We start from the raw sequence: 393,758 nt of genomic DNA, 5'->3' as shown, positions 1-393,758 counted from the left end.
CTCGTCCGGGCACGGACTCGGACTTCCACCGGTTCCCGACCTTCGATCGCTCAGTCTTGACGATCGACCGCCATGAAGGCCTTGACATTCCAGCCCTCATAGAAGCGATTGCCGTCTTTCGCTCGGCGACGGCCGGAGACTTAGTTCGGCCACGACCGGACAGTCACTCGCCCGTCTGCTAGGACCGGTCTCGCTCGCTTACTTGCCGTTGGCTACTGGGCGGAAGCGCCCGTCGCGAGCCAAGAGGCCTACGCCGGAATCAAGGGTTTACCCGTAAACCCTATCAATTCATGGTCAGCCGCGAGGCGAACTCGCTGCTCCTTGGGAGATCTCATCTGCCAGCGTGCGCAGCAGCGGCACATAGCGCGTGGCAATCTCGCGATCTGTCACGGCGTTGTTTTGCAGAACCAGATTGATCGCGCCGATTGCGTGCTCGCCGATTCGTATCGGGAAGCCCACGGCCGTCACGCTGGCCTCGGTGAGCCATTCCCCCTTGTTCATCGCGTATCCACGTCGTCGCGTCTCCCGGAGCACCCGCTTCACATAGGCGCCGTCGCGCGCCATTTCTCCAATGGCGTCGGTGCGTTCCTGCAGCAACGATAGCGTGGCCTCGCGCTCTTCGTCTGCGCACCAGGTCAGCCACGCTCTGCCGAGCGAAGAGACGAGCATAGGAATGCGGATGCCGATCGTCGCGCGGTGCTGCGAGAGCATGCTCACCCGGTGGGTGGATTCCCGCACGATCATGAAACCACCGTCTGGCGTGGCCAGGTCGCTCGGCCATGAAAGGGCGCGCAGATGCGCGCGCATCGCTGGCGCCGCCACCCGGTCGATCCAGTCGGCGCCCACGTACCCCTCGGACAAGCGCCTGACTTCAAAGCCCAAGGCATAGGACAACCCGTCGTCCTTGTGGTGCACCAAGCCTTCTGTTTTTAATGTCTCGAGCAGGCGCTTGACGGTGGTGCGGTGCAGTCCGGTGACGCGAGCCAGTTCCACGACCCCACCAATGCCGCCGGGCATCGCGTTCAAGGCCCGCAGCACGGCCAGCCCGCGGCTCAGGCCGCGCACCTCCCGGTAGAGGGTCGAGTCCCCAAAACTTGCGGATACGGGCATTCGTCGCTTTCATTCGGTGCACTGTGTGCACGGACTATACGACTTGAGGTCCCCCTCAGACACTGCCAACCAGTCGCAAGGAATGCGACGACAGAAGCCTCAACCACCCTATTCAGGAGACAAGATGACCATCACTCGCCGTGCCCTTTGCACCATTGCCGCACTGGGTTTCGCCGCCAGCCCATCCTGGGCACAGGAGTGGCCTGCCAAGCAGCCCATCAAGATCATCGTGCCGTATCCGGCCGGCGGCAATGCCGACTCGGCGGCGCGCGCCGTCGCAGAGGCGGCGTCGGCCAATCTCAAGCAAACCATCATCATCGACAACCGCCCCGGCGCGTCCTCGATCATCGGCACCGAAGCCGTGGCCAGGGCGCCGGCGGACGGCTACACGATCGGGGTGGTTTCGGATTCCCACGCCATCAACCATGCGATGGCCAAGCTGCCGAAGGCCGCAGACGTGCTCGGCGCCAAGGTGCCCTACGACGCGCTGAAGGACTTCGTTCCCGTCTCAGGGATGATCATCGTGCCGCTGGTGCTCGTGGTGAATCCCAAGGTACCGGCTCGTACCGTGAAGGACCTGGTCCAGCTGTCCAAGGACAATAAGAACTCCGGCCTGAACTTCGGCACCATGGGAACGGGAAGCCCGTGGTTCATTCACATGCATCAGCTGCGCGGCTTGACGAAGGCTGACTTCGTGGATGTGCCCTACAAGGGTCTGGCGCCGGCGGCCACGGATCTGCTGGCGGGACAGATCGACACGATGGTCATGCCGGTGCACTACGCACAGCAGTACATCAAGGCGGGCAAGCTGGTGCCGATCGCCACGCTGGGCGCGCAACGCCATCCATTGCTGCCCGAGGTTCCGACGCTTGCCGAAAGTGGCTACCCGGGCCTGGCGATCTCCAACTACCTCTTCTTTGTCGCACCGGCCGGGACCCCGCCGGCCATCGTGGACAAGCTGGGCCGCGAGTTCAACGCGGCCCTCAAGCAGCCGGCGATGAAGGACAAGCTGGGTATCTCGGGCGACCCCTACCCGGCGGACTCTGCCGAACTGGCAGCCCGTGTGCGCCGAGACATCGAGACCTATGGCTCGGTAATCCAGGCAACGATCAAGTAACCAAGCAGGGAGGCCAATCATGACCCGATCGCAGGAATTTCAAACCGACGTGCTGGTGGTGGGCACCGGCCCAATGGGGGCGACGACCGCACTTGCACTGGCAACGTACGGCGTGCGCGTGCACGTGGTCAACCGCTACAACTGGACGGCCAATACACCGCGTGCGCACATCACCAACCAGCGCGCCATGGAAGTGCTGCGCGACCTGGGCGTTGAGCAAGAAGCCCGGCGCGATGCCACACCTTGGGAGTGGATGGGCGACACCCTTTTTACCACCAGTCTTGCCGGACCGGAGATCGCCCGGCTGCGCACCTGGGGCACCGGCGACGAGCGCGTCGGAGACTACCTGCAGGCCAGCCCCTGCCCAATGATGGATCTGCCGCAGGACCAGATGGAGCCACTGCTGGTGAAGAACGCCGTCGCGCGCGGGGCGATCTTTTCCTTCAACACCGAGTACCTAAGTCACGAGCAGGACACGTCGGGCGTGACAGTGAAGCTGCGCGATCTGCTCACCGGCCGCGAGTATCAGGTCAGGGCGCGTTACCTTGTTGGCGCAGACGGTGCCAAATCCAAGGTCATGGACGATGCAGGCCTGAAGGTGGAGGGGCAACTGGCGCGCGCTGCCACCGCCTACGTTCTGTTCACGGCCGACCTCACGCGCTATGTGGCCCACCGACCCAGCATCCTGTACTGGATGGTGACTTCCGACGCCTCTTTTGGCGAAATCGGCATGGGACTGTTACGAGCCATCAAACCCTGGAACCAATGGATCGCGGGCTGGGGTTTCGACATGTCGAAGGGCGAGCCCGATTTTTCGCCCGAAGAAGTCAAGCGCAAGGTGCGCGCGCTGGTCGGCGACCCAGACTTGGAGTTCAAGATCGACAGCACGTCGGTCTGGTACGTCAATCAAGCACATGCGCCTGTCTACTCCTCCGGCCGCGTCTTCTGCGGCGGCGATGCAGTCCACCGCCATCCGCCCTCGAGTGGCCTGGGCTCGAACACGTGCATGCAGGACGCCTTCAACCTGGCCTGGAAACTGGCATTCGTGGTCAAGGGGCACGCTGGCGAGCAACTGCTGGATTCATACACCCTCGAGCGCGCTCCGGTCGGCGCGCAGATCGTGAAGCGCGCCAATCAATCGCGACTGGACTATGCCCCGCTCCAACAGGCCTTCCGCAAGGCAGGCGCACCGGATCCGCTCGCCGCCGGGATCGACGAACTCGCCGATCCGGGTGCGGCGGGCATCGCCCGGCGCTCCGCGTTGGCCGAGGCATTGAAGCTGAAGAACTACGAGTTCAATGCGCAGGGCGTCGAGCTCAACCAGCGCTGCGTATCGGAGGCCGTCATTCCGGAGCCCGACGCAACCGAGGAGGTCTGGAAGCGCGACCCGCAGCTCCACGTCCAACCCACGACGCGCCCTGGCGCCAAGCTGCCTCACGCCTGGTTGGTGGGCGAGGACGGCCGTCGCGTGTCGACGCTGGATCTGACGGGCAAGGGCAAGGTCTCGCTGGTAACGGGGATCGCCGGTCAAGCCTGGGCGGACGCTGCGAAAGAGATGGACCTGCCGTTCCTCCGCACCGTTGTGATCGGAGGCCCGACCGCCCAGGACGTCTACTGCAGCTGGCACGCGGTCCGTGAAATCGAGGAAGCGGGTGCGTTGCTGGTGCGGCCCGACGGTGTCGTGGCTTGGCGCCAGCAAGCTGGGGTGGCGGATTCCGCGCAAGCCCGAGAGGAGCTTGAGCAGGCCCTGGCCTCGTTGCTGGACCAGAAGTCGCGGGTGTTGGAGGCGGCGTGATGGAACGCGCATTCCTGGGCATCTCGCATTCACCGCTGATGGGGCTCAACCCCGTCGCGCCGCCGGTGGAGCAAGCACTGAAGGCCGCCATTGCCAGCGCTCGCGATCAGGTCGTGGCATTCGCCCCGGAGCTCGTCGTGCTCGTGGCGCCGGATCACTACAACGGCTTCTTCAACGAGCTGATGCCGCCGTTCTGTATTGGCACGCAGGCGCGCTCGGTGGGTGACTATCTGACGCCGGCTGGTGACCTCCATGTGGATGCCGACGCGGCGGTGGCACTGGCCACGCGACTGATGGATGAGGACTTCGACCTCGCTGTATCGCGTCGCATGCAGGTCGATCATGGGTTCGCACAATCGCTGCAGCTTCTGTGGGGTGGCCTGGACACGCCGCCCGTGCTGCCGATCTTTCTAAACGCGGTCGCCCAGCCAGGAATCCCGCGTCTGCGCCGCTGCCGAGCGTTGGGAGAGGCCATCGGCCGCTTCCTCGACAAGGAGCCGCGGCGCACCCTGCTGATTGGCTCCGGCGGCCTCTCGCACGAGCCGCCGGTCCCTACGCTCTCACACCCGGACGCGGCCGTTCGCGAACGCATCACCCACCGCAGCGAGCCGACGCCAGAGGAGCGCGAGGCCAAGACACAACGTGTGATGGCCGCTGGCCTCGCGCTGGCAGCCGGCGACAGCGCCATGAAGCCCATCAACCCGGAGTGGGACCGCCGGTGGATGGACGGTCTGGTCGATGGCTCCGCGGGCCTCGATGCGCTGTGCGCCATGAGCGAGGACAGCATCGAAAGGGAGGGTGGTCTGTCGGCGCACGAGTCCAAGAGTTGGCTCGTCGCGCGCAGCGCCCTCGCCGTGGATCGCCCGCTGACCTGCGCCTTGCGCCACTACCAGGCCATCCCCGAATACATCGCCGGCTTCGGCCTCATGTTGCTAAAGCAATCCAACTGAACAGGAAGATCAAATGGACCCCCGCATCGAACAGTGGGCTGAGCGCTTGCGCATGGCCGAGTCTCAACGAGAGCCGATTGCCCCCTTGCGCGACGAACTCGGCACCGACCCGGACGGCAGCCTCGCCTACGCCATCCAGCAGGCCAACGTAGCGCATGCGCTGGCGCAGGGACGGCGGGTGGTGGGCCGCAAGATCGGTCTGACATCGCCTGCCGTTCAGCGCCAACTCGGTGTGGATCAGCCCGACTTCGGGACGTTGTTTGCCGACATGCTCTATGGGGACGACGAAGAAATCCCGCTTTCGCGCACGTTGCAGCCCAAGGTCGAGGCCGAAGTCGCGTTGGTCCTTGAGCGTGACCTGCCAGCCGCCGATACCACGCTGGTGGAACTGATCGGCGCTACGGCCTACGTCCTGCCAGCCATCGAGATCGTTGGCAGCCGAATCGCCAACTGGAACATCCGCTTTGCGGACACGGTCGCCGACAACGCCTCCAGCGGCCTGGTCGCGCTGGGCGGCGTACCGACCAAGCTCAACGCCTTGGACCTCAAGTTGTGTGGCATGACGATGCTGCGCGGCGAGGAGGCCGTGTCGAGCGGCAGCGGTGCGGCGTGCCTCGGCCATCCCCTCAACGCCGCTGTCTGGCTGGCACGCAAGCTGGCCTCTCTTGGTCAACCGCTGCGCGCGGGGGATCTGGTCCTCACGGGGGCGTTGGGACCCATGGTTCCCGTACTGCCAGGCGATCACTTCGAGGCACGTATCGAAGGAGTGGGCAGCGTTCGCGCCCGCTTCTCCGCAGCATGAGCCATCCCACCGAACCCCACGCGGCCGCCGAAGCCTTCGCAGTCGCATCACCCCAAAAGGAACATTCATGACCCGCAAACTGAAGGCCGCAATCATCGGCAGCGGCAACATCGGTACGGACTTGATGATCAAGATCCTACGCCACGGCCAGCGCATCGAAATGGGGGCGATGGTCGGCATCGACGCCGCGTCCGACGGGTTGGCACGTGCCGCGCGCATGGGCGTGGCAACGACCCACGAAGGCGTGCAAGGTCTCTCGCGCCTGCCCGTTTTCGATGACATCGACATCGTTTTCGACGCCACCTCTGCCGGCGCGCACGTTAAGAACGACGCATTCCTTCGCAGCCTCAAGCCCGAGATCCGCCTCGTAGACCTCACGCCCGCAGCGATCGGTCCGTACTGCATTCCTGTGGTCAATGGCCAGGCGCATCTGGACGCGCTCAACGTCAACATGGTCACGTGCGGTGGACAGGCCACCATCCCGATGGTGGCCGCCGTCTCGCGCGTGACGAAGGTTCACTACGGCGAAATCGTCGCCAGCATCTCGAGCAAGAGTGCCGGGCCCGGCACACGCGCCAACATCGACGAGTTCACGGAGACGACGTCCCAGGCCATCGAGGCGGTTGGCGGCGCTGCCAAAGGCAAAGCCATCATCGTGCTGAACCCGGCCGAACCGCCGCTGATGATGCGGGACACCGTCTACACACTGAGCGACTTCGCCGATGAGGACGAGATCGCCGCTTCTGTCGAGCGCATGGCCGCAGACGTACAGGCCTATGTGCAAGGCTATCGCGTCAAGCAGAGGGTGCAGTTCGACCGCATCGAGGCCGACCGCCCGATCCGCATTCCCGGCGTGGGAGCGCGCATGCACGGGCTGAAAACCTCCATCTTCCTGGAGGTAGAGGGCGCTGCGCACTACCTGCCTGCCTATGCCGGCAACCTCGACATCATGACCAGCGCCGCCTTGCGCACCGCCGAATCCATGGCCGAGCGGATGCTCACCGCCGTGCCAGCCTGAAGGAGACACCGATGAGCCATCAATCCGAAAAGAAGATCTACATCTCCGATGTGACCCTACGTGACGGCAGCCACGCCATTCGCCACCAGTACAGCGTAGAGCAAGCCAAGCAGATCGCCAAGGCGCTCGACGAGGCCAAGGTCGATTCCATCGAGGTCGCCCACGGCGACGGCCTGCAGGGCGGCAGTTTCAACTACGGGTTCGGTGCTCACACCGATGTCGAGTGGATCGAGGCGGTCGCCAGCGTGGTCAAGCACGCGAAGATTGCAACGCTACTGCTGCCTGGCATCGGAACGGTGCACGACCTCAAGGCGGCCTATGAAGCAGGAGCGCGCATCGTGCGCGTGGCGACGCATTGCACCGAGGCCGACGTTTCGAGACAGCACATCGAGTATGCGCGCCATCTGGGCATGGAGGCCGTGGGGTTTCTGATGATGAGTCACATGACCACGCCGCAAGCGCTGGCCGAGCAGGCCAAGCTGATGGAAAGCTATGGCGCGACCTGCTGCTACGTGGTGGACTCCGGCGGTGCGTTGAGCATGAACGAAGTGCGAGATCGATTTCGTGCGTTCAAGGACGTGCTCAGGCCCGAAACGCAGACGGGCATGCACGCGCACCACAACCTGAGCCTGGGCGTCGCCAATAGCATCGTCGCGGTTGAAGAAGGCTGTGACCGCGTCGACGCAAGCCTGGCGGGGATGGGCGCCGGGGCGGGTAACGCACCGCTGGAGGTGTTCATTGCAGCAGCCGCGCGTATGGGCTGGAACCACGGCACCGACCTCTACAAGCTGATGGACGCGGCCGACGACATCGTCCGCCCTTTGCAAGACCGTCCCGTTCGCGTGGATCGCGAGACGCTGGCGCTCGGCTATGCCGGGGTGTATTCGAGTTTCCTGCGCCATTCGGAAGCAGCCGCCGGCAAGTACGGTCTGAAAACGGTGGACATCCTGGTCGAGCTGGGCAAACGCCGCATGGTCGGTGGTCAGGAAGACATGATCGTTGACGTGGCCCTTGACCTGTTGAAGGGCGTCGAACACGAGCGCGTTCACCAGCCGCCCACCATGAGCGAAGCCGCCTGAGTCCCTTTTCCCGAAATCAACACAACCGAGACCAAGTCATGTCCACCAACAACGCTCCCATCACCGAATCCCACACAAGCCGCTTCGTCCGCATCAAGGAAGGCGACCTCGACCTACAACTGCACTACAACGATGCCGGTAGCGGCGCCGAGACTGTGGTGATGCTGCACGGCTCGGGCCCCGGCGCAAGCGGCTGGGCCAATTTCAACCGCAACGTCGAGCCGTTCGTGGCCGCCGGCTACCGCGTCGTCCTGATGGACTGTCCGGGCTGGAGCAAGAGCGACCCAGTGGTCAGCACCGGCTCGCGTTCCGACCTCAACGCACGGGCGCTCAAGGGCCTGATGGACGCCATTGGCCTCGACAAGGTGCATATCGTCGGCAACTCGATGGGTGGGCACAGCGCGGTTGCCTTCGCGCTGGCCAACCCCGAACGCGTGGGCAAGCTGGTGCTGATGGGTGGCGGTACCGGGGGGCTCAGCCCGTTCGTGCCGATGCCCACCGAGGGCATCAAGCTGATTGGCGCGCTGTACCGTGATCCGACGATCGAGAACCTCAAGCGCATGATGAACGTGTTTGTCTACGACACGAGCAATCTCACCGAGGAGCTTTTCCAGGCGCGCCTGGAAAACATGCTCAGCCGCCGCGATCACCTCGAGAACTTCGTCAAGAGCACCGAGGCGAACCCGAAGCAGTTTCCCGATGTGGGGCACCGGCTTGGCGAGATCGCGGCTCCGACGCTGGTGGTCTGGGGGCGTGACGACCGCTTCGTTCCCCTGGACATCGGCCTGCGGCTGGTGACCGGCCTGCAGAAGGCCGACCTGCACGTGTTCAGCCGCTGCGGCCACTGGGCGCAGTGGGAGCACGCCGACAAGTTCAACCGCATGGTGCTGGACTTCCTGGCGCGCTGAACCAACTCGGACGCTGATCTTTTCTTGAACGCCTCGCTCGATGCGCGGCGATTGGACACCCGCGTCCGGAGGTCTGTGCGAATCGAAAGGAGCCACTGGCTCGTCAAGCGATCCCCCGGCCGGGCGTGGGAGTCCGGCGATTTTTCTCTAGTTCAACGGAGACTTCCATGACCAAGATGATGAATGCTGCACGTCTGCACAAGATCGGTGAACCTTTCCAGGTTGACACGATCCCGGTACCCGAAGTTCGGTCCACCGACGTGCTTGTCGAAGTGAAAGCCGCGGGCGTCGTGCCTAACCTGCGCAATGTGGTCACCAGCTATCCGAAGTGGTTTCCCTTCCTGCCATTGCCTGCTTTGCCCGCAATCTACGGCCTCGACTCGGCCGGCGTGGTGACGCAGGTGGGCAGCCAAGTCCGCGCAGACATCAAGCCCGGCGACCGCGTCTACGTGAATCCGGGGCTATCGTGCGGAAGCTGCCTCGCATGCCGGCGCGGCGATCACATCAACTGCACCTCCTACACGTTCCAGGGCTACTTCGGCTTTGGTCCGGGCTCGCAGCAGCTCTTCGAGGACTACCCATACGGAGGCTTCGGCCAGTACCTGACGGCACCCGCCGCCAACCTGGTGAAGCTGCCCGACAGCATCAGCTTCGAGCAAGGCGCTCGCTTCGGCTATCTGGGCACCGCTTACTCGGCACTGCGAAAGGCGCAGTTCTCCCCAGGTCAGACGGTGCTCATTGACGGCGCGACGGGCACACTGGGGTTGGGCGCGGTCATGCTTGCGCTGGCCATGGGCGCGGCCAAAATCTTCGCGACGGGGCGCAACACCACGCTGCTCGAAAAGCTGCAGCAACTGAATCCGCAGCGCATCGTCCCGATCGCGCTCGGATCGCGGCCGACTTCCGAAATCGTGATGGAAGCGACCGGGGGTTTCGGTGTCGATGCGCTCATCGAGGCGCTGGGCCCCAATGCTGCGGTGGCGACGGTGCTCGACTCGTTCAATGCTCTGCGCCGCGGAGGGAAGGCGATCAACATTGGCGGCGTTGCCGATCCCATCCCGCTGGAGCCGTTCCCCCTCATGTGCCTGCAGAAGTCCTACATCGGCTCGCTGTGGTTCACGACCGCGGAAGGCGAGGACATGGCGGCGATGGCCCACGCGGGCACGCTCAATCTCAGGGTGTTCGAGCACGAGCGCTTTCCGCTTGAGCGTGTCAATGAAGCGCTGGATGCGATCGACCAGCGCAGCGGCGGATTCACCAACGTAGTGATCATGCATTGAGCGGCACAAAAGGAGCACACCATGCACATCCGACGCATCGTCACCGGCCACGACCGGAAAGGAAACGCCGTTTTCGTATCGGACGCGGCTGCACCGCGTACCACCGAGTTCGAGCACGTTCCAGGCTTTGTTACTTCCTTGCTGTGGGAGACGGCCCCCAACGCGACAGTGCCCGCGGGCGAGGGTGACCCGGCAGTCTCTGCCATGTCATGGACGCCGCCGCCAGGTGGCACGAACCTGATGTTCATCACGTTTCCTCCCGACGCTGTGATGATGACTCCCGACTTCGATCCGGCTGCCGCCGGAGGTGAGTACATGCGAGTGCTGCCCGGTTTGGCTGAGAAGTTCGAGATGGATCACCCCGGCATGCATACCTCCGACTCCGTTGACTACGGCGTGTTGATCGACGGCGAGCTACACCTCGAACTCGACGATGGCGCTACGAAGAAGCTCGCGCCGCGCGATGTGGTCGTTCAGAACGGCACACGCCACGCCTGGCGCAACAAGAGCGACAAGCCGGCGACCATGCTGTTCGTCCTTGTCGGGGCAAAGCGCTCCTGAGCTGGGCATTGGAGTCGTGGCCCCGACTTCTCCGACCGCTTTCGATCGCACCGCTGCCACTCGTCGGTCGAAGGTGGATGGCGGGGTCAGGGCCCATCTGAGACATCCACGGATCGCGAGCGACCGATAGCAACCAGTCTTGAGGCGACTTCCGACTGGAACGGAAGCACGCGAACGCCCATATCGCGGCCGTGTGTGCCACATGCGATCACCGCCGGCATTCAAGACGTGACTGTGCGGCGCTGCACTACGTGGACTATTGCACGCTGGTGCTCCTCGAGAAGGCAGCCAGCGCGTCACCGCTTTGCATCGCTCGAATGCAAGAGTAGATGTACGAACTACTCTTGGTTGCGAGCAATCCGCACCATGGCGTCGCTCATGTCCGCGAGCATGAGCGATGTTTCCTTGAACAAGCGTGCGAAGAGCACAAGGAGTACGGCCAAACCAATCCCCACGGCGAGCGCGACCATCCCGCCGCCGGTCCTGAGCAACGCGACGACACCGCCGATCGCACAGGCGGCCGCAAGCAGGAGGCCAATCACGTAGAACACTTGAACAAAGCCGCGAAAGATCGGGTAGATGCTTTCCACCCGCAATCTCCCAACGAATTCGTCAATGCCGACGGTTGGACGTCTATTCCTCCGCGCGGGCATCTCGCCGGTAAAGACGGGGTCAATCCGCGATCCGACAGGGGCCGATCCTATGTGCTCTTCCTGGGCGTGATGGGAATGTGTGTTCATGGTCCGACCTCAGTGAATTGGAACTCGTGGCGCTTTTGGTGCACGAGCATGAAGCGTATGCGGCCATCATGCTGCCAAGCGCAGTGCGGGTCCTGCCCCTCCCGCAGGGAGGGGGTGTGCACTGCAGGCAATTGAGCCACCGACAGTGTGAAAAAGCCCACGTTCTCAGGCGTTGTCCGGCTCCAGTGGGCGAGCCTCTTGGGCGCTGGGGTGGCGAATGGGGCACGGCGAGTCGTATGCAGAGGAATTCGATGATTGGCTTGCGCGCCAGCCGATGGACATGCTTGAAGCCTATCAAGGAAAGCACCGCGCGCCTCTCGAATGGGCGGAAATCTGGCCAGTGCACGAGGCTTGACACAGACGAAGTTGCAGATCCTGCAGCCTACGGCCGTACCTGCCGAGTTCGGCCAGGAGCTGTCGTGCGCCGGCAGCCCATACTCGCCTCCCTCAATAGCTTGGGGTACGCCAAGCGAGGACTCCAGCGACCGATGGGTCGCAGCAACGCAAGGCGTGTTGCCGTGCGCCTTCTCCAAAGCCGCCGGCGCGGCGCTACGTCTACGAACAAGGGGCGATTCGCCGACGGCTGTCACAACTCCGATGCAGTTGGCTGGCGCGCGCAGCAGGCTTAGCATCGCGCAAGCAGAAAGGGGGTCTCATGAGCGCCGATCCAACCGACCACGCTTCCCCGACCAAGGCCGAACCACCCGCCGCGCGGCTGCGTCGCTTTTTCGACCTGCCAGGTCCCAAAGGAGTGCCTCTGCTCGGCAACGCGCTCCAGATCAAGCCGGAAGCCTTCCATCGGATTCTCGAGGGATGGACGGAGGAGTACGGGGGCTTGTTCCGCTTCTCGATCGCCGAGCGCAACTTTCTTTGCGTGAGCGACCCAGCGCTCAACGCCTCCGTGCTCAAGCAGCGCCCGGAGGGATTCATCAAGGGGCCGCGACTGGTGCAGGTCTGCAAGGATCTTGGCTTTCACGGCCTGTTCTCCGCCAACGGGGAAGCGTGGCGCCGCCAGCGTCAGATCGTGCTGGCGGGGCTGGATCCGGCACACCTGAAGACTTTTCTGCCTTCCATCGAAGCGGTCACGGCCCGGCTTCGCGCACGTTGGTTGAGCGACGCGCACAGCGATCGTGAAATCGATCTCATGACCGACCTGATGCGCTACACGGTGGACGTGACCACCTGCCTTGCGTTCGGCCGCAACCTCAACACACTGGAGCGGGGCGATCATGATGTGATCCAGCAACACCTCAACGTGATCTTTCCGACCTTGGCGCGCCGCGTCCTCGCGCCGATCGACTTCGAGCGCTGGCTGCCCAAGCCTGGGCTTCGGCAGCACGTGGAAGCATTGCAGGGCGCGGTGCAGAAGTTCATCCGGGAGGAGCGTCAGCACATCGAGCGCCGGCCTGAACTGATGCAGCGCCCCGAAAACCTGCTGCAGGCGCTCATTGCCGCCTGCGACAGAGAGAGTGCGGGGCTCAGTGACGAGGATCTGTCCGGCAATGTGCTGACCATGCTGCTCGCCGGCGAGGACACGACCGCCAATACCCTGGGTTGGCTCATCTGGCTCCTGCACGACCACCCCGACGAGTGGAAGCGGGCGCGGAACGAGGTCGATGCGATCGTCGGCGCGGGCCAGATCCCACGCTCGACCGATCAACTCTCACAGCTCGACTTCGTCGAGGCCTGCGCCAACGAAGCGATGCGCCTCAAGCCGGTCGCCCCCATCAACATCGTCCAAGCTGCGCATGACGTCGTGATCGGCGACGTCGCGGTCCCAGGAGGCGTGTTCGTGACCTGCGTGATGCGCCCTGCCGGCATGGATGCAAATCGTTTCGATGAGCCGAAGGCGTTTCGCCCGACGCGCTGGATCGATGGCACTCACGCAGAGGGCGAGCGGATGATGGGTGCCAAGCGCGTAGTGATGCCCTTCGGTGGTGGCCCGCGCGTGTGCCCAGGTCGCTATCTCGCACTGGCGGAGATCAAGATGGTGATGGCGACATTGCTCGCGAACTTCGACATCGCGCAGATGAGGACGCCCGAGGGCGGGCCGGCGGAATACATGTCGCTCACGATGTCTCCCGTCGGGCTGTCGGTTCACCTTTCACCCCGGGCCATCAGCACTTCTTCGTGACACAAACCTCTTTGGCCGTGACGACGATCACCGGCGCCTGTCTGCCGGCATTGGACGCCGGCCCAGTTCAATTGCCACGGCCATGGCCACGCCTTGGCGAGTCAACTTGAATTCGACGCGGCTGCCGGGTGCCAGCATCGCCGTCTCATTGATGAGGGCCGTGGCATCGGCGATGCTTTTGCCATTCATCGAAGTGACGGTGTCGCCCACGCGCAATCCGGCTTTCTCGCCCGGCCCACCGCGCTGGACCTTCTCTACCACCGCGCCGGATGCATCGGGGGCGCTGCGCTTGGCATCGCGCGCGACCACGCCGATCCAGCCTCGCTCGACGCGCCCATGCGCAATGATCTGGTCCATCACCTCGCGCGCCAAGCTCACCGGGATCGCGAAGCCGATGCCCTGGGATCCTCCGCTTTCCGAGTAGATGGCCGCATTGATTCCGACCAGGTTGCCGTCGATGTCCACCAATGCGCCGCCCGAGTTGCCGGGGTTGATGGCTGCGTCGGTCTGGATGAAGTTCTCGAACGTGTTGATGCCAAGCCGATTCCGGCCGGTTGCGCTCACGATGCCCTGAGTCACGGTCTGTCCGACCCCGAACGGGTCACCCACGGCAAGCACGATGTCACCCACCTGGACCGAACCCGCCTCCGCGAATGTGATCGGCGGGAGGCCCGTCGCATCGATCTTCAGCACAGCGAGATCGGTGTCGGGGTCGCGGCCAAGCAACTGCGCGTCAGCCACCTTGCCGTTCGGCAGCATGACGGCGATTTCAGTCGCACCGTCGACCACGTGGTTGTTGGTCAGGATATAGCCCTGTGCCGCGACGATCACGCCGGAGCCCAGGCTCAGCGAATCCTGCCCGCGCCGGCTGCGGCGGCTTGGCGCGCCGCGCGTGTAGATGTTGACCACCGAGGCCGACGCCTTGCGCGCCGCCAAGCGATAGCCCGTGTCGCGCCGCCCAAGTATCGTGTTCGCCAGCGATGAGCTGCCGCCTGCCTCATGAATCGTGACGATGTCGTTGCGGGCGGGCGGCGACGCGGCAGGGCGGAATGCTTGCCAGGCGATCAGCAGGCCGGCACCCACGGTCACAGCTTGGGCGAGCAGCATCCACAGTCGATGCAGAGTGATCGAATTGACCTTCATTCAAGCAAGCGCGCCGACATCCCGCCGCAGCCCCGCCGAACCTCTACCCCCGCACCACCAGCGCGTCCGGCAGCTCGATCTTCACCTCCAGCACCTCCAGGTCGTCCTGCTTCTCCAGGTGCACCTTGATGTCTTCGGCCTTGATCGACACGTACTTCGAAATCACCGCGATCAGCTCGCGCTGCAGTTCCGGCAGGTAGTCCGGCCGCTTGGCGCCCAGGCTGCTGCGCTCGTGGGCCAGGATGATCTGCAGCCGCTCCTTGGCGACGCTCGCCGTCTTCTTCTTCTCGCCCAGCAGAAAGGAAAACAGGGACATGGCTACCTTCCGAAGATGCGTTTGAAGAAGCCCGGCTTCTCGGCGTCGACGAAGCGCATCGGCTTGTCCTCGCCCAGGAAGCGCGCCACCACGTCGCTGTAGGCCTGCGCCACGTCGGTGTCCTTGTCGTGGATCGCCGGCACGCCCTGGTTGGAGGCCTGCAGCACCGATTCGGACTCGGGGATGACGCCGATCAGCTTGATCCGCAGGATGTCCTGGATGTCTTCCAGCGACAGCATCTGGCCGCCCGCCACGCGGTTGGGGTTGTAGCGCGTGATCAGCAGGTGTTCCTTGATCGGCTCGCCGCCTTCCTTGGCGCGCTTGGTCTTGGAGCCCAGCATGCCCAGGATGCGGTCCGAGTCGCGCACTGAAGACACCTCGGGGTTGGTCACGATCAGCGCCTCGTCGGCGAAGTGCATCGCCATCATCGCGCCGGTCTCGATGCCGGCCGGCGAGTCGCAGACGATGTAGTCGAAGCCCTGCTCGGCCAGTTCCTTCAGGATCTTCTCGACGCCGTCCTGCGTCAGCGCTTCCTTGTCGCGGGTCTGCGAGGCAGCCAGCACGAACAGGTTGTCGCACTGCTTGTCCTTGATCAGCGCCTGGCTCAGGTTGGCCTCGCCCTGGATCACGTTGACCAGGTCGTACACCACGCGCCGCTCGCAGCCCATGATCAGGTCCAGGTTGCGCAGGCCGACGTCGAAATCGATCACGGCCGTCTTCTTGCCTGCCAATGCCAGTCCCGATGCAAAGCTCGCGCTCGTGGTCGTCTTGCCGACGCCGCCCTTGCCCGAGGTCACCACCACAATTTTGGCCATGCCATTCCTTCTTCGTTCGTTCGTTTCAGTTATTGGGTCGCCGGGCGCACACGCCCTCGATCACAGGATCGGCTCCATGACGATTTTCTTGCCGTCGAGCGAGATCCGGGCCGGCTTGCCGGCGATCTCGGCCGGCAGCGCCACCTCCGCCGTGCGGTAGATGCCCGCAATGGCCACCAGCTGGGCCTCCATGCAGGTCGTGAAGATGCGCGCCGAGGTGTCGCCCCGGGCACCGGCAATGGCCTTGCCGCGCAGCGGCGCGTACACATGGACGTTGCCGTCGGCGATGACTTCGGCGCCGTAGCTCACCAGCGCGGTCACGATGACGTCGCCGCCGCGGGCGTAGACCTGCTGGCCCGAGCGCAGCGGCTTGTCGATCACCAGCGTGCCGTTGGCCGGCACCGGCACCTCGCGCACGATCTGGGGCGCTTCGGGGGCCGGCGCCGGGGCTTCGGCGGGCGCCGGGGCAGGGCGGGGCACCGGCGCCACCGGCATCGCGGTGACCGACAGGCCGGCCGCGCGGGCCGCGGCGTTCTGGGCATCGCTGCCGCCGCGCACCGCCACCGGCTGGGTCTGGTGGCGCGCCAGCAGGCCGCGCAGGGCGGTGAAGTCGAGCGCGCGGCCGGCGTCCGCCGGGTCTTCTTCGGGCAGTTGCGAGAGGTCGATGACCACCGGCTCCTGCTCGAAGAAGTCGGGCGAGTCCGCCAACTGGGCGTCGAGCGCTTCCGCCAGCACCTCGAGATCGGATGTCTTGAGGATGACCGCGATGAGCGGCAGCGTGGCGCTCTTGAATTCGAATACCGCCCTGGTGCGCGCGGCGGATGCATCTGCCATGGAAAAGCTTGGTGCGAAAAGCGTTGGAGTCTAACGGGCACGGGGCTCCGCGTGGAAAAAGGGCGCTCCAAACGGCCTCGCGGACAACATTTCTTGCACCAGGTTTCACTTGGGCGGCCCATCGATTCGCCCGCCCCGTGACATCCCTCACGCCCCGCGGCCCGCGCCCGCACTCGCTTAGTGCAATTGCACTATTCATCGCGCCGCCATCGGCACCGAGACTCGTTGCACCGCTGTAACAGTTCGTTAGCGGGCCGAATTTCACCTGAGGAGTCTGATTTTGTTGCGTACCCACCCGAAAAGCCGAATTGCCCTGTCCACAGCGCTGCTGCTGTCGCTCGCCGCCTGCGGCGGAGGGGGCGGCGGCAGCGGCGGCTTCCTGCCCACTGGCACCACCGCGGGCACCGGCTCGGGCACCACCGGCGGCGGCAACAGCGGCACCACGGCCGCCGCCAAGCTGAACGGCATCGCCGCCACCGGAGCCGCCTTCGCCGGCGCCAAGGTGACGGTGGTCGACCAGCGCGGCGTCACGGTGTGCACCACCGAGACCGATGCCAAGGGCGCCTACGAATGCACCCTGCCGGCCGACACCAAGGCGCCGCTGGTGGTCACGGCCGCCCGCGACGACCTGACCCTCTACAGCACGACCGCCAGCGCCACCGGCGGCAACGTCAACGTCACGCCGCTGACGACCATCATCGTCTCGCGGCTGTCGCCCGACGGCAACCCGGCCAGCCTGGCGGGTGCCATCGCGACCAAGCCCGACACCGTGACCGACAGCACGGTCAAGCAGCAGGTGGCCGAGCTGGTCGCCGCGCTGAAGCCGTTGCTGACCCTGCTGGGCGACGCCGTCGACCCGATCAGCGGCGCCTTCACGGCCGACGGCTCGGGCCACGACCGGCTGCTGGACTCGATCTCGGTCAGCGTGCGCCCCGACGGCGCGGGCGCCAATATCGAGATCACGGTCAAGGCCGTGCCCACCAGCGAGGACGCCGCCCCGCTCTCGATCAGCTTCCGCAGCGACGCGACGCTGCCGGCGCTGCCGCAATCCGTTGCCACCGCAACGCTCGCGCCGGCCGGCGCCTCGCTGGCCGTGGCCTCGCTGTTCGACCGCCTGACCCAGTGCTTCGCGCTGCCGCTGAGCAAGCGCGTCACCGCGGCCAACGACAGCACCGCCGTGACGGGTGGCCCGGACCAGGTCATCGCCACCGAGTGCCGCACGCTGTTCGTCAACGACAACCCGGCCAGCTACCTCAGCAACGGCAGCACTGTCGGCCGCGACATCAACAACCAGGGCGCCTTCGCCGGCCTGTTCCGTCCTGGCGCCACGGGCGTCAAGTACGACCGCGGCGAGCATCAGTTCTTCCGTGCCAACGGCGACCAGGTGCTGAGCTACCGCACCACCGACGGCACGGGCGCGGTGCAGAACCAGACCATCGTCGCGCGCGACGTCGGCGGCACCTTCAAGCTGATCGGCAACCAGTACAACTACTCGGTCAGCGTCGCGCCGACCGTGCAGGACCGCGACTTCGTGAGCGCGCCTGCTTACAACTACCTCAGCGTGTCCTACGACGTCTCGATCCCCAACCGGAAGGACGGCCAGGGCAATGCGATCTTCACCAAGGCGGTCGTGACGGCACCCAACGGCGCCAGCTACACCTACAAGCCGGGTGCGGGCAATGCCAACCTGGTGGTCGACAAGCCGGACGGCAACTCGGCCAGCACCTCGCTGCTGCGCCTGGCCGCGGGCTTCCGCGATACGTCGAAGAGCGGCAGCCCGGCCGACTTCGAAAGCTCGTACTTCCTGAGCCCGCAGCTCAGCGACGAGCAGCTGCGCCAGCTGCCGGAGCAGGGCGCCTTCAAGGTCGAGTTCTTCCACGTCGACACCAACAAGGCCAACGTGGTCCAGACGCACCGCATGATCACCCGGGTGCCGACCATCGCCGAGGCCAGGCAGCTGAAGTTCGCCGACCTCACGGCCGGCATGCGCAACGAGATCAAGGGCATCGCGCCGGCCCAGGCGCTGGTCTTCGATGCGCCGACCGCCAACGAGCCCAGCCTGGTCGACTTCAGCGCCGAGGGCGACCTGGACGCCTGGACCGTGCCCGACGGCGCCCCGGCCCCGACCGCCTTCACGGTCTACGGCGCCTCGTCGAGCAGCGTGCAGTTCGAGGACAAGGTCGACGTCGCCAGCTCGGCGCGCAAGGCGAAGGTCTACTGTTCGTCGGAAGGCGGCACCGACAACCATTGCACCACGATCAACGGCAACTCGGTCTATAACGGCGGCACCAGCATCAACCTGTTCCAGCTCTCCGCCACCAGCGCGCAGCAGGTGCTGTTCCTGAAGGGATTCTCGACCCGCATCCCGGCCAACTGAAGCAAGTCACTGCGCGGCCCTCCCGGGCTGCGCGGTCTCCAAGGCCCCGCCCGCGCGGGGCTTTTTTTCGTCAGTCGCGCGCGCGGCTCAGCAGCGCATACAGCAGGATGGCGCCGAAGGTCGCGGTGCCGATGCCGCCGAGGGCGAACTGGCCGAACTTGAGCGTGAAGTCGCCGGTGCCCAGGATCAGCGTGATCGCGGCCACGATCAAGTTCTTGTTCTGCGAGAAGTCGACCTTGTTGTCGACCCAGATCTTGGCGCCGGCGACCGCGATCAGGCCGAACACCACGATGCTCACGCCGCCCATCACCGGCAGCGGGATCGCCTGCACCAGGGCGCCGAACTTGGGGCTGAAGCCCAGCACCAGCGCGATCAGCGCCGCCACCACGAAGATCGCGGTCGAATAGATCTTGGTCGCCGCCATCACGCCGATGTTCTCGGCGTAGGTCGTGACGCCGGTGCCGCCGACCGCGCCGCTCACCATGGTCGCCACGCCGTCGCCGATGAAGGCCCGGCCCAGCATCGGGTTCAGGTCGCGCCCTGTCATGGCGCCCACGGCCTTCAGGTGGCCCAGGTTCTCGGCCACCAGGATGATCGCCACCGGCGCGATCAGCAGCATCGCGTTGACCTCGAACACCGGCTTCGAGAAGGTCGGCAGCCCGAACCAGGGCGCCGCCGCGAGCGCACCCAGGTCGATCGGCTTGCCCAGACGCATGCCGTTGGTCAGCACGGCGTAGACCAGGCTGGCGGCGATCAGGCCCATCAGGATCAGCAGCCGCTGCGCCATGCCGCGCGCATAGACCGCGATCAGGCCCACGCTGAGGAAGGTGACGGCCTGCATCCAGGTGTCGAAGCCGGTCGGCGCCATGTTCTTGATCGGCACGCTCGCCAGGTTGAGCCCGATCACCGCGACCACCGCGCCGGTCACCACGGGCGGCATCAGCCGTTCGATCCAGTGCACGGCGACATCCTGCTCGACCTCTTCGACCTCGAGGCCTTCGAGCCCGCGCACCGGCGCCGCCTTGGTGCGGCGCTCGTTGGTGAAGGCCACCAGCACGCCGATCAGCAGGTAGACCGCGCCGCAGGCGATGATGCCGCCGAGCGCCACGCCCAGGTTGGGGTTTGGCCCGGTGCCCGAATAGCCGCTGGCCGCGATCACCACCCCGATGAAGGCGAAGCTGGAGCCCAGGTAGCTCGGCACCCGGCCGCCCGTGATGAAGAAGAACAGCAGGGTGCCGATGCCGCTCATCAGGATCGCGATGTTGGGGTTGAACCCCATCAGGATCGGCGCCAGCACGGTGGCGCCGAACATCGCGATCACGTGCTGCACGCCCATCGCGGCCGTTTGCGGCCATGGCAGGCGCTCGTCGGGTGCGACGATGGTGCCCGCGGTGGCAGACACCTTGCGCCAGCGGGGCAGGTAGGAATCGCTCATGGTCTTCTTCTTCCTCGGTTGTTGTTCTTGGCCGGCGCGCGGGCCGGGGAGCGTTCAGCCAGCCTGCGGGGCCAGCACCGCCATGGTGATGCGCGAGACGCAGGTCAGGTCGCCGGCGTCGTTGTACATGTCGATCTGCCAGACCTGCGTGGTGCGGCCGCGGTGCACCGGCCGCGCCGTGCCGGTGACCCAGCCCGAGGTGACGGCGCGGATGTGGTTGGCATTGATGTCCAGCCCGACCGCGCGCTGGCCCTCGGGCGCCGAGTAGTAGGCGCCGCAGGAGCCCAGCGTCTCGGCCAGCACCACCGAGACCCCGCCATGCAGGATGCCGTAGGGCTGCACGGTGCGATGGTCGACCGGCACGCGGGCGCTGATGGTGTCGTCGCCGATGGCGAGGAATTCGATGCCCAGCAAGGCCGTCGCGGTGTTCGCGTGGCTCCGGGTCAGGGCTTCGATCGAGATGTCTTTCTTCCAGATGCGCATGAAAAGCTCCGTGTCGGGATTGTCAAAACTATAGCGACAAGGTCGCGCCGGCCGGCAGGGCGTAAACGCGCCCATGGCTGACAGCGCACGCGGCCGGGCGGGGCGATGCTCCTCGACATGACCCGCCCCCTGCGATGGATCGCCGGCCTCGCCGCTGCGGCAGCTCTCTTGCTGGGCGGGGGCGCGCTGTTGCTCAACCTGTGGCTGCCCACGGATGGCGAACTGGCGGCGGAAGTCGGTGCCCGCTTCCAGAAGGCTTCAGGCATCGGGCTGAAGGTCGGGTCGGCCCACTGGTCGCTGCGGCCCTCGCCGGTGGTCGTGCTGTCGGACCTGGCGACCGAGCAGCCGGCACCGATCACGGCGCGCCGGGTCGTCATCCGGCCGCGGCTGGCTGCGCTATGGGGGCGCCGCATCGCGATCGAGTCGCTGGAGATCGAGGGCGCCGTGCTGCCGCGGGCCTCGGTGCGCGCCTTCCGCGGGCGCTGGAACGCGGAAGGCGTCGGCGCGCCGGGCCTTCTGGCGGGCGCCGCCTGGACCCTGGCCGAGGTGCCGCTGGCGCGCCTGCGCCTGCGCGACGTGGTCTGGATCGACCGCCGCGAGATCGCGCTGGCCTACGACGCCGACGTGCTGTTCGATCCGGGCTGGCGCCCGCGCGAGGCCGAGCTGCGGCGTGCCGGGCTCACGCCGCCGGCCCGCCTGCGGCTCGAGCGCGAAGGCGGGCAGGACCGCTGGCGCACGCTGATCGACATCGGCGGCGGCACCTGGAACGGCAGCACCGTGCTGCAGGTGCTGGACAACGGCCGCGTTCGCCTCGGCGCCGAGCTCGAGCCCCGGGGCGTCGACGTTGTCGCGCTGCTGCGCAGCTTTGGTCGCCACGCGGCGGTCGAGGGCAAGCTCGGCGGCCAGACCACGGTCGACGCCGAGGGCGCCGATGCCGGCGAACTGGTGCGGCGGCTGCACACCCGCACCCGCTTCACGATCGCGCCCGCGACGCTGAATGGCTTCGACTTCGCCAAGGCGGTGCGCAGCGCCGGCATCAGCCGGGGCGGCCGCACTTCGCTCGACAGCCTCAGCGGCATCCTCGACACCCAGGCCGGCGAGGACGGCACGGTGCTGCGCTACAGCGCCGTCAAGGCGCGCTCGGGCGTGCTGACCGCCAGCGGCAGCGCCACGGTGCTGAACCGCCGCCTCGACGGCGAACTGGCGGTGGACCTGGTCGACGGCGTGGTCGGCGTGCCGCTCAAGGTGGGCGGCACGCTCGATGCGCCCGAGCTGTCGCTGACCGGCGGCGCGCTGACCGGGGCCGCCGTGGGCTCGGCCGTGCTGCCGGGCGTCGGCACCGCGATCGGTGCCCGCATCGGCCAGCAGATGGAAAGGCTGTTCGGCAGCGACGACAAGAAGAAGCCGCCGGCGAAGCCGCATTGATGGCGCTCGGCGACAGCGGCGAGAATCGCGCCGACGCCACGTCCGCGTCCCGTGCCAGCACCGCCCATCCCGAGGTTCCCGCCATGCGCATCAGCAACTCTGTCTTCACGGAAACGATCTTCTGGCTGATGGTGGCCTTCTCGGTGGTGCTGCCGTTCACGCTCTACGCGGTGATGATCTTCAAGCAGGCGATCTCACGCTGGACGGTGCTGGCGCTGGGTTTCTCGCTGGTCGCGATAGCGGCCGTCAACGTCTACTTCCTGCAGCGGCTGTCCAGCCTGGCCGCCGTCACGCCCTCGCTGGCGGACGACGTGTTCTTCGTCTCGGAGATCCGGGTGGCGCTCTACCTGCTGCCGGCGCTGTTCGCCGGGATCGGCATCAACCTGATCTCGCACGTGCTCACCACCCACCTCACGGCCGCCGAACGGCGCTTCAGCGAAACGCATGCGGAGAAGGACGAAGAGGCGGAGGTCTAGGCTCAGCCGTAGCTCTTCTCGAGCTTGAACGCGCCCACCACCTGCGACAGGTTGCCGGCCTGCTCCTGAAGCGACTGCGCCGCGGCCGCAGCCTCTTCCACCAGTGCCGCGTTCTGCTGCGTCACCTGGTCCATCTGCGTGATCGCCTGGTTGATCTGCTCGATGCCGGAGGTCTGCTCCTGGCTGGCCGCCGTGATCTCGCCCATGATGTCGGTCACCCGCTTGACGCTGTCGACGATCTCTTCCATCGTGCGACCCGCCTCCGCCACCTGTTTGCTGCCCTCTTCGACCTTCTCCACCGAGTCGCCGATCAAGGTCTTGATCTCCTTGGCCGCCGCCGCCGAGCGCTGCGCCAGGCTGCGCACTTCCGACGCCACCACCGCGAAGCCGCGGCCCTGCTCACCGGCGCGAGCGGCTTCGACCGCCGCATTCAACGCCAGGATGTTGGTCTGGAAGGCGATGCCGTCGATCACGCCGATGATGTCCACGATCTTGCGCGACGAGGCATTGATCGAACCCATGGTGTCGACCACCTGGCTCACCACGCTGCCGCCCTTGACGGCGACTTCGGAAGCCGAGACCGCGAGTTGGTTGGCCTGGCGGGCGTTGTCGGCGTTCTGCTTCACCGTCGAGGTCAGTTCTTCCATCGAGGCAGCGGTCTCTTCCAGCGAACTGGCCTGCTGCTCGGTGCGCGACGACAGGTCCTGGTTGCCGGTCGCGATCTGCGTGCTGGCGGTCGACACGTTCGCGACCACGCCATGCACTTGCTGCAGCGACGTCTGCAGGGCCGTGCGCATGCCGTCGATCGCACGCAGCAGCAGGCCGGTCTCGTCCTTGGCGTAGCTGGCTTCGGCCGTGCCGCTCAGGTCCATCGCGCCGATTGCCTGGGCGGTGGCCTCGGCGCGGCGCAGGGGCCGCGTGATGCTGCGCGACAGGCCCCAGGCCAGCAGGCTGCCGAGCACCAGCGTGACCGCGGAGCAGACCATCAGCAGGGTAGTGGTCTGCGCGCGCATGGCCTGGGCCCGCTCGGCGGCAGCGTCGAGCGCGGCGCGCTGCAGGTCGACCATCTGCTGGACACCGGCCAGGTAGCTGACCGAGGTCGGTTCGAAGCGCGAGCTGAAGACCCGTTCGGCGCCTTCGAGGTCGCCGGCGAGCTTGAGCTTGCTCACTTCTTCGCGGGCGGCGAGGTAGTCCTTGCGCAACTCACCCACCTTCTGGAACAGCGCCCGTTCCTCGGGCGCGGTCATCTGGCCTTCGATGAACTTCTGCAGTGCGTTGGTGTCCTTGATCGAGGCCGCGGTGGCCGGCGCGAAGTAGGCGATCAGGCTCGGATCGCTGCTCTTGGCGATCGCGGCCGCGCGCTGCACGCCCGAGTTGGTGTGGCGCAGCCAGTCGGAGCCGGCGCGCTCGGTCTTGACGTTGTCGGTCACCATGCCCTCGATCTCGACGCCGAGCTCGCGCAGCTTCAGCACCGCGAACAAGCTGGTGGCGAGGAACAGGGCCAGGATGGCGCCCAGCACGAGGGCCAGGCGCCTGCCTATCGAAAAATTGTTCAAGAACATGGTCGTGATTCCAGAGGGGACGAAGGGAGAACGCCCAGGTATATCGGCAGCCCGCCGAAAAACTTGAGGTCTCGCCCCGTCCGTCAGGATCACGGCCGTCGGGCGCGGCCCGGCTCAGAACTTGTAGGTGACCGCCAGGTACGGAACGATCGGATTCACCTTCAGGCTCGACTCGCTGGTGGCGACCGGGAAGCCGCGGGCCGTGGTGGTCAGCTTGGCCGTGGTCTTCAGCGGAATGTACGAGACCGAGAAGGCCATGCCCCAGTGGGGATCGAACTGGTAGGCGACACCGGCGTTGAACACCGCCGTGAACGAGCTGTCGAGCTTGGCCGTGGTCGCCGACAGGGCCGATGGCGGCAGGCCCAGCCGGTTGGCGAGCGCGCCCTGCAGGCCGGGCGTGAGCTTGACGTCGCTGTACCAGACGTAGGTTGCGCCGAGGCCGACGTAGGGGCGGAACTTGGCTTCGCCGTCGTTGAAGTAGTACTTGGCCAGCAGGGTCGGGCTCCACTGCCTGGCTTCGCCGAGCTCGCCGATCGGGCCCAGCGTGCCTTCGCCCGAGAGCTTGAACTTCGGCGGCACGCCCATCACGCCTTCGACCGCCCAGTGGCTGTCGATGAAATAGGTGAGGTTGAGGCCGAGCGTGTCGGAGGTGCCGACGCTGGCGCCGGAGCCCGGCACCACGGCGGCGATCGGCGAGGTGAAGGTGAGGGGCTTGCTCGAGTCTTGCGGCGCGAAGTGCAGCCAGCCGGCACCGACCTGCCAATCGCCGGCCTTCTGGGCCAGGGCGCTGCCCGATCCGAGGGCGGCAAGGGCTGCGAGTGCAAAAAACTTCGTCTTCATCTGATGTCCGTGTTGGAGTGGTAGCGGGAGGGCTCCATAGGATAAGTTGACTGAGCGAGGGTTCACTTACACGTGTCGCCTCGGTAACAGTTTCGGAACTGGCGGCCAACCCTCAAGTTTTTCCACGATCTGTCGATAACAAGGCTGGTTCTCCAGGGATCTTCTGACCAGGGATCATTCGGCCCGCCTCGTGCGGGCCATTTTTTTGCTTCGGCGGCCGGTCAGACGCGCCGCTCGCCGCGGCCGGAACGGTGGCCGTCGCCATGCCGGGCCCGGGCGCCCTGGCGGAAGAAGGTCGCCCAGTCGCTGCGCTCGCGCACGGCGGCATCGATATCGACCGGCGCGTGCGACAGCGTGACCAGCCGCAGCGCTTCCTCGGTGGGCAGCGGCCGGGTCTCGTACAGGAAGCGCAGCTGGCAGTCGCCGGTGCTGATCGCGTCGCCGTTGGCCAGGGCGCGCTCGCGGATCCGCACCTTGTTGACGAAGGTGCCGTTGCGGCTGGCCAGGTCGGTCAGCACGAAGCGGTCGCCGGTCCAGTGGATCGCCGCGTGATGGCGGCTGACCCCCAGGCTGTCGATGTGGACCCCGCATGACGGATCGCGCCCGATCGTGGTGATCGGCCCCTTGATGTTGACCTGCCGGACGCTTCCGTGGCGGGTCAGGACGATGAGTCTGGACATTTCAATCTCGTTGCTCGGTTGGTTGAGGTGATCGCATTTCGGCAGCGCCGGGCGATTCCTGAAGTCGATCGAGTTCCGAAAACTGAGACTTAGGTCGCGCTCGCGAGGGCCCGGACGCCGGAAGGTGCTCGCAATCGGTTGTTTCGTCCACTACGCTCGGCCCTTTCGGCGAATCTGTTCGCCGTAGCCCATCCCGAGTGTCGGAAAGAACCTGGTAATGAGAAAAGCGCGCAATGTCTTCTACGTGGTGGACGACCACCCGATGATGAGAGACGCCATTGCCCTGATGCTGCGGCGGCTGCAGCCGGCGGCGGGCATCGTCGAGATCGATCGTCTCGACAAGCTGGCCGGCGCGGTCGAGCGCAACGGCGCCGCCGACCTGATCTGCCTCGACCTCAACCTGCCCGACACCAAGGGCTGCGACGGCGTCGAGGCGGCGCGGCGCGAGCACCCCGAAGTGCCGATCGCGGTCTACTCCGCGCTGCCCGCGGCCGACATGGAGGCGCTGTGCCTCTCGGCCGGCGCCGACATCTACATCGAGAAGGCTTCCGACGCCGCCGGCCTGATCAAGGGCCTGCGCAGCGTACTGAAGTCGGAACAGGACAAGGACGAAGCGCCGGCCGCCGCGCCCGAGAGCAGCGCCGGCCTGACCCGGCGCCAGGTCCAGCTGGTGCAGCTGATCGCCGAGGGGCTGGGCAACCGCGAGATGGCCGAGCGGCTCGAGATCAGCGAGGACACGGTCAAGGTCCACATGTGGCGCCTGTACCGCCGCATCGGCGTCAACAGCCGGACCCAGGCGCTGCACTACGCGCGCACCAACGGCCACCTGACCTCGAACGCACTCGCCGCCGTCGCCTGAGCTCGGGGCCGCCGCGGCCCGGCTGTACCATCCTGCCGCAGGGCGCCCGTCGGACGCTCGCCACTCAGGAGAATCCATGATCGGACGACGATTCCTTGCCCTCGCGCTGGCGAGCCTGCTGGCGGCCTGTGCGAGCCCGGTGACCGTCAAGACCGACTTCGACGTCAAGACCGATTTCGGCGCCCTGCGCAGCTACAGCTGGATCGCCGAGCCGGCGGGCGACCCGGCGCTGGTGCCGCAGAGCGTCATCCAGGGCATCGACACCCGGCTGCAGGCGCGCGGCTGGAAGCGGGTCGCCGATGGCGAGGTGCATGTCGCGGCCCACGTGACCACGCGCGACGGCCAGACCTTCAACAACTTCTACAGCGGCATCGGCCACGACCTGCGCTGGCTGGGCGTCAGCGGCGCGCGCGACAGCGTGACCATGTCGGTCGACAACTACCGGGCCGGCACGCTGGTGGTCGACATGTTCGACGCCAAGAGCCGGCGCGCGATCTGGCGCGGGAGTGCCGAGGGCGTGCTGCCCGACGATCCGTCGCGGCTCGACGCCACGGTGCAGCGCACGCTCGACCGCCTGTTCGCCGACTTCCCGCCGGGCGCCCCGAAACGCTAGCGCGGCTGGCAGGCGGCGCGGATCAGCCGCTGGGTCGGGTTCGGCTCGACGTCGCGGAACAGCATCGGCTGGGGATTGGCGCCGTAGTCGACCGTGGACTTCGGGGACCCGCGCCACAGAGGCACGGGATAGAAGGTCGCCTGTACGTAGGAGGCCTTGCGGGCCCGGCAGTCGAACACCACCCGGGATTCATAGGAGCGGTAGGGCAGGCCGTCCCAGTTGCGCCGCTCGGCGGCACGGCTCACGCGCACGTTCATGGTCTTGAGCGCGCCGTCGGCGCGCACCACGACCGGATCGACCTCGACCGTGTCGACGGCGGGATCTGCCGGATTGCCGGTGACGGTGAACCAGGGGGACTGCGCCTGGACCTGGCAGGCGAACAATCCGAACAACACGAACCACCTTCTCACGTCGAGAAATCTCCGCCGGCGATGAATTTTCGATTCTAGCCAGCGGCGGATGCGCGCCGCTTACGCGAGTCTGACCACTTCCGGGTCGTCGGCGTCCGCATGCAGCCGCTCGACCTCGGCGGCGCGCCGCGTGAGCACCGCGCGCTGGTTGATGTAGCCCTTGTCGGTGATCTCGCCGGCGTCGATGTCGGGCGGCGCGCCCAGCACCAGCGCCCGCACCGGCGATTGCGAGGAGCCGGCGCCGGCATCGCGCAGCGTGCGCATCACGCCGAGCAGGGCGGCGTGCAGGGCCTCGCGCGGTTGCGCCGCGGCCTGCGGGCTGGCGAACACCAGCAGCCCGATCTCGCTGCGGTCGTGGCCCGTGACCACGATGTCCTGAACCAGCGGCGCCAGCCGCGACACCAGGTCGACCCGCAGCGTGCCGACCGAGACCCAGGTGCCGCTGGCGAGCTTGAAGTCCTCGGCCACGCGGCCGTGGAACATCACGCCGCGCTCGGGCCGCGCCGGGTCCGCCAGGTAGCCGGCGTCGCCGATGCGGTAGTAGCCCTCGTCGTCGAAGGCCTCGGCGGTCTCGCGCGGCGCGTTGCGGTAGCCCGGGAACACCGACACGCCCTTGACCCGCATCTCCAGCTTGTCGCCGTTGGGCACGAACTTCAGCTCCAGCCCCGGCAGCGGCGCGCCGATGCAGCCGGCGCCGTCGAGCCGCCAGTGCGCCGAGGTGATGGCCGGCGAGGTCTCGGTGGCGCCCCACGAGGTGGTGAGCCACAGCGGATGCCCCGGCCGCACGCGCCGCGCGACCGCCTCCAGCCGCTGCCAGGTCGACGGCGCCAGCGCCGCCGCGGCATAGAAGGCCAGCCGCAGCCGCGACATCACCTCGGCCGCCAGCGCATCGTCGGCTTCCAGGAAGGGCAGCAGCATGTCGAAGCCGCGCGGCACGTTGAACAGCAAGGTCGGGCGCACCTCGCGCAGGTTGCGCAGCGTCTTCTCGATCAGTCCCGGCGCCGGCCGGCCCTCGTCGATGTAGAGCGCGCCGCCATGGCACAGCACCATGTGCAGGTTGTGGTTGCCGCCGAAGGTGTGGCTCCACGGCAGCCAGTCGACCAGCACCGGCTTCTCGTCGTCCAGGAAGCGCCAGGTCTGCGCCATCATCTGCTGGTTGGCGCACAGCATGCGGTGGGTGTTGATCACCACCTTGGGCCGCCCGGTCGAGCCCGAGGTCAGCAGGTACTTGGCATGGGCGTCGGGCAGGATCGCCTCGAAGGCCTGCATCACGGCCGGCGTCTCGGGCGTCTGCAGCAGGCGCTCGAAGGACAGCGCGCCCGGCACGCTGTCGGCATGCCGGCTGAAGACCCGCGCCGCGTCGAGCGCCAGGCCGTCGAGCGCGGCGCCGTAGAGCCTGGCGTCCGACGCATAGACCAGCGCCGGGTCGAGCGCGCGCAGCATGCCGTGCAGCCGCGCCGGGTCCTTGGCCATGCGCGAGTAGGCGCTCGACAGCGAGCAGGCCGTGCGGCCGATGTGCAGGGTCGCCAGCATCAGCACGGCATGGTCGATCGCGTTGTCGGACAGGATCACCACCGGCCGCCCTGCCGGCACGCCGAGGTCGAGCAGGCCCTGCGCCACCGCGCCCACGGCCTGCCGCAGCGCGCGGTAGTCGAGCCGGCGCCAGCCCTCGCCGCTGTCGTCGCGCTCGGCCAGCGCGATCGCGTCGGGCGTCTCGCGCGCCCAGCGCTCGAGCCACTCGCCGACGCAGCGGGCGTAGGGCCGCAGCGCCACCGGCGAGCGCAGGGCGAAGGAGCCGTCGTCGAAGTCGATGCGCAGCGCGCGCGGCGGCGCGATCTGGCGCGCGTCGTCCAGGAAGCCGTTGGGGGCCATACGAGTGTCTCCAGGCCGCTGTCGGGCCTCGTGGTCTTGTCTTATTCGAGCGTGGCCGAGGCGGCCTTGGCGCGGATCAGGTCCAGCAGCAGGGCGTCGCGCGCCGCTTCGAGGTCGGCGCTGCGTCGCCCGCCCAGTTCGTCGGCCATGCCCTCGGCCACCTGGCGCTTGAGTTCGGCCGTCATCGAAGGGGCGCCGAGGTCGTGCCACCAGTCCTCGATCGGCCCGCCCAGGTGGTCGAGCAGGTGCGCGATGCCGCCGGCGCCGCCCGACAGGTGCAGGTTCATGAACGGGCCCATCAGCGCCCAGCGCAGGCCCGGGCCGTGCGCGATCGCGGTGTCGATGTCGGCGACCGTGGCCACGCCCTGCTCGACCAGGTGGAAGGCCTCGCGCCACAGCGCCGCCTGCAGCCGGTTCGCGATGTGGCCCTTGACCTCGCGCCGGACGTGGATCGGGCGCTTGCCGATGGCGCTGTAGAAAGCCATGGCCCGCGCGATCGCCTCGGCCGAGGTGTGCTCGCCGCCGACCACCTCGACCAACGGGATCAGGTGCGGCGGGTTGAACGGATGGCCCAGCACCACGCGCCCGGGGTGCTTGCATTCGGACTGCACCGCGCTGATCGCCAGCCCCGAGGAGCTCGACGCCAGCAAGGTGGCGGGCGGCGCCGCCGCATCCATGCGGCGGAACAGGTCGATCTTGATGTCGATGCGCTCGGGGCCGTTCTCTTGCACGAAATCGGCCTGGGCGACCGCGTCCTCGAGCCGGGCGTGGAAGCGCAGCCGCTCGGTCGCGGCGCCGTCGGCGAGCCCGAAGCGGACCATCGTCGGCCAGTGCTGCGCCACCGCTTCGCGCAGCCGCGCCTCGGCGCCGGGCGAAGGGTCGGTGGCGTCTACATCGAGCCCGCGCGCCAGGAAGTAGGCGGCCCAGCTGGCGCCGATGACGCCGGTGGCGACCACCGCCGCCCGTTTCACGTCCGAAGGCGTGTGGCTCATCTCGGTGCCTGTCATGTTCAGTGCGGCGCGAACTCGGGCCGGGGCGCGCCGACGCGCGGCAGGCCCATGATCTCGCGCGCCTCGGCCGGCGTGGCGGGTTCCATGTCCATCTCGCGGATGATCCGCACGATGCGCTCGGTCAGCTGCAGGTTGGTGGCCAGCTCGCCGTGCCGGTAGTAGAGGTTGTCTTCCAGGCCCACGCGCGCATGGCCGCCCAGCAGCAGCGCCGCGATGTTGGCCTCGAGCTGCGACGGCCCGATCCCGCTGACGCCGAAGATCGCGCCCTTGGGCAGCGTGTCGACCATCAGCTGCAGGTTGCGCGGCGAGTAGGGCATCGCGTTCTGGAAGTTGCGGTGCACGTTCATCACCAGGTTGATGAAGTAGGGCTCGTCGTCCAGCCCTTCCTGGATCAGCGTGGTCGTGTCCTGCAGGATGTGGGTGGGGCTGAACACTTCCCATTCGGGCTTGATGCCGCGCGCCTTCATGCCGGCGGCCAGGGCCCGGCCCTTGGTCAGGGGCGTGTCCATGAGGATCTCGCGGCCCTCGAACGAGAGGTTGAGCGTGGTGGCGTCGAGCGTGCACATCTCGGCGCCGGCGTCCATGCCCTTGATGCGCTCCTCGAAGGCGATCTCCCAGCGGTCGCCCGGCAGCGGCTTGACCATGTCGCCGTGCACGCCGCCGCCGGTGGAGTTGTTGATGACGATGTCGCAGCCGGCCGCGCGGATGCGGGTGTTGATGTCGCGGTAGACGTCGGCGTTGCAGGTGGCGCCGTCGTCGGGGCGGCGGGCGTGCAGGGCGACCACGCTGGCGCCGGCCCGCCAGCAGGCCACCACGTCGGCGGCGATCTCGGCGGGCTGGGTGGGCAGGTGGGGGTTCTGCGACTTGTGGGCCATGCCGCCGGTGGGGGCGATGGTCACGATCACTTTGCGCTTCGACATCGGTGGTCTCCTGTGAACAGCAGGGTATTATTTTTGGCCTGCATCCCCCTGGCAGTCATCGCGACGACATTTTGGATCAGGGTTTACGAGGCGAGGATCGCCCATGCCCCACAAGCCGCACCATCAGAGACAACACGAGTCCCTTTCCCTCTCCATCCCGGGCCTGCTCGAAGTCTCGGGCTGGTTCGCCGAGCTCGATGCCGACGCCCAGGCCCGGGTGCTGGACGAGATGCGCGAGGAGCACGTGGCGGCCGGCGCGGCGCTGTGCCGGCGCGGCGAGACCCCGCTGCACTGGTACGGCACGCTCGAAGGCCTGCTCAAGTGGTCGATCACCTCGGACGACGGCCGCTCGGTGACCTTCGGCGGCCTGTCGGTGGGCAGCTGGTTCGGCGAGGGCACGCTGCTGCGCGCGGTGCCGCGCACGGCCGACATCATCGCGCTGCGCGACAGCCGGGTGGCGGTGCTGCCGATCGAGACCTTCGAGTGGCTGCACCGCACGCAGCTGAGCTTCAACCACTTCCTGCTGGTGCAGATCAACGAGCGGCTGCACTGGTTCATGGGCAACTACGCAGCCCAGCGCCTGCTGGACGCCGACAGCCAGGTGGCCAGGGCGATCGCGGGGCTGTTCCACCCCTGGCTGCATCCGCTGGGGCAGGCGCACCTGGAGACGTCGCAGGAGGAGATCGCCAATCTTTCCGGGCTGTCGCGGCAGCGCTGCAACGCGGCCTTGAACCGGCTGCGGGCGGCGGGGCTGCTGCAGATCGAGTATGGGGGGATCACCGTGGTCGACCTGGAAGGGCTGCGGCGGTTCGTGGACCAGATCTGAGCGGCCGGAAGGCTCAGGCTGTCGGCTCGGCCCGCCGATTCAGCGGCCGGATGACCGCCTCGTAGGCGGCGTTGCCGTCGGGGATCAGCTACGCCGAACTGCTGGCGCAGGTCGAAGCCATGGCCGGCTACCTGCAGCAGGCCTGCGGCGTCGCGCCCACGGATCGCGTGATCGCGACGACGGCAGCAGAGGCGAGCGCAAGCGTCCGAAAGGCGTCTGCGTCAATCCGCGGCAGGATCTTCCATCTTCCAGGAGCGTCGCACGCGATAACTTGCCGAAGGTACGCCGTACATCGCCAAGGCTGTGTCAATTTTCCATCGCAGCAACTGCGTTCGAATTTCATTGCGCTCCAGGGTGCTGGCCTGCAAAGGGCGTGCCTCGCCGGGATCGCTGGCAAGGTCGTAGATCTCCAGAGGGCTGCGGTCGTAGTCGTAGATGTACTTGTGCGGTCCCTTCCGCATTGCGAGAAAGGACCAGTCAATGCTGCTGCTGAAGAAGAGGGCGCGTGAGGCGTCGACGTCGGCCAGCAGAGAGATGCCAGGCAACTCCGCATCCACGACGCGATAGCCGAGCAAATCCGCAAGCGTCGGAAGAATGTCGATCTGCTGCCTGGGTCCGCTCACCTTGACGCCCTCCTTGATGAGGCCCGGTGCGTAAATGACGGCCGGAACATGAATGCCGTCCTGATAGATGGCATTGAACGTCTGCTTGAGGCCGTGCTCGCCAAACATCTGACCGTGGTCTCCGAGAATCACGAATATCGTGTTGTCCAGGAGGCCCAGGCGCTCATATCCCGTGACCAGCGTTTCGAGCACGCTGTCGATGTAACGCAAGCAGTTGTAGTAGTCGTTCAGTATCGGCTTGGTGACGTTCGGGAAATCGATTTTCTTCCAGGAGTCTGGCGTCTCATAGGCGTGATGGCCCACGTTGGTCATGTAGACGGTCAACGAGGGTTTCCCATTCCGACTTTGTGAGGACGCCCACTCCAGGAGGGGCTCGACGATCAAATCGTCTGCCACCCCAAGGTAGTTGGCCTTCGCCTGGGCGGAGGATGTCCTTCATTGTCGAGACCCGGTCGAATCCCATGGCTTCGATGACGTATGAGTCATCCAGCAAATCGAGATGTGTGGGCGTGAAGAACGCGGTGGAATAGCCAATCTCGCCCATCGCACTCACCAGGCTGCGGGTTTTCCGGGGTCGCTCCGCCTTGGCATTCTCCTTGGCCCAGACATGCGTTTCCTCATTCGTCAGCGGATACAGGCCGGTCAGGATCGCATGCCATGCCGCGGTCGTGCGTGGGATGACCGCGTTCATGTCGTCGATCCACATCCCGGAGTTCGCGAGTTTCTGCAGATAGGGCATGGTTGCCAGTTCCGAGCGATGCATCGTGGTCGATGACGCACGTATCGATTCCATCATCACGATCACGACATTCGCCGCGCGGGCCCGGTCCGTGGGCTCGAGAGCCATCTCTGTGTTGTGCCAGCGAGCGTTTCCAGTTCTTTGGTAGGCGAGTTGCGCCTCGTCCCGCAATTCATCGGACAGGCTCGGAAGCGCGCTCTTGTAGAGGGCGTGCAACGTCCCTTCCGTATGCCGCTCGGCCTCCACGAAGCCCAGTGCAGGCACCGGAGCAACCCATGCCGCGAGGCCGAGCGCCCCGCCCAGCGTGGCAGCAGAAAGCTTCGGGACGCGCTGCAATGACGCGCTCGCCAGCCAGCGCCAATGCCATCCCCACCACATTGCCAATACGCTGCCTCCAATCAGCGCAAAGACCCTGAAGGGTGTGGTTTCCGCTCTCACCATTGGCAGGAATTCCATTGGATGCCGGGCTCCAAGGAGCACGATCCGAAAGCTCAGTGGTTGACCCGTTGCAAGCTCGTAGGTCCATTCGATGCCGACCGCGAGACAGATCAGGACAGAACCCCATTGCACGGAACGGACGATGAACCACCGCGCGGACGCCGGCGTGACTGCCAGCAGCGTCGAGATGCCCATGGCTAGAAGCGCCACGCAGACCGCGTCTCGCCAAAGGCACACCAGGAGCATCCACCCGAGTGGTGCGGCGCCCTCGAGCCAGTGCGACAGGGTGGCCAGCGGACTGTCGCGGTGCGCGACAGAGACGCCAAGGACTGCCAGGACAATGATCGACACGCCGATCAGCGGCGCCGTCCAGCGGCGGCCTGGGAAAACGATGCGTTGAATCAGATACCCGGCGAACAGCGCGAACACCAGCCGGAACAGTTTGAGGCTGGAGAGCCAGCGCACTGTCGAAACGAAATCATCCGAATCAGGCATGCTCCCCGCCCACGCCGAGGCGGACAGGACCTTGCTGCTCTTGTCAAAGAGCAGCCATAGAGCCAAGGGTGCCAGGATCACCCAGCCGACCGACCAGACATTGATGATGGTTGGAGGCACGGGGCTCCCATCTCTTCTTTGCATTTCGTTTCTCCATATTCTTTTTGTTACATTTTAGTGACAATAAGCTGGTGAAACGCTTCGGGGGCTCGATATGGCCGTCCACATCCCCAAATGAGGGGATATTCCGGCAAGGATCGGGCATTTTTGGTCGCGCTGGTCTGCGAAGGCGGTCGCCGCTCACAGGCGTTTCGCCGGGGTTTCATGCATGCATACGCGGTGCCGGATCGATCAATTGATCAGCATCTCACTAGCCGCCTCGAAGACCCACGTACGTGGATTACGTGCGCGCTGGGATTGTGAAACGGCGCAACGAAGCTAGTCTTTCGCGCTGCGACCCGACCGATCGCCGCGGCGTGCGCGGCAATGTCCGGGTCGATGTTCAGGCCAGCGGGATAAGCCATGACAACACGGCGCAAGGTGATCGAGATCGTCGGTGCGGCAGCCGCCAGCGTTGCCTTTCCCGAGATCACTCGGGCTCAACGGTCCCGCAACGACCGGGGCAAGGCGCTCGACCACGTGGTCGTGCTCATGTTCGAGAACCGCTCGTTCGACAACCTGCTCGGCCGCCTCTATGCGCCGGGCGAAGTCAAGTCGTTCGAGGGCGTGATCGGCAAGGATCTCAAGAACCCGATTCCGGAATGGGCCGAGCAAGGCGCCGAGCGCAAGTTCGTGCCCTACGGCGTGTCGCCCACGATGAACACGCCGCAACCGGATCCTGGCGAGGAGTATCCGCACATCAACACGGATCTGTTCGGAACGCTGGATCCGAAGAACCGTTTCATGCCGCTGGAGCGCATGGTGGCGCCGTACAACGCGCCGAGTGATCCGCGCCAGCAGCCGACGATGGACGGGTTCGTCATGGACTACATCAGCGCCTTCACGGCCGAGATGAAGCGGCAGCCCACCTACGACGAGTACGCCCGGATCATGACGGGGTACACGCCGGAGCAGATGCCGGTGACCTCGGCGCTGGCGCGTGGCTTCGCTGTTTTCGACCACTGGTTCTGCGAAGTGCCGTCGCAGACGTTCACCAACCGATCCTTCTTCCATGCGGGGACGGCTTCGGGGTTCGTCGTCAACATGTCTCCTCCGGATTCCTTTCCCCTTCGCAACAAGGCCGAGACGCTGTTCGAACGCCTGGAGGCCAAGGGGCTGACATGGCGCGTGTATTGCGACTCGCCGAGCCCGGCCTCCTTCACCGGGATCATTCACGCCTCACGCTTGCGCATCCGCTTCGCAACGAACTTCTCGACCGTCGCCGATTTTCTCGATGACGCCAGGAGAGGCCGCCTGCCGACCTACTCGTTCATCGAGCCGAACCTGTGGCACGGCCACAATGACATGCACCCGCCGATCTCGGCGCTGCTTCACGGCGTGCCGTACGACCCGCCGTCCTCGCTTCTGGGCGGCGACGCGCTGCTCGCGTCGGTCTACGACGCAGTTCGTTCTTCGTCGTCGCCGCGCGGATCGAACTACCTCAATACATTCCTGCTGGTCACCTTCGACGAATCGGGTGGAACCTACGATCATGTCCCGCCCCCGCCCGCCGTGCCGCCGACCCGCTCGGCACCTGCCGGCCAGATGGGGTTCACGTTCAATCGGTCAGGCGCGCGGGTGCCTGCGATCGCGGTCTCGGCATGGGTTCCCGAGCGCACCGTGGTCAATGACGAATACCGCCACACCGCATTGATCCAGACCCTGCGCAAGCGGTGGTCGCTCGGGCGCCCTCTCACCGCACGCGACGCCTCGGCACCGGACCTCGCGCCCGTTCTTTCGCTCGACCAGCCGAGGGCACCGGAACAATGGCCTGAGGTCACGCCAAGGCCGGTTCCGAAGTTCGATGTCGCCTTGCTTCCACCCGATCTGCCGCTGTCGCCGCTCGGCAAGGCGCTGGTGCACAGCATGCTGGCATTCGAGAAAGCCCTGGGCGCCGCGGTGCCCCCCGTCTCGCCGGACGCCAATCTCACCGGCGCAGAGGCCATCGCGATGCTTCGCGACGACGCCTTCAAGCTCTTTCCGGGATTGCGGACCACGTCCTGAGACAGGCCGCGGTCCGCAAGCCCTGCAGGGCCCTCGAGCTGCAGACGTTCTCGAAGTCGGAGAATGTCGCCAAGGAACTGCGCAAGCTGACCTTCGAGGACCTGGCGCAGGGTCGGGATCGCTCACGCCGTGCCAGCGGGGCGGCGCGGCGACGTTTCACCGTCCCTTTTTTCCGGGAGCGCGGTGCTCGAAGGCCGCGGCCTCCGGCTGCCGCCCCTCTCCAATGTCGATCATGATGCGTCGCGACAGCATGCGCAGCCAGGCGGGCTTCGCCTGAGACACGTACTTCAGCAGGCGCTCCCTGTTCTCCGGAGTGGGCTCGTAGTGTCTGAACATGGATTGCGCATTCCGGATGAACCTGAGCGCGTCCGCCGACGTCGCGGCCGGCCTCACCCACGTCGTGTAGGGATCCGTCCGGGGGGCGATGGGCTTCCTTTTCATGGCGATCTCCTCAATTCAGCAGCAGTCCGGCCAGTGCGTCGCGCGTGGGCTTCTGGTTCATCATGAGCATGTGTTGGATCTTGTAGTCCTCGAGGGTGAAGACGTGGTCGCCCTGCTGCAGAAAGAGTTCCAGAAGGCGCGCCGAGTACGCCGGCTGGGTGCCGTCTCCAGGCACGCTGACGGCATCGACAATCGGTTGCGCCTCGTCAGCCCACCCCCACCAGACGGCGCCCCTCGTCCGGTCCGCGGGCCTCGGCTTGGGGAAGTGCACTTTCAGCTGGACACCCCGGACGTTAAAGAACTTGTCGTATGAATCGAGTGGCTGCGCCAACTCCACCACCAGCGCTTCCGCGGCGTCGAGCTCCACAGGGTCGAAGCCCGTGCTGCCCGGGTAGCGGTCCTCGCCATTCGGCCCCGGTTGCGGGTTGTAGGGGTCGGCCATGTTCCCCGTGGCCTTGTCCAGGCTGGGATAGCTCAGGAGCGGGAATTCAGTGTCGGCCAGGAAGTCATATTTGTGGTCGACAAAGGTCTGCTCGTTCAGGAACTGCCAGGCGTAGCAGGCAGGCAGCGCACAGACCGTCCGGATGATGGCGTCCCGGTAGATGTTGCCGGGACCGTTGAAGTACGAATCCCCTTCGAACCAGCGGTGGACCTGGCTGACATAGCCGTAGAACGGTGTGCCCACCGTGATGACGTGGCTGATGTGACTGCTGTCGACGATGTTGCGCAGGAGCCAGTTGACCACCATGCCGCCGGCGCTGTGGCCGACCAGCGAATAGTCGTCGAGCGGATCGGCGCCGCACTCGGCCTTCACTCGAGCCTGGAACTCCGGCAGGAACGTGTCCCTGAAGAACACGCCGGTCTCCTGCATCCTCCGGCGCCAGTCCCAGCCGAACACGAAGTAGTCGAGATGGTTGTCCTCGCACCATTGCAGGAAGTCGGCGTACGGCGAGATGCTCTTCAGGAAGTGCTCGATCGCCTCGGCGGGAGGAAAGGGGACCGGATCGAACGGAATCAGGGCGCCTTCGAGGTCGATGGCGTCGCAGGCGAGGACCAAGCGCTGTTCGGTGTCCTCGTAGTAGTCGATGCCGTTCTCAGGTTTTCGCGTCAGCGCCATGTCGCATGCGGTGCCGTCCAGGAAGCATTCGAGTGTGGGAAATATCGTTTCGTACTTGAGGTCCTGGTCCGCAGCAGCAGGGTCGTAAGGCGTCGTCGCACGGATCAACCGGCTGGCCATGCCGCCAGGGAACAGGAAGACCGTGCGCCGTCTGCCATTTGCCAGCCCCGGGTTGTTGTTGTACCGCTCGATGAATTTGTCGATCGCAGGCCCCAGCACCTTCATCTGTTCGTCGTCGCGGGCTGTTGCGTAGCTCATGGCGAATCCCTTCTCGTGGTCCGTGCATCCTCTCGAGCGATCGCGTTGCGCTCGGGGCGGCTCGGGCATCGTGGGCGCGCGCGGGCCGGGTGTCGTCCCCAGGAAGGGTGATGTCGATGCAGGGGCGACCGTGGCCGATCGCGACCTTTGATTGCCAGTGAAGCGGGAGCCGAGGCCGAGCGACGCGTGCGCCACCCGGCGCCTTCCGCCAGAATGCCCCCGTGAAGGACACGCCGGCCCCATCGCCTTCCCCGCAAGCCCCGAAGGCCTCGTTCGCCTCGCGACTTTTCGGCTACGACGTGTTCGTCTCCTTCGCGCTCGGCGGGCCGCCGCGCGGCACGCAGAGCTACGCATCGGACCTCGCCAGGAGGCTGCGCGAGCGGGACCTGAGCGTGTTCTTCAGCGAAGACGAGGCGCCGCCCGGCGAACCGCTGTCCGACACCTTGAGGCGGGCGCTGCTGCGCTCGAAGCTGCTGGTGGTCGTCGTCAACCGCGGCACGCTGGAGCAGCCGAACTGGGTGCGCACCGAGGTCGAGACCTTCAGGGCGCAGCGGCCGGGCCGGCCGGTGATCCCGGTCTGCCTCGACGGCAGCTTCCGCGACCCCGCGCTGTCCGATGCCGTGCAGCCGTGGCTGCAGCACGCCGGCAGCATCTGGCTCGATGAACAGTCCGATCCAGCGGCCCGAGGCTTGGCGACCGACCCGCTCGTGGCGCGGCTGCTCACGGCGCCGCGCAGGCTGACGGCGAACCGGCTGTGGCGTGCATTGGTCGCCGGGGTGGGGCTGGGCCTGGCCGTGCTGGCGGCCCTCGCGGCCTGGCAGGCCTTGGTCGCCGTGCGTGAGCGCGACCGGGCCAACGCGCTGCGCGACCAGGCGCTCTCGCGTCAACTCGCGGCGCAGTCGACGGCGTCGCTGGTGCGCGATCCGGTGCGCGCGCTGCTGCTGGCGGTGCAGTCGCAGGCGATCACGCGCACGCCCGCATCGGACGCCGCCCTGCTGGGCGCCATGTCGTCGTTGCCCGTCACGCGCCTGCAGCAGCACCAGGCGGCCTTCGCCGCCCTGGCGGTGAGCCCCCAGGGCGATGCGCTGGCGCTCGCCGACGCGCATGGCGCGGTGCTGCGGGGCGCGCTGGACCAGCATGCGGTCGAGACTGTCGTGGCGCCAAAGGTCGGCATCAACCTCTACGGTGCCGTCACGGCCATCGCCTTCGCGCCCGATGGCCAGGCCTGGGCGCATGCCGGGTCCAGCCGCGAGATCAGCGTGCACACGGGCACGGGCAGCAGCACCCTGCCGGATGGCGACAAGATCGGCGAGGCTACACCGAGCTTCGTTTTCGGCCTGGCATTCAGCCCGGACGGCACGACGCTGGCCGCCGTGTCCAGCAGCAGGTCGCTGCGGCTGCACGACCTCGCCAGCCGCAGCGCCCGGCTGCTGCTGAGCTCGACGGTCGACCTCGCGGCCGTGGCTTTCAGCCCTGACGGCCGCTGGGTCGTCGCAGGCGGCGACCAGGGCTACATGCAGGCCGTCGCCGTCGCGCCCGGCGCCGCCGCTCCCAGGTTCGCGACTACGGCCATCGGCACGGTGGCGGCGCTGGCGTTCGACGCCTCCGGCCGCTGGTTGTTCGCCGCCTCGCGCGGCGGACGCATCGAGGTCTTCGATGCCCGGAGCGGCGAGCGGGTCGCGACGCAGGACGTGCCCGGGCAAGGCGCGCTCGAGCGGATGGCGGTGTCCCCGGACGGCCGCTTCATCGCGACCGGCCACGGCAACGGCGCGGTGATGCGCTGGTCATGGGCGGCCGATGCGCAGCCATGGCCGGGGCAGGTGCTGCTGCGCCATGCGGGCGCCGTGCGCGGCCTGGCGTTCGCGGCCGACGGACGCACGCTGGTCTCGGCCGGCCAGGACGGCAGGCTGTTCGTGACGCTGCCGGTCGACCGCGGCCGCTGGCAGCCATGGACCGGGCCGGCGCCTGCGCCTCCGCGGTCCGAGGCGCGCGGCGTGCGCAGCCCGGACGGACGCTGGATCGTCTGGCCAGGCACCACGGCACCGGCGCCGTCGCCCTTCAACGTCGACACCAGCGGTCTTGCCAGCGTGGAAGTGCCGCGATTGACCGTGGTCCGCGCCAGCGATCGCCAGCCGGTCCTGGACGGCGCGGAGCTGCCGGGCGAGATGGGCGAATCGATCGCCGGAAACCCCGTGTTCGCGACCGACAGCACGCGGGTCGCGGTGCAGGTCGGCGGCCGGCTGCTGTTCTGGGACCTGCCCGCCGCCGCGCCGCTGGATACCGCGGTCGCGCTGCCGCCGGGCGCCCGGCTGCTCGGCGCGGCACCGGATGGCGCGGGCTGGATCGCCGGCACCGGTTCGCAGGCGGAGCAACGCTACGTGTTCGAGGCCGACGTCGGCCGATGGGCGCAAGTGGCTTGCCGACTCGCCGGACGCGCGTTGACGGTCGAGGAGTGGCGACGCTACGTCGGCGCCGAGCGGCCGTACGCGCCCCCGTGCGGCTAGACCTCGGCGAGTGACAGCCGCCCCTTCGCGTCTCAGAATTCGATGCCTGTCGGCCTTTCAGGAGGATCCATGAGCGACGAAGAGAAGCCCAGGCGCTGGTGGCTGACCCTGCCCGGTGTCATCACGAGCCTGACCGCGGCCGTGACCGCAGTGGCCGGGCTGATCGTCGCGGTCAGGCAGGCGGGCTGGATCGGGCCCCCGAGCCCGCCAGCCGCCACGCAGTCGTCGGCGCAGGTGCCAGCAGCCCCGCCTGTGCCCAGCGCGCCGCCGACCTCCGGCGCGGCCGCCCGCGCCGTCGAGCTCCCCGCCCTGCGCGACTACACGCTCGGCCCGGGCTCGGGCAACGTGACCTTCACGCTGCTGCAGGCCGAGCTGTCGCCCCAGACCGCCGAGCAGGAGGCGCTGACCATCCGGCTGCGCCTCACGAACCACGGCAACTACGACACGAACTTCTGGGACCGCTCGTTCCGATGGATCGTCGGCGGCGTGCCCATGGCGCCCGATGGCGGCCTGAACGAACTGGTGCCCGCGCGGTCGGCCAAGGAGGGCCGCGTGAAATTCGTGATTCCGCGTGGGAGCGCCGACGGCAAGCTCGAGATCAGCTATGGCGACGACCGCACCGAGATCCCGCTGGCGCTGGGCGCGGCGCGCTAGGGCTGCACGCCCTTGAGGCTCCTGGACGCGCTCGTATAGCCGCCGCCGCCGCCGTCGACGAAGTGCACGTGAAGGCTGTCGGCCGGCGAGGTCACCAGGCAGGTCATGAGCGCGGTGTCCGACAGATGGATGCCGTAGCGGATGCCGCCCGACAGTGCTTTCTCGGCCATGTACTTCCTGATCGGCTCGACCGCCGCCAGCGGACAGTCGATGACGAAGCACAGCGTTTCGTCGTGCCTGCAGAAGTCGGTATTGGTGACGATCTCGCGCCGATAGCGCTCGGGATCGAAGCCGCCGATGGGCTTGCCGCGCGCCAGGACGATCCGCGCCAGCAAGGTCTCTGCCAGCACCCGCGCGGTCCAGGCCAGCAGCGACCCTTTGCGTCGCCGCGCGCGCGCCTCGAGCATGAAGCCCTTCGGCGGCCAGCGCGCCCGCAGGGTGTTCAGGCTGACCGGGCGCGACTGGTCGTCCGGGCCGGCGAGTCGGAGGATGTCGGCATAGACCTCGCGCAGCCCGGCCCGGCCGCGCACGATCATGGTCAGCATCGTGCCGCGGGTCGAATGCAGGGTGTCCCACCGGCACGACAGGCCCTCCAGGTCGACCGGCTCGCCGTCGTCCAGCGATTCGGGGATGGCGGCGAGGCGGCCCAGCTCGGCATCTCCGTGCCCCCTGACCGCGGCTTCGAGAACGCCGACACCGCCGCCGAGGAAAACACCGAAACTGTTGCCCGGCGTCGGCTCGAACCGGCCCACCAGCACGTCGCAGCCGAAGCGGCGCAGGGTGTCGACCGGGACCAGGCCCGCGCGCAGCGTGAGGCCGAAATCGCGCGCCGCCTGCCCGCGGGCCCGCGCGAGCTCGACGCGGGCCCGCTCGATGCATGCCGGCGGCACCAGCACGACCGCCCCGTCGCCGCCGAACAGGAAAGGGATGCGGACGGGTGCGCAAAGATTGCGCAGGCCCGCGATGCCCATGGCCGCCACGAAATTGACCGTCTTGTGGAGCCCTCTGGCGATCGCACCCGTCGAGTCGACGATGTCGGTCACCGCGAGCGCCCAGTCGCCCGGTGCCGGCCGCCAGCCGTCCGGCTCGAAGGTGTCGCGTTCGTTGGCGAGCAGCGGCAGCTCCGCGAAGAAGCCGGCTGCAGGGGGCGATGGTTCGGCTGCGTCGGGGGGCATGGGAACCGGGTCGGAGTCGGGCTGCCCAGTGTAGCCATCGCAACCGGCGCCATCGCGCTCACTGCGGCTCGAGCCCTGCGCGCTTCATCATCGCCTCGGTCAGGGCGATCTCCTGCGTGAAGCCGCGCGCATAGGCCTCCGGGCCCTGGGGGCTGACCTGGCCGCCGCGTTCGACCAGCGCGAGCGCCACGGCCGGTTGCTTCAGCGCGCTCTCGAAGGCCGAACGGATCCGCGCGACGATGGCGTCCGGCGTGCCGGCCGGCACCGAGACGCCGCCCCAGGAGGTCAGGTCGACGCCGCGCACGCCCAACTCCGCGAGCGTGGGCACCTCCGGCAGCAGCGGATTGCGCGCGCTGCCCGCCACCGCCAGCGCCTTCAGCTTGCCGGCCTGGATCTGCGTGAAGGCGACCGAGAAGATCGGCGTGCCGAAGCTCACCTGGTTGCCGAGCACGGCGTTGACCAGCTCCGACGCACCCTTGTACGGCACGTGCGTGGCCTGGGCGTCGACCGCGTTCAGCAGCAGTTCGACGCCGAGGTGCGAGGGCGTGCCGACGCCCCCCGACGCATAGTTCAGCTTGCCGGGGTTGGCCCGGGCCCGCGCCACCAGATCGTCCAGCGTCCGGATGCCCGAGTCCGGGTTCACGATCAGCACGATGTCGGACGTGGTCAGCCGCATCACGTGCCGGAAGTCCTTCAGCGCGTCGTAGCCGGGCACCTTGTACATGCGCATGTTGGCGGCCATCGGGGCGGCCGAATAGATCCAGGTGTAGCCGTCGGGCGGCGACTTGGCCACCAGCCGGGCGCCGATGTTGCCGCCGGCGCCGGCCCGGTTCTCGATCACCACCGGCTGTCCGAGCAGCGGCGACACGGCTTCGGCCAGGATCCGTGCCGTGATGTCGGGGCCGGTGCCGGCCAGGTAGGGAAGCACCCACTTGATCGGTCGCGAGGGCCAGGGATCGGCCGCGAAGGCGGGCCAGGCGGCGGGCAGCAGGGCCGCGGCCGCCGCGCAGCCAAGCAGCCTGCGTCGTTGCAGGGGGTTCATCTCAGTCTCCTTTTTTGTGGGTGGGAAGGCGTTCAGCCCGGCTCGCCGATCAGCTCGCGCGCGATCGTGTTGCGCTGGATCTCGCTGGTGCCGGTGAGCACCCGGTACATGCGCAGCATGCGGAACAGGAACTCGACCCGCCGCCCCTGCACGATGCCTTCGCCGCCATGGATCTGGACCGCCCTGTCGGCGATGCGGAAGGCGGCCTCGGAACAGAACAGCTTGGCCATCGAGGCCTCGGCGCGCGCCTCGCCGCCGGCATCGATCTGGCGCGCGGTGGCGATCATCAGCGAGCGCGCCGCGACCAGGTCGGTCGCCATGTCGGCCAGCATGTGCTGGATGGCCTGGAACTCGCCGATCGCACGGCCGAACTGGCGCCGCCGGCAGGCATAGTCGCGGGCGTCGCGCAGGGCGACCGTGGCCAGCCCGACCATGGCCGGACAGTGCAGCAGCCGGTTGACCGTGATCCGGCCCAGCGCCAGCGCCAGGCCGCGGCCCGGCTCGCCGATCATGTTGGCGGCCGGCACGCGGCAGTGCGCGAGCACGATGTCGCCGGTGTGCGACTGGCCGGCCATCGTCTTGTAGCCGGACTCCACGCGCACGCCGGGCTGCGCCAGGTCGACGAAGAAAGCCGATACCTCGCGCCGCTGCGGATCGTCCGAGGTCGAGGCCATCAGCACCGCGAAGTCGGCGAAGGGCGAGCCCGAGATGAAGCGCTTGCGGCCGTCGATCACGTAGTCGTCGCCGTCGCGCACCGCGCGGGTCTGCACGGCGCCGGCGTCGGAGCCGGCCTCGGCTTCGGTGAGCGCGAAGCAGATCGCCTTCTCGGCCTGCGCCACCGGCACGATGAAGCGCTCCAGCTGGTAGGGCGTGGCCTTGCGGGCCAGGGCACCGACCCGCGGCGGGCCGCTGAGCTCGCCGAAGACATGGGGCGCCAGCGGCGAGCCGCTGGCGTAGATCGCTTCCTTGATCAGCACGTGGTCGAGCACCGAGAGGCCGAGGCCGCCCATCGACACCGGCAGCGTCATGCCGTAGAAGCCCAGTTCGTGCGAGCGGCGCCAGATGCGCTGCAGCGTCTGGCGGTCGGCGCCGTGCTCGTGGTCGATACCCTGCGTGCGCGCCAGCGCATCGAGCTCGCCGTGCAGGAAGTCGCCGATGCGCCCGATCAATTCGGCGGCGCGCGCCGAGCCCTCGAAGGCGGTGGCGAAGAGCGGCGCCGGACGCAGCGGCACGGCGGGGGGAGAGGTGGTCATGGTTCGGGTGCTCCTGTCAGTTGACCATGCGGCTGTGGCCGGCCCAGTAGGGGGCCTGGATCTGCTTGCGCGCCACCTTGCCGTTCGGGTTCTTCGGCAGGGCGCGCACGAACTCGATATGGCGCGGCCGCTTGAAACCGCCCAGGCGCTGGGCGCAGAAGCTCTCGAGCGCCTGCGCGTCGGCTGCGCAGTCGGGCTTGAGCACGACCTGCGCCGCCACCGCCTCGCCCCATTTGTCGTCGGGGATCGCGAAGACGCAGGCGTCCTCCACCGCCTCGTGCTGGTAGAGCACCGCCTCGACCTCCGACGGATAGACGTTGAAGCCGCCGCTGATCACCATGTCCTTCTTGCGGTCGACGATGTAGACGTAGCCGTCGGCGTCCATGCGCGCCAGGTCGCCGGTGTGATAGCGGCCGTCCTTCAGCACCTCGGCCGTCAGCGCGGGCGCACGCCAGTAGCCGGCGAAGACGTCGGCGCCGCTGACCACGATCTCGCCGATCTCGCCGCTGCCGACCGGCCGGCCCGCGTCGTCGACGATCTCGACCTTGGATTCCAGGAAGGGGCGGCCGCAGGACGCCAGCCGTTCGGGCATGGCGGCCCGGGCGAACAGGTGGTCTTCGACGCTGAGGCCGCAGACACCGGAGGTGGTCTCGCCGGCGCCGTAGCCTTGCGACAGGACCGGGCCGAAGACGTCCATGGCGCGCAGGATCCGCGCCGGCGCCATCGGCGCTGCGCCATAGCCCAGGCGCAGCAGGTCGGGCAGCGGACGGTAGCGTCCGCCGAGCTCGGCCAGCAGCATGTTGATCATGGTCGGCACCATGAAGGTGTGGGTCACGCGGTCGGCCTTCATGTCGGCCAGGAAGCGGCCGGGCTCGAAGTTCGAGAACAGCCGGATGGTGGCGCCGCTGCACAGCGCCGGCACGATCTGCATGCCCGAGGCATGCGTGATCGGCCCGACCAGGCCGAGCAGGTGGCCGGCATGCATGCCTTCTGAACGCGTGAGGAACTTGCGCAGCTGCGCCAGCCGGTTGCCGAAGGTCTGCATCGCGGCCTTGAGCACGCCCGAGGAGCCCGAGGTGTAGTGCAGCACCGCCACCTCGTCGGCATCGACGACGGCCGGCGTGAAGCTGTCGCTGGCGCGGCCCAGCAGCCGTTCGTAGGCATCCGGCCCGTCCGCCGGGCCGTCGACGAGCAGCAGGCGCGGAGCGCTGGCGCCAAGGTGCGGCCGGAACGACTCGGCGCGTTCGGCGGTGGTCACGACCAGTGCCGCCTCGCTGTTGGCGACGATGTCGCCGACCTCCTTCGGCGACAGCCGGGCATTGAAGGGTGCCTTGACCAGCGCCGCCTTGTAGCAGGCCAGCTCGATCTCGACGATCTCGACGCAGTTCGGCAGGTAGATGCCGACGCGGTCGCCGCGCTTCAGCCCGGCGCCGAGCAGCGCGTTCGCGAGGCGGTTGGAGCGCTGCTCCAGTTCAGCGTAGGTCAGGCTGCGTGCCGGGCTCCTGACGGCGGTCTGCCGGCCGTAGGCGCGCGCACAGCGCGCGACGAGTTCACCGACATTGGCGACGGCGCGGGGTGGGTTCTGGCTGGTGTTCAACGGTGTCTCCTTGTCTTCGCCATGTGCTGCATGGCACGGGACCCGACTGTTCCAGAATCGGTGCCGCGCAAGGAAATACCGTTTGCTGATGCCGGGCCATCAATCGAAGTGATGGCCGGGCCGCGCAGGGCTCAGGAAGGGGACAGCAGCCGGGCGTCCCAGACCTTGTCGCGTATCAGCCGGGCGGTCTGCTCGGCCAGCGCATCCATGACGACGCTCGTCGCCGGCTCGATCGTGCGGTCCGATGGCGTGGCCAGGAAGTAGCTGCGCTGCAGCTCCGGGCGCACCACCCGGGCGACGATCCAGTCCCGCGATCCGGGCGCCGTGTCGCCCAGGGTGCAGGCAGGCGTGAACGTGAAGCCGGCGCCGCAGACATAGAGCGAGCGGATCACGCGAGCCGAGTCCTGCTCGTGCACCACGTTCAGGGTGACGCCGAGCGTCGCGGCGGCATCCTCGACGCGCTGGCGGATCGAGAAGCGCCTGGACTGCAGCACCAGCGGCAGCCGGGCCGCCAGCTCGAAGTCGATCTCGGGCCTTGCGGCCTTGCGTCCGCGCGGCGACCGCAACCGAGGCGCCAGCGTGCCGTCGGCATCGCGCCCGCACAGGAAGATCGACTCGCAGGCCAGCGGCTCGCAGCGCAGCCCGTCGACCAGCGGTGCGTCGACCAGGATGCCGACGTCGGCCCGCCGCTCGACCATGGCCTTCTTCACCATGAGGCTGAGGTCGTCGAGCACGAAGACGCGGATCCGCGGATGCGACAGCTTCAGCGCGGCGAGCACCGGGCCGAGCAGCAGCGCCGCCAGCAGGAAGGGCGCGGCCACCGTGACCGAGCCTTCGGGGCCCTCGGGCACGCGCTGGATGCGGTCGCGCATCGCGTCGGCATCGGAGAGCAGCCGGCGCGCATCCTGGTAGAGCTGGAGGCCGGCCGGCGTCGGTGTCACGCCGACGTGCGAACGCTCGAACAGCTGGGCGCCGAGTTCGCCTTCGAGCTTCTTGATCTGCGCCGTGAGCGCAGGCTGGGCGATGTAGAGCGAACCGGCCGCGCGCGAGAGGCTGCCGGCTTCGAGGACGGCGATGAAGTAGCGCAGCGTGCGGAGGTCCATGGGCGCCATTTTGCGGCGGCATTCACCCGCGACCCTTCGTGCTGCGAGCGAGCGTTGAACCGAGTCAGTAGTTGAGCTTCGGATACCAGTCGGTGCCGCGGCCGCCCGGGGTCAGGTCCAGCACCGACCAGAGCGAGGCGATGTCGGGCGCGTCGCGCGGATCCTGGCCGGGGTCGGCCATCTCGCGCGTCATCTCGCTGGCCCAGAACAGCCGCACCCGGTCGCCATCGCGCCGGAACACGATCAACGCCGGATATTCGCTGCCGTCCGGCAACAGCACTCCGAGGTCCCTGGCGTAGTCGTCGCCGACGGTCTGGACGAAGTTCAGGTCGCGCCAGCCGCGCTCCTGCGCGAAGGCGAACTGCCGCTCGACCGAGGAGCGCCCCAGGATCTTGAGCGCCACCCGCTGCTTGATGTCGGCCGCATTGCCGTTCACCGCGCCGAGCCAGTTGGTGCACATCGGACACGGCCGTTCGCGCTGCGACCCGTACATCCAGAAATAGGTGACCAGCGTGTCCTTGTCGCCGAAGAGGTCGATCAGGCCGACCTCGAAGGCCTGCTCGTCCTTGAAGCGTTAGTCCTTCTCGATCACCGGCCCGGGCGGCAGCGCGCGGCGCTGCACGGTCAGTCGCGTCATGTGGCGGCGGAACTCGATCTCTTGCGCCAGCAGCGCCTGGCGGGCCGTCTCGTAGTCGGCCGATGCGCCGGGGAACGGCGTCTTCGCCAGCTTTGCGAGTTCTGCGGCCGGGGTCAGTGGGACTGTCATGGCAGGGCTCCTCGGTGGTGCGCGCAGCGGATTGTGCATCGCTTGGCCCGGCGCCGCCTTCGGAGTATGGTCCTCGCCTCGGCCATCCCAAGGAGCGCCACCGTGCAGATCGGCGTACAGAACTTCGCGACCCGTGCCCCGCCGCTTTTCGAATCCAGGGAGGCCGAGCGCGCGCATTCGCTGCAGCGCCTCGCGGCCGCCTGCCGCATCTTCGGCCGGCGCGGCTTCTCCGACGGGCTGCTGGGCCACGTTACCCTGCGAGACCCCGAGCTCCCCGACCATTTCTGGGTCAACCCGGTGGGGATCGCCATGCACCAGGTCAAGGTCTCGCACCTGGTCCAGGTCGATCCGCAAGGCCAGGTGGTGCGCGGCAGCGGCATGGTCAACCCGGTCGGCCTGCTGCTCCACACCGCGGTGCACCGGGCGCGCCCCGAGGTCAACGCGGTCTGCCACGCCCATGCGCTGCATGCGTCGACCTGGTCGTCCTTCGAGCGCCGGCTGGACCCCATCACCCAGGACGCCTGCATCTTCTTCGAGAACCAGGCGCTCATCCTGGCGCCGCGCGTGGTGCGGGACGCCGAGACGGCGCGCCGCTTCGCCGAGGGATTCGGCCAGCACCGCATGGCCATCCATGGCGGCCACGGCATCTTCACGACCGGCCAGACCATCGACGAAGCCGCCTGGTGGTTCGTGCTCATGAACCGATGCTGCGAAGCGCAGCTGCTGGCCGAGGCCGCGGGCACGCCGACGCAGTGGCCGCCCGAGGACGCCCGCTGGCTGGCGTCGGTGCTCGGGTCGCCGACCTTCGGCTGGCTGTCGTTCCAGACGCTCTGGGACGAGATCATCCGCAGCGACCCCGACCTCGTGGATTGACGGCCGGGGCAATCACTTTTTCGACTGCATCGTCGTGAAATTAAATCGCTTTTTGACGCACTGACTTCCTTTCAGAATCGGCCTTCGAAGCGTGATGCGGGCTTCGCCGTCGCCTCGGCGGCCCCCCGCCGCGAGCCCACCTCTGAAAGGCCTTGAAATGAGATTCCTCCGTTCTTCGTCGCTCGGCCTTGCCGCCCTGCTCCTGTGCGCCGGCGGCACTGCCTTCGCCCAGTCCGACACGCTGGCCAAGATCAAGGCCAGTGGTGCCATCACCATCGGCAGCCGCGACAGCCAGATCCCCTTTTCGTACAAGCCGGGCGGCAGTGCCGATCCGGTCGGCTTCACCAACGACGTCTGCCTGAAGATCGTCGATGCGGTCAAGGCCAGGCTCGGCATGCCGAAACTCGAGGTGCGCTACACGACGCTGACCTCGACCAACCGGATCCCGCTGCTGACCAACGGCACCGTCGACCTCGACTGCGCGACCACGACCAACACGGTCCAGCGACAGCAGCAGGTGGACTTCGCGCCGAGCCATTTCGTCACCAGCATCACCGCTGCAGTTAAGAAGAACTCGGCGATCCACTCGTTCGCCGACCTCAACGGCAAGAAGATCTCGACCGTCGCCGGCAGCACCGGCGTTCAATTGCTGCGCGGCTACCGCAAGAGCGGAAACATCGAGGTCGAGGAACTGGCGGCCAAGGACACGGCGGACGGCTTCCTGCTGCTGGCTTCCGACCGCACCGCGGCCTACATCCTGGACGACGTGCAGCTGGCGGGCCTGATCGCCACGTCCCCCAACCCCGGCGACTTCAGGATCCTGACGCAGGAGTCGCTGCGCCAGGAACCCTACGGGATCATGTACCGCAAGGACGACCCGCAATTCAAGGAGATCGTCGACCGCACCGTGACCGAGCTGATGAAGTCGGGCGCCATCGACGAGATCTACACGAAGTGGTTCATGAAGCCGATCCCGCCGGCCAATGCAAACCTCAACTTCCCGATGACGGATGCCGTCAAGGACGCCTACCGGCATCCGAACAACAAGGGTGTCTGAGCTGCCAGGGCATGTTCACCCTAGCTCGCCTGGAACATCCGCGTGAAGTCGCAGCACTCCTGCGCCAGCATGATGATGGAGGCCAGGAGCGAACTCCGATGCTCGCCCTTGCACATCGCGACGTAGGCCACCGGGGGCAGGGCGGGCAGCACGTCGAGCTGCACCAGCAGGCCGTCGTCGAGCATTTGCGCGACCGCGTCCTTCGGCAGGTAGCTCACGCCCAGGCCCGAGATGGTCAGGCCGATCAGCGCGACCAGGTTGTGGATCACGATCGGCCTGGCCGGCTGCACGCCGAGGTCCTTCATCCAGCTGTCGTAGAGCAGCCCGGTGCCCGACCGCGAGCCCTGCAGCAGCATCTGGTGGCCCGCGAGTTCGTGCAGCCGGATCGGCTTGCCGGCCGGCACGACGCCCGGCTTGCACATCCAGGCGCTCTCGACGCTGCCCACTGCCTTGGCCGGGATGCGGGTGTCGGAAAAGGCGTCGGGCACGATGATCAGGTCAAGCTCGTCGGCCAGCACCTTCTCGCGCAGGTTGACGCTGCTGTCGACGTCGGGCTCGAGCGTGACCTTCGGATAGTGCACCTGGATCAGCTCGACCCAGCGCGGCAGCCAGGTCATGGCGGTGAGCTCGGTGACGCCGATGCGCACGCGCCGCTCGATCACGTCGATGCGGCCGAACTGCTCGACCGCGGCATCGCGCTGCGCGAGCAGCTGCCTGGCCAGCACGAACATCTCCTCGCCCTTGTCCGTCAGTCGCGCCGAGCGCTGGCTGCGGTCGAAGAGCGCGGTGTCGAAGGCCGTCTCGAGTTCGTGCACGCGCTTGGAGATGGCCGACTGCGAGGTATGCAGCTTGTTGGCCGCGAGCGCGAAGCTGCCGAGTTCGCCGATCCAGTAGAGCGCCTCGAGCTGCTTGAAGGTCATCATGAAAGGCTGGCTCCTGGCGTGGTGATCGATCGCTTTTACTCGCCGAATCGTAGCGAATCACATCGCTTCCAGAAATGAAGGAAAACCAGCCATGACCGCTCACTCGCAAGGCGAGCTCTTCTCCGACGCATTGATCGCGCAGATCAAGAGCCGGTTCTACTACGTCGACCACGACATGTCGGGCCGCGAGCGCCTGTTCTTCGACAACGCTGGCGGCTCCTTCCGCCTCAAGGCGGCGGTCGAACAGTTCGCCCTGATCGACGCGCTGCCCGACTGCCCCGAGCGCATCCACGAGCTTGCGATCTTCTTGCAGCAGGTCCAGGCCAGGGGCAGCGACGACCTCCGCACGATCCTCAACGCTAGGGGCGGCAGCGTGTACGCGTCGCTGACCGCGTCGGGCGCGATGTTCGACATGGTTCGCGCCATCGCCGAGAACGTGCCCGGCAAGAACATGGTGACCACGGTGCTCGAGCATCCGTCCTCCTTCGACGCCATGTCGCTCTATGCCGGGCGCACCGGCAAGCAACTGCGCGTCGCGCCCTCGAACCCCGTGACGGGCGGCGTCGACGTCGACGCCATCGTCCGACTGGTCGACCAGGACACGTGCTTGCTGAGCGTGATCTACGCCTCCAACATCTCCGGCGCCAAGCTCGATGTGGGCGAGATCGTCAAGCGCGCGCGGGCGATCAAGCCCGACCTCTACATCGTCGTGGACGCCGTGCAGCACGCGCCGCATGGGCTGATCGACCTGCAGCAGACGCCGGTGGACGGCATCAACATCGCGCCCTACAAGTTCTTCGGCTGCCGGGGCTCCGGCATGTCGTGGGTGTCGGAGCGCGCCGCCGTGCTGCCGCACCACAAGCTCGCGGGCAAGAAGAAAGATTTCTGGGACCTGGGCAGCGCCGCGCCGTGGCAGTTCGCGGTCGTGACCGCGATCGTCGACTACGTGTGCTGGCTGGGCGGCCAGTTCGTCGACAGCGACGACCGGCGAGCCCGGTTTGCCTCCGGCATCGAGAAGATCGAGCTGCACGAACGCGCCTTGCTGGCGCGCCTGCTCGACGGCACGGCGCAGATGCCGGGCCTGCGCGCGATGGACGGCGTCCAGGTCTTCCTCGACTTCGAAGACCTGACGAAACGCGACTTGATCCTCGCGATCGGCATTGACAATCTCGAGCACGCCCAGGCGGTGCGCGAGTACGAGAAGCGCGGCGTCATCGTCTACGAGCGGGTGGCGTCGAGCCTGTACTCGAAGCGCATGCTGGATTCGTTCGGCCTCGAAGGTGCGGTGCGGGTGTCGCCGCTGCATTGCAATTCGGCGGCCGACATCGACCGCTTCCTGCGGGTCACGCGCGAGATCGGCGAGGCCTTCGCGGTTGCGCCGGCCCGCTAGCGGCGGACCGCTCAGACCCCCAGCAGCTCTTCCAGCACGGCCGGCTCGGCCAGCAGCTCGGCCGAGGCGCCATGCCGCACGATGCGGCCTTTTTCCATCACCACCGCGAGGTCGGTGTGGCCGAGCACGCGGCGCCAGTCGCGGTCGACGATCAAAGTCGCGATGCCGGTCGAGCGGATGCCGGCGATCACGCGCCAGATCTCGGCCACGATCAGCGGCGCCAGGCCTTCGGTGGCCTCGTCGAGGATCATCAGCCGCGGGTTGGTCATCAGCGCGCGGCCGATCGACAGCATCTGCTGCTCGCCGCCCGACAGCTGCTGGCCGCCGTGCGAGAGCCGTTCGGTGAGCCGCGGAAAGGTCGCCATCACGCGCTCGAAGGTCCACTCGCGCTTGCCATCGATGCCGGGGCGCGCGCTCATGACGAGGTTCTCGCGCACCGACAGGTTGGGGAAGATGCCGCGCCCTTCGGGCACGTAGCCAATGCCGCGCCGCGCCATCTTCTCGGGCGTCCAGCCGGTCACGTCCTGGTCGTCGAGCCGCACGCGCCCCGAGGCCGGCCGCACGTAGCCCATCAGCGAGCGGATCAGCGTGGTCTTGCCCATGCCGTTGCGCCCGAGCAAGCCGACCGAGGTGGCGGCCGGCATCGCGACGTCGACGCCGCGCAGGATGTGGCTGTCGCCGTAGTAGGTGTTGAGTGCTTCGATCTGGAGCATGTCAGCGGGGCGGTTCATTCAATGGTCCTCGCCGAGGTAGGCTGTCCGCACTTCGGGATTGGTCCGGATCGAATCCGGGTCGCCGGTCGCGATCACCGTGCCGTTGACCATCACCGTGATGCGGTCGGCGATGCGGAACACCGCGTCCATGTCGTGCTCCACCAGCAGGATCGCGTGCGAGTCCTTGAGGCGCGTGAGCAGCGCCAGCATGCGCTCGGTTTCCTCGGCGCCCATGCCGGCCAGAGGCTCGTCGAGCAGCAGCACGCGCGGCCGGGTCGCCAGGCACATCGCGACCTCGAGCTGGCGCTTGGCGCCATGGCTCAGCGTGCCGGCGATGCGCTCGGCCACGCCGTCGAGGCCGGCCGCGGCCAGCGCCTCGCGGGCCGACGCATTGCTCTCGGCGCAATGGCTGGACGATTGCCAGATGGCCCACGGCCGCGGGTTCGCGGCCTGCGCCGCGAGGCGGCAGTTCTCCAGCACCGTGAACTCGGGAAAGATCGTGGTCCGCTGGTAGCTGCGGCCGACGCCGGCCAGCGCGCGGCGGAACTGCGCCCGGGTCGTGATGTCCTCGCCGTCGAGCGAGATGCGGCCGTCCGACGCGTCGATCTCGCCCGACAGCATGTTGATCAAGGTCGACTTGCCGGCGCCGTTGGTGCCGATCACCGCATGCACCTCGCCGCGCCGCAGGTCCAGGTTCACCGCATTGACCGCGACCAGTCCGCCGAAACGGCGGGTGAGCGATTCGACCGCAAGCAGGGTGGTCATGCGGCAGCTCCCTTGGCCGGTTTGGCCGCAGCGGGCGACATGCGGGCCGCGATGCCGATGATCCCCTTGGGCAGCAGCGCCACGAAGGCGATGATCGCCAGCCCCAGCGTGAGCTGCCAGTGGTCGGCCAGCGGCCCGACCAGCGCGTGGGTGGAGAGCAGCTCCTTCAGCAGGGTGAAGGCGACCGCGCCGATCACCGCGCCGCGCAGGTGGCCGAGGCCGCCCAGGATGATCATCAGCAGCACCTCGCCCGAGTTGTGCCAGGCCAGCAGCTCGGGGTTGACGACGCCGTCGCGCGAAGCCAGCAGGAAGCCCGCGAGCCCGGCCAGCGCGCCGGCGATCACGAAGGCGGCGAGCTTGTAGCCGTAGACCGCGAAGCCGGCCGCGCGCATGCGCTGCTCGTTGACCCGGATGCCGGCCAGCGCGGCGCCGAAGCGCGAGCGCCGGATCAGCGCCAGCAGGCCATAGGTCAGCACCAGCGCCGCCAGCACCACATAGAACTGCGTGTAGCGGTTTTCCATGTCGAGCGCGCCGAGGGTCGGGCGGATGTACATGTAGATGCCGTCGCTGCCGCCGCCGAGCGCGGTGTCGTGGAAGACGAAGAAGGCCATCTGCGCGAACGCCAGCGTGACCATGATGAAGTAGACGCCGCGGGTGCGCAGGCTCAGCGCCCCGACCGCCAGCGCATAGGCCGCGGCCGAGCCCATGGCCAGCGGCAGCAGCAGTGCGATCGAGCCGCCGTCCTTGCCAGAGCCGAGCACGGTCGCGTAGGCGCCGATGCCGTAGAAGGCCGCGTGGCCCAGGCTCACCAGGCCGGTCATGCCGACCAGCAGCTCGAGGCTCAGCGCGAAGATCGACAGGATCATCACCTTGACCACCAGGTCGGACAGGTAGGGGCTCAGCATCGGGCCGAACACGGCCAGGACGATGGCGCAAAGCAGGGGGATGGAATGGGATAGGCGTTGCATGTCAATGTCCGCCCGGCCGCCCGAAGGGCATTGAGCGCCCCCTCGGGGGGCAGCGATACACGAAGTGATGAGCGTGGGGGCAATGCATGTCAGACCTTGCGCCCCATCAGGCCTTCGGGGCGCCATATCAGGACGATCGCCATCAGCACGTACACGCCCATGCCGCTCAGCTCGGCGAAGAAGACCTTGCCGAAGGTGTCGACGAAGCCGACCAGCAGGGAGGCCACGAGTGCGCCGGTGATCGAGCCGATGCCCCCGATCACCACCACCACGAAACAGATGATCAGCACGCTGGCGCCCATGCCCGGGTAGACCGAGGACATCGGCGCCGCGATCATGCCGGCCAGCGCGGCGAGCGCGACGCCGGCCGCGAACACGATGCGGTAGAGCCGCCGGATGTCGATGCCCAGCCCGCGCACCATGTCGCGGTTGCTGGCGCCGGCACGGATCATCATGCCCAGGCGCGTGCGGTTGACCACGTAATAGAGCCCGATCGCCAGCACCACGCAGGCCGCCGAGGCGAACAGCCGGTACCAGGGGTAGCTCATGAGGTCGCCGAGCGCGAAGCTGCCCTCGAGCCAGGGCGGCGCCTTGACGCCGTGGACGTCGTTGCCCACCAGGATCGAGCGCAGCTCCTCGAACACCAGGATCAGCCCGTAGGTCATGAGCACCTGCTGCAGGTGGTCGCGCTGGTAGAGATAGCTGAAGAAGGCCCACTCGAGCAAGTAGCCGAACACCGCGGCCAGCACCACGCCGACCGCCAGCATCACGATGAACTGGTCGCCGAACAGCGGCGACAGCGCGAAGGCCATGTAGGCCCCGAGCATGTAGAAGCTGCCGTGCGCCAGGTTGATCACGCCCATGATGCCGAAGATCAGCGTCAGGCCGGAAGCGACCAGGAACAGCAGCAGCCCGTACTGCACGGAGTTCAGGCACTGAACGAGAAAGGTACCGAAGTCCATGCAGCGTCTTCGCTCTCGATTACAGCTTGCAGCCGCGCGCGGGGTCGGCGAGATTCTTCACGGCGATGTTCACCAGCTTGTTCTCGTTGCCCTCGACCTTGCGCAGGTAGACGTCCTGCACCGGGTTGTGCGCCTTGTTCATCGTGAACGTGCCGCGCGGGCTGTCGATCTTGGCCTTCTCGACCGCGGCCGCGAACTCGGCCTTCTTCGAGATGTCGCCCTTCACGGCCGCGAGGCCGATGCCGAGGATCTGCGCCGCGTCATAGCCCTGCACCGCGTACACATCAGGCTGCAGCTTGAAGCTCTTGGCATAGGCGGTGCGGAAGGCCGTGTCGCGCGGCGTGTTCAGGCCGTCGGCATAGTGCAGCGTGGTCTGCATGCCCTGGGCGGATTCTCCCTGCGCCTCGAGCGTGCCGTCGGTCAGGAAGCCGGGGCCGACCAGCGGGATGGTCTTGTTGAGGCCGGCCGCCGCATAGTCCTTGACGAATTTGACCGCGCCGCCGCCGGCGAAGAAGGCATACACCACGTCGGGCTTGGCCGCCGCGATCTCGGTCAGCAGGGCCTGGAACTCGACGTTCGGGAACGGCACCGTGAGCTGCTTGTCGACCTTGCCGCCGGCCTTCTCGAAGCCTTCCTTGAAGCCGGCCACCGACTCGTCGCCGGCCGCGTACTTCCAGGTGATGGTCATCGCCTTCTTCTTGCCCTGCTTGCCGGAGACCTCGCCCATCGCGTAGGCCGGCTGCCAGTTCGAGAACGAGCTGCGGAAGATGTTCTGGGCGCACATCGGGCCGGTGACCGCATCGGCGCCGGCGTTCGGCACGATCAGCACGGTGCCGCTTTCCTTGGCTGCCTTGGCCATCGCCATGGCCACGCCCGAATGCACCGTGCCGATGATGACGTCGACGTTGTCGCGCTTGATCAGCTTGTTGACGTTGTCGGTGGCCTTGGCCGGGTCCGATTCGTCGTCGACCTTGACGAATTCGATCTCGCGGCCGGCGAACTTGCCGCCCTGCTCCTCGAGGCGCAACCGGAAGCCGTTCTCGATGGCGACGCCCAGCGCGGCGTAGGTGCCGCTGAACGGCAGCATCAAGCCCACCTTCAGCTTGCCCTGCTGGGCGTGCCCGAGCGTGGCGACACAAGCGAGCGCCAGGGCGGTGAGGGTGGTGCGAGCGATGCGGTGGCTCATTGAACTGACTCCTTCGGTTGATGAAATTACTTTACTGCTAAACTATTCATGACTCAAGTAAGAGTTTCCCCCAAGGACCACCGTTCCGCTCGCGCGGACGAGGCGGGTGATCAGGGAGAGCTTTCCGACTTGACAAATGAAACGGTCGCCACTATCGCCGTTTCGGGCTGATCGCGATGCGGGGAATGCCCGCAGTCGGGAATCTCCAGCAGCCGGGTCTGGGGCACGCGCTCGGCGATGCCGCGGATCTGGCGCAGTGTGCCGTACTCGTCATCGATTCCCTGGATAGCAAGAATCGGGCAACGGATGGTGGCCAGCTCGCCTTCGATGTTCCATTGCCTGAAGGGCGGGTGCAGCCAGATCCGGTTCCAGCCCCAGAAGGCCGAATCGACGTCGTCGTGGTAGCGCCCGAGTTTCTGCCGCAGGTCGGTGTCCAGGTAGGCCTGGCGCGCCAGCTCGATGTTGGCAACGGTCACGTCCTCGACCAGGATGTGCGGCGCCATGACCACCAGCCCGGCCACGCGGTCGGGGAATTCCGCCGCGTACAGCAGCGCGATCGAGCCGCCGTCGCTGTGGCCGAACAGCCAGGGTTTTTCCTGCAGGCCGATCGCCTCGAAGAAGGCCGGCAGCACCTCGTGCGCCTGGCGGTGCATGAAGTCCACGTCCCAGGTCTCGTCGGCGTCGCGCGGCGTCGAGCGGCCGTAGCCGGGGCGCGAGAACACCAGGCCGCGGAAGCCGCCGGCCGTGCACAGGCGTTCGGGGAAATCCTTCCACATCGAGATCGAGCCCAGGCCTTCGTGCAGGAAGACCAGCAGCGGCGCGTCGCTGCGCTCGGGTGCGATTCGCTGGTATTCGACGCGCACGTCCTTGCCCCGCCAGTGGATGGCGGCGAATTCGGAGTCGGTCAGCATTGTTTCGCCGCCGGGCCGCCCCAAGGCGAAACGGGCCCCCTCGGGGGGCAGAGAGGACACGAAGTGCCGAACGTGGGGGTCATTTTTTTTCCCGTTCGCGCAGGCGGAAGCGCTGGATCTTGCCGGTCGCGGTCTTGGGCAGCTCGTCCACGAACTCGATGAAGCGCGGGTACTTGTAGGGCGCCAGGCGCTCCTTGACGAAGGCCTTGAGCTCGTCCTCGCCGACCGGCTGGCCGTCCTTGCGCACCACGTAGGCCTTGGTCTTGGTCAGGCCGTCGGCGTCTTCCTTGCCGATCACCGCAGCCTCGAGCACCGCCGGGTGCTGCATCAGCGTGGCCTCGACCTCGAAGGGCGAGACATAGATGCCGCTGACCTTGAGCATGTCGTCGCTGCGCCCGGCGTAGGTGTAGTAGCCGTCGGCGTCGCGCGAGTACTTGTCGCCGCTCTTGGTCCAGCCGTCGCGGAAGGTCTCGGCGCTTTTTTCGGGGTTGCCCCAGTACATCACCGCCGTGCTCGGGCCCTTGATGTAGAGATCGCCGACTTCGCCGTCCGCGACCGGCTGGCCGTCTTCGCCGCGCAGCTCGATCTCGTAGCCCTCGACCGGCTTGCCCGTGGTGCCGTAGCGGATGTCGCCGGGCCGGTTCGACAAAAAGATGTGCAGCATCTCGGTGGAGCCGATGCCGTCGACGATCTCGCAGCCGAAATGGGCCTTGAAGCGCTGGGCGATCTCGCCCGGCAGGGCTTCGCCGGCCGACGAGCACATCCGCAGCGCGACTGCCTCGCGCGCCGGCAGCCGGGGCGAGGCCAGCATGCCGGCGAAGCCGGTCGGGGCGCCGAAGAAGACCGTCGGCTTGACGCCGCCCTGGCCGGTCCAGCGCTTGAAGGTGGCGTCGGGCGTCGGCCGCTCGCCCATCAGCAGCACCGTGGCGCCGACCGACAGCGGGAAGGTCAGCGCATTGCCAAGGCCGTAGGCAAAGTACATCTTCGCGGCCGAGAAGCAGACGTCGTCTTCGGTCAGGCCCAGCACCGGCTTGCCATAGAGCTCCGCGGTCCACCAGGGGTTGCCGTGGGTGTGGACCGTGCCCTTGGGCTTTCCGGTCGAGCCCGAGGAGTAGAGCCAGAAGGCATGGTCCTGCGGCGTGGTGGCGGCCGGCGCCGCCAGCGCTTCGTTGCGCGCGATGGCCGAGTCGAAATTCTGCGCGCCGTCGGGCAAGGCGCCCGTGGGCTGCGACACGAACAGCGCCCGCACGGCGTTCGGCGCCTTCGCCATCGCCTCCTGCAGCACCGGCAGCAGCGCGCCCGACACCAGCGCCGCGGTGGCGCCGCTGTGGGCCAGCATGTAGGCGTAGTCGTCGGCCGTGAGCAGCGTGTTGACCGCCACCGGCACCACGCCGGCATAGAGGCTGCCCAGGAAGCTGACCGGCCAGTCGCTGCCGTCGAGCATCAGCAGCAGCACGCGGTCCTCGCGCCGCACGCCGCTGGCGAGCAGGGCGGCGGCCAGCCGGCGCGCGCGGTCCTCGAGCTGGCCGTAGCCGAGCGCGCCGCGGTCGTCGACATAGGCCGCCTTGGTGGCGCGGCCGCGGTTCAGCGCGAACAAGTGCTCGGCGAAGTTGAAGGTGTCGGGCAGGGTCATCGTGGGTCTCCTCACTGGCTACTGGCTACTGGCTACTGGATGCCGAGCTGCGCCAGCACGCCGGGGCTGGCCTGCACCGCGCTCTTGCGGTGATAGAAGTCCAGCGCCCGCAGGCCGCCGAGTTCGGCGCCGCCGCCGGCGCGGCCAGGGCCGCCGTGCATCGACATCGGCATCACGTTGCCGTGGCCGGTCTGGGCCTGCGCGACCTCGGGCGAGATCACGTGCACGCGGCCATGGCTGGCCGCGAGCTGCACCGCGGCCTGGCCGAGCGCCGCGTCGTCGGCGCCGTAGAGCGAGGTCACGAGCGAGCCCTGGCCGCGATGGGCGAGGGCCACCGCATGCGCCAGGTCGCGGTAGGGCAGCAGCGTGGCCACCGGACCGAAGACCTCGATGTCGTGCACGCGATCGGCCGCGTCGGCATCGCGCGCGCCCAGCAGCACCGGGCCGATGCAGGCCGCGATGGCCGGGTCGGCGTCGACCAGGGCCTTGGCACTGCCGTCGTGCAGCACGGCGGCTTGCGTCTTGAGCGCTTCCAGGCCCTCGCGCACCGCGACCAACTGGGCACGGCTCACCAGCGAGCCCATGCGCACGCTGTCGTTGCGCGGATTGCCGACCGTGACCCCGGCCAGCTTGGCGCCGATGGCTTCGGCGGCAGCGTCGTAGACCGCGGCGGGCACGAGAATGCGGCGGATCGCGGTGCACTTCTGGCCCGACTTCACGGTCATCTCGCGCACCACTTCACGCACCAGCAGGTTGAAGGCCTCGCTGCCGGGGCCCGCGTCGGGCAGCAGCAGGGCCGAGTTGAGGCTGTCGGCCTCGATGTTCACGCGGGCCGAGCGCTGGGCCACGGCCGGGTGCGAGCGGATCACGGCGCCGGTTTCGGCCGAGCCGGTGAACGAGACCACGTCGAAGGGTTGGAGCTGGTCCATCAGGCCGGCCGAGCTGCCGCAGATCACCGACAGGGCGCCGGCCGGCAGCACGCCGGCTTCGACCACGTCGCGCACCATGCGCTGCGTGAGCCAGGCGGTCGAGGTGGCGGGCTTGACGATCACCGGCACGCCCGACAGCAGCGCCGGGGCGGCCTTTTCCCAGAGGCCCCAGGACGGGAAGTTGAAGGCGTTGATGAACAGCGCCACGCCGTGCGTCGGCACCTGCAGGTGCTGCGACAGGAAGACCGGTTCCTTGCCGAGCTTCACCGCGTCGCCGTCGCGCAGCGCGCGCACGTCACCGAGCGCGTCGCCCCATTTGGCGTACTGGCCGAGCGTGAAGATCGCGCCGTCGATGTCGACCGCCGAGTCGTTCTTCACGGTGCCCGAATTGGCCGTCGCGATCTCGTAGTAGGCGTCGCGATTCGCCTGCAGCACCTTGACGATCGCGGCCAGCAGTCCGGCACGCTGGCGGTAGGTCAGGGCGCGCAGCGCCGCACCGCCGGTGTCGCGCGCAAAGCGGAAAGCCTCGGGCAGGTCGAGCCCGGCGGCGTCGACCCGCGCGAGTTCGGTGCCGAGCACCGGATCGACCAGCGCCGTGCCGGCGCCGCTGCCGGCCTGCCAGCGGCCGCCGACGTAGTTGGAGAGGAGTTCGGTCATTGGGTGAATTTGATTTGCCCTTCGGGCAGCAGATAGAGGACCAGCGCGCGGCCTTGGGCAACGGTGGGACGGTGGGCGCTGCCGGGCGGGTAGACGCACCAGCCGGCCGGCCGGCCGTCGAAGGTCGCGTCGCCTTCGATCGGCATGATCAAATCGATCTCGCCGTTCGGATGCGTGTGGTGAGGGCCTGCGAGGTCGCGCATGTCTACGACGTCGACCGAGAATCGGTTCAGCGCGTCCTCGGCCTTGAAGACCCGCCCGTAGCGGATGCCGCCGCCTTCGCGGTCGCACATCCAGCCCTCGGCGACGCCAGCGATGCAGGCCTGCTTGAGCGCTTCGTAGCTCGGGCTGCCGGCGCCATGCTGGCTGTTGAGCCAGCGGTCGAGGTCCTGGTCGAGCGGGCGGCCGGCGATCTGGCCCGTCAGCTCGGCGACGAGTTCGTGGAAGCTGTCTTTGGACATGGAAGTGTGCTCACGCGTGGGATTGAACTTGCGGCAATCGACTGTGTGCAGTATCTTGCCTGTGAGCGAACCATAAGCACCGAGCACTGAGGTGTCAAGCAATATAATGCATGTACTGGTGTTAACCCTGAGCCGAACCGCCGGCAGAGCGAAAGCGAGTCATGAATCAGCGAGCTGAGGAGGCGGTGCTGTCCGTCTCTCCCGAAGTCCCGGCGCCGGCCGAGGAAGCCAAGAATCCCTTGCTGGCGGCGCTCGGCGAGCGCGTGCGCAACCTGCGCGCCCGCCGTGGCCTCACGCGCAAGGCGGTGGCGCTGGCGGCCGACGTGTCCGAGCGGCACCTGGCCAATCTCGAATACGGCATCGGCAACGCCTCGATCCTGGTGCTGCAGCAGGTGGCGACCGCGCTCCAGTGCTCGCTGGCCGAACTGGTCGGCGACGTCACGACCATTTCGCCCGAGTGGCTGCTGATCCGCGAACTGCTCGAGAACCGCAGCGAGGCCGACCTCCGCCGGGCCCGGGTCGCGCTCGGCGAACTGCTCGGAACCGCGGCCGGCGACCCGGCGCGGCACCGGCGGATCGCGCTGATCGGGCTGCGCGGCGCCGGCAAGTCCACCCTGGGCCAGATGCTGGCCGACGATCTCGACGTGCCTTTCATCGAACTCAGCCGCGAGATCGAGAAGATCGCCGGCTGCAGCGTGCGCGAGATCCACGATCTCTACGGCACCAACGCCTACCGCCGCTACGAGCGCCGTGCACTCGAAGAAGCCGTGCAGATCTACAGCGAGGTGGTGATCGCCACGCCGGGCGGAATCGTCTCCGATCCGGCCACCTTCAACCAGCTGCTGGCGCACTGCACCACGGTCTGGCTGCAGGCCGCGCCCGAGGAGCACATGGGGCGGGTGGCGGCCCAGGGCGACACCCGTCCGATGGCCGCCAGCAAGGAAGCCATGGACGACCTGCGGCGAATCCTGAGCGGGCGGGCCGCGTTCTATTCGAAGGCCGACCTCAGCGTCGACACCGGTGGGCAGGACTTGGCGCAGAGCTTCGCGCGTTTGCGAACCGCGGTGCGCGAGGCGATGGTCCAAGCCGGCTGAGGGCTGAGTCTTCGCAGGAAGTAAAAAAGTCCTCGAAGGGTTGACGCGCGCCAGAACATGCAGCATGATGCATGTTCTGGCGATCGACAAGTGCACTATTGTTCCTAGCCAGCCCCGCTACACCCCAGGAGACCTGCATGACCGACAGCACCCAAGCCCTTCGCGTGGACTACCGCACCGACCCCACTCAATACCGCCACTGGAAACTCAGCGTCGAGGGCCCGGTGGCCCGGCTGTCGCTCGACATCGCGGAAGACGGCGGCATCCGCCCCGGCTACAAGCTCAAGCTCAACAGCTACGACCTGGGCGTGGACATCGAGCTCAACGACGCGCTCAACCGCGTGCGCTTCGAGCACCCCGAAGTCCGCTCGGTGATCGTCACCAGCGGCAAGGACCGGATCTTCTGCTCGGGCGCCAACATCTTCATGCTCGGCGTCTCCAGCCACGCCTGGAAGGTGAACTTCTGCAAGTTCACCAACGAGACCCGCAACGGCATCGAGGACACCTCGAAGCATTCAGGCCTGAAGTTCATCGCCGCGGTCAACGGCGCCTGCGCCGGCGGCGGCTACGAGCTGGCGCTGGCCTGCGACGAGATCATCCTGGTCGACGACCGCTCGTCTTCCGTCTCGCTGCCCGAAGTGCCGCTGCTCGGCGTGCTGCCCGGCACCGGCGGCCTGACCCGCGTCACCGACAAGCGCCGCGTGCGCCATGACCTGGCCGATATCTTCTGCACGAGCGTCGAAGGCGTGCGCGGCCAGCGCGCGGTCGACTGGCGCCTGGTCGATTCGATCGCCAAGCCGGCCCAGTTCGGCGCCGCGGTGCAGGAGCGCGCCGCCAAGCTGGCCGAGGGCAGCGACCGCCCGGCCAACGGCAAGGGCGTGAGCCTGACCCGTCTGGAGCGCCAGGACGGCGCCGACAGCCTGCGCTACGAGCATGTCACGGTCGAGATCGACCGCGCCCGCCGCACCGCGACCCTGACCGTGAAGGCGCCCACCGGCGCCCAGCCGGCCGACATCGCCGCGATCGAAGCCGCCGGCGCCGCCTGGTGGCCGCTGGCGATGGCGCGCCAGCTCGACGACGCGATCCTGAACCTGCGCACCAACGAACTCGACATCGGCACCTGGCTGCTCAAGACCGAGGGCGACGCCCAGGCCGTGCTGGCCAGCGACGCCACGATGCTGGCCAACAAGGACCACTGGCTGGTGCGCGAAACGCTGGGCGCGCTGCGCCGCACGCTGGCGCGTCTCGACGTCTCTTCGCGCAGCCTGTTCGCGCTGATCGAATCGGGCTCGTGCTTCGCCGGCCTGCTGGCGGAACTGGCTTTTGCCGCCGACCGCGCCTACATGCTGGCCCTGCCCGACGATGCCGACAAGGCGCCCAAGCTGACGCTGGACGCGCTCAACTTCGGCTTCTTCCCGATGGTCAACGACCAGAGCCGCCTGCAGCGCCGCTTCTACGAAGAGACCGCGCCGCTGGAAGCCGCCCGCGGCGCCGCCGGCAAGGCCCTCGACGCCGACCAAGCGCTCCAGCTCGGCCTGGTCACGATGGCGCCCGACGACATCGACTGGGACGACGAGATCCGCATGGCGATCGAGGAACGCGCCGCGATGTCGCCCGACGCGCTCACCGGCCTGGAGGCCAACCTGCGCTTCGCCAGCAAGGAGAACATGAACACCCGCATCTTCGGCCGGCTCACCGCCTGGCAGAACTGGATCTTCAACCGTCCGAACGCGGTCGGCGCCAAGGGCGCCCTGAAGGTCTACGGCACCGGCGAGAAGGCCGGCTTCGACCTCAACCGCGTCTGATCCATCCGCTTCGCAACGAACCAAGGACAACCAAATGAGCACGGTCAACTACAGCGAAAAGATTCCCAACAACGTCAACCTCGGCGAAGACCGCACCCTGCAGCGCGCGCTCGAAGGCTGGCAGCCGAACTTCGTCAACTGGTGGGACGATGTCGGCCCGGACGGCTCGACCGCCTACGAGGTCTACCTGCGCACCGCGGTCAGCGTCGACCCGCAGGGCTGGGCCCAATTCGGCCACGTCAAGATGCGCGACTACCGCTGGGGCATCTTCCTGAACCCGGGCGACGCCAACCGCGAGATCCACTTCGGCGACCACAAGGGCGAGAAGGCCTGGCAGGATGTGCCCGGCGAACACCGCGCCAACCTGCGCCGCATCATCGTGACGCAGGGCGACACCGAGCCGGCCTCGGTCGAGCAGCAGCGCCACCTGGGCCTGACCGCGCCCAGCATGTACGACCTGCGCAACCTCTACCAGATCAATGTGGAAGAGGGCCGCCACCTGTGGGCGATGGTCTACCTGCTGCACAAGCACTTCGGCCGCGATGGCCGCGAGGAAGCCGAGGCGCTGCTGCAGCGGCAGTCGGGCGATGCCAACAACCCGCGCATCCTGGGCGCCTTCAACGAGAAGACGCCCGACTGGCTGGCCTTCTTCATGTTCACCTACTTCACCGACCGCGACGGCAAGTTCCAGCTGTCGGCGCTGGCCGAGAGCGCCTTCGATCCGCTGGCGCGCACCACCAAGTTCATGCTGACCGAGGAAGCGCACCACATGTTCGTGGGCGAAAGCGGCGTGTCGCGCGTGCTGCAGCGCACCGCGCAGGTCATGAACGAGCTCAAGACCGACGACCCGCAGAAGGTGCGTGCGGCCGGCGCCATCGACCTCGGCACCATCCAGCGCTACCTGAACTTCCACTACAGCGTGACCATCGACCTGTTCGGCGCCGACCAGTCGAGCAACGCCGCGATCTTCTACAGCTCGGGCCTCAAGGGCCGCTACGAAGAGGGCAAGCGCACCGACGACCACGTGCTCAAGGGCCAGACCTACAAGGTGCTCGAGGTGGTCAACGGCCAGTTGGTCGAGAAGGATGTGCCGATGCTCAACGCGCTCAACGAAGTGCTGCGCGACGACTTCATCAAGGATTCGGTGGCCGGCGTGCAACGCTGGAACAAGGTGCTCGAGAAGGCCGGCATCCCGACCCGCCTGACCGTGCCGCACAAGGCCTTCAACCGCCAGATCGGTGCCCTGGCCGGCATCAAGATGTCGCCTGACGGCCGGGTGGTGAACGAGCAGGAGTGGGCCGCCAAGAAGAACGAATGGCTGCCGACCCCCGACGACTTCGCTTTCGTGGCATCGTTGATGGGCCGCGTGGTCGATCCGGGCAAGTTCGCCGGCTGGATCGCGCCGCCGGTGATGGGCATCAATCGCCAGCCCGTGGATTTCGAATACGTCCGCTTCGGCTGAGCCAGGAGAGCGCCGCGGCACCGGCAAGGGCCGGCCCGCGGCGACATAAAGGAGATACACGATGGACATGGCAGTCGACGTTTCGGTCATCAGGCAGCACCTGATCGACCCCGAGATCTGCATTCGCTGCAACACCTGCGAAGCCACCTGCCCGGTCAATGCGATCACGCATGACGACCGCAACTACGTCGTCCGCGCCGATGTCTGCAACGGCTGCATGGCCTGCATCTCGCCGTGCCCGACCGGCTCGATCGACAACTGGCGCACCATGCCCGTGGCGCGCGCCTATTCGATCGAGGAGCAGCTGACCTGGGACGAACTCCCGGCCGAGCTCACGCCCGAGCAGCTGGAGGCCGAGGGCGTGGGCGAACCGCAGGAGGCGCTGCAGCAGGTGCCCGCGGCCTCGCCGCAGCCGCCCGCCGCACCCGGCGAAACCGCCTTCAACTCGGCCCAGTACGGCGCCACCGTGCCGCCCTGGTCGGCGGCCCACGCCTACACCAACCTGCATCCGCCGAAGAACCCGACGACCGCCACCGTGGTCGGCAACTTCAACTGCACCGAGGCCGGCTACGAAAACCAGACCCACCACATCGTGCTGGACTTCGGCGCCATGCCCTTCCCGGTGCTCGAAGGCCAGTCGATCGGCATCATCCCGCCCGGCACCGATGCCAACGGCAAGGCGCACTTCGCGCGCCAGTACTCGATCGCCAGCCCGCGCAACGGCGAGCGGCCCGGCTACAACAACATCTCGCTGACCGTGAAGCGGGTGCTGCAAGACCACCAGGGCAAGCCGGTGCGCGGCGTCGCCAGCAACTACGTGTGCGACCTCAAGGTCGGCGACAAGGTGCAGGTGATCGGGCCCTTCGGATCGTCGTTCCTGATGCCGAACCACCCGAAGTCCCACATCGTGATGATCTGCACCGGCACCGGCAGCGCGCCGATGCGCGCGATGACCGAATGGCGCCGGCGCCTTCGCAAGAGCGGCAAGTTCGAGGGCGGCAAGCTGATGCTGTTCTTCGGCGCCCGCACCCAGCAGGAGCTGCCGTACTTCGGCCCGCTGCAGACCTTGCCGAAGGACTTCATCGACATCAACTTCGCCTTCTCGCGCACGCAGGGCCAGCCCAAGCGCTACGTGCAGGACCTGATGCGCGAACGCGCCGCCGACCTGGCCGAACTGCTGAAGGATGGCCAGACGCACTTCTATGTCTGCGGCCTGAAGAGCATGGAAGAGGGGGTGGTGCTGGCGCTGCGCGATGTCGCGACCGAGGCCGGGCTGGATTGGGACACGGTCGGCGCAGGGCTCAAGCGCGAAGGGCGCCTGCACCTGGAAACCTACTGATGAAATTCGCGGACTTCCACGAGGGCCAGACCATCGAGGCCGGGCCCTACCTCGTCACCGAGGCGGAGGTCCTGCAGTTCGCCCGGGCCTACGACCCGCAGTGGTTCCACACCGATGCCGAGGCCGCCGCCGAGGGCCCTTTCGGCGGCCTGATCGCGAGCGGCTGGCATACCAGCGCGATCGCGATGCGCCTGGTCACCGATGCCGCGCTGGCGGGCTCCGAGTCCTTCGCTTCGCCCGGGCTGGCCTTCCTCAAGTGGCCGAACCCGGTGCGCCCGGGCGACAGCCTGCGGCTGGTGGCCGACGTGATCGAGGTGCGGCGCTCCGAGAAGCGGCCGCACCTGGGCATCCTGCGCTGGCGCTGGCGGCTCTTCAACCAGCGCGAACTGCCGGTGCTCGACCTCGAGGCGACCAGCCTGTTCCGGCTGCCGTCCTGACGGTCTCCACGCTCAGGGCCGCGTCGCCACCGTGAGGATCGCCGGCATCGGCACCGCGTAGCCCTCGGCGTCGCGGTAGGGCTCGAGCGCCCTCAGGATCGCGGCGTCGATCGCGTCCGCGCTGCCGTCCTGCTGGCGCTGCAGGGTGCCGCGCATGCGCACCGTGGCGGTCTTCAGGGTGCGCAGGATCGCTTCGCCGGAGGCGGCCCGGAAGGTCTGCGGCACCGGCGTCACGAAGCACGCCACGAAGCCGGCCGCGGCCAGCACGGGGCGGCTCACCGACGGGTCGGCGAACATGAACATGCCGGGCCCCGCCGGCAGCCCGACATCGAGCGCGCCGTGGATGCGGACGGCGTCGAGCACGGCGCCGAACAGCCGGGTCTTCTGCGGCAGGTCCCAGACCGTGAAGGCCAGCCGGCCGCCCGCTTTCAGCACCCGGAAGGCCTCGCCGAAGAAGCGCTCGGGCTCGGGGAAATGCAGCACGCCGTAGTTGGCCATGACGGCGTCGAAGCGCCGGTCCTCGAAGGGCAGCCGGCCGGCGTCGCCCTCCTCGAAACGCACGGCCGGGTAGCGGCGCCTGGCCAGCCGCACCTGCTCGGCCGAGAAGTCGACCCCGGTGACCTCGGCGCCGCGCGCCTGGGCCGCGGCGGCTGCATGTCCGGCGCCGGTCGCGACGTCGAGCACCGACTGCCCGGGGGCCACGCCGGCACCGTCGAGCAGGGCCTCGATCGATTGCGCCGTCAGGCCCGCCATGAGGTCCTCGTAGCTGGCGCACACCGCGGGGTCGGTCCAGCCCGCATGCTCGAAATCACGGAACGACGCGGTCATCGAGTCCTCCTGTGGCGGGGCTTCGGCCCCTGTCGCGCAGAGAGGATGATCCTTTTGCGGACCGGCGGCAAGTCAGCGCCGGGGTGGCCGTGCCGCCCTCACTTCGCCGGCGCCGGCCGCCAGCCTTCCTTGGGCACCAGCACCGGGTCGCGCGGCTGCAACACGAAGTGCGGCGACATGATCTGCACGCCGTACTCGTTGAAGACGTCCTGGATGTGGCCGTGCAGCGCATCCAGCACGTCGTACTTGGGCGCGCCCACCCGCATGAAGACATTCAGTTCGTAGGCGATGTAGAAGTCCTGCAGCGCCACCTGCCGCACCGTCGGCGCCGGCGCGGCCAGCAGATCGGGCGTGCGTCCGGCGGCCACAAGGAGCATCGCCTGGACCTGGCGCCAAGGACTGTCGTAGCCGATCGTGACCGAGGTGGCCAGCGCGATCCCGCCACCGCTGGGCCTGGTGGTGTCGCTCGAATTCAGGATCCGGGTGCCGACCACCACCGAGTTGGGCAGCGTGACCTCCTGGTCGAGCCGGTTGCGCAGCTTGGTCGAGAGCGTGCCGAGTTCGACCACGTAGCCCTCGGATTCGCCGATCTGGACGTAGTCCCCGGGCCGCAGCGCGCGCGAGTAGATCAGGACGAAGCCCGACATGATCTGCGACACCACGCCGGACGACCCGAGCGTGACCAGGACCCCGAAGAAGACGCTGAGCCCCTTGAACGCGTTGGAATCCGAGCCCGGGATGAAGGGATAGGCGACCACCGCCGCGAACAGCCAGACCAGCACCACCGTCAGCCGCCGGGTGGCGCCGATGGTGTCGCTCTGCAGCGCGGCGACCTTCACGCCGCTCGCATGGGCGGCGTTGAAGAGTGTGTGCAGCCCGCGCACCGCCAGGTGCGCGAGGAAGAAGATCACGGCGACCATCGCCAGGTCCGGCAACGCATGCAGCACCGCGACCGCGACCCGGGAGGCGACCCCGACCAGCGAGGTGTCGAGCGTGTCGCCCCAGGGGTGGGTGTAGGGGAAGCGGGTCAGCACGTAGGCCAGCCAGACATAGGCCGCCATCAGGACCAGGCCGATCTTGAGCCACTGGACGGCATAGCCCAGCAAGGACACGGCCATCCGGTGGGCATGGAACACAGGCCTTGCAGACGTCCGCTCGCGCAGGCCCTGGATCCGCGCCTCGATGCGCCCGGCCATGAACTGCAGCGCCAGGACCACCGCCGCGAGCGCCAGCGTCGCGAGCACGGACCAGCCGATCGCGATTGCGAACTGGCGCGTGCTGGCCTGCGCCTGGCGTGCCAGCAGCGCCTCGTGCAGCCGCGAGGCCGCCTGCGCGGCCACCTGCGCGAGCGCCGGGTCGCCGGGCTCCAGGTCGTTGGCGAACACCGCGAACAGGGTGCCGCCGTCGAGCATCACCGCGTAGCCGGGCACGCCTTCGTGGCTGAAGTTGGCGACCTCGACCGGCGCCCCGAGGCTGGCCGGCGGCAGGTCGCCGATGCGCTCGGCGGCACGGTCGGCGCGTTGCTGCGGCGACAGGCCGAACATCGGCACCCGGAAGACGAAGACCGTGCGGTTCCAGACCTTCAGCGTGGCGCCGGTGGGCGGGGCTTCCTGGGCGGATGCGGCAGCCGCCGCCGCGCTCATCGCCAAGGCCAGCAGCCAGGCGCACCGGCGCAGGTGCGTCACGGCAAGCAAGAAGAAGCGGGCGAGTGGAATGGCCATCCCGGAGTCGGTCCTTGTCTGGGCTGGCGGAAAGTACACCACGATCGGCCGGCCCGGACAAGGCGGGCGTCAGGACGGCGTCGGCACGCGGGCCGGCAGCACCATCCCGCGGCTCTCGCCGAAGCCGATCCGGGCCGCGCCCGGCTTCTCGCACCAGCCGCGCAGCATCACGGCGTCGCCGTCCTGGAGGAAGGCCCGCGTGTCGCCGTCGGCGAGCGCCACCGGCGCCTGCCCGCCGCGGGTCAGCTCGATCATGGCGCCGGCCTCGCCCGGCCCGGGCCCGGAGATCGTGCCGCTGCCGAACAGGTCGCCCGGGTTCAGGCTGCAGCCGCCCACCGTGTGGTGCGCGACCATCTGGGCGATGCTCCAGTACTGGTGGCGGAAGCTGGTCCCCGACAGGCGCGTCGGCGCGCTGCCGGCGGCGCGATCGCGCGCGCTCTCGAGCCAGACCTCGAGCCGGATGTCGATCGCGCCCTGCGCGCGGTTGGCCGCGCTTTCGAGGTAGCCCAGCGGCTGCGGGTGGCCGGCCGGCCGGCTCCAGGCGGTGCGATAGGGGGCCAGTGCCTCCATCGTGACGATCCACGGCGACACCGTGGTGGCGAAGTTCTTCGCCAGGAAGGGCCCGAGCGGCGCCATTTCCCAGAACTGGATGTCGCGCGCCGACCAGTCGTTGAGCAGGCAGATGCCGAAGACGTGGTCTTCGGCGCGGTCGAGCGGAATCGCTTCGCCGGCCGGGTTGCCGCGGCCGATGTAGATGCCGAGTTCGAGCTCGTAGTCGAGCCGCGCGCAGGGGCCATAGATCGGAGCGCCGGCGCCGGGCGCCATCATCTGCCCCATCGGCCGGTGGAACTGCTGGCCGCTGACGCCCAGCGTCGACGCGCGTCCGTGGTAGGCGATCGGGATCCACTGGAAGTTCGGCGTGATCGGATCGTCGGGCTTGAGCAGGCGGCCGATGTTCAGCGCATGGTCGATCGAGGTGTAGAAATCGGTGTAGTCGCCGATGCGCGCCGGCAGCGTGAATTCGGCCGCGGACTGGGGCCGCAGGCAGGCGCGCATCGCATCGGCGGTGGTTGCGGCGGCGTCTGCGTTCAATGCGGCAAAAAGCGCATGGCGCAGCGCCCGCCAGGCGGCCGGGCCGAGGGCGAAGAAGTCGTTGAGCACGGGCTGCGCAGCCGCCAGCGCCGCCTGCTGCGCCGCGCCGTCGAGCAGCCCGGCCGCGGCCAGCGCCGCCAGGTCGACGACCTGGTCGCCGATCGCCACCCCGCCGCGAAAGGCCTCCTGCGTACCTGCGAGGCGGAACACCGCGAACGGCAGGTTCTGGATCGGAAAGTCGCAGCCCGCGGCCTGGGCCGAAGCGAGCCAGCAGCGCGCCGCGGGGTCGTGCGTGTGGTCGAGTGGCATGGGCATCTCAGGCGCTCGCCATCAGCGCGTCGTCGAAGATCGCGACCGCGCGCGTCCAGCCGGCCGAGGCGCCGCGGATCTTGTGCGGAAAACAGCTGATGAAGAAGCCGTCGGGCGGCAGCACCTCGAGGTTGTGCAGCTTCTCGATGTGGCAGTAGCCGATGTCGCGGCCGGCCTTGTGGCCCTCCCAGATCAGCGAGGCGTCCTGGGTCTCGCCGTATTTCTTCGCGGTGTGGACGAAGGGCGCATCCCAGCTCCAGGCGTCGGTGCCGGTGAGGCGCACGCCGCGCTCCAGCAGGTACATCGTCGCCTCGTAGCCCATGCCGGCGCCGGCCGACACGTAGTCGTTGTGGCCGTAGCGGGAGCCGGCGCGGGTGTTGACCACCACGATCTCCAGCGGCTTGAGGGTGTGGCGGATGCGCTGGAGCTCGGCCTCGACGTCGTCGGCCGTCACCACGTAGCCGTCCTCGAAGTGGCGGAAGTCGAGCTTCACCGCGGGCTGGAAGCACCACTCGAGTGGCACGTCGTGGATCGCGATCGCGGGCTTCTTGTCGCCCAGCGCCTTGTCCATGGTGGAGTGGAAGTGGTAGGGCGCGTCGAGGTGGGTGCCGTTGTGGGTCGACAGCTGCACCAGCTCCACGGCCCAGCCTTCGCCGTCGGGAAGGTCCTCTTTTTTCAGGCCGGGGAAGAAGGGCTCGATCTGCTCGTAGGTCTGCTCGTGCGTGAAGTACTGGATCTTCGGCGCGAAAGCGGGAGGGTCCGACATCACGTCGTTCTCGAGGAAGATGGACAGGTCGACGAACTTGCGGGTCATGGTGGGCTCCTTTTTTAATCAGTTGAGGACAGAGCAAAAATGACTGCGTCGTTTCTTGGTCTGTCCCGCAAGGGTTTCAATTAGTTGAGGACAGAGCAAAAACTGCTGCGCAGTTTCTTGGTCTGTCCCGCAAGGTCTCAATCAGTTGAGGACAGAGCAAAAATGACTGCATCATTTCTTGGTCTGTCCCGCAAGGTTTCACGAGTGCTGCCAGCGCAGCAATTTCTTTTCCGCGACGGCCAGCAGCGCATTGCTGGCAAAGCCGATCAGGCCCAGCAGCGCGATGCCGGCGAACAGTTCGCTGGCGCGAAAGCTGCGCGCCGCCAGCAGGATGGCCTGGCCCAGCCCGCTCTGCGAAGCGATCATCTCGCCGACCACCGCGACGATCAGCGAGATGGTCATCGACAGCCGCATGCCGGCCAGGATGTCGGGCAGCGCATTCGGCAGGCCGATCTTCCAGACGAAGGCGGCGCGCGGCAGCTGCAGGCAGCGCGCCACCTCGGACAGCCGCGGCTCGACGGCCGCGAAGCCATGCACGGTCGCCAGCAGCACCGGCCACATGGCGCCGAAAGCCACCACGAACAGCACCATGGCGGGGTTGAGTCCGAAGATCGAGATCGCCAGCGGCAGCAGGGCCGAGGCCGGCAGCGGGCGGATGAATTCGAGCGTCGGCTGGACCCAGGCGCGCACCGACGGCGACACCCCGATGGCCGCGCCGAGCACGACGCCGAAGACCGAGGCCAGCAGCCAGCCTTCGAGCATCCGGCCCACGGTCGCCAGCGTGTAGCCGAGCAGGTCGCCGCGCAGACCCTCGCCCAGGCTCGCCGCCGTGGCTTCGGGCGTGGGCAGGAACACCCGGCTGACCCACCCGGCGTGGCTGGCGGCCCACCACAGCGCGACCAGCGCCGCGAGTACGCCGGCCGAGCCGATCCAGGGGCCGAGGCGGCGGTTCATGGCGTGACGCCCATGCGCCGCGCCACGCGCCGCTGCAGCCGCTGCATCGCGGCGTTGATCGCATACCCGACGATGCCGATCCAGCCCAGCCAGGCCAGCATCAGCGCCGGGTCGAAGCTCTGCTGCGCGATCATCATCGCGTAGCCCATGCCGTTCGGATTGGCGGCGATCTCGACTGTCACCGCGACCACCAGCGCCACCGCCACACCGAGGCGCAGCGCCACGAACAGCCGCGGCACGATGGCCGGCAGGACGATCTTCCAGGCCCGGTCGCGCTTCGACAGGCCGAGCACGCGACTGACCTCCAGCAGGCGCGGGTCGACCTGCCGCACCGCCGCCTGCACCAGGATCAGCATCGGCCAGAAGGTGGCGAAGGCGACGATCGCGAGCTCCATGCGCACGCCGAAGCCGAACATCAGCATCGCCAGCGGGATCAGCGCCACCGAGGGCACCGGCCGCAGCACCTCGATCGACAGCAGCCCCAGATCGGCGGCGCGCCGCGAGAGGCCGAGCCAGACGCCGCCGCCGATCCCCAGCACCGCGCCGACCAGCAGGCCGAGCGCAGCGGTGCCGAGGGTGAAGGCGGTGGCCTGCCAGAGCGAGCCATCGAGGGCCGCGCCGGCGAAGGCCCGCGCCGCGGCGCTCGGCGGCGCCAGCGCATCGCTGCCCAGGGCAGCGGCGCGGCGCGCATACCACTCGAAGGCACCCAGCAGCAGGGCCGGCAGCAGCCAGGGGCGCAGCAAGGGGGCGATGCGGCGGTGCTCAGGCCGGCGCCGGGCCGCCCCAAGCCGGCCTGCGCCCCCTGGGGGGGCAGCGAGTACACGCAGTGACGAGCGTGGGGGCCTGTCAGTCATGGCCCTGCGCGATGAAAGAGAACAGCTCGCGCCGCAGCCGCAGGAACTCGGGGTGTTCCTTGGTCGTCAGCTGGTCGCGCGGGCGGGGGATGTCGACGGCGATCATCCGCGCCATGCTCGGCCGCCCCGGTCCGGGGTCGGCCTGCAGCGCGATCACGCGGTCGCCGAGGTAGATCGCCTCCTCGAGGTCGTGGGTGACGAACAGCACCGTGAGGCCGTCTTCGCGCACCAGCCGCGCCAGTTCGTCCTGCAGGCCCTGGCGGGTGAGCGCATCGAGCGCGCCGAAGGGCTCGTCCATCATCATCAGCTCGGGCTTCTGGGCCAGGCAGCGCGCGATCTGCGCCCGCTGCTGCATGCCGCCCGACAGCTGCAGCGGAAACTTGCGCGCATGCCGGCCCAGGCCGACCTTGTCCAGCGCCTCGGCGATGCGCGGGGCGCGCAGGCCGGCGGGCACGCCGGCGGCTTCCAGCGCCAGGCTCACGTTGCCCTCGACCGTGCGCCAGGGCAGCAGGGCGCGGCCGTAGTCCTGGAACACGAAAGCCACCTCGCGCGACGGCCCGGTCATCGGCAGGCCGTGGCGCCGCACCGCGCCGCCGCTGGGCGCGACCAGTCCGCTGGCGGCGCGCAGCAGGGTGGTCTTGCCGCAGCCGCTCGGGCCGACGATGCACACGAACTCGCCGCGCGCCACCTCGAACGAGGTCGGCGACAGCACCTCGCGGCCGTCGTAGCGGATGCTGACGGCCTCGATGCTGAGCAGCTCCGGGGCCTCGATCTCGCGCGCGTTCACTTCACGACCAGTTGCGAGACGTCGACCTGTGTCTTCAGCATCTCCTGCTCCTTCATCAGGCCGACCCAGTAGGCGAGCTGCTTCTCGCTCACCAGCGGGCCGGGCGGCGAGATCTGCACCTTGGCCAGCACCTCCGGCGGCAGCTTGATGTACTTGCCGATGCTGGCGCGCACACGGGCGTCGTTCTTCGGCTGCTGCATGAAGGCCGCGCCCTCCTGCACCGCCTCGCGGAAGCCGCGCGCCGCGGCGCCGTTCTTCTGCACCCATTCCCGCTTGGCGGCATGGACGATGGTCTGGTTGCCCTCGGGCAGGAAGGTCGAGTAGTACGAGGCCACGTAGCCGGCGCCGCTGTCGGTGATGCGGCTCATGAACGGGTCCGCCGACACCACCGCGTCGACCGAGCCGCCGCGCAGCAGGTCGCCGTGCTGCGGGAAGGCGGCCTCGACAAAGTTCACCTTGCGGTAGTCGACCCCGTTGTCCTTCAGGTAGGCGCGAAAGGTCACGTGCAGGAAGGCGCCCAGGCCCGGCACGCCGATCTTCTTGCCGACGCAGTCCTGCGCCGTCTTGATGCCCGAGCCGGCGCGCGCCACCAGGCCGAAGCCGGTGATGGTCTTGGAGGTCAGGCCGCCGCCGGCCACCAGCACCAGGTCGAGCCCGCCGTCGACCGCCTGCAGGAACACCGACGGCGTCGGTCCGCCGATCTGCAGCGAGTCGGACTGCAGCGCGGCCGGGATGGTGGAGTTCAGCGGGATGAACTTGAGCTCGACGTCGAGGCTGCGCTTCTTGAAGTAGCCCTCCTCGGCGGCCACGAAGACCGAGGCGAAATCGGTCACGGCGGTGTAGCCGAACACGATCCGGCCGGCGGATTGGGCGCGCGCGGGCAGCGCCGCCGCGACGCCGGCGGCACCGAGCGCCGACAGCAGCTTGCGTCGTTTCATCATGTCTGTCTCCTGGGGTGGGTTTTCTTGTTCGGGGTCCGGGGCCGTGGCAGCGCGGCGCGCAGGCCGCCGACGATGAAGCGCACCAGCATCGGCGCCGCCGCCGGATCGCCGCGGCGGTTCTCGCCGCGCGACAGCCGTTCGATGCGGTTGTCGCTCAGGTGGTGCAAGAGGGCGCCGAGCGCGAACTGGTAGCCCCAGGCGACTTCGCCGCGCGTGGCATGTGGCAGCGCGATGTGCAGGGCGTCGATGTAGGCCTCGGCCAGGGGGTCGAAGTAGCCGCGCAGCACGCGGTCGGCCTCCTCGGTCGCGTGGTACAGCTCGCGCGCCACCAGCAGCGCGTAGTACTCGCCTTCGGCGCTGGCGCGCAGGGCCAGCACCGGGCCGATGAAGGCCTCGATGATGCGCGGCAGGGTGCGCGGGTCGGCCGGGTCGTTGTCGACCGCGCGCAGGCCGGCGAGGCGTTCCTCGATCGAGTGGCCCCAGTGCGCGAAGATGGCGTGGAAGAGCTCGTGCTTCTGGCCGTAGTAGTAGCCCACCAGCGCCAGCGGCACGCCGGCTTCCTCGGCAATCTGGCGGATCGTCACCACGTGGTAGCCGTGGCGCGCGAACAGCTTCTCGGCCGCCAGCAGGATCGCCTGCTTGCGATCGGGCCGCGCCGCCTCGGCGGCGGCCGCTCGGGTCGCCCGGCGCTTGACCGGCAGGGGACGGCTGTTCATGGCCCGTATTGAACGGTTGTACAAATTAATTGAACACACGTACAAACCCTGAGGTCAACCCCGATTGAGCGCGGCCGGCCGCGGCGCTAGGCTTGGTGCATGCGTGCCCCCAACATTCCCCAGCTCCGCCTCTATCAAGACTGGCTGAACCAGACCCGCGGCCTTCGATTCGACAGCTACGACGCGCTCTGGCGCTGGTCCGTCACCGATCTCGATGCCTTCTGGCAGAGCATCTGGGACTACGCCGGGCTGCGCTCGCCGACGCCGCACACGGCGGTTCTGGCCGACGCCCGCATGCCCGGCGCGCGCTGGTTTCCCGGAGCCCAGGTCAACTACGCACGCGAGGTGCTGCGCCACGCCGACGCCGCCCATGCCGCGGGCATGCCGGCCATCGTGAGCGACAACGAGCTCGGCGAGGTGCGCGAGATGTCGTGGCCCGAGCTGCGGCGCCAGGTCGCCTCGGTGGCCCTCACGCTGCGGTCGCTCGGCGTCGGCCGCGGCGATCGCGTCGCGGCCTACATGCCCAACGTGCCCGAGACCATGGTCGCGTTCCTGGCCTGCTCCAGCATCGGCGCGATCTGGAGCGTGTGCGCGCCCGACATGGGCACGCCGGCCGTGGCCGACCGCTTCGGCCAGATCGAGCCCAAACTGCTGATCGCGGTCGACGGCGTGCACTACGGCGGCAAGGGGCTCGACCGCAGCGCGGTGCTGCAGGCGCTGCGCGGCCAGCTGCCGAGCGTGCAGAAGCTGCTGCTGGTGAAGACCCCGTTCGCCGCCGGCGAGGTGTCGCACGATGTCGAATGGCAGCAGGCCGCCGGGCGCGACGATGCCCAGGTGGCGGCCTTCGAACCCGAGTGGCTGCCCTTCGACCACCCGATCTGGATCGTCTATTCGAGCGGCACCACCGGACTCCCCAAGCCCATCGTGCACGGCCAGGGCGGCATCATCCTCACGATGCATGCCTGTGGCCTGCACAACGACGTCGGCGCCAGCTACGGCGCCAACAACTTCGGCGAGCGCTACCACTGGTACAGCTCCACCGGCTGGGTGATGTGGAACTCGCAGCTCTCGGGCCTGGCCTTCGGCGCCACCATCTGCATCTACGACGGCAACCCGGCGGGCAGCAAGGAGAAGCCCGACTGGAGCGTGCTGTGGCGCTTCGTCGCGCGGCACAAGGTCACTTTCTTCGGCGCCGGCGCGGCCTACTTCACCCACTGCATGAAGGCCGGCCTCATCGCCCGGGATTGCGGCGACCTTTCACGCGTGCGCGCGCTCGGCAGCACCGGCTCGCCGCTGCCGGAAGAGGTGCAGCGCTGGGGCTCGCAGCAGGTGCTCGATGCCGGCTCGGAGGCGGTGTGGTGGTGCAATATTTCCGGCGGCACCGACTTCTGCGGCGCCTTCGTCGGCGGCAACCGCGAGCTGCCCGAGGTGCCCGGCCAGATGCAGTGCCGCGAGCTCGGCCATGCGGTCGAGGCCTGGAACGACCAGGGCCGGCCGGTCATCGGCGAGGTCGGCGAACTGGTCTGCACCCGGCCGATCCCGTCGATGCCGCTCTGTTTCTGGGGCGACCAAGGCAACGCGCGCTACCTGTCGAGCTACTTCGACACCTACCCGGGCGTCTGGCGCCACGGCGACTGGATCCGGATCGGCGCCGACGGCGGCTGCATCATCTACGGCCGCAGCGACGCGACCATCAACCGCCAGGGCCTGCGCATGGGCACCAGCGAGATCTACAACGCGGTCGAGGCCCTGCCCGAGGTGCTCGACTCGATGGTGGTCGACCTCGAATACCTCGGCCGCGAAAGCTACATGCCCTTGTTCGTGGTGCTGCGTCCGGGCGTCGCGCTCGACGACGCGCTGCGCGGCCGGCTCAACCAGGCGATCCGCAGCTCGCTGTCGCCGCGTTTCGTGCCCGACGACATCTTCCAGGTGGCGGAGATCCCGCGCACGCTGTCGGGCAAGAAGCAGGAGCTGCCGATCAAGAAGCTGCTGCTCGGGCAGCCGCTCGACAAGGTCGTGAACCGCGAGGCAATGGCCAACCCGGCCAGCCTCGACTGGTACGTGGCATTCGCCGAACGCCGGCTATAGCCAGTTGCCGCTCGAAGGCATCTGGATCGCATCGGGGCCGCTGGTGTCCACCAGCGCACCCAGGAACACGCTCAGCAGCGAGATGAAGATGCTCGCGAACAGCGCGGTCCAGAAGCCCGACACCTTGAAGCCGCGCACCAGCGCCGACACCAGCAGGATCATCAGCGCGTTGATCACCAGCAGGAACAGGCCGAAGGTCAGGAAGGTCAGCGGCAGGGTCAGGATGATCAGCAGCGGCTTGACCACCGCGTTGGCGAAACCGAGCAGCAGCGCCGAGATCACCAGCGAGCCAGTGCTCTCGAACTTGAGTCCGCGAAAGATGTAGCTGGCGACCCAGAGCGAGAGTGCCGTGATGGCCCAGTGCAGGAGAAAGGGCGCCAGGGAATTCAGCATGACGGGGGCTCGCGGGTTCGTAGATGACCGGCCATCATATCGGCGCCGGACGGCATGCCGGCGTCGCGATCGGGGTCATTCCGGCAAACATGTACGTGAACGTACACGTTTGGTTAGACTGGCGCCGTGACCTCCTCCCCCGACGCCCTCACGGTGCGCGACGCTGCCGCCAGGCTTGGCGTCACGCCGCGCACGCTCAAGTACTACGAAGAGCTCGGCATCGTGGTGCCGGTGCGCAGCGAGAGCCGCTACCGCCTGTACGAGCCCGCCGATCTCGACAAGCTGGCCAGGGTGCTGCGCATGCGTTCGCTCGGCTTCTCGCTGACCGCGATCACCGCGATGCTGCAGAAGCCCTTCGAGGTGCCGGTCGACGGCGGCCGCCCGCGGCTGTCGAACGCCTCGCTGAAGGAGCTGCGGGACACGCTGGCCGAGCAGGTCGCGGGGCTCGACGGGCGCATCGCGCAGGTCCGGCGCGAACTCAAGGAGGCCGCGGCACTGCAGTCCCAATTGCGCCGCGACCTCGACTACGTCGAGCGCCGCCTGGCTGGCGAGCCGCTCGAGGCGGCCCTGAAGGAGCGCGGCCGGGCGCCGCGGCCGAAGTGAACGCGCCGATCCCGACGGCCTCCGCCGCCGCGCCGGGCGGGCGCGGCTTCGAGCTGGCCGCGCTGATGCCCTGGGTGATCGGCCTGGTGACCGGCATCGACTACTTCGACAACGCGCTGTTCGCCTTCTTCGCGAGCTACATCGCGGGCGGCGTCAACGCCTCGGCCGACGAACTGGTCTGGGCCTCCAGCGCCTATGCGCTGGGCGCGGTGCTCGGCATCCTGCAGCAGCACGCCTGGATCGAGCGCCTGGGTTACCGCCGCTACCTCGCGCTGTGCATGTTCGCCTTCGCGATCGGCGGCGTCGGCGCGGCGCTGTCCGACAACTCGGTCCAGCTGATGGCGGCCCGGGCCTTCCAGGGCTACTTCGTCGGACCCATGCTGGGCGCCTGCCGGATACTGATCCAGATCGGCGTCCCGCCGCAGCGGCGGGCCAGGGCGCTGCGCGCCTTCATGGTGTTCATCGTCTTCGGCGGCGTGCTGGCGCCGATCGCCGGCGCCTTCCTGGTCACCCATCTCGAATGGCGCTCGCTGTTCTTCTGCAGCGCGCCGGTGGCCGCGATCGCGGGCCTGCTCGCGCTCTGGACGCTGCCGGACATCGGCGATGTCGCGCCGCACGAGCGCACCGCGCCGCACTACCTGGCCTATGGCGTGTTCACCCTGGCGCAGGCGGCGCTCCAGGTGGTGCTGACGCGCACCCACTTCGAGCTGTTCTCGGGCTCGCCGACCCTGATCGGCCTGGCCATCGCCGCGGTCGCGGGGCTGGGCTGGTTCGGCTGGCAGCAGTGGCGCCATCCGGCGCCGCTGGTGCGGCTGGACGCGCTGCGCGAGCGCACCTTCCAGGTCGGGCTGGCGCTCTACGTGGTCTATTACTACCTGTCGACCGGCTACAGCTACCTGCTGCCGAGGCTGATGGAAGGCGGGCTCGGCTTCACGCTCGGCGACGCCGGCTATTTCACTGGCGCGACCTCGCTCTTGTCGGGGCTGCTGCTGTTCGTCTACCTGAAGTACTCGGCGCGCGTGACCCGCAAGAAGTGGCTGATCGTGCCGGGCTTCGGCATTGCCGCGGCAGCCGCCTGGTGGTTCGCCCGGATGTCGCCCGAGGTCGGCCGCGCGCAGCTGGCGGGCCCGCTGCTGCTGCGCGGGCTGATGATGCTGTTCGTCGTGCTGCCGGTGGCCAACCTGACCTTCCGCTCCTTCCAGGCCGAGGCCTTCGCGCACGGCTACCGGCTCAAGAACCTGGTGCGCCAGCTCGCCATCTCGTTCGCCACCGCCAGCGCGATCGCGCTCCAGCAGCATCGGGTCGCGCTGCACCAGACCCGGCTGAGCGAGACGGCCAGCCTCTCGAACCCGAGCTTCGTGCAGTCGCTCGACATGATCACGCGCGGTTTCACGGCTTCGGGCCACGCGATCGGCGAGGCGCACGCCATGGGACTCGCCACCCTGTCGCGGATGCTCGAGCAGCAGGCCACCTTCATGGCCTCGCTCGACGGCTTCCACGTGATGGCGGTGGTGGCGCTGGTCGCCGGCGTGTTCGCCGCCTGGCAGCGGGAGATCGACTAGGTGCGCCGGTTCGACAGCTTCATCATCAGCTCGTCCGCCAGTTCGAAGGCCCGGTGCTCCATCACGGCCACCGGATAGCTGCCGATGCGCAGGCGGTCGTAGATGACGGTCGCGTAGCTGAATTCGTCGCCGAGCACCGAGGCCGCGTCCTGCAGGCACTCGGCGAGCGAGACCAGGCCTTCGCGCGCGTAGTGGTGGGTGCCGTCGCCGGTCCCGACGGTCGCCTTGAAGTTGCCGTCCGCGCGTTTCGTGATCTCGACCTCAGGCTGCATGGCTCGCTCTTCCAGATTCCGATTGACTTCGTTGATGTGGGCTCCGCCCCGGGCGGAACCCTCGAGACTACAAAGAGATCGGCGATCGCGCCATCACGGAAAACGGTGAGCGGGTGTCGGCCGCAATGTCAATTCAGGTGCGGATGGCGCGCCTGTTCGTAGAGGGTGCGGGCCAGTTCGCGATGCCGCGCCAGCAGCGGCGCGAGGTCGAGGTCGGTGAAGCGGCCGTCCCGGATCCGCACCCGGCCGTTGATCAGGCTCAGCGCGGCGGCGCCCGGCTGGCAGAACACCAGCGCCGCCACCGGGTCGTGGCCGGCGCCCGCATGGCCGACCCCGCGCAGGTCGAAGGCCACGATGTCGGCCGACATGCCCGGCGCCAGCGCGCCGATGTCGTCGCGCCCGAGCACGCGGGCGCCGCCCAGGGTGGCGATCTCGAGCGCCTCGCGGGCGGTCATCGCGGCCGGCCCGAAGCCCACGCGCTGCAGCAGCATCGCCTGGCGCGCTTCGCCGAGCAGGTGGGCACCGTCGTTCGAGGCGCTGCCGTCGACCCCGAGCCCGACCGGCACGCCGGCGCGCCGCATGGCGCCGATCGGCGCGATGCCCGAGGCCAGCCGCATGTTCGAGCAGGGGCAGTGCGCCACGCCGGTGCCGGTGCGCCCGAACAGCGCGATGCCTGCCGGGTCGAGCTTGACGCAGTGGGCATGCCAGACGTCGCGGCCGACCCAGCCCAGGTCCTCGGCGTACTCGGCCGGCGTCATGCCGAATTTCTCGCGCGAGTAGGCGATGTCGTTGTCGTTCTCGGCCAGGTGGGTATGGAGCGAGACGCCGCGCTCGCGCGCCAGCTCGGCCGACAGCCGCATCAGGTCGCGCGAGACCGAGAACGGCGAGCAGGGCGCCAGCACGATGCGGCGCATCGCGTGGCGCGACGGATCGTGCCAGCGGTCGATCAGCCGCTCGCTGTCGCGCAGGATCGCCTCCTCGCTCTCCACCACCTCGTCGGGCGGCAGGCCGCCGAGGCTGCGGCCCACGCTCATGCTGCCGCGCGCCGCATGGAAGCGCATGCCCATGGCGTCGGCGGCCTCGATCGAGTCGTCGAGCCGCGCGCCGTTCGGGAACAGGTAGAGATGGTCGCTCGACGTGGTGCAGCCCGACAGCATCAGCTCGGCCATCGCAGTCCGGGCCGAGACCCGGATCATCTCGGGCGTGAGCCTGGCCCACAGCAGGTAGAGGTTCGTGAGCCAGCCGAACAGCTCGGCGTCCTGGGCCTCGGGCACGGCGCGGGTCAGGCTCTGGTACATGTGGTGGTGGGTGTTGACCAGCCCGGGCATCACCACGTGGCCGCGCAGGTCGATCGCCTCGGCCTGGCCGCGTGCCAGGGCCTCGGCGTAGACCGGCGGCAGCTCCGCCGTGGCGCCGACCCAGGCGATCGCCGGGCCCTCGGTCACGACCGCGCCGTCGGGGATTTCGCGCCGGGCGGCGTCCATGGTGACCAGCACGTCGGCGTGGCGGAGGATCAGTGGGCGGGGGGGCGTCGCGGGAGAAGTCATGTCATTCGGTTCCATGTGAAGTGCCGGCGGCCAGCGCGAGGGCGCGCTCCTTCGAAAGCACGCCGTTGTAGAAGAGATTCAGCAGCACGGCCACGCAAGTTCCAAGCACGATACCGCTGTGCGTGAAGGGATGCGTCCAGGCCGGGAAGTGCTGGAAGAAGTTGGGCGACAGGGTCGGCACCAGGCCGAGGCCGATCGAGATCGCGATCACGTGCAGCGCATGGCGGTTCTGGCTGTAGTCGATCGAGCCGAGGATGCGCACCCCGGTCGCCGCCACCATGCCGAACATCACGATGCCCGCGCCACCGAGCACGAAGGTGGGCACCGATGCCACGACGTGCGCCACCTTCGGCAGCAGCGCCAGCGCGATCAGGAACAGCCCCGCCAGCGCGGCGACATAGCGCGAGCGCACGCCGGTGACGGTCACCAGCCCGACGTTCTGCGAGAAGGAGGTGTAGGGGAAGGTGTTGAAGATGCCGCCGATCACGGTGCCGAGCCCGTCGGCGCGCAGGCCGCGCGTCAGCGCGTCGGGGCTGATGCGGCGTCCGGTGATGGCGCCGAGCGCCAGGAACATCCCGGTCGACTCGACCAGCGTGATCATCATGACGATGCACATCGAGACGATGGCGCCGAACTCGAAGCGCGGCAGGCCGAAGTGGAAGGGCGTCGTGATCGCCAGCCAGCCGGCTTCCTCGATGCCGTCGAAGCGCATGCGGCCGAGCGCCAGCGACAGCGCGACGCCGGCCACGATCCCGAGCAGCACCGAGATGTTGGCCACCAGCCCGCGGCCGAAGCGCGACAGGACGATCACCACCGCCAGCACCACGGCGGCGATCGCCAGGTTGGCCGGATCGCCGTAGGCCGGATTGGCCACCGAATGGCGGACGCCGTCGATCACCGTCGACTGCGTCGGCTGGCCGCCGGCGGCCCAGTGGATCGCCACGCCCATCAGCGAGACGCCGATCAGCGTGATCACGGTGCCGGTCACCAGCGGCGGGAAGACGCCGAGCAGCCGGCCCATCAGCGGCGCCACCGCGATGCCGAAGAGGCCGGCCGCGATGGTCGCGCCGTAGATCGCCGGCAGGCCGAGCGAGGGGTCGACGCCGATCGCGATCATCGGCCCGACCGCCGCGAAGGTGACGCCCATCATCACCGGCAGGCGGATGCCGAAGCACCAGAAGCCCAGCGCCTGCACCAGCGTGGCGATGCCGGCGGCGAGCAGGTCGGCGTTGACGAGAAAGGCGATGTCCGACTTCGACAGCCCCAGCGCGCTGCCGACGATCAGCGGCACGGCGATGGTGCCGGCGTACATCACCAGCACGTGCTGCAGGCTCAGTGCGGCACAGCGGGGAAGCGGGATCTTCTGGTCGACCGCGTCGCTGTCGGGGGCTCGGGTCGTGAATGGCGTGGCAGGCATCAGGGGACCTTTCTGAGGGCGTCGAGGGGCAAGGACGGCCGCAGTCTAGGCAGCGAGGGCGTGCACGCGCAAAGTCATTGTTCAGCTCATGACGTCCACAAAAAGTGGACAGGCCGCGCAGCGGACCGGGCCTCAGGGCGCCAGCAGATCGTCGAGGCAGCGGATCACCAGCCCCGCCAGCAGGGTCGCGGCCGGTTCGGGCTCGCCGCCGGCGCGCATCACGAGCTTGAGCGTCTGCGGCGACAGGCCGGCGTCGCGCAGCGGCACGAAGACCAGCGAGCCGGCGCGGCGCTCCTCGTCGATGTCGAGCCGGTTGAGCAGCGTGATGCCGACGCCCTGCACCACCAGCCGGCGCATCAGCGCGGTCGAGGTGGTCTCGATGATCGGCGCGACGCTGATCGCCGACCGCCGGAAGGCGCCATCGAGGATCGGGCGCAGCGAGAGCGACGCCGCCGGCAGGATCAGCGGGTGGCCGACGCATTCCGAGAGCACTGTCGTCGCCTGCGCGGTCAGCGGATGGCCGGGAGGCACGACCGCGCCGATCGGCCATTCGCTGGTGAACAGGGTCCGGAAGCCGGCGCTGTCGGGCACGTCGTAGGCCAGCCCGAGGTCGGCATCGCCATCGCGCACGCTGCGCAGCACCTCGGCGATCGGCAGGTCGAGCAGCGTCAGCCGGATCCTCGGATGGGCGGCGCGAAAGCGCTGCGTCACGGTGGGAAGGAAGGCGCCGGCCAGGCCGGCCATCGTCGCCAGCGAGGCTTCGCCTTCGCGCAGGCCGCGCACTTCCTCGATGCGCTGGCGCACGGCGTCGAAGTCGCGCAGCGTGCTGCGGGCATGGGCCAGCACGATCTCCCCGACCGGCGTCAGCTTGAGGGTGTTGTGGATGCGCTCGAACAGCGGCGCTCCCAGTTCCTCTTCGAGATTGAGGATCTGCCGATTGACCGCCGTCGGCACCACGTGCAGCTGCTCGGCCGCCTTGCGGATCGAGCCGGCGCGGACCACCTCGACGAAATAGCGGACGACCTTGGCATGCATGGTGGCGCGGATTCTGCACGAGCCGCGCGCGCAGTTTTTTTCGTGCGCCCCCTGTTCAGGCCGGCCTTCGCTGCCGATAGCTTGGGGTGGACACACGGAGCCTTCCCCCATCCGGCGAGCCCGGCTATCGCATCCTGATGCGCGAAGGGTGCCGGGTGGTCTATGGGCACATGCCATTGCCCGAGTTCCTGGCCCTGATGAAGCAGGCCCATGACACCGAACTGCTGCACGCCGGCATGGCGCGCATGCTGGACGCCACCGCCGTCATCGGCACCCCCGCGGCGCTGGCGCGGCTGCGCCTGCGCGAAACACCCGCCGCCATCGAACGGATGCGGGCCCAGCTGGGCCGTGCCGCGCTGCGGCTCGATCCGCAATCGCTGCGCTGGCTGGCGGCCGGCGAGCAGGGGCCGGCCAGCCTCTCGCTGTTCGTGCTGCTGACCTGCGTGCGGCCTCGCCACTATCGGCACCGGCTGCCGGTGCTGCCGCGCGACGCCGGCGCGTTCCGGCGCTGCCGGCTGCTGATCGAGCAGGTGCCGGCCCTGCGGCATGCGCTGCCGCTGCTGGCCCAGCGCATCGCCGAGCCCGGCGTGGCCGAATGGGCGGCGCTTGCGCAGGCGTGGGACGACCTCTGCGCCCAGATGGACCACGAGGCGCCCGACTGGCGGCAGGGGCCGGTCGACGCCCCCGGCGTGACCGCGATGCTGGCCTGCTTCCGCGAACTAGAAACCGCTTAACGCCGCGGCCAGCGGGCCCCGCCGTTCAGCGGGCGGCGGGCGAAGAACCAGCGGCGCTTGCGGCTGGGTCCGCGGGCGGCGACGGCCTGCCGTTCTTCGAATGCGGCCCATTCGTTCTGGAGCGTCGCTGCCAGCGCGGCCAGGTTGGCCTGCTTGTATTCCCAGACGCCGGCGACCACGAAATGGCCCATGCGCCGGGTGTCGGGCATGGGCGTGATCAGGATGCGGCCGGCACCCATGGCCTGCAGCACCGCGGCGCGCTCGGCCGCCAGGCGGAAGCCTTCGCCATAGCCCTCGATGTCGCGCGCCAGCGAGATCTGGACCAGCGTGATGCTTGAGAAATGCTCGGCGATGAAGGCCACCAGCATGGGCAGGAGGACCCGGCCGATCTTCGCCTTGTGGAGGTGCCGGCTGGCTTCGGTGCCGGCGGGCTTGAAGTGCTCGATGCGCATTTGGGTGCCGCCCCGGCTCACCGGCACCGGGTCCAGGGTGCCGATGTGGGTCTCGCCGTAGTGCGCGAGCATGGGCTGGCCCAGTACGCAGGGCCCCAGGTCCGGTCCCGTGAAGTGCAGGCTGTGGATGCTCATGCCCGATTGTCGGTGGGGGCATGGCGTTCGAAACGGACGAACAACGGGGCGTTGGCGGCCCAGTTCGTTCGTCAGGCCGCCGGCGCTGCTGCTTTCATTCGGGCGGGATGCCGCCATCCTTGGCGACCTGGGCCCGCGAGGCTTCGTAGGCGGCCCGCGTCTCGGCGTTCGGCGGGTAGGTGCCCGCGAGCTTGGCGCCGCCCTCGATGCGCGCGAGGATGAAGGCCTCCATCTTTTCCTGCTCGGTGGCGTCGCGCGCCACCTCGTCGGCGAGATGGTGCGGAACCACCACCACGCCTTCGTCGTCGCCGACCACCACGTCGCCCGGATAGACCGCCACGCCGCCGCAGCCGATCGGCACGTCGAGGTCGATCGCGTGATGGTGGATCAGGTTCAGCGGCGCGCTGCCGCCGGCGCAGTACACCGGGAAGTCCATCTGCGAGATCGGGCCGCTGTCGCGCACCGGGCCGTCCGACACCAGTCCGGCCGCGCCGCGCACCTTGAGCCGGGTGGTGAGGATCTGGCCGCCCGAGGCCACGCGGGTCTCGCCGCGGCAGTCGATCACCAGCACGTGGCCGGGCGGCACGCTCTCGATGCCCTTGCGCTGCGGATGGTTCGGGTCGTCGAAGGCGCTGATCTGGTCGAGGTCTTCGCGCGCCGGGATGTTGCGCATCGTGAAGGCCGGGCCGACCAGGTTGCCGCCGCTGGGCGTGGTGAGCCGGCCCACGCCCTGCAGGTAGACATTGCGGAAACCGCGCTTGAACAGCTGGGTGCACAGCGTGGCGACGCTCACGTGCCGCAGCAGTTCACGGGTGGCGTCGGACAGGGGCGTACGGGGGGTGTCGGTCATGGTCATGCTTCTTCGTCGGGTCGGAAGGGGTCAGTTGGCGGTGGCGCCGGACTTGCGCACCAGCTCGCCCCAGCGCGGGATTTCCTTCTGCATCAACGCCGCCAGCTGGGCCGGCGAGCCGGCCACCACGTCCATGCCGAGCTGGTTGGTGAGCTTGTCGCGCACCTCGGGCTGCTGGAGGATGCGCGTGATCTCGCCCGCGAGGCGCTGCGAGATCGCCGGCGGCAGGTTCTTCGGCGCATAGACCGCCTGCCAGGACGCCATTTCGAAGCCCGGCACGCCGGCCTCCGCCATGGTCGGCAATTCGGGCGCCAGTGCCATGCGCTTCGAAGTGGTGACCGCCAGCAGCTTGAGCTTGCCGGCCTGCACCAGCGGCAAGGCGGCCGTGATCTGGTCGAACATGAAAGTCACCTGGCCGGAAGAGACATCCAGCATCGCCGGCGGCGTGCCCTTGTAGGGGATGTGGGTCAGCTTGACGCCGATCATGTCGGCCAGCATCTCGCCCGCCAGGTGGGTCGAGGTGCCGGCACCCGACGAGGCGAAGCTGCGCTTCGCGGGGTCCTTCTTCAGCAGCGCGATCAGCTCGGCCACCGAGCGCACGCCCAGGTTCGGGTCGACGATCAGCACGTTCGGCAGGAAGGCCACGAGCGAGATCGGCTCGAAGTCCTTCACCGGGTCGTAGGGCAGGTTCTTGTAGAGGCTGGCGTTGATCGCATGCGTGCTGATGGTGCCGCCGAAGAGCGTGTAGCCGTCGGCCTTGGCCTTGGCCACGTAGCTGGCGCCGACCGCACCTGCGGCGCCGGGCTTGTTGTCGACCACCACCGGCTGGCCCAGGGCCTCGGCCAGCTTCTGGGCGATCAGGCGGCCGATCACGTCGGTCGAGCCGCCTGGCGTGAAGGGCACCACGTAGGTGATCGGACGGCTCGGCCAGGCGTCGGCGGACTGCGCGCGGGCGACGGCGGGGAGTGCGGCCGCCAGGCCGGCGGCGCCGAGCACCTGGAGCGCGGTGCGGCGCGGGATGGCAGGGTTCATGTTGTCTCGCTCCAGGAAGAAGAAAAAGGAGGCGGCTTCGCTGGCCCTCGCGCCGGCTGGACCGGTCGCGCTTCGATCAGTGGATCTCGGGCTCTCCCTCGGGCTGCCCATCGGCCGCGTCGGCGCGGTAGTCGGGCGCCAGGAAGTCGAAGTCGCAGCCGGTGTCGGCCTGCTGCACGTGCTTCAGGAACATCACGCCGTAGCCGCGGCTGAATTTCGGGATCGGCTTCTGCCAATCGGCGCGGCGGCGCGCGAGCTCGGCCTCGCTCACCTGCATGTCGATGCGGCGGGCCTCGATGTCGAGCGTCACCAGGTCGCCGTCGCGCACCAGCGCCAGCGGGCCGCCGACGTGCGATTCGGGCGTGACGTGCAGCACGCAGGCGCCATAGCTGGTGCCGCTCATGCGGGCGTCGCTGATGCGCACCATGTCGCGCACGCCTTCCTTCAGCAGCTTCTGCGGGAGCGGCAGCTGGCCCCACTCGGGCATGCCGGGCGCGCCCTGCGGGCCGGCGCTCTGCAGCACGATCACGCTGTCGCGGGTGACCGGCAGCTCGGGGTCGTCGATGCGTGCCGCCAGGTCGTCGTAGTTGCGGAACACCAGCGCCGGGCCGGTGTGGCGGCGCAGCTGCGGCTCCATCGCCGCCGGCTTGATCACCGCGCCGTTCGGCGCCAGGTTGCCGTGCAGCACGGCCAGCCCGCCGCTCTCGAGCAGGGCGTCGCCGCGCGGCCGGATCACGTCCGCGTTGTAGACCTCGGCGCCTTCGATGTTCTGGCCCAGCGTGCGGCCGTTGCAGGTGCGCTGGCTGCCGTCGATCAGGTCGCCCATCTGGCGCAGGAAGGCGCGCAGGCCACCGGCGTAGAAGAAGTCTTCCATCAGGTATTTGCCCCCGGGCCGCAGGTTGGCGATCACCGGCGTGCTGCGCGCCAGGGCGTCGAAGCGCGCCAGGTCGAGCGCCACGCCGGCGCGCCGCGCCATCGCGATCAGGTGGACGATCGCGTTGGTCGAGCCACCCAGGCCCAGCACCGCGGTCACGGCGTTGTCGAACGAGGCCGCGGTCAGCAGGTCGAGCGGCTTCAGGTCCTCCCAGACCATCTCGACGATGCGGCGTCCGGTGTGGGTGGCCATCATCGCGTGGCGGGAGTCGGCGGCCGGGATCGACGACGCACCGGGCAGCGTGAGCCCCAGCACCTCGGTGGCGCTGGTCATGGTGCTGGCCGTGCCCATGGTCATGCAGGTGCCGGGCGAGCGGGCGATGCCGTCCTCGACGTCCTGCCAGTCCTGCTCGCTGATGTTGCCGGCCCGCAGCTCGGCCCAGTACTTCCAGGTGTCGGAGCCCGAGCCCAGGAACTGGCCCTTGTAGTCGCCGCGCAGCATCGGCCCGGCGGGCACGAAGATCGTCGGCAGATTCATGGCCAGCGCGCCCATCACCAGGCCCGGCGTGGTCTTGTCGCAGCCGCCCATCAGCACGCAGCCGTCGGCCGGGTAGGAGCGCAGCAGCTCCTCGGCCTCCATCGCGAGCAGGTTGCGATACAGCATGGTGGTCGGCTTCTGGAACGCCTCGCCCAGGCTCATGGCCGGGATCTCCACCGGGAAGCCGCCGGCCTGCCAGACGCCGCGCTTCACCTCTTCGGCGCGCTGCCGGAAGTGGGTGTGGCAGGAGTTCATGTCGCTCCAGGTATTGAGGATCGCGATCACCGGCTTGCCCAGGTAGTCGTCGCGCGAGAGGCCCATCTGGGCGGTGCGCGAGCGGTGGCCGAAGCTGCGCAGGTCCTTGGCGCCGTACCAGCGGTGCGAGCGCAGCTGCTCGGGCTTCTTGCGGCCGTCGCCCGGGTCGGCCGGCGGGGGGGATTGCGGTTCGCTCATCGGGATTGCCTCTTGGAATGTTAGCGCTGTCATTTTTATCTTAAGGCGCGGAGCGGCTTCGCGTCAACAGGGTAATCGCGCGGCGGGGGGCGCTGGGTCAGGCCGGCCCGAAGCGGCCAGCGGCCCGGTTCAGGCGCTGTCCCGCTCGATCAGCGAGAAGCCGAGGTCCAGCACCTTGTGCTCGACGGCGCGGCCTTCGGCGCGGTCGATGATGAAGCGCGCCGCCTGCCGGCCGATGGCGGTGCCGTCGATCCGCACCGTCGAGATCGCGGGGTGGGCATGGCGCGCGAAGCCGAGGTCTCCGAAGCCCATGGCGGCGACGTCCTCGGGCACCCGCAGGCCGCGCGCCTGGGCCTCGGTGATCACGCCGTGGGCGAGCGCGTCCGAACTGCAGACCAGCACGTCGACCGCCGGATCCGTCGCCAGCAACTCGCTCAGGGCGGCGCGGCCGCTGCCCAGCGTGGTCGGCGCGGGGACGGTCTGCACCCGGGGCGCGGCGCCGCCCAGCGCCTGCCAGGCCTGCTCGAAGCCGGCCCGGCGCAGGTTCGCCCGCTGGTCGTCGCCCGTGACCACCGCCGGGTGGCGATAGCCCTTGCGATGGATGTATTGCGCTATGTCAGCGCCCACTTTCTCATGAGAAAAGCCGACCAGCATGTCGACCGGCGTCGGCGTCAGGTCCCAGGTCTCGACCACCGGGATGCCCGAGGCCAGCAGGCGCCGGCGGCCCTCGGCCGAGCGCATGATGCCGGTCAGCACGATGCCGTCCGGCCGCCGTCCGACGATGGCGTCGATCAGCGCGTCCTCGCGCGAGTTGTGGTAGCCGGCCTGGCCCAGCATGAGCTGGTAGCCGGCCTCGGCCAGCGCCTCGGTCAGGGCCTGGATGGTCTCCAGGAACACCGGCCCGGCGATCGTCGGCACCAGCGCGGCCACCAGCCGGCTGCGGTTCGAGGCCAGGCCGCCGGCCAGCAGGTTCGGCACGTAGCCCGTGCGCTCGACCGCCAGCCGGACCTTTTCGCGGGTCTTGGGAGACACCAGCTCCGGCGTGTTCAGCGCCCGCGAGACCGTGATCGCGGACACGCCGGCGAGCTTGGAGACGTCGTCGAGCGTGATGCCGCCGCTGCTGCGGCGGCTCGGGCGTGGCGGAGCGTTGGAGTCGTTCAAGGCGGGTGGGATGGTGGCGCTAACATGGCCCTGCATCAGGCATTGTGTGGCAGGCGCCCTCAGAGGCCGAGATCGCTCAGTCCCGGATGGTCGTCCGGGCGCCGGCCCAGCGGCCAGAAGAACTTGCGCTGGTCGTCCCTGATCGGCAGGTCGTTGATGCTCGCATGGCGCACGCGCATCAGGCCGTCGTCGTTGAATTCCCAGTTCTCGTTGCCGTAGCTGCGGAACCAGTGACCGGAATCGTCGTGCCATTCGTAGGCGAAACGGACGGCGATCCGCGCGCCCTCGAAGGCCCAGAGTTCCTTGATCAGCCGGTAGTCGAGTTCGCGTGCCCACTTGCGCGCGAGGAAGGCCTCGGCCTCGGCCCGCCCGACCACGAACTCGGCCCGGTTGCGCCAACGCGTGTCCTCGCTGTAGGCCAGGGCCACGCGTGCCGGATCGCGCGAGTTCCAGCCGTCCTCCGCGAGGCGGACTTTCTGGATCGCGCTGTCGCGCGTGAAGGGGGGGAGCGGCGGGCGGGTGGTCATGGGCGAAGGTTAGCCGAGCTCGAAGGCTTCGCGGAAGGCGGCGCAGAAGGCCTCGGTCCCGCTGATCGACAGGCTGACCGTGTGCCGCACGACGCCCGCCGCGCCGGGCTGCACGCGCAGCCGGCGCTCGACCGGGTCGAACATCATCGACTGCGGCTGGCTGCTTTCCTGCATGCCCTGCAGGTCGTAGTCCCAGTCGCCGCCGTCGCCGACCGGCCCGCGCGGCGCGCCGAAGCCGGCGTGCGCCCAGTCCAGCACCTGCACTACCTCGGCCTCCACGGCAGCGACCTGTTGCGGGCCGGTGCTCGCCATGGCGTCGAACACGCCGACCCCTTCGGTGTCTTCGCTGTAGTCGAAATCCAGGTAATCCAATGTCATGCGCAAGATCATCCACGAAGCGCGGCGGCGGCTGAAGTAGACTTGCCGCGAGAATCCGAATTTAAATTCAAACTCAAGTTTGAAGGCCCGCATGTCCGCCCCCGCCAAGAAGAAATCCGCCGCGCGCACGCCGCGCCCCGATGGCGACGCCACCCGCGCCCTGCTGCTCGAAACGGCCGGCCAGGTGTTCGCCGAACGCGGCTTCGCCGACGGCACCAGCAAGGAGATCTGCGAGCGCGCCGGCACCCCGATGGCGTCGGTCAACTACCACTTCGGCAGCCGCGAGGCCCTGTACGAGACGGTGCTGATCGAGGCCCATCGGCAGGTGATGGCGCTGGACGACCTGCTGGCCCTGACCCACGGCCCGGGCGATCCGAAGCAGAAGCTTCGCCTGCTGCTGGCACGCCTGATCGGTTTCGCGTCGCAGGGCTCGGCGCCCTGGGGTTTCCGGGTCGTGCTGCGCGAAATCATGACGCCGACGGCCGCGGTCTCGGTGCTGATCGACAAGGCGATACGGCCCAAGTCCCGCGTGCTGCTCGGCTTGATCGGCGAGGTGCTGGGCCTGCCGCCCGAACACCCTGCGGTCCAGCGCGGCCTGATGTTCGCGCTGCTGCCCTGCCTGGTGATCCTGGTGGCGCCGAAGGAGGTGCCGGCCCGGGTGCTGCCCGCGGTCGCCAAGGAGAGCGGCGGACTGGCCGACGATTTCATCCGCTACGCGATGGCCGGGCTGGAGGCGATGGCGGCGGCGCACCGGCCGCAGCCGCCTCCCGCTGCGAAGCCCGGGCGGGGAGCCCGGCGCACGGCATCGAGCGTCTAGATGGCCTGACCGGCCCCATCTTCCCGCGTCTCGGCGAGAAGCTCCGCGATCAGGTCCTTGATCCGCTTGACGCGAGGATCCCGGCGCACGTCCGGGTGGACCACGGACCACAGCTCGCGCGTCGCGCTCGGCGCGCACGGCACTTCGACCAGCCGCTCGTCGCCGTGCGCCAGGAAGCCGGGCAGCATGGCCAGGCCCAGGCCCGAGCGGCAGGCGCTGTGGAGTGCGCCCAGGTTGTTGCTGCGAAGGACGAATGGCCTGGATCCGGCGAACGCCGCCAGCGCCTTCTGGTGCGGCACGTCCGTGAGCGGCTCGTTGTAGCCGACGAAGCGCCAAGCCGATTCGGGGCGGCCGAGCCAGTCCGCGGTGGCGTAGACCCGAAAGTCCAGCTCGCCGAGCTTGCGCCCGGCCAACCCGGTCTCCGTCGGACGCATGAAGCGCAGCGCGAGATCCGCTTCGCGGCGCTGGTGATCGGCGAACCGGACTTCCCCGACGATCTCGAGCCGGATGTCCTGCCAGCGGTCGAAGCGCGTCGCCAGCTGCGGCACCAGGAAGTGGCTGGTGAACATCGGCGGGGCGGAGACGCGGACTGTCGCGCCGGCGGCGGTGGCGGAAGCGGCGGCGCGGCCGAATGCAAGGGCTTCGGCTTCAATGCGGCGTGCCGCCGGAAGGAGCGCCTCGCCTTGCGGCGTCAGTCGCCAGCGGGTGGCGAGCCGATCGAACAGCCGCAGACCGATGCCGGATTCCAGGGCCGCGATCCGGCGCGCCGCGGTCGAATGCTCGACCCCCAGGGTCCGTGCCGCTCCCGACAGGCTCCCCTGCCGCGCGACCTCGATGAAGAAGCGGACGTCGTCCCAGGCGGCGAAGGGCGCTGCGGTGACTGGGTGTTTTTGCACATCACTTGTGCGCATCTTGAGAATTCTCACGAAGGGAATCGGTCCATAGCATCACGGTTTTGCTTATACATGGAGCTCGCAATGAATCAATTCGCACAGCCGATTCCCTATGGTTTCCCGATCACGCTGGAGGAGGCCCGCCGGGTCGCATCGGCGGCGATGGATGAAGCCGGCAAGCAGGGATGGCCGATGGTGATCGCGGTCACCGACAGCGGCAGCAACCTGGTGGCGCTCTACAAGATGGACCACGCGCAAACCGGCAGCGTGGCGATCGCGCAGCACAAGGCGGCCAGCGCGGTGCGGTTCAAGAGGCCGACCAAGGTATTCGAAGAAGCCTTGGCCGCGGGTGGCATCGGCCTGAGGCTGCTCGCGACCGAGGGCGCCTGTCCCCTGGAAGGAGGCCTCCCGCTGGTCAAGGACGGCGCCGTGATCGGCGGCATCGGGGTCTCCGGGATGCAGTCCACGCAGGATGCCCTGGTGGCCGCGGTCGGCGCGTCGGCGCTGGCGACTTGAACGCTGGCGCCCGATCAGCGCACGCCGGCATCGCCACCCGCTTGCGCGAGCAGCCAGTCGCGAAACAGCGTCAGCGCCGGCCGTTCGTCCTGGGCCGCCGGCGTCACCAGGAAATAACTGCGCTCGCCACGCAGCGGCCGGTCGCAGGCCACGACCAGCTCGCCGCGATCGAGCTCTGCCTCGATCAGCAGGCGCGGCATCAGCGCCACGCCGAGGCCATGCGCCGCGGCCTCCGCGAGCATCGAGAACAGCTCGTAGCGCGGGCCGCTGCGGGCCCGCGGCGCCTCGACCTGTTGGGCATCGAACCACTGGCGCCAGCCGTCGGGGCGGGTGCTCTGCTGCAGCAGCGGCAGCCGGGCGATGGCCGCGGGCGACAGCTGGCCGCGCGGCGCGATCAAGGCCGGGCTGCAGACCGGCAGCACGTCTTCGCTGAGCAGCGCGGTGGAGCGCGTGCCGGCCCAGTTGGCCGCCTGCGCCGGCGTGCCGGTGTAGATCGCCGCATCGAACGGCGTCTCGTTGAACAGGAAGGGCCGGGTGCGGGTCTCGATGTGGACCGTGATGTCGGGATGCCGGGCCGCGAAGTCCGGCAGCCGCGGGATCAGCCAGCGGGTGGCGAAGGTCGGCACCGCGGCCAGCTGCAGCGAACCGCCCAGCCCCTGCCGGGCCATGGCGTCGAGGGTGTCGCGCTCCATGGTGTCGAGCTGGCGCGCGATCTGGCGCGCATAGTCGGCGCCGGCCGGGGTCAGCGCCACGCCGTGGCGGGTGCGCCGGAACAGCGCCATGCCGAGGAAGTCCTCCAGCGCCGTGATCTGGCGCGACACCGCGCTCTGCGTCAGCGCCAGTTCCTGTGCCGCCCGCGTGTAGCTTTCGTGGCGGGCGGCGGCCTCGAAGCAGATGAGGGCCTGGGTGGAAGGGATCTTTCGGCGCATGGTATGCGAGGGCTACATAGTTGACTGGCGCGTCGCGCAAGCGGCGACCCGCCGGCACATTGTGCTTTGAAGTGCGACAAACTCATAACTGGGTGTGGAATCGTCGTTTGCGCTCCCTGTCCCCGGCGCTTACGATCAGGGCCGACTTCCAGCACCCCCTCATCGGAGACTTTCAGATGGCCCACGCCGCATTTCAATGGGACGACCCCCTCCTGCTCGACCAGCAACTCACGGACGACGAGCGCATGGTGCGCGATGCCGCCAACGCCTACTGCCAGGAGCGCCTCGCCCCGCGCGTGATCGAAGGCTTCCGCACCGGTGAAACCGACCCGGCCATCTTCCGCGAGATGGGCGCCCTGGGCCTGCTGGGCCCGACCATTCCCGAGCAGTACGGCGGCCCCGGCCTCAACTACGTCTGCTACGGCCTGATCGCCCGCGAAGTCGAGCGCGTCGACTCCGGCTACCGCTCGATGGCCAGCGTCCAGAGCTCGCTGGTGATGGTGCCGATCAACGAATTTGGCACCGAGGCGCAAAAGCAGAAGTACCTGCCCAAGCTGGCCACCGGCGAATGGATCGGCTGCTTCGGCCTGACCGAGCCCGACCACGGCTCCGACCCCGGCAGCATGGTCACCCGCGCCAAGAAGGTGCCGGGCGGCTACGCGCTCACCGGCGCCAAGATGTGGATCAGCAACAGCCCGATCGCCGACGTCTTCGTGGTCTGGGCCAAGGAAGTCAGCGAAAGCGGCACGGTCGGCCCGATCCGCGGCTTCGTGCTCGAGAAGGGTTTCAAGGGCCTGAGCGCCCCGGCGATCCACGGCAAGGTCGGCCTGCGCGCCTCCATCACCGGCGAGATCGTGATGGACAACGTGTTCTGCCCGGAAGAAAACGCCTTCCCCGAAGTGCGGGGCCTGAAGGGCCCGTTCACCTGCCTCAACAGCGCCCGCTACGGCATCTCCTGGGGTGCGCTCGGCGCCGCCGAAGACTGCTGGCATCGTGCCCGCCAGTACACGCTCGACCGCAAGCAGTTCGGCCGCCCGCTGGCCGCCAACCAGCTGATCCAGAAGAAGCTGGCCGACATGCAGACCGAGATCACGCTGGGCCTGCAGGGCTGCTTGCGCCTGGGCCGCATGAAGGACGAAGGCACGGCCTCGGTCGAGGTCACCTCGCTGCTGAAGCGCAACTCCTGCGGCAAGGCGCTCGACATCGCCCGCCTGGCGCGCGACATGATGGGCGGCAACGGCATCAGCGACGAATTCGGCGTGGCCCGCCATCTAGTGAACCTCGAAGTGGTCAACACCTACGAAGGCACGCACGACATCCACGCGCTCATTTTGGGCCGCGCGCAGACCGGCATCGCCGCCTTCGCGAACTGATGTCAGCCCCCGCCGCCACGCAAGGCGCCCTCGCGGGCCTCAAGGTGCTCGACCTGTCCCGCGTGCTCGCGGGCCCGTGGTGCACCCAGATCCTGGCCGACCTGGGCGCCGACGTGATCAAGATCGAGCGACCGGGGGTCGGCGACGACACCCGCGGCTGGGGCCCTCCCTTCCTGAAGGATGCGGACGGCAACGACACCCACCAGGCCACCTACTTCACGGCCTGCAACCGCAACAAGCGCTCGGTCACGATCGACATGGCGACGCCCGACGGCCAGGCGCTGCTCAAGCGCATGGCGGCCGAGAGCGACATCCTGGTCGAGAACTTCAAGACCGGCGGGCTCAAGCAGTACGGCCTCGACCACGAGAGCCTGCGGGCCGCCAATCCGCGCCTCATCTATTGCAGCGTGACCGGCTTCGGCCATGACGGCCCGCACGCCATGCGCGCCGGCTACGACCTGATGATCCAGGCCACCACCGGCATGATGAGCATCACCGGCCGGCCCGACGACGTGCCCGGCGGCGGGCCGCTGCGGGTCGGCGTCGCGCTCACCGACCTGTTCACCGGCGTCTACGCCAGCACGGCCATCCTGGCCGCGATCGAAGTGCGCCACCGCACCGGCGAGGGCCAGCACATCGACATGGCGCTGCTCGACGTCGGCATGGCGATCCTGGCCAACCAGGCCAGCGCCTTCCTCAACACCGGCGTGGCGCCGCAGCGGCAGGGCAACAGCCATCCGAGCCTGGCGCCCTACCAGGACTTCCGCACCGCCGACGGTGCGATGCTGCTGGCGATCGGCAACAACGGGCAGTTCGCGCGCTTCTGCGAAGCCGCCGGCCATCCGGAGTGGGCCGCCGATCCGCGCTTCGCCACCAACACGCTGCGCGTCAGGCACCGCGAAGTGCTGATCCCCCAGATGGAAGCCGTGACCCGCACCCGCAGCACGGCGCAGTGGATCGCGCTGCTCGAAGACAAGGCCGTGCCCTGCGGCCCGATCAACGACATCGCCCAGGCCTTCGAGGACGACCAGGTCAAGGCGCGCGGCCTGGCCGTGACTCTGCCGCGCGATGCCGGCGACGGCATCGAACAGATCGTCGGCGTCGCCAGCCCGCTGCGGCTGCAGTCCACGCCCCCGGTGCTGCGCCGGGCGCCGCCGGCGCTGGGCCAGCACACCGACGAGGTGCTGGCCGAGTTCGGCATCGACGAAGCCAGGCGCGCGGCGCTGCGGGCGGCGGGCGTGGTGTGAACGCGCCGGGCGCTTCCACCGCGAAGCGCTCGACGCGCGCCGCGGCGGCGCCCGCGCCCGACACGCTGACGCCGGCCGACCGCTACCAGGAGCTTTTCGTCGCGGTCCAGTCGGGCCGCGTGTTCGCCGACAGCAAGACCTTCGTCGATTGCGCGCCGCGCGCCGAGCCGGAAGCCATCCTGGCCGCCTACCGTGCGCAGTGCGGCGAACCCGGCTTCGATCTCGCGGCCTTCGTGCAGGCGAACTTCGAGCTGGTCGAGCCGGCGCCGAGCGACTATGTCTCGGTGCCGGGCCAACCGATCGCGGCCCACATCGCCGACCTGTGGCCGGTGCTGACGCGGCATCCGCAGGTGCATCCGCCGCGCTCCTCGCTGCTGCAGCTGCCGCATCCGTATGTGGTTCCGGGCGGACGCTTCCGCGAGCTCTACTACTGGGATTCCTATTTCACCCTGCTGGGCCTGTCCGGCGAACACCACCGGCCGCTGGTGCGCGGCATGGTCGAAAACTTCGCCTTCCTGATCGACACCCACGGCCATGTGCCGAACGGCACCCGCAGCTACTACCTCGGCCGCTCGCAGCCCCCGGTGTTCGCGCTGATGGTCGAACTCGCGCAGCAGCAGGGCGCGGTCGATGCGATCGACTTCCTGCCGCAGCTGCGGCGCGAGCATGCGTGGTGGATGGCCGGCAGCGAGGGCCTGGCCCCGGGCGATGCGAGCCGGCGCGTGGTGCGGCTCGCCGGCGGCGCCCTGCTCAATCGCTATTGGGACGAGCGCGACACGCCGCGCGAGGAGTCGTGGATCGAAGACGTGGCCACGGCGCAGGCCTGCGATCGCGAGCCGGCCCTGATCTACCGCGACATCCGCGCGGCCTGCGAGTCGGGCTGGGACTTCAGCACCCGCTGGATGCGCGAGCCGCCGCCGCCGGGCGATGTGCAGCCCTGCGCCCATGTGCGCGCCGCCACGGCGGCCTCGCTGGCCAGCCTCTGCACCACCGACATCCTGCCGGTCGACCTCAACGCCTTCCTGCACCAGCTCGAATGCACGCTCGCCACCTTGAGCGGGCAGGCCGGCGACGCCGCCGCCGCGCAGGCCTATTCGCAGCAAGCCGAGGCGCGCCGGGACGCGATCGGCGAGTGCTTCTGGGACCCGCAGCAGGGCGCCTTCTTCGACCACGACTGGCGGCGGGGCGTGCGCCGCAGCTGCCTGACCGCGGCCAGCGTGGTGCCGCTGTTCGTCGGCCTCGCGACCGCTGCCCAGGCCGAGGCGCTGGCCGAGACCGTGTCGCAGCGGCTGCTGGCGCACGGCGGGCTGTCGACCACCGAGTGCGGCAGCGACCAGCAATGGGACCGCCCCAATGGCTGGGCGGCGCTGCAATGGATGGCGGTCCGCGGGCTGGCCGACTACGGCCACGAGGCGCTGTCGCGCACCATCGCCAGGCGCTGGCTCGCGACCGTGGCCGCGCTCTACGAGCGCGAAGGCAAGCTGGTCGAGAAATACGCCCTGCGTCGGGTCGAGCGCGACGACACCGCGGGCGGCGCCGGCGGCGAGTACCCGCTGCAGGACGGCTTCGGCTGGACCAACGGCGTCACGGCCGCCTTGCTGGCCGAGCATCCGCAGCACACCGCGCACGGCTGCGTGGCGCACGCGGCGGCGCCGCAGCATCGCTGAGCAGCCACGGGATTTCGCTGCGGCCCACGCCCAGGTCGCGCAGGTCGAGCTCGCTCATCGCGCGCAGCTGGCGCTGGTCCAGCCAGCAGCGACGCAGCGCGTGCACCCCATCGAGCAAGCGGGTGACGAGGGCGGACTGGGTCGACGGCATGGCATGGCTCCTCATGGACGGACAGCCATCTTGCAAGCCTGCGTGCTATTGTGGAAGTTGAGAATCCTGTCACTTCCAATCAGCTTTCCTGATGCGGCAACTCAACCTCGACCAACTCCGCACCCTGGTGGCCATCGCCGACCTCGGCAGCTTCTCGGCCGCCGCCCGGGCCCTTCACCTCGCGCAACCCACGGTCAGCCTGCACATCAGCGAACTCGAATCGCGCCTGAACACCCGGCTGGTGGTGCGGGGCAGCCGCCGGATCACGCCCACTGCCGCGGGTGCTGCACTGGTCGAGCGCGCGCGGCGCCTGCTGCGCGATGCCGACGACGCCGTGGACGCCGTGCGGCGCCAGGCCGAAGGGCGAACGGGCCGCGTCCGGCTGGGCACGTCGACCGGCATCGTGGTCGAACTGTTGCCGCAGGTGCTCGAGGAGCTGGAGCGCGACCACCCCGGCATCGACGTCGAGGTCTGCATCCTCGGCTCGTCCGAGGCCATGTCGCGCCTCGCGATGGGCACGCTGGACATCGGTCTGGTGGCGATTCCGCAGCCACCGATGCGTGACCTGATGGTCACGCGCTGGCGCAGCCAGCCGATGATGGCTTTCGTCCCGAAGAAGTGGGCGGCGCCGAAGCGGGCCACGCCGCGCTGGCTGGCAGAGAGGCCCTTGATCTTCAACGAGGCGACCACGCACATGTACCGGCTGACGATGGAATGGTTCGCCGCGATCGGCGAATCGCCGCGCCCGCGCATCGAGCTCAACTTCGACGCGGCGATGCTCGCCCTGGTGGCGGCAGGCTACGGTGCGGCGGTGCTGCCGTTGCACCAGCCGGTGGGCGCGGACTTCAACGAGCGGCTGCAGGTGTTGCCGCTCCGCCCGAAGCTGACCCGGCATCTGGGCATCGCGCACCGGCCGCGCGCAACGCTCGACGGAGCAACCGAAAGCGTGCTCCAGATCCTCGAGCGGTTCAGCCAGCGGTAGGCAGCGTGTTCGCGACGTTGCCGTTCACAGCACGCGCCCGACCACGGCCAGCGCGAACACGAGCACGCCCAGCGCCAAGTTGGTGGCGACCAGCTTGCGGATCAGGTTCAGGTTCGCGGCCGCCACCGGCCACTGGCCGGCCGCCACCGCGCGCAGCAGCCGCGGATAGGGTGCGAAGCGCAGGTGCAGGAACAACGCCATCATCACCAGCCCGAGCGTGAACATCGCATGCACGCTCCAGTGCACCCGCGCGAAGCCGCCGGCGGCCCAGACCAGCAGCAATCCGCTCGCCAGCAGCACGCCGATGGCGGTCGAGACGCCGACGAAGAAGCGCGACAGCGCCGCCGCCATGAACGGCAGCCGCAGCGGCGGCTCGAGGTGCGCGACCGCGGCAGGGCGGACCGCGAAGTGCATCGTCGCCATGCCGCCGACCCAGAAGGCGGCGGCGAGCAGGTGGAGGAACAGCAGGAGGGCGGGAAGGAGGGACATGGCGTAGCGTAGACCAGAACGCCGCGGCCCGCGGCTTCAGCGGGGCTTCTCGAAGCCGCTCTCGATCCAGGCCTCGGCGCTGGCGGCGTTGAGCCTGAAGTCCGGCTTCACGCGCAGCTCGGCCAGCTCGCTGCCGGATTCGTCATGTGCCCGCAGCATCGCGTGCGGATTGTCCTCGTCCGGCACGATCTGCAGCGACACGCGGATGCGCCCGGAGCCGGCGCCCACGCTGACGTGCTTGTTCAAGCGCGCATGGAGCTGCTGCTCGTGGCGGCGCAGCACCTCGTTGGCGGTCTTCACCAGCGTGTGGAAGGCCGGCGCGTCGAGCGGCTTCGGGTTCTTCTTGTCGCGGCCCATGGTCCAGGGGCCGACCAGCGCAGGCTCCGGGTCGCCCTGGCGGGTCATCGCGACGGCCCAGCCGTCGTCGTCCTCGTTCTTGATCACGCGGGCGGTCCAGAGCGCGTCGCTCCAGAGGGTGGCTTCCTGGATCGGGGCGGCAGTGTCTGTCATGAGAGCATTCAAAAAATGGAAAGGCCGGTGCGGGCCGTGAACAGCTCGAGCGCCTTCAGCCCGAGCAGCGAGTTGCCGTTGCCATCGAGGGCCGGCGACCAGACGCACAGCGTGAGCTTGTCGGGCACCACGGCGACGATGCCGCCGCCGACGCCGCTCTTGCAGGGCAGGCCGATCGAGAAGGCGACGTCGCCGGCGGCGTCGTAGGTGCCGCAGGTGAGCATCAGCGCGTTGATGCGCCGCGCATGGCGCTCGGTCGTGATCTCGGGTTCGCCATCGATCGGGTGGGCGCCGTCGCGGCACAGGAAGCCTGCGGCGCGCGCCAGCTGCCGGCAGCTCATCCGGATCGCGCACTGGTGGAAGTAGAGGCTAAGCACCTCGCGCACGTCGTTGTCGATCTTGCCGAAGCTCTTCATGAAGTTCGCCAGCGCGACGTTGCGGAAGCCGGTCACGGCTTCCGAGGCGGCGACCTCCTCGTCGTAGGCAATCGCTTCGCCGCAGAGGTTCGACATCAGCGCGATCAGCTCGGCCTCGGCGCGCCCCAGGCTCACCAGCCGGTCGGCCACCGCGATGGCGCCGGCATTGATGAAGGGGTTGCGCGGCTTGCCCTGCTCGTTCTCGAGCTGGACCAGCGAATTGAACGGGTTGCCCGACGGCTCGCGGCCGATCCGCTCCCACAGCGCATCGCCGAGGCGGCGCATCGCCAGGGTCAGCGTGAACAGCTTCGAGATGCTCTGGATCGAAAAAGGCGTGTCGGCATCGCCGGCCGCGGCCTCCTGGCCCTCGCAGGTCCTGAGGGCGATGCCGAACTGCCGTGCCGGCACCCGCGCCAGCGCCGGGATGTAGCTCGCCACCTGGCCCTCCACGCCGAGCAGCGGGCGGACCTCGGCCTCGATGGCATCGAGCACGGGCTGGAAGTTCATGGCTTGGCTCCCGGGCGCCGGTTCACGAGCACGATGCCGAGCGCCACGCCGCAAAGCGCCAGCACCAGCTGCAAGGTCAGCGGTTCGGCCAGCAGCACGACGCCGAACACCAGCGCGAACAGCGGCGTCAGGAAGGTGAAGGATGAGATCCGCGTGGCCGGATAGTGCCGCAGCAGCCACATCCAGGCCAGGTAGCTGGCGAAGGCGCCGATCACGGTCTGCAGGCCGATCGAGAACCAGGCGTAGCCCGAGTACGCGAAACCCCAGCGCTCGCCGAGCAGCAGCGACAGCAGCGGCGAGACCGCCGCGGTCACCGCGATTTGATAGAACAGCGTCTTCTCGGCGCTGGCGGTGGCCAGCCGGGTGGCGCGGATCGTCAGCGTCGTCAGGCCCCACAGCACGCCGGCGGTTAGCGCCAGCGCATCGCCGCGCAGCTGCGCCGAGGTGCTGTGGCCGAAGCTCTCGCTGAAGGCCACCACCACGCCCGCGAAGGCGATCGCCAGCCCCACCCATTGCAGGCCCCGCAGCCGTTCGGCCGGCACCCAGCGCGGCAGCAGCACCGCCACCACGAAGGGCGAGGTGTACAGGAACACCGTGAGCCGCGAGGCGGTCGTGAGCTGCAGCCCGAGATAGATGCAGGTGAATTCGCCCGCGAACAGCGCACCGGCCAGGAGGCCGCCGGGCAGCGTGCCGTCGCGCGCGAACAGCGGCACGCCGCGGCGCACGCACCAGATCCACAGCAGCACCACCGCGCCCGTCATGCGGATCGAGGCCTGCCACAGCGGCGGCACCTCGCCGACGGTGGTCTTGATCAGGATCTGCTGCAGTCCCCAGAACGCGCAGCAGGCGATCAGCAGGGCGGTGGCGCGGGTGTCGAGGTGTTCCTTGCGTTCGATCATTCCAGGGATTTCTGTTCTTCTTGTGATGCGGCCTGGGGCCGGCGGGGCGGTGTCAGGGAGATGCGACCGCATAGGGCGGGTGGCCGTTCGTGCCGACCATCAGCTCGGGCAGCACCACTTCAACGTCGGGCACGCTGCGGGCGGCGCGGTCCAGCGCGGCGGCCATGCTGCGCGAGGGCACGCAGCCCTGCAGGTAGACCCAGCGCCGCTGGATCACGACCCAGACGCTGGCGCGCCGCACGCCCGGCACGGCGGCCAGCGCCGCCTGCACCTTGGGCGCCAGCGGCTTGTCGTAGCGGTAGGCGTTGCTGTCGGCGCAGCGGCCGGCCAGCCAGCAGCTGGTGCCGCGCTCGAGGCGCGAGTGCATCTGCGCGCGCCGCTCCTCGGCGGTCAGCAGCGGGCCTTCGGGCACCGGGCAGCTGCGCATGCCCGACGCCACCTGGAAGAAGGGATCGTCGAACCAGTTCTGCTTGACCGGCTTGGGCGGCTCCTGGGCCACTGCGGGTTCGACCGCGCAGGCCACCGCCAGCAGCACCGCCGGCGTGGCCCTCAAAGCGGATGCTCCGTGTAGAAGCGCCCGCCGTGGAACAGCAGCGGCGAGGCGCCCGCGCTGTGCATGCAGCGCTCGACCTCGCCGACGAAGATCACGTGGTCGCCCTCGTCGTAGCGGCTGCGGTTGAAGCACTCGAAGCTGGCCGCGGCGCCCACGAGCACCGGCGCCCCGCCGATGCCCTCGGTGAAGGCGACATCGGCCCAGCGGTCGATGTCCTTGGCCGCGAAGCGCTCCGCCAGGCTCTTCTGGTTGGCCGCCAGGATGTTGATCGCATAGTGCGAGCCGGTGCTGAGCGCCGCCATCGAGGCCGCGCTGCGCGCCAGGCTCCACAGCACCAGCGGCGGATCGAGCGAGACCGAATTGAAGGAGTTGGCGGTCAGGCCCACCAGGGCGCCGTTCGCGGCCCGCGCCGTGACGATGGTCACGCCGGTGGCGAACATGCCGAGCGATGCGCGGAACTCGTCGATGGAGAAGGAGGGCGGTTGCGCCTGGGCGGGAGCGGTCACGGAAGAGGGGGGCAGTTGGAGGTCCATTTTGGCCGATCGGCCGCGCGGTCGCTGGCGCCGGCCGGAACGCTCAGCCGAAGAACCAGTAGCCGACCGCGATCGCGGCCACCACGCCGGCCAGTTCCGCCAGCAGTGCGCAGCCGACCGCATGGCGCGCCCGCTGGATGCCGACCGCGCCGAAGTACACCGCCAGCACATAGAACGTGGTCTCGGTGCTGCCCTGGATGGTGGCGGCGACCTTGGCGGCGAAGCTGTCGACGCCCTGGCTCTGCATGGTCTCGATCAGCATCGCGCGTGCCGCGCTGCCCGAGAAGGGCTTGACCAGCGCGGTCGGCAGGGCGTCGACGAAGCGAGTGTCCCAGCCGGTGCGCGCCACCACCCAGCGGATGCCTTCGAGCGCCAGGTCGAGCGCCCCCGAGGCGCGCAGCACGCCGACCGCGCTCAGCATCGCGACCAGGTAGGGCAGCAGGTTCCTGGCGACGTCGAAGCCTTCCTTGGCGCCTTCGATGAAGCACTCGTAGACCTTCACCCGCCGCAGCGCGCCGACCGCCAGGAAGAAGACGATGAGCCCGAACAGCACCAGGTTGCCCAGCAGCGAGGACAGCGCGGCCAGCGCCGCGGCCGACAGTGTCGCCAGCAGGGCCATGAAGCCGCCGAGCAGCAGTGCGCCGGGCAGCAGGTAGGCCAGCACCACCGGGTCCCACAGCCGCAGGCGCTGCATGAACGCCACTGACAGCAGCCCGACCAGCGTCGAGGCGCTGGTCGCCAGCAGGATCGGCAGGAACACCAGCGTGGGATCGGGCGCGCCCTGCTGCGCCCGGTACATGAAGATCGTCACCGGCAGCAAAGTCAGCGACGAGGCGTTGAGCACCAGGAACAGGATCTGCGCGTTGCTCGCGCTGGTCGCGCTCGGGTTCAAGGTCTGCAGCTCGCGCATCGCCTTGAGTCCGATCGGCGTGGCGGCGTTGTCGAGGCCGAGTGCGTTGGCGGCGAAGTTGAGCGTGATCAGGCCGAGTGCCGGGTGCCCGGCCGGCACCTCGGGCATCAGCCGGCGGAACAGCGGGCCGAGCAGCCGCGCCAGCCGGTCGACGATGCCCGCGGCCTCGGCGATGCGCAGGAAGCCGAGCCACAGGGTCAGCGTGCCGAAGAGCAGCACCATCACCTCGACCGACAGCCTGGCCATCGCGAACAGGCTCTCGACCATCGAGGCGAACACGGTGGCGTCGCCGCCGAGCAGCCAGCGGCCGAGTGCCGCGGCCGCCGCGGTCAGGAAGAAGCCGAGCCACAGGCCGTTGAGCACGCCTAGCGCCCGGCAGCGGATGCGCGGGTCTGCCGGGGGCGCGGCACCTCGACCAGCAGCGCCGGGTCGAAGTTGTCCTGCTCCCCCTTGCCCAGGTAGCCCAGCGGGTTGGCGACCACGCGGCAGCCGTCCTTCAGGTAGTCGAACTGGCAGTGCAGGTGGCCGTGCAGCCACAGGTCGGCTTGCGGCAGCAATTCGTCCAGGTTGTTGCAGAAGCCCGCGGTGCCCGGGCTCAGGCCATAGCGGGGATCCGCGCTCGCCAGGGTCGGTGCGAAGTGCGTGATCGCCACGGTCGTGCCTTCGAACGGCTGGGCGAGCGCCTCGCGCAGCCACGCCTGGCATATGAGTGAGTGCTCCCTCAAGGCGTCGGCTAGAAAGATCTCTCCGCCGCGCGTGGTGGCCGCCTTCTGCAGGTAGAAGTTGGCGGCGCGCATCGCCTTGCCGCGCTTCTTGAGCGCCTCGGCCAGGTCGTCGCCGGGCTCGACCAGGGCATCGAAATCGGCCCACAGCGTGGTGCCGACGAAGCGCACGCCGTCGATGACCAACGTCTCGCGCTCCAGCCAGAGGATGTCCAGTGCCTCGCAGGTCTCGCGCAGCCGCTGGTGGACGGCATCGAAATCGGCGTTGTCGTACTCGTGGTTGCCGGGGACATAGACCACTGGCGCCGGCCAGCCATGGCGTGGTGAGAAGCGGGCCAGGCCGAAATCGGGCTCGGCCAGCGATGAGCCGGCCTGGTAGGAGCCGATGTCGCCCGCCAGCACCAGCAGGTCGGCGCCGGCCGCCGGGGCGACCTGGAGATGCGGATGAACCTCGATATGGAGGTCCGAGAGCAGCTGGAGCTTCATGGGGGATGGGTGCAGTCTAGCGGATGAGGTTATGCGTTTTGTGCATGGCGCTTGGCTTGAAGAATTGGGGAAAACCCTTATTCTTGATTCATCGTCACTCCGCGCCGCCCGCTTGGGCAGCGCAACATCATGTTTAACCTTCTTGCCCTCGTGGCCCGTTTTTTCCGTCCGACCCTCCAGGCTGTCGATGCCAGCCCGGCCGCAATCCTGATGCAGAACGCCGACAGCCGCGCCGGCCTCGACGCTCATCACGCGCAGGAACTGCGCGCCGCCGCCAGCGCCTGGCTCAGCGTCGTCCGCTAAGGACCCGCGAACGCAGCCTGCGCCGAGCGCAGCAGCGCCTGCCGCAGCCAGCCGTGCGCATGCGCGTGCTGGGCCCGCCGATGCCAGAGCGCATCCACGTGCACCAGGGGCTGGTCGAAGGGCAGCTCGCGCAGCACCAGGTGGTCGTCGATCCCGGTCACCCGCGCGAAATGCCGCGGCATCACGGTCAGCAGGTCCGAATTGGCCACCACGCGTCCGGCCGTGAAGAACTGGTTCACCGTCACCACGATGCGCCGCTCGCGCCCCAGCGCGCCCAGGGTCTGGTCGATGAAGCCGTAGGGCCGCCCCGAGAAGCTGACCAGCAGGTGGCGCGCGTCACAGAAGCTGTCGAGCGTCAGCGGCGCGTCGGCCAGCGGATGGCCCTGGCGCATCACGCACACATACTGCCCGACATACAGCCGCTGGGTCTCGAAGGGCTCGCCGACCCCGGACTGCCCGCGGGCCGCCAGGCTGGCGACCACGGCCGGAAAGTAGCCGATCGCGACGTCGACCTCCTCCTGCTCCAGCATCCGGCGCGGATCGCGGGTGGTCAGCGGCAGCACCCGCAGCGACACGGCGCGCGCCTCCTCCTCGACGATCCGGATCAGCCCGGGCATCAGCTCGGCGGCGGTCGCGTCGGCCATCGCCAGCAGGAAGGTCGTGTCGGCGATGCCGGCATCGAACTCACCCGGTGCCAGCGTGTGCTGGAGCTGCCGCAGCGCATCGCGCACTGTCGGCCAGAGCGCCAGGGCCCGCGGCGTGGGCTCGACCCCTGCGCCGGCGCGCCGCACCAGTTCATCGCCCAGCACCTCGCGCAGCCGCCGCAGCGCATTGCTGACCGCCGGCTGGGTGATCGCCAGGTTGCGGGCCGCGCGCGTGAGGTTGCGCTCCGCCATCACTTCGTCGAAGACGCGAAGAAGGTTCAGGTCGAGCGTGCGAAAGTTGACGTCCATAAGTGATGTGAATGATAAACATCAGCAGGATAAATTGGCAAAACATTAGGGTAAGCCCTAATATCAGGGCATCGGCTTCGGCCACCCCGTCCTTTCAGGAGGAACACCATGACCAGCTTCATCCACGTTGAAAAGCCCGCCACCCATCCCGGCATCGTTCGCGCCGAGGCGGCGATCGAACAGGTACGCGCAGCCCGCCGCGGTTTCGACGGCGCGCGTGGGCTGGCAGCCCTGCTGCTGGCCGCGATCGTGTCGTCGCTGCTGGTCGTCGCCGACCGCCTGGTGTCGATCACCCAGGAAGGCGGCCTGATGGTGGCCTGGCTGGTGCTGTGGGCCGTGGCCTTCATCGGCCTGGCCTTCTTCGCAGGCACGGCGCGTTCGCTGGCGGTCCGCGCCATCGCCGCGGCCCGGAACGTGGCCAAGCGCCGCGCCGCCGCCCGCGCCGACGAGCGCTTCCTGGCCTACGCCAAGCACGACCCGCGCATCATGAACGAGCTCAACGTCATCGCCACCCACCAGCAGGCGGTGGATGCGCCGGTCCCGACCTTGCACGACGCCCTGCGCCGCGTGAACCTCGGCCAGTACTACTGATCGCGCACCGCGGGCCTTCGGGCCCGCCCACGAAAAAGCCGCCCGAGGGCGGCTTTTTTGCGTCGCTGCCGAATCAGGCCGCGAGGCGCTGCTCGATCGCCGCCTTGGTGGCGGGCAGTTCCTTCGGCAGGTGGTGCGACAGCTGCTCGAACAGCTCGGCGTGCAGCTTCAGCTCGGCCTGCCAGGCGGCCTTGTCGATGCTGGTGACGGTGTCGAACTGCTTGGCGCTGAAGTCCAGCCCGGTCCAGTTGAGGTCTTCGTAGCGCGGGCTGACGCCGAACACGTGCTCGCTGCCCTCGGCCTTCTGCTCGATGCGGTCGATCATCCACTTGAGCACGCGCATGTTCTCGCCGTACCCGGGCCAGACGAACTTGCCGTCGTCGCCCTTGCGGAACCAGTTGGTCGTGTAGATCTTCGGCAGCCTGGCGCCCGAGGCCTCGAGCTTCTTGCCGAGGTCGAGCCAGTGCTGGAAGTAGTCGCTCATGTTGTAGCCGGCGAAGGGCAGCATCGCGAACGGATCGCGCCGCACCACGCCCTGCTGGCCGGCGGCCGCAGCGGTGGTCTCGGAGCCCATGGTGGCCGCCATGTAGACGCCCTCGACCCAGTTGCGGGCCTCGGTCACCAGCGGCACCGTGGTGGAACGGCGGCCGCCGAAGATGAAGGCATCGATGGCGACGCCCTTGGGGTCGTCCCAGGCGGCGTCCAGCGCCGGGTTGTTGATGGCTGCGACCGTGAAGCGGGCGTTCGGGTGCGCGGCCTTGGCGCCGGTCTCCTTGGCGATCGCGGGCGTCCAGTCCTTGCCTTGCCAGTCGATCGCGTGGGCCGGGGCTTCGCTCATGCCTTCCCACCAGACGTCGCCGTCGTCGGTCAGCGCGACGTTGGTGAAGATCACGTCGCGGTCGAGGCTGGCCATGCAGTTCGGGTTGGTCTGCATGTTGGTGCCGGGCGCGACGCCGAAGTAGCCGGCTTCGGGATTGATTGCGTGCAGCTTGCCGTCGGTGCCGGGCTTGATCCAGGCGATGTCGTCGCCGATGGTCGTGACCTTCCAGCCCTCGAAGCCGGCCGGCGGGATCAGCATCGCGAAGTTGGTCTTGCCGCAGGCGCTCGGGAAGGCGGCGGCCACGTGGTATTTCTGGCCCTGCGGATTGGTCACGCCGAGGATCAGCATGTGCTCGGCCAGCCAGCCTTCGTCGCGGCCCATGTTGGAGGCGATGCGCAGTGCGAAGCACTTCTTGCCGAGCAGGGCGTTGCCGCCGTAGCCCGAGCCGTAGCTCCAGATTTCGCGCGTCTCGGGATAGTGGACGATGTACTTGGTCTTGTTGCAGGGCCAGGCGACGTCTCGCTGGCCGGCTTCCAGCGGCGCGCCGACCGTGTGGACGCAGGGCACGAACTCGCCGTCGTCGCCCAGCACGTCGAACACCGCACGGCCCATGCGGGTCATGATCTTCATGTTGACCGCGACGTAGGGGCTGTCGGACAGCTCGATGCCGATGTGGGCGATGGGCGAGCCCAGCGGGCCCATGCTGAACGGCACGACATACATCGTGCGGCCCTTCATGCAGCCGTCGAACAGGGGCTGGAGCGTGGCGCGCATCTCGGTCGGCGCCATCCAGTTGTTGGTCGGGCCGGCGTCTTCCTTGCGGGCCGAGCAGATGAAGGTGCGGTCTTCGACGCGGGCGACGTCGCTCGGGTCGGAGGTGGCGAGGAAGGAGTTGGGGCGCTTGGCCGGGTTCAGCTTCTTGAAGGTGCCGGCGTCGACCATCTGCTGGCAGAGGCGGTCGTATTCTTCCTGGCTGCCGTCGCACCAGTGGATGCGCTCGGGCTTGCACAGGGCGGCCATCTCGGCCACCCACGCGATCAGCTTCGCGTTCTTGACGTAGGAGGGCGCCTGCATGGCAAGACCCTTCAGCGGTGCGTTCATCGTCTATCTCCTAAGTTGAAAATCGTTTTTTCGAACGGGACGCGACGCCGCGGGGCGATCGAAATCCGTTGGAGAAAACGCTTCCGTCTAGGGAGGGGGCTGGATGGAAGACCGTGTGGACCGGGGCAGGGGTCGGCGCGGCGACGACCGACCCGGCTGCGGCATTGCGCCCCGCCGGCGGCACGCAATGCCGCGCGGTGGCGCTGCCGGGTTCAGGCCATGTAGATGGCGATGGAGGCCAGGAGGAGCATCAGCACCCCGCCCACCAGCGGCAGAACCAGGGGCATGAGAGGGACGATCGACTCGACCGCGTCTTGTTCGACCGCGGCGGCGTGGCCGGGTTCGATGGGGGTGGGGTTGGACATCTGGGTTCCTTGTATTCTCACGACTGGGGCCATTTTACCGGCTGGGCCGCGGGCCGCGGTCTAGGGGGTTGCCAGACCTTTTTCGGGTCCCGGAGGCGACCGATCGAGCCATTCGCCCCAGTCGGTGGCGCACCACGGGTTGCTGGATTTCGCCGCCGCCTTCGGCCAGGCCTTGTAGAAGCTTCCGTTGAGCTGGCTGCGCGCGATCAGGAAGCTGACAAAGCGGCGCAGCAGGACCCGGTCGGGCCCGCTGTGGGGCGCTTCATGCCAGAAGGCGTCGAGCGGGCCCTGGTGGCAGAGGCCCGGCATGTCGTAGATCGCCTCGCCCAGGGCCTTGACCGGGACATGGTGCTCGAGCGCCTGCAGCCCCGTCGTGCTGTTGACCACCACCACGCCGCGGGCGTGCTTGAGCAGCGTCGGCAGGTGCTGGTCGTGGACATAGAAGCACCGGTGGGCGATGCCGTGCGCCCGGGCGAGTCGCCGGACCAGCGTGGCGTAATCCGTATAGCCGCGGCTCATCGGGTGGTGCTTGATCACCAGGGCGGTGTCCGCGGGGGCGTGCCGGGCGAAGGAGCCGAGCACCTCCTCGACGAAGGCCTCCACCGAGTCGAAGCTCGAATGCACGAAGATCTGCGCGTCGTTGAAGACCTGCAGCGGCACCAGGAAGAAGTGCCTGTCCCAGCGGGTACACAGCCGCTCCAGCATGCCGTGCTGCAGCGCCCGGTACTTGAGCTTGCGCCAGCCCGAGCGGATCCAGGGCCAGGCCTCGGTCAGTGCGAGCCGCCGGTGATGCGCATAGCGGGGGAACCAAGGCTTGCCCAGGCTGCCGATCGAGAAATACAGGAAAGCCCACCAGGCCATGTGCCAATAGGTGTTGCCCAGATCCCTGCGCCGGGGGCGGGCGGCCTCGGGCTGCGCCAGGTAGAACGACGGCTGGCGGGGGACCTGCGAGTGGCCGTTCACGCCGTGGCGCTCGAAGGTCATGTAGTGCGGGCGCAGGTAGCCTTCCTCGAACACGCCGACTTCGAGCCCGCGCCGCATGGCGATCTCGTGTGCCACCACGTGGATCGGGCGGCAGTCGCCGAACAGCAGGATGACGTCGATGTCCAGCCGATCGAGCAGGGCGTCCAGCCATGCCGGCCACTCAGCCATCGCGCCCTTGAACGAGAAGGCGCCGCGCCGATAGAACAGGCGGTCGCCGGCATTGAAGTTGACCTTGAACACACGGGCGCCCGCCAGTTGGAGGTCGTGGGCCAGGCGGCTGAAAAAAGGCCCCACCGGGCCTTGCAGCAAGAGGACGCCTTGTCCTCGGAAGGCGTGGATTCCGCGTTCGATCATTCGCCCGCAGGCTAATGGCGAAGCGGCGCCAACCCGAATGGTCCGGTGCGATCGATCCCTTTCAGGGCGAACGAACAGAAATTTCCGAAGGGCTGGCTGACCCGTTCTCAGCGCTGCTCGACGGCCTCGAACCCGGCTGCCGTCAGGGCCGCCAGCACGGCCGCCAGGTGCTCCCGCCCCCGGGTCTGCAGCACCAGTTCGACATCGACGTTCTGCGCCGCCAGCATGGTGAAGGCCCGCTGATGGTGAACTTCGTCGATGTTGGCGCCCGCTTCGGCGACAGTGGCCGTGATATGGGCCAGGGAGCCCGGCACGTCCCGGGCGCTGACCCGCACGCGCGCGAGCCGGCCGGCGCGCACCATGCCGCGCTCGATGATCGCCGCCAGCAGCAGCGGGTCGATATTGCCGCCCGACAGCACCAGGCCGACGCGCTGGCCCCGGAAGCGGTCGGGATGGCGGATCAGCGCGGCCAGTCCGGCGGCGCCGGCGCCCTCGACCAGCGTCTTCTCGATCTCGAGCAGCATCAGCACCGCCTGCTCGATGTCGCCCTCGTCGACCAGCAGCAACTCGTCGACCTCCCGGGCGATGATCTCGCGCGTCAGCACGCCGGGGGTGCCCACGGCGATGCCTTCGGCAATGGTGCTGGTTCCCTGGGGGTGGTGGGTGCCCTGCACCGCGTTCACCATGGCCGGGAAGCGCGAGGTCTGGACGCCCACGATGCGGATGCCCGGCTTGCGCGCCTTGGCGGCCAGCGCCATGCCGGCGGCCAGGCCGCCGCCGCCGACCGACACCACCAGCACGTCCAGGTCGGGGACCGCATCGAGCATCTCGAGCGCCACCGTGCCCTGGCCGGCGATGATCGCCTCGTCGTCGTAGGGATGGACGAAGGCCAGTCCCTCGCGTTCGGCCAGCGCCAGCGCATGCGCGCGGGCCGCCTCGAGGGTGTCGCCATGCAGCACCACTTCGGCGCCGAATCCGCGCGTGCGTTCGATCTTCACGCCGGGCGTGAAGCGCGGCATGACGATCAGGGCCCGCAACCCTAGGCGCTGCGCGTGGTAAGCCACGCCCTGCGCGTGGTTTCCGGCCGACATGGCGATCACGCCACGGGTGCCGCCTTCGGCCAGGTCGACCAGTTTGTTACAGGCTCCGCGCTCCTTGAACGAGGCGGTGAACTGCAGGTTCTCGAACTTCAGGAAAACCTGGGCGCCGACGATTTCGGACAGGGTCCGCGATTCGACGCAGGGGGTTTCAAGCAACTGCCCGTGGAGACGGAGGGCCGCGCGCTCAATGTCTTCGATTCCAACCATCGGCGTCATTGTGGACGGAATCGCAACATCCTGGTATTTCGTGTCCGCAGGCTTCCCGAAGCCAATACTCTGCGTTATGGTCGCTTCCAGATTCACACATCCCCTCGCGGGAGGTTGCCAGATGGTCAAGCGTTCCGGTGTCGATGCAGTGGCTGCGGCTTCCCGCGGCCATGCACTGCCGTCGCCCGGACTCAAGGAAGCGCCGGTGCTCGAACTCATGTGTTCGCACTTCGTGCTCACGCTCGCGGCCAAGCAGGGCCCGCGCTTCAACGTGCGCCGGGACCTCAACGGCCTGCTGTCGCTCACCGGCCGCCACCTGGTCTGGCCGCTGCCGGTGCTGCATCGGCTGCGCGAGTTCCTCGGCCGGCGTTGCGTCGGCAACGAGGTCTGGAAGGGGGTCGAGGGTTTCGACGGCCGCACGCTGCTCGACCGCCACGGCGTCTGGCGCGGCCCCTACGAAGAGGGCACGCTGTTCTTCTACCTCGACGAATACGCCAAGGACCAGCCCAAGGACCTGCTGTCGGTGCTGTCGGTCACGCGCGACTGGCTCACCCATGCGCTGCGCAAGCAGTCGACCCTGGTCGAGAAAAACATCGATGCGCTGGCCGGGCTGCTGCAGCTCAACAAGGCCGAGCGCGCGCTGCTGCTCTACGGCACCCTGGCGCGCTACCAGCGCGACCTGCGTTCGCTGCTGGTCGAGTTCAAGGTCAACAACGCGCCGGAGGCCTACGCCGCGATCGCCGAGGTGGCCGGCGTCAATGCGAGCGAAGTCGGCGAGGCGCTGCGCGCGGGCTCGCGGCTCGAGCGCATCGGGCTGGTCGAGAACCTGATCTCCGAGCACAACATCACCGACCTGGCCGACCTCATGAAGGTCAGCGAGAAGCTGCCGCCGGTGCTGATGCGCGAGTACCGCGACCGCAACGAACTGATGGCCGTGTTCACGCGCCCGTCCGCCAAGAGCAGCCTCTCGGTGCACGATTTCTCCTTCGTCGAGGACGAGGCCCGGATGCTGGTCACCTTGCTGCGGGCGGCGGTGGCGCGCAAGGAGCCCGGCGTCAACGTGCTGCTCTACGGCCCGCCCGGCACCGGCAAGACCGAACTCGCCAAGGTGGTCGCGCAGGCCGCGGGGCTGGAGCTGTTCGAGGTCGAATACGCAGACCGCGACGGCAATTCGCTGTCGGGCCGCGACCGCTACCGTTCGCTGCAGATCGCGCAGGTGTTCCTCAAGGGCAGCGAGCAGTCGGCGCTGCTGTTCGACGAGGTCGAGGATGTGTTCCCGCCCATCAGCACCGAGGCCGCGCAGCTGATGGCGCGCGCCGAGCAGATTCCCTCCCCGGCCAGCGGCAGCGTGAGCGGCAAGGCCTGGGTCAACCAGATCCTCGAATCGAACGCGGTGCCGACCTTGTGGGTCACCAACCGCATCGAGCAGATCGACCCGGCTTTCCGGCGCCGCTTCGCCTACCACCTCGAGCTCAAGTCGCCGCCGCCCGGCGCCCGCGAGCAGCTGGTGCGCAAGACGCTCGAAGGCGTCTCGGTGTCCGAGGCCTTCACCGCCAAGCTGGCCGGGCGCAAGGGCCTGACACCGGCGCAGATCCGCACCGCGGTGCGCTTCGCCGAGCTCGCCATGACCGAGGGCGGCTCGGTCGAGAACCTGATCGAGCGCCAGCTCAAGAACGCCGATCTCGCGCTCGGCACGCCCGATGCCCTGGGCGCGCGCCGCAGCGTCACGACCTACGACCTCGACATGCTCAACGTCGAGACCCGCTTCGAGATCCCGCGCATCGTCGAGGCCCTGAAGGCGCGCGGCCACGGCACGCTGTGCTTCTACGGCGCGCCCGGCACCGGCAAGACCGCCTTGGCGGAGCACATCGCGAAGGCGATCGGCCGGCCGCTGATCATCAAGCAGGCCAGCGACCTGATGAGCAAGTACGTGGGCGAGACCGAGCAGAACATGGCCGCCATGTTCAAGGAGGCCGAGGCCGAGAAGGCGGTGCTGCTGCTCGACGAGGCCGACAGCTTCCTGCAGGACCGCCGCGGCGCCCAGCGCACCTACGAAGTGACCGAGGTCAACGAGATGCTGCAAGGCATGGAACGCTTCGACGGTATCTTCGTCTGCACCACCAACCTGCTCGACCGGCTCGACCAGGCGGCGCTGCGCCGCTTCACCTTCAAGATCAAGTTCATGCCGCTGACCGGCGAGCAGCGCGAGCGGATGTTTGTCACCGAGGCGCTGGCCGGCGATGCGGCCCAGCTGACCCACGAGATCAAGCTGCGGCTCGCCAGGCTGCCGCAGCTGTGTCCGGGCGACTTCGCGGCCGTCAAGCGCCAGACCGACATCCTGGCGGTGGCCTTCTCGGCCGACGAGTTTCTCGAGCAGCTCGATGCCGAGCACCGGATCAAGCCCGAGGTGCGCGAGTCCCGCGGCATCGGCTTCGTCCAGTAAGGTTCCACACAAGAAAAGGCGCGGGTCGCCGCGCGCGGGGGAGAGCGATCGATGAGGGCTGTCCGGACTGCCCGGAGAATGGACGCGGCGCGCTGCGCCTTGGGCGCTGCCGCACTGGCGCTGCTGGGTCTGCTCGGTGCCTGCGGCGGTGGCGGGGGCGGGGGCGGCGGCGGCGCAGCGTTGCCGCTGGCCGCGCCGGCCGCCCTGGCGCCGGGCGACGACCCGATCGTCGCCTCGTCCAGCGTGCAAGGCCAGTGCGCCGCGCCGCGTGGCGGCATCGACCCGGACACCGGCGCGGCGTTCCCCGACCAGCCCGGCTCGGCGACCACCGAGAAGCGCTGGCTGCGGGCCTGGATCGACGAGACCTATCTCTGGTACGCCGAAATCCCCAGCACGCTGGTGGCCGGCGAATACGCGACCCCGCTCGCCTACTTCAACGTCCTCAAGACACCGCTGTCGACCCCCTCGGGCAGGCCCAAGGACCGCTTCCACTTCACGGTCGACACGGCGCAATACCGGGGCCTGTCGCAAGACGGCGTGCTGATCGGCTACGGACTCGAACTTGCCTTCCTGAGCGCCGCGCCACCGCGCGACATCCGGGTGGCCTTCACCGAGCCCGGCTCGCCGGCGGCGCAGGCGGGCTTCGATCGCGGCCTCAAGCTGGTCGAGATCGACGGCATCGATGCGGTGGCGGGTGCGGACGTGGCGGCACTCAACGCGGCGCTGTCGCCCACCCGCATCGGCGAAACGCACAACTTCAAGCTGCAGGCGCCCGACGGCAGCCTGCGCAGCGTGAGCCTCACGGCGGCCGCTGTCACCCGCACCTCGGTGCAGAACGTGAAGACCATCGCCACCGACAGCGGGCCGGTCGGCTACATGCTGTTCAACGACCACACGGCCGGCGCCGAAGCGCAGCTGATCGCGGCGGTCTATCAGTTCAAGGCGGCGTCGGTCAGCGACCTCGTGATCGACATGCGCTACAACGGCGGCGGCTTTCTCGACATCGCCAGCGAACTGGCCTACATGGTCGCCACGCCGGCGGCCACCCGCGGCACGGTCTTCGAGGCGCTGCAGTTCAACAGCAAGAACCCGTTCCGGATCACCGCGGCGCAGGCCACCGTGCCCTTCCATGCGACCACGCGCGGCTTCTCGGTGTCGGCCGGCCAGCCGCTGCCGCAACTGGGCCTGTCGCGCGTCACCGTGCTGGCCGGCCCCGACACCTGTTCGGCCAGCGAATCGGTCGTCAACGGCTTGCGCGGGGTCGGGATCACGGTGGACCTGATCGGTGGCGGCACCTGTGGCAAGCCCTACGGCTTCTATCCGCAGGACAACTGCGGCACGACCTATTTCGCGATCCAGTTCCAGGGCGTGAACCAGCAGGGCTTCGGCGACTATGGCGACGGCTTCGTGCCGACCTGCGCGGTGGCGGACGACTTCGGCCATGCGCTGGGCGACACCGCCGAGAGCCGGCTCGCCGCCGCGCTGACCTTGCGCAGCACGGGCGCTTGCCCGGCCGCGCCGCAGGCCCGGGGCGGTGGCGCGCTCGGCAAGGCGGAGGCGACCGGAACGCCCTATCTGATCCGCTCGCCGCTGCGCGAGAACCGGATCATTTCACGCCCCTAGAACGCCGCGCAGACCCGCAGCACGTCGGTGCCGTAGGCCTCGAGCTTCTTGGTGCCGATGCCGCTGATGCCCTGCAGGTCTTCGAGCGTCGCGGGCGCGCGCTCGGCGATCGCGGCCAGAGTGGCGTCGTGGAAGATCACGTAGGCCGGCAGGTTGTGCTCCTTCGCGACCTCGGCGCGCCAGGCCTTGAGCGCCGCGAAGCGGGCCTGGCCGGCCGCGTCGAGAGTGGCGGCGGCCGGCGAGGGCGCGCCGCGCGCGGTCTTTTCGCGCCGCGACTTGCGTTCGGCCGGCGCGGAGATCGATTCGCGCAGCATCACCTGGACCTCGCCCTTGAGCACGGCCCGCGAGCCGTCTGTCAGCTGCAAGGTGTTGTACGCCTGGGCGTCGACCGAGAGCGCGCCGGTGGCGATCAGCTGGCGCAGCACGCCGCGCAGCTGCGCCTCGCTGAACTCGTCGCCGATGCCGAAAGTGCTGACCCGCTCGTGCCCGAACTGCTTGACCTTCTCGGTGGCCTTGCCGCGCAGGATGTCCATGATGTGGCCGGCACCGAAGCTGATGCCGCTCTGCTGCTGCACCCGGTAGATGGTTGAAAGCAGCTTGCGCGCCGCATCGGTGCCGTCCCACACCTGCGGCGGCGTGATGCAGTTGTCGCAATTGCCGCAGGGAACGCTCTTCTCGCCGAAATAGCCGAGCAGCCGCACCCGCCGGCAATCGCTGGCCTCGGCCAGTGACAGCAGCGCATCGAGCTTGCCGCGCATCACCTGCTTGAACTCCTCGCCGGCCGGGCTCTCGTCGATCATGCGGCGCTGGTTCACGACGTCTTGCAGGCCGTAGGCCATCCAGGCGTCGGCGGGGGCGCCGTCGCGGCCCGCGCGGCCGGTCTCCTGGTAGTAGCCCTCGATATTCTTCGGCATGTCGAGGTGGGCCACGAAGCGCACGTCGGGCTTGTCGATGCCCATGCCGAAGGCGATGGTCGCGACCATCACGATGCCTTCGTCGCGCAGGAAGCGGTCCTGGTGCTTCTGGCGCACTGCGGCGTCGAGACCCGCGTGGTAGGGCAGGGCGTTGATGCCGGCGTCGACCAGGGTCTGGGCCACGTCCTCGACCCGCTTGCGCGACTGGCAATAGACCACGCCCGCATCGCCCTCGTGCTCGCGCTCGATGAAGCGCAGCAGCTGGGTGGTGGCTTCCTTTTTCTCGACGATGGTGTAGCGAATGTTCGGCCGGTCGAAGCTGGAGACGAACTGGCGCGCTTCTTCGAGCTGCAGCCGCTCGACGATGTCGGCGCGCGTGAGCGCATCGGCGGTGGCGGTGAGCGCGATCCGCGGCACGCCGGCATAGCGCTCGTGCAGCACCGTGAGTGCACGGTACTCGGGCCGGAAGTCGTGGCCCCACTGGCTCACGCAATGGGCCTCGTCGATCGCGAACAGCGCCAGCTTGCCGCGCTCCCTGAGCGAGTCGAGCTGCGACAGGAAGCGCGGCGTGTTGACGCGCTCGGGCGCCGCGTACAGCAAGGTGATCTCGCCGCGCAGCATGCGGCGCTCGACGTCCTGGGTCTGCTCCCAGTCGAGCGTGGAATTGAGGAAGGCGGCATCGACGCCGGCCTCGTGCAGGGCGCCGACCTGGTCGTGCATCAAGGCGATCAGCGGCGACACGACCACGGTCACGCCGTGCCCGGCGCGCTGGCGCGCGATGGCGGGGATCTGGTAGCACAGCGACTTGCCGCCGCCGGTGGGCATCAGGACCAGGGCGTCGCCGCCCGCCACGACGTGGTCGACGATCGACTGCTGCGGGCCGCGGAACTGCGCGTAGCCGAAGATCTCGTGGAGGATCGACTGCGGATCGTCGGCGCCGGACGAAGGCGCGGAGTCGGAAGAGGCGAGGGGCAAGGCGGACACGGTTCGGCGTTGGATGAAGGCCGGCCCGCAAGGGATGCCGCGGCGGGCCGGCCTTCATTGTCGCTTGGTGGCGCCTCCCGGCTGTCAGCTGCGGATGTTTTCGCGGCCGAAAACCGCCATCAGCGTGCAGCCCATGGTGGCCACCAGCTTCTCGCGGCCCTCATCCAGGGCGTAGGCATGGCCCTCGCAGACCGTCACCGTGCGCCCGGGCTTGACCACGCTGCCGACCATCCGGAAGGTCTGGCCCTTGGCGGGTGCGAGCAGGTTGATCTTGTATTCGATGGTCAGCACCGCGGCGTCGGCCGGCATCAGCGTGAAGCCGGCGTAGCCGCAGGCCGAGTCGAGCGCGGTCGCCACCATGCCGGCATGCAGGAAGCCGTGCTGCTGGGTCAGGCCGGCGGCCCAGTCGAGCTCGATCGCCACGCGGCCCGGCGCGATCTCGCCCAGCCGCGCGCCGATGGTGGCCATGGCGCCCTGGCGCTCGAAGCTCTGGCGCACGCGCTGCGCGTAGTCGGGGTCCGGCGGAACGAAGGCGGTGGCAGGCATGGGTGATGGGATTGACGTTTACGTAAACGTGAATTATGGCCGTCCCGCCCTTGGCACGGCGCTTGCAAACCATGGCCATATTCGCCGCGCCTGCTCCTGTCTAGACAACTTTTGGTGCATGAAACCGCTTTCGCGCACTGCGGAAGTGCAAAGCGCCACTTGCCATCAACCCGAATTCCGGGTTAACCTGTATATACAGGTGCAGCGCGGGGAATGAAACTCGGCTGCCCTGCTGGACTACGAATACTTTTTCCTGCCCGGCTAGCCGAAACTTTTGAAACGCAACAGGAGAACCTGAATGGTCAAGACGGTCGGAAAAATAGCCTCGCTGCTGGCGGCTGGTGCATGCGTCGCGGGCCTGGCGGCGAGCGCCCATGCCGAAGACACCAAGATCACGCTGGGCATGTCGGGCTGGACCGGCTTCGCGCCGCTGACGCTGGCCGACAAGGCCGGCATCTTCAAGAAGAACGGCCTCGATGTCGACCTGCGCATGATCCCGCAGAAGGACCGCCACCTGGCGCTGGCATCGGGCGCGATCCAGTGCGCGGCCACCACGGTCGAGACGCACGTGGCCTGGAACGCCAACGGTGTGCCGATCGTCCAGATCTTCCAGATGGACAAGTCCTACGGCGCCGACGGCCTGGCCGTGCGCAACGACGTCAAGAGCTTCGCCGACCTGAAGGGCAAGGCGATCGGCGTCAGCGCGCCCGGCACCGCGCCGTACTTCGGCCTGGCCTGGATGCTCAACAAGAACGGCATGAGCATGAAGGACGTGAAGCTGGTCTCGCTCGAGCCGCAGCCCGCCGCCCAGGCCTTCGTGGCCGGCCAGAACGACGGCGCGATGACCTACGAGCCGTATCTCTCGACCGTTCGCGCCAACCCCGCCGCCGGCAAGATCCTGGCCACCACGCTCGACTACCCGATGGTGATGGACACCGTCGGCTGCGCCCCGACCTGGCTCAAGTCCAACGCCAAGGCGGCCCAGGCGCTGGCCAATTCGTACTTCGAGGCCCTCGACATGATCAAGGCCGACCCGGCCAAGGCGAACGAAATCATGGGCGCGGCGGTCAAGCAGAGCGGCGAGCAGTTCGCCAAGTCGTCGGCCAACCTGCGCTGGTCGGACAAGGCGGCAAACCAGAAGTTCTTCGCCAACGACATCCTCCCGTTCATGAAGGACGCGCAGGTGATCCTGCTGGAGTCCGGCGTGATCCGCAAGGCGCCCGACGACCTGGCCGCCACCTTCGACACCAGCTTCGTCAAGTAAGAGGCACGGACGATCATGAGCGCGACGCCTGTCATGCACTCCTCCACGCCGGCGGCCTCGGCCGCGCCGGCCGCCCCCCAGGCGCCGCGCCGGCGCCGCGCGCTGGCGCCGCTCGAACCGGTCGGCGCCCGGGCGCGCTGGCTGCTGGGCGTCGGCTTCTTCGTCCTGTTCGTGGCGGTCTGGGGCTTCTTCACGCTCGGCGGCTTCGTGTCGCCGACCTTCCTGGCCAGCCCGGTCACGATGGTCAAGGAAGCGGTGCTGCTCTTCACCGAGTTCAACTTCAGCCACGACATCGGCATGACCGTCTGGCGCGTGTTCGGCGGCTTCGTGCTGGCGACCATCGTGGCCGTGCCGCTGGGCATCGCGATGGGCACCTGGAAGAGCGTCGAGGCTTTCTTCGAGCCTTTCGTCTCGTTCTGCCGCTACCTGCCGGCCTCGGCCTTCATCCCGCTCCTGATCCTCTGGGCCGGCATCGGCGAGACCCAGAAGCTGCTGGTGATCTTCATCGGCTCGGTGTTCCAGATCACGCTGATGGTGGCGGTCACGGTGGGCAGCGCGCGGCGCGACCTGGTCGAGGCGGCCTACACGCTGGGCGCCAACAGTCGCGGCATCGTGCTGCGGGTGCTGATTCCGGGTGCCGCGCCGGGCATCGCCGAGACGCTGCGCCTGGTGCTGGGCTGGGCCTGGACCTACGTGATCGTGGCCGAGCTGATCGGATCGTCGTCCGGCATCGGCCACATGATCACCGACAGCCAGGCGCTGCTGAACACCGGGCAGATCATCTTCGGGATCATCGTCATCGGCGTGATCGGGCTCATTTCCGACTTCGCTTTCAAGGCGCTCAACCGCCGTCTCTTCGCCTGGAGCACGATCTGATGAACCAGCTTTCGATTCGCGGCGTGTCCCGCACCTTCACCGGCACGCGCGGCCAGACCACGCAGGCGCTGCTGCCGATCGACTTCGAAGTGCGCGAGAACGACTTCGTCACCATCCTCGGCCCCTCGGGCTGCGGCAAGTCCACCCTGCTGCGCATCGTCGCCGGCCTCGACTACCCGACCGAAGGCCGGGTGCTGCTCGACGGCCAGACCATCGAGGGCCCGGGCGCCGACCGCGGCGTGGTGTTCCAGAGCTACACGCTGTTCCCCTGGCTCACGATCGCGCAGAACATCCGCTTCGGCCTGCGGGAGCGCGGCATGAGCGAGGCCGACCAGAAGGAGCGCAGCGATTTCTTCATCGCCAAGGTCGGCCTGCGCGGCTTCGAGAACCATTTCCCCAAGCAGCTTTCCGGCGGCATGCAGCAGCGCACCGCCATCGCCCGCGCGCTGGCCAACGACCCCAAGATGCTGCTGCTCGACGAGCCCTTCGGCGCGCTCGACAACCAGACCCGCGTGCTGATGCAGGAACTGCTGCTGGGCATCTGGGAGTCGGCCCGCAAGACGGTTCTGTTCGTCACGCACGACATCGACGAGGCGATCTTCATGGCCAACCGCGTGGCCGTGTTCAGCGCCCGGCCCGGCCGCATCAAGACCGAGATCCCGGTCGACTTCGGCCATCCGCGCCACTACACAATCAAGACCTCGCCCGAGTTCATGGACATCAAGGCACGGCTCACCGAAGAGATCCGCGCCGAATCGATGGCCGCCGCCGAGCATTGATCCCCAGCCCCGAGAAAGTCCGCATGACAGCCGCCAGCCTCCGCAAAGCCACCGACGCCCACCGCACCGCGCCTGCGCGCGCGGCGGCCTCGACGTCGCCCGCGCTGGCGCTGTACGAGCAGATCAAGGCCTTCATCACGCACAAGATCCAGGACGGCTCCTGGAGCGCCGGCCACCGCCTGCCGTCCGAGAGCGAGCTGGTGGCGCAGTTCGGCGTGGCGCGCATGACGGTCAACCGCGCGCTGCGCGAGCTGGTCGAGCAGGGGCGCATCGTGCGGGTGGCGGGTGTCGGCAGCTTCGTCGCCGAGGACAAGCCGCAGTCGACCCTGCTGCAGATCGCCAACATCGCCAGCGAGATCCGCGACCGCGGGCACGACTACCGCTGCGAGTTCCTCACGGCCGAGCGCATCGCCGCCTCGCCCGACGTCGCGGTCTGGCTCGACCTGCGGCCCGGCGAGTCGGTGTTCCACACGGTCTGCCTGCACATGGAAAACGAAATCCCGGTGCAGCTCGAAGACCGCTACGTGAACCCGCGCGTGGTGCCCGACTTCCTCGACCAGGATTTCTCGCTGGTCCCGCCGAGCGAGTACCTGGTGCGCAACGTGCCCTTCGACCAGATCGAGCATGTGGTCGACGCCGTGCTGCCGACGCCCGAGCAGGCCGAACGGCTGGCGATGCCGGTGACCGACCCCTGCCTGCTGCTGACGCGCCGCACCTGGACCCGCACCCTGCCGGTGACGGTGGTGCGCTGCCTGCACCCGGCTTCGCGCTATCGCCTCGGCAGCCGGTTCCGGGCCGACGGCAACCCTTCCTTCGGCTGAACGCGCACGCCCCGCCTTCGAATTCGCGCGCACCTACTTGTATAGACAGGAGAACCCATGACCGCCACCCCTTCCGCCCACGCGCCGATCGTCCTCGCGCCCGGCGATGTCGACCTCGCCACCCTGCGCCGCGTGCATGCCGGTGGCGTCCAGCTCGCGCTCGCTCCGGCGGCGCGCGCCGGCCTGCTCGCGGCGCAGGCCACGGTCCAGCGCATCGTCGATGCCGGCGAAGTGGTCTACGGCATCAACACCGGCTTCGGCAAGCTGGCCCAGACCATCATCCCGCCCGAGCGGCTGGCCGAGCTGCAGCGCAACCTGGTGCTGTCGCACAGCGCCGGCACCGGCGAGCCGCTGGCGGCCGGCGTGGTGCGGCTGGTGCTCGCGACCAAGGCCGTGAGCCTGGCGCGCGGCCATTCCGGCGTCCGGCCCGAGATCGTCGATGCGCTGCTGGCGCTGTCGAACGCCGGCCTGCTGCCGCGCATTCCTTCGAAGGGATCGGTCGGCGCCTCGGGCGACCTGGCGCCGCTGGCGCACCTGGCCTGCGTGCTGATCGGCGAGGGCGAAGTCACGGCGCCTGACGGCGAAGTCATCGGCGGCGCCGACGCGCTGCGCCGCATCGGCCTCGCGCCCTTCGTGCTCGGCCCCAAGGAAGGCCTGGCGCTGCTCAACGGCACCCAGGTCTCGACCGCGCTGGCGCTGGCCGGCCTGTTCGGCGCCGAGGACGTCTTCGCGGCCGGCCTGATGGCGGGCGCGCTGTCGCTCGAGGCGATCCAGGGCTCGATCAAGCCCTTCGACGCCCGCATCCATGCCGCGCGCGGACAGCCGGGCCAGATCGCGGTGGCGGGCGCGGTGCGCGCGCTGCTCGAAGGCAGCGAGATCGTGCCCTCGCACGCCGATTGCGGCCGGGTGCAAGACCCGTACTCGATCCGCTGCGTGCCGCAGGTGATGGGCGCCTGCCTCGACAACCTCGCCCATGCGGCGCGCGTGCTGCGCATCGAGGCCAATGCGGCCTCCGACAACCCGCTGGTGTTCGACAACGGCGACGTGATCTCGGGCGGCAACTTCCACGCCGAGCCGGTGGCCTTCGCAGCCGACATCATCGCGCTGTCGGTGGCCGAGATCGGCGCCATCTCCGAGCGCCGCATGGCGCTGCTGCTCGACAGCGGCCTGTCGGGCCTGCCGCCCTTCCTGGTGCGCGACGGCGGCGTCAACTCCGGCTTCATGATCGCCCAGGTGACGGCGGCGGCGCTGGCCTCCGAGAACAAGTCGCTGGCCCATCCGGCCAGCGTCGACAGCCTGCCGACCTCGGCCAACCAGGAAGACCACGTGTCGATGGCGACCTTCGCCGGCCGCAGGCTCGGCGACATGGTCGACAACACCGCGGTGGTCGTCGGCATCGAGGCCATGGCTGCGGCACAGGGCATCGAACTAAAACGGGGCCCGAAAAGCTCGCCCTTGCTCGAAGCCGAATTCGCCGCCATCCGCGAACGCGTCGCCTTCATCGACCAGGACCGCTTCCTCGCGCCATCGATCGAAGCCATGCGCCTGTGGGCACGCCAGGGCCAATGGCCCGAAGCGGTGCAGGCCATCCTCCCCAGCCACGCCTGAATCAACGATCCAGCTCATCGAAAGGACACCCCGCCATGAACGCACCCGACAAATTCCTCGCCGCCGCCACCGATCCCCGCCATGACGCGAGCCGCGTCATCCGATCGCCGCGCGGCAGCACGCTGAGCTGCAAGAGCTGGCTCACCGAGGCGCCTTTCCGCATGCTGCAGAACAACCTCGACCCCGAGGTGGCCGAGCGGCCGCAAGACCTGGTCGTGTACGGCGGCATCGGCCGCGCCGCGCGCGACTGGGCCTCGTTCGACCAGATCCTCGAATCGCTCAAGCAATTGAACGACGACGAGACGCTGCTGGTGCAGTCGGGCAAGCCGGTGGGCGTGTTCAAGACGCACGAGAACGCGCCGCGCGTGCTGATCGCCAATTCGAACCTGGTGCCCAAGTGGGCCACCTGGGAGCACTTCAGCGAGCTCGACCGCAAGGGCCTGATGATGTACGGCCAGATGACGGCCGGCAGCTGGATCTACATCGGCAGCCAGGGCATCGTGCAGGGCACCTTCGAGACCTTCGTCGAGGCCGGCCGCCAGCACTACGGCAACGACCTCTCGGGCAAGTGGATCCTGACCGCCGGCCTCGGCGGCATGGGTGGCGCGCAGCCGCTGGCCGCGACCCTGGCCGGCGCGGTGTCGCTCAACATCGAATGCCAGCAGGCCAGCATCGACTTCCGCCTGCGCACGCGCTACCTCGACAAGCAGGCCAAGGACATCGACGACGCGATCGCGCTCATCAAGCAGCACACGGCCGCGAAGGAAGCGGTCTCGATCGGCCTGCTCGGCAACGCCGCCGAGATCCTGCCGGAACTGGTCAAGCGCGCCAAGGCGGGCGGCCTCAAGCCCGACCTCGTGACCGACCAGACCTCGGCCCACGACCTCGCCAGCGGCTACCTGCCGATCGGCTGGACCTTGGCGCAATGGGAGGCCGCCAAGGCCGACGCCACGCAGCATCCGACCCTGCGCAAGGCAGCGGCCAAGTCCTGCGCCGTGCACGTGCAGGCGATGCTCGACTTCCAGGCCATGGGCATCCCGACGGTCGACTACGGCAACAACATCCGCCAGGTCGCCTTCGACGAGGGCGTCAAGAACGCCTTCGACTTCCCTGGCTTCGTGCCGGCCTACATCCGGCCGCTGTTCTGCGAGGGCAAGGGCCCGTTCCGCTGGGTCGCGCTCTCGGGCGACCCGGAAGACATCTACAAGACCGACGCCAAGATCAAGGAACTGTTCCCTGACAACAAGCACACCCACCGCTGGCTCGACATGGCGCGCGAGCGCATCGCCTTCCAGGGCCTGCCGGCGCGCATCTGCTGGCTCGGCCTGGGCGAGCGGCACCTCGCCGGGCTGGCCTTCAACGAGATGGTGAAGTCGGGCGAGCTCAAGGGCCCGATCGTGATCGGCCGCGACCACCTCGACACCGGCTCGGTGGCGAGCCCGAACCGCGAGACCGAGAGCATGAAGGACGGCAGTGATGCGGTCTCCGACTGGCCGCTGCTCAACGCGCTGCTGAACACCGCCGGCGGCGCGACCTGGGTCAGCCTGCACCACGGCGGCGGCGTTGGCATGGGCTACTCGCAGCACTCGGGCGTGGTGATCGTCTGCGACGGCACCGACGCCGCCGCGAAGCGCATCGAGCGCGTGCTGTGGAACGACCCGGCCACCGGCGTCATGCGCCATGCCGATGCCGGCTATGACATCGCCATCGCGACGGCGAAGAAGCAGGGCCTGAACCTGCCGATGATCAAGTAGTCCGGCAAGGCCGTGCGAATCCATCGCTTCGACACCGCCTCGCTGGCCGCCGCGCCGTGGAAGAACGGCGGCGGGACCACGCGCGAGATCGCCGCCTGGCCCCAAGGCGCCGGAATCGACGGCTTCGACTGGCGGGTGAGCATCGCGACCATCGACCAGGCCGGGCCGTTCTCGGCCTTTCCCGGCGTCGACCGCGTGATCATGCTGCTGGACGGCAGCGGCGTGCGGCTGCGCTCGGGCGACGGCCGGATCGAACACCGGCTCGATCGGCCGCACGGACCGTTCGCCTTTTCCGGCGACATGGCGCTCGACTGCGAGCTGCTCGGCGGCCCGTCGACGGACTTCAACGTGATGACGCGGCGCGGCCGCCTGCGCGCCGAGGTGCGCGTGGTGGGCGGCGACAGCCAGGTGGGACCGGCAGCGGCCGGCCTGCTGCTCGCGCTGCGCGGCCGATGGCAGCTGCGGGGCGGCGACACGACCACCCTCGAACCCGGCGCCGGACTGTGGTGGGCCCAGGGCCCTGCCGGCTGGCACGCGACCCCTCTCGATGCCGAGGCCGCGCTGGTCGCGGTCCGCTTCGAAGAAGCGCTCACTCCTTCCACTTGAACACCATGACTCATCCCGCGTCTCCTTCCGCCGACGGCGTCTGGCAGCACCTGCGGCTTGCGCCCGGCGCGCTGGCCGACGACCAGGACGCCGTCGCCGATGCGGCGATCGTCGTCCTCGACGGCAGGATCGAATGGATCGGCGAACGTGCGTCGCTGCCCGCGATGCATGCCGGCCTGCCGCGCTTCGATGGCGAGGGCGCGCTCGTCACGCCGGGCCTGGTCGACTGCCACACGCACCTGGTCTACGGCGGCCAGCGCGCCAACGAGTTCGCGATGCGCCTGGCCGGTGCCACGTACGAAGAGGTCGCGAAGGCCGGCGGCGGCATCGTGTCGTCGGTTCGCGCCACGCGCGAGGCCGATGAAGACGCGCTGTTCGTTCAGGCCGCGGCCCGGCTCGAGCAACTGCTGGCCGACGGCGTCTGCGCGATCGAGATCAAGTCGGGCTACGGCCTCGCGCTCGACCACGAACGCAAGCAATTGCGTGTCGCACGGCGGCTCGGCGAGGCCTATGGCGTGACGGTGCGCACGACCTTCCTGGGCGCCCATGCGCTGCCGCCCGAATACGCGGGCCGCAGCGGCGACTACATCGACCTGGTCTGCAGCGAGATGCTGCCGGCACTGGCCGCCGAGGGACTGGTCGATGCGGTCGACGTCTTCTGCGAGCGCATCGCCTTCTCGCTGGCCGAGACCGAGCGGGTGTTCCAGGCTGCGCAGGCGCTCGGCCTGCCGGTCAAGCTGCATGCCGAGCAGCTGTCCGACATGGGCGGCGCCGCGCTGGCGGCGCGCCATGGCGCGCTGTCCTGCGACCACATCGAGCACCTGTCGGCCGAAGGCATCGAAGCGATGCGCGCGGCCGGCACGGTGGCCGTGCTGCTGCCCGGTGCCTACTACACGCTGCGCGACACGCACCTGCCGCCGATAGCCGCGCTGCGCGCCGCCGGCGTGCCGATGGCCGTGTCGACCGACCACAACCCGGGCACCTCGCCGGCGCTGAGCCTGCTGCTGATGGCCAACATGGCCTGCACCCTGTTCCGCCTCACGGTGCCCGAGGCGCTGGCCGGCGTGACCCGCCATGCGGCGCGCGCGCTGGGCCTGCAGCACACGCACGGCGCCTTGCATGTCGGCCAGCCGGCCAACTTCGTGCTGTGGAACGTCCGGGACGCGGCCGAGCTCGCGTACTGGTTCGGCCAGCGGCCGCTGCGCACCGTGGTGCGCCAGGGCCGCATCGCGGCGGGGGCGGCCGCATGACGACGCGCACCCTGTTCGCGGCCGATGCGCTGCTGCCGACCGGATGGGCGAAGAACGTGCTGCTGGCATGGGACGACGCCGGCCGGCTGACGCAGGTGCAATCCGATGCGCCCCGGCCGTCCGCTGCACCCACCGTGCGCGGCCCCTTGATCCCGGGCATGCCGAACCTGCATTCGCACGCCTTCCAGCGCGCGTTCGCGGGGCTCACCGAGCACCGCGCCGAGCAGCAGGACAGCTTCTGGAGCTGGCGCACGCTGATGTACCGCTTCGCCGCGCGCCTCGGCCCCGAGCAGATGGAAGCTGTCGCGACCTGGCTCTATGCCGAGATGCTCGAAGCCGGCTACACCAGCGTCTGCGAGTTCCAGTACGTGCACCATGACGGCGACGGCCGCCCCTATGCCGACGACGCCACGCTGAGCCTGGCGCTGCTGCGCGCCGCGCAGCGCACCGGCATCGGCTTCACCCTGCTGCCGGTGCTCTACCAGACCAGCGGCTTCGGCGGCACGCCGCCGAACCCGGGCCAGCGCCGCTTCATCCGCTCGACCGAGTCGATGCTGCGCCTGCTCGACGCGCTGAAGCCGGCCTGCGATGCGCAGGGCGCGCGCCTGGGCCTGGCGCCGCATTCGCTGCGCGCGGTGCCTCCCGATGCCCTGCGCGATGCGCTCGCCGGCCTCGATGCGCTCGATGCCAGCGCGCCGATCCACATCCACATCGCGGAGCAGACGCAGGAGGTCGACGACTGCGTCGCCTGGAGCGGCCAGCGGCCGGTCGCCTGGCTGCTCGACCATGCGCCGGTCGATGCGCGCTGGTGCCTGGTGCATGCCACGCACATGGACGCGCAGGAGTACCAGCGCGCCGCCACGCGCGGCGCGGTCGCCGGCCTCTGTCCCACGACCGAGGCCAACCTCGGCGACGGCATCTTCGACTTCGCGGCCTGGCGCGGCCATGGCGGGGCCTGGGGCGTGGGCTCGGACAGCCATGCATGCGTCAACGCGGCCGAAGAGCTGCTGCTGCTCGAATACAGCCAGCGCCTGGCCACTCGCCAGCGCAATGTCGGCGCCGATGCGGCGCACCCGCAGGTCGCGAGCGCGCTCACGCTGGCCGCCTTGCACGGCGGCGCGCAGGCCGCGGGCCGCGCGATCGGCGGCCTGGCGCCGGACCAGCAGGCCGACTTCGTCGTCCTCGACGCCGCGCACCTCGCACTGCAAGGGCTCGACGCGCCCGACATGCTCTCGGCGCATGTCTTCGCGAGCCACCGCACGTCGGCGATCGATGCGGTGTGGGTGGCCGGCCAGCCGCGCGTCGCCGCCGGCCGACATGCACTGCACGACCATGCCGCGGCCGGTTTCGTCGCCGCGCGCAGCCAACTTCTGAAGGATTGAGACCCATGCGCTTCATCACCACCGAGCCGCCGTTCCGCTTCCGCGCCGGCAAGCGCCCCCTGCTGATCTCGATGCCGCATGTCGGCACCCACGTGCCGCCCGGGCTCGCGGCGCGCCTCACCGACGAGGCCCGCCAGGTGCCCGACACCGACTGGCATCTCGAACGCCTCTATGACTTCGCGGACGAACTCGGCGCCTCGGTGCTGGTCGCCACGCACTCGCGCTACGTGGTCGACCTGAACCGTCCGCCCGATGGCGCCAGCCTCTATCCGGGCCAGAGCGTCACCGGCCTGTGCCCGGTCGACACCTTCGACGACACGCCGATCTACGCCGCCGGCGATGTGCCCGACGAGGCCGAGGTCGCCGAACGCCGGGAAGCCATCTGGCAGCCCTACCACCGCCAGCTCGCGGACGAACTGGCGCGCCTCAAGGCGCAGCACGGCATCGCCGCGCTCTGGGACGCGCACTCGATCCGCTCGGTGCTGCCGCGCTTCTTCGAGGGCAGGCTGCCCGACCTGAACCTCGGCACCGCCAACGGCGCGAGCTGCGATCCGGCGCTGGCGCAGCGGCTGAAGCAGATCGCCGGCGAGGCGAACGGCTTCAGCTCGGTGCTCAACGGCCGCTTCACGGGGGGCTACATCACGCGCCACCACGGCCAGCCGGCGCAGGGCGTGCATGCGGTGCAGCTCGAGATGACGCAGTGCAGCTACATGCAGGAAGCCTTGCCCTTCGACTACCTGCCCGAGGTGGCGCAGCGCGTCCAGCCGCACGTGCGGCGGCTGCTCGAAGCCGTGCTGGACTTCGTCGAGCGGAAGCGCGATCTATGAACATGTCTGCCATCCACGCACTCGCACGCCCCGAGGTGCCTGCGCTGCCCGCCTACAACGCCGGCCTGTCGTCGCAGGCGGTGCGTGCGCGCTACGGGGTCAGCGAGATCGCGCGGCTCGCCAGCAACGAGAACCCCTTCGGCGCCAGTCCCGCGGTGGCGCGCGCGCTGGTCGACCTGGCGCTGCAGGTCGGCACCTATCCAGATGCGAACTGCAGCGCGCTGCGCGCCGCGATCGCGCAGCGCAGCGGCGCCCGGCCCGAGGAGGTGGTGATCGGCAACGGCTCCGAGGACATCCTCCAGATGCTGTGCCAGGCCTTCCTGTCGCCCGGCGACCGGGTGCTGACGCAGCGGCCCGCCTTCGGCCTGCACGAGATCTACCCACGCATGATGGGCGCGCAGGTCGAAGCGCTGGCGCTGACGCCCGCGCTCGGCTTCGACATCGACGCCTGGTGCGAGGCCCTGGCGCGCGGCCCGAAGCTGGTGATGCTGGCGAACCCGTCGAACCCGGTGGGCTGCATGTTCGATGCCGGCGAGTTCACCCGGCTGCTCGCCGCCATGCCGCCGGCCACGCTGCTGGTGCTCGACGAGGCGTACTACGAATACGCGCGGACCGCGCCCGGCTTTCCCGATGCGCTGGCCGCGCTGCGCGCGCAGGAGCGGCCCTGGATCGTGCTGCGCACGTTTTCCAAGGCCTGGGGGCTGGCGGGCCTGCGGGTCGGCTACGGCATCGCATCGGATGCCGCGCTGGTCCAGCTGCTGGACCGGGTGCGCACGCCCTTCAACGTCAACCTGGCGGCGCAGGCGGCCGCGTTGGCGGCGTGGGGCGACGAGGCCTACATGGTCCATGCGGTGGCCGAAACGGTGCGGCGGCGCGACGCGATGGCGCAGGCGCTGCGTGCGATGGCCTGGCCGGGGCTGCGCGTCGCGCCGTCGGCGGCCAATTTCCTGTTCATCGACCTGGCGCGTCCGAACGGCCCGGTCAACGAAGCGCTGCTGGCGCGCGGCATCATCGTCAAGCCATGGAAGGAGCCCGGTTTCGAGAGCTTCATCCGGGTGTCGATCGGCACGCCGGAAGAGAACGCGCGCTTCCTCGGCGCGCTGACCGAGATCGCCGGCGCGCAGGCCTGACAAGACCCGACGCCGCGGCGGGCGCGGCGGCGCTTTCTACAATCGGGTCATGAAGCCCGTCGTCTACACCCGCGCCCAGCAACTTCCCGCCATCCTGGCCCAACGCATCGCCATCCTCGATGGCGCGATGGGCACCATGATCCAGCGCTTCAAGCTGACCGAGGCACAGTACCGCGGCGAGCGCTTCAAGGACTTCCCGCGCGACGTCAAGGGCAACAACGAGCTGCTCTCGCTGACCCGGCCCGACGTCATCCGCGACATCCACGAAGGCTATCTCGCGGCCGGCGCCGACCTGATCGAAACCAACACCTTCGGCGCCACCCGGATCGCGCAGGAAGACTACAAGATGGCCGAACTGGCGCGCGAGATGAACCTCGAGTCCGCGAAGCTGGCGCGCGCCGCGTGCGACAAGTTCAGCACCCCCGACAAGCCTCGCTTCGTCGCCGGCGCCCTCGGCCCGACGCCCAAGACCGCCAGCATCAGCCCCGACGTCAACGATCCCGGGGCGCGCAACGTCAGCTTCGAAGAGCTGCGGGCTTCCTACTACGAGCAGGTCGAGGCCCTGGTCGAAGGCGGCTCCGACGTGCTGCTGGTCGAGACCATCTTCGACACGCTGAACGCCAAGGCGGCGCTGTTCGCCATCGACGAGTACTTCGAGGCCAGCGGCGAGCGGCTGCCGCTGATCATCAGCGGCACCGTGACCGACGCCTCCGGCCGGATCCTGAGCGGACAGACCGTGACCGCCTTCTGGCACAGCGTGCGCCATGCACGGCCGCTGGCCATCGGCCTGAACTGCGCGCTGGGCGCGGCGTTGATGCGGCCCTACATCCAGGAGCTGGCACGCGTCGCCGACGACACCTTCATCAGCTGCTACCCCAACGCCGGCCTGCCCAACCCGATGAGCGAGACCGGCTTCGACGAGACCCCCGACGTCACCTCGCGCCTGTTGCACGAGTTCGCGGCCGAGGGACTGGTCAACATCGTCGGCGGCTGCTGCGGCACCACGCCGGAGCACATCGCGGCCATCGGCCAGGCGGTGGCACCGCTCGCCGGCCGCAGCCTGCATCGCGCGGCCTTCTACAGCGAAGCCGCTTGAGGCCGCCGCGCCCGGCGCATGTGAAGCCGGGATGAAGAAAGTCTCCAGACGTTCCGCGTGTGCGCGAACACGCGCGCTGCGGCGTTCTCGTTTGAAGGCCGTGGCTGATTGACATCGGGCTGCAGCCCCTTCTACCCTGGACCGCAAAGGAAATCTTCATGAACAACAAGGCAATGCGATGGGCCGGCCTGGCCGCCATCGCCCTGGCGGTGCCGTTGGCCGCCTCGGCCCAGCAGGCATTCACCCGCGGGCCGCTCAACCTGCGTGCCGGTCCCGGCGACAGCTATCCGCTGGTGGCCACCTTGGGGCCGGGGCAGTCGCTGCAGGTGATGGGCTGCACCGCCGGCTACGGCTGGTGCGACGTGGTGCTGCCGGACGGCCTTCGCGGCTGGTCCTATGCGGCCAGTCTCGAATACGCCTACCAGGAGCAGCGCGTCCCGCTGGCGACCTATGGCGCGATCATCGGCGTGCCGCTGGTGACCTTCGCGATCGGCAGCTACTGGTCCAACTACTACCGCGATCGCCCCTGGTACAACCAGCCGCGCTGGTGGGGCGGCCGCCCGCCGCCGCCGCCGGGCCCGGGCTGGCGCCCCCCGCCGCCGCCGGTGCCGGGCTGGCGTCCGAATCCGTGGCCGGGCTATGCGCCGCATCCGCCGGGCTTCCGTCCGCCGTCGGCGCCGGGCTTCGGTCCGCCGCCATCACCCGGTTTCCGGCCGCCGCCGGCACCCGGTTGGCGCCCGCCGCCCGGTGCGCGTCCGCCCGGCTTCCAGACCGGCGGCCGGCCGCCGGGGCAGGGCGGGGGTGACCACGGCCATGGAGGCGGCCGCGGTGGCGACCATGGCGGTGGCGGGGATGGCGGTCGCAATGGCCATGGCGGGGGCCACGGAGGCGGCGGTGGCGGCCACGGAGGTGGCCACGGCGGCGGCCATGGTGGAGGCGGCGGAGGCCGCGACCGCTAGCCGGCGCTTTCTTCAGTCCTTCTTGCGGGCGATGAGCGCCACGAAGCGCTGGGCCCCGAGGCCCAGCGGCCGCTCGCGCGACCACACGACATCGACCCACAGGTCGAGCCCGTTCGACAGGTTCTCGAACGGAATCTCGACCAGCGCGCCGGCCGCCACGTGCGGCCGCGCGAAGTTGCGCGGCAGCCAGCCCCAGCCCAGGCCGGCGGTGATCAGGCTCAGCGCGGCCAGCGCGTTGTCGGTGCGCCAGACATGGCGCGCGAAGACGAAACGCGGGTCGCTGGTGGCGAGGTCGCGTCCGGCGACCACGATCTGCCGCGTGGTCGTCAGGTGTTCTTCTCGCAACCGTCCCCCAGCCGCGGCCAGCACCGGATGGTCGGGCGCCATCACGGCCACCATGGTGTCGTTGGCCACTTCCTGGAAACCCTCGCGGCCGTCGAGGCTGGGGCGCTCGAACACCAGGGCCAGCTGCGCCCTGCCGCTGTGTAGCAGCGCCAGCGCATCGGCCTGCGGCGCCGCCAGCACCTCGACCTCCAGCAGCGGGTATTCGGCCGCCAGAGCGGCCAGCGGCCCGCTCCAGGGCGCGGCCAGCAACTCGGGCGCTATGGCCAGCGTCAGCCGGTTCTCCAGCCCCTGGGTCAGCGCCAGCGCCTGGACCTGAAGCTGCTTGAGTTGCGCCGCCAGCAGGCGCGCCTGCGGCTCCAGCGATCGCGCGGCCGCGGTCGGCTGCGGCTCGCGACCGCTGCGGTCGAACAGGCTGAGGTCGAGCTCGGCTTCGAGACTGGCGATCGCCATGCTGACCGCCGAGGGCACCCGGCCCAGCGCTCGCGCCGCCGCCGAGAAGGAGCCGTGATCGACCACCGCGAGAAACACCGCCACGCTGTCGCTGGAAAAACCCACGGCCGCCCCGATCTATCAATGAACCTGAAAGAAGATGACTTTTTATATCAGGTAAACCAACATAAAGTCCAGCTCAACGCCAACCAACACAGGATCGATTTCATGCAAGGGCTCAAGCGCCGCGTCGTCTATATCAGCCTCTACGAGGGCATCGCCATCGTCGCGGCCAGCGCGGGCCTGGCGCTGATGTCCGGCCAGGGACTGGGCCATTCGGGCGTGCTGGCGGTGATCGCCTCGGTCATCGCCGTGCTCTGGAACCTCTCGTTCAACGCCCTGTTCGAGCGCTGGGAGTCCGGCCAGGCGGTGCGCGGCCGCAGCCTGCGCCGCCGGATCGCCCACGCGATCGGCTTCGAAGGCGGCCTGATCGCCTTCCTGGTGCCGGTGTTCGCCTGGTGGCTCGGCGTCAGTCTCTGGGACGCCCTGGTGATGGACCTCGGCCTGGTGGTTTTCTTCCTGGTCTATACCTTCGTCTTCAACTGGGCCTTCGACGCCGTCTTCGGCTTGCCGGCATCGGCCGCCGGCGCCGCGCAGCCAGCGTAAAATCCGCGGCTCCCAAGGAGCGTTGCAGCGCCGCCGGCCGTCTGGCCGGCCGCGTCAGGCTTGGGCTTCCAGGCACTGGAGTGCAACGACGCTCGCCTGACCCCGTTTCCACAGGTGAGCCCATGCCAATCGATTCTTCCGCGTCCCAGACCCCGCCCCCGATGAAGCTGTCCGGCCTCGAGCCGGTGCAGATCGGCGATGGCGCGCTGTTCGTCAACATCGGCGAGCGCACCAACGTCACCGGCTCGAAGGCCTTCGCCCGCATGATCCTGAACGGCCAGTTCGAGGAAGCGCTGGCGGTGGCGCGCCAGCAGGTCGAGAACGGCGCCCAGGTGATCGACATCAACATGGACGAGGCCATGCTCGACAGCAAGGCCGCGATGGTGCGCTTCCTGAACCTGATCGCCAGCGAGCCCGACATCGCGCGGGTGCCGATCATGGTCGACAGCTCGAAGTGGGACGTGATCGAGGCCGGCCTGCGCTGCATCCAGGGCAAGGGCATCGTCAACTCGATCAGCATGAAAGAGGGCGAGGACCAGTTCCGCCATCAGGCCCGGCTGCTGCGCCGCTACGGCGCGGCAGCGGTCGTGATGGCCTTCGACGAGAAGGGCCAGGCCGACACCTACGAACGCAAGATCGAGATCTGCGAGCGCGCCTACCGCATCCTGGTCGACGAGATCGGCTTCCCGCCCGAGGACATCATCTTCGACCCGAACATCTTCGCGATCGCCACCGGCATCGAGGAGCACAACAACTACGCTGTCGACTTCATCAACGCGGTGCGCTGGATCAAGCAGAACCTGCCCGGCGCCAAGGTGTCGGGCGGCGTGTCGAACGTCAGCTTCAGCTTCCGCGGCAACGACCCGGTGCGCGAGGCGATCCACACCGTCTTCCTGTACCACGCGATCAAGGCCGGCATGGACATGGGCATCGTCAACGCCGGCATGGTCGGCGTCTACGACGACCTCGAGCCCGAACTGCGCGAGCGCGTGGAAGACGTGGTGCTGAACCGCCGCCCCGATGCCGGCGAGCGCCTGGTGGAAGTCGCCGAGACCGCCAAGAGCGGTGCCAAGGACGAGAGCAAGAAGCTCGAATGGCGCGGCACGGCCGAGCACCCAGTGCACGTGAACCAGCGGCTGTCGCATGCGATGGTGCACGGCATCACCGACTTCATCGTGGAAGACACGGAAGAGGCCTACCAGCAGATCCTGGCCACCGGCGGGCGTCCGCTGCACGTGATCGAAGGCCCGCTGATGGCCGGCATGAACATCGTCGGCGACCTGTTCGGCCAGGGCAAGATGTTCCTGCCGCAGGTGGTGAAGTCGGCCCGCGTGATGAAGTCCGCGGTGGCGCACCTCATTCCCTACATCGAGGAAGAAAAACGCCAGGACGAGGCCGCCGGCCGCGATGTCCGCACCAAGGGCAAGATCGTCATCGCGACGGTCAAGGGCGACGTCCACGACATCGGCAAGAACATCGTCACGGTCGTGCTCCAGTGCAACAACTTCGAGGTCGTGAACATGGGCGTGATGGTGCCCTGCCACGAGATCCTGGCGCGCGCCAAGGTCGAGGGCGCCGACATCGTCGGGCTCTCGGGCCTGATCACGCCGAGCCTCGAGGAGATGCAGTACGTGGCCGGCGAGATGCAGAAGGACGAGCACTTCCGCATCAAGAAGATTCCGCTCATGATCGGCGGCGCCACCACCAGCCGGGTCCATACGGCCGTGAAGATCGCGCCGCACTACGAAGGCCCGGTGGTCTACGTGCCCGATGCCTCGCGCAGCGTGAGCGTGGCGCAGTCGCTGCTGTCGGACCAGGCGGCGAGCTACATCGACGAACTCAATGCCGACTACGACAAGGTGCGCCACCAGCACGCCAACAAGAAGCAGGTGACGCTGTGGCCGCTGGCCAAGGCGCGGGCCAACAAGACGCCGGTCGACTGGGCTGGCTATGTGCCGCCGGTGCCGAAGTTCATCGGACGGCGCGTGTTCAAGAACTTCGACCTGACCGAACTCGCCAAGTACATCGACTGGGGGCCCTTCTTCCAGACCTGGGATCTGGCGGGGCCGTTTCCGGCCATCCTCAAGGACGAGGTGGTCGGCACCGAGGCGGTGCGGGTCTACTCCGACGGCCAGCGCATGCTCAAGCGCCTGATCGAAGGCCGCTGGCTCACGGCCAGCGGCGTGATCGGCTTCTGGCCCGCCAACACCGAGCGCGACGACGACATCGTGCTCTACACCGACGAGTCGCGCAGCGAGGCCGCGCTCACCTGGTGGGGCATGCGCCAGCAGGCCGAGAAGCAGGTGATCGACGGCGTGACCCGGCCGAGCCGCTGCCTGGCGGACTTCGTGGCGCCGCGCGAGAGCGGGCTCAAGGACTACGTGGGCATGTTCGCGGTCACCGCGGGCATCGGCATCGAGAAGAAAGAGAAGTACTTCATCGACGACCTCGACGACTACTCGGCGATCATGCTGAAGTCGCTGGCCGACCGGCTGGCCGAGGCCTTCGCCGAGGCGATGCACCACCGCGTGCGGACCGACCTGTGGGGCTACGCGCCCGACGAGACGCTCAGCAACGCCGACATGATCGACGAGAAGTACCGCGGCATCCGGCCCGCGCCCGGCTACCCGGCCTGCCCCGACCACAGCGTCAAGGGCCCGATGTTCGACCTGCTGAACTGCGCCGAGATCGGCATGAGCGTGACCGAAAGCCTCGCGATGATGCCGGCCGCCAGCGTCAGCGGCTTCTACCTGAGCCACCCCGACTCGACCTACTTCAACGTCGGCAAGATCGGCCACGACCAACTGCAGGACCAGGCAGCGCGCCGCCACCAGAGCGAGGCCGAACTCGAACGCCTGCTGGCGCCGAACCTGTGACACGAAGCGCCGTCGCGAGCACCGCCGGCCAGCGGGAGTTCCTATTCAAAAGCTGATGTTCGGGGCCGCCCACTACGCGGCGATGGCGGTCTTCGCGGTCGCCTGCTGGGGGTTCGGGCGGGCGCTGCTGGCGCGCATCGGCCCGCCGGGACGGCGCGACGCCGCGCTCGAAGCCGCGATGGCGGCCGCGGCCGGGCTCGGGCTCCATGTCTGCGTCTTCCAGGCGATCGCGATCGCCGGGCTGTTCGGCCGCGGCGCCGTCATCGGCACGGTGGCGCTCGGCCTGCTGGCGGCCGTGCTGCAGTGGCCGGCCTGGCGGCGCGAACGCGGCCCGCGGCTGCCGTCAGAGCCCTTCGGCTTCGTCGAAAAGCTGGCGCTGGTGGCCTTCGTGCTGACGGCGCTGCCGGCCCTGGTCGAACCGCTGGCGCCGCCGGCCGCGTTCGACGAGCTGATGTACCACCTGCCCTATGCGCGCGAAGTGCTGCAGAGCGGGCGGCTCGGCGTCCATGAGTGGCTGCGCTATCCCTGGTTTCCGTACAACTACAACCTGATCCATGCCGGCGCGCTGGCGGTCGGCGACGACGTCCTGCCGCACCTGCTGAGCGCCCTCGCGGGCTGGCTGTCGGTGGCGATGGTCTACCGGCTGGGTGCGCAGCATGCGAGCCGGCTGACCGGGCTGGTCGCGGCCGCGATCTGGCTCGGCATCGGCGACTACGAAAGCGCGCTGATCGACATCGGCGTCGCCCTCTTCGTGCTCGCCGCCTGCACCGCCCTGTGGTGGTGGCGCGAGTCCGACGATCCGGCGCGCGGGGCGCGCTGGCTGGCACTGGCCGCCTTCTTCCTCGGCGTCGCGGCGGGCTCCAAGTACCAGGCCCTGACGGTGCTGCCGCTGGTGGCCGTGTTCGTGGTCCGGCGCGAGCGCCGGCTCAAGGTCTGGGCCCTGGCGCTGGTGTGCTTCCTGGTCCCCTGCATCTACTGGTATGCGCGCAACGCGGTCATGACGGGCGACCCGTTCAATCCGATCGGCGCGCGCCTGTTCGGCTTCACCAACTGGAACGCGGCCGACTACAAGAACCAGTTCGACGACGTGCGCGCCCATGCCGCGTGGCCGAACGGCTTCCTGTGGGGCGTGCTGTTCGTGCCGTTCGCGCTGGCATGGAAGCGCTCGCCGGCGGTGCGCGCGGCGGCCGTGTTCAGCCTCTACTCGCTGGGCGTCTGGGCCCTGACCTCGCGCTATCCGCGCTACCTGGCCGCCTCGGTGCCGCTGATCGCGCTGGTGTCGGTGGTCGGCTGGCAGGCATTGCTGGCCCGCCTGGCCGACGGGCTGCGCCGCGCGCTGCCGGCGTGGAACGCGCGCGGCCTGCTCGACCGCGCCGGCCGCTGGCTCGGCGTGCTGCTGCTGTTGGTGGGCGTCGGCGGCTCGTTCTACATGACGCGGCGGAGCGTGGCGGCGATCGCGACCACGCCGGCCGAGCGCGCCGCCTTCCTCGACGCCCACGTGCCCGGCTATGCGGTCATGAACTACCTGCGCGAACACGCGACCGGGCGGGTCTACCAGATCGCGCTCAGCGAAGCGATCTACTATGGGCCGGCCCCGGTCTGGGGCGATGCGATCGGGCCCTGGCGCTATGCCGACTTCATCGTGCTGCCGCCGGCCGAATTCGCGCGCAAACTGCGGGGTCTCGGCTTCGAGGCGATCGCGGTCGGCGCCAGCGCCGCGCCGATGCTCGCCGCCCAGCCCGGCTTCCTTGACCATTTCGCCTTGATGTACGAAAAAGCCGGTGCCAAGGCCTACCGCATCCTGCCTGCCAAGAATGACTGAACGTTTCGACTCGCGCCCCCTGCGCATCGCCGCCGTGATCCCGTGCTTCAACGAGGCGCTGGCCATCGCGCAGGTGGTGAGCGAGTTTCAGGCGTCCCTGCCCGAGGCCGAGATCCATGTCTTCGACAACAACTCGACCGACGACACCGCGGCCGTGGCCCGGGCCGCCGGCGCGCGCGTGACGCACGTCCCGCTGCGCGGCAAGGGCAACGTGGCGCGGCGGATGTTCGCGGACGTCGAGGCCGACGTCTACGTGATGGTCGACGGCGACGCCACCTACGACGTCGGCGAGGTGCGGCAGCTGATCGAACTGATGGTCGAAGGCAACCTCGACATGGTGGTCGGCTCGCGGGTCGACGACGGCGCCGACATGCAGACCTACCGGCGCGGCCACCGCTTCGGCAACGCCTTGCTGACCGGCGCGGTGGCGAGCCTCTTCGACGGCCGGATGACCGACATGCTGTCGGGCTATCGCGTCTTCTCGAGGCGCTACGCCAAGTCCTTCCCGGCATTGTCCAGGGGCTTCGAGATCGAAACCGAATTGACAGTCCATGCGCTCGAATTGCGGATGCCCTTCGCCGAGGTCCCGATGCCCTACCGCTCGCGGCCCGAAGGCTCCGAAAGCAAGCTGTCGACCTACCGCGACGGCTGGCGCATCCTCAAGACCATCTGCAAGCTGTTCGTGAGCGAGCGGCCGCTGCAGTTCTTCTCCAGTGCCGCGGGCCTGCTGGTGCTGCTGTCGCTGATCCTCGCCGAGCCGCTGGTGTCCACCTACCTGAACACCGGGCTGGTGCCGCGGCAGCCGACCGCGGTGCTGGTCACCGGGATGATGCTGATGGCGATGTTGTCCTTCGTCTGCGGCGTGGTGCTGCACACCGTGACCATCGGCCGGCGCGAGGCCAAGCGGCTGTGCTACCTGGGGATTCCCGGCGTCCGCTCCGCCGCCGGCCGGCCATGAAGCTCGGGCGGGAGTTCCTGTCGTTCGCGATCGTCGGCGCGATCGGCTTCGTCGTCGACCTCGGCGTGCTCTACGTGGTGGCGCCGGCGTTCGGCTGGTATGGCGGGCGCGTGCTGTCGTTCCTCGCTGCCGCCACCGTCACCTGGGCGCTGAACCGGCGCTTCACCTTCGCCGGGAGGCATTCGGGCGCGTCGATCGGGCGCGAGTACCTGCGCTACCTGCTGACGATGATGGGGGGCGCGCTGGTCAACTACGGGGCGTACGTGCTGACCTTGCACTGGCTGGGCGGGCCGCTGGCCCCCGCGCTCGGCGTGGCGTTCGGCAGCTGCGCCGGGCTGGCGGTCAACTTCCTGACGGCGCGTTTCCTGGTGTTCAAGGGAGCGACCAAGGCGGGTTGAGCGATGGCCGAAAGCGGTTCAGGGTCTCAATCCGAGCATGACGGTCAACGGGGCGACGGCGGGTTGACCTTGGGCGAGAAATTGGATATCTTTGAGATATCTTTTCAGGAGCCATTCCATGCCGGCCCGCGCCACTGTGAACCAGATCGCCTTTCGCTACCGACCTGTCGACAGCGCCACGGGCGTGACCCGCGAAACCGCCAAGCGGCTGGCGGAATTCCTTGGCGTCGACGAGACGCAGGCGATTCACCGCGCGCTGCACGAGATGGCCGTGCGGGTCCTGCCACAGTACGAGGCCGACGACGGTCCGTTGACGGCAGCCCAGATGCGCCAGATCAAGAAGCGGGCGCCGCAGGGCGGCAAACGGTCGATACGTTCGAGCTTGGTCGACGTGGAAACGACATGAGCCACCAGTGGTGGAGCGAGCCCACCGCTGGCGAAATCGTCTGGTGCCACTTCCCCGACGACATTCATCCTCGACCGAAACCCCGCCCGGCACTGATTCTGGCTGTTTTCGACGACGATGATCCGCAGTTCGCGGTCAGGGTGGCCTACGGGACCAGCCAGCGTACGACGACGCTGCACCGGGGCGAGTTCTCCATCCTGCATGAGCGCAATCCGGCGGCCTACGCAGCGGCGGGGTTGAGCTACGACACCAAGTTCGACCTCAAGCAGGCACTGGATCTGCCCTATAGCACCGAGTGGTTCTCGGTGCCGCCTTCCGCTCCCCACGGGCAGATTCCCAAACTGGGTGTGCTGCATCCGTCCCTCGTGCGCGCCGTGCAAGCGGCGTTTCAGGCCGCACGCGCGTGACCCGTTGGCGCGGCTCAGTGCCCCCCCGACACCACCACGGCAATCTCCGTCGCCGGCGGCGTGTTGCGGCTGCGTCCGCAGCGCACGATGCCGTCGATCATGACCATCCCGACGCCCGGGATGTCGCCGAGCTGCACGCTCTCCAGCAGGGTCTTGCCCGAGGAGTGCTGGGCCCGGTCCATGAAGACGAAGTCGGCGTCGCGGCCGACCTCGATCAGCCCGCAGTTGAGACGGCGCAGGCGCGCCGTGTTGCCGGTGGCGAAGCAGAACACCAGCTCGGCCGGGATGTTGGCGAACGAGGAAATCAGAGAGACCATCCGCAGGATGCCCAGCGGCTGCACGCCGGAGCCGGCCGGGCCGTCGGTGCCCAGGATCACGCGGTGCGGGCATTTGAGTTCGATGGCCGCCCGCGCCGCCGCGATCGCGGTGCGCTCGTTGCCGTTGTGCACGATCTCGATGCCACGCGTGCTCTTCTCGCACAACTCGCACACATGCGCCTCCGGCAGCGAGGTGTGGCCGCCGTTGATGTGGCCGATGATGTCGGCGTCGGCCTCCAGCACCGTGTCCTTGTCGATGTAGCCCGAGCCGGGCACCGATGGCCCGCCGGTGTGGATCGTGCTCTGGATGCCGTACTTGCGCGCCCAGGCGACCATCTCCTTGGCTTCATAGCCGGCCTTGACCGAGCCCAGGCCGACCTCGCCGAGCAGGCCGACGCCGGCTTCGGCCAGTTCCTTGAAGTCGCTCTCGACCATGCCCTTCTCGATGACCGGCGCACCGGCCAGCACCTTCACGCCAGCCGGGCGGAAGGCATCGAAGGCGCGCTGCGCGGTGATCGCCAGCGCCTTCAGGCCGACGATGTCCTTGGGGCGCCCGGGGTAGTGCACCTCGCCGGCGGAAATCATGGTGGTGACGCCGCCGTTCAGGCTCGATTCGATCCAGTTGAGCTGGCTCTGGCGCGGCGTCCAGTCGCCCGCGACCGGATGCACGTGGCTGTCGATCAGGCCCGGCGCGACGCAGGTCTTCTTGCAGTCGATGACGGTCTTCGCGCCTTCGAGGTCGCAGTCTTTTTCCTTGCCGACCGCGACGATCAGCCCGTCGACGACGACGATGGTGTCGGCATCCAGGATGGGCTTGTCGATGTCGCCCGACAGCAGCAGGCCTATGTTCCGGATGACGACCTTGCCCGACTTGGCGCCGGTTGCGACTTCTGCCATTTCTTTTCCTCGTGAGTGGATTCTTCCTCGGAAGCTCCGGCATCGACGGTGCGCAGCACGGTCTCGATCACGAAGTCTTCCCAATGCGCGACCGCCTCCGGCGTCTCCAGGGGCTCGCCGAGGAACGCGGTCAGCGTGTGCCGGTTCGACGTGTAGAAATAGCCGGTCGAGGCGATCAGCAGGTACAGGTCGCGCGGTGCCACGTCGTCGCGGAACAGGCCCTGCTGGACGCCCGCGGCGACGATCTCGCTGATGATCGAGATGGCCCGCGACGAGTACTCGCGCGCCCGCAGCGACTTGGCGATGTGCCGGCCCTTGTGCAGGTTTTCGGTGTTCAGCAGCGTGACGAACTCGGGGTTCCTGCGGTAGTAGCCGAGCACGAACCGGATCACCGCCGTGAGCGACTCCACCGGCCGCGAGGCATCGAGGTCGATCGCGGCCTCGGCATCGTCCATGCGCCGGTAGATGCCTTCGAGCACCGCGATGAACAGGCCTTCCTTGCTGCCGAAGTAGTAGTAGATCATGCGGTCGTACGACTTGGCGGCCTTCGAGATCTTCTCGACGCTGCCGCCGTCGTAGCCGTACTTCGCGAACACCTTGGTGGCCGCGCGCAGGATGCTCTCGCGGGTGGCTTGCGCCGCGGCCTCGCGCACGCCGGTGCGGCGCGTCGCGGGCTTGGGCGCGCTCTTGCGCGCGGCTGCCTTGGCCTCGGGCATCTGCGGCTTCGCTCTACTTTTCGGCGAAGGCGCGCTCGACCACGTAGTCGCCCGGCGTCGAGGTGTTGCCTTCCTTGAAGCCGCGGGCCTCGAGGATGTGCTTGAGGTCGACCAGCAGGCCCGGGCTGCCGCACAGCATGACGCGGTCTTCGGCGGCATTGAGCGCCGGCAGGCCGAGGTCGTCGGTGAGCTTGTTGCTTTCGATCAGCTCGGTGATCCGGCCCATGTTGCGGAACTCCTCGCGCGTCACGGTCGGGTAGTAGAGAAGCTGCTTCTCGATCATCTCGCCGAGGATCTCGTGCTTGGGCAGATGGTCGGTGACTAGGTCGTGGTAGGCCAGCTCGTCGACCTGGCGCACGCCGTGCACCAGGACGACCTGCTCGTACTTCTCGTAGGTCTCGGGGTCGCGGATGATGCTCATGAACGGCGCCAGGCCGGTGCCGGTGCCGAACAGGTAGAGCCGCTTGCCCGGCAGCGTGTAGTCGATCAGCAGGGTGCCGGTGGGCTTGCGGCCCACGATGACCGTGTCGCCGACCTGGATGTGCTGCAGCCGGGAGGTCAGCGGGCCTTCTTCCACCTTGATGCTGAGGAACTCCAGGTGCTCCTCGTAGTTCGGGCTGACGATGCTGTAGGCCCGCAGCAGCGGCTTGTTGTTGACCTTCAGGCCGATCATCGTGAAGTGGCCGTTGGAGAAACGCAGGGCCGGATCGCGGGTGGTGGTGAAGGTGAACAGCCGGTCGGTCCAGTGGTGGACGCTGAGCACGCGTTCTTCGCTGAATGCACTCATAAGGGTCAGGAATGGTTATGAACGAACAAGGGATGCACCAATTGTCGGCGATGCCCGCGAAAACCCCAATGCAAGCATCGGGCCCGTTTGCTACATTGGATCAATAAATGTAGCGTTCACCACATGAAAGTGTAGGGAATGCTACACAAACGTCAGTTCCAGCACAAGAGAAGGTGCCAGCGGGCGGCCGGCACAGATGTTGCACCTCCGCTCGCCTTCCCTCCCCAGACTGCCACGAGACCCCCGCGATGACCGAACACACCAAGACAGATGGATTGCCCGGCATGGACATGCCGGTGGTGCCCGAAGCCCTGGGCCGCGCGCCGCTGCGCAACGAGCGCATGAGCACCAGCAAGGTCGAGTGCAACGCCTGCCCGGTGCTGTGCCAGATCTCCGACGGCCGCACCGGCGCCTGCGACCGCTACGCCAACCGCGCCGGCGTGCTGGTGCGGGTCGACCCGGTGGTGCTGCTGCGGCGCGAGCTGGCGAGCGAATCGCCGGCGCTGGTGCCTTTTGCGCGCATCGGCAACGAGGTCGAGGGGGCCGAGCACGCCGAAGCGCCGGCGGCCGATGCCGACTGGGACGGCGATCTCCTGCATGCCGACGAGGTCTTCGTGACCGGCGTGGGCTCCTCCACCACCTATCCCGACTACAAGCCGGCGCCGTTCATCGTCGCCTCGAAGGCGCAGGGGGTCGACATGGTGACGGTCGTCACCGAAGGCATCTTCAGCTATTGCAGCTTCAAGGTGAAGATCGACACCGACCGCTTCCTCGGCGCCGAGCAGGCCAACGTCCGCTACAAGGGCGAGGTGGTCGGCCACGTCACCACGGCCGAATACGGCTCGCAGATGCTGTCGCTGGGCGGCGTGCACCACCTCACGGGCGGCAGCAAGAAGGAAGGCCGCATGACCTGCGAGCTGATGCAGCTGCTGGGCAACAAGAAGGCGGTCGAATGCGTGATCGACGGCGGCGCCAGCATGGTGATCCAGGCCGGCCGCGCGCCGATCGTCAATGGCGTCGAGGAGCAGCGCATGCGCGTGGGCTGCGGTTCGGCGGCGGTCGGCATCTTCGCGCGCCAGCTGTTCGGCCACGCCGACGAGGTGGTGGTGGTCGACGACCACATCACGGGCGTGCTGACCGAGCACCAGGCCGGGCGCTGCCTCGACATGGCGCCGTCGGGCATCCAGATGCGCGGGCGCAAGTCGACGCCGGGGCGCTATTTCCAGGTCGCGAATCCGGGCAATGGCTGGGGCGGCACCGACATCGACGATCCGCTGTCGATCATCGAGGGCTGGGAGGAGGGCGTGGCCCGGCCGGGCCTGCGCCTGCTGATGACGTCCACCACCGGCGAGCACGCGCAGTGGTATGTGCTCGACGAGCAGTTGCAGCCGGTCGAGCAGCCGATGCCGGCCGAGGTGCGCCGCATCGTCGAGCGCATCGGCGAGAACTGCGAACCCTCGCTGTGCACGGTGCTGTTCCTCGGCGGCGCCGGCGGGTCCCTGCGCGCCGGCGTGACCGAGAACCCGGTGCTGCTCACGCGGGCCATCAAGCGGGCACTGGTCAACGTGACCTGCGGCGGCGCGCCGGCCTACGTGTGGCCGGGCGGCGGCATCACGGTGATGGCCGACGTGCTGCGGATGCCCGACAACAGCTTCGGCACCGTGCCGACTCCGGCGATCGTCGCGCCGATCGAGTTCAGCATGCGGCGCGACGACTACGCCGCGCTGGGCGGCCACATGGAGCATGTGTTCTCGCTCGAACAGGCGCTGGCCCGCGGTGCCTGGCAGGACGACGGCGCCCCGCTGGCGCGCCGGTGGCTGCGCATGGATGCGGCCAATCCCTGGCCGCTCGGCCAGCCGCCGATGCTGGGTTGAATTTCATGCCTGCACAACGCACTGCGCTGGACGGTGGCCGCTGGCATCTGAACCATGGCCCGATCGACCTCATCGCCGAAGCCCACGGCGATGCGGTCGAGGTCGCGGTGGCGCACGAGCATGTGTGGCGGCGTTTCGCCGTGCTGCTCGACGAGCTGGTGGCCGAGCTGCCCCTGCTGCGCCAGCCGGTGGCCGACGGCGACTGTCCGCTGCGCGGCCCGGTCGCGCGCCGCATGTGGGAGGCTTGCGCGCCGTTTCGCGCCGGCTTCATCACGCCGATGGCCGCGGTCGCCGGTGCGGTGGCGCAGGAGCTGATCCCCTGCTACCACCGGCCGGGCATCGAGCGCGCCTGGATCAACAACGGCGGCGACATCGCCCTGCACCTGGCGCCCGGCCAGAGCGCGCGCATCGGCCTGTTCGCCGACCTCGCCCGCTTCGACCTGCGCGCGCCGGGCCTCATCACCACCGACGGCCAGTTCGAACTGCGCGCAGAAGATCCGGTGCGCGGCGTCGCCACCAGCGGCTGGCGCGGCCGCAGCTTCTCGCTCGGCATCGCCGACAGCGTGACGGTGCTGGCCGCCACCGCGGCCCAGGCCGACGCCGCGGCCACCGTGATCGCCAATGCGGTCGATGTAGCCGATGCCGGCATCCAGCGCCGGCCGGCGAACGAATGCAAGGACGACAGCGACCTCGGCGACATCCCGGTGACGGTCGACGTCGGCACGCTGGCGCCCTCGAAAGTGCATCGTGCACTGGATGCGGGCGTCGAGCGCGCCGAGGCGCTGCAGCGCCTCGGGCTCGTGGCCTCCGTGGTGCTGGTCTGCCAGGGGCAGTGGCGGGTCGTCCAGCCCTTAAGCTCCGGGTTTGCGGAGCTGCTGCCGCAGAGCGAGGGCAGCATCGCTGCCGATGCAGTTGGTTCAGTATTTGCTTAACGAAAAGCAGGACACCTTTTCATGATCGATATCCGCCGCGTCTTTACCCATGTCGAGCACATCCACCACGAGTTCGGACCGCGTGCCGCGACGCCGCTGGTGCGGGGCGCCATCGGCGCGGTGCTGACCAATCCCTTCGCGGGCCGCTACGAGCCCGACATCCTGCCGATGATGGCGCTGCTCGATCCGGTCGGCGTCGACATGGCGCACCGCCTGCGCGCCGCCATGGACGTGCCGGTCGAGCAGATCGCCACCTACGGCAAGGGCGCCATCGTCGGCGCCGCCGGCGAGCTCGAGCACGGCGCGCTGTGGCACGTGCCCGGCGGCTATGCGATGCGCGAGCTGCTCGGCTGGAAAGGCGACCGCGAGGCCTACCGCAAGGGCCAGGCCGAAGAGAAGACCGGCCAGCCCGGCAATGCGCTGTCGATCGTGCCGTCGACCAAGAAGGTCGGCCCGCCCGGCGCCGCGCTCGACGTGCCGCTGACCAACATCAACGCCAGCTACGTGCGGGGCCAGTTCGATGCCATCGAGGTCCGCGTGCCGGGCGCGCCGGCGGCCGACGAGATCGTCTTCATCCTCGCCATGAGCACCGGCTACCGCGTGCATGATCGCGTCGGCGGCCTGCGGGCCGAGAACATTTCCAAGTGGGACGGCCTCCGCTGAACCCGACAGAGACAAGGAACCAACCATGAGTGCAAATATCCGCAAGCTCGTCGTCCAGGTCGACGAAACCCGCAAGGAAATGGGCCAGGCGATCGACCCGCCGACGCGCCGCGCGGTCGCCATCGCCGTGATCGACAACCCCTACGCCGGCCGCTACAGCGAATCGCTCGACGAGCTGATCGCGATCGGCGAGGAACTCGGCGCGCTGCTGGGCCAGAAGGCCGTGGCCGCGCTCGGCATCGCGCCCGGCCAGGCCCAGAGCTACGGCAAGGCCGCGATCGTCGGCGAGGCGGGCGAGCTCGAGCACGCCGCGGCCATCCTCCATCCGAAGCTCGGCGCGCCGCTGCGGGTGGCGGTCGAGAAGGGCGCCGCGCTGGTGCCGTCGAGCAAGAAGCGCGGCACGCTCGGCACCGCCATCGACGTGCCGCTGGGCCACAAAGACGCGGCCTTCGTGCGCAGCCATTTCGATGCCATCGAGGCCCGGGTGTCCGACGCGCCGCGCGCCAACGAGATCGTGGTCGCGGTGGCGGTCACCGATAGCGGCCGCCCGCTGCCGCGGATCGGCGGCCTGCAAGTGTCCGAGATCAAGGGCGAAGACGGCCTCCGGTGATGAATGTGACCCCCACGCTCCTCACTTCGTGTGTCGCTGCCCCCCGAGGGGGCCGCAGGCCGCCTTGGGGCGGCCCGGCGCCGGCCTGATTGCCGCAAAATTTTCTTTCTGTTCGATCCCAAGGAGTTCCCGATGAATCCCATGCGCCTAGCCTTCACCGCGGCCGCCGTCGCCACGCTCGCCACCGCACTCGCTCCGGCGCATGCGCAGGGCGTCATCAAGATCGGCGAGATCAACAGCTACAAGGCGCAGCCCGCCTTCCTCGAGCCCTACAAGAAGGGGATGGAGCTGGCGGTCGACGAGATCAATGCGGCCGGCGGCGTCAACGGCAAGAAGATCGAACTGATCAGCCGCGACGACAACGCCAACCCGGGCGACGCGGTGCGCGTGGCCGAAGAACTGGTCTCGCGCGAGAAGGTCGACATCCTGGCCGGCACGTTCCTGTCGAACACCGGCATGGCGGTGGCCGACTTCGCCAAGCAGAAGAAGTTCTTCTTCCTGGCCGGCGAGCCGCTGACCGACAAGCTCACCTGGCAGGGCGGCAACGCCTACACGGTGCGCCTGCGTCCCGGCACCTACATGCAGGCCGCGATGCTGGTGCCCGAGGCGGCCAAGCTCAAGAAGAAGCGCTGGGCGGTGGTGTACCCCAACTACGAATACGGCCAGTCGGCCGTGGCGGCCTTCAAGACGCTGCTGAAGGCAGCCCAGCCCGATGTCGAGTTCGTCGCCGAGCAGGCCACGCCGCTCGGCAAGGTCGACGCCGGCAGCGTGGTGCAGGCGCTGTCCGATGCCAAGCCCGACGCGATCTTCAACGTGCTCTTTGGTGCCGACCTGTCGAAGTTCGTGCGCGAGGGCAACACCCGCGGTCTGTTCAAGGACCGCGAGGTGGTGAGCGTGCTCACCGGCGAGCCCGAATACATGGACCCGCTCAAGGACGAGGCGCCCAACGGCTGGATCGTCACCGGCTACCCGTGGTACGGCATCACGACCGCCGATCACAAGAAATTCGAGCAGGCCTACCAGGCCAAGTTCAAGGACTACCCGCGCCTGGGCTCGGTGGTCGGCTACAGCATGATCAAGTCGGCCGCGGCGGGCATCGCGAAGGCCAAGAGCACCGACACCGAGAAGGTGGTCGCGGCCTTCAAGGGCCTGCAGGTCGACACGCCCTTCGGCAAGATCACCTACCGCCCCGAGGACAACCAGTCGACCATGGGCGCCTTCGTGGGCCGCACCAAGAACGAGGGCGGCAAGGGCGTGATGGTCGACTACGTGTATCTCGACGGCTCCGACGCCAAGTACCAGCCGAGCGCCGCCGAGATCAAGAAGTCGCGCGCCGCCGACTGAGCCAGGAACGAACGGGTCATGAGCTTTTCAGGTTTCATCGTCCAGCTGCTCAACGGGCTGGCGAGCGCGTCCTCGCTGTTCCTCGTGGCGGCCGGGCTGTCGCTGATCTTCGGCGTCACGCGCATCGTGAACTTCGCCCATGGCTCGTTCTTCATGGTCGGCATCTACGTCGCCTACACGCTGGTCGACCGGCTGGGCACCGGCTTCGGCTTCTGGCCGGCGCTGGTGATGGCGGCACTCGCGGTCGGCGTGCTGGGTGCGCTGATCGAGGTGGTGCTGCTGCGGCGCATCTACAAGGCGCCCGAGCTCTTTCAACTGCTGGCCACCTTCGCGCTCGTGCTGGTCATCAAGGACGCGGTGCTGTGGCTCTGGGGCCCCGACGAGCTGCTGGGGCCGCGCGCGCCGGGCCTCGCCGGCTCGGTCATGATCCTCGGGCGGCAGTTTCCTTCCTACGACCTGTTCCTGATCGTGGTCGGTCCGGTGGTGCTCGGCCTGGTCTGGCTGCTGCTGACCCGCACCCGCTTCGGCACCCTGGTGCGCGCCGCCACGCAAGACCGCGAGATGGTCAGCGCGCTGGGCGTCAACCAGGCCTGGCTATTCACCGCGGTGTTCGCGCTCGGCGCGCTGCTCGCGGGCCTGGGCGGCGCGCTGCAGCTGCCGCGCGAGCCCGCCACGCTCGAGATGGACCTCAACACCATCGGCGCGGCTTTCGTGGTGGTGGTGGTCGGCGGCATGGGCTCGATCCCCGGCGCCTACGCCGCCGCGCTGCTGATCGCCGAGATCAAGGCGATCTGCATCTGGCTCGGCGTGGTCGACGTGTTCGGCATCCCGGTCTCGTTCTCGAAGCTCACGCTGGTGGTCGACTTCCTGGTCATGGCCGTGGTGCTGGTCTGGCGCCCCTGGGGCCTGTTCGGCAAGCCGCAGGCGCCGAGCCGCTACGTCGGCATGCAGGAAGAGCCTCTGCGGCGGCCCAGCCGCGCCTACGTGATCGCGGTCGCGCTGTTCGGCCTGGTGCTGGTCGCGATGCCCCTGCTCACGGCCGGCTCGCCCTACACCACCGTGCTGCTGATCGACCTGCTGATCGCCGCCCTGTTCGCTGCCAGCCTGCACTTCATCATGGGCCCGGCCGGCATGCACTCCTTCGGCCACGCGGCCTACTTCGGGCTCGGTGCCTACGGCGCCGCGCTGCTGGTGCGCGCCAGCGGTATGCCGATGGAACTGGCGCTGGTCGTCGCGCCGCTGGTGGCCGCGGCGGGCGCCTTCGTCTATGGCTGGTTCGCGGTGCGGCTGTCCGGGGTCTATCTCGCGATGCTCACCTTGGCCTTCGCCCAGATCACCTGGGCCATCACCTACCAGTGGGACAGCTTCACCGGCGGCAGCAACGGCCTCACGGGTGTCTGGCCTTCCGAGTGGCTGGCCGACAAGCGGACCTACTACTGGGTCACGCTGGCGCTGGTCGGGCTGGGCGTGTGGTGGCTGCGCCGCGTGCTGTTCTCGCCCTTCGGCTATGCGCTGCGCGCCGGCCGCGATTCGCAGCTGCGTGCCGATGCGATCGGCATCGACGTCAAGCGCATGCAGTGGGCCGCCTTCGTGATCGCCGGCACCGCGGCGGGCCTGACGGGGGCGCTCTATGCCTTCTCCAAGGGCAGCATCTCGCCTGAATCGCTGAGCGTCGGCAAGTCGGTCGACGGGCTGGTGATGGTGCTGCTCGGCGGCATCCAGACCTTGGCCGGCCCGGTGGTGGGCGCGGTCACCTTCACCTGGCTGCACGACACCGTGGCGCGCAACACCGACTACTGGCGCGCGATGCTGGGCGGCATCATCCTGCTGCTGGTGCTGCTGTTCCCGCAGGGTATCGCCGGCTTCGCCAAGCAGCTCTTCGATCGCCGCCGGCACAAGGCCGAAGCGGTCGAACTGAAAGAGGTGAAGGCATGAGCCTCCTCAAAGTCAACGAACTCGGCAAGTCCTTCGGCGGCGTCAAGGCGGTCGACGGCATCAGCTTCGAGCTCGCGGCCGGCGAATTGCTGGCACTCATCGGCCCCAACGGCGCGGGCAAGTCGACCACCTTCAACATGGTCAACGGCCAGCTCAAGGCCGACCGCGGATCGATCCTGCTCGACGGCCAGGAACTGGTGGGGCGCAAGCCGCGCGAGATCTGGCGCCTGGGCGTGGGACGCACCTTCCAGATCGCCGAGACCTTCGCCTCGCTCACCGTGGCCGAGAACGTGCAGATGGCGCTGCTGTCGCACGACCACAAGCTGTTCTCGACCTGGCGCCGCGCCTCGGACCACAAGCGCGACGAGGCGCTGGCGCTGCTCGACCAGGTCGGCATGAAGTCGCAAGCCGACCGGCCCTGCAGCGTGCTGGCCTACGGCGACGTCAAGCGGGTCGAGCTCGCGATCGCGATGGCCAACAGCCCGAAGCTGCTGCTCATGGACGAACCCACCGCGGGCATGGCGCCCAAGGAACGCAATTCGCTGATGGCGCTGACCAAGCAGCTCGTGATCGACCGCGGCATGGCGGTGCTCTTCACCGAGCACAGCATGGATGTCGTGTTCGCGTACGCCGACCGCATGATCGTCCTGGCCCGCGGGCGCCTGATCGCCCAGGGCAAGCCGCTCGAGATCCGCGACCATCCCAAGGTGCAGGAGGTGTACTTCGGCAGCGGCAAGACCTTCGAGAAGATTGCAGAGAAGGCCGCTGCGGTGAACGCGGCGGTCGGGGAGCACGCATGAGTTCACACGAGACCTTGCTCGAAGCCAAGGCCCTGTGCGCCTGGTATGGCGCCGCGCAGATCCTCTACGACGTCGATCTCGAAGTCCGGCGCGGGGAAGTGGTGGCGCTGATGGGCCGCAACGGCGCCGGCAAGTCGACCACGCTCAAGGCGCTGATCGGCATGCTGGCCAAGCGCCGTGGCGCGGTGCGCTTCCTCGGCCACGACATCTCGAAGAGCGAGCCGCACCTGGCGGCCCGGCTGGGCCTGGGCTTCGTGCCCGAGGACCGGCGCGTGTTCACCGACCTCAGCGTGATGGAGAACCTCGAGGTCGGGCGGCAGCCGGCACGCCGCTGGAGCGACGGCACCGACGCGCCGCTGTGGACCCCCGAGCGCCTGTTCAAGCTGTTCCCGAACCTCGGCGAGATGCCGAACCGCCCGGGCGGCCGCATGAGCGGCGGCGAGCAGCAGATGCTGACCGTGGCGCGCACGCTGATGGGCAACCCGTACCTGGTGCTGCTCGACGAGCCCTCGGAGGGTGTCGCGCCCGTGATCGTCGAGCAGATGGCGAACATGATCCTGGAGCTGAAGGCGCAGGGCGTGAGCATCCTGCTGTCCGAGCAGAACATGCATTTCGCGGAGCTGGTGTCCGACCGGGCCTACGTGCTCGAGAAGGGGCAGATCCGCTACCAGGCGTCGATGGCCGAACTGGCGGCCAACGACGAAGTCCGCCGTGCCTACCTGAGCGTCTGAGTCTTTGTTCAACCCGAGGAGCGACACCATGCAACGCAGAACCGTCCTGAAATCCGCGGCCGCTTTCGGCCTTGTCAGTGGCCTTGGCATCTCGATGCCGCTGTTCGCGGCCGCGAAGATCAAGCCGGCGGCCAATGCGGCGCTGATCGTGGTCGACGTGCAGAACTGTTTCATCGAAGGCGGCACGCTGCCGGTGAAGGGCGGCGCCGAGGTGGTGCCGGTCATCAACAAGCTTGCCGATGCATTCCAGAACATCGTCGTCACGCAGGACTGGCACACGCCCGGCCATGCCTCGTTCGCGAGCACCTACGCCGGCAAGAAGCCTTTCGAGACCACCAAGCTGAGCTACGGCTCGCAGGTGCTGTGGCCCGACCACTGCGTGCAGGGCACCGACGATGCCGCGCTCAACAAGGACCTGAAGCTGCCGACCGCGCAGATCATCATCCGCAAGGGCTTCCACAAGGACATGGACAGCTATTCGGCCTTCGAGGAGGCCGACCACAAGACCGCCACCGGGCTGGCCGGCTACCTGAAGGCGCGGGGCGTGAAGACCGTGTTCGTCACCGGCCTGGCGACCGACTTCTGCGTCGCCTGGACCGCGATGGATGCACGCAAGGCGGGCTTCGAGGTCTACGTGATCGAGGACGCGACGCGCGCCATCGACCTCAATGGCTCGCTGGCCGCGGCGTGGAAGCAGATGGCGGCCAAGGGCGTGAAGCGCATCCAGTCCACGGACATCGTCTGAGCCGCCCGGGAAGATGCCGGAGCTCGGACTCAAGGTCAACGGACGCAGCGTCGAACTCAGGGCGTCGCACGAGGCCTCGCTGCTGCATGTGCTGCGCAACGACCTGGGGCTCAACGGGCCCAAGTTCGGCTGCGGCCTCGGCCAGTGCGGCGCCTGTACCGTGTGGGTCGACGGCACGGCGGCGCGGGCCTGCGTGATTCCGGCGCACGGCGTGGCCGGCCGCGAGATCACCACGCTCGAAGGCCTCGGCACCCGTGAGCACTGGCACCCCGTGCAGCAGGGTTTCGAAGACGCCCAGGCCGCGCAGTGCGGCTACTGCCTCAACGGCATGGTGATGCAGGCCGCGGCGCTGCTCGCGCGCGAGCCGAATCCGAGCGAGGCGCGCATCCGCAGCGAGCTGTCGGGCAACCTGTGCCGTTGCGGCACCCACGTCGAGATCCTGGCCGCGGTGCAGCGTGCCGCGCTGCGGATCGCGGAAGGCGCCGGCACGTGACGCGCCGCGCCGACCTGCCCCGCACGCGCAGCGATTTCCTCCAGGCCGACGGCGTTCTCGTCGTCGTGCGCGAGACGCCCCCGGCGCCGCCGCCGTCGCCGGGCCAGCCGGCGGCGGTGGCGGGCAATCCGGCCGAGGGGCCGGAGGTGCTGCTCGCGGTCTGGGACGACGGCAGCGTCACGGCGCTGAACGGCCATGTCGACCTCGGCACCGGCATCCAGACCGCGCTGTCGCAGATCGTGGCCGAGGAGCTCGACCTGCCGATGGCGCAGGTCCGCATGGTGCTCGGCGACACCGCGTGCGCGCCCAACCAGGGGGCGACGATCGCCAGCGCCTCGATCCAGATCCACGCGGCCCCGCTGCGGCATGCGGCGGCACAGGCGCGCGGCTGGCTGATCGCGCAGGCAGCGGAGCAACTGGGCGTGCAGCCCGTGCTGCTGACCCTGCGCGACGGCCGGGTCCGGCACCGCGACGACCCGGCCTTCGGCATCGGCATCGGCGAGCTGGTGGCCGGCGGGCGCAGCGTGCTGCAGCTGGACACGTTGTCGAAACCGAAGGACCCGGCCGACTACCGCATCGTCGGCCGTTCGCAGCCGCGCGTCGATATTCCTGCCAAGCTGGCCGGCGAGACCGTCTTCGTGCACGACATGCGCCTGCCCGGCATGCTGCACGGCCGCGTCGTGCGGCCGCCCTATGCGGGGGCGGACCATGGCGACTACATCGGCAACACGCTGGAGTCGGTCGACGAGGCCTCGATCGCGCACATTCCCGGCATCCGTGCCGTGGTCGTGATCCGCGATTTCGTCGGCATCGTCGCCGAGCGCGAGGAGCACGCCGAACAGGCGGTGCGCGAACTGCGCGTGCACTGGAAGGCCTGGCCCGGCCTGCCGCCGCTCGACGACCTCGAAGGCGCGATCAGTGCCAATCCGTCGACGCAGCGCCTGCTGGTCGACGAAGGCGATGTCGACGGCGGGCTGGCGGGCGCGGCCCAGCCGATGCCACGCACCTACGTCTGGCCCTACCAGATGCATGCGTCGATCGGGCCCTCGTGCGCGCTGGCGCATTGGCGGCCGGGCGGGGGGGCTGAACTCCGCGTCTGGGCCGGTTCTCAGAACCCGCACGTGCTGCGGGCCGACCTCGGCAAACTCATGGGCCTGGACGACACCGCGGTCGACGTGGTGCGCATGGAGGCCGCCGGCTGCTACGGCCGCAACGGCGCCGACGATGTCGCGGCCGATGCGGCCCTGCTGGCGCGCGCGGCCGGCGCCCCGGTGCGGGTGCAGCTCACGCGCGAGCAGGAGCACCTGTGGGAGCCCAAGGGCGCCGCGCAGCTGATGCGCATCCAGGGCGGGCTCGATGCCGAGGGCGGCGTCGCGGCCTACGACTTCGAGACCTCCTACCCGTCGAACGGCGCGCCGACGCTGGCCTTGCTGCTGACCCGGACCGTCGAGCCGGTGGCGCAGGCCTTCGAGATGGGCGACCGCACCGCGCGGCCGCCCTACGGCTATCCGAACCTGCGGGTCAAGGTAAACGACATGGCGCCGATCGTGCGCGCCTCGTGGCTGCGCGGGGTGTCGGCGCTGCCGAGCTCGTTCGCCCACGAGTCCTATGTCGACGAACTCGCGACCGCCGCGGGTGTCGACCCGGTGGCTTTCCGGCTGCGCCATCTGCACGATCCGCGCGCCGCCGAGCTGGTGCGCCAGACCGCGCAGAAGGCCGGCTGGCGCATGCGCACGGGCCCGCAGGAGAACGCCGACAACGGCCTCGGCCCGGGCGGCGACGTGCTGTTCGGCCAGGGCTTCGCGTATGCGCGCTACGTACACAGCAAGTGGCCGGGCTTCGGCGCCGCCTGGTCGGCCTGGGTGGCCGATGTCGAGGTCAACCGCAAGACCGGCGAGGTGCATGTGCGGCGCGTGGTGGTCGGCCATGACGCCGGGCTGATGGTCAACCCGGCCGGTGTCGAGCACCAGATCCACGGCAACGTGATCCAGACGACCAGCCGCGCGCTCAAGGAGCAGGTGCGCTTCGCGCCGCAGGCCGCGCCCGGGTCGGCGCTGCTGCCCGGCCGGCCGCCTTCGGGCGTGGTCGCCAGCCGCGAGTGGGGCAGCTACCCGATCATCAACTTCCGCGAAGTGCCGGTGATCGAGGTGATGCACCTGCAGCGGCCCGGCGAGCCGTCGCTGGGCGCCGGCGAATCGTCCTCGGTGCCGGGCACCGCCGCGATCGCCAACGCGATCTTCGATGCCACCGGCGTGCGCTTCCGGTCGCCGCCGTTCACGCCCGAAGTGGTGCGGGCGGCGCTCAATCCGCTGCCGGCGCCGGCCGGGCCCGAAACCGCTCCCGCGGCGGCCCCGCGGCAGCTGCCGGCCTCCGCACCATGGCCGAAGCGCCGCGGCCTGTGGGCCGGCGCCGGCGCGCTCATCGTCGGCGGCATCGGCGTGGTCGCGGGGCTCGCGGGCTGGCGCTCGGCGATCGCGCCGGTCAGCTTCAGTGCGCCGGCTTACAGCGAGGCGACGATCGAGCGCGGCCGCCGGCTGGCCGCGCTCGGCGACTGCGCGGTCTGCCACACGGCGCCGGGCGGCACGCCCAACGCGGGCGGCCGGGCGATGGAGACGCCCTTCGGCACCCTCCACACCACCAACCTCACGCCCGATGCCGACACCGGCCTCGGCCGCTGGTCGTTCACGGCCTTCCAGCGGGCGATGCGCGAGGGCATCTCGCGCGACGGCCATCACCTGTACCCGGCCTTTCCGTACACCGCCTTCGCCAAGACCAGCGACGACGACCTGCAGGCGCTCTACGCCTACTTCATGTCGCTGCCGCCGGTGCGCGCCGAGACGCCGCCGGCGGCGCTCAAGTTCCCCTTCGGCCTGCGTCCGCTGATGGCCGGCTGGAACGCGCTGTTCCACGACCCCGCGCCCTACCGGCCGGTGACGGCCCAGAGCGCCGAATGGAACCGTGGCGCCTACCTGGTCAACGGCCTGGGCCACTGCGGCGCCTGCCACACGCCGCGCAATGCGCTCGGCGCCGAGCGGGGCGGCAGCGCCTCGCTGTCGGGCGCGATGATCGATGGCTGGGAGGCGCCGGCGCTGACCGCGCTGTCGACCGCCGGCGTGCCGTGGACCGCCGACGCGCTCTACGGCTACCTGCGCCACGGCCATGCGAAAGCGCACGGCATCGCCGGCGGTCCGATGGCCGAGGTGGTGCGCGAGCTGGCGCAGGTGCCCGACGCCGACATCCGCGCCATGGCCACCTACCTGGCGTCGTTCAACACCGCCACCACGCCGGCGGAGGCGGAGGCCCGGGCGCAGCGCCTAGTGGCGGAGGCGGCGGCGCAGCAAGGCCGGCTGCTCGGGCCCGCGCAGCGCATGTTCGACAGCGCCTGCGCCGCCTGCCACCACGATGGCGACGGGCCGACGCTGCTGGGCGTGAACACGCCGCTGGCGCTCAACAGCAACCTCACGAGCGCGCGGCCCGACAACCTGCTGCGCACCATCCTCGACGGGGTGCGCGAACCGGCTGCGCGCGACATCGGCTTCATGCCGGCCTTCCGCGAGGCGCTCGACGATGCCCAGATCGCCGAGCTGGCCGGCTACATGCGAGCCCGCTTCGCGCCGCAGGAACCGGCCTGGGCGGACCTGCCCGGGCGCGTGGCCCGCCTGCGGGCCGAGACGCCGAGCGCCCCGCGACGCTGAGAGTCCCGTACGATCCGGGGCGCAGAGGCCGAAATCGCCGGCCCGCTCCCTGGAGACCTTCGCATGACCTCGATGCTTTCGCCCGCCCAGTCCCTGCCTCGCGATGCCGAGCGCGCCACCCTGGTCGGGCGCCTCTGGCAGCCCGACATCGGCCCGGTGCTGGTCGCCGTGCACGAAGGCGGCCTGCACGACCTGTCGCGGGTCGCCGCCACCGCAAGCCAGCTGCTGGAACTCGACGATCCGGTCGGCGCGGTGCGCGAGGCCCTGCGCGACGAGCGCACGCAGCGCGTGGCGTCGCTCGAGCAGGCGCTGGCCAACAGCGACGAGACCCGGCGCGACGCGCAGCACCCGTGGCTGCTCGCGCCCTGCGACCTGCAGGCGGTCAAGGCCAGCGGCGTGACCTTCATCGCCAGCCTGCTGGAGCGCGTGATCGAGGAGCAGTCGCGCGGCGATGCCTCCAAGGCCGAATCGATCCGCGCCGCGCTCGGCGGCGTGCTGGGCGACAACCTGGCGGGCATCGTGCCCGGCTCGCCGCAGGCCGCCAAGGTCAAGGACGTGCTGATCGCGCAGGGCGCCTGGTCGCAGTACCTCGAGGTCGGCATCGGGCCCGACGCCGAGATCTTCACCAAGGCCCCGGTGCTGGCCGCGGTCGGCACCGGCGCCGACGTCGGGATCCATTCGGGTTCGGTCTGGAACAACCCCGAGCCCGAGGTGGTGCTGGCGGTCGACAGCCGCGGCCGGACGCTCGGCGCGGCGCTGGGCAACGACGTCAACCTGCGCGACTTCGAGGGCCGCAGCGCGCTGCTGCTCGGCAAGGCCAAGGACAACAACGCGTCGTGCGCGATCGGGCCTTTCATCCGGCTGTTCGACGAGCACTTCGGCATCGACGACGTGCGCCGCGTCACGGTGGCGCTGCGGGTGGTCGGGCCCGAGGGCTTCACGCTCGACGGCGCGAGTTCGCTTTCGAAGATCAGCCGCGACCCGCTCGACCTGGTGTCGCAGGCGATCGGCCCGCACCACGCCTATCCGGATGGCTTGATGCTGTTCCTGGGCACCATGTTCGCGCCGACCCAGGACCGGCACGGGCCGGGCCAGGGCTTCACGCACGTGGTCGGCGACCGGGTGACGATCTCGGCGCCCGAACTCGGCGCGCTGCACAACCGAGTGGTGCATGCGGACCAGGCACCGCGCTGGACCTTCGGCATCGGCGCCTTGATGCGCAACCTGGCCGGCAGAGGGATCATCTGACGCGCCGCCGCTGGGCGCCGAGCAGCGCCAGCACGGCGACCAGGCTGGCCGCCAGCAGGATCCACAGGCCGGCCGTATAGCCGCCCGCGGGCGTCCACAGCAGGCCCAGCATCAGCGGCGCGATGGCGCGGGCGATCGCACTCGGCAGGCCGAGGGCGCCGTTCAGCGTCGCCACGTGCTCGCGGTTCACGTACTGCGCGATCGCGGTGCCCTTGACGATCGTCAGCATGCCGTTGCCCATGCCGTAGAACAGCACGAAGGCGAGCGCCGCGGCCGGATGCCCGGCGCCGGCCAGCAGGGTCGCCAGGCCGATCGGGATCAGGCAGGGAATCAGCCGGTTCGCCAGATGCAGGTCGAAGTGGTGCTCGAAGAAGTAGAGCAGGGCGCGGCCGAACACCTGCACGATGCCGATCGCGGCCGGCACCGCGATGGCCCAGGTCTCCGACAGCCCGGCGCCGCGCAGCAGGCTCACCATGTGCGGCGGCAGCGCGGCGGTCACGGCCATCAGCAGCACGGTGAAGACGCCGATGAGCAGGAAGGGTGCGCTGCGCAGGTAGTGGCCGACGGGACGCCGCGCCGCCGTGGCGCCCGCCGCCGGCACGGCGATGCTGCGCTTCGGCGCATGACGCAGGATGCGCGCGTGCAGCGGCGCGCACAGCAGCAGGTGGACCGCGGCCAGCACCCACAGTGCATGGCGCCAGCCCAGCTGCGCGATCAGCCAGGCATCGAGCGGAATGAAGACCGTGCTGGCCAGCCCGCCAAGGAAGGTGAGCGTGATGATGGCGCGCCGGAAGTCGTTGGGGAAGCGGCGCGTGACGACCGCGAAGGCCGGCGTGTAGAGCGTGGCCGCGAGCGCCGCGCCGAGCAGCAGCCAGGCCGCGTAGAAGCCGGCGGCGGTGTGCGCCACGCTGTTCAGCAGCAGTCCGGCGGCGATCAGCACCGAGCCGCCGGTCATCACGGCGCGCTCGTGTCCGCGGTCGATCCAGCGGCCGACGGGCCAGGCCATGACCCCCTCCGCCAGCAGCGCGAGGCTGAAGGCCAGCGAGGATTGGGCCCGGCTCAGGCCGAGCTCGCGCTCGACCGGCTCCATCAGGAGCGCGAAGGTGTAGAAGACGCTGCCCCAGGTGACGAGCTGGCCGAGGGAGAGCCAGCCGACGAGGCGGCGGTCGTAGGGGGGCGGCGGGGAGGGGGAGAGGCCCATGGGCCGACTCTACCGACCCGGGTCCGCGCTCAGCCTGCGGTTTCGAGTGCCGACGCCGCCGCGCGTGCTTCGCCAGCCGCCGAAGCCAGCAGCAGCTTGTAGATCACCGCCCCGATGACCGCGCCCATGATCGGCGCGACCCAGAACAGCCACAGCTGGTCGACCGCGATGGCCGGGCCGAACAGCGCCGGGCCGGTGCTGCGTGCCGGGTTGACCGAGGTGTTGGTCACCGGGATCGAGACCAGGTGGATCAAGGTCAGGCACAAGCCGATCGCCAGGCCGCCGAAGCCCGCGGCGCTGTTCCTGGCCGTGGCGCCGAGGATCACGATCAGGAAGATGGCGGTCAGCACGACCTCGGTCAAAAGCGCCGCCTTGAAGCCGAAGCCGCCCGGCGAATGTTCGCCGAAGCCGTTGGTCGCGAAGCCGCCGATCTCGGCGCCCGGCTTGCCGGTGGCGATCGCGTAGAGCACGAGGGCCGCGGCGATGGCGCCGAGCACCTGGGCGACGATGTAGCCGGGCAGCTCGGCGGCGCGGAAGCGCCCTGCCACCACCAGGCCCACCGACACGGCGGGATTGAAGTGGCCCCCGGAGACCGGGCCGAGGGCATAGGCGCCGGTCAGCACCGTGAGGCCGAAGGCCAGCGAGACACCGACGAAGCCGATGCCCAGGCCTGGGAAGGCGGCGGCCAGGACGGCGCTGCCGCAGCCGCCGAAAACGAGCCAGAACGTGCCGATGAATTCGGCCGACAGCTTCTTGAAGGTACTGTGTTCCATATTTTTTTTGATCCCTGAATCTTCATGTGTGACAAACAAGCCCGTCGACCGAGGCCGAGGGCGGCCGGATTCTAGGGAGCCGGGCGGACCAAGAAAGCCGGCGCCGCGGAGCGGGCCGCGGTGATGCGCCGTTGTTCACGGAAGCTCGCGTTTTCTTTGCTGCCGCGGCGTCGGCAGGGGTGCCGAAGGCCCTCGGCGCTGATACACGGCGTTAAATTTTGTAATCGCCACGCGATGCCAACCACGCGCCGACGGCCTGCGCGAGCCAGGGCCCGTCGTCCAGCGGCAGGTCGTGCCCGGCGGTCGGATGCTCCACGATGTCCGCCTGCCATCGGCGCGCCAGGCTGTGCGAACTGCGCGCGTCGACCAGGGCGTCGCAGCGGCTCGCCAGCACCAGCAGCGGCACGGCCGGGGGCTCTGCCGATGCGCGGTAGCGGGTGGCGGCGATCAGTTGCCGCAGCGCGTTGGCGCCGCTGACCGGCCGCGCCCGCCGCAGCGCGACCCATTGGCCGACGCTGTCGTCGTCCGGTGGCGGATGGCGGCTCGTGATGCGCAGGATCGTCTGTTCGCGCTGACTATCGCTCAACCATGGGCGCAGGAACCCGAGCAGGGCGGGGTAGTTCGCCGGACGCAGGCGCCAGTACCACGGGCTGAACGGGCGCAGGCTGGTGTTGACGAGCACGCAGGCGGCCAGCTCCCGGGGATGGCGGCGGGCCCAGTCGACCGCCACCATCCCGCCCAGCGACATGGCGAGCAGGTGGACCGGGGTCTCGACCCCGAGGGCCTGAAGCTGCGCGCGGCAGTGCTGCACCATGGCCTCGATGCGCAGCGGGCTGGTCTCGCGGTTCAGGCGCCCGTTGCCCGGCAGGTCGATGGCCAGCACGCGCGCGCCGGGCAGCCGCTCGCGCAGCAACCGCGGGAACTCGCCCCAGTGGCCGACTTCGCGCGTCAGCCCGCGCAGCAGCACCCAGGTCGTCATCGAGGCCCCCCGCTGTCGTACCAGCGCGCCAGCGCGCGCCGTGCATGGTCCGCGCGCTGGGCACCGGTCGGCACCCAGCGGGCGTGGCTGCAGGCCGCGCGCACGATGAAATCGAGCCACGCGACATGGCGGCGCAGCACCCGTTGCTGCCGGTGGGCGATGACCGGGTTGAAGATGCCGTGGCGCGAGAAGATCTGGCGCGGGTTCTTCTTGATCCAGAGCCAGGAGCCCATCTCCAGCGTCAACGGAAGGAACATGCCGGGCCGGTCGCAGGCGCGCAGGTAGAGGTGATCCCAGAGGTCGCCGTGCGTCAGGTACTGGCGGCTCTGCGGCTCCAGCACGAAGCGGTGGTGGGGCAGGGTGTCGTCGTGGATCTCGCACAGCGCATGCACCTCCGCCAGGTGCGCGATCGGCCGCGGCGTGTGGGCGTACGGAAACCAGATGCGGTCGGCGAGGCCGAAGCCCGAATGGCAGTCGATCGCCATGCCGAAGGGCCGGCCCATCAGTTCGGTCTCCACCAGTTCGCACAGCGCGGCGCTCTCGGGCTCCATGGGCGCGCCGAGCGGGCCCCGGTACCACGGCATGGCGGCGCTGATGCGCTGGCCGCCGATCAGGAAGGGCACGCGCTCGGCGGACTCGACCGGCGCATTGCGCATCAGGTCGACGCCATTCGGATTCGCGCGCGTGCCCAGCCACAGTCCGCCCGGGTTGACCAGCGGCATGAACACCAGGCGCACCGTCTCCAACTGGCGGTGCAGCGTGTCGTCCCACGGCAGTCGCATCACCAGGCTGCGCAGATAGGCGATGGTCACTTCGGCGCCGATGCGCTCCAGGCCGTGCACGCCGCCGAAGAATCCCACCGCCGGCGCGTCCGGGCTGGCGCTGCCCAGCACGAAGGCCTCGACCGGGAAGCGCCGTCCGTCCGCCTCGATCTCGCACAGCGGGCGCCGCGTCATGCGCGGGCCGGCCAGCTTGGCGAGCTGGTGCAGCTCGATCAATTCGGGAAGTTCGGTCGTGGTCACTCGGGCGTGGCGGAGGTGGTCGGTCGCAGGATGGCGGTGGGGGCGGCCATCAAAGCGTCACATGCCCGCGCTACGGTATCGTGACCATGCGACGAAATCATTCCAGTTCCGCCAGCCGGCTCCTTCGCGGCATCGGCTCCGCCTTGCTCTGGGGCGCGATCGAGTTCGTCGCCCTGGCACGCTCGCGCTGGATGGCGCGGCTGCACGCCGGGCGCTAGGGTTCGAAGCGCTTCTACGCCAGCTGCAGCGCCCGCCGGTACTGCACCGCCTCGGCCAGGTGCGCCGGCTCGACCGCATCCGCACCCGCCAGGTCGGCGATGGTGCGCGCCACCTTGAGCGCCCGGTGGGTGCTGCGGGCCGACCACCCGAGCCGCGTCGCGGCCAGTTGCAGGAACTGGAGCGCCGCCGGCGCCAGCGCGGCATGGCGGTCGATCTCGGCCCCCGCGAGCGCCTGGTTCGGCCCGCCCTGGCGCGCCAGGGCGCGCTCGCGCGCCGCCACCGCGCGGCCGCGGATCGTCGCGCTCGCCTCGCCGGCCGCGGCCTCCAGCAGCTGCTGCGCCGACACCCCGGGCACCTCGATGTGCAGGTCGATGCGGTCCAGCAGCGGGCCGCTCAGCTTGCCCTGGTAGCGGGCCACCTGGTCCGGCGTGCAGCGGCAGGCCTTGAGCGTCGAGCCCAGGTAGCCGCAGGGACAGGGGTTCATCGCGGCGATCAGCTGGAACCGCGCCGGGAACTCCGAGCGCCGGGCGGCGCGCGAAATCGTGATGGTGCCGGTCTCCAGCGGTTCGCGCAGGGCCTCCAGCGCGGCGCGCGAGAACTCGGGGAACTCGTCCAGGAACAGGACGCCATGGTGCGCCAGCGAGATCTCGCCCCCCGGCCGGCCGCGGCGGCGACCCGCCGCCCACCATCGCCACCGCGCTGGCCGTGTGGTGCGGGCTGGCGGTCGGCCGCCGCATCCATTGCCCGGTCTCGAAGCGCCCGCCCAGGCTCGCGACCGCCGCGCTCTCCAGCGCTTCGTCCACGCTCATCGCCGGCAGCAGCCCGGCGAAGCGCTGGGCCAGCATCGACTTGCCAGAGCCGGGCGGGCCCACCATCAGCAGGCTGTGGCCGCCGGCCGCGGCGATCTCCAGCGCCCGCTTGGCGCCCGCGTGCCCCTTGACGTCGCCCAGATCCGGCGGGCGCGAGGCCGGGCCGGGCGGCGCCGCCAGCACGCGGGCCCAGCCTTCGCCGTCGCCGGCGCCGTCGAGGGCCGGCGGCACGGCGTCGGCCGGCAGGAACTGCCGCACCACGTCCAGCAGGTGGCGGGCCCCATAGACCTCGGTATCCGGCACCAACGCGGCCTCTTGCGCACTCTCGGCGGGCAGCACCAGCCGCGCGCCGATGCCGCGCAGGTGCAGGGCCAGCGCCATGGCAAGCGCACCACGCACGGGCCGCAGCTGCCCCGACAAGGAGAGTTCGCCGGCGAATTCATGGCCTGCCAGCCGCGCGGCCTCGATCTGGCCGCTGGCCGCCAGGATGCCGAGGGCGATCGGGAGGTCGAAGCGGCCTGAATCCTTCGGCAGGTCGGCCGGCGCCAGGTTGACCGTTTGACACTATGTATCATTATTTTCGAAAGAGGTAGATGTCCATTGGCGGCGCAGCCCCACGTCTACCTTGTACGCAAGGGGTATCGTGCAAAAAAAAGTGGTGCTTCAATTCGAATCCAAAAGGTACGGCCGCAAGGGGTCTAAGGCCTTCACAGTTCTCTACGACGACTGGGATCCTCACGTCACCGGTTGGATCTGGCCGGCGATGGAGCGCTACGAAAAAGCGCTCGATCTCTCTCCAGAAAACATCACCAACTGGGATCACTTGGCCCATGCGCTTCCTGGACTGATAAATGTCTACTCCTGGCCAGGATTCACCTCGATCCCTATCAGCGAGCTAGAGGTCGAAGACGTGCGGGACCTGTTCATGGACATCGATGACACGTTCCATCGACTCTGGGGAGCTAACAGCGGCAGCCTGAGGTCCGCGCGAGTGCGAGCTTTTCTTTCCGACTATCTTTTGAAGCTTCGACCGGACGGGATGCTTTTGCGCGTGAGAGGGTCGTTTACGCCGAAGGCGCGGTCGAAGCCTCTGCCGCGAGCACTCATCAGCGATCAGGTCAGCATTGAGAACAATGCCGCGCTGCGCGCGCCTGTCGGCGCTTTGCCGCACGCCAATCCTGCAGAACTGAAAGTACTGACAAAAGCCCGGCTCCAGGCCGACATGCAGCGCATTTCAGATGCGTGTTGCAGTGAACTCGCCGCTTATGAGCGCGCGTGCGAGGTTATCGAAAACTTGAGACGCTCACCAATGGATGGCTGTAACGAAGCGCGCGCGCTGAAAGCGAAGCTCACTAAAGGCCAGCGAATTAAGCAGGCGATGGACCTCCTGACCCCTGAGCAGCGAGTTGCTCTGATCGCCCATTACGTTCGACTCGACAGCGCGCCAGATGCGTCTTTCTCGAAGCCGTCGTACCTCGGATCCTCTTTCCTCGAAGACGAGCTCAGCAGTTTGATGGGCATTCAGCCGGATCGATTCTTGCGATGCGTGCGCTATCGTTGCTATCCGCACCAAAGTGTCCTGATAGCGGCCATCGTGCTCATCCAAATTCATACCTCATGGAACGTCAGTTCCGTGATGGAACTGAAGGCGAGCAGGATCCAGAAATTGGGTGGCAGCCAGTACCTCATCCAGTCCCTCAAGTCCAAGACCAGTGACGACACCCCCTCGGTCTTCCTAGAAGGCGACGATAACCCGGCTGTCATCGCCTTGCGGTTCGCATTGACGCGCATGCAACTGCTCAAAGCGCGCGGCTGGGTCGAAAAAAGCGAAGAGGGCCTCTGGTTGAGTCCGCGCAGCAACTACGACAGCTCTCGCGGACTGCCTGTCTCGAACCTGTCTAAGGGCCTCAAGAATCTCATTGCCCGGTACTCACTCCCCGAGTTCACGTTCGAGCAAGTTCGCGTACAGACGCTGACCATCGTCAATCTGGAAAAGGGGCCGATCGCCGCCGCCGAGATGGCCGGACACAGCAACTTCGGAAGCATCGGCGGCTACATTGACCATCTGGTCACCCGCCGAACCAACTCGTCCATCAGCCTCGAGTTCGAGAAGCGCTGGGAGCGGGAGATTGCCGAGAGAATCACCCGCGGGCCGCAGCCGCGCTCGCTAATGCCGATCGGCGACGGGGCATCGTGCACGGATCCTGAAAATCCGCCAAACGAATCGTGGATGCAGGCAGGGGTGTGCAGTTCCGAGCACTGCCATGCCGGAGACGGTTGCCCCAATCGCACGCTGGTGATCAACCAATCGCGGATCGTAGAGGTCCTTTTGACCAACCGATACTACGAGACCAACTGGCAGCGTCTGTACGCCGGCAATCCCCAAGCCTTCGCGGCAATTCACATGCCGCGCATGGAATTCAATCTCTACCTCTACAAGTACCTTCAAAAGGGTCCCTACAGGAGTCTGCTCGATGTCGCTGTCTAAATCACTCCAGGAACCCAAGGAAGCTAGACTCCTCGCAGAAGACGAAGAAAGACCCTGTGCCTACGGCTATCAGATTCGCTCTCGCGCGCTGACTTTCGAAAACGATGTTCTACAAGTCAAACTCAAGTTCTCCGAGAACCATAAGCGCGGCACGCTCAGATTTAACTTTGCTACCGCATACCTCCCCCCGAACCTGCTTCATCCAAAAATTACCCTCTTGAAGGATCGGCCTGACCTGGCGCGCATCATCGTCGCCGTGGTGGACTCCTATCTGATCCGTCAGCAGAATACCAAGTCGACGGCCACCACATCGATGACTTTGGCGGCGACCGTCGTGCGTTTTCTCGAGTACTGCTGGATCAACGAGATTTACCATCTGAAGGATGTGTCTGAAGGTCGCTGGAACGACTTCCTTCACAAGTACACTGAAGGCGGATGGCCGCAAGTGCTTGAATTGGAGCGCCGATCCTCGGCCATTGATCTGCGAACAATCCGAGTGGGACGGCGGCGTCAGAAGAAGGGTGTTGTCGAATACACCTGCTTGCCAGTATTGGAAGCGATCGGTGCGAACGTGGCGGAATCTCAAGTCCGCCTCGAATACTCCCGAGGCACGTCCAAAGGCGTCCTGCTGCCGTCGCGAGGTGCGAAGAGGACTTCGCAGAGTTCCGTGGCTCAAGTTGTGGGCTTGCTCAACAACCTGGTCGATCTGCCTCGGGACATGCGCGCGCCGTCGCTCGCTCATGTGAACCCGTACCTCTACGCGGAGTCGATGAACGCGATCCCTACCAATCGCACTGACAACTTCGAGCCGGACGAACTTGCGAAACTGATCTGCGAAGCCTACCGTTGGGTGAACGACTACGCCGGGCCCATCCTCAAGCTCATCGAACGTGTCTATGCTGAGCTCACTGCCCGCGAACAGGAAGATCTCGACGAGTCGCGCATGGTCATCATGCTCGAGGCACCTGAGAGACTTCACCTAGAAACCACGCTCGGGGTGCGTCTTACAAGCGTGCGACGGGTGGGCGACTTGAGCCGCGGCAGCATCGGCGTACTGGGCCTGACGCGCACACTCTTGGCGGCGTGCTTCGTGGTGCTCGGGATCTTCAACGGCCGCAGGAAAGACGAGGTGCAATCGCGCTCGATCGGCCTGTACGCAGACTCATTCGAATGTCTGGATAAAGAGCTGGGTCTGTTTCAGAGCTACTTCTATTGCGAGAAGTCCGCGCACGACTATCAGTCGTTCTTCGTGAACGAAATCTCTTTCAAGGCTCTTAACGTTGCGAAGGCGCTCTCTGACATTGCATGGACCGTCGCGCGACGAAATGGCGGACAGGAACAGACGGGGCGCGCGAGGAAGATCTTCTGTATGCCTCCGCGTTCGAATGAGATTGCACCGGTCTGGTACGACTACTCCACCGATATCGGGATCAAGATGCTGCTTTGGAGGGCGACCGGGACATCGCTCAGTGTGACTCCCAACGCTCACATGTTCCGACGTGGCTACGCGACGGTGTTCCACTACCGCTACGAAAATTCCGATCTCTACGCGTTGTCGCAAAAACTTGATCACCAAACGCTGGCCATGACGATCCACTACGTGCTCGATGGGCCAAGCCGGAAACTGGCCAGGCATGCGGCGACGCTCTGGAACGACGGTGCTGGCAGAAGCGCGCGCGCGATCCACGCCGCAGAACTTGCCAAGGAAATCAAGGATTACGCCAAGGTCAAGCTGCATGACGACGTGCTGGAGATCCTGACCGCCACGAATCCCGTTTCCGGCGGCTTCACACGCCTTGTGCATCGATTCACTAGGAAGATGTACGGGCGGATTAAGTACGACGACGACGACCTACGCAGGGTGGCGCGAGGCGTTACGGATATCTTTCTCAGCCGTGGCCATGCCGTGACGCCGTTCCCACATGGAAACTGCAACGCCGGCCCCGCCAAGCGAGGTGCTTGTTGCTATGCTGAGGGACGCTTGGCGCGAGAGAGGGCATCTGCCATCACGTGCAGCAAGTGCCCGTACCATTCCATGAAGGAGGCACACTTTCAGGCCATCCAGGAAGACTTAGCTCAACAGACTACTGGTCGCGCTCGGTGGCCCAACGACTCTTTGCAAGCGCACGCCGCAGGCGAAGCGTTGAAGGCGACCGAGAAGTTGGTGCATTTCTATGCCCGGGGTCGCGCGGCTAACATCACCGGTGGCGCACGCCCATGAAAAAACCTGCGATCGCTTTCAGGACCGAGACTCAGGCGAGAGAAAACCTCGAACGCAAGATCGAGCACCTCAAGACGATGGTCGAAGCTGGCGCGCGTCCGCCGGAGGTGCCGAGCAGTCTTAGGAAATTCAACAGTTGGGAGATCGCCAGCAAGCAAGGTGCCACATTCAAGCGCAACGCGAATGAGACGATCAGTAGGCATCCGCAGCTGCGCGCCGCCGCGGTTGCGATCATGGAGGCTGCGAAGGCAGCCGCAAGGCCTTCTGTCCCCCCCAGAGACGCGGGAATGAAGCGGGCGCGAGACAAGGCCCGATTGCATCTGACGATCCGCAAGATTGCTGAAAGCGCATACCTCCGCTCGCGCGCTGAAAACCTTCGTTTGCGCAGCGAAATCGACGCTTTGCGCGCGCAGGTGGTGTCAATCAGCGACGAGGCGAACCGGCTTCGCGAAGCCCTCGAACTCGAGTTGGAGAAGTGCCGTGCAAGAAACGCCGAGTTGTTGCGAAGCGCGCCGTCCAACGTGAGGGCGATACGCCGTGAAAAGTGAGTCGCGCCTGCTCGTATCTGAGGTGTCGCTAGGGGCGGATCGGCCGGGCTTTCTGGTCTACGACTTGCAGGCGCGGCGGCTGGTCGCGGAGATATCGGACTACGCGCAAGTGATGTTGGCCGACCGATTTTACTCATCATTCACGGTCGAGCAGGGGCTGAATCACTTGGTGGAGTTCTGGCAGCATTTGCTGGAGACGAGGGGGCGACTCAATCGCGTCAGCGATGCCGTGATCAGAGAGTTCAGGGATCAGAATCTCGCGAAAGTGAAAGCCTCCGCGGCGCACCGCGGCAGCGACAACCACGCGAAGGCAACCGTCAACCTGAAGTTGTGCCGCATCTACGATTGGCTCATCTGGCTGCAGCAAGCGCGCCGGGTGCCGGTGGGAACTGTTGGGCGGACTGGTTTGGTCACGGCGCTCATAGAGGCGCAGTCGTACCGGCCAGTGCGCGGGGGCAAGTGGCGCCGCGGTGAGCGTAAGTACCCGTTGCTCTTCAAGCTCGCGGGGAGCAATGCAAAGCACAATGTTCCGGCTTCCGTCATCACCAATGAGCATGTCGCCTCACTGCTGTCCCTGTTTATCGAGCGCCACGAGCCCTATGTCGCGCAGCGCAACATCCTATTCATCGACATTGCCGAGACGACGGGATTCAGGCGAGGTTCGATTTGCTCGCTGACGGTCGAGCAGTTTGCAATTGAGGCGATCGAGCGTTCGAAGGAAGAGTTCTTGGTGCGGCCCAGTCGCCAAAAGTTCGGATACACCAACACGTTCGGCATTCCCTTGGATCTGGCCTACCGGATCCGGCAGTTCATTGACGAACATTGGCTACCGTGGGTTGGCGAGAAAAAAACTGGCGACGCGGTGCACAACGGCCGCCTTTTCCTTTCTGCCAAGACGGGTGGCCCGATCACGGACCGTGCGATGACCCAGATCGTATCTGCCGGGTTTCGTGAGTTGGGCCTAGACAAGGGCATCGGTCCCCACCGCCTTCGCGCCAAGTTCACCTCGGAGCAGTCCGATCAAGAACTGGCTGAACGAAAAGAGCTGGGCTTGGACACAAGCAACATGTCCATCGCGGCAGACCTCGCGATGAAGCTTGGGCATACAGACCCGACTCAGTACTACCGGTACGCTTCCTCAAGCCAGGCGCGTCAGGCACGAATCGCTCGTGATGGGAGGGCGGCTGAGCTCAAAGCGCTTCGACAGGAGAACAAGGACCTCAAGCTGAGCTTGGAGAAGCGCGCTACGCGCGGCCATCGCAACGGGTGACGGGTGTCCGCGACGCCTTCTAGGCGCTAAGCTTAGCTACGCACATTTTGTGCGCAAAAAACAACGAGGAGTGCCTCAATGGGGCGAATTTGGACTTGGATCAAGTCGCCGGGCGTGATGGCCTTTGCGGCAATCTTCGGTATCGCTTTGGCCGTTTATCAGGGATTTTTTTACGAGAGAAAGCCGGAGCTGACGGTTCGTGTAGATGCACTCTCGCCCGTGTTTGACATCCATCAGCCGGTAGGTGGTCTGTCTATCTCCTATGGAGGAGAGGACCTTCGATCGGCAAAGAAGACCCTCTGGGTCCTAAAAGCGACTATTAGCAATACTGGAAATGCGGAACTCAGAAAAGGCGATTACGACGACCGTGCTCCTTTGGGTCTAGAGGTGCGACTTGCGGAAGTAGTCGATCAGCCGACGGTTCACACCTCCAATGCATACTTATCGGAAAATCTTCGGGTAGTTCCCGAAAAGCATTCGGTAAGGCTTACCCCAGTGATTTTGGAGCCTGGCGACTCATTGGAGCTCACACTTCTTTTATTGGGGCCAGAGTCGAACAGGCCGGAGATTGTGCCGGTGGGAAAAATAGCCGGCCTGCGAGGTATCGTCTATTTAGGTCCAAATGCACCAGAGGATTCTACGTCTGTTTGGCGGCAATCCATTCAAGGTGACTCTCTTTTGGTGCATCCGATTCGAGCCATTATCTATTTTTTCGGCACTCTACTTTTTCTTAGTTTGTTCGCAGCGCTTGCGATCGCCGTGACCTCGCCATTTCGAACGTGGAAAGAACATCGCGAAAAGCAATCTCGACAGACGCAAATGCGGGAATATCGTCGCCACGGTGAACTAGGAAGAGCTCAGCGCTTTCTGATTGACATTTATATCGAAAAGGGTGCTGACAACTTAAAGCGGGTTGCGCGCGTGATAAGGAAACTTGAAGCAGTAGAGGACTCAGTACGCCTCCTCGAAGAAAAAGGTGCCACGGAAGAGGAAATCAAGAAGTTCTTCAATCGAACAATATTTTTCCCTCAGTACATGAGCGAAAGCGTGGAAAAAGACCTGAGAGCTGCTCAGTTGCTCGAGGGAGACGAAGTCAACAAGAAGCTCAACGGAAACCTGCCAGCGGCCCTTGAAGAGTTGTCTGCATTTCTCAAAATCGATCTGGTGAAAGAGGATCAATACGCAATGGAATTTGTTTCATTGCAAGGCGCGCGAATCGTCACGGTGGATCCGGACCCGGCGTGACACTAAGGTGACTAGGGTTGGCCCGAACTGCGCGCCGTGCCCGATGAGCGTCTTCGGACTGAAATCTATCCGGGTCGCACTAGGTCTAAGCAACTTCGCCAAGAACACTGCCAATTTGAACTGCGGGTTTCCGAGATTTGCGGAGACCCACCAATTGCTGATGGCCGGACACCTGCCGGAGACGGGCTGCGTGGTCACCTGCCATTGCCGCGCTAGGACCGGCATTGGCCTTCGTCTATCGCATCGCGTTTGATGCAGCGAGGCGTCCGCGGCCCAAAGTGACGACATCCCAGGCACCTACATTCGTCGCCTCTGAAGGCCGGTGCGTTACGTACGCGCTCGTCGGCAGGGCCTGAACGGGTCTAGGTTTTGCGCAATGCAGCAACCGAGGGGAGCTGCCGCTCGAACTCGTCCACAAATGCTGGCATATCCAGATCCAGCGCGATCAGCCAATGGCGCAGTTCGACAAAGTCGATTCGTCGAACCCCTGTTTCGACTTTCGAAACGTCGGTCTGCCGCATCTTCATCCGCTTGGCGAGATCCGCCTGGGTGAGGCCACGTGCAGCCCTCACCTCCCTCAGCAATTTAAGCAGTAGCCGGTTTTCCCGGCTGTAGATCGTCTTGAGCATAGCCACTTCCTTGTGGCCACGAGGCTCGATTCGATCTTCGAATATGCGAAAAACGCATATTGCTCCTAGAACATCCTGCTGTGCGCGCTGCAAGCTTCCGTCTGCGGCGCCTCCTCCGGGGGGCTCCAGGGTGAAATAGGCAAGCCTCCGGAGGCGATCTTTGCTAGCATTTTTGTCGCTGTGAGACCCCACGCGGCTTGACCATAGGAACTGCCAGGCACACCCGAAATCAAGGATCCTCGAATGTCCAAACGACTGCGAGACAAGAGCGACAAGGCAATCCAGGCGCACGCTGTGAACATGGCGAGCGGGCGCCATGAGGTGAAGCTCGGGGCCTCTGCTCATGCCCTGACGACCTACATGCTCGATCTCCCAACCCAAGCGCGCCACGATCGTGATGCGCTGGTTTCAGAGGCCTCCCGCTTCGAAGGCGCCCTTCCGGTGCGATCTCTTGATCCGGCCTTGATCGCTCATTCGACGTGGGGCAACCGGCATGCGAGCAGTTTCGACTGCGCGGAGTACTTCGCCTTGAAGCAGGAGATCCAATCGTCAGGCGGCAATGTCCAGCCCATCAAGGTCCGGCCAATCCCCGCCGGCTTGGGCGCACACCCGTTGCCCGGTTCAACGGGATCCTCCAAGGGAACTCCTTGCTACGAAGTGGTGTTCGGGCACCGTCGCCATCGCGCCTGCCTTGAGCTCGGCTTCCCCGTGCTGGCCCTGATCGAAGAGCTGTCGGATGCGGAGCTGTTTGCCCAGATGGAGCGCGAAAACCGCAACCGCGAGCCCCTCTCCCCCTGGGAGCAAGGCGTCATGTACCTGAAAGCACTGGAAGCCGGCTTGTTCACCTCGATGCGCCAGCTGGCAGTTGCCCTGGGCTGCGACGCGGGCACCGTGAGCCGGGCGATTTCGCTCGCCCAGCTTCCCGACGAGGTGGTTCGAGCGTTTCGGTCTCCGACAGATCTGCAGTTCCGGTGGGCGAAGCCCCTCATGGACGCGATTCAGAAGGATAGGAAAGCCGTCCTTCGTCGGGCCGAGCGGGTCATTGCCAAGTCCCGGGGATTGAGCCCGGCGTCGACCTTCGACGCCCTTGTCGGCGCTCATGCGGAGCCAGTCTCCACCCCGGAGTACGGGTTGGCCACTCTATGTCACGCAGGCAAGCGCATCGGTGAAGTCGTGAGGGATTCGCGCCAACGCACAGTGGTGCGGTTTCATCGCCCCCTCACCATGCCGGAACACTCTGCGATGGTTCATGCGATTCAGAAGGCGTTTCAGAAGCTCTGAGGACCTATGACCATCTGCAAACCTCGACACTTGGGCCCCGCGCCATGCTCTGCGAGGCGGGCCGGCGTCCTGATGGCGCCGCACCACCCGCGAGCAAGGGGCTCACCTTGATGAGCGACAGCCCCGAGACAAGCGGCTATGCGATGTATCGGACCGAGCACGCGGAAGCATATGGGGGCTTGGATATCCTGCTTCCGACACCTCTAAAAAGCGCACTGCTTGAAGAACGTCGAAACCGAGCCGCCGCCTGCGAGGAGGAGCGTCTTGCTGCAGAAGCCCGACTCAACCTGGATCGCCCCCCGGCCCCCCGCGCGGCCGCGGCGTCAACGCCTTCTGTCTTCGTCAATCCGGAAAACGCTGCGTCGATCATCAAGGCTTTCGAGCTCGGCGTGGCACGCCGCAACCGCACCCGCTCGCATCCCGTTCTTCGAGGAGAAGAACTGATGCGCGTTGCCTCTCGCGTGTTGACCATGCGCGATAAGGACTATCAGAAGCGCGAACTCGAACTCCTGGAAAAGCTGAAGGGCATGGGAGCCCTCAGACCTGTAGCGAACCCGGGATTCAGGCCGGCACGCTGGGGCAAGGCGCTGGAGTTCCTTCGCGAAGCCCACCCGCATTTCCAGGACGTGACCGATCTCGTTGCACGGCAGGTCGCGCTGTCCGTGCGCAGCAAGAAGCCGCTTTCGATCCCGCCGCTCCATCTCTGGGGCATCCCTGGGGTGGGAAAAACGCACTATGCAAACGACTTAGCTGAGGCCTTGGGCGCACCGATCCGACGCCAGTCCATGGAAAACGCGCAGACGACGGCGATGTTGCTCGGCACCGAACGGCATTGGAGCACAGCCACGTGCGGGATCGTGTTCGATCAGGTCGTGCTCGGCAAGTTTGCGAATCCTGTCTTCCTGATCGACGAACTGGACAAGGCGCCCCGGGAAAGCCGCTACGACCCGCTGGCCGCCCTGCATTCCCTCCTCGAGCCAGTCACCGCCGTTGCGGCCCGGGACGCGGCGATGGACATCACGTTCGACGCAAGCTTGGCGACCTTCGTTGCAACGTCGAATGATCCTCGTAAGGTGCCTGCCTCCCTACGCTCGCGGTTCCGCGAGTTCCAGATATTCCCTCCGTCCGGCGAGCAGGCGCTCCAGGCCGCGCGCGTTGTGGTGACCAACGCGGTCGAAAGGCTGGGTGTGCCAGGGTTCGAAGTTCCCGAAGCGCGAATCGGGAGCGTCCTCGCACATCTGACGGCCCGCGAAATTCACCATGCTGTGCAAGACGCAGCCGCTCGGGCGATGGAAGCAGGCCGGATGCATTTGACGGTAGCGGACCTCCCTGAGGAAGCCATGGATGGCGACGGGACCCGTCGTCGCCTTCATTGACGCAGACGATACCGAGGTCGAGCGTTTCATCACTGACATCTTCGAGCGTCCCGATGATTGACCAAACTGACGACATCGAGAGAAGCGCCCCGCAGCGCCGTTCTCACCACTGCACGGTGTGTGACGGCCATGCCAAGTACTTCGTGCGCAACGGGTGCTACGTCAAAGTCTGCGCTTCACGTGCTCCGGACAAGCTCAACCGTCCCTCGGCGACAGAACTCATCGGCTTGGTGAGCCTTGCGATGCAAGAGCCGTCGGAAACGCTGAGCTACATATGAAGCTGCTCCTTCTTTCCGACCTCCACCTCGAGTTCGAGCCCTTCGAGCCGCTTCCGAAAAGTGAGTTCGACGTTGTGATCCTCGCAGGGGACATCCACACGCCCGGTCGGCGCGGCATCGAGTGGGCTAAGGCGCACTTCGCCGGTAAGCCGGTGATCTACGTTCCCGGCAATCACGAGTACTACGGCAGCCGGATGGACCTGGCTCATTCGGAGGCCCGGACTGCGGCGATTCGCGGCCAAGTGCATCTGCTAGATGGCGGCGAGGTCGTGATCGACGGCGTGCGCTTCCTCGGCTGCACGCTCTGGACGGACTTTGAGTTGGCCATCGAGACATCCGAAGGTCGACGACGAGACGCCGGGCTGGCCATGAGGAGGGCGACCAACCTTATGAACGACTACACCCTGATCCGGACCGCCGACGAACTCGCGGAGCCAGATACCTGGCGCAGCCGTCAAGGGCGAAGGCTGAGGGCGGAAGACACGCTCAGGATCCATCAAGGCCAGCGAACCTGGTTGAGAGAGAAACTCGCGGAATCGTTCGCCGGACCCACCGTGGTCGTCACGCACCATCCACCGCATCGTGGCTCGCTCGCGAAGCGCTACGCCGAAGATTGGGTCTCGGGCGCCTTCGTCAATGAACTGCCCGAGACGTTCTTCGACGTGCCAGTGCTCTGGGTGCACGGGCACACTCACCAGAGCTTCGACTACCGCGTCCGCTCATGCCGCGTCGTATGTAACCCCCGCGGCTACGTCAACTGGAGCGGCAGAACGGAGAACCAGACATTTGATCCCGGTCTGGTGCTCGAATTGTCAGACTGCAGAGATGGATATCTGACATGACCAAGGATCTCTACGCCACGGTCGCAGAGACAGCAGCCTTGCTTCGCGAGGGGCAAGAATACCGTCGCGGACGCTTGGGCGCGGACGACATGATCACCGTCACAGAGGCTGCCTCCCTCCTGGGCGTGGATGGTTCGACGATCGCCACGTGGATCAATGGCGGCCGGTGCATCGGGCTTGCCGACCCCGACGGAACGCTGAGGGCTCCCCGTTGGCAGTTCGAGCCGTTTGTCTGGTCAGCAATTCAACTCATCGGCAGAGCTCTCGGCACGCGGGAGCCGTGGCCGATCCTCGCCTTCCTTGAGACGCCGACGCCTGCGCTGGAAAGCTTGACACCGCGAGTGGCCCTCGAACGGGGTACCGCAATCGATCGTATCCTGGCCGCAGCCATCGACCACGCGCACTGATCGAAGATGAAGCTTCTGATCCTCTCTGATCTTCATGCCGAATTCGAGTCTTTCGAGCTATCGAAGGGCTTGGACTACGACGTAGCCATCTTGGCGGGCGACATTGCCTCGCCTGGTCGGGTGGTCGCGCGTTGGCTACGGGACCCGGCGCGCTTTGCTGACAGGCCCGTCGTGCAGATCGCCGGCAATCATGAGTACTACGAGTCCGTGCTCGATGAGGAAAAGGCGGAGATGCGGCGCCAAGCGAAGGAGCAGGGCGTTCACTTCCTCGACTGCGACGAGGTGGTGATCGCCGGCGTTCGCTTCCTGGGCTGCACGTTGTGGACTGACTTTCGCTTGCGGATCGATAACCCGGGCTTCGCGGGACAACAAGTGCGTCTGCTGTCGGATCGGCATCGCTCGATGATGGAATGCTTGCGCTACCTGGCCGACTATTCAGCCATCCGAGTCGATGACCCGCACACATCCAACTCGCGTGGATCCCGGCGCCTGGTGCCGATGGACACCTTGCGTATCCATCGGCAGCATCGCTCCTGGCTGCGCAGGAAGCTCGCCGAACCGTTCAACGGGCCAACGGTGGTGGTGACTCACCATGCACCTCATCGCAAGTCGCTGGCACCGCGGTATGCCGAGGATTGGTCCTCTGGCGGCTTCATCAACGAGATGCGGCCCGAGTTTTTCGAGGTCCCCGTGCTGTGGGTGCATGGGCACACGCACGACAGCTTCGACTACGTTGTGGGGAACTGCCGGGTGATCTCAAATCCGCGCGGCTATTTGAACTGGCAAGGGGATTTCGAGAACAAGCTTTTCAACCCAGCTCTTGTGGTCGAGGTCGTCTCCTCTCCGGGGGTGAAAGGAAACCGTGCCGATCAGGAACTGCTTGATCTCGCCAGAGAGGTGTTCGGGAAGGAGGCCCATGCTTGGCTAGGCACGGCGCATGTCCTCCTGGGAGGCCAAACTCCGGCGGAGTTCGCTGCTGCCGGCGGCCGAGAACGGGTGCAGACTATTCTTCGAACGATTCAGCACGGGGGCGTTGTATGACGCGACCCGCCACGGGACAGTAGCCGCGCGGTGAACTTAGGGCCTCAGTGCCCACGTCCCGTTGTCGTCGTACTCCAGGCAACGGACCAGATTGAAGGGTTGCCAGAGCACGTCAAAATTTAAATCCGGTCAAACTTTGAACGAACCGAACGAATGAGTCTTCCAAAGTTGGCGCACTTTCCAACCCAGGAAAATCAACAGCTTACGAGCGCCGTTTTCAAAGTTGCACCACTCCCGTTTTTATGGTTCCGCCGGCGCAGGTGCAGCGAGCATCCAACGGCCGCTTGCGGGCTCCATCGCCATCCGCTGTAAGCCCGGTTCGGGCCCGTTGCTGTCGGTCAGGGCGGTCAGCCGAGCGGCAGGAAAGCAATGCGAAAGCGGCCGGTGGCCCGAACCGAAGGTCAATGGCAAATCATTGGCATACCCGAGTAGATCCAGTACGCGGTCGCCGGGACCCCAACCACCCAGGCAACCGCCTGCCATTGCCCGTCTTCCCACAGCCGTTTCATCATGCGTGCTCGAAATGACTGAACGATTGCGCGAAGGTCCAGGCGAGCCATCGGGCCACCCCCAGGCGTAGGGTTGTTTGGCTCGGGTGTCATCGGAATTGCCTGGAAGCCCTGCGCACACCGGCCACCGCGTAACACAGGCCGAACACGTAGACGGCAATGCTGATCCCTTGGAGCGCGAGCCATGTATTCTTTCCCGCCTGCACTGGCTCAAAAAAGAAGTTCGGCCAGAAGTAGTTGAAGAGCGCATAACCCACCCCGGCCGTCACCAGTTCGGCGATGAGGCCATACGAGCAGAGCGTCGGCGCAATGCGCTCGTGCTTGGAAATTTCCGACGGCGATCCCTGTCGGGACGCGGACAGGTAGCACAGACCGATGACGGCCATGCCAAGGCCACCCGTCTTAAGCGTCAGCTCGGCGAGGATCGCCGGACAACCCCACCACAGCGTCATGTTCTTCAGGAAGATCGGGCCTACATCTCCAGCCAGTGCGCCGTGCATGTAGTGCGCGATCGGGATGAAGCCGGTGATGAATCCCGTGATGAACAGACCGAGGCCCCAGTGGATGAACTTCCAGCCCAGGCTCGCGTGCGTGACGACCGGCACGTCGCCGCCCATGACGACAGCTGCATTAGTCATTTGATTCTCCTGTCTATGTGACCCTCATCGGACCAGTTCAACTTCGCCCGGCCGCCATGCCTTGGTGAAGAACGATTCCTCCGGGCTGTACAGGCGCAGGATCGTGAACCAGCCTTTGCTTGGCATCGTCTGGATCCAGTTGCCGTCCTGCACACCGGATGGTTTGGCAGGTCCGAAGTAAACGGTTGTCGTGCCATCCGGGTTGGCGGTGGCCGCCGGGGACGGGTAGCTTTGGCTTCCTGCACGCGGGAATCGCTGAGGAGTTTGGAGCATGGAGCGGGTCTGGTTGTCGTAGAGCGTGAATGACCAGAACGCTGCCGCAGGGATCTTGGCAGGCAAGGTCACCTTGTACGTCTTGGCGCCGTCGAAGGGGTTCTTTTGAGCATCAGAGAAGCCCATCAAGTATTGCGAGCCGACGTTGGGCAGCGACATGATCATGCCGGGCGAGTCCATGGTGTAGCCGTAGTAGAAGGCTGCACGGGAGTCGAGCGTGCGTGCGCCCGTCGGTGGGAGCGGCTTGAAGAAGCCTTCCTTGCTGATCGTAGGTGGCGGTGTTTCAAAGGTGTAGCCGCCTTGCCACAGCATGTTCGCCCACATCGAGTTCGGGTAGACCGCCCAGCCGGGATAGTCGGCGGCGCGAAAGTTCAAAGACCGGCCAGCCGCATTGCCCACCGCGGCGGCGTCGGTGAGGATCGCCTTCATCCTGGCGTCCGGCGCGAATGGCTTTCCTTTGACAATGCCGATGGCAGCCAATTGACCCAATATCTCAGGGTCGGTCGAGGCAGCCGGCTCCATCTGAACAAGTTTGTCGATCGCCTCGAAGTAAGAGAAGTCGGCAGGCGGAACGGTATTGAATGCCCTTCCGCTCCCTTCAACGAACTTCGTCGGCGGAATAGGCGGCATGGGGGCGAGCCGGATCTTGCCTTCGAGTGCGGTCGCGATGCTGGTACCGTATGTGCCCGGCGTGTACTGATAGATCTTCAGGCCGTTCTTGATCGCCGCCACTGCCGGCTTGGGATCGTTGTTCTCCATGAACGCGCGCACGGCATAGAGGACGTGGTTGGTCTTCGAGCGCCCCACAAAGTAGCCGTTGTCGGGCAGCGGGCCATCGTAACCCGGCGGGAGGAGCAGATACTTTCCTCCTTGACCTCGGTCGGGACCCGGATTGCCAATGTCGATGATCCACCCGAACCACATATCGTTGATCGTGCCGAGTTGCTTCGGAGGCACCTCGACGACCAAGGGGCCTTTGGACAGATCGAGGGTGGCGAGGGTGTAAATGGTGTCGGCATTTGGGGTGAGAAAGATGGATTTTGAATCCATGAGATCCGAGAAGATCACCACCGTGTTGTCCTCCGCCCCGATACTCTTGAAGCCCTCGCGGATCGCGTAAGCCGAGCCGCCCGAGTAGGCGTTCGTGAACGCGCTGATGCCGCGAGCAAAAGCCATGCTGTCGTCGACCTTCCGCGCCGTCTCCGCGCTGGGTGCACCATCCTTGAACTCCAGTGTCCCAATGCGCGTTTCGATTCTGTCGGGCGTCAAGACCGACGACGGAACGGACGACTGTGCAAATGTCGAACTCGGTAGACCTAGAAGCGCGAACGCTGCGAGGGATGTTATGGGCGAGATTCGTGTCTTCATTTCCTCTTTCCTTTGTTGCTGGTAACAGATCGAAGAAGGGAGAGGGGGTCTCACTTCGGGAACGTAAGCTGCGCTTGCAGCCGTAGCGACCAACGTGGTGCGTTGTTCGGGCGCTCGACGTTGTAGTAGGCCGAAGCCTGAAGGTTCACCAGCAGCTTGTCGAAGCGCACGATCTTGCCGACACGGCCGCCGACCGGCACCGTCCACTTCTGCCCGCTGCTCGCCTTCCAGTTCGCGGTGATCAAGGGCGACGAGGTCGGGTAGAAGCTGCCCGGAAAGTCGTAGTTGAGTAAGGGCTGCAAGGGCCCGTTGCGCGATTCGTCCTGCGTTCATCATTTCTCCGCCATCAAGATGCGACGCGCAAGGCGGTGAACCTGCGAGCGAAGGCCTCGGACCACTTGTTGAAGGCGTCGCGCGCATAGCTCCAGCTGGTGAACGAGCTCACGTAGCCATTCATCCACGCCGCTGCGGCGGTCGTGGCGCCCTTGTTCAGGTCGGCGGCGTACTTGAGGCCGATCTCGGTATCGGCGCACTCGCCGACGACATTGCCGGTGGCGCCGTCCCTGAATTGCGCTTCGAGTCCGGTCTGCCCCATGTACGGCGTTGAGCCCACGGGCCGGCCCGTCGCGGCGCCCGCGCCCATTTCAGCGACGAAGCCATAGGGCACCGCGGTGCCGGCCAGGCTCGCCATCGTGTCGGTGGGAATCAGCGAGGTCAGCGCGAATTTGAGGCGCAGGACACCCGGGCCCGGCGCGTCGACGATCTTCACACCGGGCGTCAGGTTCTTGACGAGGACGCCATGAAAGTAATCGAGCAGGACCTTGAGGTCCGTCGGATCGACCGGTCGCTGGGTCGCAGTGGGCTCCAGGTAGACCTGGATGCGCTCGATCATGACCTTGTCGTAGCTACTCCACTTCACGCCGGGTTGAAGCCAGCAGAGGAAGCCTTCGCCGCCGGGCGTCGGCTTAAGTCTCCCGGGCTCGGTCAGGAATCCGACCTTGCTGATCTTGGCCTCTGCATTGTTGGAAGCCACGATACCGGTGCTGCCCGCGCTGGGCGTGGAGCATCCCGAGACGAGAAGGGCGACAGTCGCCACGAAGGGCAGGAGGATGGAACAAGATCGAGTCACTGCGCGCTCCAGTCATCATGGTGATGTGGCAGGAAGGATAGGAAAAAAAGCATCCGTGCGCACCTTCCCTTTAGGGCAGTAGACAGCGAGCGCGAGGAAGCACAGAGTTCCGGGGAATCCAATGAGCACCACCGTCCCCATCTATGTCGCCGTCGTCGACGACGATGAAAGCCTTTGCCGATCGCTGGGCCGGCTGCTGCGCGCTTCGGGAATGCAGTCGATCGCCTACGACTCCGCGGAGGCCTTCCTAGCCGACACCAAGCGTCCTCGTTTCGACTGCCTGATTCTGGACGTCCAACTCGGTGGCATGTCGGGCATCGCGCTGGCCCGGCGCCTGGTCGCCGAAGGGACTCACACGCCCTTCATCTTCATCACCGCGCACGATGACCTGGAAACCCGCGCCGAAGCGCGAGCCACTGGCTGCGCAGCCTACTTCCGCAAGAACGATCCCGGTGCCGATGTGCTCCAGGCCATCCGCAGGCTTGTTCCGTGATCTCCATCCTGATCCCAAGCCAGCAGGTACTTCGTGGTCGGGGACGATTCCCACCCTATCTGTTCACGCTAAACCCCGCGCCGCTGCGCTGATCGCGGCCGGTACCCCATCTCCTCGATGCGCCTCAGTGGCAAATCATCTGGATGGCAGAGTAGATCCAGAACGCAACTGCCCGTCATGCCACGGCCACCTGTCTTGAGCGTCAGTTCCAGAAGACCGGTCCCACGTCTCCAGCCAGCGCGACATGCATGTAGTGCGCGATCGGGATGAAGCCGGTGATGAAGAGGCCCAGACCCCAGTGGATGAATCCTCATCCCAATCCTGCGTGCGTCACGGGAACGTCGTCGTTCATTGCAGTTGCCGCGCTGCTCATGTGATGCCTCCTATTCTGATCTCACGTGGCTCCGGGGGCAGCATATGCCCTACGAAGCCAAGGCGCACCGGGCAGTCGACGAGCGCAATTGCCCACTCTCCAGCGCCACATCTACGCATTCACGGATTTCCGTGAATTCTCCTTTGACGGAGATTGGCGGCTTTCCGTGATTGAGCGCGGAACTGCCCGACGGGACACTTGCTTCCCATCCGCACAGCCGTGCCCACCGAGAAAATTGGAGACATGACATGATCAATCTGCATGACAACGTGAAGCTGCCCGCCGTCGGCATGACCGGGTTCGAGACCCCATTGACAGAGGAGGAAGCCGCGATCCAGCAGAGCGTGCATCGCTTCGCACGCGACGTGATGCGGCCTATCTCGCAGGAACTCGATCGCATGACGGCGGAGCAGGTCGTCGCCCCTACCTCGCCTTACTGGACCGTCTTCTCCGAGTTCGCCAAGCTCGACCTCGACCCCGCGCTGATCGCGCAGTTTCCGCCGGAGACTGCGGTGCGCATCGAGTCGCTCATCGGCGAAGAACTCGGCTGGGGCGACTCGGGCCTCGCAGTTTCGCTCGGTGCGGCCGGCTTTCCGTTGCAGATGGCCCAAGCCGTCGGCAACAAGGAACTGGTGGAAATCTCGATGGGAAAGATCGGCTGCTGGATCGTCACGCAGCCCGACAAGGGAAGCGATATTACGACTCTCTATCCCAAGCAGGACGGTGCGCCGGGCGTGCCTTTCAATCGTGGCAACCTGCTCGCCAAGGTTGGCGCCGACGAGATCGTGATCAATGGGCAGTGTTCGTCGTGGGTGTCCAACGGCGCGTCGGCGCAAGTTGCGCTGGTCTACATGAACGCCGACTATGGCGACGGCGAGCTGTATGACGGCGAGGGCCGTCCGCACGGCGTCGCCATGGTGATGCCGCTCGATCTGCCCGGTGTCTCACGCGGCAAGCCGCTCGACAAGATCGGACAACGCGCATTGCCGCAAGGCGAGATCTACTTCGACAACGTCAAGGTGCCCAAGCGCTTCGCGGTCGCGTTGAAGGATGACTACTATGGCAACTTCGCCTCGGCGTGGTCTTTTGCGGGCACGCACATGTCGCAAGTCTTCACGGGCGTCGCGCGCGCAGCTTTCGAGCACGCCCTTGCCTACTGCCATGACCGCAAGCAGAGCGGTGCGCGACTGATCGACCATCAGCTCACGCGCTTCCGGCTGGGCGACATGCTGCGGCGCGTGGAGCTCGCGCGCTCGGTGGCGCGCCGGTCGCTCGCCTATGCGCGGTTGTCGCCGCGCTCGCATCCGTATGCCACCGCCTCGGCGAAGGTCACGGTTACGGAAGAAGCGATGAAGGTCACTAGCGAGGCGCTGCAGCTCTTCGGCGGCTTCGGCACCTCGCGTGAGTACCCCATCGAGAAGCTGTTCCGCGATGCGCGTGCGGCGCTGATCGAGGACGGCGAGAACAACGTCCTGACCATGCGTCTGGGCCTGCTCGCCCACCGCCTGTTCGACGACGAAGGCTGGACCCAGAACTGAGGCTCCGATCGGTGGCACTCACGCTTGAGAGTCGTCCGCGTCGTCCGCGTCGATCGTCTCGATGCCTGCCTCCAGCGCCAGTCTGGAGAGTTCGACGGTCGAATGCACGCCGCATTTGCTCATGATCGCCGCCCGGTGCAGCTTGACGGTGCGCTCGTTGATGCCGAGGTCGCCCGCGATCTGCTTGTTGAGTCGGCCGCGCAGGACGTGGGAGAGGACTTCGCGCTCCCGCTCCGAGAGTGCGGCGAAGCGCTGCCGCAACTGATCCTGGTGCGCTCTCGCACCGCGTTCCCGCTCGCCGCGGAGCAGGGCGCGCCTCACGGCGTCCAGGAATTCCTCTTTTGGCGCGCGCTTTTCCAGGAAGTCCTCGGCACCGCCGCGCATGGCCCGCACGCTGGAGGCAATGTCGCCATGGCCGGTGAGAAAGACCAGGGGCATCGGGTTGCGCGTGCGCGAAAGCGCTCGCTGCAGTTCCAGGCCGTCCACGCCGGGCATCTGCAGATCGGCCACCACACAGCCCGGCGTGGCGTCTTCGCATTGCGCGAGGAAGTCGCCCGCGGAACTGAAAGTCTTCACGGCGAAACCGCTTGCCAGCAGCAGCCGGGATGTGGCGGTCAGGAACGATGCATCGTCGTCGACGATGTAGACCGTCGATTGTGGTTGTGCCGTGCTCATGCCGTTGCGTCTGCCACTGGCAGCGTGAAGCGGAGCTTCGCCCCACCTTCTTCACGGTTCTCAGCCCACAGGCGGCCGCCGTGCGATTCGATGAGGGTGCGAGAGATGGACAGGCCCATGCCCATGCCGGTGGCCTTGGTTGTGAAGAACGAGCCGAACACTTCTTCGAGTCGGTCGGTCGGAATGCCCGACCCGCTGTCGCTGACGGCGATCTCGACGGTGTGCGCACTGGCGCGCACGGCGGTCACGACAATGTTGCGCACCTTGCGACCTCTTTCGTCGATCGCATCCATGCCGTTCGAAATGAGGTTGAGCAGCACTTGCTGAAGGTGAACGCGGTCACCCAACACCGGTGGCACGTCATCCGCGATCTCCACCACCACCTTGACCCGGCGCACGGCTGCGTCCGGGCGCACCAGGGCCGCGACGTCGCCCACCAGTTCGCTCACGGGCAGCGGCTGCACCTCGAGGTCATGGCGCCTGAGCATTGCGCGCATGCGGTCGATGACGGCACCGGCGCGCTGGTCGTCGGCGAGGATGTCCTCGACGATCGAGCGGATCTCGTCGAGATCCACTGGAGCCGCCTGCAGGAGCAGCGACGCCGCCTCCGCATTGCGCAGGATCGCCCCGAGCGGCTGGTTAATCTCGTGCGCCAGTGCAGACGCGAGTTGACCCATGACCGAGACGCGGCCCGCATGGGCGATTTCCTGATGCAGTCGAATCATTTCCTGTTCGGCTTGCTTGTGCACCGTGATGTCGCTGCAGGCGCCGCGCGCGCGAAGCGGACGGTGTGCGGCATCGAAATCCACGCGGCCCTGGGCCAGGATCCATCGGATGCTGCCGTCGGGAGAAGTCGTGCGGAACTCCGTGTGGTACTCGCCCACGCCTTCGGCCTCTTGCGAGAGGGCTTGGCGGACGGCATCGCGATCGTCTCCATGCACCTTGACCAGCAAGCGGTCGAGGTCCAGCGGTTCCGTGGGAGAGACGCCGAATAGCTCGCGTGTGCGGGGGCTGGCCCAGAACGTGTCGCGCGCGACGTCGCGAACCCAGATGCCCAGCTTCGCCGCCTCGGCCGCGAGGGCCATGCGCTCTTCGCTTTCCCGCAACTCCTGGACGAGCTGCGAGGCGCGCAGCACGTTCCTGCTCAGCTCGTAAGCCATCGTCAGCACGAGACCCAGTGAAAACAGGCTGATCGTGATCGGCGCGTGCATGACACCCCAGAACACCAGAAGGGACTGACCGATGCCGGCGAGCGCGAAGAAGACGGCGCTGCCACCGACCGTCAAGGCTGGGACCCTGTCGCCGCGCCGCCATGCCGTGATGCTCGCATCCGCCACGAAGACCACGAGCAGGCACGCGGCCAAATTCCCGATCAACATCCACGGGTTGGGCGTGCCGAGCGCGGTGGAGACGTCCTCGGCAAGAAAGGGAATGCGCAGGACCGTCGAGATCTCGCTGTAGTTGAGACCCTGGCCCGTTGTGAAGTTGGGCAGAAGCGAGGCGGTGCGCAACCCGATGACGCTCCATCCAAGCCACGATCGACCCGCCTCCAGGTAGGTTCGTACGAAGGCGACGAGCGACAGGTTGATGAGCCAGATCGGAACGTGCGCCCACCGGATGGCTGTTGCGTATTCCGCCGGGGTCTGCGCGTGCAGCATCGACATCTCGCAGAACGCGTAGAACGCTGTGGACAGTGCCAACAGCGAAAAGAAGAAGCTCGGCCACGCCGTCCGGTCCCTGAGCCAGACCGGCAGGTGGACGCCTGCCAGCGTCAGGCAAGCCGCCGAGATCATGGACCAGATGACGGTGACCCAACTCATGGCGACCCCATGGCTAGACCAGGCCCCATTCACGCGCCCGCGTCACCGCCTGCGTGCGGTTCTTCGCGCCCAGCTTGCCGTTGATGCGCCGCAGATGGCTCTCGACGGTGTTCTCGCTGATGAACAGCTTGCGGCTCAGTTCCTTGTTCGAGAGGCCGTCGGCGAGCAGGCGCAGCACCTGGCGCTCGCGCTGACTGAGCAGACCCTCGGCGGCGCTGTGGGTCGGTGCCGACGGCGAGGAGGCGAGGCTGGGGTGCAGGGCGTCAGAGACGGCGGCCAGATGCAAGGGCCGTACGCCGTCGCGGGTTGCCATTGCGTCCAGCAAGGGTTGAAGATGCCAGGGTTCATCGGCCAGTACTCGGACAAGGCCCTTGGTGCTGGCAATGTCCAGTGCCTGTTCGAGCACCTCCAGCGCCTGCGAGCGCTTAAGCGCCGCCTCGTAAGCTTGCGCGAGCAGGCATCGCAGGCGCACGGCGCGACGGGTGTGGTTCACCGCCTCAGCCTGCGCGACCGCTTCCTGGATGCGCGGGATCATTGACGGCGCAGCCCCCGAGCGCATGGACAAGCGCACGGATGCGATGAAGCCATCGTCGAGATCTTCCGAATACGGAAACTGGCCGGGCTCGGATTTCCATCCACCACTGTGCTCGATCAGCGTCATGAGGTGGCGCGCGCCCGCCAGGTCGCCGGCCAGCAGCGCGAGTCTCAGTTTCTCCTGCCGCGCGGCCGAAGCGATGCGAGGAATGCCCCAGGCATCGCCCAGGTCGAGCATTTCGGCCAGTGTCTGTTGAACGAGCTCTGTGCGCCCGCGCAATGCATGGGTGCGCGCCGCGATGCGATAGGCCGCAATCACGTGGTCGGGCACGCATGCGTCGCGGATGATCGGGAGGTATTCCTCCAGCAACAGTTCGACGGCCTGAAGGTCGTTCATCTCGTAGAGCGCTTCGGCCAGGTGGCCGGCGGCGACGCCCGAGGCGTCTGTGAACCGATAGCCCGCCTCGATGACCTTGTCCAGCGTGACCTCGAAGCGCAGGCGAGCCTCGCGCACATTGCCCTGGTGCAGATCGATCGCGCCTTCCAGGCACATCGTGTGGTTCAGCCCGTGGATCTCACCGACATAGATGCGCTTGGCGGTGGCGAGATAGCGCAGGGCCTGTGCGTAGTCGCCGCGGCTGATGCAGTCGAAGGCGGCGACGTTGTGGATCAGTCCAAGCATCCGCGGCGGAGCCGTATCGAATCCGTCCATGCAGGCGAGGGCGAGGGCGGCGGCTTGCGGCAGGTCGTCTCCCCAGGTGAACACGGCCAGCTTCGCTCCGATCAACTCTTGCGCAATCTGCGATCCCGGCTTCGCAACGCGTCCGACGATGTCGATCAACCGAGTCGCTGCCGGTTGTCGCCTCTGAATGGCCATGGTGTAGGCGCCGGAGATGGCCAGCTCGGGATGGGCTTCCAGCAGATGATCGGGCGTCGCGTCGATCCACTTGCGCAAGGTGTCGACCTGGCCGGTGTTGACCATTTCGGCGGCGCGCAGCGCCATCCATTCGGCGGCAAGATCCTGTTGCCCGCCGGCGATTGCATGATGAATCGCCGGCATGAGCCGACCCTCCGCCGCCAACCATCTCGCCGCCTTGAGGTGCAACTGTGCCGCAGTGTCCCGCGTCGGAAAGCCCGGCTGGCTCCGAAGAAAGGCCAAGAACAGCGGGTGGTACCGATACCACTCGCCATCGGCCTCCATCGCCAGCAGGAAGAGGTTGTCTCGTTCGGTCTTTTGCAGCATGGCTGCGCTGTCATTGCGCTCCAGCACGGCGTCGCACATGGCGGCGCAAAAGCTTTCGAAGAGGGCAGTCTGCAGCAGAAATTCCAACTGGCGTGCCGGTAATCGCGCCAGCACGTCCTCGACCAGATAGGTCGCCATGTCGCGAGAGAAGTCGCCCTTGTTGCGCAGGACGGCGTCGATGCCGGAGGATCCGCTGAGCGCCGTCGCGAGTTGCAAGGCGGCGGGCCAGCCGTCGGTGCGCTGCTGCAACCGGGCCAGGTCGGCTTCGTCGAGGGCGGACGGCAGGCGCGAGTCCAGATAGTCCCGTGTTTCGTCTACCGAGAAGCGCAGAGCGTTCTGGTCGACTTCCAGCAACATGCCGCGCGCACGCAAGCGCCCTAGCGGAAGCGCCGGCTTGGTGCGCGAGCCCAAGACGATGCGCTGGTTCGGGCCGAGCGTGTCGATGACGCGGCCGAGCGTGGCGAGCACCTCGGCGCTGTCGATGTGCTCGAGATCATCGACGAACAGGGCGAAGCCCGATTCGATCTGTGCCAGCGCTTCGAGCAACTGATAGGCATGGCTGCCGGCCGTCGTCTCCGGCGCGACGCGTTCCGCGAGTCCTTGGGTTTGCGACGACTCGGCCAGCACAGCTGTCAGGGCCGATTGCAGATGGAAGACGAAGCGCCCCGGGTCGTTGTCTTCCACATCCACGGTGAGCCATGCCACCGGGATGTCCTGCGCGCGCAGGGCGCGCAACCACTGCCCCATGGCGGTGGACTTGCCATATCCCGCCGGCGCATTGATCAACACCACAGGTGCGGTGGACTGCGCGAGCACGGTGGCGATTGCGTTGCGTTCGATCTCCCGCGATGCCGGACGCGGCGCGCACAACTTCAGGGAGAGAGGCCGGGGACCAAGGGGCGACATCGGGCGCTCACCCGCGGCGGCAGGTGATTTCGGGAGGGATGTCGATTTTCGCATTGCGGTATTGCCCGACGGACCGGGTGTTAATCCGTAGGCCGTTTGGACGGTTTTCACGGATTTCCGTGAACGGCCACCCGTGCAAATTGCCCGGCTTTCCGTGATTGAGCAAGTCCCCCCGAGAAAAGACACTGACTGCCATCCCAAACACACCTATTCAGGAGACTCTAAGTGGCAAAGCATCCCGTCGTTGTCTATGGCGCCAGTGGTTACACCGGCATGCTGATCATGGACGCGCTCATCGACCAGAACATCCCGTTCACCGCGATCTCGCGCAGCGCTGAACGCACCCGCGAAATGATGGCCCAGCGCGTCGTTCGCCTGGAGTCCGCGACCTACGAAATCATCGAGTGCGACCACAGCGTCGAATCGCTCACCCGCGCCTTCGCGGGGGCCAAGGTCGTTTGCAACACGGTCGGGCCCTTCATCAACTTCGGCCTGACCACGGTGGAAGCCTCCCTGAAGGCCGGTTGCCACTACCTCGACACCACCGGCGAGCAGGGCTTCATCCGCCAGGCGCGCGACCAGTTCGGCGACCTGTACCGCCAGGTCGGGCTGGTGCTGGCACCGTCCACCGCCTACATGTACACCTTCGCCGAGATCGCCGCAGAGCTGGCGCTCGAAACGCCCGGCGTGGACGCGCTCGAAACCGCCTCGCTGGCCCGCGGACCGCGCGGCGTGGGCGCCGGCGTCACGGTCGGCTCGACCGCCTCGATCTTCGAGCTGTTCCGCCAGGAGCAGTGCTACCTGTGGGAAAAGAAGCTCGTCCCGCACTCTGCTGCCGCCAGCTTCAACCTCGTGACGCCCGAGATCGCCCAGCCGGTGTTCGGCCTGCCTTGGGGCGGCACCTCGCTGCCGGTGTTCTTCGAAAACGATGCCCGCGTTCGCTCGTGCATCTCCGCCGTCGGCTTCTATGACAACGACGTGATGAAGCTGGTGCACTCGGTCGGCCAGAAATGGGACACCGAGTACAAGCACATGGGCAAGGCCGAGCAGGACGCCGTGATCAACCACCTCGTCCAGTCCACCACGCCGGCGATGCCGCCGCGCGAGCGCACCACGATCCAGCGCACGGTGGACTTCGCCATCGGACGCGGCCAGCTCGCCGCGGTGCGCGCCACCGTGCACGGTGTCACGCCTTACCTCTCAACGGGCGTGCTGCAGGCCGCCGCTGCCATGAAGCTGATCGACAACGAGACCCACAAGGTCGGTTTCGCATCCGCAGGCAAGGCTTTTGGCCACCGCTACCTGCTGGGCTTCCTGGAGCAGCGCGGCCTCGCGCGCGCCACCGTCACGCAACTCTGAGGAGGCCTCGTGGCCATCATCGACTTCTTCGACCGCGGCTGGCGCATCAATCCGACCGGCATCGCCTACATCCAGAACGAGCGCAAGCACAGCTTTGACGAGGTCGGCACCCTGTCCTGCCGCATTGCCAACGCACTGCTGGCGGACGGCTTCGGCAAGGGCACGCGCGGCGCCGTCTGGTCCGGCAACGACGTGACGGCGTGGGTCTGCACCCTCGGCCTGTGGCGCGCCAACATGGCGTGGATTCCCGTCAACGCGCGCAACGCCGCCGAGGAGAACCACCACATCCTCGACACCTTCGATTGCGAGGTGGTGTTCTTCCAGGAGGCCTTCACCTCGCAGATCGACGGCCTGCGCGAACGCCTGCCCAAGGTCAGGCGCTGGATCTGCATCGACGGCAATGCCGCCGGCGCGGTCTCGCTCGACAGTTGGGTTGCGACCGCATCGAGCAGCCGGCCCGACGTGGCCTACGACATGGACGACACGATCATGCTGTCGCCCACTGGCGGCACCACGGGCATGCCCAAGGGCGTGGAGAACACGCACCGCAGCGTCCAGACCTTCGTCATGCACTTCATGACGAGCATCGGCTACCGCACCGACGAGCCGGCCGTGAATCTCGCTGCCGCGCCGATGACGCACACGGCCGGTGTCCTGTCCGTGCCGTGCACGGCGCGTGGCGGCACCGTGGTCGTGTTGACCAAGCCCGACCCCGCGCTGCTGCTGGACGCCATCGCGCGCCACAAGGTGACCGAGGTCTTCCTGCCGCCGACGGTCATCTACAAGCTGCTGGACATCCCCGGCATCGAGAAGGTCGACTTCGGTTCGCTGCGCTACTTCCTCTATGGCGCCGCGCCGATGTCGGTCGAGAAGCTCAAGCGTTCGATCGAGGTCTTCGGCCCGGTGATGACCGGCGGCTACGGACAGACCGAATGCCCGGCTTCCATCTCCTTCCTCACGCCGGCCGAGCACTTCGTGGCCGGGCGCATTGCGGGCGACGAGCGCCTGTCGTCGGTCGGCCGGCCGAACCCGCTCGTGCGCGTCGAGATCATGAACGACGCCGGCGAGATGCTTCCGCAAGGGCAGACCGGCGAGATCTGCGTGCGTGGCGACCTGGTCATGAAGGGCTACTACAAGGCGCCTGACAAGACCGCGGAAACCATCGTCGACGGCTGGCTGCACACCGGCGACATCGGGCACCTCGACGCCGAGGGCTACCTGCACATCACCGATCGCAAGAAGGACATGATCATCAGCGGCGGCTTCAACGTCTACCCGAGCGAGGTCGAGCAGGTGATCTGGTCGCACGCGGCGGTGCAGGACTGTGCCGTCATCGGCGTGCCCGACGACAAGTGGGGCGAGGCGGTCAAGGCCGTCGTCGAACTGAGCCCCGGCCAGCAAACCAGCGCCGAAGAGTTGATGACCCTGTGCCGCGACAAGCTGGGCCCCGTGAAGTCGCCGAAGACGGTGGACTTCATTCCCGCGCTGCCACGCAGCGCCGCCGGCAAGGTGCTCAAGAAGGACTTGCGCGCGCCCTACTGGGCCCGCAGCGAGCGGACGATATGAGCGCAACACCCATTACCCAAAAACCCACGCAACGACAGTCGTCTGCGAGATCCCCCATGACCACCACCCAGACCAAGGCTCTTTTCTATTCCGGCGCGCTCTTCAACTGGGGCGGTGTGCTGATCCTGTCACTGCTGGCGGGCCCGCTCGGCCTGGAGCCGCCGCAGCACAACCTGTTCGGCCAGATCGCGCTGCTCGCCATCTTCGCCTTCGGCTGCGGCTACTGGATGGTCGGGAGCAACCCGAGGGCGAACCGCGGCATCGTCCTGCTGGGCATCTTCTCCAAGCTCGGCGTGGTCGCGATCGTCTGGGCGCACTGGCTGGCCGGCAACGCGACGACGCAGATGGCCGCGCTCGTGATGGGTGACGTGCTCTTCGCGCTGCTGTTCGCGATGTACCTCAAGCGCAGCGCCGCCTGAGGCCGCCATGAGCAGCATCTACGTCGCCGGCATCGGCATGACGGTGTTCGGCCGCCATGTCGGGCGCACGCTCGACGACATGGCGGGCGAAGCGCTGAGCATCGCGCTGCGCGATGCAGGCTGCAGCGCGGCCGATCTCGGCGCCGCGTTCTACGCCGGCATGACCAACGGGCCGCTGCAGGGGCAGGTGGCGATTCCGGGCCAGGTCGTTCTCGGCAAGCTCGGCATCGAAGGCATCCCGATGTTCAACGTCGAGAACGCCTGTGCCTCCGGCAGCACCGCGCTGCACCTGGCGGTCCAGCACCTCAAGGCGGGCGCCTGCGACGTCGCGCTGGCGTTGGGCGCCGAGAAGATGAACATCGCCGACAAGCCCAAGGCCTTCGCGCTCTTCGAAGCCGGATGGGACGTGTCGCGCGCACGAGAGAACTACGAGACGTTGATTCAGATGGGCGCGGGCATCGATCCGCCGCCCGGTTCCGAGTCCGACAAGCCGTACAGCCGCTTCATGGCGATCTACGCGGCGCTGTGCCGCCATCACATGAAGACACATGGCACGACGCAACGGCAGATCGCCGCCGTGTCTGCCAAGAATCACCAGCACTCGGTGCACAACCCGCTCTCGCAGATCCGCAAGCCCTTCACCATCGACGAGGTCCTTGCAGCCCCGCCGATCACTTATCCGCTGACCTTGCCGATGTGCGCGCCGTTGTCCGATGGGGCAGCGGCGGTCATCGTCTGCAATGAAGCGGGCTTGCGCCGAATCGGCACGGCGCGCTCGCGCTGCGTCAAGGTGGCCGCGAGTGTGATGCGCAGCTTCACGGTGCGCGGACTCGACCAACCCCAGAAGAACATCGGCCGCCTCGCGGCGCAGCAGGCCTACGAGCAGGCCGGGCTCGGTCCGCAAGACATGCACGTGGCCGAAGTGCACGACGCCTCCGCGATGGGCGAGATTATCCAGGCCGAAAACCTCGGGCTGGTCGATCTGGGGCAAGGCGGGCCTGCGGCCGAGCGCGGCGATTTCACGATCGGCGGCCGCATCCCTATCAACCCGTCGGGCGGCCTCGAATCGAAGGGCCATCCCCTCGGTGCCACCGGCCTCGGCCAGATCCACGAACTCGTCACGCAACTGCGCGGCGAAGCCGGCGCACGGCAAGTCCACGGTGCGCGCCATGCCATCCAGGAAAACGGCGGCGGCCTGCAAGGCATCGAAGAGGCCGCCCTCGCAATCCACATCCTCACCAACAACTAAGGAGACTTTTATGCAATCCCACTTCAAAGGCAAAGTTGCCGTCATCACCGGCGCGAGTTCCGGCATTGGCCGCGCGCTGGCGCTGCAAATGGGCGGAGCAGGTGCCCGCCTTGCGCTGTCGGACATCGACGCGGCGGGCCTGGCCCAGACGATCGCCCTGTTGCCCTCGGGCACCGAGGCACGCGCCTACAAGCTCGACGTGTCCTCGCGCGAGGCGGTGTTCGCCCATGCGGACGATGTGAAGCGCGATTTTGGCGCCGCGCACTTCGTGTTCAACAACGCCGGCACGACGATGGTCGGCACCTTCGAGAACCTGGAAATCGACGAGATCGAGTGGCAGCTCGGAATCAACCTTTGGGGCGTGATCTACGGCAGCAAGGCGTTCCTGCCGATGATGCTGGCGCAGCGAGAAGGCTGCATCGTCAACATCTCGAGCATCTTCGGACTGATCGGTTTTCCGACCCAGAGCGCGTACAACATCTCCAAGTTCGGCGTGCGCGGCCTCACCGAGTGCCTGTGGCGCGAACTCGAAGGCACGGGCGTGCGCGCGCTGTGCGTGCATCCGGGCGGCATCAAGACCAACATCGAGCGCGACGGCCGCCGCTGCCGCAACGCCGGCCAAGAAGAGGCCCGCCTGCAGGCGCTGGGCGCGAAGCTGCTCGTTACGCCGCCCGAAACCTGCGCCGATGACATCTTGCGCGCCGTTCGCAGCGGGAAAAAGCGACTGCTGACCGGCAACAAGTCCAGCACGCTTTTCTGGCTGACACGGCTGATGCCAAACAGCTACCACAGCCTCGTCAAGCTGGTCGCCTGATTTGGCCAGATGGCCCGCTGACCCTTTCCTGCCCACCGAGCGGGCACCCAAGTCCCGCCGTCATACCAACCCCCGAGGAGACTGTTTTCGTGCCCCACCGTGTTTTTCGCGCACCCGCCAGCATCCGTCGTCTCAGTGCGGTGACCACCGCCGCACTGGCCCCTTTCGCCATCGTCCCGGCTTCCCATGCCATGGAGATCGACACCGGCAACCCCGATGTCGTTCTCCGCTGGGACAACACCCTGCGTTACAACCTCGGCCAGCGCACGCAGAGCCAGGACAAGGCGATCCTGGGCAACCCGAACTTCGATGATGGCGACCGCAACTTCAACAACCACTCGCTGATTGCGAACCGTCTCGACCTGCTCAGCGAGCTGGACCTGGTGGTCGACAAGAAGTACGGTTTCCGCGTGAGCGGCACGGCGTGGGCCGATCCGGCCTACAACAACCTCGACAACCGCAACAACGCCACCGCCAACACCCTGTCCTTCGGCGTGCCGACGGCGGGGATCCTGTCGCCCTATACCAGCCGCTACGCGAAGGGCCCCTCGGGCGAGCTGCTGGATGCCTTCGTCTTCGGCAACACCGACATCGGCGAAACCAACGTGGGCTTGCGCCTGGGCAAGCACACGGTGTACTGGGGCGAGAGCCTGCTCGGCGGCGGTGCCGTCAACGGCATCTCCTACGGCCAGTACTCGCTGGACCTGTGGAAAGCGCTCGCCACGCCGGGCATCGAGGCCAAAGAGCTCTACCGTCCGCGCAACTCGGCCACCTTGCAGGTACAGCCGACGGCCGAGCTGTCGCTGTCCGCCCAGACCTTCTTTGACTGGGAGAGCGCGCGCTACCCGGAGTCGGGTAGCTACCTGACGGTCAATGATGCCTTGCTGCACGGCGGCGAATCGCTCATCGCCGGACCCGGCCAGCGACTGCTGCAAGCCACCAATTCCGAGCCCAACAAGACCGGCGACTTCGGCCTGGCGGCGCGCTGGAGTCCCGAGTGGCTCGACGGCACGGCCGGCTTGTATGGCCGTCGCACCGCGGACATCCAGCCGCAGCTCGCACTGCTGCCGGCGGTCGCCGCGGGCGTGCCCGCTGCAGCCTGCTCGCGCGCCGGACTGCGCCCGGTCGGCCCGAGCACCTGCTACATCAATCCAGGCGCTGCCACGTTGCCGCAGATTCAGGCCGGCTACGTCGGCCAGTACCAGGCCTTCTACGGTCGCGACATCGACATCTACGGCGTGAGCCTCGCGAAGAACGTCGCCGGCCTGAGCCTCGGCGCCGAACTCAGCTACCGCCGCAACATGCCGCTGCAGAGCGTGCCGGTGCAGGTGCTGCCCGCGCCGCTGGTCAATCCGGCCACGGGAGCGATCTCGCTGGCGCAACTCAGCCAGCTCGGCGGCGACACGCCCGGCGCACGCGGCGACACGATGCACGGTGTGTTCAACCTGCTCGGCACGGTCTCCAAGACACCGCTCTTCGACAGCGCGACATGGAATGCCGAACTGGTGTGGAGCCATTGGCTCAGCGTCTCGCAGAACCCCGGCGCCTTCAAGGGCAGCGACGCCTACCGCGCCAACCCGGCCAACGTCGATGCGGTCAGCAAGGACTACTTCGGTTTGGGACTGAACTTCACGCCGACCTGGTACCAGGTGTACCCGGGCGTGGACCTGTCGATGCCGCTGAGCTGGTCGGGTGGGATCTCGGGCAACTCGGCCGTGCTGACCGGCGGCAACAAGAACGCCGGCTCCTTCGGCATCGGCATCGCCGCCGACGTCCAGTCCAAATACAACTTCGCGCTGCGCTACGTGGGCTTCTACGGCGACTACAGCACGACACCCACCGGCGCGATGAACGTGCCCAACGGCACCTACGCCAGCCTGTCCGACCGCGGGCACGTGCTGCTCACCTTCAAGACGACCTTCTGAGTCGTCCTTACCTCAACCGAACGGAGACAAACCCATGAAGTCAACACGCCCCCTGTGGGCGGGTGCGCTGCTCGCGCTCGCCGCCCATTCCGCCCTCGCTGCCGTCGCGGCCGACGAAGCGAAGAAGCTCGGCACCACCCTCACCCAGACCGGCGCCGAGCGCGCGGGCAACGCCGACAAGACCATCCCCGAGTACACCGGCGGCCTCACCACGCCACCCGCGGGCTACGAGAAGGGCTCCGGCATCCGCCCCGACCCCTACGCGGCGGAGAAGCCGCTCTACGCGATCACCGCGCAGAACATGGCCCAGTACGAGTCCAAGCTGACGGCAGGCACCAAGGAGCTGCTGAAGAAGTACGCGACGATGCGTGTGGACGTCTACCCGTCGCACCGCTCGATGGCCTTTCCCAAGTACGTGCTGGAGAACACGGTGAAGAACGCCACTGCCGTGAAGACCACCGACGACGGCCTGGGTCTCGAAGGCACATTCGCCGGCATCCCGTTCCCGATCCCCAAGACCGGCAACGAGGTGATGTGGAACCACCTGCTGCGCTACACGGGCCAGAGCTACTACACGCAGTACGACTCCATCAACGTTGACTCGTCCGGCAAGGCGGTGCTCGCCACCACGGGCCAGATCTACATGGACTACCCGTACTACGACCCGAAGCGCACAGGCGCATCGGCGGACAACGACATCTACTTCCGCACCAAGATCGCCTACACGGCGCCGGCACGCCGTGCAGGTGAAGCACTGCTCGCGCAGGACTACATCAACCCGATGAAGAACGGCCGTCGTGCCTGGCAGTACCTGCCCGGTCAGCGCCGCGTGAAGCTCGCACCGGACATTGCCTACGACACGCCCAACCCCGGCACCGCGGGCGCATCGACCTATGACGACGCCTGGGTCTTCAACGGCGCGATGGATCGCTACGACTTCAAGCTCGTGGGCAAGCAGGAGATGCTGATCCCCTACAACACCTTCAAGCTGGTCTACGCGAAGGATCCGTATGCGGCGACTACGCCGAGTCACCTGAACCCGGACTTCGTGCGCTGGGAACAGCACCGCGTGTGGGTGGTGGAGGCGACGCTGAAGGCGGACAAGCGCCACATCTACGCCAAGCGCACCTTCTACGTGGATGAGGACAGCTGGATCGCAGTGGCCTCCGACATGTACGACGCGCGCGGCCAGCTCTACCGCGCGGGCTTCGTCTACACCAACCCCTCCTATGAAGTGCCCGCACCTTCCAGCATGGGCCAGTCGGTCGTTGACTTCAACACGGGCGGCTACAACGTCATCGGTTTGATGGGTGCCTACAACGTGGGCCTGAAGTACACCGATCCGATGTCGGCCACCGCCTGGTCGGCCGACGCGCTGGCCGGCTCCGGCGTGCGCTGAGAGGGGTTCACGTGCAACGCAGAAGCATGCTGCTGGCGGCGATCGGCTCGCTGGCGGCCTCACACGCCGGGGCGGGCGCTGATGCAGCAGTCGGCGAGGTGCTGGACCGCCCCGTGCGAATGAGCCCGTTGGCCGACCAGCGGCTCATCACGGGGATCGCGCGGGCCGGCGAGCGCCTGGTCGCCGTCGGCCAGCGCGGCCACATCGTGCATTCCGAAGACGGCGGCCGCGTGTGGGTGCAGGCCCTAGTGCCCGTCAGCTCGGACCTCACGGCCGTGAGCTTCGTCGACGCGAAGGTGGGCTATGCGACCGGCCACGACGGCGTCGTGCTCGGCACGCGCGATGGCGGCCATGACTGGACACGGCTGATCGAAGGGCGCCAGGTCAATCGGCTGGTGCTCGAGCACATGCAGCGCCGCGTCGCCGCATCCGACGCCGGCGAGCAGGACAAGAAGCTGCTGGCCGAGGCCCTGCGCAATGCCGAGGCGGGCCCCGACAAGCCCTTCCTCGACCTGTGCTTCACCAGCGTCAGCGAAGGCTTTGTGGTCGGCGCCTACGGCCTGATCCTGCGCACCGCCGACGGCGGCAAGACCTGGGAGCCGTGGTTCGATCGCACGGACAACCCGGGCCTGCTCAATCTCTACGCGATCCGCGCCCATCTCGGGTCGATCTACATCGCGGGGGAGGGAGGGCTATTGCTCAAGCTCGACCGCGACATGCAGCGATTCCGGGAACTGACCTCGCCCTACAAGGGCAGCTACTTCGGCCTGGCCGCCACCAACGCGGGCGTGCTGGCCTACGGCATGCGCGGCAACGCCTTCCTGAGCGTAGACGATGGCGCCTCTTGGGAGCCGGCGAAGACCGGCCTCACGGCCAGCATCATCGGCAACGCCGTCGGCGCTGACGGAATGCTGGCGCTGGTCGACCAGGGTGGCGCCATTGCCGTCAGCGGCGACGGTGGCCGCAACTTCGCGACTCCGTCGCTGCGCTCGCCAATGCCGCTTGCCGCTGTCGCCTTCAGCAGCAAGACCGAACTCGTGGTGGGTGGCCTGCGTGGCTTGCGCATCGTCGAGCTGATTTCCAAGGACAAGTAATGGCCATCTCTTCCGGTCTCGACCGCATGCCGGTCGTGCGCGAGCTTGCCGATTTCCCGCTCAACTCGGGCAACTGGCTCGAACGCGCGGTCTTCAACCATCGCCTGGCGGTCACGCTGGCCTGCCTGCTCGCCACCCTGGTGCTTGGCTTCTTCGCCACGCGCGTCTCGCTCAATGCCAGCTTCGAGAAGATGATCCCCGTGGGTCATCCCTACATCCAGAACTACCTGCAGAACCGCAGCGAACTGCGCGGCATGGGCAACACGCTGCGCGTGGTGGTGGAGAACGAGAACGGCGACATCTTCGACGCCCGTTACCTCGAGGCGCTCAAGCACATCAACGACGACCTGTTCCTCACGCAGGGCGTGGACCGCGCGTGGGTCAAGTCGCTGTGGACACCGGCCACGCGCTGGACCGAGGTGACCGAAGAAGGCTTCCAGGGCGGCCCCGTCATGCCCGACAACTTCGACGGCAAGGCCGCCAGCGTCGAGAAGCTGCGCACCAACGTCGCCCGCGCGGGCCTGGTCGGCAGCATCGTGGCCAACGACTTCAAGTCCAGCGCCATCGTCGCGCCGCTGCTGGACCACGGAAAGGACGGGCGGCTCGACTACTGGCGGCTTTCGCGCGAAGTCGAGAGCCAGATCCGCGACAAGTACGAGCGTGGGCTCGCCCCCGACGGCAAGCCCTGGGGCGTGAAGGTCCACGTGATCGGCTTCGCCAAGATCATCGGCGACCTGCTGGACGGCCTGCTGCAGGTGATGATGTACTTCGGCGCCGCCACGGTCATCGCCGGGCTGCTGCTATACGGCTACACGCGCTGCGTGCGCAGCACGGCCATGGTGCTGGCTTGCTCGCTGGTGGCCGTGCTCTGGCAGGTGGGATTGGTCAGGCTGGTCGGGCTGGAGCTGGACCCGTACTCGATGCTGGTGCCCTTCCTCGTGTTCGCCATCGGCGTGAGCCACGGCGCGCAGAAGATGAACGGCATCATGCAGGACATCGGCCGCGGCACGCACCGGCTGGTGGCGGCGCGCTACACCTTCCGGCGGCTCTTCCTGGCGGGCGTCACTGCGCTGATGGCCGATGCGGTCGGTTTCGCGGTGCTGATGCTGATCCCGATTCCCGTGATCCGTGAACTCGCTCTGACCGCAAGCATTGGTGTCGCGGTGCTGATCTTCACCAACCTGCTTCTGTTGCCGGTGCTCCTGTCCTATGTGGGTGTGAGCCCGGCTGCGGCCGAGCGAAGCCTGAAGGTGGAGCAGGATCAGGCAGCCGGGCGGGGCGGGCGTTTCTGGGGCTTGCTCGACAACTTCGCGGCAAAGCGCAGTTGGGCGCTGGCTGCGGTGCTGGGTTCGCTGGCGCTCGCCGTTGGGGGCTTTGCGGTGAGCCTGAAGCTGCAGGTGGGCGATCTCGATCCCGGTGCGCCAGAGCTTCGGCCGGATTCCCGCTACAACCGTGACAACGCCTTTGTCACGAAGAACTACTCGCTCTCCAGCGATCTCTTCGCGGTGATCGTGAAGACGCCCAAGGAAGGGTGCCTGAAGTACGACACCCTGGCGCACGTCGATCGCCTCGCCTGGGAGTTGCAGCAGCTCCCCGAGGTGCGCGCAACGCTGGGCCTGCAGGACGTGGTGCGGCAGATCACCGCCGGCTCCTTCGAGGGCAACCCCAAGTGGCTGACCATCAGCCGCAACCAGGACGTGCTGAACTACGGCGCGCAGCAGGCTACCGTGAACAACCCGGAGCTCTTCAACACTGAGTGCTCGGTGATGCCGCTGGTGGCCTACCTCTCGGACCACAAGGCCGAGACGCTGCAGAAGGTGCTCGCAGTGGTGGAGGACTTCGTGAAGGACCATCCGACCGACCCCGCCGTGGTGCAGATCCTGCCGGCGGCGGGTTCGGCGGGCATCGAGGCGGCGACCAACATCGTGGTGCATCAGGCCAATCGCACGATGCTGCTCTACGTCTATGCAGCCGTGATCGCGCTGTGCTTCCTGACCTTTCGGTCATGGCGCGCCGTGCTGGTGGCCGTGATCCCGCTGGTGGTCACCTCGATCCTGTGCGAAGCATTGATGGTGTGGCTGGGCATCGGCGTGAAGGTCGCGACCTTGCCCGTGATCGCGCTCGGCGTTGGGATCGGCGTGGACTATGCGCTGTACCTGCTCTCCGTGCAGCTCGCCGGCCAGCGCCGCGGCTTGACGCTGGTGCAGGCCTATGGCGATGCGGTGATGTTCACAGGCAGGGTCGTAGCGCTCGTCGGCGTCACGCTGGCCGCCGGCGTCATCACCTGGGCCTTCTCGCCCATCAAGTTCCAGGCCGACATGGGCATCCTGCTGACCTTCATGTTCGTCTGGAACATGGTCGGCGCACTCGTGCTCATCCCCGCGCTGTCGCACTTCCTGTTGAACGACAGGCACTTCAGAAAGCCGGTATCGGCGTTTGTCGCTGTGGCGGCCTGACATGCAAGCCTTCAAGTCTCACACCTTGTCCACTGCCTAAATTTCCAAATGAAGTCCATTTTTCTCTCGTCATTGAAAGCGGTCGTGGCGACCGCTGTCTTGTTCGAAGGCCTGTCGCTGGCCGCCGCGCAGACCTCGCTGCCGTTCCCGCGTCCGCCGAGCGTCAGCGTGGCCGGCCCGTCGCTCGCGGAATCGAAGCATGCATGGCGCGCGGCGCCGGCGCGCCTCTCCGCGGATGCGCCCAACGTGCTGATCGTGATGCTCGACGATGCCGGCTTCGCGCAAGCCGACACGGTCGGCGGCCCCATCCACACGCCCACCTTCTCTCGCGTTGCGAAGACCGGCGTGACCTACAACGCCTTCCATACCGCGGCGATCTGCTCGGCTTCGCGTGCAGCCATGCTCACCGGGCGTAACCAGCATCGGGTCGGCAACGGCGTTATCGCCGAGCTCGCCACGGATTGGGACGGGTACACGGGCGAGATCCCGAAGAGCTCCGCCACCATTGCCGAGGTGCTGCGTGAATATGGGTACACGACCGCCGCGTTCGGCAAATGGCACAACACGCCGCCTACCCAGACCACGGCGATGGGTCCTTTCGACCGCTGGCCCACGGGCCATGGTTTCGACACCTTCTACGGGTTCATCGGGGGCGAGACCTCGCAGTACGAGCCACGGCTGTACCGAAACACCACCCCGATCGAGCCACCTCACGATCCCAAGTACCACCTGACCGAGGACCTGGCGCAGCAGGCGATCGGGTGGCTGCAGCAACGGCGTGCCAGCGCGCCGGACCGGCCCTTCTTCATGTACTGGGCGCCCGGCGCCGTGCATGGGCCGCACCACGTCTTCAAGGAGTGGTCCGACAAGTACAAGGGGCGTTTCGACGGTGGATGGGACGTCTACCGCGAACAGGCCTTCGAGCGGCAGAAGCAACTGGGCTGGATACCGAAGGACGCGCAGCTCACACCGCGCCCGGCCTCGCTGCCGGCATGGGACAGCCTCGACCCGAAGGAGAAGAAGTTCCAGGCGCGCCTGATGGAGGTGTATGCGGGATTCCTGGAGCACACCGACACGCAGGTCGGCAAGCTGGTCGACGAACTGGAGCGCGAGGGGCTGCGCGAGAACACGCTGATCTTCTATGTCTTCTCGGACAACGGCGCCTCCGCCGAAGGCATGCAGGGCTCGATCGCGGAACTCAACTCGCAGAACGGCATTGCGGCCGGCGCGCAGCAACACATGGGGGTGCTGGAGCGCGACTACGGAGGGCTCGACGCACTGGGTGGCCCGAAGCTCGACAGCATGTACCACGCGGCCTGGGCCTGGGCGGGCATGACGCCGTTCCAGGGCACGAAGCTGGTGGCGGGCTACTTCGGCGGCACGCGCACGCCGCTCGCGGTGTCCTGGCCGAAGCGGATCAAGCCGGACACCACGGTGCGCAGCCAGTTCCATCACGTGAACGACATCGCGCCGACGATCTATGAGATCGCAGGCATCACGCCGCCCACGTCCGTCAACGGCGTGGCGCAAGACCCGATCGATGGCGTGAGCATGGCCGCCACCTTTGCTGACGCCAGAGCCGCTTCACGGAAGCCGGCCCAGTATTTCGAGAACCTCGGCAGCCGTGGCCTCTACAAGGACGGGTGGATGGCGTCGGTGTGGGGACCGCGCACGCCGTGGATTGCGGGCTTCGCCCAGTTCACGGGCTGGAATCCGAACAACGACTCCTGGTCGCTCTACAAGCTCGACGGCGACTACTCGCAGGCGGTCGACGTGTCGGCCGCGAATCCGTCGCGGCTCGATGAGATGAAGCGCGAGTTCGATGCGCAGGCCAGGGCCAACAAGGTCTATCCGCTGGGGGCCGGGCTTTACCCGTTCCTCGACCCAGAGGCACACGTCGAAGTTCCGTACTCGCAGTGGGACTTCACTGATCGTATCACCCGTCTTCCCGAGTTCGCCGCGCCGAACCTGCGGTCGCGCAACAGCGTGGTCACGGTCGATGCCGTGCTCCCGGCCGATGCGCAGGGCGTGCTCTACGCGATGGGCGGCGTGGCCGGCGGAGTGACCCTCTATCTCGATCGCGGCCAACTGGTCTATGAGTACAACGCGCTGGCGCTCAAGCGCAGCGTGGCGCGCTCGACGGCTGCGTTGCCCGCTGGCCGGGTCCGCATCGAGGTCGAGACGGTAGTGGCGTCATCCAAGCCAGGCTCTGCGGCCCAGATCGTCATGCGGGTCGATGGCGCCGAGGTCGGCCGCACCAGCGTGCCTTACACGCTGCCGCTGGCGTTCACCGCTACGGAGACTTTTGACGTCGGTACGGACCTCGGGTCACCGGTCGCGCTGGACTACTACAGCCGTGCCCCCTTCAGGTTCAACGGAAGCATCGACAAGGTCCATGTCGCTTACAAGCCCTGAAGTCTCAGACTGCAACCACCAATCAAGGAACAACATGATCCACGGGAACCCCAACCTAGACGTACGCCAGACCAACCGAGCCATCGACGAGCTGATGAAAGTGACGACCAATCCGCGTCACCGCTTTATGCTGGAAGCCTACTACCGCCATCGCTTTCTTGAAATCGCCGGGCGCTACGAAGAGATCTTCACGCCGGATATGACCGTCGAGCATCCGGTGTACCACTTAGAAGTGGGCGGCAATCACGCCACGCTTCACGGCGAAGAATCTGTTAAAGCCTTCTATGCAGCTTGGGCACAGTCGAATCAGTCGATCTTCTATACAGAGAACGAACAGATTGCCATCGCGGATAACTTCATCGCCTCGGTGTCAACGATGTATCAACAGACTTACGGCAAGACCCTCGTTGCCAATGGCATCCCGGTTGATGACGAGAATGCGTACTACCTGGTTCGCATTCCCGGCATGCAGATGTTCTGGCCTTATGACGATCGGGGTCGCCTGCTGGGCGAGGATGTTTGGGAGCCGAATCCGGCGGAGCGTACTGTGATCAAACTTGAAGATTTCGAAGTCGTGACCAGCGAAAGATCCGGCAAGATGCTAGCCCCCTTCATCAGGCCGTTGCGTTCGTTCGATGAGGCTATGAGTCTGCAAGCCGCTTGACGCGTTGCGGGGGCGTCAGGCGACATCTGCTGAAGGAACGTATGTCCCGGCATATTGAACAAGCTTGCGGCTAGACCGTCAAGGCGCGCATTCATGGTGGCCCGTTGGGTCGGGGTAATCGGTCTCAGTCAACGACCGCAACCCAAAGCAGCTGTACGCCGCCGCTCCGAAGCTGACATTCAGGCGAATATTCACCCCTCCCTAAAGTGCAACGTCTATTGCCCTTTTCCCTGATATGCGCGCGGAGGTCGGGTCACTAGCCTAGCCGTGAGGGTCCGAATCGCCCCGAAGGAGGAATCACCATGCCACGCCCCGTCACTCCATTTCAGTTGCGAGCGCTGCAGTTCATGGCGCTGTGCGTGCTGCTGCTTTCCAGCGGCTGCGCATCACTCAAGCCCGACCCTCTTCCATCGTGGAACGAGGGGAGCTCGAAGCAAGCCATAGTGGGCTTTGTGTCAAAGGTCACCACCCCCGGCTCGCCGGACTTTGTTCCCGTTCCCGAGCGTATCGCCACTTTCGACAACGATGGGACGCTGTGGGCTGAGCAGCCGCTCTACTCGCAGCTGTTCTTTGTCCTCGAGCGCGTCAAGACGCTGGCACCGCAGCACCCCGAGTGGAAGACGAAGGAACCCTTTGCCTCGTTGCTCAAAGGAGACGTCAAGGGCGCCCTGTCTGGCGGCGACAAGGCAGTGGCCGAGCTCATCGGGGCGACCAGCACCGGCATGTCGACCGCCGAGTTCGACGCGCTGGTCACTCAATGGCTGGCGACAGCCAAGCATCCAAGGTTCAACCAGCCCTATACGGCCATGGTCTACCAGCCAATGATTGAGCTGATGGCTTACCTGCGCGCGAACGGCTTCAAGACGTTCATCGTGTCCGGAGGCGGCATGGCGTTCATGCGACCTTGGACGGAACGGGTCTACGGCGTACCCCCGGAGCAAGTCGTAGGCAGCAGCGGGAAGACGCAGTTTGAGTTGCGCGACGGCAAGCCGGTCATCATGCGCTTGCCCGAACTCGGATTCATCAACGACGGCCCGGGCAAGCCTGTCGGCATCAATGAGCATATCGGCCGTCGTCCCATCCTCGCCTTTGGAAACTCCGACGGCGACTTGCAAATGCTTCAATGGACAGCGGCTGGCAGCGGCGCGCGTTTCATGGCTTTCGTCCACCACACTGACGCGGCTCGCGAATGGGCATACGACCGAGACTCCAGCATTGGGAGGCTCGACAAAGGCCTGGACGAGGCGAGGGCCAAAGGCTGGACGGTCGTGGACATGAAGAAGGATTGGGCGGTCGTCTTTCCCTTCGCGGCGAAGTGAAGTGAGCCGTAGGAGGGCACTGCCCAAATGACAGATAGTGATGACCTTGAACGCGCGATGAAGCGCTTCGACGACTTCAGCGTGCGTGTGGAGGAACGGCGCCTTGCTACCAGGGCTGCCGTTCTCGAGTGCTCGCGTCGCTTCAGGTCGCCTTTGAACGCACCCAAATGCTGAGCGATTCGAGGCTTCCCATTGTCGGGACGTTAGCGTTGCCTTCCAGGAACTCCGCAACCTGCTTGAACCGCTCGACCTTTCTCCGGAGGAGAGCTCCGGGGGAGGACTGATAGGAGCTGGCCGAATGGTCGTGCTGCCGGCAAGGGCCGCGCCTGCCTTTCGACTCCGTGCGAAATCGCAGCGCGAGGCCGCCCAGATCACTTCCCGAGTGGAAGCACGAGGGTCGCGAACACTGCGTAGCCCGAGACGCGGTTCTGCGCCCAGAACTCGTAGTAGGCGCGTAAGTTGGCATACGCCGGCAAGCCCCCGACCTTGAATGCGTAACCGACTTCTGGGCCGATGGCGGCGACACGAGATTTGAACGGCCCCAGCCTGGCGCCTGAGCCGCTGTCTCCGCTCAACTGGTAGTACACGTAGCCTGCCAGCCCGACCTCCCAGTTGGCGGAGAGGAACTGCGATGCCGCCCAGTCGATGTGCGAGTCGACGCCGTTCTTGTACTTCGTGTCCGAGTTTTCCCAGTTGTAGGTGAAGCCGCCCACGATCGAGAACTCGCGCCCGCTTTGCGGATCCAGGTAGGTGTAGCCACCACCGGCGTCGAAAGCCGCATGCCCGATGCCGATGTTCGCCAGCCGATTGCTGTCGTAGGCACCGACCGGGATGTCGCCGGTCGCGTAGGTCATCCAGTTGTGCACGCCCTGCGTCCAGGCGATGCTCACCACCGGGTACAAATCGGTAAAGCCGTTGACCGTATCAGTGCGGTTCAGCTGCACGCCGAGGGCGGAGGTGGCGATGTCCGCCTTCGTCGAGTTCCTTCCGTAGCCGAACCCCACGCCCAGCGAGGCCTGACCACCCAGCCATTTGGTCTCGGGCGCGTAGCTCGGCTGTGCGAGCAGCAACGCCACGTCAGAACTCACCCCGGCCGACACGGTGTTGCCTCGAGGCAGCAGCTTGCCCGTCGAGGCGCTGCCGCTGTAGCCGTAACCCATCGTCGTGAATGACCAGCCCGGCGTGGCCGGCGTGGCCGACAGGCTCGAGTACTGCCCCGAGAACCAGAAGGGCACGCCGCCTTCGTCGGCGTGCGCGTGGACAGCGGCCAGCGCCAGCGCCGCGCCAAGAAGGCTGCGGCTCGCAATCGCGGTATGAGACGTCATAGTTCGCCAAGAATTCAAGACTCGATCAGAGACTTCCTATCCACGGCCGGGGCAATCCACTTATCACCTTTCCCGACCGTGTCGAAGCCAGCGTGACGCAGGCCATGCCTTCTGAGTTTTCAGACCGCACCTACTCGCTCGTCTTGTTGTTCCTCTGTGCCTGCATCAGCTTCTTTTCGTCTTCCGCTGTGAGCTGCGGACGATCGACAGTGAGGGTGAGCTTGTTCAGGGCGCCAGTGAATCGGAACGGCACCTGATAGTCCTTGTCGTCTACCGGAGTTCCAGTATCCGCGCCAACGTCCAGGTTCTCGTCCCACTGCAGGATCAGCGGCACGGTGCTCTCCATTTTCTGCGTCGCAACTTCCTTTCCATCGACCTTGAGCACCCCGGTGCCCCCGCGTCCAATGCCGCTCATGTCGTTGTAGGCCAGGGTGCCCATGCCGAGGCCGTCATACTTGAAGTCGAATTCCACGATGTGCTTACCGGGCGGGAGCGCATCAGGCGAGTCCCAGCGGAGTCGCTTTAAGTCGAACAGGTTCCACACAAAGACCGGCTTGCCCTTCAGCAGATACATCGCATAACCCCCGAAGCGACCACCTTGCGTGACCAGCATTCCCTCGGCGCCGTTCTGCGGAACATCAACGTCGGCCTTGAAGTTGTAGGAGGAGTTCAGGATGTTCGGCGCATCACCATTCGGCGTCCCGGTCTGCACGCCACTCCACACGAACTCCTTGCGTCCAGCGGTGATGCTTGGCCGCGGCGTGACCAACCGGGTTGCAACGGTGGCATCCAGCGGCAGCACGTTGTACTTCTTCGCCTCGACCCAGAACAGGTCGGACATTTGCTTCAGCTTCGCGGGGTACTTGGCAGCAACGTTCTCCGACTGGGTCCAGTCTTTGGTCAGGTCGTAGAGTTCGTAGGGCGTACCAGCAGGATCTTGATTGACGGGGCCTGTGATCTCCCAAGGAGGGCGGATGACGTTCGTGCTGGCGATCCAGCCATCGTGATAGATCGAATGGTCACCCATCATCTCAAAATACTGCGTGCGATGGCGCGACGCGACATTGGCGTTGGCCTTGTCGAAGGTGTAGGCCATGCTGACGCCCTCGATCGGGCTCTGCTTGATGCCGTCCACCATCTTCGGCTGCTTGATGCGCGTCGCCTCGAGGATCGTGGGGACCACGTCGATGACGTGATGGAACTGATTGCGGATGCCACCCTTGTCGGTAATGACCTTCGGCCAGGAGATGGCCATCCCCTGCCGCACGCCGCCGAAATGCGAGGCGACCTGCTTGGTCCACGAGAACGGCGTGTCGAGCGCCCATGACCAGGCCACCGCCATGTGGTTGTAGGTCTTATCCGAGCCCCACAGGTCATAGAAGTTCTTGAGCTGGTCTTCGACCGGCACGTTGACACCGTTGAAGCTGGCGACTTCGTTTGGCGTGCCTAGTTGGGTGCCTTCGGCGCTGCCACCGTTGTCGCCGCTGATGTACATGATCAACGTGTTGTCGAGCTTACCCATGTCGGCAACGGCCTGGATCACGCGACCGATCTCGTTGTCTGTGTAGGCGAGATACGCCGCATAGACCTCGACCTGGTGCGTGAACATCTTCTTGTCGTCGGCCGACAGAGCATCCCACTGCTTGAGGAGCTTGTCCGGCCAAGGTGTCAGCTTCGCGTTCTGAGGGATAACGCCAAGCTTCTTCTGGTTGGCGAAGATCTGCTCGCGGAGCTCGTTCCACCCCTTGTCAAACAGATGCATGTCCTTGATCTTCTTGATCCACTCCGGCGTCGGATGGTGTGGCGCATGCGTGCCCCCGGGCACGTAGTAGACGAAGAAGGGCTGCTCGGGCGCAAGCGTGTTGATGCGCTTCATGTACGAGATCGCCTCGTCCGCCTGTGCCGTTGTCAGGTTCCAGCCCGGCTTTCCCTCATATGGGAATATGGCCGTGGTGTTGCGGAACAGATTCGGTTGCCACTGGCTGGTGTCTCCGCCGATGAACCCATAGAAGTACTCGAAGCCCATGCCGTTGGGCCATTGATCGAAAGGACCGTCCTGGCTAGCCTGGAATGCCGGCACGTTGTGGTCCTTGCCGAACCAGGATGTGCGGTAGCCGTTGTCCTTGAGAATTCGGCCGATCGTCGCCTTCTCCGGGGAAATGATCGAGTTGTAACCAGGGTACCCGCTCGACTGCTCCGAGATGACACCGAAACCGGCCGAATGGTGGTTGCGCCCGGTGATCAACGCAGCGCGGGTCGGCGAGCAAAGCGCCGTTGAATTGAAGTTGGTATAGCGCAGCCCGTTGGCTGCGATTCGGTCGAGTGCCGGCGTCGGGATCACGCCGCCGAACGTGGAAGGGGCCCCGAAGCCGACGTCGTCGGTCATGATCAGCAGGATATTGGGGGCACCCTTTGGCGGCTCGATCCGGGCCGGCCAATAGGGCTTCGACTGCGCCGCGTTGCGCTCGACTTTCCCGCGGAACTTGGCCGGCGGCGGTGGTAGTTGCTGCCCGTCGATGGTCATCGTCGAGGAGGGCGAGCCCGGAGTTCCGTACACCTGCTGCGCTGTGCCTGTGACAGGCAACAAGGCGAGCATCAAACAGGTCAGGCTGACGCCGACTCCATGGTGAATGCCAACAGAATGAGCAGCGCGCGCTGGTGCCATTGCCTTCTCCTGGCCGACGCATCTGGCCGGCTTTCTGACGCCAAGGAACGACACACGGGCCGACGGCCTGCGTGTTGGATCTGAGCATACCGATCTTGGCGTCGTCTAGGGATGCCCCTTGGGTCAATTGACAACGAGCCCCGGAGGGCGCTGCAAATGCCGCTCCCGGGTGTAAGCCGACATTGGTGACGGAGTTGCGACCGGCAGCTTGTGGCCGAACTGAGTCTTCGACCGCCGCCGAGCGAAAGACGACAACCGCTGCGAAGCGGCTTTACCGTCACACGTGATTCCCACCGCAGCCCCCGGCGGCAACGCCCAACAGGCGTGCGGTCCACTAGGATGCCCCGCGCGCGTGATTGGCACCATGTCGTGCGGTTCGTCGTTGTCTTCCGATCGCTATCGATGGCCGCGCATGCTGGCGCTGCAACCCGGCCCGTGGGGCACCGCACGCAGCATGACATAGGCCAAAAGACGGATCGGCCGGGGCGGGGCGCCTCAGCACAATCCCCGGATGCGCGCGCGGTCCGTCCCGATCCCGGTCGTCATCTTGCTGGCACTCACACTGGGGGCCTGGGCCGGCTCGCTGTTTGGCGTCTTCCAGTACGACGACCTTCGCAACATCGTGCTGGACCCGGCCACCGCCGACCCGGTCGCCTTGGTCGAGCGGCTCGGCAACGGATTCCGTCCCCTGCTGCGGCTGAGCTACGCCGCCGATCATGCCGTCTGGGGGTTCACGCCCGCGGGCTTCCTGCTCACCAACCTGCTGCTGCACGCGGCCACTGTCGTCGCGGTCTGGGCGCTGGCCCGGTGCCGAGTGGATGCCCTGGCGGCATGGTGTGCCGCCGCCGTGTTCGCGGTGCAGCCAGCGCATGCCGCGGTGGTGGCATCGGCCAGCGGACGATCGACCGGGCTGTCGACCTTGCTGCTGGCGTTGGCTCTGCTGGCCCACGAGCAATCTATCCGACACCGGGTCGCGCCGGCAATCCGCTGGTCCGCGTTGTCGCTGCTGATGTTCGCGCTCGCCGTGGCCGCGAAGGAAGTGGCGCTCGTCTTTCCGGCGGTCGTGCTACTTTGGGAGTGGACACGGCCCGATGCAGCGCGAGGCGTGGCGCTTGTTCGTCGACTCGCACCGGCCGCGCTGGCGGCGCCGCTGCTGGCGGTGATCGCCTTCGCCTGCAGCAGTCGATTGCGCGAGATCACCGCGTTCTCGCTCGCGCTGGATACGCCGATGGGGGCCTTAGCGACCCATGCCGCAGCCCTGCCCTACTCCCTGGGCCTGTGGTTCCGGCCGGGCGCGCTGACCATCGAACATGCGCCCCTTGCGGCGCAGGCTGCGCTGCCGGGCATGCTGGCCTTGGCGGCGCTAGTGCTGGCCGCGATTGCAGCGCGGCCGCGGGTGCCGCTCCTCACGCTGGCGCTCTTGTGGCCGCTGGTGATGCTGTTGTCGTCGCATTCAGTGCTGGCGCGGCTCGATCCGGTGGTCGAGAAGGCGCTGTATCCGGCCTGGATCGGACTCAGCATCGCGATCGGAGCGCTTGCCGCCGCGGCCTGGAGCCGCCTGCATGCCAGGCGCACGGCGGCCGTGTGCGCGAGCCTGGTGCTGGCCTCGCTCGTGCTGTGCTGCGAATGGCGTGCGGCCGTGTGGGCCGACCCGGTCCGGCTCTGGCGCGAGGCCACGGAGCACGCGCCGCTGTCCGCGCGCGCGTGGCACAACCGTGCCTTGGCCGAACTGGATGCGCGGCATGTCGTGCAGGCCGATGCAAGCATTGCCCGCGCGCTGACGCTCGACCCGGAATCGCAGCGCAGCCAAGACCTGGCGCTTGCGATCTCCCTGCTGCTGCCGCCCTCTACCCCACTGAAGGAGCACGCCTCGTGAAACGCCTGTCGTCCTTGTGCCTGTCCCTGTCCCTTTCGATGGCACTGTGGGCCCCCTTCGCCGCGCATGCCACCCCTGCCAACTGCGACGATTGCAGCGACCTGCCGAGCCTATACCGCGAACTGCTCGAGCAGGAGTTCTTGTTGGCCCTGTTCCAGAGCTGGGCCGCCCAGGGCTACCCGCTCGCGACGCCCAAGTCGGCGCAGGACGCCGCGGTAGCGCGCCTCAACGCGGCCATGGCCGGCAATCTTTACGGCGTGCTGGCGCCGCCGTCACCCGGTGGCGGTACCGCGCCAGGCACTGCAGCGCCATCTTTCGGCACCGTCACCGAGACCTCGGACTGCGCACTCGTCGAATACCGACGCGACAGACCCGCCGACAAGGAGCTCACGGCACACCCCGTCACGCCGGCCGAGGTCCGCAAGAAGCTGTGCAAGCCGAAGGCCGACTTCACGCTGGCGCACGAGGGCACCCACAAGGCCTCGTGCGAAGCGGCCTGGAAGGCGAAGGACGACAAGTCGCTGAAGACCGTGAAGTGGTACATCGACAACGACAGCCAGGCCTACCAGGCCGGCATCAAGGTGCTGCGGGAAGCCATTGCGTCGCTGGCCGCCAAATGCAAGTGGTCCGGCTCGGCCAATGAGTTCCGCAGGGACAAGACAAAGACCGTGCCCACGCCAGAAGAGATCAAGTCGCTCGCGCAGAACACGAAGCAGAAGGTCTCGGCGCTCAACCGCGCCACGAAGAAATGAACCGCCGAGGGAAATGCCCATGACTCCGACCCTCCTCCTTGGCGCCGCGCTGCTGATCGGCGGCCCGCGTATCGACCTGCCGCCCGAGCAGGTGCAGGCCCAGTTCGAGAAGCAATGCGCCGACGGCCGCTGGAACAATGACAGCTGCCCCGCGCTGCGCATCGAACTCGAGCTGCAGCTCTACGACGAGTTGCTGCGGCTCGCGCTCAACGGCGAAGTCGACCGGGCGTCGCTGCAGACCGCTGCGCGCGCCCGCTTTCCGATGCTGGCCGAGTTCGGCCTGCGCAAGCTCGGCAAGATCACCAACCAGGATGACCGCGAAGCCGCGCTGGTGGCCGTCGACCACCCGGCGCCTACGGTGCGGGCATTGGCCAAGCAGATGCTCGACGTGCAGGACGACCGCTGGCGCAAGGGCATGGGCGTGTGGTGGCGCGGCGGCGCGCGCAACGGCTTTGCGGGCATGGTGCCCGATGTGGTGCCATCGGCGGCTCAGCTCGGCATCGCGCCGGTGAACGACAACGAGGCGCTGCGCTTTCGCTACTTCGCAAGCAGCACCGAGCGCGAAAGGCGCCTAGTCTTCACCACGAAGCTCACGCCCGACCAGGCGCTGGCGCTCATCGCCAAGGGCGGCAAGGTGGTGGATGGCAGCAAACTTCCACCCGGGGCGAAGGAGCAGGAGGCCGTGGGCAAGTCGATGGCCGGTGTGCAGAAGGAGATCCAGGAGGCAATGGCGCGCGGCGACATGAAGGCCGTAGCCGAAATCTCGCAGCGCATCAGCAAGCAGATGACGCCCGTCATGCCGACGCAGGAAACGATGATGCTGCGGCCGGTCGCCGAGTTCACCGCGGCGCCCGCCAACGCGCGCTACGTGCAGGTGCCGACCATCGACAAGACGCACACTCCCGTGACCGCCGCCGCCTCGCGCGAAGAGTCGATGGGTGGGGAAACGGTGGTGGTGATCCTGTATTGAGAGCGGCGGTCGCCCGCCGTCATGAAGTCCGACAGGCAGGCGATGCCCGACCCCTGTCACCGCAGGAGCTGCAGCGTTCTCGTTCATGGACGCGCAGACGTCGGCGACGCACCACTCGCCGTGAGGAACGGATTGAAAGATTCAAATGGGCAGCGCACTCTTGAACCTCCGCTGAAGACTGGCTGCGGCCGGTCGCTTGCGAACCGCGGATGTCGCAGATGGGCCCTGAGCCGACCTTGCGCAGTCGAAGTTCAACGGCGAAAAGCGGTCGTCCAACGAGCATGAAGCTGAAGCATCCCGCACGTCCACCCGCGCCTACAACCAAGAAAAACGTAACACACGCAGCCGCGCTGTCGTTCATGGGCTGCAACGCCTCTTCACGTTCTCGATGTCCGGCAACGGCCAGATCGACTTGCGAATGAAACCCGGCGCTGGCTAGCGGCCCTACGTCCCTGGCTTGGAAGGGTATGGCGGGTACCGGACGCCTGGGTCCTCGGCCGTGCCGCGGTAGAGAACGCCGCGGGCGTTCGTATACGCACGGAAGCCCCATTCGCCGTGATACTTGCCCATGCCGGAGTTGCCCACGCCGCCGAATGGCAGTTCCGGCACCAGCGGGTGGATCGTGCAATCGTTGATTCCGGCGTCCCCCGACTCGGTCGCGCCGAGGATGCGTTCAGCGACTTCAAGGTCCTCTGCAAACACGTAAAGCCCCAGAGGTTTGGGCCGGGCGTTCACGTAGTTGATGACCTCCTCAACGCTACCTACTTCCAGCACAGGCAGGATCGGACCGAAGATCTCCTCCTGCATGACCGGAGAGTCAAGCGGCGTGTTCACTAGGATCGTCGGGGCAATGTACCGATCCTTCGAGTCATGCTGCCCGCCGAGAAAGACCTCTCCGCTTTTGAGCAGTCCGACAATTCTGGCGTGATGGCGTTCGCTGACCATCCGGCCGTAGTCAGGGCTTCGGCTCGGGTCCTTGCCGTAGAACTGGATGACGCTGTCCTTCAGGAGACTCAAGAACTGCTCCTTGACGTCCTTGAAGACCAGGACGTGGTCGACGCCGGTGCAGGTCTGTCCGGCGTTCAGCCACCGGCCTTGGGCGATTCGATTGGCGGCCACGGCGAGATTCGCCGAGGAGTGGACGATCGTTGGACACTTGCCGCCCAGCTCCAGCACGACTGGCGTGAGGTGCTTCGCCGCGGCGGCCATGACGATCTTTCCTACCGCCGGTCCGCCGGTGTAGAAGATGTGATCCCACTTCTGCTCCAGCAGAGCGGTAGTCTCGGGCACTGCGCCGAGCACCACCGAAAATGCATCTTTGTCCATGTACCTAGGGAACAGCTTCGCGAGAACGTCGGCACAGGCGGGCGCGATCTCCGAGGGCTTGATCACTGCCGCGTTGCCGCCCGCAATCGCCCCGATGAGCGGCGACAGTGTCAGGAAGAAGGGGTAGTTCCACGCCCCGATGATCAGGCCGACGCCGAGCGGATCGAACCGCACACGTACTTCGCCGGGCTGCATCATCTGCGGGACGTTTGTCACGACCGGGCGCATCCAGGTCTTGAGTTGCTGGCGCGCGTAATCGGCTTCGTGCGCGACGGTTGCAACATCGATGAGGTCCGCCTCAATCCAGTTGCGTCGCAGGTCGGTCCACAATGCCGCGTGGAAATCCTTGGCGTTGTCGGTGATCATTGCCGCTAGCGCCGTCAACTGCGCCTCGCGCCAATCGACCGGGCGCGTCTTGCCAGTCAGAAAGTAGGCGCGATGCCGCGCCACCAACTTTCCGAAATCAGTGCTTGGTACTTGCTGGACGTTCATACGTCCTACTTTCGGACGAGATCGATAGCTGGCTTGATGTCCTGAGCTACCTGGGCCTCGATCAGTCGCGGCCCCTTGCTGCCCAGCGCTGCCTCGAGCTGCGCGTGGAATTCCTCTGCGGTCGTCGCGCGGCTGGCCGCAACGCCCTGGCCCTCGGCGATCTTGATCCAGTCGAGCGTCGGATCGCTCAGATGCATCATTGATTCCATCCTTTCGTTAGCGTCGCCTTCGCGAACCCGCGCGAGTTCCACTTCCAGGATCGCATACGCGTCGTTCCTGAGTAGGACGACGATGACATTGGCCTGCTCCCTCGCCATCGACCAGAGCGCCTGGACTGTGTACATCCCGCAGCCGTCGCCTTGGAAGACCACCGTCTTGCGATCCGGGCACGCCACCGCGGCGCCCAAGGCCAGGGGGAGTCCGCCGCCGATGGCGCCACCGCACACCGCATGCAGGTAGTCGTGCGCGCGTGCCCCTTCGGTGGCATGAAAGATCGGCGATGACATCGTGGCCCCTTCGTCCACGAGGATCGCGTTCTCGGGGAGCAACGCGCAGAGGCTCTTTCCGATGGCGCCCGGCGTCAGTGCGCCCGTCGGAGCGGGAGCTGTTGAACGAGACTGGCGCGTCACCGCCGCGGATGGCGCGCCGACCGCATTGGCGAGATCGCCGAGCGCGGCCAGCAGGTTGTGTTCGACGGTCGCCAGCGTGGCCAACTGGCAGCCGTCCGGCACTTTCGTGAGCGGCTGGCCTTCATAGGCGAACGTGGAAACAGGGGGCAGCGCACCCACGAGGAGGAGTTGCTCATACGGCGCAAGGACCTTGACGGCCATCTCGAGCATGTACTCGATCAGCTCGACCCGCACGCGGCCTTCTCCCCGGGCGAAGCGGGACGGAAAGGTCTCGCCGAGCAGGACGGCCCCTGTTTTCGCGGCGATGCGCCCCGCCAGTTCCAGCCCTACGCCATACATCGCGTGGCTCCCCAACACGATCCCCGTTCTCTTCCCGTTGGCCAGCAGCGCCGCGACTTCCTGGATGGCCTCGGGCGAGACTTTCGGTGTCTCCATCGCTCCGGCAACTACCGGTGGAGCGACGGCAGGATCCCAGTGGCAGTTGGTCGGCGCGATCAACGTGCAGATCTTCCCGGCACCGATCCGGGAATAACGCGCAGCCAGCGCACCGAGGACGGCCAGGTCGCTGGCGGACTTGGCTTCGTGCGCCCAATGCGAAACGACGCGCGCGAGGTCGACGATCCTGCCGTTGATCAGTTCATGCTCGGGGTAATTGGGCTGGTGGTAGCTCGCGTTGGCACCCACGATGTTGACGATGGGCGTGTTGGCCCGGCCCGCGTTGTGGAGATTCGCCATGCCGTTGGCGAAACCACTGCCCACATGCAACAGCGTAAAGGCGGGTTTGCCCGCCATGCGCGCGTATCCGTCGGCGGCGCCGGTAACTGTGTTCTCCTGCAGGCAGAGAACGGCGCGGACGCCCGGGGTCAACCCGATCTCGTAGACGAGCTGCATCTCGGAGGTGCCGGGATTGGCGAAACAGGTGTCGAGCCCCGCATCGATGAGTGCTTTGAACAATGCTTGTGCGCCATTCATAACGACCATCCTTTCGCTCACCGTTCAATCTACTCTGGGATTTGTGTTTTGTCAGAGGTAATTTTTCGAGCAGCCCCCCGGACGGTGTTCGGGCGCATGTTCAGAGGCAGCTTTGCTGGATCACCTTTGGCAGCGCGATTGGCTTCGTGGCGGCCCGAGTTGATCGGCATAGCAGCCGGGGTCTTGGTCCATCGATTTGTGCTCTGAAAGCGGTCCGCTACGAAGGACGGCTGGCCGATTTGAGTCTTAGGCTGTCCTGCCGTCTTGCGATCGCTGACGACCGGCCGGCCCACAAGAGACATCCGATACAACCCATTGGCATGCCGCAAAGGCGACGCTCAGACATCAGAAAGTGAATTTCTTTGAGAATTGCAGGCTACCATCTGGCGAATTGGGAACAATAAGTTCAGGAGCCAGGTATGCGACGCTTGCCGAAGGGTCGGATTTCATCGGGGTTCTCGTCCCTTGCAGCAGGCGTGGCGGGACTGACCATTGCGTCGAGCGCCAACGCCTCGTTCCTGCCGCACGAGATGCTGGGCTCGGCAGCCATGGGCCTGGCTTGGTTCATCATCTGCGTGGTGCCGATCGCGGGCATCGTGCTGTTCTGGATGGTGCACGTGATGCCTGAGAAGATCGCGCACAAGCGGCACCATCCCCAGCGGGACGCAATCAAGACCCTGTGCCTGCTATCCCTTGTGTTCGGCGGCATGCTCTGGCCCATCGCGTGGCTCTGGGCCTTCGTAAAACCGGTCGGCTACCAAGTCGCGTACGGCACCGAGAAGCACGAGGACTATTTCCACGAGGCGGGCGAGAAGGCCCGGGCGGGCGAACTACTGGCGCATGAGATCGCACACCTGCGCGAAGAGCTCGATGCGATGGATGCCAAGGGTGCGCTGACGGCCGAGCTCAAGCTGTTGCGCAGGGACCTGACGGCAATGTCGCCGGCCTCGGTCGACGCGGCCGTTGCAAGAGATGCGAGCGCCTGATGGAAGTACTGCTCCTCGGCATCTACGCCTTCTTCGTCTGGCTCATCTTCATCAAGCTGAAGTGGCTGCCGTGGAACACCGCGACGCAGGTCACGGTGGTCATCATCCCGATCGTCGCGCTGACCGCATTGATCCTGACGCTCAACGTCGTCGCCCCTTCGACGGCCGACGTCCGGGTCGTCAAATACGTAGTGCAGATCGTGCCGCAGGTACGGGGACGGGTGCTGGAGGTGCCGGTTGAACCGAACCGCCTTGTGAAGAAGGGCGAACTACTGTTTCGCATCGACCCGACCCAGTACCAGAACGAACTCAACGCCGCCAAGGCGAGTCTTGCCGCCGACGAGGCGAAATTCGCTGCGGCCGGCGCAGGCCTGGTCGATGCTTCGGCCGGCGCGCGTCAGTTGCAGGAGCAACTCAAGGCGGCCACAGGACAGGTCGGGGCGCTGCAGCCGAGGATGGAACTCGCACGACTGCGGGTCCGGCAGAACCAGGAGCTGGTGGCCAGTGGCGCGGGCGACAAGTTCGCGCTGGAGCAGGCCCAGTCCAACCTGATTGAACTGCAGGCGCAGATCGCGACGGCGACGGCGAACGAGGCCCAGGTCACGCAGAAGCTCGCGGGGCAGGTCAATGGCGAGCAGGCTTCGGTGGCGTCGGCACGGGCCCAGCTCGCGACGGCCAAGGCGCAGGTCGACATCAGCCGCGCGAATCTTGGCAACGCGCAATGGAACCTTGACCAGACCGCCGTCTACGCACCCTCCAACGGCTATGCGATCAACGTCCAGCTCCGGCCGGGCTCCTTCGTGGTTTCGATACCTTTGTCGCCCGCAATGACCTTCGTCGAGGAGACCTACCAGGTGATCGCGCTCTACGCGCAGAACGAACTGCGGCTCGTGGCGCCGGGAGACCGGGCCGAGTTCACACTTGCGACCTATCCGGGCCACATCTTCTCGGCCAAGGTCGATTCCATCGTCTGGGCCCAAGGACAGGGGCAGGTGCCGGTTTCGGGCACGCTGCCGCAGACCGGTGTTTACCCGCAGGTGCCGGGTCGATTCCCCGTCAAGCTCATCGTCGACGAGCAGGACGCCGCTACTTTCCTCGCCGCCGGCGCGGACGGCCATGGCGCGATCTATACCGAGCATGTGGAGGCGGTCCACATCCTGCGCATGGTGATCCTTCGCGTCGGCGCGATCACCAACTACCTCGTCCTGAAGCTGCACTGATGGGCACGATTTCGCTCCGACCTTTGATGCCCGTAGCCGCTCTGGCAGCGCTGGCGGCCGTGATGACGGGCTGCGCGCTCAAGGACCCGCCGACGGCGGCGGACCTGCAGAAGGAAGTGCTCCAGCAGGCGCCCCCGCCAGCTGAATTCCGGGCGGGCGGAGGCGTCGCCGCACCCGTCGCGGACGGCTGGCTCGCCAGCTTCCAGGAGCCCACCCTGACGACGCTTGTTAACGAGGCGCTGCTCTACAACGCCGACCTCCGGGTGGCGGCGGCGCGGGTCGAGCAGGCCGGCGGCTACGTGAAGGTCGCCTCCGCGGCGCTCCTGCCATCCGTGGGCCTGGCCGGTCTGGGCGGCGGCAAGTCGGGCGGCGGCGGCGGGCTGGAGGGCATCTTCCTCAACGCATCGCTCGAACTCGATGTCTGGGGGCGTCTGCGCTATGGACGGGCTGCGGCCAGGGAGCAGGCCGCTGCCGTCGAAGCCGACTACGCCTATGCGCGTCAGTCTCTCGCGGCCATGGTGGCGAAGGCGTGGTTCCTCGCGGTCGAGGCCGGCATGCAGCGCGCGATCACACAGGATGCGCTCGGTTCCGCCGAGGGCTTGCTCCGGATGGCCGATGACCGCCTGCGCATCGGCAACGGCAGCGAGCAGGGGGTGGCCCAAGCTCGCGCGAACATCGGTCCCTATCGGGATTCTCTGAAGCAGGTCGAACTCGCGCGCGAGCAGGCGCTGCGTTCGCTTGAAATCCTCCTTGGCCGCTATCCGGCGGCGGAGATCGCCGTCGCGGACCGGCTGTCTCCCGTGCCTCCGCCGGTGCCGGTGGGCATGCCGTCCGAGTTGCTGGAGCGCCGGCCCGACGTGGTGGCAGCCGAGCGCCGCGTCGCCGCGGCGTTCGACCGGGTCGGCGAGGCCAAGACGGCGCAACTGCCGAAGATCAGCCTCACGGCGGGCGGCAGCAACGTGACGAGCGAATTGATCGTGCTGAAGGATGTCAACAGCCCGGTGTGGAGCCTGGGGGCCAACCTGATCGCGCCGATCTATCAGGGCGGCGCGTTGCGCGCGCAGGTCGAGATCCGCTCGGCGGAACAGAAACAGGCAGTCGCCGAGTACGCGCGCGCGGGCCAGAAGGCCTTCGGCGAAGTCGAGAGCGCATTGGGCACCGAGTCCATCCTGCGGGAGCGCGACGCCATCCTCGCCGCGACGGTGCGAGACAACGAAAAGTCGCTGGAGCTCACGCGCATCCAGTTCCGAGTCGGGACGGTCGACCAGCGCAGCGTCGAGCAAACCCAGCTTTCGCTCTATTCGGCGCGCACCGCACGCCTGCGCGTACAGAGCGAGCAACTGGCGCAGCGCACCAACCTGTATCTGGCGTTGGGCGGCGGCTTCGACCTGCCGGCGATGACGACGACGACGGCAGCGACGAAGTGAGGCCGTAGCTTCGCGCTTCGGGGGCATCGCCGCGGACGCGATGTGCGCGCGTTCGGAGGCCTTGTCGATCCCTTGCTCCTCCCCAACGGCGACAGTTTGGCTGGTGACGCATTGTGAATGGCGCGGCCGAGGACGTGGACCTGTTGCGTGAAGTCGCGGGCCGCTGCTGCGGCGGTCGCCCCAGTACGAATCGCTGGTGTTGGACTTCGGCGGTTCTCCGCTGAAGTAGCCGAACCGGCCAGACGGGCAGTCACAAGCGCTGTGGGGTCGCGTCCTCAGAAAGTCGCTGCCGGAAAGCGGACTGTCGCGGAAGGCAGGTCATGGCCGACAGTTCTGGTTCGAGGTCCAAGCTCGAATGCTTGCTCCAGACTGCGGGCGTTCGCGCTCGTCGGTCTGGACTTCTCTGGTCGGCCACGACCTGACATGCAGGTTCGCGAGCCGGAGGTTAGGAACAGATTGGGTGCAGCCGATCAGGTTTCCAGGCCGGGCGACCGCTGTCTCCGAAACCGGTGAATCGAAGTCGGCCAGGGCGAATGGCCGCACCCAGAACCTGCCGGACGTTGGCAATCAAGCCAGCGGCACGACTCGATCAAGCTGCGAGCGCTCGGTTGGCGACAGCTCTTGCGCGCTGCCAATTGGGGCTATCACCCTATGCGGGCTCTCGTTTCGCCAATCTCGCAGCCGCAAAGCAGTTGATATGAACCAACCGGATCGCTGATCACGGAATCCCGAGCGGGTAGCCACTGACCGCACATGTTCAGGAAGCGCCAACCGAGCCCAAAACGCCGTCATTTCTATGACCGGATATAAACCGGGTTCATCGCGAGCTTAAAAGCGCCGCCACAACAGCAACGAATGGGAGTCGAGGCATGTTTTTCTATGTCGATGAGAGCGGACACACCGGCTCGGAGTTGTTCGACAAAACACAACCGGTTCTGTATTACGGGGTTATATCGAGCGACGTGAACCTAGACGTCCTGGCCGAGCAGCGGCTCGCGCCTTTGCGCAAGCGCCTAGGCGTGGACCGGCTGCACGCAGCGCAGCTCGGGGTCGGCCGGCTCGTCACCGTCGCTGACGAACTGGTGGCCATCCAGAAGAAATTCGCCCTGCGCTTTGACCTTTATCGGGTGAACAAACCCGACCACGCGGTCATCTGCTTCTACGACCAAGTCTTCGACCAAGCCATGAATCCGGCAGTCACATGGACGAGCTACTGGACGCCGCTGCGATATATCCTCCTGTTGAAGCTCGCCTCCCTGTTCGAGGAGGACGACGCCCGCCTCGCGTGGTCAGCCCGCATCGATACCAACCGCGCTCACGCCAACGAGAAGTTGATCGCCGTGTGCCAACGCATCGCACAGCGTGTTGATCAGCTTCCGGACGCGCGCTCGCGCCAGTTGATCGGCGAGGGCCTAATGTGGGCGGCACAGAATCCCGACGCGGTTGGCTACAACGTGGACCACGAAGATGACATAAAGCAGATCAGCCCCAACATCATCGGATTTCAGTTTGTGATGCACGGCATCGCGAAGCGAATCATGCAACGCGGCAAGCGGGCGTCGAAGATCGTCGTGGACCGCCAGTCCGAGTTCAACAAGGCGCAGAAGACCCTTTCGGAGTTCTTTGCCGCTGTATCTGGCATGGAAGGCGCGACCGGTCCCGGCATGCCCAAGGTCAGCTTCGCAGGGATGCCCAAGACGCCCATCGAGTTCGCTGCCGGAACCGACAGCGCGGGGCTCGAGCTTGTCGATGTCTACCTATGGATCTTCAAGCGGCTTATCGATGGCAAGGACATGGCCGCCGAGTTGATGCCGTTGGTCTACGCCCAACGTCATCGCGGCAACACCGATGAAGTGTCCCTGGGAGCCATTGAGGCTCGATGGGAGCGACACTTCTCTGAAATGCCTCCGCTCGACGAAATGCCGCAGGAGAAAATTGAAGCCGCGCGAAAAATCATGACCATGGAAGAGCAGCGCAGGCAGATCGCCGTCCAAGGTCTCCTTGGATCGCCCGATGCCACGACGCCCGCTTAACTGGAGCCATATCCCGAGCGTTCTGGAGTTACTTTGGCACGTGAAAGACCAAGACAGTCAGTGTTAGTTCACGATTGGTGTCGCCCTTGCTGTGCAACACATAGCGAAAGCCGCTCTCATGCGGCCAACTGACTGGTCTTTTGAAGTTGGGGTGAGCCTTGACCGCGGCATCGATTCCGGTGAGGACAGTTGACGTGTCAGTGCCCCTGTTGAAAACCAGAATGGCAGTTTTTCCATCCCGCCAAGTCGCATAACCCAGCAGCTGATCGACGGCTTCCGAGAAGCCCTTCGGTCCTTTCCAGAACTTGCACTCTGCGATGAAGACATTGCGGTCTCCCTCGCGCAAAAGGATGTCGGTCTTGCCCGACATGTTGAATGTCTCGCCTGTTGCCTTGCCCTCGAACTGGCCGTTCAGCTGCATCAAAAAGCTCTGGCGCAGGGCTTCTTCGTTCATCGATTTGAAGGCTTCGGGGCTGCGCTCCATCACGAGCGCCATGTCCTGCACGATCTTCAGTGCCTGCTCATAGAGATCCATCGCCCAGGTTGGCTCTGGCTGAAACTGCGCACTCGTCGCCGGAGGCAGAGTCGGAGTCGCCTTGCGGCGCACAGAGGGGATTGCGTAGGTCATTGGCGCGTCCTCGCGCCGCCGCACCGGAATACCTAGGGCTGATGCGCGTTGCGACTGTGCCAGGAGCCGAGCGCGCCGCTGCTCGATCGCCTGATATGCGGCCTGCGCAAGGCCGTTGTTGTGCGCATCGATGATGCCTTTCTGCCAGTTGATGTATTGCTCAATGTCGTTGAGCGTCTGGTCCACAAGCGGGCGGATCTCGCGCGGGGAATCAGATGGTGACTCATATCGAAGGACAAGTTCATTCTTCTCGATGACACCGCGCGGCGGGTTAGAGCTCATCATGTTCGGCTGAGAGTAGAAAAGCTCAGCCTCACCTTCAAACGGAACGCGTACCTCCGTACATTCGCCTGGCATCAGGACCGGCCGGCTTCTGTCGTCGATCCAGCGGCGGCTGTCATGGCGAACGTCGACCTGCGTCTCCTGCACATCTGCCGACCAATGCTCTCGCAGGAGACGAAGCGGCTCGATTGAAAACTTGTCAACGAAGTACTTGCCGAGATCCGCCGGCGACGTGTTTAGGAGACGATTGGCATCAAGGCTCTCGACTTCCTGCCGGAGCTTTTGCAGCGTGTTCTGCAAGGACTGCGAGAGGTCATAGGTACAGAACAGATAGCCTTTGCTCTTGTCGACGCTACCAAACATAGTCTTCCTCCAGATGAGATGTTTCAAATTGATCCACGCCGCAGCTCCGGGAGTCAACCGGGCGCTGCTGGCCTTGCGATTTTGAGCGCGCCCTCGCCTCGAAGCTTCTGCACACGGTGCATGTCAAAGTCACGCTGCGCCAGCGTGCTCAAGCCAAGGGCGAAATGAAGAACGTGTGCCAATGTGTCGGTGATGGCATGCGCGCTCTAAATCAGCGCCAAGTAGTGGGCCTCGGCTTGCGGGCGCCTTCTGTGAAAGTCGTCGCATTTTCCAGGGTCGGTCGGCAGTATGAACTCGGTCAAGACGGCGCCTTGATCTCGGATGCTCAAATCGTCGGCCATCAATCGCTGCGCCTCCGCGAAGTGATACTGCGCGTAGTACTGTCGCTTTACGATCGACTGCAGGCAAGCAAGAGCGCGCTCGTTTTCGCGCCCGTGCACGGCCTCGACGTCATCGGCCGGGCCTTCAGATCCCACTTGATGGGCAGACCCAATCACTACCCGCGCGATTCGGCCAAGTCAACGTAGTAGTCGCCGCGTACGTAGTCCGCCCATGCGCGATAGAACGAGCTGACTACCCCAGCCGTGACAGATATGGCAACCAGATAGCCGAGCTCAGTCGCAATTTGCGGGGGCGGCATCTTTGCCATGCTATGGACTATGCTCATCAGGTGATGCCAAAGCATCGCCCCGATGAAGGGGACGAGTCCAAGGAGCGCGGGAGCCAAACAGCGCAATGAGTTGGGCTGACGTTTTTTCATGATCGACTTTCTAAGATGAGAACGCCGACCATCAGTTGTGCGATGGCCGGCGAAACGCTCTACTTGCGGGTGCCGTAAGGCGATTGGTTTGTCGGCTTCAACGAAACCTTTTCGTCGCTCGCTTTCGATTGCACTGAGCTTTCGCTGCGGCCCATCTTGAGGCCAATCACGCGCGACGGCGTGTTCCCGGCCGCGAGTGTTTTCAACTGCTTGACGTCGCTCGACGACCAGCTTTTGCCGTGGTTCGAAGGTGCTTTTGCCATTTGTGGCTCCTGTGATTTGGCCCGAGAACGGCCGAGGCAATTGCCCCGGCCCCTTCCAACTACCGGACAGTTGGACACCGACCTAAGCAGGTCGGGCGCCCCCGCAACGACGCGGGCCTACGAAAAGAGCGGCAACTGCCCGGGCTGAGAGCGCCAGTGCTGGCAAACGTCTTCCCACCGACCGAGACGGAAGCGGGGGTAGGCGCGTACGAACACGCTCTTCAACGAATGGTGTGACATTTCTGTCCTCCAATCTGAAGACCAAAGGGTTTTGGCTTGTCCCGCACACTCCGAAGCGACTAAACTTCGGCGTCTTCCCCAAGACATGTGTGCAGGTGGTTCGGTAGACCCTTATTCACCTCACCGAAGGCCGCGAAGTGTTAGACGCACTTCGTGGCTTTTTTTTCACAACGCTTTTTGTCGTCGTAGCTGCCGCAATCGATACTCCGCCGCCGGGATGGAAACGCCGAAGAAGGCGGCCACCGTTGCGGCGGTCAGCAACGATCGGGCTTGCATGACCTTGAGCGGCATCGTCATCTCGGCGGCGAACTGGTCAGCCTGCCATTCCGAATCGATGTAAGCCTTGGCCTCCACGTTCTTGCGAGGCAGCGTCTTCGTGTGCTGCAGCATGAAGTGGCCGAGTTCGTGGAAGATGGTGAAGCGGGTACGGGGGTCGTTGCGTCGGGCCGCCTGGTAGGTCTGACTGGTCAGCATGATCGTGGCGGTTTCCGGAATACACACTGCCTCGACGCCCGCCATCATCAACGTGAAGTCATCGTCTTCTACAACGTCGACGGTGAGCCCGTACTGGGAGAGCGACTCGAGAAAAGGCTCGAGATCGACCTTTCCGTCGGGCAGTTTGAGGAAGCTGCGTACCCCCTCAGCCGCGTCACGAATGTCGACCACACGTCGCGGCGGGACGATGTGGCCGCGCAGTTGATATGGCTCCGAGGTAGGGGTCATTTTTTCTTTACTCCTTCGGAAGCCGACAACAGCGCGGCCATCTTCTCGAGCGTCTCTGCGTCCATCGAAGAGCGCGCAAATCCGGCAACAAGCATCTGGTGCTGCGGCGAGAGCCCGTCGATCGGGACAGTCTTGTTCGCTACAGCTGCAAGTTGCTCGAGGTTGCCCAAGTGCACGCTTCGGTTTGCGAAATACGAGCGGACCCGGCCAACCAGGTCAGCCGGCACCTTCTTCCTACCGGTCTCGATGCCGCTGAGGAATGCAGCAGTCACGCCTAGGGCTTCAGCCATTGAGCCGAGGGTTTCGCCCGTGTCGATTCGCGCCTTGCGAATCGCCTTTCCAAAATCTGTGAGTGCCATGTTCTAGCTCCTAGTAAGTTGCAGTTGCCGAGGGTGATGTTTCTATTTCTAGTAACGCTATTTAACCATAAAGGTAAACAAACATGCAAGAAGCCACTGCTGCTGCCTGATTTTGAGCAAGGTGCCCTGCGAACCTTCCTGGGCGGGCTCCCAGGATCTCCAGCATCCCTCACATTGGGTCGGCTGAAAAATGCCCGAGATCTGCCCCGCGCCCCACTCCGTGGTCGCCGTGGCACCGCGGCGTGCCGTTCGCTCAAATGTTCTCCGGGATGTGGGCTTAACGTCGCACTGCGATCGAGGCGTCGTCCCCGGTCTTTGGCACGTCGCACTCGACATCAAGCCCGATTCCATTGGCGTTTTCGGGCTGGGAATGCGATCCCGCGCTTTTGAGGTGCAGCCACCCCCCTCTTGGGGCGGGCTTCCGAGGGTGTCCCCGCCGGGGCGACCTATTGACGCAAGTTATCCACAATCGCTGACCCAAATTTAGTTATCCACAGATAAGTAGGGGGTCACTAACCGTTCCAGCTTCTACCCTGCTCAAATGGCAAGAGAAAGAGCTTGACTACATAGGATGCGCTTGTTGGTCGGGAAGTCGAGCCCGGAATTCTGGATCGCGCACCGGACCCGCTCGCGGGCTTCCTTGACCTCGACGTCGACCAGCCCGACCAGCGTGAAACTGGGCAATCCGTTCGCCAGATGCACCTCGACCGTGACTTCGGCCGCTTCGAGGCCCAGCAAAGCGCGGCTCTGCACCAAACACAGACTCATTTCGCTCCCTTTCACCAAGATGGTGCGTGCCATCTCTTGTTCTTGATTGTGACCAAGTGCATCGGGCGCCGAACCCTGCCTCCTCGGGAGGATGCGCTTTGGCACGCTCCCTGCTTTGAGAAGGATTCCTAACCACTTTTCAAAACACGAGGAGTCCGCTCGATGATGCACCGTAAATCCGTCCAGATCCTGGCTTTGGGCGCGCTCGCCGCCCTGCCGATGCTCGCCAGCGCGCAGGCTGCGGCCGACGCGGCTGCCGCACCGGCGCCGAATCTCACGGGCAACGTCGCGCTGACGACCAACTACAAGTTCCGTGGCCAGGACCAGGACGTCATCGGCAACAACGGCCTTGCCAAGACCAGCTGGTTCAAGCCCGCCATCCAGGGCGGCATCGACTATGCCTTCGGGGACAGCGGCTTCTATGTCGGCAACTGGAACTCCAGCGTCAACTGGCTGCCCGGCAACTCGGTCGAGATGGACTTCTACGGCGGCTACAAATTCAAGGGCGGCCCGATCGACTGGGACGTCGGCGTCTATCAGTACTACTACCCCGGCAATACCGCGGGCAATACCACCGAGATCTACGGCGCGGGCACCTGGTCCGACGAGAGGTTCGGCGCCTTCACTGCCAAGTACTCCTGGACCGTCTCCAACGACTACTTCAACTACGCCGGCAACCAGCGTGGCTCGAACCTGGACGGCCAGAACACCGGCTACCTGAACCTGGCCTACACGAAGGAGATCATGCCTAAGCTGACCTTCAAGACGGCCATCGGCTACACCTTCTTCACCAGCGACATCAAGAGCCTGGGCTACAAGGACTACCTGGACTACAACGTGGGCGTGTCCTACGACTTCGGCAGCGGCCTGGCCCTGGCCGGCTCCGTGCAGGGGGGCAACAACCAAAGCGCCTTCAACCTGGTCGCCTCGCCGGGCATCCCCACGGGCACGGTCTTCGGACCGATCGGCCAGACCACCTTCTCGCCGAATGTGACGCGTTTCATCGTCACGTTGACCAAGACGCTCTAGTCATAGAAGGCGTGGCCCGGGGCTGCGCCGTCCCTTTCATCCGCAGGAGAAACATCATGAAGCTGGTCACAGCCATCATCAAACCCTTCAAGCTCGACGAAGTGCGCGAGGCGCTGTCCGCCATCGGCGTGCAGGGCATCACGGTCACCGAGGTCAAGGGCTTCGGACGCCAGAAGGGCCACACCGAGCTCTATCGCGGCGCCGAGTACGTCGTCGACTTCCTGCCGAAGGTCAAGATCGAAGCGGCCGTGGCCGACGAACTGGTGGAGCGCGTGATCGAGGCGGTCGAGAGCGCGGCGCGCACCGGCAAGATCGGCGATGGCAAGGTCTTCGTCTACGACCTGGAGCAGGTCGTGCGCATCCGCACCGGTGAAACGGGCCGCGAAGCCCTCTGACACGCAAGGCACGAAAGAACAAACCGAAATGAAAAAATTCCTTGTCTCACTCGCGCTGGGCCTGAGCCTGCTCGGCGCCGGCACGTCCGGCTTCGCCCAGGCGCCGGCAGCGGCACCCGCGGCTGAAGCGTCCGCGCCCGCGGCGGCCGCACCGGCTGCACCGGCCGCCGCTGCGCCGGCCGCGGCAGCACCGGCCGCCGATGCAGCCGCGGCACCCGCCGCCGCCGCGCCGGCGCCGTCGTTCAACAAGGGCGACACCGCCTGGATGATGGTCTCGACCCTGCTCGTGATCATGATGACCGTGCCCGGCCTGGCGCTGTTCTACGGCGGCCTGGTCCGCAGCAAGAACATGCTGTCGGTGCTGATGCAGGTCATGGTCACGTTCTCGATGATCGTGGTGCTGTGGATGATCTACGGCTACAGCCTCGCTTTCACCGAAGGCAACGCCTTCATAGGCGGCTTCGACCGGCTCTTCATGAAGGGCATCTTCGATCCGGCCACCGGCGTGTTCGCACCCGGCGCGACCTTCAGCAAGGGCGTCTACATCCCCGAGCTGCTGTTCGCCGCCTTCCAGGCCACCTTCGCCGGCATCACCTGCTGCCTGATCGTCGGCGCCTTCGCCGAGCGCATCAAGTTCTCGGCCGTGCTGCTGTTCATGGTGCTCTGGTTCACCTTCAGCTATGCGCCGATCGCCCACATGGTCTGGTTCTGGATGGGTCCGGACGCGTATGCCAGCAAGGAAGTGGTCGATCAGATGAACGACAAGGCCGGCCTGATCTGGCAGTGGGGCGCGCTCGACTTCGCGGGCGGCACCGTGGTGCACATCAACGCCGCCGTCGCCGGCCTGGTCGGTGCCTACCTGGTCGGCAAGCGCATCGGCTACGGCAAGGAATCGTTCACGCCGCACTCGCTGACCTTGACGATGGTCGGTGCCTCGCTGCTGTGGGTCGGCTGGTTCGGCTTCAATGCCGGCTCTGCCCTCGAAGCCGGCACCAGCGCCGTGCTGGCCTTCATGAACACCTTCTCGGCCACCGCCGCCGCCGTGCTCGCATGGTCCATCGGTGAAGCGCTGATGCGCGGCAAGGCCTCGATGCTGGGTGCCGCTTCCGGCGCCGTCGCCGGCCTGGTGGCGATCACCCCGGCCGCCGGCAACGTCGGCCTGATGGGCGCGATCATCATCGGCTTCGTCGCCGGCTTCGCCTGCCTCTGGGGCGTCCATGGCCTCAAGAAGATGCTCAAGGCGGACGACTCGCTGGACGTCTTCGGCGTGCACGGTGTCGGCGGTATCGTCGGCGCGCTGCTCACCGGCGTGTTCAACACCCAGGCCCTCGGCGGCCCCGGCCTGGTCGGCGACTGGGTCACGGCGGGCGTGATCTCCAACGGCATCGGTGCCCAGGTCTGGATCCAGCTCAAGGCCGTGGTGCTGACCATCGTCTGGTCGGGCGTGGTGGCCTTCATCTCCTTCAAGATCGCCGACCTGACCATCGGTCTGCGGGTGTCGGAAGAAGAAGAGCGCGAAGGCCTCGACATCACCTCCCACGGCGAAACCGCCTACAACCGCTGAAGCCTCCGGGCCGCCGCGTGCGGCCCGCTTCCGCGGCAAGAATTTGTCTGCGAGAGTCTCCTCTGGAAGTTCAGCCCGCACGCTTCGGCTTGCGGGCTGTTTTTTTTGTGGGTCGCCAAGCGGGCGAATTGGCCTAAGCTCTCGCGCATGTGGACCACCCTCGACGACAGTCTGAGCCAGCTCGGCGAATCGCCGTTCTGGCATCCCGGCGAACGCTCGCTCTACTGGCTCGACATTCCCGGCCGCGCGGTGCTGCGCACCCGCGGCGACATCGACGGCAGGCCGACCGTCGAGCGTTGGGACCTGCCGACCGAGCCCGGCTGCATGGCACCGGCGCGCCGCGGCGGGCTGGTGATCGCGCTGCGCGACGGGGTCTACCGCGCGGCCGAGTGGGGCGCTGAACTGCGGCCGCTGGCGCGGGTCGACCATGACATCCGCACCATGCGCTTCAACGACGGCAAGTGCGATGCGCTGGGCCGGTTCTGGGCCGGCACCATCAACGAAGCCAAGGACCGCGCCAACGCCACGCTCTACTGCCTGGACGCGCGCGGCGGCCGGGCACCGGCGCTGCGGCCGATGGCCAACCAGGCCACCACCGGCAACGGCCTGGCCTTCGCACCCGACGATGCCACCGTCTACTGGGCCGACACCGCGGCCCACCGGGTGCGCGCCTGGAACTGGGCCGCGCGTGTCAACACCCTGTCGCACGAGCGCGTCTTCCAGCAGTTCGACGACAAGCCCGCCGGCTGGACGCCGGCCTCGCCGCTGCGCTACGAAGGCCGGCCCGATGGCGCCACCGTCGATGCGCGGGGCCACTACTGGGCGGCGATGTTCGAGGGCGGCCAGCTGTTGCGCTTCGCGCCCTCGGGCGAGCGGGTCGCGGCGCTGGCGACCCCGGTCCAGTGCCCGACCATGCCCTGCTTCGGCGGCGACGACCTGCGCACGCTGTTCGTCACCAGCGCCCGCCGCGGCCGTCCGGCGGCCGAGCTCGAGGAGCGGCCAGCCTCGGGATGCGTGATCCGCATGCGGGTCGACACTCCCGGCCAGCCCGTCGCCTTCTTCGAGGACTAGAGAGCCCCCACGCTCCCCCACTGCGTGTGGGTCGCTGCCCCCCGAGGGGGCCGCAGGCCGCCTTGGGGCGGCCCGGCGCCGGCCTGGGTCTACCATTCGATCCATGGCTCTCCAACACATCCCGCCGATCCAGTGCCTGCTGACCTTCGAGGCGGTGGCGCGGCTGCGCCACGCGGGCCGCGCGGCCGATGAGCTGTGCGTCACCCCGAGCGCGGTGAGCCATCGCATCCGCCAGCTCGAATCGCATCTGGGCATCAAGCTCTTCGGCCGCAGCGACTTCAACCTGACGGCCGACGGCGCGGTCTACCTCGCCAACGTGCGTACCGGGCTGGCGGCCCTGCAGGCGGTGCCGAACCGCGACGCCACGCGGCGCACGACGCAGCTGCGGCTGGCGGTCACGCCGACCTTCAGCCGCCAGATGCTGATGCCGCACCTGGAGCTGTTCCGCAACATCTACCCCGACGTCGAGCTGGTGATGCAGGTCTCGATCCCGCTGCTGGACGTGACCGCCGAGCAGGCCGACCTCGAAGTGCGCTACGGCAGCGGCAACTACGCCGACTGCGAGAGCCGGCTGGTACTCGAGGAATCGGTGGTGCCGGCCTGCAGCCCGAGCTACCTCAACGAGTTCGGGCCCTTCACCGGCTTTCGCACCGAGGCCGAGATCGCCGCCGCGCGGCTGATCCGCAGCCCCCTGGAGCCCTGGAGCACCTGGTTCGCGAGCTGCGGGCTGGACCATCCCGAGCCGCAGGTCGGCGCCCAGTTCAACGACCTGGGCCTGGTCTACGACGCCGCCGCCAGCGGCTTCGGCGTGGCGCTGGTGCGGCAGAAACTGGGCGCGCAATGGCTCGAGTCGGGGCGGCTGGTGCCGCTGTCGGACCGGCCCGTGCCCTCGCCGCTGCGCCACTACATCTGCTGGCAACCCGGCACGCTGGAGCGCTGGGAATGCGAGGCCTTCGCCGAGTGGCTCGTACAAACCCTGAGATAGATCGAGCAGATTTCAAGGCTGCCGCAAAAAACCTTCAATTCGGCGGCCGCCGGGTTCCATAAAGTTCTTATCGCACAAGCGAGACACCACTTTTCGGGAGACAGCCCATGACCTGGCAGCAAATCTACGACCCCTTCGGCAACATGATCGTCTCCACCACGCTGGCCGCGATTCCGGTGGTGGTGATGCTGGCGTGCCTCGGCTTCTTCCACATCAAGGCCCACATCGCGGCCGGCCTCGGGCTGCTGGCGGCGATCGCCGTGGCCGTCTTCGCCTACGGCATGCCGGCCGGCATGGCGGGCCGCGCGGCGCTGTTCGGCGGCTTCACCGGGCTGCTGCCGATCGGCTGGATCGTGCTCAACATCATCTTCCTGCAGCAGTTGGCGGAGCAGAACGGCAGTTTCAAGGTGCTGCAGGATTCGCTCTCGGGAATCACCGAAGACCGGCGCATCCAGCTGCTGCTGATCGCCTTCTGCTTCGGCGCCTTCTTCGAGGGTGCGGCCGGCTTCGGCACGCCGGTCGCGGTCACCGCGGGCATCCTGATCGGACTGGGCTTCTCGCCGCTCGCGGCCTCGGGCCTGAGCCTGATCGCCAACACCGCCCCGGTCGCCTTCGGCGCGCTCGGCACACCGGTCATCACGCTGGCCAAGGTGCATGGCTACGACCTGATGGAGGTCACGGCGATGATCGGCCGCCAGCTGCCCTTCTTCTCGCTGCTGGTGCCGTTCTGGCTGATCTGGGCCTTTGCCGGCCGCAAGGCGATGTGGGAGATCTGGCCGGCGATCCTGGTCACCGGCCTGAGCTTCGCGATCCCGCAGTACCTGGTGTCGAACTTCATCGGCCCGGAACTGGTCGACATCATCGCGGCCATCGTCTCGATGGTCTGCCTGGTGCTGTTCCTGCGCGTCTGGCAGCCGCGCAAGATCTGGCATTCGCCCTCGCTCAAGGGCCGCGACGTCAGCGCCCACGAGGCCAAGCCGCCGGCGCCGGTGGTGGTGCACGAGCGGGCCGCGCTGATTCGCGCCTGGACCCCGTGGCTGATCCTGTCGGTGTTCGTCTTCGTCTGGGGGCTGCCTTCGGTCAAGACCGCGCTCAACGGCCTCTTCGCGCCTTCGTTCCCGATGGCCGGGCTGCACAGCATGATCGAGAAGATGCCGCCGGTGGTGGCCACGCCGACCAAGGAAGGCGCGGTCTACGTGCTGAACATCCTGTCGGCGACCGGCACCGGGATTCTGCTGTCGGCCGTCGTCAGCGCCTTCTTCATGCGCTACGGCCCGGTCGAGATCGTGCGCATCTTCTTTCGCACGCTGTGGCTGGTGCGCTATTCGCTGCTGACCATCGTGCTCATGCTGGCGCTCGGCACGCTCACGCGCTTCTCGGGCACCGACACCACGCTGGGCCTGGCCTTCGCCAACACCGGCGCGTTCTATCCCTTCTTCGGCACCTTGATGGGCTGGATCGGCGTCGCGATGACCGGCTCCGACACCGCCTCGAACGTGCTGTTCGGCGGCATGCAGAAGGTGGCGGCCGAGCAGCTCGGCCTGTCGGCCAACCTGATGGGCGCGGCCAACAGCTCGGGCGGCGTGATGGGCAAGATGATCGACGCCCAGTCGATCGTGGTCGCCTCCACCGCCACCCGCTGGTTCAACCACGAAGGCGATATCCTGCGCTTTGTGTTCTTCCACTCGATCGCGCTGGCCTGCCTGGTCGGCCTGTTCGTCACGATGCAGGCCTACGTCTGGCCCTTCACGCTGATGGTGGTCCGATGAAAGCCTTGTCATGAATGCCCCGCTCACTCCCGCCGAACAGGGATCGCTGTCGGCCTCCGCCCGCCAGGCCCAGGTGGTGCAGGCGCTGCAGCCGCACCTGCCCGCCCACGCGCTGATCTGGCACGACGAGGACACCGTGCCCTACGAGTGCGACGGCCTCACGGCCTACCGCCAGCGGCCGCTGGTGGTGGCCCTGCCCGAGACCGAGGCCCAGGTCGCGGCCGTGCTCAAGACCTGCCACGGGCTCGGCGTTCCGGTCGTGGCGCGCGGTGCCGGCACCGGGCTCTCGGGCGGTGCGATGCCGCATGCGCTGGGCGTGACGATGTCGCTCGCCAAGTTCAACCGGATCGTCAGGATCGATCCGGTCAGCCGCACCGCGGTGGTCCAGTGCGGCGTGCGCAACCTCGCGATCAGCGAGGCGGCGGCGCCCTTCAACCTCTACTACGCGCCCGACCCCTCGAGCCAGATCGCCTGCACCATCGGCGGCAACGTGGCCGAGAACTCGGGCGGCGTGCACTGCCTCAAGTACGGCCTCACCCTGCACAACGTGCTGCGGGTGCGCGGCTTCACGGCCGAGGGGGAGGCGATCGAATTCGGCGGCGAGGCGCTCGACTGCGCCGGCCTCGACCTGCTGGCGCTGGTGATCGGCAGCGAGGGCATGCTGGCCGTCACCACCGAGGTCACTGTCAAGCTGGTGCCCAAGCCGCAGCTGGCGCGCTGCATCATGGCCAGCTTCGACGATGTCCGGAAGGCAGGCGATGCGGTGGCCGCGGTCATTGCGGCCGGCATCATCCCGGCCGGCCTCGAAATGATGGACAAGCCCATGACCGCCGCGGTCGAGGACTTCGTGCGCGCCGGCTACGACCTCGACGCGGCCGCCATCCTGCTGTGCGAATCGGACGGCACGCCCGAGGAGGTCGAGGAAGAGATCGGCCGCATGACCGAAGTGCTGCGCCAGTGCGGCGCCACCGCGATCGCCTGCAGCGAGAACGAGGACGAGCGGCTGCGCTTCTGGAGCGGCCGGAAGAACGCCTTCCCGGCCTCGGGCCGCATCAGCCCCGACTACATGTGCCTCGACTCGACCATCCCGCGCAAGCGGCTGGCCGACATCCTGCTCGCTATCCAGCAGATGGAGATCAAGTACGGCCTGCGCTGCTGCAACGTGTTCCACGCCGGCGACGGCAACCTGCATCCGCTGGTGCTGTTCGACGCCAACGACCCCGACGAGCTGCACCGCTGCGAGCTGTTCGGCGCCGACATCCTCGAGACCAGCGTCGCGATGGGCGGCACGGTGTCGGGCGAGCATGGGGTCGGCGTCGAGAAGCTCAACAGCATGTGCGTGCAGTTCACCGCGGCCGAGAACGAACAGATGTTCGGCGTCAAGCGGGCCTTCGATCCTGCGGGGCTGCTGAACCCGGGCAAGGTGATCCCCACGCTGTCGCGCTGCGCCGAGTACGGCAAGCAGGTGTTCCGCGCGGGGCAGGCGATGCCCTTTGCGGACCTGCCGAGATTCTGAATACCTTGCGGGACAGACCAAGAAACTGCGTAGCAGTTTTTGCTCTGTCCTCAACTGATCAAGACGATGGATTCCACAGCAATCACCAATATCGCCGACCGCATCCGCGCCGCCGCCGCCGACCGCACGACGCTGAGCATCCGCGGCGGCAACACCAAGGCCTTCTACGGCGAAGCCGCGCACGGCGAGCCCCTCGAAACCGCCGCGCTCGCCGGCGTCATCAGCTATGAACCCAGCGAGCTGGTCGTCACCGTCGGGGCCGGCACGCCGCTGGCCGAACTCGAGGCGCTGCTGGCCGGGCAGGGCCAGTGCCTGCCGTTCGAGCCGCCGCGCTTCGCGGCCGGCGGGACCCGCGTCGAGCCCTTGGGCGAGCGCGTCCTGGACGGCGGCTCCGCCGCAGGGAGCGCAGCGACCGTAGGTGGCATGATCGCGGCCGGGCTCAGCGGCCCCGCGCGCGCCAGCGTCGGCGCGGTGCGCGACTACCTGCTCGGCATCACGCTCGTCAACGGCCGCGGCGAGGTGCTGGTCTTCGGCGGCCAGGTCATGAAGAACGTCGCCGGCTATGACGTGTCGCGGGTGCTGGCCGGTTCGATGGGTGCCCTCGGGCTGGTCGCGCAGGCCAGCCTCAAGGTGCTGCCGGTGGCGCCGGCCGAGGCCACGCTCGACTTCGCCTGCAGCCAGGCCGATGCGCTGCGCCTGCTCAACGAATGGGGCGGCCGGCCGCTGCCGCTCAACGCCAGCGTCTGGCGCGAGCGCGACGGCGTCGGCGTGCTGTCGCTGCGCCTGCGCGGCGCGGTGGCGGCGGTCGAGGCGGCCTGCGCGCAGCTCGGCGGCGAGCGCCAGGATGCCGAGCGCGCGGCGGCCGGCTGGCAGTCGCTGCGCGACCAGCAGCACCCCTGGTTCAGCGCCGGTGCGGGCGCCTTGTGGCGGCTCTCGGTGCCGCAGACCGCGGCGGTGCTCGACCTCGACGGCGCGCCGCTGGTCGAGTGGCACGGCGGCCAGCGCTGGGTCCATGCCAGCCCCGGCGAGTCGCAGCGGGTGCGAGCCGCGGCCCGCGCCGCCGGTGGCCATGCGACGCTCTTCAGGCCCGCGCCCGGGGCGCGTCACGAGGCCCGCTTCGACGCCCTGAGCGCGCCGATCGAGCGCATCCACCGCGCGCTCATGAACGAATTCGATCCCGATGCCGTGTTCGACCGCGGCCGGCTCCTTCCCGCAAGAACCACCTCGCACTGAAGTCCCGCATGCAAACCGAACTCGCTCCCGAATTCCAGGGCACCGCCGACGGCCGCGAGGCCGAGGCGATCCTGCGCAAGTGCGTGCACTGCGGCTTCTGTACCGCCACCTGCCCGACCTACCAACTGCTCGGCGACGAACTCGACGGACCGCGCGGGCGCATCTACCTCATCAAGCAGGTGCTCGAAGGCAAGGCGCCGACCCGCAGCACGCAGCTGCACCTCGACCGCTGCCTGACCTGCCGCAACTGCGAGAGCACCTGCCCGAGCGGCGTGCAATACGGCCACCTGGTCGACATCGGCCGCAAGATCGTGGACCAGAAGGTGCCGCGGCCGATGGGCGAGAGCGCCGTGCGATGGACGCTCAAGGAGGCCCTGCCTTCGCCGCTCTTCGGTCCGGCGATGAAGCTGGGCCAGTCGGTCCGCGGCCTGCTGCCGGCCGCGCTCAAGGCCAAGGTGCCGGCGCCGCGGCCCGCGGGTGCCTGGCCCACGCGCGCGCATGAGCGCAAGGTGCTGATGCTGGCCGGCTGCGTGCAGCCGTCGATGGCGCCCAACATCAACAGCGCGACCGCGCGGGTGCTCGACGCCGCCGGCATCCAGGCCGTGGTCGCGCCGGCCGCCGGCTGCTGCGGCGCCGTCCGGTTCCATCTCAACGACCAGGACGGCGGCCGGATGCAGATGCGCGCCAACATCGATGCCTGGTGGCCGCTGGTCGAGGGCAGCGCGGTCGAGGCGATCGTCATGAATGCCTCGGGCTGCGGCGTCACGGTGCGCGAGTACGGCCACATCCTGAAGGACGACCCGGCCTATGCCGCCAAGGCCGAGCGCATCAGCGCACTGACCCGCGACCTGAGCGAGCTGCTGCCCGAACTGGTGCCGGCGCTGAAAGGCCGGGTCGCGGCGCCGGCCGGCGTCGTCGCCTACCACCCGCCGTGCACGCTGCAGCACGGCCAGAAGCTGCGCAACGGGGTCGAGGTCAATCTGCGCGCGCTCGGCTTCGACATCCGGGTGGCGGCCAGCGAATCGCACCTGTGCTGCGGCTCCGCCGGCACCTATTCGGTGCTGCAGCCCGAGCTGGCCTACCCGCTGCGCGACCGCAAGCTGGGCCACCTGAACCAGCTGCAGCCCAGCGCCATCGCGTCGGCCAACATCGGCTGCATCACGCATCTGCAAAGCGGCACGCAGACGCCCGTGCGGCACTGGATCGAGCTGCTCGACGCCGCGCTGGCGGCCTGAACGTACAGCATCCGGGGTTCTGGTCCGACGCCCGGCGCGACGGCGCCGCGCCAGCATGCAGGCGTGTTCCTACCGGGAGAATTTCCATGCATGCCCTTTCAAGAACCCTGTTGCGCGCCGCTGCGTTGTGCGCCTGCGCAACCGCGCCCTGGATGGCCCAGGCCCAGACCCCGGTCGTGGCGCCGGCCATGAAGGTCCAGGATGCCGGTCGCTACGTCTGCGGCGGCGTCGGCTCCGACGAGTCGGTGGCGATGCGCGCCGCCATGAAGGACCACCCGCTGTCGCTGCTGTTCGCCCGCGCCAGCGGCGCCTACCTGGCCGATGTCGACGTCATGGTGAAGGACGACAAGGGTGGCACCGCGCTGGCCATGCGCGCCAGCGGCCCGGTCTGCCTGGTCGACCTGCCGGCCGGCCGCTACACGGTCGAGGCCGCGAGCGAGGGCGTGACCAAGAGCCAGGCCGTGACCTTGGGCTCCGGCTCCAAGACCGCCGATTTCAGGTTCTGATCAGGCGGCCTGCAGCGCCGCCTCGATGTCGCGGGCGATCGACTCGGGCTTGTCGAGCGGCGCATAGCGCTTGACAACCCGGCCGTCCCTGCCGACCAGGAACTTGGTGAAGTTCCACTTGATCGCGGTGCTGCCCAGCAGGCCTGGCGCCTCCTTGACCAGCCACTTGTAGAGCGGCGCGGCGGCGGCGCCGTTGACGTCGATCTTCTCCATCATCGGGAAGCTCACGCCGTACTTCTCGGTGCAGAAGGCGCCAATCTCGGCGTTGGTTCCCGGGTCCTGGTGCATGAACTGGTTGGACGGAAAGCCCAGCACCTCGAGGCCCTGTCCGGCGTACTTCCGGTACAGCGCCTCCAGCCCCTCGAACTGCGGCGTGAAGCCGCACTGGCTGGCGGTGTTGACGATCAGCAGCACCCGGCCGCGGTACTCGGAAAGCGGGGCCGGCCGGCCGTCGATGCGGCGGGCCTCGAAGTCGTAGACGCTGGTCATGGCAAGTCCTGGGGGGAAAGTGTGCGCCGATCATCGTCGCCCGCCGGGGCGCGTGCAAACGACGACCACACCGCCGCCGCCACGATCAGCGCGCCGCCGAGCCAGATCCGCGTTTCCATCGTGGCCGCGCCCAGCGCCACCGACGAGACGCTCGCGAACAGCACTTCCGACAGCATGATCACCGAGGTCGCGCTGGCCGCCAGCCGCGCCGCGCCGTACTGCAGGCAGACGTTGGCGAAGACGAAGCCGGTGCCCAGCAGCAGGGCCCAGCCCCACCAGCCCGGGTCGGCCAACGGCGGCGGCGCCATCGCGCCGAGCGCCGTACCGACCAGGGCGGTGGCGCCGGCCATCACGGCGCAGCCGCCGAACATCGCCAGCGCCCGGGCTTCGCCGGGGGCGCTGCGCAGCCGGCGCAGCAGGATGTTGGTCACCGCGAAACCGAAGCCGGCGGCCACGCCCAGCCAGTCCGGCAGGCTGGCCGGCACCGGCCAATCGGTTTCAGGCGACTTCAGCACCACCGCGACGCCGACCAGCGCCAGCGCGACCCGGGCGAGCGCCGCGAGGCTCGGTCGCTCGCCCAGGAAAGCCCAGGCCAGCAGCACGCTCCACAATGGCATCAGGTAGAACAGCAGCACCACCCGCACCACGTCGCCCTGCGTCACGGCCCAGTTGAAGCCGACATTGGTCAGGCCCGCCGCCAGCCCTAGTGCCAGCAGCGCCGGCTGCCGGGCGAACAGCCCCCAGACGCGCCGCCGCAGCAGCGCCATGGCGAGCGTGACGGCGGCATAGATCAGGCAGGTCGCCCACACCGGATGCAGGCCATGCCCTTCGAGTTGGCGGAAGGGAAACCAGGAGACGCCCCAGACGAAGGCGTTGAAGATCAGCGCGAGAGCGGGCAATGGAAACGGAAACCGGTCAGTGGTGCTTGTCGCTGCGCGCGATGGCGAGCAGATGCTCGACCTCTTCCGGATGGCGCTTCAGGTTGTGCTGGTGCCAGCGCTTGATGAGCCACATGAAGCCGGCCACCACGACGCCGAAGGCGGTGATGGCCGAATAGGCCGACAGGCCGATGCCGGTGCAGGCGCTGTAGAACGCGCCCAGCACCAGGATGCACGACTGCTCGTTGAAGTTCTGCACCGCGATCGAGCGGCCGGCGCCCATCAGGTTGTGGCCGCGGTGCTGCAGCAGCGCGTTCATCGGCACCACCAGGAAGCCGCCCAGGCCGCCGAGCAGGATCAGGAAGGGCACGGCGAGCCAGATGCTGCCGATGAAGTTCATGCCGATCACCAGCAGGCCCATGCCGATGCCCATCGGGATCACCCGCGTGGCCATGTCCAGCCGCATCTTCATCGAGGCCACGATCGCGCCGACCGCGGTGCCGATCGCCACCACGCCGGTCAGCGACGAGGCCTGCGCCGTGTTGTAGCCCAGCGCCAGCGAGGCCCAGGCCAGCACGATGTACTTGAGGTTGCCGCCGGCGCCCCAGAACAGGGTGGTGGTGGCGAGCGAGATCTGGCCCAGCTTGTCGCGCCACAGGCGCGAGTTGCATTGCCAGAAATCGGGCAGCAGGGCGAACACGTTGCGCACGATGCCGTGCTGCGGGTTGGAGCGCAGCGGCCGCATCTCGACGCCGGTCAGCGGGATGCGGGTGTTGAACCAGGCGGCAACCATGTAGACCAGGATCAGCGCCGAGATCGCGGCCTCGGGCGGCGTGTTGACACCGGTGTCGACGAACGGGAAGTCGAGCGCCAGCAGGTGGCTGGAGAGCGCATGGCCGACCAGCTGCCCGCCGAGCACGATGCCCAGGATGATCGAGGCGATGGTCAGCCCCTCGATCCAGCCGTTGGCCTTGACCAGCTGGGAGGCCGGCAGCAGTTCGGTCAGGATGCCGTACTTGGCCGGGGAATAGGCCGCGGCGCCGAGCCCGACGATGGCGTAGGCCATCAGCGGATGCGAGCCGAACAGCATCATCACGCAGCCGACCACCTTGATCGCATTGCTGATGAACATCACCTTGCCCTTGGGCAAGGCGTCGGCGAAGGCGCCGACCAGCGGCGCCAGCGCCACGTAGAAGACGGTGAAGATCGGCACCAGCGCGGCGCGCTGCCACTCCGGCGCGCCGCTGGTTCGCATCAGCTCCACAGCAGCAACGAAAAGCGCGTTGTCGGCCAGTGACGAAAAGAACTGGGCCGACATGATGGTGTAGAAACCGCGCTTCATCGATGAGCTGGCTGGCCAGATGGGGGAGGGCTGGCGGTAGTGAAGAAAAGGGCCCGCATCAGAGGCGGGTGCGCGGTTATAGCATGGGGTGCGCGATGTCAGAATGGCGCTTTCCGGCCTCAACGCCGGGCTTTGTTGTGTGAGTGTTTTCAGCTTTTCACCGGGTTTTTGAAGTGCCGCGTCCGATCCTTGCCACTGTCCATGCCGCCGCCCTGCGCCACAACCTCGACCGGGCCCGCCGTTCCGCACTCGATTCCCGGGTCTGGGCGGTGGTCAAGGCGAACGCCTACGGGCACGGGATCGAGCGGGTTTTCGACGCCTTCCGCGCGGCCGACGGCTTTGCGCTGCTCGACCTGGCGGAGGCCGAGCGGGTGCGCGCCCTGGGCTGGCGCGGGCCGATCCTGCTGCTCGAGGGTGTCTTCGAGCCGCGCGACCTCGAGCTGTGCTCCCGCCTCGACCTCTGGCACACGGTCCACTGCGACGCCCAGATCGACATGCTGGCCGCGCACAAGACCCAGGTGCCGCAGCGCGTCTTTCTCAAGATGAACTCCGGCATGAACCGCCTGGGCTTCACGCCCGAGCGCTTCCGTTCGGCCTGGACGCGGCTCAATGCCCTGCCGCAGGTCGATGAAATCTCGCTGATGACGCACTTCAGCGACGCCGACGGCGAGCGCGGCATCGCCCACCAGATCGAGGTCTTCGACCGTGCCGCCCAGGACCTGCCCGGCGAGCGCACGGTGGCCAACAGCGCCGCGACCTTGCGCCACCCGGCCCAGACCCGGGCCGACTGGGTGCGCCCCGGCATCGTGCTGTACGGCAGCGCGCCCGATTTCCCCGAGCACGACGCGGCCCACTGGCAGCTGCAGCCGGCCATGACGCTCGCCACCCGGCTGATCGCCGTGCAGACGCTCCAGGCCGGCGACACCATCGGCTACGGCTCCAGCTTCCGCGCCGAGGGCCCGCTGCGCATCGGCGTCGCCGCGGTCGGCTATGCCGACGGCTATCCTCGGCACTGCAGCACGGGCACGCCGGTGCTGGTCGACGGCGTGCGCACGCGCATGGTCGGGCGGGTCAGCATGGACATGATCACGGTCGACCTGACGCCGGTGCCCGACGCCGGTTTCGGCTCCGAGGTCACGCTGTGGGGCCGCTCGTCGGCCGGCGCAGTGCTGCCGATCGACGAGGTGGCGCGGGCCGGCGGCACCGTCGGCTACGAGCTCATGTGCGCCGTCGCGCCGCGCGTACCCGTCGTCCTGGATTGAAGATCCGCGCCGGCGGGCCGATTGGTGCGCCGCAACATGGGGCGCCGAGGCCGCTCAGTACAACCCGAGCTGCCGAGCCCGCAGCCGCGCCAGCCCCAGCAGCGCATCGGTGAACGGCGTCGCCACGCCGGCGCGTTCGCCGAGTTCGCGCACCGAGGACACCAGCGCGTCGAGCTCGACCGCGCGACCGGCCTCCACGTCCTGCAGCATCGAGGTCTTGAAGGCGCCGAGCTTGCGCGTGACCGCGTGGCGATCCTCCGGCGTGTCGGCGATCGGCACGCCGATCCGGGCGCCGACTTCCTTGGCCTCAAGCATGATGGTCGAGATGAAGCCGCGCACCAGGTCGTCGCCCAGGATCAGGTCGGTGGTGGCGCCGGTCAGCAGGCTGATCGGGTTGACCGTCATGTTGCCCCAGAGCTTGTACCAGACGTCCTTCTGGATCTGCGGCGAGAGCTTGGCATCGAGGCCCGCGCCGGCCAGCAGGTCCAGCAGCGCCCTGGCCCGCGGGGTCGCCTCGCCCGAGGGCTCGCCGATGATCAGGCCGTTGCCGAAGTGATGCCGCACCACGCCCGGCGCGTCGAGCGCGCAGCTGGCGTGCACCACGCAGCCGATCACGTGCCGGGCGGGAATCGCCGCATCGATCTTGCCGCCCGGGTCGACCGCCTCGAGCTGCGCACCGGCCAGCGGGCCGCCGAAGCCGCCCTGCAGGAACCACCACGGAACGCCGTTCATGGCCGTCAGCACGATGGTGTCAGGGCCCAGCAGCGGCGCGATCCGCTGCGCCACGGCCGGCAGCGAGGGCGCCTTCACGGCGACGATGACCAGGTCCTGGACGCCGAGCGCCGAAGGGTCGTCGCTGGCGTTGACCGGCACGCTCACGCGCGAGTCGCCGCTGGCCAGCGTGAGCCCGTCGCGCTTCAGGGCGTCCAGCGTGGCGCCGCGCGCCACCACGTTGATCGCCGATCCGGCCCGCGCGAGCTTGGCGCCGATCCAGCCGCCGATGGCGCCGGCGCCGTAGATGCAAATTTTCATTTTCGGGAGATTCCTTTGCTCTTGGCTTGAGGCTCGCCCTGGCCCCTTCCAGGAACACCGCGGAACCGGCTTTGCCGGGCCGCTGGTGTTGCCCCCGGCAGGGGGTGGGCGGCTACACGAAGTGAGCCAACCTGGGGGGAGCTCTATAGCTTGTAGCTGTCGTCGATGCGGTCGACCTGGCGCACCAGGGCGTCGAACACATCCCGGCCGGCGCCGTGCGCCGGGTTGAACTGCAGCGCATCGCGTGTGCAGCGCTCGGCGATGGCCTCGGAGACCGGGATCGGCGCGCCCATCGACAAGGTCGCCAGCTGGATCTCGCAGGCACGCTGCAAGGTCCAGAGGATCGCGAAGGTCTGGGGCAGCGTCTCGCCCCAGGCCAGCAAGCCATGGTTGCGCAGGATCACGGCCTTGCGCTCGCCGATGCTCTTCAGCAGCCGCGGACCTTCGTCGGCATGGATCGTGATGCCCTCGAACTCGTGGTACGCGACCATGCCGTGCAATTGCGCGGTATAGAAGTTGGTCTGCTGCAGGCCGCCCTGCAGGCAGGCCACCGCCACGCCCGCGGTGGTGTGCACGTGCATCACGCAATGCGCGTCGGGCAGGCCGTCGTGGATCGCGGCATGCACCGTGAAGCCGGCCGGGTTCACCGCATGGGTGGAGCCGTCGAGCACCCGGCCCTCCAGGTCGATCTTGACCAGGTTGCTGGCCGTGACCTCGCTGTAGTGCAGGCCGAAGGGGTTGATCAGGAACTGCTTCTCGCCACCGGTCACGCTGTCGGGCAGCCGCACCGTGATGTGGTTGTAGATCATCTCGGTCCAGCCCAGCATCGCGAACACGCGGTAGCAGGCGGCAAGCTGCAGCCGGGCGGCGCGCTCGTCGGGGTGGAGGGCGGGATGCACCAGCGCCGAAGGCGACGGGGTGGCGAGTGTGTTCATCTGCAGTTCCTTTTCATGGTCAGCCCTCTGCGGTGAAGCCGACCTGTTTCACGATGGGGGCCCACTTGGCCGTGTCTTTCTTGATCAGCTCCGTGAGTTCGCCCGGCGTCGAGGACATCGCCTCCAGGCCGAAGCCCGCCAGGCCGTCGATCACGTCCTTCTGGGCCAGCGCCTGCTTGAAGGCGGCATTGGCGCGCGCCACCACTTCGGGCGAGGCCTTGGCCGGCAGCAGGAAGGCGAACCATTCGCTGTGCGTCATGTCCTTGATGCCCTGCTCCTCGAAGGTCGGCACGTCGGGCGCGAAGCGGCTGCGCTTGGCGCCCGAGACGCCGAGGATGCGCACCTTGCCGGTGGGCAGGTGCTGCGTGATGTCGCCGATCGGGCCCGACACCGCCGCGATGTTGCCGCCCAGCAAGTCGAGCATCGCCGGCTGGGTGCCGCGGTAGGCCGCGTGCTTGAGCTCGACGCCCGCGCTCTTGCCCAGCAGCGCGCCGATGAAGTGCGGCGTCGAGCCGGCGGCCGGCGAGCCGAAATTGGCGCCTTCGGGATGGGTCTTGGCCCAGGCCAGGAACTCCGGCACGGTCTTGATCGTGAGCGGCACCGCCGGCCCGACCGCGAAGCCGAAGTCGAACACGCAGGCGATGGTGACCGGCGACAGGTCGACCAGCGGGTCGTACGGCAGCTTCTTGTAGATGTGCGGATAGATCGTGAGGATCGAGGTCGGCGTCTGCAGGATCGTGGCGCCGTCGGCCGGCTGGCTCTTGACATAGGTGACCGCGATCTGGCCGCCCGCGCCGGTGCGGTTCTCGACCACCACGGCCTTTCCGTAGTCGGGCTGCAGCCGGGTCGCGACACGCCGGCAGGTGGTGTCGGAGGTGCCGCCGGCCGCGAAGCCGGTGATCAGGCGCGCCGTCTCGAAGGGAAAGCCCTGCGACTGGGCAAAGACGCTCTGGCCCAGGCTGGCCAGCAGCGCGGAGGCGCTGGTGGTCTGCAGCAGGTGGCGGCGAGTGATGGTCATTGAGATGTCTCCTCGGGTGGTCGATGTATTGGAAAGGGCATATTTTTCCCGCAACTCGGTGCGCCGCACACCCGCGTTTACCTCACGTATCGAGTACCGAAGTCATCACGCCGGGGATCAGTAGGTGCCGCCGCCGGCCGCCGGCCTGGCCGTGTTCTTGAAGCTCGCCGCCAGCGCGCTGGTGCTGCGCACCAGCAGGTTGGTGTCCAGCCCGACGGCGACGAAGGTCGCGCCCAGCGCCAGGTACTTGCGCGCCAGCGTCTCGTTGGGCGTGAGGATGCCCGCGGCCTTGCCGGCGCGCTGGATGCGGGCGATCGCGTCCTCGATCGCGGCCTGCACCTCGGGGTGGTCGGAGTCGCCCACGTGGCCCATCGAGGCCGACAGGTCGGCCGGTCCGATGAAGACGCCGTCGACGCCGTCGATCGCCGCGATGGCTTCCAGGTTGGCCAGCGCCTCGCGCGACTCGGCCTGCACCAGCAGGCAGACACGGTCGTTGGCTTCCTTGGCATAGGCGGGATAGCGGCCCCAGCGCGAGGCGCGCGCGCCGCCCATGCCGCGGATGCCCTCGGGCGGGTAGCGCATCGCGCGCACGATCGCGCGCGCCTGTTCGGGCGTGTCGACCATCGGCACCAGCAGGGTCTGCAGGCCGAGGTCGAGGTACTGCTTGATCAGCGCCGCGCCCGCGTCGCCATGACCCAGCGGCACGCGGGCGATCGCGTTGACGCCCGGATAGCCGGCGATGGCTTGCGCCTGCTGCAGGATGCTGGCCAGCCCGTTGGGCGAATGCTCGCCGTCGATCAGCAGCCAGTCGAAGCCGGCGCCGGCGCAGATCTCGGCGCTGTAGGCGTCGGCCAGGCCGAGCCAGAGGCCGATCTGGGCGCGCTTGTCGGCCAGGGCTTGCTTGAAGGGGTTGATGGGTGTGGTCATGTGTGGGTCTTTCAGACGAAGCGGAAGGAGATCGCGCCCAGGGGGCCGTAGTCCGCATGGAATGTATCGCCCGGCAGCGCGGTGGTCGGCCGCGTGAACGAGCCGCCGAGCACGATCTCGCCGGCCTCCAGGCATTCGTCCCAGGGCGCCAGCTTGTTGGCGAGCCAGGCGACGCCGGTGGCGGGATGGTTCAGCACCGCGGCCGCGACCCCGGACTCTTCGATGACGCCGTTCTTGTAGAGCAGCGCGCTGACCCAGCGCAGGTCGACCGCGTCCGGCTTCACCGGCCGCCCGCCGGTCACGATGCCGGCGTTGGCCGCGTTGTCGGCGATGGTGTCGAACACCTTGCGCATCTGCTTGGTGTGGCGGTCGAACTGCTCGATGCGCGCATCGATGATCTCGATCGCCGGCACCACGTAGTCGGTGGCGTCCAGCACGTCGAAGATCGTTACGTTCGGTCCCTTGAGCCGCTTGCCGAGCTTGAAGGCCAGCTCGACCTCGACCCGCGGCGCGATGAAGCGCGAGAACGGGATGTCGCCGCCCTGCTCGAAGAACATGTCGTCGAGCAGCGTGCCGTAGTCGGGCTCGTCGATCTGGCTCGACAGCTGCATGGCGCGCGAGGTCAGGCCGATCTTGTGGCCCTTGACGGTGCGGCCCTCGGCGATCTTGGCCTTGACCCATTCGCGCGAGATCGCGTAGCCGTCCTCGATCGTCATCTCCGGATGGCGCTTCGAGAAATGCTCGACCTGCACGCGCGTCTTCTCGCTCTCGTGGAGTTCGGCGGCCAGTTGCCGGATGAGTTCGGGTGCGAGCATGGTTCAGGACTTGTTGAAGAGGGGATGCAGGTTGCTGTGCTTGCCGTCGTAGACCTGGCCGGGGCTCTCGTCGATCTGCAGCGTGATGCCGATGTGGCGTTGGTCGAAGACCGGCGCGAAGTGCGCCTTCGTCGCGCCCAGAAGGGCGTCGCCGACGCGCTTGTGTACAGCGGCGCTTCGGCCCGCGCCCATCCGCAGGTTGAGGTAGACGAAGGCGTAGTCGGCGCGGCCGTCGGCGACCGCGTAGTGCGCGGCCGGGTAGGCCAGCACGCGCGTGCCGCCGGTCGGATAGACCTGCCGGCCCTCGTCGTCGCCCTGTTCGAGCATGCAGTCGGCGAGCGCGCGGCAGAGCGCCGACATGTCGGTCTCGCGCTCGATGTTGGGGGTGTAGAGAATGACCAGGTGCGGCATGGGGGCCTCAGAGGCGAGAGACGGCCTGGAAGCCCTCGGCGCTGGACGCCTGGGCCTTCGGAATGGCGCGGCCGTCCTGCGGCGTGACCGGCAGCACCACGTTGATCTGGCCGGTGCCCGAGGAGCCGAAGTAGGGCGTCACGACCTCCGCGCGGCCGTCGTAGGCCGACCAGCCCAGCGCGCCGAGCACCATCGCCGTGTCGTGCATGAAGCCCTCGCCATGGCCCTTGACGGCGTACTCGGGCAGCATGCTGCAGAAGTCATTCCATTCGCCGTTCTCCCACATCCGCACCACGTCGTGGTCCATGCGCTCGAGCAGCGGGCTCCAGATGCGGTCGGCGAACTGCGGCGCCAGCCCGTTCTGCGCGAAGCGGTGCGACATCGATCCGCTGGCGAAGAAGGCGACCGTGCCGTCGTAGTGGTCCTCCACCGCGCGCCGCATGGCCCAGCCCAGGCGGGCGCTGTCGTTCAGGTAGTGGCTGGTGCACAGCGCCGAGACGCAGATCGCCTTGAAGTGCAGGTCCTCGTTCATGTAGCGCATCGGGACCAGCGTGCCGTATTCAGGCCCGAGCGTGGTGGCGTCGTGCGCCAGCGTCTCCACGCCCCATTGGTTGCAGGCCTGCGCCAGCAGCTTGCCGAGCGTCGGGTTGCCCGGCACCTCGTAGGGCATGTTGCTGATGAAGTGCGGCAGCTCGTTGCTGGTGTAGACGCCCTTGAAATGCGGCGCGCAGTTCAGGTGGTAGCTGGCGTTGACCAGCCAGTGGGTGTCGAACACCACGATGGTGTCCACGCCCAGTTCGCGGCAGCGCTGTCCGATCTCCTTCAAGCCGTCGATGGCGGCCTGCCGGCTGCCCTTGCGCGGGCCGTCGAGCTCGCTGAGGTACAGCGAGGGCACGTGCGTGATCTTGGCGGCGAGTGCGAGCTTGCCCATGGTCAGACGCCCCAATGGGGGATGTGGTGCGATCCGAGCGAGACCGCGATGTTCTTCGGCTCGCAGAACACTTCGTAGCTCCAGGTGCCGCCCTCGCGCCCGGTGCCCGAGGCCTTGGTGCCGCCGAAGGGCTGGCGCAGGTCGCGCACGTTCTGGCTGTTGACGAAGCACATGCCGGCCTCGACCGCGGCGGCGACCCGGTGCGCGCGGCCGATGTTCTCGGTCCACACATAGCTCGACAGGCCGTAGGCGATGTCGTTGGCCAGCCGGATCGCATCGGCCTCGTCCTTGAACGGGATCAGGCAGGCGACCGGCCCGAAGATCTCGTCCTGGGCGATCTTCATGCGGTTGTCGACATCGGCGAACACGGTGGGCAGCACGTAGTTGCCCTTCTTCACGCGATCGGGAAGCTCCGGCGCGCCGAGGCCGCCGCACAGCAGGGTCGCGCCTTCCTTCGGGCCCAGCTCGATGTAGCTGCGCACCTTGGCCAGGTGGGCCTGCGAGATCATCGGCCCGACGATGGTCTTCTCGTCGAGCGGATCGCCGACCGTGATGCGCTTCGCCCGCTCGGCGAACTTCGCCGCGAAGTCGGCATAGATCGACTGCTGCAACAGGATGCGCGAGCCCGCGGTGCAGCGCTCGCCGTTGTTGCTGAAGATCATGAAGATGGCGGCATCGAGCGCGCGGTCGAGGTCGGCGTCGTCGAAGACCACGAACGGGCTCTTGCCGCCCAGCTCCATGCTGAACTTCTTCAGGCCCGCGCTCTTTACGATGCGATTGCCGGTGGCGGTCGATCCGGTGAACGAGATCGCGCGCACGTCGGGGTGCGCCACCAGCGGCTCGCCGGCTTCCTTGCCGTAGCCGTGCACCAGATTCAGCACGCCGGCCGGGATGCCGGCCTCGAGCGCCAGCTCGCCCAGGCGCGCAGCAGTCAGCGGCGACAGCTCGCTCATCTTCAGCACCGCGGTGTTGCCGAAGGCCAGGCAGGGCGCGACCTTCCAGGTGGCGGTCATGAAGGGCACGTTCCAGGGCGAGATCAGCGCGCACACGCCGACCGGATGGAACAGCGTGTAGTTCAGGTGCGTGGGCGTCGGGTAGGTGTGGCCGTCGACCCGCGTGCACATCTCGGCGAAGTAATAGAAGTTGTCGGCCGCGCGCGGCACCAGCTGCTTGCCGGTCTGGGCGATGACCTGGCCGCAGTCGTTGGTCTCGGTCTGCGCGATCTCGGGCACGTTCCTGGCGATCAGGTCGCCGAGCTTGCGGATCAGCTTGGCGCGCTCGGGAGCGGGCAGGCCGGCCCACTTCGGGAAGGCCTCCTTGGCGGCGGCCACGGCCGCGTTCACTTCGGCCTCGCCGCCCGAGGCGACCTCGGCCAGCACTTCTTGCGTAGCCGGGTTGACGGTCTGGAAATAGTCGCGGCCGGCGACCGGCTTGCCGTTGATGAGGTGGTCGATCTGCATGGGGATGTCTTTCAGGGTCAGTCGATTCGGATCTCGCGCGAAGCGATCAGCGCCTGCCACTTCTTGCGCTCCGATTGCACGTAGCGGTTCATGTCGGCGGCGTCGGTGGGGCGGGCTTCCCAGCCGGCGTCGAACAGCTTCTGGCGCACGGCGGGGTCGTTCATGGCCTTCAGCAGGTCGGTGCCGAGCTTCAGCTGGATGTCCTTCGGTGTCGCGGCCGGTGCCACCAGGCCTTGCCAGGTGTAGGCCTCGACCTCGGCGAAGCCGAGTTCCTTCGCGGTCGGCACCTGCGGCAGCTGCGGCACCCGCTCGCCCGACATCGCGAGCAGCGGCACCACCTTGCCGGCCTTGACGGCGCTGATGCCGCTCGGCAGGTCGAGCATCATCAACGGCACCTGGCCGCCCATGAGATCCTGCAGCGCCGGGGCGCCGCCCTTGTAGGGCACGTGCAGCAGCGAGACGCCCGCCTCGCGCTGGAACAGCTCGAGCGCGAGATGGTGCGGGCTGCCGGCGCCAGGGGTCGCGATGCTGTACTTGCCGGGCGCCTTCTTGAGCGCGGCGATCAGCGCCTTGGCGTCGGCGAAGCCCGCGCCCGGCGCGGCCGTGATGATGAGCGGCGAGCGCCCCATCATGCCGAGCGCGACGAAGTCCTTCTCGCTGTCGTAGGGCAGCTTCTTGTAGAGCACCGGGTTGTAGACCAGCACGCCGTTGTCGGCCGAGAACACGGTGTAGCCGTCGCCGGGCGAGCGCGCCACGTTCTCGGAGGCGATGATGGCGGCGGCGCCGGGGCGGTTGTCGACCAGCACCGGCTGGCCGATCTGCTGCGACAGCTGGGCGCCGGCGGTGCGCGCCAGGAAGTCGGTGCCGCCGCCGGCCGGATAGCCGACCACCCAGCGCACCGGTTTGGCCGGATAGCCTTGCGCCGGCGCGTCGAGCGCCACCACCGATGCGGCCAGTGCGACCATCGCGGTCGCGAGCTTGATCATCTTCATCATCTTGTCTCCGTTTGCTGCGCCGCTCAGGCCGCGGCGATGGTGTTGACCAGCGCGCCGATCTGCGCGATCTCGGTCACGATGACGTCGCCCGGGCGGCAATCGACCACGCCGTCGGGCGTGCCGGTCAGGATCAGGTCGCCGGGCTGCAGGGTCATGAAGGCGCTGAAGTACTCGATCAGGAAGGGCGCGTCGAAGATCATGTCCTTCGTGTTGCCCGACTGCGTGAGCTTGCCGTTGACCGTGGTGCTGAGCGCCAGCGCCATCGGGTCGGCCACGTCTTTGGCGTCGACCAGCCAGGGGCCGATCGGCGTGCAGGTGTCGCGGTTCTTGACGCGCAGGTTGGGGCGGTACCAGTTCTCGAGGTAGTCGCGGATCGCGTAGTCGTTCGCCACCGTGTAGCCGCCGATGAAGTCGTAGGCGTCGTCGCGCTTCACCTTCTTCGCGGTCTTGCCGACCACGATCACCAGCTCGCATTCGTAGTGCATGAACTGCACCTCCGACGGCCGGTAGGTCAGCTGGCGGTGGCCGGTGAGCGTGCTCTCGCCCTTGACGAAGACCAGCGGCTCCTCGGGCGCCTTGAACTCCAGCTCCTTGGCGTGGTCGGCGTAGTTGAGGCCCAGCGCGAGGATGGTGCGCGGGCGCGGCACGGGCTTGAGCGGCGGCAGCCACGAGACCGCATCGGCCTCGACATGGCGGCCATCGGCCAGCCGCAGGCGGCCGCCGTCTTCCACGGCGTCATGCACCGCGTTCTCGAACAGGATGCGCGCGTGCTTCATGCCTGCTCCTTCACGAGGGTGTTGACCAAGGTCTCGAAGCCGGGCGCGCTGATCTCGATGCGGTCCCCGGGGCGTGCCAGCGGGCGGCCGGCGTCGCAGCCGAGCATCAGCACCTCGCCATGCGAGAGTGTCATGAACTCGCCGACATCGGCCAGCAGCTGCTCGGCGCTGCGCACCGTCTGCGAGAAGTCGATCGACTGCTTCAGCTCGCCGTTGATGCGCACCTCGAGCCGGAACTGCGCCGGGTCGGCCACCTCCTGCGCATCGCGCATCGCCGCGCCGATGCCGAGGAAGCCGTCGACGCACTTGAACTTGACCGGCGGGCGGAAGAAGCTCGCATGCGGGATCGACAGGTCGTTCATCAGCACGAAGCCCTCGACGTCGTTGTCGACGCCGATCACCATCGCGACCGTGGCGCCGACCTCGACCGCATCGACCTGCGCCGGCACGGTGATCGTGCTGCCGTGCGGGCTCCAGGTGTTGGCGGTCTTGACGTAGAGCACGGGGGCCTTCGGTGGGGCCTTGTAGGGCGGCTGGTTCATCTGCGGCGCGAGTGCCTCGACTTCCGCGCGGAAGTTCAGCAGCACGCCGTAGACGGTGCCTGTTGGTAGGTAGCTCATGGTTTCGCCGCCGGGCCGCCCCAAGGCGAAACGCGCCCCCTCGGGGGGCAGAGAGGACACGAAGTGCCGAACGTGGGGGTCATGGTTGTTCCAATGCGATCAATTCGTCGAGGAGTTGGTAGAGCTGGGCCAGCTTCTCCTTGCCCATCGCTTCTTCCATCCACGCGTAGTGCGCCTCGATGCTGGTCGAGAGCTGCGTCACCAGCTGGTGGCCGCGGGCCGTGGCCTCGACCACGGTGCGGCGCTGGTCTTCTGGGTCGCGGCTGCGCGCGATGAGGCCGTCGCGCTCCATGCGCGCCAGCACGCCGGTCAGGCTCGGCCCGAGGATGAAGGCCTCGCGCGCCACCCGGCCGGTCTCGACCGCGCCATGCTCGCCCAGCACCCGCAGCACGCGCCACTGCTGGTCGGACAGCGCGTGCTCGCGCAGGCTCGGCCGCGTATGGCCCATGACCGCCTCGCGCGCCTGCAGCAGCAGGCGCGGCAGGTTGCGGTGGGAGAAGGCGGTGCTGCGCATGTCCATGTTGGAGTGGATTATTTAATATATTAAATAGTTGGGTCAAGCGGTGGAGGCTTCGGGAAAACCCTTGGCTCACGCGCTAAAACCTGACACGCGCCGTAGCCCCCGAGGCGAAGCCGTTCGCGGCAACGGCTGACGCGCCCCTGCGCCGGCCGCATGGAACCATCGGTCTTCACCACACAACCCCGGAAGATCCAATGAAGAAGATGCTGTTCGCACTCGCCGCCTCCCTCACCGTCCTGACCGCTGGCGCCCAAGTTGGCAAGGCTGCCTCGGAGGCCACCGACGCGGCCAAGCACAAGATCGACGAGAAGCGCGCGGACAGCGAGGCCGAGAAGAGCGGCCCGGTCGGCAAGACGGTCAACAACGTCAAGTCGGGCTATCACAAGAACCGCTCGAAGGCCTCGGCCGACAAGGCCAAGCAATCGCTGAAGAACGCGGGCTGACCGGCCCTCAGGCTGGCGCCTGTCCCTTGACCGCCCACGCCAGCGCCGCATAGGAGCGCGGGCCGTCGGCCTCGCCGTCGAGGTAGGCCGACCCGACCGCCTCTCTCAGCCGGGCGCGTTGCTCCGGGTCCAGCGTCGACAAGTACTCGGCGACCGGGCCGTCACGACCTTCGAAGGGCGTCCAGTAATCCGCGAAGGACGAGAACTCCATGCGAATCGCGAGCGATGTCTCGGCGACCGATTTCAGCCCGGCCTCGCGCCATGCCTTGGCCAGTTCGCCGGGCCGCGTCATCGGCCGCGTGTAGCTGCTGGCGCGGCGCTCCCTTCCTGAGGGGTCCAGCGCGGCCGCGGTGTCGAAGAACATGCGGTTCGAGACGAAGCCGCCGCGCGCGTCCCATACCGCCGCGCCGACCACCGCCCCCGGCTTGGCGACCCGCCGCATCTCGGCGATCGCCTTGCCCGTGTCCGGGACGAAGTGCAGCACCAGCAGCGACAGCACGCGGTCGAAGTGCCGGTCCGGGTAGGGCAGCGCGCAGGCGTCGCCCACCTCGAAGACGATGCGCGGGTCCTGGTTGTGGCGCCGGGCATGGGCGATGTAGGGCTCGGCGAGGTCGATGCCCCGCACCTCGCCGGCCCCGGTGCGGCGCGTCACCGCGAAGGCCAGGTGCCCGGTGCCGCAGCCGACGTCGAGCACGCGCTCGCCATCGGCGCTGCCGACGAAATCCAGGAAGGGCAGTGCCAGCTGGCGGCTCCAGCGGCCCATGAGCTTTTCGTAGGCATCGGCGTCATTGGCGACGAAGGTGGATGAGGCGGAGGTCATCGGCGGTCCCCTTTCGCACCGCCGTGGGCGTTGCTGGCCGATGCTAGGGTGCCGTGGACCGCGACGTCAACGTGGCCGGCACGGCAGTGCCTCCGGCCCTGCAGACTTCCGCCATCGGCGAGACAATGGCCGCGCCTTTGTCCGCCCGCGCGGGCCGGGGCCACCCACCCGAACCCCTCCGCGCATGCCATCCCCGTCCGCCGTTTCGCCTGCCTCGCCGTCGTCGTCCTCGTTCTCCCTGCGCCGCATCGCCGTCCCGGCCTTCGGGCCGTCGCTGCTGTTCGGCATCGGCGAGGGCGCCATCCTGCCGATCGTGCCGCTCACGGCGCGCGACCTGGGCGCCTCCGTCCCGATGGCGGCGCTGATGGTCGCGCTGATCGGCATCGGCTCGCTGCTCAACAACATCCCGGCCTCGTTCATCACGATGCGCTGGGGCGAGCGCTGGGCCATCGTCGCGGCTGGCGTCTGGAGCGCGCTCGGCATGGCGCTGTGCGTCGGCACCTCGCACCTGGTCCTGTTCGGGGCCGGCTGCTTCATGGTCGGCATGTCGCAGGCGATCTACAACCTGGCGCGCCAGAGCTACATGACCGAGGCCGTGCCCATCGCCTACCGTGCGCGCGCGCTATCGACCTTGGGTGGCGTGATGCGCATCGGCATGTTCATCGGCCCCTTCCTGGCGGCGGCCGCGGTGCATGGCTTCGGCCTGCAGGCGGCCTATGTCGTCGGCATTGTCGGCGCCATGGGGGCGGCGATCGTCGGTGCGCGCATTCCCGATCTCGAGGCGCCGCCGCTGCCGCCCGGGCATGCGCCGGCGGCCGCGCCGACCATCGCCTCGACGCTGCGCGATCACAAGCACGTCTTCCTGACCCTGGGCATCGGCGTGGTGCTGATCAGCGCCGTGCGCGCATCGCGCCAGGCCGTGATCCCGTTGTGGGCCGACCACCTGGCGCTGGCGCCCTCGGTGGCCTCGCTGATCTACGGGCTGGCCGGCGGCATCGACATGCTGGTGTTCTACCCGGCCGGCAAGGTGATGGACCTGAAGGGCCGGGTCTGGGTCGCGGTGCCGTCGATGCTGATCATGGGGCTGGCGATGCTGCTGATGCCCCTGACCACCGGTACCTTGACGCTGCTGTGCGCGGCGCTGGCCATCGGCTTCGGCAACGGCATCGGCTCGGGCATCATCATGACCGTCGGCGCCGACCACTCGCCGCGCCACGGGCGCGCGCACTTCCTGGGCGTGTGGCGGCTGATGTCCGACATCGGCTCGTCCTGCGGCCCGGCGCTCCTGTCCTTCCTGGCCGCCAGCCTGTCGCTGGCTTCGGGGATCGCGGTGGTCGGGCTGATGGCCCTGGCCGCGGCGGCGACGCTGGGCTACTGGATTCCGCGCCACGGGGACCGCGGCGGGCGGCGAAGGCAGGGCTGAGCCGCTGCCGGGCGGCTGCAGGTCAAAGCATGCCCAGGACCATCATCGCCAGCCCCACGACGCCGACCACCCAGATCGCCGTGCGCAGATAGGTGATGCCGGCGCAGTAGACCGGCAGGTACAGCACCCGCGCCCAGAAAAAGATCTGCGCGCCCGTCGCCACCTTCGGACTGGTCGCGCCCGCCGCATGCGCCACCAGCGCGATGGCGGCGAACAGCACGAAGTTCTCGAGCGTGTTGCGGGCCGCGCGCTCGGCACGCCCAGCGATCGGCGTGGCCGCGGGCAGGTTCTCGCGGTTGCCCAGCGCGAGCAGGGTGCCCGAAGGGGTCCAGCCCTTGACCCGGATGAGGCTGGCCACGAGCAGGGCGAGCCAGGTCAGGATGGCCATGTAGATCACGAGCATCAGGGTGGGGGTCATCTCGGGGCTCCTTGCAAGTCCGCCCGCATTGTCTGCCCGGAGCGGCCCGCATGCATCCCTACACTCACCCCCCATGGCCAAGGAAAAAACCCTCTTCGTCTGCAGCGAATGCGGCGGCACCAGCCCCAAGTGGCTCGGCAAATGCCCGAGCTGCGGCGCCTGGAACACATTGATCGAACAGGTCGGCCCCGCCCCGGGCGCGCCGGCCAACAACCGCTTCGGCACCCAGTTCTCCTCGCTGGCCGGCTCGGCCGAACTGGCGACGCTCTCGGAGATCGAGGCCACCGACATCGCCCGCACGCCCACCGGCATCGATGAACTCGACCGCGTGCTGGGCGGCGGCATCGTCGACGGCGGCGTGACCCTGATCGGCGGCGACCCCGGCATCGGCAAGTCGACCCTGCTGCTGCAGGCGGTCGACGCGCTGCAGCGCGCCGGGCGCAACGCGCTCTACGTCACGGGCGAGGAGAGCGGCGCGCAGGTGGCGCTGCGCTCGCGCCGGCTCGGCCTCGACCATTCGCAGGTGCAGGTTCTGGCCGAGATCCAGCTGGAGAAGATCATCGCCACGCTGGACGTGCACCGCCCGGCGATCGCGGTGATCGACTCGATCCAGACCGTCTACTCCGACCAGCTCACCTCGGCCCCGGGCTCGGTGGCGCAGGTGCGCGAATGCGCCGCGCACCTCACGCGCTTCGCCAAGGCCAGCGGCACCGCCATCGTGCTGGTGGGCCACGTCACGAAGGAGGGCGCGCTGGCCGGCCCGCGCGTGCTCGAGCACATGGTCGACACGGTGCTGTACTTCGAAGGCGACACGCATTCGAGCTTCCGGCTGGTGCGCGCCATCAAGAACCGCTTCGGCGCGGTCAACGAGATCGGCGTCTTCGCGATGACCGAGCGCGGCCTGAAGGGCGTGGCCAACCCGAGCGCGATCTTCCTGAGCCAGCACGCCGAGCCGGTGCCCGGCAGCGTCGTGCTGGTCACGCTGGAGGGCACGCGGCCGATGCTGGTCGAGATCCAGGCGCTGGTCGACAACGGCGGCCCGAGCCCGCGGCGGCTGTCGGTCGGCCTGGACCGCGACCGCCTGGCGATGCTGCTGGCGGTGCTGCACCGCCATGCGGGCGTGGCCTGCATGGACCAGGACGTGTTCGTCAACGCGGTCGGCGGGGTGCGCATCAGCGAGCCGGCGGCCGACCTCGCCGTGATGCTCGCGATCACGTCCAGCCTGCGCGGCAAGCCGCTGCCCAAGGGCTTCATCGCCTTCGGCGAAGTGGGCCTGGCCGGCGAGGTGCGGCCGGCGCCGCGCGGCCAGGAGCGCCTGCGCGAGGCGGCCAAGCTGGGTTTCAGCGTGGCGGTGGTGCCCAAGGCCAATGCGCCGCGCAAGGGCACGAAGGAGATCGAGGGCCTGACGATCCATGCGGTGGAGCGGATCGAGGAGGCGCTGGATATCGTGCGGCAGATGCAGTAGGCGCCGCCCTGGCGGCCGTCAGCCGTCCGAATCCCAATACGGCGGATCCCCGAAGGCTGCCTTGAGCGCATCCGTCATCGCCCGCAGCTTGGCCGAAGGCGACCGCCCTTCCGGATGCGCCACGTACAGGAACTCTTCTTCCGAAGGCAGCCCGATGTCGATGGCCGCCAGCCTGCCGGCACGCAGCGACTCGCCGACGATGAAGGTGGGCAGCAGCGCGATGCCCAGGCCGGCCTCGCAGGCGTCGCGCATCATGTCGCCGTTGTTCACGCGCAGGGCGCGCGTGGCGCGCACCGACACCAGCTCGCCATCGCGGCGGAACTGCCAGTCGGCCACGCCGCGGTTCGTATAGAAGACGCCGCGATGGCGCTGCAGGTCCTCGGCGCTCGATGGCCGGCCGTGCTGCGCCAGGTAGTCCGGCGAGGCGACCAGCGCGCGGCGGCTGCGGGCCAGCGTCCAGGCCACCAGGCGCGAATCGGCCAGGGGCCCGTTGCGGACCACGCCGTCGTAGCCGTCCGATGCGGCATCGACTCTCCGGTCGTCCAGTTCGAGCGTCAGCTCGACGCCCGGATGGGCAGCGATGAAGGGATAGAGCGCCGGACCCAGGTGCATGCGCCCGAAGGTGACCGGCGCGGAGATCCGCAGGGGCCCGACCAGCGTGCCGCGCCGCTGCGCCAACTCGGCGGTGGCCTCCTCGATCTCGCGCATGATGGCCGAGGCCCGCGCCAGGAAAGTGGCGCCGTCTTCGGTGAGCGTGAGCTTGCGGGTCGAGCGATGCAGCAGCCGGACTCCGAGCTCTTTCTCAAGGTCGGCCAGGCGCTCGCTGACGACCGACTTGGAGAAGTTCAGCCGCCGCGATGCTTCGCTGATGGAGCCAGACTCCGCGACCGCCACGAAGGTGGCCATGCCATCCAGCTTCACCATGCCCAGGGTCCTTGTTGTCACGCACGGCAAGCACTTTAGTCTTTCCTGCTGGCCGGGCGCCAAGGAGCCGCATTCGCTGCCTCAGGTGCGGGTGATGGAGGCACCGCCGTCGACCAGCGATGCGGTGCCGGTGACGAAGGAAGAGTCGTCCGAGGCCAGGTACAGCACCGAGCGCGCCAGCTCCTCGGGCCGCGCGACGCGCTTGAGCGCGTGCAGGTTGGTGATGAAGGACTGCGACTCCTTGGTGTCGTTCATCGTGCGGTACATGTCGGTGTCGACCGCGCCCGGCAGGATCGCATTGACCCTCACGCCTTGCGGGCCGTACTCGGCGGCCAGCGCCTGGGTGAGGCCGATCAGGCCCGCCTTGCTCGCCGCATAGGCGGCCACGCCGGGGAAGGCGAAGCTGTGGCCGACGAAGGTCGAGGTGAAGATCACCGAGCCGCCGCCGTTCTCCAGCATCTGCGCGACCTGGTGCTTGGCGCCCAGGAAGGCACCGGTCAGGTTGATCGCCAGGGTATCGGTCCAGCCGGCTTCGCTGACGCCGGTGCTGGGACCGCCTTCGCCCAGGGTGCCGGCGTTGTTGAAGGCGACGTCGAGGCGGCCGTAGGTCGAAACGGCCAGCGCGACCAGGGCGCGTGCGTAGTCTTCCGAGCGCACGTCGCCAGCGAGCGCGACCGCCTGCCCGCCGGCGGCGCGGATCTCGGCCACCAGCTGGTCGAGCTCGGCCGCGCGGCGTGCGCCGACGACCAGCCTGGCGCCTTCGGCCGCGAACAGCTTGGCGGTGGCATGGCCGATGCCGGCGCTGGCGCCGGTGATGAGGGCGACTTTTCCTTCGAGGCGGTTCATGGTGGATCCTTTGAATGGCGAGGTGGATTGAAGAGATGTACGAAGTGTGGGGTTGACGGGGCGTTTGGGGTAGCGGTCGAATGGCGATGCTGGCTTTCGGGAAAACCGAACGATGGGGCGTCGCGTCCCGAGCCCGCTGTCTTGACCAAGGGCTTTTGCGGCGCTATAAATAGCTCCAAACACGGAGCTATTTATGGAAATGATCCTTGCCGATGTCGCCGTGAGCATGTCCGAGTTCAAGAAGAATCCGGCTGCGGTTCTCAGGGAGGCGAACAACCGCCCCGTGGCAGTGCTCAACCACAATCGCGCGGCGTTCTACATGGTCGAACCCCGTCTTTTCGAGGCCATGATGGAGGAGCTCGCCGACCAGGATCTGTACCGCAAGGCGATCAGCCGTCTGGCCGAGAAGTCGCGCGCCGTCGAGGTCGACATTGACGACCTCTGAGGGGAAGTCAAAGCACAAATACAAGCTTCGCATCATGCCGGAGGCCTTGGACGAGTGGCGCAAGCTCGATGGCTCCGTTCAGGCAAACCTCAAGAAGCTGCTCGCCAAGCGACTCGACAATCCCCATGTTCCTGGCGGAGAGCTGCACGGGCCGCTCGCCGGCTGCTACAAGATCAAGCTCCGGCAGCAAGGCGTGCGCTTGGTCTATTCGGTCGAGGACGACCACTTGCCGGTGACCGTCGTGGCCGTCGACAAGCGAGAGGACGGCGTGGTCTATCAGTCCGCGGTCGCGCGCCTTTCTGTCGCGGCGTCTGCGCTGTCGAAGGCCCTGCGCGACAAGCTCGAGAGGTAGCCAGCCTGCCGTTTCGGGTTTCCCCGGGTCCTGCGCCATGTCGATTTTCCGCAGGCTCGTTCGACGTACCCATCGAGGGTCATCCTCTTCACATCCAGGAGAACGCAACCATGGCTACCAACACCGTCCGTCTGCACCGCGTGCTGCGCACCCCGCCCGAGCGGGTCTACCGCGCCTTCGTCGAACCGAAGGCATTCGAGCGCTGGCTGCCGCCCTTCGGCTTCACCGGCGAAGTCCACAGCATGGAGCCCGTGGTCGGAGGGGCCTGGCGCATGTCCTTCACCACATTTAGTAGCGGCCACAGCCACTCCTTCGGCGGCAAGTACCTCGAACTCGTGCCCGGCCAGCGCATCGCCTACGACGCGAGCTTCGATGACCCCAACCTGCCGGGCACCATGAAGACCACCGTGACCCTCACCGCCGTGTCCTGCGGCACCGACGTGGCGATCGTGCAGGAAGGCATCCCCGAGATGATTCCTGTCGAGATGTGCTACCTGGGCTGGCAGGAGTCGCTCGTGTCGCTGGCCCAACTGGTCGAGCCGAACATTCCGAATTGAAGCGCCGGCATCCGGCATCCGGCAGTCCTCAAGGCCGCTGGTTGCGCAGCCAGGTCTCGCGGCCGAGCCGGTAAAGGCACATCCGCTTCAACTCGCCCTCCGGCAAGGCTGGATTGGGGTGGTCGAAATCCTCGTCGGGGTTGGTGGTCATGCCGACGCGCGCCATCACCGCGCGCGAAGGCAGGTTGACCAGCGGCGTGAACGACACGATCTCTTCGAGCCGAAGCTGCTCGAAGGCCACGTGCAGCGCCGCCTTGGCACCCTCGGTGGCGTAGCCCTTGCCCCAATGCGCCCGGGCCAGGCGGTAGCCGAGTTCCACGCACGGCATGAAGGGCAGGGCCCGGCGCGGTATCGACAGGCCGATGAAGCCGATGAAACCCGGGGACTCGCGCGTCTCCACCGCCCAGTTGCCCCAGCCCCGGGCGTCGAAGCCGGCCTGCCAGCCGTCCAGCTCGCGATCGCTGGCCTCGCGGGTCATCAGGCCAGCGAAGAAGCGCATGACCATCGGATCCGCGTTCATCTCGGCGTACGGCGCGCGATCGGATTCCTTCCACTCGCGAAGCTGCAGCCGCTGGGTGGTGATCCGGATCGGGGTCATGGGTGCTGCCGCTCGACCAGCTGCTTCAACGCCGCCAGGTCCCGGCGCACATGGGCGACGTCCGCCTCGAAGCTCTGCAGGCTGGCGTCCGCCGGCCGAATGACCACGAAACTCAGCAGGATGCCGTCGCCGCAGGGCGTGACCCGGAACGCGTTGTGGACGCTGACGCCGTTCGGCAGCGTGGCGTCGTGGTCGAGCACGCCGAAGGCATTGGCGGGCGCCATCGCCACCTTGACCTCGCCCATCGGCGAGTCTGCGAACCATTCGCCATCGCGCTGCGTGATGCCCTTGGCCAGGCCGGATGCCCACAGCGGCAGCTTGTCCATCTGGCGGGCGATGGCGTAGACCACGTCGGCCGGGACGTCGACGGCCTGGGTGACGACCACTGCTTCGTTCGACATCGCCATGCTGTTCCTTTCGACGAATTCGGCGTCGATTGTGGCCCTGACTGGCGATGCGATTCACCGCCCATTGTTGCCCGTTGAGCGAATAATCGTTCGCCAAAGCGCCAGAAAGTACTAAGATCGCCCCCGTGAAACCCAAGGACGACGAAAAGCTCCGCGCCATCGCCGAGGCCACCTTCACGCTGGTTGAGCAGACCGGCCTGAGCGGCCTCACCATGGCGGCCATCGCGCGCGAGGCGGGCCTGGCCACGGGCACGCTGTACGTCTACTTCAAGTCGAAGGAAGAGCTGATGGTCGCGCTCTACGAGCAGGCCAAGACCTCGACCACGGCCAGCCTCATGCACGGCGACGACCCCAAGGCGCCGTTTCGCAGCCGCTTCCAGCACATGTGGATGAACTGGCTCGACCACCGACTCACGCACTATGCGCAGGTCGTCTTCATCGAGCAGTACTACAACTCCCCCTGGTTCAGCGAAGAGAGCCGCAACCTCTCGGCCCGGCTCATCAAGGGCTGGATCGACCTGATCGAGACCGCCAAGTCGCAGCAGATCCTGAAGGATGTGCCCACCGTGCTGCTCATCAACAGCTTCGGCGGCTCGGTGCGCGAGACCGCCAACCTGCTTCGCTCGGGCGCCCTCCAGCGCACCGACGCCAACCTGGCCATGGCCTTCGGCCTCTGCTGGGACGGCATCAAAGCCTGAAAACCCCTTGACCCGCCGAAGCCACAGGTCTATTGTTTAGCCGAATTTTTGTTCACCCAAAAGAAGAGAACCCACCATGACCACCCTCAGCATCAACGGCAAGGACCGGCAGGTCGACGCCGACCCCTCCACCCCCATCCTCTGGGCCTTGCGTGACACGCTCGGCATGACCGGCACCAAGTTCGGCTGCGGCGCGGCGCTGTGCGGGGCCTGCACGGTGCACCTCAACGGCCAGGCGATCCGCTCGTGCATCACGCCGATCTCGGCCGCGGCGGGCCAGAAGATCACCACCATCGAGGCCGTCACCGACGGCAGCGACAAGGTCGGCAAGGCCGTGAGCGCCGCCTGGGTCAAGCATGACGTGGCGCAGTGCGGCTACTGTCAGAGCGGGCAGATCATGTCGGCCACGGCCTTCCTCAAGACGATCGCGCCCGGCAAGCTGCCCAGCGATGCCGACATCGATTCGGCGATGGCCGGCAACATCTGCCGCTGCGGCACTTACGCCCGCATCCGCGCCGCGGTGGCCGACGCCGCCAAGGCATTGGCTTGAAGGACAAGGGGATCACCATGAACTTCGACCCGACCACCTTCGAGTTGCCCGCCAACCTTCGCGCGCTGATGACCACGCGCGACGATGAACAAGCCGAACCCCAGGGCCTCCCGCGCCGCAGCTTCCTCAAGCTCACGGCGGCGGGCGGCTTCGCGCTCGGCGTCTTCCCGGCGGCCGTGCTGGCGCAGGAAGACGGCAAGAACGCAGCCGCAGCGGCACCCGCCAAGGCCGCAGGCCTGAAGCCGCTGCAACAGCCGGCTGCCTTCGTGCACATCGACCGCGACGGCACCACCACCATCACCATCAACCGGCTCGACTTCGGCCAGGGCGTGCAGACCGGCCTGCCGATGATCCTGGCCGAAGAGCTCGACGCCGACTGGTCGAAGGTCAAGAGCGTGCACGGCAGCAACGACCCGGCCTACGTCGACCCCGCCTTCGGCATGCACATCACGGGCGGCTCGGGCTCGATCAAGAACTCGTACACCCAGTACCGCGAACTCGGCGCCCGCATGCGCGCCATGCTGGTCGGCGCGGCGGCGGCCCAGTGGAAGCTCGCCCCCTCCTCGCTGCAGACGCGCGACGGCTTCGTCATCAGCCCCTTGGGCAAGAAGCTCGGCTACGGCGAACTGGCCGAAGCCGCGATGAAGCAGCCGGTGCCCGAGACGGTCAAGCTCAAGGACCCGAAGGACTTCCGCCTCATCGGCAAGCCCACCGGCCGGCTCGATGCCAAGGCCAAGTCCAGCGGCCACCAGGACTACGGCATCGACATGAAACTGCCCGGCATGCTGACTGCCGTGGTGGCGCATCCGCCGGTGTTCGGCTCCAGGATCAAGTCGGTCGACGACAGCGCCGCGAAGGCGATCAAGGGCGTCAAGGCCGTGCTGCGCGTGCCGCTCGATCGCGGTGCCGAAGGCGTGGCCGTGGTTGCCGATGGCTACTGGCCCGCCAAGCAGGGCCGCGACGCGCTCAAGATCGAATGGGACGCGAGCGCCGTCGAGAAGGTCGACAGCGAGAAGCAGCTGGTGCAGTACCGCGAGCTCGCCACCAAGCCCGGCGCGCGCAAGTACGACGCCGACGTCTCGAAGATCGCCGGCGCGCCGCACAAGATCGATGCCGAGTTCGTCTTCCCGTACTTGGCGCATGCGCCGATGGAGCCGCTCAACTGCACCGTCCACCTGGTCGGCGGCAAGGCGGTCGTGTGGACCGGCACGCAGATGCCGGGCATCGACGGCATGGCGGCGGCCAAGGTGCTGGGCGTGCCGCCCGAGAACGTCAAGGTCAACGTGCAGATGGCGGGCGGCGGCTTCGGCCGTCGCGGCCTCTTGACCAGCGACTTCGTGGTCGAGGCCTGCGGCGTGGTCAAGGCCGCGCAGGCGGCGGGCATCAAGGCGCCGATCCGCACCTTGTGGAGACGCGAGGACGACATCAAGGGCGGCTACTACCGCCCGATGCACCTGCACACCGCCAAGATCGGCTTCGACGCGCAGGGCAACGTCACGGGCTGGGACCACGTCATCGTCGGCCAGTCGCTGCTGATGGGCAGCATGTTCGAGCCGATGATGGTCAAGGACGGCATCGACGCCACCGCGGTCGAAGGCATGAAGGAGCCTTATGCGCTGCCGATGCGGCTCACGGTGCATCACCCCAAGCTCAACGTGCCGGTGCTGTGGTGGCGCAGCGTGGGCTCGACCCACACGGCCTTCGTCATGGAGACGCTGCTCGACGAGATCGCGCGCACCACCAGGCAGGACCCGGTCGCCTACCGCATGAAGCTCATCGGCGACAAGCACCCGCGCCACAAGGCGGCGCTGCAGCTGGCGGTCGACAAGTCCGGCTACGGCAAGAAGAAGCTCGAAGCCGGCCGGGCCTGGGGCGTGGCGGTGCACGAGTCTTTCGACTCGGTGGTGGCCTATGTGGTCGAAGCCTCGGTGAAGGACGGCACGCCCACGCTGCACAACGTGACGGCGGGCGTGCACTGCAACCTGGTGGTCAACCCGAAGAGCGTCGAGGCGCAGGTGCAGGGCGGCGCGGTGATGGCGCTGTCGATGTGCCTGCCGGGCGCCGCGATCACCTTGAAGGACGGCGTGGTGCAGCAGAGCAACTTCGGTGACTTCGTGGTGCCGAGGATGACGGACATGCCGCAGATTGCGGTGTTCACGGTGCCGAGTGCGGATGCGCCTACGGGGATGGGCGAGCCGGGCTTGCCGCCGCTGGCGCCGGCGTTTGCGAATGCGGTGGCGGCGATCACTGGCAAGCCGGTGCGGGAGTTGCCTTTCAAGCTGGCTTGAGGGGGTTGTAGACGGGTGAGCCTTGCGCTGTCGGGAGCGCAAGGCTTGCGTGGCGATGAAGCCAATGTGATCACAATGCTGCTCAGAACTGCAGGAGGCAAGCACATGCCCACGTCGCCCACCGCGCCCAGCAAGCGAGAAACTCTCAACATCCGCATCAAGCCCGAGGAGCGTGACCTGATCGATCGGGCAGCCAGGGCACGCGGCAAGAACCGCACCGACTTCATGCTGGACGCCGCCCGTGCAGCCGCGGAGGAAACCTTGCTCGACCAGGTTCTCGTCGCCGCCAGTCCGCAAGCCTATGCCGCGTTCCTGGCGCGGTTGGACATGCCGCTCCAGTCGAATGAGCGGCTGCGCAAGACGATGCGAACGAAGACCCCTTGGGACCCGGCATGACGCAGGCCTGCGCGCGATCCAGGCAGCAGAGGCCATTGGTCCATGCGCTCACGCGGTGAGCGGGCCTGTGCGCAGATCCCTGGCAACTTTCTGCGCAGTGGCGCTGGCCACGCTGTGCGCCATCGCGATGCCGGCCGGCGCGCCACGCGCCGAGCCGGCCCGCGTCGACCCGGTCGCCGCGGGCTGGAACACCGCGGCGCTGGACGCGCTGATCGACTATGTCGCCCGCCAGAAATCGACCGGCCTGGTCATCATCCAGGACGACAAGCTCATCGCCGAGAAACTCTGGCCGCCGGCCGCGGATGCCAGGGGATTCCGCGCCGCCTTCGTGCACGGCACGGCGGCGGACGGCGCAACGCTGGAAGACGTCGCTTCGCAGCAGAAGAGCTTCGTCGCGATCCTCGCCGGCATCGCGGTCGACAAGGGCCTGCTGGACGTGTCGCGGCCCGTGTCGTCGTACATCGGCGCTGGCTGGTCGAAGGCGACGCCGCAGCAGGAGGCCGCGATCACCGTGCGCAACCTGATGGAGATGAATTCGGGCTTGAAGGAAGACTTGAGCTTCGACGCGGCGCCTGACACGAAGTTCTTCTACAACACGCCGGGCTATGCGGTGATGAAACCGGTGCTGGAAGCGGCGGCGAATCAGCCGCTGGCCGAGATCACGCAAGCCTGGCTCGCGCGCCCCGCCGGCATGAATGACACGACCTGGCGCAAGCGGCCGGCGCTGATGGCGGATGTCGGCAATCCGACTGGCCTGGTCACGACGCCGGGGGACATCGCCCGCATGGGGCAGGTCGTTTTGAACGGCGGAGTGACGGACGCGGGCGTGCGCGTGATTTCCAAGGCGCAGCTCGATGCGCTCTTCGTGCGGACGAAGACGAATCCATCCTATGGACGGCTCTGGTGGCTCAACGGTGGCGCTGCGACCGTGGGTGTGGGCGCCAATGCGCGGCGTCGGCCCGGTCCGTTGGTCGCGGCCGCTCCTGCGGACATGGTGGCTGCGATGGGCGCGCTGGACCGCAGGCTGTTCGTCGTGCCGAGCCGCAAGCTCGTCGTCGTGCGCACGGGGCAGGCGGCGGTGGATCGGGACTTCGATGAGCAGCTTTGGCGGCTTCTGGTTCGGGCGATGCCTGCCAGTTGAACGAGCGAAAGGCGGGCGCCGAGAATTTCGGGCGATGAATTAGATCGCGTCGGCGCTCGATAGCGTGCGCCCGTCGCAACGGCGCCGCATACTGCCTAAGTTGCATTGAACGGCGCGATCGGGTATTGCGCAATTCACAAAAGTCTTAAAGTCCGTCGAGCCCGCAACGGCCGCAACGGCCGCAGCGAGTCGCCAAGAAGGCGGCGCCAACGGCGCCACCGTCTTCAGACCCGAACGAATCGGCACTCGCGCATTTTCGTAGAGCGCATATCGCGTGCGGGCACAGGTCGTCTGATACGGCGAAATTCACGGATTCTGAACCTATGCACGTCAGACGTTTATCGCAAGACTATCGGTCACACCCAAAGCGGCTATCGCGTCGGGTGGCCACAAGCAGCCGCGGCAGCGTTTTGAAGTAGTGCTGCTCGCGATGGATGATGGCAAGCAATAACCTAGGAATACTCGAAACAATGGATTGGGTACCTATAGTCTTCGTTACGTTCAAGGTTCTCGTGTTCGGCACGTGCATGTTCTTCGCCATCAAGTGGCACTACGAACGAGGAAAGCAGGAGAAGGGGAAGGAGAAGCGCGGCGCGGTGCTACGCGCGGGTGGCAAGGTGGCCGCAGTCTTCGCGCTGTCGCTCCTGGGCCTCTGGCTCCTGACCTTCGGGCTTGGCAGGATGCTCGGTTTGGACTTGACCTTCCCATGATGGCGCTTCGGCCGCACGCCCGGGCTCGGACAAATTGCACAGTTCCCGCTTGATTGATCGTGACGTCGCGTGCGGCCTGAACTCGACAACGCCATGATGCCCAGCTCTTCGCCCGCCACCAGACGCTGCAGGTGGTCGATGCCCTCAAGCGCGACGCACAGCCGATCGTTCACGAGGGCAAGTGGCGAGCCCTGCTCAACTTCCCGTGGAGCTACGGCGTGGTCTTCACGCGCATCACGCGCAAGCAGTTCGATGCGGCGTGTGCGTGACCGATCCCCGACTTCCTGCGCGTGATGGACCTGCAGCAGGAGCAGCTGGCGCGCAGCCTCGGCGTCGGCCATCGCGCGATCCACGGCGTGGCCGGCTCCGGCAAGACCATGATCCTGGGCTACCGAGCGGAGTACCTGGCCAAGGCGGCTGCCGGCGCCGACGCGGACAAGCCGGTGCTCGTGCTTTGCTACAACCAGCCGCTTGGCGGTCAAGCTGCAGGCCGTGATGCAGGCAAAGCAACTGGCCGGCCGCGTGCAGTGTGCGGCACTTCCGCAAGCGGTGCCGTGACCAGCTGGTGGCCTTCGGCCAGCCGCTGCCGCCCAATGGCTTGCCCGTGGGTCCGTTCATGGAACAGATGGTGAAGAACGTCATCGACGGCGTCGACCGCCGCATGATCCCATCGGGCCAGTACCTTGCGGTGCTGGTCGACGAGGGCCACGACTTCGCGCCCGAATGGCTCGAGCTGGTCACGCAGATGGTCGACCCGCACACCAACAGCCTGCTGCTGTACGACGATGCCCAGAGCATCTATGACAAGCGGCGCGGCGGTAAGCCTTTCAGCTTCAAGAACGTGGGCGTGCAGGCGCAGAGCCGCACCACTATCCTGAAGATCAACTACCGCAACACCCGCCAGATCCCGCAGGCCGTCAGCGCGATGGCAACCGATCTGCTGCGCGTGCAGGAGAAGGACGAAGACGGCATCCCGCTGCCGCACCCCGTGAGCTGCGGCCGCGACGGCGCCGAGCCGATCGTCATCGACCTGCCGACTCCACGCGAGCAGGCCGAACGCATCGCCGAGTTGATGGCCAGCGCCCACAACGAAGGCCATGCCTGGGGCGACATGGCGGTGCTGTGCCGCAGCTGGGCGCTGATGGACGAATGCGCCAAGGCACTGAACCGCCGCCGCCTGCCGCACAAGGTGCGCAAGGGCGCGCGCGACTTCGACCCACTGGCCGACACCATCAAGGTGATGACCCTGCATGCGAGCAAGGGGCTGGAGTTTCCGGTGGTGGCGGTGATGGGCGCGCGGCAGGCCGTGGCGGGTGGTGATCGCAATACCGCGGAGGAGGGCGATCCGCTGGAGGAGATGCGCTTGTTCTATGTGGGGGCGACGCGGGCGACCTCGCGGTTGATCGTGGCGAATGCGGTGCCCGTGTGAGCGGCCATCGGCGGCGTTTCGACGCCCTTGAGAGCATCCGCGGCCGATCGGCCCAAGTTCATCCTGGTTTCGATTTCGCTTCGCTGGTCGCAGGCTGAGTTCTGCTCTGTTCGAGCAACACCGAGGACAGCGCAAGCACATTCGCCTTAGGCGCCTCCTTGCGCCAGATCAGGCAGGTCTTCGCATGCCCGAATGTCGAGCGAAGCTTGTGAACGCTCAGCCGGTCGCGCTCCGCATAGACCTGGAGCACGCTGCGAGGCAACAGCGCGATCCCCATGCCGACCGCGACGCAGCCGAGGATGAGGTTGTACGAGGCGACTTCGACGATGCGCTCCGGCGTCACGTGCGCGCGCGCAAACCAGTCTTCGAGTCGTTTGCGATGTGGGCAGCCGGGATGGAAGGCAAGTATCGTTGTCGAAGACAGGTCCTTCGGTCCCGAGATCGTGGCGTGCTTCGACTCGGCCACGATGACCAGTTCGTCATAGATGACCATCGACGCCAGCCTGCGGTCCGTCACCGGCTCCGCGATGAGTGCCGCATCGAGACTGCCATCGACAACCTGGTCGATCAGCTGCTGCGGGTTCCCTGAGTAGAGCTCCAGCGCGACCTCCGGGTAGCGCTCGTGAAATCGACCAAGCGGCTCCGGCAGACGTACCGCCGCCGTGCTCTCCATGGCGCCAAGCCGCATCACTCCGATGGGTCGATCCATCCGAACAGCACTCGCGGCCTCGCTGGCCAGATCCAGCAAGCGGTCCACGTAGGTCGCGAGGATTCGGCCGGACGGCGAGAGATGCATCTTGCGACCCTCCCGCGTGAACAGCTCCACGCCCAACTTCTCTTCCAGCACCTGAATGCGCGCTGACACGCTCGACTGAGCACGATGCAGCACTTCCCCCGCGCGCGCTATGCCGCCGGCCTTGATCACTGCCCTGAACACTTGAAGATCAGATAGCTCCATACATCGCCCGTTCCGAACTTTTCGTTCTCAATAACTCGTTTTCTAGAAAGTGGGGTTTTGCCTAAAGTGAGTACAGCCTAAATCGGTCCGTTAAAGCGGCAAAGGAAAGCTCTCACATGAAAGTTGGAATAGTCGGCATCGGTGTCATGGGTGAACCCATGGCTAGAAATCTCCACAAGGCAGGGCATGGCGTCACGGTCTACAACCGAACACCCAGCCGATGCGATCCCCTGAGGCCATTTGGGCATCCAGGTTGCAGAGTCCGCTCGCGAAGCCATCGAGGTTTCCGAGGCCGTCATCCTCATGGTGCCCAGTCACCTGGAAGTCGACCAGGCGTTGGAGCGTACGCCGCAAGGCGCGATCCGGGCGCCGGCGCGGGGCAAGACCATCGTGTTGATGGCCACTGTTGCGCCGGCCTATTCAGTCGAGCTTGCCAAGAGCCTCGAAGCCGTCGGCGCGCGCTACGTCGAGGCTCCGGTTTCGGGTTCCAGGCAGCCAGCGGAGACGGCGCAACTGGTCATCCTGGCTTCGTCTTCAGAAGAGAGCCACATCGACGACGTCCAGTCGATCTTCGATGCCGTCGGCAAGAAGACGGTGCGCTGCGGACCGGTTCCGACCGCCATGCGGATGAAGCTCGCCAACCAACTCTTGCTGATCGCATGCTTCGAGGCGATCTCCGAGGCAACGCACTTCGCCGCAGGCATTGGCCTCGACGTGCCGCTGTTCCTGGAGATGGCCCAGGCGGGGCCGCTTGCCAACGACGTGTTGCGTTCCAAGGTCGCCAAGCTGGTGGCGGACGACTTCACGCAGCAGGCGCCCATTCGCCACGTGGCCAAGGACATCGGTCTGGTTTGCGAGGAGGCGGCTCAACGTGGCGTGTGGCTGCCGATCGCCACGGTCAATCGCTCGTTGTTCGCCGAGGCGATGGCGGCCGGGCTGGCGCAAGACGACGCCATCGGAATCATCAAGATCTTGCGCAAGGGAAGATGAGGTGGCCGCGGTAATAAATCATTCGCAGGCCGGCTCCGGCGGTCGACGGGCCATCATCCTTGGGGTGCTCTGCGGCCTCGCTGTCGCGCTGATCTGGTCGAGTTGGTCGGTCGCCACGCGCTTTGCCGTCACCACCACTTTGGGGCCGCACGACGTGACCTTTCTGCGCTTCGGTGTTTCGGCGCTCTTGCTGTGGCCGATCCTGGTTCGAAACGGCTTCGGGATCGAAAGAATCGGCGTCGTGCGATTGCTCGTGATGGTGCTCGGTGCGGGCGTTCCTTTCATGATGCTCGGGTCGGTGGGCATGCAGTTTGCGCCTGCGTCGCATGTCGCCACGCTCATGATTGGCACCATGCCGATCTGGGTCGCGGTGCTGTCCGGTCTCTTCTTCGGAGAGCGGTTCGCAAAGCCGCAGTTGGCAGGCATGGTGGTGGTCGTGGCGGGCGTGTTCTGCATCGGCGGCTATGCATTGTTCGCGAACCGGGCGGCGGGCGAGTGGCGGGGTGACTTGTTGTTTCTGCTGGCCGGCCTGTGCTTTGCCAGCTTCACGACCGCCCAGCGGCGTTCCGGCGTCAGCCCTTGGCATGCGACCGCTTTGGTGAACGTGTGTTCCGCCGTCTTGTTCGCGCCCGTCTATTTCATCTGGCTGAAGCCCAACCTCTTCTCGGCACCACCTGCGGCCGTGGCGTTCCAGGTGGTCGCGCAGGGGATCGCGGTGGCCATCCTGGGGATGTACTTCTACACGGAGGCCGTGCGCCGGCTGGGTGCGCCCAGGGCTGCGATCTTCGGCGCTCTCGCACCGGGCTTCGCCGTCTTGATCGGCATGCTCTTCTTGAAGGAGGTACCAGCGGCGGCAACCCTGGTTGGCATTGCACTGGTGATGGGTGGCGTCGCGCTTGTGGTGATGGGAGGACGACGGAGGCCCAGCGTTACTGATCGAAATCCGGCACGCACGAACAAGACCGGATGATTCGGACGAGGGTGGTCAAGGCCATCGCCGAAGCCGTTTATTCGGTTTGCTTCAGCGCTCGCCCCAAGGCATCGCGCAGCTTCCGGTATCGGTCTCGGTCCTTGTCCTTCAGCAACGCCAGGTCGGAGGCAATCCGCCCGAGTCGTTCCGACGCACCTTCGAGCTTCACTTTCTCGATGTCGTTCCACATCGTCAAGAAGTCCTTCAGTGGTCCGGTCTCGGGCGGCTCGGGGTGCGCATCCTGGATCAATACCCGAAGAGCATCCGAGATCCGGCCGATCTGGCGACCGTAGCTGTGCTTGGCAACGATGTCGACCTCGGTCTCGGGTGCCGTGGAATTGTTGCTGTTGATGTTCAGCGACCAGCCGGGCAGTATGGGCTGAACGAAGGCACCAGGTGGCTGCTGCATCCACTGGCGCCAGACATCGAAGGCATTCCAGCTCGCGTTCGGATTTGCGGACATCGACTTCCTCCTCGTTGGAAATTCGGGCCCGCGGGCGCGCCTGGGCCGGTTGTTGCAGCGCCGAGTAGCCTAGGCACAAGCGCCGGTGCTCGAATCCCCAATTCTGTGGGCGCGATGCCGATCAGCTGGCTGCTGCGGACCGGAACTTTGTCACGCGATCGCAGGTTCAATCGTCGGCGATCCACGTCCCCCTCCGAAAGGGAGGGGCGCCCTCCGCAGTCGGAAACCGAGACTCGGCTTCAGCGATTCCGACCCAGCTTTCAAGCTGCCTTCGCCAATCGCCCAAGCGAGCCTCACCTGATGCACGTCGCAGCGTGCATCGTGGGAAGTTCTCCCCCGACCCGAAGCCCGGGCTCGGACCACCAACAGGAAACTGAAATGAAGAAGATCATCATCGCCGCGGCCGTCATCGCCGCATCGTTCGCTGCATCCGCGCAGGTCTACCACCGAGGCTACACCACGAGCAACGGCACCTACGTGCAGCCGCACTACCAGTCGAGCCCGAACGGTACGGTCAACGACAACTACAGCACCCAGGGCAATGTGAACCCGTACACCGGCGCGTACGGCACGCGTTCGCGCCAATACTGAGCATGAAACGCCTGGCCGTGATCGTGCTGGTCGTGGCCTGCACTCCCCTGTGGGCGCAGGTTCGCGAGTCGAAATGCAACAAGAGCACTGTGCAAGCCCAGTGCTCGCCACTCGATGGTGGTGCCACCGTCCACAACCCCAACGTCGCCCAGACGCCCGACTGAGGCAGGAAAGAGCGGCGGCTTGCAGTCGTCCGCCTCCGCCTAGCCGGAGGACCGCTCCCGCTGCGCCCCCGCCGGCCGGGTTTGAAGATCACGCCGCAGCGCCTCCATCAACATCGAGTGAAATGCCCGTGATGAACCCGGCGTCGGGGCTTGCGAGGAAGGCGACCGCCGCCGCGATCTCTTCGGGCCGGCCATAGCGGCCGAGCGGAATGGCTGCCTTCTGCACGGCGGCGAAGTCGCCGTCCTGCGGGTTCATCTCTGTGTCGATCGAGCCTGGCTGCACGGTGTTGACGGTGATGCCGCGCGGGGCGAGGTCGCGCGCCCAGCCGCGGGTGTAGGCGGACACAGCTGCCTTCGTCGCCGAATAGTCGGCCACACCAGGCCAGGGCGTGCGATCGGCGGCGCCGGAGCCAATCGAGATGATGCGGCCATGGTCGCTGATCAGTGGGACTGCGGCGCGCACGGCAGCGGCCACGCCGCCGACGTTGATGGCGAACTGGCGTTCCAGGGCGGCGACGTCGCTGTCTGGCGCGCCGACCTGGCCGACCACGAACACGCCGGCGTTGTTGACGAGGATGTCGAGCTTGCCGAAACGGCGAGCGGTGTCGTTGACCAGCGCCTCGACCTGCAGCGGATCGGCTTGGTCGGCCTGAAAGGCTGCGGCGCGCACGCCCAGATCCTGCAGTTCCTTGACCAGCGCTTCAGCGCGGTCGGGAGAGGCCGAATAGCTGATGGCGACATCGGCGCCGTCGTGCGCCAGTCGGCGCGCGATGGCGGCCCCGATGCCGCGTGAACCGCCGGTGACGAGGGCTACTTTGTCAGAGAGGGGCTTGGACATTGTTTTCTCCAGGAGGATGAGTGATTCGTCGCGCTCGCTGTCGAGTCGACAGCGAGCTTCGGTCTCTGATGAGGCCGAGTTATTGCGCAGCCAGGGCTTCCGCGGCGATCACGTTCGTGGCGACGTCGATGTTGCCGTGGACGGCCTTCGAATAAGGGCACATCTGATGCGCTGCATGCGCGATGGCCTCGGCCACGTCATGTGCGACGCCGGGCATGCGCACATCGATCCGGGCCTGGAGAAAGTACGCACCGCCGGTCTGGCCGAGGTCGACTTCGATGTCGACGGCCATGTCGGCGGGCAGCGCCACCTTCTTCGCCTTGGCTGCGACGCCCAGCGCGCCGGTGTAGCAGGCCGACCAGGCCCCGGCGAACAACTGTTCTGCGGTGGGATGCAGCTCGACCGCCTCGAGCACGATTTCATTGCCGGTCTTTCCGGGCGTCGACATCCGGATGTCGACGTGCGCATCGTCGCGCGGGCCGCCTTCGCGGCGGCTGGCCGTCGTATGGGTCTTGCCCGTCATCAGAACTTGTTGGATCTTGGTGGTCATTTCGATATTTCCTTTTCGGCTGGTTGGCCCTGTGCTTGGAACGCTGACGCTTGCGTGCGTCCTGCGCCGGTGGCATCGCGATAGGGCTTGGATCGCTTGCCGGCAAGTGTCGGCTTCGAGCCTGAGGCGACCAAGACGGTGAACCGGACATGTTTATTTCCAGATCGCCAATAATCTGGCGGTGGACCAGATCGCAGCCATGCGCGTTTTCGCCCGGGTCGTCGAAGCCGGCACCTTCACGCGGGCGGCCGATCTGCTGCAGCTGCCGAAGCCCAGCGTGACCAAGCTCGTTCAGCAACTGGAGAGCCACTTGCGTGTGAAGCTGCTGCAGCGCACGACGCGGCGTGTCACGGTGACGCCCGAGGGCGCGGCCTACTACGAGCGCATCTTGCGGGTGCTGGACGAGATCGACGACATCGAGGCCGATGTCACGAATGCACAGACCCGTCCCAGAGGCCGGCTGCGTGTGGACATCGGCTCCTCGCTGGCCAACCGGATCCTGATCCCCAGGCTGCCGGCGTTTCACGCGCGCTACCCGGACATCCTGCTCGAACTCGGCGTGGGTGACCGGCCGGTCCACCTGATCGGCGAAGGGGTGGATTGCGTGCTTCGCGGCGGGGTGCTGAGCGACCCGTCGCTGGTGGCACGTCGCGTCGCTCAGATGTCCTACATGACCTGCGCGACGCCTGACTACCTGAAGCGCCACGGCGTGCCCGCGACGCCGGCCGACCTGCTCGACGGACACCGGGTGGTGAGCTATTTCTCGTCGCGCACGGGGCGCTACATTCCTCCGCACTACGAGCGCGGCGATGAGCGCATCGAGATCAACGGGCATGCCGTCATTGCGGTCAACGAGAGCACGGCCCACCTGACGGCGCTACTGACGGGGCTTGGCGTGGCGCAGACCTTTGCGTTCATGGCGAAGCCGCACGTCGAGAGTGGGGCACTGGTCGAGTTGCTGGCCGACTGGGAGCCGCCGCCGATGCCCGTGTCGATAGGCTACCCGTCCAGTCGGCACCCGAGCGCCAAGCTGCGCGCCTTTGTCGACTGGACTGTGGAAGTGTTCGCGCCGTACGGCGTCCGTTGACGTACGCCCACCTCCCGGCCGAGCAGCACGCCGAAAACTGTCGGTATAGTTTTGCGGCGCTGGCACCTCCTGCAACAACGCTTGGTCGAACATGGCACTCACCGGAAAACTCAGAAGCTGGAACGACGAGCGTGGCTTCGGCTTCATCGCGCCGCGAGACGGCGGCCGCGAACTGTTCGTCCACATCAGCGCGCTCCCAAGGGACGGATCCCGGCCCACTGTGGGCGAGACGGTCATTTACGAACTGGGTCGCGGCAAGGACGGGAGGCCGCAAGCGGTGAACGTCTATCGGGAAGCACTTGGCAAGCCGTCCACGTATCCGCGTTCGCCTTCGCGGTCTGCGGCTGACGGGAGACGCTCGCCGATCGGCGCCCTCGTCGGCTTCGTGATCGTGGTCGTCATCGGGGCCTACGGCTATTCGCAATACCAACGTCATTCGGCGCGGCTTGCGCCGGCTGCCGCGCTGCCGTCTGCGGAGGCCGTCATCGCCGAGCCGGTGGTGGGCGGCTATAGATGCGACGGTCGGACCCATTGCTCGCAGATGACATCCTGCAGCGAAGCCAAGTTCTTCCTGAAGAACTGTCCCGGTACTCAAATGGACGGAAACCACGACGGCGTGCCCTGCGAGCAGCAGTGGTGCACCGGTTTTTTGTCCAGATAGGCTGACGCCCCGACGCACTGCTATGGGCGGTGTCGCGCTCGTGGTGTCGAGGGGACAACGAAAGCCGAACTGAAAGACTGCTGCCCGTGGCGATGAACTCAGACGATCAACGGGATGCCTTACTTGAGTTTCCCAGTCCGCCCCACCACAGCCCGCGCCGCCCGCCGATAGGTCGCGATCATCGCCGCCAGCCCCACCAACGCCGCGAGGTTCACCGCCAGGGCCAGTGCGAACAGCAGGCCCCCTGCTTCCAGCAGGAGCAGCGCCACCACCACCGAGGCCGCCCATAGCGCGCCCCAGCGGAGGATGTACATGTCCATGTAGGTCTTGAGCCAGAGATCGTTGCGTTGCGCGATGGCTTCTGCCTCTTCGTCGGAGGCCTCGGGCGGAAACCGCTCGAGGAAGCTCTTCGGAGACCAGAAGCGGTTCCAGACGGAGGCGGGGCGAGGTTCTGGCTGGCTCATCGCCATGGAGGTTACCCGCTGCGGCCGAGCACGGCTGGGCCACCCATCTCAGCGCTTCACTGTTCGCGCAGGCAGCAGGTCCGCGTCATCCACTGCGGGCGGATGCTCAAGCTCGTCGGCGATCTCCTGCATCGGCCCCGAAGACGGCCGCTCTTCCAACTGCTGTCGTACCGACTGCCGCAACGCCCTGTGGTGTCGATCGCGATCCGACTCGCGCCGCCGCCACGCAATGATCATCCCGACCACGATGACGCAGCCGGAGAAAGCAAGAAATGTGGAGGCGCCGAAGAGGGTGCCGATCCATTCCGGGGGAGGCTTCCTCTGATGGGTGAGCCAGGCGATGCCGGCCGGACCGGCGAGGCTCAGCGCCAATGGGAGAACCAGACGCGACGGCCGCCTTGCACGAACCGCGCGCCGGACCATCATCCAGAGCCCCAACGCACCCACCGCCGCATAGAACACCGCCAAGGCAGGGTCGCTCTCGACCGCTGTGTTGCGCAGTCCGATCTCGTAAGCGGCCAACATTCCGCAGGCCAGCCACAGGGCAATCCAGAAAATGCGTTCGATCATGGACCTCCTTTCCTGCTACGCCGGCAGCACATCAAGGCCGCTGGCGCCCGGCAGGGCATGAAGGCTCATCGCGGTCCGAGTGCTGTAGTCGTGACTCAGCACGGTGCTGATTTCCATGAAATCGGCGCGGACCTCGGCGGGCGTCAGCGTGATGATGACATAGCCGCGCTTGCTCGTCTCGGCATAGCGCAGGTCCTTCACCATCTTCGGGAAGGCATCGGACAGCACCGTGCTGCTGATGACGGGCAGCACGCGCTCGAAGCCCGGCGACGAGATGGAGGCGGTCGCGAACTCCACGCCCACGCGCTGGCCGTTGGCGTCGGTCAGGTTGCTCGCCCACGCGTTGTGGGTGTCGCCGGCGAGCGAGACGAGGTTCTTGCCCATGGAGCGCGCGGCGGCCAGCACGCTCTCGCGCGCGGCCGGGTAGCCGTCCCATGCATCCAGGTTGTAGGGAACACGCCGCTGCGCCAGCAGTGCGCGTTGCTCGTCGCTGCGCAGCGGCTCGGGGGTCGACTGCGCCAGCAGGAAGGCGCCGAGGGTCTGCGCGTTGAAGGCGCTGGCGATGCTCAGCGGGATCTCCATGCGGGCCATCAGGACCTGCGAGCCCAGCACCTGCCAGGTCGCGCCGGAAGCGGCCATTCGCGTCGACAACCAGGCGGACTGGTCGGGGCCGAGCAGCTGGCGCGTCGGGGCGGAAGCACCGCCCGCGACATAGCTGTCGAGGCTCACCTGCTCGTCGCGGCCGATCAGACGCGTGTCGAGCATGTGCAGCGACGCCAGCGTGCCGAAGTCGAACGAGCGATAGATCTTCTGCAAGTCGGCCGGATCGGGCATGCGGACGGGAAGCCATTCGCGGAACGCCTGTGTCGCCGCGGCGCGCCGGGCGGCGAAGCTCCCCACGGTGGCCGGGTCGTGGTTCTTCGCCCCGCCGGACCAAGCGTTGTCCGCCACGTCGTGGTCGTCCCAGATGGCGATCACCGGTACCTTGGCATGCAGCGCGATCAGGTCCGGGTCCGCGCGGTTCTGGCGATGGCGCTGCCGATAGTCCTCGAGCGACAGGATCTCGTGAGACGGCGCCGATTCGCGGTCGATCGCGATCGCCAGCTGCGAGGCATAGCCGAGCGGGCCGTACTCGTAGATGTAGTCGCCCAGGTGCAACACGACATCGATGTCGGTGCGCTTGGCGAGATCGGCACAGACATTGAAATAGCCCGACGGAAAGTTCGAGCACGAGACGATGCCGAGACGAAGCCGGGACACGCTGCCCACCGGCAGCGTCTGCGTGCGCCCCACGGGCGAGAGCTCGGCGCCGAGCATGAAGCGATAGAAGTACACGCTCGCGGGCCGCAGGCCGGTCGCATCCACCTTGACGGTGTAGTCCTGCTCGGGCCCGGTGCCGACCGTGCCTCGCGCGACGATGGCACCGAAGTTGGAATCGCTGGCGACTTCCCAGCTCAGGTTGAGCGCTCCGGGACTGGCGACCGTGACGCGGGTCCACAGATCACGCGATCGGAAAGCGGGTCGCCGCTGCCGACGCCGTGGACGAAGGTCGGCGACGTCTCGGGTGGCGTACTTCCCGTGCCGCCAGCGCCTCCGACAAGGCCGCCGCCACCGCCACTACCTCCGCCGCCGCAGCCATACATGCTGACGCCGGTGCCGGCGAACATGGCGTAGAGGATCGCGTTTCGAATGAAGCCGCGGCGCGAGGCTTCGACGGGCGTCGGCGTGGAGGTCGGCTCCTTCTCCGGGGCACTCGGGCCGGTGGCATCTGGCATGGTTCGCTCCTTGGGCCCGGCGAGCCACTCGCGCCCTCCGCGCGTGGCTCCCGCCGGAGATGCAGCATTTCAAATCAGGCGTGAGTCGATGCCCGTAGGCCGCAGCGAAGCGATCGCGTGAGACGATCGCTTACAGGATTCACGTGGCGTTGCAGCCGCGGGCGCTCACCCGAAGACAGGCCTGAAGAAGCTGCGTTCGTAGCTGAGGATGCAGCGCGTGTCTTCCGCGTACTTGAAGGCAGTCTGGCACTCTGCGTCGGCCGCGGACAAGGTGCGATATTCCTCGTACGCCGCAAGGCTTGGAAACGTGAACATCGCGAGCGCGATGTTGTTCGCGCCTTCCGATGGCAAGAAGTAGCCATGGTGCTTGCCGCCGAACTTCTCGACCAGCGGAATCCACAGCTTGCCGTAGTGCTCGAATTCCTCGAGCTTGAACGGATCGATGAGGTAGCGCAGGTAGCAGGTGACCATGGGAGATATCAGCTTGGCTGTCTGGATGGGGCTGCGCCCGAAGGCACCGAGTAGGTGAGCTCCGCAAAGCCCGGCCCGACGAACTTCGCCGCCGTGAGTTGCAAGGACGGCGACACGATGCGACGCGGAAGCAGGGGCTTGCCCGAGCCCAGCGTCACGGATCCGACCTGGACGATGACTTCGTCGAGCAGTCCGGCGTCATGAAACTGCCCGACCAGGTCGCCGCCGCCGACGAGCCAGATGTTCTTGCCCCCGGCGGCCCGCTTCATGGCATCGTGCACCGGCCGCACATCGCCTCGGACGAAGTGGATGGGGGCCGAGGGAACACCGGGCAATTCGCGGCTGCTGAACACCCATGCGGGTTGCGAGTAGGGCCATGCGGCCCCCGCACCGACGACGTGGCGCAGCATCCATTCATAGGTCGACGATCCCATCGCGAGTGCACCGACGCCCCGGATGAAAACGGGGTAGCTGGTGTCGTTGATGTCGCCGAGCGGGAACAGCCATTCCAGCGAATGGTCGTCCGTGGCGATGAATCCGTCCAGGCTGCAGGCGGTGTAGTACTGGGTCTCCATGCCTCGACATGATAGGTCGTGATACGCACCCGAACGCGCCAGCCTTCGATCTCGCCGACGGCCGGTTCCCACGTGCAGCGGGGATGGTGGCGCACAGGGCGCCATGCCCCCGGTCCTTAGGGTTCGAGCAGAACACGGGCCGAGGGCCGGTTCGTCGAGCAAGACCCATCCACTTGAAAAGGACAATCACCATGAAGAAGCAACAACACGCCAATCGCATCCTTCTCGGCACTCTGCTGGCCGGCGCCTTGGCGGCAGGCGGAGTCGCGCATGCCCAAGCGATCGCGACGCCGAATCTGGGCGTGGGCGTCGCTGCCGGCGCCGGCGTCGACGCCAACGTCAAACCGGTTCCGAAGCAGACCGCCGGCGCGGATGCCCGCGTGCGCACGGACGCGGCCGCGGCGGCCGCTCGCGGCAAGACGGGCGCAGGCGTTGGTGTCGGCGCCGGAGCCGGTGTCGGTGCGGGTACCGGGATGCACGCACCCGCCACTGGCGGTTTGGACAGCACCGCAGGCGGCGCGATCGGCGGCGTGACGAACACCGTGGGCGGCACGCTGGGCGGCGTGGCGGGCTCCGCCGGCGGCTTGGCCGGCTCGGGCGCGAAGCTCGACGGCCAGGCTCAGGGCGCGGGCTCGGTCGGCGTGCAGAAGTAGCCCAAGGGCGCGGCTTCAGGCCGCGGGCACGGCCGCGCCCACCTGCTGGTACACCCCCAGCTCGAAACCCATCAGCGTCTCGACGACGGGCATGTCGAAGAAGGGCAGCAGCTGCGTCATCAGCACGCCGCCGATGCCCTTCGCGCGGTCGATCCAATAGTAGGAATTGAAGACACCGGCCCAGTCGCCGGTCCCGTTGCTGCGCATGCCCGGCAGGTCGGCCAACGTCAGATGGAAGCCCAGGCCCCAGCCCTGCGGGACCGGCAGTCCGGGCACGTCGTTCGACAGTTCCGGCACGGTCGACTTCATCAGCGCCGGCAGCTGGATCCGGCCGATGTGGTTCTGCAATGCCAGCTCGACCGTGGCCGGTTTCAGGATGCCGGCGCCGTCGTTGAGCCAGGCCTGCACGAAGCGGCCGTAGTCTTGCACCGTGCCATAGGAGCCGTGGCCGGCGGCTTCCCATTCAGAGCTGGCCGGCAGGTCGAGCGCCGAGGGCGCGAGCTTGCCGTCGGGCTGGCGCTGCATCACGCGCAGCAGGCGTTCGCGTTGTTCGAGGCTGGGTTCGAAGGTCGAGTCGTTCATGCCGAGCGGCCCCCAGACGAACTGGCGCAGGTAGCTGCCCAGGCTCTGGTCCGAGATCTTTTCGACGATCAGGCCCAGCCAGTCGGTGTTGACGCCGTACTCCCAGGCGGTGCCCGGGTCGTTGACCAGCGGGGCCGACAGGCTGCGCTTCAGGCCCGACAACGGGTTCGGCTCGCCTGTCACCGCGTGGTAGCGCAGCAGCTTCTCGTTGGTGAAGAAGTAACCCAGCCCTGCCGTGTGCGTCATGAGCTGGCGCACCGTGGCCTGGCTGGCGGGGGGCCGCAGGCGCGGCGTGTCGCCGTCGAAGCCGTCGAGCACCAGCAGCCGGGCGAACTCCGGCAAGATCGATTCGACGGTGGCATCGAGGCCGAGCCGCCCCTGCTCCACGAGCTGCAGCGCGGCCGTCGTGGCCGCCGCCTTGGTCATCGACGCATTGCGGAACATGCTGCGTTCATTCGCTTCGCCGGCGGCGTGATGGAACAGCTGGCCGTTGCGATCGACCACCACCGCCGCCACGCCGTGCAGGGCGCCCTTGGCGACTGCTGCGTCCAGAACGGCCGCGATGGCCGAACCATTGAATGCCATGATCGTCTCCTTGTCTCGAGGTGATGAAGCCGCGAGCCCCATTTTTTGCTGCGCGGGCGGAGCATTCTGCGCCAACCCGGCGGCAGTTTGGCGTACGCTTGCGCCGGCTCGCCCGCCGTCGGATTCAAGGGGCACGCGCGTGAACAGATTGCTCGAAATCGGCTTCGACCCTGCAGGGCATTGGCTCCTGGACGGCGTTGCGCTGGACTTTTCGCTGGCGCGGCATTCGACCCAGCGCAACATCCTCTATGCGTTCGTGTGCGACGGCCAGGTCATGTATGTCGGCAAGACGGTGCAGCCGCTGGCCCGGCGCATGGCCGGCTACCGAAGGCCGGCGCCGACGCAAAGCACCAACGCCCGCAACCACAAGAACATCCGGGCCCTGCTCGAGCGCGGCTCGGCGGTCGAGATCCTGGCCCTGCCCGACAACGGCCTGCTGCACTATGGCCAGTTCCACCTGAACCTGGCCGCCGCGCTGGAGGACGACCTCATCCGGGTGATCGATCCGCCCTGGAACGGCGGCCAGGTGGACGACGGCGTCCATCCCCCGGCGACGCCCGAGGAGCGCGCCCGCGGCGAGGAGGACGGGATCGAGCCCGCGGCCTCCGCCGTCGGCGGCTTCACGTTCACCCTCCAGCCCACCTACTTCGCGCAGGGCTTCTTCAATGTCGGCGTTGCGGCCCAGCGCCTGCTGGGCCAGGACGGCGAGACCCTCGAGATGTTCCTGGGCGACGATCCGCAGCCGATCCTCGGCACCATCAACCGCCGCGCCAACACCAACGGAACGCCACGGATCATGGGCGGGGTCGGCCTTCGCAACTGGTTCCAGGCGGCGGCCACGGTGTCGGCATCGATCTCGGTGGAGGTCCTGTCGCCGACGTCGATCCGCCTGCGCGCGCCGCCGCGGCAGCTGCAGCAAGCCGAGTCCGCCTTCGGCATCGAGCGGACCACGCAGGCCGCCATCTGGCCCCGCCGCAAGGAGTTCCACGTTCTGACCTACGCCGAGGGCGGGCTGGCGCCCCTGAGCACCTACGCGCGGGAATACGGCATCGACAGCACGACCCTGAGCGACTTCGCGGACGACGTCAACCGGCTGGGCGAACCCGGCTCGCTGCACCCGCGGGCACCGGTGAGCGCCGTTCCGCGCGCGCTGGTGCGCGCCGCCGAGGACCCGATCGCCCTGAGGGACCAGATCGTCGCCTTCCTGCATGCCAACGAGGCCACCATTCATGCGAGCAGGCTGCTGCTCGACTTCCGGGCGCCGGGTGTCGCGCCATTCGTGATCACGGCGATCGAACTGGCCCTGGCCAGCGCGGCGCCCTTGCTCGAAGAGGTCGTGGTCGTCGAATGACGAAGCGACATGATGCAGTACTAAAATACTCGCCCCTCAAATCTGCAAGGAGATGTAATGGATGCCTCCCTCCCTACGGGGAAAGAAGAGCAGGAGCACGCAGATGAGTAGCTTGACTGTTCTGGGAGCTCCCCTTGCCGGGCGGGCAAGGTGGACCCCCCGAATGGATACGGCATCGAAGTGCCCATGCGTGATAGACCGAGGTCTTCACAAACACCATCGGGGGTCCGAGATGAATCGTAGTGCAGCACAAGGTGCAGGACAAATCATCGGCTTGATCGACGGCCGGCAGGTCGTTGGCCTGGACGTCGCCAAGAGCGTGTTCCAGCTTCACACCGTGGACATGGACTCGGGCGAGATCGTCAGCGTCCAACTCAAGCGTGCCAAGGTGCTCGAGCACTTCATCAATCGCCAGCCCTGCCTGATCGGCATCGAGGCCTGCGGCGGGGCGCACCACTGGGCGCGCCAGTTGACGGGGCTGGGCCACAGCGTGCGGCTGATTCATGCCAAGGCCGTGCGCCCCTTCGTGGCCGGCAACAAAACCGACGCCACTGACGCCCGAGCCATCTGGCTGGCCGTGCAGCAGCCGGGCACGAAGTTCGTAGGCATGAAGACGTTGGAGCAGCAGGCCACGCTGGTCTTGCACCGCCAGCGCGAACTGCTCATGAGGATGAAGGTCATGCAGACCAACGCGCTGCGGGGCCTGCTCTACGAGTTTGGCGCGATCTTCGCGCGAGGCAGGGGTGCGCTGTTCTCTGAGATCGAGGCGACCTTGGAATCGCTGGTCAACGACATCCCCCAGTACGTGGTCGACAGCCTGCGCGAGCAGGCGCATCGGATCAAGAAGATTGCCGAGGACATCAAGGCCATCGAAGTGCGGCTAGCGCAGCGCCTGCGCGCCGATGCGGACATGAAGCGCGTAGCCGCTATCCCCGGGGTCGGGCTGATGACGGCCACGGCCGCGGTTGCCACGATGGGTGAAGCCACGGCCTTCAAGTCGGCCCGCGAGTTCTGCGCTTGGCTGGGCCTGGTGCCGAGCCAGCGCGGCACTGGCGGCAAGGTCAAGCTATTGGGCATCTCCAAGCGGGGTGACACTTACCTGCGCACCTTGCTCATCCACGGGGCGCGCTCGGTACTCACGCATACCAAGGAACCGGGGGTGTGGCTGGAGCAACTCCAGGCCAGACGCCCGGCCAATGTCGTGATCGTGGCGCAGGCAGCCAAGATGGCCAGGACGATCTGGGCTGTCACGGCCAGGCAGCAGGACTACCAACGGGGCTACGTGAGTAGCAGGCCGCAAGTGCGCGCCTGAACACCGTAGCTGAATATCAACCAGCCTGAACAGAAAGGGTATGTGAGCCTTTGAAGGCGATTGGGGCAGCAACACACGACGTGATGTGAAACAGGTCAGACCGAGACGAGCCAAACCTGAATGGCGAACAGGACTTCAACAGTCCGCCAAGGAGATGAGGCGCTCGTCAGCGGATTACATCGGGGCCAGTGGGCAAACGGGGCAACTCAGCACCCACACAACAGGCCGGATACAAGGCAGCAGCCGACTTCTTCACGACACGACGCGGGTAACTACCTATCGCCGGGAGGCATCCATACAAGAGTCGCCATGGGTACTCCCACCGAGATTGCGAAGCAGGGCTACGCCGCGTTCGGCCGCCGTGACATTCCGGCGCTGCTCGAGCTCCTTGCCGACGATGTGGAATGGCGATTCCTGGCCAGCCCGGACACCGGCACGCCCTACGGCGGAACCTGCAGGGGCAAGCAGCAGGTGGCCGAGTTCTTCGGCAAGCTGGCGCAGGCCGACGAGATCCTGGAGTTCGAGCCGCGCGAGTTCCTCGAAGGCCCCGGCCACGTGACGGTGCTGGGCCGCACCAAGGGCCGGGCGCGCCCGGACGGCAAGGTGCACGAGACCGAATGGGTCCAGGTCTTCAACTGGAAGGACGGCAGCAAGATCAGCCGCTGGGTCGGCACGGCGGACACGGCCGCCCGCCTCGCCAAGTAGGCCTCAGCGCCCGCCGCTCTCGCGGATCTGCCCAATCAGCACCTCGAGAAAGGCGGCCGCCGGCGGCGCGACCGGCCGCGTCGGATGCGAGACGCAGACCAGTTCGCGCGCCAGCGCCGGGCCAACCACCCGGTGCGCCCGCAGGCTGCCCTCCGCCAGCCGGCTGCGCACGGCGGTGCGCGGCAGCAGCGAGGCGAGTTCGGGCCGCTGCTGCACCAGCTGCATGATCGCGCCCAGCGAATCGACCTCCCATGCGCAGTGCAGCTGCAGGCCGGCGGCCTCGCAGGCGCTCTCGACGATCGCCCGCAGGCCGTGCTGGCGCGTCGGCAGCACCAGCGGCATCTTCACGGCCTGGCGAAAGCCGACCTGGGCCGGCAGCGGCCGGTGCGAGGTCGCGGTGACCAGCACCAGGCCCTCGCGCAGCACCGGCTGCGCCTTCAGCATCAGCCGCCGCGGCTTGTTGACGATCGCGGCGTCGAGCTGGCCCGCGGCCACGCCCTGCACCAGCGCCTCGGTGTAGGCCTCGGTCACCGAGACGCGCACCTGCGGGTGCCGGGACGAGAACGCGAGCAGCGCCGGTGCCAGGATGTCCTGCGCGATGCTGGCCGGCAGGCCGATGCGCGCGTGCCCGGCCAGTTCGCTGCTGGTCGCGAGCAGCTGGGCCCGCGCCCGTTCGAAATCCGCCAGCACGGGCAGGAACAGCGCGTACATGTGGGTCGCATGCTCGGTCGGCGTCATGCCCTTGCTGCCGCGCACGAACAGCTGGCGGCCGAGCTCCTCCTCGAGCTTCGCGATCTGCATGCTCAGCGCCGGCTGCACGATATGCAGCCGCTGGGCGGCCCGGGTCACCGAGCCCTCTTCGTAGAGGCAGACGAAGTACTGGATCTGTCGATGGTCCATGCGCTACGGTATCAGTTGGATTGATGGCAATGTCAGAAAACATTATTTGACCTGATTGCCCCGCATTCCTAGATTAGGGCCATGGCGCGCCTTCCGCGGGACGCGCCGACCCAACAGGAGACAACAGGATGAAGATCGCCACCCGCCTGCTCGGCGCCGTCGTGCTGGGCCTTTGCGCCTGGTCGGCGTCGGCCCAGACCTATCCCTCGCGCCCGGTGCGGGTGATCATTCCGTTCCCGCCCGGCGGCACCCTCGACACCCTGGGACGCGCCGTGGCCCAGAAGCTGCAGGACCAGCTCGGCCAGCCCTTCGTGATCGAGAACAGGGCGGGCGGCAACGGCGTGATCGGTGCCGACCAGGTCGCCAAGGCGGCGGCGGACGGCCACACGCTGCTGTTCAACGCCTCCACCTTCGTGACCGCCCCCATGACCATGAAGTCGGTGCCGTATGCGGTGACGCAGGACTTCGCGCCGGTGGCGCTGGTCGCCAAGGCGCCGCTGTCTGTGGCGATCAGCAAGAGCCTGCCGGTGACCGACATCGCCTCGCTGCAAGCCTATGCCAAGGCCAATCCCGGCAAGATGACCTTCGCCGTCGGCTCGATCGGATCGGCCGGGCACCTGGCCACCGAGCTGTTGAAGCGCTCGGCCGGCATCGACTACCTGGTGGTGCCCTACAAGGGCACGGCGCCGGCCTTCCAGGACCTGATCGGGGGCCAGATCGGCGGTTTCATCGACCCGATCCTCGGCTCGCTGCAATACCACCGCTCGGGCATGCTGCGGGTGATCGCCGTGACCTCGGACAAGCGCGCCGCCAGCCTGCCGGAGGTGCCGACCGTGGCCGAGAGCCTGCCGGGCTTCGAGTTCTACAGCTGGTACGGTTTCTGGGCGCCGGCCAAGACGCCGCCCGAGATCGTGAAGCGGCTCAACGCCGAAGTGAACAAGGCGCTGGCCTCGGAACTGCGCGAGCGCTTCACGCAGCAGGGGCTGGTCTTCACGCCGGGCTCGGTGGAGGACTTCGCCCGCTTCCAGGCGGCCGACATGGCCAAGTCGCAGAAGATCATCACCGAAGGGCAGATCCGTGTCGAGTGAGGAACGGCGGGCACTGGTGAGCGGCAGCAGCTCGGGCATCGGCCTGGCCATCAGCCGTGCGCTGCTGGCCGAGGGCTGGTCGGTGACCGGCCTCGACCGCGCGCCGGCGCAGATCGAGGATCGCCGCTTCCGTTCGGTCGAGCTGGACCTGTGCGACGCCGCCGCGACCGAAGCCGCTCTGCATGCGCAGGGCCCGGTGCAGGCCTTGGTGCACGCGGCCGGCGTGCTGCGCGTCGGCCGGCTCGGCCAGCTCGACGGCGCCGCGGGCGAGCAGATGTGGCGGCTGCACGTGGACGCCGCCTCCCGCCTGGCCGACCGGCTGGTGCCCCGGATGGTGGGCGCCGGCGGCGGGCGGGTGGTGCTGGTGGGCAGCCGGGTGGCGCGCGGCATCGCCGGCCGCAGCCAGTACGCGGCCACCAAGGCGGCCCTGGTTTCGCTGGCGCGCAGCTGGGCGGCGGAGGTCGCAGCCGCGGGCGTCACGGTCAACGTGGTCTCGCCGGCGGCCACCGAGACCGCCATGCTGCAGGACCCGCGGCGCCAGTCGTCGCAGCCCCGGCTGACGCCCATGGGGCGGCTGATCCGGCCCGAGGAGGTCGCGGCGCTGGTGGCCTTCCTGCTCTCGCCGCTCGCCGCGGCGATCACGGGGCAGGACATCCAGGTCTGCGGCGGCGCATCCCTGGAGGCCTAGATGCAGCCCGCCACCATCGGCATCGTCGGCCTCGGCCTGGTCGGCCAGGCCCTGGGCCTGCGCCTGCGCGCAGCCGGCTGGCGCACGCTGGGCCATGACCTGCGGCCGGAGGCGGTGCAGGCCTTCGAGGACGCGGGCGGGGAGGGCGCCGGCTCGCTGCCGGCGCTGGGCCGCTCGGTCGACACCGTGGTGCTCGCCGTGTTCGACACCCACGGCGCGCTCCAGGTGCTCGAAGGCGAGCCGGGGCTGCTGGGGCCCGGCAGCCGGGTCGGCCTGGTGATCGACTGTTCCACCGGCTCGCCGGACCAGCTGGTGGCGCTGGGGCGCCGGCTGCATGCGCGCGGCATCGACCTGGTCGAGGCGCCGCTCTCGGGCTCGAGCCAGCAGATCGGCGAGGGCGAAGCGACGGCCCTCGTCGGCGCCGATGACGCCAGCGTGGCGCGGGCGGCGCCCGTGCTGTCGGCGCTCGCCAGCCGCTGGATCCATGTCGGTGCGCCCGGCATGGGCGCCAAGGCCAAGCTGGCCACCAACCTCGTGCTGGGACTCAACCGCGCGGTCTTCGCCGAGGGCCTGGCCTTCGCGCAGAGCCTGGGCCTCGACCCCCGCCGGTTCCTCGAACTGGTGCTGGCCAGCCCGGCGAGTTCCGAGGCGGCCAGGATCAAGGGACCGCTGATGGTCGAAGGCGACTTCGCGCCGCGTTCGCGCATCCGCCAGCACCTGAAGGACGTGCGGTTGATGCTCGACAGCGCCGGTGCCGCGGCGCTGGAGCTGCCGTTCTCGCGTGTCCACGCGCAGCTGCTGGAGGAGGCCGTGGCGCAGGGCGAGGGTGAACTCGACAACGCGGCGATCCTGCTGCGGCTGCGCGGGCGCGCGCCACGACCCTAGCGCGCCAGCGCCGACGCCAGCACCGCGCGGTCGAGCTGGTAGGTGCGGTCGTCGCGATGCCGCGCGAAGCCCAGCCGCTCGTTGATCGACAGCATGGGCGCATTGGCGTGCGCGTTGTGGGTGATCATCGTTCGAGCGCCGGGGTGCCGCGTGTGGACGAGATCCAGCATCGCGGCCTTCACCGCCTTGGCCAGGCCACGCCCGCGCCAGGGCCGGGCCACGGCGGTGAGCTGCTGGTAGACGCGTTCCGGAAAGCGCGCGTCCCAGCTCGCATCGCACATCGCGGCCACTTCGTCGCCGTGGCACAGCAGCACCAGGAAGTGTTCGCCGCCCCGGCGGTCCATGTCTTCGTACCAGGTCACGTAGCCGGGCAGCTCGTAGCGCATGCGGGGCACCTCCAGCGCGTCGAGCGGCTGCTCGTTGATGAGCGCCGAGAAGGGCGCCATCAACTGGCCCAGCCGCGCCATCGGCACCCGCCCCGCGTGCACCTCCCAGCGCAGTCCGTCGGCGGCCAGCGGCACCGCCTCGCGCCAGCGCGCGAGCGACGGCCAATCGAGCGCATCGAGGCGCAGGCGGTTCTCGGCGCTGTGGTACTTGCCGACGGCGCCGAGTGCCGCCATGAACGCGTTGCCATCGGGCAGGTGCACCTTGAAGGTGGCGGTCGTCCGGCCCTGCGCCTGCATGAACGCGAGCAGCGTCCTGGCCAGCGCCCTGCCGATTCCTTGGCGGCGACAGGCACGCAGCACGCCGCCGGCCGCGTCCACGTGGGCCGCGAAGTCCTCGCAGCCGGGCGAGCCGTCGCGGCGAAACATCAGGATCAGGTTGCCGACGAATTCGCCCTGCCGGGTGGCGATGAAGCGGCGCGACTCGCCCAGCGGGCGATGCAGGCGCAACTCGCGCTCGAAGTCGGCGTCGGGCAGCACCGGCTCGCCGGGAAGGTCTTCGCCATGGCGGGCGCGGCGGAATGAATGCAGCTTCGCCCAGTCCTCGGGTGAAGCGGCCTCGGGATCGAAGTAGTGGACCGCGATCGAATCTCTTTCGTTGCCAAACATGGGTCTTGCCTTGATTTCTAAAGACGACAGGGCCGCTGCCGGCACGTGCCGGCAGCGGCAGCTGGGACTCGGGCGGTTCGAGGCGGCGAGGCAGTGGAGCGGCGCAGGGCCGCCAGCTTCAGCCAGCCAGGTGGGACGCGACGGACCGGGTGAGCGCAATGGATGGGGCGATGTGGCTTTCCATGGTGACCTCCGGTCGGTGGTTGAAAGAGGCGCCGATCTTAGTCCGCGCAGCGCGATGTCATCGTCGCTTCATCGCGACGTCACGGCGCTCGCCTAGCCTGCTGAACGCCCCACGATTCCAAGACACGGAGTGTTCCCCTATGTACCCATGGCCCACCTTTCGCGCACTGGCTGCGCTGTCGACCCTGGCCTGCGCCCTGACCGCCTGCGGCGGCGGCAGCAGCGGCGCCGCGGGCACCGGCACGTCGGCCGCCGCGGCCGGCACCGCCGCCAAGACCACGACCGACACCGCCTCGACGGCCGCCGACGCGGGCAGCCAGCCCAGCGTCAGCTACGCCCCCTGACCCCCCGCTCGATATTCCCCGACACTCGCCCTGACATGACCTCACGCCGCAACTTCCTCCAGAGTTCCGCCACCACCGGCATCGCCGCCGCCACGCTGGCCGCCTTTCCGCCCAGCATCCGCCGTGCGCTGGCCATCCCCGCCCATCACGACACCGGCACCATCAAGGACGTCAAGCACGTGGTCCTGCTGATGCAGGAGAACCGTTCCTTCGACAGCTATTTCGGCACCTTCAAGGGGGTGCGCGGCTATGGCGACCGCATGGCGGTCCCGGCGCCCAACGGCAAGAACGTGTTCCACCAAAGCTATACCAAGACCACGCCGCCGAGCACCTACGTGCCCTACCGGCTCGACGAGAGCAAGGGCAACGCGCAGCGCGCCGGCAGCACGCCCCACACCTGGGCCGATTCGCAGGCGGCGTGGGACCACGGCCGCATGTACAAGTGGCCGGATGCCAAGAACCTGCTGTCGATGGGCTACTACGACAGCGCCGAAGTCCCGTTCCAGCGGGCTCTTGCCGAAGCCTTCACGCTGTGCGACCACTACCACTGCGGCATGCACACCGGCACCATCGCGAACCGCCTGTTCTACTGGAGCGGCACCAACGGCCCGAACGGCATCAGCCCGGTCGACGGCAGCAAGGTCCAGGTGGCGGCGCTGAACAACCAGTTCAACGGCGGCAACGACATCGGCCCGTCGACCCAGGGCTGGACCTGGACCACCTATGCCGACCGGCTCGAGAAGGCCGGCGTCAAGTGGAAGGTCTACCAGAGCCTGATCGACAACTACGGCTGCAACGAGATGATGGGCTTCCGCCATTGGCGCGCCGCCATCGAGCAGATGCCGCCGGCGCGGCGCCCGGTCTACGTGGCGGCCACCGACATCACGCAGCCGGTCGATGCTGCCGGCCCGCTCTATGACGCGTCGGTCGACGATGCGCTCAGCCCGCTGGCCAAGGGCTTCGGCAACACCATGCCGCAAGGCTTCCTGGAGACCTTCCGCGAGGACATCAGGAACGGCACCCTGCCGGCGGTGTCGTGGATCATCTCGCCATCGGCCTACAGCGAGCACCCCGGGCCGTCGAGCCCGGCCAAGGGCGGCTGGTACGTGCAGGAAGTGCTGGATGCGCTGACCTCCAACCCGGAGGTCTGGAGCAAGACCGTGCTGCTGGTCAACTTCGACGAGAACGACGGCTTCTTCGATCACCTGCCCTCGCCGGCCGTGCCCTCGCGCAATGCCGACGGCACGCTGGCCGGCGCCTGCACGCTGGCCGATGCCGACGTGGCGGTCGAGTACCACGACTTCGCACCCGCCACCACGAGCCAGCCAGCGATCGACGGCCGGCCCTACGGCCCCGGCCCGCGGGTACCGATGTGGGTGGTCTCGCCCTGGAGCCGCGGCGGCTGGGTCAACTCGCAGGTCTGCGACCACACGTCGACGCTGATGTTCCTCGAGAAGTGCTTCGGCGTGGTCGAGCCGCAGATCAGCAAGTACCGCCGCGCCGTCTGCAGCGACCTCACCAGCGCCTTCAATTTCGAGCGCCCCAACAACGAGCCGCTGCCGACCCTGGCCGGGCACACGACCAAGGGCGACGCCGACGCGCTGACCGCCGCGCAGCAGGCGCTGCCGAAGATCACCCCGGCCGCCGATGCCGCGCTGCCGGTGCAGGCCACCGGCGTGCGGCCCTCGCGGGCGCTGCCCTACGACCTGCACGCCAGCGCGCGCACCGACGCGCTCAACGGCCGCGTGCAGCTGCTGTTCGCCAACAGCGGCCAGGCCGCGGCGGTGTTCCACGTCTACGACAAGCTGCACCTGTCGGACCGGCTGCCGCGCCGCTACATGGTCGAGCCCGGCAAGCAGCTGGCCGGCGACTGGGCGTCGATGACCGACGACGCCGGCCTGTACGACCTCTGGGTGCTGGGGCCGAACGGCTTCCACCGCCACTTCAAGGGCGACCTGAACCGGCTGCGCGCCGGCGGCGTGGCGCTGCCGGAGATCCGCGTGGGCTACGAGCGGCGCCAAGGCGACCTCTACCTGCAGCTGCGCAATGACGGCCGCCGCGATTGCCGCTTCACCGTGCAGTCCAACAAGCTCTATGCGCGCCCCGAGGCCTTCGAGGGCGGCGGCAAGGACCGCCACGACGACCACGGCCATGGCAACGACGACCGCGACGAGCGCGGCCGCTACAACGGCAACAAGGACGGCTCGTGGAGCGTCCGGGTCAAGGGCGGCGACGACACCCGCATGCGCTGGAGCCTGGACGCCAGCGGCCAGTGGTACGACTTCGTCGTGACCTGCGATGCCGACCCCGCCTTCTACCGCCGCCTGGCCGGCCGGCTGGAGACCGGCCGGCATTCGGTCAGCGATCCGGCGATGGGGCTGACGGACCGCTTCTGAGCGAGCGAGGGCGGGCGAGGGGCTTGCCCCTTCGCCCGCAGCGTCCAGGCGCCCGACGTATGCTCCCGCCTCGTATCTCTTTGACAGCCTGGAGCATCCCCATGATCGTCGAGCGCATCTGGACCGGCAACGCCTACCGCAACTACAACTACCTCATCGTCTGCCCGGAGAGCGGCGAGGCCCTGGCCATCGATCCGCTGGACCACAAGAAATGCCTGGCGGCCGCCAAGGACAAGGGCTGGCAGATCACGCAGATCCTCAACACGCACGAGCACCACGACCACACCGGCGGCAATGCGGCCGTGGTCGCGGCGACCGGGGCCAAGCTGATCGCGCACCACCAGTCGGGCTCGCGCATCGCCGGCGTGGACCGCGGCGTCAAGGCCGGCGACGTGATCAAGGTCGGCCGGACCGTCGAGCTCGAATGCCTCGACACGCCCGGCCACACCATGTGCCACATCTGCCTGCGCTCCCACACCGACAGCCCGGCCCTGTTCTCGGGCGACACGCTGTTCAACGCCGGTGCGGGCAACTGCCACAACGGCGGCAACGTCGAGGACTTGTACGCCAGCTTCGTCGACCAACTCGCCAGGCTTCCCGCCGACACGCGCGTCTACCCCGGCCACGACTACATCGAGAACAACCTGCGTTTCACGCTCACGCGCGAGCCCGACAACGCGGCCGCCCAGGCGCTGCTGCCGCAGGTGGCCGCGCAGGACCCGGCGACGGCCCGGGTCACGACGCTGCAGGAAGAAAAGCAGATCAACACCTTCCTGCGCCTGAGCAGCCCGAGCGTCATCGCTGCGCTGCGTGAGGCCTTCCCCGATCTGCCCGACCAGCCGGACCCGAAGACGGTGTTCACCAAGCTGCGCGAATTGCGCAACAGCTGGTGACCTGGCTCAGGCCCGCGCGCGTGCAAGGGACGGGTTTCCCGCCGTCCGCCGTCGCGCTATGCTTCGATTCGGTCCCCTTTCCGCACCCGAACCACTGGAGCCAGCCATGTCCCTTCGCATCAACGACACCGCCCCCAACTTCACGGCCCTCACCACGCAAGGCAGCATCGACTTCCACGAGTGGATCGGCGACAGCTGGGCGATCCTGTTCTCGCATCCCAAGGATTTCACGCCGGTGTGCACCACCGAGCTGGGCTACATGGCCAAGATCGAGCCGGAGTTCACCAAGCGCAACTGCAAGCTCATCGGCCTGTCGGTCGATCCGGTCGACAGCCATGGCAAGTGGGTCGCGGACATCGAGGAGACCCAGGGCGCGGTCGTCAAGTACCCGATGATCGGCGACACCGACCTGGCGGTGGCCAAGCTCTACAACATGCTGCCGGCCGAGGAGCCGGGCACCTCCGATGGCCGGACGGCCGCCACCAACGCCACGGTGCGCTCGGTGTTCATCATCGGGCCGGACAAGAAGATCAAGCTGATGCTGACCTACCCGATGACCACCGGCCGCAACTTCGACGAGATCCTGCGCGTGCTCGACTCGATGCAGCTGACCGTCAAGCACAGGGTGGCGACGCCGGTCAACTGGAAGAACGGCGAGGACGTGATCATCACGACCGCGGTCACGAACGAAGAGGCCGAGAAGGCCTTCCCCGGCTTCAAGACCATCAAGCCCTACCTGCGCACCACCAAGCAACCCGGTTGAAGAGCGGCCGAAGCCAGCCGGCCGCGGTGTCGTAGCCGCGGCAGGCCCCGCTGGCCAGCAGACCGGTGACGGCCAGCATCGCGGCGCCGTGGACGCCGACGGCGGCCAGGGCCAGCGTCAGCGGCCCGGTCGCGCCGGTGCCACTGCCACTGCCTGGCGCGGCGCCGATGCACAGCGGCATCAGCGCCGGCACCAGCATCAGGCCGGCGCCATGGGCGGTGGACATCATGAACGACCACAGCGCCAGCCCGGCATGTCCGGTCGGCGCCCAGGCCCGGGCGGGCCGGCGGCGCCAGAGCCGAAGGCCCGCGACCAGCACCAGCGCGCCGCCCGCCAGGGCCTGCAGCAGCTGGCGGTCCAGGGACAGGCCGAACGCCACCGCCGCGGCCACCAGCGCGACCGATGCGGCGTGACCGGCCGCGATCGGCAGCAGGGCCCGCAGCGCCTGCGTCCGGTCATGCGAACGCAGGCCCCAGGCGGCCGCGAGCATCCAGCCGTTGGCCGGGTTCAGGCCGTGCAGCGCGCCGATGCCGGCGATCGCCAGCCATGGCCAGAGGCTTGCCATGAGCCGCTCGCCTGTTCAAGGGTGCGAGGCGCAGCACGACCCGGCCGCGGCGGTTTCGTAGCGGTCGTGGTGGCGCACCCAGTCCATCGTGTGGCCCGGGTTGTGTTCGTCGCGGCCCTTGGGCGTGAGGTCCAGCAGGTCGTAGGTCCCCATCATCACTTCCACCCCGCGCCCGTAGGTCGAGTAGGTGTGGAAGACCTGGTCCGCGTCGTCCTTGTAGAACACGCTGATGCCGGGTGCCTCCTCGGCCGGAAAGGCCTGCGTCACGTAGTTGTAGCGGACCTTGCCGCTGGCGATCTCTTCCTGCGTGAACGAGACGCCGAAGTCGCGGTTGAAGTCGCTGCCGTGCGAAGACACCCACTGGAATCGCCAGCCCATGCGGGCGCGGAAGCGCTCGATCTCGGCCAGCGGTGCCCGCGACACCACCCGCAGCGTGACATCGCGCTGCATCAGGTGCACCTGCATGCCGTCGAGGTGGTCGGCCATGTACGAGCAGCTCGGGCAGCCCTCGGTCCAGCCCGGGCCGAGCATGAAGTGCTGAACCAGCAGCTGCCGGCGGCCTTCGAACAGCTCGGCCAGCGTGCGCCGGCCCTCGGGCGTGTCGAAGGCGTAGTCCTTCTGGATGCGTACCCAGGGCAGCGCGCGGCGCTCGCGGGCGAGCTGATCGCGCAGCCGGGTGATTTCCTTCTCGCGCGCCAGCAGCAGCTTGCGCTCGGCGAGCCATCGGTCCGTCGACACGACGGGATGGTGGGTGGTGCTGATCTCGGCGGTGGCGGTGTTCATGGTGTGCTCCTGGGGTTCAGTTGGCGGCCGTCCCGGCCTTGCGCGTGGACGCCGGGCGGCGCACGGCGCGGACCTTGCCGCTGTTGCCGCCGCCGCAATAGAAGAGATCCGCACCGTCGGACTCGAGCCCGCTGATGCCGACGCCGTGCGGCATCTCGAGCCGCTCGAGCACGGCGCCGCTCTGCGGGTGGATGCGGCGCAGTTCGCTCTCGTCGCCTTCCCAGGTGGCGTGCCAGAGCTCGCCGTCGACCCAGGTCACGCCGGTGACGAAGCGGTTCGACTCGATGGTGCGCTTGACCGCGCCGGTCGCCGGGTCGATCTGGTGGATCTTGCGATCGCGGTACTGCCCTACCCACAGGCTGCCCTCGGCCCACGTGAGCCCCGAGTCGTAGCCATGGCCGGGGGCCGGGATCGACGCCACCACCTCGCCGGTGGCCGGGTCGATCTTGTCGATGCGCGACTCGGCGATCTGGTAGAGGTAGGTGCCGTCGAAGGCGGTGCCGGCATCGCAGGCGTGGTCCAGCGTGCGCGCGGGTTCGCCGCTGGCGGGGTCGAAGGCGACCAGCCGGGCGCCGGTGGCGGCCCACACGTGGCGGCCGTCGTGGGTGACGCCGTTCACCTTGTCGGCACCGGGGAACGGGCCGTACTCGCGCACGATCTCGGCCGCTTGCACCGTGGCCTGGGGACTGTCGTTGCCTGTCTGGCGGGTCATCGCTCTGGCTCCTTGTGAAGGGCCTCGAACCGGGGCCTTGGGCCGACTCTATTCAATCGGGAGCGCGCTGGGGAGTAACAAGATCGTCGTGAAACCCGCCAGCGGCGGCGACAGCCAGCGCCGCGCCCGGGCCTGCCCGATCGAGCGCACACGGCCTTCGGCCTCCAGCTCGGCCAAGGCGCGCTGGACGGTGCGCTGGCTGGCCCCGAGCGCCAGCGCCAGGGCCGAGGTCGACCAGGCCGCGCCGTCGGACAGCAGCGCCAGCAGCGAGGCCTGGTCGCCATCGATGGGCGGCGCCAGCACGACGGCCGGGCGCTGGTCGCGCGGCTTCAGGACGAAACCGCGCGGGGTGGCCTCGATCTGCGCCAGCGCCGCGACCAGTGCCCGCAGGCGCCCGATCTCGACCCGCAGCCGAGCCCGGTGCGTCTCGTCGGGGTGGCGGGTGCGGAACGCATCCGCGATCAGGGCTTCCCGATCGGCGGCGTCGGGCCAGGCTTCGGCGAGCGTGCGCGCCAGCGCGAACAGCACCGGCCGGCGCGCCAGCGGCAGCCAGGCGTCGCGGGTGCGCAGTCCGTGGCGGCAGGCATCGATCACCAGCGCGCCGGAGGCCAGCAAGGCCGCGACCTCGCCGAGGCGCAGCGCCTCTTCGCCGTCGCGGGAAAGGCGCCGGGCGGCCGGATGTTCGAGCGCCGCCCGCGCCTCCGCCACCTCGGCCAGCAGTGCCGGCACGCGCGCGCGGCCGGCCGCCTCGTGGGCGCGCGCCAGCGCCGCCTGCGCCGGGCCGATGCGCAGCGAGCGCAGCGCCAGCTCGGCGATGGCCAGCTCGGCCACGGCCGCCAGCGACGCCGGCAGGCCCTGGGCATCCAGCTGGGCCAGTGCCGCCGTCGCTTCGTCGAGGCGGCCGAGCAGCAGCATCCGGCGCGCCGCGATCAGCCGCGCCTGCAGGGCGTTGGCGGGGTCGGCATGCGCGTCGAGCGTGGCCGCCGCCGCCGCCAGCCCGCGCGTCGAGCCGCCGAGGTCCCGCATCGCCAGCGCCACTTCGGCCTCGGCGACCACGCAGCGGGCCCGCGCCAGGGCTTCGTGGGCGCCGAAGCCGCGGGCCGCCAGCCGGAGCAGCTCGCGCGCCCGCGGGTGCTCGCCGAGCTGGGCCATGGCGATGCCGCGCAGTGCCAGCGCGGGCGGGTCGTCGCGCAGCGCGATCCGCTTGAGGGCACCGAGCGCATCGCCGGCGGCGAGCGCCCGCGCCGAAGCGGAAATCAGGGAATCCATGGCGACAGGCTACCGCGATCGTGGTGGACGGCGGCGGGCGCATCGCTTCACAATCGTCCGATGGACAAACGACATTTCCTGGGCAGCGCGGCGCTCGCCGGGCTTTGGCCCGTGGCCGGCGTGTCGGCGGCGGAGCCGGCGCGAGGCGGCCCGGGCCTGCTGACCGTCAGCGGAATGGTCGGCAAGACCAACCGGGGGCCGGTCGATCCTGCGCTCGACCAGCTGATGGTCAAGCACGGCGTCAAGTTCGACCGGGCCTATGTGCTGGACGCCGAGGCGCTGGGCCGCCTGCCGGCGGTCGGCATCAAGGCCACGCTCGAATACGACGCCAGGCTGCATGCGCTTGCCGGGCCGCTGCTGGCCAGCGTGCTGGAGGTCGCGGGCGTCACCGGCGACGTGATACTGGGCCTGCGGGCGGTCGACGGCTACGTGGTGCCGCTGCGCCTGGCCGACGCGCGCAGCTGGCGCATGATCGTGGCCACCGAGATGGACGGCAAGCCGCTCGCCCTGGGCGGGCTGGGCCCGCAATGGGCCATCTACGAGGCCGACACGCTGGCCGCCTTCAAGGACAAGCCGCTCAAGGAGCGCTTTGCCCTGTGCCCCTGGGGCCTCTACAGCATCGAGGTCTCGCGCGCCTGAACCCGAGGAAACATCCCATGGCCAAGCTTTGCGTCCGCAGTTTCGCGGTGTCCCTCGACGGCTACGGCGCCGGACCGAGCCAGGATCTCCAGCATCCGCTCGGGCTGCGCGGCCCCGAGCTGATGGAGTGGTTCTTCCCCACGCGCCTGTGGCAGACCATGCAGGGCGGCCAGGCCGGCGGCGAGACCGGCATCGACAACCGCATGGCCGAGCAGGGCTTCGAGGGCATCGGCGCCTGGATCCTCGGGCGCAACATGTTCGGGCCGGTGCGCGGCCCGTGGCCGGACGACAGCTGGAAGGGCTGGTGGGGCGACGAGCCCCCGTACCACACGCCGGTGTTCGTGCTCACGCACCATCCGCGCGCGCCGCTGGCGATGGCCGGTGGCACCGAGTTCCGCTTCGTCACCGAAGGCATCCACGCCGCGCTCGAGCAGGCCAGGGCGGCCGCGGGCGGCCTGGATGTCCGCGTCGGCGGCGGCGTGTCGACCGTGCGGCAGTACCTGGCCGCCGGTCTGCTCGACGAACTGCACCTGGCCGTCCGGCCGGTGCTGCTCGGCGCCGGCGAGGCGCTGTTCCAGGGGCTCGACCTGCCGGCCCTGGGCTATGAGGTCGCCGAGAGCATCGCCGGCGAACGCGCGACGCACGTGGTCCTGCGCCGGCGCTGAGGCTCATTGGCGAGGCAGGCGGTCGAGCTCTTGCCGCATGCGCTGCATGAGCATGTCGACCAGCGCTTGCGACTGCAGGATCGAGCTGTGGTCCTCGTCGAAGCCGTAGACGAAATCGGCCCGCGACTGCATGCCGCCGCCCAGCATGCTTTGCATCGACACCACGCCGTCGTTGTTGCCGGAGACGAAGCGCGAGCGGCCGCTGTAGCCGAAGAAGAGCGTGTAGCGGATGTCGGCCGGCCGTGGCACCACCGCCAATTCGCGCAGGTACGGGGAGTCGGGCGCCATGTCGAGCCACGATCCGGGCACGCGCGTCGGTCCGATGTCCGCCCAGCGCGCCGCCGCGTGGCCCTCCCACGGCGTGGAGATCGTCACCACGTGGTGCACCGGAGGCGTGCGGCCCTCGCGCTGGATGACGTTCAAGGTGCCGCGCGCCACCACGCCGCCCATGCTGTGGGCGACCACGATGCTGGTCGGGAACGCGTACCGATAGTGCAGCTCGTCGACCGCGTTGTTGAGCAGCAGCGTCGACAGCCCGATGGAAACGCCCGACGGGTAGAAGAAGACCCAGGGCTGGAAGCGCGTGCGGTCGAGATGCTCGATGACGTATTCCCAGTCGCGCGGCGACCCGCCGATGCCGTGCACGAAGATCACTGGCACGCGCTTCGGGTCGAAGGGCTCGAGCATGAAGAGGCCCGCACGACCCTCCTCGAGGAAGCGCAGGGGCTGGAACATGCCCTCGCGCACCCGCGCCGGGGCGAACCGCCCCTCGTCGATGACGGCGGGGGCGCCGAGTTCTTCGTTGCGCCGCCGGGTCAGCGCGGCGTAGGCATCGCCGAAGATGGCCGGCAGGGCGACGTCGGGCGGCTTGGATGCAATCTTGATGCGGCCCAGGCCGGTCGCGGCGGTGGGGGGCTCGTCGACCGCGCTCAGGGGGAGGGCGGCGCCCTCGTAGAGAGTGGCGGGCTCGCCGGCTTCGTAGGCCAGGTCGCGGTTGACGTCCTCGAACGCGAGGATGCCGTAGCTGCCCGGCGGGGCCGCCAGGTGGTAGACGCCCCGGGTGCGCGGAACGACGTCGAGAAACACCGGCTCGGGCGGGTTGTCGAGCTTGTACAGCACGACGACGATGGGGCCCCGGGCCTCTTTCTCGGTCTCGACGATGCCGGTGAAGTACATCGCTTCGCCGAGCCGCTTCATGTGACTGTCGGCCTGCAGCAGCGCGCAGCCGCTGGACATCGCGCAAAACGCCATCGGGAGCAGGAGCGCGCGAGCCAGACGCATCGGTGTCGGAGTTGCCGTGATGGCGAAAGTCTCGGCGGCGGCGGCGCATCGGTCAAGCCACCGGGCGACCGAGCGACAATCCACCCCATGAATTTCGGAAGACTCCTCGTTCCCGTCGGCGGCCTGGTGCTGCTCGGCCTGGCCTGGCGCAGTTACGGCTGGGGCGGCGTGGCACTGGTCGGTGGCGCGATCGTCATGTTCCTGCTGATGCATTTCAACCGCACGATGCAGGTCCTGAAGCGCGCGGCCGACCGGCCGATCGGCACCGTCGCCAGCGCCGTGATGCTCAATGCCAAGCTCAAGCCCAAGGCGACCTTGCTGCACGTGATCGCGATGACGCGCGCGCTCGGCGAGCTGCGTTCGCCGAAGGACGAACAGCCCGAGCTGTTCCGCTGGACCGATGCCGGCGGCTCCTGGGTCGATTGCACCTTCGCGGGCGGCAAGCTCGTCGAGTGGAAGCTGACCCGGCCGGAGGTGGCCGAGGACGAAGCCGCGGCGGACGCACCGAGCGCGGATGCGGTCAAGCCCGGCGCGGCGGACGCGCTGCGCCCGCCGGTGTGAGCTTGCCGGCCTTAGAACGGCGCTGAGTCGTCGACCAGCGCTTCTTCGGCGCCGGCCCTGGCGGGCGCTGCGGCGGCCGGTTCCGCGGCCGCGGTCCCCAGCTTCATCTCACCGCCCAGGGCCTCCAGCAGTTCGGGCACCAACTGGCCCAGCTCGCCGGTCGCGATCGCCGCGTTGGCGTCGAAGTCGTCTTCCTTGCCCGACGAGGCCGGCGCGTCGTCCAGCGTGCCTTCGAGGAACACGATCTTGCGGATCTGGAGCCCCTCGGTGAGCTCGAACGAGACCCGGTCGTCCCAGGTCATCGCGAGCCGGGTCGGGCGCTTGCCGGCGGCGATATGCTCGCGCACCTCGTCGATGTCCAGCGGGTGCTTGGCGTAGCGCACCACGGCCTTCGATTCGTCGGTGGCCTTGAGCTCGCACTCGCGGTCGATCGTGAAACCCGCCGGCGGCTCCTGGCTGGACAGCCATTCGGACATCGCCGCCGCCGGCTCGACCTGCGAGTTGACCAGCGCCACCGCGAAGCCGTCGAGCGACTTCACGAGGCTGGTGACCACTTCGTCGGCGCGCGCGGCATTGCTCGAATTCACGACCAGGCGCCGGGCCTTGGGGTCGATCCACACCGCGACCCGCGCATGGCGCGTGAAGGCCAGCGGCAGCAGTTCGTGGGTGACGTCTTCCTTGAGCTCCTTCTTTTCCTTCTTGCCGGGCTTGCGGCCGGTGGTGGCCTCGATCTGGGCGGCGCGCTCATCGACCTTGCGGCGCACCACCGAGGCCGGCAGGGTCTTGGTCTCGACCATGTATTCGAGCAGCCACTGGCCGGCGACCGATTCGGCCAGCGGGCCGTGTTCCTGGCCGCGGGGCTCGACCCAGCCGGTGGCCTTTTCCTGCGACGGGCTGCAGGGGACGAAGCGCTGCGTGGCCAGCCCCTGCTCGACCTGGTCGAGCGACTGCGACCACGTGGCTTCGATGCGGTAGACGATGACGTTCTTGAAGACGGACACTGAAACCCTTTTATCTGGCTGGTTGGCAAAACCCACCATTGTCGGCCCGACGCTGGCGGCCCGCCGCCGTAAAATCGAAAGCTTTTGCGACATACCCCCCGGTTGAAGGACAAAGACATGAGCGCACTGCCCCCCGCACTGGACGACCGTGACGGCAAGATCTGGATGGATGGCGAGCTCGTGGACTGGCGCGACGCCAAGATCCACGTGCTGAGCCACACGCTGCACTACGGCTGCGGCGTCTTCGAGGGCGTGCGCGCCTACAACACGGTCAACGGCACCGCCATCTTCCGGCTGGCCGAGCACACCGAGCGGCTGTTCAACAGCGCCAAGATCCTGCGCATGAAGATCCCGTTCAGCCAGGAACAGGTCAACGAGGCCCAGAAGCAGGTGGTGCGCGAGAACAAGCTCGACAGCTGCTACCTGCGGCCGCTGGTCTGGATCGGCTCCGAGAAGCTCGGCGTCAGTCCCAAGGGCAACAAGATCCACGCCATGGTCGCGGCCTGGGCCTGGGGCGCCTACCTGGGCGACGAGGGCATGAAGCGCGGCATCCGCGTCAAGACCTCGAGCTACACGCGGCATCACGTCAACATCACGATGACGCAGGCCAAGGCGGTCAGCAACTACAGCAACTCGATCCTGGCCAACATGGAAGCGCTCGACGACGGCTACGACGAAGCGCTGCTGCTCGATGCCAGCGGCTTCGTCTCCGAAGGCGCGGGCGAGAACATCTTCGTGGTCAAGGGCGGCGTGGTCTACACGCCCGACCTGTCGGCCGGTGCGCTCAACGGCATCACGCGCAACACCATCCTGCACATCTGCAAGGACCTCGGCATCGAAGTCGTGCAGAAGCGCATCACGCGCGACGAGGTCTACATCGCCGAAGAAGCCTTCTTCACCGGCACCGCGGCCGAGGTCACGCCGATCCGCGAACTCGACCGCGTCGAGATCGGCATCGGATCGCGCGGGCCCATCACCGAGAAGATCCAGAGCGCGTTCTTCGACATCGTGAACGGCCGCAATCCCAAGTACGCCCACTGGCTCACCAAGGTCTGAAAAAGCGATGTCCACCCCCAAGAGCACCATCGAACTCCTCGCCCGCGACCTGAACGACCAGGGCGGCGTGTTCTGCCCGAACCCCAAGGCCGACATGCAGCTCTGGAGCGCGCATCCCAAGGTCTACCTCGACGTCGCGCGCACCGGCGAGGCCAAGTGCCCCTATTGCGGCACGGTCTACCGCCTCAAGGCGGGCGAAGCCGCCGGCAGCCACCACTGAGCCTTCCGGGGTTTCCGTGCGGGGCTTGTTCCTGGTCAACGTCAAGCTCGGCCGAGGCTCGAACGGCACCCTGCCGTCGACCCTCGCGGGTGCCTACGTGTCGGCCTACGCGACGGCGCCGGACCCCGAGTCCGCCACCCGGCTCGCGGTCAGCAAGCTGACCTCGAAGGGCTTCGAGTTCCTGGCCACCCAGGGCCCGATCAGCCGGCTCGACCCGCGCGAGTGGTCGCGCCATGTCGCGCAGTCCTGGCCCGAGTTCATCGACGAACTCCCGAAGCAGGACGACATCGAGGCCGGCCTCGAGCGCGAGATGGTCTTCTTCGGCCCCTTCGTGGGCTACGAACGGGCGCCCGAGGGCAGCAGCCCGCGCCACGAGTCCCCCGGCGCCTGCGCCAGCCGCAGGTAGACCATCGCCACCCACAGCAGCGCGAGCCCGATCTGGGCATCGCGCAAGGCCGAGTTCACGCTGGTGGCGATCAGCATCACGAGGGTCGCGACGAAGGCCTGCCGGCCGGCGAAGTCGTCCCGTCGCCAGGCGATCCAGACCGCCACCCCCATGATGACCAGCAGGCTCAGCGCGCCGGGAAAGCCGCTTTGGGCGCCCATCCACAGGAAGTCGTTGTGGGGCATGTTCTTGTAGTCGAGCAGCTTGGGGCCGCGCAGGTGCCATTGCTCGGTCCAGCCGCCGATGCCCCAGCCGGCGAAGGGCCGGTCGATCATCATGCGGGCGGTGTCGCGGTACATGTAGTAGCGCACCACCCAGCTGGCCTCCGAGATCTCGCCGGCCTGGGCGGCCTCGATCTCCTGGATGCCGACCGCGAATTTCTGCTGCACCACGGGTGAGTTCCACAGCACGCCGGCCGCGATCACGCCGCCGACCATCAGCACCAGGGCCAGCACCTTGAGCTGGCGCCGCCATTGGTGCACGCAGGCGGCCGGGATGACCAGCAGCAGCGCCAGCAGCGAGGTCCGCGAAGGCAGGCTGAAGGTGATGATCGCCATCACGACGGGCACCAGCGCGAACGCGGCGATGGCCTGCCAGCGGCGATGCCCGGCGAGCGCCTGGAGTCCGTACACCGCGGCCGTGGCGGCCATGATCGTGAACAGGAGCGCGTTGCTGATCGACTTGTTGCCGACCAGCACCAGCACGCCGCGCCAGGGCTCCAGCATCGGGAAGCCCACCGAGTAGTACAGCGCGATCATCACGATGTTGACCAGTCCGATGATCCAGAAGCCGCGCACGGCCCAGATCGCCTCGTCGCGGGTCAGGGCCAGGGCCATCAGGATGGTGGCCGCGATGCGCAGCCCATGGAACAGGTTGGAGCCGGTCTCGGGGTAGTGCGGCTCCAGCGCCAGCACGGCCAGCGTCCAGACCACGTAGGCCATCACCGGCCACCACATCGGGTTGTCGCGCAGGCGGACGGCCCGCTCGCGCCAGCCGCCAGCGATCAGCAGCGCGACCATCAGCAGCAGGAAGGACACATAGGTCACGCCGACCGGCATGAACACCGTGAGCCCCCAGAACATGGCTGCGGCGCGAACGATGTGCGATCTCTGCATAGGGGGCGGATTTTAGAGGCCGGCGCAGCCAGGCCCGCCGGCGTTGCGCCCCGGCATGAAGGGCGAGCCTAATGCGGCAACGTGATCACGAAGCTCGCGCCGCCGCCCGGCCGGTCTTCGCAGCGCACGCTGCCGCCGTGGCGCTCGGTGATCGATTTCACCAGCGCCAGGCCGAGCCCGACGCCGCCGTTGCGCTCGCTGGCGCCCGGCAGCCGGTAGAAGGGCTCGAAGATGCGCTCGCGCTGCGTCACCGGCACGCCGGGCCCGCGGTCGTTGACGCGGATCTCGGTCTGGCCGGCACGGCTGCCGATCTCGACGCTGGTCTGTCCGGCGCCGTAGCGCCCGGCGTTCTCGAGCAGGTTGCGGATCGCGCGGCGCAGCAGGCGCGGCACGCCGAGCACCGTCAGGGCGCTGCTGTCGGTGCCTTCCTTGACCTCGAGGTCGGCATCGACACGGGCGCACTCCTCGGCCGCGAGGCCGGTCAGGTCGACCGTCTCGACGGTGCCCATGTCGGCCTCCTTGGCATCGAGCCTGCTGGCCAGCAGGATCTCGTCGATCAGCTGGTCCAGCTCGGCGATGTTGCGCGTGATCTCTTCGCGTGCGCCCGGGTTGGGCCGCTCGCCCATCAGCTCGACACTCATGCGGATGCGGGTCAGCGGCGAGCGCAGCTCGTGCGAGGCATTGGCCAGCAGCGACTTGTGCGATCGCACCAGCTGTTCGATGCGGGCCGCCGCGGCATTGAAGCCGTTCGAGAGGTCGGCCACTTCGTCCTGCCCCTCCTCGGGCACGCGCACCGACAGGTCGCCTTCACCCCAGCGCTGGACGCCGCGCTGCAGCAGTTCGAGCCGTTTGGTGAGCCGGCGCACGATCGGATAGACGCCGAGCGCGACGATGAAGCCCACGATCGCCACCATCCAGCCGAGGCCGAAGGGCGTGCGCCAGGGCAGGATGCCCGGCGGCGGGCCGCCCGGCGGACGGCTGCGTGGTGCCACCTGCATGGTGAGGGCGCGGCCGTCGTCGAGCGTGACGTCGAAGGTGAGCCCGGCGCCCGGCACGCGGGTGGCCGTGCCCGAGCCGATCGGCTTGTCGTTCGAATCGAGCACCGAGACTTCGCGCGGCAAGGGCGCCAGCCGCTCGCGCTCGCTCTCGGCCGCTTCGCGCACGATCCAGTTGGCGGTCAGCGTGAGGATGAAGACGCCGGCCACCACCGCCAGCCAGATACGGACATAGAGGTGGCGGCGGTAGAGGTTGAGCAGCATGTCGGCGCCCGCGCGCTAGTCCTGTTGCTTGGCGAAGACGTAGCCGACGCCGCGCACGGTGAGGATGCGCTTCGGGTTCTTGGCGTCGACCTCGATCGCGGCGCGGATGCGGCCCATGTGGACGTCGATCGAGCGGTCGAAGGCCTCGAGTTCGCGGCCGCGCACGGCCTCCATGATCTGGTCGCGGGTGAGCACGCGGCCGGCGCGCTCGGCCATCGCCACCAGCAGGTCGAACTGGTAGGAGGTGAGGTCGGCCGGCTCGCCGGCGACCGTGACGCTGCGGGCGTTGCGATCGATGTCCAGCGAGCCGAAGTGCATGACGGCCGGGCCTTCGGTCTCGCTCGGGGTCTCGCCGCGGCGCCGCAGCACGGCGCGGATGCGCGCCAGCAGCTCGCGCGGTTCGAAGGGCTTGGGCAGGTAGTCGTCGGCGCCGATCTCCAGGCCGATGATGCGGTCCATCGGGTCGCCCTTGGCGGTCAGCATCAGCACCGACACCTTGGCCTGGCTGCCGGGCAGCGCACGGATGCGGCGGCAGACCTCGAGGCCGTCGGTGTCCGGCAGCATCAGGTCGAGGATCACGAGGTCGGGCGAGCGCTGCTGCAGCAGCTCGAGTCCGCTCGCGCCGTCGAGGGCATGCGCGAAACCGAAGCCCGACTGGGTCAGGTATTCGCCCACCATCTGCGCCAGGCGGGCGTCGTCTTCGATCATCAGGAGTTGGGGGGTGCTCATCGGTAGGTGTCCGTGCGGCGTGCCACGGTGGTTGTGCTCAGGTGGGTAGCTTGGTCCCACGCGGTCGCGTGGGCTTGAACGCTTCGTAAAGTTGGGTAAACCTTGGTGACGGCGGTTTCGTTTTCATGCGGGTGCAAACAGCAGCGTCCCGGTCTGCGTGCCCTCGGCCGCCGCGGGCGCCCGCGCCAGCAGGGCGGCCAGCGCCGCCCCGTCCAGGCCCGGATGGTCGCGGGTCGCGCGCCCCAGCAGCTCGGCGGCCAGGGCCGTCAGCCGGTCGACCGACTGGCGCATGCGGCGCACGAAGGCGTCGTCGTCCAGCCTGTCGTTGAGGCTGCGGTTGAGCTCCGCGAACCACGGCAGCGCGGCGTGGTCGAGCATCACGGCCGGGTTGCGCCGATGGCTGACGGCCGACCAGGCGCGAAAGAAGGCCTGCACCGCGAGGTTGAGCTGCTGGCAGTGCTGGAGCTCGTCGCGGACCCGCCCCAGCACGGGCAGGTCGGTGAGCCGGTGCTGGAAGAAGATCTGCGCCAGCACGCCCCAGTAGTAGGTGTAGTCCCAGATGACCTTGGGCGGCAGCACCTCCGGGTCGCCGAACAGCGGGTACTGGTCGGTGTAGAGCGCCAGCGTGCTCTCGTAGAACGAGTGGTAGATCTGGTCGTAGAGCCGGGCCCGGGCCTCCAGCGCGTGGCCGGCGCGGTCGTGCGCGACCAGGTCGCAGATGTAGGTGTTGCCGACCGCGATGAAGTCGCTGCCCGGCGAATAGAAGGGGTCGAGGAACAGCCCGGCCTCGCCGGTGAGCGCCCAGCGCCGGCCCGAGAACACCTGCTTGCAGCCGTACGAGAAGTTGCGCATGAAGGCGAAGTCCTGCAGCAGGTGGCGCTTGTCGGCCAGCGCATCGTGCAGGCGCGGCTGCCAGGTCTCGAGCCACTGCATCGCGCGCTCGAAGCTGTCCATCCGCTCGAGCGGATGCAGCCGCGGGTCGGCCACGATGCCGACCGAATGCGAGCCCGAGGCCAGCGGGATCAGCCACACCCAGTAGCCGGCGCCGACCAGGTGGTTGGTCGACAGCCAGCGCGAACCCGGTTCGCAGCGTGCCCGCCAGCCGGGGTCGTCCGACCAGTCGTCGATCGCGATGCGTTCGCCGATGCGGAACCACACCGCGTTGCATTCGTGCGCGTTGGGCTGCTGCAGGCCGAGCTTGCGCTTGAGCATGCCGGCGCGGCCGCAGGCGTCGACCAGCCAGCGGGTGTGCAACGCCTGCGTGCGCTCGCCGTCAGACCATTCGAGGCGGTGCGGCGCGCTGGCGTCATCGGCCAGGTCGATGCGGCGCACGGTCGCGCCGTCGATGAAGCGCACGCCCTGGCGCGCGGCCTCCTCGGCCAGGAAGTTCTCGAAGATGCCGCGGTCGATCTGGTAGCTCGGCACCGAGAGGTAGCGGCTGGCGCCGATCTCGGTCACCTGGTCGATGTCGCGCCGGCCTTCGCTGAAGAAGAAGCGGAAGCCGAACTTGCGCAACTGGGCACCGTGCAGGTGCGGCTTGAGGCCCAGCACGGTGTCGAAGTAGTGGGCCCCGATCTCGACCGAGGATTCGCCCACCTTGTGGGCCGCGTGGGGCACCGGATGGGCGCGCCGCTCGAGCACCACGACATCGATGCCGGGAAAGCGCTGGCGCAGCTGCAGCGCCAGCGTCAGCCCCGCCAGACCGCCGCCCATGATGGCGACGTCGTGCGCGGGGCGGTTCGGGTCCATGGCCGTCAGCTCAGCGCTTCGAGCTGGAGTTCGGGTTGCAGCTGGACCTGCAGCGACAGCGTGGCCGACAGCGGCAGCGAGAGCGATTCGGATTCGCCGCGCGCCAGGGCCTCGAACAGCGGCAGCGCGTCGGCCATCGCGTTGACCCGCAGCGCGCGCGCCGCGTCGCTGCGCACCGGCGTCGCCGGCAGCGCGCCGGCCGCCAGCGACCATTCGAAGGACGCCACGGTGCGCGCGCTGCGCGTCGGCGAAATCACCAGGGCCACGGCCAGCATCTCGCGGCTGGTGGTCACCGAGGCCAGCGCGCCCACAGCCGGCATGTCGTAGCCGGCCAGCAGCACGGCGCGCTGGTCGGCCGCGCACTGCGCCGCCGCCTCGAGCAGCCCCGAGGCGAAGCTGCTCTCGTAGGCGGCGAGCGAATTGCTGGCCGCCATGCAGCCGGTGCCGATGGTCCAGTAGCCGACCGCGGCGTTGTGCACCGAGTTGTGGAACTTGATCGGCGACAGCAGCAGCGGGTCGGCCGCCAGCGTGCCGCACATGTAGTCGTTGATGCCGAGGTCGCCGTGGGCCGAGGCGAAGACGCAGGGCAGGTCGGCCGCGTTGCGGCCGGAGGCCGCGACCGCGGCGCCTGCCACCTCGAGCGCCAGCGCCACCGTGTCGGGCGCGCGACGGCGCTCGGCCGGTGCCAGCAGCTGCGGCGATGGCCGCTTGGCCGGCGGGTCGGCCGGCGCACCGTCGCCGCGGAAGACTGCGCTGGCGATCTCCCAGCCCGGCAATGTCGCGGCCCAGAAGGCCGGGCCCTCGATGTAGAGCGTGGGGGTCTTGTTGGTGGTGGTCATTCTGCGGCTCCCTTGCCGAAGACCAGCGAGCAGTTGTTGCCGCCGAAGCCGAAGGAGTTGCTCAGTGCATGGCGCACCTCGCCGCGGGCCGGCCGCAGCTTGATCTGCGGGCCGCACTCGGCGTCGAGCGTGGTGGTGTTGACGTTGCCCGGCTTGAGGCCGGTCTCGATCGCCAGCAGGCTGATCACGGCCTCGACGATCCCGGCCGCACCCAGCGTGTGGCCGGTGAAGCCCTTGGTCGAGCTGGCGTGCGTGGTGCCGGGAAAGCGGCGTGCCACCAGGGCCCCTTCGACCTCGTCGTTCTTGGTGCTGGCGGTGCCGTGCATGTTGATGTAGTCGATGGCGGCGGCGGCCAGGCCGGCGCGGGCCAGTGCATCGTCGAGCGCCTTTTCGGCGCCCAGGCCTTCGGGATGCGGGGTCGACATGTGATGGGCGTCGCTGGCCTCGCCGTAGCCCAGCAGTTCGAGCGGGCCGCGGCCGCGCTCGAGCAGCGCGAATCCCGCGGCTTCGCCGAGGCTGATGCCGTTGCGCGCGGCGTCGAAGGGCCGGCAGGGCTCGGGCGACACGAGTTCGAGGGAGTTGAAGCCGAACAGCACGCTGCCGCACAGCGTGTCGACGCCGCCGACCACCGCCGCGTCGACCAGGCCCAGGCGGATCAGCCGCTCGGCCGAGGCGAACACCTTGGCGCTGGACGAACAGGCAGTGGAGATCGTCTCGGACGGGCCTTCGAGGCCCAGCGCCTGCTGCACGAAGAGCGAGAGCGAATGCGGCGTGTGCACCTTGGGGCGCTGCTGGTCGGCGGGGAAGGCGCCATCGGCCAGCTGCGTGTAGGCCAGCTCGGTCTCGCCGATGCTGGAGGTCGAGGTGCCGAGGATCAGCGCGATGCGGGTCGGGCCGTAGCGCTTGCGGGCGGCCGCGACCGCTTCCATGAAGCCGTCGGCCTGCAGGCCGAGCCAGGCGAGCCGGTTGTTGCGGCAATCCCAGGCGGCGAGTTCCTCGGGCAGGCGCAGTTCTTCGAGGCCGTCGACGCGGCCGATCCAGGTCGGTAGCGGCGAGGCGCCGAAGTCATTGGCCCGCAGGCCGCTGCGCGATTGCGCGAGCGCGTCGGCGAGGGCGGTCTTGCCCACACCGACGGCCGAGGTCGCGGTGAAGGCGCTGATCTTCAAGGGGGGGATGCGTGAAGGTGTCACGTTGGGCGGGGTGTGATGGCCAAAACACGACAGCCTACCAGCAGCACGGCGCCCACCGCAGTCGGCCAAGGCCTCGACCCTGCAGCGTCGGGCGGTTCAGGGCAGGGCGCTCAGGTGCGCCTGCGCGGCGGCGGCGAGCCTGGCGTCGAAGGTGGCCAGCGGCGCCTTGAGCTCGGCTGCGAGGCAGAGGTAGGCGGCGTCATACGCGGAAAGCTGATAGCGCACGGCCAGTTCGTACTGCGCGCCGAGATCGACCGGGTGCAGGTCGATGGCGTAGCCGGCGTAGTCGGCCAGCGCCAGCGCCAGGGAGTCGGCGGGCCAGGACTGCCGCCGTTTCTTGAGCGCGACGCTGACGATCTCGTGGTCGAGCAGGTTGGGTGCATGCAGGGCATGTCCGGCCAGGCGCGCCAGCGCGGCGTCGCGCGCCGGTTCGTCGAACAAGATGGCAACGATCGCGCTGCAGTCCACCACCATCGGCGGGCGCAGGCGATAGGCGGCCGGCGGCTCGGCCACGTGCAGCGCAGGCGCGCTCAACGGGCGTCCCGGTCGGCGCGGACGATGTCGACCCCGAGCGGGCCGGCGTCGATCGGCGACGGGAAGCGGGCGCGGTGCTCGGCGGCGATCTGCTCGATCGGCTTGCCGCCGCGCCGCACGATGGCGCGGCCGCCCCAGCCCACGCCCACCTCCTGTGCCTGCGCGGATGCAGGCCGCGGCGCGTCATCCGCGTCGCGCACCGCTTGCTCGATGATCGCCATCAGCTCGCCCTGCAGCGAGCGATGGTTGCGGGCCGCGCGTTGACGCAGGCGCTCGGCCAGGTCATCCGGAACGTCCTTGACTGACAGGTTGGCCATGCAGCTTCCTCCAAATTGGAGTCATTATGGCGCCAATTCAGATCTTGTCGCAGTTGCCTGGCCCGCGGCCTTGCCGTTCGCGGCCGCTCGCGATGCCAGCGCCACCAGCACCAGCACCGGCAGCCCCAGCGCTGCGGTGCCGATGAAGAATGCCTTGTAGCCGAAGGCGTCGACGAAGACCCCCGAGTAGCCGGCGATGAATTTCGGCAGCAGCAGCATCAGCGAACTGAAGAGGGCGTACTGGGTGGCCGAATAGCTGATGTTGGTCAGGCTCGACAGGTAGGCGATGAAGGCCGCCGAGGCGATGCCGCCGGCCAGGTTGTCGGCCGACACCACTAGCACCAGCGCCGTGAGGTCGTGCCCGCGCGAGGCCAGCCCGGCGAACAGGAGGTTGCTGGCGGCGCTCAGCACCGCGCCCAGCATCAGCACCCGCATCACGCCCAGGCGCATCGAGAGCACGCCGCCGACGAAGGCGCCGGCCAGCGTCATCACGACGCCATAGATCTTGCTGACCGTCGCGACCTCGTCCTTGGTGAAGCCCATGTCGACGTAGAAGGGGTTGGCCATGATGCCCATCACGACGTCGCTGATGCGGTAGACCGCGATCAGCGACAGGATCAGCGCCGCCTGCCAGCGATAGCGGCGGATGAAGTCGGCGAACGGCTCGATCAGCACGCTCTGCAGCCATTCGCCGGCGTTCTTCGGTTTCGGCAGCGCGACGCGCACCGGTTCGGGCGACAGCAGCACCGTGACGACCCCGATCGCCATCGATGCCGCCATGACCAGGTAGGCGGTCTTCCAGGCGCCGTCCTGGTAGCCCGCGAGGCCGGGCAGTTCGGCCCAGGCAGCGACCCACAGCACGCCGGCGCCGGCCCAGATCATCGCCAGCCGGTAGCCGGTCTGGTAGCAGGCGGCCAGCGCGGCCTGCTTGCGGGTGGCGGCCGACTCGATGCGGAAGGCGTCCAGCGCGATGTCCTGGGTGGCCGAGCCGAAGGCCGTCAGAAGTGCGCACCAGACCAGCGGCGGCAGGCCGTCGCGCGGGTCGTTGAAGGCCATGCCGGCCAGGCCGGCGACCACCGCCAGCTGCGCCAGCAGCAGCCAGCCGCGCCGGCGCCCGAGCAGGGTGGTCAGCGGCGGTATGGGCAGGCGATCGACCAGCGGCGCCCAGACCCACTTGAAGCCGTAGGCGAGGCCGACCCAGCTCAGGAAGCCGATGGTCGACCGGTCGACGCCGGCTTCGCGCAGCCGGAAGCTCAGCGTGCCCAGCACCAGCAGCAGCGGCAGGCCGGCCGAGAAGCCGAGCGCCAGCATGCGCAGCGAGGCGGGTTCGAGATAGACCTTGAGCGCATCGCGCCAGGGCAGGGAAGGAGGGGCTTCGGCAGCCTGGGGTGCGGACATTCGGTGGCGGAGGTTGAGGCCTCGCATTATTCCCGCATGCGCAGGCGTCGCTTCGGGACCGAAGCCGTCGTCCGCCGGGCCTGCGCGCCTGGCGAGGCGCTTTTCATGCGGGGGAAGCGCTGACCGTGGCCTTCGCCTCGGCCAGGTACGGCGCCATCGAATGGTGCCGATACGCCACCTCCCCGATCTCGTCGTAGCTGCAGTTTCCGCACTCGAACGACGAGGCCGCCGCGGTGCCGTCGGCCAGCTGGTTCAGCGTCTCCTCGCTCACCAGCAGGTACTCGGACTCGGGCACCTGATTCTTCAACAGCCGGTGCGCGACGATGATGCTCTTGCCGATGAATTTCGAATGTCCCTTGACCTGCATGGTCCTGGCCGGCCCGCAATGGGCGACGAACTTGAGCGACAGGCAATGGACGCTGGAACACGCGCCGCACGCGCAGGTGCGCAAGATCTCGATCCGCTTGATGTGTGAATGGAAGTCCACGAACATCTTCCGTGCCTGCGCCAGAAGCTCGTCCAGCGACGGCGGCGCGCCGGGACGAACGAACAGCACCGCATCGCCTTCGAACTCGGACACCTCCAGCCCGAGCTGGTTGGCGTCCACGATCAGCTCCAGCAGTTCCTGGATGATGTGCTGGCTATGGCTCACCTCGGTCTCGGTCACGAACTTCGTGAAACCGCTGATGTCCGGGATGAAGAAGAGCACGTTGTCGGGATTGTCTGTCGCCACGGCTTGCTCCAAGCATTTGCGTCATCGCATTCAACCACGCGCCCGCGCAGGCCAGGCACGGCCACCACAAGACCCCGAAGGCAGCCCCGACTAGGGTTGCCATCGCGCCTGTGCCTGTAGCGGCTGCGGCTGGCACATCCTTTGCAAGGCATCTTGTACACAAGACAGGATGCTTGATGATGGTGCATGAACAGGCGGTGCGCCCCGGCGATGCCGGGCCGCGGGTGGAAGGACGAGCGAGTGCGGCGTGGATCACGCGGCTCGCGTCGCCGCTGGCCGGTGCCGGCGCGGGGCCGCTGGCCGGTCTGCGCTTTGCCGCCAAGGACAACATCGACGTCGCCGGCGTGCCGACCACGGCGGCCTGCCTCGCCTTCACCCGCACGCCGACGGCCCACGCCCACGTGGTGCAGCGCCTGCTCGACGCCGGTGCGTCGCTGCTCGGCAAGACCAACCTGGACCAGTTCGCCTGCGGCTTGAACGGCACCCGCTCCCCCTACGGGCCGGTGCCCAACAGCTTCGATGCGCGCTATGTCTCGGGCGGGTCGAGTTCGGGGTCGGCCTATGTGGTGGCCACCGCGCAGGCCGACTTCGCGCTCGGCACCGACACCGCGGGCTCGGGCCGGGTGCCGGCCGGGCTCAACAACATCGTCGGCATCAAGCCCTCGCGCGGCCTGCTCAGCGCCCGCGGCGTGGTGCCGGCGGCGCAGAGCGTCGACTGCGTCTCGATCTTCGCCCGCACGGTGGCGGTGGCGGCCCGGGTGCTGCAGGCGGCGATGGGCTTCGACCCCGAGGACCCCTACGGCCGCAGCCTGGCGCTGGCCACCGCGCCGCTGCCCGCGGGCTTCCGCTTCGGCGTGCCTTCGACGCTGAACTTCTTCGGCGATACGCTGTCGCGGGCGGCCTTCGAGCAGGCCGTCGGCCAGCTGTGCGTGCTCGGCGGCGAACCGATCGAGATCGACTATCGGCCGCTGGCCGAAGCCGCGGCGCTGCTCTACGACAGTGCGCTGGTGGCCGAGCGCTACGCCGCGGTGCGCGATTTCTTCGACACCCACGAGGCCGAGGTGGTGGAGCCGGTGCGCAGCATCCTGGCGCAGGGCCGCGCCTACAGCGCCGCCGATTTCGTCGATGCCCGCACCCGGCTGCAGGCGCTCGGCCAGCAGGCCGCGGCGATGTGGAACGACATCGACGTGCTGGCGGTGCCGACGGCGCCGGCCCACTACACGATCGAGGCGATGCAGGCCGACCCGGTGGTGCTCAATCGCAACCTGGGCGAATACACCAACTTCGTGAACCTGCTCGACTACGCGGCGATCTCGGTGCCGGCCAGCCTGCGCGCCGACGGCCTGCCCTTCGGCATCACGCTGATCGGCCGCGCCGGCAGCGACTTCCAGCTGGCCGAGCTGGGCCAGCGCTTCCACCACGCCACCGGGCTGCCGCTCGGCGCGACCCGCGAGCCGCTGCCCGCGATCGAGCCGCTGCCGCTGATCGCGGCGCCGCCCACGGTGCAGGTCGCGGTGGTCGGCGCCCACCTGTCGGGCATGCCGCTCAATGGCCAGCTGACCGAGCGCGGCGCCCGGCTGATCGCCGCCACCCACACCTCGCCCGACTACCGCCTTTATGCATTGCCAGGCACCGTGCCGCCCAAGCCCGGCCTGCTGCGCGTGGCGGCCGGCGAGGGCGCGGCGATCGCACTCGAGATCTGGGAGATGCCGCTCGCGCACTACGGCAGCTTCGTCGCCCTGATCCCGGCGCCGCTCGGCATCGGCAGCCTGCGGCTGGCCGACGGCCGCAGCGTCCAGGGCTTCGTCTGCGAGGCGCTGGCGGTTGCCGGCGCCGACGACATCACCGCGCTCGGCGGCTGGCGCGCCTACATCGCGGCGCGCAGCGCAGCGGCGACCTGAATCTCTTCGTCAATCTTTCATCCGGAGTACGCCATGGCCCTCAGCAAGAAACCCCTGACCCTCGCCACCCCGGCCTCGCGGCGGCAGCTGCTGCAGGCCGGCGCGGCCGGCCTGGCCGTGCTCGCCGCGCCTGCGATCGTGCGAGCCCAGGGCGCACCGAAGATCCGCATCGGCTACTGGCCGATCGCGGCCGGACTGCCTTTCTACTCGGCGGTCGAACTGGGCTACTTCAAGGCCGCAGGCCTCGACGTCGAGGTGCAGCGCTATGCCGGCGCCCAGCAGATCATGGAAGCGATGCTGGCCGACCGCTGCGACGGCAGCGCCAACGGCACCGGCTCGGCCAACATCGCGATCGGCGAGATCGCGGCGCCGGGCAGCTTCAAGATCTTCTGCTCCAACCCCAGCAACGTGAAGAACGTGCTCGACCAGGTGCTGGTGCCGACCGCCAGCACCGCCAAGGTCATGGCCGACCTCAAGGGCAAGCGGGTCGCCTCGGGGCCGGGCATCCAGAACGTCACGCTGGCCAAGGCGGTGCTCGAGCGCGGCGGCGCCACCGGCGCCACGGTGGTCGAGCTGCCGATCGGCCAGCACGTCGCAGCGCTCGCCGCCGGCCAGGTCGACGGCTGCTACACGCTGGAGCCGACAGGCACCATCGGTCGCCTGAACGGCAGCACGCGGGTGCTCGAGGCCGGCGTGATCGCCAAGTACGTGCTCGGCGATCCGATGGCGCCGTGGTTCGGCGGCTCGGCCTCGCTGACCTCGGCGCTGATCAAGAAGAACCCCGAGGCGGCGAAGAAGTTCATCGGCGCCTACGGCCAGGGCGTGGCCTTCGTGCGCAGCAAGCCGGCCGAGGCGCGCCAGTACCTCAAGGGCTACACCGCGATCGAGGGCCCGCTGACCGGCGAGGTGCCGCTGGCGGCCTACACCATGTACAACGAGTTCACGCCAGGCGACATCGCCTACTTCCAGAAGTTCTTCGATCTGTTCTCGGACAAGGGCATCTTCTCGTCGCGCCTGATGGTCGACTCGATGCTCTACAAGGGCTGAGGCCATGAGCACCCCTTCATCAGCGGCGCCCTGGTCGCCTCCGGCTGCAAATGCTGCCGCCTCCGCGCCGCCGCGCGAATCGCACTGGGTCAAGGCGCTGCCCTTCATCGGCCCGGTGGTGCTGTTCATCGTCTGGGACCTGGTGGTGCGCTTCGGCCTCATCAAGGCCATCCTGCTGCCGATGCCGGGCGCCACGCTGCAGACGCTGCTGTCGGGCCTGGCCGGCGGCGCGCTGCTGGGCGACTTCGCGGTCACGGTCTGGCGCACGCTGCAGGCCTTCCTGATCGCCGCCGTCGTCGGCGTACCGCTGGGCGTGCTGCTCGGCAGCAACGAGCGGGCCTACCGCAGCGTCGAGTTCCTGATCGACTTCTTCCGCTCCACGCCCTCGTCGGCGCTGATCCCGCTGTTCCTCATGATCTTCGGCGTCTCGGACGTCAACAAGGTGGCGATCGCGGCCTTCGGCGCCTTGCTGATCGTGGTCTTCAACAGCGCCTACGGCGTGATGAACGCGCGCAAGCAGCGGGTCATGGCGGCCAAGGTGATGGGGGCCTCGCGCTGGCAGATCTTCCGCGACGTGCTGGTCTGGGAAAGCCTGCAGCCGACCTTCGTCGGCCTGCGCTCGGCGGTCTCGATGGCGCTGGTGATCGTGATCGTGGCCGAGATGTTCATCGGCTCCGACAGCGGCCTCGGCCATCGCATCATCAACTCGCAGCAGGTGATGAACGTCAAGGACATGTACGCCTCGATCATCGCGGCGGGCGCGCTGGGCTATGCGCTCAACATTCTTTTCCTCGTGGCCGAGCGCCGCATCGTGCACTGGAGCGGAAGATGAGAGCCACCGTCGAGAACGTCATCAACGGCCCGGTCTATGCCGACGTGCCGAAGCCGGCCTTCGTCCCGGGCCCTGCCGGCACCCACATCACGATCCGCGGGCTGACCAAGTACTTCGCCGGCTGGCCGCTGTACGAGAACTTCGACCTCGACATCCCGAAGCAGAAGATCGTCTCGGTGTTCGGCCCCAACGGCTGCGGCAAGTCGACCCTGATCAACATGATCGCCGGCCTGATCCCGATCGACTCGGGCGAGATCCTGTTCGACGGCAAGTCGCTCAAGGACACCAAGATCGGCTACGTGTTCCAGAACTACCGCGAGGCGATGTTCCCGTGGATGCGGACCATCGACAACATCGCCTATCCGCTCAAGCTCGAAGGCCGCTCCAAGGCCGAGGTCGATCGCCGCATGGAAGAGCTGGTGGCATCCTTCGACGTCAAGTTCGACCTCAAGCGCTACCCCTACGAGCTGTCGGGCGGCCAGCAGCAGACGGCATCGATCATGCGGGCGCTGGCCCCCAACCCCGAGGTGCTGTTCCTCGACGAGCCCTTCTCCGCGCTCGACTTCGAGATGACCCTCTTCATCCGCGAAAAGCTGCAGGAGGTGTTCATGAAGACCGGCACCACGATGCTGCTGGTGTCGCACGACCTCGAGGAAGCGGTGTATCTCGCCGACCAGGTGCTGCTGCTGACCAAGCGGCCGACCAGGGTGGCCGAGATCCTCGACTACCGCGACGAGCGGCCGCGCACGCTCGAGACCTTGAGCTCCGCCAGCTTCGTGGCCATGAAGAAACTCAGCCTGGAGATCTTCCAGCGCGAAGTACGCCGCTAGGAGATGCCAGCATGACGCCTTCGGAGATCGAAGCCTATGTCGATGCATCGGCGGCCGCGCTCGGCTTGAAGCTCAGGCCCGACCATCGCCCCGGCGTGCTGCGCTACTTCGCGCTGGCGGCGGAGTTCGCCGCGCTGGTCGAGGCCGTGCCGCTCAGCGAGCGCGACGAGCCGGCGCTGAGCTTTGTGCCGGTGTCGCCGCGGGAGAAAACGCAATGAGCGCGTCGGAGCTGCTGCGCCAGGACGCATCCGCGATGGCCGCCGCGGTGCGCGGCAACGCGGTCGGCGCGGTGGCGCTGGTGCAGGCCAGCCTGGACCGCATCGAGGCCACCGATCGCCGCGTCAACGCCTTCACCGCGGTGCTGCGCGAGCGGGCGCTTCGGCGCGCGGCGCAGGTCGATGCCTCGCTGGCCTCGGCCAACGGCCCGCGAACGCGCGAGCTGCCGCTGCTGGGCGTGCCCTTCGCGGTCAAGAACCTGTTCGACATCGCCGGACTCGCGACCCTCGCGGGCTCCAAGATCGAACGCGAGCACACGCCGCCGCGCGACGACGCGGCCTTGGTGCGGCGGCTGGAGAACGCCGGCGCGGTGCTGGTCGGCGCGCTCAACATGGACGAGTACGCCTACGGCTTCACGACCGAAAACAGCCACGTCGGTCCCTGCCACAACCCGCACGACCTGACCCGCATCGCGGGCGGCTCGTCGGGCGGTTCGGGCGCCGCGGTCGCTGCCGGCCAGGTGCCGCTCACGCTGGGCTCCGACACCAACGGCTCGATCCGCGTGCCCGCCTCGCTGTGCGGCGTGTTCGGGCTCAAGCCCACGTTCGGGCGGCTGCCGCGCACCGGCAGCTTCCCGTTCGTCTCCAGCCTCGACCATCTGGGGCCGTTCGCGCGTTCGGCGCGCGACCTGGCCCTGGCCTACGACGCGATGCAGGGCCCCGAGGGCCGCGGCCCGCACGACCCCGGCTGCGCGCAGCGGGCGGCCGAGCCGGTCGGCGCGGCGCTGGCGCTGGGCACGCAGGGCCTGCGCATCGGCGTGCTCGGCGGCTACTTCCGCCAGCACGCCCAGCCCGAGGCGCTGACCGCGGTCGACGCCGTGGCGCAGGCGCTCGGCGCCAGCCGCACGGTCGAGTTGCCGATGGTCGAGGCCGGCCGGGCCGCGGCCTTCCTGATCACCAATTCCGAAGGCGCGGCGCTGCACCTGCCCGACCTGCGCCGCCGCGCGCAGGACTTCGAGCCGCTGTCGCGCGACCGCTTCCTGGCCGGCGCGCTGCTGCCGGCCGCCTGGGTGGCGCGCGCGCAGCGGGTGCGGCGGCTCTATGCCGAGCAGGCGGCGCGTGTGTTCGAGCAGTACGACGTCTTGCTGGCCGCCGCGACGCCCTCGGCGGCGACGCCGATCGGTGCCGAATTCTTCGAGATCAACGGCCACCGGCTGCCGGTGCGGCCCACCATGGGCCTGCTGACCCAGCCGATCTCGTGCATCGGCCTGCCCGTGTGCGCGGTGCCGGTCTGGGGCGCCCACCCCGACCTGCCGATCGGAGTGCAGGTGATCGCCGCGCCGTGGCGCGAAGACCTGGTGCTGCGAGTGGCCGCGGCGCTCGAATCCGCGGGGCTCGTGCATGCGCCCGTGGCGGCGCTGGCCTGACATGCGAAGCGCCCCGCGAGCACAAAGACGGGGCGCCGGGGCCGCGGTGGCGCGCGCGCCGCACAAGGCTGGCGCGCCGCAGGCTGATTTGGCCGCCCAAGCGCTGGTACGGTTTATGCACACCATCTTGTATCCAAGACAGGACATCCCGGCCCCTTGATTCCTCACCCATCACCTGGAGTAAGCACCATGAGCCAGTTCAACCGTCGCGATTCCCTCAAGTCCCTGGCCGCCCTGGCCTCCGCCACCACGCTGGGCGGCTGGAGCGCGCTGGCCAACGCCCAGAAGCCGCTGACCGTCGGCGTGATCTACGTCGGCCCGCGCGACGACTACGGCTACAACCAGTCGCATGCGCTGGCGGCGGCCGAGCTCAAGAAGATGCCGGGCCTCAAGGTCGTCGAGGAAGAGAACGTGCCCGAGACCGCGGCGGTGCAGAAGACCATGACCGGGATGATTTCGCAGGACGGCGCCAAGCTGCTGTTCCCGACCTCGTTCGGCTACTTCGATCCGCACATCCTGGCCGTGGCGCCGAAGAATCCCGACGTGCGCTTCTCGCACTGCGGCGGCATGTGGACCGAGGGCAAGCACCCGAAGAACGTCGGCAGCTTCTTCGGCTACATCGACGAGTGCCAGTTCCTGAATGGCGTGATCGCCGGCCACATGACCAAGAGCAACAAGATCGCCTTCGTCGCCGCCAAGCCGATCCCGCAGGTGCTGCGCAACATCAACGCCTTCACGCTCGGCGCGCGCTCGGTCAAGCCGGGCATCACCTGCAGCGTGATCTTCACGGGCGACTGGTCGATGGCGGTGAAGGAGGCCGAGGCCACGAACAGCCTGGCCGACCAGGGCTGCGACGTCTTCACGATGCACGTGGACGGCCCCAAGGTGGTGGTCGAGACGGCGGCCAAGCGCGGCAAGATGGTCTGCGGCTACCACGCCAGCCAGGCCAAGCTGGCGCCCAATGCCTACCTGACCGGCGCCGAATGGAACTGGATCACGGCCTACAAGACCATCGTCGACGCGGCCCAGGCCGACAAGCCGCATCCGAACTTCCTGCGCGGCGGCCTCAAGGAAGGCTACGTGAAGATGTCGCCCTACGGCGCCATGGTGACCGACGCGGCGAAGAAGAACGCCGACGACATCAAGGCCAAGATGCTGGCGGGCAGCTTCGACATCTTCACCGGCGGGCTCAAGGACAACAAGGGCGTGGTCATGATCCCGGCCGGCAAGGCACTCAAGCAGACCGACCTCGAACTGGAAAAGATGAACTACCTCGTCGAAGGCGTGGTGGGCTCGGTCGGCTGACCGGCGACCGCTTTCACCCCGCGAGCCGACGATGCGCAACGCATTGAAAGAGATCGCGCTGCCGGTGTTCGCCATTGCGGCGGCACTGCTGCTCTTCGGCGTCTTCGTCTGGTTCGCCGGCGTGAGTCCGCTGGAGGTCTGGGTCATCCTCTTCAAGGGAGCCTTCGGCGACTGGTTCTCGTGGCAGAACACGCTGCAGCGCGCCGCGCCGCTGATGCTGACCGCGCTGTGCGTCGCGATTCCGGCGCGCGCCGGGCTGGTGATCATCGGCGGCGAGGGCGCGCTGGTGCTCGGCGGGCTGGCCGCCGCGGCGCTGCCCTATGCGCTGCCGCTGCCTGCGAACCTCGTCGGCACGCTCGCCCTGTGCGTGGCCGGCGCCATGGCCGGCGCCGCCTGGATCGCGCTGGCGGGCTGGCTGCGCCAGTACCGCGGCATCAACGAGACCATCAGCAGCCTGCTGCTCGCCTACATCGCGATCGGGCTCTTCAAGCACCTGGTCGAGGGCGTGCTGCGCGATCCGGCCAGCCTCAACAAGCCGGCCACGCGCTCGATCGCCGAGGGCCTGGGGATCGGCGGCATCGGCGGCTCCGACGTGCACTGGGGGCTGGTGATCGGCATCGTCGCCTGCCTGGTCTCCGGACTCTGGCTGCGCGCCACCGCATCGGGATTCTCGGTGCGGGTGGTCGGCGGCAATCCGCGCACCGCGCAATTGGTGGGCCTCCCGGCCAGCGGGCTGATCCTGGCCGCCTGCGGGATCGGCGGCGCCTGCGCGGGCGTGGCCGGTGCGGTCGAGGTGGCGGCGGTCCACACCAACGCCAACGCCTCGCTGATCGCGGGCTATGGCTATGCCGGCATCCTGGTGTCCTTCATTGCGCGCCACAACCCGGTGGCGGTGATCCCGGTGGCGATCCTGTTCGGCGGCTTCGGCGCCGCGGGCAGCCTGCTGCAGCGCCGCCTCGGCCTGCCCGATGCTTCGGTGCTGGTGCTGCAGGGCATGGCCTTCGTGCTGATCCTCGCGAGCGAAGGGCTGCGCATGATCGACTGGAAGACGCTGTTGAAGAACCGCATGCCGCGCGCCGTGCAGCCGCGCATGACCAAGGAAGCCACATGACCGCCGACCAGTGGATCGCGCTCGTGGCGGGCATCGTCGGGGGCGCCTTGCGCGTCGGCGCGCCGTTCCTCTTCGTCAGCCTCGGCGAGTGCCTGACCGAGAAGTCCGGCCGCATCAACCTCGGCCTCGAAGGCGTGCTGGTGCTCTCGGCGATGGCGTCCTTCGGCGGTTCCTGGCTCACCGGCTCGGCCTGGCTCGGCGTGCTGATCGGCGGCGCCGCGGGCGCGCTGCTCGCGCTGCTGCACGGCCTCTTGTGCTCGCTCGACCGCGTCAACGACGTCGCCACCGGCATCGCGCTGATGCTGTTCGGCACCGGCCTGGCCTTCTATCTCGGCAAGCCGCTGATCCAGCCGCAGGCGCCGCAGCTGCCCGCGATCCCGCTCGGCGACTGGAGCGACAACCCGGTGATCCGCTCGGCGCTGCAGGTCAACTCGCTGGTGCCGGTCGGCATCGTGCTGGCGATGTTCCTGTGGTGGGGCTTCGCGCGCACCCGCGCCGGCCTGCTGGTGCGCATGGCCGGCGATTCGGCCAATGCGACGCGCGCGCTCGGCTACTCGGTGGCCGGACTGCGCATCGCGGCCACCACCGCGGGCGGCTTCATCGCCGGGCTCGGCGGCGCCTCGCTCACGCTGTTCTATCCGGGCAGCTGGAACGAGGGCATCTCGAGCGGGCAGGGCCTGATCGCGGTGGCGCTGGTGATCTTCGCGCGCTGGAGCCCGCTGCGCTGCATCGGCGCGGCGCTGCTGTTCGGCGGCGCCGGCGCGATCGGGCCGGCCCTGCAATCGATCGGCGTCGGCTGGGGCTACCACCTCTTCAACACCGTGCCCTACGTGCTCACGCTGGTGATCCTGGTGCTGACCTGCAAGCCGGGCAGCGTGGCGGTCGGCAGCCCGGGCGAACTGTCGTCCACGCGATGAACACACAAGGAAACTGATCGATGAGCGGTCTCGGTGGTCTCAACAAATCGGCGCACGGCGTGGTCGTCGGCCTGGTGCAGCTGCAGCTGCCGGTGGTCAAGACCGCGGCCGACCTGGCGGCGCAGACCCGGCGCATCTGCGAGCTGGTCGCCAAGGCGCGCCGCAACCAGAGCACGATGGATCTGGTCGTGTTCCCCGAGTACGCGCTGCACGGCCTGTCGATGGACACCTCGCCCGAGATCATGTGCTCGCTCGACGGCCCCGAGGTCGAGGCCTTCCGGCAGGCCTGCGTCGACAACCGGATCTGGGGCTGCTTCTCGATCATGGAAGCCAACCCCGAGGGCAACCCGTACAACAGCGGCCTGGTCATCGACGACCACGGCGCCATCCGGCTCTACTACCGCAAGATGCATCCGTGGGTCCCGGTCGAGCCCTGGGAGCCGGGCAACCTCGGCATTCCGGTGTGCGACGGGCCCAACGGCAGCAAGCTGGCGCTGATCATCTGCCACGACGGCATGCTGCCCGAGATGGCGCGCGAGGCCGCGTACAAGGGGGCCGAGATCATCCTTCGCACAGCAGGCTACACGGCCCCGATCCGTCACGCCTGGCGCATCACCAACCAGGCCAACGCCTTCTGCAACCTGGCCTATACGGCGAGCGTCTGCATGTGCGGCAGCGACGGCACCTTCGACTCGATGGGCGAAGCCATGTTCTGCAACTTCGACGGCACCGTGCTGGTCGAGGGCGGTGGCCGGCCCGACGAGATCGTCACGGCCGAACTGCGGCCCGACCTGGTGCGCGAGGCCCGCACCGGCTGGGGCGTCGAGAACAACATCTACCAGCTCTATCACCGCGGCTACGTGGCGGTGAAGGGAGGCGCGCAGGACTGCCCCTACACCTACATGCGGGACATGGCGGCCGGCCGCTACCGGCTGCCCTGGGGCGAGCAGGTCAAGGTCACCGACGGCAGCGGCTTCGGCTTCGCGGCGCCGGTCCGCGGCTACAAGGGCCCCGAGGCGCATCCCCTGGTGCCGCAGGCGCCGCCGACACCCGATTCATCGTCATGAGCACTACCTACGTTTCCGCCGACCCCTACCGCTGGCCCTACAACGGCGCGCTCCGGCCCGACAACACGGCGCTGATCGTGATCGACATGCAGACCGATTTCTGCGGCAAGGGCGGCTATGTCGACGTGATGGGCTACGACCTCGCGCTGGTGCAGGCGCCGATCGAACCGATCGCACGCACGCTGGCGCGGCTGCGGCCGCTCGGCTTCCACATCATCCATACGCGCGAAGGGCATCGCCCCGACCTCGCCGACCTGCCGGCCAACAAGCGCTGGCGCTCGCGGCAGATCGGCGCCAACGGCGTCGGCATCGGCGACGACGGCCCGTGCGGGCGGATCCTGGTGCGCGGCGAACCCGGCTGGGAGATCATTCCCGCGCTGGCGCCGTTGCCGGGCGAGGTGGTGATCGACAAGCCCGGCAAGGGCTCCTTCTATGCGACCGACCTCGAACTGGTGTTGCGCACGCGCGGCATCGAGAACCTGATCCTGGCCGGCATCACGACCGACGTCTGCGTCCACACCACGATGCGCGACGCCAACGACCGCGGCTTCGAATGCCTGCTGCTGTCGGACTGCACCGCGGCCACCGACCACGGCAACCACCTGGCGGCGCTGAAGATGATCACGATGCAGGGCGGCGTGTTCGGCGCTCATGCGACGTCGGCGGCGCTGCTCCACGCGCTGCCCGCCCAGTAGAACGGAGAGCCGCAAGATGATCGCACCGGTCCACCCCGCGCCCGCCGCCACAGGCGCGCTGGCGCTCGACACCTACGAGCTGACCAAGCGCTTCGGCAGCTTCACCGCGATGGACCGCGTGACCATGCACGTGGCGCCCGGCACGGTGCATGCGCTGCTTGGCGAGAACGGTGCCGGCAAGAGCACGCTGGTGAAATGCGTGGCCGGCTTCCAGCGGGCGGAGGAGGGTTCCATCCTGATCGACGGCCGCGAGCAGGACATCGCCAACCCGGTGGTGGCGCGCATGCTCGGCATCGGCATGGTCTACCAGCATTTCACGCTGGCGCCCGGCATGACGGTGGCCGAGAACCTGCTCCTGGCCGGCGGCAAGACGCCGGCGCTGATCGACTGGAAGCGCAAGCGCGCCGAACTCAAGGACTTCCTGGCGACCACGCCCTTCAGCCTCGACCTCGACGTGCGGCCTTCGGAGCTCGCGGCCGGCGAGAAGCAGAAGCTCGAACTGCTGAAGCAGCTCTACCTGAAGCCGCGTCTTCTGATCCTCGACGAGCCGACCTCGGTGCTGACGCCGCAGGAAGCCGACGAGGTGCTGGGCCATGTGCGCGAGTTCGCGAAGAGCGGCCTGTGCACGGTGCTGATCATCACCCACAAGTTCCGCGAGGTGATGGCCTATGCCGACAGCGTCACGGTGCTGCGGCGCGGCAAGGCGGTGCACCACTGCCAGGTGGCCGACACCAACCCGGCGCGGCTCGCGGCGGCGATGATGGGCGAAGGCGAGGCGCCGCCGCCTGCCGAAGGCGACACCGCCGCGCCGACCGGCCGTGCGCTGCACGCGATGCAGCCGACCGCGGCCAACGCTGCCATTGCGCTGCAGGTCGAGGGTCTGCGAGCGCTGGGCGACCGTGGCACGCTGGCGGTGCACGACCTGAGCCTGTCGGTGCGCTCGGGCGAGATCCTCGGCGTCGCGGGTGTGTCGGGCAACGGCCAGCGTGAGTTGGTGGAGGCCCTGGTCGGCCAGCGGCCGCGGCTCGCGGGTCGCGTCACGGTGATGGGCGAACCCTACGAGGCCAGGCGCGAGGAGAACCGCCGTCTCAAGGTCCGCAGCCTGCCCGAGGAGCCGCTGCGCAATGCCTGCGTCGGCGACCTCAGCGTGGCCGAGAACATGGCGCTGCGCGATTTCGACCAGCCGCCGCTGGCCTGGCCGGCGCTCGGCGCCGACGTGCTGAACTTCCCGCTGTGGCGCAGCCGGGCCCGCGAGTGGATCGCCGAATACGGCGTCAAGACCCAGGGCGAGGGCGCGCCGATCCGCAGCCTGTCGGGCGGCAACGTGCAGCGCGCGGTGCTGGCGCGCGAGTTGGCCGGTGACATCAACGTGCTGATCGCGGCCAATCCGGTGTTCGGGCTGGACTTCGCGGCGGTGGCGGAAATCCACAGCCGCATCGTGCAGGTGCGGGCACGCGGGGGTGCGGTGCTGCTGATCAGCGAGGACCTCGACGAACTGCTGGAGATGGCGGACCGGATCGTGGTGATGAGCGAGGGGCGGGTGGTTTACGAGACGGATGCGTCTACCGCTGAGCGTCATGTCCTGGGTGCGCACATGGGTGGGGGCGATCATCATTTGCCGGTGGCGGCATGAGGACTTCCTGGTCTTCGGGGCGGGCGCCCGGCACGCGGTACGGGCCGGGCTCAGGGGGTGATCAAGGATCCGTGTCGTCTCCAACGCCGATGCAACCCCGACGTCTCAGCGGTGGCGGGCGGTATGCCCTGGGCCGGCCGTTGAGGCACCGCCGAGCAGCGCAGCGGCAGGCGGATCAGGGCCGCGCGTGTTTGAGTGGAGCGCAGCGGAGCGAGTTTGCGCGGACCCCGCCTGTCGCGAGCAGCGCAGAGAAGCCCGAAGGGCCGGTGACGTCGGCCGGCCCAGGGCATACCGCCTGCCACCGCCGCCCACAAGCCCACAATCAAACATCGTCGAAAGCCAGGAAATGCAGATAGAAGCCCAGCCCTTCACCTACGAATTCGACCTCACCAAAACCGCCTTGGTCCTGATCGACATGCAGAGGGACTTCATCGAACCCGGCGGTTTCGGCGAAACCCTGGGCAATGACGTCTCGCTGCTCGAAGCCATCGTCCCCGCGACAAAAACAACCCTCGAAGCCTGGCGAGCCGCGGGCGGCCTGGTCGTCCACACCCGGGAGGCCCACAAACCCGACCTCTCCGACTGCCCGCCCGCCAAGCGCAACCGCGGCAACCCCACATTGCGCATCGGCGACGCCGGCCCCATGGGCCGCATCCTCGTGATGGGCGAACCCGGCAACCAGATCATCGACGCGCTGGCGCCAGTCGAAGGCGAGATCGTGGTCGACAAGCCCGGCAAGGGCGCCTTCTATGCGACCGGCCTGCACGAGACGCTCAAGCGGCGCGGCATCACCCACCTGCTGTTCGGCGGCGTCACGACAGAGGTCTGCGTGCAGACCAGCATGCGCGAAGCCAACGACCGCGGCTACGACTGCCTGCTGCTCGAAGACTGCACCGAAAGCTACTTTCCGGCCTTCAAGACGGCTGCCGTCGAGATGATCCGCGCCCAGGGCGGCATCGTCGGCTGGACCGCGCCCAGCGCCGCCTTGCTGGCTGCGCTCGGCACCCACTAACATGGCCTACGTGTCGACCGTTCGAATTCCTCCCGAGCCCTCAGCCCCCGATCCCGTGTTCCGCACCCGGGCCGACGAGGTCTATGCGCAGCTCAAGCGCGACGTTGCCGAATTCAGCCTGGTCCCCGGCGACCGCTTCACCGAAAACGAGATCAGCGAGCGTCTCGGCGTCTCGCGCACGCCGGTGCGCCAGGCGCTCTTCCGGCTGCAGCAGGAGGGCTTCGTCGAAGTGCTGTTCCGCAGCGGCTGGCGCGTGCTGCCCTTCGACTTCGACCAGTTCGAGCAGCTCTACGACCTGCGCATGGTGCTCGAGACCACCGCCGTGCACCGCCTGTGCGAGAGCGACCACCGCGTCGACCGCAGCCTGCTCGACACACTGGCCGGAATCTGGCTCGTGCCGGCGGCGCAGCGCAGCGCCGACACCGTGCAGGTGGCGCAGTGGGACGAGGCCTTCCATTGCTCGCTGGTCGCTGCCGCCGGCAACGGCGAGATGGCCCGCGTGCACCGCGACGTGACCGACCGCATCCGCATCATCCGCCGGCTCGACTTCACCAAGCAGCCGCGCATTGACGCCACCTACGACGAGCACGCCAAGATCCTGAAGGCGATCCGCGCCAACCGCGGCGACCAGGCCGCGATGCTGCTGCGCGCCCACATCGAGACCAGCCAGGCCGAGGTGCGCAAGATCACGCTGCACCAGGTGCATATGGCGCGCCATGCCGGGCGCACCCCGATACGCGGAGGCTGAGCGCCGTCTACAGCGTGAACTCGTAATCCACCGTGATCGGCGCGTGGTCGCTGAACTTGATCGTCTTGAAGATCTGCTCCTGGCGCGCCAGCGCCGCCAGCTTCGGCGTCGCCAGGTGGTAGTCGAGCCGCCACCCCACGTTGTTCGCGTAGGCCTGGCCGCGGTTGCTCCACCAGGTGTAGGCGTCGCCCGTGGTCTCGGGCTTGAGCATCCGGTAGACGTCGACCAGCCCCGCGCCATCGGCGCCGGCGTCGAGCAGCTTCGTCATCCAGGCCCGCTCCTCCGGCAGGAAGCCGCTGTTCTTCTGGTTGCCGCGCCAGTTCTTGAGGTCGATCTCCTTGTGGGCGATGTTGATGTCGCCGCAGAGGATGAATTCGCGCTCGCGCTTGAGCGCGTTCAGGTGCGGGAAGAAGCCCTTCAGGAAGCGGAATTTCGCCGCCTGCCGCTCTTCGCCCGAGGACCCGCTCGGGAAGTAGCAGCTGATGATCGACAGCTTCCGCTTCGGGGTGTCGAAGCGCAGTTCGAGGTAGCGGCCCTCGGCGTCGAACTCGGCGTCGCCCCAGCCCACCACCACGTCGCTGGGCGCATGCTTCGAGTAGATCGCCGTGCCCGCGTAGCCTTTCTTCTCTGCGAAGTGGAAGTGCCCCTTGAGCCCCGCCATCTCCTCGAAGCGGCCCTCGATATCGCTCGCCTGGACCCGGATCTCCTGCATGCAAATACAATCCGGCCCCAGTCCGCCGACCCAATCGGCGACGCCCTTGGTGGCAGCCGATCGCAGGCCGTTGAGGTTGAGGCTGGTCAGTTTGAACACGAGGAATTCCTATGGCTGAGAAGATTGAAGAGGGCGGCGCACTGGCGCAGGCTTTCGTGCAGTTCGCGCTGGAGTCGGGGGTTCTGCGCTTCGGCCAGTTCAAGACCAAGGCCGGCCGCATCAGCCCCTATTTTTTCAATGCGGGCCTGTTCGACGATGGCGCCAAGCTCGCCCGGCTGGCGGAATTCTATGCAGACCGGCTGATCGCCAGCGGGCTCGAGTTCGACATGATCTTCGGCCCGGCCTACAAGGGCATTCCGCTGGGCGCCACGGTGGCGGCCGAACTGGCGCGCCGCGGCCGCAACGTGCCCTTCGCCTACAACCGCAAGGAAGCCAAGGACCACGGCGAGGGCGGGACCCTGGTCGGCGCCCCGCTCAGGGGCCGGGTGCTGATCGTCGACGACGTGATGTCGGCCGGCACCGCGGTGCGCGAGTCGATCGCGGCCATCCGTGCCGCCGGCGCGACCCCGCACGCGGTCGCGATCGCGCTCGACCGCCAGGAGAAGGCGACCGAGAACGGCGCCGACGTGGACCACAGCGCCGTGCAATATGTACGCAATCAGCTCGGCCTTGCAGTTATTTCCATCGCAACTCTTGACGACTTGTTACAGTATCTGTCAGGCCGCGCGGACGACGAACTGGGCGCCCACCGCCAGAACGTGCTGGCGTACCGGGCGCGTTACGGCGCGGGCTGATTCAACCCGTCTGAAGGACTGATGTTGGCGAGCACCCAAGCACTGAAGGCATTCCTGGTCCTTTCGCTGGCCGCAGCCGGCATCGCGCACGCGCAACAGGGGTCCGGCGCGCGCGGGGTGCCCAATGCCGCGGGCATCTACAGCTGCACCGACGCCAAGGGCCGGACGATCACCGCCGACCGTCCGATTCCCGACTGCCTCGACCGCGAGCAGCGCGAACTCAATCCGAGCGGCACCACGCGCCGCGTGGTCGAGCCCTCCTACACGGCGCGCGAGCAGGCCGAGCGCGAGGACCGCGAGCGGGCGGCGCAGCTGCAGGCGGCCCGGCTGGTGGAGGAGCGGCGGCGCGAGCGCGCCCTGCTGGTTCGCTACCCCAACCCCGCGGCCCACGACCGGGAGCGCGCCGAGGCGCTGGTGCAGATCGACGTCGTGATCCAGGCCGCCCGCAAGCGGCTGGCCGAACTCGGCGAGGACCGCAAGCGGGTCGACGACGAACTCGAGTTCTACAAGAAGGACCCGGCCAAGGCGCCCGACGCGCTGCGGCGCCGGACCGAGGACATCGCCCGCAGCGTGGCGGTCCAGAACCGCTTCATCGGCGAGCAGGAAGACGAGAAGAAGCGCGTCAATGCGCGCTTCGACGAGGAGCACGCCAAGCTGGCGCCGCTCTGGGCCGCGAACACGGCGGCGGCCCAGAAGTCGAAGTGAGCCGCCCCAGGGCTGGCTAGCTCAGTTTCGACTTCAGCAGCGCATTGACCTGCGCCGGGTTGGCCTTGCCCTGGCTGGCCTTCATGACCTGGCCGACCAGCGCGTTGAAGGCCTTGTCCTTGCCGGCGCGGTATTCGGCGATGTTCTTCTCGTTGGTCGCGAGCACCTGGTCGATGATCTTTTCCAGCGCGCCCGAATCGCTCATCTGCTTCAGGCCCTTGGCCTCGATGATTGCGTCGACGTCCTGGCCTTCGCCGGTCCAGAGGGCGTCGAACACCTGCCGCGCCGCATTGTTCGAGATCGTGCCGTCGCCGATGCGCGCGACCAGCCTGGCCAATTGCGGCGCCGTCACCGGGGCCTCGGTGATCGCGATGTCCTGCTGGTTCAGGCGCCGGGCGATCTCGCCGGTGATCCAGTTGCTCGCCAGCTTGGCGTTGGCACCGGCGGCCACCGCACCCTGGAAGTAGGCGGCCAGGGCCGGGCTCTGGGTGAGCTGGGCGGCGTCGTAGTCCGACAGCCCATGCTCGCGCACGTAGCGCTCGGCCATCGCGCGCGGCAGCTCGGGCATTTCGGCGCGCACGCGCTCGATCCAGTCGGCGGCGATCGCCAGCGGCGGCAGGTCGGGGTCGGGGAAGTAGCGGTAGTCGGCGGCGTCTTCCTTGGTGCGCATCGCGCGGGTCTCGCCCGTGTCGGGGTCGAACAGCACCGTGGCCTGCTGGACCGTGCGGCCGTCCTCGATCTCCTCGATCTGCCAGCGGATCTCGTAGTCGATCGCCTGCTGCATGAACTTGAAGCTGTTCAGGTTCTTGATCTCGCGCCGGGTGCCGAGCTTGTCGCCGGGCCTGCGCACCGAGACGTTGGCGTCGCAGCGAAAGCTGCCTTCCTGCATGTTGCCGTCGCAGATGCCGATCCAGGTGACGATCTTGTGCAGCTCGCGCGCATAGGCCACGGCCTCGGCGGTGGAGCGCATGTCGGGCTCGGTCACGATCTCGAGCAGCGGCGTGCCGGCGCGGTTCAGGTCGATGCCCGACTGGCCGACGAAGTCCTCGTGCAGCGACTTGCCGGCGTCTTCTTCGAGGTGCGCGCGCACCAGGCGCACGGTCTTGGGCTCGTCGCCGACGAAGAAGCTCACCGAGCCGCCCTGCACCACGGGGATCTCGAACTGGCTGATCTGGTAGCCCTTGGGCAGGTCGGGGTAGAAGTAGTTCTTGCGCGCGAACACGCTGCGCGGCGCGATCGTCGAGCCCAGCGCGAGGCCGAGCTTGATGGCGCGCTCGACCGCGCCCTTGTTCATCACCGGCAGGGTGCCCGGCAGCGCCAGGTCGACCGCGCAGGCCTGGGTGTTGGGCTCGGCGCCGAAGGCGGTCGATGCACGGCTGAAGATCTTCGAGGCGGTCGAGAGCTGGGCGTGGGTCTCGAAGCCGATCACGACTTCGTAGCCCCGGACCAGCGGGCCGGTCGGCCGCCCGGCCTGCAGTTGTTCGGTGGTGCTTTGTTGCTGCTGCGTCATGTCAATAGCCTCCCGGGGTGCGGAGGTGCCAGTCGGTGGCCTGCTGGAAGGCGTGCGCCGCGTTGAGCAGCTTCGCCTCGGCGAAGTAGTTGCCGATCAGCTGGAGGCCGACCGGCAGGCCGCCGTCGAAGCCGGCCGGCACGCTCATGCCGGGCAGGCCGGCGAGCGAGCCGGGCAGGGTGAAGATGTCGGCCAGGTAGTCGGCCACCGGATCGTCGCCGTGCTCGCCGAGCTTCCAGGCCACGCTGGGCGCGGCCGGGCCGGCAATGACGTCGCACTGCGCGAAGGCTTGCTGGAAGTCGTCGGCGATCATGCGGCGCACCTTCTGCGCCTGCAGGTAGTAGGCGTCGTAGTAGCCGTGCGAGAGCACGTAGGTGCCGATCATGATGCGGCGCTTGACCTCGTCGCCGAAGCCCTCTTCGCGGGTCTGGGCGTACATGTCGGCCAGGTCGCGGTAGTTCTTGGCCCGGTGGCCGAACTTGACGCCGTCGAAGCGGCTCAGGTTGCTCGAGGCCTCGGCCGCCGCGATGATGTAGTAGACGGGGATCGACAGTTCGGTGCGCGGCAGCGTGATCTCGATCCGGCGGGCGCCGAGCTTCTCGTATTCGGCCAGCGCGGCATCGACCGCGGCACGCACGCCCGGCGCCACGCCTTCGCCGAAGAACTCCTTCGGCACGCCGATGCGCAGGCCGTCGAGCGAACCCGCGAGCTGGCGCGAGAAGTCTTCCGCCGGGCGGGCCAGCGAGGTCGAGTCGCGCTCGGGGTCCGGCCCGCACATGGCTGACAGGAGCAGGGCGCAGTCTTCGGCCGAACGGGCCATCGGGCCGGCCTGGTCGAGGCTGGACGCGAACGCGACCATGCCGTAGCGCGAGGCCCGGCCGTAGGTCGGCTTGATGCCGGTGACGCCGCAGAACGAGGCCGGCTGGCGGATCGAGCCGCCGGTGTCGGTGCCGGTGGCACCCGGTGCCAGCCTCGCGGCCACGGCCACGGCGCTGCCGCCCGAGGAGCCGCCGGGAATGCGGCCGGTGTCCCAGGGGTTGCGCACCGGCACCGCGTGGTCGAAGCCGATCGCCGGCACGGCGACGTTCTCGTTGGCCGAGCCCATCGCGAACTCGTCGCAGCTGAGCTTGCCCAGCGTCACGGCGCCGGCCTCGCCCAGCTTGCGCACCACGGTGGCATCGAAGGGCGAGCGGTAGCCGGCCAGGATGCGCGAGCCGGCGGTGGTCGGCAGGTCGGCGGTGACGAAGATGTCCTTGTGGGCGATCGGAACGCCTTCGAGGGGCGCGGCCGAGCCGGCGGCGATGCGGTCGTCGGCGGCGCGGGCCTGGGACAGCGTGAGCTGTTCGTCGATCGCGACGAAGGCGCCGAGATCCTGGTGGGCGCGGATCCGCGACAGGTGGTGGTGGGCGGCCTCGACCGCCGAGACCTTGCGCTCGCGCAGGGCCGCGGCCAGCCCGGCCACGCCCATCTGGTGGATTTCGGCGCTCATTCGATCACCTTCGGGACCAGGAACAGCCCGTTTTCGACCGCCGGCGCGCTGCGCTGGTTGGCTTCGCGGTTGTCGGGCTCGGTCACCACGTCCTCGGCCAGGCGAAGCGTGATGTCTTCGATCGTGGCGACCGGATGGGCCAGGGGCTCGACGCCGGTGGTGTCGACCGCGCGCATGCGCTCGACCAGGTCGAAGAAGCCGTTGATCTGGCCGCGCATCCGCTCGCTTTCGTCGGGGGCCAGTTGGAGCCGCGCCAGCGAGGCGATGCGGGCGATATCTGTGGAGGTGAGGGACATCGAAAATTGGCGTTTCCGGACCGGATCGAGGTACTTTCGCACCCCGCAAATGGGCTCGTAAACGCGGAGCTGTCAGGGGATTCGGTTATTATCCCGCCTTTGCCGCAACCCCCGCGAACGCGCCGGCTTTTGCCGCAAAAACCTTTCAAACCACCCGTCACACGACCAAAAATAAGGCGACGGCCTGCCGACGCGCATGCCGTGCCCCAGAGGATTCCACAATGTTTGGAGCTTTTCGTCGGTATTTTTCTACCGACCTGGCGATCGACCTCGGCACCGCCAACACCCTGATCTTCGCCCGCAACAAGGGCATCGTGCTCGACGAACCCTCGGTCGTCGCGATCCGCCACGAAGGCGGCCCGCACGGCAAGAAGGTGATCCAGGCCGTGGGTCGCGAGGCCAAGGCGATGCTCGGCAAGGTGCCCGGCAACATCGAAGCCATCCGGCCGATGAAGGACGGCGTGATCGCCGATTTCGTCATCACCGAGCAGATGATCAAGCAGTTCATCAAGATGGTGCACCCGCGCTCGCTGCTCACGCCGAGCCCGCGGATCATCATCTGCGTGCCCTGCGGCTCGACCCAGGTCGAGCGCCGCGCCATCAAGGACGCGGCTGAAGCCGCCGGCGCCACCTCGGTCTATCTCATCGAAGAACCGATGGCCGCCGCGATCGGCGCCGGCCTGCCGGTCTCCGAAGCCAGCGGCTCGATGGTGGTCGACATCGGCGGCGGCACCACCGAAGTCGGCGTGATCTCGCTCGGCGGCATGGTCTACAAGGGCAGCGTGCGCGTCGGCGGCGACCGCTTCGACGAGGCCATCATCAACTACATCCGCCGCAACTACGGCATGCTGATCGGCGAGCCGACGGCCGAAGTCATCAAGAAGAACATCGGTTCGGCCTTCCCGGGCTCCGAAGTCAAGGAGATGGAAGTCAAGGGCCGCAACCTGAGCGAAGGCGTGCCGCGCAGCTTCACGATCAGCAGCAACGAAGTGCTCGAAGCCCTGACTGATCCGCTCAACAACATCGTGTCCGCGGTCAAGAACGCGCTCGAGCAGACGCCGCCCGAACTGGGCGCCGACATCGCCGAGCGCGGCATGATGCTGACCGGCGGCGGTGCGCTGCTGCGCGACCTCGACCGCCTGCTGGCCGAGGAAACCGGCCTGCCGGTGCTGGTGGCCGAAGACCCGCTGACCTGCGTGGTGCGCGGCTGCGGCATCGCCCTCGAGCGGATGGACCGACTGGGAAGCATCTTCACCAGCGAGTGAAGGCCCGGCGGAGCCGGATCCGCCACCACACCTTTCCACCCCTACAAACAGCGCAGCTCTCGTGGCATAACGCGTCATGCCGCTCGGCACTCTGGACCGCACCGCTCCGCCCCTCTTCAACCAGGGGCCGTCGGCGCTGAGCAAACTGATCTTCTTCAGCGCGCTGGCGCTGTTCCTGATGGTGGCCGACGCCCGCTTTCACCTCGTGCAGCCGATCCGGCTGGCGATCGGCACGGTGCTGTACCCGGTGCAGTGGCTGGCGCTCAAGCCGGTGCAGCTGGTGGTCGGCGGAGGACGCTACCTCGAAGACCTGCAGACCGCGCAGGGCAACGAGGCCGAGGCCCGCAAGGCGCTCGCGCTGCAGTCCGAGCGCGCCAGCCAGGCCGACACGCTGGCCCAGGAAAACGCCCGGCTGCGCTCGCTGCTCGAGCTGCGCCAGATGACGCAGACGCCGGGCCGGGCGGCCGAGGTGCTGTATGACGCCGCCGACCCCTACACCCGCAAGCTGGTGATCGACCAGGGCCTCATGAACGGCATCGCGGCCGGCTCGCCGGTGATCGACGAGCACGGCGTGCTGGGCCAGGTGACGCAGGTGCAGCCGTTCTCCAGCGAAATCACCCTGGTGATCGACCGCGATCTCGCGATCCCGGTCCAGAACGTGCGTACTGGTGCGCGCAGCGTCGCCTTCGGCGATGCCAGCGCCCACGGCGGCGGCCTCGAACTGCGCTTCATGCAGGCCAATTCGGATGTCCAGGAAGGCGACGTGCTGACCACCAGCGGCGTCGACGGGGTCTACCCGCCGGGCCTGCCGGTGGCCCGGATCGACCGCATCGAGCGCCGCGCCGATTCGGCCTTCGCGCGCATCCATTGCGAGCCATTGGCCAAGGTCACGGCGGCGCGCTACGTGCTGGTGCTGGCGCCCACGGGGGCCCAGTCGGTGCCGAAGCCCACGCCGGCCAACACGCCCTCGGCGGTCGCCGCCAAGAAGAAGGCCGACAAGGCCGACGCCAAGGCCGATGCCAAGGCGGACGCCAAGGCCGCCAAGAAGGCCGACAAGAAGGAAGCAGGTCCGCGATGATCATGCGCCCCGGCCAGCAGCAGCTCTTGCTGCCCGTCAGCCCGCTGTTCATGTGGACCAGCCTGGTCGTCGCGCTGCTGGTCAACATGGTGCCGATCGGCCGCGCCGCCTGGACGCCCGACCTGCTGGCGCTGGTGATCGTCTTCTGGAGCGTGCACCAGCCGGCGCGCATCGGCATCGGCGCGGCCTTCGTGTTCGGCCTGCTGATGGACGTGCACCAGGCCGCCATGCTCGGGCAGCATGCGCTGTCCTACACCACGCTGGGCTTCCTGGCGACCATGATCCACCGCCGCTTGCTGTGGTTCCCGCTGGTCTCGCAGGCCCTCCAGGTGCTGCCGCTGTTCGCGCTGTCGCACCTGATCGAGCTCGCAATCCGGATGATCGGCGGCGGCGCCTTCCCCGGCTGGTCGCTGCTGGTGGCACCGGCGCTGGAAGCGGCCCTGTGGCCGCTGGTTAGCCTGGTTCTTTTGGCGCCGCAGCGCCGGACGCCGGAACCTGACGCCAACAGACCACTCTGACAGCCTGCCCGCCGCCGTTCCGCAGCCCATTGCCTGCGGCCGATCGGCGGCCTAAGCTCCAGTTCCCAAATGACCGAGATCCGCAACGTTGCCGCCGACCTCTCCCGCTTCCGGCGGCGGGTGTTCGTGATCGGCGCGGTCGTGCTGGTCTGCTTCGGGCTGCTCTGCGCGCGGCTGGGCTACCTCCAGGTGGTGCGCCACGAGGACCTCGCCGAGCAGGCCGAAAGCAACCGCACCGCGATCGTCCCGGTGGTGCCGAATCGCGGCCTCATCCTCGACCGCAACGGCATCACGCTGGCATCCAACTATTCGGCCTACACGCTCGAGATCACGCCGTCCAAGGCCGGCAACCTCGAGGACACGATCGACGCCCTGACCGAGGTGCTCGAGATCTCGCCGCGCGACCGGCGGCGCTTCAAGCGGCTGCGCGAAGACTCGCGCAGCTTCGACTCGGTTCCGATCCGCACCCGCCTGAGCGACGAGGAGGTGGCCCGCTTCGCCGCCCAGCGCTACCGCTTCCCCGGCGTCGAAATCAAGGCCCGGCTGTTCCGCAACTACCCCCATGGCGAACTCGCGAGCCACGTGCTCGGCTACATCGGCCGCATCAACCAGGCCGAGAAGACGGCCATGGAAGACTGGGAAGACGAGGACCTCGCCAACTACAAGGGCACCGAGTACATCGGCAAGCTCGGCATCGAGCAGAGCTACGAGAAGACGCTGCACGGCCAGACCGGCGTCGAGCAGATGGAAACCTCGGCCGGAGGCCGCGCGGTGCGCCGGCTGGCCGCCCATCCGGCGACGCCCGGCAACACGGTCATGCTGTCGCTCGACATCAAGCTGCAGAAGCTGGTCGAGGACATGTACGGCGAGCGCCGCGGCGCGCTGGTCGCCTTCGATCCCAAGACCGGCGAGATCCTGGCCTTCGTGAGCAAGCCGACCTTCGATCCCAACCTGTTCGTCGAGGGCATCGACGTCGAGAGCTGGAAGGAACTCAGCGAATCGCTCGACAAGCCGCTGCTCAACCGGGCGCTGCGCGGCACCTACCCGCCGGGCTCGACCTACAAGCCCTTCATGGCGCTGGCGGCGCTGCAGACCGGCAAGCGCGGCCCCAGCGTGCTGGTCAACGACCCCGGCTACTTCAATTTCGGCGGCCACCGCTTCGGCAGCCCCGAGGGCAACATCGGCAATGTCGACATGCGCCGCTCGATCCAGCTGTCGAGCAACATCTACTACTACTCGCTGGCCAACGAGATGGGCGTGGACCTGATCCACGACGCGATGAAGCCGCTGGGCTTCGGCCAGATCACCGGCATCGACATCGGCGGCGAGGTGCGCGGCGTGCTGCCGAGCACCGAGTGGAAGCGCAATGCCTACCGCCGGCCCGAGCAGCGCAAGTGGTATGCGGGCGAGACCATTTCGCTTGGCATCGGCCAGGGCTACAACGCGTTCACGATGCTGCAGCTGGCGCAGGCCACGGCGATCGTGGCCGACGGCGGCATCAAGCACAAGCCGCACCTGGTGCTCGGCATCCGCGACACCGTCACGGGCGAGGTCAAGCCGGTCGAGCAGCCGCCGGCCATCAACCTCGGCTACCGGCCGGCCGACATCGCCGTGGTCCGGGAGGGCCTGACCGCGGTCGTCACCGGCGGCACCGCGCGCGGCGTGTTCGCCGGCGCCGCCTACCAGGCGGCCGGCAAGACCGGCACCGCCCAGGCCGTGACGCAGGCGCAGAACACCAAGTACAACGCCAAGGCGCTCGAAGAGCACCAGCGCGACCACGCCTTGTTCATGGCCTTCGCGCCGGTCAACGACCCGAAGATCGCGGTCGCCCTGATCGTCGAGAACGCCGGCTGGGGCGCCGGCGCCGCGGCCCCGATCGCGCGCCGGGTGTTCGACTACTGGCTCATGAACCAGTACCCGAGCGAGGCCGACATGGCGGCGATCCAGGTCGGCAAGGCGACGGCGCCGATCGGCAAGCCGAGGGTCGCGAGCGAAGTCGCCTGGCCGCCCGCCGGCAGCGCCACCCAGAGCGCGGCCGCACCCTGAACCGTCAGCGCAGGAAGGCGTCGTAGGCCGTTTTCAGGATCAGCGCGGCGACGACGCCGATGAAGACCTTGCGCACGAAGGTGGCGCCATGCTTGATGGCGACCCGGGCGCCGACCACGCTGCCGGCCACGTTGGCCACCGCCATCGTCAGCCCCAGCTGCCACAGCACGTGGCCCTTGAGCCCGAGCAGCAGCAGCGCCCCCAGGTTGGTCATGACGTTGAGCAGCTTGGCCGAGCCGGCCGCGTTGAGGAAGTCGTAGCCCAGCCAGCGAACGAACAGGAAGACGAAGAAGCTGCCGGTGCCAGGCCCGAAGAAGCCGTCGTAGACGCCGAGCAGGGCGCCGATGGTGGCGGTGGCGAGCAGTTCGGCGCGGCCGCTGAAGCGCGGCGAATGGTGCACGCCCATGTCCTTGCGCGCCAGCGTGTAGACCAGCAGCGCGACCAGGATCAGCGGCAGCAGCTTGCGCAGGAACTCGCCCGGCACCACCGTCACCGCCCAAGCCCCGGCCAGCGAGCCCGCGAAGGCCAGCACCCCGGCCGGCAGCAGGTTGCGCCAACGCAGGCCGACCCGGCGGTGGAACTGCGCGGCGGCCGCGGCCGTGCCCCAGACCGAGGCGCTCTTGTTGGTGCCCAGCAGCGTGGCAGGGGCGGTGCCCGGCAGCACGCTGAACAGCGCCGGCACCAGGATGAGGCCGCCGCCGCCGACGATGGAATCGATGAAACCCGCGAACAGCGAGGCGAGGGTCAGCACCAGAGTTTCCATGCGGGCGGGATTGTCTCATTTCGGGTTGCTATTCATTTGATAGCGCGCCCTCGGCGCCCGCGCTTGACGATCGCCCAAAGAAAAGGCGCCGACCAGCGGCGCCTTGTCAAAAAAACGGCATCTCGTGCGGATGCCTTGTGTGATCTTTTTCTGGTTCTCCGAAAGATTGTCTCCTCGGTCCCCCGCGCTGCGGGCTGGCCCGTTTGCGAGTACCGATACTTTAATTCGGCGCACCTTGGCAGTGCATCGGGGATTACCCGCCAACAGAAACTAATTGATACACCGCCAAGTCACACCGCGGCTTCGCGGACCCAGCCGGCGGCCTTCTCGGCCATCATCAATGTCGGGCTGTTGGTGTTGCCGCTGGTGATGGTCGGCATGGCGCCGGCGTCGACCACCCGCAGCCCCTGGATGCCGCGCACCCGCAGGCGCGAATCCAGCACCGCCATCGGGTCGCCGTCGGCGCCCATCCGGGTGGTGCCCACCGGATGGAAGATGGTGGTCGCGATGTCGCCGGCCAGCCGCGCCAGCTCCTCGTCGCTCTGGTATTGCACCCCTGGCTTCCATTCCTCGGGCGCGTATCTGGCGAGCGCGGGCTGGGCCGCGATGCGGCGCGTGACGCGCAGCGAATCGGCCGCCACCTTGCGGTCCTCGTCGGTGCTCAGGTAGTTGGGCGCGATCGCCGGTGCGTCGCTGAACTTGCCGCTCTTGATGCGCACCGTGCCGCGGCTGGTCGGGTTCAGGTTGCAGACGCTGGCGGTGAAGGCCGGGAAGCTGTGCAGCGGCTCGCCGAAGGCATCGAGCGACAGCGGCTGCACGTGGTACTCGAGGTTCGGCCATTCGTGCTCGGGGGAACTGCGCGTGAAGGCACCAAGCTGCGACGGCGCCATGCTCATCGGGCCGCTGCGCCTGAACAGGTATTCCATGCCGATCTTCGCCTTGCCATAGAGCGAGGAGGCCAGCACGTTGAGGGTCGGCGCGTCCTTGATCTTGTAGACCGCGCGGATCTGCAGGTGGTCCTGCAGGTTGGCGCCGACGCCCGGCAAGTCGGCGACCACCTCGATGCCATGCTGGCGCAGCAGGTCGGCCGGGCCGATGCCCGAGAGCTGCAGCAGCTGCGGCGAGCCGATGCTGCCGGCGCACAGCAGCACTTCGCGCGTGGCGTGCGCCGTGACCATCTCGTGGCCGTCCCAGACCTGCACGCCGGTGCAGCGCCGGCTGCCGTCGGCCTGGGTCTCGACGATCAGCTTCGTCACGTGGGCATTGACCCACATCTCGAAGTTGGGCCGGCCGTAGCAGGTCGGGCGCAGGAAGGCCTTGGCCGTGTTCCAGCGCCAGCCGTCCTTCTGGTTGACCTGGAAGTAGCCCACGCCCTCGTTGCTGCCGCGGTTGAAGTCGCTGCTGTGCGGGATGCCGGCCTCCTGCGCGGCCTGCGCGAAGGCGTCGAGGATGTCCCAGCGCAGGCGCTGCTTCTCGACCCGCCATTCGCCGCCCGCGCCATGCATCTCGTCGGCGCCGAGGTAGTAGTCCTCGTGTTGCCTGAAGGCCGGCAGCACGTTGTTCCAGCGCCAGGTGTCGTCGCCGGTGAGCGCGGCCCAGTTCTCGTAGTCGCGCGACTGGCCGCGCATGTAGATCATGCCGTTGATGCTCGAGCAGCCGCCCAGCGTCTTGCCGCGCGGGTAGCGCAAGGTGCGGCCGTTCAGTCCGGCATCGGGCTCGGTGCTGTAGAGCCAGTCGGTGCGCGGATTGCCGATGCAGTAGAGGTAGCCCACCGGGATGTGGATCCAGTGGTAGTCGTCCTTGCGGCCGGCCTCGATCAGCAGGGTGCGCTGCTGCTTGCTGCGGGTCAGGCGGTTGCACATCAGCGCGCCGGCGGTGCCGCCGCCGATCACGATGTAGTCGAAGGTCGTATCGCTCATTCGGGTCTTGCTTGTCTCTTGTCGTTTTGGGGATGCGGCCACCGCCCGCGGCGGTGCGCGGCCTACTTCGCGGTCGGCATCACGAACTCGGCCCCCTTGCCGATGCTCTCCGGCCAGCGCTGCATGATCGACTTCTGCTTGGTGTAGAAGCGCACGCCTTCTTCGCCGTAGGCGTGCATGTCGCCGAACAGGCTCTTCTTCCAGCCGCCGAAGCCGTGCCAGGCCATCGGCACCGGGATCGGCACGTTGATGCCCACCATGCCGACCTGGATGCGCCGGCTGAACTCGCGCGCCACGTTGCCGTCGCGCGTGAAGCACGAGACGCCGTTGCCGAACTCGTGGGCGTTGATCAGGTCGACCGCCTCCTTGAGGTCGTGCACCCGCACGCAGGAGAGCACCGGGCCGAAGATCTCTTCCTTGTAGATCCGCATCTCGGGCGTGACGTGGTCGAACAGCGTGCCGCCCATCCAGAAGCCCTCGCCGCAGCCTTCGCCGGCGACGCTGGCGTCGAAGCCGCGCCCGTCCACCACCAGCTTGGCGCCTTCCTTCTCACCCTGGGCGATGTAGCCCGTGATGCGCTCGTGCGCCGCGCGGGTGACGATCGGGCCCATCTCGGCGTCGAGGTTCGTACCGTTGAGCACCTTGAGCGTCTTCGCGCGCTCGGTCAGCAGCGGCATCACGCGATCGGCCACGTCGCCCACCAGCACCGCCACCGAGATCGCCATGCAGCGCTCGCCGGCCGAGCCGTAGCCCGAGCCGATGAGGGCGTCGACGGTCTGCTCGATGTCGGCGTCGGGCATCACGACCATGTGGTTCTTGGCGCCGCCCAGGGCCTGCACGCGCTTGCCGTGGCGGGCGCCCGTCTCGTAGATGTAGTTGGCGATCGGGGTCGAGCCGACGAAGCTGACGGCCTTGACGTCGGGGTGCTCCAGCAGCGCGTCGACCGCCTCCTTGTCGCCTTGCACGACGTTGAAGACGCCGTCGGGCAGCCCGGCCTCCTTGAGCAGCTCGGCCATGCGCAGCGAGGGGCTCGGGTCGATCGGGCTGGGCTTCAACACGAAGGTGTTGCCGGCCGCGATGGCCACCGGGAACATCCACATCGGCACCATCACCGGGAAGTTGAAGGGCGTGATGCCGGCCACCACGCCGAGCGGCTGGCGCAGGGTCCAGTTGTCGATGCCGGTCGAGACCTGGTCGGTGAAGTCGCCCTTGAGCAGCTGCGGGATGCCGCAGGCGAACTCGACGATGTCTATGCCGCGGCTCACCTCGCCCTGGGCGTCGGTGAAGACCTTGCCGTGCTCGGCCGTGATCAGGTGGGCCAGCTCGTCCTTGTGCTTGTTGAGCAGCTCTAGGAACTTGAACATCACGCGGGCGCGGCGGATCGGCGGCGTGTCGGCCCAGGCCGGGAAGGCGGCCTGGGCGGCGGCCACCGCGGCATCGACGTCGGCGCGGTTGGCCAGCGCGACGCTGCCGGTGGCGGTGCCGGTCGCGGGGTTGAAGACATCCTGGGTGCGCGAGGATCGGGGGGCCGCGATGCGGCCACCGACGAAATGGTGGATCGGGGTCTTGCTCATCTGCATGGCGTTCTCCTGCCGGCGCCGCCGGCGAGTGGGGGAAGAAAAATCGGAATCGGCGGCCATCGGGCCCAGCCGCCGATTGTGGCAAAGCGCCGGGGGTTGCGCGAAACGCCTACGCGTGGGGGCGGAAATCCGGAGCTTGGGCGCGGACGCACCCGGTTACGATGCTGCGTTCTTCCGTTCGCTCTACGCCTGCCGCCGCCCTCATGCCGACCGATTCGCCGATGCCCGCCGAAGCGCAAGAAGCGCAGGGCACGCAGCCGCGCGTTGACGAACGCGAGCAGGCGGGCGGGCGCTGGGCCGTCGCCAGCGGCCGCTGGACCGTGCTGGCGATGTCGTCGATGCCGGCCTGGACCACGCTGTCGGACAGTCTCAAGGGCGTCCCGGCCCAGCAGGGCCGGCCCTGGGACCTGCGGCCGATCGAGCAGCTCGACCACATCGGCGCCCAGCTGCTGTGGAACCACTGGGGCCAGGCCTGGCCGGCGCGGCTCGAAATGGATTCGCAGCACAAGGCGGTGCTGGACCAGGTCGCGCTCTACACCTGCAGCCCGCCGGTCGAACCCACGGTGACCTTCGCCGAGCGCTTCAGGCACTTCGCCCACAACGGGACGCGCATGATGTTCGTGGCGCGCGATTTCCTCGGCCTCATCGGCCAGCTGGTGCTCGACGTCGGCAAGCTGCTGCGGGCGCCGCTGCGCGGCCCGTGGCGCGACTTCTCGGGCCAGATCTACCAGTTCGGCACCACGGCGCTGCCGATCACCGCGCTCGTCGGCCTGCTGATCGGCGTGGTGCTGGCCTACCTGACCTCGCAGCAATTGCGCCAGTACGGCGCCGAGACCTTCATCGTCAACATCCTCGGCCTGTCGCTGATCCGCGAGCTCGGTCCGGTGCTGGCGGCGGTGCTGATCGCCGGCCGCTCCGGCTCGGCCATCACGGCGCAGATCGGCGTCATGCGGGTCACCGAGGAACTCGACGCGATGCGCGTGATGGGCATCCCGCACGGTTTCCGGCTGGTGATGCCGCGGGTGCTGGCGCTGGCCATCACGATGCCGCTGATCAGCATGTGGACCTCGATGGCGGCGCTGTTCGGCGGCATGATCGCAGCCGACCTGTCGCTCGACATCTCGCCGGCCTACTTCCTGTCGGCGCTGCCGCGCGCGGTGCCGATGTCCAACCTGTACCTCGCGTTGTCCAAGTCGGCGGTGTTCGGCATCCTGATCGCGCTGATCGGCTGCTATTTCGGCATGAAGGTGAAACCCAACACCGAGAGCCTGGGCCGCGGCACCACGTCCTCGGTGGTGACCTCGATCACGGTGGTGATCCTGGTCGACGCGCTGTTCGCGGTGCTGTTCAAGGGCGTGGGGTTGCGCTGATGAGCGCCGCGCCGGGCCGCCCCAAGCAAGCTCGCGCCCCCTCGGGGGGCAGCGAGGACACGAAGTGCCGAGCGTGGGGGCTCCAATGACCTTCATCATCCCGCCTGACGCCGAGCGCGTGGTCGAGATCCGCAAGCTCTGGACCGTGTTCAGGTCGCCCGACGGCGACCAGGTCGTACACCGCGACCTCGACCTGACGATCGTGCGCGGCGAGGTGCTGTCGCTGGTCGGCGGATCCGGCACCGGCAAGACGGTGCTGCTGCGCCAGATCCTCGGGCTCGAGCATCCGACCAAGGGCGAGGTCACCGTGCTCGGCCATGCGCCCGCGCGGCTCAGCGCGATGGGCGCCGCCAATGTCGGCATGCTGTTCCAGCACGGCGCGCTGTTCTCGGCCTTCAGCGTGCTGGACAACATCGCCTTCCCGCTGCGCGAACTCAAGCTGCTGCCCGACGACCTGATCCGCGACGCCGCGCTGGTCAAGCTGCAGATGGTCGGGCTGAGTCCTCAGCAGGCCACCAAGAGCCCGTCCGACCTGTCGGGCGGCATGATCAAGCGGGTGGCGCTGGCGCGCGCACTGATCATGGACCCGCCCCTGCTGCTGCTCGACGAGCCGACCGCCGGGCTCGACCCGGAGAGCGCCGACGGCTTCTGCGACCTGCTGCGCGGACTGCACCGCGAGCTTGGCCTCACGGTGGTGATGATCACGCACGACCTCGACACCCTGTTCGACCTCAGCAGCCGGATCGCGGTGCTGGCCGACCAGAAGGTGATCGTCTCCGGGACCACCCGCGACGTGATCGCCTATCCGCATCCGTTCATCCACGAGTACTTCCTCGGTGGCCGCGGCCAGCGCGCCATGGAAGCACTGCACGAAGGGGCGGCCAGCCGGCCGGTCCCGCTGTCTGAAAGGTAGCCGCCATGGAAAACAAGTCACATGCCATCGCCGCCGGGGCCTTCGTGCTCGGCCTGGTCGCCGTGCTCGTCGCGCTGGTGGTCTGGCTCACGCGCGACGAAACGGTGCGCAACGTGTATGAACTGTCCACCCGCGACGCGGTGAGTGGCCTGCAGCCGCAGGCGATGGTGCGCTACCGCGGCATCGCGGTCGGCCGGGTCAGCTCGATCGACTTCGACCCCAAGGTCAAGGGCAACGTGCGGGTGCGCATCTCGGTCGACGAGCGGGTGCCGCTCACCACCTCGACCTTCGCGACGCTGAGCTACCAGGGCGTCACCGGGCTGGCCTTCATCGCGCTCGACGACAAGGGCGAATCGCAGGTCTCGCTGCAGCCCGACAACGCCAATCCGCCGCGCATCCCGCTCAAGCCCTCGCTGCTGGCCCAGTTGCAGGACCGTGGCGAGGTCATCCTCGGCCGCGTCGAGGAGGTCACCAAGAAGGTCAACCTGCTGCTCGGCGACGACAACCAGCACCGCATCGCCGACGCGCTCGAGAACATCGCCGCCGCCGCGACCAGCGCCAACCAGCTCACGAAGTCGCTCGACAACACGGTCAAGACCGGGCTCAATCCGGCGCTCAAGGCGCTGCCGCCACTGGTCGACCGTACCCGCGACACCATGGTCGCGGTCAAGGGCGCGGCCACCGACATCTCGCGGGTCGCCAACAACTTCAACGCGACCGCGACCCGCCTGAATGCCAAGGACGGCCCGATCGAGCGCCTCGGCGACGGCACCAAGTCGCTGGCCCTGGCCGTCGATTCGTTCAACAACGCGACCCTGCCGCGGGTGAACCGGGTCGCCGACGACACCTCGCGCGCGGTGCGCCGGCTCGGCCGCGCCGCCGACGGCATCAGCGACAACCCGCAATCGCTGCTGTTCGGCAACGGCGGCGTGGTCGCCGGCCCGGGCGAGCCCGGCTTTTCGGCGCCGGCGGCGTCCGCCAGTCCGTGAAGGCTCCCCTCCCATGACGTCCATGACCCTGAAGAAGAACTCCCTGGCCGGCCTCGTGGCGGCGATCTGCCTGGCCGGCTGCGGCGCGCTGCCCGACAAGCCCGCGCGCGCCGCCCTCTACGACTTCGGACCCGGCCTGGCGGCGCCGGCCGCGCCGCCGGCGAGCGCCAGCGGCTCGGCGCCGCGCGCCCTGCCGATGATCGCGCTGGCCGAGGTCGATGCCAATTCGCGGCTCGACGGCACCCAGCTGCTGTACCGCCTGGGCTACGCCGACTCGAACGAACTGCGACCCTACGGCCAGTCGCGCTGGAGCCAGCCGCCGGCGCAGCTGCTGCGCCAGCGGCTGCGCGAGGGGCTGTCGGCCGGCCACACGGTGCTCGGCCCCGAGGAGAGCGCCACCATCGCCCGCACCGAAGGCCGTCTGCCCGATTCGCTGCGCGTGACGCTCGAGGAGTTCAGCCAGTACTTCGAGTCGCCCGAGCGCAGCGTCGGGCTGGTCCGCGTGAGCGCCACCCTGACCCGCAGCCAGCCCGGCGGCGACCGGGTGCTGGCCCAGCGCAGCTTCACCGCCCGCAAGCCGGCCCCGACCGCCGACGGTCCCGGCGGCGTCAAGGCGCTGGCCGCGGCCAGCGATGCGGTGGTGGCCGAGCTGGTGGCCTGGGTCGACCAGGCCCGCTGAAATCCGAGCCGTCGGCGGCCGCATGCGCATCGGCGTGATCTCCGACACCCACGGGCTGCTGCGGCCCGAGGCGCTGGCCTTCCTGCAGGGCAGCGACCGGATCGTGCACGGCGGCGACATCGGCGATCCGCGCATCCTCGACGTCCTGGCGGCGATCGCACCGCTGACCGTGGTGCGCGGCAACAACGACGGCGCCGCCTGGGCCGATGGCGTGCCGGAGACGGCGCTGCTGGAAGTGGGCGGCCTGCGGCTGTTGGCGATCCATGATCTGGCGCTGTTGCGCATCGATCCTGTGGCCGACGGCATCCAGGTCGTGGTCAGCGGCCATTCGCACCGCCCGCTGGCCGAGCAGCGCGGCCCGGTGCTCTACCTCAATCCGGGCAGCGCCGGTCCGCGCCGCTTCAAGCTGCCGATCTCGGTCGCCGAACTGCGGATCGAGGGCGACGCGATCACGCCGCGGCTGGTCTCGCTGTAGCGCTTCAGGCCGCGCGGTGCAGCACCGGGAAGAGGGTGCCCAGTCCGTCGGCCATCACCTCGACCGCCAGCGCCGCGAGGATCAGGCCCATCAGCCGTGTCATCACGTTGATGCCGGTCTTGCCGAGCACCCGCGCGATCGGCTCGGCCAGCGAGAAGGTGACGCCGGTCGCCAGGCCGATCACCACGCCGTAGCCGACCAGGATCGCCAGCTCCCAGACATGCTGCGTGCGGTCGGCGAAGATGACCACCGTCGACATCGTGGCCGGGCCGGTCAGGAGCGGGATGGTCAGCGGCACGACCGCGATCGAGGCGCCGAGCGAGGCCTTGACCTCGGTGGCGCGGATCTCGTCCTTGTTGGTCTTGGACTCCGCCGGCTCGGCGTTGAGCATCGACAGCGAGCTGATCAGGAGCAGCATGCCGCCGCCGACCTGGAAGCTCGCGATCGAGATGCCGAAGAACGACAGCAGCTGCAGCCCCAGCAGCGCGCTGACCGCGATCACGACGAAGGCGCTGAAGGCCGACACCCAGGCGGTGCGCTTGCGCTGGAGGTCGGTGCAGCCCTGGGTGTAGTGGATGAAGAAAGGAACGATCGCCAGCGGGTTCACGATGGCCAGCAGCGTGATCAGCGGCTTGATCATGTCCATCGCGGGCGTGGCCATCAGCGACCACCCGTGACGTCGAGGGCGGTGCCCGTCACATAGCTGGCCTCGGGCGACAGCAGCCAGACGATGGCGTTCGCCACCTCGTCGGCGCTGCCGGTGCGCTTCATGGGCACGGTGGCGGCGAGCTGGAAGGCGCGGTCGGGCAGGCCGCCCGAGGCGTGGATCTCGGTGTCGATCAGGCCCGGGCGCACCGCGTTGACCCGGATGCCCTCGCCGGCCACCTCCTTGGCCAGCCCGACCGTGAAGCTCTCGATGGCCCCCTTGCTGGCGGCGTAGTCCACGTACTGCCCCGGCGAGCCGAGCCGCGCGGCCGCGCTCGAGAGGTTGACGATCACGCCGCCGCTGCCGCCGTGCTGGGTGCTCATGCGCCGCACCGCCTCGCGGGCGCAGACGAAGCTGCCGATCACGTTGATGCGCAGCATGCGCTCGAGCCGCGCCACGCTCATCTGGTCGACCCGGGCCTGCATGTCGACCACGCCGGCGTTGTTGACCAGCGCCGTCAGGCGGCCCAGCTTGGCGTCGACCTTCTCGAACATGGCGATCACCTGGGCCTCGTCGCCGACGTCGGCCTGGACCGTGATCGCGGTGCCGCCGGCGGCGCGAATGCTGCGCACCACCTCGTCCGCGGCCAGCGAGTTGCTGGCATAGTTGACCGCCACGGCCCAGCCGCGGCGCGCGGCCTGCAGCGCGGTCGCCGCGCCGATGCCCCGGCTGGCGCCGGTGATCAGGAGTACCTGGTCCAAAACCCACCTCCTGCACGGAAGCCGTGCGTCAGTTAAAACCGTCTGCGTCGGATTACATCATCGAGGAGACGCTCTTGAGCCGCACCATCGACTACTACTTCACGCCGCACAGCCCCTGGACCTACCTCGGGCACGCGCGCTTCGCCGCAATCGTCAAGGCCGCCGGCGCCGCCGTGCGCGTCCGGCCGATCGACTTCGGCTCCGTGTTCCCGGTCTCGGGCGGCTTGCCGCTCGGCAAGCGGGCGCCGCAGCGGCAGGCCTACCGGCTGGTCGACCTGGCGCGCTTCTCGAAGCACCTCGACATCGAGCTCAACCCCAAGCCCAAGTTCTTCCCGGTGGCCAGCGACGACGCCGCCCGCCTCATCATCGCCACCGACCTGCACGACGGCACCGAGCGGGCCATGTCGCTGTGCGGCGCGGTGTTCGCCGCGGTCTGGGTCCAGGAGCGCAACATCGCCGATCCGAAGGTGCTGGAGGCGCTGGCGGCAGAATGCGGTCTCGACGCCCGCCGGGTCGACCAGGCGCAGAGCCAGGCGGTGCAGGAGCGCTACGAGGAGTACACGCAGGAAGCGATCGACTGCAAGGTCTTCGGCGCCCCCAGCTACGTCATCGACGGCGAGATCTTCTGGGGCCAGGACCGGCTCGATTTCGTCGAACGCGCATTGAAACAACAACCAACCTCTCAAGGAGCATGACCATGGGTCAATTCATCGATCTCACCGCCAAAGACGGCTTCACCTTTCCCGCCTACGTCGCCGAGCCGGCGGGCAAGCCCAAGGGCGCGGTGGTGGTCGTCCAGGAGATCTTCGGCGTCAATTCGCACATCCGCTCGGTGGCTGACGGCTACGCGGCCGAGGGCTATCTGGCGGTCGCGCCGGCCACCTTCCACCGCGTGAAGCAGGGCGTCGAGCTGGGCTACACCGAGGACGACATGAAGAACGGCTTCGGCCTCAAGACCGCGGTCGAGGCGCTGCCGGCACCGGGCGTGCTGCAGGACCTGCAAGCGGCGGTCGACTATGCGTCGAAGGCCGGCAAGGTCGGCATCGTCGGCTACTGCTGGGGCGGGCTGCTGACCTGGCGCGCGGCGGCCGAGGTGTCGGGCCTGTCGGCGGCGGCCCCCTACTACGGCGGCGGCATGACCAGCCCCGAGGAAACGGCGCGCAAGCCCAAGGTGCCGGTGCTGGCCCACTTCGGCAACAACGACCACTGGATTCCGCTCGACACCATCGACGCCTTCAAGAAGGCGCATCCGGAGGTCGAGGTGCATGTCTACGAATGCGGCCACGGCTTCAACTGCGACCAGCGAGGTTCCTACGATGCGGGGGCCGCCAAGCTCGCCCGGGAGCGCACGCTGGCCTTCTTCGCCAAGCACCTCGGCTGAGCGGCGCGCGGGCCGTGGCCGGCGGGCGCCTTCGCTTCGCACCGCTCGCCCTGGCGGCGGCGCTGCTGGCACCTTGCGCAGGGGCGGCCGACTACGCCGGCCCGCTGTTCGACACCCACCTGCACTACAACCAGGAAGCCTGGGACGGCCACGCCGGGCCCTATCCGCCGGCCGAAGCGCTGGCCCGGATGCAGCGCAACGGCGTCAAGGCGATCGTCGCCAACTCACGCCCCAACGCCGGCACCCAGACGCTCGCGGCCGCCCGCGAGACGCGCGCCGCCGGCGTGACGGTGGTCCCCTTCGTGCGGCTCTACCGCAACCGCGACGACTACGACAACTGGTTCCGCGACGACAGCATCTACGAGATGGTGCAGGCCGAGCTGGCCCGCGGCACGGCGAGCGGACCCTACCGTGGGTTGGGCGAATTCCATCTCTACGACAGCGCCAACGCCAACGGGCCGGTGGCCCGCAAGCTGATCGCGCTGGCCGAGCAGCGGCAGTTGGCGGTGCTGGCGCACGTCGACGACGTGGCGATCGACCTGCTGATGGCCAACGCGCCGTCCCGGGGCCGGTCGCTGCGCCTGATCTGGGCCCACACCGGCATCGGCGGACCGCCGATCGCGCGCGTCCAGACGCTGCTCGAGCGCTATCCGCTGCTGATGGGCGAGCTGTCGTACCGGCCGGGCCTCACCTGCGACGGCGGCACGCTGTGCCCCGAATGGCGGGCGCTGATCCTGAAGTACCCGGAGCGCTTCCTGGTCGGTTCCGACACCTGGGTCAACCAGCGCTGGAGCGCCTACGACGAGATCATGCGCGGCTATCGCACCTGGCTCGGCGACCTGCCGCCCGAAGTCGCGCAGCGCATCGCCTGGGGCAATGCGGCGGGGCTGTTCGGAATCAAGTGACCGGCTCGGGGTCGCGCACCCGGGCCTCGAGGAAATCCAGCAGCGCCCGCAGCGCGGCGCTGTTGTGGCGGCGCTGCGAATAGGCCGCGTACAGCCAGAGATCGCGCGGCATGAAATCCTTCAGCACCGGCACCAGCGCGCCACGCTCGATGTGCGACTGCGCCATCATGACCGGCACGCAGATGGCGCCGAGGCCGGCGAGCGCGACGCCGATCAGAGGCGCGGCGTCGTTGGCGTCCATCCGGCTGGTCACCGGCACGCTGTAGGGCTGGCCGTCGACCTCGAACGGCAGCTGCGGCCCGCCGGCGGCCAGCGAGTAGGTCAGGACATCGTGCCGGCGCATGTCGTCGGGCTTCTTCGGCATGCCGCGGCGGGCCCAGTAGCCCGGTGTGGCACACAGCGCCAGGTCCATCAGGCGCAGCCGGCGGACGATCACGTTCTCGTCGCGGATGCGGCCCAGCCGCAAGGCGATGTCGACGCCTTCCTCCACCAGGTCGATCACCCGGTTGCTCAGGTGCAGGCTCACGTGCACGTCGGGGTAGGTGACCATGAACTCGCCGATCAGTCCCGAAAAGCTGCTGCTGCCCAGCCCGTGCGGCGCCGTCACCCGCAGCCGGCCGCGCGGGTGGCCAGCGTGGCCCTGCAGCTCGGACTCGGTGCGCTCGATCATTTCGAGCAGGGGCTTGCTGCGCTCCAGCAGCAGGTGGCCGGCATCGGTCAGGCTGACCGAGCGCGTCGAGCGATTCAGCAGCCGGACACCGAAGCGGGTTTCCAGCTGCGCCACGTACTTGCTGGCGTTGGCCTTGGACATCCCGAGCGACGTGGCGGCGCGCGAGAAGCTGCCGCGCAAGGCGACCTCACGAAAGGTTTTGAGCAGTTCGAGACCGTCCATGGCACTCCATTGTTTCGATTTGATGAACACCTTGATTCGATTTCATAGGGTTTATACCTATCAATCCGAGGCAAACTCTATCCCACTGAGCCAAGGCTCCCCTCACTCCATGAAAGACATCGAAATGAAGACCTCGAAGATCATCGCCGCCGCCGCCCTGTCGATCCTGGCCGCCGCCGCTGCCCAGGCCGAAACCTACCAAGGCGTGCAAGCCCCGGTGTCGGCCAACAGCCGTGCCGAGGTGAATGCCCAGGCCGTGGTCGCCGCCCGCAGCGAAAACCCGTACGCCGACGGCGTGTCCTCGCGCGTCGCCCCGGCGCTGACCGCATCGGCCGACCGCGCCGTGATCCGCTCGCAAGCCGTCGCTACCGCGCACGAGCCGAACCAGAACCTGGACCGCAAGGCCTTCGTGAACAGCGTGGTGCCGTCGCAATACAACATCACCCGCCCGGTGACGCAGCAAGCCGGCCTCTGATCCGATTCTTGTCTTGCCAAGGGCCGGCCGCGCGAAAGTGCGGGCCGGCTTTTTCCTTGGATGTCGTGGGAGGCGTCATTGTTTCGAATAAGGAAACTCGGTGTCTCTTTTCCTGGTGTTTTCCCCTAGGGATTCGCCTGGACACTAGCCCGCACAGGCCAGCGACAGCGAGCCTGGTTTGAAGACAAATCCGACGAACTCCAAGGAACTTGAAATGAAGACCTCCCGCATCCTCGCCGCTGCCGCACTGTCCTTCCTCGCCGCCGCAGGCGCACACGCCGAAGCCTACCAAGGCGTCCACACCGGCGCTTCGGCCAAGAGCCGCGACGAAGTCAGCGCCGAAGCCGCCCGCACCGCGGCCGCTCCGAACCAGAACGTGGTGCGCGGCTCGCGCGGCGCCGAAGCGTTCAACTCGGTCGCCAACCCGGAAGCCGTGCGCGCCCAGGCCGTTGCCACCGCCAACGCACCCGACCAGAACGTGAGCGCCGGCTCGCGCGTCAACAGCCGCGTGATCTCGACCATGAACAAGACGGCCGAGCCGCGCGTTCAAGCGGGGAAGTAAGCTCTCCCCCAGGTTGGCTCACTGCGTGTAGCCGCCCACCCCCTCGCCGGGGGCAACACCAGCGGCCCGGCAAAGCCGGTTCCGCGGTGTTTCACGAACTAGCCCGGGCTTCGCCGGGCTTTTTTCGTTTTGCGGTGTTCTTTTATCGGGTTCTTGCCAGGTAGCGCTTGCGCCAGAAGATCAGGACGAGCGCGATTGCGATGGCGCCCATCGAGCCCATCGCGATCCAGAAGCCGTCGGCCTTGTGCACCAGGGGGATGAACTCGAAGTTCATGCCGAAGATGCCGGCGATCAGGTTGAGCGGCAGGAAGACGGCCGTCAGCACGGTCAGTACCCGCATGATGTCGTTGGCGCGATGGCCCTGGACGCTGAAATGCATCTGGACCGCGGTCTCGGCGTTCTGCTCCAGGCGCCGCACGTGGTGGACCACGCGCTCGATGTGCTCGAGCACGTCGCGGCTGCGCACCATGATCAGCTCGCGTTCGCGCTGCTCGCCGGCGCCGGCAGGCGCCGGCAGGGTCTCGAGCGAGTCGATCCAGTCCTGTATGGCCGCCCGCTGGTCCTCGCAGATCTCGTCCAGGTGGTAGAGCGATTGGCGTGAATCCATCAGCGCGCTCCAGTTGGTGAAGCGGCTGTGCGGGTCGATCAGTTCGGCCTGCCAGTGGTCGAGCTGGCGGGTCAGTTCGCGTCGCAGGTCGAGGTAGGCGTCGACGATCTGGTTGATCACCCGCAGCATCAGGTCGGCCGGCCCCGAAGGGAGGCGCGCCGAGACGGCGCGGACATCGAGCGCCGGGACCGCGCCGCGGCCGTCCGGTACCGCCGCGGCCAGCAGCTTGGCGGCGAAGGTGTCGCGCACGGAGCCGTCCTCGGGGTGCACCGACAGCAGCACCCGGTCGAACACCGCGAAGCCCACCGGCCGCGTGTCGACCCGGCGCAGCACCGGCGGACCGCCCCGCGGGGAGGGGGCGGCCTGAGGTGCCGGCTCCTTGCCGTTGGCGGCCGCCAGCCGGCGGAACACGAGCAAGTCGTACTGCGAGGTGTAGTCGAAGCGCGAGGGCAGCTGGTCGTTCAGCAGGTCACTCACGTGCAGGTCGAGCAGCAGGGTGCCGCACAGCGACTGCAGCACCTCCTGCACCTGCGGCAGCGAGGCCTGGAACTCCTCGCGCGTCAGCGACAGCCACAGGTAGCCGCGCTCGCAGGCGCCGGGCGCGGCCATCGGGGCCAGGGCGTCGTGCTCGGTGACCTGGGTGCCGTCGATCTTGAAGATGCGCATGAAAGCGGCCGGTCTCAGGACTGCTTGAGCAGCCTGGCAGCGTCCAGCGCGAAATAAGTGAGGACGCCGTCGGCGCCGGCGCGCTTGAAGGCCAGCAGGCTTTCGAGCATCACCGCGTCATGGTCCAGCCAGCCATTCTGCGCCGCCGCCTTCAGCATCGCGTACTCGCCGCTGACCTGGTAGGCGAAGGTCGGCACGCGAAACTCGTCCTTCACCCGGCGCACGATGTCCAGGTAGGGCATGCCGGGCTTCACCATCACCATGTCAGCGCCTTCGGCGATGTCGATCGCGACCTCGCGCAGCGCTTCGTCGCTGTTGCCAGGGTCCATCTGGTAGACCTTCTTGTTGCTCTTGCCGAGGTTGGCGGCCGAGCCGACGGCGTCGCGGAACGGGCCGTAGAAGGCGCTCGCGAACTTGGCGCTGTAGGCCATGATCCGCGTGTGGACGTCGCCGCGCGCCTCGAGCGCGGTTCGGATCGCGCCGATCCGGCCGTCCATCATGTCGCTCGGCGCCACGATGTCGACGCCGGCGCGCGATTGCGCGAGCGCCTGCTTGACCAGCACTTCGACGGTCGGGTCGTTGAGGATGTAGCCGCTGTCGTCGAGCAGCCCGTCCTGGCCGTGGCTGGTGTAGGGGTCCAGCGCCACGTCGGTCATCACGCCCAGTTCCGGAAAGCGCGACTTGAGCGCGGCGACGACGCGCGGGATCAGGCCATCGGGATTGAAGGCCTCGTCGCCGGCCGGTGTCTTGAGCCGGGCGTCGATCACCGGGAACAGGGCCATGACCGGAATCCCGAGTGCCACGCATTGCTCGGCGACCGGCAGCAGCAGGTCGAGGCTCAGGCGCTCGACGCCCGGCATCGAGGCGACCGGGTCGCGCCGCTTCTCACCCTCCTGGACGAAGACCGGATAGATCAGGTCATGGGAAGAGAGCGAATGCTCACGCACCAGGTTGCGCGTGAAGTCGTCCCGGCGGAGTCGGCGGGGGCGACCAGCGGGGAAAGGGGCAAGGAGGGTCATGGCGAAAATTGTGCCCCAAGAGCGTGCCGCTGCCGGATGAGGGCGCGTTGGAGGGGGCTGCTGTCTGTTTCTGTTTATAACCAGTCAAGAACGAGTCTGTTTGTACTAAGGATTTCAGCCATAAGTTCAAAAAAATGGCAAACCTTGCTTGATAGGTTGTTTTGCCTTTGTTAAATTCTGTCTTGGGCGGCTTGCTGCCCCCCGCTTTTCCTCCCTGAGCGGGTGCCTTGATGTGTGACAGCAAAAGGGCTTCCCAAGCCCGACGTTTTGACGTCGGGCTTTTTTTTGCGCGTCCGCCAGCGGACGGCCGCGACCGCGCGGCGAAACGCGACCACCTAAACTGCCGCCATGCTCTGGGTCAAATCGCTGCACATCGTCTTCATCGCCAGCTGGTTCGCCGGGCTGTTCTACCTGCCGCGCATCTTCGTCAACCTGGCGCTGGTGGCGCCCGAATCGGTCGCCGAGCGCAGCCGCCTGCTGCTGATGGCGCGCAAGCTGTTTCGCTTCACCACCTTGCTGGCGCTGCCCGCGCTCGCCTTCGGCCTCTGGCTCTGGCTTGGCTACGGCATCGGGCGCGGACCGGGCAACGGATGGATGCATGCCAAGCTGGCCCTGGTGGTCTTGGTGCTCGGCTACCACCACGGCTGCGGCGTGCTGCTGCGCCGCTTCGTCGCCGGCACCGATCGTCGTAGCCACCGCTTCTACCGCTGGTTCAACGAACTGCCGGTGCTGCTGCTGCTGGCGATCGTGATCCTGGTGGTCGTCAAGCCGTTCTGAGTGCGGTGGCCACGCAGCACAAGTCCGTCGCCTTGCCCCTGGCGCTGGCCTATGCCGCGCTGATCGTCTACGCCAGCCTCTACCCGTTCGCCGACTGGCGCGACCAGGGCATCGCGCCCTGGGCCTACCTGGCGGCGCCGTGGCCCAAGTACTGGACCGCCTTCGACTTCGGCATCAACGTCGTCGGCTACATGCCGCTGGGTTTCCTGGCCGCCATCGCGGTGATCCGCAACCGGCCGGGCACCGGCGCCGTCGGCGCGGTGCTGCGAGCCACCGCGGTCGGGGCGGTGATCTCGTTCGCCATGGAGACGCTGCAGAGCTACCTGCCGGCGCGCATTCCGTCCAACGTCGACCTCGGGCTCAACATAGCTGGCGCCCTGGCCGGCGCGGTGACGGCGGCGGCGCTCGAGCGGCTCGGCGCCGTGGCGCACTGGCAGCGGACCCGATCCAACTGGTTCTTCGAGGATTCGCGCGGCGGCCTGGTGCTGCTGGCCCTGTGGCCGGTCGCGCTGCTGTTTCCGGCCGCGGTCAGCTTCGGCCTGGGCCAGGTGTTCGAGCGGCTCGAAGCCGCCATCGCCGACTGGCTGGTCGACACGCCCTTCATCGACTGGATGCCGGTGCGCCAGTTCGAGCTCGAGCCGCTGGTGCCGGGGGTCGAACTGCTGTGCGTCATGTTGGGCGCGCTGGTGCCTTGCCTGCTCGGCTTCCTGATCACGCGCTCGGTCGCCCGGCGGGCGATCCTGCTGCCCTCGATCCTGCTGGCCGGGGTGGTGGCCTCGGCGCTGTCGGCGGCCCTCAGCTACGGCCCCCCGCACGCCTGGGCCTGGCTGAGCCTGCCGGTCCAGGTCGGGATCGCGGCGGCACTGATCGTCGGCGTGCTGCTGCTCGGCGCGCCGCGGCGGCTTTGCGCGGCCCTGCTGCTGATCGCGCTGGTGGTGCACCTGAGCCTGCTGAACCAGGCGCCTGAGAGCGCCTATTTCGCCCAGACGCTGGCGACCTGGGAGCAGGGGCGGTTCATCCGCTTCCACGGGCTGGCGCAGTGGCTGGGATGGCTCTGGCCGTTTGCAACCCTCGCTTACGTGCTGGCCGTGCTCTCGCGCCGCGCGCCGGGGGCGCCGGCTCCCTAGAATCGGGCGATGTCGAGTTCCAGCACGCCCCCGCCGACGGGTTATTACGGCCGCCACATCTTCTTCTGCCTGAACGAGCGCAAGGGAGACGAGGACTCCTGCTCCAAGCACCAGGCGCAGGCCGGCTTCGACCGCTGCAAATCGCGCGTCAGGGAGGCCGGCCTGGCCGGGCCGGGCAAGGTCCGGGTCAACAAGTCCGGCTGCCTGGACCGCTGCGCGGGCGGCCCGGTCGCGGTGGTCTATCCGGAGGCGGTCTGGTACACCTTCGTCGATGCCGACGACATCGACGAGATCGTCGAGTCGCACCTGAAGAACGGCGAAGTGGTCGAGCGGCTGCTGCTCGCGCCCGACGTCGGGCGCTGAGGGGCGGTCGGCCATGAATTCGCAGACCGAGAAGCTCCGGATCCAGGGCGCCGCCGGCGCCATCGAGGTGCTGCGCGACCGTGCGGCCGACGCTGTGCCGGCGCTGGGCGTCGCGGTGATCGCCCATCCGCATCCGCTGTTCGGCGGCACCATGGACAACAAGGTCGTGCAGACCCTGGCGCGGGCCTTCGTCGGCTGCGGCTGGACCGCGGTCCGCTTCAATTTCCGCGGCGTCGGCGCCAGCGAGGGCGTGCACGACGAAGGCCGCGGCGAATGCGACGACATGCGCGAAGTGGTCGCGCAGCTGGCACCCGAGGGGCCGCTGGCGATCGCCGGCTTTTCGTTCGGCGCCTTCGTCGCCAGCTGCGCCATCGACAAGCTCTGGACGGCGCGCGACATCCGCCAGGTGGTGCTGGTCGGGACGGCGGCCTCCCGCTTCTCGGTGGCGAGCTTGCCGCCTGCGGCCCACGAGCGCGCGCTGGTGGTGCACGGCGAGCAGGACGACACGGTGCCGCTGGCCGCCGTCATGGACTGGGCGCGGCCGCAGTCACTTCCTGTCACAGTCGTTCCCGGGGGCGGCCATTTCTTTCACGGACAATTGCCGCTGCTCAAGAATCTGGTCGTCCGCCACCTGCGCGCGGGCTAGTCTTTCCCCCATGAATCGTTTCGTTGAAGCGCTGCGCGCCTTCGCAGTGGCTGCTGCCGCATTTTCGTGTCTTGCCGCCGGGGCCCAGGTGCCGACGCCGCCCGAGGTGGCGGCCCGCAGTTTCCTGTTGCTGGATGTCACGGCCAACCAGACGCTGGCCCAGAAGGACATCGACGCCGCCGTCGAGCCGGCCTCGCTGACCAAGCTGATGACGGCCTACCTGGTCTTCGACGCGCTGCGCGCCCAGAAGATCACCCTGACACAGACCTTGCCGGTCAGCGCGCGGGCCTGGAAGATGCCCGGCGCACGGATGTTCATCGACCCGAAGATGCAGGTCCCGGTCGAGGACCTGCTCAAGGGCCTGATCGTGCAGTCGGGCAACGACGCCACGGTGGCGCTGGCCGAAGGCGTGGGCGGCACGGTCGAGCACTTCGTCGAACTCATGAACGAGCAGGCCAAGGCCCTCGGCATGAAGAACACGACCTACAAGAACCCCGAAGGCCTGACCGAGCCGGGCCACACCACCACCGCGCGCGACCTGGGCATCCTGGCGACCCGCCTGATGCGCGACTTCCCCGAGTACCTGCATTACTACGCGATCAAGAAGTACCGCTTCCCGGGCACGCCCTCGACCAACGAGACCAACCGCAACCTGCTGCTGTTCCGCGACCCGACGGTCGACGGCCTCAAGACCGGCCATACCCCGGCGGCCGGCTACGGCATGGTCGCGACCGCCAAGCGTGACTTCCCGAACCTGACCGGCGGCCGCCGCCTGCTGTCGATCGTGCTGGGCACGGCCAGCGAGAACGCGCGCGCCAACGAGTCGCAGAAGCTGCTGAACTGGGGCTACACCGCCTTCGACGCGGTCCGCCTGTTCGAAGCCAACCAGGCCGTGGCGACGCCCGCCGTCTGGAAGGGCAACCAGAACACCGTCAAACTGGGCCGCCCCGACGCCATCGTGGTCGCCGTGCCGGCCGGCGCGGCAGCCAGGATCAAGACCCAGGTGGTGCGCCCCGACCCGCTGGTCGCGCCCTTCACCAAGTTCCAGCCGGTCGGCTCCTTGAAAGTCACGCTCGGCGACGAGCCAGTGGCCGAAGTGCCGCTGGTGGCGCTGGATGCAGTCCAGCAAGCCGGTGTCCTGGGGCGGGCCTGGGACGCCGTCCGGCTCTGGATCAAGTAGTTCAAGTAGTGCCGGGCCGGGCTACACAAAGTTAGCCCAACCTGGTAACGGGTGTTGTATACTCGTGGGCTTTTCGGAATTTCCGAAGGGATTCACGTTTTCGACCAGTTCTTGGTCGTTTCCCCGTCCGGCCGGTTCACGCCTAGGGCCTTCGGGGCAGTTTTGGGACTTATTCATTCATGCCAACCATCAATCAACTGGTGCGTCAGGGTCGGACGGTCGAAAAGATCAATTCGAAGAGCCCTGCCATGCAGAACTCGCCGCAACGTCGCGGTGTCTGCACCCGGGTCTACACCACGACCCCGAAAAAGCCGAACTCGGCGCTGCGCAAGGTCGCCAAGGTGCGCCTGACCAACGGCTTCGAAGTCATTTCCTACATCGGCGGCGAAGGCCACAACCTGCAGGAACACAGCGTCGTGCTGGTTCGCGGCGGTCGTGTCAAGGACTTGCCCGGTGTTCGCTACCACATCGTGCGCGGTTCGCTCGACTTGCAAGGCGTGAAAGACCGCAAGCAGTCACGTTCCAAGTACGGCGCGAAGCGCCCCAAGAAGGCCTAAGCCTTCTGTATTTCATTCAGCGGTGTTCGGGTGCCCTGGCCGGCGCATCGAACGAAGTGACCCGATATTGGGTCGAGTAAGTGAGAGTTCTTGTTGGCTCTCGCGGTGCCTGCAAAGGCGCCAACTGAAGCAAAGAGGTTAGTAACATGCCACGTCGTCGCGAAGTCCCCAAACGTGAAATCCTGCCGGATCCCAAGTACGGCAATGTCGAGCTGTCGAAGTTCATGAACGTGATCATGGAAGGCGGCAAGAAGGCGATCGCCGAGCGCATCATCTACGGTGCGCTCGACCAGATCGAGAAGAAGAACCCGGGCAAGGACCCGCTGGAAGCTTTCACCATCGCCATCAACAACGTGAAGCCGATGGTCGAAGTGAAGTCGCGCCGCGTCGGCGGTGCGAACTACCAGGTGCCGGTCGAAGTTCGCCCGGTCCGTCGTCTGGCGCTGTCGATGCGCTGGATCAAGGAAGCCGCTCGCAAGCGCGGCGAAAAGTCGATGGCCCTGCGTCTGGCCAACGAACTCATGGAAGCCACGGAAGGCCGTGGCGGCGCCATGAAGAAGCGCGATGAAGTGCATCGCATGGCCGAAGCCAACAAGGCCTTCAGCCACTTCCGCTTCTAAAGAGCTCGTCCCCCAAATCAGACAGGCTGGAAGCCCGACCCACCGAGAGCGGTGGGCGGGCTTTCATCCGTTAACGGAGTAAATTTCATGGCACGCAAGACCCCCATCGAGCGCTACCGCAACATCGGTATCTCGGCGCACATCGACGCCGGCAAAACGACCACCACCGAACGCATCCTGTTCTACACCGGCGTGACCCACAAGCTGGGCGAGGTGCATGACGGCGCCGCGACCACCGACTGGATGGAGCAGGAACAAGAGCGCGGCATCACGATCACCTCGGCGGCCGTGACCTGCTTCTGGAAGGGCATGGACCACTCGATGCCCGAGCACCGCATCAACATCATCGACACCCCGGGCCACGTGGACTTCACGATTGAAGTCGAGCGCTCGATGCGCGTGCTCGACGGCGCCGTGATGGTGTACGACTCGGTGGGCGGCGTGCAGCCCCAGTCCGAAACCGTCTGGCGCCAGGCCAACAAGTACCAGGTGCCCCGTCTCGCGTTCGTCAACAAGATGGACCGCGTCGGCGCCAACTTCTTCCGCGTGCGCCAGATGATGGTCGACCGCCTGAAGGCCAACCCCGTGCCGATCGTGATCCCGATCGGTGCCGAAGACAAGTTCCAGGGCGTGGTCGACCTTCGCAAGATGAAGGCCATCTACTGGGATGAAGCCTCGCAAGGCATGAAGTTCGACTACCGCGAAATCCCGGCCGAACTGCTCGAGTCCGCCAAGGAATGGCGCGAGAAGATGGTCGAGAGCGCCGCCGAAGCGTCGGAAGAGCTCATGAACAAGTACCTCGAAGAGGGCGACCTCTCCGAAGCCGAGATCACGCTCGGCCTGCGCACCCGCACCATCGCCGGCGAGATCCAGCCGATGATGTGCGGCAGCGCGTTCAAGAACAAGGGCGTGCAGCGCATGCTCGACGCCGTGATCGAACTGATGCCCTCGCCGATGGACATCCCGCCGGTCGAAGGCACCGACGACGACGAGAAGGAAACCAGCCGCAAGCCGGCCGACGAGGAAAAGTTCTCGGCGCTGGCATTCAAGCTCATGACCGACCCCTATGTCGGCCAGCTGACCTTCGTGCGCGTCTACTCGGGTGTTCTGAGCAAGGGCGACACCGTCTACAACCCGGTCAAGGGCAAGAAGGAACGCATCGGCCGTATCGTGCAGATGCACGCCAACGAGCGCCTTGAAATCGACGAAATCCGCGCCGGCGACATCGCCGCCTGCGTGGGCCTGAAGGACGTCACGACCGGCGAAACGCTGTGCGACCCCGACGCCATCATCACGCTCGAGCGCATGGAATTCCCCGAGCCCGTGATCTCGCAGGCCGTCGAGCCGAAGACCAAGGCCGACCAGGAAAAGATGGGCATCGCGCTGCAGCGCCTGGCCTCGGAAGATCCGTCGTTCCGCGTGCGTTCGGACGAAGAATCCGGCCAGACCATCATCTCCGGCATGGGCGAGCTTCACCTCGAAATCATCGTCGACCGCATGAAGCGCGAGTTCGGTGTCGAAGCCAACGTCGGCAAGCCGCAGGTGGCCTACCGCGAAACCATCCGCAAGACGGTCGAAGATGCCGAAGGCAAGTTCGTCCGTCAGTCGGGCGGCAAGGGCCAGTACGGCCACGTGGTGCTCAAGCTCGAGCCGAACGAAGCCGGCAAGGGTTTCGAGTTCGTCGACGCGATCAAGGGCGGTGTGGTGCCGCGCGAGTACATCCCGGCGGTCGAGAAGGGCGTGATCGAAGCGCTGACGCAAGGCGTGCTGGCCGGCTACCCGGTCGTCGACGTCAAGGTCACCCTGCACTTCGGTTCGTACCACGACGTGGACTCGAACGAAATGGCCTTCAAGATGGCCGCGATCTTCGGTTTCAAGGAAGGCGCCCGCAAGGCTTCGCCGGTCATCCTGGAGCCGATGATGGCCGTGGAAGTCGAAACGCCCGAAGACTACGCCGGCAACGTGATGGGCGACCTCTCGTCGCGTCGCGGCATGGTGCAGGGCATGGACGACATGATCGGCGGCGGCAAGCTCATCAAGGCTGAAGTCCCGCTGTCGGAAATGTTCGGCTACTCGACCACGCTGCGCTCGGCCACGCAAGGCCGCGCCACGTACACGATGGAATTCAAGCACTACTCCGAAGCACCGCGCAACGTGGCCGAAGCCATCGTGGCGTCGCGCTCGAAGTAATTCATCAAGGGGCTTGCGCCCCGCCGTCTGCGACCTTGTGCCTTCCGCTGCCCGTGGCGGAAGAACCAGCAACAGGGTGCAGACGTTAAACCCCACACGGGCACTGCTCTTTCAAGGATAGAAAATGGCAAAAGGAAAATTCACCCGCACGAAGCCGCACGTCAACGTGGGCACGATCGGTCACGTGGACCATGGCAAGACGACGCTGACGGCGGCGATCGCCACCGTGCTGTCGGCCAAGTTCGGCGGCGAAGCGAAGGCTTACGACCAGATCGACGCGGCTCCTGAAGAAAAGGCGCGCGGCATCACGATCAACACCGCGCACGTCGAATACGAAACGGCCAACCGCCACTACGCGCACGTCGACTGCCCGGGCCACGCCGACTACGTGAAGAACATGATCACCGGCGCCGCCCAGATGGACGGCGCGATCCTGGTGTGCTCGGCCGCCGACGGCCCGATGCCCCAGACCCGCGAGCACATCCTGCTGGCACGCCAGGTGGGCGTGGGCTACATCATCGTGTTCCTGAACAAGTGCGACATGGTCGACGACAAGGAGCTGCTGGAGCTGGTCGAGATGGAAGTCCGCGAACTCCTCGACAAGTACGAGTTCCCCGGCGACGACACCCCGATCATCCACGGCTCGGCCAAGCTGGCGCTGGAAGGCGACAAGGGCGAGCTGGGCGAAGGCGCCATCATGAAGCTGGCCGAAGCGCTGGACACCTACATCCCGACGCCCGAGCGCGCCGTGGACGGTACCTTCCTGATGCCGGTCGAAGACGTGTTCTCGATCTCGGGCCGCGGCACGGTGGTGACGGGCGCGGTCGAACGCGGCGTGATCAAGGTCGGTGAAGAAATCGAAATCGTGGGCATCCGCCCGACGGTCAAGACCACCTGCACCGGCGTGGAAATGTTCCGCAAGCTGCTGGACCAGGGTCAAGCGGGCGACAACGTGGGCGTGCTGCTGCGCGGCACGAAGCGCGAAGAAGTCGAGCGTGGCCAAGTCCTGTGCAAGCCGGGCTCGATCAAGCCGCACACGCACTTCACCGCCGAGGTGTACGTTCTGTCGAAGGACGAAGGCGGCCGTCACACGCCGTTCTTCAACAACTACCGTCCGCAGTTCTACTTCCGCACGACCGACGTCACGGGCGCGATCGAGCTGCCGAAGGACAAGGAAATGGTCATGCCGGGCGACAACGTGTCGATCACGGTCAAGCTGATCAACCCGATCGCGATGGAAGAAGGCCTGCGCTTCGCCATCCGTGAAGGCGGCCGCACCGTGGGCTCGGGCGTCGTGGCGAAGATCCTCGACATCTGATTCGAAGCAGCGAAGGAATCACCATGGCTACCAAGCAAAAAATCCGCATCCGCCTGAAGGCGTTCGACTACAAGCTGATCGACCAGTCGGCAGCCGAGATCGTCGATACCGCCAAGCGCACCGGCGCGATCGTCAAGGGTCCCGTGCCCCTGCCGACCCGCATGAAGCGTTTCGACATCCTGCGTTCGCCGCACGTCAACAAGACCAGCCGCGACCAGTTCGAGATCCGCACGCACCAGCGCCTGATGGACATCGTCGACCCGACCGACAAGACCGTGGACGCGCTGATGAAGCTCGACCTGCCGGCCGGCGTCGACGTCGAGATCAAGCTGCAGTAACAGCCTGTCCCTGCACAAGAGCCCGCCCACAGCAATGTGGGCGGGCTTTTTTCATTTCGGGCTCCCGCCGGGTGATCGCGTATCCGCCATGTAACCGCGCGGTATCGCCAAGGCAATGACGCAGCGCGCCTGCCCGCGCCGGCCTAGACTGCGGGCATGGCTGCCCCGGACCGCCGACATCGCGCCACCGACACCCCCGCGTGGACCGACGCGGCCGAGGCGATGTATCGCGCCGCGCGGGCCGTGGCCGGCGCCCATGGCCCGGGCACGATGGCGGCGCTGGTCCAGGAACTGGCGCAGATCCTGGGCGTGGCGACCGTCTTCGTGGCGGTCTTCACCGACGGCTCGCGCAGCACCTTGCGCACGCTGGCCGCCGTGCTCGACGGCAAGATCCTGCGCAACTTCGACTACCCGCTGCAGGGCTCGCCGTGCGCCCAGGTAGTCGGCCGGGCCTTTCGCTTCGTCGCCTCCGGCGTCGCCCGCGAATTCCCGCCGGGCACGATGTTCGCGGCCAAGGCCATGGATTCGTATGCCGCCTTTCCGCTCAACGACAGCGATGGCCGCCCGCTCGGGCTGCTGGTGGCGATGGACCCCCGGCCGATCGAGGACGCGGTGCTGGCCGAGGCCCTGCTGAAGATCTTCGCCAGCCGCCTGATCGCCGAGATCGAGCGCAGCAGCGCCGACGAAGCCCTGCGCGCGGCGGCGCTGGCCGTCTCGGCGGCCAGCGGCCGATCGGTCTTTGCCGAGCTGGCACGCTACCTGGCGACGATCCTGGACGTCGAGATGGCGTTCATCTCCCGCCACCAGTCCGACGACGACGCCTCCTTGCACATGCTGGCGATGGTGAGCGACGGCGAGGTGCGCGAAGGCTACCGCTACCCGATCCAGGGCACCCCGTGCGAGTACGTGCTCGGCCAGCGGTTCTGCGTCTATCCGTCGAACCTGCACACGCTGTTCGCGCTCGACCAGGACGACCGGCTGCTCGGTGCCGAAGGCTATGCAGGCCTGCCCCTGAACGACGCCCACGGGCGGCCGCTCGGCACCATCGGCATCGTCTCGCGCCATGCGCTGACCAACATCGAGCGCATCGAGTCGATGCTGCGGATCTTCGCCGGACGGGCCGCGGCGGAGATCGAGCAGCTGGGCGCCCGCGAGGCGCTGCAGCGCTCGGAGGCCAGCTACCGTGCCATCTTCGAAGCGTCCGAGGACGCGGTCTTCATCCTCGACTGGTCGAGCGGCGAGATCCTCGACGCCAACCCGAAGGCCTGCGAGGCCTACGGCTGCAGCCGCGACGAACTGTGCCGGCTGTCGCTGGCCGACCTGCGCTCGGGCGAGGCGCCCTATACGGCCGAGCAGGGGCTGGCCCACATGCAGCTGGCCAAGCTCGGGCGCTGCCCGCCCTTCGAGTGGCATCGGCGCAGCCCCGACGGTGCGCTGCGCTGGGACGAGGTCCGGCTGAAGCCGGCCATGATCGACGGCCGCCATCACGTCGTGGCCTTCACGCGCGACATCACCGAGCGCAAGGAGGCGCTGGCGGCGCTGGCCGCCAGCGAGGCGCAGTACCGCGGCATCTTCAACGCCTCGGCCGACGCGCTGGTGCTGCGCGCCGCCAACTTCGCCATCGTCGACGCCAACGCCACCTACGAGCGCATGAGCGGCTTCCGGCTGTCCGAGGTGCTGGGCGTGGACCGGGTGCTGGCCAACCCGCCCGAGATCATGGCCACGATCCGGGCCCTGCACGACCAGGCGCTGGCCGGCGAGCCGGTCCGCCTCGAGACCGAGCTGCTGCGGCGCGACGGCGAGCGCTACGACCTCGAGCTGCGCGGCGTGCCGGTGCTGCATCGCGGCGAGCCGCACGTGCTCTACATCGGGCGCGACATGACGCAGAGCAAGCGCGCCGAACGCGCGCTGCGCAACAGCGAGGAGCAGTACCGGGCGATCTTCAACGCCTCCGCCGACGGGCTGGTGGTGCGCGATGCCGGCTACCGCGCGGTCGACGTGAATCCGGCCTACCTGGCGATGAGCGGCTATACGCGCGACGAGGTGCTGAGCGCGACCCGGGTCCTGACGCAGCCCGACCCGGCGCTGCAGCAGCGCCACCGGGCCCAGCATGCCGACATCCTGGCCGGCCGGCCGGTGCGCTTCGAGGTGCCGGGCGTGCGCAAGGACGGCAGTCCCTTCTACCTGGAAGTCAGCGGCATGCCGCTGACCTACCGGGGCGAGCCGCACGTGCTCTATGCGGCGCGGGACATCACGCAGCGCAAGGCCGCCGAAGGCGAACGAGAGCGCCTCGAGGCCCAGCTGCGCCAGGCCCAGAAGATGGAAGCCATCGGCCAGCTGACCGGCGGCATCGCGCACGACTTCAACAACATCCTGACCAGCGTCATCGGCTACCTGGTGCTGGGCCAGGAGCGCGCCGAGACCCTGGGCGACGCCCGGCTGCAGCGCCAGCTGGGACAGGCCCAGCTCGCGGCCCAGCGCGCCCGCGAGCTGATCGCCCAGATGCTGGCCTTCGCGCGGCGCCAGCGCGGCCAGCGCCGCACCCTGGCCCTGGGCCCGCTGGTCGACCAGACGCTGCAGCTGCTGCGCGCCACGCTGCCGGCCTCGGTGTCGCTCGACTTCGCCACGCCGCCGGCGGCTGGCGGCGACGCGCTGCTGGTTGCGGCCGATGCGGTGCAGCTCGAGCAGGTGCTCTTCAACCTGTGCATCAACGCGCGCGACGCCATCACCGGGTCGGGCTGGATCCGGGTGCGGCTCGGCCGCCGCGGCGGCGCCTGGACCTGTGCATCGTGCCGTGCCCACGTCGACGCCGGCCACTGGGTGGAGGTCAGCGTCGCCGACAGCGGCGGGGGCATCGCGCCGGACCTGCTGGAACGCATCTTCGAGCCCTTCACCTCGAGCAAGGAGGTCGGCCGCGGCTCGGGCATGGGCTTGGCGATGGTGCACGGCATCGTGCACGACCATGGCGGCCACGTGCTCGTCGAGACCGCGCCGGGCGCCGGCTCGGTGTTTCGCGTGCTGCTGCCGCCCGCCACCGGCGCGGCGCCGGACGCGCCCGGCGCGCCGGACGTCCCGGCGACCGGTGAGGCGCTCTGCGCGCGGGTGATGGTGGTCGACGACGAAGTCATGGTCGGCGACTTCATGGTCGAGCTGCTGTCGGGCTGGGGCCTCGAGGTGGTGCTGCAGCGCAGTCCGCTGGACGCGCTGTCCTGGCTGGAGGACAGCAGCCAGCCGCTCGACCTGCTGATCACCGACCAGACCATGCCGCAGCTCGACGGCCTGCAGCTCGCCCAGCGCGCCAGCGGCCTGCGGCCCCACCTGCCGGTGCTGCTCTACACCGGCAACGCCGACGGCATCGACGAAGCGGCGGCCAGGCGCCATGGCGTCTGCGGCGTGCTGCACAAGCCGATCGACAACCAGGCCCTGCATGCGCTGATGAAGGCGTGCCTCGACAAGGCGCGCCGCGGCCTCTGCCCGGGCGCATGAGGACAAGGCCGGCGGATACCGGCCCGATACAAAGGCGCGGCGCCGCGACACGCGGCGAATACCGCGGCCTCGCAGACTGCGTTGCACGTCGTGGCACCGCGCATTCCGCCCGGACGACGGCGATGTTCGCTTCGGCAGTGCGGCCGGACGCTGCGCGATGCGCGAACGCTGATTCCGGCCGCACCGACGAGGAGAGCATTTTCATGGTCGACTTTCAAACCCCCCAAGGCGGCACGATCGGCATTGCCGACGCGCCCATCGCAGCGCTGCGCGAGTCGCTGCGCGGCAGCCTGCTGCTGCCTGAAGACGCCGGCTACGACGCCGCACGCTCGCTGTGGAACGCCATGATCGACCGCCGGCCGGCGGCGATCGTGCGCGCCGCGGGCGCCGCCGACGTCATGAAGGCGGTGAACTTCGCGCGCGAGCACAAGCTGTTGCTCGCGGTCAAGGGCGCCGGCCACAACATCGCCGGCAAGGCCGCGTGCGATGGCGGGCTGATGCTCGACCTGTCGGCGATGAAGTCGGTGCGGGTCGACCCGGTGGCCCGCATGGCGCGGGTGGAGCCCGGCGCGCTGTTGTCCGACTTCGACCGCGAGACGCAGGCTTTCGGGCTGTCCACGCCGACCGGCATCAACTCGACCACCGGCATGGCCGGGCTCACGCTCGGCGGCGGCTTCGGCTGGCAGAGCCGCAAGCGCGGGCTGACCATCGACAACCTCCAGTCCGTCGACATGGTGCTCGCGTCCGGCGAGCTGGTGCAGGCCAGCGCGACGCAGAACCCCGACCTGTTCTGGGCCGTGCGCGGCGGCGGCGGCAACTTCGGCGTCGTCACCTCGTTCGAGTACCGCCTGCATCCGCTCGGCCCGCAGGTGCTGGCCGGGCTGATCGTCTATCCGTTCGCCCAGGCCAGGCAGGTGTTCGACGGCTATCGCAAGTTCACCGCCACGGCCAGCGACGACATGACGGCCTGGATGGTGATGCGCAAGGCGCCTCCGCTGCCCTTCCTGCCGGCGGAGGTGCATGGCAAGGAAGTGATCGTGGTCGCCTTCTGCTGGATCGGGGAGCCTGCCCAGGGCGAGGCCATGGCCCAGACCCTGCGCAGCTTCGGCACGCCCGCCGGCGAGCACGTGGGACCGATGCCCTTCGCCGGCTGGCAGACCGCCTTCGACCCGCTGCTGCAGCCGGGCGCGCGCAACTACTGGAAGTCGCACGACTTCAAGATGCTGAACGCCGATGTCGAGCGCATCCTGTGCGATGCCATCGTCAAGCTTCCGACCGAAGAATGCGAGGCCTTCATCGGGCACCTGGGCGGCCAGGTCAACCGGACGGCCGTTGCCGACACGGCCTATCCCCACCGCGATGCCGAGTTCGTGCTCAACGTCCACACCCGCTGGCGCGATGCCGGCGACGACCGCCGGTGCATCGACTGGGCGCGCGGGCTCTTCGATGCGCTGACGCCGCATGCCACCGGTGGGGTGTACGTGAACTTCATGCCTGAGGACGAGGCCCAGCGCGTGGCGACCGGCGCCTACGGGTCGAACTATGCGCGGCTGGCAGCGCTGAAGGCGCGCTACGACCCGACCAACCTCTTCAGCCAGAACCAGAACATCCTGCCCAAGGCTTGAGCCATCCCGCCCGCCACGCCCGGGGTCGCAGGGCGTGGCGGGCCGGGGAGTTCAGGCGGCCATCGGAAGCGCCATCTCCGGATGCCGCGGCATCGCGTAGGCCAGCGGTGCCAGCGCGCTCTTGATGCGTTCGCCCTGCGCGTCGTCGAGCATCGGGAACAGCACCTTCTGGAAGCGCGGCGCCATCACGCCCGAGACGATGTATTGCCAGCGGTAGGCCTTCAGCATCGTGTCGTGGATCTGCGCTTGCTGCGCGTCGCTGAAGAGCGTGCCGGCGATGGCGCAGAAATAGCGCGCGTCGGCCATGGCCTGCGCCTGCAGGATGCCGTCGACCGCGCCGACCAGCGCGATCAGGTCGTCGACCGCGGCATCGCGCTCGGCGGCGCCGAGCCGCGCGTTCTCGGCGACGAACTCGAGCTCGTCCAAGATCGCGTGCTGCGACTCCTCGCGCCAGTGGAACAGGAACACGTCCTTCCACAGCGGCGACAGGTTGGCATCCGGTTCGATGCTGGCGCGGTAGTGCGCCAGCGTGAACAGCTCGATGTCGAGGGTCAATGCCAGCACGGCCCAGGTGCTCTTGCCCAGCACGGCCTGCGCCACCGCGTTCGGTTGCGCGGTCATGACGTAGCCGGCCGGCATGTCGGCCGCCATCATCTCCTCCAGGCAGCGGAACAGGGCCTGGTGCTTGATTTCCTCGTCGGCCATTCGGACCAGCGCTTCCAGAGCCACCTGGTCGCCGAAGACGTGTTCGCGGCTCAGGTCGATGACCTTCGACGAGATGAACCGTTCGGCCAGGCCGAAGATGTAGGCATAGGTGCGGCCTTGCACCTGGCTCATGAGGCGTTCGTCCTCCGGGCTCAGGAACGCCAGTTCGTCGGCCAGGGTCAGGCCCTTCGGCAGGAAGGTCCTGGCGTAGTCGAACTGGCGGCCGCGAATGACGTCGCGCTCGATGTCCCAGCGCACGCGCTTGGACACCTCGATGACCTTGGCGTAGCGGTCGGTGGGGGTGGATGTCGACATGGTGATGCTCCTTTGCAGATGGAAATGGCGGGGCGGTGCCCTGCCGCGTGTCGGCCCGAGGGCCATGCCGGCCCGGTGCGCTTCGGCGCCGCCGGGTCAAGGCATGGCGGGCAGTCTGGTTGGCGCCGGTATCCGCCGTGCATCCGCGGATCGCGGTTGTGTCGCCGTTGTGTAGCGGGCCCGCGAGAGCGGGCGCGACAGCGCCTGTGCCACGCGTTCGCGCAGGCGGGCGTTGAAGGGGCTTTGCGGCCGGCTGGCGACGCGCTCGCCGAGCAGGCGCTGCGCCAGCGCCGGCTGGTGGCTGCGCAGGGCGGCTTCGAGCCAGGTCAGGTGCAGCAGGTCGCACTGCGCGCGGCTGCCGCCGCAACCGCGCGCCAGCCGCTGCTGGGCCTGCAGCTGCCGTGCGGCGGCCGCATAGCGCTGCCGCCCGAAGGCGATGAAGGCCTCGCACACCGGCAATGCCGCGTCATGCACGGCCCGCCGCAGGTCCGGCGCCTTCCGCGCGCAGTCGCGCAGCGTGTCGAGCAGGCGGCGGGCGCTGGCCCAGCGCTGCGTGGCGACGAAGGCGAGCATGGCGTGCACGTCGTTGAAGGGCCGCAGGCCGGTGCTGGCGCGATCCTCCCAGGCGTCGGCGACCCGTTGCCAGCGGTCCGACACGTCCTGGCCGCGCAGGTGCAGGCGCCACAGCAGGGCCGAGCTGTCGACCAGGGTGGCGGTGTCCGGATCGCGGCAGTCCATCAGCCGGCGGTCGAGGATGCCCAGCACGGCGTCGAGATCGCCCTGGTCGAGGCGGAACAGCGATTCGTGCCAGGACAGGTGGATGGCGAAGGCGGGGCTGTCGGACCAGACGCCGCGCGTGTGGTCGAGCCAGGCGGCGCCGTCGGCGCTGCGCCCCTGCATTTCGAGCGCATGCGCCACGGCGTGCACCGCACCGCACTGGCGGGGCTCGATGCGCAGCGCCTCGCGCCCGACCGCTTCGGCCGACACCGGGTCGGCCGTCTCGGCCAGGCCGAAGGCGTACATCGCCAGCATGTGGCCGTAGCCGGGCTCGTCGGGGCGCCAGTGCCGCAGTGCCGCGACGATGCGCGCGCGCAGCCACTCGGTGCGGCCGAACTGGAGATCGCCGAAATGGGCCACGCGCAGGGCCAGCGTGTCTTTCGGGTCGGCTGCGGCGATCTCGCCGTACAGGCGCAGCGATCGCGCCATGTCCTTGTCGAGCCAGGCCTGGGCGGCGGCGAAATGGGCGCGTTCGCGCTCGCTGGCCCGCGCCAGGTGCGCGCGGGCCGTCTGCAAGGTGGCGGCGAGCGCCGGCAGCGCATCCTCGCGGGAGGCCATCACCAGGCCCGCCGCGCGCAGGCAGTGCGCGGCGGCGAAATCGGGCCGCGCCCGCAGCACCGGTTCGATGACGGCCTGCGGATTTCCCTGCCCGGCATGCAGCAGCTCGAGCGCCCGCCGGCAGGCCGCGTCGGCGGCGGCATCGTCGAACTCGGCGGCGGGCTGCGGAGTGCGTTGCATGGGGCCACTTTGCGGGCCGCTGGTATCGGGCGTGCATCCGCCGGGTGCTGCCGTGTAGCCGTTGCGTAGCGCGCCACTGGTGCAATCGCGACCCCTCGGCGCAGAATCGCGCCATGGACGCGACCGCCCGTCTGCTGATCGTCGACGATGATCCGTCGGTGCGCGCGATGCTGCGCGAGTACCTCGAAAACCACGCTTTCCGCGTCGCCGAGGCCGGCAGCGGTGCCGAGATGCGCGAGCGCATCGAGCGCGAGCTGCCCGATGCCGTGCTGCTGGATATCCGCCTGCCGGGCGAGGACGGCCTCAGCCTGGCCAGGTACCTGCGCGAGCACTACGACCTCGGCATCATCATGGTCACGGCCTCGGGTGACGTGATCGACCGGGTGGTCGGGCTGGAACTCGGGGCCGACGACTACATCGCCAAGCCTTTCGATCCGCGCGAGCTGCTGGCGCGGGTGAAGAGCGTGTTGCGCCGGCTGCAGGCCAAGCCCCCGGCTGAAGCCCCGCCGCCTGCCGCGGCCAAGGGGGCGCGGCAGCGTTTCGGCCGTTGCGAGCTCGACATCGATGCCCGCCGCCTGTTCGAGTCCGACGGCGCGGAAGTGGCCATGACCGCGATGGAGTATGAGCTCCTCCGGGTGTTTCTCGCCAACCCGAACCGCGTGCTGTCGCGCGACCAGTTGCTGATGCACACGCGCAACCGCGAGTGGGAGCCATTCGATCGCTCGATCGACATCCGGATCGGACGCCTGCGCCGCAAGATCGAGCCCGAGCCGGCCGGCGAGCCGCGTTGCATCCGAACGGTGCGCAACGCCGGCTACATGTTCGTGCCGGACGGCTAAAAAAAAAAGAATTCGAGTGAAAAAGTGTCGAAAAGTGTCTAAAAAACCAGAAAAGTCTGAAATTTGATAGGATCAGGAGGAATGTGAATTGGGAATTTTCGGATATTGATAGAAGATCAGTCGAAAATTCCATCAGGGAGTTCCGAATGCAGGCAGTGTGGGCAAGGCGAAGCGTGGCAGTGACGGCGGTGGCGATGCTCGCGGCCTGTGGTGGCGGTGGTGGTGGTGGCGGCGGAGGAGGCTTCGTCGGGCTTCCGGTCGCCAGCAGCACGGTCACGCTGAGCGGCACGGCGACCTACGTGTCGATTCCCAACCCCAACGGGGCGCTGGCCTATGGCCAGGCCGCGCCCAAGCCGATCCGCGGCGCCAGCGTCGAGATCGTCAGCGGCGCCTCCGCGGCGGTGATCGCGACCGCGACCACCGATGCCAACGGCGCCTATTCGGTCAGCCTGCCCGCCAGCACCCAGGTGCTGGTCCGGATCAAGGCGCAGATGACCCAGGGCGGATCGGGCGCCACCTGGGATGTGACGGTGCGCGACAACACGCAGTCCGATGCCATCTTCGCGCTCGAGACGCCGTCGTTCTCCACCGGCATCGCGGCCATCACGCGCGACGTCCAGGCGCCGTCCGGCTGGGACGGCAGCCGCTATGCCTCGACCCGTGTGGCCGCGCCGTTCGCGGTGCTCGACACCGTCTACGCGGCGCAGGCCAAGATGCTGTCGGTCGCGCCCGCCACGGCGTTCCCGGCGCTGAAGCTCTACTGGAGTGCCAACAACGCGCCGGCGGTCGGCAATCCCGCACTGGGGCAGATCGGCACCACCTCGTTCACGATGAGCAACGGCGCCCGGGCCATCTACGTGCTGGGCAAGGAAAACGTCGATACCGACGAATACGACGCCTCGGTGATCGCCCATGAATGGGGGCACTACTACCAGTCGGCCTTCAGCCGCGACGACTCGCCGGGCGGCAGCCATGCCCTGACCGACAAGCTCGACCGGCGTGCGGCCTTCTCCGAAGGGTGGGGCAATGCCTGGTCGGGCATCGCGCTGGCGCGCAACAACTACACCGATGCGGTCGGCCAGGGCCAGGGGCAGGGCGCCAACATCGACCTGACGGCCAGCGGTGTCGCCGGCCCCGGGTGGTTCCGCGAAGCCTCCGTCCATTCGATCCTCTGGCGCCTGAACAGCCAGGTCGGCTTCAAGCCGATCAACGACACGCTGACCAGCGCGGCGTTCAAGAACGGCGTGGCCGTCACCTCGATCCATCCGTTCACTGCCGCCTTCGGGGTCGCGGCCCCGGGCAGCGTCTCGGTGCTGACCGGCCTGCTGTCCGGCGAGCAGATCAGCGCCGCCGCGAACGATCCCTTCGGCGTCAACGAGACGAACGATGGCGCTGTCGCCGGCGTGCTGCCGATGTACCGGCCGGCCACCGTCGGCGGGTCGACCACGGCCTGCGTCACCAATGCGGCGGGCGCCGGCAACAAGCTCGGCAGCTACGTCTACCTGCGCTTTGCGTTGCCAAGCGCTGGGACCCACACGATCACGGTGTCCGGTCCGGCCGCCGCCGATCCGGATTTCGCGCTCTACGCCGGGCGCCAGGTCGACGAAAGCCTGGGATTCGGCGCCACCGAGACCAAGGCGGTCAGCCTGCCGGCCGGCGACAACGTTCTGGTGATCAACGACTACAACAACTCCTCGGCCAACACATGTTTCAACGTCAGCATCCAGTGAAAACCGCAGCGGCCCTGGCCTGCGCCCTGGCGCTGGCCCTGCCCTTGGCCGCCAGCGCGGCCGGTCCGGCCGGCAAGGCAATGACGACCGCGCCGATGAAGTCCAACGGATCCGGCGTCCAGGTCCAGTACCGGGTCGACGGCACGCCCGAGGCCGGCCGTCCGGTGGCGGTGGTGCTCGGATTCGACGGCATCGCCGCCCCGGGCGCCACGGTCCGGATCGCGACCGAGGGCGGCCTGGCCCTCTCGGGCACCGAAACCACCCGCAGCCTGCCGGCGGGGCAGGCCACCACCTGGACCGTCGAGGTGCTGCCTGGCGCCACTGGCATCGGTTACCTGAACGTCTTCACGACCCAGGGCGGGGCGACCAGCGCCACGTCGATCCCGGTGTCCGTGGGCAAGCCTTCGGCCACCATGCCGGCCAGCGGGGCGCTCAAGCAGTCGACCGACGGCGAAAAGATCCTGCCGATGCAGGTGAAATAGGGCGCCTTGGGGCCTGCGCCGGCCCCCTCTTGCGTCCTCTCCCGTTCGCGGGCTATAATCTTCGGCTCCGCCTAACTTGCGTCTTCTTGGCGCTTGTTGGAGCAGAGTGCAGAAACTTTACCAACCCTCTTTCGTGGGCCAACGTTCGTCGCCGGCCCAACGCTGTCGCCAATTGAAGTGGCAGCGGCGGAAGAGGACTTCCATTTTTGGAGAAAACAAATGAGTCTGAGCAACTCCCTCGGGTTGCTGGGCCGCAAGGTGGGGATGATGCGTCTCTTCACCGATGACGGGGACGCAGTTCCTGTCACGGTGGTGGATGTGTCCAACAACCGCGTGACCCAGATCAAAACCCAAGAGACCGATGGCTACGTCGCACTGCAAGTGACGTTCGGTTCGCGCAAAGCATCGCGCGTGACCAAGCCGGCAGCAGGCCACCTCGCCAAGGCGGGTGTCGAAGCCGGTGAAATCATCCAGGAATTCCGCGTGACCGCCGATACGGCCGGTCAGCACAAGGCCGGTGGCGTCATTGCCGCGGCCAGCGTGTTTGCGGTGGGCCAGAAGGTCGACGTGCAAGGCACCTCGATCGGCAAGGGCTACGCTGGCACGATCAAGCGCCACAACATGTCGTCGCAGCGGGCATCGCACGGTAACAGCCGTTCGCACAATGTCCCCGGCTCGATCGGCATGGCGCAGGATCCTGGTCGCGTGTTCCCCGGCAAGCGCATGACGGGCCACCTCGGCGACGTCACCGTGACGACCCAGAACCTCGACGTGATCCGCATCGACGAAGCACGTCAACTGCTCCTGATCAAGGGCGCGATCCCCGGCTCGAAGGGTGGCTTCGTCACCGTGCGTCCGGCCGTCAAGGCCAAGCCGCAAGCCGCTGAAGGAGCCAAGTAATGGAACTCGAACTCCTGAACGAACAAGGCCAGGCCGCGTCGAAGTACGACGCCCCCGAGACCGTGTTCGGCCGTGACTACAACGAAGACCTGGTCCACCAGATCGTCGTCGCATTCCAGGCCAACGCCCGCCAAGGCACGCGCGCCCAGAAGGACCGCGAGCAGGTCAAGCACTCGACCAAGAAGCCTTTCAAGCAAAAGGGAACGGGCCGCGCCCGTGCCGGTATGACGTCCTCGCCGCTGTGGCGCGGGGGTGGCCGGATCTTCCCGAACATGCCTGACGAAAACTTCTCGCAGAAGATCAACAAGAAGATGTACCGCGCCGGCATGGCGTCGATCTTCTCGCAGCTCGCTCGCGAAGGCCGTCTGGCCGTGGTCGATTCGTTGACCGTCGATTCGCCCAAGACCAAGGCGCTGGCCGCCAAGTTCAAGGCGATGAACCTCGAGTCCGTGCTCGTGATCGCCGAAGAAGTCGACGAGAACCTGTACCTGGCCTCGCGCAATCTCGTCAACGTGCTCGTGGTCGAGCCGCGCTACGCCGATCCGGTGTCGCTGGTCCACTACAAGAAGGTGCTGGTCACCAAGGGTGCGGTCGACAAGCTCAAGGAGATGTTCGCATGAGCCGCATGAACCCTACGCCCAAGCAGCGTCAGTTCGACGAAGGTCGCCTGATGAACGTGCTGGTCGCCCCGGTCGTGTCCGAAAAGGCCACGATGGTCGGCGAGAAGTCCAATGCCGTCACCTTCAAGGTGCTGCAGGACGCCACCAAGCCTGAGATCAAGGCCGCTGTTGAACTGATGTTCAAGGTCGAAGTCAAGGGCGTGTCGGTGCTCAATACCAAGGGCAAGTCCAAGCGCTTCGGCAAGTCCATGGGTCGCCGCGACAACGTTCGCAAGGCCTATGTCACGCTGAAGGCTGGTCAAGAGCTCAACCTCGTCGGGGAAGGCGCTTAATCATGGCCGTCATCAAGATGAAACCCACTTCGCCGGGCCAACGCGGCGCGGTGAAGATCTCGCGGGACCACCTGTACAAGGGTGCTCCTCACGCCCCCCTGCTGGAACCGCAATTCCAGAAGGCCGGCCGCAACAACAACGGTCACATCACGACCCGTCACAAGGGTGGTGGCCACAAGCACCACTACCGCGTGGTGGACTTCGTGCGCAACAAGGACGGCATTCCGGCCAAGGTCGAACGCATCGAGTACGACCCGAACCGCACCGCCCACATCGCGCTCGTGTGCTATGCCGACGGCGAACGCCGCTACATCATCGCCCCGCGCGGTCTTGAAGCCGGTGCAACGCTGCTGAGCGGTTCGGAAGCCCCGATCCGCGCCGGCAATACGCTGCCGATCCGCAACATCCCGGTCGGCTCGACCATCCACTGCATCGAACTGCAACCCGGCAAGGGCGCGCAGATCGCTCGCTCGGCGGGTACGTCCGCAACGCTGCTGGCTCGCGAAGGCGTCTACGCCCAGGTCCGCATGCGCTCGGGTGAAGTGCGCCGCGTGCACGTCGAATGCCGCGCCACCATCGGTGAAGTCGCCAACGAAGAACACAGCCTGCGCCAGCTCGGCAAGGCCGGTGTGAAGCGCTGGATGGGTATCCGCCCGACCGTTCGCGGCGTGGTGATGAACCCGGTCGACCACCCGCACGGTGGCGGCGAAGGTAAGACCGGCGAAGGCCGTCATCCTGTCGACCCATGGGGCAATCTGACCAAGGGTTATCGCACCCGTAACAACAAGCGCACGCAAGTCTTCATCGTGTCGCGTCGCAAGAAGTAAGGGTTAGCACATGACTCGCTCTCTCAAAAAGGGTCCGTTCGTCGACCACCACCTCGTGGCCAAGGCCGACAAGGCCGTGACGACCAAGGACAAGAAGCCGATCAAGACCTGGTCGCGTCGCTCGATGGTCCTGCCCGAGTTCATCGGCCTGACCATTGCCGTGCACAACGGCAAGCAGCACGTGCCCGTGTACATCACCGACCAGATGGTCGGCCACAAGCTCGGCGAATTTGCGCTCACGCGCACGTTCAAGGGGCACCCCGCGGACAAGAAAGTCCAGAAGAAGTAAGGAACGACCATGTCTGAAACACGTGCAGTCCTCCGCGGCGTCCGCCTCTCGGTCGACAAGGGCCGTCTGGTCGCTGACCTGATCCGCGGCAAGAAGGTCGATCAAGCGCTCAACGTTCTGCAGTTCACGCAGAAGAAGGCCGCTGTGATCATCAAGAAGGTGCTCGAGTCGGCGATCGCCAACGCCGAGCACAACGACGGTGCCGACATCGACGAACTGAAGGTCAAGACCATCTACGTCGAGCAAGGCGCCACGCTCAAGCGCTTCACCGCGCGCGCCAAGGGTCGCGGCAATCGCATCAGCAAGCCCACGTGCCATGTGTACGTGACGGTTGGCAATTAAGGCTGGAAGAAATATGGGACAGAAAATCCACCCTACCGGCTTCCGCCTCGCGGTCAGCCGTAACTGGTCCAGCCGCTGGTACGCAAGCAACAAAGACTTCGCCGGCATGCTGGCCGAAGACATCAAGGTGCGCGAGTACCTGAAGAAGAAGCTCAAGAACGCATCGGTTTCGCGCGTGCTGATCGAGCGTCCCGCCAAGAACGCCCGCATCACGATCTACTCGGCACGTCCGGGCGTCGTGATCGGCAAGAAGGGCGAAGACATCGAGAACCTCAAGCGTGAACTCGGCCGCCAGCTCGGCGTGCCGGTCGCGGTCAACATCGAAGAAGTGCGCAAGCCCGAAATCGATGCCCAGCTGATCGCCGACAGCATCACGCAGCAGCTCGAAAAGCGGATCATGTTCCGCCGTGCCATGAAGCGCGCCATGCAGAACGCCATGCGCCTGGGTGCCCTCGGCATCAAGATCATGTCGTCGGGCCGCCTGAACGGCATCGAAATCGCTCGTTGCGAGTGGTACCGCGAAGGTCGCGTGCCGCTTCACACGCTGCGCGCCGACATCGACTACGGCACCTCGGAAGCCAAGACCACCTACGGCGTCATCGGCGTCAAGGTCTGGGTCTACAAGGGCGACACGCTGGGTCGCAACGACCTGCCGGCCGTCGAAACGCCGCGTCCCGACGACGAGCGCCGCCCCCGCGGTCCGCGTCGCGATGGCCGCCCGGGTGGCGACCGTCCGGGTTCGGACCGTCGCGGTCCTGGCCCGCGCGCCGGTGCCCGTGGCCCGATCGGTGGCAACACCGCGCCGGCCGATGGCAGCGACAAGCCCGCAGAAGCCACTGGTGGAGCTCCGGCTCAACCGGGTGCAGACTCGAAACCCGCCGTTAAGCGCGTACGCAAAGCCGCGCCAGCTGCAGCAGCTGACGGTGCCAAGACCGAGTGATCGGTCTTAGAACTACGGAGTAACAAAAATGCTGCAACCTGCACGCAGAAAGTTCCGCAAGGAACAAAAGGGCCGCAACACCGGCATCGCGACGCGCGGCAACGCAGTGTCGTTCGGTGACTTCGGCCTGAAGTCGATCGACCGCGGCCGCCTGACGGCCCGCCAGATCGAAGCCGCACGTCGCGCGATCTCGCGCCACGTCAAGCGCGGTGGCCGCATCTGGATTCGTGTGTTCCCCGACAAGCCGATCTCCCACAAGCCCGCAGAAGTGCGGATGGGTAACGGCAAGGGCAACCCCGAGTACTACGTCGCCGAAATCCAGCCTGGCAAGGTGATCTACGAGATCGTCGGCGTGCCCGAAGAACTCGCTCGCGAGGCCTTCCGTCTGGCCGCTGCCAAACTGCCGCTGCGCACGACCTTCGTCGCACGCCAGCTCGGCGCCTGATCGAGGACAACACCATGGCAACACGTAAGAAGAAGGAAGTCGCGGCTCCGGCCAAGACTTCGAAGGCCGCAGTGCTTCGCGACAAGGACGTCGCCGGCCTGCAAACCGAAATCAAGGACCTGCAGAAGGCCCATTTCGGCCTGCGCATGCAGAAGGCCACGCAACAGCTGTCGAACACCTCGACGCTGCGCGTCACCCGCCGCGACATCGCGCGCGCCAAGACCATTCTTGCTCAGAAGCAGCAAGAAGCCGCCAAGTAAGGAGTGACCATGACGGAAGCTAAAAAATCCCTCAAGCGCACCTTGATCGGCAAGGTGGTCAGCGACAAGCGCCAGAAGACCGTGACCGTGCTGGTCGAGCGTCGTGTCAAGCACGAGCTCTACGGCAAGATCGTGGCCAAGACCAGCAAGTACCACGCCCATGACGAAAAGGGCGAGTACAAGCTGGGCGACACCATCGAGATCACCGAAAGCCGGCCGATCTCGAAGTCGAAGAACTGGGTCGTGACCCGCCTGGTGCAGAAGGCCGTTCTGGTCTGAATGTAGTAGCCCCCACGCTCCCCACTGCGTGTGGTTCGCTGCCCCCCGAGGGGGCCGCAGGCCGCCTTGGGAGCGGCCCGGCGCCGGCCTGAGCCCCGCGGCAGACGTCCAACCCGAAAGCGGCCCACAATGTGGGCCGTTTTTCTTTTTCTGGAGTACACACATGATCAAAGTCGGCGATTCCCTTCCTTCGGCCACCCTGCAGGAGTATTCCGAGGTGGAAGGCGAGGGCTGCAGCATCGGACCGAACCCGGTCGACGTCACCAAGGCGGCCGCGGGCAAGACCATCGCCTTGTTCGCGCTGCCCGGCGCCTTCACGCCCACCTGCTCGGCCAAGCACGTGCCGGGCTACGTGCAGCACTACGATGACTTCAAGGCCGCCGGCGTCGACGAGATCTGGTGCGTGAGCGTCAACGACGCCTTCGTGATGGGCGCCTGGGCGCGCGACCAGAACACCGGCACCAAGGTCCGCATGCTGGCCGACGGCAGCGCGGCCTTCGCGACCGCCACCGGCCTCACGCTCGACCTGACCTCGCGCGGCATGGGCGTGCGCAGCAACCGCTATTCGATGCTCGTGAAGGACGGCAAGGTCGCGACCCTCAACGTCGAAGGCCCGGGCAAGTTCGAAGTCAGCGACGCCGACACCCTGCTGGCCCAGGCCAAGGGCTAAAGATCCACCTTGAGGTAGTGCGACCCCGCGATGGGGTTGTGATAGTAGGGCGGCACTTCGGAGAAGCCCAGGTCCTCGTAGAGGGCCCGGGCCGACTCCATGTCGTCCAGGGTGTCGAGCAGCACGCAGGCATAGCCGGCGCCGCGGGCGGCATCCAGGATGGCCTCGGCGAGCTGGCGGCCGAGCCCCACGCCCCTGAACTGCGGCCGGACATAGAGCCGCTTCATCTCGGCGGCATTGGGATAGTCGGCCGTGTCGAGCGGCCGCAGCGCACAGCAGCCGGCCACGTGCGCCAGCTGGCCCTGCGACCTCGCCAGCGGCGCTGCATCGACCGGCACCGCCACTTCGCCGACGTCGACCACCGCCAGCAGCAAGGCACCGCGCGGCTCCGCGTACTCTCCCGGCAGGCTGGCCAGTTCCTGGTCGAAATTCTGGAAGCCGAGATCGATGCCCAGCGAATCGGCATAGTCCCTGAAGATCGCGCGCACGGCGTCCAGCTCGTGCGGCTCGTCCGGCGTGATCATGACGATTTCCGGCGTGTCTGCCAGGGGCAGCGGACGCGACAGGGAATGGCTCATTGGCGGTTCATGGACGCAGCGACGCAATCCAGGTCGCGAAAGCGGCACAGGCCGCGAACACGGCCATCGCCAGCAGGCGCGAGGCGGCGTCGTCGCGGCTCGGCGCCGTGCCGCCGTCAGGGAGCCGCTTGTCGCCGGTGATCATCGGCCGCACCAGCCGCTGGCGCCGGACGCCCACGTAGAACAGCACCGCCAGCACATGGAGGCTGGCCAGGCCGATCACGATCCACTTGCCGATCATTGCATGCCAATAGGTCGCTGCGCTGACGATGGCGCCGGGAACGAATTGCGCCAGCGGCCCGGAGGCGGCGATCTCGTCGTCGGACACGAGGCCGGTCGCGACCTGGACCGCCAGCAGCAGAAGCAGGGCGAACACCGACAGCGCGCCGAGCGGCGAATGGCCGACCAGATGGTCGGGAGGGGCCCGCCCTCGCAGGTAGTCGCGCAGCGAGCGCGGCGAATAGAGAAAGGACGAGAAGCGCGACCAGCGGCCGCCCACGAAGCCCCAGGCGATGCGAAACAGCAGCAGCGCCAGCAGCGCGTAGCCGATCCGGAAATGCCATTCCATGGCGCCGCCGAAGCCGGTCGCGATCTGGGCGATCACGGCCACGGCCAGCGCCCAATGGAACACGCGCGTCGGGAGGTCCCAGATGCGGGTCTGCGTGGCGGGACTGGCGTCCAGCCCCGCGCGCTGCGCCTGGGCCGGGATGGAAGCGGTCATCGGTCGGAAAGAAGCGGCTGGAGGCGCAGATTAGCAAACTTCCGGGGTTCCGCGACCTGCGGGTTGTCTCTAGTCGTATGCGGCGGCAAATCCCTAAACTGGCGCGGCGGCATCGCCCGCGCCCAGAAGAAGGTCCCACGAATGAAGAATTCAGCCCTGCTGGCCTTGGCGGCCACCTCTTTCGCGCTGGCGCTGCCGGCGTCTGCGCAGTTCGCCAAGCCCGAGGATGCGATCAAGTACCGCCAGAGCGCGATGTTCATCCAGAACCAGCACTTGGGCCGGGTTGCGGCGATGGCGAGCGGTCGGGTCCCCTATGACGCGGCGGCCGCGACCGCCAATGCGGAGGTGGTGGCGATGATCTCGAAGCTGCCCTGGGCCGGTTTCGGGCCGGGCACCGAGGGCGGCAAGGCCAAACCCGACATCTGGAAGGAACAGGCCAAGTTCAAGGAACTCAACGAGCGCCTGATGACCGAGACGGAAAAGCTCGCAGCGGCCACCAAGGCCGGCAACCTGGACGCCGTCAAAGCCGCGGTGTCGAGCGTCGGCGAGACCTGCAAGACCTGCCACGACACTTTCCGCAGCCGTTGAATACCGCGGCTACGCTTCGGCGAGCAGTTTCTCGATCAGCTTGTGCAGTTCGGCGAAGTCGGGTTCGCCGACATAGCGCTTGACGATCTCGCCGCGCTTGTTGACCACGTAGGTGGTGGGCGTCAGCTGGACATCGCCCCAGGCCTTGGCGACGGCGCCGGTGTTGTCGATCGCGACCTTGAACGGAAGCTTGCGCGTTTCGGCGAAATTGACCACATAGCTGGGGGGGTCGTAGCTCATGGCCACCGCCAGCGTGTCGTAGCCGCGCCCCTTGTACTTGTCGTAGGTGGCGATGACCTTGGGCATCTCGCCGACGCAGGTGACGCAGCTGGTGGCCCAGAAATTGACCAGCGTGACCTTGCCCTTGAGGTCCTCGGTGCTCTTCTTGCTGCCGTCGAGCAGCACGAAAGTCGAGGCCGGCGCCGCCGAGACGCCGGTGTTCAGGTAGACGCCGACCCCGACCGCCAGGGCGAGCGCGACAGCGGCGGCGGATATGACTTTTTTCATGGGCAAGGGATGGAGCGGGCCGCCGGATTTTAGTTCCGATCGGCGGCAGTTCGATAATCGATCTCCCGATGCCCCTGTCCACCCGTTCCCACGCCGCCGCCCTGGCTCTGGCCCTGGCCGGTGCGCTCGCCGGCTGCAGCCCGACCTTCAATTGGCGCGAAGTGCCGATCGGCAGCGAGGGCGTCATCGTCTTGCTGCCCTGCAAGCCGGACCGGGCGACCCGCGCGCTGCCGCTGGGTGTCGAGGCGGTCACGGTGGACATGGCCGGCTGCGAGGCCGGCGGCGCCACCTTCGCGGTGGCCCATGCGGTCGCTGGCAGCCCGGCGCAGGCCGAAGGCTGGGCCCGGGCCTGGCGGGCGGCGACGCGCAGCCAGCTGGCCGGGGCCCCGGCGACCGAGCGCCCGGCCGACTTGCCGCGGGCGGCCTCCGCGCCGCCACCGGTGCGGCTCGACACGCCCGAGGCCGGCGGGCTGCACGTGCTGTGGTTCGCCCAACAGCGCCCGGACGGCGTCTCGCTCTACCAGGCGACCGTGCTCGGCAGGCCGTCGTCGGCCGAGGCGCTCCCCACCTTCTTCGAGGGCTTGCGCCTGCCATGAGCCGTACCGAGGTTGCCTGACGAGCCCGCCCCCGCATAATCGAGAGACCGCCCACCGATCCGCATGACCAGCATTTTCATCATCGCCCACTCGCCGCTCGCCCAGGCGCTGCGCCAGTGCGCGCTGCATGTCTTTCCCGACAGCGAAGCGTCGATCGTCGCGCTCGACGTGCTGCCCAACGTATCGCCGGACGAAACCCTCGCCGCCGCCCGCATCATGCTGGCCCAGATCCAGGCCGCCCCGCGGTCCCAGGTGCTGGTGCTGGCCGACGTGTTCGGCGCGACTCCCTGCAACGTGGCGCAGAAGCTGGTCGATGGCGTCCGCTCGCGTCTCGTGGCGGGGGTCAACCTGCCGATGCTGCTGCGCGCGGTTAGCTACCGCAACGAGCCCCTCGACACGCTGGTGCAGCGGGCGGTCACCGGCGGAACGGCCGGCGTCATGCAGGTGGCCGTGGCGGCGCCGCAGAACCAGGCAAGAAGAAAGCACAGTGACCAAGACATCCGTGACCATCAGCAATAAGCTGGGCCTGCATGCGCGCGCCTCGGCCAAACTCACCAAGCTCGCAGGCAGCTTTCCGTGCGAGGTCTGGCTGTCGCGCGGCGACCGCCGCGTCAACGCCAAGAGCATCATGGGCGTCATGATGCTGGCCGCGGGCATGGGCGTCACGGTGGACGTCGAGACGATCGGCGACAGCGAGCAGGAGGCGCTCGATGCCATCGTCGCCCTCATGAACGACAAATTCGGCGAGGGCGAGTGACCTTCGTCGTCCACGGCCTTCCCGTTGCCCGAGGCATCGCCATCGGGCGGGCGGTGCTGGTGGTTTCGAGCCGCATCGACGTGGCTCACTACTTCATCAAGCCGGAACAGATCGAAGCCGAGATCGACCGGGTCCGCATTGCGCGCAACGCGGTGGCCGAAGAGCTGCTGAAGCTGCAGGCCAACGTCGCGCTGATGGGCCCCAACGACGCGCCGCACGAACTCGCGGCCCTGCTCGAAGTGCACCAGATGCTGCTGCAGGACGAGGTGCTCACGGGCGGCGTCAAGCACTGGATCGTCGAGCGGCTCTACAACGCCGAGTGGGCGCTCACCACCCAACTCGAAGTGGTGGCGCGCCAGTTCGACGAGATGGAGGACGAATACTTGCGCGAGCGCAAGGCCGACCTGGAGCAGGTCGTCGAGCGGCTGCTGCACCGCATGAAGGGCACGGCGGCGGTGCTGGCGCCGACGCCGCCGCGGCGCAAGCGCACCGCCGACGAGGACGATCACCACGACCTGATCGCCGGCGATGCCTTCGATGCGCCGCTGGTGCTGATCGCGCACGACCTGTCGCCGGCCGACATGCTGCAGTTCAAGAAGAGCGTGTTCGCGGGCTTCGTGACCGACGTCGGCGGCCGCACCTCCCACACCGCGATCATCGCCCGCAGCATGGACATCCCGGCCGTGGTCGGCGCCCGCAGCGCCAGCCAGCTGGTGCGCCAGGACGACTGGGTCATCATCGACGGCGATGCCGGGGTGATGATCGTCGACCCGTCGCCGATCATCCTCGCCGAGTACGGTTTCAAGCAGCGCCAGGGCGACCTCGAACGCGGCCGGCTCTCGCGGCTGCGCCACAAGCCGGCCGTCACCCTGGATGGCCAGCGGGTCGACCTGCTGGCCAACATCGAGATGCCCGAGGACACGATCGGCGCGGTCAAGGCCGGTGCGGTCGGCGTCGGCCTGTTCCGCAGCGAGTTCCTGTTCATGGGCCGCGAGGCGCACAACCTCGCGCGGCTGCCCGACGAGGAGGAGCAGTACCAGGCCTACCGGCGCGCGGTCGACGGCATGAAGGGCATGCCGGTGACGATCCGCACCATCGACGTCGGCGCCGACAAGCCGCTGGACGGCAAGCAGCAGCGCGAGGACTACCACCTGAATCCGGCGCTGGGCCTGCGGGCGATCCGCTGGAGCCTGGCCGATCCGGCGATGTTCCTGACCCAGCTGCGCGCCATCCTCAGGGCCGCGGCGCACGGCGAGATCCACCTGCTGATCCCGATGCTGGCGCACGTCAGCGAGATCCGCCAGACGCTGTCGCTGATCGACTTCGCGCGCGCCGAACTCGACAACCGCGGGGCGGTGCACGGCCATGTGAAGCTGGGCGCGATGATCGAGATCCCGGCCGCCGCGCTGACGCTCAAGACCTTCCTGAAGTACTTCGACTTCCTGTCGATCGGCACCAACGACCTGATCCAGTACACGCTGGCGATCGACCGTGCCGACGAATCGGTCGCGCACCTTTACGACCCGGCCCACCCGGCGGTGCTGCGCCTGGTGGCCGAGACCATTGCCGAGTGCCGGCGCCAGGGCAAGGGCGTCAGCGTCTGCGGCGAGATGGCCGGCGACGTCGTCTTCACCCGGCTGCTGCTGGGCCTGGGGCTGCGCAGCTTCTCGATGCATCCCTCGCAGATCCTGGCGGTCAAGCAGGAGGTGCTGCGGGCCGACACCAGCAAGCTCGAAGCCTGGGCGCAGGAGGTGCTGGAGTCGGAGAACCCGGCGGCGGCGCTGGTGCGAACCTAGCCAGATCCGCTGCAATAAAACGAAACACGCCGAAACCGCCGCGAAAGGACTTCGGCGGGCCCCGCGCCGACCATCGAGTCTTCCGGATCACCCCGATCCCCTCTGAAGGAAGACTCTCATGAAACGCTGGTTCAAACGATCTCTTTTCGGCATCGCCGGTGCCGCCCTGCTGGCCGGCAGCCTGGCCGGATGCGGCGGCCATCGCTACGGCTGGAGCGGCTCCGGGCAGGACCGGGCCGAATTCCGGGCCCGGATGGTCGAACGGGTGGGCAGCAAGCTCGAACTCGACGCCGCCCAGAGGCAGAAACTCACTGTCCTGGCCGAGAAGCTGCAGGCGCAGCGGGCGGCGCTGCGCGGCGGCGGCGACCCGCGGGCCGAGTTCCGCAGCTTGTTCGCCGGCGCCAAGCTCGACCAGGCGCGGGCGAAGCAGCTGGTCGACGACAAGACGGCCGCGGTGCAGGCGGGCAGTCCGGAGGTGATCGCCGCGGCGGCGGATTTCTTCGACAACCTGAACCCGGCCCAGCAGCAGAAGGTGCGTGACTTCATGGACCGTCCGCGCTGGGGGCGCCGTGGCTGAGGCCCCTGTCGCCTGGGGGGCGGCCGGGCGCCGTCCGAGACCGGCCGAATCCGATGCGGTGCCGGCGGCAGGCGCCGCCAGTGGTGGCGTGCGCCTGCTGCTGCGGCTCGAAGGACTGGTCGTGCTCGCGGCCTCGCTGGCCGGCTATTCGCAGCTCGGCGCCGGCTGGGGCTCTTTCGCCTTGATGTTCCTGCTGCCCGACCTGTCGTGGCTCGGCTACCTCGCCGGCCCGCGCCAGGGCGCGGCGGCCTACAACGCGGCCCATTCCTACCTGGGGCCGGTGGCGCTGCTGGCGCTCGGCGGCCTGGGCGGCCAGCCGGTGGCGCTGGCGCTCGGGCTGGTCTGGTGCGCCCACATCGGCTTCGACCGGATGCTGGGCTACGGGTTCAAGTACGCGAGCGGCTTCGGCCACACCCACCTCGGCCGTCTCGGACCCGCGGACCCTTGGTGAGCGGCGCAGGCGGTGGGCCAAAATGCAGCGGATGCGCATCCTCCTGATCGACGACGACGAGCACCTCGGTGCCCCGCTGGCGAGCTACTTCGCGCGCTTCGACTTCGCGCTGGACAGCGCCAGCCGGCCGAGCGAAGGCCTGGCGAAGCTGCGCGCCGGGCACTATGACGCCGCGATCCTCGACGTCATGCTGCCCGAGATGGACGGCTTCGCGCTGTGCCGCGAGATCCGCCGGGAGAGCGACATCCCGATCGTCATGCTGACGGCGCGCGGCGACGTGATGGACCGGGTCGTCGGCCTCGAGATCGGCGCTGACGACTACCTGCCGAAGCCCTTCGAGCCGCGCGAGCTGGTGGCGCGCGTCCAGACCATCCTGCGGCGCCGGCGCGCCGTGGCGCCTCCCGCTGCGGCGCCGCAGCAGCGGCTGTTCGAGGGCCTGGCGATCGACCTCGACAAGCGCGAAGTGCTGCGCCACGGCGAGCGGATCGAACTGACCGGCACCGAATTCGAATTGCTGGCACTGCTGGCCGACCCGCCCGGCCGGGTCTGGAGCCGCGACGAGATCCTGAACCGTCTGCGCGGCCACGAGGCCGAGCTCTACACGCGCGCGGTCGACATCGTCGTCAGCCGGCTGCGCAAGAAGCTGGAGCCGCTGGACTGCATCAAGACGCTGCGCAATGCCGGCTACGCCCTGGCCGTCGGGCGGAGCACGCCGCCGTGAGGCCGGCGGGCCCGAGGCGCTCGCGCCGCTGGCGCCACAGCCTGCGGCATTCGCTCAGGGTGCGCCTGATCGTGGTGTTCGTGCTGCTGGCGCTGGCGATGACCGCGGTGTTCCTCGGCGGCGCGCAGCGGGCCTTCTCGACCGGCTGGCGCGACGCTGCCCGGCCGGTCGTGGCCGACTACATGGACCGGATCGTGGCCGAACTCGGGACGCCCCCCGATGTCGCCCGTGCCCAGGCGCTGGTCGAACGGCTGCCGATCTCGATCCGCATCGAAGGGCCGGCCGTCAACTGGGATTCGCACCCCGACAGCCATCGCTTCGGCTTCGGCCCTCGCGGCGATTGGCTCAGCCGCACCACGGCGGATGGCCATCGCGTGAGCTTCGGCATCGGCACCTTGCCCTGGCAGCGCGAGCCCCAGGGCATCGGCTGGATCACGCTGGCCCTGCTGCTGGCCCTGATCGCCCTGGCCTATGCCTATGTCCGCAAGCTGCTGCGGCCGCTCGACGACATCCGCGCCGGCGCCGAGCGCTTCGGCCGCGGCGCCTTCGACACGCCGATCCCGCTGCGCCGTCGCGACGAGCTCGGCGACCTGGCGCAGCGCATCAACACCATGGCGCACGACATCCAGGCCATGCTCGATGCCAAGCGCGGCCTGCTGCTGGCGCTGAGCCACGAACTGCGTTCGCCGCTGACCCGGGCCCGCCTCAATGCCGAGCTGCTGCCGGCGACGCCCGAGGGCGCGGCCGAGCGCGCCGCGCTGCTGCGCGACCTGGCCGAGATGCGTGACCTGATCAGCGACCTGCTCGAGAGCGAGCGGCTGGCCAGCCCGCATGCCGCGCTGCAGCGCGAGCCGGTCGACCTGGTGGCGCTGGTACGCGAGGTGGTGGCCGAGCATCCCGAGGGCAGCCGCGTGGCCGCGGACCTGGCCGAGGGCCTCCCGGCCCTGGCGCTGGACCGTTCGCGGCTCAAGGTGCTGGTGCGCAACCTGCTCGACAACGCGCTGCGCCACGGCGCCGGCGCGGCCCAGCCGCCGCGCATCGCTTTGCGCCGTGGCGACTCGGGCATCGAACTTGAAGTGCGCGACTTCGGGCCCGGTGTCGATCCGGCGCAGCTGGTCCACCTGACCGAGCCCTTCTACCGCACCGACGGTGCGCGCCAGCGCGCCACCGGCGGTGTCGGCCTCGGCATGTACCTGTGCCGGCTGGTGGCGGAGGCGCACGGCGGCAGGCTCGCGGTGCGCAATGCACAGCCGGGGCTGGCGGTCAGCGTCTGGCTGCCTGGCGCATGAAGTCGCTCGGCTGAAAGCGACCGGGCGTTGTCGCCTGCGCAACCGGCCGCCGGGCGGCTTGGGTCTACGATGCGCCGGCATCAGACACCCCAAGGAGACCCGCGCATGAGCACCCTCACCAATCGCCAGGTGCGCCTGGCCAAGCGACCCGAAGGCGCCGCGACGCGCGACAACTGGCAGTTCACCGACGAGCCGGTCGGCGAACCGGCCGAAGGCGGCGTTCTCGTCCAGACCCTGTCGCTCTCGCTCGACCCGGCGATGCGAGGGTGGATGAACGAAGGCAAGAGCTACATCGCGCCGGTCGAGATCGGCGCCGTGATGCGTGCCGGCGGGGTCGGCCGCGTGGTGGCCTCGCACAACCCGGCCTTCGCGGTCGGCGACACCGTGTACGGCACGCTCGGCGTGCAGCAGTACGCGCTGATCCCGCAGGAAGAGATCAAGCGCAACGGCCTGGTCAAGATCGACCTGCGCGCCGGCACCATCGGCCAGTGGCTCAACGTGCTGGGCATGCCGGGCATGACCGGCTACTTCGGCCTCATGGACGTCGGCCAACCGAAGCCTGGCGAGACCGTCGTGGTGTCGGGGGCCGCCGGCGCGGTCGGCCAGACCGTGGGCCAGCTGGCGAAGATCAAGGGCTGCCGCGTGGTCGGCATCGCCGGCGGCGCCGCCAAGTGCGACTGGGTCGTGAAGGAACTCGGCTTCGACGCCTGCATCGACTACAAGGCCGGGCCTTCGGCCGTGCGCGAAGGCCTGAAGGCCCATTGCCCGAAAGGCGTCGACATCTATTTCGACAACGTCGGCGGCGACATCCTCGACACGGTGCTGGCGAAGCTGGCGCGCGGCGCCCGGATCATCATCTGCGGCGCCATCAGCCAGTACAACAACACGACGCCGGTGCAGGGCCCGAAGAACTACCTCAGCCTGCTGGTCAACCGCGCGCGGATGCAGGGCATCGTCGTGTTCGACTACGCCGACCGCTACGGCGAGGCGGTGGCCGAGCTGTCGGGCTACCTGAAGGACGGCCGCATGAAGAGCCGCGAGGACGTCGTCGAGGGCATCGACACCTTCCCGGAGGCGCTGACCCGCCTCTTCACGGGAGAGAACTTCGGCAAGCTGGTGCTCAAGGTCAGCGACTGATCAGCGGGCCCGCGTCCCCATCACCGCGGCGCTGATGATCAGCACCGCGGCCAGTGCGATGCTCCAGCTGAGGGCCCGGCCGGTGACCAGCATCAGCAGCGCGGTCGAGGCCAGCGGCGTGAGGTAGCTCAGGATGCCGATCTGCCGCGCATCGCCGCGCTTGAGCGCCAGGTCCCAGAAGAAGAAGGCGGCGCCCAGCGGGCCCAGCCCGCACAGCACGACCAGCATCCAGTCGCGCGGCGACAGCGTGACCGAAGGTTCGAGCAGCGCATGGCAGACCAGCGAGAGTGCCCCCGACAGCAGGCCGAACAGCCCGATCGCGGTGGTCGGGAAGGCCGGCACGCGCTGCGTCCAGAGCGAATAGCTGGCCCAGATGAAGGCCGAGCCCAGCGCCGGCAGGAAGCCCCAGTACGAGCTCGCGCCCGCCGCGCCGGCGCCGCCGCGCGCGCCGAGGATCGCGATCGCCGCGCCGGCGAAACCCAGCAGCGCCGCCAGCACGTGCAGCGGACGCAGCGACATGCCGGGCAGCAGCACCGGCGCCAGCACCACCATGAACAATGGCCAGAGGTAGTTGACGAGGTTGGCCTCGACCGGCGGCGCATGGCGCAGCGCGATGAAGAGCAGGAAGTGGAAGCCGAACAGGCCGTAGACGCCGAGCGCCAGCGTGCGCGGCGGGATCGCCCAGGCCTTGCGGTCGCGCAGCGCCAGCGGCCAGCTCATCGCACTGCCGATCACCAGCGCGAGCCCGGTAAGCAGAAAGGGCGGCAGGTGCGAAAGCGAGGTGCCCA

Annotated in this window: 383 protein-coding genes, 5 pseudogenes and 1 riboswitch (1 of these 389 only partly in view); of the genes and pseudogenes, 221 read left to right on the top strand and 167 right to left on the bottom strand. The window is 67.8% G+C overall.

The window, feature by feature from the left end; genetic code table 11:
- Positions 1 to 294 precede the first annotated feature (294 nt).
- Complete coding sequence (locus QTI17_RS20985) at positions 295 to 1,110, bottom strand: DNA-binding transcriptional regulator (protein WP_286535336.1); 816 nt, start codon at positions 1,108 to 1,110, stop codon at positions 295 to 297.
- Between the two features lie 124 nt (positions 1,111 to 1,234).
- On the opposite strand from QTI17_RS20985, the gene QTI17_RS20980 reads away from it, so the two are divergent.
- From QTI17_RS20980 to QTI17_RS20940, 9 genes are all read left to right on the top strand, one after another.
- A complete protein-coding gene (locus QTI17_RS20980; protein ID WP_286535335.1) occupies positions 1,235 to 2,227 on the top strand; it encodes a Bug family tripartite tricarboxylate transporter substrate binding protein in 993 nt (330 codons plus the stop codon).
- Positions 2,228 to 2,246: 19 nt separating this feature from the next.
- A complete protein-coding gene (locus QTI17_RS20975; protein WP_286535334.1) occupies positions 2,247 to 4,022 on the top strand; it encodes an FAD-dependent oxidoreductase in 1,776 nt (591 codons plus the stop codon).
- Positions 4,022 to 4,972 carry a 3-carboxyethylcatechol 2,3-dioxygenase gene (locus tag QTI17_RS20970; protein ID WP_286535333.1) on the top strand — a complete coding sequence of 317 codons (951 nt, stop codon included), beginning with the start codon at positions 4,022 to 4,024 and terminating at the stop codon, positions 4,970 to 4,972. Before QTI17_RS20975 ends, QTI17_RS20970 begins: the two co-directional genes overlap by 1 nt.
- A 13-nt stretch (positions 4,973 to 4,985) precedes the next feature.
- Positions 4,986 to 5,774 carry a 2-keto-4-pentenoate hydratase gene (gene mhpD, locus QTI17_RS20965; RefSeq protein WP_286535332.1) on the top strand — a complete coding sequence of 263 codons (789 nt, stop codon included), beginning with the start codon at positions 4,986 to 4,988 and terminating at the stop codon, positions 5,772 to 5,774.
- Positions 5,775 to 5,841: 67 nt separating this feature from the next.
- Positions 5,842 to 6,792 (top strand): acetaldehyde dehydrogenase (acetylating), encoded by a 951-nt coding sequence (locus tag QTI17_RS20960; protein ID WP_286535331.1) that lies wholly within the window; start codon positions 5,842 to 5,844, stop codon positions 6,790 to 6,792.
- An 11-nt stretch (positions 6,793 to 6,803) separates the two neighbouring features.
- A complete protein-coding gene (gene dmpG, locus QTI17_RS20955) occupies positions 6,804 to 7,871 on the top strand; it encodes a 4-hydroxy-2-oxovalerate aldolase (RefSeq protein WP_286535329.1) in 1,068 nt (355 codons plus the stop codon).
- Between the two features lie 38 nt (positions 7,872 to 7,909).
- On the top strand, positions 7,910 to 8,779 hold the full coding sequence (locus QTI17_RS20950) for an alpha/beta fold hydrolase (RefSeq protein WP_286535328.1): 870 nt from the start codon (positions 7,910 to 7,912) through the stop codon (positions 8,777 to 8,779).
- A gap of 167 nt (positions 8,780 to 8,946) precedes the next feature.
- Positions 8,947 to 10,059, top strand: coding sequence for an alcohol dehydrogenase catalytic domain-containing protein (locus QTI17_RS20945; RefSeq protein ID WP_286535327.1), 1,113 nt, complete (start codon positions 8,947 to 8,949; stop codon positions 10,057 to 10,059).
- Between the two features lie 21 nt (positions 10,060 to 10,080).
- Complete coding sequence (locus QTI17_RS20940; RefSeq protein WP_286535325.1) at positions 10,081 to 10,620, top strand: cupin domain-containing protein; 540 nt, start codon at positions 10,081 to 10,083, stop codon at positions 10,618 to 10,620.
- Positions 10,621 to 10,958: 338 nt separating this feature from the next.
- Here QTI17_RS20940 and QTI17_RS20935 read toward each other — a convergent pair whose 3' ends face one another.
- Complete coding sequence (locus QTI17_RS20935) at positions 10,959 to 11,360, bottom strand: DUF4282 domain-containing protein (RefSeq protein ID WP_286535323.1); 402 nt, start codon at positions 11,358 to 11,360, stop codon at positions 10,959 to 10,961.
- A 655-nt stretch (positions 11,361 to 12,015) separates the two neighbouring features.
- Here QTI17_RS20935 and QTI17_RS20930 point away from each other — a divergent pair.
- Positions 12,016 to 13,494, top strand: coding sequence for a cytochrome P450 (locus QTI17_RS20930; RefSeq protein ID WP_286535322.1), 1,479 nt, complete (start codon positions 12,016 to 12,018; stop codon positions 13,492 to 13,494).
- A 27-nt stretch (positions 13,495 to 13,521) separates the two neighbouring features.
- On the opposite strand, the gene QTI17_RS20925 is transcribed toward QTI17_RS20930, so the two are convergent.
- Genes QTI17_RS20925 through minC form a run of 4 tightly spaced genes read right to left on the bottom strand, consistent with a single transcriptional unit; the run spans position 13,522 to position 16,602 of the window.
- Complete coding sequence (locus QTI17_RS20925) at positions 13,522 to 14,637, bottom strand: S1C family serine protease (protein WP_286535320.1); 1,116 nt, start codon at positions 14,635 to 14,637, stop codon at positions 13,522 to 13,524.
- A gap of 43 nt (positions 14,638 to 14,680) precedes the next feature.
- Positions 14,681 to 14,953, bottom strand: a complete 273-nt coding sequence (gene minE / locus QTI17_RS20920) for a cell division topological specificity factor MinE (RefSeq protein WP_286535319.1) — start codon at positions 14,951 to 14,953, stop codon at positions 14,681 to 14,683.
- 2 nt (positions 14,954 to 14,955) lie between these two features.
- On the bottom strand, positions 14,956 to 15,768 hold the full coding sequence (gene minD, locus QTI17_RS20915; protein WP_286529352.1) for a septum site-determining protein MinD: 813 nt from the start codon (positions 15,766 to 15,768) through the stop codon (positions 14,956 to 14,958).
- Positions 15,769 to 15,828: 60 nt separating this feature from the next.
- Positions 15,829 to 16,602 (bottom strand): septum site-determining protein MinC, encoded by a 774-nt coding sequence (gene minC, locus QTI17_RS20910; protein ID WP_286535318.1) that lies wholly within the window; start codon positions 16,600 to 16,602, stop codon positions 15,829 to 15,831.
- Between the two features lie 280 nt (positions 16,603 to 16,882).
- Here minC and QTI17_RS20905 point away from each other — a divergent pair, with 280 nt between their 5' ends.
- Positions 16,883 to 18,979, top strand: coding sequence for a carboxypeptidase regulatory-like domain-containing protein (locus tag QTI17_RS20905; RefSeq protein WP_286535317.1), 2,097 nt, complete (start codon positions 16,883 to 16,885; stop codon positions 18,977 to 18,979).
- Positions 18,980 to 19,049: 70 nt separating this feature from the next.
- On the opposite strand, the gene QTI17_RS20900 is transcribed toward QTI17_RS20905, so the two are convergent.
- Together QTI17_RS20900 and QTI17_RS20895 are read right to left on the bottom strand one after the other, a co-directional pair.
- Complete coding sequence (locus tag QTI17_RS20900) at positions 19,050 to 20,414, bottom strand: solute carrier family 23 protein (RefSeq protein ID WP_286535316.1); 1,365 nt, start codon at positions 20,412 to 20,414, stop codon at positions 19,050 to 19,052.
- A gap of 54 nt (positions 20,415 to 20,468) precedes the next feature.
- The gene (locus tag QTI17_RS20895; RefSeq protein ID WP_286535314.1) at positions 20,469 to 20,897 is read right to left on the bottom strand and encodes a hotdog fold thioesterase; all 429 of its coding nucleotides are present in this window, start codon (positions 20,895 to 20,897) and stop codon (positions 20,469 to 20,471) included.
- Between the two features lie 117 nt (positions 20,898 to 21,014).
- On the opposite strand from QTI17_RS20895, the gene QTI17_RS20890 reads away from it, so the two are divergent.
- Together QTI17_RS20890 and QTI17_RS20885 are read left to right on the top strand one after the other, a co-directional pair.
- Complete coding sequence (locus QTI17_RS20890; protein WP_286535313.1) at positions 21,015 to 22,322, top strand: AsmA family protein; 1,308 nt, start codon at positions 21,015 to 21,017, stop codon at positions 22,320 to 22,322.
- An 83-nt stretch (positions 22,323 to 22,405) separates the two neighbouring features.
- Entirely contained in the window at positions 22,406 to 22,798 is a 393-nt protein-coding gene (locus tag QTI17_RS20885; protein WP_286535312.1) for a hypothetical protein, read from the top strand.
- Between the two features lie 2 nt (positions 22,799 to 22,800).
- Here QTI17_RS20885 and QTI17_RS20880 read toward each other — a convergent pair whose 3' ends face one another.
- The 3 genes from QTI17_RS20880 to QTI17_RS20870 all read right to left on the bottom strand — a co-directional run bounded on the left by QTI17_RS20880 (position 22,801) and on the right by QTI17_RS20870 (position 25,880).
- Entirely contained in the window at positions 22,801 to 24,360 is a 1,560-nt protein-coding gene (locus QTI17_RS20880) for a methyl-accepting chemotaxis protein (RefSeq protein ID WP_286535311.1), read from the bottom strand.
- Positions 24,361 to 24,474: 114 nt separating this feature from the next.
- The gene (locus QTI17_RS20875; RefSeq protein WP_286535310.1) at positions 24,475 to 25,200 is read right to left on the bottom strand and encodes an OmpW/AlkL family protein; all 726 of its coding nucleotides are present in this window, start codon (positions 25,198 to 25,200) and stop codon (positions 24,475 to 24,477) included.
- 221 nt (positions 25,201 to 25,421) lie between these two features.
- The gene (locus QTI17_RS20870) at positions 25,422 to 25,880 is read right to left on the bottom strand and encodes an FHA domain-containing protein (protein ID WP_286535309.1); all 459 of its coding nucleotides are present in this window, start codon (positions 25,878 to 25,880) and stop codon (positions 25,422 to 25,424) included.
- Between the two features lie 217 nt (positions 25,881 to 26,097).
- Here QTI17_RS20870 and QTI17_RS20865 point away from each other — a divergent pair, with 217 nt between their 5' ends.
- Together QTI17_RS20865 and QTI17_RS20860 are read left to right on the top strand one after the other, a co-directional pair.
- Positions 26,098 to 26,739, top strand: coding sequence for a response regulator transcription factor (locus tag QTI17_RS20865; protein ID WP_286535308.1), 642 nt, complete (start codon positions 26,098 to 26,100; stop codon positions 26,737 to 26,739).
- Positions 26,740 to 26,815: 76 nt separating this feature from the next.
- Positions 26,816 to 27,352, top strand: a complete 537-nt coding sequence (locus QTI17_RS20860) for a DUF4136 domain-containing protein (protein ID WP_286535307.1) — start codon at positions 26,816 to 26,818, stop codon at positions 27,350 to 27,352.
- Here QTI17_RS20860 and QTI17_RS20855 read toward each other — a convergent pair.
- The 4 genes from QTI17_RS20855 to QTI17_RS20840 form a co-directional block, all read right to left on the bottom strand.
- Positions 27,349 to 27,747 (bottom strand): surface-adhesin E family protein, encoded by a 399-nt coding sequence (locus QTI17_RS20855; protein ID WP_286535306.1) that lies wholly within the window; start codon positions 27,745 to 27,747, stop codon positions 27,349 to 27,351. The two genes, QTI17_RS20860 and QTI17_RS20855, sit on opposite strands and share 4 nt — an antisense overlap.
- A 75-nt stretch (positions 27,748 to 27,822) precedes the next feature.
- A complete protein-coding gene (locus tag QTI17_RS20850; RefSeq protein ID WP_286535305.1) occupies positions 27,823 to 29,634 on the bottom strand; it encodes a feruloyl-CoA synthase in 1,812 nt (603 codons plus the stop codon).
- A gap of 41 nt (positions 29,635 to 29,675) precedes the next feature.
- The gene (locus tag QTI17_RS20845; protein WP_286535304.1) at positions 29,676 to 30,626 is read right to left on the bottom strand and encodes a 3-hydroxyacyl-CoA dehydrogenase NAD-binding domain-containing protein; all 951 of its coding nucleotides are present in this window, start codon (positions 30,624 to 30,626) and stop codon (positions 29,676 to 29,678) included.
- A 17-nt stretch (positions 30,627 to 30,643) separates the two neighbouring features.
- Positions 30,644 to 31,564: a beta-keto acid cleavage family enzyme gene (locus QTI17_RS20840; protein WP_286535303.1), complete on the bottom strand. Its 921-nt coding sequence runs from the start codon at positions 31,562 to 31,564 to the stop codon at positions 30,644 to 30,646.
- Positions 31,565 to 31,667: 103 nt separating this feature from the next.
- On the opposite strand from QTI17_RS20840, the gene QTI17_RS20835 reads away from it, so the two are divergent.
- A complete protein-coding gene (locus QTI17_RS20835) occupies positions 31,668 to 32,390 on the top strand; it encodes a Crp/Fnr family transcriptional regulator (protein ID WP_286535302.1) in 723 nt (240 codons plus the stop codon).
- A gap of 221 nt (positions 32,391 to 32,611) precedes the next feature.
- On the opposite strand, the gene QTI17_RS20830 is transcribed toward QTI17_RS20835, so the two are convergent.
- Together QTI17_RS20830 and QTI17_RS20825 are read right to left on the bottom strand one after the other, a co-directional pair.
- Positions 32,612 to 33,409 (bottom strand): sulfatase family protein, encoded by a 798-nt coding sequence (locus tag QTI17_RS20830; protein ID WP_286535301.1) that lies wholly within the window; start codon positions 33,407 to 33,409, stop codon positions 32,612 to 32,614.
- Positions 33,297 to 34,805, bottom strand: a complete 1,509-nt coding sequence (locus QTI17_RS20825) for a sulfatase-like hydrolase/transferase (RefSeq protein ID WP_286535300.1) — start codon at positions 34,803 to 34,805, stop codon at positions 33,297 to 33,299. The genes QTI17_RS20830 and QTI17_RS20825 overlap by 113 nt, the downstream gene beginning before the upstream one ends.
- Before the next feature lie 402 nt (positions 34,806 to 35,207).
- Here QTI17_RS20825 and QTI17_RS20820 point away from each other — a divergent pair, with 402 nt between their 5' ends.
- Positions 35,208 to 36,848, top strand: a complete 1,641-nt coding sequence (locus QTI17_RS20820; RefSeq protein WP_286535299.1) for an alkaline phosphatase family protein — start codon at positions 35,208 to 35,210, stop codon at positions 36,846 to 36,848.
- A gap of 156 nt (positions 36,849 to 37,004) precedes the next feature.
- Here QTI17_RS20820 and QTI17_RS20815 read toward each other — a convergent pair whose 3' ends face one another.
- Entirely contained in the window at positions 37,005 to 37,289 is a 285-nt protein-coding gene (locus QTI17_RS20815) for a hypothetical protein (RefSeq protein ID WP_286535298.1), read from the bottom strand.
- Positions 37,290 to 37,299: 10 nt separating this feature from the next.
- On the bottom strand, positions 37,300 to 38,664 hold the full coding sequence (locus QTI17_RS20810; protein ID WP_286535297.1) for an esterase/lipase family protein: 1,365 nt from the start codon (positions 38,662 to 38,664) through the stop codon (positions 37,300 to 37,302).
- Between the two features lie 221 nt (positions 38,665 to 38,885).
- Here QTI17_RS20810 and QTI17_RS20805 point away from each other — a divergent pair, with 221 nt between their 5' ends.
- Together QTI17_RS20805 and QTI17_RS20800 are read left to right on the top strand one after the other, a co-directional pair.
- Positions 38,886 to 41,168 (top strand): toll/interleukin-1 receptor domain-containing protein, encoded by a 2,283-nt coding sequence (locus QTI17_RS20805; RefSeq protein ID WP_286535296.1) that lies wholly within the window; start codon positions 38,886 to 38,888, stop codon positions 41,166 to 41,168.
- A gap of 69 nt (positions 41,169 to 41,237) precedes the next feature.
- Positions 41,238 to 41,822 carry a hypothetical protein gene (locus QTI17_RS20800; protein WP_286535295.1) on the top strand — a complete coding sequence of 195 codons (585 nt, stop codon included), beginning with the start codon at positions 41,238 to 41,240 and terminating at the stop codon, positions 41,820 to 41,822.
- On the opposite strand, the gene QTI17_RS20795 is transcribed toward QTI17_RS20800, so the two are convergent.
- The 6 genes and pseudogenes from QTI17_RS20795 to QTI17_RS20770 form a co-directional block, all read right to left on the bottom strand.
- A complete protein-coding gene (locus QTI17_RS20795) occupies positions 41,819 to 42,997 on the bottom strand; it encodes a DUF3095 family protein (protein ID WP_286535294.1) in 1,179 nt (392 codons plus the stop codon). The genes QTI17_RS20800 and QTI17_RS20795 overlap by 4 nt on opposite strands.
- A gap of 58 nt (positions 42,998 to 43,055) precedes the next feature.
- On the bottom strand, positions 43,056 to 44,039 hold the full coding sequence (locus QTI17_RS20790; protein ID WP_286535293.1) for a Bug family tripartite tricarboxylate transporter substrate binding protein: 984 nt from the start codon (positions 44,037 to 44,039) through the stop codon (positions 43,056 to 43,058).
- Between the two features lie 32 nt (positions 44,040 to 44,071).
- Positions 44,072 to 45,292 carry an acyl-CoA dehydrogenase family protein gene (locus tag QTI17_RS20785; protein ID WP_286535292.1) on the bottom strand — a complete coding sequence of 407 codons (1,221 nt, stop codon included), beginning with the start codon at positions 45,290 to 45,292 and terminating at the stop codon, positions 44,072 to 44,074.
- 16 nt (positions 45,293 to 45,308) lie between these two features.
- Positions 45,309 to 46,889: an AMP-binding protein gene (locus tag QTI17_RS20780; protein WP_286535291.1), complete on the bottom strand. Its 1,581-nt coding sequence runs from the start codon at positions 46,887 to 46,889 to the stop codon at positions 45,309 to 45,311.
- A 131-nt stretch (positions 46,890 to 47,020) separates the two neighbouring features.
- Entirely contained in the window at positions 47,021 to 47,992 is a 972-nt protein-coding gene (locus QTI17_RS20775; protein ID WP_286535290.1) for a LysR family transcriptional regulator, read from the bottom strand.
- Positions 47,993 to 48,056: 64 nt separating this feature from the next.
- Positions 48,057 to 48,797, bottom strand: a pseudogene (locus QTI17_RS20770) (DUF899 family protein).
- A 63-nt stretch (positions 48,798 to 48,860) separates the two neighbouring features.
- On the opposite strand from QTI17_RS20770, the gene QTI17_RS20765 reads away from it, so the two are divergent.
- The gene (locus tag QTI17_RS20765; protein ID WP_286535289.1) at positions 48,861 to 49,631 is read left to right on the top strand and encodes a class II aldolase/adducin family protein; all 771 of its coding nucleotides are present in this window, start codon (positions 48,861 to 48,863) and stop codon (positions 49,629 to 49,631) included.
- Between the two features lie 157 nt (positions 49,632 to 49,788).
- Positions 49,789 to 50,688, top strand: coding sequence for an amino acid ABC transporter substrate-binding protein (locus QTI17_RS20760; protein ID WP_286535288.1), 900 nt, complete (start codon positions 49,789 to 49,791; stop codon positions 50,686 to 50,688).
- A gap of 20 nt (positions 50,689 to 50,708) precedes the next feature.
- Here QTI17_RS20760 and QTI17_RS20755 read toward each other — a convergent pair whose 3' ends face one another.
- Positions 50,709 to 51,608, bottom strand: a complete 900-nt coding sequence (locus QTI17_RS20755) for a LysR family transcriptional regulator (RefSeq protein WP_286535364.1) — start codon at positions 51,606 to 51,608, stop codon at positions 50,709 to 50,711.
- A 94-nt stretch (positions 51,609 to 51,702) separates the two neighbouring features.
- Here QTI17_RS20755 and QTI17_RS20750 point away from each other — a divergent pair, with 94 nt between their 5' ends.
- Positions 51,703 to 53,001, top strand: a complete 1,299-nt coding sequence (locus QTI17_RS20750) for an aminotransferase class V-fold PLP-dependent enzyme (RefSeq protein WP_286535287.1) — start codon at positions 51,703 to 51,705, stop codon at positions 52,999 to 53,001.
- Positions 53,002 to 53,012: 11 nt separating this feature from the next.
- On the opposite strand, the gene QTI17_RS20745 is transcribed toward QTI17_RS20750, so the two are convergent.
- From QTI17_RS20745 to QTI17_RS20705, 9 genes are all read right to left on the bottom strand, one after another.
- On the bottom strand, positions 53,013 to 53,714 hold the full coding sequence (locus tag QTI17_RS20745) for an ABC transporter ATP-binding protein (RefSeq protein WP_286521613.1): 702 nt from the start codon (positions 53,712 to 53,714) through the stop codon (positions 53,013 to 53,015).
- 18 nt (positions 53,715 to 53,732) lie between these two features.
- On the bottom strand, positions 53,733 to 54,479 hold the full coding sequence (locus tag QTI17_RS20740) for an ABC transporter ATP-binding protein (RefSeq protein WP_286535286.1): 747 nt from the start codon (positions 54,477 to 54,479) through the stop codon (positions 53,733 to 53,735).
- The gene (locus QTI17_RS20735; RefSeq protein ID WP_286535285.1) at positions 54,476 to 55,447 is read right to left on the bottom strand and encodes a branched-chain amino acid ABC transporter permease; all 972 of its coding nucleotides are present in this window, start codon (positions 55,445 to 55,447) and stop codon (positions 54,476 to 54,478) included. The genes QTI17_RS20740 and QTI17_RS20735 overlap by 4 nt, the downstream gene beginning before the upstream one ends.
- 89 nt (positions 55,448 to 55,536) lie before the next feature.
- Positions 55,537 to 56,409: a branched-chain amino acid ABC transporter permease gene (locus QTI17_RS20730; RefSeq protein ID WP_286535284.1), complete on the bottom strand. Its 873-nt coding sequence runs from the start codon at positions 56,407 to 56,409 to the stop codon at positions 55,537 to 55,539.
- Positions 56,410 to 56,428: 19 nt separating this feature from the next.
- On the bottom strand, positions 56,429 to 57,595 hold the full coding sequence (locus tag QTI17_RS20725; RefSeq protein WP_286521616.1) for an ABC transporter substrate-binding protein: 1,167 nt from the start codon (positions 57,593 to 57,595) through the stop codon (positions 56,429 to 56,431).
- Between the two features lie 110 nt (positions 57,596 to 57,705).
- Complete coding sequence (locus QTI17_RS20720; RefSeq protein ID WP_286535283.1) at positions 57,706 to 58,506, bottom strand: alpha/beta fold hydrolase; 801 nt, start codon at positions 58,504 to 58,506, stop codon at positions 57,706 to 57,708.
- A gap of 79 nt (positions 58,507 to 58,585) precedes the next feature.
- The gene (locus QTI17_RS20715) at positions 58,586 to 60,139 is read right to left on the bottom strand and encodes a benzoate-CoA ligase family protein (RefSeq protein WP_286535282.1); all 1,554 of its coding nucleotides are present in this window, start codon (positions 60,137 to 60,139) and stop codon (positions 58,586 to 58,588) included.
- A gap of 32 nt (positions 60,140 to 60,171) precedes the next feature.
- The gene (locus QTI17_RS20710; RefSeq protein ID WP_286535281.1) at positions 60,172 to 61,725 is read right to left on the bottom strand and encodes a 3,4-dehydroadipyl-CoA semialdehyde dehydrogenase; all 1,554 of its coding nucleotides are present in this window, start codon (positions 61,723 to 61,725) and stop codon (positions 60,172 to 60,174) included.
- Positions 61,722 to 62,186: a DUF4863 family protein gene (locus QTI17_RS20705; protein WP_286535280.1), complete on the bottom strand. Its 465-nt coding sequence runs from the start codon at positions 62,184 to 62,186 to the stop codon at positions 61,722 to 61,724. Before QTI17_RS20705 ends, QTI17_RS20710 begins: the two co-directional genes overlap by 4 nt.
- 161 nt (positions 62,187 to 62,347) lie before the next feature.
- On the opposite strand from QTI17_RS20705, the gene QTI17_RS20700 reads away from it, so the two are divergent.
- The 5 genes from QTI17_RS20700 (at position 62,348) to QTI17_RS20680 (ending at position 68,323) form a co-directional block, all read left to right on the top strand.
- Positions 62,348 to 63,280, top strand: coding sequence for a helix-turn-helix transcriptional regulator (locus QTI17_RS20700; RefSeq protein ID WP_286521624.1), 933 nt, complete (start codon positions 62,348 to 62,350; stop codon positions 63,278 to 63,280).
- Between the two features lie 137 nt (positions 63,281 to 63,417).
- Positions 63,418 to 65,085, top strand: a complete 1,668-nt coding sequence (gene boxC / locus QTI17_RS20695; RefSeq protein ID WP_286535279.1) for a 2,3-epoxybenzoyl-CoA dihydrolase — start codon at positions 63,418 to 63,420, stop codon at positions 65,083 to 65,085.
- Between the two features lie 34 nt (positions 65,086 to 65,119).
- Positions 65,120 to 66,547: a benzoyl-CoA 2,3-epoxidase subunit BoxB gene (boxB, locus tag QTI17_RS20690; RefSeq protein ID WP_286521627.1), complete on the top strand. Its 1,428-nt coding sequence runs from the start codon at positions 65,120 to 65,122 to the stop codon at positions 66,545 to 66,547.
- A 61-nt stretch (positions 66,548 to 66,608) separates the two neighbouring features.
- Entirely contained in the window at positions 66,609 to 67,886 is a 1,278-nt protein-coding gene (gene boxA, locus QTI17_RS20685; RefSeq protein ID WP_286535278.1) for a benzoyl-CoA 2,3-epoxidase subunit BoxA, read from the top strand.
- A complete protein-coding gene (locus tag QTI17_RS20680) occupies positions 67,886 to 68,323 on the top strand; it encodes a MaoC family dehydratase (protein WP_286535277.1) in 438 nt (145 codons plus the stop codon). Before boxA ends, QTI17_RS20680 begins: the two co-directional genes overlap by 1 nt.
- Positions 68,324 to 68,335: 12 nt before the next feature.
- Here QTI17_RS20680 and QTI17_RS20675 read toward each other — a convergent pair whose 3' ends face one another.
- The 9 genes from QTI17_RS20675 to QTI17_RS20635 form a co-directional block, all read right to left on the bottom strand.
- Complete coding sequence (locus QTI17_RS20675) at positions 68,336 to 69,151, bottom strand: class I SAM-dependent methyltransferase (RefSeq protein WP_286535276.1); 816 nt, start codon at positions 69,149 to 69,151, stop codon at positions 68,336 to 68,338.
- Between the two features lie 98 nt (positions 69,152 to 69,249).
- Complete coding sequence (locus QTI17_RS20670) at positions 69,250 to 70,872, bottom strand: mechanosensitive ion channel family protein (RefSeq protein ID WP_286535273.1); 1,623 nt, start codon at positions 70,870 to 70,872, stop codon at positions 69,250 to 69,252.
- A gap of 69 nt (positions 70,873 to 70,941) precedes the next feature.
- A complete protein-coding gene (fahA, locus tag QTI17_RS20665; protein WP_503011085.1) occupies positions 70,942 to 72,273 on the bottom strand; it encodes a fumarylacetoacetase in 1,332 nt (443 codons plus the stop codon).
- A 7-nt stretch (positions 72,274 to 72,280) separates the two neighbouring features.
- The gene (locus QTI17_RS20660) at positions 72,281 to 73,087 is read right to left on the bottom strand and encodes a cyclase family protein (RefSeq protein ID WP_286535269.1); all 807 of its coding nucleotides are present in this window, start codon (positions 73,085 to 73,087) and stop codon (positions 72,281 to 72,283) included.
- 198 nt (positions 73,088 to 73,285) lie between these two features.
- Positions 73,286 to 74,041, bottom strand: a complete 756-nt coding sequence (locus QTI17_RS20655; protein WP_286535268.1) for an ABC transporter permease — start codon at positions 74,039 to 74,041, stop codon at positions 73,286 to 73,288.
- The gene (locus QTI17_RS20650) at positions 74,038 to 74,784 is read right to left on the bottom strand and encodes an ABC transporter permease (protein WP_286535267.1); all 747 of its coding nucleotides are present in this window, start codon (positions 74,782 to 74,784) and stop codon (positions 74,038 to 74,040) included. Before QTI17_RS20650 ends, QTI17_RS20655 begins: the two co-directional genes overlap by 4 nt.
- Positions 74,785 to 74,887: 103 nt before the next feature.
- A complete protein-coding gene (locus QTI17_RS20645; protein ID WP_286535266.1) occupies positions 74,888 to 75,682 on the bottom strand; it encodes an ABC transporter ATP-binding protein in 795 nt (264 codons plus the stop codon).
- A complete protein-coding gene (locus tag QTI17_RS20640) occupies positions 75,679 to 76,623 on the bottom strand; it encodes an ABC transporter substrate-binding protein (protein ID WP_286535265.1) in 945 nt (314 codons plus the stop codon). Before QTI17_RS20640 ends, QTI17_RS20645 begins: the two co-directional genes overlap by 4 nt.
- Positions 76,620 to 77,339, bottom strand: coding sequence for a TetR/AcrR family transcriptional regulator (locus QTI17_RS20635; RefSeq protein WP_286535264.1), 720 nt, complete (start codon positions 77,337 to 77,339; stop codon positions 76,620 to 76,622). The genes QTI17_RS20640 and QTI17_RS20635 overlap by 4 nt, the downstream gene beginning before the upstream one ends.
- Before the next feature lie 99 nt (positions 77,340 to 77,438).
- Here QTI17_RS20635 and QTI17_RS20630 point away from each other — a divergent pair, with 99 nt between their 5' ends.
- Complete coding sequence (locus tag QTI17_RS20630) at positions 77,439 to 79,427, top strand: acetoacetate--CoA ligase (protein WP_286535263.1); 1,989 nt, start codon at positions 77,439 to 77,441, stop codon at positions 79,425 to 79,427.
- On the opposite strand, the gene QTI17_RS20625 is transcribed toward QTI17_RS20630, so the two are convergent.
- Positions 79,422 to 79,820 carry a phage holin family protein gene (locus QTI17_RS20625; RefSeq protein ID WP_286521644.1) on the bottom strand — a complete coding sequence of 133 codons (399 nt, stop codon included), beginning with the start codon at positions 79,818 to 79,820 and terminating at the stop codon, positions 79,422 to 79,424. The two genes, QTI17_RS20630 and QTI17_RS20625, sit on opposite strands and share 6 nt — an antisense overlap.
- A gap of 126 nt (positions 79,821 to 79,946) precedes the next feature.
- On the opposite strand from QTI17_RS20625, the gene QTI17_RS20620 reads away from it, so the two are divergent.
- Positions 79,947 to 80,423 carry a MerR family transcriptional regulator gene (locus QTI17_RS20620; RefSeq protein WP_286535262.1) on the top strand — a complete coding sequence of 159 codons (477 nt, stop codon included), beginning with the start codon at positions 79,947 to 79,949 and terminating at the stop codon, positions 80,421 to 80,423.
- A gap of 65 nt (positions 80,424 to 80,488) precedes the next feature.
- Complete coding sequence (locus QTI17_RS20615; protein WP_286535363.1) at positions 80,489 to 81,985, top strand: MFS transporter; 1,497 nt, start codon at positions 80,489 to 80,491, stop codon at positions 81,983 to 81,985.
- Here QTI17_RS20615 and QTI17_RS20610 read toward each other — a convergent pair.
- The 4 genes from QTI17_RS20610 to QTI17_RS20595 all read right to left on the bottom strand — a co-directional run bounded on the left by QTI17_RS20610 (position 81,982) and on the right by QTI17_RS20595 (position 86,256).
- The gene (locus tag QTI17_RS20610; protein WP_286535261.1) at positions 81,982 to 82,257 is read right to left on the bottom strand and encodes a hypothetical protein; all 276 of its coding nucleotides are present in this window, start codon (positions 82,255 to 82,257) and stop codon (positions 81,982 to 81,984) included. The genes QTI17_RS20615 and QTI17_RS20610 overlap by 4 nt on opposite strands.
- A gap of 128 nt (positions 82,258 to 82,385) precedes the next feature.
- A complete protein-coding gene (locus tag QTI17_RS20605; protein WP_286535260.1) occupies positions 82,386 to 83,804 on the bottom strand; it encodes an 8-oxoguanine deaminase in 1,419 nt (472 codons plus the stop codon).
- Between the two features lies 1 nt (position 83,805).
- Entirely contained in the window at positions 83,806 to 85,221 is a 1,416-nt protein-coding gene (locus QTI17_RS20600; RefSeq protein WP_286535259.1) for a nucleobase:cation symporter-2 family protein, read from the bottom strand.
- Between the two features lie 132 nt (positions 85,222 to 85,353).
- A complete protein-coding gene (locus QTI17_RS20595; protein ID WP_286535258.1) occupies positions 85,354 to 86,256 on the bottom strand; it encodes a LysR family transcriptional regulator in 903 nt (300 codons plus the stop codon).
- Between the two features lie 137 nt (positions 86,257 to 86,393).
- Between QTI17_RS20595 and QTI17_RS20590 the strand changes: the two genes are divergently transcribed.
- Positions 86,394 to 86,990, top strand: a complete 597-nt coding sequence (locus tag QTI17_RS20590) for a hypothetical protein (RefSeq protein ID WP_286535257.1) — start codon at positions 86,394 to 86,396, stop codon at positions 86,988 to 86,990.
- Here the strand turns inward: QTI17_RS20590 and QTI17_RS20585 are convergent.
- The 7 genes from QTI17_RS20585 to QTI17_RS20555 form a co-directional block, all read right to left on the bottom strand.
- Positions 86,987 to 87,577 (bottom strand): hypothetical protein, encoded by a 591-nt coding sequence (locus QTI17_RS20585; protein WP_286535256.1) that lies wholly within the window; start codon positions 87,575 to 87,577, stop codon positions 86,987 to 86,989. The two genes, QTI17_RS20590 and QTI17_RS20585, sit on opposite strands and share 4 nt — an antisense overlap.
- Before the next feature lie 94 nt (positions 87,578 to 87,671).
- Entirely contained in the window at positions 87,672 to 88,427 is a 756-nt protein-coding gene (locus QTI17_RS20580; RefSeq protein ID WP_478138796.1) for a ribonuclease activity regulator RraA, read from the bottom strand.
- 30 nt (positions 88,428 to 88,457) lie between these two features.
- The gene (locus QTI17_RS20575) at positions 88,458 to 89,459 is read right to left on the bottom strand and encodes a Bug family tripartite tricarboxylate transporter substrate binding protein (protein WP_286535254.1); all 1,002 of its coding nucleotides are present in this window, start codon (positions 89,457 to 89,459) and stop codon (positions 88,458 to 88,460) included.
- A 76-nt stretch (positions 89,460 to 89,535) separates the two neighbouring features.
- On the bottom strand, positions 89,536 to 91,323 hold the full coding sequence (araD, locus tag QTI17_RS20570; protein WP_286535253.1) for an L-arabinonate dehydratase: 1,788 nt from the start codon (positions 91,321 to 91,323) through the stop codon (positions 89,536 to 89,538).
- 129 nt (positions 91,324 to 91,452) lie between these two features.
- On the bottom strand, positions 91,453 to 92,484 hold the full coding sequence (locus QTI17_RS20565; RefSeq protein WP_478138799.1) for a LacI family DNA-binding transcriptional regulator: 1,032 nt from the start codon (positions 92,482 to 92,484) through the stop codon (positions 91,453 to 91,455).
- Positions 92,485 to 92,543: 59 nt separating this feature from the next.
- Positions 92,544 to 93,011: a nuclear transport factor 2 family protein gene (locus QTI17_RS20560; protein ID WP_286535251.1), complete on the bottom strand. Its 468-nt coding sequence runs from the start codon at positions 93,009 to 93,011 to the stop codon at positions 92,544 to 92,546.
- A 9-nt stretch (positions 93,012 to 93,020) separates the two neighbouring features.
- Positions 93,021 to 93,389: a hypothetical protein gene (locus QTI17_RS20555; protein ID WP_286535250.1), complete on the bottom strand. Its 369-nt coding sequence runs from the start codon at positions 93,387 to 93,389 to the stop codon at positions 93,021 to 93,023.
- A gap of 91 nt (positions 93,390 to 93,480) precedes the next feature.
- Here QTI17_RS20555 and QTI17_RS20550 point away from each other — a divergent pair, with 91 nt between their 5' ends.
- A complete protein-coding gene (locus QTI17_RS20550) occupies positions 93,481 to 94,206 on the top strand; it encodes a TetR/AcrR family transcriptional regulator (RefSeq protein ID WP_286535249.1) in 726 nt (241 codons plus the stop codon).
- Here QTI17_RS20550 and QTI17_RS20545 read toward each other — a convergent pair.
- Complete coding sequence (locus QTI17_RS20545; RefSeq protein WP_286535248.1) at positions 94,203 to 95,102, bottom strand: LysR family transcriptional regulator; 900 nt, start codon at positions 95,100 to 95,102, stop codon at positions 94,203 to 94,205. The two genes, QTI17_RS20550 and QTI17_RS20545, sit on opposite strands and share 4 nt — an antisense overlap.
- 81 nt (positions 95,103 to 95,183) lie before the next feature.
- Here QTI17_RS20545 and QTI17_RS20540 point away from each other — a divergent pair, with 81 nt between their 5' ends.
- The gene (locus QTI17_RS20540; protein ID WP_286535247.1) at positions 95,184 to 95,615 is read left to right on the top strand and encodes a GlcG/HbpS family heme-binding protein; all 432 of its coding nucleotides are present in this window, start codon (positions 95,184 to 95,186) and stop codon (positions 95,613 to 95,615) included.
- Between the two features lie 14 nt (positions 95,616 to 95,629).
- Here the strand turns inward: QTI17_RS20540 and QTI17_RS20535 are convergent, their stop codons facing one another.
- Positions 95,630 to 96,544: a LysR family transcriptional regulator gene (locus QTI17_RS20535; protein WP_286535245.1), complete on the bottom strand. Its 915-nt coding sequence runs from the start codon at positions 96,542 to 96,544 to the stop codon at positions 95,630 to 95,632.
- A 176-nt stretch (positions 96,545 to 96,720) separates the two neighbouring features.
- On the opposite strand from QTI17_RS20535, the gene QTI17_RS20530 reads away from it, so the two are divergent.
- From QTI17_RS20530 to QTI17_RS20515, 4 genes are all read left to right on the top strand, one after another.
- Positions 96,721 to 97,917, top strand: coding sequence for an acyl-CoA dehydrogenase (locus QTI17_RS20530; protein WP_286535244.1), 1,197 nt, complete (start codon positions 96,721 to 96,723; stop codon positions 97,915 to 97,917).
- On the top strand, positions 97,917 to 99,164 hold the full coding sequence (locus QTI17_RS20525) for a CaiB/BaiF CoA transferase family protein (RefSeq protein WP_286535242.1): 1,248 nt from the start codon (positions 97,917 to 97,919) through the stop codon (positions 99,162 to 99,164). The genes QTI17_RS20530 and QTI17_RS20525 overlap by 1 nt, the downstream gene beginning before the upstream one ends.
- Positions 99,161 to 100,831 (top strand): alpha,alpha-trehalase TreF, encoded by a 1,671-nt coding sequence (gene treF, locus QTI17_RS20520; RefSeq protein WP_286535241.1) that lies wholly within the window; start codon positions 99,161 to 99,163, stop codon positions 100,829 to 100,831. The genes QTI17_RS20525 and treF overlap by 4 nt, the downstream gene beginning before the upstream one ends.
- 242 nt (positions 100,832 to 101,073) lie before the next feature.
- A complete protein-coding gene (locus QTI17_RS20515) occupies positions 101,074 to 101,964 on the top strand; it encodes a LysR family transcriptional regulator (protein WP_286535239.1) in 891 nt (296 codons plus the stop codon).
- A gap of 24 nt (positions 101,965 to 101,988) precedes the next feature.
- Here the strand turns inward: QTI17_RS20515 and QTI17_RS20510 are convergent, their stop codons facing one another.
- From QTI17_RS20510 to QTI17_RS20475, 8 genes are read right to left on the bottom strand one after another with little or no spacing between them, the layout of a single operon-like run.
- Positions 101,989 to 102,453, bottom strand: coding sequence for a CopD family protein (locus QTI17_RS20510; RefSeq protein ID WP_286535237.1), 465 nt, complete (start codon positions 102,451 to 102,453; stop codon positions 101,989 to 101,991).
- Positions 102,454 to 102,489: 36 nt separating this feature from the next.
- Positions 102,490 to 102,963, bottom strand: coding sequence for a hypothetical protein (locus QTI17_RS20505; protein WP_286535235.1), 474 nt, complete (start codon positions 102,961 to 102,963; stop codon positions 102,490 to 102,492).
- 8 nt (positions 102,964 to 102,971) lie between these two features.
- Positions 102,972 to 103,886 carry a glutaminase gene (locus tag QTI17_RS20500; RefSeq protein ID WP_286535233.1) on the bottom strand — a complete coding sequence of 305 codons (915 nt, stop codon included), beginning with the start codon at positions 103,884 to 103,886 and terminating at the stop codon, positions 102,972 to 102,974.
- Positions 103,883 to 104,785, bottom strand: coding sequence for a DMT family transporter (locus QTI17_RS20495; protein ID WP_286535231.1), 903 nt, complete (start codon positions 104,783 to 104,785; stop codon positions 103,883 to 103,885). The genes QTI17_RS20500 and QTI17_RS20495 overlap by 4 nt, the downstream gene beginning before the upstream one ends.
- A gap of 52 nt (positions 104,786 to 104,837) precedes the next feature.
- Positions 104,838 to 105,338, bottom strand: coding sequence for a BON domain-containing protein (locus tag QTI17_RS20490; RefSeq protein WP_286535230.1), 501 nt, complete (start codon positions 105,336 to 105,338; stop codon positions 104,838 to 104,840).
- Entirely contained in the window at positions 105,335 to 105,871 is a 537-nt protein-coding gene (locus QTI17_RS20485) for a flavin reductase family protein (RefSeq protein WP_286535228.1), read from the bottom strand. The genes QTI17_RS20490 and QTI17_RS20485 overlap by 4 nt, the downstream gene beginning before the upstream one ends.
- Positions 105,872 to 105,914: 43 nt before the next feature.
- Positions 105,915 to 107,144: a spore maturation protein gene (locus QTI17_RS20480; RefSeq protein ID WP_286535226.1), complete on the bottom strand. Its 1,230-nt coding sequence runs from the start codon at positions 107,142 to 107,144 to the stop codon at positions 105,915 to 105,917.
- Between the two features lie 2 nt (positions 107,145 to 107,146).
- On the bottom strand, positions 107,147 to 107,989 hold the full coding sequence (locus tag QTI17_RS20475; RefSeq protein ID WP_286535224.1) for a metallophosphoesterase: 843 nt from the start codon (positions 107,987 to 107,989) through the stop codon (positions 107,147 to 107,149).
- 129 nt (positions 107,990 to 108,118) lie between these two features.
- On the opposite strand from QTI17_RS20475, the gene QTI17_RS20470 reads away from it, so the two are divergent.
- Positions 108,119 to 108,292: a hypothetical protein gene (locus QTI17_RS20470; protein ID WP_286535222.1), complete on the top strand. Its 174-nt coding sequence runs from the start codon at positions 108,119 to 108,121 to the stop codon at positions 108,290 to 108,292.
- Here the strand turns inward: QTI17_RS20470 and QTI17_RS20465 are convergent.
- Positions 108,289 to 109,245, bottom strand: a complete 957-nt coding sequence (locus tag QTI17_RS20465) for a LysR family transcriptional regulator (RefSeq protein ID WP_286535221.1) — start codon at positions 109,243 to 109,245, stop codon at positions 108,289 to 108,291. The genes QTI17_RS20470 and QTI17_RS20465 overlap by 4 nt on opposite strands.
- Positions 109,246 to 109,353: 108 nt before the next feature.
- Between QTI17_RS20465 and QTI17_RS20460 the strand changes: the two genes are divergently transcribed.
- Complete coding sequence (locus tag QTI17_RS20460; RefSeq protein WP_286535220.1) at positions 109,354 to 109,836, top strand: hypothetical protein; 483 nt, start codon at positions 109,354 to 109,356, stop codon at positions 109,834 to 109,836.
- Positions 109,837 to 109,909: 73 nt separating this feature from the next.
- Here the strand turns inward: QTI17_RS20460 and QTI17_RS20455 are convergent, their stop codons facing one another.
- From QTI17_RS20455 to QTI17_RS20440, 4 genes are all read right to left on the bottom strand, one after another.
- Positions 109,910 to 111,757 (bottom strand): phosphoenolpyruvate carboxykinase (GTP), encoded by a 1,848-nt coding sequence (locus QTI17_RS20455; RefSeq protein ID WP_286535219.1) that lies wholly within the window; start codon positions 111,755 to 111,757, stop codon positions 109,910 to 109,912.
- Between the two features lie 212 nt (positions 111,758 to 111,969).
- The gene (locus QTI17_RS20450; RefSeq protein ID WP_286372168.1) at positions 111,970 to 112,122 is read right to left on the bottom strand and encodes a hypothetical protein; all 153 of its coding nucleotides are present in this window, start codon (positions 112,120 to 112,122) and stop codon (positions 111,970 to 111,972) included.
- Positions 112,123 to 112,182: 60 nt separating this feature from the next.
- Positions 112,183 to 113,415 (bottom strand): capsule polysaccharide biogenesis protein, encoded by a 1,233-nt coding sequence (locus QTI17_RS20445; protein ID WP_286535218.1) that lies wholly within the window; start codon positions 113,413 to 113,415, stop codon positions 112,183 to 112,185.
- A gap of 152 nt (positions 113,416 to 113,567) precedes the next feature.
- Entirely contained in the window at positions 113,568 to 114,767 is a 1,200-nt protein-coding gene (locus tag QTI17_RS20440) for a threonine ammonia-lyase (protein WP_286521677.1), read from the bottom strand.
- Between the two features lie 121 nt (positions 114,768 to 114,888).
- Here QTI17_RS20440 and QTI17_RS20435 point away from each other — a divergent pair, with 121 nt between their 5' ends.
- Positions 114,889 to 117,210, top strand: coding sequence for an ATP-binding protein (locus tag QTI17_RS20435; protein WP_286535217.1), 2,322 nt, complete (start codon positions 114,889 to 114,891; stop codon positions 117,208 to 117,210).
- Positions 117,211 to 117,288: 78 nt separating this feature from the next.
- Entirely contained in the window at positions 117,289 to 118,833 is a 1,545-nt protein-coding gene (locus QTI17_RS20430) for a S41 family peptidase (RefSeq protein WP_286535216.1), read from the top strand.
- Here the strand turns inward: QTI17_RS20430 and recQ are convergent.
- A complete protein-coding gene (recQ, locus tag QTI17_RS20425) occupies positions 118,830 to 120,722 on the bottom strand; it encodes a DNA helicase RecQ (RefSeq protein ID WP_286535362.1) in 1,893 nt (630 codons plus the stop codon). The genes QTI17_RS20430 and recQ overlap by 4 nt on opposite strands.
- A gap of 93 nt (positions 120,723 to 120,815) precedes the next feature.
- On the bottom strand, positions 120,816 to 121,277 hold the full coding sequence (locus QTI17_RS20420) for a PaaI family thioesterase (RefSeq protein ID WP_286535215.1): 462 nt from the start codon (positions 121,275 to 121,277) through the stop codon (positions 120,816 to 120,818).
- A 298-nt stretch (positions 121,278 to 121,575) separates the two neighbouring features.
- Here QTI17_RS20420 and QTI17_RS20415 point away from each other — a divergent pair, with 298 nt between their 5' ends.
- From QTI17_RS20415 to QTI17_RS20355, 13 genes are all read left to right on the top strand, one after another.
- Entirely contained in the window at positions 121,576 to 122,541 is a 966-nt protein-coding gene (locus QTI17_RS20415; protein WP_286535214.1) for an ABC transporter substrate-binding protein, read from the top strand.
- A gap of 33 nt (positions 122,542 to 122,574) precedes the next feature.
- Positions 122,575 to 123,417, top strand: coding sequence for an ABC transporter permease (locus tag QTI17_RS20410; RefSeq protein ID WP_286535361.1), 843 nt, complete (start codon positions 122,575 to 122,577; stop codon positions 123,415 to 123,417).
- Positions 123,417 to 124,196, top strand: a complete 780-nt coding sequence (locus tag QTI17_RS20405) for an ABC transporter ATP-binding protein (RefSeq protein WP_286508603.1) — start codon at positions 123,417 to 123,419, stop codon at positions 124,194 to 124,196. Before QTI17_RS20410 ends, QTI17_RS20405 begins: the two co-directional genes overlap by 1 nt.
- Positions 124,197 to 124,219: 23 nt before the next feature.
- Positions 124,220 to 125,017, top strand: a complete 798-nt coding sequence (gene hutC / locus QTI17_RS20400) for a histidine utilization transcriptional repressor HutC (protein WP_286535213.1) — start codon at positions 124,220 to 124,222, stop codon at positions 125,015 to 125,017.
- A 57-nt stretch (positions 125,018 to 125,074) separates the two neighbouring features.
- The gene (gene hutH, locus QTI17_RS20395) at positions 125,075 to 126,625 is read left to right on the top strand and encodes a histidine ammonia-lyase (protein ID WP_286535212.1); all 1,551 of its coding nucleotides are present in this window, start codon (positions 125,075 to 125,077) and stop codon (positions 126,623 to 126,625) included.
- Between the two features lie 35 nt (positions 126,626 to 126,660).
- Positions 126,661 to 128,379: a urocanate hydratase gene (hutU, locus tag QTI17_RS20390; RefSeq protein ID WP_286535211.1), complete on the top strand. Its 1,719-nt coding sequence runs from the start codon at positions 126,661 to 126,663 to the stop codon at positions 128,377 to 128,379.
- A gap of 18 nt (positions 128,380 to 128,397) precedes the next feature.
- Positions 128,398 to 128,985 carry a HutD/Ves family protein gene (locus QTI17_RS20385; RefSeq protein ID WP_286535360.1) on the top strand — a complete coding sequence of 196 codons (588 nt, stop codon included), beginning with the start codon at positions 128,398 to 128,400 and terminating at the stop codon, positions 128,983 to 128,985.
- Between the two features lie 5 nt (positions 128,986 to 128,990).
- Positions 128,991 to 130,235 (top strand): imidazolonepropionase, encoded by a 1,245-nt coding sequence (gene hutI, locus QTI17_RS20380; protein WP_286535210.1) that lies wholly within the window; start codon positions 128,991 to 128,993, stop codon positions 130,233 to 130,235.
- Positions 130,232 to 131,617, top strand: a complete 1,386-nt coding sequence (locus tag QTI17_RS20375) for a formimidoylglutamate deiminase (protein WP_286535209.1) — start codon at positions 130,232 to 130,234, stop codon at positions 131,615 to 131,617. Before hutI ends, QTI17_RS20375 begins: the two co-directional genes overlap by 4 nt.
- Positions 131,618 to 131,622: 5 nt before the next feature.
- The gene (gene hutG, locus QTI17_RS20370) at positions 131,623 to 132,444 is read left to right on the top strand and encodes an N-formylglutamate deformylase (RefSeq protein ID WP_286535208.1); all 822 of its coding nucleotides are present in this window, start codon (positions 131,623 to 131,625) and stop codon (positions 132,442 to 132,444) included.
- Positions 132,441 to 133,574 (top strand): histidinol-phosphate transaminase, encoded by a 1,134-nt coding sequence (locus tag QTI17_RS20365; RefSeq protein WP_286535207.1) that lies wholly within the window; start codon positions 132,441 to 132,443, stop codon positions 133,572 to 133,574. The genes hutG and QTI17_RS20365 overlap by 4 nt, the downstream gene beginning before the upstream one ends.
- A 49-nt stretch (positions 133,575 to 133,623) precedes the next feature.
- Positions 133,624 to 134,670: a homocysteine S-methyltransferase family protein gene (locus QTI17_RS20360; protein WP_286535206.1), complete on the top strand. Its 1,047-nt coding sequence runs from the start codon at positions 133,624 to 133,626 to the stop codon at positions 134,668 to 134,670.
- Between the two features lie 158 nt (positions 134,671 to 134,828).
- Positions 134,829 to 135,629, top strand: a complete 801-nt coding sequence (locus tag QTI17_RS20355; protein WP_286535205.1) for an SH3 domain-containing protein — start codon at positions 134,829 to 134,831, stop codon at positions 135,627 to 135,629.
- 12 nt (positions 135,630 to 135,641) lie between these two features.
- On the opposite strand, the gene QTI17_RS20350 is transcribed toward QTI17_RS20355, so the two are convergent.
- A complete protein-coding gene (locus QTI17_RS20350; RefSeq protein ID WP_286535204.1) occupies positions 135,642 to 136,529 on the bottom strand; it encodes a LysR family transcriptional regulator in 888 nt (295 codons plus the stop codon).
- A 102-nt stretch (positions 136,530 to 136,631) separates the two neighbouring features.
- Between QTI17_RS20350 and QTI17_RS20345 the strand changes: the two genes are divergently transcribed.
- The 7 genes from QTI17_RS20345 to QTI17_RS20315 all read left to right on the top strand — a co-directional run bounded on the left by QTI17_RS20345 (position 136,632) and on the right by QTI17_RS20315 (position 143,936).
- Positions 136,632 to 137,069 carry a PACE efflux transporter gene (locus QTI17_RS20345; protein ID WP_286535202.1) on the top strand — a complete coding sequence of 146 codons (438 nt, stop codon included), beginning with the start codon at positions 136,632 to 136,634 and terminating at the stop codon, positions 137,067 to 137,069.
- 8 nt (positions 137,070 to 137,077) lie between these two features.
- A riboswitch (S-adenosyl-L-homocysteine riboswitch) is annotated at positions 137,078 to 137,170 on the top strand.
- A gap of 21 nt (positions 137,171 to 137,191) precedes the next feature.
- On the top strand, positions 137,192 to 139,945 hold the full coding sequence (gene metH / locus QTI17_RS20340; protein WP_286535201.1) for a methionine synthase: 2,754 nt from the start codon (positions 137,192 to 137,194) through the stop codon (positions 139,943 to 139,945).
- A 55-nt stretch (positions 139,946 to 140,000) separates the two neighbouring features.
- Positions 140,001 to 141,767 carry a phospholipid carrier-dependent glycosyltransferase gene (locus QTI17_RS20335; RefSeq protein WP_286535200.1) on the top strand — a complete coding sequence of 589 codons (1,767 nt, stop codon included), beginning with the start codon at positions 140,001 to 140,003 and terminating at the stop codon, positions 141,765 to 141,767.
- Positions 141,760 to 142,725, top strand: a complete 966-nt coding sequence (locus QTI17_RS20330) for a glycosyltransferase family 2 protein (RefSeq protein ID WP_286535198.1) — start codon at positions 141,760 to 141,762, stop codon at positions 142,723 to 142,725. Before QTI17_RS20335 ends, QTI17_RS20330 begins: the two co-directional genes overlap by 8 nt.
- Positions 142,722 to 143,123 (top strand): GtrA family protein, encoded by a 402-nt coding sequence (locus QTI17_RS20325; RefSeq protein ID WP_286535197.1) that lies wholly within the window; start codon positions 142,722 to 142,724, stop codon positions 143,121 to 143,123. The genes QTI17_RS20330 and QTI17_RS20325 overlap by 4 nt, the downstream gene beginning before the upstream one ends.
- Before the next feature lie 118 nt (positions 143,124 to 143,241).
- Positions 143,242 to 143,529 (top strand): hypothetical protein, encoded by a 288-nt coding sequence (locus QTI17_RS20320; RefSeq protein WP_286535196.1) that lies wholly within the window; start codon positions 143,242 to 143,244, stop codon positions 143,527 to 143,529.
- Positions 143,526 to 143,936, top strand: a complete 411-nt coding sequence (locus tag QTI17_RS20315) for a hypothetical protein (RefSeq protein WP_286535195.1) — start codon at positions 143,526 to 143,528, stop codon at positions 143,934 to 143,936. The genes QTI17_RS20320 and QTI17_RS20315 overlap by 4 nt, the downstream gene beginning before the upstream one ends.
- A 14-nt stretch (positions 143,937 to 143,950) precedes the next feature.
- Here the strand turns inward: QTI17_RS20315 and QTI17_RS20310 are convergent, their stop codons facing one another.
- Genes QTI17_RS20310 through QTI17_RS20300 form a run of 3 tightly spaced genes read right to left on the bottom strand, consistent with a single transcriptional unit; the run spans position 143,951 to position 146,653 of the window.
- Positions 143,951 to 145,150 (bottom strand): amidohydrolase family protein, encoded by a 1,200-nt coding sequence (locus tag QTI17_RS20310; protein ID WP_286535194.1) that lies wholly within the window; start codon positions 145,148 to 145,150, stop codon positions 143,951 to 143,953.
- The gene (locus QTI17_RS20305) at positions 145,096 to 145,866 is read right to left on the bottom strand and encodes a TetR/AcrR family transcriptional regulator (protein WP_286535193.1); all 771 of its coding nucleotides are present in this window, start codon (positions 145,864 to 145,866) and stop codon (positions 145,096 to 145,098) included. The genes QTI17_RS20310 and QTI17_RS20305 overlap by 55 nt, the downstream gene beginning before the upstream one ends.
- A gap of 13 nt (positions 145,867 to 145,879) precedes the next feature.
- Complete coding sequence (locus tag QTI17_RS20300) at positions 145,880 to 146,653, bottom strand: ferredoxin--NADP reductase (protein ID WP_286535192.1); 774 nt, start codon at positions 146,651 to 146,653, stop codon at positions 145,880 to 145,882.
- Between the two features lie 248 nt (positions 146,654 to 146,901).
- Between QTI17_RS20300 and QTI17_RS20295 the strand changes: the two genes are divergently transcribed.
- The 12 genes from QTI17_RS20295 (at position 146,902) to QTI17_RS20240 (ending at position 161,723) form a co-directional block, all read left to right on the top strand.
- The gene (locus tag QTI17_RS20295; RefSeq protein ID WP_286535191.1) at positions 146,902 to 148,527 is read left to right on the top strand and encodes a 6-hydroxynicotinate reductase; all 1,626 of its coding nucleotides are present in this window, start codon (positions 146,902 to 146,904) and stop codon (positions 148,525 to 148,527) included.
- A 5-nt stretch (positions 148,528 to 148,532) separates the two neighbouring features.
- Positions 148,533 to 149,459: a UPF0280 family protein gene (locus tag QTI17_RS20290; RefSeq protein ID WP_286535190.1), complete on the top strand. Its 927-nt coding sequence runs from the start codon at positions 148,533 to 148,535 to the stop codon at positions 149,457 to 149,459.
- A gap of 21 nt (positions 149,460 to 149,480) precedes the next feature.
- Positions 149,481 to 150,122, top strand: a complete 642-nt coding sequence (locus QTI17_RS20285) for an amino acid synthesis family protein (RefSeq protein WP_286372132.1) — start codon at positions 149,481 to 149,483, stop codon at positions 150,120 to 150,122.
- A gap of 25 nt (positions 150,123 to 150,147) precedes the next feature.
- Positions 150,148 to 150,732 (top strand): amino acid synthesis family protein, encoded by a 585-nt coding sequence (locus QTI17_RS20280; RefSeq protein ID WP_286535189.1) that lies wholly within the window; start codon positions 150,148 to 150,150, stop codon positions 150,730 to 150,732.
- Positions 150,733 to 150,864: 132 nt separating this feature from the next.
- Positions 150,865 to 152,076 carry an ABC transporter substrate-binding protein gene (locus tag QTI17_RS20275; protein ID WP_286535188.1) on the top strand — a complete coding sequence of 404 codons (1,212 nt, stop codon included), beginning with the start codon at positions 150,865 to 150,867 and terminating at the stop codon, positions 152,074 to 152,076.
- Positions 152,077 to 152,094: 18 nt separating this feature from the next.
- A complete protein-coding gene (locus QTI17_RS20270) occupies positions 152,095 to 154,011 on the top strand; it encodes an ABC transporter permease (RefSeq protein WP_286535187.1) in 1,917 nt (638 codons plus the stop codon).
- Positions 154,008 to 154,811, top strand: coding sequence for an ABC transporter ATP-binding protein (locus QTI17_RS20265; protein ID WP_286535185.1), 804 nt, complete (start codon positions 154,008 to 154,010; stop codon positions 154,809 to 154,811). The genes QTI17_RS20270 and QTI17_RS20265 overlap by 4 nt, the downstream gene beginning before the upstream one ends.
- Positions 154,808 to 155,542 carry an ABC transporter ATP-binding protein gene (locus tag QTI17_RS20260; protein ID WP_286521712.1) on the top strand — a complete coding sequence of 245 codons (735 nt, stop codon included), beginning with the start codon at positions 154,808 to 154,810 and terminating at the stop codon, positions 155,540 to 155,542. Before QTI17_RS20265 ends, QTI17_RS20260 begins: the two co-directional genes overlap by 4 nt.
- Positions 155,543 to 155,570: 28 nt before the next feature.
- Entirely contained in the window at positions 155,571 to 156,287 is a 717-nt protein-coding gene (gene pncA, locus QTI17_RS20255; RefSeq protein ID WP_286535184.1) for a bifunctional nicotinamidase/pyrazinamidase, read from the top strand.
- Between the two features lie 13 nt (positions 156,288 to 156,300).
- A complete protein-coding gene (locus QTI17_RS20250) occupies positions 156,301 to 156,780 on the top strand; it encodes a (2Fe-2S)-binding protein (protein ID WP_286535183.1) in 480 nt (159 codons plus the stop codon).
- Positions 156,777 to 160,475, top strand: coding sequence for a molybdopterin cofactor-binding domain-containing protein (locus QTI17_RS20245; protein WP_286535182.1), 3,699 nt, complete (start codon positions 156,777 to 156,779; stop codon positions 160,473 to 160,475). Before QTI17_RS20250 ends, QTI17_RS20245 begins: the two co-directional genes overlap by 4 nt.
- 63 nt (positions 160,476 to 160,538) lie before the next feature.
- Entirely contained in the window at positions 160,539 to 161,723 is a 1,185-nt protein-coding gene (locus QTI17_RS20240) for a fumarylacetoacetate hydrolase family protein (protein WP_286535181.1), read from the top strand.
- Here QTI17_RS20240 and QTI17_RS20235 read toward each other — a convergent pair.
- The 4 genes from QTI17_RS20235 to QTI17_RS20220 form a co-directional block, all read right to left on the bottom strand.
- Positions 161,716 to 162,924, bottom strand: coding sequence for an MFS transporter (locus QTI17_RS20235; protein ID WP_286535180.1), 1,209 nt, complete (start codon positions 162,922 to 162,924; stop codon positions 161,716 to 161,718). The two genes, QTI17_RS20240 and QTI17_RS20235, sit on opposite strands and share 8 nt — an antisense overlap.
- Before the next feature lie 29 nt (positions 162,925 to 162,953).
- On the bottom strand, positions 162,954 to 163,697 hold the full coding sequence (aqpZ, locus tag QTI17_RS20230; protein WP_286535179.1) for an aquaporin Z: 744 nt from the start codon (positions 163,695 to 163,697) through the stop codon (positions 162,954 to 162,956).
- 211 nt (positions 163,698 to 163,908) lie between these two features.
- Entirely contained in the window at positions 163,909 to 164,676 is a 768-nt protein-coding gene (locus QTI17_RS20225) for an alpha/beta fold hydrolase (RefSeq protein WP_286535178.1), read from the bottom strand.
- Entirely contained in the window at positions 164,673 to 165,698 is a 1,026-nt protein-coding gene (locus QTI17_RS20220) for a M14 family zinc carboxypeptidase (RefSeq protein WP_503011084.1), read from the bottom strand. The genes QTI17_RS20225 and QTI17_RS20220 overlap by 4 nt, the downstream gene beginning before the upstream one ends.
- A gap of 86 nt (positions 165,699 to 165,784) precedes the next feature.
- On the opposite strand from QTI17_RS20220, the gene QTI17_RS20215 reads away from it, so the two are divergent.
- Complete coding sequence (locus QTI17_RS20215) at positions 165,785 to 165,916, top strand: hypothetical protein (RefSeq protein ID WP_286521720.1); 132 nt, start codon at positions 165,785 to 165,787, stop codon at positions 165,914 to 165,916.
- A gap of 14 nt (positions 165,917 to 165,930) precedes the next feature.
- On the opposite strand, the pseudogene QTI17_RS20210 reads toward QTI17_RS20215, so the two are convergent.
- A pseudogene (locus QTI17_RS20210) lies at positions 165,931 to 167,284 on the bottom strand (YifB family Mg chelatase-like AAA ATPase); the annotation flags it as partial.
- Positions 167,285 to 167,369: 85 nt separating this feature from the next.
- On the opposite strand from QTI17_RS20210, the gene QTI17_RS20205 reads away from it, so the two are divergent.
- From QTI17_RS20205 to QTI17_RS20185, 5 genes are all read left to right on the top strand, one after another.
- Entirely contained in the window at positions 167,370 to 169,214 is a 1,845-nt protein-coding gene (locus tag QTI17_RS20205) for a hypothetical protein (RefSeq protein WP_286535177.1), read from the top strand.
- On the top strand, positions 169,201 to 171,435 hold the full coding sequence (locus QTI17_RS20200; RefSeq protein ID WP_286535176.1) for a hypothetical protein: 2,235 nt from the start codon (positions 169,201 to 169,203) through the stop codon (positions 171,433 to 171,435). Before QTI17_RS20205 ends, QTI17_RS20200 begins: the two co-directional genes overlap by 14 nt.
- Positions 171,432 to 171,983, top strand: coding sequence for a hypothetical protein (locus QTI17_RS20195; protein WP_286535175.1), 552 nt, complete (start codon positions 171,432 to 171,434; stop codon positions 171,981 to 171,983). The genes QTI17_RS20200 and QTI17_RS20195 overlap by 4 nt, the downstream gene beginning before the upstream one ends.
- Positions 171,973 to 173,253 carry a tyrosine-type recombinase/integrase gene (locus tag QTI17_RS20190; protein ID WP_286535174.1) on the top strand — a complete coding sequence of 427 codons (1,281 nt, stop codon included), beginning with the start codon at positions 171,973 to 171,975 and terminating at the stop codon, positions 173,251 to 173,253. Before QTI17_RS20195 ends, QTI17_RS20190 begins: the two co-directional genes overlap by 11 nt.
- Before the next feature lie 78 nt (positions 173,254 to 173,331).
- Positions 173,332 to 174,498, top strand: a complete 1,167-nt coding sequence (locus tag QTI17_RS20185; RefSeq protein ID WP_286535173.1) for a hypothetical protein — start codon at positions 173,332 to 173,334, stop codon at positions 174,496 to 174,498.
- Positions 174,499 to 174,860: 362 nt separating this feature from the next.
- On the opposite strand, the gene QTI17_RS20180 is transcribed toward QTI17_RS20185, so the two are convergent.
- A complete protein-coding gene (locus QTI17_RS20180; RefSeq protein WP_286535172.1) occupies positions 174,861 to 175,127 on the bottom strand; it encodes a helix-turn-helix domain-containing protein in 267 nt (88 codons plus the stop codon).
- A gap of 243 nt (positions 175,128 to 175,370) precedes the next feature.
- On the opposite strand from QTI17_RS20180, the gene QTI17_RS20175 reads away from it, so the two are divergent.
- The 6 genes from QTI17_RS20175 to QTI17_RS20150 all read left to right on the top strand — a co-directional run bounded on the left by QTI17_RS20175 (position 175,371) and on the right by QTI17_RS20150 (position 180,352).
- The gene (locus QTI17_RS20175; RefSeq protein WP_286535171.1) at positions 175,371 to 176,408 is read left to right on the top strand and encodes a ParB/RepB/Spo0J family partition protein; all 1,038 of its coding nucleotides are present in this window, start codon (positions 175,371 to 175,373) and stop codon (positions 176,406 to 176,408) included.
- 110 nt (positions 176,409 to 176,518) lie between these two features.
- Positions 176,519 to 177,784 carry an AAA family ATPase gene (locus QTI17_RS20170; RefSeq protein WP_286535170.1) on the top strand — a complete coding sequence of 422 codons (1,266 nt, stop codon included), beginning with the start codon at positions 176,519 to 176,521 and terminating at the stop codon, positions 177,782 to 177,784.
- A 53-nt stretch (positions 177,785 to 177,837) separates the two neighbouring features.
- Positions 177,838 to 178,062 carry a hypothetical protein gene (locus tag QTI17_RS20165; RefSeq protein WP_286535169.1) on the top strand — a complete coding sequence of 75 codons (225 nt, stop codon included), beginning with the start codon at positions 177,838 to 177,840 and terminating at the stop codon, positions 178,060 to 178,062.
- Positions 178,059 to 178,904, top strand: coding sequence for a metallophosphoesterase (locus QTI17_RS20160; protein WP_286535168.1), 846 nt, complete (start codon positions 178,059 to 178,061; stop codon positions 178,902 to 178,904). The genes QTI17_RS20165 and QTI17_RS20160 overlap by 4 nt, the downstream gene beginning before the upstream one ends.
- Positions 178,901 to 179,311: a hypothetical protein gene (locus QTI17_RS20155; RefSeq protein WP_286535167.1), complete on the top strand. Its 411-nt coding sequence runs from the start codon at positions 178,901 to 178,903 to the stop codon at positions 179,309 to 179,311. Before QTI17_RS20160 ends, QTI17_RS20155 begins: the two co-directional genes overlap by 4 nt.
- Positions 179,312 to 179,317: 6 nt before the next feature.
- On the top strand, positions 179,318 to 180,352 hold the full coding sequence (locus QTI17_RS20150) for a metallophosphoesterase (protein ID WP_353506720.1): 1,035 nt from the start codon (positions 179,318 to 179,320) through the stop codon (positions 180,350 to 180,352).
- A gap of 598 nt (positions 180,353 to 180,950) precedes the next feature.
- Here QTI17_RS20150 and QTI17_RS20140 read toward each other — a convergent pair.
- The 4 genes from QTI17_RS20140 to QTI17_RS20125 are packed head-to-tail and all read right to left on the bottom strand — an operon-like array spanning position 180,951 to position 184,173.
- Positions 180,951 to 181,499 carry a hypothetical protein gene (locus QTI17_RS20140; protein ID WP_286535166.1) on the bottom strand — a complete coding sequence of 183 codons (549 nt, stop codon included), beginning with the start codon at positions 181,497 to 181,499 and terminating at the stop codon, positions 180,951 to 180,953.
- Between the two features lie 24 nt (positions 181,500 to 181,523).
- Complete coding sequence (locus QTI17_RS20135; RefSeq protein WP_286535165.1) at positions 181,524 to 183,140, bottom strand: DUF1254 domain-containing protein; 1,617 nt, start codon at positions 183,138 to 183,140, stop codon at positions 181,524 to 181,526.
- Positions 183,141 to 183,190: 50 nt separating this feature from the next.
- Positions 183,191 to 183,442, bottom strand: coding sequence for a hypothetical protein (locus QTI17_RS20130; protein WP_286535164.1), 252 nt, complete (start codon positions 183,440 to 183,442; stop codon positions 183,191 to 183,193).
- A gap of 44 nt (positions 183,443 to 183,486) precedes the next feature.
- Positions 183,487 to 184,173, bottom strand: coding sequence for a DUF3313 domain-containing protein (locus QTI17_RS20125; protein ID WP_286535163.1), 687 nt, complete (start codon positions 184,171 to 184,173; stop codon positions 183,487 to 183,489).
- Between the two features lie 217 nt (positions 184,174 to 184,390).
- Between QTI17_RS20125 and QTI17_RS20120 the strand changes: the two genes are divergently transcribed.
- The gene (locus QTI17_RS20120) at positions 184,391 to 184,762 is read left to right on the top strand and encodes a response regulator transcription factor (protein ID WP_286535162.1); all 372 of its coding nucleotides are present in this window, start codon (positions 184,391 to 184,393) and stop codon (positions 184,760 to 184,762) included.
- A 543-nt stretch (positions 184,763 to 185,305) separates the two neighbouring features.
- On the top strand, positions 185,306 to 186,673 hold the full coding sequence (locus QTI17_RS20115; RefSeq protein WP_286535161.1) for an acyl-CoA dehydrogenase family protein: 1,368 nt from the start codon (positions 185,306 to 185,308) through the stop codon (positions 186,671 to 186,673).
- An 18-nt stretch (positions 186,674 to 186,691) separates the two neighbouring features.
- Here QTI17_RS20115 and QTI17_RS20110 read toward each other — a convergent pair whose 3' ends face one another.
- Genes QTI17_RS20110 through QTI17_RS20100 form a run of 3 tightly spaced genes read right to left on the bottom strand, consistent with a single transcriptional unit; the run spans position 186,692 to position 191,851 of the window.
- Positions 186,692 to 187,348, bottom strand: a complete 657-nt coding sequence (locus tag QTI17_RS20110; protein ID WP_286535160.1) for a response regulator transcription factor — start codon at positions 187,346 to 187,348, stop codon at positions 186,692 to 186,694.
- Complete coding sequence (locus QTI17_RS20105; protein ID WP_286535159.1) at positions 187,345 to 189,168, bottom strand: ATP-binding protein; 1,824 nt, start codon at positions 189,166 to 189,168, stop codon at positions 187,345 to 187,347. Before QTI17_RS20105 ends, QTI17_RS20110 begins: the two co-directional genes overlap by 4 nt.
- A gap of 13 nt (positions 189,169 to 189,181) precedes the next feature.
- Positions 189,182 to 191,851: a winged helix-turn-helix domain-containing protein gene (locus tag QTI17_RS20100; RefSeq protein WP_503011087.1), complete on the bottom strand. Its 2,670-nt coding sequence runs from the start codon at positions 191,849 to 191,851 to the stop codon at positions 189,182 to 189,184.
- A 225-nt stretch (positions 191,852 to 192,076) separates the two neighbouring features.
- Here QTI17_RS20100 and QTI17_RS20095 point away from each other — a divergent pair, with 225 nt between their 5' ends.
- From QTI17_RS20095 to QTI17_RS20040, 12 genes are all read left to right on the top strand, one after another.
- Positions 192,077 to 193,210 (top strand): saccharopine dehydrogenase family protein, encoded by a 1,134-nt coding sequence (locus tag QTI17_RS20095; RefSeq protein WP_286535157.1) that lies wholly within the window; start codon positions 192,077 to 192,079, stop codon positions 193,208 to 193,210.
- Between the two features lie 9 nt (positions 193,211 to 193,219).
- Positions 193,220 to 194,776, top strand: a complete 1,557-nt coding sequence (locus QTI17_RS20090) for a class I adenylate-forming enzyme family protein (protein ID WP_286535156.1) — start codon at positions 193,220 to 193,222, stop codon at positions 194,774 to 194,776.
- 56 nt (positions 194,777 to 194,832) lie between these two features.
- On the top strand, positions 194,833 to 195,195 hold the full coding sequence (locus QTI17_RS20085) for a hypothetical protein (protein WP_286535155.1): 363 nt from the start codon (positions 194,833 to 194,835) through the stop codon (positions 195,193 to 195,195).
- A 7-nt stretch (positions 195,196 to 195,202) separates the two neighbouring features.
- Entirely contained in the window at positions 195,203 to 196,444 is a 1,242-nt protein-coding gene (locus tag QTI17_RS20080) for a thiolase family protein (protein WP_286535154.1), read from the top strand.
- Positions 196,365 to 197,258: an SDR family NAD(P)-dependent oxidoreductase gene (locus tag QTI17_RS20075; protein ID WP_286535355.1), complete on the top strand. Its 894-nt coding sequence runs from the start codon at positions 196,365 to 196,367 to the stop codon at positions 197,256 to 197,258. The genes QTI17_RS20080 and QTI17_RS20075 overlap by 80 nt, the downstream gene beginning before the upstream one ends.
- A gap of 89 nt (positions 197,259 to 197,347) precedes the next feature.
- Positions 197,348 to 199,183 (top strand): DUF1302 domain-containing protein, encoded by a 1,836-nt coding sequence (locus QTI17_RS20070; RefSeq protein WP_286535153.1) that lies wholly within the window; start codon positions 197,348 to 197,350, stop codon positions 199,181 to 199,183.
- Positions 199,184 to 199,217: 34 nt separating this feature from the next.
- The gene (locus QTI17_RS20065; RefSeq protein ID WP_286535152.1) at positions 199,218 to 200,582 is read left to right on the top strand and encodes a DUF1329 domain-containing protein; all 1,365 of its coding nucleotides are present in this window, start codon (positions 199,218 to 199,220) and stop codon (positions 200,580 to 200,582) included.
- Positions 200,583 to 200,593: 11 nt separating this feature from the next.
- Complete coding sequence (locus tag QTI17_RS20060) at positions 200,594 to 201,676, top strand: WD40/YVTN/BNR-like repeat-containing protein (protein ID WP_286535151.1); 1,083 nt, start codon at positions 200,594 to 200,596, stop codon at positions 201,674 to 201,676.
- Entirely contained in the window at positions 201,676 to 204,132 is a 2,457-nt protein-coding gene (locus QTI17_RS20055) for an efflux RND transporter permease subunit (RefSeq protein WP_286535150.1), read from the top strand. Before QTI17_RS20060 ends, QTI17_RS20055 begins: the two co-directional genes overlap by 1 nt.
- 48 nt (positions 204,133 to 204,180) lie before the next feature.
- Positions 204,181 to 206,547, top strand: a complete 2,367-nt coding sequence (locus QTI17_RS20050; RefSeq protein WP_286535148.1) for an arylsulfatase — start codon at positions 204,181 to 204,183, stop codon at positions 206,545 to 206,547.
- 34 nt (positions 206,548 to 206,581) lie between these two features.
- Complete coding sequence (locus QTI17_RS20045) at positions 206,582 to 207,211, top strand: hypothetical protein (protein WP_286535147.1); 630 nt, start codon at positions 206,582 to 206,584, stop codon at positions 207,209 to 207,211.
- A gap of 302 nt (positions 207,212 to 207,513) precedes the next feature.
- A complete protein-coding gene (locus QTI17_RS20040) occupies positions 207,514 to 208,530 on the top strand; it encodes an HAD family hydrolase (RefSeq protein WP_503011083.1) in 1,017 nt (338 codons plus the stop codon).
- A gap of 371 nt (positions 208,531 to 208,901) precedes the next feature.
- Here the strand turns inward: QTI17_RS20040 and QTI17_RS20035 are convergent, their stop codons facing one another.
- Positions 208,902 to 209,855, bottom strand: coding sequence for a SphA family protein (locus tag QTI17_RS20035; RefSeq protein WP_286535146.1), 954 nt, complete (start codon positions 209,853 to 209,855; stop codon positions 208,902 to 208,904).
- A gap of 130 nt (positions 209,856 to 209,985) precedes the next feature.
- Entirely contained in the window at positions 209,986 to 212,520 is a 2,535-nt protein-coding gene (locus QTI17_RS20030; RefSeq protein ID WP_286535145.1) for an arylsulfatase, read from the bottom strand.
- Positions 212,521 to 213,031: 511 nt separating this feature from the next.
- Here QTI17_RS20030 and QTI17_RS20025 point away from each other — a divergent pair.
- The 3 genes from QTI17_RS20025 to QTI17_RS20015 are packed head-to-tail and all read left to right on the top strand — an operon-like array spanning position 213,032 to position 216,118.
- Complete coding sequence (locus tag QTI17_RS20025) at positions 213,032 to 214,396, top strand: hypothetical protein (RefSeq protein ID WP_286535144.1); 1,365 nt, start codon at positions 213,032 to 213,034, stop codon at positions 214,394 to 214,396.
- Positions 214,393 to 215,148, top strand: a complete 756-nt coding sequence (locus QTI17_RS20020; protein WP_286535143.1) for a hypothetical protein — start codon at positions 214,393 to 214,395, stop codon at positions 215,146 to 215,148. Before QTI17_RS20025 ends, QTI17_RS20020 begins: the two co-directional genes overlap by 4 nt.
- A gap of 19 nt (positions 215,149 to 215,167) precedes the next feature.
- Positions 215,168 to 216,118, top strand: coding sequence for a hypothetical protein (locus QTI17_RS20015; RefSeq protein WP_286535142.1), 951 nt, complete (start codon positions 215,168 to 215,170; stop codon positions 216,116 to 216,118).
- A 444-nt stretch (positions 216,119 to 216,562) separates the two neighbouring features.
- Here the strand turns inward: QTI17_RS20015 and QTI17_RS20010 are convergent, their stop codons facing one another.
- Complete coding sequence (locus QTI17_RS20010; RefSeq protein ID WP_286535141.1) at positions 216,563 to 217,936, bottom strand: aldehyde dehydrogenase family protein; 1,374 nt, start codon at positions 217,934 to 217,936, stop codon at positions 216,563 to 216,565.
- Between the two features lie 5 nt (positions 217,937 to 217,941).
- Positions 217,942 to 219,537 carry an acetolactate synthase large subunit gene (locus QTI17_RS20005; protein ID WP_286535140.1) on the bottom strand — a complete coding sequence of 532 codons (1,596 nt, stop codon included), beginning with the start codon at positions 219,535 to 219,537 and terminating at the stop codon, positions 217,942 to 217,944.
- Positions 219,538 to 219,956: 419 nt separating this feature from the next.
- Here QTI17_RS20005 and QTI17_RS20000 point away from each other — a divergent pair, with 419 nt between their 5' ends.
- The 4 genes from QTI17_RS20000 (at position 219,957) to QTI17_RS19985 (ending at position 225,203) form a co-directional block, all read left to right on the top strand.
- A complete protein-coding gene (locus QTI17_RS20000; RefSeq protein ID WP_286535139.1) occupies positions 219,957 to 220,523 on the top strand; it encodes a DUF3302 domain-containing protein in 567 nt (188 codons plus the stop codon).
- The gene (locus tag QTI17_RS19995; protein WP_286535138.1) at positions 220,523 to 221,743 is read left to right on the top strand and encodes an HlyD family secretion protein; all 1,221 of its coding nucleotides are present in this window, start codon (positions 220,523 to 220,525) and stop codon (positions 221,741 to 221,743) included. The genes QTI17_RS20000 and QTI17_RS19995 overlap by 1 nt, the downstream gene beginning before the upstream one ends.
- Positions 221,743 to 223,170, top strand: coding sequence for a TolC family protein (locus QTI17_RS19990; RefSeq protein ID WP_286535137.1), 1,428 nt, complete (start codon positions 221,743 to 221,745; stop codon positions 223,168 to 223,170). Before QTI17_RS19995 ends, QTI17_RS19990 begins: the two co-directional genes overlap by 1 nt.
- Before the next feature lie 869 nt (positions 223,171 to 224,039).
- Positions 224,040 to 225,203 carry a DUF3800 domain-containing protein gene (locus QTI17_RS19985; RefSeq protein ID WP_286535136.1) on the top strand — a complete coding sequence of 388 codons (1,164 nt, stop codon included), beginning with the start codon at positions 224,040 to 224,042 and terminating at the stop codon, positions 225,201 to 225,203.
- A gap of 28 nt (positions 225,204 to 225,231) precedes the next feature.
- Here the strand turns inward: QTI17_RS19985 and QTI17_RS19980 are convergent, their stop codons facing one another.
- The gene (locus tag QTI17_RS19980; protein WP_286535135.1) at positions 225,232 to 226,476 is read right to left on the bottom strand and encodes a hypothetical protein; all 1,245 of its coding nucleotides are present in this window, start codon (positions 226,474 to 226,476) and stop codon (positions 225,232 to 225,234) included.
- A gap of 116 nt (positions 226,477 to 226,592) precedes the next feature.
- Here QTI17_RS19980 and QTI17_RS19975 point away from each other — a divergent pair, with 116 nt between their 5' ends.
- The gene (locus QTI17_RS19975; RefSeq protein WP_286535134.1) at positions 226,593 to 227,003 is read left to right on the top strand and encodes a hypothetical protein; all 411 of its coding nucleotides are present in this window, start codon (positions 226,593 to 226,595) and stop codon (positions 227,001 to 227,003) included.
- 292 nt (positions 227,004 to 227,295) lie between these two features.
- Here QTI17_RS19975 and QTI17_RS19970 read toward each other — a convergent pair whose 3' ends face one another.
- The 4 genes and pseudogenes from QTI17_RS19970 to QTI17_RS19955 form a co-directional block, all read right to left on the bottom strand.
- The gene (locus tag QTI17_RS19970) at positions 227,296 to 227,499 is read right to left on the bottom strand and encodes a hypothetical protein (protein WP_286535133.1); all 204 of its coding nucleotides are present in this window, start codon (positions 227,497 to 227,499) and stop codon (positions 227,296 to 227,298) included.
- A gap of 405 nt (positions 227,500 to 227,904) precedes the next feature.
- Positions 227,905 to 228,462, bottom strand: coding sequence for an ImmA/IrrE family metallo-endopeptidase (locus QTI17_RS19965; RefSeq protein ID WP_286535132.1), 558 nt, complete (start codon positions 228,460 to 228,462; stop codon positions 227,905 to 227,907).
- The gene (locus QTI17_RS19960) at positions 228,459 to 228,821 is read right to left on the bottom strand and encodes a helix-turn-helix domain-containing protein (protein WP_286535131.1); all 363 of its coding nucleotides are present in this window, start codon (positions 228,819 to 228,821) and stop codon (positions 228,459 to 228,461) included. The genes QTI17_RS19965 and QTI17_RS19960 overlap by 4 nt, the downstream gene beginning before the upstream one ends.
- A 555-nt stretch (positions 228,822 to 229,376) precedes the next feature.
- Positions 229,377 to 229,589: pseudogene (locus tag QTI17_RS19955) on the bottom strand (magnesium chelatase domain-containing protein); the annotation flags it as partial.
- Between the two features lie 165 nt (positions 229,590 to 229,754).
- Here QTI17_RS19955 and QTI17_RS19950 point away from each other — a divergent pair.
- The 10 genes from QTI17_RS19950 to QTI17_RS19905 all read left to right on the top strand — a co-directional run bounded on the left by QTI17_RS19950 (position 229,755) and on the right by QTI17_RS19905 (position 240,892).
- Positions 229,755 to 230,618, top strand: a complete 864-nt coding sequence (locus QTI17_RS19950) for a TorF family putative porin (RefSeq protein ID WP_286535353.1) — start codon at positions 229,755 to 229,757, stop codon at positions 230,616 to 230,618.
- A gap of 56 nt (positions 230,619 to 230,674) precedes the next feature.
- Positions 230,675 to 231,013 carry a P-II family nitrogen regulator gene (gene glnK / locus QTI17_RS19945; protein ID WP_162565354.1) on the top strand — a complete coding sequence of 113 codons (339 nt, stop codon included), beginning with the start codon at positions 230,675 to 230,677 and terminating at the stop codon, positions 231,011 to 231,013.
- Between the two features lie 28 nt (positions 231,014 to 231,041).
- Positions 231,042 to 232,577: an ammonium transporter gene (amt, locus tag QTI17_RS19940; RefSeq protein WP_286535130.1), complete on the top strand. Its 1,536-nt coding sequence runs from the start codon at positions 231,042 to 231,044 to the stop codon at positions 232,575 to 232,577.
- Between the two features lie 147 nt (positions 232,578 to 232,724).
- On the top strand, positions 232,725 to 233,648 hold the full coding sequence (locus QTI17_RS19935; RefSeq protein ID WP_286535129.1) for an SMP-30/gluconolactonase/LRE family protein: 924 nt from the start codon (positions 232,725 to 232,727) through the stop codon (positions 233,646 to 233,648).
- 103 nt (positions 233,649 to 233,751) lie between these two features.
- Entirely contained in the window at positions 233,752 to 234,633 is an 882-nt protein-coding gene (locus tag QTI17_RS19930; protein ID WP_286535127.1) for a LysR substrate-binding domain-containing protein, read from the top strand.
- 107 nt (positions 234,634 to 234,740) lie between these two features.
- Entirely contained in the window at positions 234,741 to 236,402 is a 1,662-nt protein-coding gene (locus QTI17_RS19925; protein ID WP_286535126.1) for an L-lactate permease, read from the top strand.
- Positions 236,403 to 236,412: 10 nt separating this feature from the next.
- Entirely contained in the window at positions 236,413 to 237,918 is a 1,506-nt protein-coding gene (locus QTI17_RS19920) for an FAD-linked oxidase C-terminal domain-containing protein (RefSeq protein WP_286535125.1), read from the top strand.
- 66 nt (positions 237,919 to 237,984) lie between these two features.
- Positions 237,985 to 239,151, top strand: coding sequence for a glycolate oxidase subunit GlcE (gene glcE, locus QTI17_RS19915; RefSeq protein ID WP_286535124.1), 1,167 nt, complete (start codon positions 237,985 to 237,987; stop codon positions 239,149 to 239,151).
- Positions 239,152 to 239,159: 8 nt separating this feature from the next.
- A complete protein-coding gene (gene glcF, locus QTI17_RS19910) occupies positions 239,160 to 240,386 on the top strand; it encodes a glycolate oxidase subunit GlcF (protein ID WP_286535123.1) in 1,227 nt (408 codons plus the stop codon).
- Positions 240,387 to 240,472: 86 nt separating this feature from the next.
- A complete protein-coding gene (locus QTI17_RS19905; RefSeq protein ID WP_286535121.1) occupies positions 240,473 to 240,892 on the top strand; it encodes a peptidase associated/transthyretin-like domain-containing protein in 420 nt (139 codons plus the stop codon).
- On the opposite strand, the gene QTI17_RS19900 is transcribed toward QTI17_RS19905, so the two are convergent.
- The 3 genes from QTI17_RS19900 to lplT are packed head-to-tail and all read right to left on the bottom strand — an operon-like array spanning position 240,893 to position 243,601.
- A complete protein-coding gene (locus QTI17_RS19900) occupies positions 240,893 to 241,381 on the bottom strand; it encodes a glutathione peroxidase (protein WP_286535120.1) in 489 nt (162 codons plus the stop codon).
- On the bottom strand, positions 241,378 to 242,280 hold the full coding sequence (locus QTI17_RS19895; RefSeq protein WP_286535119.1) for a DMT family transporter: 903 nt from the start codon (positions 242,278 to 242,280) through the stop codon (positions 241,378 to 241,380). The genes QTI17_RS19900 and QTI17_RS19895 overlap by 4 nt, the downstream gene beginning before the upstream one ends.
- A gap of 16 nt (positions 242,281 to 242,296) precedes the next feature.
- Complete coding sequence (gene lplT / locus QTI17_RS19890) at positions 242,297 to 243,601, bottom strand: lysophospholipid transporter LplT (protein WP_286535118.1); 1,305 nt, start codon at positions 243,599 to 243,601, stop codon at positions 242,297 to 242,299.
- A gap of 173 nt (positions 243,602 to 243,774) precedes the next feature.
- Here lplT and alr point away from each other — a divergent pair, with 173 nt between their 5' ends.
- Positions 243,775 to 244,863, top strand: a complete 1,089-nt coding sequence (alr, locus tag QTI17_RS19885; RefSeq protein WP_286535117.1) for an alanine racemase — start codon at positions 243,775 to 243,777, stop codon at positions 244,861 to 244,863.
- 54 nt (positions 244,864 to 244,917) lie between these two features.
- Here the strand turns inward: alr and QTI17_RS19880 are convergent, their stop codons facing one another.
- The 12 genes from QTI17_RS19880 to hpaR form a co-directional block, all read right to left on the bottom strand.
- On the bottom strand, positions 244,918 to 245,895 hold the full coding sequence (locus QTI17_RS19880) for a 2-dehydropantoate 2-reductase (RefSeq protein WP_286535116.1): 978 nt from the start codon (positions 245,893 to 245,895) through the stop codon (positions 244,918 to 244,920).
- Between the two features lie 143 nt (positions 245,896 to 246,038).
- Positions 246,039 to 246,830, bottom strand: a complete 792-nt coding sequence (locus QTI17_RS19875; protein ID WP_286535115.1) for a class II aldolase/adducin family protein — start codon at positions 246,828 to 246,830, stop codon at positions 246,039 to 246,041.
- A 19-nt stretch (positions 246,831 to 246,849) separates the two neighbouring features.
- On the bottom strand, positions 246,850 to 247,848 hold the full coding sequence (locus tag QTI17_RS19870) for a Bug family tripartite tricarboxylate transporter substrate binding protein (protein ID WP_286535114.1): 999 nt from the start codon (positions 247,846 to 247,848) through the stop codon (positions 246,850 to 246,852).
- 117 nt (positions 247,849 to 247,965) lie between these two features.
- A complete protein-coding gene (locus tag QTI17_RS19865; protein WP_286535113.1) occupies positions 247,966 to 248,775 on the bottom strand; it encodes an aldolase/citrate lyase family protein in 810 nt (269 codons plus the stop codon).
- Positions 248,776 to 248,786: 11 nt separating this feature from the next.
- Positions 248,787 to 249,590 carry a 2-oxo-hept-4-ene-1,7-dioate hydratase gene (gene hpaH / locus QTI17_RS19860; protein WP_286521739.1) on the bottom strand — a complete coding sequence of 268 codons (804 nt, stop codon included), beginning with the start codon at positions 249,588 to 249,590 and terminating at the stop codon, positions 248,787 to 248,789.
- Positions 249,591 to 249,593: 3 nt separating this feature from the next.
- Entirely contained in the window at positions 249,594 to 250,001 is a 408-nt protein-coding gene (locus tag QTI17_RS19855; protein ID WP_286535112.1) for a 5-carboxymethyl-2-hydroxymuconate Delta-isomerase, read from the bottom strand.
- A 7-nt stretch (positions 250,002 to 250,008) separates the two neighbouring features.
- Positions 250,009 to 250,932 carry a 3,4-dihydroxyphenylacetate 2,3-dioxygenase gene (gene hpaD / locus QTI17_RS19850; RefSeq protein ID WP_286535111.1) on the bottom strand — a complete coding sequence of 308 codons (924 nt, stop codon included), beginning with the start codon at positions 250,930 to 250,932 and terminating at the stop codon, positions 250,009 to 250,011.
- A 2-nt stretch (positions 250,933 to 250,934) separates the two neighbouring features.
- Complete coding sequence (gene hpaE, locus QTI17_RS19845; protein WP_286535110.1) at positions 250,935 to 252,392, bottom strand: 5-carboxymethyl-2-hydroxymuconate semialdehyde dehydrogenase; 1,458 nt, start codon at positions 252,390 to 252,392, stop codon at positions 250,935 to 250,937.
- Between the two features lie 17 nt (positions 252,393 to 252,409).
- Positions 252,410 to 253,384, bottom strand: a complete 975-nt coding sequence (locus tag QTI17_RS19840) for a Bug family tripartite tricarboxylate transporter substrate binding protein (protein ID WP_503011082.1) — start codon at positions 253,382 to 253,384, stop codon at positions 252,410 to 252,412.
- A 26-nt stretch (positions 253,385 to 253,410) separates the two neighbouring features.
- Positions 253,411 to 254,163, bottom strand: coding sequence for a fumarylacetoacetate hydrolase family protein (locus QTI17_RS19835; RefSeq protein ID WP_286535108.1), 753 nt, complete (start codon positions 254,161 to 254,163; stop codon positions 253,411 to 253,413).
- Positions 254,160 to 254,783 (bottom strand): fumarylacetoacetate hydrolase family protein, encoded by a 624-nt coding sequence (locus QTI17_RS19830; RefSeq protein WP_286535107.1) that lies wholly within the window; start codon positions 254,781 to 254,783, stop codon positions 254,160 to 254,162. The genes QTI17_RS19835 and QTI17_RS19830 overlap by 4 nt, the downstream gene beginning before the upstream one ends.
- 79 nt (positions 254,784 to 254,862) lie before the next feature.
- Positions 254,863 to 255,297 (bottom strand): homoprotocatechuate degradation operon regulator HpaR, encoded by a 435-nt coding sequence (gene hpaR / locus QTI17_RS19825; protein ID WP_286535352.1) that lies wholly within the window; start codon positions 255,295 to 255,297, stop codon positions 254,863 to 254,865.
- Positions 255,298 to 255,497: 200 nt separating this feature from the next.
- Here hpaR and QTI17_RS19820 point away from each other — a divergent pair, with 200 nt between their 5' ends.
- Positions 255,498 to 255,746, top strand: coding sequence for a hypothetical protein (locus QTI17_RS19820; RefSeq protein WP_286535106.1), 249 nt, complete (start codon positions 255,498 to 255,500; stop codon positions 255,744 to 255,746).
- Between the two features lie 7 nt (positions 255,747 to 255,753).
- On the opposite strand, the gene QTI17_RS19815 is transcribed toward QTI17_RS19820, so the two are convergent.
- On the bottom strand, positions 255,754 to 256,566 hold the full coding sequence (locus tag QTI17_RS19815) for a class I SAM-dependent methyltransferase (protein ID WP_286535105.1): 813 nt from the start codon (positions 256,564 to 256,566) through the stop codon (positions 255,754 to 255,756).
- A gap of 184 nt (positions 256,567 to 256,750) precedes the next feature.
- Here QTI17_RS19815 and QTI17_RS19810 point away from each other — a divergent pair, with 184 nt between their 5' ends.
- Positions 256,751 to 257,989 (top strand): MFS transporter, encoded by a 1,239-nt coding sequence (locus QTI17_RS19810; protein WP_286535104.1) that lies wholly within the window; start codon positions 256,751 to 256,753, stop codon positions 257,987 to 257,989.
- A 22-nt stretch (positions 257,990 to 258,011) separates the two neighbouring features.
- On the opposite strand, the gene QTI17_RS19805 is transcribed toward QTI17_RS19810, so the two are convergent.
- Positions 258,012 to 258,407, bottom strand: a complete 396-nt coding sequence (locus QTI17_RS19805; RefSeq protein ID WP_286535103.1) for an MAPEG family protein — start codon at positions 258,405 to 258,407, stop codon at positions 258,012 to 258,014.
- Between the two features lie 73 nt (positions 258,408 to 258,480).
- On the opposite strand from QTI17_RS19805, the gene radA reads away from it, so the two are divergent.
- A complete protein-coding gene (radA, locus tag QTI17_RS19800; RefSeq protein WP_286535102.1) occupies positions 258,481 to 259,872 on the top strand; it encodes a DNA repair protein RadA in 1,392 nt (463 codons plus the stop codon).
- 18 nt (positions 259,873 to 259,890) lie between these two features.
- On the opposite strand, the gene QTI17_RS19795 is transcribed toward radA, so the two are convergent.
- Together QTI17_RS19795 and QTI17_RS19790 are read right to left on the bottom strand one after the other, a co-directional pair.
- A complete protein-coding gene (locus QTI17_RS19795) occupies positions 259,891 to 260,796 on the bottom strand; it encodes a LysR family transcriptional regulator (RefSeq protein WP_286535101.1) in 906 nt (301 codons plus the stop codon).
- Between the two features lie 81 nt (positions 260,797 to 260,877).
- Complete coding sequence (locus QTI17_RS19790; protein WP_286521755.1) at positions 260,878 to 261,642, bottom strand: SDR family oxidoreductase; 765 nt, start codon at positions 261,640 to 261,642, stop codon at positions 260,878 to 260,880.
- A gap of 193 nt (positions 261,643 to 261,835) precedes the next feature.
- Here QTI17_RS19790 and QTI17_RS19785 point away from each other — a divergent pair, with 193 nt between their 5' ends.
- The 3 genes from QTI17_RS19785 to QTI17_RS19775 all read left to right on the top strand — a co-directional run bounded on the left by QTI17_RS19785 (position 261,836) and on the right by QTI17_RS19775 (position 262,996).
- Positions 261,836 to 262,087 carry a type II toxin-antitoxin system Phd/YefM family antitoxin gene (locus QTI17_RS19785; RefSeq protein ID WP_286535100.1) on the top strand — a complete coding sequence of 84 codons (252 nt, stop codon included), beginning with the start codon at positions 261,836 to 261,838 and terminating at the stop codon, positions 262,085 to 262,087.
- 34 nt (positions 262,088 to 262,121) lie between these two features.
- Positions 262,122 to 262,439 carry a type II toxin-antitoxin system RelE family toxin gene (locus QTI17_RS19780; RefSeq protein WP_286535099.1) on the top strand — a complete coding sequence of 106 codons (318 nt, stop codon included), beginning with the start codon at positions 262,122 to 262,124 and terminating at the stop codon, positions 262,437 to 262,439.
- Between the two features lie 110 nt (positions 262,440 to 262,549).
- Entirely contained in the window at positions 262,550 to 262,996 is a 447-nt protein-coding gene (locus QTI17_RS19775; protein ID WP_286535098.1) for an SRPBCC family protein, read from the top strand.
- Between the two features lie 28 nt (positions 262,997 to 263,024).
- On the opposite strand, the gene QTI17_RS19770 is transcribed toward QTI17_RS19775, so the two are convergent.
- Positions 263,025 to 263,594: a GNAT family N-acetyltransferase gene (locus tag QTI17_RS19770; protein ID WP_286535097.1), complete on the bottom strand. Its 570-nt coding sequence runs from the start codon at positions 263,592 to 263,594 to the stop codon at positions 263,025 to 263,027.
- Positions 263,591 to 263,995 (bottom strand): SRPBCC family protein, encoded by a 405-nt coding sequence (locus QTI17_RS19765; protein ID WP_286535096.1) that lies wholly within the window; start codon positions 263,993 to 263,995, stop codon positions 263,591 to 263,593. Before QTI17_RS19765 ends, QTI17_RS19770 begins: the two co-directional genes overlap by 4 nt.
- Positions 263,996 to 264,126: 131 nt before the next feature.
- Here QTI17_RS19765 and QTI17_RS19760 point away from each other — a divergent pair, with 131 nt between their 5' ends.
- The 7 genes and pseudogenes from QTI17_RS19760 to QTI17_RS19730 all read left to right on the top strand — a co-directional run.
- Positions 264,127 to 264,699 carry a TetR/AcrR family transcriptional regulator gene (locus tag QTI17_RS19760; RefSeq protein ID WP_286535095.1) on the top strand — a complete coding sequence of 191 codons (573 nt, stop codon included), beginning with the start codon at positions 264,127 to 264,129 and terminating at the stop codon, positions 264,697 to 264,699.
- Positions 264,700 to 264,775: 76 nt separating this feature from the next.
- Complete coding sequence (locus tag QTI17_RS19755) at positions 264,776 to 265,249, top strand: (2Fe-2S)-binding protein (RefSeq protein ID WP_286535094.1); 474 nt, start codon at positions 264,776 to 264,778, stop codon at positions 265,247 to 265,249.
- A 17-nt stretch (positions 265,250 to 265,266) separates the two neighbouring features.
- On the top strand, positions 265,267 to 267,537 hold the full coding sequence (locus QTI17_RS19750; RefSeq protein ID WP_503011080.1) for a xanthine dehydrogenase family protein molybdopterin-binding subunit: 2,271 nt from the start codon (positions 265,267 to 265,269) through the stop codon (positions 267,535 to 267,537).
- A 105-nt stretch (positions 267,538 to 267,642) separates the two neighbouring features.
- Entirely contained in the window at positions 267,643 to 267,933 is a 291-nt protein-coding gene (locus QTI17_RS19745; protein WP_286535093.1) for a type II toxin-antitoxin system TacA family antitoxin, read from the top strand.
- A gap of 97 nt (positions 267,934 to 268,030) precedes the next feature.
- Positions 268,031 to 269,074: a serine hydrolase domain-containing protein gene (locus tag QTI17_RS19740; protein ID WP_286535092.1), complete on the top strand. Its 1,044-nt coding sequence runs from the start codon at positions 268,031 to 268,033 to the stop codon at positions 269,072 to 269,074.
- A 470-nt stretch (positions 269,075 to 269,544) separates the two neighbouring features.
- On the top strand, positions 269,545 to 269,784 hold the full coding sequence (locus tag QTI17_RS19735; RefSeq protein ID WP_286535349.1) for a hypothetical protein: 240 nt from the start codon (positions 269,545 to 269,547) through the stop codon (positions 269,782 to 269,784).
- 110 nt (positions 269,785 to 269,894) lie between these two features.
- Positions 269,895 to 271,213 (top strand): annotated as a pseudogene (locus tag QTI17_RS19730) (DEAD/DEAH box helicase); the annotation flags it as partial.
- A gap of 58 nt (positions 271,214 to 271,271) precedes the next feature.
- Here QTI17_RS19730 and QTI17_RS19725 read toward each other — a convergent pair.
- On the bottom strand, positions 271,272 to 272,171 hold the full coding sequence (locus QTI17_RS19725) for a LysR family transcriptional regulator (RefSeq protein ID WP_286535091.1): 900 nt from the start codon (positions 272,169 to 272,171) through the stop codon (positions 271,272 to 271,274).
- A gap of 116 nt (positions 272,172 to 272,287) precedes the next feature.
- On the opposite strand from QTI17_RS19725, the pseudogene QTI17_RS35065 reads away from it, so the two are divergent.
- The 3 genes and pseudogenes from QTI17_RS35065 to QTI17_RS19715 all read left to right on the top strand — a co-directional run.
- A pseudogene (locus QTI17_RS35065) lies at positions 272,288 to 272,392 on the top strand (NAD(P)-binding domain-containing protein); the annotation flags it as partial.
- Positions 272,393 to 272,411: 19 nt separating this feature from the next.
- Positions 272,412 to 273,161 carry an NAD(P)-dependent oxidoreductase gene (locus QTI17_RS19720; protein ID WP_286535090.1) on the top strand — a complete coding sequence of 250 codons (750 nt, stop codon included), beginning with the start codon at positions 272,412 to 272,414 and terminating at the stop codon, positions 273,159 to 273,161.
- A gap of 1 nt (position 273,162) precedes the next feature.
- Positions 273,163 to 274,131 (top strand): DMT family transporter, encoded by a 969-nt coding sequence (locus tag QTI17_RS19715; protein ID WP_286535089.1) that lies wholly within the window; start codon positions 273,163 to 273,165, stop codon positions 274,129 to 274,131.
- A gap of 37 nt (positions 274,132 to 274,168) precedes the next feature.
- Here QTI17_RS19715 and QTI17_RS19710 read toward each other — a convergent pair whose 3' ends face one another.
- On the bottom strand, positions 274,169 to 274,594 hold the full coding sequence (locus tag QTI17_RS19710; RefSeq protein WP_286535088.1) for a hypothetical protein: 426 nt from the start codon (positions 274,592 to 274,594) through the stop codon (positions 274,169 to 274,171).
- A 378-nt stretch (positions 274,595 to 274,972) separates the two neighbouring features.
- Between QTI17_RS19710 and QTI17_RS19705 the strand changes: the two genes are divergently transcribed.
- Complete coding sequence (locus tag QTI17_RS19705) at positions 274,973 to 275,185, top strand: hypothetical protein (protein ID WP_286535087.1); 213 nt, start codon at positions 274,973 to 274,975, stop codon at positions 275,183 to 275,185.
- 2 nt (positions 275,186 to 275,187) lie between these two features.
- The gene (locus tag QTI17_RS19700) at positions 275,188 to 275,349 is read left to right on the top strand and encodes a hypothetical protein (protein ID WP_286535086.1); all 162 of its coding nucleotides are present in this window, start codon (positions 275,188 to 275,190) and stop codon (positions 275,347 to 275,349) included.
- Between the two features lie 88 nt (positions 275,350 to 275,437).
- On the opposite strand, the gene QTI17_RS19695 is transcribed toward QTI17_RS19700, so the two are convergent.
- Positions 275,438 to 276,187 carry an SDR family NAD(P)-dependent oxidoreductase gene (locus QTI17_RS19695; RefSeq protein ID WP_286535085.1) on the bottom strand — a complete coding sequence of 250 codons (750 nt, stop codon included), beginning with the start codon at positions 276,185 to 276,187 and terminating at the stop codon, positions 275,438 to 275,440.
- A gap of 79 nt (positions 276,188 to 276,266) precedes the next feature.
- Positions 276,267 to 276,737, bottom strand: coding sequence for an Ohr family peroxiredoxin (locus QTI17_RS19690; RefSeq protein ID WP_286535084.1), 471 nt, complete (start codon positions 276,735 to 276,737; stop codon positions 276,267 to 276,269).
- A gap of 181 nt (positions 276,738 to 276,918) precedes the next feature.
- Between QTI17_RS19690 and QTI17_RS19685 the strand changes: the two genes are divergently transcribed.
- Both QTI17_RS19685 and QTI17_RS19680 read left to right on the top strand, forming a co-directional pair.
- Entirely contained in the window at positions 276,919 to 277,824 is a 906-nt protein-coding gene (locus QTI17_RS19685) for a LysR family transcriptional regulator (protein WP_286535082.1), read from the top strand.
- Between the two features lie 91 nt (positions 277,825 to 277,915).
- Positions 277,916 to 278,485, top strand: coding sequence for a cold shock domain-containing protein (locus tag QTI17_RS19680; protein WP_286535081.1), 570 nt, complete (start codon positions 277,916 to 277,918; stop codon positions 278,483 to 278,485).
- A gap of 119 nt (positions 278,486 to 278,604) precedes the next feature.
- Here the strand turns inward: QTI17_RS19680 and QTI17_RS19675 are convergent, their stop codons facing one another.
- The 6 genes from QTI17_RS19675 to QTI17_RS19650 all read right to left on the bottom strand — a co-directional run bounded on the left by QTI17_RS19675 (position 278,605) and on the right by QTI17_RS19650 (position 282,340).
- Positions 278,605 to 278,955, bottom strand: coding sequence for a hypothetical protein (locus tag QTI17_RS19675; RefSeq protein ID WP_286535080.1), 351 nt, complete (start codon positions 278,953 to 278,955; stop codon positions 278,605 to 278,607).
- Positions 278,956 to 278,997: 42 nt separating this feature from the next.
- Positions 278,998 to 279,519 carry a hypothetical protein gene (locus tag QTI17_RS19670; protein WP_286535079.1) on the bottom strand — a complete coding sequence of 174 codons (522 nt, stop codon included), beginning with the start codon at positions 279,517 to 279,519 and terminating at the stop codon, positions 278,998 to 279,000.
- Between the two features lie 15 nt (positions 279,520 to 279,534).
- The gene (locus QTI17_RS19665; protein WP_286535348.1) at positions 279,535 to 280,977 is read right to left on the bottom strand and encodes an alkaline phosphatase D family protein; all 1,443 of its coding nucleotides are present in this window, start codon (positions 280,975 to 280,977) and stop codon (positions 279,535 to 279,537) included.
- Positions 280,974 to 281,294, bottom strand: coding sequence for a hypothetical protein (locus QTI17_RS19660; protein WP_286535078.1), 321 nt, complete (start codon positions 281,292 to 281,294; stop codon positions 280,974 to 280,976). Before QTI17_RS19660 ends, QTI17_RS19665 begins: the two co-directional genes overlap by 4 nt.
- Positions 281,295 to 281,459: 165 nt before the next feature.
- On the bottom strand, positions 281,460 to 281,765 hold the full coding sequence (locus tag QTI17_RS19655) for an NIPSNAP family protein (protein ID WP_286535077.1): 306 nt from the start codon (positions 281,763 to 281,765) through the stop codon (positions 281,460 to 281,462).
- Positions 281,766 to 281,773: 8 nt separating this feature from the next.
- Positions 281,774 to 282,340 carry a dihydrofolate reductase family protein gene (locus QTI17_RS19650; protein WP_286535076.1) on the bottom strand — a complete coding sequence of 189 codons (567 nt, stop codon included), beginning with the start codon at positions 282,338 to 282,340 and terminating at the stop codon, positions 281,774 to 281,776.
- A 191-nt stretch (positions 282,341 to 282,531) separates the two neighbouring features.
- Here QTI17_RS19650 and QTI17_RS19645 point away from each other — a divergent pair, with 191 nt between their 5' ends.
- Complete coding sequence (locus QTI17_RS19645) at positions 282,532 to 282,993, top strand: adhesin (RefSeq protein WP_286535075.1); 462 nt, start codon at positions 282,532 to 282,534, stop codon at positions 282,991 to 282,993.
- A gap of 15 nt (positions 282,994 to 283,008) precedes the next feature.
- On the opposite strand, the gene QTI17_RS19640 is transcribed toward QTI17_RS19645, so the two are convergent.
- Positions 283,009 to 284,160 carry a serine hydrolase domain-containing protein gene (locus QTI17_RS19640; protein ID WP_286535074.1) on the bottom strand — a complete coding sequence of 384 codons (1,152 nt, stop codon included), beginning with the start codon at positions 284,158 to 284,160 and terminating at the stop codon, positions 283,009 to 283,011.
- A 139-nt stretch (positions 284,161 to 284,299) separates the two neighbouring features.
- On the opposite strand from QTI17_RS19640, the gene QTI17_RS19635 reads away from it, so the two are divergent.
- The 3 genes from QTI17_RS19635 (at position 284,300) to QTI17_RS19625 (ending at position 287,528) form a co-directional block, all read left to right on the top strand.
- On the top strand, positions 284,300 to 285,511 hold the full coding sequence (locus tag QTI17_RS19635) for a GIY-YIG nuclease family protein (protein WP_286535073.1): 1,212 nt from the start codon (positions 284,300 to 284,302) through the stop codon (positions 285,509 to 285,511).
- Positions 285,512 to 285,743: 232 nt separating this feature from the next.
- A complete protein-coding gene (locus tag QTI17_RS19630) occupies positions 285,744 to 286,823 on the top strand; it encodes an IS110 family RNA-guided transposase (protein WP_286535347.1) in 1,080 nt (359 codons plus the stop codon).
- A 309-nt stretch (positions 286,824 to 287,132) separates the two neighbouring features.
- Entirely contained in the window at positions 287,133 to 287,528 is a 396-nt protein-coding gene (locus tag QTI17_RS19625) for a nuclear transport factor 2 family protein (RefSeq protein ID WP_286535072.1), read from the top strand.
- A gap of 3 nt (positions 287,529 to 287,531) precedes the next feature.
- On the opposite strand, the gene QTI17_RS19620 is transcribed toward QTI17_RS19625, so the two are convergent.
- Positions 287,532 to 288,428, bottom strand: a complete 897-nt coding sequence (locus tag QTI17_RS19620; RefSeq protein WP_286535071.1) for a LysR family transcriptional regulator — start codon at positions 288,426 to 288,428, stop codon at positions 287,532 to 287,534.
- A 128-nt stretch (positions 288,429 to 288,556) separates the two neighbouring features.
- Here QTI17_RS19620 and QTI17_RS19615 point away from each other — a divergent pair, with 128 nt between their 5' ends.
- From QTI17_RS19615 to QTI17_RS19605, 3 genes are read left to right on the top strand one after another with little or no spacing between them, the layout of a single operon-like run.
- Positions 288,557 to 289,516 (top strand): Bug family tripartite tricarboxylate transporter substrate binding protein, encoded by a 960-nt coding sequence (locus QTI17_RS19615; RefSeq protein WP_286521790.1) that lies wholly within the window; start codon positions 288,557 to 288,559, stop codon positions 289,514 to 289,516.
- Positions 289,506 to 290,204: an SDR family NAD(P)-dependent oxidoreductase gene (locus QTI17_RS19610; protein ID WP_286535070.1), complete on the top strand. Its 699-nt coding sequence runs from the start codon at positions 289,506 to 289,508 to the stop codon at positions 290,202 to 290,204. Before QTI17_RS19615 ends, QTI17_RS19610 begins: the two co-directional genes overlap by 11 nt.
- On the top strand, positions 290,205 to 291,089 hold the full coding sequence (locus QTI17_RS19605) for an NAD(P)-dependent oxidoreductase (protein WP_286535069.1): 885 nt from the start codon (positions 290,205 to 290,207) through the stop codon (positions 291,087 to 291,089).
- Here the strand turns inward: QTI17_RS19605 and QTI17_RS19600 are convergent.
- Entirely contained in the window at positions 291,086 to 292,141 is a 1,056-nt protein-coding gene (locus QTI17_RS19600; RefSeq protein WP_286535068.1) for a GNAT family N-acetyltransferase, read from the bottom strand. The two genes, QTI17_RS19605 and QTI17_RS19600, sit on opposite strands and share 4 nt — an antisense overlap.
- A 323-nt stretch (positions 292,142 to 292,464) precedes the next feature.
- On the opposite strand from QTI17_RS19600, the gene QTI17_RS19595 reads away from it, so the two are divergent.
- The 4 genes from QTI17_RS19595 (at position 292,465) to QTI17_RS19580 (ending at position 296,720) form a co-directional block, all read left to right on the top strand.
- Positions 292,465 to 292,668, top strand: coding sequence for a hypothetical protein (locus tag QTI17_RS19595; protein ID WP_286535067.1), 204 nt, complete (start codon positions 292,465 to 292,467; stop codon positions 292,666 to 292,668).
- A gap of 35 nt (positions 292,669 to 292,703) precedes the next feature.
- The gene (locus tag QTI17_RS19590) at positions 292,704 to 295,064 is read left to right on the top strand and encodes a phosphocholine-specific phospholipase C (RefSeq protein ID WP_286535066.1); all 2,361 of its coding nucleotides are present in this window, start codon (positions 292,704 to 292,706) and stop codon (positions 295,062 to 295,064) included.
- Positions 295,065 to 295,165: 101 nt separating this feature from the next.
- Positions 295,166 to 295,957, top strand: a complete 792-nt coding sequence (locus QTI17_RS19585; protein ID WP_286535065.1) for a hydroxyacylglutathione hydrolase — start codon at positions 295,166 to 295,168, stop codon at positions 295,955 to 295,957.
- Positions 295,958 to 296,063: 106 nt separating this feature from the next.
- Positions 296,064 to 296,720, top strand: a complete 657-nt coding sequence (locus QTI17_RS19580) for a peroxiredoxin (RefSeq protein ID WP_286521800.1) — start codon at positions 296,064 to 296,066, stop codon at positions 296,718 to 296,720.
- Here the strand turns inward: QTI17_RS19580 and QTI17_RS19575 are convergent.
- The 4 genes from QTI17_RS19575 to QTI17_RS19560 are packed head-to-tail and all read right to left on the bottom strand — an operon-like array spanning position 296,683 to position 300,049.
- Positions 296,683 to 297,285, bottom strand: a complete 603-nt coding sequence (locus tag QTI17_RS19575; protein WP_286535063.1) for a hypothetical protein — start codon at positions 297,283 to 297,285, stop codon at positions 296,683 to 296,685. The two genes, QTI17_RS19580 and QTI17_RS19575, sit on opposite strands and share 38 nt — an antisense overlap.
- Positions 297,286 to 297,300: 15 nt before the next feature.
- A complete protein-coding gene (locus tag QTI17_RS19570) occupies positions 297,301 to 298,068 on the bottom strand; it encodes a DUF899 domain-containing protein (RefSeq protein WP_286535062.1) in 768 nt (255 codons plus the stop codon).
- Between the two features lie 16 nt (positions 298,069 to 298,084).
- Positions 298,085 to 298,780 (bottom strand): Vgb family protein, encoded by a 696-nt coding sequence (locus QTI17_RS19565; protein ID WP_286535061.1) that lies wholly within the window; start codon positions 298,778 to 298,780, stop codon positions 298,085 to 298,087.
- A 48-nt stretch (positions 298,781 to 298,828) separates the two neighbouring features.
- A complete protein-coding gene (locus tag QTI17_RS19560; RefSeq protein WP_286535060.1) occupies positions 298,829 to 300,049 on the bottom strand; it encodes a helix-turn-helix domain-containing protein in 1,221 nt (406 codons plus the stop codon).
- Positions 300,050 to 300,109: 60 nt separating this feature from the next.
- Here QTI17_RS19560 and QTI17_RS19555 point away from each other — a divergent pair, with 60 nt between their 5' ends.
- The gene (locus QTI17_RS19555; protein ID WP_286535059.1) at positions 300,110 to 300,688 is read left to right on the top strand and encodes a putative pterin-binding protein; all 579 of its coding nucleotides are present in this window, start codon (positions 300,110 to 300,112) and stop codon (positions 300,686 to 300,688) included.
- 17 nt (positions 300,689 to 300,705) lie between these two features.
- On the top strand, positions 300,706 to 301,353 hold the full coding sequence (locus tag QTI17_RS19550) for a dihydrofolate reductase family protein (RefSeq protein ID WP_286535057.1): 648 nt from the start codon (positions 300,706 to 300,708) through the stop codon (positions 301,351 to 301,353).
- A gap of 3 nt (positions 301,354 to 301,356) precedes the next feature.
- Here the strand turns inward: QTI17_RS19550 and QTI17_RS19545 are convergent, their stop codons facing one another.
- Positions 301,357 to 302,589, bottom strand: coding sequence for an esterase/lipase family protein (locus QTI17_RS19545; RefSeq protein WP_286535056.1), 1,233 nt, complete (start codon positions 302,587 to 302,589; stop codon positions 301,357 to 301,359).
- A 123-nt stretch (positions 302,590 to 302,712) separates the two neighbouring features.
- On the opposite strand from QTI17_RS19545, the gene QTI17_RS19540 reads away from it, so the two are divergent.
- Entirely contained in the window at positions 302,713 to 303,195 is a 483-nt protein-coding gene (locus tag QTI17_RS19540) for a glycerate kinase (protein ID WP_503011086.1), read from the top strand.
- Positions 303,196 to 303,206: 11 nt separating this feature from the next.
- Here the strand turns inward: QTI17_RS19540 and QTI17_RS19535 are convergent, their stop codons facing one another.
- Positions 303,207 to 304,196, bottom strand: coding sequence for a recombination-associated protein RdgC (locus QTI17_RS19535; RefSeq protein ID WP_286535054.1), 990 nt, complete (start codon positions 304,194 to 304,196; stop codon positions 303,207 to 303,209).
- Positions 304,197 to 304,313: 117 nt separating this feature from the next.
- Between QTI17_RS19535 and QTI17_RS19530 the strand changes: the two genes are divergently transcribed.
- From QTI17_RS19530 to QTI17_RS19520, 3 genes are read left to right on the top strand one after another with little or no spacing between them, the layout of a single operon-like run.
- On the top strand, positions 304,314 to 305,252 hold the full coding sequence (locus QTI17_RS19530) for a branched-chain amino acid transaminase (RefSeq protein ID WP_286535052.1): 939 nt from the start codon (positions 304,314 to 304,316) through the stop codon (positions 305,250 to 305,252).
- Between the two features lie 7 nt (positions 305,253 to 305,259).
- Entirely contained in the window at positions 305,260 to 305,472 is a 213-nt protein-coding gene (locus QTI17_RS19525) for a zinc-finger domain-containing protein (RefSeq protein WP_286521810.1), read from the top strand.
- A gap of 16 nt (positions 305,473 to 305,488) precedes the next feature.
- Entirely contained in the window at positions 305,489 to 305,878 is a 390-nt protein-coding gene (locus QTI17_RS19520) for a hypothetical protein (RefSeq protein ID WP_286535051.1), read from the top strand.
- Here QTI17_RS19520 and QTI17_RS19515 read toward each other — a convergent pair.
- The 10 genes from QTI17_RS19515 to QTI17_RS19470 all read right to left on the bottom strand — a co-directional run bounded on the left by QTI17_RS19515 (position 305,809) and on the right by QTI17_RS19470 (position 315,780).
- Positions 305,809 to 307,032, bottom strand: coding sequence for an O-antigen ligase family protein (locus tag QTI17_RS19515; RefSeq protein ID WP_286535050.1), 1,224 nt, complete (start codon positions 307,030 to 307,032; stop codon positions 305,809 to 305,811). The two genes, QTI17_RS19520 and QTI17_RS19515, sit on opposite strands and share 70 nt — an antisense overlap.
- A gap of 68 nt (positions 307,033 to 307,100) precedes the next feature.
- Entirely contained in the window at positions 307,101 to 308,291 is a 1,191-nt protein-coding gene (locus tag QTI17_RS19510) for a sensor histidine kinase (RefSeq protein ID WP_286535049.1), read from the bottom strand.
- Between the two features lie 15 nt (positions 308,292 to 308,306).
- A complete protein-coding gene (locus QTI17_RS19505; RefSeq protein WP_286535047.1) occupies positions 308,307 to 309,020 on the bottom strand; it encodes a response regulator in 714 nt (237 codons plus the stop codon).
- Between the two features lie 123 nt (positions 309,021 to 309,143).
- Complete coding sequence (locus QTI17_RS19500; RefSeq protein WP_286535046.1) at positions 309,144 to 310,769, bottom strand: NAD(P)/FAD-dependent oxidoreductase; 1,626 nt, start codon at positions 310,767 to 310,769, stop codon at positions 309,144 to 309,146.
- Between the two features lie 5 nt (positions 310,770 to 310,774).
- A complete protein-coding gene (locus tag QTI17_RS19495; RefSeq protein ID WP_286535045.1) occupies positions 310,775 to 311,608 on the bottom strand; it encodes a beta-ketoacyl synthase chain length factor in 834 nt (277 codons plus the stop codon).
- Complete coding sequence (locus QTI17_RS19490) at positions 311,605 to 312,783, bottom strand: beta-ketoacyl-[acyl-carrier-protein] synthase family protein (RefSeq protein ID WP_286535346.1); 1,179 nt, start codon at positions 312,781 to 312,783, stop codon at positions 311,605 to 311,607. The genes QTI17_RS19495 and QTI17_RS19490 overlap by 4 nt, the downstream gene beginning before the upstream one ends.
- A 111-nt stretch (positions 312,784 to 312,894) precedes the next feature.
- The gene (locus tag QTI17_RS19485) at positions 312,895 to 313,332 is read right to left on the bottom strand and encodes a type II toxin-antitoxin system VapC family toxin (RefSeq protein ID WP_286535044.1); all 438 of its coding nucleotides are present in this window, start codon (positions 313,330 to 313,332) and stop codon (positions 312,895 to 312,897) included.
- Entirely contained in the window at positions 313,329 to 313,649 is a 321-nt protein-coding gene (locus QTI17_RS19480) for a FitA-like ribbon-helix-helix domain-containing protein (RefSeq protein ID WP_286535043.1), read from the bottom strand. The genes QTI17_RS19485 and QTI17_RS19480 overlap by 4 nt, the downstream gene beginning before the upstream one ends.
- 24 nt (positions 313,650 to 313,673) lie before the next feature.
- The gene (locus QTI17_RS19475; RefSeq protein WP_286535042.1) at positions 313,674 to 315,047 is read right to left on the bottom strand and encodes an AmpG family muropeptide MFS transporter; all 1,374 of its coding nucleotides are present in this window, start codon (positions 315,045 to 315,047) and stop codon (positions 313,674 to 313,676) included.
- A 103-nt stretch (positions 315,048 to 315,150) separates the two neighbouring features.
- On the bottom strand, positions 315,151 to 315,780 hold the full coding sequence (locus tag QTI17_RS19470) for a DUF2652 domain-containing protein (protein ID WP_286535041.1): 630 nt from the start codon (positions 315,778 to 315,780) through the stop codon (positions 315,151 to 315,153).
- Between the two features lie 176 nt (positions 315,781 to 315,956).
- On the opposite strand from QTI17_RS19470, the gene atzF reads away from it, so the two are divergent.
- The 14 genes from atzF to QTI17_RS19400 all read left to right on the top strand — a co-directional run bounded on the left by atzF (position 315,957) and on the right by QTI17_RS19400 (position 330,520).
- Complete coding sequence (gene atzF, locus QTI17_RS19465; protein ID WP_503011079.1) at positions 315,957 to 317,681, top strand: allophanate hydrolase; 1,725 nt, start codon at positions 315,957 to 315,959, stop codon at positions 317,679 to 317,681.
- Between the two features lie 33 nt (positions 317,682 to 317,714).
- Positions 317,715 to 318,728 (top strand): ABC transporter substrate-binding protein, encoded by a 1,014-nt coding sequence (locus QTI17_RS19460; protein WP_286535039.1) that lies wholly within the window; start codon positions 317,715 to 317,717, stop codon positions 318,726 to 318,728.
- 4 nt (positions 318,729 to 318,732) lie between these two features.
- Positions 318,733 to 319,560 carry an ABC transporter permease gene (locus tag QTI17_RS19455; RefSeq protein WP_286535038.1) on the top strand — a complete coding sequence of 276 codons (828 nt, stop codon included), beginning with the start codon at positions 318,733 to 318,735 and terminating at the stop codon, positions 319,558 to 319,560.
- On the top strand, positions 319,557 to 320,390 hold the full coding sequence (locus QTI17_RS19450) for an ABC transporter ATP-binding protein (protein WP_286535037.1): 834 nt from the start codon (positions 319,557 to 319,559) through the stop codon (positions 320,388 to 320,390). The genes QTI17_RS19455 and QTI17_RS19450 overlap by 4 nt, the downstream gene beginning before the upstream one ends.
- Positions 320,391 to 320,401: 11 nt before the next feature.
- Positions 320,402 to 320,608, top strand: a complete 207-nt coding sequence (locus tag QTI17_RS19445; protein WP_286535036.1) for a DUF4089 domain-containing protein — start codon at positions 320,402 to 320,404, stop codon at positions 320,606 to 320,608.
- Positions 320,605 to 322,032, top strand: a complete 1,428-nt coding sequence (locus tag QTI17_RS19440; protein WP_286535035.1) for an AtzE family amidohydrolase — start codon at positions 320,605 to 320,607, stop codon at positions 322,030 to 322,032. Before QTI17_RS19445 ends, QTI17_RS19440 begins: the two co-directional genes overlap by 4 nt.
- 189 nt (positions 322,033 to 322,221) lie before the next feature.
- The gene (locus QTI17_RS19435) at positions 322,222 to 323,337 is read left to right on the top strand and encodes a BMP family ABC transporter substrate-binding protein (protein ID WP_286535034.1); all 1,116 of its coding nucleotides are present in this window, start codon (positions 322,222 to 322,224) and stop codon (positions 323,335 to 323,337) included.
- 31 nt (positions 323,338 to 323,368) lie between these two features.
- Positions 323,369 to 324,448 (top strand): ABC transporter permease, encoded by a 1,080-nt coding sequence (locus tag QTI17_RS19430; RefSeq protein WP_286535033.1) that lies wholly within the window; start codon positions 323,369 to 323,371, stop codon positions 324,446 to 324,448.
- Positions 324,445 to 325,365, top strand: a complete 921-nt coding sequence (locus tag QTI17_RS19425; RefSeq protein ID WP_286535032.1) for an ABC transporter permease — start codon at positions 324,445 to 324,447, stop codon at positions 325,363 to 325,365. The genes QTI17_RS19430 and QTI17_RS19425 overlap by 4 nt, the downstream gene beginning before the upstream one ends.
- A 20-nt stretch (positions 325,366 to 325,385) precedes the next feature.
- Positions 325,386 to 326,432, top strand: a complete 1,047-nt coding sequence (locus QTI17_RS19420; RefSeq protein WP_286535031.1) for a formamidase — start codon at positions 325,386 to 325,388, stop codon at positions 326,430 to 326,432.
- On the top strand, positions 326,429 to 327,127 hold the full coding sequence (gene biuH, locus QTI17_RS19415) for a biuret amidohydrolase (RefSeq protein ID WP_286535030.1): 699 nt from the start codon (positions 326,429 to 326,431) through the stop codon (positions 327,125 to 327,127). The genes QTI17_RS19420 and biuH overlap by 4 nt, the downstream gene beginning before the upstream one ends.
- Before the next feature lie 16 nt (positions 327,128 to 327,143).
- A complete protein-coding gene (locus tag QTI17_RS19410) occupies positions 327,144 to 328,760 on the top strand; it encodes an ABC transporter ATP-binding protein (RefSeq protein WP_286535029.1) in 1,617 nt (538 codons plus the stop codon).
- A gap of 346 nt (positions 328,761 to 329,106) precedes the next feature.
- Positions 329,107 to 329,772, top strand: coding sequence for a cysteine hydrolase family protein (locus QTI17_RS19405; protein WP_286535028.1), 666 nt, complete (start codon positions 329,107 to 329,109; stop codon positions 329,770 to 329,772).
- A 1-nt stretch (position 329,773) separates the two neighbouring features.
- Positions 329,774 to 330,520 (top strand): GntR family transcriptional regulator, encoded by a 747-nt coding sequence (locus QTI17_RS19400; protein ID WP_301816235.1) that lies wholly within the window; start codon positions 329,774 to 329,776, stop codon positions 330,518 to 330,520.
- Between the two features lie 7 nt (positions 330,521 to 330,527).
- On the opposite strand, the gene QTI17_RS19395 is transcribed toward QTI17_RS19400, so the two are convergent.
- The gene (locus QTI17_RS19395; protein WP_286535026.1) at positions 330,528 to 331,331 is read right to left on the bottom strand and encodes an exodeoxyribonuclease III; all 804 of its coding nucleotides are present in this window, start codon (positions 331,329 to 331,331) and stop codon (positions 330,528 to 330,530) included.
- An 11-nt stretch (positions 331,332 to 331,342) separates the two neighbouring features.
- Between QTI17_RS19395 and pyrE the strand changes: the two genes are divergently transcribed.
- Complete coding sequence (gene pyrE, locus QTI17_RS19390; protein WP_286535025.1) at positions 331,343 to 332,026, top strand: orotate phosphoribosyltransferase; 684 nt, start codon at positions 331,343 to 331,345, stop codon at positions 332,024 to 332,026.
- 24 nt (positions 332,027 to 332,050) lie between these two features.
- Positions 332,051 to 332,731, top strand: a complete 681-nt coding sequence (locus QTI17_RS19385; RefSeq protein WP_503011078.1) for a DUF4124 domain-containing protein — start codon at positions 332,051 to 332,053, stop codon at positions 332,729 to 332,731.
- 16 nt (positions 332,732 to 332,747) lie between these two features.
- On the opposite strand, the gene gatB is transcribed toward QTI17_RS19385, so the two are convergent.
- Genes gatB through gatC form a run of 3 tightly spaced genes read right to left on the bottom strand, consistent with a single transcriptional unit; the run spans position 332,748 to position 336,026 of the window.
- Complete coding sequence (gene gatB / locus QTI17_RS19380; RefSeq protein ID WP_286535024.1) at positions 332,748 to 334,241, bottom strand: Asp-tRNA(Asn)/Glu-tRNA(Gln) amidotransferase subunit GatB; 1,494 nt, start codon at positions 334,239 to 334,241, stop codon at positions 332,748 to 332,750.
- 1 nt (position 334,242) lies between these two features.
- The gene (gatA, locus tag QTI17_RS19375; RefSeq protein ID WP_286535023.1) at positions 334,243 to 335,730 is read right to left on the bottom strand and encodes an Asp-tRNA(Asn)/Glu-tRNA(Gln) amidotransferase subunit GatA; all 1,488 of its coding nucleotides are present in this window, start codon (positions 335,728 to 335,730) and stop codon (positions 334,243 to 334,245) included.
- Positions 335,727 to 336,026 (bottom strand): Asp-tRNA(Asn)/Glu-tRNA(Gln) amidotransferase subunit GatC, encoded by a 300-nt coding sequence (gene gatC, locus QTI17_RS19370; RefSeq protein ID WP_286535022.1) that lies wholly within the window; start codon positions 336,024 to 336,026, stop codon positions 335,727 to 335,729. Before gatC ends, gatA begins: the two co-directional genes overlap by 4 nt.
- A 221-nt stretch (positions 336,027 to 336,247) precedes the next feature.
- Between gatC and QTI17_RS19365 the strand changes: the two genes are divergently transcribed.
- The 4 genes from QTI17_RS19365 to mrdA all read left to right on the top strand — a co-directional run bounded on the left by QTI17_RS19365 (position 336,248) and on the right by mrdA (position 340,933).
- Positions 336,248 to 337,291, top strand: coding sequence for a rod shape-determining protein (locus QTI17_RS19365; protein ID WP_077002382.1), 1,044 nt, complete (start codon positions 336,248 to 336,250; stop codon positions 337,289 to 337,291).
- 76 nt (positions 337,292 to 337,367) lie between these two features.
- Positions 337,368 to 338,369: a rod shape-determining protein MreC gene (mreC, locus tag QTI17_RS19360; RefSeq protein WP_286535021.1), complete on the top strand. Its 1,002-nt coding sequence runs from the start codon at positions 337,368 to 337,370 to the stop codon at positions 338,367 to 338,369.
- Positions 338,366 to 338,887, top strand: coding sequence for a rod shape-determining protein MreD (gene mreD, locus QTI17_RS19355; protein ID WP_286508399.1), 522 nt, complete (start codon positions 338,366 to 338,368; stop codon positions 338,885 to 338,887). Before mreC ends, mreD begins: the two co-directional genes overlap by 4 nt.
- Positions 338,888 to 338,956: 69 nt before the next feature.
- Positions 338,957 to 340,933 (top strand): penicillin-binding protein 2, encoded by a 1,977-nt coding sequence (gene mrdA / locus QTI17_RS19350; RefSeq protein ID WP_286535020.1) that lies wholly within the window; start codon positions 338,957 to 338,959, stop codon positions 340,931 to 340,933.
- 4 nt (positions 340,934 to 340,937) lie between these two features.
- On the opposite strand, the gene QTI17_RS19345 is transcribed toward mrdA, so the two are convergent.
- The 3 genes from QTI17_RS19345 to QTI17_RS19335 form a co-directional block, all read right to left on the bottom strand.
- On the bottom strand, positions 340,938 to 341,696 hold the full coding sequence (locus tag QTI17_RS19345; RefSeq protein WP_286535018.1) for a sulfite exporter TauE/SafE family protein: 759 nt from the start codon (positions 341,694 to 341,696) through the stop codon (positions 340,938 to 340,940).
- Between the two features lie 290 nt (positions 341,697 to 341,986).
- Positions 341,987 to 343,615 carry a GMC family oxidoreductase gene (locus QTI17_RS19340; protein ID WP_286535017.1) on the bottom strand — a complete coding sequence of 543 codons (1,629 nt, stop codon included), beginning with the start codon at positions 343,613 to 343,615 and terminating at the stop codon, positions 341,987 to 341,989.
- Positions 343,616 to 343,677: 62 nt separating this feature from the next.
- Complete coding sequence (locus tag QTI17_RS19335) at positions 343,678 to 345,195, bottom strand: CoA-acylating methylmalonate-semialdehyde dehydrogenase (RefSeq protein WP_503011077.1); 1,518 nt, start codon at positions 345,193 to 345,195, stop codon at positions 343,678 to 343,680.
- Positions 345,196 to 345,398: 203 nt separating this feature from the next.
- Here QTI17_RS19335 and QTI17_RS19330 point away from each other — a divergent pair, with 203 nt between their 5' ends.
- From QTI17_RS19330 to QTI17_RS19310, 5 genes are all read left to right on the top strand, one after another.
- A complete protein-coding gene (locus QTI17_RS19330) occupies positions 345,399 to 346,565 on the top strand; it encodes an MlaE family ABC transporter permease (RefSeq protein WP_286521842.1) in 1,167 nt (388 codons plus the stop codon).
- A gap of 85 nt (positions 346,566 to 346,650) precedes the next feature.
- Positions 346,651 to 347,478, top strand: a complete 828-nt coding sequence (locus QTI17_RS19325) for an ABC transporter ATP-binding protein (RefSeq protein WP_286521843.1) — start codon at positions 346,651 to 346,653, stop codon at positions 347,476 to 347,478.
- A gap of 5 nt (positions 347,479 to 347,483) precedes the next feature.
- Entirely contained in the window at positions 347,484 to 348,467 is a 984-nt protein-coding gene (locus QTI17_RS19320; RefSeq protein WP_286535015.1) for an MlaD family protein, read from the top strand.
- Positions 348,468 to 348,480: 13 nt separating this feature from the next.
- On the top strand, positions 348,481 to 349,146 hold the full coding sequence (locus QTI17_RS19315) for an ABC-type transport auxiliary lipoprotein family protein (RefSeq protein ID WP_286535014.1): 666 nt from the start codon (positions 348,481 to 348,483) through the stop codon (positions 349,144 to 349,146).
- A 22-nt stretch (positions 349,147 to 349,168) separates the two neighbouring features.
- Positions 349,169 to 349,621, top strand: a complete 453-nt coding sequence (locus QTI17_RS19310) for a metallophosphoesterase family protein (RefSeq protein ID WP_286535013.1) — start codon at positions 349,169 to 349,171, stop codon at positions 349,619 to 349,621.
- A 4-nt stretch (positions 349,622 to 349,625) separates the two neighbouring features.
- On the opposite strand, the gene QTI17_RS19305 is transcribed toward QTI17_RS19310, so the two are convergent.
- Positions 349,626 to 350,282, bottom strand: a complete 657-nt coding sequence (locus QTI17_RS19305; RefSeq protein ID WP_436411671.1) for a MarC family protein — start codon at positions 350,280 to 350,282, stop codon at positions 349,626 to 349,628.
- A complete protein-coding gene (locus tag QTI17_RS19300) occupies positions 350,282 to 351,028 on the bottom strand; it encodes an SDR family oxidoreductase (RefSeq protein ID WP_286535012.1) in 747 nt (248 codons plus the stop codon). The genes QTI17_RS19305 and QTI17_RS19300 overlap by 1 nt, the downstream gene beginning before the upstream one ends.
- Before the next feature lie 74 nt (positions 351,029 to 351,102).
- Here QTI17_RS19300 and QTI17_RS19295 point away from each other — a divergent pair, with 74 nt between their 5' ends.
- The 3 genes from QTI17_RS19295 to QTI17_RS19285 are packed head-to-tail and all read left to right on the top strand — an operon-like array spanning position 351,103 to position 353,314.
- The gene (locus QTI17_RS19295) at positions 351,103 to 351,723 is read left to right on the top strand and encodes a 2-hydroxychromene-2-carboxylate isomerase (protein ID WP_286535011.1); all 621 of its coding nucleotides are present in this window, start codon (positions 351,103 to 351,105) and stop codon (positions 351,721 to 351,723) included.
- 2 nt (positions 351,724 to 351,725) lie between these two features.
- Complete coding sequence (locus QTI17_RS19290) at positions 351,726 to 352,409, top strand: dienelactone hydrolase family protein (protein WP_286535010.1); 684 nt, start codon at positions 351,726 to 351,728, stop codon at positions 352,407 to 352,409.
- Positions 352,410 to 352,423: 14 nt separating this feature from the next.
- Entirely contained in the window at positions 352,424 to 353,314 is an 891-nt protein-coding gene (locus QTI17_RS19285) for an amidohydrolase family protein (RefSeq protein WP_503011076.1), read from the top strand.
- Here the strand turns inward: QTI17_RS19285 and QTI17_RS19280 are convergent.
- Complete coding sequence (locus QTI17_RS19280; protein WP_286521850.1) at positions 353,307 to 354,206, bottom strand: LysR family transcriptional regulator; 900 nt, start codon at positions 354,204 to 354,206, stop codon at positions 353,307 to 353,309. The two genes, QTI17_RS19285 and QTI17_RS19280, sit on opposite strands and share 8 nt — an antisense overlap.
- 109 nt (positions 354,207 to 354,315) lie before the next feature.
- On the opposite strand from QTI17_RS19280, the gene QTI17_RS19275 reads away from it, so the two are divergent.
- Both QTI17_RS19275 and QTI17_RS19270 read left to right on the top strand, forming a co-directional pair.
- Complete coding sequence (locus QTI17_RS19275) at positions 354,316 to 354,681, top strand: alpha/beta hydrolase (protein WP_353506719.1); 366 nt, start codon at positions 354,316 to 354,318, stop codon at positions 354,679 to 354,681.
- Between the two features lie 214 nt (positions 354,682 to 354,895).
- The gene (locus QTI17_RS19270; RefSeq protein WP_286535009.1) at positions 354,896 to 355,243 is read left to right on the top strand and encodes a DUF4148 domain-containing protein; all 348 of its coding nucleotides are present in this window, start codon (positions 354,896 to 354,898) and stop codon (positions 355,241 to 355,243) included.
- A gap of 142 nt (positions 355,244 to 355,385) precedes the next feature.
- On the opposite strand, the gene QTI17_RS19265 is transcribed toward QTI17_RS19270, so the two are convergent.
- Both QTI17_RS19265 and hemB read right to left on the bottom strand, forming a co-directional pair.
- Positions 355,386 to 356,516 (bottom strand): magnesium transporter CorA family protein, encoded by a 1,131-nt coding sequence (locus QTI17_RS19265; protein ID WP_286535008.1) that lies wholly within the window; start codon positions 356,514 to 356,516, stop codon positions 355,386 to 355,388.
- 14 nt (positions 356,517 to 356,530) lie between these two features.
- A complete protein-coding gene (gene hemB, locus QTI17_RS19260) occupies positions 356,531 to 357,535 on the bottom strand; it encodes a porphobilinogen synthase (protein WP_286535006.1) in 1,005 nt (334 codons plus the stop codon).
- Between the two features lie 348 nt (positions 357,536 to 357,883).
- Here hemB and QTI17_RS19255 point away from each other — a divergent pair, with 348 nt between their 5' ends.
- The 12 genes from QTI17_RS19255 (at position 357,884) to QTI17_RS19200 (ending at position 371,762) form a co-directional block, all read left to right on the top strand.
- Positions 357,884 to 358,312, top strand: a complete 429-nt coding sequence (locus QTI17_RS19255; RefSeq protein ID WP_286535005.1) for a CopD family protein — start codon at positions 357,884 to 357,886, stop codon at positions 358,310 to 358,312.
- Positions 358,313 to 358,317: 5 nt separating this feature from the next.
- The gene (locus tag QTI17_RS19250) at positions 358,318 to 359,439 is read left to right on the top strand and encodes a VanZ family protein (protein ID WP_286535003.1); all 1,122 of its coding nucleotides are present in this window, start codon (positions 358,318 to 358,320) and stop codon (positions 359,437 to 359,439) included.
- A 9-nt stretch (positions 359,440 to 359,448) separates the two neighbouring features.
- Positions 359,449 to 359,802, top strand: a complete 354-nt coding sequence (locus QTI17_RS19245; protein ID WP_286535002.1) for a (2Fe-2S) ferredoxin domain-containing protein — start codon at positions 359,449 to 359,451, stop codon at positions 359,800 to 359,802.
- A 13-nt stretch (positions 359,803 to 359,815) separates the two neighbouring features.
- Positions 359,816 to 360,448 (top strand): alpha/beta hydrolase, encoded by a 633-nt coding sequence (locus QTI17_RS19240; protein ID WP_286535001.1) that lies wholly within the window; start codon positions 359,816 to 359,818, stop codon positions 360,446 to 360,448.
- A gap of 10 nt (positions 360,449 to 360,458) precedes the next feature.
- On the top strand, positions 360,459 to 361,628 hold the full coding sequence (locus QTI17_RS19235) for a D-alanyl-D-alanine carboxypeptidase family protein (RefSeq protein ID WP_286535000.1): 1,170 nt from the start codon (positions 360,459 to 360,461) through the stop codon (positions 361,626 to 361,628).
- Between the two features lie 179 nt (positions 361,629 to 361,807).
- The gene (rpsL, locus tag QTI17_RS19230; RefSeq protein WP_013543948.1) at positions 361,808 to 362,185 is read left to right on the top strand and encodes a 30S ribosomal protein S12; all 378 of its coding nucleotides are present in this window, start codon (positions 361,808 to 361,810) and stop codon (positions 362,183 to 362,185) included.
- 146 nt (positions 362,186 to 362,331) lie between these two features.
- Positions 362,332 to 362,805: a 30S ribosomal protein S7 gene (gene rpsG / locus QTI17_RS19225; RefSeq protein WP_286508375.1), complete on the top strand. Its 474-nt coding sequence runs from the start codon at positions 362,332 to 362,334 to the stop codon at positions 362,803 to 362,805.
- An 87-nt stretch (positions 362,806 to 362,892) separates the two neighbouring features.
- Entirely contained in the window at positions 362,893 to 364,995 is a 2,103-nt protein-coding gene (fusA, locus tag QTI17_RS19220) for an elongation factor G (RefSeq protein WP_286534999.1), read from the top strand.
- A 124-nt stretch (positions 364,996 to 365,119) separates the two neighbouring features.
- Positions 365,120 to 366,313, top strand: coding sequence for an elongation factor Tu (gene tuf / locus QTI17_RS19215; protein ID WP_093060175.1), 1,194 nt, complete (start codon positions 365,120 to 365,122; stop codon positions 366,311 to 366,313).
- A 23-nt stretch (positions 366,314 to 366,336) separates the two neighbouring features.
- Complete coding sequence (gene rpsJ, locus QTI17_RS19210; RefSeq protein ID WP_028250951.1) at positions 366,337 to 366,651, top strand: 30S ribosomal protein S10; 315 nt, start codon at positions 366,337 to 366,339, stop codon at positions 366,649 to 366,651.
- Positions 366,652 to 366,807: 156 nt separating this feature from the next.
- A complete protein-coding gene (locus QTI17_RS19205; RefSeq protein WP_286534998.1) occupies positions 366,808 to 370,137 on the top strand; it encodes a PAS domain S-box protein in 3,330 nt (1,109 codons plus the stop codon).
- Positions 370,138 to 370,340: 203 nt separating this feature from the next.
- Positions 370,341 to 371,762: an FAD-binding oxidoreductase gene (locus QTI17_RS19200; protein WP_286534997.1), complete on the top strand. Its 1,422-nt coding sequence runs from the start codon at positions 370,341 to 370,343 to the stop codon at positions 371,760 to 371,762.
- 51 nt (positions 371,763 to 371,813) lie between these two features.
- On the opposite strand, the gene QTI17_RS19195 is transcribed toward QTI17_RS19200, so the two are convergent.
- Both QTI17_RS19195 and QTI17_RS19190 read right to left on the bottom strand, forming a co-directional pair.
- Complete coding sequence (locus QTI17_RS19195; protein WP_286534996.1) at positions 371,814 to 372,782, bottom strand: hypothetical protein; 969 nt, start codon at positions 372,780 to 372,782, stop codon at positions 371,814 to 371,816.
- 96 nt (positions 372,783 to 372,878) lie between these two features.
- Positions 372,879 to 374,297, bottom strand: coding sequence for a tetratricopeptide repeat protein (locus QTI17_RS19190; RefSeq protein ID WP_286534995.1), 1,419 nt, complete (start codon positions 374,295 to 374,297; stop codon positions 372,879 to 372,881).
- Positions 374,298 to 374,410: 113 nt separating this feature from the next.
- On the opposite strand from QTI17_RS19190, the gene QTI17_RS19185 reads away from it, so the two are divergent.
- The 14 genes from QTI17_RS19185 to QTI17_RS19120 all read left to right on the top strand — a co-directional run bounded on the left by QTI17_RS19185 (position 374,411) and on the right by QTI17_RS19120 (position 383,252).
- Positions 374,411 to 375,136 carry a response regulator gene (locus QTI17_RS19185; RefSeq protein WP_286534993.1) on the top strand — a complete coding sequence of 242 codons (726 nt, stop codon included), beginning with the start codon at positions 374,411 to 374,413 and terminating at the stop codon, positions 375,134 to 375,136.
- A 146-nt stretch (positions 375,137 to 375,282) separates the two neighbouring features.
- The gene (locus QTI17_RS19180) at positions 375,283 to 376,866 is read left to right on the top strand and encodes a hypothetical protein (RefSeq protein ID WP_286534992.1); all 1,584 of its coding nucleotides are present in this window, start codon (positions 375,283 to 375,285) and stop codon (positions 376,864 to 376,866) included.
- Positions 376,863 to 377,348 carry a hypothetical protein gene (locus QTI17_RS19175; protein ID WP_286534991.1) on the top strand — a complete coding sequence of 162 codons (486 nt, stop codon included), beginning with the start codon at positions 376,863 to 376,865 and terminating at the stop codon, positions 377,346 to 377,348. Before QTI17_RS19180 ends, QTI17_RS19175 begins: the two co-directional genes overlap by 4 nt.
- 219 nt (positions 377,349 to 377,567) lie before the next feature.
- Positions 377,568 to 378,248 carry a 50S ribosomal protein L3 gene (gene rplC / locus QTI17_RS19170; RefSeq protein ID WP_286370945.1) on the top strand — a complete coding sequence of 227 codons (681 nt, stop codon included), beginning with the start codon at positions 377,568 to 377,570 and terminating at the stop codon, positions 378,246 to 378,248.
- The gene (gene rplD / locus QTI17_RS19165; RefSeq protein WP_286370946.1) at positions 378,248 to 378,868 is read left to right on the top strand and encodes a 50S ribosomal protein L4; all 621 of its coding nucleotides are present in this window, start codon (positions 378,248 to 378,250) and stop codon (positions 378,866 to 378,868) included. The genes rplC and rplD overlap by 1 nt, the downstream gene beginning before the upstream one ends.
- A 5-nt stretch (positions 378,869 to 378,873) precedes the next feature.
- On the top strand, positions 378,874 to 379,200 hold the full coding sequence (gene rplW / locus QTI17_RS19160) for a 50S ribosomal protein L23 (protein ID WP_286371177.1): 327 nt from the start codon (positions 378,874 to 378,876) through the stop codon (positions 379,198 to 379,200).
- A 2-nt stretch (positions 379,201 to 379,202) separates the two neighbouring features.
- Positions 379,203 to 380,027, top strand: a complete 825-nt coding sequence (gene rplB / locus QTI17_RS19155; RefSeq protein ID WP_286370947.1) for a 50S ribosomal protein L2 — start codon at positions 379,203 to 379,205, stop codon at positions 380,025 to 380,027.
- Between the two features lie 10 nt (positions 380,028 to 380,037).
- Positions 380,038 to 380,316 carry a 30S ribosomal protein S19 gene (gene rpsS, locus QTI17_RS19150; protein ID WP_007838132.1) on the top strand — a complete coding sequence of 93 codons (279 nt, stop codon included), beginning with the start codon at positions 380,038 to 380,040 and terminating at the stop codon, positions 380,314 to 380,316.
- 9 nt (positions 380,317 to 380,325) lie between these two features.
- Positions 380,326 to 380,658 carry a 50S ribosomal protein L22 gene (rplV, locus tag QTI17_RS19145; protein WP_007838134.1) on the top strand — a complete coding sequence of 111 codons (333 nt, stop codon included), beginning with the start codon at positions 380,326 to 380,328 and terminating at the stop codon, positions 380,656 to 380,658.
- A gap of 13 nt (positions 380,659 to 380,671) precedes the next feature.
- Entirely contained in the window at positions 380,672 to 381,598 is a 927-nt protein-coding gene (rpsC, locus tag QTI17_RS19140) for a 30S ribosomal protein S3 (protein WP_286371178.1), read from the top strand.
- 28 nt (positions 381,599 to 381,626) lie between these two features.
- Positions 381,627 to 382,043, top strand: coding sequence for a 50S ribosomal protein L16 (gene rplP, locus QTI17_RS19135; protein ID WP_028250943.1), 417 nt, complete (start codon positions 381,627 to 381,629; stop codon positions 382,041 to 382,043).
- A gap of 14 nt (positions 382,044 to 382,057) precedes the next feature.
- Entirely contained in the window at positions 382,058 to 382,303 is a 246-nt protein-coding gene (gene rpmC, locus QTI17_RS19130) for a 50S ribosomal protein L29 (protein WP_286370948.1), read from the top strand.
- 9 nt (positions 382,304 to 382,312) lie between these two features.
- Complete coding sequence (gene rpsQ / locus QTI17_RS19125; RefSeq protein WP_286521867.1) at positions 382,313 to 382,582, top strand: 30S ribosomal protein S17; 270 nt, start codon at positions 382,313 to 382,315, stop codon at positions 382,580 to 382,582.
- Positions 382,583 to 382,745: 163 nt separating this feature from the next.
- Positions 382,746 to 383,252, top strand: coding sequence for a peroxiredoxin (locus tag QTI17_RS19120; RefSeq protein ID WP_286534990.1), 507 nt, complete (start codon positions 382,746 to 382,748; stop codon positions 383,250 to 383,252).
- On the opposite strand, the gene QTI17_RS19115 is transcribed toward QTI17_RS19120, so the two are convergent.
- The gene (locus QTI17_RS19115) at positions 383,249 to 383,830 is read right to left on the bottom strand and encodes a GNAT family N-acetyltransferase (RefSeq protein WP_286534989.1); all 582 of its coding nucleotides are present in this window, start codon (positions 383,828 to 383,830) and stop codon (positions 383,249 to 383,251) included. The two genes, QTI17_RS19120 and QTI17_RS19115, sit on opposite strands and share 4 nt — an antisense overlap.
- A gap of 7 nt (positions 383,831 to 383,837) precedes the next feature.
- Positions 383,838 to 384,551, bottom strand: coding sequence for a cytochrome b/b6 domain-containing protein (locus QTI17_RS19110; protein ID WP_286534988.1), 714 nt, complete (start codon positions 384,549 to 384,551; stop codon positions 383,838 to 383,840).
- Positions 384,552 to 384,692: 141 nt separating this feature from the next.
- Between QTI17_RS19110 and QTI17_RS19105 the strand changes: the two genes are divergently transcribed.
- A complete protein-coding gene (locus tag QTI17_RS19105; protein WP_286534987.1) occupies positions 384,693 to 385,139 on the top strand; it encodes a c-type cytochrome in 447 nt (148 codons plus the stop codon).
- Positions 385,140 to 385,148: 9 nt separating this feature from the next.
- Here the strand turns inward: QTI17_RS19105 and QTI17_RS19100 are convergent, their stop codons facing one another.
- Positions 385,149 to 385,646, bottom strand: coding sequence for a TlpA disulfide reductase family protein (locus QTI17_RS19100; RefSeq protein ID WP_286506358.1), 498 nt, complete (start codon positions 385,644 to 385,646; stop codon positions 385,149 to 385,151).
- A 68-nt stretch (positions 385,647 to 385,714) separates the two neighbouring features.
- Here QTI17_RS19100 and QTI17_RS19095 point away from each other — a divergent pair, with 68 nt between their 5' ends.
- From QTI17_RS19095 to QTI17_RS19055, 9 genes are all read left to right on the top strand, one after another.
- Complete coding sequence (locus QTI17_RS19095) at positions 385,715 to 386,242, top strand: hypothetical protein (RefSeq protein WP_286534986.1); 528 nt, start codon at positions 385,715 to 385,717, stop codon at positions 386,240 to 386,242.
- A 63-nt stretch (positions 386,243 to 386,305) separates the two neighbouring features.
- Positions 386,306 to 386,761, top strand: a complete 456-nt coding sequence (locus QTI17_RS19090; RefSeq protein ID WP_286534985.1) for a PTS sugar transporter subunit IIA — start codon at positions 386,306 to 386,308, stop codon at positions 386,759 to 386,761.
- Positions 386,730 to 386,999, top strand: coding sequence for an HPr family phosphocarrier protein (locus tag QTI17_RS19085; RefSeq protein WP_286521874.1), 270 nt, complete (start codon positions 386,730 to 386,732; stop codon positions 386,997 to 386,999). Before QTI17_RS19090 ends, QTI17_RS19085 begins: the two co-directional genes overlap by 32 nt.
- The gene (gene ptsP, locus QTI17_RS19080; protein WP_286534984.1) at positions 386,996 to 388,795 is read left to right on the top strand and encodes a phosphoenolpyruvate--protein phosphotransferase; all 1,800 of its coding nucleotides are present in this window, start codon (positions 386,996 to 386,998) and stop codon (positions 388,793 to 388,795) included. The genes QTI17_RS19085 and ptsP overlap by 4 nt, the downstream gene beginning before the upstream one ends.
- Positions 388,796 to 388,913: 118 nt before the next feature.
- Positions 388,914 to 389,372, top strand: coding sequence for a Spy/CpxP family protein refolding chaperone (locus tag QTI17_RS19075; protein WP_286534983.1), 459 nt, complete (start codon positions 388,914 to 388,916; stop codon positions 389,370 to 389,372).
- The gene (locus QTI17_RS19070) at positions 389,365 to 389,823 is read left to right on the top strand and encodes a DUF4260 domain-containing protein (protein WP_286534982.1); all 459 of its coding nucleotides are present in this window, start codon (positions 389,365 to 389,367) and stop codon (positions 389,821 to 389,823) included. Before QTI17_RS19075 ends, QTI17_RS19070 begins: the two co-directional genes overlap by 8 nt.
- A 31-nt stretch (positions 389,824 to 389,854) precedes the next feature.
- A complete protein-coding gene (locus QTI17_RS19065; protein ID WP_286534981.1) occupies positions 389,855 to 390,544 on the top strand; it encodes a response regulator transcription factor in 690 nt (229 codons plus the stop codon).
- Positions 390,541 to 391,833 carry a HAMP domain-containing sensor histidine kinase gene (locus QTI17_RS19060; RefSeq protein WP_286534980.1) on the top strand — a complete coding sequence of 431 codons (1,293 nt, stop codon included), beginning with the start codon at positions 390,541 to 390,543 and terminating at the stop codon, positions 391,831 to 391,833. Before QTI17_RS19065 ends, QTI17_RS19060 begins: the two co-directional genes overlap by 4 nt.
- Positions 391,834 to 391,938: 105 nt before the next feature.
- On the top strand, positions 391,939 to 392,970 hold the full coding sequence (locus QTI17_RS19055; RefSeq protein ID WP_286534979.1) for an NADP-dependent oxidoreductase: 1,032 nt from the start codon (positions 391,939 to 391,941) through the stop codon (positions 392,968 to 392,970).
- Here QTI17_RS19055 and QTI17_RS19050 read toward each other — a convergent pair whose 3' ends face one another.
- Positions 392,971 to 393,758: the 3' portion of a DMT family transporter gene (locus tag QTI17_RS19050; protein ID WP_286534977.1), read on the bottom strand. Its footprint extends 58 nt past the window's final position; the window shows 788 of its 846 coding nt (coding positions 59-846); its start codon lies beyond the right edge, outside the window; its stop codon occupies positions 392,971 to 392,973.

Source organism: Variovorax sp. J31P179 (assembly GCF_030316985.1).
Taxonomy (GTDB): domain Bacteria; phylum Pseudomonadota; class Gammaproteobacteria; order Burkholderiales; family Burkholderiaceae_C; genus Variovorax; species Variovorax ginsengisoli_B.
Note: the sequence above shows the minus strand (reverse complement) of the source record. Positions and strands in the feature narration are given on the sequence as shown.

What these genes read in the sequence shown, in the direction of transcription:
- QTI17_RS19710 (WP_286535088.1), bottom strand. Translation starts at nt 274,594, where the DNA reads ATGTCCGCAAATCCGAACGCGAGCTGGAATGCCTTCGATGTCTGGCGC.
- QTI17_RS19880 (WP_286535116.1), bottom strand. Translation starts at nt 245,895, where the DNA reads ATGAAAATTTGCATCTACGGCGCCGGCGCCATCGGCGGCTGGATCGGC.
- QTI17_RS19280 (WP_286521850.1), bottom strand. Translation starts at nt 354,206, where the DNA reads ATGGACGGTCTCGAACTGCTCAAAACCTTTCGTGAGGTCGCCTTGCGC.
- QTI17_RS19925 (WP_286535126.1), top strand. Translation starts at nt 234,741, where the DNA reads ATGACCTGGCAGCAAATCTACGACCCCTTCGGCAACATGATCGTCTCC.
- QTI17_RS20585 (WP_286535256.1), bottom strand. Translation starts at nt 87,577, where the DNA reads ATGAGCATCCACAGCCTGCACTTCACGGGACCGGACCTGGGGCCCTGC.
- QTI17_RS20940 (WP_286535325.1), top strand. Translation starts at nt 10,081, where the DNA reads ATGCACATCCGACGCATCGTCACCGGCCACGACCGGAAAGGAAACGCC.
- QTI17_RS20605 (WP_286535260.1), bottom strand. Translation starts at nt 83,804, where the DNA reads ATGACTTCTCCCGCGACGCCCCCCCGCCCACTGATCCTCCGCCACGCC.
- QTI17_RS19805 (WP_286535103.1), bottom strand. Translation starts at nt 258,407, where the DNA reads ATGACCCCCACCCTGATGCTCGTGATCTACATGGCCATCCTGACCTGG.
- QTI17_RS19855 (WP_286535112.1), bottom strand. Translation starts at nt 250,001, where the DNA reads ATGCCGCACCTGGTCATTCTCTACACCCCCAACATCGAGCGCGAGACC.
- QTI17_RS20335 (WP_286535200.1), top strand. Translation starts at nt 140,001, where the DNA reads ATGTTCGGGGCCGCCCACTACGCGGCGATGGCGGTCTTCGCGGTCGCC.
- QTI17_RS19795 (WP_286535101.1), bottom strand. Translation starts at nt 260,796, where the DNA reads ATGGTGAAGCTGGATGGCATGGCCACCTTCGTGGCGGTCGCGGAGTCT.
- QTI17_RS19765 (WP_286535096.1), bottom strand. Translation starts at nt 263,995, where the DNA reads ATGTCGAACGAAGCAGTGGTCGTCACCCAGGCCGTCGACGTCCCGGCC.
- QTI17_RS20715 (WP_286535282.1), bottom strand. Translation starts at nt 60,139, where the DNA reads ATGACCCTGCCCGACACCTTCAACTTCGCCGAGCACTTGTTCGCGCTG.
- QTI17_RS20840 (WP_286535303.1), bottom strand. Translation starts at nt 31,564, where the DNA reads ATGTCGAAGCGCAAAGTGATCGTGACCATCGCCCCCACCGGCGGCATG.
- QTI17_RS19680 (WP_286535081.1), top strand. Translation starts at nt 277,916, where the DNA reads ATGGCACTCACCGGAAAACTCAGAAGCTGGAACGACGAGCGTGGCTTC.
- QTI17_RS19235 (WP_286535000.1), top strand. Translation starts at nt 360,459, where the DNA reads ATGAATCGTTTCGTTGAAGCGCTGCGCGCCTTCGCAGTGGCTGCTGCC.
- minD (WP_286529352.1), bottom strand. Translation starts at nt 15,768, where the DNA reads ATGGCCAAAATTGTGGTGGTGACCTCGGGCAAGGGCGGCGTCGGCAAG.
- QTI17_RS19510 (WP_286535049.1), bottom strand. Translation starts at nt 308,291, where the DNA reads ATGCTGCTCAACCTCTACCGCCGCCACCTCTATGTCCGTATCTGGCTG.
- QTI17_RS20225 (WP_286535178.1), bottom strand. Translation starts at nt 164,676, where the DNA reads ATGACGACCTGGGTGCTGCTGCGCGGGCTGACGCGCGAAGTCGGCCAC.
- QTI17_RS20035 (WP_286535146.1), bottom strand. Translation starts at nt 209,855, where the DNA reads ATGACGTCTCATACCGCGATTGCGAGCCGCAGCCTTCTTGGCGCGGCG.
- lplT (WP_286535118.1), bottom strand. Translation starts at nt 243,601, where the DNA reads ATGAAGCGCGGTTTCTACACCATCATGTCGGCCCAGTTCTTTTCGTCA.
- QTI17_RS20815 (WP_286535298.1), bottom strand. Translation starts at nt 37,289, where the DNA reads ATGAAAAGGAAGCCCATCGCCCCCCGGACGGATCCCTACACGACGTGG.
- QTI17_RS19315 (WP_286535014.1), top strand. Translation starts at nt 348,481, where the DNA reads ATGACGTCCATGACCCTGAAGAAGAACTCCCTGGCCGGCCTCGTGGCG.
- QTI17_RS20590 (WP_286535257.1), top strand. Translation starts at nt 86,394, where the DNA reads ATGCGCGAAGGGTGCCGGGTGGTCTATGGGCACATGCCATTGCCCGAG.
- fahA (WP_503011085.1), bottom strand. Translation starts at nt 72,273, where the DNA reads ATGCCACTCGACCACACGCACGACCCCGCGGCGCGCTGCTGGCTCGCT.
- glcE (WP_286535124.1), top strand. Translation starts at nt 237,985, where the DNA reads ATGGATTCCACAGCAATCACCAATATCGCCGACCGCATCCGCGCCGCC.
- QTI17_RS19455 (WP_286535038.1), top strand. Translation starts at nt 318,733, where the DNA reads ATGAGCACCCCTTCATCAGCGGCGCCCTGGTCGCCTCCGGCTGCAAAT.
- QTI17_RS19095 (WP_286534986.1), top strand. Translation starts at nt 385,715, where the DNA reads ATGCCCCTGTCCACCCGTTCCCACGCCGCCGCCCTGGCTCTGGCCCTG.
- QTI17_RS20015 (WP_286535142.1), top strand. Translation starts at nt 215,168, where the DNA reads ATGACTCCGACCCTCCTCCTTGGCGCCGCGCTGCTGATCGGCGGCCCG.
- QTI17_RS20010 (WP_286535141.1), bottom strand. Translation starts at nt 217,936, where the DNA reads ATGAACGTCCAGCAAGTACCAAGCACTGATTTCGGAAAGTTGGTGGCG.
- QTI17_RS20410 (WP_286535361.1), top strand. Translation starts at nt 122,575, where the DNA reads ATGCACTCCTCCACGCCGGCGGCCTCGGCCGCGCCGGCCGCCCCCCAG.
- QTI17_RS19425 (WP_286535032.1), top strand. Translation starts at nt 324,445, where the DNA reads ATGACCGCCGACCAGTGGATCGCGCTCGTGGCGGGCATCGTCGGGGGC.
- QTI17_RS20725 (WP_286521616.1), bottom strand. Translation starts at nt 57,595, where the DNA reads ATGAGCCACCGCATCGCTCGCACCACCCTCACCGCCCTGGCGCTCGCT.
- hutH (WP_286535212.1), top strand. Translation starts at nt 125,075, where the DNA reads ATGACCGCCACCCCTTCCGCCCACGCGCCGATCGTCCTCGCGCCCGGC.
- QTI17_RS19595 (WP_286535067.1), top strand. Translation starts at nt 292,465, where the DNA reads ATGTACCCATGGCCCACCTTTCGCGCACTGGCTGCGCTGTCGACCCTG.
- QTI17_RS20760 (WP_286535288.1), top strand. Translation starts at nt 49,789, where the DNA reads ATGAGATTCCTCCGTTCTTCGTCGCTCGGCCTTGCCGCCCTGCTCCTG.
- QTI17_RS19900 (WP_286535120.1), bottom strand. Translation starts at nt 241,381, where the DNA reads ATGACCAGCGTCTACGACTTCGAGGCCCGCCGCATCGACGGCCGGCCG.
- QTI17_RS19065 (WP_286534981.1), top strand. Translation starts at nt 389,855, where the DNA reads ATGCGCATCCTCCTGATCGACGACGACGAGCACCTCGGTGCCCCGCTG.
- QTI17_RS20720 (WP_286535283.1), bottom strand. Translation starts at nt 58,506, where the DNA reads ATGCTGACCGACTCCGAATTCGCCGCCATCCACTGGCGGGGCAAGGAC.
- QTI17_RS19960 (WP_286535131.1), bottom strand. Translation starts at nt 228,821, where the DNA reads ATGGCACTCACAGATTTTGGAAAGGCGATTCGCAAGGCGCGAATCGAC.
- QTI17_RS20315 (WP_286535195.1), top strand. Translation starts at nt 143,526, where the DNA reads ATGAGCCACCAGTGGTGGAGCGAGCCCACCGCTGGCGAAATCGTCTGG.
- QTI17_RS20540 (WP_286535247.1), top strand. Translation starts at nt 95,184, where the DNA reads ATGAATCAATTCGCACAGCCGATTCCCTATGGTTTCCCGATCACGCTG.
- QTI17_RS20935 (WP_286535323.1), bottom strand. Translation starts at nt 11,360, where the DNA reads ATGAACACACATTCCCATCACGCCCAGGAAGAGCACATAGGATCGGCC.
- QTI17_RS19770 (WP_286535097.1), bottom strand. Translation starts at nt 263,594, where the DNA reads ATGACCCCGATCCGGATCACCACCCAGCGGCTGCAGCTTCGCGAGTGG.
- QTI17_RS19195 (WP_286534996.1), bottom strand. Translation starts at nt 372,782, where the DNA reads ATGTCGACATCCACCCCCACCGACCGCTACGCCAAGGTCATCGAGGTG.
- QTI17_RS19120 (WP_286534990.1), top strand. Translation starts at nt 382,746, where the DNA reads ATGATCAAAGTCGGCGATTCCCTTCCTTCGGCCACCCTGCAGGAGTAT.
- QTI17_RS19650 (WP_286535076.1), bottom strand. Translation starts at nt 282,340, where the DNA reads ATGGAGACCCAGTACTACACCGCCTGCAGCCTGGACGGATTCATCGCC.
- QTI17_RS19830 (WP_286535107.1), bottom strand. Translation starts at nt 254,783, where the DNA reads ATGAGCTACCTACCAACAGGCACCGTCTACGGCGTGCTGCTGAACTTC.
- rpsL (WP_013543948.1), top strand. Translation starts at nt 361,808, where the DNA reads ATGCCAACCATCAATCAACTGGTGCGTCAGGGTCGGACGGTCGAAAAG.
- QTI17_RS20430 (WP_286535216.1), top strand. Translation starts at nt 117,289, where the DNA reads ATGGACGCGGCGCGCTGCGCCTTGGGCGCTGCCGCACTGGCGCTGCTG.
- QTI17_RS20265 (WP_286535185.1), top strand. Translation starts at nt 154,008, where the DNA reads ATGAGCCTCCTCAAAGTCAACGAACTCGGCAAGTCCTTCGGCGGCGTC.
- QTI17_RS19745 (WP_286535093.1), top strand. Translation starts at nt 267,643, where the DNA reads ATGCCCACGTCGCCCACCGCGCCCAGCAAGCGAGAAACTCTCAACATC.
- QTI17_RS20985 (WP_286535336.1), bottom strand. Translation starts at nt 1,110, where the DNA reads ATGCCCGTATCCGCAAGTTTTGGGGACTCGACCCTCTACCGGGAGGTG.
- QTI17_RS20345 (WP_286535202.1), top strand. Translation starts at nt 136,632, where the DNA reads ATGCAAGGGCTCAAGCGCCGCGTCGTCTATATCAGCCTCTACGAGGGC.
- QTI17_RS19365 (WP_077002382.1), top strand. Translation starts at nt 336,248, where the DNA reads ATGTTTGGAGCTTTTCGTCGGTATTTTTCTACCGACCTGGCGATCGAC.
- QTI17_RS19530 (WP_286535052.1), top strand. Translation starts at nt 304,314, where the DNA reads ATGAGCGCACTGCCCCCCGCACTGGACGACCGTGACGGCAAGATCTGG.
- mreD (WP_286508399.1), top strand. Translation starts at nt 338,366, where the DNA reads ATGATCATGCGCCCCGGCCAGCAGCAGCTCTTGCTGCCCGTCAGCCCG.
- QTI17_RS20900 (WP_286535316.1), bottom strand. Translation starts at nt 20,414, where the DNA reads ATGAGCGATTCCTACCTGCCCCGCTGGCGCAAGGTGTCTGCCACCGCG.
- QTI17_RS19775 (WP_286535098.1), top strand. Translation starts at nt 262,550, where the DNA reads ATGGCTACCAACACCGTCCGTCTGCACCGCGTGCTGCGCACCCCGCCC.
- rpsS (WP_007838132.1), top strand. Translation starts at nt 380,038, where the DNA reads ATGACTCGCTCTCTCAAAAAGGGTCCGTTCGTCGACCACCACCTCGTG.
- QTI17_RS20025 (WP_286535144.1), top strand. Translation starts at nt 213,032, where the DNA reads ATGCGCGCGCGGTCCGTCCCGATCCCGGTCGTCATCTTGCTGGCACTC.
- QTI17_RS19615 (WP_286521790.1), top strand. Translation starts at nt 288,557, where the DNA reads ATGAAGATCGCCACCCGCCTGCTCGGCGCCGTCGTGCTGGGCCTTTGC.
- QTI17_RS19935 (WP_286535129.1), top strand. Translation starts at nt 232,725, where the DNA reads ATGTGGACCACCCTCGACGACAGTCTGAGCCAGCTCGGCGAATCGCCG.
- atzF (WP_503011079.1), top strand. Translation starts at nt 315,957, where the DNA reads ATGATGGTGCATGAACAGGCGGTGCGCCCCGGCGATGCCGGGCCGCGG.
- QTI17_RS19440 (WP_286535035.1), top strand. Translation starts at nt 320,605, where the DNA reads ATGAGCGCGTCGGAGCTGCTGCGCCAGGACGCATCCGCGATGGCCGCC.
- QTI17_RS19115 (WP_286534989.1), bottom strand. Translation starts at nt 383,830, where the DNA reads ATGAGCCATTCCCTGTCGCGTCCGCTGCCCCTGGCAGACACGCCGGAA.
- QTI17_RS20065 (WP_286535152.1), top strand. Translation starts at nt 199,218, where the DNA reads ATGAAGTCAACACGCCCCCTGTGGGCGGGTGCGCTGCTCGCGCTCGCC.
- QTI17_RS19555 (WP_286535059.1), top strand. Translation starts at nt 300,110, where the DNA reads ATGGACAAACGACATTTCCTGGGCAGCGCGGCGCTCGCCGGGCTTTGG.
- QTI17_RS20030 (WP_286535145.1), bottom strand. Translation starts at nt 212,520, where the DNA reads ATGGCACCAGCGCGCGCTGCTCATTCTGTTGGCATTCACCATGGAGTC.
- QTI17_RS20495 (WP_286535231.1), bottom strand. Translation starts at nt 104,785, where the DNA reads ATGATCGAACGCAAGGAACACCTCGACACCCGCGCCACCGCCCTGCTG.
- QTI17_RS19675 (WP_286535080.1), bottom strand. Translation starts at nt 278,955, where the DNA reads ATGGCGATGAGCCAGCCAGAACCTCGCCCCGCCTCCGTCTGGAACCGC.
- QTI17_RS19290 (WP_286535010.1), top strand. Translation starts at nt 351,726, where the DNA reads ATGGGTCAATTCATCGATCTCACCGCCAAAGACGGCTTCACCTTTCCC.
- dmpG (WP_286535329.1), top strand. Translation starts at nt 6,804, where the DNA reads ATGAGCCATCAATCCGAAAAGAAGATCTACATCTCCGATGTGACCCTA.
- metH (WP_286535201.1), top strand. Translation starts at nt 137,192, where the DNA reads ATGCCAATCGATTCTTCCGCGTCCCAGACCCCGCCCCCGATGAAGCTG.
- minE (WP_286535319.1), bottom strand. Translation starts at nt 14,953, where the DNA reads ATGTCCCTGTTTTCCTTTCTGCTGGGCGAGAAGAAGAAGACGGCGAGC.
- QTI17_RS20705 (WP_286535280.1), bottom strand. Translation starts at nt 62,186, where the DNA reads ATGTCCAAAGACAGCTTCCACGAACTCGTCGCCGAGCTGACGGGCCAG.
- QTI17_RS20555 (WP_286535250.1), bottom strand. Translation starts at nt 93,389, where the DNA reads ATGACATTGGATTACCTGGATTTCGACTACAGCGAAGACACCGAAGGG.
- QTI17_RS20160 (WP_286535168.1), top strand. Translation starts at nt 178,059, where the DNA reads ATGAAGCTGCTCCTTCTTTCCGACCTCCACCTCGAGTTCGAGCCCTTC.
- QTI17_RS20660 (WP_286535269.1), bottom strand. Translation starts at nt 73,087, where the DNA reads ATGACCCGCAAGTTCGTCGACCTGTCCATCTTCCTCGAGAACGACGTG.
- QTI17_RS20440 (WP_286521677.1), bottom strand. Translation starts at nt 114,767, where the DNA reads ATGGTTGGAATCGAAGACATTGAGCGCGCGGCCCTCCGTCTCCACGGG.
- QTI17_RS19980 (WP_286535135.1), bottom strand. Translation starts at nt 226,476, where the DNA reads ATGTTTGGTAGCGTCGACAAGAGCAAAGGCTATCTGTTCTGTACCTAT.
- QTI17_RS19475 (WP_286535042.1), bottom strand. Translation starts at nt 315,047, where the DNA reads ATGTCCGCACCCCAGGCTGCCGAAGCCCCTCCTTCCCTGCCCTGGCGC.
- QTI17_RS20835 (WP_286535302.1), top strand. Translation starts at nt 31,668, where the DNA reads ATGCCCCACAAGCCGCACCATCAGAGACAACACGAGTCCCTTTCCCTC.
- QTI17_RS19430 (WP_286535033.1), top strand. Translation starts at nt 323,369, where the DNA reads ATGCGCAACGCATTGAAAGAGATCGCGCTGCCGGTGTTCGCCATTGCG.
- QTI17_RS19055 (WP_286534979.1), top strand. Translation starts at nt 391,939, where the DNA reads ATGAGCACCCTCACCAATCGCCAGGTGCGCCTGGCCAAGCGACCCGAA.
- rplB (WP_286370947.1), top strand. Translation starts at nt 379,203, where the DNA reads ATGGCCGTCATCAAGATGAAACCCACTTCGCCGGGCCAACGCGGCGCG.
- QTI17_RS20195 (WP_286535175.1), top strand. Translation starts at nt 171,432, where the DNA reads ATGAAAAAACCTGCGATCGCTTTCAGGACCGAGACTCAGGCGAGAGAA.
- QTI17_RS19970 (WP_286535133.1), bottom strand. Translation starts at nt 227,499, where the DNA reads ATGGCAAAAGCACCTTCGAACCACGGCAAAAGCTGGTCGTCGAGCGAC.
- QTI17_RS19255 (WP_286535005.1), top strand. Translation starts at nt 357,884, where the DNA reads ATGCTCTGGGTCAAATCGCTGCACATCGTCTTCATCGCCAGCTGGTTC.
- QTI17_RS19435 (WP_286535034.1), top strand. Translation starts at nt 322,222, where the DNA reads ATGAGCCAGTTCAACCGTCGCGATTCCCTCAAGTCCCTGGCCGCCCTG.
- hpaD (WP_286535111.1), bottom strand. Translation starts at nt 250,932, where the DNA reads ATGGGCAAGCTCGCACTCGCCGCCAAGATCACGCACGTGCCCTCGCTG.
- QTI17_RS20795 (WP_286535294.1), bottom strand. Translation starts at nt 42,997, where the DNA reads ATGCCCCCCGACGCAGCCGAACCATCGCCCCCTGCAGCCGGCTTCTTC.
- QTI17_RS20105 (WP_286535159.1), bottom strand. Translation starts at nt 189,168, where the DNA reads ATGAGTTGGGTCACCGTCATCTGGTCCATGATCTCGGCGGCTTGCCTG.
- QTI17_RS19735 (WP_286535349.1), top strand. Translation starts at nt 269,545, where the DNA reads ATGGATTGGGTACCTATAGTCTTCGTTACGTTCAAGGTTCTCGTGTTC.
- QTI17_RS20110 (WP_286535160.1), bottom strand. Translation starts at nt 187,348, where the DNA reads ATGAGCACGGCACAACCACAATCGACGGTCTACATCGTCGACGACGAT.
- aqpZ (WP_286535179.1), bottom strand. Translation starts at nt 163,697, where the DNA reads ATGGAACACAGTACCTTCAAGAAGCTGTCGGCCGAATTCATCGGCACG.
- QTI17_RS19645 (WP_286535075.1), top strand. Translation starts at nt 282,532, where the DNA reads ATGAAGAAGCAACAACACGCCAATCGCATCCTTCTCGGCACTCTGCTG.
- QTI17_RS19200 (WP_286534997.1), top strand. Translation starts at nt 370,341, where the DNA reads ATGGTCGACTTTCAAACCCCCCAAGGCGGCACGATCGGCATTGCCGAC.
- rpsQ (WP_286521867.1), top strand. Translation starts at nt 382,313, where the DNA reads ATGACGGAAGCTAAAAAATCCCTCAAGCGCACCTTGATCGGCAAGGTG.
- QTI17_RS20595 (WP_286535258.1), bottom strand. Translation starts at nt 86,256, where the DNA reads ATGCATGCCAAGGTCGTCCGCTATTTCGTCGAGGTGGTCCGCGCCGGC.
- QTI17_RS20945 (WP_286535327.1), top strand. Translation starts at nt 8,947, where the DNA reads ATGACCAAGATGATGAATGCTGCACGTCTGCACAAGATCGGTGAACCT.
- QTI17_RS19240 (WP_286535001.1), top strand. Translation starts at nt 359,816, where the DNA reads ATGAATTCGCAGACCGAGAAGCTCCGGATCCAGGGCGCCGCCGGCGCC.
- QTI17_RS19340 (WP_286535017.1), bottom strand. Translation starts at nt 343,615, where the DNA reads ATGAGCGATACGACCTTCGACTACATCGTGATCGGCGGCGGCACCGCC.
- rplV (WP_007838134.1), top strand. Translation starts at nt 380,326, where the DNA reads ATGTCTGAAACACGTGCAGTCCTCCGCGGCGTCCGCCTCTCGGTCGAC.
- QTI17_RS19655 (WP_286535077.1), bottom strand. Translation starts at nt 281,765, where the DNA reads ATGGTCACCTGCTACCTGCGCTACCTCATCGATCCGTTCAAGCTCGAG.
- QTI17_RS20960 (WP_286535331.1), top strand. Translation starts at nt 5,842, where the DNA reads ATGACCCGCAAACTGAAGGCCGCAATCATCGGCAGCGGCAACATCGGT.
- QTI17_RS19930 (WP_286535127.1), top strand. Translation starts at nt 233,752, where the DNA reads ATGGCTCTCCAACACATCCCGCCGATCCAGTGCCTGCTGACCTTCGAG.
- QTI17_RS20885 (WP_286535312.1), top strand. Translation starts at nt 22,406, where the DNA reads ATGCGCATCAGCAACTCTGTCTTCACGGAAACGATCTTCTGGCTGATG.
- QTI17_RS19750 (WP_503011080.1), top strand. Translation starts at nt 265,267, where the DNA reads ATGAACTTCGACCCGACCACCTTCGAGTTGCCCGCCAACCTTCGCGCG.
- QTI17_RS20625 (WP_286521644.1), bottom strand. Translation starts at nt 79,820, where the DNA reads ATGCTGAATTCCCTGGCGCCCTTTCTCCTGCACTGGGCCATCACGGCA.
- QTI17_RS19545 (WP_286535056.1), bottom strand. Translation starts at nt 302,589, where the DNA reads ATGTCCAGCGGCTGCGCGCTGCTGCAGGCCGACAGTCACATGAAGCGG.
- QTI17_RS19345 (WP_286535018.1), bottom strand. Translation starts at nt 341,696, where the DNA reads ATGGAAACTCTGGTGCTGACCCTCGCCTCGCTGTTCGCGGGTTTCATC.
- QTI17_RS20285 (WP_286372132.1), top strand. Translation starts at nt 149,481, where the DNA reads ATGATCGATATCCGCCGCGTCTTTACCCATGTCGAGCACATCCACCAC.
- QTI17_RS19565 (WP_286535061.1), bottom strand. Translation starts at nt 298,780, where the DNA reads ATGACCCGCCAGACAGGCAACGACAGTCCCCAGGCCACGGTGCAAGCG.
- QTI17_RS19670 (WP_286535079.1), bottom strand. Translation starts at nt 279,519, where the DNA reads ATGATCGAACGCATTTTCTGGATTGCCCTGTGGCTGGCCTGCGGAATG.
- QTI17_RS20730 (WP_286535284.1), bottom strand. Translation starts at nt 56,409, where the DNA reads ATGGACTTCGGTACCTTTCTCGTTCAGTGCCTGAACTCCGTGCAGTAC.
- QTI17_RS20240 (WP_286535181.1), top strand. Translation starts at nt 160,539, where the DNA reads ATGACCTCGATGCTTTCGCCCGCCCAGTCCCTGCCTCGCGATGCCGAG.
- QTI17_RS19495 (WP_286535045.1), bottom strand. Translation starts at nt 311,608, where the DNA reads ATGACCACCACCAACAAGACCCCCACGCTCTACATCGAGGGCCCGGCC.
- QTI17_RS19110 (WP_286534988.1), bottom strand. Translation starts at nt 384,551, where the DNA reads ATGACCGCTTCCATCCCGGCCCAGGCGCAGCGCGCGGGGCTGGACGCC.
- QTI17_RS20710 (WP_286535281.1), bottom strand. Translation starts at nt 61,725, where the DNA reads ATGACCGAACTCCTCTCCAACTACGTCGGCGGCCGCTGGCAGGCCGGC.
- QTI17_RS20175 (WP_286535171.1), top strand. Translation starts at nt 175,371, where the DNA reads ATGTCCAAACGACTGCGAGACAAGAGCGACAAGGCAATCCAGGCGCAC.
- QTI17_RS20080 (WP_286535154.1), top strand. Translation starts at nt 195,203, where the DNA reads ATGAGCAGCATCTACGTCGCCGGCATCGGCATGACGGTGTTCGGCCGC.
- QTI17_RS20000 (WP_286535139.1), top strand. Translation starts at nt 219,957, where the DNA reads ATGCGACGCTTGCCGAAGGGTCGGATTTCATCGGGGTTCTCGTCCCTT.
- QTI17_RS20420 (WP_286535215.1), bottom strand. Translation starts at nt 121,277, where the DNA reads ATGCCTGCCACCGCCTTCGTTCCGCCGGACCCCGACTACGCGCAGCGC.
- QTI17_RS20655 (WP_286535268.1), bottom strand. Translation starts at nt 74,041, where the DNA reads ATGAACCGCCGCCTCGGCCCCTGGATCGGCTCGGCCGGCGTACTCGCG.
- QTI17_RS20170 (WP_286535170.1), top strand. Translation starts at nt 176,519, where the DNA reads ATGAGCGACAGCCCCGAGACAAGCGGCTATGCGATGTATCGGACCGAG.
- QTI17_RS20560 (WP_286535251.1), bottom strand. Translation starts at nt 93,011, where the DNA reads ATGACCACCCGCCCGCCGCTCCCCCCCTTCACGCGCGACAGCGCGATC.
- amt (WP_286535130.1), top strand. Translation starts at nt 231,042, where the DNA reads ATGAAAAAATTCCTTGTCTCACTCGCGCTGGGCCTGAGCCTGCTCGGC.
- QTI17_RS20085 (WP_286535155.1), top strand. Translation starts at nt 194,833, where the DNA reads ATGACCACCACCCAGACCAAGGCTCTTTTCTATTCCGGCGCGCTCTTC.
- rpsJ (WP_028250951.1), top strand. Translation starts at nt 366,337, where the DNA reads ATGGCTACCAAGCAAAAAATCCGCATCCGCCTGAAGGCGTTCGACTAC.
- minC (WP_286535318.1), bottom strand. Translation starts at nt 16,602, where the DNA reads ATGGCAGATGCATCCGCCGCGCGCACCAGGGCGGTATTCGAATTCAAG.
- QTI17_RS20500 (WP_286535233.1), bottom strand. Translation starts at nt 103,886, where the DNA reads ATGAACTTCCAGCCCGTGCTCGATGCCATCGAGGCCGAGGTCCGCCCG.
- QTI17_RS19515 (WP_286535050.1), bottom strand. Translation starts at nt 307,032, where the DNA reads ATGCAGAGATCGCACATCGTTCGCGCCGCAGCCATGTTCTGGGGGCTC.
- QTI17_RS20355 (WP_286535205.1), top strand. Translation starts at nt 134,829, where the DNA reads ATGAACAACAAGGCAATGCGATGGGCCGGCCTGGCCGCCATCGCCCTG.
- QTI17_RS20865 (WP_286535308.1), top strand. Translation starts at nt 26,098, where the DNA reads ATGAGAAAAGCGCGCAATGTCTTCTACGTGGTGGACGACCACCCGATG.
- boxA (WP_286535278.1), top strand. Translation starts at nt 66,609, where the DNA reads ATGGACATGGCAGTCGACGTTTCGGTCATCAGGCAGCACCTGATCGAC.
- QTI17_RS20050 (WP_286535148.1), top strand. Translation starts at nt 204,181, where the DNA reads ATGAAGTCCATTTTTCTCTCGTCATTGAAAGCGGTCGTGGCGACCGCT.
- rpsG (WP_286508375.1), top strand. Translation starts at nt 362,332, where the DNA reads ATGCCACGTCGTCGCGAAGTCCCCAAACGTGAAATCCTGCCGGATCCC.
- QTI17_RS19815 (WP_286535105.1), bottom strand. Translation starts at nt 256,566, where the DNA reads ATGACCTCCGCCTCATCCACCTTCGTCGCCAATGACGCCGATGCCTAC.
- QTI17_RS20310 (WP_286535194.1), bottom strand. Translation starts at nt 145,150, where the DNA reads ATGGCAGAAGTCGCAACCGGCGCCAAGTCGGGCAAGGTCGTCATCCGG.
- QTI17_RS19320 (WP_286535015.1), top strand. Translation starts at nt 347,484, where the DNA reads ATGGAAAACAAGTCACATGCCATCGCCGCCGGGGCCTTCGTGCTCGGC.
- QTI17_RS20790 (WP_286535293.1), bottom strand. Translation starts at nt 44,039, where the DNA reads ATGAACCCCCTGCAACGACGCAGGCTGCTTGGCTGCGCGGCGGCCGCG.
- QTI17_RS20525 (WP_286535242.1), top strand. Translation starts at nt 97,917, where the DNA reads ATGTCAGCCCCCGCCGCCACGCAAGGCGCCCTCGCGGGCCTCAAGGTG.
- boxC (WP_286535279.1), top strand. Translation starts at nt 63,418, where the DNA reads ATGACCGACAGCACCCAAGCCCTTCGCGTGGACTACCGCACCGACCCC.
- QTI17_RS19875 (WP_286535115.1), bottom strand. Translation starts at nt 246,830, where the DNA reads ATGAACACACTCGCCACCCCGTCGCCTTCGGCGCTGGTGCATCCCGCC.
- hutU (WP_286535211.1), top strand. Translation starts at nt 126,661, where the DNA reads ATGAACGCACCCGACAAATTCCTCGCCGCCGCCACCGATCCCCGCCAT.
- hutG (WP_286535208.1), top strand. Translation starts at nt 131,623, where the DNA reads ATGCGCTTCATCACCACCGAGCCGCCGTTCCGCTTCCGCGCCGGCAAG.
- QTI17_RS19450 (WP_286535037.1), top strand. Translation starts at nt 319,557, where the DNA reads ATGAGAGCCACCGTCGAGAACGTCATCAACGGCCCGGTCTATGCCGAC.
- QTI17_RS20295 (WP_286535191.1), top strand. Translation starts at nt 146,902, where the DNA reads ATGACCGAACACACCAAGACAGATGGATTGCCCGGCATGGACATGCCG.
- tuf (WP_093060175.1), top strand. Translation starts at nt 365,120, where the DNA reads ATGGCAAAAGGAAAATTCACCCGCACGAAGCCGCACGTCAACGTGGGC.
- QTI17_RS19660 (WP_286535078.1), bottom strand. Translation starts at nt 281,294, where the DNA reads ATGCCAGATGCCACCGGCCCGAGTGCCCCGGAGAAGGAGCCGACCTCC.
- QTI17_RS20450 (WP_286372168.1), bottom strand. Translation starts at nt 112,122, where the DNA reads ATGTCCAACCCCACCCCCATCGAACCCGGCCACGCCGCCGCGGTCGAA.
- QTI17_RS19400 (WP_301816235.1), top strand. Translation starts at nt 329,774, where the DNA reads ATGGCCTACGTGTCGACCGTTCGAATTCCTCCCGAGCCCTCAGCCCCC.
- QTI17_RS19305 (WP_436411671.1), bottom strand. Translation starts at nt 350,282, where the DNA reads ATGGCCACGCCCGCGATGGACATGATCAAGCCGCTGATCACGCTGCTG.
- QTI17_RS20600 (WP_286535259.1), bottom strand. Translation starts at nt 85,221, where the DNA reads ATGCCTGCCACGCCATTCACGACCCGAGCCCCCGACAGCGACGCGGTC.
- QTI17_RS19600 (WP_286535068.1), bottom strand. Translation starts at nt 292,141, where the DNA reads ATGTTTGGCAACGAAAGAGATTCGATCGCGGTCCACTACTTCGATCCC.
- QTI17_RS20135 (WP_286535165.1), bottom strand. Translation starts at nt 183,140, where the DNA reads ATGAAGACACGAATCTCGCCCATAACATCCCTCGCAGCGTTCGCGCTT.
- QTI17_RS19695 (WP_286535085.1), bottom strand. Translation starts at nt 276,187, where the DNA reads ATGTCCAAGCCCCTCTCTGACAAAGTAGCCCTCGTCACCGGCGGTTCA.
- QTI17_RS19865 (WP_286535113.1), bottom strand. Translation starts at nt 248,775, where the DNA reads ATGACCACACCCATCAACCCCTTCAAGCAAGCCCTGGCCGACAAGCGC.
- QTI17_RS20810 (WP_286535297.1), bottom strand. Translation starts at nt 38,664, where the DNA reads ATGAGCTACGCAACAGCCCGCGACGACGAACAGATGAAGGTGCTGGGG.
- QTI17_RS19335 (WP_503011077.1), bottom strand. Translation starts at nt 345,195, where the DNA reads ATGCAGATGAGCAAGACCCCGATCCACCATTTCGTCGGTGGCCGCATC.
- QTI17_RS20275 (WP_286535188.1), top strand. Translation starts at nt 150,865, where the DNA reads ATGAATCCCATGCGCCTAGCCTTCACCGCGGCCGCCGTCGCCACGCTC.
- QTI17_RS19105 (WP_286534987.1), top strand. Translation starts at nt 384,693, where the DNA reads ATGAAGAATTCAGCCCTGCTGGCCTTGGCGGCCACCTCTTTCGCGCTG.
- QTI17_RS20360 (WP_286535206.1), top strand. Translation starts at nt 133,624, where the DNA reads ATGAAGCCCGTCGTCTACACCCGCGCCCAGCAACTTCCCGCCATCCTG.
- gatA (WP_286535023.1), bottom strand. Translation starts at nt 335,730, where the DNA reads ATGAGCGCCGAAATCCACCAGATGGGCGTGGCCGGGCTGGCCGCGGCC.
- QTI17_RS19205 (WP_286534998.1), top strand. Translation starts at nt 366,808, where the DNA reads ATGGCTGCCCCGGACCGCCGACATCGCGCCACCGACACCCCCGCGTGG.
- QTI17_RS19995 (WP_286535138.1), top strand. Translation starts at nt 220,523, where the DNA reads ATGGAAGTACTGCTCCTCGGCATCTACGCCTTCTTCGTCTGGCTCATC.
- QTI17_RS20470 (WP_286535222.1), top strand. Translation starts at nt 108,119, where the DNA reads ATGTTTAACCTTCTTGCCCTCGTGGCCCGTTTTTTCCGTCCGACCCTC.
- QTI17_RS19570 (WP_286535062.1), bottom strand. Translation starts at nt 298,068, where the DNA reads ATGAACACCGCCACCGCCGAGATCAGCACCACCCACCATCCCGTCGTG.
- mrdA (WP_286535020.1), top strand. Translation starts at nt 338,957, where the DNA reads ATGACCGAGATCCGCAACGTTGCCGCCGACCTCTCCCGCTTCCGGCGG.
- QTI17_RS20740 (WP_286535286.1), bottom strand. Translation starts at nt 54,479, where the DNA reads ATGACCACCCTGCTTGCGGTCGAATCGCTCACCCGCCGTTTCGGCGGA.
- QTI17_RS19705 (WP_286535087.1), top strand. Translation starts at nt 274,973, where the DNA reads ATGAAGAAGATCATCATCGCCGCGGCCGTCATCGCCGCATCGTTCGCT.
- QTI17_RS20975 (WP_286535334.1), top strand. Translation starts at nt 2,247, where the DNA reads ATGACCCGATCGCAGGAATTTCAAACCGACGTGCTGGTGGTGGGCACC.
- QTI17_RS20880 (WP_286535311.1), bottom strand. Translation starts at nt 24,360, where the DNA reads ATGTTCTTGAACAATTTTTCGATAGGCAGGCGCCTGGCCCTCGTGCTG.
- QTI17_RS19190 (WP_286534995.1), bottom strand. Translation starts at nt 374,297, where the DNA reads ATGCAACGCACTCCGCAGCCCGCCGCCGAGTTCGACGATGCCGCCGCC.
- QTI17_RS19780 (WP_286535099.1), top strand. Translation starts at nt 262,122, where the DNA reads ATGCCGGAGGCCTTGGACGAGTGGCGCAAGCTCGATGGCTCCGTTCAG.
- QTI17_RS20280 (WP_286535189.1), top strand. Translation starts at nt 150,148, where the DNA reads ATGAGTGCAAATATCCGCAAGCTCGTCGTCCAGGTCGACGAAACCCGC.
- QTI17_RS20300 (WP_286535192.1), bottom strand. Translation starts at nt 146,653, where the DNA reads ATGAGTGCATTCAGCGAAGAACGCGTGCTCAGCGTCCACCACTGGACC.
- QTI17_RS20530 (WP_286535244.1), top strand. Translation starts at nt 96,721, where the DNA reads ATGGCCCACGCCGCATTTCAATGGGACGACCCCCTCCTGCTCGACCAG.
- QTI17_RS19180 (WP_286534992.1), top strand. Translation starts at nt 375,283, where the DNA reads ATGCAGGCAGTGTGGGCAAGGCGAAGCGTGGCAGTGACGGCGGTGGCG.
- QTI17_RS19725 (WP_286535091.1), bottom strand. Translation starts at nt 272,171, where the DNA reads ATGGAGCTATCTGATCTTCAAGTGTTCAGGGCAGTGATCAAGGCCGGC.
- QTI17_RS20640 (WP_286535265.1), bottom strand. Translation starts at nt 76,623, where the DNA reads ATGATGAAACGACGCAAGCTGCTGTCGGCGCTCGGTGCCGCCGGCGTC.
- QTI17_RS20465 (WP_286535221.1), bottom strand. Translation starts at nt 109,245, where the DNA reads ATGGACGTCAACTTTCGCACGCTCGACCTGAACCTTCTTCGCGTCTTC.
- pncA (WP_286535184.1), top strand. Translation starts at nt 155,571, where the DNA reads ATGCAACGCAGAACCGTCCTGAAATCCGCGGCCGCTTTCGGCCTTGTC.
- araD (WP_286535253.1), bottom strand. Translation starts at nt 91,323, where the DNA reads ATGAGCGAACCGCAATCCCCCCCGCCGGCCGACCCGGGCGACGGCCGC.
- QTI17_RS20755 (WP_286535364.1), bottom strand. Translation starts at nt 51,608, where the DNA reads ATGACCTTCAAGCAGCTCGAGGCGCTCTACTGGATCGGCGAACTCGGC.
- QTI17_RS20630 (WP_286535263.1), top strand. Translation starts at nt 77,439, where the DNA reads ATGCGTGCCCCCAACATTCCCCAGCTCCGCCTCTATCAAGACTGGCTG.
- mreC (WP_286535021.1), top strand. Translation starts at nt 337,368, where the DNA reads ATGCCGCTCGGCACTCTGGACCGCACCGCTCCGCCCCTCTTCAACCAG.
- QTI17_RS20455 (WP_286535219.1), bottom strand. Translation starts at nt 111,757, where the DNA reads ATGAACGCACCGCTGAAGGGTCTTGCCATGCAGGCGCCCTCCTACGTC.
- QTI17_RS20610 (WP_286535261.1), bottom strand. Translation starts at nt 82,257, where the DNA reads ATGCAGCCTGAGGTCGAGATCACGAAACGCGCGGACGGCAACTTCAAG.
- QTI17_RS19905 (WP_286535121.1), top strand. Translation starts at nt 240,473, where the DNA reads ATGCATGCCCTTTCAAGAACCCTGTTGCGCGCCGCTGCGTTGTGCGCC.
- QTI17_RS20895 (WP_286535314.1), bottom strand. Translation starts at nt 20,897, where the DNA reads ATGCGCATCTGGAAGAAAGACATCTCGATCGAAGCCCTGACCCGGAGC.
- QTI17_RS19785 (WP_286535100.1), top strand. Translation starts at nt 261,836, where the DNA reads ATGGAAATGATCCTTGCCGATGTCGCCGTGAGCATGTCCGAGTTCAAG.
- hpaR (WP_286535352.1), bottom strand. Translation starts at nt 255,297, where the DNA reads ATGCGCAGCACCGCCTTCTCCCACCGCAACCTGCCGCGCCTGCTGCTG.
- QTI17_RS19525 (WP_286521810.1), top strand. Translation starts at nt 305,260, where the DNA reads ATGTCCACCCCCAAGAGCACCATCGAACTCCTCGCCCGCGACCTGAAC.
- radA (WP_286535102.1), top strand. Translation starts at nt 258,481, where the DNA reads ATGGCCAAGGAAAAAACCCTCTTCGTCTGCAGCGAATGCGGCGGCACC.
- QTI17_RS20575 (WP_286535254.1), bottom strand. Translation starts at nt 89,459, where the DNA reads ATGAACCCTGCCATCCCGCGCCGCACCGCGCTCCAGGTGCTCGGCGCC.
- hutC (WP_286535213.1), top strand. Translation starts at nt 124,220, where the DNA reads ATGACAGCCGCCAGCCTCCGCAAAGCCACCGACGCCCACCGCACCGCG.
- QTI17_RS20045 (WP_286535147.1), top strand. Translation starts at nt 206,582, where the DNA reads ATGATCCACGGGAACCCCAACCTAGACGTACGCCAGACCAACCGAGCC.
- gatB (WP_286535024.1), bottom strand. Translation starts at nt 334,241, where the DNA reads ATGACGCAGCAGCAACAAAGCACCACCGAACAACTGCAGGCCGGGCGG.
- QTI17_RS19405 (WP_286535028.1), top strand. Translation starts at nt 329,107, where the DNA reads ATGCAGATAGAAGCCCAGCCCTTCACCTACGAATTCGACCTCACCAAA.
- QTI17_RS20635 (WP_286535264.1), bottom strand. Translation starts at nt 77,339, where the DNA reads ATGAACAGCCGTCCCCTGCCGGTCAAGCGCCGGGCGACCCGAGCGGCC.
- QTI17_RS20290 (WP_286535190.1), top strand. Translation starts at nt 148,533, where the DNA reads ATGCCTGCACAACGCACTGCGCTGGACGGTGGCCGCTGGCATCTGAAC.
- QTI17_RS20040 (WP_503011083.1), top strand. Translation starts at nt 207,514, where the DNA reads ATGCCACGCCCCGTCACTCCATTTCAGTTGCGAGCGCTGCAGTTCATG.
- QTI17_RS20270 (WP_286535187.1), top strand. Translation starts at nt 152,095, where the DNA reads ATGAGCTTTTCAGGTTTCATCGTCCAGCTGCTCAACGGGCTGGCGAGC.
- QTI17_RS20180 (WP_286535172.1), bottom strand. Translation starts at nt 175,127, where the DNA reads ATGCTCAAGACGATCTACAGCCGGGAAAACCGGCTACTGCTTAAATTG.
- rplW (WP_286371177.1), top strand. Translation starts at nt 378,874, where the DNA reads ATGAACCCTACGCCCAAGCAGCGTCAGTTCGACGAAGGTCGCCTGATG.
- QTI17_RS20970 (WP_286535333.1), top strand. Translation starts at nt 4,022, where the DNA reads ATGGAACGCGCATTCCTGGGCATCTCGCATTCACCGCTGATGGGGCTC.
- QTI17_RS20670 (WP_286535273.1), bottom strand. Translation starts at nt 70,872, where the DNA reads ATGGCCATTCCACTCGCCCGCTTCTTCTTGCTTGCCGTGACGCACCTG.
- QTI17_RS20100 (WP_503011087.1), bottom strand. Translation starts at nt 191,851, where the DNA reads ATGTCGCCCCTTGGTCCCCGGCCTCTCTCCCTGAAGTTGTGCGCGCCG.
- QTI17_RS20930 (WP_286535322.1), top strand. Translation starts at nt 12,016, where the DNA reads ATGAGCGCCGATCCAACCGACCACGCTTCCCCGACCAAGGCCGAACCA.
- QTI17_RS19820 (WP_286535106.1), top strand. Translation starts at nt 255,498, where the DNA reads ATGAAGAAGATGCTGTTCGCACTCGCCGCCTCCCTCACCGTCCTGACC.
- gatC (WP_286535022.1), bottom strand. Translation starts at nt 336,026, where the DNA reads ATGTCCCTCACCTCCACAGATATCGCCCGCATCGCCTCGCTGGCGCGG.
- hpaH (WP_286521739.1), bottom strand. Translation starts at nt 249,590, where the DNA reads ATGCTCGCACCCGAACTCATCCGGCAACTGGCCGCCGAACTCCACGAG.
- QTI17_RS20415 (WP_286535214.1), top strand. Translation starts at nt 121,576, where the DNA reads ATGGTCAAGACGGTCGGAAAAATAGCCTCGCTGCTGGCGGCTGGTGCA.
- QTI17_RS19410 (WP_286535029.1), top strand. Translation starts at nt 327,144, where the DNA reads ATGATCGCACCGGTCCACCCCGCGCCCGCCGCCACAGGCGCGCTGGCG.
- QTI17_RS20200 (WP_286535176.1), top strand. Translation starts at nt 169,201, where the DNA reads ATGTCGCTGTCTAAATCACTCCAGGAACCCAAGGAAGCTAGACTCCTC.
- QTI17_RS19090 (WP_286534985.1), top strand. Translation starts at nt 386,306, where the DNA reads ATGACCAGCATTTTCATCATCGCCCACTCGCCGCTCGCCCAGGCGCTG.
- QTI17_RS20515 (WP_286535239.1), top strand. Translation starts at nt 101,074, where the DNA reads ATGCGGCAACTCAACCTCGACCAACTCCGCACCCTGGTGGCCATCGCC.
- QTI17_RS20615 (WP_286535363.1), top strand. Translation starts at nt 80,489, where the DNA reads ATGCCCTGGGTGATCGGCCTGGTGACCGGCATCGACTACTTCGACAAC.
- QTI17_RS20365 (WP_286535207.1), top strand. Translation starts at nt 132,441, where the DNA reads ATGAACATGTCTGCCATCCACGCACTCGCACGCCCCGAGGTGCCTGCG.
- QTI17_RS20140 (WP_286535166.1), bottom strand. Translation starts at nt 181,499, where the DNA reads ATGACTAATGCAGCTGTCGTCATGGGCGGCGACGTGCCGGTCGTCACG.
- hutI (WP_286535210.1), top strand. Translation starts at nt 128,991, where the DNA reads ATGACTCATCCCGCGTCTCCTTCCGCCGACGGCGTCTGGCAGCACCTG.
- hemB (WP_286535006.1), bottom strand. Translation starts at nt 357,535, where the DNA reads ATGACCCTCCTTGCCCCTTTCCCCGCTGGTCGCCCCCGCCGACTCCGC.
- QTI17_RS19810 (WP_286535104.1), top strand. Translation starts at nt 256,751, where the DNA reads ATGCCATCCCCGTCCGCCGTTTCGCCTGCCTCGCCGTCGTCGTCCTCG.
- QTI17_RS20950 (WP_286535328.1), top strand. Translation starts at nt 7,910, where the DNA reads ATGTCCACCAACAACGCTCCCATCACCGAATCCCACACAAGCCGCTTC.
- QTI17_RS19950 (WP_286535353.1), top strand. Translation starts at nt 229,755, where the DNA reads ATGCACCGTAAATCCGTCCAGATCCTGGCTTTGGGCGCGCTCGCCGCC.
- QTI17_RS19605 (WP_286535069.1), top strand. Translation starts at nt 290,205, where the DNA reads ATGCAGCCCGCCACCATCGGCATCGTCGGCCTCGGCCTGGTCGGCCAG.
- QTI17_RS20745 (WP_286521613.1), bottom strand. Translation starts at nt 53,714, where the DNA reads ATGCTCCAGATCGAAGCACTCAACACCTACTACGGCGACAGCCACATC.
- QTI17_RS19985 (WP_286535136.1), top strand. Translation starts at nt 224,040, where the DNA reads ATGTTTTTCTATGTCGATGAGAGCGGACACACCGGCTCGGAGTTGTTC.
- QTI17_RS20505 (WP_286535235.1), bottom strand. Translation starts at nt 102,963, where the DNA reads ATGACAGACACTGCCGCCCCGATCCAGGAAGCCACCCTCTGGAGCGAC.
- QTI17_RS20305 (WP_286535193.1), bottom strand. Translation starts at nt 145,866, where the DNA reads ATGCCCGAGGCCAAGGCAGCCGCGCGCAAGAGCGCGCCCAAGCCCGCG.
- pyrE (WP_286535025.1), top strand. Translation starts at nt 331,343, where the DNA reads ATGGCTGAGAAGATTGAAGAGGGCGGCGCACTGGCGCAGGCTTTCGTG.
- boxB (WP_286521627.1), top strand. Translation starts at nt 65,120, where the DNA reads ATGAGCACGGTCAACTACAGCGAAAAGATTCCCAACAACGTCAACCTC.
- QTI17_RS19700 (WP_286535086.1), top strand. Translation starts at nt 275,188, where the DNA reads ATGAAACGCCTGGCCGTGATCGTGCTGGTCGTGGCCTGCACTCCCCTG.
- QTI17_RS19585 (WP_286535065.1), top strand. Translation starts at nt 295,166, where the DNA reads ATGATCGTCGAGCGCATCTGGACCGGCAACGCCTACCGCAACTACAAC.
- QTI17_RS19870 (WP_286535114.1), bottom strand. Translation starts at nt 247,848, where the DNA reads ATGACCATCACTCGCCGCCACCTGCTGCAGACCACCAGCGCCTCCGCG.
- QTI17_RS20800 (WP_286535295.1), top strand. Translation starts at nt 41,238, where the DNA reads ATGAGCGACGAAGAGAAGCCCAGGCGCTGGTGGCTGACCCTGCCCGGT.
- QTI17_RS20925 (WP_286535320.1), bottom strand. Translation starts at nt 14,637, where the DNA reads ATGAAGGTCAATTCGATCACTCTGCATCGACTGTGGATGCTGCTCGCC.
- QTI17_RS20150 (WP_353506720.1), top strand. Translation starts at nt 179,318, where the DNA reads ATGAAGCTTCTGATCCTCTCTGATCTTCATGCCGAATTCGAGTCTTTC.
- QTI17_RS19445 (WP_286535036.1), top strand. Translation starts at nt 320,402, where the DNA reads ATGACGCCTTCGGAGATCGAAGCCTATGTCGATGCATCGGCGGCCGCG.
- QTI17_RS20675 (WP_286535276.1), bottom strand. Translation starts at nt 69,151, where the DNA reads ATGACCGCGTCGTTCCGTGATTTCGAGCATGCGGGCTGGACCGACCCC.
- QTI17_RS19690 (WP_286535084.1), bottom strand. Translation starts at nt 276,737, where the DNA reads ATGACCACCAAGATCCAACAAGTTCTGATGACGGGCAAGACCCATACG.
- QTI17_RS20120 (WP_286535162.1), top strand. Translation starts at nt 184,391, where the DNA reads ATGAGCACCACCGTCCCCATCTATGTCGCCGTCGTCGACGACGATGAA.
- QTI17_RS20860 (WP_286535307.1), top strand. Translation starts at nt 26,816, where the DNA reads ATGATCGGACGACGATTCCTTGCCCTCGCGCTGGCGAGCCTGCTGGCG.
- QTI17_RS19550 (WP_286535057.1), top strand. Translation starts at nt 300,706, where the DNA reads ATGGCCAAGCTTTGCGTCCGCAGTTTCGCGGTGTCCCTCGACGGCTAC.
- QTI17_RS20460 (WP_286535220.1), top strand. Translation starts at nt 109,354, where the DNA reads ATGACCAGCTTCATCCACGTTGAAAAGCCCGCCACCCATCCCGGCATC.
- mhpD (WP_286535332.1), top strand. Translation starts at nt 4,986, where the DNA reads ATGGACCCCCGCATCGAACAGTGGGCTGAGCGCTTGCGCATGGCCGAG.
- QTI17_RS19330 (WP_286521842.1), top strand. Translation starts at nt 345,399, where the DNA reads ATGCCGACCGATTCGCCGATGCCCGCCGAAGCGCAAGAAGCGCAGGGC.
- QTI17_RS19840 (WP_503011082.1), bottom strand. Translation starts at nt 253,384, where the DNA reads ATGAAGATGATCAAGCTCGCGACCGCGATGGTCGCACTGGCCGCATCG.
- QTI17_RS19620 (WP_286535071.1), bottom strand. Translation starts at nt 288,428, where the DNA reads ATGGACCATCGACAGATCCAGTACTTCGTCTGCCTCTACGAAGAGGGC.
- QTI17_RS20850 (WP_286535305.1), bottom strand. Translation starts at nt 29,634, where the DNA reads ATGGCCCCCAACGGCTTCCTGGACGACGCGCGCCAGATCGCGCCGCCG.
- QTI17_RS19920 (WP_286535125.1), top strand. Translation starts at nt 236,413, where the DNA reads ATGAATGCCCCGCTCACTCCCGCCGAACAGGGATCGCTGTCGGCCTCC.
- QTI17_RS20980 (WP_286535335.1), top strand. Translation starts at nt 1,235, where the DNA reads ATGACCATCACTCGCCGTGCCCTTTGCACCATTGCCGCACTGGGTTTC.
- QTI17_RS20215 (WP_286521720.1), top strand. Translation starts at nt 165,785, where the DNA reads ATGCGACGAAATCATTCCAGTTCCGCCAGCCGGCTCCTTCGCGGCATC.
- QTI17_RS19500 (WP_286535046.1), bottom strand. Translation starts at nt 310,769, where the DNA reads ATGGACCCGAACCGCCCCGCGCACGACGTCGCCATCATGGGCGGCGGT.
- QTI17_RS20775 (WP_286535290.1), bottom strand. Translation starts at nt 47,992, where the DNA reads ATGGACCTCCGCACGCTGCGCTACTTCATCGCCGTCCTCGAAGCCGGC.
- QTI17_RS20680 (WP_286535277.1), top strand. Translation starts at nt 67,886, where the DNA reads ATGAAATTCGCGGACTTCCACGAGGGCCAGACCATCGAGGCCGGGCCC.
- QTI17_RS19630 (WP_286535347.1), top strand. Translation starts at nt 285,744, where the DNA reads ATGAATCGTAGTGCAGCACAAGGTGCAGGACAAATCATCGGCTTGATC.
- QTI17_RS20485 (WP_286535228.1), bottom strand. Translation starts at nt 105,871, where the DNA reads ATGGACCTCCAACTGCCCCCCTCTTCCGTGACCGCTCCCGCCCAGGCG.
- QTI17_RS20750 (WP_286535287.1), top strand. Translation starts at nt 51,703, where the DNA reads ATGACCGCTCACTCGCAAGGCGAGCTCTTCTCCGACGCATTGATCGCG.
- QTI17_RS19790 (WP_286521755.1), bottom strand. Translation starts at nt 261,642, where the DNA reads ATGAACCGCCTCGAAGGAAAAGTCGCCCTCATCACCGGCGCCAGCGCC.
- QTI17_RS20185 (WP_286535173.1), top strand. Translation starts at nt 173,332, where the DNA reads ATGGGGCGAATTTGGACTTGGATCAAGTCGCCGGGCGTGATGGCCTTT.
- QTI17_RS20870 (WP_286535309.1), bottom strand. Translation starts at nt 25,880, where the DNA reads ATGTCCAGACTCATCGTCCTGACCCGCCACGGAAGCGTCCGGCAGGTC.
- QTI17_RS20325 (WP_286535197.1), top strand. Translation starts at nt 142,722, where the DNA reads ATGAAGCTCGGGCGGGAGTTCCTGTCGTTCGCGATCGTCGGCGCGATC.
- QTI17_RS20785 (WP_286535292.1), bottom strand. Translation starts at nt 45,292, where the DNA reads ATGACCACCTCTCCCCCCGCCGTGCCGCTGCGTCCGGCGCCGCTCTTC.
- QTI17_RS19505 (WP_286535047.1), bottom strand. Translation starts at nt 309,020, where the DNA reads ATGAGCACCCCCCAACTCCTGATGATCGAAGACGACGCCCGCCTGGCG.
- QTI17_RS20875 (WP_286535310.1), bottom strand. Translation starts at nt 25,200, where the DNA reads ATGAAGACGAAGTTTTTTGCACTCGCAGCCCTTGCCGCCCTCGGATCG.
- rplP (WP_028250943.1), top strand. Translation starts at nt 381,627, where the DNA reads ATGCTGCAACCTGCACGCAGAAAGTTCCGCAAGGAACAAAAGGGCCGC.
- QTI17_RS20550 (WP_286535249.1), top strand. Translation starts at nt 93,481, where the DNA reads ATGTCCGCCCCCGCCAAGAAGAAATCCGCCGCGCGCACGCCGCGCCCC.
- QTI17_RS20330 (WP_286535198.1), top strand. Translation starts at nt 141,760, where the DNA reads ATGACTGAACGTTTCGACTCGCGCCCCCTGCGCATCGCCGCCGTGATC.
- glcF (WP_286535123.1), top strand. Translation starts at nt 239,160, where the DNA reads ATGCAAACCGAACTCGCTCCCGAATTCCAGGGCACCGCCGACGGCCGC.
- QTI17_RS19270 (WP_286535009.1), top strand. Translation starts at nt 354,896, where the DNA reads ATGAAGACCTCCCGCATCCTCGCCGCTGCCGCACTGTCCTTCCTCGCC.
- QTI17_RS19100 (WP_286506358.1), bottom strand. Translation starts at nt 385,646, where the DNA reads ATGAAAAAAGTCATATCCGCCGCCGCTGTCGCGCTCGCCCTGGCGGTC.
- QTI17_RS20845 (WP_286535304.1), bottom strand. Translation starts at nt 30,626, where the DNA reads ATGAGCCACACGCCTTCGGACGTGAAACGGGCGGCGGTGGTCGCCACC.
- QTI17_RS20075 (WP_286535355.1), top strand. Translation starts at nt 196,365, where the DNA reads ATGCCATCCAGGAAAACGGCGGCGGCCTGCAAGGCATCGAAGAGGCCG.
- QTI17_RS20890 (WP_286535313.1), top strand. Translation starts at nt 21,015, where the DNA reads ATGACCCGCCCCCTGCGATGGATCGCCGGCCTCGCCGCTGCGGCAGCT.
- QTI17_RS19575 (WP_286535063.1), bottom strand. Translation starts at nt 297,285, where the DNA reads ATGGCAAGCCTCTGGCCATGGCTGGCGATCGCCGGCATCGGCGCGCTG.
- rpsC (WP_286371178.1), top strand. Translation starts at nt 380,672, where the DNA reads ATGGGACAGAAAATCCACCCTACCGGCTTCCGCCTCGCGGTCAGCCGT.
- QTI17_RS19265 (WP_286535008.1), bottom strand. Translation starts at nt 356,516, where the DNA reads ATGCGCATCTTCAAGATCGACGGCACCCAGGTCACCGAGCACGACGCC.
- QTI17_RS19835 (WP_286535108.1), bottom strand. Translation starts at nt 254,163, where the DNA reads ATGAAGCACGCGCGCATCCTGTTCGAGAACGCGGTGCATGACGCCGTG.
- fusA (WP_286534999.1), top strand. Translation starts at nt 362,893, where the DNA reads ATGGCACGCAAGACCCCCATCGAGCGCTACCGCAACATCGGTATCTCG.
- QTI17_RS19990 (WP_286535137.1), top strand. Translation starts at nt 221,743, where the DNA reads ATGGGCACGATTTCGCTCCGACCTTTGATGCCCGTAGCCGCTCTGGCA.
- QTI17_RS20735 (WP_286535285.1), bottom strand. Translation starts at nt 55,447, where the DNA reads ATGCAACGCCTATCCCATTCCATCCCCCTGCTTTGCGCCATCGTCCTG.
- QTI17_RS20375 (WP_286535209.1), top strand. Translation starts at nt 130,232, where the DNA reads ATGACGACGCGCACCCTGTTCGCGGCCGATGCGCTGCTGCCGACCGGA.
- QTI17_RS19185 (WP_286534993.1), top strand. Translation starts at nt 374,411, where the DNA reads ATGGACGCGACCGCCCGTCTGCTGATCGTCGACGATGATCCGTCGGTG.
- QTI17_RS19965 (WP_286535132.1), bottom strand. Translation starts at nt 228,462, where the DNA reads ATGACCCCTACCTCGGAGCCATATCAACTGCGCGGCCACATCGTCCCG.
- QTI17_RS19640 (WP_286535074.1), bottom strand. Translation starts at nt 284,160, where the DNA reads ATGGCATTCAATGGTTCGGCCATCGCGGCCGTTCTGGACGCAGCAGTC.
- QTI17_RS19325 (WP_286521843.1), top strand. Translation starts at nt 346,651, where the DNA reads ATGACCTTCATCATCCCGCCTGACGCCGAGCGCGTGGTCGAGATCCGC.
- QTI17_RS20535 (WP_286535245.1), bottom strand. Translation starts at nt 96,544, where the DNA reads ATGCGCCGAAAGATCCCTTCCACCCAGGCCCTCATCTGCTTCGAGGCC.
- QTI17_RS20475 (WP_286535224.1), bottom strand. Translation starts at nt 107,989, where the DNA reads ATGAAGCTCCAGCTGCTCTCGGACCTCCATATCGAGGTTCATCCGCAT.
- QTI17_RS20165 (WP_286535169.1), top strand. Translation starts at nt 177,838, where the DNA reads ATGATTGACCAAACTGACGACATCGAGAGAAGCGCCCCGCAGCGCCGT.
- QTI17_RS19755 (WP_286535094.1), top strand. Translation starts at nt 264,776, where the DNA reads ATGACCACCCTCAGCATCAACGGCAAGGACCGGCAGGTCGACGCCGAC.
- QTI17_RS20005 (WP_286535140.1), bottom strand. Translation starts at nt 219,537, where the DNA reads ATGAATGGCGCACAAGCATTGTTCAAAGCACTCATCGATGCGGGGCTC.
- rplD (WP_286370946.1), top strand. Translation starts at nt 378,248, where the DNA reads ATGGAACTCGAACTCCTGAACGAACAAGGCCAGGCCGCGTCGAAGTAC.
- QTI17_RS20435 (WP_286535217.1), top strand. Translation starts at nt 114,889, where the DNA reads ATGGTCAAGCGTTCCGGTGTCGATGCAGTGGCTGCGGCTTCCCGCGGC.
- QTI17_RS20155 (WP_286535167.1), top strand. Translation starts at nt 178,901, where the DNA reads ATGACCAAGGATCTCTACGCCACGGTCGCAGAGACAGCAGCCTTGCTT.
- QTI17_RS19420 (WP_286535031.1), top strand. Translation starts at nt 325,386, where the DNA reads ATGAGCGGTCTCGGTGGTCTCAACAAATCGGCGCACGGCGTGGTCGTC.
- QTI17_RS19310 (WP_286535013.1), top strand. Translation starts at nt 349,169, where the DNA reads ATGCGCATCGGCGTGATCTCCGACACCCACGGGCTGCTGCGGCCCGAG.
- QTI17_RS20820 (WP_286535299.1), top strand. Translation starts at nt 35,208, where the DNA reads ATGACAACACGGCGCAAGGTGATCGAGATCGTCGGTGCGGCAGCCGCC.
- QTI17_RS20405 (WP_286508603.1), top strand. Translation starts at nt 123,417, where the DNA reads ATGAACCAGCTTTCGATTCGCGGCGTGTCCCGCACCTTCACCGGCACG.
- QTI17_RS20250 (WP_286535183.1), top strand. Translation starts at nt 156,301, where the DNA reads ATGCCGGAGCTCGGACTCAAGGTCAACGGACGCAGCGTCGAACTCAGG.
- hpaE (WP_286535110.1), bottom strand. Translation starts at nt 252,392, where the DNA reads ATGCAGATCGACCACCTCATCAACGGCAAGCCGGTCGCCGGCCGCGAC.
- biuH (WP_286535030.1), top strand. Translation starts at nt 326,429, where the DNA reads ATGAGCACTACCTACGTTTCCGCCGACCCCTACCGCTGGCCCTACAAC.
- QTI17_RS19460 (WP_286535039.1), top strand. Translation starts at nt 317,715, where the DNA reads ATGGCCCTCAGCAAGAAACCCCTGACCCTCGCCACCCCGGCCTCGCGG.
- QTI17_RS20320 (WP_286535196.1), top strand. Translation starts at nt 143,242, where the DNA reads ATGCCGGCCCGCGCCACTGTGAACCAGATCGCCTTTCGCTACCGACCT.
- glnK (WP_162565354.1), top strand. Translation starts at nt 230,675, where the DNA reads ATGAAGCTGGTCACAGCCATCATCAAACCCTTCAAGCTCGACGAAGTG.
- QTI17_RS19560 (WP_286535060.1), bottom strand. Translation starts at nt 300,049, where the DNA reads ATGGATTCCCTGATTTCCGCTTCGGCGCGGGCGCTCGCCGCCGGCGAT.
- QTI17_RS19245 (WP_286535002.1), top strand. Translation starts at nt 359,449, where the DNA reads ATGTCGAGTTCCAGCACGCCCCCGCCGACGGGTTATTACGGCCGCCAC.
- QTI17_RS20260 (WP_286521712.1), top strand. Translation starts at nt 154,808, where the DNA reads ATGAGTTCACACGAGACCTTGCTCGAAGCCAAGGCCCTGTGCGCCTGG.
- QTI17_RS19075 (WP_286534983.1), top strand. Translation starts at nt 388,914, where the DNA reads ATGAAACGCTGGTTCAAACGATCTCTTTTCGGCATCGCCGGTGCCGCC.
- QTI17_RS19590 (WP_286535066.1), top strand. Translation starts at nt 292,704, where the DNA reads ATGACCTCACGCCGCAACTTCCTCCAGAGTTCCGCCACCACCGGCATC.
- QTI17_RS19275 (WP_353506719.1), top strand. Translation starts at nt 354,316, where the DNA reads ATGAAAGACATCGAAATGAAGACCTCGAAGATCATCGCCGCCGCCGCC.
- QTI17_RS20510 (WP_286535237.1), bottom strand. Translation starts at nt 102,453, where the DNA reads ATGTCCCTCCTTCCCGCCCTCCTGCTGTTCCTCCACCTGCTCGCCGCC.
- QTI17_RS20235 (WP_286535180.1), bottom strand. Translation starts at nt 162,924, where the DNA reads ATGGGCCTCTCCCCCTCCCCGCCGCCCCCCTACGACCGCCGCCTCGTC.
- QTI17_RS19580 (WP_286521800.1), top strand. Translation starts at nt 296,064, where the DNA reads ATGTCCCTTCGCATCAACGACACCGCCCCCAACTTCACGGCCCTCACC.
- QTI17_RS20580 (WP_478138796.1), bottom strand. Translation starts at nt 88,427, where the DNA reads ATGACCGACACCCCCCGTACGCCCCTGTCCGACGCCACCCGTGAACTG.
- QTI17_RS19625 (WP_286535072.1), top strand. Translation starts at nt 287,133, where the DNA reads ATGGGTACTCCCACCGAGATTGCGAAGCAGGGCTACGCCGCGTTCGGC.
- QTI17_RS20055 (WP_286535150.1), top strand. Translation starts at nt 201,676, where the DNA reads ATGGCCATCTCTTCCGGTCTCGACCGCATGCCGGTCGTGCGCGAGCTT.
- QTI17_RS20700 (WP_286521624.1), top strand. Translation starts at nt 62,348, where the DNA reads ATGAATCAGCGAGCTGAGGAGGCGGTGCTGTCCGTCTCTCCCGAAGTC.
- rpmC (WP_286370948.1), top strand. Translation starts at nt 382,058, where the DNA reads ATGGCAACACGTAAGAAGAAGGAAGTCGCGGCTCCGGCCAAGACTTCG.
- rplC (WP_286370945.1), top strand. Translation starts at nt 377,568, where the DNA reads ATGAGTCTGAGCAACTCCCTCGGGTTGCTGGGCCGCAAGGTGGGGATG.
- QTI17_RS19480 (WP_286535043.1), bottom strand. Translation starts at nt 313,649, where the DNA reads ATGGCCAACCTGTCAGTCAAGGACGTTCCGGATGACCTGGCCGAGCGC.